A 461,373-nucleotide genomic window follows, 5' to 3' on the forward strand; every position below is an offset into this window, starting at 1 on the left:
TTTTCATATTGATTAACGCCGTCCTTTAATGTACGGCACACCATCGGCTTTTGGTGCGTTCGATTTTCCGACAAAGAGCATGAGGATCAGGATCGTCATGACGTACGGAAGCATAGCAATGATCTGTGTTGGCAAGCCGCCAGTACCGCCGCCAAAGACAACGGTTAAAGCCTGGGCAAAACCAAACAACAGGCAGGCCAGATAAGCCCCATGCGGCAGCCAGCGGCCAAAGATAACCGCTGCCAGCGCCATATAGCCCTGACCGGCAATAGAAGTCTGCGAGAACTGGGCAACAATGGACAGGGTAACTGCCGCTCCACCCATACCAGCTAAAAAGCCAGACAGGATGACGCAGATATACCGTACAACTTTTACATTGACACCTAAGGTATCTGCCGCAGCCGGGTTTTCACCGACGGCGCGAATGCGCAGACCCCATTTGGTGTGATAAATCACAAACCAGGCAATCGCAACCAGAATCAGAGCAATCACAACCATCATATCCACATTCAGATTGCCCAGTATACCGCTGGCATTGGATCCAAAGAGTTTAGGCAGTTTGTTCTGGACAGGCTGTGTAACCGCGGAACCGTCAAACGCAAGCCGGCAGAAGAATAAGGCTAAGGCTGGACCGATCAGGTTTAAGGCAACGCCCGAAACTGTCTGGTCAGCATGGAATTCGATCGATGCAATCGCATGGAATAACGCCAGGCAGGCACCGGAAATACCGGCGCAGATCACACCCAGCCATGGATTGCCGCTGAAATAGCCAACACTTGCACCAACGAAGGCACCAATGGTCATCATGCCTTCCATACCGATGTTTGTCACACCGGAAAGTTCAGAGATTACCCCGCCAAGTGCCGCAAAGGCCATCGGGGTTGCATACATCATCGTAATACCGATGATCAGAGTCAGAGTATTCAACATGAAGCAGCGCCTCCTTTCGCTGCCCGCGCTTGTTCTTTGCGCTTGAGCACTTCTCTTGCCTCCAGGCGATCAGCAATCACGATAACGATATCTTTCAGGGCAACCAGGAATACGATGGTACCAATCAGGATATTAATGATTTCACTTGGTGCGCCAATCATATACTGAATGGACTGACCTGCATACAGCAGTCCACCAAACAGGAAACCAGAGAAAATACAGCCAATCGGACTGCCATCGGCAATAAAGGCGACGGACAGACCATTCAGGCCATTGCCCTCAAATGCAGCCAGCTGCATCACGGCGTGCGGCGCATTGCCGGCGATATTTAAAGCGCCTGCAAGACCAGCCAGAGCACCGGAAATCAGCATGGCCTGAATCATATTTTTCTTGACATCAATGCCCGCAAATTCAGCGGCATCTTTGTTGTCACCCACCGCGCGCAGCTGGTAACCCTTGGTTGTGCGATAGAGCACGTAAGCCATCAGGATTGCCAGGGCGATGGCGAAGATGAATCCAGCGTTGAAATCAGTTCGCAGGATATCTCCAATATATGGATGATCTGTCATGAACTGGCCAGCTTCGGCAGTTGATTTCCAGTTTGGAAAGAACGTTGTCCAGCCAGCCTGATCAATTGGATAAGCACCGGATGTATTGGGCTTATGGAAAGCATCCAGGTTAATGATCCAGTTGGAGAAATACAGGGCGATCCAGTTCAGCATGATCCCCGAGATAACTTCATGAATTTTAAAGCGGGCTTTTAACCAGCCAGAAAAAGCACCATATAGAGCACCAGCTGCAATTCCAGCCAATAAAACCAGCGGCAGCTGGAGAATAGCTGGCAGGTGGATAGAAATCCCCACCAGGTTGGCAGCCAGGGCACCGACAATGTACTGACCTTCGGCACCAATATTAAACAGGCCCATCTTATAAGCGAAGGCAACCGAAACACCAGTCAGAATCAACGGCGTCGATTTGACGACAATATTCGCCAGATATTTCGGTCGGCCGATAATGCCGGTCAGTAATGCATGAAAGGCTGCAAATGGGTTATATCCGGCAAAAGACAGGATAAAACCCGCAACAATAAAGCCAAATAAAATGGCAATCAGAGTTCCCGTTACCGGTTTTTTGAGAATTTGAATGAAGCGTGTCATGAGAGACTACCCCCTGCCATCAACAGACCAATTGCCTGTTCATCAACTTCACCCTGTTTGAATTCACCCTGAATATGACCGTCATAAATGACACCGATTCGATCGGCTACAGACATGACTTCATCCAGTTCCAGAGACACAAGCAGGACAGCTTTTCCTTTGTCTCTTTCTTTAATCAGCATGTTATGCACCGTTTCAATCGCTCCAACATCCAGCCCACGAGTTGGCTGTACCGCAATCAGCAGGTCGGGATCATTGGCAATTTCACGGGCGATAATGACTTTCTGCTGGTTACCACCCGAAAGGCCGCGGATTAAATTCTTTTCACAATCATCTGGACGGATATCGTATTCCTTGATGAGCTCTTTGGTTTCCTGTTCAATTGGTTTCGATTTGAGGATGCCATTTTTCGAATACGGTTCTTTCATATAGGTATCGAGAATGACGTTTTCTTCTACCGTAAAATCAGGAATCAAGCCGCGTTTTTCACGGTCTTCGTGAATTGTAGAAATCTTGTGATTCATTGTGTTGCGCGTCGTGGTGTTCTGGATTTCTTCACCATTCATCGTGATCTTTCCAGAATCTGCTTTGCGCAGGTTGGTAATGACTTCGATCAGTTCCTTCTGACCATTGCCGTCAATACCGGCCAGGCCATAGATTTCGCCTTTGCGCAGCTTTAAGTTCATATCTTTCAAAGCTGGGATGCCGCGTGCATCCTTGGCATTGACGTTTTCCATGGTGAAAATTTCTTCTTTTGGAACGGCCGGCGTCTTTTCGACTTTCAGTTTGACCGCATGACCAACCATCATATCTGCCAGCTGGTTTTCATTGATGTTGATCAAAGCGACCGTATCAATCCACTTGCCGCGGCGGATAATGGTGCAGTAATCCGAAGAAGCCAGGATCTCTTTTAATTTGTGCGTAATAATGATGATGGTTTTACCATCTTTGACTAAGCGCTGCATGATGATCATCAGCTCATTGATTTCCTGCGGGGTTAAGACGGCGGTCGGTTCATCAAGAATCAGGATGTCCGCACCACGGTAAATAGCCTTCAGGATTTCAACACGCTGCTGCATGCCAACGGAAATATCAGAAATTAATGCATCCGGATCGACTTCCAGGCCATACTTGTCCACAAGGGCCTGAACATCTTTCTTGGCTTTCTTCATATCCAGAACGCCAAAGCCACTGCATGTTTCTTTTCCTAAAATAATGTTCTGGGCAACTGTAAAGTTTTCCACCAGCATAAAGTGCTGGTGCACCATGCCGATGCCATTGGCAATGGCAACGTTTGGGTTTTTCATATCCACTTTTTTACCATACAGGTAAATCTCGCCTTCATCCGGCTGATAAAGTCCATACAGGATATTCATCAAGGTCGTTTTTCCGGCCCCGTTTTCACCTAAGATAGCGTGGATACTGCCTTTTTGCACATTCAGGTCGACACAATCCAGAGCGGTGTGGGTTCCAAACCGCTTGGTAATGCCATGCATCTGAACCGCATACTTATTATCGGGTACCATAATGATATTGCTCCTTCACCTCCAGAAACGCTCGGCGCCTTACAGGTCGCGGCCAGATCCCTCTGTTTTTTTTCTGGAGACTTTCGCTCGTTTTGAATGGAGCGCCATGCCAGATCCAAATTCTCTTTTAACTTTTTGTCTCTATTAACTTTTTTGTCTCTTTATCATTTTTACGGATAAAATCTGAAGAGAATTTTTGTCGGCATTTTGATTTTTCTATACTTCTGTTTATGTGTGTATGTAGGTTTTTATTTCTCTGTTGTGTGATTTGATTGAGTCAGTTTGTTGATTGTGTCTGGCAAAGCTGCATCAGGCGGCCTTGGGATCCATCTTTTTGGGCATCCGGCAGTCTGAGAGACCTTCCTGTTTCTTTCTGTCTGTTCCTGTCTGATCATTCCTGTCTGATCATTCCTACATGATTATTCTTATATGAATATGGATAGTGATGAATCTGCCGAATCGAGCTGGATATTCAAAGCTCGAAGCAGATTCACCCCGGCCATCAACAGTTCAAAAGAGACAAACCATTGACCCGGCTTTTAAAACGATCAAGGCCAGGGCTGCCAGAGTCCAGGCCGTCAGCGAAAAACAATCAGGCGGACCTATTTGGTTCCATTGAGGTTTGCAATAAATTCGTTGTACGTCTCTTCAGTGGATGGAGCGACCAGTTCGCCATTGATAATCATTTCCTGAATTTTCATGGCTTTATCGTAAACAGCTGGATCCATGTTCTTGTTGACTTCCGGAATCCCGACACCGTTTTCCTTCAATCCATAGGAGAAGGTCTTGCCGCCGATTTCTTCGCCGTCCATGTCCATCTTGGAAATGGATTCAACCGCAACATCGACGTTTTTCAGGCCACTGGTCAGAACATTGTCAGGAGCCAGGTAGGACTGATCGGTATCGACACCGATCGCCATTTTATTGTTTTCCTTGGCGGATTCAATCACGCCAAATCCGGCACCACCAGCAGAATGGAAAACGATATCGCAGCCATTGGCAAACATCTTGTTGGCAATTCCTTTTGCCTTGGCGACATCGGAATAGGATTCAGTGAACTGTTCCTGGACTTCGATATCTTTGCCAAGTTCTGCTGCCGCATAGGCAACACCGGCTAAGAAGCCATATTCGAACTGGTCGTTAACGAAGGTTTTCATTGCACCCACATAGCCGACTTTATCAGTCTTCGTCGACAGTCCGGCGATATAGCCAACCAGGAAGGAAGACTCTTCCGCCTTAAAGACAACACCCGTTACGTTTTGCGGGGTTTCCTCAAAGGACTGGTCAATGATCGCAAAGTTGATATCCGGGTTCATTGCAGCTACCTGCAACAGGGAATCCGCCAGGGAGAAACCAATTCCCCAGACAATATCTGGATAGGTATCCGTTGCACGGTCCAGGTTGGTCGTGAAATCAGATGCCTGTTTACTTTCGAGATAACGGATCGTCGAACCGGTGCTGTCCCGGAAGTTTTTCAGTCCTTCCCAGCTCGACTGGTTAAAGGACTGGTCATTGATGCCGCCCGTATCGGTAACCATGATAGCCTGATAGGTGTCATCATCTTTTTCGTTCATGGCGCAGCCACTGCCGCCTATGGCTAAGCACAGACTCAGCAGGCCTGCGGCAATACATTTTGCGCGTTTCATAATTATTCTTCTTTATCTTGTGTATGTAGGGATATTTCAATCCAATCCTGAAGGAAAGCCGAACTATTCAGCCAGTTCCAGGGCAATTTTCATCATATCGGTAAAGCTGGTCTGGCGATCTTCTGAACTTAAGGATTCGCCGCGGAATGGGGCATCCGAGATGGTCAGCAGGCATAAAGCTTTTTTATGCGCCTTGGCGGCGTTCATATACAGGGCAGCGGCTTCCATTTCCGTTGCCAGCACACCCATTTCTGCCCATTTGGACAGTGCTGTTTCATCAGCTGAATAGAACACATCCGTTGATAAAATATTGCCAGCTGCCACCGGAATATTCAGTTCTTCAGCCGCCTTTACAGCTTTGGTAATCAGTCCGAAATCGGCAATCGGTGCAAATGTTCCTGGTAATTTGAACTGGGAAGCATAGTTGGAATCTGTGCAGGCTCCGACACCGATGACAACATCTCTCAGTTTTGCATCATCGCTTAAGGCACCGGCGCTGCCAATCCGGATAACCTGGTCTACATCATAGAAATTAAACAATTCATATGTGTAGATGCCTACGCTTGGCATGCCCATGCCGCCGCCAAAAACAGTGACTGGTTTTCCTTTATAGGTTCCGGTATAGCCCAGCATGCCGCGCACGCCATTGACCTGTCTTGGGTTTTCCAGGAAAGTCTCAGCGATAAACTTTGCACGCAGGGGGTCACCAGGCATCAGGACTGTTTTTGCGATGTCTTCTTTTTTGGCCTCAATGTGGGGGGTTGGGATATTGCTCATATTTTCTCCTTTTACACAGAATTAATTCAGTTCTGCCAGCGTGGCAGAATAACGCCTGACAGACGGGAATCTGGAAAGCCGGACCCTATAACGATCCGTCAACGATCCGTTCCAGCCCGTTTGCGATTTTCGAAAGAATGGATGGGGCAGCAGGAATTGATGGTGCCCATGCGCCCGACTCTCCTTCTGCTTGCAAGAGCAGTCCGAACCGGCAACGGCGCTTAGAAACAGAATTTTATAACGGAATTTTGTAACGGAATTTAATGATCAAAGACATGAAGAAGAACATTCCATTCTTTTCATCCGGCTTATTTTCTGAATTCTCAGTCTGTCTTTCTGTGCTTATCTATTAATACCATTATCAGACATTTTTTAATTTTATCGGTTTGTTTGCTTATGAAGAGACGAAAAGCGTTTTGAGACAATCTTTTCGATCCACAACAAAGGTTGAATGAACAAGTTGAATGGATAAAAGGAAATTCACATCCAAATTGTGTCCCTCAAAGTCATTTTGTTTTCTTAATTTCCAGTGGTTTTGAATCCGCCTGCCGTAAGCTGAAAAATGTCAGGATGAAGATCCATCCACTTCTCAATACTCCAGGCAATGCCCTGCGCATCCAGGCCGCATTCATGAAGCAAAGCCTTGCCTGGACCTGAATGACCGAAGACATCTCGAACGCCCAGCCGCTTGATCAACAACGGATGATGCTCACTTAACGTGTCACAGACGGCATCTCCAAGGCCGCCGATAATGTTATGTTCTTCGACGGTCACAAATCCCTTCACGTCTCGGGCCGTATCCACCAGCAGCTCCTCATCGAGAGGCTTGATGGTGCCCATGTGAATGAGCGTGGCCTCAATGCCATGCTCTGCAAGCAAGTCGCACGCGGCCAGCGCTTCCGCGCTCAGGATTCCAGTGGAAACAATCGCAATGTCTTTGCCTTTGCGAAGAATTTCACCATGGCCAGATTCAAACTGATAGTCATCCCCATGAACAATCGGGGTGGCCTGGCGGGAAAAGCGCATATACACTGGCCCATCCAGCGCATAGGCTGCTTTGACCATCGCTCTGGCTTCCGGATCATCGACTGGGCAGAAAATCGTCATCTGGGGAATTGTGCGCATCAGGGCAATGTCTTCCAGGCACTGATGGCTGGCCCCATCTTCACCGACGCTTAAGCCGCCATGCGTCGCGCCAATTTTGACATTCAGGTGCGGATAGCCGATGGTGTTGCGGATCTGTTCAAAGGCGCGGCCAGCCGCAAACATGGCAAACGTCGAAGCAAAAGGAACCAGTCCGGTCGTAGAAAGGCCAGCCGCAACGTCCATCATATTGGCTTCCGCAATCCCGCAGTCAATGTGGCGCTCTGGAAAGGCATCTCGAAACAGGCAGGTCTTAGTCGCATTGGCCAGATCCGCATCCAGAACGACCAGGTTGTCCACCTGGCTTCCCAGCTCTTTTAAAGCTTCTCCATAACTCTGGCGGGTGGCAATGCGAACCTGTTCTTTTTCATTTGTCATGCGTGCATCGCCTCCAGTCTTTCTCTGGCCAGGGCAAGTTCAGCCATGCCCTGGTTAAACTGTTCTTCATTTGGGGCTTTGCCATGCCATTCCACCCGATTTTCCATATAGGAAATGCCCTTGCCCTTAATGGTCCTGGCCAGCAGCACGGTCGGCTTTCTGGAGTGGCGGTGGGCTTCGAAATCATCAAAACCTTCTTCAATGGAGCTGAAGTCATGTCCGTCGATCACCTTGACATTCCAGCCAAAAGAGCGGAATTTATCCGCGATTGGATACGTATCCATGATGGTTTCCGTCGGTCCGTCCAGCTGCAGCCCATTGACATCGACGATGACACACAAATGGTCCAGCTGGAACTGGTGCGCAAATAAAACCGCTTCCCAGATCTGGCCTTCTTCAATTTCGCCATCTCCGACCATGACATAAACATTTTCATCCTTGCCCTGAAGTTTTAACCCTAACGCCATGCCAGCCCCCGTAGAAAGTCCCTGGCCAAGCGACCCAGTCGACATATCCACGCCGGGAACTGTATTCATATTCGGGTGGCCCTGCAGATAAGAATCAATGTGTCTTAACGTCGGCAGATCCCGCTGGGGGAAATACCCGCGCAGCGCCAGAACCGAATACAGGGCAGGAGCCGTATGTCCTTTAGATAAAACAAAGCGATCGCGATCCTTCCAGCGCGGATTGAGCGGATCAATTTTCATCTGGTCAAAATACAGATACGTCAGCACATCAGCAGCTGAAAGACTGCCGCCGGGATGACCAGCTTTGGCGCCATATACACTTCTTAAAATCCCTTCTCGAGTCATAATCGCCAGACGCTCTAAAGTCTGTTTGCGAATGACATCCATGATTACGCCTTCTTTCCAGGTTCGTATCTTGAAGCTCAAAGAGAAAACAACTGCCCAAAAGGCCGCAGGGACTCGCTCTCCATCTGCGCCTGAATCAAAAGCTGGAACGGGACTTGAATCCAGGAGGACCCTGCAGTTTTGTTTTTGTTGAATCAACACTTTTATTCATTTCGAACCTATTCAAACTGTTCAATTTCCGTCTTTCTTCACTTGCGATCTTACCCCGTATATTTTGGAAAGCGCATTCATATGCCTATATGCTTTTAGACAATTTGGGCAAAGGACTCATTTCTCTCCCACAATCATGACTTGAATCCCCATGTTTATGCGGCATATCCGATTGACAGTTCCATCCAGAATGGACATTTTTATTTTCATCCATTTTTTTGGTCCGACCATTTTTGCTTTTCCTTTAGCCTTGTTTTGAATTTGTCTGTTTAATGCAGACATTTTCCAAATCACTTTTTTACTGGTTTTCGATCATCCGAACCCCTTTGTGGAAACCAAGCTCCTATAATGATGCTGAAAGCGTTATCACACAATTGTATGGATCCAGATCCTGTTTTTCGGGCTTCTGGCTTCTTTTTCCCCGCCCACAAAATCGACGGGCGGTTTTCTTTCCATCCACTGAACCGAAAGATCAACAAAAAAAGCCAGACCTGGTCACAGGAGCGGACAACGTGCTCTACAAGTCCAGAAAGGGCTTGCAGACAAGACAGACAACAAGGAGATGGAATATCACAATGAAATATGCCGAACAAGGATATGAATACCATATCAACATGAAAAAAGGAGACGTTGGAAAGTATGTCCTGCTTCCCGGCGACCCCAAGCGCACCAAAAAAATTGCCGCCTACTTTGACAATCCGCATTTAGTTGCAGACAGCCGCGAATTTGAAACCTGGACCGGTACGCTCGATGGCGTTCCTGTTTCGGTCACTTCGACTGGAATCGGTGGTCCTTCGGCTGCCATTGCGCTGGAAGAACTGGCTAACCTGGGCGCGGATACCTTTATCCGCGTTGGAACCTGCGGCGGCATGCAGCCGGAAGTCGAATCTGGTTCCGTCATGATCGCCAATGGAGCCGTCAGAGCGGAAGGCACATCACGCGAGTACGCACCGATCGAATTTCCAGCTGTTGCCGATTTTGACGTCGTCAATGCGCTGGTTGCCGGAGCAAAAAAACTGAATGCCCCGTATTGCGTTGGAGTCACCCAGTGTAAAGATTCCTTCTATGGCCAGCACAATCCACAAACCATGCCCGTTTCTTATGATCTGGAACAGAAATGGGAAGCCTGGAAACGCCTTGGGGTCAAGGTTTCCGAAATGGAATCTGCCGCCCTGTTTACCGTCGGCGCCTATCGGGGCGTGCGGGTAGGCTCTATTTTCATGGTCATCGGAAACCAGGAACGTGAACGCCTTGGCCTGCCAAACCCCATTGTTCATGATACCGATCTGGCCATCCGGGTGGCCATTGAAGCGGTGAGAGAGCTGATTGCCAATGACAGACGAAACGAAACTGCCACTGAGTAAAGACCTGCTTCATCGGGCGATTGAAACCGCCTTTGAAGCCTCCAAAAAAGCGTATGTTCCTTATTCGCACTTTCCGGTGGGCGCGTGCGTCATCACCTGTGATGACACTTTGATCCCGGGTGCCAATATTGAAAACTCGTCTTATGGTCTTTCGAACTGCGCGGAACGGACAGCCATGTTTTCAGCCGTCATGCAAGGCTATCTGAAGGATCGCATCAAGGCCTTAGTGGTGGTTGCCCCAACAGAAGAAATCACCCCGCCCTGCGGCGCCTGCCGCCAGATCATGCTCGATCTGCTCACCCTGAACACCCCTGTGATCTGCACCAACCACAAAGCAATCAAAATCTTTACGGTCAGTGAGCTGATGCCCTTTGCCTTTTCGGATGAAAGCATGAAATAGCCACCATCCGGTTTATTATCAACAAGTTGGCCAAATAAACTCTCCCTGAGCCGTGGATATTCATCAGAAACTCAGGGAGATTTTTATTGCGATCTCATCCATTTCAGATTCAATTTCTCTGTCTTGTCGGCAAAAAAGAGAAAAATTCCATTGACCCTTATAATAAAAACAGACAACAACAAAAATGGCTGACCAAAAAGATCAAGAGCAAAATGGCTTTTCGCTTCTGTCAGAACAAAAAGACAGAAAGCCGCCCATCATTGCCGGATTGGTAAGTATTCTTGCTTCAGCAGCCTATTTTCAAGAAAGGAAGTCCTGCAATGGGAAAATCGAAAATGAAAGCAAAATCCGTGGCAAAGAAAACCGCCGCCACATCGACTCCAAAAAAAGCCCTACGATCTGGTCATGCCTGAGGCATATTCGAGAAGATATCTCAATGATCTCTACCGCCAGGCCGGCTTCAAAGATACAGATTCACGGGTGCTTCGTAAAGTCTTGAAGGGATTTTCGAATTATGCCGGATGCTATCCGGTCAAAGAAATCTGGGAATATATTGAAAGACGAGAACCAGGCCGATTTACCCGAAATCAGTTTATCGAATTTTTAAAAATTGCCCGCTGGGAAGATGAAGGATATGTTCTTCTCAGCTACAATGACTTTCACGGTCGATCCGATTTTTCAGATCCAATCCGAAGTGAAATTGTCAATGTGGCGATCCTGTCCAAACCCGGTGCTCAATCCTTTGACTGCGCCCGTTACGATCACATCAAAAGCACAATGTCATGGCTGTTTTCTGTTCCTGATCCAAAATATCTTCCTATTGAATTTTATGCAGATGAGCAGGCTGTTCCTGCTTCCGAACCCAGAGACCAGATGATTGGTCTTCTGGCCTTTGCGGTTTTCAAAAGCATTGATATCGCCACTCAGCAGTGTCTGGAAAACTTCTACGTTTCTGTTGAATGTTATGACCTTCGAGGCGCTTCGCTTAGTTATTATCAAGCTTGGCTCGATCGCGCAACGCCCTCAGACACGGAAAGTGGAGACGATCCACTGGAGTTGGCAGCCCACAGTCTTACTTTCGATTCCAACAAAACAATTCCTGAACTGAGAGATTTTTTGTGGGCGGAGCACCAGAAAGTCTCTCCCTACATTCCAGAGCGAATCATGGTTATGTATGGGCACTCCTTTCACTTCACTTTCAATTCAAAATAAGCCAGGACTCATTCCTGGTTTCTATAAATTCCGCCCGGCTGGCAACGTAAAAAAATCCCTGAAGAATATCGGATTTCTCCTTTATTCTTCAGGGATTTGCTTTTGTCTGGCGACTTCCTATTTTTGCTTTTACACTATCGTCGGCGTTCAATGGCTTAACGGCCGTGTTCGAGATGGGAACGGGTGTGACCCATTGGCTATCGTCACCATACCGGTTTGTCTTGCGACTTAACCATTCTATCTCATGGATCTTTCAAAAACAAACACCAGCTTTGACATAACTTTGGTTACAGTTATGATCTGATCATTTCTGATCGTTTACTTCTTATTACCGCCTGTCTGTGATTTTGAATGATTCTGGAATCATTGTCTTTAACTTGCGTCTTTGACTCTGTTTCCATCTTCTTCATTCTTCATCACTCCAACAGGCGCTCTCGTTATCTTAGATTAAGCTTTCGACCGATTAGTACTGGCCAACTTCATTACTCACGTAACTTCCATACCCAGCCTATTTCCTTGTAGTCTTCAAGGGGTCTTATCTACCGCAGATCTTATCTTGGGGCTGGCTTCGCACTTAGATGCTTTCAGCGCTTATCCATTCCCTGCTTGGCTGCCCGGCTGTGCCACTGGCGTGACAACCGATGCACCATTGGCAGGTCCATCCCGGTCCTCTCGTACTGAGGACAGCTCCCCTCAGATCTCCTGCGCCCACAACAGATAGGGACCGAACTGTCTCACGACGTTCTGAACCCAGCTCGCGTACCGCTTTAATGGGCGGACAGCCCAACCCTTGGAACCGAATCCAGCTCCAGGATGCGATGAGCCGACATCGAGGTGCCAAACCCCGCCGTCGATGTGAACTCTTGGGCGGGATCAGCCTGTTATCCCCAGGGTAGCTTTTATCCGTTGAGCGACGGCCCTTCCATTCGGCACCGCCGGATCACTAATCCCGACTTTCGTCCCTGCTCCACTTGTTGGTGTCGCAGTCAGGCGCGCTTTTGCATTTACACTCTCTGTCTGGTTTCCATCCAGACTGAACGCACCTTTGGGCGCCTCCGTTACTCTTTAGGAGGCGACCGCCCCAGTCAAACTGCCCGCCTGGCACTGTCTGTAAGATTCTCTCTTCACGTTAGGGCTTCAAATCATCAGGGGCGGTATCCCAACGGCGGCTCCAAAGAAACTGGCGTTCCTTCTTCATAGCCTCCCGCCTATCCTGTACATGATCATCCAAAACCCAATACCAGGCTGCAGTAAAGCTCCATGGGGTCTTTCCGTCTAGTTGCGGGTAACCTGCATTTTCACAGGTACTAAGATTTCACCGAGTCTGCTGCCGAGACAGCGCCCAAATCGTTTCACCTTTCGTGCGGGTCAGAACTTACCTGACAAGGAATTTCGCTACCTTAGGACCGTTATAGTTACGGCCGCCGTTCACTGGGGCTTCGGACCACTGCTTCTCCTTGCGGATAACAGATCCCCTTAACCTTCCAGCACCGGGCAGGTGTCACCCCATATACTTCGCCTTGCGGCTTTGCATAGAGCTGTGTTTTAGTTAAACAGTCGCTTGGGCCTTTTCACTGCGGCTCTCTCGAGCGCCCCTTCTTGCGAACGTACGGGGCAATTTTGCCGAGTTCCTTGGCAACAGTTCTCTCGCTCACCTTCGCTTGCTCAGCGCGCCCACCTGTGTCGGTTTTGGTACGGGCCGCAATAAAGTCTTGCTAGAAGCTTTTCTTGAAAGCCGCTCCATGTGCTTGGCTACTTTCTTTCGATTTCGCTTACCCTTCACGCTCTGTACGCATTGATCCGGATTTGCCTGGATCCGTACTGCCGCGCTTGGCCCTCAATCCATTAAGAGGGTCACACTTCCCGTCTTTGTCACTCCATCGCCTTTATCGCGGGTGCAGGAATCTTCGCCTGCTTTCCATCTGCTTCGCCTGTCGGCTTATCATTAGGTCCCGACTGACCCAGGGCGGACGAACCTTCCCCTGGAATCCTTGGGCTTTCGGTGTGCAGGATTCTCACCTGCATCTCGCTACTCACACCGGCATTCTCACTTCCATGTCCTCCACAGACTCTCACGATTCTGCTTCCATGAACATGCAACGCTCCCCTACCATAAAAATCTTTCAATCCTTATCCGCGGCTTCGGCAGATGACTTAGCCCCGGTACATTTTCGGCGCAGGGCCACTCGACTAGTGAGCTGTTACGCACTCTTTAAAGGGTGGCTGCTTCTGAGCCAACCTCCTAGTTGTCCGTGCGTCCCCACATCCTTTTCCACTGAGTCATCATTTTGGGGCCTTAGCCGGCGGTCTGGGCTGTTTCCCTCTTGAGCATGGACCTTATCACCCACACTCTGACTGCCAACTACTCTCCTTGCGGCATTCGAAGTTTGATTCCATTCAGTACCCCGGGATGGGGCCATCATGAATTCAGTGCTCTACCTCCGCAGGCTTGCGTTAACGCTAGCCCTAAAGCTATTTTGGGGAGAACCAGCTATCTCCGGGTTCGATTGGAATTTCTCCGCCAGCCACAGGTCATCCGCCAGCTTTTCAACGATGGTCGGTTCGGTCCTCCACAAAGTTTCACCTCTGCTTCAACCTGCCCATGGCTAGATCACCCGGTTTCGGGTCTGCTCCTGGCTACTTCATTCGCCCTGTTAAGACTCGCTTTCGCTTCGGCTTCGCATTTTCCTGCTTAACCTTGCATCCAAAAGCAGCTCGCCGGTTCATTCTACAAAAGGCACGCCATCACCCTTTGACGGGCTCTGACTTCTTGCAGGCATACGGTTTCAGGTTCTCTTTCACTCCGCTTGCGCGGTTCTTTTCACCTTTCCCTCACGGTACTTCTTCACTGTCGCTCACTCTTACTTATTCAGCCTTGGCGGATGGTCCCGCCTGCTTCCGACAGGATTTCACGTGTCCCGTCGTACTCAGGATCTCGCTGACTACTTGGCTTGCTTTCCAGTACAGGGATTTCACCTTCTGTGTCCGTGCTTTCCATCACGTTCCTGTTCACTCGCGTTTTGTCTGTTGCGCTCCTACAACCCCATATCGCTATGGTTTGGGCTAATTCCCTTTCGCTCGCCGCTACTCGGGAAATCACTGTTGTTTTCTTTTCCTCCGGCTACTTAGATGTTTCAGTTCACCGGGTTGCTCTCCATATCAAAGACATGGATGACTGGATATGACTCCAGCCGGGTTCCCCCATTCGGATACCTGCGGATCGTCGCTTTCCTGACAGCTCCCCGCAGCTTTTCGCAGTCTGATGCGTCCTTCATCATTCAAGAGTGGCAAGGCATCCTCCGTACGCCCTTCCTTGCTTGATCTAGTTTCAAATATGCTTGTTTTTAACTATGCTTTTTCGAGATTTTTCTAATAAGAACTGTTAACTGTTTTCTGACTTGGTAAATCTTGTGACTTCAAAGATTGAATTTCTTCTCTCTTTTCAGTCGGTTACTTTCGTAACGTTGTTACTTACAACTTACGTCAGACCTTCTGTTATGTCTTATACTGATGTTCGTTTTTCAAAGATCCATGGTTTAGACTGTTTCTTCTGTACTTCTCTTTTGAACTTTGTTCTTCGAGAAGAAGATGAATTCCAGCCTGGAAGATCGCTCTTCCAAAACTCTGTTACAGACTCCAAACTTAGTTACTTAATGCTTCCTTGTACTTTCTCCTTAGAAAGGAGGTGATCCATCCCCACGTTCCCGTAGGGATACCTTGTTACGACTTAACCCCAGTCATCGGCCCCGCCTTCGACGACTCACTCCTTTTCAGGTTATGCCATCGGCTTCGGGCGTTGCCGGCTTCCATGGTTTGACGGGCGGTGTGTACAAGGCCCGGGAACGTATTCACCGCGGCATGCTGATCCGCGATTACTAGCGATTCCAACTTCATGAAGTCGGGTTGCAGACTTCAATCCGAACTGGGACGCCTTTTCTCGGGTTCGCTCCACTTCACAGCTTCGCTTCCGTCTGTAGGCGCCATTGTAGTACGTGTGTAGCCCAGGCCATAAGGGGCATGATGATTTGACGTCATCCCCGCCTTCCTCCGGTTTGTCACCGGCAGTCTGATCTGAGTCCTCATCTTACTGGTAGTAACAGATCACGAGGGTTGCGCTCGTTGCCAGACTTAACTGAACATCTCACGACACGAGCTGACGACAACCATGCACCACCTGTGTGGATGGTAACCTCCAACTTATCTCTAAGTCTTCGCATCCCATGTCAAGGCCTGGTAAGGTTCTTCGCGTTGCTTCGAATTAAACCACATACTCCACCGCTTGTGCGGGCCCCCGTCAATTCCTTTGAGTTTCACACTTGCGTGCATACTCCCCAGGCGGAGGAGTCATTGCGTTAGCTTCGGCACCGGGGCATTACCCCCGACACCTGCTCCTCATCGTTTAGGGCGTGGACTACTAGGGTATCTAATCCTATTTGCTCCCCACGCTTTCGTGCCTGAGCGTCAGTAACAGTCCAGGCGGCCGCCTTCGCCACTGGTGTTCTTCCATATATCTACGCATTTTACCGCTACACATGGAGTTCCACCGCCCTCTCCTGTCCTCGAGCGCGGCAGTTTCCAAAGCCTGTACAGGTTGAGCCCGTACCTTTCACTTCAGACTTGCCACGCCGCCTGCGCACCCTTTACGCCCAATCATTCCGGATAACGCTTGCCACCTACGTATTACCGCGGCTGCTGGAACGTAGTTAGCCGTGACTTTCTGGCAGGTTACTATCAAAAGAAAAGCATTTCCTCTTTCCTTCTTTTCTGACCTGCAACAGAGCTTTACGATCCGAAGACCTTCCTCACTCACGCGGCATTGCTCGTTCAGGCTTGCGCCCATTGACGAAAATTCCCTACTGCTGCCTCCCGCAGGAGTCTGGGCCGTGTCTCAGTCCCAGTGTGGCCGATCGCCCTCTCAGGCCGGCTATGCATCATCGTCTTGGTAGGCTTTTACCCTGCCAACTAACTAATGCACCGCAGATCCATTCATCTCCCAGGCTTTAGGGCCTGTTTCAAAAACAGAAGATGCCTTCTGTTTTCCTATGGGGTTTTAGACTTCGTTTCCAAAGCGTATCCCCCGGATATGGGCAGGTTATCTACGTGTTACTCACCCGTTCGCCACTGAACACAAAAGTGTTCCGTTCGACTTGCATGTATTAGGCATGCCGCCAGCGTTCATCCTGAGCCAGGATCAAACTCTCCATTTGATATTGACTCAACGCTATTGCGTTTATATTTCGTGAATTGATTATTGAAGTATTAAGTGTTGTTTCAAGAATCGACGTGTTAATTTCGAATATTGAATTGTCTGTAATCAGAGTTTTCAAAGAGCCATCTGTTTGTGAGTGAATTAGCTTCCCTCACAAGGCTTGTTTATCTTATCATCAGCCAGATCATTCGTCAACATCTTTTGCGAAATATTTTTAAGATTTTCACAATCGATGATTTCTTCGATATCTAAAGATGATTTTCGTCAGATCAGCGGCTTTGTTGCCACGTTTTCTTAACGCTCAGTTACTATAACACCGGGTGGCATTCCGGGTCAAGTACTTTTGTGAAAATATTTTATAACTTCACGATTGTCGGGTGGTGCTCCACCCTGTATCAAAGCAAGACGAAATGTTAGGAGTTTATCCTTTTTTCGGGATTGAAGCTTATGACTTTCATCCGCAAATTTCCAGTATTCCTGAGCAGATTCAACACATTTGAAGGGGGGGGCAAAATATTAAATATCCCGATCGGGTATACTTCTTCAGGTTATCCCCGCAATATACCCGATCGGGATATTTAGTTATTCTTTCTCAATCGACTGCACCGCTCCATAATCAGATCTTTCCAGGCCGCTTGTTCTTGCTTTGGCAGTCGAGAACAATTCAGTTCAGCTAAAATCTTCTTTTCCTGCGCCAGCATCTGATCCAGAAGTCGCTCTGCCTGTTTCTTCTGGAGTCCAACGCGTAAAGCAAACTGCAGAAAATCTTTCCGATGCAGATTTTTCTTTTTGCCATTGAGCGTAAGAGCAGTTTCTTCCTGATCAGATGGCAGGACAATGTTGACCGGAAGAATATCGTAAATCTTTGAAAGCGAATATTCACGGCTTCCCGGTCTTTCTTCGATGAGCGACACATTTTTCAAATGCAGATCAGAATTTCCTGTGATGAACGAAAAAACGAGCAGTGAAAACAGAATCGTCAGATCCAGCCCAGGCTGCATCGAATATTCAGCAATTTTGCGCCCGATGGCTTCATACGATCCCCGGTATTTGTCTCGTGTTAAGCGACCAGTAAGCTGACAGAAATCTTCCATGGCCAGTTTGCCCTGCTTGCAGCGATCAATTCGGCGCGTGATGTAGGCATATTGGTCTTCCATTCGAATCAACGCAAAAGGAACAGTCCGGATTCCCGCAGCCACAGCCATACGCATAGCTGTCTCTTCAAATTCTGGAAGCCAGGGATACTCTTTATTTTGCGGTTTGAGGATATATCCAGATGGATAGTCAACCAAGGTTAAGCGTGGCTGGCCGTCCCTGGACAAATGAAGAGAAATCTTTTTTTGAACACCGGGAACAGTCAAACCTTGCATGATTGTTCGCTTGGCCAGTTCTTCAATCGTCTTCGAATCCAAATCCAGTTTAGGAACTTCCAAGAAGCCAAAGAACTCTTGCGCGCATTCTGTGTGCCATTCACTTTCTTTTTCTTCTAAAGAAGCAGAAGGCCGGATTGGACGATTACAGTAAAGACAGCGTTTCATCATCAGACCTCCTTGGGGTAAATTGTTACATCACCAATACAGTCACGGCAGGATACCAGCAGCAAGCCAAAGCGATCCATACCATCGAGTTTCCAATTCTTCACTGCAAGATCCAGAAGATAACCTTCAGGAATCAAGCCATCAAAGAAAGGAAACAAAACAGAAGATGAAAATGGCTCTTCCCGGATAGGAAGAGTTAAGGAAACAGCAGGAAGTTGATTGGCCGCATAGTCGGCGTTATAAGTAAATCGATATCCTTCCTCTGTTTCCTCCAGAAGACCGCAATATCGTTCCTGGACAAAAACCGCGGCCTTTCGCAAACTTAAAATTTGTTCAGTCATCGTTCAAGTCCTTTTGTCGAACCGGGGCAGCCACCGCTCCAAACATCCACAAGGCCTGATTGACTTTATCCATCCGCACTGTATTTTTGCCTTGTTCCAGATCACGAACGAAGCGAAGGCCTAATCCTGAGCGAAGAGCAAATTCTTTTTGCGTTAAGCCCGCCTTTTTTCGCTGTTCGCGCACCCACCGGCCGATTAGATTTTGTTGATTCTCCATACCATCCACCTCTGTTTGCTTCTCATTTATTGTTAACCATGCTCATTCTTTCCACACAATCGTTTTGTTCTTGTCTTATCCGATCATATTTTCTCAAGTATACCCGATCAGGAATCTAAAGTGTATGCCACATAGAAAAAAAAAAAAAAAAAAAAAACTGAAGAATATCGGATTTCTCCTTTATCCTTCAGGGATTTGCTTTTGTCTGGCGACTTCCTATTTTTGCTTTTACACTATCGTCGGCGTTCAATGGCTTAACTTCCGTGTGCGAGATGGGAACGGGTGTGACCCATTGGCTATCGTCACCATACTGGTTTGTCTTACGACTTAACCATTTTATCTCATGGATCTTTCAAAAACAAACATCAGCTTCGACATAACTTTGGTTACAGTTATGTTCTGATCATTTCTGATCGTTTACTTCTTATTACCGCCTGTCTGTGATTTTGAATGATTCTGGAATCATTGTCTTTAACTTGCGTCTTTGACTCTGTTTCCATATCCTTCATTCTTCATCACTCCAACAGGCGCTCTCGTTTATCTTAGATTAAGCTTTCGACCGATTAGTACTGGCCAACTTCATGGATCACTCCACTTCCATACCCAGCCTATTTCCTTGTAGTCTTCAAGGGGTCTTATCTACCGCAGATCTTATCTTGGGGCTGGCTTCGCACTTAGATGCTTTCAGCGCTTATCCATTCCCTGCTTGGCTGCCCGGCTGTGCCACTGGCGTGACAACCGATGCACCATTGGCAGGTCCATCCCGGTCCTCTCGTACTGAGGACAGCTCCCCTCAGATCTCCTGCGCCCACAACAGATAGGGACCGAACTGTCTCACGACGTTCTGAACCCAGCTCGCGTACCGCTTTAATGGGCGGACAGCCCAACCCTTGGAACCGAATCCAGCTCCAGGATGCGATGAGCCGACATCGAGGTGCCAAACCCCGCCGTCGATGTGAACTCTTGGGCGGGATCAGCCTGTTATCCCCAGGGTAGCTTTTATCCGTTGAGCGACGGCCCTTCCATTCGGTACCGCCGGATCACTAATCCCGACTTTCGTCCCTGCTCCACTTGTTGGTGTCGCAGTCAGGCGCGCTTTTGCATTTGCACTCTCTGTCTGGTTTCCATCCAGACTGAACGCACCTTTGGGCGCCTCCGTTACTCTTTAGGAGGCGACCGCCCCAGTCAAACTGCCCGCCTGGCACTGTCTGTAAGATTCTCTCTTCACGTTAGGGCTTCAAATCATCAGGGGCGGTATCCCAACGGCGGCTCCAAAGAAACTGGCGTTCCTTCTTCATAGCCTCCCGCCTATCCTGTACATGATCATCCAAAACCCAATACCAGGCTGCAGTAAAGCTCCATGGGGTCTTTCCGTCTAGTTGCGGGTAACCTGCATTTTCACAGGTACTAAGATTTCACCGAGTCTGCTGCCGAGACAGCGCCCAAATCGTTTCACCTTTCGTGCGGGTCAGAACTTACCTGACAAGGAATTTCGCTACCTTAGGACCGTTATAGTTACGGCCGCCGTTCACTGGGGCTTCGGACCACTGCTTCTCCTTGCGGATAACAGATCCCCTTAACCTTCCAGCACCGGGCAGGTGTCACCCCATATACTTCGCCTTGCGGCTTTGCATAGAGCTGTGTTTTAGTTAAACAGTCGCTTGGGCCTTTTCACTGCGGCTCTCTCGAGCGCCCCTTCTTGCGAACGTACGGGGCAATTTTGCCGAGTTCCTTGGCAACAGTTCTCTCGCTCACCTTCGCTTGCTCAGCGCGCCCACCTGTGTCGGTTTTGGTACGGGCCGCAATAAAGTTTAAGCTAGAAGCTTTTCTTGAAAGCCGCTCCATGTGCTTGGCTACTTTCTTTCAATTTCGCTTACCCTTCACGCTCTGTACGCATTGATCCGGATTTGCCTGGATCCGTACTGCCGCGCTTGGCCCTCAATCCATTAAGAGGGTCACACTTCCCGTCTTTGTCACTCCATCGCCTTTATTGCGGGTGCAGGAATCTTCGCCTGCTTTCCATCTGCTTCGCCTGTCGGCTTATCATTAGGTCCCGACTGACCCAGGGCGGACGAACCTTCCCCTGGAATCCTTGGGCTTTCGGTGTGCAGGATTCTCACCTGCATCTCGCTACTCACACCGGCATTCTCACTTCCATGTCCTCCACAGACTCTCACGATTCTGCTTCCATGAACATGCAACGCTCCCCTACCATAAAAATCTTTCAATCCTTATCCGCGGCTTCGGCAGATGACTTAGCCCCGGTACATTTTCGGCGCAGGGCCACTCGACTAGTGAGCTGTTACGCACTCTTTAAAGGGTGGCTGCTTCTGAGCCAACCTCCTAGTTGTCCGTGCGTCCCCACATCCTTTTCCACTGAGTCATCATTTTGGGGCCTTAGCCGGCGGTCTGGGCTGTTTCCCTCTTGAGCATGGACCTTATCACCCACACTCTGACTGCCAACTTTTCTCCTTGCGGCATTCGAAGTTTGATTCCATTCAGTACCCCGGGATGGGGCCATCATGAATTCAGTGCTCTACCTCCGCAGGCTTGCGTTAACGCTAGCCCTAAAGCTATTTTGGGGAGAACCAGCTATCTCCGGGTTCGATTGGAATTTCTCCGCCAGCCACAGGTCATCCGCCAGCTTTTCAACGATGGTCGGTTCGGTCCTCCACAAAGTTTCACCTCTGCTTCAACCTGCCCATGGCTAGATCACCCGGTTTCGGGTCTGCTCCTGGCTACTTCATTCGCCCTGTTAAGACTCGCTTTCGCTTCGGCTTCGCATTTTCCTGCTTAACCTTGCATCCAAAAGCAGCTCGCCGGTTCATTCTACAAAAGGCACGCCATCACCCTTTGACGGGCTCTGACTTCTTGCAGGCATACGGTTTCAGGTTCTCTTTCACTCCGCTTGCGCGGTTCTTTTCACCTTTCCCTCACGGTACTTCTTCACTGTCGCTCACTCTTACTTATTCAGCCTTGGCGGATGGTCCCGCCTGCTTCCGACAGGATTTCACGTGTCCCGTCGTACTCAGGATCTCGCTGACTACTTGGCTTGCTTTCCAGTACAGGGATTTCACCTTCTGTGTCCGTGCTTTCCATCACGTTCCTGTTCACTCGCGTTTTGTCTGGTGCGCTCCTACAACCCCATATCGCTATGGTTTGGGCTAATTCCCTTTCGCTCGCCGCTACTCGGGAAATCACTGTTGTTTTCTTTTCCTCCGGCTACTTAGATGTTTCAGTTCACCGGGTTGCTCTCCATATCATCAAAGATATGGATGACTGGATATGACTCCAGCCGGGTTCCCCCATTCGGATACCTGCGGATCGTCGCTTTCCTGACAGCTCCCCGCAGCTTTTCGCAGTCTGATGCGTCCTTCATCATTCAAGAGTGGCAAGGCATCCTCCGTACGCCCTTCCTTGCTTGATCTAGTTTCAAATATGCTTGTTTTTAACTATGCTTTTTCGAGATTTTTCTAATAAGAACTGTTAACTGTTTTCTGACTTGGTAAATCTTGTGACTTCAAAGATTGAATTTCTTCTCTCTTTTCAGTCAGTTACTTTCGTAACGTTGTTACTTACAACTTACGTCAGACCTTCTGTTATGTCTTATACTGATGTTCGTTTTTCAAAGATCCATGGTTTAGACTGTTTCTTCTGTACTTCTCTTTTGAACTTTGTTCTTCGAGAAGAAGATGATTTACAGTCTGGAAGATCGCTCTTCCAAAACTCTGTTACAGACTCCAACTTAGTTACTTAATGCTTCCTTGTACTTTCTCCTTAGAAAGGAGGTGATCCATCCCCACGTTCCCGTAGGGATACCTTGTTACGACTTAACCCCAGTCATCGGCCCCGCCTTCGACGACTCACTCCTTTTCAGGTTATGCCATCGGCTTCGGGCGTTGCCGGCTTCCATGGTTTGACGGGCGGTGTGTACAAGGCCCGGGAACGTATTCACCGCGGCATGCTGATCCGCGATTACTAGCGATTCCAACTTCATGAAGTCGGGTTGCAGACTTCAATCCGAACTGGGACGCCTTTTCTCGGGTTCGCTCCACTTCACAGCTTCGCTTCCGTCTGTAGGCGCCATTGTAGTACGTGTGTAGCCCAGGCCATAAGGGGCATGATGATTTGACGTCATCCCCGCCTTCCTCCGGTTTGTCACCGGCAGTCTGATCTGAGTCCTCATCTTACTGGTAGTAACAGATCACGAGGGTTGCGCTCGTTGCCAGACTTAACTGAACATCTCACGACACGAGCTGACGACAACCATGCACCACCTGTGTGGATGATAACCTCCAACTTATCTCTAAGTCTTCGCATCCCATGTCAAGGCCTGGTAAGGTTCTTCGCGTTGCTTCGAATTAAACCACATACTCCACCGCTTGTGCGGGCCCCCGTCAATTCCTTTGAGTTTCACACTTGCGTGCATACTCCCCAGGCGGAGGAGTCATTGCGTTAGCTTCGGCACCGGGGTTCTACCCCCGACACCTGCTCCTCATCGTTTAGGGCGTGGACTACTAGGGTATCTAATCCTATTTGCTCCCCACGCTTTCGTGCCTGAGCGTCAGTAACAGTCCAGGCGGCCGCCTTCGCCACTGGTGTTCTTCCATATATCTACGCATTTTACCGCTACACATGGAGTTCCACCGCCCTCTCCTGTCCTCGAGCGTGACAGTTTCCAAAGCCTGTACAGGTTGAGCCCGTACCTTTCACTTCAGACTTGCCACGCCGCCTGCGCACCCTTTACGCCCAATCATTCCGGATAACGCTTGCCACCTACGTATTACCGCGGCTGCTGGCACGTAGTTAGCCGTGACTTTCTGGCAGGTTACTATCAAAAGAAAAGCATTTCCTCTTTCCTTCTTTTCTGACCTGCAACAGAGCTTTACGATCCGAAGACCTTCCTCACTCACGCGGCATTGCTCGTTCAGGCTTGCGCCCATTGACGAAAATTCCCTACTGCTGCCTCCCGCAGGAGTCTGGGCCGTGTCTCAGTCCCAGTGTGGCCGATCGCCCTCTCAGGCCGGCTATGCATCATCGTCTTGGTAGGCTTTTACCCTGCCAACTAACTAATGCACCGCAGATCCATTCATCTCCCAGGCTTTAGGGCCTGTTTCAAAAACAGAAGATGCCTTCTGTTTTCCTATGGGGTTTTAGACTTCGTTTCCAAAGCGTATCCCCCGGATATGGGCAGGTTATCTACGTGTTACTCACCCGTTCGCCACTGAACACAAAAGTGTTCCGTTCGACTTGCATGTATTAGGCATGCCGCCAGCGTTCATCCTGAGCCAGGATCAAACTCTCCATTTGATATTGACTCAACGCTATTGCGTTTATATTTCGTGAATTGATTATTGAAGTATTAAGTGTTGTTTCAAGAATCGACGTGTTAATTTCGAATATTGAATTGTCTGTAATCAGAGTTTTCAAAGAGCCATCCGTTTGTGAGTTAATCAACTTCCCTCACAAGGCTTGTTTATCTTATCATCTGCCATATTGGAAGTCAACATCTTTTGTGAAATATTTTTAGGAATTTCACAATCAATGATTTCTTCGATATCTAAAGATGATTTGCGTCAGATCAGCGGCTTTGTTGCCGCGTTTTCTTAACGCTCAGTTACTATAACACCGGGTGGCATTCCGGGTCAAGTACTTTTGTGAAAATATTTTGTAAATTCACATTCTGATCAAACACCCTGTTTTGAATTCCCAGTTCTTTTTGACCAGTGAATTAGAGAATACACCTGTTTTTGGATCCGGTCAAGAAATATGTTCTGTTAGCGGGTGTACTCACCCAAAGACCGGGCTTTGTTTTTACTATAGTACAGTTTGCTTTCTTCACCGCCTATGCCATGGATCCTCAAAGGGCAGTCTGCCATATTTTTTGCCATCCCTGCCCAATATATCAAATATTAACTGTTTAATATCATAGCCATAGTCAGCTAACCATGGATTGAAGTAGGTCCCCCGCTTATGGCCCGCTCACTACAATGTTTCCATAGCCTGGATTTTATGAAAAAACATATGTGGAATTAGCTGCAAGGAGCTCATCCGTGTTGATCAGTTCATTGATTGCCTTCGTATCCGTCTCATTGACGATAGCAGCTGATGCTAATTTTAAAATTGATAGAGTCATCCTCCATTTTTCTATAGTATAGGAGCGCCGATTTTGCAAGATTGGCCAGAATGGATAAAGCGATGAGGTGCGGATTGGATCCAGAGACCTTCTCCTATCAAGAAATCTGCTCCGTACAACTGAGCTGCTCTTTTCAAAAGCGACTTGTTCAAGAGCTATTCCAAAAAAATTTCAAAAAATAGAAGCAGCCCCACAAATCCGCGTATATACAAGTACCAAGATTAAAGTGCTCTGCTGCTCAATTGAACCTTGTCAATTGAAAACCGAGTATTTGCTTGGCCATAAGAAATAGAGGTGAGATAACTTCCATGAATCCTTTAATCAAAAATTTGAATTTCGATTTTGAAGCAGCCAAACAACAGCTGACTCATATTGCGAAAAGCGTTCTTGAATCCAGAAAGCCGCTTGAAGAACGTGTTGAAGATCTGAAGAAAACCTATAACAAGACCATTCAGGAGACAATTGCCAAAATGGATGTCAGCGATTTCCAGGCCATTCCAGGCTTTAAAAATACTGTCAGATCCCGTATGCTTACAAACCATACAATCAATAGTCATTCAGTCGTGGAAGATAAAGTCGTATTGGCTTATTGGAAACAACTGGCCATTGAAGAACAACTATCTATTCTCAAGTGTTTAAAGAATAAACGAGCACAGAAGATTGTTCACGCTTGTGCATTGGCAGATACAGCCTGCCAGCGCAAGCTAAAAGAACTTCCTCATCAAGATTCTTGTGACATCATCACTGCGATGTTGGACAATAATCTGTTCGATCAACTTTTAACAAATTGTATTGATGATCTTGCCTGCAATCAAAGACTTGAGATGTATCGAAATGTTGTCCGAACAAAAAACATTCCTGAATATGTCAAATGGGTCGAAAATTATAACGCCTGGCTGACAAACTCACATTATCGTCACCATTCAAAAATTGATGAAGACTTGTTGGATATGTCACCTGCGAACGCTGCCAATATCCTCTACTCTATTCGCCATGCATTTCAATTAGACGAAGAATGTGGGGGAACGATGCCAATTTATCTTGATGCTTTAGAGTTCTGGGCCCAGCTGATGTCGGATGCCGCCGTTGAAGCAGGTCTCAAAGGCACAGAACAAGGGTTCTTTTTAAAACAGGCTGACGAAGAGCTGCGTTTGGCTGATCTCTATTCTGACCACGATTGCTTATATTCCTATCCTGAGTACAGCGATCAGGACATTTTAGCTGATCTGCAATGCAATCCCCACTATAAAGAGGTCTGGCAGCGCTGGAATACGCTTAAACAAACGCTGGTTTCTAAACTGACCAGCCTGCCCGCTTTGCCGAATCGCTATCCAAAAGCTAGATCTATGAATCGGCGAGTGACGATTCATGTAGGTCTAACAAATTCTGGCAAAACCTATCAAGCCATTCTGGCTTTAAAAAATGCAAAAACCGGTATTTATTGTGCGCCGTTGCGTCTGTTAGCTGCCCAGACTTATACCGATCTTCAAGAAAGCGGCCTTCATACTTCGCTCATCACTGGTGAAGAACAAAATATCGATAATCAGGCCACTCATGTTGCTTCGACCGTTGAAACATCCGATCTCAATCATGTTTACGACGTAGCAGTGATTGATGAATGCCAGATGATTTTTGACTTAGACCGCGGTGGTTTTTGGACAGAAGTCATTCTTGGTCTGCAGGCTCACGAGCTTCATTTATGCACGGCCCCCGAAGGATTACAAACACTGGTTTCCTTGATCGAAAGCTGCGGGGATAGTTATGAAATCATTAGCCACGAGCGAATGACACCTCTCATCCAACAGCCATCACCAGATCTCAGCCACCCACAACCAGGTGACGCTTACATCGTCTTTTCTAAAACAGCGGTATTTACGGTGGCCGCCGAGCTGGAAGAAAAAGGAATGGTCTGCGCTAAGCTGTTTGGATCTCTGCCATATGAGACCAAGCAGCTGGAAGCCAAACGCTTTGCCTCTGGTCAGGCACCGGTACTGGTCGCTACCGATTGTATTGGAATGGGTATGAATCTTCCTATTTCGCGAATCATCTTTTTAGAAGATGAAAAATATGATGGCCATAACCGCCGCACTCTTTACCCAGGTGAAATTGCGCAAGTTGCAGGCCGGGCCGGTCGGTATGGAATTTATGAGAATGGGATTTTTTGCCTGCCCCATCAAAGCAAAGGTCAGAAGAAGAAGCTGCGCGAATATTTAGAACGCAAATCGGACTATTCGCAACCACCCGTTGTTGGGCCTCCTCGTTTTTTATACACAATGCCAGGGCGTTTATCGGAAAAACTGGAGATTTGGAAAACAGAGAGTAAAGTAGATTCCGCATTCGTCCAGCAAAATGTATCCGCAGATATTCTGAAAGCCAGAGAAGCCGAAAAATATCTCGCTAATGAAAATCTCGCGGCTGTTTTTAGTACGATGACATTCAATTTTGAAAATCCTATCCTTCATGAATATTGGATTGCGTTGATGAAAGCCGGTATTGGCAAAGATATCCAAAAGATGCGCCCGGATCATTATCACTGCTACGAAAATACTCTGAATCAGCATGATATTGACAGTCTGACTACTCTGTTTGCGTTATGGGATCTTTATTATCAATATGCCCGTATGTCAGAATCCACTTTCGAACAAGAATACGCTCAACACAAGCGGCATGAAATCGCCCATACGATCGCAAACCTTCTTCTTCAACCGTCTAAGGGCAGAACTTGTAAATACTGCAACAAGAAGCTGTCCTGGAATTATCCCTATAGTATGTGTCAAAACTGCCATGACAAGATTTACGGGCCATCTCCTGATAGCGATGACTTTGATTTTGACGATGAGCCCAACTGGTGGTAGGTGTCGCAAGAAGACAGAGATCAATCAACATCGATCTCATAAACTTATCGTTCTGTTTATCTTAGGGATCTTGAGCGATGCTTGTCCTGATGATGCGGAATTGTCATTTAAAAATCCCGGCGTTTCTGTCTTGCCGGGATTTTGTACTGATTTAGGATTGTCAGAAAATTCTGAAAACTCTACTTCTGGTTTCTGACTTTGAGTTCTTCAAGGATTTTGAGGGATGAACTGGTTCCGATGCGGGTTGCTCCAGCATCAATCATCGCAAGGCAGGTATCCAGATCTCGGATGCCGCCGGCGGCTTTGACCTGAACGTTCGGGCCGCAGTTTTCTTTCATCAGGCGCACATCTTCCAGTACGGCCCCGGAAGGTCCAAAGCCGGTAGAAGTCTTGATAAAGTCCGGGCCAACTTTTGCGGCGATGCAGGCCAGCTGCTTGATTTCTTCTGATTCCAGATAGCAGTTTTCGAAAATGACTTTGCACAGGACATGGTTCTCGCGGCAGATCTTCACAATCCGGCGCATTTCTTCTTCCAGATAGTCCCAGTCATGCATTTTCGCTTTGCCGATATGGATGACATAGTCGATTTCATCTGCTCCATTTTCAATGGCTTTGGCCGTTTCAAAACATTTGGTGTCCAGATCACTTTGTCCTAACGGAAAAGAGATCGCAGCTCCAACATGGACTGGACTGTTGGCAAGCTGTTTTTTGCAGAAGGAAGTCCATTGGGAATTGATCGCCACCATGGCAGCGCCAATCTGATCTGCTTCCTTGCATAAACGAATCAGATCTTCATCCATTCCATAGGGCTTGAGGTAAGTGTGGTCAAAATATGCGGCCAGTGTTTTTGCATCAAGTGTGTTTGGCATACAGGCTCCTTTTTGTCATGCATCTTTTGGATGCCTGGCTTCGATGTATCGTTATCTTCTATTATGGCAGACGGGAATCAAAAAGATCAGTTCAATTTCCTGCATGATGTTGTGCAAAAAGCCGATCTGTTTTCAGGTGAATTGGTTTTCATCCAAAAAGACCTGGACATTCAATGGAACATCCAGGTCGATTCGATTTAGATTTGATTCACTCGTGCGGCTGCAAAGAGGATTCAGAGAAAATCATAGATGGATCGTCGTAGAGAAAGTCCACAACTTCAGCGGTTGTCATTTCACGCAGATGATCAGGATCCGGCAGGGCTTCTTCACTGAAGCGAAACTGGTCATAGTCAAGAAACGAAGAATCGGCCAGTGGATCCCAGCCATTATTCTGGTACAGCAGGGCTGTTTCATAGGCAATCCCTTCTGTTCCAGACATGCGTACCCCAGGAGGAGAACTATGCACCATTAAAACGCTGCCATCTTCAAACTGGCCTAACGCAATGTAGACATGGCCTTCTTCGCTCATGATATCGCCAGGCAGAATTTCACTGACCTCTTTGGCCTCCCGCCGCTGGCCAAGATTGAGTCCGCTTAAAAATTCGTCGGACTGATCAGATTTGACCACGTAATCCCGTTTGTCATCGAGCGTATTATAGAGCACCCAGCCTAAATAGCCGGAGCAGTCCAGGCCATTGTGGATTTCGTAGGCGTGATCTTCTGCAATATACCCATCGAGGTTTTCTTCATAGAACGTTTTCCAGCCTGGTGCCATTCCCAGCGTATTGGCCTCCATACCGCCGGCGGTGTCTTCTTCATTCCAGCCGCCGCCCCACACATAGAGCACCTGATCTTTTGGCCGCAAAGCCGTGCGTAAAAAATCTGTCAAGGTCGGTTTTTGCTCTTCTGGTTTCTGGCTTGTACATTCAAACTGACTGGAAGCCTGTGAAGAAGTTGAGAGTGAGGATTCCTTATTCGAGGAATCAGAGAGCGTTGAAATGGTCATGGAATTTACCTGGCAGCCTGCAAGGGAAACACTCAGGGGCATCAGAAGAGCCAGGTAAGTGAGTCGACGACAGGTCTGCAGGCGATGAGAAATTCTTGTTTGTATCTGATCCAAAATGTTGTGCATGTCTTCTCACTTCCTTTCTGATCGCAAAAACCTCCGCCCAAAAGAGCGAAGGCTTCAATAGGATGTAATCTTTGAATGTTTTTATAGATCGCTTTCGAAAACTCAGACCGCCAGGCTCTGAATTTGAGAACTGTCCTGGGCAGAGTCAGAAGTCTGCGACTGGCTCGAGGAGCTTTCCGGTTCGGCAACTGGAGCCTGCGTTTCAGGAACGACCTCTGGCTGAACCGTTTCAGAACTCTGGGCCGAACTTTCGTCGCCGCCAAGCTCTTTCTGAATGGCTTCGGACATTTTCTTCTTCTGCTCTTCAGTCATTTCCGGCAGTTTCTGGCCATCTGGACCATCACGGTCTTCAATGACATCAGGCGGTGTCGACATCTGGGCATTGAGTTCGAGATAAGGAGTCATGTCGTAAGCAGAATAGACTCCACTGTAGTAGCGGTTGGTGAAATAGGATAACACCATGGCGCCGACTTCTCCTAAAATATCCAGACCATCTTTTTTTGAGGCACAGGAGTAAATCGATAAGGTGAAAGGCGGAGTTCCATTATAAATGCCAACCGCATTGCGGACTTCATTGATATTTCCAATTTTCTGAATATACGTGCCTGGTACATCCCGGTTGAGGAACGTGTTATAGGCGGTGTACTGCAGCCAGTATTTCAGATCGTTAAACGTTCCTGGTGTTTCATAGATATACTTTAACAGCCGCATCATGTAGTCAGCGTTAATCAGGTTTTCGGATTCAATATAGAAATCTGAGGTCTGTGGAACACTGGCATATTTAGCGACAATTTCTTTGAAGGCTGTATAGCCGCCAATGTTGGAATATAACATATGGCCGGCGATGTTATCCGAATATAACAGGGCAGCTTCCAGAAGTTCATCAATCTGAATTTTGTCACCGACTTTGTATTTCCGGTGAATTGGCTGATTGAGGTTTTCATCATCCTCTTCTTCCCGCATTTCTTCGGTATAGACGAGGGTATCGCTCGGGTTAATACGACCAGCCGCAATCTCTTCATAGTAGTAAACACAAAGGGGGAGTTTATAGGTCGATGCTGCCGTAAAGTTCTGGCGGGCGTTGTTGGATTCAACCGTTTCACCGGTCACCAGATCTTGAATTGCCCAGGAGACTTTGGTCGGATCAATGCCTTTATTGGTCAGGTAGTCATTGATCTGAACTTTCAGATCCGCCAGAGAGTTATCTTCAAACATCGCTTCCATGGTCGTTTTTGCGGCAGCCAGTCTGACTAAAGCCGGACTTGGATCAGCCGCAACGCTTGCGGTAATCTGGGTGGTATTCGAAATCGAACCGGATGTACTGGAGGAGGTGGAGGAAGAATCAGCAATGGTTTCACTGACCTTCTCTTTATTTCCGGAGCGGAACATGTTCACAACTCCGTACACGGAAAAACAGGCCGTGCAGACAATTGCCAGCGCGACAACAATTACAATCCCCAGTCGGACAGGATCGTATCTAAGTCTTCTTTTTTTCTTCTTGCGCTTTTTGCGCATGTTCTTCGTATCAGCCATACCATGTATATTATAAGATGTAATATCAGAGTCAATCCCGCCAGCCAGATCCAAACCAAAAAACTGACCAAAATACGAGGGAATAAACAAACTGTACAGCCTTTTCAAAAAAGAAAAGCAATTTTCATCTTTTAAGGCATCAATTTGCATTCTTTGTTTACTCTTGTCTGCCTTTTGCTTTCGTCCCAGCTCCCTTTATCATCTTTTTATTCAAAAATTACAATCTGTATAAGACTGCTCAGGATTGGAACCTGCCCGTTTTCTTTTTTCAGCGCGTTCCAGTATTTTCCCCTTTCTGCCCTTCTGCTCATCTGGCCAGCTGACTTTGAAATGATCGTGATGGATTTAGAGTGGTTTTAAACTAAGGCTCATTTTGGATCTTACGCAAATGTAGTTTTTAACACTAATGATTCTGGCGAATGAATAAGCTTGCATCATTCATATTGTTGATTCAATAACAATACCTAATTCGAGATGAGTTTGCCTATCGCATTTTGGGTTATCGGACTTAGCGGCAATTGTTATCGTTGATAATAGTGATGATAGCTAAACACACTGTTTGCGTAAGAACCCTCATTTTTACCAGTCAAGATTAAAAGGGCCGTTTATCGAAAGCATCCAACGCGCGGTCTTCAAAATTCAGATTGTCGTCGGGATGGCATGAAAGAGACAATCAACCACCCATTCTTCTTCTGGCGCAAAAACAGGAGCCATCGAATCCTGTGCTTTTTGAGCAATCTCAACGACACCTTCAATGATTTTGCAGGCGAGCTTTACCGCATTATTGAGATCATCGATGGAACAGAAGGAGCAGCAGCTGTGGGCATATCTTGTCGGGATGCCGATGACAATCGTTGGAATATTATGGGTATGCAAAATGCCGCCGTTGGTTCCCCCGCCTTTGCGGACCGCAATCTGGAGCGGCAGATCGTTTTTACGGGCAATCAGGCGGGCAAAATCGAGCCATTTAGGATGCGTAATCATCGATTTATCAAACGCGCGGATCATCGGACCTTTTTTCAGCGCACTGGTCGGAAAAGGTTCGCCAAAGGTATCGTCCGCCGGACAGCCTTCAAAACAAATCGCCAGTTTTCCTTCCAAAGCTTCCACAGCAGCCATCATGCCGCGTTCGCCTACTTCTTCCTGGGCAGTAAAGAGGGCTTCAACATGGGACAGTTCTTGATCCTTCAGCCCTTCGAGCGTCATCATGGCAGCCGCGCAGCCGATCCGGTCATCAAAAGCCTTTCCACAAAATGTATTGAACCGCCAGTCAAACGTACATTCGGTGTGTGGCACGACAAAACAGCCTGGCTCTACTCCGGCTTCAAGCACCTGATCCCGGCTGCCTGCTCCAATATCGATATGCAGGCTGGAGAAGTTGGGCTGTTTTTTATTTTGGCCATTTTGAAAATGGGGTGGAATACTGGTGACAACACCCCGGATAAAATCGCCATTCACGGTGCGAATGGTCACGGCCTGTCCAGCCGCATTGACCGGATCCCAGCCCCCTAAAGGCAAAAAGGAGAGTGTTCCATCGGTCAGAACATTCTGGACCATGAAACCCACTTCATCCATATGGGCATCCAGAATGATCCACGGCCGGCTCTTTTCGGCCTTTTCGACATACAGATTTCCGATGCTGTCCCTGGAAAAGCTGTATCTTGGCTTGATGTGAGTCTGCAGGCGGGTACAGATCTCGTCTCGAACTTCATCTTCCAGCCCGGATGGGCCAAAAGCGCTGCTTAATGCCTGGACCAGTTCAATCGTTTTCTTCTTTTCGACCTGGGCTTCCGTCTGGTTGTTCAGGGGGTTGCTCAGGCCCTTTGGTTTCTGTTTTTTTCTCTCTGCCATAAATGAATTCCTTCCTATGCACTCTCTATCCAGTCACTCTCTTTTATAATGCAAAGTAGTCAGGCTGTTGATTGCCGGGATAAATTTTGGATCTTACGCAAATGTGGTTTTTAGCACTGGTAACCTTGATGAATCAAGGGAATATCGCCATTCACATTGTCGATCAGGTAACTTTATCTAATTCAAATTGGATATACCTATGACATTTTGGATTATTACGAGCGGTTGCAATCACTAATGTTAATAATAGTGATTGTCATTGAACACGCTATTTGCGTAAGAACCTAAATTTTCACGATTCTTTGATTCCATCTTCAATCCGGTTTTTCTGGGATCTCTGGATCCGGCACTTGTCCTAAACGGGATCATAAATCTGTTTATCGTTTTTCGATTCCTTTCAGAACCAGACGCAGCCTCTCAATTTTTGAACCAGACGTGAGAATTCATTCACGATTTCCACGTTTGATTCGTTATAGAATAAGAATCGATATTTTTACTGTACAACCTGCCTCTGATTTTTGTCTGCTCCCTCATGTTTTTTTTCCATTGATCCGTCTATCGGTGCGAAAGGAGTGTCTATGTCGAAATATATTGAGATCGCCCGTGAACTATCTGAACGAATTACCCATAAAACATATCCACCTAACTCCTATCTGCCCAGTGAAAACGAGTTGTGTAAAGAGTTTGATGCCAGCCGGGATACAGTGCGCAAGGCACTCAACCTGCTTGCCGATCGAAAAAGTATTCTCAAAGAAAAAGGGAAAGGCTCAAAAGTTCTCCCTGTTGATATTGTGACCTTTCCAGCTTCTGGTCTGATTTCCTTTAAGGAACTGGCGATGCGGTCCCCACAGACAATTGAGACGGATGTCATCCGCTTTGGACTGACTGACGATCCCTATATTCTTGAAAAGCTGACCATGCCGGAAGGATCTAAAGCCCTGGAAATCTATCGCATCCGCTCTTATGATGGCGAACGGATTATTGAAGACCGGGATTATCTCAATCCCGAAGTGATTCCCGGAATGACTCCGGAAATTGCGCAGGATTCCTTATATCAATATATCGAACAGGTTCTGGGCAAGCCGATTGGCTTTGCGCGCAAGGAAATTACCGTCGAACCTGCCTCTGAATTTGATCAGGAACATCTGGATCTCAAAGGTGGCAATTTGCTTGTGATCGTCCGCTCCCTGACTTACCTGGAAGATGCGACACTCTTTGAGTACACCGAATCGCGCCATCGCACCGATAAATTCAAATTCCTTGATTTCTCTCGCCGGGAACGTTTATAGCGTTTCCGTTTTTTCGTTTTCGGATCCAGGCTGTTTCAAGCCTGTACTGTAAGCAGCCCTGGATGGTGCCTGGCTGCTTTTCAGGCTGCCTTCTTTTGAACTCGCTTTTTCAGCTGTCCATACACCAACAAGATCTCGGCTCGTTTTTGGGATGCCGGCATGTTGTTTTTGCTGAACCTGGGTTTTGCCGCGGGTGTTTTCTAAAGAGGATCGCCTTTATCCATCCAGATTTATCATCCGATCGGGAGTTTATTTCATCTTTTTATAATTATCCAAAACGTTCACACAAAATCATTCGCAATTTTTCCATATTTTCGTTGACAGAACCTGTACGTACAAGTTATAGTAAGAGCGTCAAAAGACATGTACGTACAAGTTAAAGAAATTTATAGAAATTCGTTTAGTAGAGAGCGTTTCCATACGGAAACTGAGGAGAAAAACATGGCTGATTATCAAAAGGAAGCGAAAGAGCTTCTGAAACTGGTCGGCGGCAAAGAGAACATCGTCTCCGTCGCCCACTGTGTCACCCGCATGCGCTTTGTTCTGGCTGAACCGGACAAAGCAGACGTAGCGGCAATCGAAAAACTGCCCACCGCAAAAGGGACTTTTACTCAGGCTGGTCAGTTCCAGGTCATCATCGGTAATGATGTAACCAACTATTACGATGACTTCATCAAAGTCTCCGGTCTGGAAGGAGCATCCAAAGATGCAGTAAAACAGGCTGCCAAAACCAATCAGAACTGGCTGCAGCGCCTGATTGGCAACCTTGGTGAGATCTTCACGCCGATTATTCCGGCTCTGGTTCCGGTGGTCTGATTCTGGGCTTCCGTAACTGCATTGACTCCCTGTATCTGTTTGAAAATGGCACCAAAACGTTATGCGATATTTCTCAGTTCTGGAGCGGCGTCGACAGTTTCTTATGGCTGATCGGTGAGGCGATCTTCCACTACTTACCTGTAGCCATCACCTGGTCTATTACCCGCAAAATGGGCACCAGTCAGATTCTGGGTATTATTCTGGGAATCACCCTGGTTTCCCCACAGTTATTAAACGCTTATGCGGTGGCTTCTACAGCTCCTGCTGATATTCCAGTCTGGGATTTTGGATTTGCGACAGTGCGCATGATCGGCTATCAGGCGCAGGTCATTCCGGCAATCATGGCGGGATTTGTTCTGGTTTATCTTGAACGCTTCTTCCAGAAGATCACGCCGGCAATCGTATCCATCATCGTTGTTCCCTTCTGCTCTTTGGTTTTAGCGGTTTTAATCGCTCATACCATCGTTGGTCCAATCGGATGGGTACTTGGCGACTGGATTTCCAAAGTTGTTTATGCTGGACTGATGAATCCACTGGGCTGGCTGTTTGCGGGTGTATTTGGCCTGCTTTATGCTCCACTTGTCATCACTGGTCTGCACCACATGTCCAATGCGATTGACTCGCAGCTGATTTCGACTTATGGCGGCACGATCCTCTGGCCAATGATCGCCTTAAGCAACATTGCTCAGGGTTCTGCTGTTCTTGGCTTCTCCTTATTAACCCGTAAAAATGAACGTCTCCAGCAGGTTGCTTTGCCAGCAGCAATCTCCTGCTACTTAGGCGTAACTGAACCTGCATTATTTGGTATTAACTTAAAATATGGCTTCCCAATCGTGTGCGGCATGATTGGCAGCTCCATTGCTGCAATGTTCTCTGTTGCCTTTGGCATCAGCGCTATCTCGATTGGTGTCGGCGGTCTGCCGGGGATCCTGTCCATCTTCCCACAGTACTGGGGCTTATTTGCCATCGCTATGGTGATTGCGATTGTGATTCCATTTACACTGACTTACGTATGGGGTAAATCCCACCTGTCTGCTGAAGTTCTGTATGGCGAAGCTGAACCTGAAAAACAGCTCACTCCAGAACAGGCTGCAAAAGATGTAATCTTAAATGCTCCAATGACTGGAACACTGCTTCCATTATCTGAAGTTGAAGACCAGGCATTTGCTTCTGGTGCCATGGGTCAGGGGTTTGCGATTGATCCAACCGACGGCCTTGTTCTTGCCCCCTGCGATGCTGAAGTCATGATGATTTTCCCAACAAAACATGCAATTGGCTTAAAGACAATCAAAGGCGAAGAAGTCCTGATTCACTTAGGTATGGACACGGTTGAGCTCAATGGTCAGGGATTTAACCTGCGTGTTCAACAGGGTGACCTGGTCAGCGCCGGTGATCCACTGGTTGAAATGGATCTCGATGCCATCCGCAAAGCGGGCAAGCCTGTTATATCCCCAGTTGTTGTAACAAGCGGCCAGAATGTAAAACTGCTCACTCAGGGGGCCATCAAAGCGACTGATGAGGCTGCAGTTATCCTGCCAACAGCCAACGACTAATCGCTTTATTCCGATTTTCCTGCTTTACCCTTTGCTTCTTACCTGTCAATATCCTTTCGTCTGCCCCTTTTGCCGCCTCTCTTTCTGTCATGGCAAAAGGGGCAGACTTGAAAATGCAAACCCGAAAAGGAAGCCAAAGGCCATCAGGCAAAACTGAGAAATAGAAAAAGAGAAACAAAATCTGAAATAGACAAAACTCTGAAGTGAACAAAACTCTGAGGTAACAAAATTCTGAAATGAGGAAAGGATGAATACATATGGATTGCTCTAAAGAAGTGGTTTATCAGATTTATCCGAAGTCGTACCAGGATACCACGGGCAATGGTCTTGGCGATCTTCGCGGCATTATTTCCCATCTTGATCATTTGAAAGATCTTGGCGTCACCATGATCTGGCTTAACCCCATCTTCCCATCTCCCCAAAAGGACAATGGCTACGATGTGGCTGACTATACCGCCATCAATCCAGACTATGGAACGATGGAAGACTTTGAAGAACTGATCGCCCAGGCCCGCAACCGCAAGATTGGCATCATGCTCGATATGGTATTCAACCACACCTCAACGGAACATGAGTGGTTCAAAAAAGCCCTGGCTGGCGATGAAAAATATAAAAACTACTACATCTGGAAAAAAGGCAAAGACGGCAAGCTGCCAACCAACTGGCCATCCAAATTTGGCGGTCCGTGCTGGCAGTATGTGGATCAGTTTGATGAATACTATCTTCACCTTTTCGACCCCACCCAGGCCGATCTGAACTGGGAAAATCCAGAAGTGCGCCAAGAACTGGTCAACGTCCTGAAATTCTGGATTGAAAAAGGCGTCAAAGGCTTCCGCTTTGATGTCGTCAACCTGATCGATAAAAATTCCTATCAGGAGGCACCAAAAGGATCGGAAGGCAAAGAATTTTATACCGACGGCCCAAAAGTCGGCCAGTATCTCCACCAGCTGTATGACGAAGCGTTAGGCCAGGCCAATGCCATGACGGTTGGTGAAATGTCGGCCACCTCTATCGATCGTTGTGCCGGTTATTCCCGCCCTGAAAGCGAAGAACTGTCCATGTGCTTTAACTTCCATCATCTGAAAATCGACTACAAAGACAAGCAGAAATGGACGCTGATGCCCTTTGATTTCCAGGAACTCAAAGATCTGATGTTCACATGGGATACCGAAATGGAAAAAGAAGGCGGCTGGAATGCGATTTTCTGGAACTGTCATGACCAGCCCCGGGCTCTTTCCCGCTTTGGCGATCCCGTCAACTATCCAAAAGAATCGGCCAAGATGTTAGCTAGTGTGCTCTTCACCCGCCGCGGTACTCCCTATCTGTTGTATGGCGATGAAATCGGCATGACCAACATCAACACCAAAGCCATCGCGGACTATGTCGATGTCGAAAGCCTCAATGCTGCCCAGATGTTAAAGGAAAAGGGCCTTTCGGATGCCGAGATTTTAGAAACGCTCCAGTCCAAGAGTCGCGACAACGGCCGCAGTCCAATGCAATGGACAAGCCAGGCCAATGGCGGCTTTACAACCGGCAAGCCATGGCTGATGGTCAACGACAATATCGATACCGTTAATGTAGAAGCGGTGAAGAAAGATCCAGATTCCATCTACGCCTACTATCAGAAACTCATCGATCTCAAAAAGAACAATCCTGTCCTCCAGAAGGGCTCAACCGTTCCTTTACTGGACGACGATGAAAATCTGTATGCCTTCAAGCGTGTCCTGGATGACAAGGAACTGCTTTGCATCCATAACTTCTATGGCAAAGAAGCGCCGCTGGCTTTAGATCTGCATGGCTATGATCGCATCCTGTCCAACTATCCGAATTTCAGCGAAGAGACAAAGACACTTCGTCCTTACGAATCCCTGATTCTGGAAAAAAGATAAAACGGATTTGCACAAAGTCAACACTGGACCAAGCCACAACCGGCAAACCAAGTGTCTTCACTCTTATTCTTGCAATTCAGAAACACCATAGATCTGGATGGTGAACGGCGCCTGCTTCCGTTTCTCAAAATTCTTCTCATTCTTCCATCCTTCTGACAGAACAGATTGATCCCCTGTCTTTCAGATCCATGGAATCTGGGATGTTGTTTTGAGGCCTGGAAGTCCTGGTTCATCCCCAGATCTTTACCAACTTAACGTATTTTTCTCACTCTACAAAAATTCCCATCCGCCACAGCCAGGCAGATGGGAATTTTTCGTTGAAGATTCCAATTGTTTTTGTCCAAGTTTCCATTGGTGTCAACCAACGGTGTCGATAGAGACAAGGATGATAGAAATAAGGATAAAGTCATTCAGGCAGATTCAATTCAGTCTGAATACTTCTGTCTGAGATAAGCATTGATACCCGCGCTCAAAGCGCCAAACAAAATTCCAGCGACCGCCCAGATAATCCAGGTGCGGCTCCATTGATTGGAAAGAAACGACCAGGCCAGATAAATGGCAGTCACTAACGTCCAGTACACACCCGCGAATGGTTCAATGACTTTATTGACTTTCTTGGCAGACGTTGTGTAATCGTCTTCCTGAAGCAGAATATCTGTCGCTTCTTTTAAAGTGATAGCCCGCACGATAAAATTGACGCCCACCGCGACAAATCCCAGCAAAACGCATACGCCGATCAACAGGAAGGATCCATTGTTTTTCATAAACAGGCTCGCAAAGATCGCAATGGGCGAAAGAATGCAAAGCACAATACCGGTCGCCATCTGTCTTTGGATTTGCGGCTCCCATTCGTCTTTGACCTTTTCGGTAAACATATACGCCTGCCCATCCAGCCGGAAGCTTTCCTTTTCCAGATATTCATAGGGCTGAACTAAAGGTTCATCCCGAATGATTTTATAGACACCGAAAGCAACCAGTCCCAACAGGAAACAGAGTCCCAGACCAACAGCCATTTCTGAAGCCATGGCCATGCCAAGCCAGCCAAGCTCACGGATGGCGAACAAAAAGAGCAGAGGAATGACACTGGAAATCAGGACCGACACACTCAGAGCCATTCGAGGCGCCGTATATTCTTTGACTTCTAAAAATCGCTTTGCGCTCATCAGATCAACCACTTTGTTCGAGGGAATGTCCGGCATTTGAGGATTTTGGTCTGCCATCATGATCTCTTTTCCAAAACCGTCTTCCTGATCCCCTTCATTGGATTCCAGATCTTCAAATGTAACAGGAGCCAGCTGTCGATCGCTTTTGAGCAGCGTATCCGTACTGACTTCAAACAGATCGGACAGAATCAGAATTTTATCCAGGTCTGGCATACTCTGTCCACTCTCCCATTTGGACACTGCCTGACGGGAGACACCAATCTGGGCAGCCAGTTCTTCCTGACTCCAGCCTCGGCGGCGGCGCAATATAGTCAGTTTTTCAGCAAATTTCATAAAGATATCCTTTCCGGATCCGCAATCCTGCAGACCCTGTCTGATAGAAAGCGACGGACCAGGAAGCAAACAGCCAGCAGGCCTTTCATTTTCCAGCTTTTTTACCCCTGCTCGATCCATCACTTGATCTTAAATTTTGATACGCAGCGCACTCAAGTCCTTGTTTCTTTGAAACCGACTTGATGAGCCCATGATAAAGGACATTCCCAATGCCCGCAACCAACTGCCAGCTTGAAATGTGACAACTATCGGTTGCAACTCCACAAAAAAACTGGCAACAGTTGTCTTCATTCAAAATCAACTTCCCTGTTTTCCCCTGCTTAAATTTCTGACTTTCCCCTGATCGTTCAGATATTTGGCCGAAATATGGCTTTTAAGCATTGTTTTTGGCTGAATTTTGAATGAATTCTATCTGGATCTCCCATTTCAATCGACTTCTTTTTCTCATTTCCGGCTTCTTTCAAATAAAATCCAGCCAATCATTCAGATGAATCCGTTCCCGAGCGCAAGGTCCAGAGCATAAATGGATGGAAGCAGACATCTTTTTTCGCTTTTTGGCCCGCATTCTCCTTGGATTTAGACAGTTTCATACCCGGCAGAATCCTCTTTGCGATCACACAGGATTCTTTTTATCCAGAATTCGAACAGGATCCTTTTGATCCAAAACACGAATTGAGGGGATCTGGTAGAGGGCAGCGGCCAAAAGACTGCACAGAAGACCGCTGATCGCAATCAGAAAACCAGATCCCTGTCCCACTGAACAATGAAGCATTCTGGCAAGACAATCAGCCAGAAGGCCGCCCAATCCATACGCCAGAACATAACCAAGCTGAGAAATAAAGAGTACAACGCCCCAGATTCGCCCCTGCAGTCTGTCTTCAATGTGGGAGCGGATAAGAAAATCAAGCGCCGTATTGGCAAAAGGAAAACAGACAAAGAACAGAAAACTCATTACAGCCAAGAATCCGCCTGAACTGAGGCCAAACCCACACATGGCAAGGCCAGCCAGAAACACAGATCCACACAAAACAGCGATGTAATGAGAATGGAGGCCGCGAACCCCCAGATATAAACTTCCTGCCAGCATTCCCATTCCACTGACTGTTTCGACCCACGCCAGCGTGGAAGAAGAGGCCTGATCAAGAATAAACGGCTGGCAAAGCACCTGGACGATACCGATAAAGAAAGTCAGTCCCGCAAGCAGGCCAAGCAGATATGCGAGTCCCGGATTTTTTTGAAGCGGTTTTCTGATTTCTTTGAGATCCTTCAGAATACTCGTTCTCAAAGATGAATCTGAGGCAAAGTCTGCGCCAACACCCGAAGCAGCCTCCCGGACATGATTTGAACCAACACTGGAATCCGCATCACAGGCAAGGTCTGAATCAACACCACAGACATGTTCTGAGCCAACATCGCAAGCCACATCAAAAGCAGGCGCTGAACCAGCATCGAAATTCCGATCCATTCCTTTTTTCCCTTTTTTACGGATCATTCCTGCACAGAACACCGTCGGAAAAAAAGTCAGCGCATCAAATCCCAATATAGTCTCAATTCCACCATGAACCAGCAGCCATCCGGCAATCATTGGGGAAATCAGATAACGCGCAGCCCCGGCCAGAGAAAACAGGCCACTGGCTCTGGTATATTCTTCTGGAGTAAGCAAATCCGTAATGGTTGCCCGGAAGGCGGGTTCCAGCAGTGCCGAAAACAATGCACTGACAAACAGGCCAAGACAGATCTGGATCAGGCTGGCCCCACCCTGTCGCAGGCAAAACCAGATATACACAATTCCCAGTGCCGAAAGGCCATCTCCAAGCATCATCAAAAGCCGTCGGTCATGACGATCGGCCAGCCATCCGGCAATCAAGGAACAAAACAAAGATGGAGCAAAGGCGGCCAGGGCAACCATTGCGGTTGCATTGGCACTGCCTGTCTTCTGGAAAATATAAACCGACAGACCAAAACTGGTCATACCGCTGCCAATGGAGGAAATCATCTCTCCTGTCCACAGCAGCAAAAATAGCCGCTGGTTCTGGCTGGTGATTTTCCTTTTGTTTTCTACGGCTTGTGGTTCTTGTTTTTGATCCTGTGATCGTTGCCTTTTCAGTTTCTGGCCAAAGCGTTTGGCGGTTTTGTCTGGTGCAAATTTCATACTGATCTCCTTTCCCCTGTCCGGATCTACAAATCCGGTCCATTTTCAGTATTTCCAAGGTATGCACTGCCGACATGGCGTGCCCTGCTCCCTTGATGGGCCTAGGATAAAGAGTCACAGAATAGCGTGCCACCAACTGTCAGCTTGAAATCTGACAACTTTCAGGCGCTCCATCTTCGCAAAACCGTCTTTTCTTCGAGAGCAAATCGCAATTTTCAGTTGCAACGGCAGAAAACATCCCGTTTTGACCGCTCTTTTCAAGACACTCCTGGAATACAGACTTTCAGGATTCCCAAATGGTCCATAACAAAAGCGGCATCGATTTTTTCGAGAATCGATGCCGCTTGTATTGAGATGGATGTTTAAGTTTCAGTGGAATGAGAAAAAAGATTTCCAGACTCTTGTTTAGTCGTGAACTTTCAGGCCATGGAGCATTTCCGCAAACTCTGGCGAGTCATGGTCCACAATATTGCTTTTGCCCAGATCCAGAGAAGCGATTTCCTTCATTTCTTCTGGAGTCAGTTCAAAATCCCAGATATTAAAGTTTTCGATGATTCTTTCTTTATGAACAGATTTTGGAATAACCACAACCCCGCGCTGGATGTTCCAGCGTAAGATGACCTGGCCTACACTCTTGTTATGGGACTGGGCGATCTTAGTCAGAACGGGATTGGCGAAGATTCCAAATTTGCCTTCCGCAAATGGTCCCCATGCTTCTGGCTGAACATGATATTTCTTCATCGTTTCCAGAGCTTGCGGCTGCTGAAAGAATGGATGGAGTTCGACCTGGTCAACAACTGGCTGAACATCAACCGTTAAACAAAAATCAGCTAAACGCGCTGGATAGAAGTTCGAAACACCGATTGCTTTCAGAATTCCGGCATGATAAGCCTCCTCCATTGCCCGCCAGGCGCCATAAATATCACCCATTGGCTGGTGAATCAAAAGCAGATCAATATAGTCAGTATCGAGTTTTTTCAGACTGGTCTGGATGGCCTTTTTTGCGCCTTCATAGCTGGCATCCTGCACCCACAGTTTGGTCGTTAAGAAGATGTCTTTACGATCAACACCACTTTTCTTGATTGCGCGGCCAACAGCTTCTTCATTCATGTAGGCAGCAGCCGTATCGATCAGGCGATAGCCTGCCTCTAAAGCATCGATCACGGCCTGTTCGCATTGTGTAGGATCTGGAACCTGGAAAACCCCAAAGCCTTCCATTGGCATTTTTACACCATTGTTTAATGTGACATATTCCATCGACTTATCCTCCTTGACTTGAACTTTGTCTCTTGATGTCGTCTATCTTTGACTGACTTAAGGATAAAACTCGACAAGAAGAAAAGATAATACCTATTCTTTAAGCACCTATAAGAATAGCTTATACTGAATCTATGATTGACCTTCGATTATGGGAAGTTCTGGTGGCTTTTGATCAGGAAGGCACCCTGCAAAAAGCCGCTGATTTTCTCCATATTTCTCAGCCCGCCATCTCCCAGTCTTTACGCCGGCTGGAAAGCGAACTTGGCGTCCCCTTATGCATTCGTGCCCACCGAAATCGTGTTGTTCTCAACGAAACAGGTCTGCAAGCCGCCAAAGAAGCCAGAGCGCTTCTCGAAAAGGCCCAGCAGCTGGAAGACCAGATTCGAACCCTGCAGACCATTCAGATCGGAACCTGTGCCCCGCTTCCCGAATGGCAGCTCGAAAAGACCATCCGCCACCAGTTTGGATCCAGAGCGCATTTTGTTTTAAAAGATGATCCTGAAGAATTGCTTGAAGATCTGAAAAGCGGCCAGGATTTTCTGGTCATTCTCGGAAACCCTGTCGACAATCCAGATTTGTATGGCCACTACCTGACCACAGAAACCCTGGATCTGGCCGTTCCCCAAAATCATCCGCTGGCTGCCAAAGAGAAAATTTTGTTGAAAGACCTCGCTGGTCAGAATCTGCTTCTTTACAAAAAAATCGGCTGCTGGAACCGCCTGGTCCAGGAAAAACTGCCCAACACGCATTTTCTTTCCATCGACAACCGACCGACTTTTACAAGTGCTGCGATTCTGGGCGCTTTTCCTTACTTCATTTCCCAGTCCTTTGTGGATACCAACCCAACAGTGACGGCCCGTCCATTAGAAGGAATGCAGATGGATTTCTATCTGGTCTGCCTCAAAGACAACATTCAGGCCCGTCATCTGATTCAGAATATCTGCCAGAATAAGCAGGACAAAGAACTCTTTGACTTTTTCAGAGTTGACCAGCCATTTGAATCCTAGAGATTGAAAAATACATTCCTATCTCTAGTGATAGTCAAGATATGACGATTACAGATAGGAATGAATAATTCATGGATTCTATTCTGGAATCTATCCGGAAAGCGAATAAACTAATAAAATACCGAAAATAAAATATAGAAAATGTCAGCTTAGAAAGAAGGGATGGAAGTGGAAATAACATGGTTGGACAGAGCCGTCAAAAAAACAGATCTATTCATCAGGAATCGTCCTAAAGAAGTCAGAAAATCCTATGGACAGTTTTTCACTGGCCAACAGACCGCTCGCTTCATGGCCTCCCTGCTCGAAATTCCAAAGCAAGGTCCAATTACAATTCTTGATCCTGGTTCAGGAACCGGAATTTTATCTGCTGCTTTACTGGAACAAATCGAGAATTGTGGATTTAAAGGTGAAGTGGAGCTGACTTGCTACGAGACCGATGAGCTTGTATTGCCTGTTCTCGAGGAGAATCTCCAAATGATTCAAAGTGAGGCTTCCTTTTCGCTTCGATTCACTATTTTGAACAGAAATTACATTCTTGAGCAGGCAGATTCCTTTGAGGGCACGCTTTTGGATAGCCTTCAGCAAGAATCCAAAAAATACAATCTGGCTATTGTGAATCCGCCATACCGAAAAATTGCAAAAGACGATCCACAGGCTTTAGCAGTGCCTTCCATTTGTAAAGGCGCTCCAAACCTCTACTTTATCTTTACCGCAATTGCACTGTTCAATCTTGAACCCGATGGACAGATGAGCGTCATCATTCCTCGATCATGGACATCTGGATTATATTTCCGCTCTTTTAGAAACTATCTGGTTCATTCTGGATCTGTGGAACATTTACATCTGTTTGTTTCCCGAAGCAAGGTCTTTGACAAAGACTCCGTTTTACAAGAAACAATAATTGTAAAACTTCGCAAAGCAAAACAAGCCCCTAAGATTACCATGACAACCACTGAAAGTAACGCCGATTTTGATACTCTCACCACTTTTCAAGCTTCCTGCAATACAGTGATCTTTGGACCAGACAATTACTTTTATCTAGTGACCAATCCCAAAGAGGCAGAAATCTTGCACAAGCTGAGCCAGTTTAAGCAGACCCTTCCTGATATTGGTCTAAAGATGAAAACAGGACTGACAGTGGATTTTCGCGTCCGCGAAGATTTGCGAAATAACGCCAATGAAAATACTGTGCCGCTCTTTTACAGTCATCATCTTAAAGACGGCCGAGTAGAGCATCCAATTGGCAAAGAAGGGGAATGGCTGGAAACAGGAAAAAAGGGATTGCTTCAGCCAAATACAAATTACCTGTTTGTCAAGCGCTTTACCGCGAAAGAAGAAAAGCGAAGACTCCAGAGTTCCGTCTATCTGGCTGATTCCTTTCCTGATTATGAATTCATCAGCACCCAGAATAAAATCAATTTCATCACGGGAAACAAGCCATTAGATAAGAAGACTGTATTTGGGTTGTATGTTTTATTCAACTCGACTCTCTATGATCAGTATTACCGAATCCTGAATGGCAGTACGCAAGTTAACTCTACCGAGATAAACAATATGCCTGTGCCATCCCTGGAGACAATCAGGCATTTAGGTGCCAGATTGATCACCAAAAATGATTTATCAGAATCCAGCTGCAATCAAATTCTGGAGGAAATTTTATGAACCATCTTGAACAAGCCAAAGATATCCTTTGTCAACTGGAAGTCTCTGAAAAGCAACAGTCTAAGATTTGCCAGATCACCTTATTGGCCTTGGCCAATGTAGATAAAGAGACCTCCTGGCAAAGTGCAGAGAATCCATGGTTGAGAATTCACGACATCTTAGTCTTTACCAATGAGAAGTATGGAGAAAAATATGCGGAAAACAGCCGGGAAACATTCCGTAAGCAAGCACTTCATCACTTTCGCAACGCAGCATTTATAGAAGATAATGGAGTGGCCACAAACAGTGGTAAATATGCCTATAGACTAACAAATGAGATGAAGGACTTACTTTGTTTTTATGACACTCCGTCATGGTCAGACAAACTTGCAGAGTTTAAAAGTAAGCATAAATCCCTTATCCAACTCTATTCCTCTCAAAAGAAGAGAAAAAAGATTGCTTTTAGTGTTAATGGTCAAGATCTAGAATTCTCACCAGGCAAGCACAACGAACTACAGAAAGCAGTTATCGAAGAATTTCTTCCTCGGTTTGCTCCTGGTTCTCTTGTTCTCTATGTCGGAGATACAGAGAACAAGAATCTTGTCCGGGAAAACACCTGGATGGAAACTTTAGGATTAGAACTTGGTTATCACGAGAAATTACCAGACATCATTCTTTATCAACCAGATCATGAGTGGCTCTATTTTATCGAGTGTGTGACCTCCACTGGACCGATGAGTCCACAACGGATTCAAGAAGTAAATGGTTTAGCTTTCAAAAGTACCGCAGGAAAAATCTATGTTACTGCTTTTCCTGACTTTAAAACTTATAAGAAATTCATCGATTCTATTGCCTGGGAGACAGAGATTTGGCTGGCTGATAATCCAGACCATATGATTCATATGAATGGAGACAAATTTTTGGGGCCAAGACATTTCGAGTGAGCTTTTCCGAATTGCTTATGTTTACATTCCATTGAATTTGATTCTTTCAAAATTCAGTCATCAAAATGGATTGTAGAAAAACTTCATTCCTAGTCTCAACTCTTCGAAGTTGCCCATATACAAAGTTGGTAAACAGTTCAAAAATCAATTTACCACTTGCGCTTATGTCCTTTATCATTAAAGAAAAGTATTCCTGAAAGCCAGATCCGTCCCACTGATTTCATTGATCTGATCCCGGCTTCAGGTCACTTTCAGAAAGGAAATCTAACAATGAAAACTATGGAATTAGGAACAAGCAATCTCAATGTGCCACGCATTGCGGTTGGCTGCATGCGGCTTGACGAACTCAATGAAGACCAGCAGGTTGAATGGATCAACTGGTGCATCGACAATGGTCTCAACTTCTTCGATCATGCTGATATTTATGGGGGAGGATCCTGCGAGACCATGTTTGCGAAGGCATTTGCCAAAACTGGCCGCAATCGTGAAGATATTCTTCTTCAAAGCAAATGCGGAATTGTTCCGGGTGTCATGTATGACTTTGACAAAGACTACATTCTCAAAAGTGTGGACGGTATTCTCGAACGCCTCAATGCCACCTACCTTGACGTCCTGCTTTTACATCGCCCAGACGCTCTGATGGATCCAAAAGAAGTTGCTGAAGCGTTTGACGAACTCTATGAATCCAAAAAAGTTCGTCACTTCGGTGTTTCCAACTTTAACCCGATGCAGATTGAACTCCTTCAGAAATACGTTCACCAGCCCTTACTTGTTGACCAGCTGCAGTTTTCCATCGTCAACAGCTGGATGATCAGCGAAGGCTTTGAAGTAAATATGCCTACCGATGGCGCCGTCATGCGCGATGGCTCTGTTCTGGAATACCTGCGTCTGCATGACATGAGTATTCAGACCTGGTCGCCTTTCCAGTATGGCGACTGGGAAGGCGTCTTTATTGGCAACCGCGAAAAATTTCCAGAACTCAATGACGTCCTGGATGAACTGGCCGCCAAATACAATGTCACTCCAACCGCCATTGCCGCTGCCTGGATCTTCCGTTATCCGGCAAGCATTCAGCTGATTGCCGGTACGACCAAGATCAGCCGGATGAAAGAAATCATCGCCGGCATGAATCTCCATCTCGATCGCTCTGAATGGTATCGCCTGTATATGGCCGCCGGCCATCGCCTGCCCTAAGCACCGACCGCTTTTTTCTGTTCAGATAAAAAAATCCCTGAAGAATATCGGATTTCTCCTTTATCCTTCAGGGATTTTCGTTTGTCTGGCGACTTCCTATTTTTGCTTTTACACTATCGTCGGCGTTCAATGGCTTAACGGCCGTGTTCGAGATGGGAACGGGTGTGACCCATTGGCTATCGTCACCATACTTTGCATTGAATCAGCGCATCCTTGGATGATTATTCAATGACAGATTCGATTTCAGTATTCTTGCGAATACCGCGGGTTGGATTCACATGAATCTTTCAAAAACAAACACCAGCTTCAACATAACTTTGGTTACAGTTATGATCTGATCATTTCTGATCGTTTACTTCTTATTACCGCCTGTCTGTGATTTTGAATGATTCTGGAATCATTGTCTTTAACTTGCGTCTTTGACTCTGGTTCCATCTTCTTCATTCTTCATCACTTCCAACAGGCGCTCTCGTTATCTTAGATTAAGCTTTCGACCGATTAGTACTGGCCAACTTCATTACTCACGTAACTTCCATACCCAGCCTATTTCCTTGTAGTCTTCAAGGGGTCTTATCTACCGCAGATCTTATCTTGGGGCTGGCTTCGCACTTAGATGCTTTCAGCGCTTATCCATTCCCTGCTTGGCTGCCCGGCTGTGCCACTGGCGTGACAACCGATGCACCATTGGCAGGTCCATCCCGGTCCTCTCGTACTGAGGACAGCTCCCCTCAGATCTCCTGCGCCCACAACAGATAGGGACCGAACTGTCTCACGACGTTCTGAACCCAGCTCGCGTACCGCTTTAATGGGCGGACAGCCCAACCCTTGGAACCGAATCCAGCTCCAGGATGCGATGAGCCGACATCGAGGTGCCAAACCCCGCCGTCGATGTGAACTCTTGGGCGGGATCAGCCTGTTATCCCCAGGGTAGCTTTTATCCGTTGAGCGACGGCCCTTCCATTCGGCACCGCCGGATCACTAATCCCGACTTTCGTCCCTGCTCCACTTGTTGGTGTCGCAGTCAGGCGCGCTTTTGCATTTACACTCTCTGTCTGGTTTCCATCCAGACTGAACGCACCTTTGGGCGCCTCCGTTACTCTTTAGGAGGCGACCGCCCCAGTCAAACTGCCCGCCTGGCACTGTCTGTAAGATTCTCTCTTCACGTTAGGGCTTCAAATCATCAGGGGCGGTATCCCAACGGCGGCTCCAAAGAAACTGGCGTTCCTTCTTCATAGCCTCCCACCTATCCTGTACATGACCATCCAAAACCCAATACCAGGCTGCAGTAAAGCTCCATGGGGTCTTTCCGTCTAGTTGCGGGTAACCTGCATTTTCACAGGTACTAAGATTTCACCGAGTCTGCTGCCGAGACAGCGCCCAAATCGTTTCACCTTTCGTGCGGGTCAGAACTTACCTGACAAGGAATTTCGCTACCTTAGGACCGTTATAGTTACGGCCGCCGTTCACTGGGGCTTCGGACCACTGCTTCTCCTTGCGGATAACAGATCCCCTTAACCTTCCAGCACCGGGCAGGTGTCACCCCATATACTTCGCCTTGCGGCTTTGCATAGAGCTGTGTTTTAGTTAAACAGTCGCTTGGGCCTTTTCACTGCGGCTCTCTCGAGCGCCCCTTCTTGCGAACGTACGGGGCAATTTTGCCGAGTTCCTTGGCAACAGTTCTCTCGCTCACCTTCGCTTGCTCAGCGCGCCCACCTGTGTCGGTTTTGGTACGGGCCGCAATAAAGTTTAGCTAGAAGCTTTTCTTGAAAGCCGCTCCATGTGCTTGGCTACTTTCTTTCGATTTCGCTTACCCTTCACGCTCTGTACGCATTGATCCGGATTTGCCTGGATCCGTACTGCCGCGCTTGGCCCTCAATCCATTAAGAGGGTCACACTTCCCGTCTTTGTCACTCCATCGCCTTTATTGCGGGTGCAGGAATCTTCGCCTGCTTTCCATCTGCTTCGCCTGTCGGCTTATCATTAGGTCCCGACTGACCCAGGGCGGACGAACCTTCCCCTGGAATCCTTGGGCTTTCGGTGTGCAGGATTCTCACCTGCATCTCGCTACTCACACCGGCATTCTCACTTCCATGTCCTCCACAGACTCTCACGATTCTGCTTCCATGAACATGCAACGCTCCCCTACCATAAAAATCTTTCAATCCTTATCCGCGGCTTCGGCAGATGACTTAGCCCCGGTACATTTTCGGCGCAGGGCCACTCGACTAGTGAGCTGTTACGCACTCTTTAAAGGGTGGCTGCTTCTGAGCCAACCTCCTAGTTGTCCGTGCGTCCCCACATCCTTTTCCACTGAGTCATCATTTTGGGGCCTTAGCCGGCGGTCTGGGCTGTTTCCCTCTTGAGCATGGACCTTATCACCCACACTCTGACTGCCAACTTTTCTCCTTGCGGCATTCGAAGTTTGATTCCATTCAGTACCCCGGGATGGGGCCATCATGAATTCAGTGCTCTACCTCCGCAGGCTTGCGTTAACGCTAGCCCTAAAGCTATTTCGGGGAGAACCAGCTATCTCCGGGTTCGATTGGAATTTCTCCGCCAGCCACAGGTCATCCGCCAGCTTTTCAACGATGGTCGGTTCGGTCCTCCACAAAGTTTCACCTCTGCTTCAACCTGCCCATGGCTAGATCACCCGGTTTCGGGTCTGCTCCTGGCTACTTCATTCGCCCTGTTAAGACTCGCTTTCGCTTCGGCTTCGCATTTTCCTGCTTAACCTTGCATCCAAAAGCAGCTCGCCGGTTCATTCTACAAAAGGCACGCCATCACCCTTTGACGGGCTCTGACTTCTTGCAGGCATACGGTTTCAGGTTCTCTTTCACTCCGCTTGCGCGGTTCTTTTCACCTTTCCCTCACGGTACTTCTTCACTGTCGCTCACTCTTACTTATTCAGCCTTGGCGGATGGTCCCGCCTGCTTCCGACAGGATTTCACGTGTCCCGTCGTACTCAGGATCTCGCTGACTACTTGGCTTGCTTTCCAGTACAGGGATTTCACCTTCTGTGTCCGTGCTTTCCATCACGTTCCTGTTCACTCGCGTTTTGTCTGGTGCGCTCCTACAACCCCATATCGCTATGGTTTGGGCTAATTCCCTTTCGCTCGCCGCTACTCGGGAAATCACTGTTGTTTTCTTTTCCTCCGGCTACTTAGATGTTTCAGTTCACCGGGTTGCTCTCCATATCTAAGACATGGATGACTGGATATGACTCCAGCCGGGTTCCCCCATTCGGATACCTGCGGATCGTCGCTTTCCTGACAGCTCCCCGCAGCTTTTCGCAGTCTGATGCGTCCTTCATCATTCAAGAGTGGCAAGGCATCCTCCGTACGCCCTTCCTTGCTTGATCTAGTTTCAAATATGCTTGTTTTTAACTATGCTTTTTCGAGATTTTTCTAATAAGAACTGTTAACTGTTTTCTGACTTGGTAAATCTTGTGACTTCAAAGATTGAATTTCTTCTCTCTTTTCAGTCGGTTACTTTCGTAACGTTGTTACTTACAACTTACGTCAGACCTTCTGTTATGTCTTATACTGATGTTCGTTTTTCAAAGATCCATGGTTTAGACTGTTTCTTCTGTACTTCTCTTTTGAACTTTGTTCTTCGAGAAGAAGATGAATTCCAGCCTGGAAGATCGCTCTTCCAAAACTCTGTTACAGACTCCAAACTTAGTTACTTAATGCTTCCTTGTACTTTCTCCTTAGAAAGGAGGTGATCCATCCCCACGTTCCCGTAGGGATACCTTGTTACGACTTAACCCCAGTCATCGGCCCCGCCTTCGACGACTCACTCCTTTTCAGGTTATGCCATCGGCTTCGGGCGTTGCCGGCTTCCATGGTTTGACGGGCGGTGTGTACAAGGCCCGGGAACGTATTCACCGCGGCATGCTGATCCGCGATTACTAGCGATTCCAACTTCATGAAGTCGGGTTGCAGACTTCAATCCGAACTGGGACGCCTTTTCTCGGGTTCGCTCCACTTCACAGCTTCGCTTCCGTCTGTAGGCGCCATTGTAGTACGTGTGTAGCCCAGGCCATAAGGGGCATGATGATTTGACGTCATCCCCGCCTTCCTCCGGTTTGTCACCGGCAGTCTGATCTGAGTCCTCATCTTACTGGTAGTAACAGATCACGAGGGTTGCGCTCGTTGCCAGACTTAACTGAACATCTCACGACACGAGCTGACGACAACCATGCACCACCTGTGTGGATGGTAACCTCCAACTTATCTCTAAGTCTTCGCATCCCATGTCAAGGCCTGGTAAGGTTCTTCGCGTTGCTTCGAATTAAACCACATACTCCACCGCTTGTGCGGGCCCCCGTCAATTCCTTTGAGTTTCACACTTGCGTGCATACTCCCCAGGCGGAGGAGTCATTGCGTTAGCTTCGGCACCGGGGCATTACCCCCGACACCTGCTCCTCATCGTTTAGGGCGTGGACTACTAGGGTATCTAATCCTATTTGCTCCCCACGCTTTCGTGCCTGAGCGTCAGTAACAGTCCAGGCGGCCGCCTTCGCCACTGGTGTTCTTCCATATATCTACGCATTTTACCGCTACACATGGAGTTCCACCGCCCTCTCCTGTCCTCGAGCGCGGCAGTTTCCAAAGCCTGTACAGGTTGAGCCCGTACCTTTCACTTCAGACTTGCCACGCCGCCTGCGCACCCTTTACGCCCAATCATTCCGGATAACGCTTGCCACCTACGTATTACCGCGGCTGCTGGCACGTAGTTAGCCGTGACTTTCTGGCAGGTTACTATCAAAAGAAAAGCATTTCCTCTTTCCTTCTTTTCTGACCTGCAACAGAGCTTTACGATCCGAAGACCTTCCTCACTCACGCGGCATTGCTCGTTCAGGCTTGCGCCCATTGACGAAAATTCCCTACTGCTGCCTCCCGCAGGAGTCTGGGCCGTGTCTCAGTCCCAGTGTGGCCGATCGCCCTCTCAGGCCGGCTATGCATCATCGTCTTGGTAGGCTTTTACCCTGCCAACTAACTAATGCACCGCAGATCCATTCATCTCCCAGGCTTTAGGGCCTGTTTCAAAAACAGAAGATGCCTTCTGTTTTCCTATGGGGTTTTAGACTTCGTTTCCAAAGCGTATCCCCCGGATATGGGCAGGTTATCTACGTGTTACTCACCCGTTCGCCACTGAACACAAAAGTGTTCCGTTCGACTTGCATGTATTAGGCATGCCGCCAGCGTTCATCCTGAGCCAGGATCAAACTCTCCATTTGATATTGACTCAACGCTATTGCGTTTATATTTCGTGAATTGATTATTGAAGTATTAAGTGTTGTTTCAAGAATCGACGTGTTAATTTCGAATATTGAATTGTCTGTAATCAGAGTTTTCAAAGAGCCATCTGTTTGCGAGTGAATCAACTTCCCTCACAAGGCTTGTTTATCTTATCATCTGCCAGACAGGAAGTCAACATCTTTTGTGAAATATTTTTAAGAATTTCACAATCGATGATTTCTTCGATATCTAAAGATGATTTGCGTCAGGTCAGCGGCTTTGTTGCCGTGTTTCTTAACGCTCAATTACTATAACACCGGGCAGTATCCCGGGTCAAGCACTTTTGTGAAAATATTTTATAAATTCACATTCAAGAGTTTTACAGGAATTCTGCTTTTGGGCAGGTTCCAATTTTTGCTCTGGCATCCATACTGTCCTTCCAAGCGAAAAACAGCTTTTCTTTTATACCTCGCGAGTTCCTGAAAAGTCAAGTACTTTTCTCTTTGACCATTCATTAAATCAAGTGTGGTCCCGATCGGGTATAGATTTGTCCTCGCTGGAAAAACTATACCCGATCAGGGCACTTCTTATTTTATTTTTCCCGGACAGGTTTCAGAATGTAAAAAACCTTGAAGAGTTCTGGCCTTCTCCATTACTCTTCAAGGTCCTCCACCCGGTTCATTTTATAGCCAACGCCAAAGCTGGTTTCAATCAGCTGATGGTTCAGTTTTTTACGAAGCATCGTCATATAGACACGCAGCGATCCATTGTCTTCGTCCATACTATAGCCCCAGACTTCACGTCCGATATAGTTATGGGTCAGCACTTTTCCGACGTTTTTCGAAAGCAGAACGAGCAGTTTGTATTCGATGGGCGTCAGATGGACAGACCGGTCATTGAGCAGAACCCGCTGTTCATCATAAAGGATCTTAAGCGGCCCGTTGATAAAGGAAGTTTCTGTTGCCTGTCCGCCTGGTGTTTTCAGTCTTCGTTCAATCACCCGAATTCGGGCGAGCAGTTCATCCACTGAAAAAGGTTTGCTTAAATAGTCATCGGCTCCAGCATCCAGGGCTGCCACTTTCTGCCTGTCTTCTTCACGGGCAGAGACAACAAGAATTGGAGTGTTAGAAAACGAACGAATCTTTTCAATAATCTGCTGGCCATCCAGATCCGGCAGGCCAAGATCAAGAAGAACAATATCGATTTTTCCCGACAGAAAAGCCATCAGGGCTTCTTTGCCATTTCGAACCAGAGAATAGGGGTATTCCTGCGTTTCAAACAGGGTTCTGTACAACCCACCCATCTGACGGTCATCTTCAACAACCAGGATGAACGGCTTGGTGTGCATCGCTGCAGTTTTCGAGTCTGACTTTGCTTCCATCACGCACCTCATCTTTCTATATCTATAAGTAGCTCTATCTATAAGTAGCTCTATCTATAAGTAGCCCTGTTTACTTGACATTCCGTCTGTTTGCATGCAACAGTTCGGTTTCTTTCGATTTGACGCCATCCGCCGGCTTTTTATCCAGAAATTTTCCTATTTGCTCCAGCCTGGCGGGATATTCAGACAGATTCCTCTTCTTCAGAAGGCAGACTCGTCAATTCACTCAGATCGTCGGGTGAAAAGACCACTCTGGGCAGAGTGATTCGAAATCTGGCTCCAGGGTGGTTGTCCAGAACCTCGATGGTTCCGCCATGGACGTCCACGATGCTTTTGCATAAAGAAAGCCCCAGGCCTAAAGAGCGTTTACTATCGACAATCTTGTTGTGGGAGGTCATAAACGGTTCAAACAGGTGCTCTTTTTCTGCTTTTGGAATGCCCGGGCCATGATCGGCGACATCAAGCAGGACTTTGTCGCCAGCGCTTTTGATTTCGACTTCAATTGCACTTTCTGGCGGAGTATATTTCAGAGCATTATCCATTAAATTAACGAGAAGCTGGACCAGAAGCTTGCCATCTGCCTGAACAAATGCGTCTTCTTCAGGTTCGATCAGCGCAATCGCACGATCTGAATCTGGACCGCCATGACAGGATGGACGAACATGACGCAAAGCTTCGACAGCCACTTCTTCGACATCCACCAGTTCCTTATGCAGGTCAATCGTTCCATCTTCCAGTCTGGTCAGTGCCAGAAGATTTTCGACGGTGTCGCGAAGCCAGATGGAATCTTCGTAAATCGTCCGGGTCAGCTGTCTGCGGTTGTCCGGACTGCATTGGGGATCAAGAAGCATATCCGCACTGGCAGAAATTGTGGTCAGCGGTGTGCGCAGATCATGTGAAATTGATCGAAGCATGGCGATCTGCAGCTGTTCCTGCTGGCTTTTGAGCGCATTGGCTTCACTGATTCGCACATTTTCATTGTTTTCCAGGCACAACGCACTCTGCCCAAGAATCGAAAGAATCATGGACATTTCATCCGGAGTCAGTTTTCCTTTGTTCAGATCAATTCCAGCCACCCCATAGACACTGGTCTTATGGCGGACTGCAAGATAGAGACAGCGTGCTCCAAAAAGCGTATCGGTTGTCGCACCAGCCCTTTTGTTGTTTTTCAGAACCCATAAAGCAACGGCCTGTTCTTTACCGTTTTCAAATGTCTGCGGATGTTCACTGCAGATCGGCTTGCCCAGTTTTCCCTGCTCATTAGGATAGAACACGATGTCTTTTCCGGTCAGATCGTGAAGCTGCCTGACCGTCTGACCAATGATCTGCTCATCGGTATCGGACTGAAGCATGTTCTGGCCGGACTCATAGAGCAGTGCGCTTTTGGCCGCTGCTCTGGCCATGAAGGTCTGCTGCCGGTGATTTTTTCTGGCCAGATCGGCAATCGCAATCGACAGCGTAATGGTCAGAATAAAGGAAAGAATATATCCCTGGTCGACCATGTCCAGAGAATGGGACGGCCAGGCAAAAAAGTAACGGAAAACCAGAACCGAAAGAATCGAATTGAGTCCGGCCGTGATTGTATTTCTCGAAAACACTGCGGTCAGCAGAATCGAAAAAATATAGATCACAAACAAGTTGGCCTCAGAGATTCCAAGATTTTCCAGGGCAAAGCAAATTAGAGTCGCCGCAATCAGGGGAACAAATACATAGAACAGGCCCTGAGACACCTCTTCCATTTTGAGGCTGAATTTCTTTGCGGGGCGTCTTGTTGCGGTTGTTTCAGAATCCGGAATGATAAAGATTTCCGCATTGGGAGCTGATTCGCTAAGCTGATCGGTCAGGGAAGAGGGATGCAGGAACGCACTTTTGCGCCCCGAACGGCCGATGACAATCTTGGTGGCGTGGCTGACTCGGGCAAATTCGCCGATCTGCCTTGCGATGTTATCCCCAAAAACCGTTTCAATCCTCGCTCCCAGCCGATTGGCCAGGCGCATATTTTCTTCCAGTCTTGATGCATCGTCCAAATCGAGCGTATCGGACTGGGGCGACTGAATGTAGAGTGCAGTAAACCGTCCATGAAAAGCCTGGGCCATGCGAGCTGCAGCCCGGATAATTCCTGCATTGCTTGGGGAAGACGACAGACAGACCAGAATGTGGTCCGCCGCTTTGCTCTGCGGCTGGCTTTGGTTGAGCCGGTCGGCACAGCGTCGCAAAGCAATTTCACGCAAAGCGCTGAGATTATCCAGGGTGAAAAAGTTCTGCCTGGCCAGATCGGCCTGTTTCTGGCCATATACTTTGCCTTCCGCAAAGCGTTCCAGCAGTTCTTTGGGTTCGATATCTACCAGTTCGACCTGATCAGCCAGATCAAAGACGTCATCGGGAATCCGTTCTGCAACCTGAATGCCGGTGATCGCCGCAACGACTTCGCGCAGACTTTCAATATGCTGGACATTGACCGTCGTATAGACATCAATGCCATTTCGAAGCAGTTCTTTGATGTCCTGATAGCGTTTGGCGTGTCGCAGGCCTTTGGCATTGGTATGCGCAAGTTCATCGACCAGTGCCAGCTGCGGTTTTCTGGCCAGCACCCCATCCAGATCCATTTCTCGAAGCGGCAGACAATTGTATTCGACATTCAGGGCCGGGACCTGTTCAAGGCCATTGGCTTGTTCAGCCGTTTCTTTGCGGTCATGGGGCTCGAGATAGCCGATGACGACATCTACTCCTTTTTTCTTCAGCTCATGGCCAGCTTCCAGCATCGAATAGGTTTTGCCTACTCCTGCCGCATAGCCAAAGAAGATTTTCAGTTTTCCTCTGTGAGAGTCCGGATTTGGAGGGAGTCGCAAACTGGACTCGCTGCTCTCTGGAAGATTCGGATTGATCTCTTTTGAATAAGACTGTTCAGGTCTGGTTTCCATCATCTGCACTCGCCTTTCTTTCTTGCATTCATCTCCATTTGATTTTCATCTTTATCTTTTGTATCAGTCAGGCGACCCATTGGAGGTCAAAATGCCCGGTTTAACCATCCGTTTTTCAGCCTGATTTTCCTTGCCAGAGTCCACGGATTCGATTTCACGGACTTTCTCACGTTTTCCGGCTCGTTTTGGTTTCATTCAGCATCCTGATTTCCTTTGTCTGGATCTTTACATCTGGATTTTTCGCCCCCCTCAAAGTCTAAAAAGGCAGTCGAAAGCTTCCGGCTGCCTGAGACTATCTTCAAATTCTAGATTCCAATCCTTATCCCTGATCCGTAAGAGCACTCAGTTTCAATTTGATTTTCAGTCTGCAAATTGGATCAGATCATCAATGGCCAGGTTGACTTCGATGACGTTGACGGTCTTTTCCTGCGGACCATTGGCAAGAACGTTGCTTGAATGGTCCTTGAAAATTGTTTCCAGGGTCCTGGCATCGATTCTGGTTGTCTGTTCCAGTCGAGGGATCTGGTACATTGCGCAATCCAGACTGATCTCAGGATCGATCCCGCTGGCACTGCTGGTATACAGTTCTGCCGGAACGGTCTGAGAGTCGGCCAGGGAGTTTTCTTTTATCCAGGCTTTCAGACTCTCCTGTTTTTGGATCGTTTCTTCGGATCCATACGCGTCATTGGCCAAAGAGCCATAGACATAGATTTTTCCATCCTGTTCGATCGTCTGATAGTCCACCGGACGTCCCCACAGATGGTCCATCCGATAGTCCATCTGTCCGACAGCTGTACTCATCAAACCATATCCAGTCTCCTGAAAACGGCCGTTGACCTGATCTGGAAAACAGAGCTGGCTGATGCCAAGCACTCCAAAGACATAGACCATACCCGTCAGGACGGTAATGACCAGAAAGGCTTTGAGTGCCGAGAGAAAATCGCGTTTTGTTTTTACCATGTTCTTTACCTTTTTCCTTTTAGACCAGATGGCATCCAACCAGAATCAGATCGATCACCTTAATGGCCAGAAATGGGACGACCATACCCCCAACGCCATAGATCAGCAAGTTTCGAGAGAGCAGTCTGGATGCCGAACATTCCTGGTATTTGACCCCTTTTAAAGCCAGAGGAATCAAGGCCACAATGATCAGCGCATTGTAGATGACCGCCGAAAGAATAGCCGACTGAGCAGAATGCAGATGCATGATATTTAAAGCTTCCAGCCCTGGATACAAGGAAACAAACAGAGCTGGAATAATCGCAAAGTATTTGGCTGCATCATTGGCAATCGAGAAGGTCGTCAACGCTCCACGAGTCATCAGCAGCTGTTTGCCAATGCGGACAACTTCGGTCAGTTTGGTTGGCGAAGAATCCAGATCGACCATATTTCCGGCTTCTTTGGCTGCCTGTGTTCCCGTATTCATCGCCACCGCCACATCCGCCTGGGCCAGGGCTGGCGCATCATTCGTTCCATCCCCAGTCATGGCGACCAGATGCCCCTGCTTCTGATAGGTACGGATCATTTCCAGTTTGCTTTCCGGAGTGGCCTGGGCCAGAAAATCATCAACGCCGGCTTCGGCCGCGATGGCTGCTGCTGTCAGCGGATTGTCTCCAGTAATCATGACGGTTTTAATGCCCATCTTGCGCATTTCGCCAAATTTTTCCTGAACTCCGGGTTTGATGACATCTTTTAAATGAATGACCCCCAGAACCCGGCTGTCATTGGCGACAACAAGCGGTGTTCCGCCAGTTTTGGCAATTTCATCGGCCAGATTGGAACACTGCTCCGGCCAGCGGCCGCCGTTTTTTTCGATGTAATCTTTAACAGAGTCCGTTGCGCCTTTCTGGATCGAATGGCCGTTGAGCTTCACGCCGCTCATACGAGTCAGGGCAGAAAACGGAATGAATTCCATCTCCTCACTGGGCTGCTGATCCAGGCCATATTTTTCACGGGCTAAAACCAGAACACTCCGGCCTTCCGGCGTTTCATCCGCCAGCGAAGAAAGCACGGCGGCCTGAGCCAGTTCCATCTCCTCGATCCCATCAACAGGTAGAAAAGCTGATGCCTGGCGGTTTCCAAAAGTTATGGTTCCGGTTTTATCCAGAAGCAGAACATCGACATCTCCGGCTGCCTCAATGGCCCGGCCGCTCATCGCCATGACATTAGCCTGATTCAGACGGCTCATTCCGGCAATGCCAATTGCCGAAAGCAAAGCACCAATTGTGGTTGGTGCAAGGCACACAAGCAAAGCAATCAAAGTAGTCAGGCTGGCCGGGTTGGCTTTGTGGGCCGCATTGGCCGAAAACAGCGAGTAACAATACAAGGCAATAACGACCAGAACAAAGATAATCGTTAATGCAATCAGAAAAATCTCCAGCGCAATTTCATTTGGTGTTTTCTTGCGGGCTGCCCCTTCGACCATCGCAATCATCTTTTCCAGAAAGCCATGACCCGGCTCACTGGTTACCTGAATGACAATGGTATCCGACAGCACAGTTGTACCGCCGGTAACTGCACACCGGTCGCCGCCGGCTTCACGGATAACTGGTGCCGACTCTCCCGTAATTGCACTTTCGTCTACGGACGCTGCGCCAAAGACAACATCGCCATCCGCTGGAATCTGCTGCCCAGCCGAAACAATCACAAGATCGCCGGGATGCAGATCCGTTGAAGCCACTTCGATTGGATGATCGCGTTCTTCAATCGAAGGCACTTTCAACGCCGTAATTTCCTTCTTGGCTGCCCGCAGAGCATCGGCCTGCGCTTTTCCCCGTCCTTCGGCAATCGCCTGGGCAAAGTTGGCAAACAAGCAGGTAAACCAGAGCAGGATTGCAACAGCCAGGGTATAGCCGGCACTGGCATCATGCCAGCCAAAAAACGTGGCAATCCATAAAACGGTTGTTGCAATGGCCGAAAGATAAACGAGAAACATGACCGGATTTTCGATCTGTATTTTCGGATTCAGCTTTACAAACGAGTCCTTCACGGCTCTTTCAATCATTGAAGCATTCATACGCCTTAAACCTAAACCTTTCTATCCAAAGAACTGCGCAAGCGGCCCAAGGGCCAGTGCCGGAAAGAAACTGAGTGCTCCAATCAACAGCACAATGATCACCAGCAGAAGAGAAAACAGCGGTGTATCGGTAGCCAGCGTCCCTGCCGAAGCGGGAATCTGCTTTTTGGCACTCAGAGAACCGGCAATGGCCAGCGCGCCGGCAAGCGGGACAAATCGAGCAACGGCCATCAAAACGCCGCCCAGAATATTCATCAGCATTCCATCCGCCATAAAGCCGGACATGGCCGATCCATTGTTAGCTCCCATGGACGACCAGGCATACAGAATCTGGGAGAAACCATGAGCGCCTGCATCCAGGCCTGATGGCGGAAGCAGTGAACCAATCGCCGATCCCACGAGAATACAAACCGGAGCACAGATACACAGGATCACCGAGTTTTTCATTTCAGCTGGTTCAATTTTCTTGGACAGAAACTCTGGCGTCCGTCCAACCATCAGCCCAGCAATAAAGACAGTTAAAATCACAAAGCCAATCATGCCAATCAGCCCAGTTCCGACACCGCCAAAGACAACTTCGCCAACCTGCATCAAAATCATTGGAATCAAAGAACCCAACGGAGTCAGTCCATTCATCGAAAGATTGGATGAGCCGCTTGATGCCGCTGTTGTGCTGACGGCCCACAGGGAAGAGGAACCAATACCAAAGCGGCTTTCTTTTCCAAGCATGTTCATCGTCGAATACTCAGCCCCCAGACAGCACGCCAGTCCAATCGCAAACAGAACAGCCATAGACAAAAACAATGCAATTCCCTGCTTCCTGTTTCGAACCGCACAACCAAACGAGAAACACAGTGCCATCGGAATCAGCAGAACCAGTACATTTTCAATCAGGTTCGACCAGCCATTGGGATTTTCCAGCGGCGAGGCCGAGTTGGCAGCGGTTAAACCGCCGCCATTGGTTCCGGACTGCTTGGCCGCTTCAACGGCAGCCATCAGACCGCCGGGCACCAGCTGCTGATCAACAATCCTGGCATTCTCGATGATCTGGCCATCCTGATACACCTGGCCATTTTCAATCTGAGCGTCAGGCAAAATTTTTCCCTCCACACTCACCGCAACAGGATCCATCAGCGCACTGGGCGTCGTTTCATTCAGATTCATTGGCGTTCCATAAACACCAAGCAAGATAGCGGCAGCTGCATTGATCGGCAGCAGAACATAGAGAATTGAACCCGTCAGATCTTTCCAGAAGTTGCCGACCGTTCCATCCTGCGCATGGGTAAATCCACGGATCAATGCAAAGACAACACTCATGCCCACTGCAGCTGACAGAAACATCTGCACCACCAGACCAAACGCCCACACCCACCATGAAAGCGTAAAGGCAGGATCCACAGGCTGCCAGTTGGTGTTGGTCACAAAAGAAATAGCTGTATTGAACGCCAAGTCCCAGCGATATCCATCGATCAGAAGCAGAATATACAAAACCACAAAGCTGATGGCGCTGACCATCAGTACACAAGTCAGATACCGTTTCCAGGACATCGGCGCATCCCCAATATTCAGATGCTTCAAAATCCAGTCTTCCTGTTTCTGGATCCAGAAAACCTTTCCTTCTATCACTCTATAAATCCAGACTCCCAAAGGAACGGCCAGAACGAAGGCAAGAGTCAGGATGAGCACAATCGAAACCATACGAGAAAACTCCTTTCAAATTTGATAGAGAAGTTTTACTCTTTCACTCGCTAATATGGGGTTAAAGCCCAAAGCCAGATTGCTAAAGATTTGTTAAAAGCAAAAACTCCACCGACAAACGAACCAGACACCAAAATTCGGGTCCGGAATCTGAAAACCGGAATCTGAAAAAAGAGCGCAAAGCAAGACAATCCGAAGCAAAACCTCGTCAAAAATCTGTTCAAAAAGGCCCTGCTCTTTGGAAAGGAATACGAATTGTTCAAGCCAGAAAATTGAAAAGAAATACGAATCGTTCAAACCAGAAAACTGAAAAGAAATACGAATCGTTCAAACCAGAAAACTGGAAGGATTGCCAAACAGAAAAGGTCTGCAACCCTCAGCAGCCCGGCCATTACACTTCCAAAAAGAAAAAAGTCCCGGATTTCCGGAACCTCTTTTCAATTCTCATTGTTTTGTTTCCAATTACCGACCAAAGTCTTCGGCGATGTCTTTCCTGTACGATTGCTCTGCCTCACATCGAACGAGCAGCATCAATCACAATGGTCGCAGCCAACGCAACCGGACGCGTGCAGCCTGAGCTGGCCATAATGACAGGCGGCCTCTTCCTCGCACGTTCTGGCCAGATTGTAGTATTTGTTGATCAGACCGACATTGCGTTCTTTGGGAAATGATCATGAAACGTTGTATGCCCCTACAAAGCAAAAGGCTCTGCAACATCCAGTTTTACCTGGAAGAGTGCAGAGCCATCATCTTTTTCCCTTAAATTTCATATGGATCTTTCAAAAACAAACACCAGCTTCGACATAACCTTGATTACAGTTATGATCTGATCATTTCTGATCGTTTTACTTCTTATTACCGCCTGTCTGTGATTTTGAATGATTCTGGAATCATTGTCTTTAACTTGCGTCTTTGACTCTGGTTCCATCTTCTTCATTCTTCATCACTCCAACAGGCACTCTCGTTATCTTAGATTAAGCTTTCGACCGATTAGTACTGGCCAACTTCATGGATCACTCCACTTCCATACCCAGCCTATTTCCTTGTAGTCTTCAAGGGGTCTTATCTACCGCAGATCTTATCTTGGGGCTGGCTTCGCACTTAGATGCTTTCAGCGCTTATCCATTCCCTGCTTGGCTGCCCGGCTGTGCCACTGGCGTGACAACCGATGCACCATTGGCAGGTCCATCCCGGTCCTCTCGTACTGAGGACAGCTCCCCTCAGATCTCCTGCGCCCACAACAGATAGGGACCGAACTGTCTCACGACGTTCTGAACCCAGCTCGCGTACCGCTTTAATGGGCGGACAGCCCAACCCTTGGAACCGAATCCAGCTCCAGGATGCGATGAGCCGACATCGAGGTGCCAAACCCCGCCGTCGATGTGAACTCTTGGGCGGGATCAGCCTGTTATCCCCAGGGTAGCTTTTATCCGTTGAGCGACGGCCCTTCCATTCGGTACCGCCGGATCACTAATCCCGACTTTCGTCCCTGCTCCACTTGTTGGTGTCGCAGTCAGGCGCGCTTTTGCATTTGCACTCTCTGTCTGGTTTCCATCCAGACTGAACGCACCTTTGGGCGCCTCCGTTACTCTTTAGGAGGCGACCGCCCCAGTCAAACTGCCCGCCTGGCACTGTCTGTAAGATTCTCTCTTCACGTTAGGGCTTCAAATCATCAGGGGCGGTATCCCAACGGCGGCTCCAAAGAAACTGGCGTTCCTTCTTCATAGCCTCCCGCCTATCCTGTACATGATCATCCAAAACCCAATACCAGGCTGCAGTAAAGCTCCATGGGGTCTTTCCGTCTAGTTGCGGGTAACCTGCATTTTCACAGGTACTAAGATTTCACCGAGTCTGCTGCCGAGACAGCGCCCAAATCGTTTCACCTTTCGTGCGGGTCAGAACTTACCTGACAAGGAATTTCGCTACCTTAGGACCGTTATAGTTACGGCCGCCGTTCACTGGGGCTTCGGACCACTGCTTCTCCCTGCGGATAACAGATCCCCTTAACCTTCCAGCACCGGGCAGGTGTCACCCCATATACTTCGCCTTGCGGCTTTGCATAGAGCTGTGTTTTAGTTAAACAGTCGCTTGGGCCTTTTCACTGCGGCTCTCTCGAGCGCCCCTTCTTGCGAACGTACGGGGCAATTTTGCCGAGTTCCTTGGCAACAGTTCTCTCGCTCACCTTCGCTTGCTCAGCGCGCCCACCTGTGTCGGTTTTGGTACGGGCCGCAATAAAGTTTAAGCTAGAAGCTTTTCTTGAAAGCCGCTCCATGTGCTTGGCTACTTTCTTTCGATTTCGCTTACCCTTCACGCTCTGTACGCATTGATCCGGATTTGCCTGGATCCGTACTGCCGCGCTTGGCCCTCAATCCATTAAGAGGGTCACACTTCCCGTCTTTGTCACTCCATCGCCTTTATTGCGGGTGCAGGAATCTTCGCCTGCTTTCCATCTGCTTCGCCTGTCGGCTTATCATTAGGTCCCGACTGACCCAGGGCGGACGAACCTTCCCCTGGAATCCTTGGGCTTTCGGTGTGCAGGATTCTCACCTGCATCTCGCTACTCACACCGGCATTCTCACTTCCATGTCCTCCACAGACTCTCACGATTCTGCTTCCATGAACATGCAACGCTCCCCTACCATAAAAATCTTTCAATCCTTATCCGCGGCTTCGGCAGATGACTTAGCCCCGGTACATTTTCGGCGCAGGGCCACTCGACTAGTGAGCTGTTACGCACTCTTTAAAGGGTGGCTGCTTCTGAGCCAACCTCCTAGTTGTCCGTGCGTCCCCACATCCTTTTCCACTGAGTCATCATTTTGGGGCCTTAGCCGGCGGTCTGGGCTGTTTCCCTCTTGAGCATGGACCTTATCACCCACACTCTGACTGCCAACTACTATCCTTGCGGCATTCGAAGTTTGATTCCATTCAGTACCCCGGGATGGGGCCATCATGAATTCAGTGCTCTACCTCCGCTGGCTTGCATTAACGCTAGCCCTAAAGCTATTTCGGGGAGAACCAGCTATCTCCGGGTTCGATTGGAATTTCTCCGCCAGCCACAGGTCATCCGCCAGCTTTTCAACGATGGTCGGTTCGGTCCTCCACAAAGTTTCACCTCTGCTTCAACCTGCCCATGGCTAGATCACCCGGTTTCGGGTCTGCTCCTGGCTACTTCATTCGCCCTGTTAAGACTCGCTTTCGCTTCGGCTTCGCATTTTCCTGCTTAACCTTGCATCCAAAAGCAGCTCGCCGGTTCATTCTACAAAAGGCACGCCATCACCCTTTGACGGGCTCTGACTTCTTGCAGGCATACGGTTTCAGGTTCTCTTTCACTCCGCTTGCGCGGTTCTTTTCACCTTTCCCTCACGGTACTTCTTCACTGTCGCTCACTCTTACTTATTCAGCCTTGGCGGATGGTCCCGCCTGCTTCCGACAGGATTTCACGTGTCCCGTCGTACTCAGGATCTCGCTGACTACTTGGCTTGCTTTCCAGTACAGGGATTTCACCTTCTGTGTCCGTGCTTTCCATCACGTTCCTGTTCACTCGCGTTTTGTCTGGTGCGCTCCTACAACCCCATATCGCTATGGTTTGGGCTAATTCCCTTTCGCTCGCCGCTACTCGGGAAATCACTGTTGTTTTCTTTTCCTCCGGCTACTTAGATGTTTCAGTTCACCGGGTTGCTCTCCATATCTAAGACATGGATGACTGGATATGACTCCAGCCGGGTTCCCCCATTCGGATACCTGCGGATCGTCGCTTTCCTGACAGCTCCCCGCAGCTTTTCGCAGTCTGATGCGTCCTTCATCATTCAAGAGTGGCAAGGCATCCTCCGTACGCCCTTCCTTGCTTGATCTAGTTTCAAATATGCTTGTTTTTAACTATGCTTTTTCGAGATTTTTCTAATAAGAACTGTTAACTGTTTTCTGACTTGGTAAATCTTGTGACTTCAAAGATCGAATTTCTTCTCTCTTTTCAGTCGGTTACTTTCGTAACGTTGTTACTTACAACTTACGTCAGACCTTCTGTTATGTCTTATACTGATGTTCGTTTTTCAAAGATCCATGTTTTAGACTGTTTCTTCTGTACTTCTCTTTTGAACTTTGTTCTTCGAGAAGAAGATGATTTACAGTCTGGAAGATCGCTCTTCCAAAACTCTGTTACAGACTCCAACTTAGTTACTTAATGCTTCCTTGTACTTTCTCCTTAGAAAGGAGGTGATCCATCCCCACGTTCCCGTAGGGATACCTTGTTACGACTTAACCCCAGTCATCGGCCCCGCCTTCGACGACTCACTCCTTTTCAGGTTATGCCATCGGCTTCGGGCGTTGCCGGCTTCCATGGTTTGACGGGCGGTGTGTACAAGGCCCGGGAACGTATTCACCGCGGCATGCTGATCCGCGATTACTAGCGATTCCAACTTCATGAAGTCGGGTTGCAGACTTCAATCCGAACTGGGACGCCTTTTCTCGGGTTCGCTCCACTTCACAGCTTCGCTTCCGTCTGTAGGCGCCATTGTAGTACGTGTGTAGCCCAGGCCATAAGGGGCATGATGATTTGACGTCATCCCCGCCTTCCTCCGGTTTGTCACCGGCAGTCTGATCTGAGTCCTCATCTTACTGGTAGTAACAGATCACGAGGGTTGCGCTCGTTGCCAGACTTAACTGAACATCTCACGACACGAGCTGACGACAACCATGCACCACCTGTGTGGATGGTAACCTCCAACTTATCTCTAAGTCTTCGCATCCCATGTCAAGGCCTGGTAAGGTTCTTCGCGTTGCTTCGAATTAAACCACATACTCCACCGCTTGTGCGGGCCCCCGTCAATTCCTTTGAGTTTCACACTTGCGTGCATACTCCCCAGGCGGAGGAGTCATTGCGTTAGCTTCGGCACCGGGGCATTACCCCCGACACCTGCTCCTCATCGTTTAGGGCGTGGACTACTAGGGTATCTAATCCTATTTGCTCCCCACGCTTTCGTGCCTGAGCGTCAGTAACAGTCCAGGCGGCCGCCTTCGCCACTGGTGTTCTTCCATATATCTACGCATTTTACCGCTACACATGGAGTTCCACCGCCCTCTCCTGTCCTCGAGCGTGGCAGTTTCCAAAGCCTGTACAGGTTGAGCCCGTACCTTTCACTTCAGACTTGCCACGCCGCCTGCGCACCCTTTACGCCCAATCATTCCGGATAACGCTTGCCACCTACGTATTACCGCGGCTGCTGGCACGTAGTTAGCCGTGACTTTCTGGCAGGTTACTATCAAAAGAAAAGCATTTCCTCTTTCCTTCTTTTCTGACCTGCAACAGAGCTTTACGATCCGAAGACCTTCCTCACTCACGCGGCATTGCTCGTTCAGGCTTGCGCCCATTGACGAAAATTCCCTACTGCTGCCTCCCGCAGGAGTCTGGGCCGTGTCTCAGTCCCAGTGTGGCCGATCGCCCTCTCAGGCCGGCTATGCATCATCGTCTTGGGAGGCTTTTACCCTGCCAACTAACTAATGCACCGCAGATCCATTCATCTCCCAGGCTTTAAGGCCTGTTTCAAAAACAGAAGATGCCTTCTGTTTTCCTATGGGGTTTTAGACTTCGCTTCCAAAGCGTATCCCCCGGATATGGGCAGGTTATCTACGTGTTACTCACCCGTTCGCCACTGAACACAAAAGTGTTCCGTTCGACTTGCATGTATTAGGCATGCCGCCAGCGTTCATCCTGAGCCAGGATCAAACTCTCCATTTGATATTGACTCAACGCTATTGCGTTTATATTTCGTGAATTGATTATTGAAGTATTAAGTGTTGTTTCAAGAATCGACGTGTTAATTTCGAATATTGAATTGTCTGTAATCAGAGTTTTCAAAGAGCCATCCGTTTGTGAGTGAATCAATTTCACTAACAAGGCTTGTTTATCTTATCATCAGCCAGATCATTCGTCAACATCTGTTGTGAAATATTTTTAAGATTTTCACAATCGATGATTTCTTCGATATCTAAAGATGATTCGCGTCAGGTCAGCGGCTTTGTCGCCGCGTTTCTTAACGCTCAATTACTATAACACCGGGTGGTATCCCGGGTCAAGTACTTTTGTGAAAATATTTTATAAATTCACAATAAGGAATTTTACAGATTCTTGCCCTTCCGGCGCTTTTCTGTATCTCAGTGCCGTTTTTTCTGTTTTTCAAAGTGAAAACAGCTTCACATTTATATCGCAGAACATTCTTCTCGTCAATGTCTTTCACAATTTGTCCTGAATGCCCATTCATGCCCTATACAAACATCTATTCGCGCTTTCATTTTTCCCTTCGGGCATTCATCCGAATCGTCTGCTTTATTCTCAAATTCCGCAGAATAAGAAATTCTTCGAAAACAGACACCATTTTTGTCAGATCTTTCCCTTATCGCAGATCTTTCTGATCAGGCAAAACCATATCCTCTCTTCTGTTTTCTTTGTTTGCCACTTCTTGACGCTCTGTAAAGGATTACAAGGGACAAACTGGCCAAAACAAATTGGATTTAGCACAATATAATTACCATAAATAAGGAATGCGGGCTGATCAGACTAAAAAGGATGATCTGTCTGCAAGAAAATGGAAAGGAAACTCTTCATGAACCCAGTTGAAATCGTTTTCTTTGATATTGATGGGACTTTGCTTCGCCTTGGACACACTGCCCCTTCTGCAAAAATTCATTATGCACTCGAGCAGCTGCATCGTCAGGGGATTTTGTACTATGCCAGTTCCGGCAGGCCGCCTTATATTCTGCCTGATTTTCACTTTGACGGCTGGTGCTGTTTCAACGGCGGATTGTGTCAGAAAAGCGATGGAACCGTTCTGTTTCCCAAAGTTCTTGATCCCCAGCAAGCGCGAACTCTGGTCAGCAATGCCACAAAAATGGGCAAAAAGATTGTTCTGGCCGGTGCTGAAGATATGGGAAAGAATGGGATTGATCCTGCTCTTGAAGACTATATGGCAATTTCCAAATCCAATGTTCCAGTCGATCCAGAATTTGAAAAGCGGCTGGACGCCCCCGTTTACCAGGTCATGCTCGGCATCAGTCAAGACCAGCTGGATGAATTGTTGGCGGGAACGACCGACCTGGCCGGCATGGCCTGGTATCCGACCGCATTAGATATCGTCGATAAAAACACCAATAAGGGGGAAGCCATTTTGACTGTTCTTGAAAAACTGGGAATCGACCGCAAAAATAGTCTGGCTTTTGGAGATGGCCATAACGACATTGACATGCTTAAAGCTGCCGGTACTGGAATTGCCATGGATAATGCGCTCGATGAAGTCAAAGAGATTGCGGATGCGGTCTGCCCTTCCGTCGATGAAGATGGAGTATACGAATATCTTGTCGCCCATCAAATCATCGATCCAATGCCGCTGGAGAACTTTAGGTAAAGTCCACATTCCTGATAAAGATTACTCTGGGTCTATGGCTGATCATCAAAAAACAGAAGAATCCGAAAAAAAATAAGCCTTAACCTAAAAACAGCTAAAACAGCATTCACGACCAGAGTTTCCTTACAGCCAGGATTAGAAGCTGTATCCCTTTTCTTGCGGATCTGACAGAATCTTGAGTATATCCGATCTTATCTGCACAGACAGTGACTGCAATGCCGAAACGGTCAGGCCGTACATTCAGGATCAGGAAAACAATTCGCATGCAAAAGCTTCCAGAACTGATTGCGCAAGGCATTACCCCTGGCTGAACGGCAAGAAAACATCAAAATCCACTCAAAACGCATGGATGATCGAGCCATTCAGTCAGGGACTCCGCCTTTAAAAATAGAGGACCTTTTCTCCTGCCCAAAGATGAATTGCATTCTACTCTACAATTCCTAACTCCTCTTTAAGTGCTTTTTGCAGTACTTTTGAAAACTTTATTCCTTGAGCAACCGCCGCATCGTTAAGCCACTTTGGAATCGATAGTGTTTTTTTGACAGCTTTTTCAAAGTGTTCTTTCGCGTAAACATCCACATCTACAGAGATTACGACAGGACTTTCACCTTCCTCAATATCCAGTTGATCAATTCTAGAAGGATGAGGGATTGGTTCACTATGCTGCTGCAAGTCAAAAATATAGCCTGCAAGACATTCAACACCCATTCGCATCGCTTCCTCATACGTTTTTCCTTCGGTTGCAAGGAAATTCAAATCTGGAAACACGACAGAATAGCCATACTCATCAAGAGCAAAAACGGCTGGAAAACTAGTCAACATAATACTGTCCTTTCTGGAGTTTTTGGGATACATTTCATTCATAAGAACAGGAAGGGCTATTTCAGCTCCGCCTGCTTGAAAATGGAATTAATACTCTTGGGACTCAGATCACCTTTATGATAAGGAATGGTGACTGAGCTTTTTTTTGCGTGGGGATAAATGGAATATGAACCACAGGTTCTGCACCATCGCCATCCATCCGCGAGAACGATCTTTTCGATCTCTCGAAACCTCACCTAAGATCCCCTTTCATTAGATCAAACATACCATAATTACGTATTTTATCCATCCGTGTTTCCTTTGGGCTGAATATAGGCATTGACTGCTTTTCAATATCTGAATAACAGTCAAGAACCCCAAATCCCACCGGATTTTTCAGTGACCCGTTTTTTTGACAGCTTTTTCAAAGTGATCTTTCGCGTAAGCCTCCACATTTACAAAGATTACGGCAGGACTTTCGCCTTCCTCAATATCTAGTTGATCAATTCTAGAAGGTGGTCAAGCAACATGATTTCTTCTGGTTTTATTTTGGTATTTGAAGAATATCAAGACCAATCTGAGTCGTCCTTATTTTTGTCTATAAATTAGACTTTTGTCTACTTTTGTCTATTCGATAGATAAAAATAGACAAAGGTCTATATAACAGTTAAATACAAGTGGAAAATAAAGGGAGGAGAAGATATGAGAAATTTTGATCTGGGCCGAATAAACGTTTAACCGTTGACACCGAATATGACACCAACTATAATCGGAATAGAGGTTTCCAATGTCTAAATGGGATAAACTATTGAAGCGTATCCTTTCTCTATCAAAGGATATGCGCTTTGATGAATTGAAGAAAGTGCTGGAAAGTTATGGATATATCATGAATTCCCCGGGAAACGGGAGCAGTCATTATACCTTTCGCAAACCTGGGAAAAATCCTATTACGATCCCGAAGCATGAACCGATTAAGAAAGTATATGTAGAAATGGTTCGAGAAGTCATAGAGGAGGAGGCATTGCATGAAAACAATTGACGAGTATATGAGACTTCCATATAGACTGGAAATTGTTCCTGATCCTGATGAAGGTGGCTATATTGCTCATTATCCAGACCTTCCTGGCTGCATTACTGTTGGGGAGACGCTCGAGTCTGCTGTACTAAATGCTGCAGATGCCAAAAAAGCGTGGCTGGAAGCTGCATTAGAGGATAGCGTGAAGATAGCAGAACCGGCATCTCTAGATAATTATTCAGGGCAGTTCAAACTGAGGCTTCCTAAAAGTCTTCATCGATCTCTTGCAGAACACTCGAAAAGAGAGGGAGTCAGTATGAATCAGTACTGCGTCTATCTGCTCTCCAGGAATGATGCGCTACAGAAGATATAGCGGAAGTTTCTGATCAGGGAGTCGGTAACATTTGTGTCTTGAATGAAATCATGGACGAAAATTCGGATGGCTCAAATTCGTTTAACTAGTTAAAAACCAGCAGGATATCACTTGATGTGATATCCTGCTGATTTTCCTGTTCAGGAAGGATATTCAGCCCGGTCTCACTTCCACAGACAGGTATTTTCCAGCAGCGACGGCAGGCTTCTCCCGTTTTTTCTGGCATCTGCAACCTGTTTTTTTTAGCCGCAGATAATCCGGATAATTGAGTACAACTCTGTATTTTGACTCAAAGGGCAGGGGATGTTTCAAGAATGGATCCGGAATGTAGCAGATCAGCACCGGTTTTTCATTGCCTTGCACAGCTTTACAATTGAAAGGATCTTTTATGAATCTTATCCAGCAAATCGAGCAGACTGCTGCTTACCACACCGATGCCAGGCGATCTATTGCGTTAACCATTCTTGCCCACCGTAACGATCTCTATACCTTATCCTTACAGGATCTGGCTGATCTTTCTTTCACCTCCAAGCCAACCGTCGTTCGTTTTACCCAGAGCTTTGGCTATCAGGGCTGGAAAGATTTTCGCGTGGCCTATATTGCCTGTCTGCAAAAGGAAAAAGACAATCCTGAACGGATCGATGTCAATTATCCCTTCAACGAGAACTCTTCACTCGAAGAAGTTGCTGCTTCCATCGCCCAGGTGATGAAGCAGACAGTGGAGGATACCAGGGAGACTTTAGATCTGGATCTGGTCAATCGGACAGTCAATCTGATTGAAAGAGCCAGGCGCATCATCATTTTCTGTGTCTCGCCCAACATTTATGCGGCCAGCTTGTTTGCCCGCAAGATGATTACCATCCAGCTGCCTGTTCACATCTGCCAGCCCAAGGAGATGGGCATCACCGTTCGTTCGATGTCTTCAAGAGACCTGGCCATTATCATTTCCTATGCGGGGAACTATTCGCTCGATGAGCCAATGAAAATCACTGACTATCTGATCGAAAACAAGATTCCAACTGTCGTCCTGACCGGTGCCAGCGACAATTATCTGCGCCAGCACTTTGGCAATGTCCTGACTATCGCTTCCGATGAAAACTACTTCACCAAGATTGCTACATTCGCGACAGAAGAGTCGATCAACTATATTCTCAACGTCATCTTTGCGGGATGCTTTGCCCGTCACTTCAAAGAAAACGATGTCAATAAAATTCACACGTCCAGATTTCTGGAACTGCTGCGAATTTCTGGAATTGAGGATGCAAAATAGCCAAGCCCATTGTAGCTTTCAAAATCTGATCATCTCAGGTCCATTTCCCGCTTTTCCCTGCTTTCCAGTCTATTTGCACCGTGCTCTTGTTTGCGCCTTATTTTAAGGCGTGATTCTGGTTGAAACTGAATAAACTCTCTGCCGGAATGCCATTAGTCAGGCGTTCCGGTCTTTTTGTCAGTATATCTAGTTTTTATAACCAGATTATTTGATTTTATTCTCTATCTTATTTACTCTGAAGATATCCGGGATCTGCCTTTTTTCAGACGATTGAAATATCAGAGAACGTTAAGCCCGGTTTCTGCACGAATCATCAAATAAAGGAGAACCTATGCTTCATCTTGTCAGCGATACCTCGACCTTAATCTCGCCTGCTGCGGCCCTGGAACAGGGATTTCACATTGTGCCCCTTGAAGTGACCATCAATGATCAGAGCTTTGCAGATCTTGAAGAAATCACGACGTCCCAGCTGGCCGACAAAATCCGCAATGGGGCCATGCCTTCCTCCAGTCAGCCGCGCCCAGCACGCAAACTGGATCTCTATAATGAGCTGCTTCAGAATCCCGAAGATGAAATTCTTGATCTTTGTATTGCCAATGGCCTTTCGGGGACCTACACCTCAGCCTGCATGATGAAAGATCAGTGTGATGATCCCAATCGCGTCCATGTCTATAATACCCATACGCTTTGCGGCCCCCAAAAAGCCATGGTTGAAACTGCCCTTAGAATGCGGGATGAAGGAGCAGATGCACAGGCTATTATGAAGCAATTAGACCATATGCTTGAATCCCATTTTTCCGGCATCATGGTTCGGGACTTTGACTTTCTCAAACGCGGCGGCCGGGCCGGCTCGGCCAGTGCCCTGGTTGGTAAAGTCTTAAAACTGGTTCCGGTTGCCATCTTAAACGAAAGTGGAGAATCTCTGTCCGTCATTGGAACTTCTCGAACAACAGGCAAAGCATTTGCCAAAATCAAGGAAGAAATTGAAAAGAAACTGGCCCCTGGAACGGGAAGCGGCTATACGCTCTATCTCAGCCATGGCGACGATCCCGATCTGGCTCAAAAGGCCGCCGCCTGGTTTGCGAAAGTCTGGCCTGAGGCCGGAATTGAAATCAATGAACTCTGCCCCATGTTTCTGGTGCATGGCGGTCCGGGATGCCTGTCGGTTCAGATCATTAAAACGAAGTAACTCAAATTTATAGAAAATCAAAATGGATCAGCCTTCTTTCCAGGATGAAAAGGGCCGATCCATTTTTTTAATTTGAATTTGCACTCAACAGAAATCAGAAGGAATCTGTTCAATGATCAATGGGAGGGATTCAGATCTGATTCAAAAAAGTTGTTCCCCTCAGTTCTGGAAACCGGAGCTGAAGAAACAGGTGTGGACTGAACTTTCCGGGAAGTCAGAAAGTATCGGCTGCCCTGCCCTACAGAGCGAATCAGAAAGATCAGAAAGCAAAGTCCGAAAAATACCCAGCTGTAAAACAACAGACTGGAAAGCCAGGCCATTCCAAAGAAATCCCTTACCAGCAAAGCTTTAGTCAGCACGCAGGCAAGCAGCCCAAAGCCAATTGTCCGGCTGCTGTTTGTCATCAAATCAATCGTGAATCCCTTTGGAAGAGGCCGGTTCTGGGTATAGCTCCATCGGTCCAGCAGGATGGCCAGAAAGAAGAGTCCTGCAAAAATCAGTGCTCCAGCCAGTCCCTGCTCGATTGTTCGCACCCAGCCATCAAACCGGGAATCCAGCATTGGATTCCATCCAGCCATATACAGCAATACTGCCATCAGAAAAGAAAAAGTCATGTGTACCCCCTTGCGATGCAAGAAGTATTGCTCTGATTCTGACAACATCACTGCCACTTTTAAAATTTCTTCCAGAATGTGCAAAGTTTATGCATTTTTATTCGAAAATCCGCCATCTTTTATGCTTTTCTTCTTTTTCAGGATGGAGTGCTTCTTTTTTTTGGTTTTATTTCATCCGCTGTTTCTGATCTTGACCGATTATTCCGGTCCTATGTTCTTCTCAAAAGCGAAGATCTTTGAAGACCTTTATGGTTTGGATGAAAGATCACGACTGTACTCAAGAGATTAGTCCAGGCATTCCATCAGAATGTCATAAATTTCATCATGAGTCAGCTTCCGTGGACCTGTCTGAATCAGATTGGTGCTGTCTGCAACCTGACGTAACAGTTCCGGCGTGATCGTCATAGTCGAGCGCAGTTCGTTCAGTTTTGTCGGCAGATGACAGGCTTGAATCAGATCTTCTAAAGCATCCAGGCCTTCTTTTGCGGTTCCTTTGTCAAATACTTCTTTGGCAAACCGTTCGAATTTCTCGGGAGCATCTGGAAGAATATGTCGATAATAAACCGGCTGAATGACCGGCAGCCCCTGGCCATGGTTGCAGTCTGTATATGCACCTAACTGATGCTCAATCTGGTGGGCTTCAAAGTCAGTTTTACGGCCGACTTTCAGGATACCGTTTTCAGCCATAGCTGAATCCCACATCAGATTGCTTCTGGCTTGGATATCATCAACATTCTCGACTAAACGTCGCATGTTCTTTGCCGTGTTGCGCATGATGGCTAAAGCCACATCATCAGAAACATTGTCCCGATCTGACTGACCAAAATAAGTTTCCATGGCATGGCTTAACGTATCAAAAGCTCCAGAGAATACCTGACTGTGTGGAACAGTCATTGTAAATTCCGGATTTAAAACCGCAAACGAAGGCAGCGTTCCCAAAACTCCCGCTTTAATCTTCTTGTCTTCATGGGTAATGACTGCACCATTATTCATTTCTGAACCTGTACCTGATGCTGTGACGACAACGCCCATCGGAATGCCCTCGGTCGGAAACTTATGGCCAACCATTTCCATCGTCCAGATATCGTCATCCAGCCTTGCCTGGGCAGAGATAATCTTCGAAGCATCAGAAACACTTCCACCGCCAACCGCCAGGATGAAGTCTACATTTTCATCTTTGGCCAGTTTTGCCCCTTCCTGTACTTTTGCATACGTTGGATTGGACATGATACCATCGAATTCAACCACCCGTTTGCCATTCTTTTTTAAAAGTTCCATGACCGCATCATAAATTCCATTGCGCTTGATCGATCCTCCGCCATAGGTGAGCATGACCGTATCACCCATTTTTGCGCTTTCCTGATCCAGAGCCTGTTTCAGGCTTTCACTTCCAAAATAGACATTGACTGGATAGCTGTATCTGAAATTCTGCATTGTTTATGCCTCCTAAGATTTTCATCTTTTCTGGCCATAAACATAGAATCCGATAGTAACTATCGGTCAAGAGCAAACATCCATCTTGTCCAAAAAAATTCAGGCAGGTATTCTCAGATTGAACTGGATCCAGCCAGCATCAAAGGCAGCCTAATGTTGCCGAATGGTGCCGGATGCTGCCAAACCGGATGGATTGATGCTTTTCTTGACCAGTCAGACAGGAGGAAGTTTATGTTTACCATGAAACAAGTCTGCCAGGAAGCCAACATGTCTTATCAGACTTTGAAGTATTACTGCAATGAAGGCCTTGTCCCCAACGTCAAACGCGACCATAACAATCGCCGGATCTTCGATGAACGTGATGTCAAATGGATCAAGGATCTCACCTGCCTCAAACGCTGCGGAATGAGCATTCAGGAAATGAAAGACTACCTTGAAATGTGCCTTGAAGGACCATCCACCATTCCCAAGCGTCAGAAATTTCTCGACCAGAAACGCGATGCCCTGCTCGAACAGATGAAAGAAGTGCAGTCCAGCATTGACTACATCGACTGGAAACAGGACTTCTATCAGGATGTTCTTGATGGCAAGCGCCCCTACCTCAGCAATCTGATTGCGGCAGATCAACTTGAAAAACTCACCCAGTGAACATTTCGAGCATGGAGCGGCCGAAATTTTCGTTCCCTATCCTAGTCAGCTCTCTATTCCAAATTTGCTCCTGATCCTCGCTCTTTTTTACGGCCCTTGCTCAGGCAAAAAACTATCTTGACAAGTTTTTATAAATCACAAAAATTTAACTTGTAAGTCTGATTCATCCTGATGGAGCTTGGCGGTGAACACTCTTTTCACCGCATTCTCCCCTGCAATTTCTTTACAGCTTCTGCTTCTTTGCTGCTTCTCACCGCTTTTCCACTACTCCCCTTTTGCAGAAAGGATGCATCAGAACCCATCCTTCCAAGTCAGAGAAGAACGTTGGCGTAGATGCTGGAATTACTTCTTTGCTCAGCACTTCCAATAATATTTTGTCTGCTGAACTTAAAAAGAAGAAAACTGAAGATAAAAAACAGGCGTTGCGCAAAAACAAGAGCAAGGCGGCTGAAACTTTAGACCAAAGAACTTACAAAGAATGCTTTTATCCTGCTTCTGATTTTCTGAGTGCGCGAGGAGTTCAGAGAAACCGGATGCGGGATCGAAGAAAAAATCTTTTAAAGCAGGCTGACCAGGAGAAGTTTGCCTCTAAAAAGCCAGATCTTTCCCCTCAGGAAAAGAAAGCCTGCGAAGAACGAACATACTCGCTTTTGCGCAAGGCAGAAAGGATCAGAAAGAACAATACCCGTGGTAGAAAGTCCTTTGCCCGCCAGTCCAGAAAGATCCAGGCCCATCTGGAATGCCTGATCAACGAAGAAATCGCTTTGGTCCTGAAGACAGACCAGAATATCGGTCATATTGTAATGGAAGATCTGGATATCCGAGGGGCGGCCAGCAAGTATAAGCGAATGAACCGCCTGCTTTCGGAATGGATGTATGGCGTCCTGCAGGAGAGAATCGAATACAAAGCCGGCCTGAAGGAGATCGGAGTCTCGTATGTCAATCAGGCCTACAGTTCCCAGTACTGCCACATCTGCGGAGCAAAAGTTACCCGCGACAAATCAGCTCATGAAAAGGCGTTTTGTCCTGTACACAAAGAAATGAACGCCGATATCAATGCGGCGTCCAATCTTGTATGGATTTATGAGAATCATCCGGAAATCACCAAATGGACTCCCCGAGAGAGCATTAAGAAGCTTTATGAAGAGAGAATCGAGCAGTTAAAGAATCAGCAGGAAACAAAACAAGAAACAAAACAAGAAGTAAAACAAGTAACCAGTCAAGTAACACCATAACTCCCTAACTAACTAACCAAGTAAACAAATGAATAGACAGCCATAATGACTGTCCGAGCTTTCATCAAGCCCGGCCGGAGCTGTTTTGTGAAATCTTCGGGTTTCTTAAAACTCAGGCCTGTACCGCGCCGGACGGGCTTTGAGGGGGACCAATTCTGCGAGATTGGGGTATGCCCCTTAAAATTACAAGCTGTACTTTCCCCGGAAAGTGCGGTGCGTAAAGCGGGACTTAGATAAGATTGAAGATTCAGAGTGGAGTCCAAAAGACAAGGCTTTGGATCACCATTCAATTTAACCCTTCGACCGCCGGCTAATGCCGAACACTGTTCGCAGACAAGGATGAGTACATTTTATCCTTCCGAGGACAAATTCTACTCATTTATTGAAGGGTATCTATCGACGATCCCGTTTCTTTTTTCGTTCCCTCCAGTGGCCCACTCCAGCGAGCATCAAGGAACCTCTATTGGATAAAAAGACAACCATTGGCCTTCTATTCGATCTCCATCAGCAGAAAAACAGCACGAACAAATAGACCAATCGGATTTGATATCAAAGTTAGTTTTGACTAATATTATAGATGTGAGTTAGTTAGTACTAACAGATAGGAGAAAAAATTGATGAACTATGCTTATGCTTCCAGAACTGGCAATGTAGAATCCATTGTCAATTCCCTTGGCTTAGAGGCTGTTCGCATCAACGACGGCAGCGAAACGATGGATGGAGACTTTATCTTATTCACCTACACAGATGGCTATGGTGATGTTCCCGAAGAAGTCGTTAACTTCTTACTTGGAAACTCCCAGTTTCTCAAGGGCGTAATTATCTCCGGTGATACTGGTTATGGAGATGCTTATTGCCAGGCAGGTGACAAAATTGCGGAAGACTATGACGTAGAGGTACTCTACAAAGTTGAAAACTCCGGCACCCAAGATGATCTGGATGCCATGAAAGCAATCGTGGACAAACTGTAATCGATCAATTCTCTGTTTTCATTTCCCAATGTCCTCACGCATTCCTTCCTGACGATTGTTTCCGTTCTTCTGTTCATTACCGAAAAAAGTTTCGGTTTTCTGGCTGAACAGGAATCTGAAATTCTGCGTGCAGGACATTCAATTTTACAACAGCTGCAGACCATAAACGTCGTTAACTTTATACCTCTTCTTCCTTTGATCCTTTCAACCGCTTGTCTTGGCAGCTGCAAGCAGAGGGAAAGAAAACAAAGTCAATTGGATCTGGGGTTCTTACGCAATCTGTGTGGTCCACTAGGAATCACTGGTTAAGCCTTCTTTACTTAAAGGATTTTAAGAGGACATAATCAGAATTTTCCGGAAAAACCACAGACTTTGCGTAAGAACCGGATCTGGCACTACCCTGATAAAAATTGCGTCTTTCTGTCTGGAAAGGCGCAATTTTTATTGGTGAGCGCATAGATATAGGGCCAACAAATCCAGTAAACCGGAATGCCTGCAATTCTTGCTTCAATTACCGCATTAGCAATCACCAAGCATCCTCTGGTCTTGAATTTGGGATGGAAGTAAACCATTCTTCGAATTTTGAAGCAAATTTACGTTCATCGCCGCTTTTCGTATCGATTTTCAATTGTTTTTATGTTAGATATAAAAGAAATCCAGAGCCTGTAACTGCCTTTTCTTCCTTATCTATCCGCTATTTTCCATTCTTATGGCCAAGCAGCATCAGGCAGTTTTTACATCTTATTTTGAACCGAGGTAGTCTCTATGCGTTCTTCTCATTCTTCTCCAGCACCAGGCAGGACATCATCTGCCCAAAAATCCACTTCTTCTAAGACCACTTCTTCTGGAACTGCCACGTCTAAGAAGAAAAAAAGTTTCCGCAAAAAACGAATTTTTCTGCTTTCGGCTGCTGGGATCCTCGTTGGCCTGATTCTCTGTTTCTTTCTGTTTTCACGCCCTGATCCAGCTTTGAGCGGTGGACTGGCTTATCTCGAAAAACAAGACCAGAAAGACATCACCCGCCTCGATCAAAACCTCTCTGGCAAAAAGCAAGAACGGATCCTGAAAGCGGTCGAAACCGGACAAAGTTCAATTTTCACTCTATTTAACAACGCTCTGATCTTTGGAGATTCCCGCGCTTATGGATTCGCCAGTTATCAGTATCTTCCCTTTGAACAAGTCATAGCGGCCGCCGGCAACACCATTCTGAACATTTCGGATTCTGTTGACCTGGTTGCCAAAGTGAAACCAGAGAAAATCTATTTCGCCTATGGCATTAACGATATGGGACTGGGAATCGGAAAAGACCAGGAAGAAAATGGCTATGGCAAGATGTATGAAGAACAGATTGACCAGCTGCTTGCGGTTTCACCGAATTCTAAAATTTATCTCAATTCCATCATTCCTGCTGCACCACAAGTGGTCAAACAAACACCCCGCTGGGGACAGGTCGACGAATATAATGCCCAGATTGAAGCTCTATGCAAAAAGCGCGGCTGGACCTATGTAGACAACTCAAAGCTTGCAGACAACGGCAACGCCGAAATATATGCCGATGATGGAATTCACCTGGAGACGTTCTTCTATCCAGACTGGGCTTCCAATATGATCTTTGCGGGCAGCTGACCTTGCAGGACAACAAGTGAGAAAAAAGACCCAATGAAGCGGTTGTTGAATCAAAAGAAATGGTTATCCACCAAAAAAGATAAGAAACGGAGAAACGAAAGAGATAAGCAAATCCCGAGATAAAGGAATTCGAGAATATGGGAATCAGGAAATAAGGGAATTAGAGAATTAGAGAATTAGAGAATTAGAGAATTAGAGAATTAGAGAATTAGAGAATTAGAGAATTAGGAAATAAGGGATATGAATAAACAGTCGATAAAAAGGCGAAATCCGATTTATATAAATATTGGAATGGCCATAACACTCTGTTTGCTGGGAGCATTCCTTGGCAGACAGGTTTTCAGCAGCAAGATTCATTCCAAAGCCGCTTTTGATGAAGTCGCCCTGAAGCTTACACAATCACTTGATCCAGAGGCCTATCCCCAGGTCGAAACGTCAGCATTCAGACGATACATCGATCTGGATCCGGCCGAGTTCAATGAAATCCGCATGTATCGCAATGAAGATCTGATGTCCGCTGGTGAGATGGTGATTGCCCATTTTGATAATTCACAGGCTGCAAAAGCATTTGAAACAGCCATCCAAAACCGCATCACCTCCCAGCATGATATTTATTCCGGCTATGCCCCCGAACAGACAGCCATGATGGAAAACGCGCTGGTGGATATTCAGGACAATTATGGTTTCTACTATGTGGGCGACAATCCAGCTGGGGTCGATGGAGTCTTTCTGTCCGCACTGAAAGGAGGCCAGTAAGATGGTCTTTACCGATTTGACCTTCCTGTTTGGCTTTCTGCCCGTTGTCTGGCTGCTCTACCGCTTTGTTGCAAAATCAAGACTAGCCAATTTATATCTTCTGATCGCTTCCCTGATCTTCTACAGCTGGGGTGGCTTGAGCAATCTTGCCCTTCTGGTTTTGATTCTTGTCTGGAACTACCTGGCAGCCAGAAGAATTGGCATGGAACCGGATTCTGAAAAACGAAAGAAGATTCTAATCCTCTCTGTCGGTGTCGATCTGGCAGTTCTGTTTTTCTACCGCTATCTTGGGGTCTGGTTTGGCGCTTTCTCCAGTACGCTTGCCAATCTGCCTCACAAGATGCCCATTGGCCTTTCCTTCTATTTATTCTCCTGCCTGTCCTGTTTATTTGATGTGGCAGCCGGCCGATGCCAAGCCCCTTCTTCTCTGGTTGACTTTGGTATTTTTGCGGCTTTCTTTGGCCGGGTGAATATGGGTCCCATCGGACATTACGCAAGATTTGCAGAACAGTTCACTCATCATCCCGTTACCCGGACAAAATCTGCCCAGGGCATGAGCCTGTTTTTACAGGGCATGTTTCGAAAAGTCATTCTGGCGGATAACTTTGCCCTGCTTTATGGAGCATTGAATAGCAATACCACCTGGCTTGGCAACCTGCTTTTGGGTTTTGCCTATTTCTTCCAGCTCTATTTCGATTTTTCGGGATACTCTCGCATGGCACGAGGTGTGGCCTTATTATTTGGCTTTCAGATTGATCCGAACTTTAACCTGCCTTATATGGCCACATCCGTTCAGGACTTCTGGCGGCGCTGGCATATTTCATTAACGGACTGGTTTCGAGAATACGTCTACATCCCGCTGGGTGGAAATCGCGTATCGATCAATCGCTGGCGGATCAATATTCTCTGTGTCTGGCTGCTCACCGGCCTTTGGCATGGCGCCACCTGGCCCTTTATTGTCTGGGGACTGTTTCAGGGCGGCCTGATTTTACTGGAAAAAGCCTATCTGAAAGCCAGACTGAAAAAACTGCCTGTTGTGATCAGCCATATCTATCTGATCCTTACGCAGCTGATTGGCTGGACTTTCTTTTCCAGTCCCACTTTGGTACTTGCTGTAAGGCGCATCGGCCGCTATTTTGCGATTGGCGTTTCCGGCTTTGCGGACGCTGCCGCAACCTTTGAACTCCTTGGAAATCTTGGATTGTTCTTACTGGCCATTCTTCTTGCCACCGGCCTTTCTGTTCTTCTTGCCCAGGGAATCAAAAAACAGCTGAAAAGCAAATGGCAGTTTTGGAACACGCTTGGCTGGCTGGGGATATTTGTCGTCTGCATTGCCTTTCTTATCTTTGCTACCGCAAAAACATTTCTCTATGCAGCCTTTTAGAAAGGAGATACTCCTGGAATGAAGAAAAAACGAATCAAGGAAAATCGATCTCTGGCCCCCGCCATGTCCCTGGTTTTAACTTCCACCCTGTTGCTTTCTTTGCTTCTTCCGGACCGTTCTTTTTCCGCAACGGAAAACCGGTCTCTGGCCCGATCTGCTTCCGTCTCCTTCCCTGCCCTGGAAGATGGAACCACCGGCCAAGAATTGAATACATGGTTTACTGATCAGTTTCCCGGCAGGAATCTGTTTTTCCATCTGAATTATCTGGTCCGCAAATCCACCGGCCAGAAAGAAATCAAGGACGTCTTTCTAGGAAAGGGAGCCCTTCTTGCCAATCCGGAAGCGGAAAAGAACGATAACGTTTCGGCCACAATCATCGCCCTCAACCATTTTGCATCTCTTAGCGGCCTGCCCTGCTACGTCATGGTTTCCCCCTCTGCGGCAACCATCCAGCCGCACAAACTGCCCTTCGATGCTCCAGTGCGCGATGTCACGCCAACTCTCAACACTCTTGCCAGGCGCCTGAAGAACCCGGTGAATGTCGATGCCCAAATGCCACTGACCGAACACAACCAGGAATACATCTTCTACAGAACCGACCATCACTGGACCAGTAAAGGAGCCGGCCAGGCCGCAAAAGCTCTTCTGGCGGCCATGGACATCCAGATCGACCTGAATGAATTTGAAATGATGCCCGTCAGCCGCAATTTTCAGGGAACCCTGGCCTCCAAAACCGGATCGGTCGGCCTGAAAGATACGATCGAACTGTCCGTTTCAAAACACAACCCGAACTATCTGGTCACCTGGGCCGATGGAACGAAGACCTCCAGCATCTATAACAAAGCCGCGCTGGACACGAAAGACAAATACCAAGTCTTCCTTGGCGCCAACCAGGCAAAAATATGCATCGACACCGACGCTGACTCCTCGCGCTCATTGTTGCTTTTCAAAGACTCGTATGCCAACAGCATGGTCCAGTATCTGCTACCATACTTCTCTTCGATCACCATCGTCGATCCCCGCTACTACGATCAAGACCTGGATCTGGTCTTGGGTTCCGACTTGTTTACCGACATTGCCTTTGTCTACAGCTATGACACCTTTGCGACCATCTCCTCTTTGAAAGACCTGCTCAACGACTGGAACACCGCCCATTCTGCCGCGTCCAATCCGAAACCAGGCGGAGAATGAGCTGGTCATCCTGGCCCCTAAATTTCCATCGCTGTACGCACACTATACATAGCCTATGCATAGACTATGCATAAGGTTCGCTCAGCTCGAACAGCTCTATGATCTGGTCCTGAAGCTTTGTAGTCGTCAGGACCAGATTTTTGTTTTTCCTCTTCCCAAAATCAGTTACCTGCTTCAGCTCTCCGATCTCGTCCATGATCTGGCTGTAGGAATATCCCTCAGTCCACTTGGCTTCTGACAATTTCCGACGGATCCAGGCAGTCACAATGAGACTCAAAAACTGCAGGAAAATGCGGCCGTTCATGGCCTGTTTCGAGTGAACTCGCAGTTTTTTCATATCCAGCTGGTTCTTCAGATCGTCAAAAGATTTTTCTACACTGTCTTTTTCGCGGTAGACAGTCAATGCCTCCACACTGTCCTTGATAAAGTTGCTCACCAAAATAAACCAGCCGACATTCCTTTTCAGATGACGGTCAATTGCTTCTTCATTGTATTTGACCTTTATGCCCCTGACAGGCGTTTGAGTGACAATGAAGTATTCATCGCGAAACTGCTCATCTTCCACAGGTTCACCATGAACCAGCTGTTCATAAACTCTGCACAGTTTCTTATGGAATGTCATTCTTTCCCCAGCAGCCTTTTCACTATCAAAATACACATGGACGTAAAGACGATGGTTGTTCCATTTTTGCAGCTCGGTGGCGGCATAGACTTCGCAGTCCATAACAGTAATCATATTCTGGTGGTTTTCAATACTATCTCGATGCTTCTCTATTGCTTCTTTGGCAATTCCGCTTGAAAATGGCACCCCAATTGCGAAACGCATTTTCGACTCATAAAGAGCATCCAGATTTGCCTCAAAGAAAAATTCCTTGTCCATCATTACAGACAACTGCCGAGACTCGATCAGTTGTTGATCTTCTATGGTGCTTTTCAGGGCCTTTACGTCCTTGATCTTTCCAGCAAGCGGCAGAAAGCAGATCGGCAATTGGCTTTTTTCGTCGATAATCATAAGCAGGTTGATCTGAGGCAGAGGATCCTGATCATGGCTATAGCCGGATTTGACCGAGCCAATCAGCTCCGAGTAGGAAGAGACACTGGTGATGTCAAGAGCGAAGTACTCTTTGGCCTGGTTTTGCCGGATCCACAAACGGAAAAACTCTCTTTGCCTGTCAGGCCCCAGAGAAGAAAGCAGTTCGCTGATGTGCGCAGAGGGCAGAGACGATCCGAGATAGCACACATTATGAGCGAACCAGCCTTCAGCATGACAAAGTGGCTGATCGCATCCGCAAAGATACTGGCAGCAGGTCATAATGTATGGCCATTCGACCGGAAAACATTCTTTAAGGCATTCCAATAATCCAGTTTCCTTTGCAGCTTTGTCAATCAGAGCATAGTTTCCAATCCCTTCGACAGAGAAAACAGAAGAAGGCTTTTCAGATTTGGAAACAGAACCATTTTTAGCCTTAGGGCGATTAGGAACCAGATCACCAGTGGCTTCATCAATATGGCCAATGCACCGGCGATGAGAATCTGGTTTTTTCTTTTCCTTGTTCCAGAAAGAATCAACTTCGTAAACATAAATTCGACCCGATTTTGATTTGACACGAACCTGAGATGACATGACCAACGCTCCTTTAACACACCTATACATACATATATGATTGTCTTTATTATAAAATTATGGCTATGCCTCTATTAAGAAAAACCCTTCTGATCGGCTTATTTGGAAATATAAATTTGTAAGTGGATGAGACCCACCTATAAATTCATTTGTGGTTGAAAAAAAGCGAGTTAAAGACGGGCTATAAAATGAATCTGTGGTAACCCATTCGGATTGAACGGAGCTTCAACAGACTTGGAGAACAAGAAGCCCCGATCATGAAACCGATGAGACAGCCACGCTCGCAGTGACGAAAAAATTTCTGGAGCGGCCCTTTACAGTGGGCTGCCCCCTGATAGACTACCCGCGTCCCCTGTCGGGAGACATTTTTTCAACGACTGGGACGCTTTTCGGGGGTCAGGGGGCAGGGGTCCCACTGTCAAGGGTTTAAGCGGAGGAAAAATTTATGAGCGGATCTGGCTGAAAATACATCTTCGTTTTCAAAAACGATGAATACCAATATACATCATTCACCTTATTTAAAATCAATAATGTTTTCTTACATTAGATCGTCGCTCTACGATTAAAATGTGGTCCGACCACATCCACCCACATTCCCCACACAACCGTAAACCACCAGCAAATGTGGAGGACCAAAAAAAGACAAGCTTGTAAAATGATGAACAAACTTGTCTTCTCGTCGTGTCTTTTTAATAGGGTGTGAACGGTAACAACATCGGTTGTGTGGTGGAAAATCCATATAAAGGTTTAGGGTTGACCTTTTCAAAATCGCATAAAAATTTTGAGCGTCTTTAAAGGAGATCCTGCATGGCTACTTCGTCCATGTCATCAAAGTCCTGGTTTTCGCCAACCATACCCCAGATAAAAGTATAGTTTCTGGAACCGCTGCCGGAATGGATGGACCAGGATGGAGAAATGACAGCCTGTTCATTGCGGACAACAATGTGCCGGGTTTCATTGGGTTCTCCCATATAGTGCATCACGAAAGCATCTTCTGGAAGATCGAAATACAGATAGACTTCCATACGTCGGTCATGGGTATGGCAAGGCATCGTATTCCAGACGCTTCCTGGTTCCAGATGTGTCATACCCATCTCCAGCTGGCAGGATTCTACCTGCCCAGGGAGAATGTATTTGTTGATGGTGCGGTGGTTGGAGTCTTCCAGAGTACCAAGTTCTTTTTTGTTTTCGGGCTTGATTTCCACATCGTATTCAAACTCGGCTTTTTTGTCTTTCAGGATTCGTTTTGCTGGGTAAGCCATGTGAGCCGGTCCAGAACACATGTAGAATTTTGCTGGGGTGTTTTCGTCTTTGCTGGTAAAGAACACGTCTTTTGTTCCTTTTGGAAGGTACAAGCCGTCTCTGGCGTCGATGTCATAGACAACACCGTCTGCTTCAACCGTTCCATCTCCACCGATGTTAATAATGCCCAGTTCCCTTCTCTCCAGAAAGTAAGCTGCACGCAGTTCATCACCGGCTTCGAGTTTCAGTTTTTCGTTTACAGGCATTGCACCGCCGAAAATGATGCGGTCGATGTGGCTGTAAACCAGCGTAATTTCATTAGGAATAAAAAGATTCTCAACAAGAAATTCTTCTCTCAATCTTCTCGTATCGTAATGTTTGGCATCTTTTGGAGAACAGGCAGTTCTGAGTTCCATATTTATTCACTCCTTTTGCTTTCAGGTTTCTATTTTATTTCTGTGAGATTTTACTTTTGCAGGTTTTGGAGGTTTTCATTGATTATAGCGACTTTTATTTCCAACTCTTTTGTCTTTCCTGCAAGTACGGGGTTTTGTTTGGATATAAGCTTACTGTGGGGTTCTGCCAAGACTTGCAAGGATGCCGCCGTCGACAAAGAGGATCTGGCCGTTGACGAAATCGGAAGCAGGTGAAGCTAAGAACACAGCCGGTCCTTCCAGATCTTTCGGAAGGCCCCAGCGGTTTGCTGGTGTTTTGGCGCGAATGAATGCGTCAAACGGATTCGGGGAGCCATCGGGTTGCTTTTCTCTTAACGGAGCTGTCTGACTGGTCGCGATATACCCTGGACCGATGCCGTTGCATTGGATATTGTATTCGCCAAACTCTGCACAGATATTTCTTGTCAGCATCTTCAGTCCGCCCTTCGCGGCCGCATACCCGGCGACGGTCTCTCTTCCGAGTTCGGACATCAGAGAACAGATGTTGATGATTTTGCCAGCGTTCTTTTTAATCATTCCAGGCAGCACGGCCTTGGAAACGATGAACGGTCCGATTAAATCTGTATCGATGACTTTCCGGAAGTCTGCCGCCGCCATTTCTAGCATCGGGGTACGCTGGATGATGCCGGCATTGTTTACGAGGATATCTACGCAACCGTGATCCGCTTCGATATCGGCAACCATTTTCGCTACTTCTTCTTCGTTTGTGACATCGCAGACATAGCCGTACGCATTGATTCCTTCTGCCTGATAGGCTGCGATGGCTTTCGCATTTTTCTCTTCACTTCTGCCGTTGAAGCAGATTGTCGCGCCCGCTTTTGCCAGGGCGCAGGCGATGCCAAAACCGATGCCATGGCTCGCTCCTGTGATTAAAGCAACTCTATTTTCGAGAGAGAATAACTGGTTGAAATAAGACTGCATGACTGTTCTCCTTTTTTTGTTTTATTTCGTAAAATCATTCTTCATGTTTCCGGTTCTTGTTTCCGGGATTTTTTATACGTATCCGCTTTTTTCTTTCATTTTGTGGCCTTTCGATCCAGAATTTTTTGATTTTGTAAAAGCCTGAGTGATTCTTTTTCAGTCTGGGACTTTCATAGTTGTGTCTGCTTCTTGCAGGACGCAGGAAAAAATCTGGTTGGGGAGTTCTTCGTTGCGCCCTTCGATCTGATCAAGAAGGAGCTTCGCCGCGTGGACGCCTTCTTCAAAAACGGGCTGGACGATGGTGGTTACGGATGGGGCGACCATGTGGACCCATTCTTGGGAATCAAAACCGAGCAGCCCGATGTGTTCAGGTATGAGTTCATGGTAGTTTCGGAGGATTAGGTATACCTTGTCGAGCAGGGCAGGGGTCGTGACAAAAAAGCAGGTTTTTTGGTCGATCCGGATTTCCTGGAGCAACCGGAATTCGAGGTCCTCCGTATTCTTTATGTCATTGACATAAAGATCTTTACGTTCTAGGTGTCGGTAGCGCATGACGTGGTCAAATGCAAGCACTCGCTGGGGAATTCCGTTACATTTATCTGCCTCTTCGCTGACAAGCACAAACCGGCTGTAACCAGTGCTTGCTTCTTTTTCCAGGGTCGTATAGACCACCTCATAATCATTGGAACGTACCCATGTCGCGTAGCGTGAGACATGCGGCGGGTTGTAAGCGACCAGCGGTATATTCTTTTTCATCGTACTCCAGAGCAGGTCAAAGCTTTCACTGGGATTGATGATGATACCATCCACATTCAGGCGGCTCATCTGCTCTATGGTTTTTCGTTCTTCTTCAAGACCATAATTAGTAACCGCTGCAATCATCTGGTAGCCGTTTTTTTGCAAATGACTTCTGACACCATCCAAAAATTCCGTTTTGGCCGTGTTTTCATTGGCTTGTACAATCGTGCCGACCAGGTGAGACTGCTTGTCGTTGAGTGATCTTGCCATCGCATTGGGAACGAATTCTGTTTCCTCGATGACGTCCTGGATCTTTTGCCTGGTCTTGCTCGACATCTTTTCAAATTTTTCGTTGAGGTAGAAGGAGACGGTTGTCCTTGATACCCCGGCTTTTTTTGCAATTTCCGCAATGGTGATTGAGTTCTTTTTCCGCATAGCAGAAATCTCCTTCGTTTCGCTTTCAAAACAGCGGCAATCTGCCTGAGCTGTTGTTTTTAAGTAAGCTTACACCATTGTGTGGGTTTGTTTTTAAAAAAAGATTCTGATTATAAAGAAAGAGGATGGTGCTCCGGGAAACGCCATCCTCCTCTTTGAGAAAATTTCAGTGTCTCAACATGGAGAAAGAGGAAGTTAAACTGCCATTCCGTTCATGAAATAGTTCATGAACAGCAGGATAATTCCGATTACCCATCCTACAGGAATGGTGTATTTCATGAACCCTTTAGAGCTGACTTTTGTATAGCCAAGGCCCCATGCTACCCAGGACTGTGTGATGTCCAAGTGCTGCGGAACGATTGTGGTAATCGCGAATAATGGGTAGAGGAATGTAACAGGCAGGCTGGAAGCCGCGCCGAGGATTACGACGGCGACTGCGGTTCCGCATCCTACCAGGTTGGTTGGACCGCGGAAGAAGCCGGCAGGAATCAGGACTGCCATTAACAGGGTCAAGCCTAAAGCATTGCTCGGGAAAATACCGCCGATAACCGCTTCAAAGTATGGACCTGCAAATACTGCCACGTTGTTGAACATTGCCAGAGTCAGCAAGAAACCAATCATTGGGGCAACGTCAACAGAACCATCGGTAAAGAGCTTGGAAATCAATTGAGAAATCTTGTCATAGCCATTTTTCAGTTTTCCACAGGTCAGCAAAGCGAACAGGGCGGATACGAAGAAGGCTGGGATAACCTGCAGTTTCAAGCAGACAACCAGGAGGATCGGCATAATAACGGAGATCCAGGAGATAGCTGGTGCATCAGCCTGTGGCTGGTTATTTGGAGTTACAGCAGCCCATGCATGAGACTTTTCATGACGGGATAATGCGATGCAGCAAACGATCATAACGATGACGAATGCAATACCCGCGGAGATGGCGCCAAACGGGAAGTAGTTCTGGAAACTGTAAGCAGCGTCGGCAAATTCTCCAGGAGCCATGCCGTCCAGGATACCCTGATACTGCTTGAAGTTTGTTACATTGGCGAGGATGCCGGCCATGATGGAACCCATAAATCCAAATAAGGAGATGCTCGAAGGGATGCCAAGAGCCTGCATGATCGGAAGAGCGATGACCGCGATAGCGATAACTGGACCGATACCGGTCATGGATGTGAAGCACAGTACGACAACAAAGCACAGAAGAATCATTGTGATTTTCGGTTTGTCACCACCAAGTTCAACGACTTTGCGGATCAGTGTAGAAGCAATTCCGGTCTCAATCAGTACGCGGCCGAAGAATGCGCCAAAGAAGATGTTAACCAGGATTGATTTTGCATAGCCTTCGGGACCAGCCTGGTAAACGTTGCCAATAACATCGATGACGGACATATCAGCCATCAACGGATTGGGGATCAGTGCGTTTCCAGTTAATACAAGTACCAACCAGAGGGTAGTGATAATAAGAAATCCTACCATCAAGTTCTTTCCTTTAACCGCGTAGTAAATTAACCCGACAAGAGAAAGGATAAGCAGTATACCAATAATCGTGCTACTCATAATTCTTTGTTCCTCCTGAGTGAATGAGTAAAAGTTGCAGGAATGCAGGGAAATCTATAACATTACCAGAAAGACTACCCGGAATTTTGTCTTTCTGTTCTGCTAACATCAATGTCATTTAGCTTAGTTTTTGTCCACCATCCGTGTACAGATGGTGGATTTTATGTTTTCTGGTTTAACGAAAATTAACTTTGACAATAACTTCATAATTATCTAATTTAATCCTTATCACGTTGAAAACATAACTTTATAAGGAGGAAAATATGGCAACTAAAGTTACTTCGCCGTCCGCGATTTATCAAAAATTCATGAAATCCCTTGAGGAATTTGCCTACAAACAGGAGAAGATTCTTGCTTCTGAAACAGGAGCTTTCTCACGCAGTCATTATCGATCATCAAAAATAAACTTATTCCATTTCCTGAATACATCCATTATCGGGAATGGGGCAACACTCTCTGATTTGTCCATGAACTATTTCGGCATGGGCAGTGTAAGACCATCTGCTTCAGCACTTGTTCAGACAAAAACCAAAACTCCAGTCAGCGTATTTTCAGCACTGCACAAAACCACATTGGCACTTTATTCCATGGATAAAAAATATAAAGAACACAGGGTAATCGCTTTTGACGGAACCAATGAACCTGTTGCGCCAAATGAAGATGAACCTGACTACATCATTTATACCAAGAACAAGGAAAACATTATCCGGGCCGGTATTCACGTTAACGCAGCCTATGACGTACTTAATGACAAATTTTTAGCCATCGTCACTCAAGACCAGAGGTCCAAAGACGAACGGGGCGCTGCTATGAAAATGGTCAAGGAGATTCATGAAGCTTATCCTGGCGAGACATTTCTCTTTGTCATGGACAGAGGGTATTTCTCTTACCCATTATGTAAGCTTATTGAATCCTTAGGGCACAAATACCTCATACGTATGAAAGAACGAGAGTATAGCTGCCTGACTTATACAGAGCTTGACCATACAGAAGACCAGCAGATCAGCCGCATTCTTACCCACCACCAAAGAAAAAGAGAAAAAGAAAACCCCCAGATGAAATACCTGGTCAAAAAATCAATGAGACAGATTGATCCAGAATCTGAATTTATTGATTTTGACTGCAGGGTGGTAGCTATCGAGATTGGCGACAACGTCTGGGAAGGACTGATTACCAATCTGGATGAAGCAGAATTTCCTCCGGAGGCTCTTGGATTTATTTACCACCTAAGGTGGCGAATCGAGCAGAGTTTCTCCTGGCTTAAATATGGAATAGGAATGAAACGTATCCACTCGATAAAAGCAGAATACATCATTCAGGAGATTTATTCATCCCTTATCTTCTACAATCTGGTTTCCGAGATCAAAAAGTGTGTTCTTGAATCATCTCAATCAGATAATAAAGAAGAGAATCAGACAACTTATGAATACCAAATCAATACAACTAAGGCGATACGGGCTATCAGGAACACGTTCACCCCGAAGTGGACGAAGAATCGAACGATTCGTCAAATTACAAAAGCGGAGTTTCAGGCTCTGACTGAGGAGCTGCTCAGAGAAAAACTACCTGTTCGACCAGAGAGGAGCTTCAAACGAAATCTCCATCCCAATCGTTTGATATGGTTCACTTACCGATAAGTGCGTTATACGCGCATTTAATGAATGTTATGTGCTTGTTAATTTCTTAAAAGCAGCTCTTATCAAAGAGTTGTTTTTAGTGCACCTATTTGGACGAATACATCCAGATTAATCAATATATTTTGTGCTTATTTGGTGCATATGAATGGATGAGGACCGGATTCAGTCTCGATCATTCACTTTGTCTTCAATTTTGAGACAAAGTTTAAAGTCATATTTTTCTAGCTAAATGACATTGCTGCTAACATAGTGTTTCTAAGAGATGGTTTAAAACGTTTTCCATGGCCTGTTCCTGAAGAATTTCAGGTTTGTCAAGCACCCCGCCATGGATGGTCTGCATGACTTCTAAGTTTTCCATCATCTGCCTATATTCTGCAGCCGCTGATAAAAGCGGTCCGTAATAATTGCCGGCAGATTCGAGCTGTCTGACGTCGTCTTCAGGCATCATTGAGATGAGCATCGTCGGTGCACCAAGGTCGGCCAGAACTTTTTCATCGCTTTCCGGCAGGGATGAGAGGGGATGAAGATGGTATTTCTTCTTCATTCTTCTTTCCATCATTCTCCGGAACGGCGCTGAAAATTTACCTTTCCTGATTCTGATTGTTTCTGTATTTCCAACCCCGCAGGTATCGAGAACGATCACTGCTAAGGGCTGCAGTCCTGGAAACTGTTCTTTCCAGTTTTTCTCGAACAGCGCGGCACCAGTGTGGCCCGTTTCTTCTCCATCTGTGAAGAGAGCCTGTAAACCAGGCTGTCTTTGCAAAAGATGGATGAGTATGCTGACGGATGACAGGTTGTCATTAGCGCCGCTGCTGCCTGAAAGGACATCATAGTGGGCGCACAGGATCGGGGTGTTTCCATCCGGAATCAATTTTCCCGCTATGATGTTTGTTGCCTGTTCATTTTCCTGAAGCTTGAAGTCAATGGCTTTTTCTTTTAAGCAGTCGAGAATTGCGTTTCTTCTCGCTTCATGGTCTGCCTGCTCTGAAAGGAAAGAGGCTGTTTCTTTTAATCTGTACGACATGTTTCTGCCATATTTCATACAGAAACTGCCTGCAGGGACTCTTGTTCAAAGCTCTGAGATTCTTTGGCGGCGGCTATCATTTCGTCGTAAAGAGCGCTGGCTGCTTTGGCAGAGTATCCGTAAACCAGGAATGCATCAAGGAGGTAGGCGCTGAAATTCAGATGGTTCATTCTTTCTGCGAAGGCCATCGCTGCAATTTCGCTGAGCACTGCGATCGGGCTTTTGTTTTCAACAGGGCCGATTTTCCAGAGGCTGATCCGGTAAGATTCGCTCCAGATACTTTTATCTCTTTGCTCTAAGACATGATAAAGTTCGTGAGCGATCAGGATATCTTTGATTTCGGTTCCTTCTGGCAGCCATTTTGGCATTGTTTCGCTTTTGTTAATCAGCGCGCCTTTTTCAAGGCCGTCTTTGTAAACCCGGACTGTATTGGGTTCAGCAAATTCCGCAAACAGGATTCTGCTTTTTGCCTGCGGCATCTGCGGGTATTCCACTTTGAGGTTCAGTTTCTGGGCGAGTTCTTCAGGTTTAATGTCTCCGTATATTTCAAAGATTTTGTCCGCTTGTTGTTTTCCGCACTCCAGCGCTGAGAGATAGAAGTCCATACGTTGGGCATCGGAGAAACGGCCATTCATCGGTTCTCTGGAAAAGGCATATTTCCACCAGTTTTCCTTGGGGATCCTCGACAGGTCTCGGATAAGGACCTCAGGTTTTTTAATACTGATATTGGGAAGTTCGAACTCTGTTTTTCCCATCAGAGACTTTGAGAGCCGCTTGACGTAGTTTCTGCTTTTTTCTTTCCAATCAGAAGAGGTCATTGCAATCACCTACTACGATGATCTTTTCTTCCGGCTGGCGTCCCTGGACATCCAGGTTCATCAGGAGCTTGTTCTGATCAAGATCCACCGCGCTGTAGTCGCATACTCTCGGTCCGACACAGAGGTAGTAATCCGGACGAAGGATCGTTTCAGATTTATAGATTGCGAGATCTTCCCACATCTCGTCGACTGCTTTGTGGTATTCTTTGGCAGTCATGCAGACGGCTTTGGCATTGGAATTCTGTACGCGGATAAAGCCTTTCTTATCGACAATCCGGACAGGCGTCTTGTCGCCTTTCTTTCCAGTGAAGACATAGAAATTGTCAGTTTTGCAGGCCAAGTCAATGTCGGTTACATCCGGTCCGAAATCTGCAGCAGCAAGTTCTCTGGCTTCAGATTCACTGCATTCTTTAAGCAGATCGGTTGTCTTGACTTCTGTCGAGCCGGTTGCGATTGCCGTGACTTTACCGGACTGGTTGTCAATTTCAATATGGACTTCCACCGTATCAGGAGCTGCACCGGAATTAATGCAGGCATCTGCTGCTTCTTTTCTCAGGGCTGCAATATCGGATTCTACCGGGTTCGGGATTACACGTTCGATGACATCGCGGACCATGGCCAGGGAAACACCGATGGAAGAAATGACTTCTGCATTTTCCGGGATGGAATACTGCAGGCCCATTTTCTTTGCACAATACGGAACGAGGGAAGCAGCGCCACCGCCGCATCCGACAAGCTTCATTGCGTCATGGTCGAGGTGATATTTTTCCGCAAGGGAATTGATGCAGGCGCTGACTTTTTCATAGTCTTTTTCGAGAATTCTGGTGGCCAGGTCTTCGACGGTAATACCCAGCTTGTCAGCAACTGGCTGCATGGCTTTTCTTGCACTTTCGGCATTGCCGTGCGCGAAGTATTTTTCGTCGATCAGGCCTAAAACGTTAGCTGCATCGGTATTGGTGAAGGTAATGCGTTTTCCGTTCTCCAAGACGAGAACGACATAATCACAGGGATCGCCGGGTTTTGGGGAGACCAGTTCAATTTTTGGATTCACGATTTCTTCTGGATCGGTGAAGCAGGCATATTCGCAGCCAGCGATATGAGCGGAACGTGGTCCAACGTCGACAACGTCTTTATCGCTGATGCGGACCATGGAGCCGCCGGCGCATCCAAGGATGCGGACATCCAGGGAGTTAATATAAGTGTCGTGGCCGCCGATCTTGGCATAGTCAACACCTGGGCGTCCGTTTTTAATGACTCCGATGTTTGTGGTCGTACCACCAACTTCGAAATAAATCGCATTGGAAGCACGCAGGTACATCAGAGATCCCATAACGGAAGCAGCAGGACCGGAAAGAGCGGTTAAAATTGGGCGCTTGCGCATTTCGGAGATTTCCATAACGCCGCCGTCGCCGCGCATGATCATCAGCGGCACTTTTACACCGGCGTTTTTAACGGATTCTTCTGTTGCATTCGCAGTGGCGACCATTTTTGGAAGAATTGAAGCGTTGATGGCTGCCGTTCTGGTTCTTCTGGTTAATCCGTACAGTTTTGTGATGTCAGATCCCATGGTGACTGGCAGTCCTAAGGCGGTTGCCTCATCATAGATCATTTTTTCTTCATCTTGGCTGTCTACACCAAATGCCATGGAGGCAACCAGCACGTGCGCGTTTTTCGCTTTGAGGGATGTGATGGCATCCTGGATGGACTTCTTGGAGAGTTTTTTCTTTGGAATATACTCGTTGCAGATTGGAATTTTCTTTCCTGTTTTTTCATCAAGAATGATATCTTTGAGTGTCAGCTGTCTTTTGGCGAGGAATCCTTCAAGTCCGCCGCCGGCTACACCGATTACACCTACTTGGGCGACGTCGCCTTCGATAAAGGCGTTGGTGGCCTGGGTAGTAGAGTGCGCGACGAATACAACATCGTCAGGAGAGATCCCATTTTCTCTCAGGCAGTTTTCAAACGACTGCACAACACCGCGCGCTACGCCTTCTTTGGCGTCGTGGGTTGTCTTTACTTCATTCTTGCCGATAATTTCATGTGTTTCATTGTCCATGGCGACACACTTCGTATAAGTTCCACCTACATCAATTCCCATTCTTACCTTTCGGCCGGTCTGAGTCATCATCATTTCCTCCTGTATGTTTTCTATATATGTGTTTTATGGATTTTCCCTTTTTTAGAATTAGGTAAAGTAGTTTACTATACTTTTTTAATAAAAGAGGAATTATTATTCCTCAAATAATAGGTATTCGATACTCTGTGTTTCTTTTTTGTTTGCTTTTAGGATTGGCTGTTTTAGACCTTCATAATTGATCGCGTTAGGGTAGAACTCCGGTTCAAAGCAGAATCTTTCCTGACGTCCGTAATTTACACCGTTATGTCCGGTATAGTTTCCGTTTAAGAAGTTACCGGTATAGAAGTGAACACCAGGCAAATCCGAGCGGACCACCAGTTTCAGGCCGTTGGCTTGCGCACTTCCCATTTTCCTCATGCCTTCGCCGGGAATGTTGAAATGGTGATCAAATCCCTGGGTCATCACAACCTGCGCATCGTCTGTATCTAATGCTTTTTCCAGTACTTTCGGTTCTGTGAAGTCAAACGTAGTTCCAGCGCATTCGACATAAGTGCCGTCTGCTGTGCCATCTTCCAGATTTGGGGCGTATACATCGGCTGGGATTTCAATTACATGCCCAAGCACGCTCCCTTTACCGTTCAGGTTAAAATACGAGTGGTTCGTAATCCCGAACAGCGTGTCCGCATCAGCGGTCCCGGAAGTATCAATCCGGATGCCATCCTCTAATAAGGTATAGATAATTTCGACCTCCAGATTTCCAGGGTATCCTTCATCACCGTCTTCCGAAAGTGCTGTAAAAACAATCTGGTTGTCTGCTGTTTCTTCACCCATAAAGAGCCGTTTATCAAATCCGTTTTCACCGCCATGCAGGGAGTTCCCCCCTTTGTTGGCAGTAACATGGTATTCTTTGCAGTTCAGCGTGAATTTTGCGTCTTTGATCCGGTTGGCCACGCGCCCGATCATCGAACCAAAGTGAGCTGTGTGATTCACATAATTTTCGGCATTATCGAATCCAGCGACCAATTCAAGGCTTTTGGGCTTATAAATCCAGGAAACGATCGTGGCTCCATAATCGGAGAGTGAAAGCCGAAAGTTTTCATTTTCCAAGATAAAGAGTGAAGTCTCTTCGCCTTTTTTGTTTCTTCCAAAGTCATTTTTCATTTTCTTTGTACCTGAATGGATAAGTTAACTAGTTTACATTTGGCCTTTTTAGCCACATTTCTCCCATCTCCTTAAAAAATGCCGTTTCCCTGCAGAATGGAAAATCAGGGAAGAGAGTCAGAGATTTGAAGAATCCGGCATAAAAATAAGACCGGAAGATCATCTGTGTAAAACACTATGTAATAATTTACATAATGTTTACAGGGGAATCCGCCTGGTAAAAAGCATTTCTGAAAAACTGTAATGGATAAAGAAGAACCAATCGTTGAAGAATCCGGTCATACTTTTCTGGTTTTTAGAAATTACAGGCAGTTTTCTCAAATATAAACTAGTTTACTTTTGGAGAAAAAATTTTATATCCCGATTTGGTGTCTGCTAAGGAGCAGAGTGATAGAAAAGGGGATCTTACGCAAATGTAGTTTTTAACACTAGTGATCAGTAGAAGCCTCTCATTCTGACTATTTCTCATTCATGATCATTGTTTAAATGACCGTTTTGTCTTCCCAACGTGATTTTTCAATCCAGTCTGCTAACAAAGTTCTGGCATTTAATCCACCACACGTTATACTAGATTGGGCATAAAACTTATGGAACAGGTGTTCAATGTTGGCTCTGCCAAACATGGTACGTTTGACAAGCTTATAGCGGCAGTTGCCGCCTTCAACGAACCCGCTGCTATGCTCATAGGATATTGCGTTCTTGACCGGCGCAATATCTTTTTTTATGCCGTTTATAAAGCCTTGGATTCTACTCTCCTCATATTTGGTACAGAACCAGTCAAGTTTATCTGGATTGTCTCCCATCAATGTCTCATGGAAATCCTTCCAGAGCTGATCGCAGAATCTCACTGCAGGATACTTATCCAGAATCTGTTCGTACACTTTCGCAACTTCAGTCTCCTTCATCTTGTCCCGATCGCTGGTTACCATGTATTTCACGATGTCGTAGCGTTTGACCTGAACCGCTTCAGTGCCCCTGTCATAGTCAAAAGGCTTTATGAGTTCGTCTTTGAGATGAGTATTCTTCATCTGATGAATATAATGCAAGACCGTACCATAACAGGCCTTGCATCCTTTAGATTGCAGGTATGAATAGATGACAGCGGGTTTATGGCCATCAATAACCATTTTATAAATTATATTGGTATAGTTATCCATGTCTGTCTTATACTTTGGTCGCTTTCTAACCTCTTTTATTCCTTCAACTTCCTCTTCCGTCATCTTCAGGTATTTTTTTAAAGTCGGATAGGAGATGTCATATTTCTCCTGAAAATCCTTGAACTTAGGCTTCACGGTCTCAGCCCATTCTTTTCGCAAAGAACAGATCATTGCGTACTTATCAGAACAGACTTTTGCCTGTCTTTCATACTGTTCTGCGTAAAAATCGTCACTTTTGGCTTTGTCTTTGATGATCTGGCAGTTTGTTTCGGCAACGGGTGTATTGTCATATTCCACTTTTTCTGCAACAGCAGGCGCGGCTTTCTCTGTCTCAGGTTTTACTGAAGTAATCTCTCCATCCTTTACATAGAGTGTAGATGGAATTTCACACTTCAAAATATCCTTAATACGGCCTACAAGATTCTGGAATAAGTGGAAACGGTCTGCTATCTGAGTACAGTCTGGCAAGATCTCAGAAATCGCTGAAGCAAAAGCGGAAGCACGATCACGGGTTACAATCTTAACCTTCTGGTGTTTTTTCAGCCACTCCTTAAGTGCCTGGCCATCTCTTCCATCAAGCAGCGCAATAACCTGGTGCGTTTTCAGATCGTAAATAGCTGTGTGGTAGGTTCGCCCTTTTCTGGAACTGACGTCATCGACACCAATGGCCTTGATATCAGGGTTATCTACGATTGTAATGTTTTTGTAGATTCTGGTGATGGTATCATGGCAGACATCAATGCCCATGGACTGGCACACGTGTGCTGCCACATTTGCCGAGCAGAAGAGTGAAATAGACAGCAGAAAAACAGTAAGTTCGTCACTTTTCCGCTGATTAAAGCGGTATCCCTTGACAGGAAGCACAAAAGTAACTTTCTTACCATGCTTATTGAAGTAGACAAGGCGTTCCTGGCGAATATGAACATAAGCAGTCTGGCCTCCAACAGGCATGATCTGACAGATGCGTTCCTGATATCCATTTGTGGAAATACATTTTTCACCGTTTGGTCCACTGATTTTCCCGGTTTCTGGAGCATGAATACGAAAAAAGTGGAGGCAGCCATACTTGTCCCGATAATCCTGTCGGTCAGCGTCTTTAATCAAATCTTCACCAAAGAGAGAGGACTCAATATCGTGAACAGGCTTATTCTCTTCGTGAATACGGATAAAACTCAGTTTGTTCATTGTCACCACAGTCCTTTCAGAAACCCCTTAAAGAGCATGAAATTCTATGATAATGAAATAAGCAATAATGAGCAATAAGGTTATTGATTATAGATGCTTAACAAACCTAATAAAGATAATTAATTTATTTAAATGATCAAAAAAGGGACTGTCATTGCGGACAATCCCTACTGATCACCAGTGTTAAAAACTACATTTGCGTAAGAACCATATTTGGATCTTACGCAAATGTAGTTTTTAACACTAGTGATCAGTAGAAGCCTCTCATTCTGACTATTTCTCATTCATGATCATTGTTTAAATGACCGTTTTGTCTTCCCAACGTGATTTTTCAATCCAGTCTGCTAACAAAGTTCTGGCATTTAATCCACCACACGTTATACTAGATTGGGCATAAAACTTATGGAACAGGTGTTCAATGTTGGCTCTGCCAAACATGGTACGTTTGACAAGCTTATAGCGGCAGTTGCCGCCTTCAACGAACCCGCTGCTATGCTCATAGGATATTGCGTTCTTGACCGGCGCAATATCTTTTTTTATGCCGTTTATAAAGCCTTGGATTCTACTCTCCTCATATTTGGTACAGAACCAGTCAAGTTTATCTGGATTGTCTCCCATCAATGTCTCATGGAAATCCTTCCAGAGCTGATCGCAGAATCTCACTGCAGGATACTTATCCAGAATCTGTTCGTACACTTTCGCAACTTCAGTCTCCTTCATCTTGTCCCGATCGCTGGTTACCATGTATTTCACGATGTCGTAGCGTTTGACCTGAACCGCTTCAGTGCCCCTGTCATAGTCAAAAGGCTTTATGAGTTCGTCTTTGAGATGAGTATTCTTCATCTGATGAATATAATGCAAGACCGTACCATAACAGGCCTTGCATCCTTTAGATTGCAGGTATGAATAGATGACAGCGGGTTTATGGCCATCAATAACCATTTTATAAATTATATTGGTATAGTTATCCATGTCTGTCTTATACTTTGGTCGCTTTCTAACCTCTTTTATTCCTTCAACTTCCTCTTCCGTCATCTTCAGGTATTTTTTTAAAGTCGGATAGGAGATGTCATATTTCTCCTGAAAATCCTTGAACTTAGGCTTCACGGTCTCAGCCCATTCTTTTCGCAAAGAACAGATCATTGCGTACTTATCAGAACAGACTTTTGCCTGTCTTTCATACTGTTCTGCGTAAAAATCGTCACTTTTGGCTTTGTCTTTGATGATCTGGCAGTTTGTTTCGGCAACGGGTGTATTGTCATATTCCACTTTTTCTGGAACAGCAGGCGCGGCTTTCTCTGTCTCAGGTTTTACTGAAGTAATCTCTCCATCCTTTACATAGAGTGTAGATGGAATTTCACACTTCAAAATATCCTTAATACGGCCTACAAGATTCTGGAATAAGTGGAAACGGTCTGCTATCTGAGTACAGTCTGGCAAGATCTCAGAAATCGCTGAAGCAAAAGCGGAAGCACGATCACGGGTTACAATCTTAACCTTCTGGTGTTTTTTCAGCCACTCCTTAAGTGCCTGGCCATCTCTTCCATCAAGCAGCGCAATAACCTGGTGCGTTTTCAGATCGTAAATAGCTGTGTGGTAGGTTCGCCCTTTTCTGGAACTGACGTCATCGACACCAATGGCCTTGATATCAGGGTTATCTACGATTGTAATGTTTTTGTAGATTCTGGTGATGGTATCATGGCAGACATCAATGCCCATGGACTGGCACACGTGTGCTGCCACATTTGCCGAGCAGAAGAGTGAAATAGACAGCAGAAAAACAGTAAGTTCGTCACTTTTCCGCTGATTAAAGCGGTATCCCTTGACAGGAAGCACAAAAGTAACTTTCTTACCATGCTTATTGAAGTAGACAAGGCGTTCCTGGCGAATATGAACATAAGCAGTCTGGCCTCCAACAGGCATGATCTGACAGATGCGTTCCTGATATCCATTTGTGGAAATACATTTTTCACCGTTTGGTCCACTGATTTTCCCGGTTTCTGGAGCATGAATACGAAAAAAGTGGAGGCAGCCATACTTGTCCCGATAATCCTGTCGGTCAGCGTCTTTAATCAAATCTTCACCAAAGAGAGAGGACTCAATATCGTGAACAGGCTTATTCTCTTCGTGAATACGGATAAAACTCAGTTTGTTCATTGTCACCACAGTCCTTTCAGAAACCCCTTAAAGAGCATGAAATTCTATGATAATGAAATAAGCAATAATGAGCAATAAGGTTATTGATTATAGATGCTTAACAAACCTAATAAAGATAATTAATTTATTTAAATGATCAAAAAAGGGACTGTCATTGCGGACAATCCCTACTGATCACCAGTGTTAAAAACTACATTTGCGTAAGAACCAGAAAAGGCCCGGGATATTTTCTTCCTTTTCTTCTTTCATGTTTCACACTTGTAGTGTAAAACCTTACATAAAAAAAACGAGCATATAACGCTCAGAAAATTCACCAAAATTCGGGCTTCTTTTTCACATATTTATCCACGGAATTGCTGTCTCCCATAATTTCCAGCAATTTCTTTTACCTAAAAGGCGTGGTGAAAAGAGTGAGAAGGTCCAATGGCATTAGGCTGGAAAAATATGACTTCACACTTTGTCTAAAAAACCACAGGCAAAGTGGATGACGGAAACTGAATTTGCTGCAGTTCACGGAAGCCTTAAAGGAATTTCCCCAGAATGAGAGGGATGGCATGGCTCGTAAACCAGACACTCACGTGAAAGATCAACACAGGAATAAGTCGCTCCAAATAGGAAGATGACGAAGAAGGGATTTACGGTGGCTTTGAGATGCATTTTCTGAGGGCAATGTGGACAGACTCTTTTCTGGTCTTCGAGATTGAAAAGAATACCAGACGGACAAGAAAGAATCAAGGAGCGTATTTGATGACCTATACCTATCCAATCTTCCAGAAAATGTATGAAATGGGGATCATCCCCGCCGTGCTCTGGCAAAGGCTATGTGCAATGGCCAAATTCCCATTGCCGAAATCACTTATCGCACTCCCGCTGCCCAAAAAGCCATCAAGAAAATGAAAGACGCATGCCCTGAGATGATTGTTGGTGCTGGAACCATTCTGGCAATCGAACAGGCAGCTTCCGCCATTGAAGCCAGCACCCAGTTTTTAGTTGCACCCGGGCTGAATCCCGAAGTTGCCCGCTATGCTCAAAAACAAAATGTTCCGGTTATTCCGGGGATTTCCACCGCATCTGAAATCGAAACCGCTATGAACCTTGGACTAAGCGTCTGCAAATTCTTCCCAGCTGAACCCTGTGGCGGCCTGAAAACAATCAAAGTCTTTGGCGGTCCCTACAAAACCATGACCTACCTGCCAACAGGAGGTCTTAACAGCTCGAATATGAACGAATATCTGGCCTCTGACCTGATCTTTGCGATCGGCAGCACCTGGATGGTTCCTCAGGAACTGATCAGCGAACAGAAATTTGATGAGATCGAGAAACTGTGCCACGAAGCTGTTGTTAAGATGCTCGATCTGCACATCGTTCACTTTGCGGTGAACGTTCCCGATGACAAAGCACTTGAACAAGCCACCCAGCTGGCCGACCTTTTCCAGGTCGACGTCCGGCCCATCAGTGCCGGTTATTTTGCAGGTGATCTTGTCGAAGTCCTTGGCAAAACTAAAATTGGAACCCATGACCATATTGCGATTGGGACACCAAATGTAGAACGAGCCATCGCCTTCTACCTGCGTAAAAGCTATACGTTCGATGAATCCTCTATCAAACGAAACCAGGCAGGCAAGATTACCCTTGTCTACTTCAAAGACGGAATTGCTGGCTTTAAATTTCACCTGATTCAAAGCATCAGATAGCATGCCCCCAGCCATCGGCCAGATTAGCCATCCATTCTATCAGCTCTAAGAAAACCTCAAACAAAAAAATCCCTGAAGAATATTGGATTTCTCCTTTATTCTTCAGGGATTTACTTTCGTCTGGCGACTTCCTATTTTTGCTTTTACACTATCGTCGGCGTTCAATGGCTTAACGGCCGTGTTCGAGATGGGAACGGGTGTGACCCATTGGCTATCGTCACCATACTTGATTTGAGTTCCTGCTTTACCAGGACAGCTTTGCCTCCTGTTTTTTGCATTCGCTCATTGACATGAATCTTTCAAAAACAAACACCAGCTTCGACATAACCTTGGTTACAGTTATGATTAGATCATTTCTGATCGTTTACTTCTTATTACCGCCTGTCTGTGATTTTGAATGATTCTGGAATCATTGTCTTTAACTTGCGTCTTTGACTCTGGTTCCATATCCTTCATCAATTCTTCATCACTCCAACAGGCGCTCTCGTTATCTTAGATTAAGCTTTCGACCGATTAGTACTGGCCAACTTCATTACTCACGTAACTTCCATACCCAGCCTATTTCCTTGTAGTCTTCAAGGGGTCTTATCTACCGCAGATCTTATCTTGGGGCTGGCTTCGCACTTAGATGCTTTCAGCGCTTATCCATTCCCTGCTTGGCTGCCCGGCTGTGCCACTGGCGTGACAACCGATGCACCATTGGCAGGTCCATCCCGGTCCTCTCGTACTGAGGACAGCTCCCCTCAGATCTCCTGCGCCCACAACAGATAGGGACCGAACTGTCTCACGACGTTCTGAACCCAGCTCGCGTACCGCTTTAATGGGCGGACAGCCCAACCCTTGGAACCGAATCCAGCTCCAGGATGCGATGAGCCGACATCGAGGTGCCAAACCCCGCCGTCGATGTGAACTCTTGGGCGGGATCAGCCTGTTATCCCCAGGGTAGCTTTTATCCGTTGAGCGACGGCCCTTCCATTCGGCACCGCCGGATCACTAATCCCGACTTTCGTCCCTGCTCCACTTGTTGGTGTCGCAGTCAGGCGCGCTTATGCATTTACACTCTCTGTCTGGTTTCCATCCAGACTGAACGCACCTTTGGGCGCCTCCGTTACTCTTTAGGAGGCGACCGCCCCAGTCAAACTGCCCGCCTGGCACTGTCTGTAAGATTCTCTCTTCACGTTAGGGCTTCAAATCATCAGGGGCGGTATCCCAACGGCGGCTCCAAAGAAACTGGCGTTCCTTCTTCATAGCCTCCCGCCTATCCTGTACATGATCATCCAAAACCCAATACCAGGCTGCAGTAAAGCTCCATGGGGTCTTTCCGTCTAGTTGCGGGTAACCTGCATTTTCACAGGTACTAAGATTTCACCGAGTCTGCTGCCGAGACAGCGCCCAAATCGTTTCACCTTTCGTGCGGGTCAGAACTTACCTGACAAGGAATTTCGCTACCTTAGGACCGTTATAGTTACGGCCGCCGTTCACTGGGGCTTCGGACCACTGCTTCTCCCTGCGGATAACAGATCCCCTTAACCTTCCAGCACCGGGCAGGTGTCACCCCATATACTTCGCCTTGCGGCTTTGCATAGAGCTGTGTTTTAGTTAAACAGTCGCTTGGGCCTTTTCACTGCGGCTCTCTCGAGCGCCCCTTCTTGCGAACGTACGGGGCAATTTTGCCGAGTTCCTTGGCAACAGTTCTCTCGCTCACCTTCGCTTGCTCAGCGCGCCCACCTGTGTCGGTTTTGGTACGGGCCGCAATAAAGTTTAAGCTAGAAGCTTTTCTTGAAAGCCGCTCCATGTGCTTGGCTACTTTCTTTCGATTTCGCTTACCCTTCACGCTCTGTACGCATTGATCCGGATTTGCCTGGATCCGTACTGCCGCGCTTGGCCCTCAATCCATTAAGAGGGTCACACTTCCCGTCTTTGTCACTCCATCGCCTTTATTGCGGGTGCAGGAATCTTCGCCTGCTTTCCATCTGCTTCGCCTGTCGGCTTATCATTAGGTCCCGACTGACCCAGGGCGGACGAACCTTCCCCTGGAATCCTTGGGCTTTCGGTGTGCAGGATTCTCACCTGCATCTCGCTACTCACACCGGCATTCTCACTTCCATGTCCTCCACAGACTCTCACGATTCTGCTTCCATGAACATGCAACGCTCCCCTACCATAAAAATCTTTCAATCCTTATCCGCGGCTTCGGCAGATGACTTAGCCCCGGTACATTTTCGGCGCAGGGCCACTCGACTAGTGAGCTGTTACGCACTCTTTAAAGGGTGGCTGCTTCTGAGCCAACCTCCTAGTTGTCCGTGCGTCCCCACATCCTTTTCCACTGAGTCATCATTTTGGGGCCTTAGCCGGCGGTCTGGGCTGTTTCCCTCTTGAGCATGGACCTTATCACCCACACTCTGACTGCCAACTTTTCTCCTTGCGGCATTCGAAGTTTGATTCCATTCAGTACCCCGGGATGGGGCCATCATGAATTCAGTGCTCTACCTCCGCTGGCTTGCGTTAACGCTAGCCCTAAAGCTATTTCGGGGAGAACCAGCTATCTCCGGGTTCGATTGGAATTTCTCCGCCAGCCACAGGTCATCCGCCAGCTTTTCAACGATGGTCGGTTCGGTCCTCCACAAAGTTTCACCTCTGCTTCAACCTGCCCATGGCTAGATCACCCGGTTTCGGGTCTGCTCCTGGCTACTTCATTCGCCCTGTTAAGACTCGCTTTCGCTTCGGCTTCGCATTTTCCTGCTTAACCTTGCATCCAAAAGCAGCTCGCCGGTTCATTCTACAAAAGGCACGCCATCACCCTTTGACGGGCTCTGACTTCTTGCAGGCATACGGTTTCAGGTTCTCTTTCACTCCGCTTGCGCGGTTCTTTTCACCTTTCCCTCACGGTACTTCTTCACTGTCGCTCACTCTTACTTATTCAGCCTTGGCGGATGGTCCCGCCTGCTTCCGACAGGATTTCACGTGTCCCGTCGTACTCAGGATCTCGCTGACTACTTCGCTTGCTTTCCAGTACAGGGATTTCACCTTCTGTGTCCGTGCTTTCCATCGCGTTCCTGTTCGCTCGCGTTTTGTCTGGTGCGCTCCTACAACCCCATATCGCTATGGTTTGGGCTAATTCCCTTTCGCTCGCCGCTACTCGGGAAATCACTGTTGTTTTCTTTTCCTCCGGCTACTTAGATGTTTCAGTTCACCGGGTTGCTCTCCATATTCAGAAATATGGATGACTGGATATGACTCCAGCCGGGTTCCCCCATTCGGATACCTGCGGATCGTCGCTTTCCTGACAGCTCCCCGCAGCTTTTCGCAGTCTGATGCGTCCTTCATCATTCAAGAGTGGCAAGGCATCCTCCGTACGCCCTTCCTTGCTTGATCTAGTTTCAAATATGCTTGTTTTTAACTATGCTTTTTCGAGATTTTTCTAATAAGAACTGTTAACTGTTTTCTGACTTGGTAAATCTTGTGACTTCAAAGATTGAATTTCTTCTCTCTTTTCAGTCGGTTACTTTCGTAACGTTGCTACTTACAACTTACGTCAGACCTTCTGTTATGTCTTATACTGATGTTCGTTTTTCAAAGATCCATGTTTTAGACTGTTTCTTCTGTACTTCTCTTTTGAACTTTGTTCTTCGAGAAGAAGATGAATTTCAGCCTGGAAGATCGCTCTTCCAAAACTCTGTTACAGACTCCAACTTAGTTACTTAATGCTTCCTTGTACTTTCTCCTTAGAAAGGAGGTGATCCATCCCCACGTTCCCGTAGGGATACCTTGTTACGACTTAACCCCAGTCATCGGCCCCGCCTTCGACGACTCACTCCTTTTCAGGTTATGCCATCGGCTTCGGGCGTTGCCGGCTTCCATGGTTTGACGGGCGGTGTGTACAAGGCCCGGGAACGTATTCACCGCGGCATGCTGATCCGCGATTACTAGCGATTCCAACTTCATGAAGTCGGGTTGCAGACTTCAATCCGAACTGGGACGCCTTTTCTCGGGTTCGCTCCACTTCACAGCTTCGCTTCCGTCTGTAGGCGCCATTGTAGTACGTGTGTAGCCCAGGCCATAAGGGGCATGATGATTTGACGTCATCCCCGCCTTCCTCCGGTTTGTCACCGGCAGTCTGATCTGAGTCCTCATCTTACTGGTAGTAACAGATCACGAGGGTTGCGCTCGTTGCCAGACTTAACTGAACATCTCACGACACGAGCTGACGACAACCATGCACCACCTGTGTGGATGATATCCTCCAACTTATCTCTAAGTCTTCGCATCCCATGTCAAGGCCTGGTAAGGTTCTTCGCGTTGCTTCGAATTAAACCACATACTCCACCGCTTGTGCGGGCCCCCGTCAATTCCTTTGAGTTTCACACTTGCGTGCATACTCCCCAGGCGGAGGAGTCATTGCGTTAGCTTCGGCACCGGGGCATTACCCCCGACACCTGCTCCTCATCGTTTAGGGCGTGGACTACTAGGGTATCTAATCCTATTTGCTCCCCACGCTTTCGTGCCTGAGCGTCAGTAACAGTCCAGGCGGCCGCCTTCGCCACTGGTGTTCTTCCATATATCTACGCATTTTACCGCTACACATGGAGTTCCACCGCCCTCTCCTGTCCTCGAGCGTGGCAGTTTCCAAAGCCTGTACAGGTTGAGCCCGTACCTTTCACTTCAGACTTGCCACGCCGCCTGCGCACCCTTTACGCCCAATCATTCCGGATAACGCTTGCCACCTACGTATTACCGCGGCTGCTGGCACGTAGTTAGCCGTGACTTTCTGGCAGGTTACTATCAAAAGAAAAGCATTTCCTCTTTCCTTCTTTTCTGACCTGCAACAGAGCTTTACGATCCGAAGACCTTCCTCACTCACGCGGCATTGCTCGTTCAGGCTTGCGCCCATTGACGAAAATTCCCTACTGCTGCCTCCCGCAGGAGTCTGGGCCGTGTCTCAGTCCCAGTGTGGCCGATCGCCCTCTCAGGCCGGCTATGCATCATCGTCTTGGTAGGCTTTTACCCTGCCAACTAACTAATGCACCGCAGATCCATTCATCTCCCAGGCTTTAAGGCCTGTTTCAAAAACAGAAGATGCCTTCTGTTTTCCTATGGGGTTTTAGACTTCGTTTCCAAAGCGTATCCCCCGGATATGGGCAGGTTATCTACGTGTTACTCACCCGTTCGCCACTGAACACAAAAGTGTTCCGTTCGACTTGCATGTATTAGGCATGCCGCCAGCGTTCATCCTGAGCCAGGATCAAACTCTCCATTTGATATTGACTCAACGCTATTGCGTTTATATTTCGTGAATTGATTATTGAAGTATTAAGTGTTGTTTCAAGAATCGACGTGTTAATTTCGAATATTGAATTGTCTGTAATCAGAGTTTTCAAAGAGCCATCTGTTTGTGAGTGAATCATTTTCCCTCACAAGGCTTGTTTATCTTACCATCAGCAGATCCAGAAGTCAACATCTTTTGTGAAATATTTTTAAGAATTTCACAATTGATGATTTCTTCGATATCTAGTGATGATCCGCACTGTCGGGAAGCCATTTCCCTTGCGCTCAACCATAGTAACACAACGGATACTGTGGATCAAGCCTTTTGTGAATAATTTTTATTTATTCACAAGATGTCGTTTCTGCCCTTTGAGGCTATGCTGTCCAACCAGATCCTGATGGATCGGTCTCGGCTTAGCCCTTGAACAAAAGCTTGATGATCATAATCCCACTAATCGCCTGTTGTCAACCTCTTATCTCAAAAATTTTAAAGAAATTCTGTGTAAGCCTTTTCTCCAGATTTTCGGCTTAGGTTTCAGTCTTTTTCACCTTTTCTTTTCATTTTACCAAAGTCTTGCAGTATGGTTTCAGACTGTATTTCAGAAGAGTTGGTTTTCTTATTATTAAGATAAGCCGGTCTTCTCTTGAAATCTTTTGTGATTTTCTGCCAATGTCATTTAGCTTAGTTTTTGATAGTTAGTATTGTCCACCATCCGTGCACAGATGGTGGATTTTATGTTTTCTGGTTTAACGAAAATTAACTTTGACAATAGCTCCATAATTATCTAATTTAATCCTTATCACGTTGAAAACATAACTTTATAAGGAGGAAAATATGGCAACTAAAGTTACTTCGCCGTCCGTGATTTATCAAAAATTCATGAAATCCCTTGAGGAATTTGCCTACAAACAGGAGAAGATTCTTGCTTCTCAAACAGGAGCTTTCTCACGAAGTCATTATCGATCATCAAAAATAAACTTGTTCCATTTCCTGAATACATCCATTATCGGGAATGGATCAACACTCTCCGATTTATCCATGAACTATTTCGGCATGGGCAGTGTAAGACCATCTGCTTCGGCACTTGTTCAGACAAAAGCCAAGACTCCAGTCAGCGTATTTTCAACACTGCACAAAGCCACATTGGCACTTTATTCCATGGATAAAAAATATAAAGAACACAGGGTAATCGCTTTTGACGGAACCAATGAACCTGTTGCGCCAAATGAAGATGAACCTGACTACATCATTTATACCAAGAACAAGGAAAACATTATCCGGGCCGGTATTCACGTTAACGCAGCCTATGACGTACTTAATGACAAATTTTTAGCCATCGTCACTCAAGACCAGAGGTCCAAAGACGAACGAGGTGCTGCTATGAAAATGGTCAAGGAGATTCATGAAGCTTATCCTGGCGAGACATTTCTCTTTGTCATGGACAGAGGGTATTTCTCTTACCCATTGTGTAAGCTTATTGAATCCTTAGGGCACAAATACCTCATACGTATGAAAGAACGAGAGTATAGCTGCCTGACTTATACAGAGCTTGACCATACAGAAGACCAGCAGATCAGCCGCATTCTTACCCACCACCAAAGAAAAAGAGAAAAAGAAAACCCCCAGATGAAATACCTGGTCAAAAAATCAATGAGACAGATTGATCCAGAATCTGAATTTATTGATTTTGACTGCAGGGTGGTAGCTATCGAGATTGGCGACAACGTCTGGGAAGGACTGATTACCAATCTGGATGAAGCAGAATTTCCTCCGGAGGCTCTTGGATTTATTTACCACCTAAGGTGGCGAATCGAGCAGAGTTTCTCCTGGCTTAAATATGGAATAGGAATGAAACGTATCCACTCGATAAAAGCAGAATACATCATTCAGGAGATTTATTCATCCCTTATCTTCTACAATCTGGTTTCCGAGATCAAAAAGTGTGTTCTTGAATCATCTCAATCAGATAATAAAGAAGAGAATCAGACAACTTATGAATACCAAATCAATACAACTAAGGCGATACAGGCTATCAGGAACACGTTCACCCCGAAGTGGACGAAGAATCGAACGATTCGTCAAATTACAAAAGCGGAGTTTCAGGCTCTGACTGAGGAGCTGCTCAGAGAAAAACTACCTGTTCGGCCGGAAAGGAGCTTCAAGCGAAATCTCCATCCCAATCGTTTGATATGGTTCACCTATCGATAAGTGCATTATATGCGCATCTTATTGATACAAACCACCCATACAATTCTTAAAAACGGCTCTTATCGAAGGGTTGTTTTTAGTGCACCTATTTTGATGAATACAGCCAAATTCTATTCCTATCATCCACTTTGTCTTTGATTTTTATACAAAGTTTGAGGTCATATTTTTCTAGCTAAATGACATTGGATTTTCTGCCCAGAAGACCGGCTTATTATTTGCGGATTGCTTTACGGATCCCTGATTGTTCTAACGGATACCGGGTTGCTCTACCTAACTGTTTATTTTGAATTCCCGACGTCTTGGCGAATCGAACAGATCTTTAAAGGTCTCTTGTGTCTTTGTACCTCTATATTTCTGTTTCTGCCTCTGTAGTCGATACTCTATAGTTAACACTCCATCCTCAGTACTCCATGCTCAGAAGTTCTTCAAAGTCATTGATTCCTTTTGGTTCTACCTGTTCACCAAAGCCGTATTTCACCCAGATGAATGGGATGCCAGCATCCATTGCGGCTTGTTTATCCCCATTGGTATCGCCAATGTAGATTGCTTTTTCCAGGTTGTCTCTGGCCATGAGGGCCTGGATGGTTTTATCTTTGCTTTCAAGGGTTTCACCATAACAAAGATGACCATCAATCACGTCTTCAAGGTTTGCGTTGGCAATGAAGTCTTCAATGTATCCGATCTGGCAGTTGGAGACGATGCCGATATAGTGATCTTTAGCCAGTTCTTTCAGAGTCGAAATGACATGGTCATAAATGCAGGACTGGCATCCACTTTGCAAGTCGATGACTTCCTGGGTTTCCAGTTTGGCCATGATTGCTTCTGCTTCCTGAATGGGAAGCTCAGGCAGATAAAACTTGCGGAAGGCATCCATGGTTTTGCCAAGGAGCGGGGAAAGGTTTTCAAGGGTGACTCTGCGGGACAGTCCTTCTCGTTCAAAGGTATTGTTCCAGCTGTCAGCAATCTTCTGACGGGTATCCCATAAGGTTCCGTCAAGATCAAAGAGTAAAGGTGTTTTCGTTTTCATGACTTCAGTCTATCTGGGGCTGAATCACTCATCAAGTTCAATCCGGTCTTCAGGAATTAAAGACTGGCGTTTTGAATACAGAAAAAAAAGCAGAACGGGAAATCATCTGATTTTGGATCAGACTCCATCATTCTGCTTCAATGCACCATTTCCATTTAAACTAAGACTTTTATACTTTTATGAGTTTATTCGATCACCATGAGTACTCAAGTGTGTTTCTTTTGAGATTTACATACACAAGTCGAATTATCCCCATGATCAGTGTCATACCAGATAATATTAAACGTGCCATCTCCCTCTATCAGCCCATAAAGTCGTTCTTTTCCCTGGATCCGCAAAGAAAAAAGGCTTTCCGCTTCAATACGCAACTCTTCAAGCCGCTCTATCGCACATTTGTTTAGGGTAGAGACCTGAATAAAGTGATTTTGTTTTTTAGGTTTGATAATTTCTTTCCATGTCTGGCTTTCCCAGCCATACATTTTTGGCAGGACATTCTTTGCTACTCCATCCGCTTGCTTCAAAGGACTCCACATTTCCTTATCCATTTGAATAAAACGCCAAGAAGGAGTTCTATCAAAATAAGCGTCCGGATTTTCAGAGCGAACTGCGCCAGATTTTTGAGGACTTTGCTTCAGTTTTGGAACTTTCTTTTTAGAGGGACTCATAATATTCAGCCATTGAGGCTTTACTGATTACCTCTTCGCAATGGTCCCCATCGTTGTAACCAGCCCGGGCATTTTTCCACGGATCCTCCATATGGGTCAGACGACTGAGCCACTGCGCATCTTTATCACCATAGTAGTCTAAAACCGAATTCACTGTATCCTTCTGTTCCTGCGTTAAACGATCAGAATTTCCATTCTCATCTGTTTTCGAAACAAGAAATTTTCCTCGGGTCCGGATGTAAAGCGGTCGACAAACCGGGCCATTTTTCCAAGCTTCAAATTCCTCGGGAAAGAGTTCCTTGCCATCCCAAACTAAAGACCAGGCCTGTGCGTAATAGCAAAGCTTCTGCAATTTCATCGCACTGAGCGAGCCTTTCTTTTCAAGAATATAAGTTGCCACATCAAAAACTGTTGCCATGTCATTCTCCTCCTCCCTCAAGAAGATTATTGAATGGTTTGGAATCTGGCACAAGGCGTTTGAAGAAATTTTATATAGATTCACTGATCCATCTGATCTTTTTCCCGCTCGATCATGGCTTGTAAAACGCCTTCAATCAGTTTTACAAATCTAATTTAGAAAGTCTTAATAAATAGTCAATTAAAATATTTTTAAGATATGTATACCATCTAATTCAATTGATATCACTACAACCTTACCAATCTCCTGATCCATAAGACCAGAGAAAAAGCAGAACGGGAAATCATCTGATTTTGGATCAGACTCTATCGTTCTGCTTTGTGTTTTCTGTTGTCAAGGTCTGGCTTGATCGTGTTCAGGCTCAGATCTTTTCATTTAGGCTTATCTTCTTGTTTAACCAATCGTCTGGGCAACCTTCGATCTGAAATCTTATTCGGTAATAATTTCAATGCCGTCGTCGGTGACCAGAAGCGTCTTTTCCCATTGAGCGGAGAGTTTTCCGTCATCCGTATAGGAAGTCCAGTCGTTATCAGCATCAATGAATAAGGAGGCAACGCCTTCATTGATCATTGGCTCGATCGTGAAGACCATCCCTGGAGCCAGCACCATGCCCGTACCTTTGTGGCCAACGTGATGGATATAGGGATCTTCATGGAAATCATTGCCAACCCCATGGCCGCAGAAGTCGGTGACCACTGAAAAGCCATTGGCATGGGCGATCGGCTGAATGGCGGCACCAATATCGCCGACATTGCCCCATGGTCTTACAGCTGCAATCCCGGCTTCCAGGCATTGTTTGGTCACATCGACCAGTTTTTTTGCTTTGTCGGAGACTTCACCGATGCAGTACATCCGGCTGGCATCCGCATAGTGGCCATGATAGATGGTTGTGCAGTCGACATTGACGATGTCTCCTTCTTTTAAGACGGTATCATCCGGAATGCCATGGCAGATCTGGTCATTGATTGATGTGCAGCAGCTTTTTGGAAAGCCTTCATAGCCAAGAGGAGCTGGAGTTGCACCATGTTCAATGGTGTAGTTGTAGACGAGCTGGTCGATTTCATCGGTGGTCATGCCGGCATGGATTTTTTCTCCAACCAGGTCGAGAACAGCCGTATTGATTTTGCCGGCTTCCCGGATCCACTTGATATCTTCTTCGTTTTTGATCAGGCGCTGTGGGGGTACCTGTTTGCCGCGCAGTTTCATCGACATCAGTTTACGGTCAAAATTTTCATGGCATTTCTTATATTTCTTGCCGGATCCGCACCAGCAAGGATCGTTGCGTTGAATCATTGTCTGTTTTCTTCTTTCTAGAGTTTGTTTTGTCTAACTTCAATATACTTCAAAACGCAGAAAAGAGAGCTGCCTTTTGACAGATCTCTTCGTGAGGTTTGGATTTTGTTCAGGAGTGGCTCTAAATGGCCGGACTAAATCTTCTTTTTGGAAGGGTTTCGGCTTTTGCTTCGAGCGATTAATACACCGCCCGTTCTGACTGTCCTTGCTCAAAGAGTTCACGGTGGGTTTCCACCACCAAGATGCGGTCTTTGCCGCTCATATCTTTTAAGACTTCTACATTGGCATCAGGAAAGTATTCCCTGGCCAGTCTGGAGAGGCGTTCGCCCTGGTCGTAGCCCATTTCAAAGGCCATAATGGCGTTTGGCTTGAGGACTTTGGAGGCGTTTTTAAAGACGGAGCGGTAGAAATGCAGGCCATCACTTCCTCCAAATAAAGCAACGTTGGGTTCGTAGTCAACCACACCATGATCGAGCTGTTCTTCGGATGGGATATAGGGCGGGTTGCAGACGAGGAAATCACAGAACATTTTCCGATCTATAAATGGCTCTAACATATCGCCTTCCAGAAATACCACGCGGCCGCCAAGTTTTTCATTGTTGGCCCAGGCGACCTGTAAAGCGTCTTTGGAAATATCAGAGGCGTAGACATCCAGTCTTGGATCTTCAAGACTCAGCGTAATGCCAATCGCACCGCTGCCGGTTGCCACATCAAACACAACGGGATGTTCGACCTGTTCAAATTTCTGGTCGAGAAGCATTAAAACCTGGCCGGTGAGTTCTTCAGTTTCCGGTCTTGGGATCAGGACGTTTTCGTTAACCATGAAGTCATAGCCATAAAAATTTTCAAAGCCTAAGACATAACCTAATGGCTCGCCTTTTTCCAGACGGTGAATGCCTTCAAGATATTCGGTCGCAATCTCCGAATTTGCCGGTCCATCCAGGTCCATATACAGATTCACGTTGCGCAGTCTGCACAGTTCGTTGAGCAGCATCATCGCTGCCTGATCGGAATTTCCAGCCTGATAGAGACGTTCTTTTCCTTCATTAAGCAATTGATGCCAGGTAATCATGATAAGGATTCTCCGGCGAGTTTGGCTTTCTGATCAGCCATCTGTAAAGCTTTCATCAGATCATCCAGACGGCCATCAATCATTCGGTCGAGCTGGTTTACAGAATAACCGATGCGGTGATCGGTAATCCGGTTCTGTGGGTAGTTGTAGGTGCGGATCTTTTCTGCACGGTCGCCGGTTCCGATTTTGGTTTTCCGTTCTGCTTCGTTTTTCTGGTCAATTTCACGCTGGCGTTCTTCTTTGACACGCGCCGCAATGGTAGCCAGAGCGGTCGCACGGTTTTCGTGCTGGGAACGGCCATCCTGGCATTTGACGACAATGCCGGTTGGCTTGTGGATAATGCGGACCGCGGAGTCGGTTTTGTTTACGTGCTGACCACCGGCACCCGATGCACGCATGGTTTCAATTTCCAGGTCGTTCATATCGATATCAAAGTCTTCTTCATCGATTTCCGGGTAAACCAGGACGGTTGCGGTTGAGGTCTGGATACGACCCTGCGATTCGGTCTTTGGAACACGCTGCACGCGATGGCTTCCGGATTCATATTTCAGAGTTCCGTAAGCATGCTGGCCGGTGATCTTAAAGCAAATCAGAGAATAGCCGCCGGCTTCGGAGTCTTCAGCATCTGTGACTTCCAGCTTCCAGCCTTTGGAGTCTGCATATTTGGAATACATGCGAAATAAGTCGCCCGCAAAGATGTTGGCTTCATCGCCACCCGCAGCCCCGCGAATTTCCATAAAGGCGTTGTGGGAGTCGTTAGGATCCGTTGGAACTAAGAGCAGTTCGAGCTGTTTGATATAGTCGTCAATTTTTGGCTCGAGTTCTTCGATTTCCATTTTGGCCATTTCGCGGATATCTTTATCATCCTCGTTCATAAGTTCTCTGGCATCCGCCAGGCCGGCCTGGGCGGCTTTGTATTCGTTATAGACATCGACAATCGGGGTCAGTTCATTGGCTTCGCGTCCAAGTTTTGACATCTGTCGGCGGTCACTGACGACACTCGGGTCCATCATTTTTTCATTGATTTCGTCCAGACGAGCAGCAAGCTTGTCGAGGCGTTCTTCCATTTTTGCCATGATTTGTCCTTTCTGTATGGTAAGTATCTGTCTGCTGGATGAATCAGGCTGTCCGTTGATGGGTCAGTCTGTTTGTTCATCCAGCCAAAATCTGGGCATCCTTTCTTAATGGTTCAGTCTGCGCAGACTTTGAAAATAGAGGTGCAAATAAAATTTTGCGTTTTTGGTTTCGCGCTGCATGGATTGAATTCACATTGAGATTTACATAAGAAGTTTCTGCTTCTATCTTCCGATTTCCAAAGCGCCTTGGGCCAGATCACGCCTGCACGGTGCGGTCTTTGCCTGTTTGTTGGTGAAGTTTAAGAAGTCAGGGCGCAATTGGTCAAGCTTCATTATAACAAGAAAACCTTCAGGCTTCGAAAAAGACCATTTTTTGCTCTTGACAAGCTGTTGAAAAGCCTACACGATCTACCTTGTACTTTTTCGGGAAGGTCGTAAGAAAGTGCTGGTTGATCTGCGATTTGCATCGTTCTTTTGATTGAAGATCCATGTCCGTTTAGAATATAAAGTTAGAAGAAGACAGAAAAGCTGTTTGTCTGCCTTGAGAAAATCAGCTCTTCTGGATTTTTTATGGTGAAATTTCAAGATGAAGTTTTTGAAAAGAAAACATTCTGGACCGTTTTCTTTTCCTGTCTTTGATCGCTGGAGTGGATTTGTTCTCTGTTCGATGCGGCTTGTTCGTGCTTTTGGGATGAATTGGCTTTGATGAATTAGAGTTTCCCAATGCGCTTTTGTGCCTGCATCCATCTGAAAAAGGATCTGATTTCTTTCTGCTCACAAACCTGCTCATCCAAAAGCTTATCCATGCTCTATTCAAAACAAGAGCTGGCTTCAATTTCTTTGATCTTCCAGATCGATTCTGATCTTTGCGATCTTCTCCCACCACTTCAACAATTCAACAATCGAATTCGAGAATTCGGATTGAATTTATTTTGCCAAGCACTCTAAGACGAAAGGATAGTGAACGCATGAAGAAGAAAGTTCGTAAGGCCGTCATTCCGGCAGCGGGATTTGGAACCCGTTTTTTACCTGCAACCAAAGCCATTCCTAAGGAAATGCTCCCGATTGTAGATATTCCAACCATTCAGTACATCATTGAAGAAGCGGTGGCTTCTGGCATTGAAGAAATCTGCCTGGTCACCAACTCCTATAAACAATCCATTGAAAACCATTTCGACCGTTCTTTTGAACTCGAAGAAAAGCTGAAAGCCAGCAACGATCTTGAACATTTACAGATGATCGAAGACATTACCGACATGGTCAATGTCGTTTCAGTCCGTCAGAAAACGCCCAAAGGCCTGGGCCATGCCATTTTATGCGCCCGCAGCTTTGTGGGTGATGAACCCTTTGCGGTGCTGCTGGGCGATGATATTGTCGTCAATCGCGGTGGCAAAGGGGCGATCCGTCAGTTGATGGATGTCTATGAAGAAACGGGTGCAAGCGTCGTTGGCGTGCAGCCCGTTGCAGATGAAAACATTTCGAAATATGGCATCATCGCTCCAAGTCAAGCAATCAATGACCGGGTGATGGAAGTTTCACACTTCGTTGAAAAACCAGCCTTTGAAAACGCGCCAAGCAACATGGCCATTTTAGGCCGTTATGTCCTGAGCCCCGATATTTTCAATAAATTAGAAGACCAGAAAGCCGGCAAAGGCAACGAAATCCAGCTGACCGATGCGATTGACCGCCTGGCCAAAGAAGAAGCTGTCTATGCCTGCCAGTTTGACGGCAATCGTTATGACGTTGGCGATCGAAAGGGATTCTTACAGGCACAGGTTGAATTTGCGCTCAACCGCGATGATACAAAAGAAGCCATGGAAGACATCATCGAAGCATTAGGCTATATCAAATCTGACAAACCCGCTCCAGCCGAAGAAAAGCCAGCCTGCAAGATCTTCAAGACCAGCCCTGTCAATGAAACAGCCGATGCCTCCAAAAAAGCTTTCCAGACCAAAGCCGCCATGGAGGCTGTAGAGCCAATTGAAACAGCCCAGGCCATTGAAGGCATCCAGAACGGATCTCTTGAAGAAACGGCCATCGCATCGACTGTTTTAGACGCCGAAAAAGAAGGCTGCCAGAAATGATCACCGATACGCATTGCCATATCACCTGCGATGAACTGTATCCCCAGGTTGAGGAAATTTTAGAACGAGCCCAAGAAGCCGGTGTAGATCTGATGATGGTGATGTGCACCAACAAAACGGAATATCTGCGGGCTCTGGACCTGAAATTTAAGCATCCAGAACTGCTCAAGGTTGCCTTTGGCTTTTATCCAGGCGATGCCCAGGACATCACCCAAGAAGATCTGGACTTCTTACGCCAGGAGGCAATGTCCGGCCGTATGGATGTCTTAGGTGAAATTGGCCTGGATTACTATTGGGACACAAGCTTTAAGGATTTACAGAAAGATCTGTTCAAAAAGCAGATCGAACTGGCCAATGAAGCAAACCTTCCGATTTCCATCCACATGCGGGATGCAAGCCGGGACACGATGGATCTGCTGGAACAAAATGCGAAGACACCTGTCATTCTGCATTGCTTCTCCGGATCTTTGCCTATCATGGAAGAAGCTTTAAAGCACAAGATGCTGATCTCTTTTGCAGGACCGATTACCTATAAAAACAATAAGCAAGGCCCGGCCAATGTAGCAGCCTGCCCGGTTGAATGCCTGCTTTCGGAGACAGATTCTCCTTATCTTTCGCCGGTTCCTCATCGCGGGCATCGTAATGAACCTGCTTTTGTTCAGGCAACCGTTCAAAAGATCGCGGATATCAAAGAACTGGACTTTGAAGAGGTCAATCAACAAATCCGCCGGAACTTTGAAGCCCTGTTTGCAGCTGAAAAATCTGATAGAAACTCTGTAGATCCATCTGCTTCCTTGCCACCTGCTTCTTCTCAAAAAGAACAGGCTCTGGCTTCCATTCCTTCCTTTCTGGAACAGTTTGATCCTTCGTGGAAGGAAGTCATTGTTTCTGAAGAAGAAAACGCAGAAAACAAGTAGAACGAGCCAAGAAGTTAAGGAATCGAGAGGTTCCAGTCTTTGGTTCGTTTCCCCATAAACATTCGATTTCCCTGAATCAACCAGAACAAAAGGCCTTCCTTTCCTGTCGATCCTTCACGGATCATGCATGGTAAGGAAGGCCTTTATCTGTTTGAATATCGGCTTGAAAACAAATCTTCTCCAATCCTGATCTTCAGATTCAGGTCAAAACATTCGCGTAGAATTTTCCTTCTTAATTTTTCAGGCTCTCTGCCGCGGTTTCCATTTCAGTGATTCTTGTCTTATAGGCCTCATCGTATCGTCCATATTCTCGATATTCTGTTTCATCTGAAAAAGAACTTGAAGGATTCGATTGATAAATCTGGTCTGGAACCCGACTCAGCTCTTCAAAAAACAGCTGGGCAATTTTGTCGCCTTTTCTGATGGTTATTTTGTTATTGGAAGCATTCAATACTCTTAGATAGGCTTTTGTGTGATGGCCCGGAAAATAAGTTGGACCATTTACGATTAATCCGGTGCGCATGAGTGAATTTTTTTCACCAACAATTACCGCAAGATCTTTGGGAACCCAGAACTCTTCTTCAGACTGGACCATAACAAGCTCGCCCGGATTCAGAGTCAATTCTGTTTCATGTTCTTTTCTCAGAATTTTTCCGATTCGAATATCGTAAGAGATACATCCGAGGTTTTCTTCGTTGAAACCATTTTGAAAGATTTCATCTTTTCTGTTTCTGATATCCTTATCAACCGGCATTTCATCACCTTCTTGTATTTATTCAGTTTAATCCAATTTCTCAAAGGGATTCAATGGACACGCTGATATTCTCCACAAAAACAATCCATATATTTGAATCTTTTGCTTTTCAGTAACGAATACCAGAAAACATTTCTGACCAATATAAATCTTCTTTTTCCGGATTCATTGGAGAGCATCAAATCTATGGCGCTCTCTTTCCAAGTTTAGAAAACACTTCTCTCCTTTCTGCGTATATGGAAATAAGCAGGAGACATTGGATCTTTTCAGCTGCGGTTTTTATCAGTCCCCCTGACTGGAATTAACTGAATCCGCACTGATTTCTATAGGAATTGTTGACAGTTCAATCGTTCCGTAAAAGAACGGAAAGATGAAAAACAAACAGATGATCCAGTAGATCTTCTGCCTCGGATATGTTACAAGGAGAATAAAGCATGACATCCACGGAAATTGAAACATCAATTGCGCAGGGACTGCGAAGCACCGAATATAAAGCCAGATACGATGCGGCCTGTAAGCGGCTTTTATCAGAAAAGGTAATTCTGGCTCATATTTTGAAGGCTTTTGCAAAAGAATATAAAGATTCGTCCACAGACGATATTGCGAACAAATACATCGAGGGAAAAACTATGATCTCTCGGTTTTCGTCTGAACCTGACACAGTTCCTCCGCTGATCACTGGTATTGATACTGTTCAAAAGAACGAGAACAGATTGGGAATTGTTTACGACCTTCTGTTTCAGGCACTTGTTCCTGATTCTGAGGATCATGTCGAATTAATCATCAATATCGAAGCCCAAAACGAGCCGAATCCTGGCTATCCCTTACCTAAACGATCCATCTACTATACCAGTGAGAAAATCGCTGATCAGAAAGGTCGTGTCTTTACTAAAGACCACTACGAAAAAATCAGAAAAGTCTACTCAATCTGGATCTGTCAGAACCAGCCTGAATATCGGGCCAATAACGTTACCCACCTTCATATGGCCTGTGATTCGTTCGTTGGTGATTATCAGGAAAGAGAATGTGACTACGATTTGCTCAGCATTTTCATGGTCTATCTTGGTGGTTCTGAGGGCGACGGAAAATATAAAGGAATCCTGCGCTTATTGGATGTACTGCTCTCCAACAAAAAAAGTGCTGTAGAAAAAGGAAACATTCTCAAAAATGAATTTGGGATTCCGATGACTGAATCAATGGAAAAGGAGTTTAACAATATGTGTAATTTAGGTGAAGCGATTGAACAAAATGGAATTCAAAAAGGAATCAAAAAAGGGCGTCATACTACCCGTTTGGAGGACATCCAGGCCATTCGCAAAAATCTTGGCTATTCTTTGGAACAGGCGATGGACTTGCTTAATGTTCCAGACGACGAACGCTCAGAGTATCTGACTTTGCTTCAAGAACGACTTGAAGCTTGAATCTCTGAACGATTTGATTGAATTCGTTCAATCAGCCTGATCAATCTGGCAGATGAAAAGCCCTCTTTTCCTGGATCCATAGGATCGTATCTGGAAAAGAGGGCTTTTTTGCATCCATTCAAAGTTTTTCAGATTCGCTTTACAGATGAAACCACCTGTGTTTTCGGTTCAATCAGCCCAAAGAAGGCCTGGAATCTTCTACTCTATCACTTCTGTTTTACTGCTTCTGCTTGTTTATTGCTTCTGCTTGGTTGAGCCTGACAATCCGGTGCTGATTACGCCTGGTTTTCGTCTGACTGGCAAACTTTATGAACAAATTCACCGGTTACGGCGTCATTTAAAGCTGTGGACAGAGATTCGTTGAGTTCGACAGCTTCGATCGCAGCGGCTGCAAGCGGAGCGACGGACAGAACGGTCATTTCGTTATAAAGCTTGGAGTTTTCGGACTGGTCAATTGTGTTGGTTACGATGAACTCAGTCAGTTTGGAGTTTTTCAGACGCTCGATGGCCGGTCCGGACAGAACACCGTGGGCACAGGCAGCGATGACTTCTCGGGCGCCTTTTTCATAAAGCATATTGATGCCGGATGTTAAAGTACCTGCGGTATCGACCATGTCGTCGATCACAACGGCTACTTTGCCATCCACATCACCCAGCAAGTTCATGGCAACGGCTACGTTTGGTTTTGGACGGCGTTTGTCGATGATGGCAACTGGGGCGCCTAAGCGATCAGCAAGTCTTCTTGCGCGTACGGTTCCACCATGGTCGGGGGAAACAACGACAACGTCTTCGAGGTTGAGGCCTGGTTTGCTTTTGAGATACTCACTGATCAGGGTGAGGGTGTTGATATCATCGGCAGGGATATCGAAATAGCCCTGGATCTGGGCTGCGTGTAAGTCCATGGTGATGACGCGGTTTGCACCAGCTCTCTCTAACATGGTTGCAACCAGTTTAGATGAGATTGGCTGTCTTGGTTTGGCTTTGCGATCCTGACGGGCGTAGCCAAAGTATGGAATGACGCAGTTGATGGAGCGGGCCGACGCGCGTTTGCAGGCATCGATACCGATTAACAGTTCCATCAGATTGTCATTGACTGGACGGTTGGTTGACTGGACGAAGAAGACGTCCTTTCCGCGAACGGATTCACCAAGCTCGACAAGAATTTCGCCATCTGCGAAATGGTGGACAGTGCATTTTCCAAGAGGAATTTCTAAAATATCGCAGATTTCCTGCGCGAGATCGTGGCTTGCGGAGAGCGCAAAGACAACAGTAGAATCTTTCAGTTCTTCAGTTTTTTTCATGCTTGAATGTCCGTTCCTTCCTTTACGACTTGATGTGTGATTGAAGAATGTTCAGGGACGCTGGCATTTTCAATAATGCTGGCCTGAATTCGGGAGTGATCGCCAATGCTGGAATCTGAAATCCATGTCTGAGGATAAATTTCGACAAAATCGCCGATCACTGTGTTTCCAAGGATGTGCGTGTCAGGGTAGACGATGACATCATGTCCAAATCTGACATCTTTTCCGATCACGGTTCTAGAAGGGTCAACAATCTGAACCCCCTGTTCCAGCCAATAGCGATTAATGTTATCTTTCATCCAGGTATAGACTTGTGCAAGTTCGCTGACCGTGTTGATTCCGGCCATTTCATCTGGGTCGGCTGCAATGGCCTGAACGCTTTTTCCTTTGGCGGAAAGGATTTTTACCAGATCCGTGAGGTAATATTCGTGCTGGGCATTGTTGGTTGTCAGCTCTCCTAAAGAGTCGAACAGATCGCGATTGTTAAAGCAATACACCCCTGCGTTGATCTCCTTGATCTCTTTTTGCCAGGGGGTGCAGTCTTTGGCTTCCACAATGGCTTTTACCTGGCCGCTTTCAGAGCGAACGACACGTCCATAATGGGCGCCATCTTCCAGAATGGCTGAAAGTAAAACCAGGGAGTGGTTTTCTGCTTCCTGGTAAAGTCTTTCCAGCGTTTCGGCTTTCAGGCAGGGAACATCGCCATTCATGACTAAGGTATATCCAGGCTCGTCTTTTAAGACGGTGCACTGCATGACGGCATGGCCTGTTCCTAACTGTTCTTCCTGCATCGCAAATTCAGCGTCCGCAAAAGCCTGCTTTAAAGAATCGGCTTGATATCCGGCAACGATCACAATGCGGTCGGCTCCGGCTTTCTTTAAAGCATCCATCGGGTAGGCTAAAATCGGTCGATCAATCAACATATGCATCACTTTGTTCTTTTCCGATTTCATTCGGGTTCCTTTGCCTGCGGCAAGGATAATGGCATTTTTCTGCATAAGTGAACCACCTTCCGCGAGTATTTTAGCATACGGCCTTTCAATGGCGTCTTTTGGCTCTGAACATCAGGTTTCAGAAAACAAACGTCTGCTTTCATCTTGCGTCGAAGATGATTTTATCGAGTTCTGTTATATGTTCCGATTTCTTTTATGATCATTTTTTTGCCTGTTTTTATTTTCTGTTAATTTCTTACTTCCAACAACTTTTTATTGACTTCTGGCTATTTTATGGGACTTTTTCATAGTTTTTGGGAAATCCGGCCACTCTCGCCTTTTCTTTATTCCGCTTTCAAAATCCTGATTTCAGGCTCTGTCCAGGCCGAGCCGTCAGAGTAAAGTTCCTTTTCCTTCCAGAAAATGATCGGTCGGGCAAACAGAGAAAAAGACGACTTCTCATCCCTTCTTTGATCATCCCCTTTCCAGAAATGATTCTGGCCAGGAGATTTTCAAAAGGGGAAAAGTCGTCTGTTGATTTGATTTCTGTTTTTTGAGCAACTCTTTTTGGTGATTTTTTTTGAACAATTCTTTTTTAAGTCTGACTCTTTTAAATCAGGCGCTTTTGCAATCCAGCTTTTTTATCTGATGCTTTTGCATCTGTCCGATTCTGGACTGTTAAACCGCCTTACTGAATCGAATCGTATTCAGACTGCAAAGAATTCATCTCGTTGGTCTTGGATACAATCTCCGCCTGGATTGGATCGGCATCGTTTTTGATGGCCTGCCATGCACCATAAGCCGTATCGGCTGCCTGTTTTAAAGAAGACAGAGAGTTGTTGGCATCATTCAGGGTCTGCTGGGCAGAGGCGAGGTTATCTTCGAGGTCAGAGCGAGTTTGCGCATTGTTTGTTTTCTGGGTCTGGAGTTCGAAAATCTGAGCCCGCAGCTGATCGCGGTTGTCCACAATCGAAGAATCGGAAGTCTGACTGCTGTCATGATGGTCATTACTGCTGTTGATCAGCTCTTCAAGCTGGTTTTGCAAAGAAAGAATCTGATCCTGCAGTTCCTGATCATTATTGGGCAGATTGGCAAGCTGGCCGGTGTAGAGGTCAACATTGCTTTGGGCAGTCTGCGCTGCAGCTACCGCGTTGTCATAGTCGGCCTTTTTCTGGTTGTATTCATTTTCTGCCTGTGCAATTCGCTCAGTAGTCTGATTGAGTCGACCGGTCAGCGTATCAATTTCAGCCTGCAGCGAAGCCATCTCATCTTTCAGTTTGGCTTTTCGTTCGGCGTTGGCCACGTTTTCGTTGCTTGCATCCGGTTTGTCCTTATCGTCAGCGGCAACGAGCAGTTCATCAAAGGTCTTGCCGGTTAAAGCCATCAGGGTATCGTTGATTTTCTGCTTATTTTCATCTCCGAGTTTTTCATACACACTGCGGAAATCGAGGATTTTCTTGCGCTCGGAATCATCGTAGGAACCGTAATTGCTGATCCAGTCAAACAACTTCTGGAACTGTTCATTGTTCTGAACACTGCTCGCCTGGGAATCGATAAAGCGTTTGGTCATCACCCCGCCTGTTCCAACCAATACAATGGCCAGCACGACACCACAGATAATCGCATAGGTTTTCCAGGGACTGCGGCGTTTTTTGTGGGATCTTGAACGGGAATAAGAGGGTTCTTTGCGATAGGCTGGCTCCTTGCGAAGCAGGCTTTCATCAAAATCATCCTCATCTTCATCGCTTTTCAGATATTCACGGTGCAGCAGCGGTTCATCCTGTTCACTGAACTTGCGGATTTCGTCTTTATTCATCCGTACGGTGCCATCGCCTGCTCCAGCATTGGTACTGGCCTGGGCGGAGTTAAACACCCGCGTTGAGCCGGCATCCCCGGGATTTGGCATGCGGCGCGTCTGTTCGAGATCTTCCTGGCCATAACCGCCCACATTGATGCGACCAGTCAGATCGGGAACATCGTAGGGCTGATGAGTTGCCGTGTGCTGGGTATACGGTGGAACAGGATTGCCCACGGGCTGCCGTGGGTTGAAAGTCTGCGTCTGCGCCATGTTCGGATTCATGCCGCCAGCCTGATAGGTTCTGGTAGCTTCCAGATTCGGGTTCGGATTTGGACTCATGCTGGAAAAATCCTGAATTGGACGGGTTGTTCCCATATCCGAAGAAAGATCTTTCTGACCAAACGGCCCGGCTGTGCGGGTCTGGTCCAGATTCTGATCCCCTGCCGGAGCAGATCCATATGGGCTATTCATCACCCGGGTGTGATCGAAAGAATCCTCTGCCATACCCGAGGGCTGATGACGAGTCTGGTCAAAGTTCTGACCATTCATCACAGGCGTCTGCCCAAAGTCATCCGCCAATGGAGACTGTACTCTTGTCTGGCCGAATTCATCTGGCTGACGGTGAAGATCCAAACTGCCCGCTGTATTGGGGTTATTTGATGTATTTGGCGTACTTTGATGCGAATTTAAAAAGTCGGGAATGTCGGCCTCCTGACTTTGAGGTTTGGGGCTGACATTGGAGCCATTGGTATTGGCCTGACGGCTATTTTGTCCCTGACGGGAATAGGTCTGCTGGAACTGTTCGGATGTTTGCCTTGCACGCTCAATGCGCTGCATCCGCTCTTTGTTCCGGGCAAATTCACCAATCTTTTTTTCCATTTCCTGGTCATCTGATAAAGAATCCAGCAGTGAATCTAAAAGATCATTTTCACTTTTACTCATGAACAAGCCCCCTTTGTCGCTATTCTAACAAATATTTAAAGCCTAAGTATGGTCGATCCCCATAAGCATTACAAGGGTCAAGATACAATCAGGCGCATTGTATGATAGCGGATTAAATGGGAGTTTGAAACTGATCCTTGTGAATCTTTCGAAAGAATTCGCTAAAACTTCTTTATTTGTGGACGGTGGACATTTTTTCCAAAAAGTATTGTCCAGTCGAGTCTGTTCTTTTTCTGATGATTTTCAATCCACTCTGGATCCTGAACCAGCATCCAGAGTCCAATACAATATGGATCTGAAAGCAGCCAGGCAATCTGCTGGTCATTGAGGGGCAGCAGCGAGAGGGCCAGATAAGAAACCAGACTTCCTTTTGCCTGTTCGATCGCAAAGGCGGACTTTAATTGGATCCCAAAAAAGAAAGCCTGAAACGCCGGACTTCGAAACGACATCCCCACGACTTTGATCGGAACTTTCCCCAGAAGTTTTCTATGTTGAGGATAATTTTCCAGAAAGACTCTTGCCGGATCCAGATCGCCATACTGCAGAATTCTTCTGAGCAGCCTTTCCGTTTCAGCGTTGTTTTCATAGAGGACATAAATCTTCTTTTTCTTTGATTTCTTCTCTTGGTATGGATCGTGATATTGGCCTTGTTGATCTGGCCTGAATTGCTTTTGTGCTTCCAGCATTTCATTTGAGACCCAAACAACCAGATCCTTCGGTTTCAGCTTTTTCTCACATTCCGGGCAGAGGAGTCCCGGCCCCTGAAAAAGTCTGGCCAGGGTTTCGCACCCGGTCTGTTTTCCTGCACACCAGAGACACTGTTCATGTGATTGAGCTGACGCAGGCATTCGTTGAGAGCTTTGGAGGGACTTTGAATATAGGCCGTCCCTTCGCCGTAAGGATCCTTGAAGCTTCGTCCCGCTCTGCCGAAAATCTGAATCAGGCTGGCGGTTGTAAACACGAGATGATCTGCCCGGTACACGATCACCTGGACGGAGGGAACCGTAATTCCTCGTTCGAGTAGAGTTGTACATATTAACACCATGCTCTTTCTGGCATGAAAGCGGGCCATGATTTCATCTTTGTCTTTTGACTTGGAATGAATCACATCCACCGCAAAAAACGGCTTTAAAACCCACTTCATCCACTTGGTATCCGCAATCCGCGGCACAAATAACAGAACCTGCTTTCCATTTTGAATATGTTTTTTGCACTTGCGGATGATTTTCAACACCATCCGAAATTTCGAGCAGGTCACCACATCCGGGACACACAAAGGCTTTTGGTGCGGGCGTTTGAACAGATTCACCATCTCCATTTCATGATTTTCAATGGCCCGTAAAGACTTGGCATCCGGGGTCGCGCTCAAAAGCATCTTCTGGCCGATGCAGGATTGGCAGGCTATAGCTTCAAGCACCTCATTGCCTGCATAGGGGAAAGCATCCAGTTCATCAAGAATGAGCAGATCAAAACAGAAGGGATATCGATAGAGCTGATGGGTCGTGCACACAATCAGATCAGCATCCGTGACTTTGGTCATCCCTTCACAAACCGCAATCACCTTCAGTTCAGGAAAGTTTTTTGAAAGGCGTTTTGCAATTTCAATCACGACTTGTCTGCGGCTGATCGCAAAACAGACTTTCTTTCCCAAAGCCAGATACCAGCAGATGCTTTCCAGCGAGATCTCTGTTTTCCCCGCCCCTGCAGCCGCATAAATCAGCACATCTTTTTTGCTTTGAAGGATTTTCAGGGCTTTCGCAGAGACTTCTTTTTGAAAAGGCATCAGCTCAAATTCAAGAACAGGTTTTCCCACCCAGCGTGTATGGCACAGCTTTGGTTTTCGGGGTAGTTGTCCAGCAGGCAAGGGGCCAAAGTCCAGACACTTGCGACAGATCCATTTCCCCTGCACTTCAAAGAACAAGGCAGGATCTTCATTTTGACATCGTAAACATTTCATACTTGGATATACGCAAAGAGATGAGACATGTCTCTAGATCAGTAAACTGACTTCTTCTTCCATCCAGTTCAGCCTGCCCAGATTAAAAAACAGCCGCGTATAGATCGCAGCTGTCCATGATGGCTTACTTTGAAAATGACTGGAAAACCTGTCTATGTCACGGATTCCAATCCAACAAGACCAGTTCTTCAGCCCGGTCTTTTAAACTTTCTTAACCAGACCTGACTGGATATTTGGTTTGATCGACTTTATTCACTCAGTATCTTTATCCATTTTAGCAAGAATGTTTTGATATAATTCTGAAACGACAAATCTCTGATTTTTACTTCTGGGTTTTTCTGGAATTGTCATCTGCATCAACCCAGAGTCTAAAAGTGGGCGAATAATTGTCGTTGAAACGTAATTCCTTGTTTTTCCAAGATGTTCTGAAATTTCCGCTCTCGATTTAGCTGTCCTGCAAAAACGAATACACTCTTTTTCAATGCTGCTAAGACTATTAAAAATAGAAAAAGCTTTTACTTCTGTTAAGTTATTCACCACATTCTGCTCAACAGCATGACTTTCATGATTGTAAAAAATCACTTTAAATTCATTCCGGTTATCTTCAAACACCGGTTCTGGCAAACCAGCTTTCAGCATCTCACTTCTCATAGTGGGAATACCTGAAAAACGGTTTTCCGAATAATTCAATTCTTCCATTACTGTTGTCAGCGTGCTATTTCGTGTTTCTGGACTTTCTTTTCCAAGCCGGGTAACCGAAACATTTCCATAAATACCGCCCTTATTGATAATTTCCATTCGATCCTGATACATCTCAATCAAGATTGCTGAATCTTCTGTGTAACGGCTGTAATCTCTATGAATTAAAGCATTGATAATAGCTTCTCGTACTGCTCTGATTGGATACTCAGGCCTGTCAATTCGTTGCCCATTTTCATCGATTGCGATCTGCACTCTAGAGTTTCTGGCTACAAATTTCATTGCTTCTTCCAGCATTAAGGGAATAGAACCGACAATCTTCTTACTTTCAAGAAATCTCATGCCTTCTACAGTAGCTGCTCCCCGTTCTATTCCTGGACTGCGGGACGCTTTGATTGCCAAATTAGGAAAACAGGCTTGGGGATACTTAGAAAAAACCATCAATCCAGTCATTGTTGGCTTTCCATCTTTTACAATGCTGTGTAATTCAAGAAGTTCTTCATCAGTCATATTCTCAAACAGTGTGTTATTCCCTTGTCTGACCTTCTCGACATAACTTTTCAGCAAATTCTCATCTTTCATGACCCAGCCCGAATCCACAATTCGCCGATCTTCTTTTATCCCGCGCCGATAAGCATCATATTGATAAATTTCATATTCAGTCATTGGCAGATCGGCATCACCTACCCGAACATAGGATCCTTTTACAATTCCTTTTGGTTTATAATAAACAGGTCTCTTCTCATACTGAACGCCGGGAACCTCAGCTATCACGACACTTTTCCCTTCAATTGTTGAAGCGGAAAGAATTGCTCGAACAGGAGGCTCCATTTCCAAACATTTTTCCGCAACCTTTTTTTGAAGATCAGCTGCATTATAAACGCCAACCAATTCATATGTCGTTTCATCAATACCAAATGCAATTACTCCCCCTTCATCCTGATTTGAAAAGGAGGAAAAGGTATCATACAGTTTATTTGGGCAGCCACCTGAAGCCTTTTTGAGCTCAAGAAAATTAGATTCACATCGATCTTCTTGAATTTTCTTCACCCAAACAATTATCTCTTCGTGTACCATCTGATTTCCTTTCTGCTTAAACGAATAATCGTTAATTTAAAGCATTTTTAATCTACATCCTTATATTGCGCTCATAAATCATTTGTATTGCTATATTATCAATGGAAAAATTCGAATCTTCAACGATTTCTCAACAATAAATCTCGAATTTCAACGATTTCTCAACAGTGAATTTCAAACTTCAACGATTTCTCAACAGTAAATCTCGAATTTCAACGATTTCTCAACAATAAATCTCAAACTTCAACGATTTCTCAACAATAAATCTCGAACTTCAACGATTTCTCAACAGTGAATTTCAAACTTCAACGATTTTTTATGAGCAAAAATCGTTAAAGCATTCTATTCCTTTATTGCGCTCTTCTAAGATGAAGAAAAATCAGCGGAATTTTGCCCTGTTAAATATAAATCTGAGGTTCAAGATGGCAAAAAAAAGGCTCTTACGCAAATATCGTGTTTAGCTATCATCATTATTATCGACGATAGCAATTGCCGCTAAGCCCAATAACCCAAGATGCGATAGGCCAACTCATCTCGAATTAGGTATTGATTATTTAATCAACAATATGAATGATGCAAGCTTATTCATTCTCCAGGATTATTAGTGTTAAAAACCACATTTGCGTAAGATCCAAAAAAAAACCGCCGAATGGGCGGAATTTTTCAAATTTACTTGTTTTCGTTGCGTCCGTATTTTCTGTTGAACTTTTCAATACGTCCCTGTGCGGCTGCGAAGCGCTGACGTCCAGTGTAGAATGGATGGCAGTTGCTGCAAGTATCTACGCGAAGAGTGTCACCTTTCACAGTAGATCCGGATTCAAACTTATTGCCGCAGGAAGAGCAAACAACAGTAACGGTATGGTAATTAGGATGAATTCCCTTTTTCATGCCAGTTCCTCCTTCCGCCTTAAACCATCGGCTGGTTTAAAGTAAGTGCCTATGCATTATAGCAACCCACCCCAGTCAATGCAACTCAAACTCAAAAAAGCAAGAATTTTTTCTTCGCGCTTCCTGCATCATCTAAATTATGCTGATTTTCATCCGTTTTACTCAATATATTATGTATTTAATGCACCACATAGAATTATCAGCCAGGCAATTCATTCTCAAATCATTCTCCTTGCATTGCCTCTTCTTCCATCAGACGTTTCTGATTTTTGTTCTTTTACAGAGCAAAGATCTGGAATGGCCACTCATCCTTTGTCGGTTTTTGCTGGTTTCGAAAACTTTTTTGGCAGATGGATGCCTTTTAAACAGGACTTTTTTGCGAAAAGGTCGGTTCTTTTGATGGCTTTGAGTACAATGAAGGTAATGAGAAGTCCACATTGTCTTTGATCTGCCTTTGAATATTTAACTCTTTCCAGATGGCTTCTCCGTTTCTATTGAAGAAGATGCTAACATGCCTATAACTCAGACTCCACTCTCTTTAAATTCAAAAACTACTCCTAAAACCGATCAGACTGTCTCTGATTCCCCTTTGGCTGCTTCAACACCGGCAGCTTCTCTGGCCGAAAAAGCCCACCAGGCTGCGAAACTGAATTCTCTGCAGAAAATCCAGGGCCATTTTTCGACCATCAACCAGCACAAAACCAAAGTGATGGAACTTTGTTTTCGATGCGGCCTGTATAAACAGGGACTGCTTCACGATTTATCCAAATACAATCCGGTAGAACTGAAGACCGGCTTCAGATACTATCAGGGCTTTCGCTCTCCGATTGATGCGCAAAAAGAAGCTGAAGGCTACTCCTTTTCCTGGCTGCATCATAAAGGCCGCAATCCCCATCACTGGGAATACTGGCTCGATAACAGTCCGCATGGCATTCATCCGGTGGCGATGGAATTTAACTATGTCGTAGAGATGTGGTGTGACCGGGTAGCGGCCAGCATGATCTATCTGAAAGACAACTACAAAGATGATTCGGCGTATCGCTATTACAAGGATCATGAAAAAAATATGATGATTCATCCCAAAACTCAGCGTCAGATTGTCTATCTGCTTTCTTATCTTCGCCAGTACGGACTGGATGCAACCATTCGCAGAATCCGCAGACTTTTAAAGATCTACCGCAAAACAGGATCGGTTCCAATTTAGGGATCCGATCCTGTTTTCTTTTCTCTATAGTTTTTTCAAGATCCAGTCTCGCGATGGGATCGCCTGATTCCAGGCAGGGATCAAGCTTTGAATCTGCACGATCTCAGTATTCACTTTCCGTCAGTGACAACAGTTCAAGAATCCGGGTCAGATCCTGCTCATTTTCATAATGAATCGTAATCGCATTCGGTTTGATCTTGACCGGAGTCTGGAAAAACTCTTCAAGCTGATGATTGGCTTCGCGAATAAAAATATTTTCACCGAAGGCCTGTTCGGCAGCCTGCCGTTCGGCTTTTTCTTTGGCCGTTTTTTCAGCTTTCTTACGGCTTTCCTGGAGCTCTTTGACTTTCTGCTCCATCGTTCGCACCGACCAGCCCTGCTCATAGGCCTGAATGGCGAGCTTTTTCATGGAGGAATCATCTTTAAGGGCTAACAGAGCGCGGACATGCCCCATGGAAAGTTTTTTATCAATGACCATCTGGCTGACTTCATCCGGCAGGCGAAGCAGCCGCATCAGGTTGGCAATATGTTCACGGGATTTTCCAACTCTTGCAGCGAGCTGTTCCTGGGTATAGTGAAGGTTTTTGATCAGCTGATCATAGGCGCGGGCTTCTTCAATGACATTGAGATTTTCACGCTGAATGTTTTCCAGCAGTGAAATTTCCATCATCTGGGTATCATCAAAATCAACGACAATCGCCGGGATTTCCGTTTTATGCGCCAGCTTGCTTGCGCGCAGCCGTCTTTCCCCTGCAATCAGCTCATAGCCATGAATACTTTTCTTGACCAGAATTGGAGTAAAGACTCCATGTTCTTCAATGGAGGCAGCCAGTTCCTGCAGTGCCGCTTCATCAAAGATTTTACGCGGCTGATATGGATTGGGACGGATCTGATCGACTGGAATCTGCATCTGAGTGTAATGATCCGAACTGCTTTCGCCGTTTTGAATGTCATCCAGCATGCGGGTGATATCCCCGCCAAAAATCGAAGACAGACCTTTGCCTAAACGGCTGTTCTCTGAATGGCTCGCACTCATACCAGATCGTCTTCTTTCAGATGCAGCATTTCCCGCGAAAGTCTGGCGTAAGCCTGGGCTCCTTTACATTTCATATCGTATTCAAAGATTGAAACGCTGCGGCTGGGTGCTTCTGAAAGCTTAACGTTGCGGGGAATTGAATTCTGATAAACCAGACGGCCAAATGTCTGCCTGACTTCCTGAGATACGTCCACCGAAAGTCTTGTCCGGTAGTCAAACATTGTCATCAAGATGCCCTCAATAGAAAGATGCGGGTTGCTTGTCTTCTGGACCAGGCGAATGGTCAAAAGCAGCTGGGTCACACCTTCCAGCGCATAGTATTCACACTGCACAGGGATTAAGACACTGTCAGCAGCAGTCAAAGCATTGGTATTGAGCAGACCCAAAGAGGGTGGACAGTCGATCAGGATGAAATCGTACTGGTCACGCACCTGTTCCAGGGCATTTTTGAGCAGATTTTCCTTGCCTTCTCCTAAACGGTCCATGGCCAGATCTGCACCTGCTAAGGACATGTTGCTTGGCAGAACATCAACGGGTGTTTTATCCCCAGGGACAATTGCCCGCTCAATGGGAAAGTCTTCGAGAATAACGTTATAAACAGTTGGCTGTCCATTGCTTTTAAGAGCACCAAGTCCCTGAGAAGCGTTGCCCTGCGAGTCAAAGTCGACCAGCAAAACCTTATTGCCCAGTCTTGCCAGGGCGCTCGATAAGTTGATGGCGGTTGTGGTTTTGCCTACCCCGCCTTTCTGGTTTGAAATTGCGATGATTTTAGCCATCTAAATCCTCCAGTGGTTTTTTCTTAATCAAAGAGTAATTCCGCGGATATTTGGCCGGAGTTGGTGCCGTTTTGCGGAAGGTAATAATCGTACGCTCCCCCTCTTTGCCCAGTTCAAACTGATCAATCGATGCAGCTTCAACATGAAGGGCTTTTAAGGCAGGCGCAGCGTTTTTCAGTTCAGTCAGACCGGCTGCTCCTTTTAAGGCGATAAAAGCGCCATCTGGTTTTAATAATGGAATGCAAAGCTCAAGCAGAACCGAAAGTCTTGCCACTGCTCTTGCACTGACCACATCAAACTGACCGCGATGCGTTTTGACAAAATCTTCTGCGCGTTCGTTGACGATGGTCACATTGGCCAGTCCCAGCTGCTTTTTGACTTCCTCTAAGAATTTGCAGCGTTTAGCCAATGGTTCAATGAGCGTAAACTGCCGGTCTGGCCAGACGATAGCCAGAGGAATGCCAGGAAAACCGGCACCGCTGCCTACATCGGCCAGTGTTTTAAAATCTGCATGTAAAAAAGGAACGACAGAATCATAAAAATGCTTTTCCCATACTTCTTCTTCTTGCGTAATCGCGGTTAAATTCATCTTCTGGTTCCACTCCTGAAGAAGATGCAGGTATTGTTCAAACTGATTGAGCTGCCGCTCATCAAGTCTGAGCCCATCTTTGGCCAGACTTTCCTGGAATGTTTGTTTATTCATGACCCTAGTATATCGCATGACAGCTTTTCTCTTGCGCTCCCCGCCAGTCTGAACCATGGAACCTGCAAAGAAAAGAAAACTGGCCACTCTTTCAGGAATCCCTTTCATGAAGCCAATGATTCAAGGGGATTCTTTATCTGGAGGAGTTATCTTCCAGATAAAGAATCCCCTTACAAACCAGTCTATTTGCGAGTCCTTTTTCATTCACTATTTCCTCAGAATCGATCAGAAATTGGCTGTTTTTCGCTTCTTTTCCGGAATTTGGAAGTCTGGTCAACAAAAGAACGCAGACTTAACCGAATTTGTTTATGAATTTTGTTTTCTCACAAGTTTACATGGTTTTTGTTTGGGTTCTTTCAAATTCTGACAGGCGAGATGATACACTAGTTCCATGAGCAAAAATGTGAAAACAAGACTGAAACCAAAATTCCGCTATGGATTTTATGGCATGATCGCCGGAATCGTGATCTGCCTGATCGTCGGCGTGGGCGGCTGCTTTACCTTTGGTCACGCAACATCGAACACCGAAATCACCAGCACTACCCTGAAAGCCTCTCTGGAACAGGCTTCAGATCTGATCACCACCAAGTACTACTACTCTGATATCGGTAAGTTTGATAACTCTTATGAAATCAATGGCTGGAGCATCCCCTTCACGGGAAAGAACTTCATTCTTTCCTACCAGGGCGAAGCTTTACTGGGCTTTCAGACCGATCGAATGGAAGTGAAAGTCAATGGCAATACCATCAATGTAACCTGCCCTGACATTCAGGTTTTATCCAACTCCATTCCATCTGAAACTGTAGAAGTCTACGACCAGTCCTTTAATATCTTTAACCAGGTCACTATCAACGACTATCTTGCTTTTGAAACGGAACAGAAAGCCAAAGCTGAAGAAAAAATGGCTGCCAATGGTACCTTTGACCGGGCGCGTGAAGATGCAACCAAGGCGATTACCGAACTGCTCAACATGATTCCGGAAATCAAGTCTGGATATAAGATCAACGTAACCTTCGATGCAGCGCTCAATCCGCCTGCCCAGGAAGGAACAGACGCTGTTTCTGAATCATCCACAGAAAACCAGGATTCCACTTCCTCTGACTCTGAAAGTCAGACAGACTCTGAATCCGAAACTTCTGACTCAGAATCTGAAAATTCTGAAGATTCCCAGGAAAGCTCAGAACAGTAATCATCCCAGACCTTTCGGCCAATCACCCGCAGATTTGTGATTAATCATCAACAATCCTGCCTCAATCCTTAAAGCGGACTGACCCGAACCTTTGAAAAAGGATTCGGGTTTTCTTTTTGGCCCTCTCCAAACTGCCGGCCTACAGGAAAGGGAACAGGCAGAAAAAGGCCCAGAACGCTTTTTCTTAAGCCTTCTGGGCCTCTTATTTTTCAGATCTGCAAAACAGTTTTTGATGTTCTTTTTGGGAGGAAAATTTGAGGAGCGCTGGTGTCTGATCCTTCTTTTCTAGCGGATGAAGTTGGTGAAGATATGCTCATCTTCTTTGACAGGCAAGCCATCTTTTTCCTTCTGGGCTGCAATGGCTTTGATCAAAAAAGCCATATTTCTTCCGAGTGTGCGCATGATTTGTAAACCTTCGCCATCCTCCCTGGCTTCGCCGGCACTACGGCCGTGAATGGAGTTCCAGTATTGGGAAGAAACAACCGGCATCTGGGAAATGGTAAAGAATTTATTGAGCTGATCGAATGTTGCGGATGCTCCGCCTCGACGACAGGCAACAACCGAAGCTCCCACTTTCATCGTTTTATCAAATGGAGTGGAGTAGAACAAGCGAGTTAAGAAGGCAGTCAGGGTTGCGTTGGCCTGGGCAAAGTAAACCGGAGAACCCACTACAATTCCATCGGCTTCTTCGAATTTTGTTGCGGTCTCGTTGACAAGATCATTGAAGACACATTCGCCATGCGTGCGGCAATAGCCACAGCCAATACAGCCGCGAATATCCTTGTTGCCAATATGGATCCATTCGGTTTCAATTCCATTTTCCTGTAAAGTCCGCTCGACTTCTTTGAGGGCAATGGCGGTATTGCCATTGGGATGGGCGCTTCATTGATCACTAAAACTTTCATCGGTGTTTTCCTCTCCTGCCATAAGGCATTGTTGTTATTTTTCAATTCTAAACTTTCTTTTCTCTTGCCTGGTACTTGTTCTTTGCCTGATCCTCGACTTTTCATTGAATTTGCTGTTCGTTCATATTTACATCCTGAATGATTATTCTCATCTTTCAGGACTGAAAGAACTGCTTTTCTGAACCGATACTCTATTTTCGTTTCAGATAAGAGTAGGAAATCAGCTCCATGGAATGATCAGCCGGCCACTCTTTTCGCTTTTCAAAAATTTACTGAGGCTGTTTGAGCAGTTCCAGATACCTGGGCCCGATCACGTTCAGGAATTTCCAGCAGGTCCATTGCTTGTTCGCTAGAGAGATGAGCGTTTTTCATGATTTTTTGAATCGAACGTAAGGATTCTTTTTGAATTCCTTTCTGGATCCCTCTTTCTTCGATTGATTCGCTTAAATTACACATTTGGGCAGCCTCCTTTTTCATCGATTGGGTCATCTGAATTCCATAGTTATTTTGAAGCGTTTCTGCTTTTTCAGCCGCGCTTTTGATATCAGAAAGCAGAATGTCCAGCATTCTCTGCGTACCATTCTAGTTTTTTGTTCCAGACCCGCCAAGACATCTGAAAGAGAAGCAACAGGATTTTTGTAAAGTAAGGAGTGAACAGCCAAAGAAAGAAGACATTGCCAACCGGTCTGTCAATGGATCTATAGCTGGCTCATTTCCGTTTCAAATTCGACTTTGAAGCCAGAAATAATCGTCTTCAGTTTGCAGAGAATAAAATCAGAACAACAAAAAGACCGCTCCCTTGTTTTTCAAGAAGAGCGGTCCTGGTCGAAATCGACGTTCCAATTACATGAGCGGCTGCCAAAAGAGCGGACTGGTCAAATGTTCATGGATCCAAGTCTTTTGAAGTTGGCAGCCGCACGATTTCTTCACTTTCGTGTTTTGTTTCTTTTGCTGCCCTGATGAATCAGCGAAGTCAAGTCAGGGCGGTCAGATCCAATATGAACTGTTTAATATCTATCCCTGTCTATTAGGCAGCTTCTGGTTTGGCCTACAGGCTTTGCATATAGCGATCCATCTGCTGGGCAATCAGTTTCGATTCCGCTACCGCATGAACAACGGTTTTTGCTCCAGTTACAACGTCACCGGACGCGAAGACACCTGGCATTGTGGTCTGGCCATTTTCATGGACTTCAAGATTGCCGCGTTCATTGAGCTTCAGGCTTGGATCGCGGGTGACCAGGCGGTGCTGAGGAACCTGGGAAATCGCGACCATGACGGTATCACAGGGGACCAGATGCTCTGTGCCTTCGATCACCACAAGTTTTCCTTCTTCATTGAACTGAGTGTCAGCCAAGATGACGCCTTCGTCCGTAATGCGAACCGGGCTTTTCATGTATTCAAAGTTTACGCCTTCCAGAATCGCGTATTCCTGCTCTTCCCTGGAAGCCGCCACTTTATCCCGGCGAACATAAACCGTCACCTGATCGGAACCTTTCCGAACCGCCGTTCTCGCGGCATCCATGGCCGCGTTGCCAGCACCGATCACCGCCACACGCCGGCCTAAGTCATAAACATCCGGGTCGTTGAGGTAGTTAACCGCATATTGCACATTTCCATACGTTTCCCCTGGGATATTGAGGCGTTTGGGTCTCCAGGCACCCGTTCCGATGAAGACGGAGCTGTATCCATCATCGAGCAGATCCTGAACACTGATGGCGCCGCCAATGGCCATATTGGGACGGATCTGGATATCCAAGGCTTTTAACTTTTCGGCATACCGATCGAGAATGGTGCGCGGCAGACGATAATCGGGAATGCCATAGCGCATGATGCCGCCGATTTTTTCGCGAACTTCGAAGATTGTCACTTTATAGCCTTTCTCGCGTAATAATACGGCGATGGTAATGCCCGCTGGACCGGCACCGATCACGGCTGCACGCTTGCCGTTCCATTCTGGAAGGTCGTGATGGATTCTTTCGAAGCAGGCATCGGAAATAAAATGTTCGATGTCGCTGATCGCAACAGGATCGCCTTTGATCCCTTTGACGCAATGGCCTTCACATTGCGCCCCATGGTCACAGACCAGCGAGCAGATGATGGACAGGGGGTTGTTTTCAAACAGCATCTGCGCAGCGGTCATGGTTTCGTTTTCTTTGAGCAGCCGGATCATTTCCGGGATATTGGTATTGATTGGGCAACCTTTCCGACATCTCGGATTGCGGCACTGCAGGCACTTTTCGGCCTCTTTGAGTACGTTACTCATCCTTTTCCTCCTTGGATTGTTATTCAAACTGATCTTTAAAGCTCAAAGCGGCCGTCAGGCTGATTCATTTCTGTCCTTTGGCGGCTTCTGGCCGATCCGTTTTTTCTTATCAATTCTCTGTACTTTTCTTAATCCTTCTTATACAAGGCCTGTCCATCATATTGCATCGCTTACAGATAGTCACGATTGTGCAAAATCTATCAGGCTGAGGGTTAAAAACGAGTGATTTTTGCGGATTTCGGGGTTTTTTGATCCGGTTTCTTGATTTTTCGTGTTTCCTGGTCTGGCTTTTGCGTTCCAGGCTTTCTGGTCTGACTTCTGGATTTTGATGGCCACACAAAAAAGGTCCCGATCATCAGAATGCTCTGACAACCAGGACCTGCCTGACGTGATTTAGTTTTTGTTTTGTGTGCGATTGATCGTATTTTGGACGGATTGATCAGAAGAGCGGACTATTCGTCTTCGTCCTCATCGAGATCTCTGTCATCGTCTTCATCGTCTTCGATGGGGACTTCTTCGGAATCGTCCCCCTCATAGCGAGCGTTTTCGCTTTCATCTTCAACACTGATGGAATCAGTATCAACGATGGTATGAGCGGAAGACTGACGTTTGCGCAGATCCCAGGTGTTTCCTGGTAAAGAGGCGAAGCGGCCATCAATGGACAGGTCGCTGTAGAACTGAGCAATGTTGTCATCGGACTGAGAAGGAGTGAATCCCATCTCTTTGGAGACGATTGTCCAGAGGTCCAAGAATTTCATGGCTTTCTTTTCTTTGGTCAGAATATCAAAAGCCAGTTCAATCATTGATTTTTTCATAATTGCTAATTCTCCTCATTTATCCAAATAGATCCAGTTACATAGATTCTGGCGCGCTGACCCCAATCAGGCTCAACGCATCCGCCAGAACGATCCGCACTGCTTTAAGCAGGCCGATTCGTTTGGCACTAAGTTCTGGATTGGCAGGGTCATTGACCTTGCAGGCCGAATAGAAGCTGTGGAACTTCGAGGCCAGATTCTGAATGTAGTGAGAAATCTTGTGCACCTGACGGGTTTTGGCGGTCTGAGCGATAACCGATGGGTATTCGGCAAGCGTCTTGAGCAGGTCGATTTCTTTTTCATGGACCAGACCTTCATAGTTTTCAGGTTCTGGATAGTCTGCATTTTTGAGAATCGAGCAGATTCGGGCATGAGCATATTGAGCGTAGTAAACCGGGTTTTCATTGGTCTGGGCTACGGCTAAAGCCAGATCGAAATCCAGGTGGGTATCCAGCGCCCGGGCACTGAAGAAGTAACGGGCGGCATCGACACCAACCAGATCGATCAGGTCATTGATGGTTGTGGCATTGCCAAGACGTTTGGACATTTTGACTTCTTCGCCATTGGAAACCAGACGGACCATCTGAATGATATCGACACTCAGTTTATCCGGATCGTTGCCAAGAGCGGCCATAGATGCTTTTAAACGTGGGATGTAACCATGATGGTCAGCGCCGAAGAAATCGACGAGCATGTCAAATCCGCGCTGGTATTTATCGTTATGGTAGGCGATGTCAGGAACCAGGTAAGTTAAAGAACCATCCTGTTTGCGCAATACCCTATCTTTATCATCTTTAAAGTCAGTGGTTCTAAACCACAACGCCCCATCCTGCTGATAGGTGTAGCCGTTACGGTCCAGAATCTCTAAGGCTTCTTCCACACGCCCGCTGTCACGCAGGGCCTGTTCGGAAGACCAGACATCAAAATGAACCCGGAAGCGGTCAAGGTCTTCCTTGATCTTGTCCAGTTCAAAGGCAATTCCTTCCTTGCGGAAGAAGTTGAGGGTTTCATCCGTTGGTTCCAGATAGAGGTTCGGGAAGTCTTTGGCTAACTGTTCTGCTTTTTCTTTGACGTCAGCACCCAGATAGCCGTCCTGACCGATTTCAGCTTCCATGCCGTGTGCCTGGACATAACGAGCCCATAAGGATTTGGCCAGATTGGTGATCTGGTTGCCGGCATCGTTGACATAGTACTCACGAGTGACATCATAGCCGCCTTTTTTCATAATGCGGGAAATACTGTCACCCCAGGCTGCGCCGCGCGCATGACCGAGATGCAGACTTCCAGTCGGGTTGGCCGATACGTATTCGAGATCCACTTTGATGCCATTGGCTGGATGTGTGCCGTAGTTTTCTTTTTCTTCCAGGATCTTCGAGATGATTTTTGAATACTGGTCTTTCTTCATGACGAAGTTGATGAAACCAGGACCGGCAATCTGTGCGCTCTCGATTTCATCTCCGGATAGATTTTCAACCAGGCCTTCGGCAATCAGCGCTGGTTTTTGGTGCAGGGTTCTGGCGAGTTTCATGGCCAGGTTGGTGGAGTAGTCTCCCTGCTCTTTGCGTTTGGGGATTTCAATGATGATCTCACTTGGTTCCAAGTCAAGATCAAAGGCTTTTTTTGCTGCAGCCTGTAAAGACTGGCGTAAAGCGTCATCCATCGCTCCCATTCCGTTCACCCTTTCTTTTTTTATCTGTTTTTTGATTTCTCTTTTACAGTTTGGAGGGATTTTATCAAATTTCCGGCCGTTTTTTCTGTTTTCTGAAAATTCAACTTTAAATTCTGAAATTCCTGTGCATCTGTTGTTAATTTTCTAACTAAATGGCCGGATTTTTACAAATCTGGTCACGCAATCGATCGATTTTCAGTATAGATTCTTCAAAAAAACAGAGCTTTGGGCTGGTGATTCTGATTCATTCAAACAGAGAAAGTCACTCTTTTTCCATTAACAGAAACTCAAAAAACTGATCTCCATTCAGTTTGTAGGAGACTTTTGTACTTTGGGCGTTGCGTTCGATCTCGACATCTGTGATCGGTAATTTCAGCTCTCCGTAGGGGGTGAGAATGCGGGCAGTTCCAGTGCCTTTATCCTGTAAAGTGATCAAGCTTTGAAAGTCGCCGTTATTTTCGATCATGACGCCGCGCATCAGGATCTTCCAGACCATATGGGTATTCTCATTTTTGAGAGTGATGATCTTCGATCCTTCTTTCAGTTCTTTCATTTCGGCGGGTCCGTCAAACATGACTTCGTGATTGACAGTATCCTCTAAATAAACAGTATTTAACATAGCGAAGAAAGTGTAGCATAAACTTTTTTTGATTCCACAATTCAGCACTTGACAAATTGGAAGATTCGACTTTCCTGCGGAAGGCAGGTTTCTTTCTGTACCTATATTCTTTTCATATTCAATCTTTTATAGATACTTTACCTTCAGACTTCCACAGATCCATTCAATCGACCATCAAATCTGGTGCGCTCTTTGTTTCCTTCAAAATCTGCCGGAATCTTGTTGCTTTTCTTTTTGCCCTGCCCGAATAATTTTTTCCTGTTCTCCTTTTTCATTACGATCTGGACTGAATTTTTCTTGCGGTTTGTTTCGGCTTCTTTCTGGCCGATCATGAACTGCTTTTTCTCGGATTTCTTAGCTGTCTGGGTTTGCGTCCTGACCGATTCCCCTTCGGGCGGCCCATTTTCTTCTCTTTTCACTTTTTCCGACATGTTTTTCAACATTTTTCAGAAAATTTTCTGAAATTCCGCTACCTGCAGTTGAAAGATTTCTTTTCATTGTTTAGCCTTAAGCCCATAGACAAAACCAATGCGGCAGAAAAGTAGCCTGTTTAAAAGTCTGCAAGCGAGTTCTGGAAGGTGGAAGCAGAACGAGATGGGAATGGGTGAATGGCCTGCCAAGGGCGACCTGAACAAAGCAATCAGTAGGGAAGACGTGTGGTCTGCGTTAGAGGACCGGTCATGTGATGGCATGGTAAAGTGGGCAGAATTTCTGTCAAATTGGGTGGTACCGCAGGAGCATATCGACGCTTTTGTCCCAGTAAGAGCGATCTTCAGGGCAAAAGCTTTTTTCTTTCCTGAAGATGGCAAATCCATCAATCCAACATCAACGCAAAAGGAAAGGACACTAAATCTTATGAACGAACAGACAATCCCTTACAAGATTTATCTCGAAGAAGACGAGATGCCCAAGTACTGGTATAACCTGCGGGCCGATATGAAAAACAAGCCTGCTCCCCTGTTAAATCCGGCTACTCTCAAGCCCATGACCTTTGAAGACCTTCAGCCGGTCTTCTGCGACGAACTCATTGAGCAGGAACTGGATGATACAACGCCTTATATTGAAATTCCAAAAGAAATCCGTGATTTCTATAAAATGTACCGGCCTGCCCCACTTGTGCGGGCCTATAACTTAGAGCGCAAGCTGGGCACTCCAGCCAAAATCTACTACAAGTTTGAAGGCAACAATACTTCCGGCAGCCATAAGCTAAACTCCGCGATTGCACAGGCTTACTACGCCAAAAAGCAAGGCCTGAAAGGCGTAACTACAGAAACCGGTGCCGGCCAGTGGGGAACTGCGTTATCGATGGCCTGTGCCTATCTTGGACTCGATTGCCAGGTGTATATGGTCAAAGTCTCCTATGAACAGAAACCCTTCCGAAGAGAAGTCATGAGAACGTATGGGGCCAATGTGACACCAAGTCCATCCATGACAACCGAAATCGGCAAAGAAATCCTGCGCAAACATCCAGGAACGACTGGTTCGCTTGGCTGTGCCATTTCTGAAGCCGTTGAAGCCGCTACAAAACAAGAAGGCTATCGCTATGTTCTGGGCAGTGTGCTCAACCAGGTTTTGCTTCATCAGAGTGTCATTGGTTTAGAGACCAAAACAGCGCTGGATAAATATGGAATCGAACCCGATATCATCATCGGCTGTGCCGGGGGCGGATCGAATCTTGGCGGCTTGATTGCTCCCTTCATGAGAGAAAAACTACGTGGAAAGAAAGACTATCGAATTATCGCGGTTGAACCCGCCAGCTGTCCTTCGTTTACCCGCGGCAAATATGCTTATGACTTTTGCGATACAGGCATGGTTACGCCTTTACAGAAGATGTATACCCTTGGAAGCAGCTTCATTCCTTCCGCCAACCACGCCGGCGGCCTGCGCTACCATGGCATGAGTTCTACGCTTTCCCAGCTTTACCATGATGGATATCTGGAAGCTGTTTCTGTTGAACAGACCAGCGTCTTTGAAGCGGCTAAATTCTTTGCGCAGGTTGAAGGAACACTCCCTGCTCCCGAAAGCAGCCATGCGATCCGCGTGGCGATCGATGAAGCACTCAAATGCAAAGAAACCGGTGAAGAAAAAACGATCGTCTTTGGTCTGACCGGTACCGGCTACTTTGACATGGTGGCTTACGAAAAGTTCAACAACGGTGAAATGTCGGACTACATTCCAACTGACGAAGAACTCGAAGCCAGCTTTGCCCAGTTGCCCGTTGTGCCAGAAGCCTAAGACTTTGAATCCATTCTGATTTCAGATTTTTAATCGATGTCGTACAACCAGAATCCCGGTTTTTCATCTCCTTTTCAGGATTCTGGTTTTCCATAGGTAAAACAGAACATTCTGTTCAACTTTCAGGCTCAGTTGGACAGAGGTGCACTCTGTTTGCGGGATGCAAGGCTCTCCTTCCCGAAATTCGTCTTACTGGACGTTTCTTGATCTGTTTGTTTATTCTCTTTATCCTTGCATCCTTCGGCCCTTCCTGTGTGTGGACGGGCCTTTTTTGCGTCAAAAAAGAGCTCTGTCCAAAGACAAAGCCCTCAAATCTGGAATTCTGCTTGTCTGTTTTTTTAGACCCGTTCTGGTCGAATCCGGATGTCTTAACGCTTGCGATAAGCCAGGATAAAGCCAAATGACGCCCCGGCAATGCCGCCGATGACATGAGCCATCTGCGAAATGTTATCCGTGCTGATGACCCCCGCAATGATCTCCTGACCAAGATAGAGGACCACAACCAGAATCATCGTGACTGGAATCTCGCCGTGGCGAAAAGAAGTCATGCTGCAAAGAATAATGAATGCAAAGACTACACCACTGCAGCCAATCAGACCATTGGTCGTGACAGCCATATTGGCGATTGCGGTCAGAATCGCAGTAAACAGGATGATGATCAGGGTATTTTTCGAGCCATAGCGCTCCTCCACAACGGGTCCCGTCAGCAGTAAAAGCATCATGTTGCTCATAAAGTGATTGACAGAGGCATGGCCAAGGATATAGGTCACCATCGTCACATAAGTCTGAATCTGGTTGAGCGGGGCTCTTCTTGTAATCAACCAGTCCATATACCGATAACCAGTCAGTTCCGAAATAATCAAAACCCCAAGACAAAGAAGTGCAAAAGTCAGAATGACTGGTGAATTGTATTTCAATCGTAATCGCATGTATTTCCCTTTCTGATCAGAAACCACTGTCCCCAAAAGAGGCAGGTCTGTTTCTGTTGGCGGATCTAGACTCACAGCCGTATATTCCAAAATTTTAAACCGGATCGGTTCAGAAATTCTTACAGTTTCCTGTTTGTATGGATTTTGTCCAGGAAAACGGTTTGTCCTGGACGAAAAGCGCGATTCAGCAAGATCAAACGCAGCCGTTATTGTCTTCCAGCCCGAATAAAAGCATGCAAACAGTAACAAAGCCAAAAGCAGAACTGAAAGCAGAAACAAAATCAAAAACGGAAACAAAAACGACAGCATTCCCTTTCTGCCTCGTTGGTTTGAAACGAAAGGGCATGCTGTCCTTGAAAATATCGATTATGATTTTCCTTTATTTTTTAGAGAAATGTCTGTTTTGGAGAAATCACTGATTATTGAATCAGCAATTACAGCTGATTGGTCTGCTCGAGATAGTTATACAAAGCGCCAATCAGGTTAGCATCACTGGAGAAGTGGCAGGCTTCCACTGCGGGTTTGCTTGCCGGAAAATAGACGGGCAGACGATCATACTGGCGACTCATGACTTGATTGAGAGTTTCAATCAGAATGGGCTGGCGGGAAATCCCGCCGCCAATCGCAACTTTTTCGACGTCCAGCGCGCACTGCAGGCCATAAAGACCAGTGGCCAGGGTTTCGCAGAACCATTCAAGTTCTTCGATGGCCTGAGGATCGCCATTGTTTACGGCTTCAAAGAAGGTACGTCCGTTGGCTTGGGCTGGATCCTGACCGGTTGCCAGGGCATGCCGGCGAACCATGGCGCTGGTGCAGTTGATATCCGACCAGGCCTGGTGACTGGCCATAGTCCGTCCATTCCAGTTGGTTGGAATCGGGGAGAACTCACCCGCCGCAAAGGTATTGCCTTTCCAGAGCTTGCCATTGATGATGACAGCTCCGCCAATGCCCGTCCCGATGGTCAGCACCAGACCGGAGCCAACTCCCTGCATGGCCCCTTTCCAAAGTTCAGCCATGGCGGCTGCTTTGGCATCATTTTCAACATAGAACGGAATGGGAATCCGATCTTTAAGCAGGCCTTTTAAATCCACGCCGCCGTTGAGATACATCAAGGCGCCGCCCGTGTAGAAATAGCCATTGACACTGTCAATACGACCCGGAGCGGCCATGACCAGGGCTTCTGGATGTTCATCTTTGTATTGGTCATAAATGCTGGTGATCAGATCCAGGAATGCGTCCAGCCCTTCTTTTGGGGTTGGGTATTCCCCCTGGTCGAGCAGGGCTGCGGTGTCATCCATCAGGGCATATTTGATGCCAGTGCCGCCGACATCAATTGAAATGTACTTACTCATATCTCTCTCCTCATCTTGAGCATTTTGCTTGTATCTTCGTTGTAGCATAGTTAGCGGCCTGGTGGATAGCGCTTTCATGAAAAAATGGTGAAAGTGAAAATGCTGGAGCTGTAAATGAGAAATGAGTGGGAAAGATGAAAAAAACGAACCCCGCTGATTCGGGCTCTTTTCCGATCAGAGGGGCTCGCTGTATTTGTTCGTGTCTGTATTTGGATGGGTTTCAAAGCGCATGACAAAGGCTTGAATGGGCTCTTGTTTCTCGTTTAAAGCGGATCCGTTAAATCCGGTGCCCCAGCCGGTTTTTCTTCGACTTCCTTTTTTTCCTGGCGGATGACTTCAAACATCAAAGCGGCTTTTTCTTTATTCGCCTGCTTTGGCGTATCTTTGACGACAACTTCCAGAATCCGGTTACCGAATTCCAGAACAATACAATCATCGATTTCGACCTCGCTTGAAGGTTTAGCCACGCGGCCGTTGAGCAGAATCCGTTTTTCTAACGCAAGCTGTTTAGCCGCTTCTCTTCGTTTGAGAATCCGGGCCGTTTTCAGATATTTATCCAGACGCATCAGGAGGCCTCCTTTCTAAACAGAGGGTCATTGAGGACCGAGGTAACTTTTTCAAATAATGGAATGTAGTTTTTCTTTTTCTCGAAGCTGACCGTAATCCGGCCGTTTTTGAACGTCATATTGACCTGGCGGCTGGCAGCGGACATCGCTTCAAACAATTTCAGGCCGTCCGCTTTGCGGCTCCAGTCACTGCTCATGACAATCTGAATCTTGTTATCGGATTCATTGACAGAATCAACACCTTCTTGCGAAGCGAATAAGTCCATTTTCTTCGCCGCAAACAGTTCCTGGACTTCTTTTGGGATCCGGCCAAATAAATCTGCCGTCTTCGTTTCATACTCTTCCAATTCTTTCTTGGTATGAATCGAACGGATTTCTTGATAGAGAGCCAGCTTATCCCCATCGTTCGATGTAAATGGAGCGGGAATATAGCCGCCAGTTTCGATATTGGCCTGTTTGAGTGGAACTTCTGGTTCTTCGTTTTCCGGTTTGATGCCTTTTTTACGGGCGATCGCCTGCGAAAGCATATCCAGGTACATGTCCAGGCCGACACTGTCAATAAAGCCAGCCTGTTTTGGCCCCAGCATGTCCCCGGCGCCGCGGATCGTTAAATCGCGCATCGCAATTTTATATCCACTGCCAAGCTGCGTGAATTCTTTGATGGATTTCAGACGCTTGGATGAATTTTCAGACAGCTGCTTTTGAGCCGGAACGAGCAGATAGCAATACGCCAGCTTTTCACGCCGGCCAACACGACCGCGAATCTGGTAGAGCTGTGACAGACCAAAGCGATCGGCGTTTTCAATAATGATCGTGTTGGCATTGGCGATATCCAGACCGGTTTCGATGATGGTTGTGCACACCAGGATCTGATATTTTCCCTGTGAGAAATCCATCATGACATCTTCAATCTGATCGCGCGTCATCTTGCCATGAGCCACCCCCACGCGCACATCCGGAAATTTTTCCTGGATCTGCTGGGCAGTGCGGTAAATATCTTCAACGCGGTTATGCAAAAAGAAGACCTGACCATCACGGGCAAGTTCACGCTGGATGATTTCTTCAATCACTGGTCCTTTTTCTTCCATGATATAGGTCTGAATCGGATGGCGATGGGCTGGCGGGGTATTCAGCTGCGAAATCGTGCGGACACCGATTAAGGACATCTGCAAGGTTCGTGGAATTGGGGTTGCGGATAAAGCGAGAACATCAATCGAGTTTTTCATCTCTTTGATGACCTCTTTGTGCTTGACGCCAAAACGCTGCTCCTCGTCAATGATCAGCAAGCCAAGATCCTTATATTGAATCTTCTTGGAAAACAGACGGTGAGTCCCCACTACAATATCAATCTGACCATCCGCCAGACCCTTGATGATTTCATTCATCTTTTTGGTCGAAACAAAACGGTTGACCAGTTCAATGCGCACACCGGTATCTTCAAACCGTTTTTTCAGAGTCTGGAAATGTTGTAAGGAAAGAATGGTCGTTGGACAAAGGAACGCGACCTGCTTGCCAGCCATGACGGCCTTAAAGGCACACCGCATGGCCACTTCGGTTTTGCCATAGCCGACATCCCCGATCAACAGATGGTCCATTGGTTTTGGTTTTTCCATTTCCGCTTTGATTTCAGCCGTCGCCTGGATCTGGTCAGGCGTAGATTCATATTCAAAGGCTTCATCGAATTCCCGCTCCAATGCATCTTCTTTGGGGAATGCATAGCCGATATCTTCACTGCGGGCTGCATACAGTTCAACCAGTTTTCCAGCAATTTCTTCAACACGGGCGTTCACTTTACTTTTCGTCTTTTCCCATTCCCCGCTGCCCAGTTTGGAAAGTTTGGTCTGGGTGCCTTCTTTGGAGACATACTTACGGACTAACTGGAACTGGCTGATTGGAACATACAGATCATCTCCGCCGCGATAGGCAACATGAAGGAAGTCATGTTTGACACCTTTGACTTCTCGGGTTTCTACCCCCAGATACTGACCGATGCCATAGGAGGCATGAACGATATAGTCCCCAGGCTGAAGTTCGAGAATATCATTGAGCGCTGTCGATTGCGAGAAAGTTTTCTGATACGGAACTTTTCGGTTGAGATGACGGAAAATTTCCTTACGGGTATAGACAACGTAATCCGGAGTTTCAAAGCCCTGGTAGAAGATGGGGTCGGTGAATTTCAGTTTCGAAATATCCAGCTTTTCCTTTAACAGATCGATATCTTCTTTTTCCAGGGCAAAATACACATTGTCTTTTGTGGCTTCCTGTGGAATCCATTCAAGATAGTTGAGCGCTGGCGGCTCAATGGTGCGGATGCCAGATTCTACCGGATGATCAAAGTGAACGAACTCCTGAATCATCAGTGGCTTGTTTTTTGTCGTCATCTGATACAGATCATGGAACATGGTATAGCGGGGCAGTGCCTGGAAATCCTGGACTTCTTCTTGCATATACGTTGCATTATCCATGACGACTTTTTTTGCGGCCGCTTCAACGGCGTCTTCGGTAGAGAAAATGATCTGGGCATTAGGAACGTAATCAAGCAGGTTGTCCGTTTTCAGCCACGCATAGTAACGATAGAGGCGGGATTGGGGATCATACGTCTCAATCGCACGCAGGTCTTGCTCAATCATTTCTTCGAGAAATTCTCTGCCAGCCGGATCCGTTTTCTGAAGCTGCGCTTCGAGTTTTTGTGGAATGATGGTTTTCAACTCTTCAATCTGTTCATCAGTAAAGAGGATTTCACTGGAAGGAACCAGAATGACTTCATCAACAGAACGAATGGTTCGCTGAGAATTTGGATTGAAGAATCGGATCGAATCGATTTCAGTATCAAAAAATTCAATTCGAATTGGATCTGGATAGTTCAGGGAGTAAACATCCAGAATGCCGCCACGGGTGGCATACGTACAAGGAATTTCAGTGTAGTTGACTTTGACATAGCCGATGCGGTTGAGCTTTTCTACCAGCTGGTCACGGCTGATTTCCATGCCTTCATGAATGTTCAGACAGGAGTCATCAAAGAATTTGACATCTGGCATAAAACGGGTGAACGCAGCGGCATTTACGACGATGATTTTGTCAAAATCCTGGCGCATCTGCACCATTGCTGCTAGCTGGTTATTCTTTTCCTCCGGACTGGCCGCAATCGCCGAGATCCGCAAAGATTCGTCCATGACAAAAAGCAGCGCTTCCTGCTGGAGCATGGCCAGCCGGGTATATAGCTGCTGCGCTTCATATTTATTCTTTTTGACCACGATCCGAGTTTTATGATCCTGGGCAAAGGCGGCAGCAAGAAGCAAGGCTTCTTCCATTTCGCCAAGGTTGCCCAGTCTGCCATCTGGCTTCATGAACTCTTTGGTCAGGGGGTTATGTTCTAATGATTGCAGAATTGGATTTTCGCTCACAATTCCTCCTCCTTTCAGATTTCAGATCAATTCAAGATCCGTTTCTTTGTGACATCAAGTTCTTCGCTTTCCAATACAGACTCAACTCTTTCAGGATGGTCTTGTATTTTTTTAATCAATATTTATCTTGATCAGTATTCACCTGATTTATCTGGTTGACGGGTTTGGCTTCCCCATTCAAAGCTAATCGAACTTATTTCTGATTTTTTGACAGAATTCAGATTTTTGAATTGCAGGGTTCGAACTCGATCCAGATGGATTCAATGAATTAAAGTCAGGATTTTGAAGCACTTTTTCAAAGATGAATCTTCTTCCACTCAAAAATATCGGATTATGGTTGGCTAATCCGATATTTGAAATGGTCGTAATTGTCAGGAATCCAATAGATCTGGATCCTTTCTGTAAGTCTTGGTTCATGAAAAAAAAGATTCAAAGACAGAGAATCAATCCGTTTTTTCAAAAGACTTCCAGATAGTTTATTATAGCCAGTTTCGATTCACAACGTTGATTTATGGCCTGTTTTTCCGCCTTTTCAATTGATTCTTTCTTCAATTTTGAAAGACCAGCATCGTTCGTTGTCGGTTGACTTCCAGAACAATCCACCCAGAACGAGCTTCCTTTTTTGGATCCTGATCGAACAAGTCCTGCATTTCTTTTTTATTTTCCATTCCAGAAAGTATCTGCGTTGACAGTCATCAAAAAGCTAAAACCTGAGCAATCAGGGGAAAATCAGATTTAGCTTTTTTCAGCTGTCATCCCTGTTGATTATCCTTCTGACACAAACAGCCAAGCTAAATTGATGAACAGTCAGAATTTGACGCTGGCCAGGACTATCTGTTTTTGCATCCCTTCTCAATCTGATTTTCCAAAATAAGTCAGAAATTCAAATTAATAAATTAAATTTATTAAAATTTTTAATCGATATATTTCTTTGCTTATTCTGATGTTCTTAATAAATTCGTTAGTGATTAACGATGTTAGAAGTCAAATCTTAAAAGCGCTGATGAAAGCGGATTCCAACTGATTTCAGCCAAAGTCCACCATTTTTTAGGAATCCCATATGAATTTCTGATAAATCTGCAAATTTCGAAGAAAAAATTGTAAAAAAATAAATTTTGCCTGATCACACTGGTTTCAGGCAAAATTTACATTCAATTGACCAATTTGTGGTGAACTGATCGAAATCGGATTTTGATCTGATCAAAGCAGAAAACGATTGAAAGACTTATTTGGATTCAGGTTTCGATTCAACGAAGAATTCAGCCAGCTCAATTTCACTTCCAGACAGAGAATAGGTCGTTTCCACTTGTTCTTCGGCTAATAGGCATTCGTTTTCGCTTCTTGCAATCACTGAGTTCGCATTGGCAGCGGAGTCTTTATTACAATTGGCACTCTTAGAGTCTTTAGAACCTTTAGAATCTTTAGAGTCATGGGAATCAAGCGTATACGTCGCTGTTTCTTCGTTATTGGTAAAGATTTGGGCCTTTTCTGGTGTTGGCTTGGGTTTTGCTTTCTTTGGTTTGACATTGTAGCGGTTCATGGTCTGTTCAAAGGTGTGATTTAAAGAGAACAGGGCTGCTTTAGCCGCCTGGTCAATGGCTTTATTGAGGTCTTCGACTTCATCAGCCCTGAATTTGGTCAGAACATAATCGATAATCTTGATTTTCGGATCCCGGCCAATTCCAACACGGATCCGGTTGAAATCTTCACCTAAAACGGAGCCGATGACGCTTTTCATCCCATTGTGGCCACCGGCAGATCCTTTGGTTTTCAGACGGATGGAACCAACAGGAGTATCCAGATCGTCATAAATCACCAGGATATCCTTGCGGTCAATCTTGAAGAAGTCCATACAGGCCCGGACTGAGAAGCCGGACAGGTTCATATAGGTCTCTGGTTTTAATAAGATAACGTCTTCCCCTCTCAGCTTGGTTTTAACGTAGCTGCCTTCAAACTTTTTCTTTGAAATCGACTGGTCTGTCATCTGTGCAATGCGATCCAAGACCATAAATCCGGCATTGTGCCGGGTATTTTCATATTTCACGCCGGGATTTCCCAGCCCTACGATCAGTTTCATTGTGTGCCTCCTGTAATGCTCTTTCCTTACGTGGTATACGGATTGAATGAAGTGGATTGAATGGATGATCTGAATCAGATGTTCATGATCAGATCAATTGTAGCCAAGCCAGAGCAAAAATCGCGAATGGAAGGCCTGCTTCTGGCCGATACACGAAAAAAAGGGCTTGCGCCCTTCATTTGTTCTTTATTCAGAAAGTTTTCCTGGAGTGTAGAGAACGTGCAGCTGACGTGCCACCCCTTCACCTTCGGATTTCGTGGTAATATCTTTCATGTCTGCCAGTGCGTTGTGAATTGCTTTACGCTCATCGGCTGGCATTGGCTCTAGAACAGCATCCACTTTGGTCCGGCGAACATCCTGCGCTACACGGATAGCCATGCGGACGATCTTTTCGTAGCGTTCTTCTTTATAGCCGTTGATATCAATCATCATGCGGACATGCTTTTTAAATACACTGCTGGCTGCTGTACGGACCAGGCGGTTGAAATCCTGTAAGGATCGGCCCTGACGGCCGATCATCACTGCGTTGCAGTTGGTATCCACTTTAACACGATAGAAATCATCGTCTCCATCTTTTTCCATCAGAACTTCGCACATGCCATCCATATCGGCATTGTCAAAGTATTCCTGAATGTAGTCATGGATAAATACAGCAATATCTGCTGGTGCCCAGGCTTCGATGGTCACGGTGCGTCCGATTCCGAGAAAGCCTGCTTTTTCTTCAACGACCGTGTAGGTCAGCTGGTCAGTGGTCACTTTTTTCTTTTTGCAGGCAGCTGCGAGTGCTTCTTCCAGCGTTTTTCCGGTAAAACGATCAAATTCCATACTCATTCCCGCTTCTTTCTTCTTATCTTTGAGAAATTCTCGGCCGGTCATCTGCGACAGGAAGTTTGACCTGAACCGGCTTGTTTCTATAGATACCTTTTCTTAAAACTGATTTCCATCAATAGCCAGCGGACTGGATCTTGTGCGCAAATCCCTCCGTTTTCCTGACTGATGGTTTCAAGATTACTTCTTACGGTTTTTCAGTACGCCCTGGGCGCGTTTTTCAGCTAATTCTTTTTCGCGTTTTGCGCGTGCATCCTCAGAAATAAAGTGGCTGAGAACACTTGTTAAAGCACGAATGACAGAAGAAACCAGCCAGTAGAAAGACATGGCAATTGGCCATGACAGATACATGAAGGCGATTAATGCGGTGGTCATGTACATGGTCATATTCATCGTGTTGGCCATCATGCCAGCCTGTTTGTCCTGATTTTTGGCTTTGGTTTTCTTGTCGTCTTTTTTCGAAAGTTTATTCAGCCATTTTGGCAGCTGCAGCTGAATCAGGGACATCAGAATCATTAAGATATAAACCGTGATCAGTCCCCACTGCATGTGCTGGAAACCATATAATGGAGTTTCGGATAATGGCATACCCATGAAGCTTCCATAGACAGTTGTCGCTGCCCGCATGCAGGCATAGAACATACCCATCATGACAGGTAACTGAATAAACATGACGAGCATGCTTCCAAATGGATGCACATCGTTTTCGTCATAGAGTTTCTGCATTTCCTGGGCCATGAGCATTTTGGAACGTTCGTCGTTCTTGCCCTGGTATTTGGCCTGCAGTCTTTGCATTTCTGGCTGAATTTCCTGCATTCTCTGCTGGGAAATCTGTGACTTATATGTTAAAGCAAAGATTAACAGCTGAATGACTAAAGTAGCCAGGATGATTCCCCATCCGGCATCGGTAAAGCTGGCAAATAAGTTAATTAACTGGGCGATTGGCCAGACGATCAAACCGTCAAACCATCCCTGTTTCCAGCTTTCACCCCATGACGTCGGGGAAATGGTAATCGTTGATTCGGTCGAGGATTCGACTTCTTCTTTGAGCTGCTGATCAGAGACTTCGGAGATATTCACCTGATCTTTGTCGATGGTAACTTCGTGGAGTGCAATAACCTGATCCAGTTTCGTTTTGCCATCCTTTCCTCTCGGGTTCGAGCAGGCGGAAAGACCCATCACTACCAGCATACAGAGAAGAAGGATCCGACACTTTTCAAGCAGAGTCTTTTTCATCTTTTTTTCCCTCTCTGAATTTCCGGCTTGCCTTCTCGTGCAGCCGGTCCAGCATTTCTTTTCGCTCCTGATAATCCAGCTTTAAAAATGGGGGCCGGACAATCAGAATAGAGTCGAAACTCTCATCAAAAGTATACACGGAATCAATCAGAGCACGAACCTGTCTTTTGGTCCGATTGCGAATCACCGCATTTCCCAGCTTTTTTCCTACACTGATTCCCACGCGCGCTTTCTTCTCCTTAACCGGCTGTACATAAAGGATGTATGCCGGTGAGGAAAAAGACTTCCGTCTGGAAATCATTGAAGAGAATTCCGTGTTTTTTAAAATTCTCTGATTTTTCTTCATAAGGTATGAACAGAGAAAAAAATCACCTTTGCAGGTGATTTATTAAGCGGATAAAACCTTTCTGCCTTTAGCTCTTCTTCTAGCAAGTACTTTGCGTCCGCCTTTAGTTGCCATACGGGCGCGGAAGCCGTGAGTTCTCTGGTGTTTGATTTTACTTGGCTGATATGTACGTTTCATGTTTGTTTGCTCCTTTCATTTATAGAAATACTACTTGTTTTCCTAGTCGCGCATGTCACTATACCATGTTTAAAAGAACGGTGTCAATGCGAACTGAAAACCATAAATAGCCCGAAGATAAAGAATCTTCTTTAGCCTGCGGTGATTGAAAGGCTGGGATGGCTCTCAAGCACTATAAACTTTTTTATGGCCAGATTAAAGAAAGATCGCTCAAAACCGCGCTAAAATTTTTTTCACCGATTTTTTGCGACCAAATTTTGTCTTTTGATGCAAGTTCGTGCTTCTTTTTTGTCTTCTTAATTCAATATTTGTGCATCGTGGATCATTTCTTTATCTTCCCGTTGTCCTAAAACCGATCCTTCTCTATCTTTTACAGCCTTTCGAAACCTTCCAGATATCCTCTATGATTTTTCTTCATGCTCTTCACGAACGTCCTGAATTCTCTGCCTGCTGCCCACCATTTCATTCTCCATCTTTTATCGTTTCCGTAATCGCATTTCTTCCCAAAGAAAAACTGAAAGATCACTTTTTTCTCGAAGAATGTCATCTTGATCTCTCAGAAAGCATGTCGATTATAGGTCGCTATGGAATGGACGATCATCCCGATCGTTGTCTGGTAGTGGCTAAATACGTTCTTGACGATTCGTCAAACCGCCAGAGCATGCCTTTCTCGAAAGACATGTGTATACCTGTTGCCATGAATGGCAATTTCATTCTATCTGTTTTCACTGATGGTGATCTTCCTCAATCCCCTTTAAACTTCGGGGAAATAGAAAATACGTATTTTCAGCTGGTATGCCGTATCCAGCTTCTTCATGAGACAACAGGCAGCCTGGAATTATGCTTTGCTTTTGTCTGGGTCTGCCTGCATTGTCCGATATTGTCTGGGCGTCATAGTCGTGCGCTTTAAAAACTGCCGGTTGAAATGGGAAAGATTGGCAAACCCGCAATCCAGCGCGATCTGTGCAACTGGCGTTTTGGTTTTGCGAAGCAGTTTGCAGGCTTTTTCAATACGAAGCCGCAAAACGTATTCCATTGGAGAACAATGAAAGATTTCGAGGAAACAATGCTGGAAACGTGACTCGCTCAAATTCATTGTCTGCGCCAGATCGTTGATGCTGATCTTCTCATCCAGGTGGCTCTGGATCTGACCAAACCCCACCGTAAGCGGTGGATGTTCCAAGACGATAAACATCTTGAATTTATGAACAAAGCACCTGAGCAGACAGGACAGTGATCAGAACGACAAATGAGCCTTTCTGACATGAGGCAAATGAGACCTCCTGCGCTATCATGTCCCGGTGTGCCAGAACCCTTTCGGGGCCCGAACGAATCCAGGTTGTCCCAGTTCAGAAATCCGGAAAAGCCCTTCTTTCTTTGAACTGCACCATGGTCAGTGGTTTGGTAAAACGTCTAAAGCATCCGACAATTAAATACCAGAATTCAAAATATGCATATGATTCGTTTTTGCGTATTGGACAAAAGCGTCTGAAGCCTTCTTTAAATGTTCGTAATTGGCAATGCACAGACTACGGTCTGCACAGGAAAAATCGTTGCTGGCATTAGCCAGAAGAAAAGCGGAATATAAATCCCTTGGAATTGTCTTTCCATCGCTTAATACAGCTGTCCTTTGCGACAGCTTTTTCTTTTTATAGCTGCCATCCGTATGGTCGTACTGGCTGGCCCGGAATTTACCAGGGACGGTATGAAAATTGGAACCATAAGCTGCTTTGGCAAGCGCGAACAACGTTCCTGGTGCGCGGCGGTTGATACTTCTGCCAAAACGTTTTTTGCGCTTATATCTGCCAGTCTTCTCATTGATCTCAGCTGGTCTGGAGCTTCTTTTGGCAAGCTTGCGGGCGTTGGAGGGTTCTGTGACAAGAACATCTCCCATGGAAAGCAGAGTGTTGACTGTCTGTTTATGCACGTACTCTCTTGTCAGGGCAAGCTTGCGCTGTTCTTCTTTCAGATGGTTTTCTGTTTGGCGCATTCGCTTTGATTTTTTCCATTTTCTTTTTGGGACGCCGCGTTTGATCGTGCCATCTTCATTGTAATGTTCAGGAGTACCCGCTCTTCTTTGGCGGTCAAGTTTTCTTTGCAGACTGGCGATGTGTTTTTCTTTTTTTTGATAGTAGTTCTGGTTTCGTTCTCCAAGATTGATAAAAAGAACGTCTTTTCCCGCAGAATAAGCGGCCGCCGACTGGGTTCCTAAATCCATTCCGACTACACCTTTGCCTTTGGAGCGGCGTGCAGAACCGTCTTTTCGAATTTTATTGACTGGTTTTCCTTCGATGGTGATGATGGCAAACACACGCAGTTTTCCTCTGATCTGCTCACATTTAATGGATACATAGCAGGGGCGGTAAGTATCCTGGGCGATTTGGGTCTCCTCCCACTTTCTGGCATAGAAAATCTCATTTTCAGGATGCTGCATAAAAGAGCGGATTCGATACAGTTCCCGGCGCGCGAAAATGTCGTTTTTTCTGATCAGCAGTCCCGCATTTTCGCATACGCCTTTCATGCTTACGGTCAGCCGTGGCTTTCCGTCTTTTTCTGTCAATTTGAGCATGATGGCCCGATCTACCTGTTTTCCCCGCAGAATTGGAAGATCACCCCGTTTTTTAAAGTGCAGATGCTTCCCGTCAGAGTAAAGAACTTTTTCGACACCAGACCAGACGTCTTCAGCCACAGTAAGCGCAATCTGAGCGTTCAGTTTTAAATTCTGATAGCGGCTTTGCGTATAGCGGCGAAGATCATCAAACGTAACCCGCCACTTCTTTTGATCTTCTGCAAGAAGCTGACTGACTGCTTCACGGTCCTGATCCTGCTGCTCCTGTTCCTCTTCTGTTTCAATCTTTCGTTCCATGACTTCTTTATACATTGCAAGATGTGCACGGTAGGCTTTTGTGCGGAACAGGTCTTTCAGGCGTTTTGAGATCCACCCTGTCAGATCATTGGAAAGGATTCTGGCATTATTGGCCATATGAAAAGCATGGCGCGTCTCGTCTTCGGTCAGTTCCAGCTCCAGCTTCAGAGTATGTCTGGCTGTATGCTTGTGATGTTCCTTGATCAACTTTTTATCCGCATCGGATAATTCAGCTTTAGCCTGAGCAGCTCTGGATTTCTTCGTTCTGGACATACGCGTTCTCCTTTCCAAATGAGGGCTAATGGCTTTTTTGGTCTTTGATATATTTTTTTATGGTTTCGGCTGAAGCATCGCCTGTGGTGGCAATAAAATAGCCGTTGCTCCACAGCCTTCCACACCTTTGATAAAAATGTTTTAAATCAGGATAAGCTTTGAATAATTCTATGGCGGAAATACTTTTAATCGTCCTGGCGATATCAGCTGGCGCTGCTGTCTGTGGAGCGGATAAGAAAAGATGGATATGGTCGGGCATGACTTCCATTGCCTGCACTTCATATCTGTAGCTGTCACAAATCTTTTGCAGAATCTCTTTCAACGTCTCGTCAACGCCATCATTCAGGACGCTGAACCTGAATTTGGGGCAGAAGATCAGACGATATCTGTAAAGATATGTTGAATATGCCGAATGCCTGGATTGATTCATCTGGAAGCTCGGATTTTCCTTAACCGCTCTTCGAATCATATCGTGCCATGTTAAATTATGCTTTTCTTCAGCAGCCATAATTCGGGCCAGGTTTTCAAGCAATTCTTTCCAGACTCCGGGTAGACTGATATTAATCTGCATATTCTGCGATATTCTGCGGCTTTGCATCCTTTGACAAAGCGCTTTCTATTTCTATATCTATTGTATATCAGACGCAAAAAATGCGCAACAAAAAGTGGTAAACGCATTCATTTTATTTATGCATCATTAAGTCTCAAAAGCATCTTTCAGAGGGCTTTCATCCCCATGGCAAGCCATGGGGTATTCGCCCTAGCTTGATAACGAAGAACGGGTTCATACAATTCAAGCAGGGCTGGCGTCTGCCTGCCCTTTTTCAGTTTTGCCTGTTCTTCCAGACAGGCCGCCATCTCGACTAATCCACTGCGCAGATACAGATCTGATAAGGGAGTATTCTGGTTCATCGATGCGAAGATCTGATCCATCGCTTTTTCTAGCAGGCTTCCTGTGGCGGGATAAACAGGCTGATCGATTGAACAGTCGGAGTAAACCAGAAAGCTGAGAATCTGCTCAAATGAGCATTCCTGCATGGTAGAAATCAGCATCGAACTGGAAAAGACCAAGGCGTCATAATTCATATGGCCTTCAATACCATGGAGCTGATCCGGCAAAACCAGGCAGACAGCACCTTTGGATAAGGGCAGGATTTCCCCTTCCAGATACAGGCTTCCTTTCCCGGAATTGACCCGCATGAGCTCAAATTCGTCGTGCCAGTGAATAGGGATCCCCGGATAGTCTTCCGGAATCTGATTGCGATAGAAACAATATGGAATCTGACTGCTGCCATGAACACGATCTTCTTTGCGCATTCGTCTGGTTTTTCTCTGGATATTTGAGGATGAAATGTTGGTGTCGGCCTGTTTTCCATTTTCCGGATCTCTCCAGAAATGGCTCTGAACAGACGACTGAAATTCAAATCGGGATTCTGGCTCCATTTCTTCTATACTTTTGATTTCTTCCATTCCTTGCATTTCTTCCAGATCTTTTTTTAGATTGATTCTTTCCACACTTTTCGCTCCCTTCTGCTCTTTTTCAGTCTGTTTTTTCTATGGTGCTGGCTGGATTTACAATAGCAGGATCGTATCAGTATTTGTCACAATACGCGAAGAATCTTTTCTGACCATATGGTTTACTGAATGCGTAATCAAAAAAGAAAACAAATCAAAAAAGCGGCCGCCAAAACGGCCTGAATCCACAAAAAGATCAGTTCAAGGCAAAGAAAGCCCAAGGAAAGCCCAAGGAGAAAAAAATATGGCTGAATGGTTAAACAATGCGGTATTTTACGAAATCTATCCGCAGTCCTTTCAGGATTCCAATGGAGATGGCATTGGAGATTTCAAAGGAATCCAGTCCCGGCTGGACTACATCAAAGAATTAGGCTGCAACGCGATCTGGATGAATCCCTGCTTCGAGTCGCCATTTATGGATGCCGGATATGATGTAGCGGATTATTATCAGACTGCCCCCCGCTATGGCACCAACCAGGATCTCAAAGAACTGGTGGATGCGATCCATGATCGAGGGATGAAAATCCTGCTTGACCTGGTTCCTGGCCACACCTCTGTCAAACACCCCTGGTTTTTAGAATCGATGAAAGCAGAAAAGAACGAATTTACCGATCGCTACGTATGGACGGACAACGTCTGGCTGCCGCCAAAAGGTCTGAATTATCTGAGCGGTATTTCAGATCGTGACGGCAATGCGGTGGTGAACTTCTTCTCTGGCCAGCCCGCTTTAAACTATGGTTTCTACAAACCGGAAGAATCCTGGCAGCAATCCATGAATGATGAAGGACCACGCCAGACACTGGAAGCGATGATGGATGTGATGCGCTTCTGGCTGGATCTTGGTGTAGATGGATTCCGTGTCGATATGGCAGGCTCCCTGGTCAAAAACGACCCCGATCAAAAAGGAACCATTGCTCTGTGGCAGAAAGTTCGTACCTTCTTAGATGCCGAATATCCAGATGCCGTACTGGTTTCAGAATGGGGCGAACCCGATAAATCCTTAAAAGGCGGATTCCATATGGATTTCCTGCTCCACTTTGGTCCATCCCACTATAATGATCTTTTCCGTTGCGACCATCCGTATTTCGCCAGCGAGGGAAAAGGTGTAATCAAGGACTTCATCGATAAATACAACGAAAACTATAACAAGACTAATGGTAAAGGCCTGATCTGCATTCCATCTGGCAACCATGATATGGACCGTCTCGCCCGCCGACTGACTCCGGCCGAACAGAAAATTGCCTTTGATTTCCTGTTAACAATGCCAGGAGCTCCGTTTATCTACTATGGGGATGAAATCGGTCTTCGCTATGTTGAAGGTCTGACTTCAAAAGAAGGTGGCTTTAACCGCACTGGGTCTCGCAGCCCGATGCAGTGGAATCACGAGAAAAACGATGGTTTCTCCACTGCTGATGCGAAAGATCTGTACATCAAAATGGATGAGGCCCAAGATCGTCCAGTCGCCTGCGATCAGATTGAAGATGAACACTCGATTTATCACGAAGTGAAACGCCTGATTCAATTCAGAAAAGAACATCCCGCAATGCTTGCCAATGGAAGCATTGAATTCTTAACCGACGGATATCCACTGGCTTACCTGCGTAAAGCAGCCGATGGATCGGAAACCTTGCTGGTCCTGATTAACGCTGATGCCAAAGCCCACAAGTTCACGCTTCCACAAGGTTCCTGGAAGCAGATCTACCTCAATGGAAAAGCTCCAGAAGAAAACGACAAGGAAATCACTGCTGCAGGTCAGAGTTCGATTGTTTATCAGCTTGAACAGGCCTAAATCCAGACTTTCGAATCGATCTTCTTTTAAATGGGTCATTCGTCTTTCTCTTTAACAGACCAGGCCAGAATCAGACTGACAGGAATGCAAGCGAATTTCTCGCGTGTCCTCCCCGATCCAAACCTGTTCTTTGCTCCTGCTTCAGCTTGAAACTGGTTTGTGCTGAATAGACAAAAAAGCGCCCGCGGGCGCTTTTTTGTCTGACAGAATGGATGGAAATTTTTCAATGAGATGAAGAATTCAACGGGACAATGATGTCCCCATTCACTGGAATGGACGATATGTAAACTTTGTTTTATTAATCGGAATCCGTGAACAGGATATGCCGCGCTTTCGCAACGTCTTCGATCTAGTCATCGATACTTTTTCTAATGTGGAAAAGACTTTGCGCTTATTGAAAACCAATGACTGGCGGGAATTTATTCAGATCCTGACCGCTGAGTAATCCACTGCATCTTCTACCACTCCTCAACAGAAACCAGGACGCCGTCGGGCGTCTTTTCTTTTTCTTTCCATCCTGCCCAACCTTCGATCTGCAAGTTATCCCCCATTTGATGGGGATAACCGCAATTTTCCTGCGGCTTTGCCATCCCACTCTTTTCCTGACTCTGGCTGCTTAATGAAATCGTCCATTCGCTGGATTTGAACTGCCCAGTGGGTTTGTCTCTAATCTGCTCATGGACCTCTCTTTTTGTTTCCCACTTATCCCACATTTGATGTGGATATCCCCAAAGAAAGGAGGACAACGAAGTGTGGTCAAGGGAATAGGATGAAAAAAACAGGAGAAGGAAGTGAAGAAGTTCTGGGGACAGCTGGATTCTTGCACGAATCCCCAGTTATCCCCTATCCACTTCAAAAATCCACCCTTTATGGGGTTGAGAAGCGATCCCCAAATCTCTTCAAAATGGGGAGTTGAAAGTCCCTTTAGATGCTGTTAGACTTGTCAAAACCAATGAAAACCACTAGATTTTCAGCCTTTATCCTTTCGCTAACCACATTTAGCCAAATTATGTGAATAATTTTAATAATACGAAGTCATTTGTTTAGGGGAATTTGCTTTTTTACTTTATTTATCTATGAATATAAATTCATCTTTGTGTGAATCAAATGTTGTCTGATGTTTGATTTTAGGTGATTTTTTAAGTTATCAGACGTCTTATCTAGACTTCAGACAACCACCCAGTCCGATGAGGGAAAACCGCGGGTTATCCACCAGATTTCCCCAAAAAAGCAAACTGACTTCAAAACTTCTGCAAGTTATCCCCAAAAAATCTGCCGAAAATCGCCCGTTTTCCCCATGTTATCCCCCGCATCTGCAAGATCTGAAAATCAGAAAGTTTTCCCCAATGGGGATATTGGGGATAAGTGGTCTTTAAGCCGAAACCTATCGCGAAACCACCCTTGCAGATAATGTGGATAACTCAGTTTTTAAGGGGGATAAGTCACAAGTTCTTCATGAGTTATCCACATTGTGGAGAACTTTTCAAATTGGGTTATCCACATCTTCTTTCCCCCGCTCTCCCCCATCGACTGTAGAACTCTTCGAAAACAAGTTAAAATCTTGTAGAATTGAAATCTAAGAAAGGATGCAGATTTATGGATTCTTCTTACTCTCAATACTGGACTCAGACACTGGATCTGATCGAAAAAAGCGGCTTCTTTGATGCCGGGGCCATGACCTGGATCAAGAAATCCTCGCTGTTCAAAATTGAAGGCGGAAACGCCTATATCTCCTGCCGGACGGTGATCGCCACCAACCTGATCAAAGGAAATCTGCAGCTTTTCCAAGATACCCTTTCTGAAATCTGGGGGTCGTCGCTGAAGATCCTTCTCATCTCCCAGAAAGAAATGGAAGAGATGATGCCCGAAGAAGCACTGAAACAAAAAACAAACCGCCTGATTGGCCGGGGCTTCGATCCTGCCTACACCTTTGATTCCTTTGTCAAAGGTCCAAGCAACCAGGAAGCTTTAGCAGCCTGTCAGGCGGTCTGTACGCCTAAGACCTACGGCATGTTTAACCCGCTTCTTTTATATGGAAACTCCGGTCTTGGAAAAACGCACATTCTCAATGCCATCGGAAACGAGCTGGCCCGCACAAGACCACAGTCCAAGGTGATTTACCTGTATGCTGGTGATCTGGTCAGCCTGCTTCTTGAAGCGATGCGCACCAAAAACAATGACTCCTCCAATTCGGTGGATGCCATTAAAGACTGTCTGCTCGACTGTGATTATTTCTTGATCGATGATATTCAAAACTTGCGCTCGGCAAGCTGCCAGGAAGTTTTCTTTACTGTATTTAATGAGCTCATCCACCAGAAAAAACAGATCATCCTCACTTCGGATACTCATCCCTCGGAAATCCCCACGCTGACAAGGCGTTTAATCAGCCGGTTCTCCTCCGGTCTGATTGTTAATATTTCCAAGCCAGGGGCGGAAACGGCCAAACGGATTCTGCTCAAGAAAATTGAAGGCCATGAAGATGTCATTGATATTGAAGAAGATGTTCTCGATTTTCTGGCCCGCAGTTACAGTGATGACGTCCGCGCGCTCGAAGGTGTGCTCAACCGGCTGATTTTCAATGCCACCTTATTTAATCCACCATGCATCTCCATGAAGTTTGCGATGGGGGTTTTAAAGGATGAACCGATGCTGGCTGAGCCTGAAGAACTCGATGCAAAAAGCATTAAAAAAGCGGTGATTCGTTTCTATGGTCTTTCCTATCAGGATCTGGAAGGAAAAAGCCGCCAGAAAAAAATCACCCAGGCTAGACAGATCTGTATCTATCTGATGCGTGACATGTTGAAAATGTCCTATGCGGAAATTGGAGTCCAGATGGGTGGTCGAGATCACACCACGATTTCTTCCAACTGCTCTCGGTGCCGCAAAATGATTCAAAACGACAGTGCCTGGAAAGACGCTGTGGAAACCATCAAACGAAAAATCAATGGCTGATTGCAGATCGATTTGATGAGCTGCAACGTTGAATGTGGATAACTGCAAAATCATCGGTGGATATCCACCGAATTTGGGGGATTTGGCAAGCCAAAAAGGCTCTTGGCCTGATTGAAACCTGCTTTTCCTTTGTGGCTTTCCCCCATCTTTGGGGATACAGCTTGATTTTGGCTGGATTGAGTGCGATCTGGCTGACCAGACTTTCTGATCTGGGCCTTTGGGAAAGTTATCCCCCTGTTTTTGTTTATCCACAACTTATCCCCATCCCCTGCTGGATGGGGGATTGAATGGGGGATTGAATGAGGGATTGAATTGGGGATTGGATGTTCTGATCCTGCTTTTGTATTTCTTCTTTTGCTCCCACTTCGTTTTATCCACTTAGATCTGCAAAGTTTGACATCTATTAATAAAGTTTGGCATCTATTAATATGGAAGAGATAAACAGAAAAAGCGATCTTCCTATATTATTGATGATTATGGATGATCTGATGTCATTCTTTCGTGTCGGATTCATTTTCTGACTGGAGGATAGGAAGAGAGTCAAAGGATCACCCAAGAAACACACCTCATCTTTGAAAAAGAAATGGGAAAATCGGGCGAAAAGCTGGAGTATGGCATAGATAAAGGAAGGACGAGAAAGTGAAAAAACAGGGATCTGGAAAAATCCCTGACAAAACAGCTTTTGAGTTGACTTCTTTTTAAAAATTGTCCAAGAGGTTGACTGACAAATTGATCTTTTTACCAGCTATGACATTTTTCTGACATTTTGAGGTCATATGATGACTCAAACCACTCAAAAAGGCGGAAATTTTAAACATCCACAACGACCTTTGCGATTGTCCACAATGTCTCCCCGCCCCATCCCCATCCATTTTTTCTTCATTTTCCTAAACCTATGCGGGGTTTCTGGCCTTTATCCCCACTATCCCCGCCCTTATTATTATTAAGCTTTATTCTTATAAAGAAAGAAGGGACCCTTCCATGGAATTCACCATTCGTCGTTCTTATTTTCTGGATCGTCTTGCTCTGGTTGCTCGAGGAGTTGCTGTTCACTCCCCAATGGAAATGCTCAACGGTATCCTCATCCAGGTCAAAGACAATATGATGGTTCTGACTGGATCCGATACGAACTTTACGATTCAGACTGTGATTATGCCTGATGAAGAAAACCTGCTGGAAATCAGCCAGACAGGTTCACTAGTGATTGAAGCCCGCATGCTGCTCGAACTCATCCGCCGCATGACTGGAGAAATGATTTCTGTAAACTCGCCAGATGGCCAGGCCTTATTGCTGACGGGACCAGATGGCAACTTCGAGCTTGTTGGCAAACCGGGCAGTGAATATGTCATTCAGCCACTAACCCGTCCGGAAAACCATGTCGAGCTGCCAACTGAAGTTTTAAAAAGTATTTATGAACATTGCGCCTATGCAACCAGTGAGCGGAATTCCCGCCAGGTTCTTCAGGGAATCAACCTGGAAATAGCCGATGGCCGCATTGCGGCAACCGCAACGGACTCGATTCGTTTAGCGCGCCAGGTTGTGCCCGTGGAAACGGATGCCGTCTGTCGCATTACGGTTCCAACTGGGCCGCTTGGGGAAGTGACCAAATCTTTGGGCAATGTGGAAACGGTGGATATGTATTGCGATCGCCGGAAAGCCCAGTTCATTTTTGAGAATACCCTGATGCAGATCACTCTGTATGAAGGAAACTTCCCGGATGCGACCCGCATTATTCCTACCAAATATATCTCCACTCTGAAAATGCGTGCTGCAGATTTAGAAGGTATGCTCAACCGGACTTCCATTTACACCAGTGCAGCCAGTTCCCAGACTGGAACGGTTGTCCCCGTGCAGTTTAAATGCTCAGCGGAAGGTCTTGGCATGCGGGTACTGTCCAGTGAGGTCGGTTCCTGCAAGCAGGTTTTTACTGATCTGACCTACACGGGTGAAGATATCACCGTTTCGTTTAATGCCAAACTGATGATTGAAGCGTTAAGAGGACTTCGTTCCAGTGATCAGGTCGAACTCGACTTCACGGGTGAGCTGCGTCCGATTAAAATTACCAATCCCGATGATCCAACACTGACCATGGTCATCGTTCCAATCCGTTCCAACGTTTAAACGACCCAAAAATTTACGAATCTTCAAAAAAAGACGCCCTGCAAGTCGCTGGACGCCTTTTTTTATGGAGGAGTATTCCTGTGAATCCCCGACTGATTTTCCTGCCTGTGGAAATTACAGGCCTATTTTGTTATAATTTAATGAGGAAAAGAGCGCGCAAATGAAACACCCGCTCTTTGCTTCTCCACAAGAAGAGGATTCATCCTGGAGTCCAAAGAATGTCTTTGCGTGGAAGCACGAAAGATTCAGTTTGAAATGGGTGGAATTTGATTGATGCCGCTTATTCAGGACAGTCGACAATTTGTGGTTGTCTTTGGAAAGCGTATGAGAAATGCAGATTGGAAAGATCGCAGGAAAAACAGTTTTCTGACCGATCGATTCTGATTTTTCATGATTGAAAGGAGGAAAGCTGAATATTCCTGGATGGAAGTATTTAGCAAACGAATGAAGTTTACTCTTAAAGATGAATATATTACCCTTCAGCAGATTCTGAAGGCTTGCGATGTCATTCAGTCTGGCGGCCAGATTAAAAGCTGGCTGGCTGAAAACGAAGTCCTGGTCAATGGCGAACCCGAAAACCGGCGCGGTAAAAAGCTGCGCAGCGGCGATGTCGTTGAAGCAGGCGGCATCCGCATCGAAATTGAATGAACGTACAGAAGCTGAATGTTTCTGACTACAGAAACTTTGAAACGGCTTCTTTTTCTTTTGACCCGGACACTATCCATATCCTGATGGGCCGCAATGCCCAGGGAAAAACCAATCTGATTGAAGCCATCTATTTCCTGTCTCACCTGCGTTCCTGGCGAACGTCCAAGACTCCTTCTCTCATCCGTCATGGCCAGGAATTATTCCGCCTGGAGGCCACGATTGAAAATAAAGGAAGAGTCGAATCTTTAAAAATGATCTTCTCTCAGGGGAAAAAATATCTGTTTCGCAATGATAAACCGGTGCAGACCTTCTCGAATTTTGTCGGCATTTTAAACGCCGTCCTTTTTTCGCCAGATGATCTGCAGATTTTTTCTGAACCACCCAAAGAAAGACGAAAGTTCGTCGATATGGAGCTGGTGAAACTTTCCCGTTCCTATACGACCAGGTTAGGTCGTTTCAATAAGCTTTTAAAAGAGCGTTCAGCCATTTTAAAAAGCTTTCGCGTGGATGATGTTTTATTGTCCACCATTACCGATCAGATGATCGAAGAACAGGCGGTTCTGATCACCCAGCGCTATGCCTTTATCCAGCTGCTCGAAGAAAAAGCGAGAGCTGTTTTTCCCTATTTCGGAGAAGGCAGAGAAAAGCTGTCCATCCGCTACAAGACGTGTGTCGATCCAAGCCTTGGTATGGATGAGATTAAAAAGCAGCTGACCGAAGCGTATCAGAAAACCCGCCTGAAAGACAAGCAGATGAAAACAACGGCCGTTGGAATTCACAAAGATGATCTGGAATTTTATCTCAATGATAAGCTTGTGACCCAGACGGCAAGCCAGGGGCAGAAACGCTCCATTGTGCTCGCTTTGAAGATTGGCCTTTGCCAGGTGATTCAGGCCAAGACCGGCCAGAATCCAGTGTTATTGCTGGATGACGTCTTTTCCGAACTCGACGAAACACGTCGGGCCGGATTGATTGCTTCTCTGCCTGAAGAAATTCAGATTTTTATTACGACCGCCGAACCTGTTTCACCAAGCTGGTTCAAGCGGCCAGTCCGTTTTTATACAGTTGACCACGGAGTCATGAAGGAGGGTATTTACGATGTCTGAAACCGATTTAAAAAACCAGACGACTTCACCTGCAACCGACACTCCTGCCAATACTCAATCCCAAGCTGTCGCTAAAGTGATGACGCCTGAAGAGGCAGCATCCAAAGAGGCTGCGGACAGGGAATTGCATGCGTCGGTGCTTGAGTTTGACAAGCTCGAAAATGAAGCCATTCACGTCAGCCATTCATACACGGCCAACGATATTCAGGTCCTTGAAGGCCTGGAAGCGGTCCGCATGCGCCCAGGGATGTATATTGGCTCGACATCCGGACGCGGCCTGCATCATCTGGTCTGGGAAATTGTCGATAACGGTATCGATGAATCCCTTGCCGGCTATGCTGACCGGATTGATGTCACCATTGAAGAGGGGGATGTGATCTGCGTTCACGATAATGGGCGTGGTATGCCAGTAGGCATTCATAAAACCACAGGCATCAGTGCTGTCGAAACCATTATGACTGTCTTACACGCTGGTGGTAAATTCGGCGGCGGCGCCTATAAGGTTTCTGGTGGTCTGCATGGTGTTGGTGCCTCAGTTGTAAACGCACTGTCCAGCTGGCTGGAAGTTTTTGTTGAGCAGGATGGTAAGAAATATTATGTCCGCTTTGAAAACGGCGGTAAAACCGTTGCTCCACTCAAAGAGATCGGGACAACAGACCGTACTGGTACAACTGTGCGCTTCAAACCAGATCCAACGATCTTTAAAGAAACCACACACTTTGAATTTGAAACCCTGAACACCCGTCTGCGTCAGCTGGCATTCCTGAACAAGAACCTGACGTTAACGCTTTCCGATAACCGTGAAGAAAATCCGGTTTGCCGTGAATACAGATACGAAGGCGGAATCATTGAATATGTGAAATTTCTCAACCGCGGCAAAGAAGTCCTCAGTGACAAAGTGATCTATGCCGAAGGTGAAATGGATGGCATCTTAGTCGAAATTGCCCTTCAGTATAACAAAGATTTCCAGAATCAGATTTATTCCTTCGTCAATAACATCAATACCCACGAAGGCGGCTATCACGAAGAAGGCTTCCGCAGTGCACTTGCCCGTGTATTAAACAAGTATGGGAAAGAGAATAATCTGATTAAAAAAGATGAATCCCTTTCCCAAGAGGATGTCAAAGAAGGTCTGGCAGCCATTGTTTCCATCAAACACCCGGATCCACAGTTTGAAGGCCAGACAAAAACCAAACTGGGCAACAGTGAAGTCCGCAAGGTCGTTTCCCAGATTTTCTCCAAACAGTTAGAACGCTTCCTTTTAGAAAACCCAACAGAAGCGCGCGCTATTGTTGAAAAAGGATTAACGGCCGGCCGGGCCCGGATGGCTGCTGCCAAAGCCCGTGAAGCCGTTCAGCGCAAATCCGCTTTGGATGGCATCACTTCACTGCCTGGCAAGCTGACTGACTGCTCCAGCAAGGATCCAAGCGAATGCGAAATTTACATCGTCGAAGGGAACTCCGCCGGCGGCTCGGCCAAGATGGGCCGTGATGCCCGTACGCAAGCTATCCTGCCGCTGCGCGGTAAGATTTTGAACGTTGAAAAAGCCAGAGATGCCCGCATCTTCAAAAATGCTGAAATCAACTCCATGATTACTGCCTTTGGCTGCGGTTTTCGTGAAACGACCGATGTTTCCAAACTGCGTTACCACAAGATCATCATCATGACCGATGCCGATGTCGATGGAAGTCATATTGCGACGCTGATGCTTACGTTCTTATATCGGTTTATGCGCCCTGTTATTGAAGGCGGCTATGTCTATGTCGCACAACCGCCTCTTTACAAGATTCAGAAAGGCAAACGCGTTGAGTATGCCTACAAAGAGCAGGAAATGGACCGCCTGCGTGCTGAATTCAAAGAGGGGTATAAAGTCCAGCGCTATAAAGGTCTGGGTGAAATGGATGCTGAACAGCTTTGGGAGACAACCATGGATCCTGCCCGCCGTATTTTGAAACGCATCACCATTGACGATGCGATGGAAGCGGATGGTGTGTTCTCGATGTTAATGGGTGAAGACGTAGAACCGCGTAAAGAGTTCATCCAGGATAACGCGGAATACGCAACGCTTGACTTATAAAGAAGGAGGAGAAAATGGCTGACGATCAGAACAAAAACCTCAATCCCGACGAAGAGATTTTGCCTGAAGAAGGCGCAGACGAAATCAATGACGACGGAAAAGGCAGTTACGATGTCGTAGAAGACATTGAAATCTGCAAGGAGATGAGGGATTCCTTTCTGGATTACTCCATGTCCGTTATCGTACAGCGTGCCCTCCCGGATGTCCGCGATGGCATGAAACCGGTGCACCGCCGGATTCTGTATGCAATGTCCACATTGAATATGACGCCTGGATCCGCGCATAAAAAATCGGCGCGTATCGTTGGTGATGTTATCGGTAAGTATCATCCACATGGAGATACTGCCGTTTATGAAGCGATGGTCCGTATGGCCCAGGACTTCTCGTATCGCTACCCGCTTGTCGATGGCCATGGTAACTTTGGTTCTCTCGATGGCGATGGCGCAGCTGCCATGCGATACACTGAAGCCCGTATGTCCAAGATCTCAACCGAAATGGTTGCAGACCTGAACAAGGATACCGTCGATTTTATTGAAACCTATGATGGGGATGACCAGGAACCTGTTGTTTTGCCAAGCCGCATTCCTAACCTGCTTTTAAATGGAGCAGTGGGAATTGCGGTTGGTATGGCAACCAACATTCCTCCTCATAACCTCAATGAAGTTGTCGCGGCGATTAAAGCCGTGATGGATGATCCTCAGATCAGTGTTCCGGAACTGATGGAATACTTGCCCGGACCTGACTTCCCGACTGGCGGTATTATCTTAGGCCGTAAGGGCATTCGGGAAGCTTATGAAACGGGTCGTGGATCAATCACAATCCGCGCGAAATACCGGGTTGAGACGCTGGCCAATGGCAAAAAACGTATTATCTACTATGAAATCCCCTATGGCGTCAACAAGATGAAGATGTACGAAAAGATGGCGGAAGTCATCCGGGAAAAGAAGGTCCAGGGCGTCACTTACCTCAACGATGAATCCAACCGTGAAGGGGTGCGCATCGTTATGGATCTGAAAAAGGACGTCCAGGAAGATGTTGTCATTAACCAGATGTTCCGTGAAACCCAGCTTCAGTCTACTTTCGGCATCAACATGCTGGCTCTGGAAAATGGCCGTCCAAAACAGCTGACGATCCGGGAAATGATTATTGATTATGTGAATCACCAAACCAATGTCATCGTCCGCAAGACTCGCTTTGAACTGAAAAAAGCGCAGGAACGGCTGCATATTGTGGAAGGTCTGCGCATTGCATTAGACAATCTGGATGCAGTTATTCATATGATCCGTTCTTCCCGTAAAGAAGAAGCAGGTCTGATTGCTGATATGAACGAAGCTTTTGGATTGGATGATCTTCAGTCCAAAGCCATCCTGGCGATGCAGATCCGTCGTTTATCCGGACTGGAACGCGATAAGCTTGAAAATGAATACAATGCTCTGCTGGCTACGATTGCTGACTTAAAAGACATTCTGGCTAACCATGACCGTGTTTTAGGCATTATCCGCGATAACCTGGATGATATTCAGGCGAAATACGGGGATGAGCGCCGGACTGAAATTATTGAAGGCAACTTCGATGTCATTGATGAGGATCTGATTCCAGAAGAAGATATCATCATGACCCTAACGCATTCTGGTTATCTCAAATCTACGCCAACAAGCACTTACCACACCCAGAACCGTGGAGGTAAGGGAATTCGCAGTATTTCTCTGAATGATGAAGATACAATTGATTTCATGGTCAGCCTCAATAACCATGATTACCTGTTGTTCTTTACCAATACTGGCCGAGTTTACCGGATGCGCGGCTTCCAGTTTCCAATCAGTTCCCGTACTGCGAAAGGAACGCCGATTGTCAACTTCCTGCCTCTTCAGGATAGCGAAAAGGTTGAAGCTATTCTCCCCTACAATCAGGAAGACGATGCTGAAACCTTATTGTTCGTAACCACCAACGGTACCGTAAAACGAACTCCAATTTCGGAATTCAAGAATATCAATCGAACGGGCAAGATTGCCATTTCGCTTAACGAAGGCGATTCTCTGGCTTTTGTACGGGGAACAAGCGGCGATGAGGAAGTTCTGCTTGCCGGCGATAATGGCTATGCAGTCCGTTTCCACGAATCCAAAATCCGTCTGATGGGCCGTTCGGCAGCGGGTGTTAAGGGAATTGATCTTGGCAGTGAAGGTAAAGTTGTGGGTATGGCTTTATCAAGCCAGGGAGAAACTGTTCTGTCCTTATCTGAAAATGGATATGGCAAACGAAGTCCAATCTCTGAATACCGTTTAACAGACCGTGGTACGAAGGGCGTCAAGACTTTGCAGACTTCTGAAGTCACTGGACCACTGGTGGCCTTTAGAGCGGTAGGCGGCGATGAAGATGCCATGATCGTTACCAATTCTGGCCAGATGATTCGTGTTCACCTGAAAGATGTAAAAGTCCAGGGCCGGAATACGAAGGGTGTCCGCGTCATTCGCTTAGGCGAAAATGACAAGGTGAATCGTGTTGCCTTGACAGATCACGAAGAATCAGAATCTGAAAAATCGGATTCCAATCTGACTGCACTTCCTGCCCCAGATGGTATGCCTGATGATCTGACGACTCTGACAAAAGCCAGAGAAGAACAGATGGAAGATGTGACTGTTCCGGTCGATGAATTCAATGAAGGACAGTCTCAGATTGAACATCCAATGGATGGAATTGAAGAAACCGAAGAATAAACGCGTCAATTTCAGCCTGAAAATATGAATTTCAAAATTTCAGCACAGATCAGATCCAATCAGATCTCCGTTCATATGGAGTCAGATCGCGAGAGTATCCATCTGATTGTTTTGATCTGAAATTCATACATCAGACTTACTCTTAAAATACTGCAATTGAAGGAACCTCTTTATCTATAAGAGATTCCTTCTTTTTTTATTCTTAGACCAATAGGAATTGATCATTCGATATTCAGAATTTGAGAAGAATGGCAACAAGCCTGAACAGACTTGGATCCGTATTCAGGAATAGTTCATAAATTTGAAAATCTGACCAATCAGATGAGTTTCCAAAAGTGATTTTGAGAAGATGACAAGCCAATTGCTTCTACCAGATTCATAATTTCATTCCAATCATCATTCAAACATCGATCTTTCCGTTTCCATCCTTTCCGGTCCAGACGGAAAGGAATGGGCCAAGACAATAAGGGTGAACTTGGATTGATGGAGTGATTTTCTGGCTGAAAGGAAGATTGAAGATCAGAGTCTGGCTCGAGCGAGAGTATCTCATTCAATAGTCATTTCTATATGGATCTATGAATTATCCGCTCTTTTGAAGGGAGCGGCCGCAATCCTTTCGACTTCAATCTTTAGCCATTTGATCAAAGACAGGAACAAGATGAACAGATGGATCAACCGGATCGACAATAAAGAGATATACCGTCGCAAAGCAGAGATCTGCCTGGTCAATCTGACTTTTTCAAAACTGCAAAAAGTCCTGAAAAGCGACATTTTTAAGGTGATTTTTTAAGGTGATTTATAGAAGAGATTTTCTTGAAGGTCATGACAGATCAGGTTTTTGACTCAATTGAAGAAAGCTTAAAAATAAAAATCGGATCCTACTGGAGAAAAATCAGATCAAAAAGAGTTAAAATCGGAACAGTTTGAATTTTTCCTATTTTAGAATTGCGTGTTTTAGATGAGAATTCACCTATTTCAGACTTTGTTTTGAGACAAAATCTGATTGATCATATCCCTGGCTGATTTGATCAATCAGATTTTGTCAGGAATAACTCTGAAAATGGAATGAATTCACATCCATCTAGAAAAAATATCGGATTTCCGATGCCGGAAAGACAGCCTCTCACTCCTTGTCGTAGCTGCTGAATACGGTCATGGCTGTAAAAGATCCCATTTTATATCGGATTTTAAGAATTTATGAATGGAATTTGTATGAAAGGATCCTCGTTGTTTATAACCAATGATGACCTTAAATATCGATCTGAAAAGTCAGTTTGAGGCTGATTTTGATCAGCTTGGGCCGGTTTTGATCAAGGGGTGGCATCAAACGAAGCAAATTTCCCAAATAAAAGATGAATTCTGGTGATGGATGAGCAGAAATGAGAAGAAACGGCAGCCAGATCGAGAATAAAACAGGAAAGTGCTTAGGAATCGGGATGAAGAGGGAGAATTAGACGTTTCGATCAATGAAAACGGCCTGGATAACGGAAAATCAGGTTTAAATCCCTAATTATTCAAGTCGTTTTTGGCTTTTTATTCCTTCTTTTGAGGGTTTTGACGATGAATTGGTCAGAAAAAGAGAAGATTGGATCAATATTTTTGCTTTTCCTATGAATCATTCAGAAGTAAATCCTCTCAAACTGCCTGTTTTGCTCTTGATCCGATAGGAGATCAGATGGGGCGACTAGAGGATAAAACTAGAAATTGACTGGATCCGACAGAGGAAGAAATCACCAGCAAAGAAAAAAATCTGCCTGATTTTCGGGATATTCAGAAGCTTATTCCCGTCCCTGTCCTATGAAAGGGAGATTATCGATATGAAGTTGACTGACCATCGGGTGCTATTCAGATGATCAGGAGAAAGCTGGATCTGATGGCAATATGAAAAGTCAGACAACTCTGAAAATGGATGGGAAAAGTCCGATCAAGTCGTCTCCCAAGTTGCTCTGAAGTTGTCTGACATCTAAAAAACGATTCGAAAATCGGTCTGATCACTCCGAAATTTGGCAGACAACTTATTCTTTTGATCCTCTTTTTCCTGTGAATGGAAATAAAGTTGTCTGATTTTCGTATGCCAGAAGAAATAAGGATCGGATCAGGCGTCTGATTATCTGCAATCCACTATCCCCAATTTTGAGGATTTCTCCTATGAATACTTCTGACTCTTCTGATTTTATTCAGAATGGAGCTGCGAAAGTCGTACTCTCGATGAAAGAGCGATCATTCCGATGGGAATCCGATCGATCGGTTTCTGAATTCATACGAATCAGCTTTCCAATAGAAGATAAGATCAGATTGCATAAGAAATGATCGGCTTATTCAGCTGCCTGTTTTCTTCCATCTGCCTATTGATGGCCGATTCTGAATCAGATGGAAAGAATATGGCTTTCCTATTTCGTTCCTTACAGACTTTGAGCCGGATTTATAGAATCGGTTTTATATCGGATTTCAGAAATTCCAGAACCAGGGATCAGAATATCGATCCGATTCAAGGGTTCAGAAATCGACCCGAACAATATACTGGTCGTCCAACGGAACCAGTTTTGCGAATCTGAGACAATAAGACTATAACTTCAACGCAAATTTGGCTGCTGATTCAGCCAGACTGAACTGAATCGCTGTAGTCTGGCGGATCTGTTAAATTTTCGATATCTTCAACAATTCCTGAGGACTCAGCTGATGGTTGTTGATAGAACGATCAGGATTCATCGACTGTGAAAGCATTTTTTACGGTTGGTTGAACTTATGAACCTGCCCAGTTTGCTACCGATTTTGTTCAGTGATAAATTATTGAGTAAGTAAAAGGAGATTAGAATGCTCGATTTGAAATTTGTCCGCGAAAACCCGGATCTTGTCAAAGAGAATATGCGCAAGAAGTTTCAGGATCACAAGCTTCACCTTGTTGATGAAGTGATCTGTGATGATGCCGCTTTACGCCGCACACAGCAGCAGGCTGACGAACTTCGTTCCCAGCGCAAAAACGCATCCAAGAAGATTGGTATGCTGATGGGACAGGGTAAAAAAGAAGAAGCGGAAGCAGCGAAGAAAGAGACTGCAGATCTTGGAGATCAGATTGCAGAACTCGCAAAAAAAGAAGATGAGTTAAGAGAATCTGTAACCAAAGCAATGATGCAGATTCCAAATATGATTGATCCATCCGTTCCGATTGGAAAAGACGACAGCGAAAATGTCGAACTCCAGCGCTTCGGTGAACCAGTTGTTCCTGATTTTGAAATTCCTTATCACACTGAAATTATGGAATCTCTGAGCGGAATCGATTTAGATGCCGCCAGACGTGTTGCTGGAAATGGTTTCTACTACCTGCTGGGAGATGTTGCCAGATTACATTCGGCTATCCTCTCTTATGCACGTGACTTCATGATTGACCGTGGATTTACTTATGTCATTCCACCATACATGATCCGTTCTAACGTTGTTACAGGTGTTATGTCTTTTGCGGAAATGGACGGCATGATGTACAAGATCGAAGGTGAAGACTTGTATCTGATCGGAACCTCCGAACATTCCATGATTGGCCGCTTCATCGACCAGATCCTGGATGAAAAAGAATTACCCTATACCCTGACTTCTTATTCCCCTTGCTTCCGTAAAGAAAAAGGTGCTCATGGTATTGAAGAACGTGGTGTATACCGGATTCACCAGTTCGAAAAACAGGAAATGATTATTGTCTGCAAGCCAGAAGAATCTGCTGACTGGTTCGTGAAACTCTACATGAACACAGTTGATTTCTTCAGAAGTCTTGAGATTCCTGTTCGTACTCTTGAATGCTGCTCTGGTGACCTGGCTGACCTGAAATCAAAATCTGTCGATGTTGAAGCCTGGTCCCCAAGACAGAAGAAATACTTTGAAGTGGGTTCCTGCTCCAATCTGACCGATGCTCAGGCTCGTCGTCTGAAAATCCGTGTCAAAGACGAAAAAGGCAAAAAGTACTACGCTCATACTTTGAACAATACCTGCGTTGCTCCTCCTCGCATGCTGATTGCATTCCTGGAAAACCATCTGCAAGAAGACGGTTCTGTTACAATCCCAGAAGTACTCCAGCCATACATGGGTGGAAAAAAGGTTCTGGTTCCTACAAAGAAATAAGCAACCCATCAACGGATTTCTGATTCAGCTCAGGAATCCGTTTTTTTAGAGGAATCATGCATTTTATTCCGATAACGATTAAGGATGGATAGAGTCTGGTTGACTGGTTTTCTACTACCGGGCAATCCTTTTTGCAAATCTTTTTCACGTGGAATCAAACTGGTGATCAAAACCCCCTGAAGGCAGATTGTCTTCAGGGGGTTCTGATTCTTAGTGATGGGTTTCTGGTTGTCGGATTCCTGAGAGGAATCGCCAGGACTATTGATTGACAGAACCTTGAGAGTTCTGGTTTGGATCCTGTGTCTGTGGATTTGTATCTTGTGTCTGATCGTCTTTCTTATCCGAATCTGAGTCCTTGTCCTCTTCCGAAGAGGTGTCATGGCGAACCTGCGGTTCTTCATCAGTCCGGATAAAGGTCATTGTCATCACCAGCTGACCGGAAGCATCTCGAGAAAGAGTTCCAGTTGCCTGGGCTGTACAGCCGCCAAATGGGATTTCAAATCCTTGTAAAATAATGTATTCACTTGTCGTGCTGTTCCATAAAACAGGAACCATCTGGCCGTTCTTGTCGGCAACCAGGGCCTGTGGAAGGTTGCCAGTGACAACAACGGGAACTTGGTACTGGATCAGCTTATCGGCATTTTCATAGGCGGCATCCACGCTGATTGTCTGATCCTTAAATTCTTTTTCTACTGCTTCTTTGGAGTCCGTGACCTGCGAAGAGGAATCTGAGGAAGAGTCTGATGCACCCGAATTGTTGTCCGCAACGGGATTGGATCCTTTGGGGACAATACTGATCGTAACTGTATTGCTTGTGACACCATCCTGATCGACACGGACAGTGTAATCACCTGGATCTTCAGCTTCGAATTTGATTACTCCATCTTCTACCCAGGATTCGCCGCCATTAACCGTGATGGAGTTTGGATCAATCCGAGTGGGAAATGGAGATGTTTTTACATCCACGATGATGGTCTGATACGGGTTCATTACCTGATCAGGGGAAACACTCAGTTCAATTGACTTTGCTTTGCATCCGGTAACCATGAAGCAGCTGACCAGGGCAATGGCAGGAAGAATCTTTTTCATATTCATATGTACACCTCTAATGATCTGGATTTTTTCAACCGAAAGTAAATATTGTTCTTTTCCATAGTACTTGAACTTTGGAAAGGAAAGTATCGCTTTTTCAAAAAAAGTTTCGTTTTTTGAATCTAACAGAACCAAAAGTATTTCCCGTGAAATCTTAAACTGTTGTATCCGCTTTGACTGGTCATCTGACTGCTCAGATTTGAAGGAAAAAAGAACCAGTCAAAATCATAGGATAGCTGCATTCAAATCCGATTTGAAGCGGAAAAACGATCAGATCAACCTCCTCCTAATCCGATCAAAAGAGTATCAGTGGTGATGAATTCATACGAATAAGATGAATAAAATGGATGAGTTTACGAACCTGGATCGGTTTGACAAGCTGTTTGATCCACAATATGAAAGAATTCATTTGATTGCCAATTTTCGGCGACCTGTACCCATGGATTTGATGATCAGGTGATCTGTCAGATTTGGATTTCAAAAGATGTATTTAATCTGGTTTGGACGACGAGATTTGTAAAGTATCCTGACTGCTGTTCGATTGATCGGTTGTTGACTGGTCTGCTGATCAGACAGCCAGCTAACGCAGGATGGTTAAAGAGAACCATTCGTAAATGATCCCGGTTTCGCGAGATGAACTTGATCACCGGTAGAAGATTGAAAACGATTGGACTTGATTTAGTTCTGAAATCTGATATATTACCTGACTTTAGGGTCACGTTTTTAAATGTAGTACTCAAAATCCTGGAGAAAACATCAGAAATGTTTCTCCAGGATTTTATTTATTTGAGTTCTCTCTAAGTAATAGTGATCGAGTGGTAAATTATATGTTTTAGATAAGTAATCATTGATATCACATTTCGGACTTATATTTATGAATGTATAGGGGCCTGTTGGAAGTACTTTTAGTTCATGCATAAAGTTATATACTTTTTCACTTCCAAATTTATTTTTTAAAACCTTATATTGAAAAAGCCTCTCAAGCAGGACGCTGAGATAACACACTAAAAAATGCCCTTTGATTCTGTCATAATTCTGTAAGTATACTGGCCTCGCATCTAAAGATGATTTCATCGTCCTGAATGATTCTTCAATATGCCATAATTCATGATAGGTCTGGTAAATAGTCGAATCATCCATTTTGTATTCAGAAGTAATAAGCATATTGAAACCAGCACATTTACGATGCTTTTCAATCAAATTTGTATTTAATACAGCGATAACTTTTTCTTTATTTCCATTATCAGATTTATTCTCTGTCGTAAAAATCATATATTTAGCCGAATCGCCGTAATCAGATTTTTTTGCCGCACTGGCACACAGATTCTTGGCCTTTTCTTCTAATCTAGTAATCTCTCGACGTTTTTTTCTTGCCAAAGAAGGATTGAATGTGACTACTCTTTTTTCAGTGACGGTAAGACTATGCTTTCTTCCGTTTTCATCTCGGTAATCGTATTTATGTTGAAAAAGTTTACTCTTCATTTTGTAAGCCAGCCGGCCATCACGATCTATCACTTCCTGAAACCCCTCATCTTCGATAGCCCACTCCATCTCATCTTCAGGGAGCTGGAGGACTGACTTGGAGAAGATATAGCCATCATGAGCCAAGATCGCATCATGGATGTTTTCGGCACAATTGAGGCCTTTGTCGGCCACTCTGACCGTTTTTCCCGTCACTCCCTGTTTATTTTTAAGGTCATGGAGAACTTCACGCATAACCGGTTTCTCAGACTGATTGCCGGGGTAAAGTCTCATTCCGATTGGAAGACAATTTGCATCAAGTAATAATCCCATACCAATAATAGGATCAGTTCGATTTTCTTTAGACGGACCTTTACGTCGCCAGTCGTCCTGGGCATCTATTTCAAAATAGAAATTTGTACAGTCAAAATAGGTTTGATTTACATCTAGAATGTATGTTTCATGTGTATGATGCGTAAAGATTTCTACTACTTTCTCATATTCGCGTCCGAGCAACTCTAAGCAAGAAAGAGTCTGGTCATAGGAAAACTGTGTCTGGCCATACAGAGTGGGAAATATTTCGTTAACGGTTTTAAATTTAGACATGGGATTACATAGTCTTGAATAGATTAATAACTCAAGACAATCTGACAAGTTATATTCAAATTTGCGCCCGTATTGAAGGTAGTCAATATCATTTTTGACATCCAGACGGCGATAAATCGCTGCAGGCACAAAAAAGCCAATGCGTTTTTCTGGAATGTTTTTTTCTATCAATTTTTTCTTGGAGGTCTGAATTTTCCGTTTGTCATTCATCGTTCGCACAGCGGTTGTGTAGAAATTGATTGGATCTTTAACTCCTAGAGATTCTAAATAATCTGCATAACCTAGTGTTTTTATATGTTTTGATTTAGGTAGCTTGGTTTCTGGATCGCGATATGACTCGTAAATTTGAAGATAGATCCCTTTAGCGCGTTTGGATTTTCTGAGATGAAATGCCATACCATATTTCCCCCATAATTAGGTATTACAAGTACTACCATTATAGAGCGCATCTAAAATACTCGCAAGTTTTTTCAAAAAAAAAAGAGCCTTACTTAAGGGATCAATAAATAAATTTCTAAAATTTTTTTCGCATTTTCTAAAGAAAGTAGTACCCAAACCCTTAAGACGGGGCTAACGCAGGATGGTTAAAGAGAACCATTCGTAAATGATCCCGGTTTCGCGAGATGAACTTGATCACCGGTAGAAGATTGAAAACGATTGGACTTGATTTAGTTCTGAAATCTGATATATTAATGGAGCTACTACAATAGCATCCTGCTAAATGTGTCAGGTCGGGAACGAAGCAGCACCGTGCTGGCTCTGTTATGTGTAGTAGTTTTTTAATGCCTGATTCTTGCCTGTTGGTATCTGCCAGCAGGTCTTTTATTTTTCCACGTGAAACATTCTGGTGTGAACCCTGTCTTTTTCAGTTTTAGAGACAATCTGAGCTGTTTTGGACTTTGGTGATCTGGATTGGCGAGGTGCACCTGTATTCATCTTGTTCAAGTCTGAATCTTGCCTTGCTATTTGAAGATTCAGACCTTGCTTTGAAACATGAGTTCGCTCCCAATTGTCCTCTTTCCGCCCTGTTTTCTGATTTCCATTTCCTTTTTCGATACTCCCCCAAGCCTACTGTCCACTCCTTTTATCAATTTCTTTCTGGCTTTATTTGCATGATTTAACCAGTACGGTTTTTCTTGATGATCAGGATGCAGATTTGCCCTTTCTCACTGGTCGTCTTTTTTCTCTGTCTATTCCCGTTGATGATCACCATCTAAAATTCAGATTCTTACCTCGTCGAAAAAAAAAGAATCCAATTTCGAACTGAATAAAGAATCTTTGGGATGAAAGCTTAAAGACTGAAAATGAAGGCACGGGATCGAAGATCAGAGAGCCAGTTCAACGCATAACGAGGACCGTCAGAAGAATTCCTGAGAAAATAGAGCTGCTCAGACTCAATCTTTAAAGATGGAAAATGGAGATCTGGATTCGGATTCTTGCTGGATTTTGCAAATGCGGTCGGGATTGGATGGGTTTTTCGAAATGGAGCCTGATTAGAGACTGGGTTTGATATCATGGAAACTAATGATGGAAAACACAAAAGAGAAATATATGAACAGCGCTCTTCGTCTTGCCAAGAAGGCGGAGACATTAGATGAAGTTCCAGTGGGGGCAGTGATTGTTCAGGAAGGCAAAATCATTGGCCGAGGATACAATCGCCGTCAGACCAGACAGAACTCTCTGGAGCATGCCGAATTGATGGCGATCGCCCAGGCTTGTCGAAAACTGAGCAGCTGGCGATTGGAAGGCTGCGATCTGTATGTCACCCTGGAGCCCTGCCCGATGTGTGCTGGAGCGATTATCCAGTCGCGAATTGAGCACGTTTATTTTGGGGCTTTCGATGCCAAGGGTGGAGCAGTTGGATCGGTAACCAATCTGTTTGAACTTCCGCAATGGAATCATCATCCGGCTTTTGAAGGGGGCATTCTGGAAGAGGAATGTTCCACTCTTCTCAAGGAGTTCTTCAAAGAAAAGCGACGAAAAAAGAAACTGGAAAAACAGCTGCGAAAACAACAGGAGCAAAACGAATGTTCTTGCTTCCAGAATCAGACTGAAGGTCCAGCTCAACCATTCCAGCTACAGAATACTCATCCGACTCAAAAACACGCTGAATGTGCATGTGATCATTCCAACAATATGGATCCAAAGCAATCCAATCCGTCTCGGCGAGAATTCATTGCGGATCCAGATGAAGATAAAAACCAGAAAGGAGAACGGCTGTAATGGCTTATCAAGCTCTCTATCGAAAATATCGTCCTGCTTCCTTTGACGATGTTGTTGGGCAGAAACACATTGTCCAGACACTGAAAAATGCGATTTCCAAAAATCGAATTGCCCATGCCTATTTGTTCTGTGGTCCTCGTGGGACAGGAAAAACTTCGATCGCGAAAATTTTCGCCCGAACGCTCAATTGTACTGGTGAAAATCCACCCTGCATGGAGTGTGAGAACTGCAAACTTTCCTTGTCGGGAACCCATCCAGATATCATCGAAATCGATGCGGCTTCCAACAATGGTGTCGATGAAGTTCGAGCTTTGATTGACCGTGTCGGCTACGCCCCATTAGAGGGAAAGTACAAAGTCTATATTATTGACGAGGTGCATATGATGACCTCAGGGGCTTTCAATGCCCTGCTCAAGACAATTGAAGAACCACCTGCCCATGTCATCTTCATCTTTGCGACGACAGAGCCACACAAGGTTCTGCCAACTATTCTTTCGAGATGTCAGCGATATGATTTCTCCAAAGTCAGCCACAAAGATATCGAGGATCGTTTGACCTATGTCTGCCAACAGGAATCAGTTAACGCGGATGAAGAAGCCCTGTCATTGATTGCAGAACTGGCAGATGGTGGAATGCGAGATGCACTGTCTATCCTGGATCAGTGCATTGCGTATGAACAGAACCATTTAACGATTGATGATGTTCGCGAGATCTATGGTGTTGTACAGCCAGAAGAAATTGGAGATCTGGTTGAAGATCTGGTTCCTGAAAGAGCGAATGATGCGATGGAGAAATTGACATTGATCGAGCGTAAGGGAATGGATATGAAGCGGTTCACCGCCGACCTTATTTCCCTTTACAAGGACTCGCTGCTTCAGGAATTGCACTCAAAAACAGATCTGATTTCAGAGAAACGAAAGAAAGTGATCGAGAAGTCATTTCTCAGCCAGCCGGTAGACAAACGAATTCAGATTCTGAATGATCTGATGAACCTCTACAATAAGCTGGCCTACTCCTCGAATGTGATGGACTATATTGAGACGATCTTGCTGAAAAATGCGCTCTGGAAGCCTGCACCCATGTTCCAGCCGTCGGTTCAGCCAGTCAGCCAACCTCAATATGAAAGAAGAAATCTCGTTCAGAATCGATCTGAACAAAAATCTGACCGTCTGATTCAGCACCAGAATCCAACTGTAAGTACGGCATCTGCATCGCCCAAACCAGATCTGGCCAATAAGTTCTGGAATATGAATGTTTCACGTGAAACATCAGAAAAAACAACAAAACATCAATCGGAATTCAGATTTTCGGAAGATTTCCTTCTCAGCCTGCTTGTCGGGGCGACCAAGACAGAGAAAAGCAATGATTTGACTCATATGAAGGATGGATCAAAGTATGCCAACGATCTGGAGTATGCCAAGTTTGCTCTGTCGCTTCGAGGAAGCCGGATTGCAGCAAGTGGCAACAGTTACATCCTTCTTGGCGTTACGAATAATCTGATCAAGGACAATATCAATGGACTGGAACAGTCGATTGGCTATGAAGCCTTCACCAACAAACTGCTGGGGAAACCAAAGAAGGTTTTTGCGATTACCTTGGATGAAGTCACTTCATTGTTTACGGCTTATAAGAAAAGAGCGGCCCAAAAGAGTCTTCCGGATCCGGCAATGATTGAAGTTCTCCTTCCTGCATCTGAACAGGAGATCCCTGTAGAAGAGCAGCTGAAGAAACGCTTTGCAGATCTGAAAATTGAGGAAAATTGATGAAACGAAAATCGGACTGAAATCTGAATGGATTTCACTCCCCTTCCCTGCTTTATGAATCTGCAGCTGATTAAAATCGGACTAGAGAAAAAAATTCAGAATGTTCCACTTCAATTTTCCGATTTCAAGAATCAGAAACCGTTCAGAAATAAGAAATGGGATTAGGAAGATGAAATAGAGAAAGAAGGTAAAACGATGTACCCACCTACATTTGAAAATCTGATCCTGGAACTCCATAAACTCCCAGGTGTTGGAATGAAAAGTGCTGAACGAATGGCCTTCTCATTGCTTGGATGGTCAGATGACCAGCAAAAGCAGTTTGCCAAGGCTGTATCAGATATCCGTAATTTAAAGCAGTGCAAAGTCTGTGGCAACTTATCTGAAAACGAGATCTGCGACATTTGTGCCGATACAAATCGAGATCATAGTCAGATTTGCGTTGTTCAGTCTGAAAAAGACTTATATGCGATCGAAAATCTCCAGGAATATAAAGGGGTTTACCATGTTTTACATGGAGCCATCAATATTCAGAAAGGCGTTCTTCCCGATCAGTTGAATATCCCCTCTTTAGAAAAAAGGATTACACCTGAAACAAAAGAGGTGATTTTAGCCCTGGATCCGACAATGGAAGGTGAAACAACCGCGATGTATCTGACCAGATTGCTGGAAAATCAGGTATTAATCACAAAACTGGCCTATGGAATCCCATTCGGCGGCAAGCTGGACTACACGGATTCAAGAACTTTATCTAAAGCATTTGCAAGTCGTCAGAAAGAAAAATCTGAATAATCACACGAAAAGCAAAATACAATCAGTCCGATCCGATGATCTAAAGTCATCGGATTTTTTATATTTATGCTTCCTTTTCCATATTCCCTCCCTCATCGTATTCAAAGAGCCAAAAACTGATCAAGTAGATGAATAAAAAAAGAGTACTCTATCTATACTGCGCGGATTTAGGAAATTCATATTTCAAATCACTTCTGGCCGATTGAATCCAAAATATCGATAGTTTTTGAATCCTTATCAAGAAAAAAGCCATCATATAATCTAATAAGAATTCCTATCAAAATTTAATTAAAATTAAGTGGTAGAACCCTCCATTTTATACGCTGGATTTTCATATATCTGCTTATCATCCTAAAACTGCCCCTTTTTTCCACAACATCACCATTCTAATGAAATTCATAAGAAACATCCGATAGACGCTGATCAGAATCTGATCAGATGGGAACAGTCGGATATTGAGGATGATCGAATATGAAATGAATGGGAACAAATCTGATTATGATCCCTCTTAATCAGATATCCGGCAGATCGTAAGAGAAATGAAGTTTGATCAATTCGCACACGGATAATCCGGCGAAAAATGGCAAGAAAGAAAATCCAGTTCGGTGTTCTCTGCTCAAATTCTAGAAAAAATTCAAATCATCTTCCCAATTTCAGAAAATCAGAAGTAAAATCCGCTCTCTTGAATCTCTATTCATATTCGGTTTCACTCAAATCTGAGCAATCACGTGAGTGAGGTAAAAATTAGTGAAATTCTTCTTCACTGAATCTGATTCGAGAGCTAAAATAAAAATATGGTACGAAAACAATTGGGGGGAAGCAGAATGAAGTCTGGAACGTTGAATAGATAGAGAAAGGATTGAGATCGGATTAATCAGATCGATTTTCCCATCGATGTAATTCAAGTGAACGGATTTGGAATAAAGAAAGTTGGAGGAAAGCAGGCGATCAGATTGAAGAATGTGAAATTCCGAAATAGACTGATTTTATAGATCAAGCTATATCTGGAATGAAGGATTCTGTCCAGAGAAAGCCGGGCTTTCCTCAAAGTTTAATTCTTGTCGTGAAACTTTAATTGTGAGCAATCATGCGAAATTCATATTGATTTTTCACAAACGGTTCAAAGATTCAGGCTTTGAAAAATCTGCTTTTCCAAAAAATGATTGGAGAATTTGAAGAGTCGGATTTGATTTCTGGAAAGTTGCTCCTTAAAATGATATGGCATATGAAAATCATGAATCATTCATAATTTCTAATAGGCGGGATTATTGACCTGTGATATAATCTCGACTGAATCTGAATTTCCGAAGGAAGGGTGATAGATTTGGCTGAACAGAATTCTCCCATTGATGTCTATTATGATATGGACATCGCGCAGATCTGCCAACATTTCAACAAATCAAGAAATACAGTTGATAAAGCAGTCGCAAAGCTGGTCAAGAATTACCCGGATCGGGGCTGGAAATACAAGAACCCGGAAACCAAACGAATCACTATTCGTGCTGAGGGGGTTGAGAAGCTTTCTACATACTTCAGAAAGGAAAAGCAGGAAATTTCAACCGTTGAAACCGAACTGCGAATGGAAATCGAAAAACTGAATGCGATTCTTCAGGAAAAAGACAAGACAATCGCGAACCTGGAAGTCCTTTATAATGAACGTCTGAAGCTGGAACTGGATAAATCCGCTCAAACTTTCCTTCTTGAACAGAAATCAAAAGATGAAAAGATCACTGAACTGGATACGAAGGTAGCGGAACAGACAACCAGAATTGATGAACAGGACACCAAAATCACAGAACAATCCGATCAGATCCTCAAACAGACCGAAGAAATCAGTTCTCTGAAAACTGAAAATCAGATCCTGCAAGATGAAAAGAAGATTGCCGATGATAAGCAGTCCGATCTGGAATCCCAACTTTCTGAATATAGAAAAAAAGAAGAAGAATACAACTCAAAATCCTTCTTCTATCGATTAACTCACAAATTTTCTTTATCCTGATCCATGACTGCCCGGGCTAATTTGCTTGGGCAGTTTTTTGCGTAGGCTACATCGGCAGGGGCAAGCAGCTCATTGAACTTCTTGATTCCATCATGTTCATGATGATATTCATATTCTGCTTCATAATCACTGTGATGAGCAAATTCTGTATAATCCAGGCACAATTCAGCCTGTGGCATTTCATAGATCTTGCGAATCGTTCTTGTTTTCAGCATTGGATGAAAATCCGAAATAGGAGCGAGATGATCCAGTTTATCTTCCAGCCACTCTTTCACCTCTGGTTCAAGCTGCTCAAGAGTGGGCGCGTTGACAACGCGTTCATACTCGTATTTTGTAATCGCATCCAGCGGCTTTTTTAAAGTCAGGATATACTCGCTTGTTCCATCGATTTTTGGAATCTGTCGGATACGAAGCCCCATACGATGGGCCTGTAACGTTCTGGCGGCATTGTCGTAGTAGGTGTTGATCTGTTCCCGACAGATCGAAAAAGGATACAGGCTTTCCAGCTTGTCATACTGCTCTTTGGTAATCAGTGTTTTCAGTTCTCTTTCCTGATCGTTCATGTCTCATCCAATCCGATAAGCAGCCAGTTGTTCACAGTTTGTTGAACAATCTGGCAGACCTTTCTTATCTGACTTGGTTCAGCCTCCCTTCGCATTCAATCTTTAACCATTCCATTCGAAGTCTGATTGGTCTTTTTGTTTGTTTTCTTAACAAAAAATGTAATCGATATCTCATGTAGAATCGATTTTATTGCATAAGATGCTCTCTGAATCCGCCAGAGAGAATCACTTCATTCATCATGATACAATGACGCCGGACAAAAAGCGTACTGACGTCTTAACGATCAGAAATGGAAGGGGAGAATAAAAACATGCGTTATACAATTTACACTCGCGATGATGATTTCTCCAGAGATCTTGCCTCAAAGTTTAATGAAGTGATGAGAGATGAATTTCATGACATCCGTGATGATGACTCACCACAGATTGTTTTATGTATCGGTGGTGATGGAACAATCCTGCGTGCCATCCATCAATATGAATCTCAATTAGACAAACTGGTCTTTGTCGGGATTCATACCGGAACTCTGGGGTTCTTTACTGACTATACCAAAGAGGATTTTCGAAATTTCCTGCATGATCTTCACCACAATCAACCTGTCATCCAGTCCTACCCTTTAATTGAAGCAATTGTGGATGACCAGCAGACCTATCGCGCCTTGAATGAAATCCGTCTTGGATCCTTTACAACAACAGTTTATTACGATATTTCAGTTGATGGCGAATATTTTGAAACGGTCTGCAGTGCAGGGATTTGTGTCTCGACGCAGGCAGGAAGTACTGCCGCAAACCGCGCAATTGGCGGAGCTGTAGTGGATGATGGTCTGAATATTTTGGAACTTACTCAGATTATGCCAGTTTCCCATATTAACCAGCACTCAATGACTGCTCCATATATCCTGAAACAGGAACGTGTCATTGAAATCACCGGCAAGTCTCTGGACCATTCATTATTGTGTTACGACCATCTGGAAACGAAACGGCTTAGGCAAGCTATGAAAGTTGTAATTAAACTTTCTGACCAGAAAGTTCAATTTGCTCGTTTCCGCCCCTATTCATATTTAGAAAGACTGAAGAATCTTTTCTAATCCAAAGATCCTTCAGTCTTTTTCTCTGTTCCAATCAATTGAGAAATAGGGGAAATAAAAAACCGGAACAGAAATATCTGAATTCGTATGAATGCTCAGATTTCAGTCCGGATTTAGGGAAGGTTTAGTTTGAAAATAGCCGGCTGGCGATAATAATCAGTCCCCTGGTCTGATCATCAGCCATCTGAAAATCATATTTTTTTGGTCTGGAACCAGGATGAGACTTTGTGGATCATCTTTTTGGGACGAATATGAATGCGGACAATCCGGCTCGAAAGCGGAGACAGATTCATGATCAGTCCAAACAGAATGAAGTAAGACAATGTGGAAGATCCACCGTACGAAATCAACGGCAAGGTGATCCCAGTGATTGGAACCAGGCCGACAATCATGCCCAGATTCTGAATCTGCTGGTAGAGAAGCATCGCAATGGTTCCGATGATGATCAATCGGTTAGCGGTATTGCGGGAGTTATAGGCCATTTTGCACAGATATAAATCCAGCCACATACAGATGGCCAGAATAAACATCGTTCCAAGCAGTCCAAAACACTGACCGAATGCGGCGAAGATGAAGTCGGTATGGGCTTCAGGGATCGCAATGATATTGGCCTGCAGGCCATGACCCGTCAAACCTGCCGATCCCAGCGAGAGCAGAGCGGTATAGAGCTGGTTGGAGGAGCCAAGAATGTTGTGTTCCGGATAGAGCCAGGCATCAATTCGACGCAGCTGATAATCCGAAACGATCGACGACAGAAGATCATGCTGGTAGAAATACAGGTAGAAGAATCCACCAAACAATAAAACAAGGAATCCCAGGATCACCCAGATATACACTGGACGGACACCAGAACATAAAATCAGGACAAGCAAAGTGAAGCCGATAATAATAAACAGACCAGTATCTGGTTCAAGCAGAATCAGAACCATTGGCGGCACTGCCCACTTGGCAATTTCCCAGAACATCTGTAAATCATTTTTAAACGACGGATGCGGATGCTTTTTCTGGAATTCTGAAATAATCAGACTCGTTTTCAGAATCAATACAACCTTCATGAACTCACTGGCCTGGAAAGACCCGATACCGGGAATCTGCAGCCAAGAGTAAGCCCCATTGACGGGTGAAGCAAATGGCAGGCTATGGCCTGTAAAACGGTACAGGAGCTTGGAAGCCAGCAAATAGACCAGAACGTACATCAAATACTTGTACACATCCGGAATGTAGCGATAGAGGGCTTTGTTCTGAAAACGCGAGATAAGAATCAACGTTGCAAATCCGATGCCGTACCACATGATCTGTCTGCGAAGATACGAAGATCCAGATCCATTACGGATCAGGTTAAACGAGTTGTAGATCGCAAAACAACTGGTCAGAAACATGACGATGAGAATCAGAATAAATCCGAAGTCACATCGAGTTGTTTTTCGGCCGATTTGAAGTGTTTGTTTCATGGCTGCCAGGCCTCCTTTCAAATAGCAATTGTTTTTGGGGTTGATTATTTAAGTTAAGTATTCAATAGAGATGCCAGTCAGAGGACCAAAACGATCCATGGATCAGGCAGTGTATCGTGATGGCTTTTTCAAGCCGGACAGGATCAGAATTCAAAGTGTCTGTTGCCAGTTTCCAGATTGAATTGTAAAGTCCATTCTGAAAATGACCATAGACACAAACCAGAAAGATTTCAATTTCAATTGTGTTATTCACCAAAATCAGATCAGAAAGACGCTTTCAACCTAATCGAATAGTGTACAGGAAAATGATGGCCTGGATTTGGAATCCACATCTGTTTTCATGTGTTCCCTTTGATTTCTTTTTCAATCCGCTGATCCTGTAAAAGGGATCCTTTTGCAGGATCAGCATCCAGAACTTCTTGCAAGTATGGAAATTAAAGGGTGATCATTCTGGATTTACCAATAATTGATCTATCGTGGACGAATCTTCATCCATCTGAAAATCAGATTTCCAGGCTCATGTCGTAGACGATAAAGAAGCAGGATGACCCAAGGGAGGTTTCGTTGACCGAATCTGAAGATCAGGTTTGACGCTTTCGAATTGGGACTCTGCTCCTGGCAGGGCAAGGCAGGTCAGGGAACGATCTTATCGACTTTGATGGCCTGGATCAAGGCGGGAAAAAGAGCAGAATTCATCGAGTTATTCATTATCGTACTGAAAAACTCATGTTTTTGACTTTGATATAATGAAAGGGATGTCTATGGATAAAACACAATATACACCAATGATGCAGCATTATCTCACGCTCAAAGAAGAACATCCGGATGCCATTCTGATGTATCGCCTCGGAGACTTTTATGAAATGTTCTTTGAGGATGCCCAGACGGTCAGCCGGGAGCTGGAGCTGGTGCTGACAGCCCGTGCGGCAGGTGATGGAAAAAAAGTACCAATGTGCGGCGTCCCTTTTCGCGCTGCCAAAACCTATATCAATAAATTAGTTCGAAAAGGCTATAAAGTCGCAATCTGTGAACAGCTTGAAGATCCGAAAGAAGCCAAAGGATTAGTCGACCGCGGGATTATTCAGATTGTTACACCAGGGACAATTCTTGATGAAGAAGCTGGCAAGAAGGTCGTGAACTACCTTGGTCTGGTGGCTGCGGATTCAAGACGTGCCCTGATTATTCTCTGTGAACTCTCCACAGGGGAGTTGCGTTATCTTACAACCGATCGTTCGATCAGTACTGTGGAAGGAATGCTGAACGCCTATGGAGTCAAAGAAGTCATCGCTCCTCGTTCACTCGACAAGACCTGGCAGAAAGCGTTTGAAGCCCAGGACCACTTTCTGTTTTCGCTTCAACAGGCACAACCCCTTCAGCCAGAAGATGAAGCTCTGCTTCCGTTTGCGGACAGTCTGCTCAAGAATGGACTTGAAGTTTTACTGGGATATCTGCAGGCAACGCAGATGCAGCATGCCGATCACCTTTCGGTGATGACACCTCTCTTTCCACCTTCGAGCATGACTCTCGATCCGGAAACCCGTCTTCATCTGGAACTGACCAGGTCGCTTTCGGCGGATGCCAAAGCGCAATCTCTCTGGACATTTATGGATAAAACGCAATCCGCGTTGGGAAGCAGGTTGCTGCGGGAGTGGATTGAGGCGCCTTTATTATCGACAGAGAAAATTTTGCAGCGTCAGGAAGCCGTTCAGACGCTGTGTGACCAGTTTCTGGTCAGAACACAGCTTCAGGATCATCTTGCATTCATCTATGACCTGGAGCGCCTGGCCGCAAGAATCAGTTATCGCTCGGCTTCACCAAGAGATGTGTTGCAGCTGAGCACCTCGCTGGAACATGCCCGACCTATTCTGGATCTGGCAGACGTGTTAACCAGCTATCCGGAATTTGGCACGGTTCCTGATTGTCAGGATCTCTATCAGGAAATCTGTAATGCGATCGTTGCTGAACCGCCCCTGACCGTGCGCGATGGCGGATTCATTGCCAGCGGCTACAGCCAGGAGCTCGACGAGATCCGTCAGTTTGCCGACCAGAGCGATCAGGCTTTGATGGATCTGGAAAACAGAGAACGTGAACGAACCGGAATCAAGTCTTTGAAGATCGGCTACAACCGCGTCTTTGGCTACTATGTAGAAATTCGAAAGAGCCAGCTTTCCTTATTGAGTGATGACCTTGGTTACCAGCAAAAGCAGACTCTGGCGAATGCCAGCCGCTTCAGTTTTGATGAGCTCAAAGAGCTGGAAGAAAAAATCCTCACAGCCCAGGAAAAGAAGGTTGAACTGGAACAGAAGCTCTTTGATGAACTCATCGAAAAGATCAAAGTCCGACTGTCAGATCTTCATATGCTCTCGAAAGCGCTGGCCACGATAGATGTTCTTGTCTGCCTGGCCGATCTAGCCAGTGAGAAAGGCTATGTTCGTCCAGAATTCAGTACGGATGGAACGATCGATGTTCAGGAAGGCCGTCATCCAATTCTGGAATCTCGTCTTTCTGGCTTTGTGTCGAATAACTGGAAAATGGATCCAGGCACTGAGATCTGTCTGGTCACCGGACCGAACATGGGTGGTAAATCGACATGGCTTCGTCAGAATGCTTTGTTAGTGGTCATGGCGCAGATGGGCAGTTTTGTTCCAGCCCGTCAAGCCACTCTCCCTGTCTTCGACCGGATCTTTACCCGGATCGGAGCAAGTGACGATTTATTGCAGGGCAAGTCCACCTTCATGATGGAAATGATGGAAGCAAACAATGCGCTGCGGCATGCAACTGAACACTCGTTGATCCTCTTTGATGAGATCGGACGAGGAACAGCAACCTTTGATGGCATGGCTCTGGCGCAGTCCATGCTAGAGTTCATCACGCAGGTCATTCATGCCAAAACCTTGTTCTCCACGCACTACCATGAACTGACTTCACTCGAACAGGACTTTCCAAGTATTCACAACGTCCATGTTGATGTGAAGGAAAACAAGAAACAGATCGAGTTCCGCTATCGCATTGTCGATGGAAAAGCAGACAAATCATACGGGATTCATGTTGCCCGTCTGGCTGGGATTCCAAGTCTGGTGATCTCGCGGGCAAGCACATTGCTTGATCAGTTTGAGACGAGCAATCCAAACCAGAACTTCCAGTCCAGTCTGTTTGTCATGGACCCTTCCGATTTGCAACGTATGCAGCTGATTGAAAAGATTCAGGAACTCGACGTGGATTCTTTGAGTGCAAGAGATGCTCTTTCGATCCTGTATGATCTGAAAAATGCAGCCGAAAAAATCGAACAGTAATCCTTAAATCCCATCACAAGTCCAGAAGAAAAATCTCAGTCGGCATGCCTGAAAAGCGGCCGACTTTTTTGTCCCAACTTCGAAAGAGGACCAAAAAGCAGAAAAGGGAGCTGAATGATCGAAGTCTGATTCTCATGGTTTCTATCAAACAATTGAATGGATGATCACACTTTTCAAGACTTTCTCAAAGGAGGGGATCAGCTGGCTGACGGCCTCATTCCTCTGGCAGAGGACCAGACAACAAGGTGTGTCATCAGATCAGCAGGTGCACACCTCGAGGGGAAGAGGGAGATGAGAAGGGAAAGAAGGATTGAAGCAGTCGAATGCTGAGCAAATTTCAGGGCATTTTGACTCGGGCTACAAGGTGACCAATGCGCAAGAAGAAATGGATGAAGTCAGGTATGGGTCCTGCAAAAAAAGAAAAGATACGCCTGGAAATCTGCTTTGCAAACAATCCAATGACTTATCACCGTTGCAAAGAGGAAAAATACCCTGTGAAAGGAAGATTTCAAATCTTGCGGACGAGCGCAGAAATTGATCTGTGAATCTCTTTCAATATCAATACAGTTTTCTCCATTCTTTCTGCCTGAAATTCACTGGCTGCAGGACAAGAGAAGATTCAGCCCGGGAAGGCAGGAAAGATCAGGAAGAACGCCAGGTGGAATCGGTGGATTTTAATTTGGATGTCGTTTTATAAAAACAAATCTATTTTTGACTGAAAAACTCTTCCTCCACCCTTGAGAAACGCAGACCCTGTCTACTGACTGGCCTTCAACACTTCTGCCTGAATCTAATGACGAATCAGTACGATAGTCAAAAACAGCAGGAACAGCTGAAATAGAATTCTGCAATTTTTCGCTCGGTTTTGTTTTCAGAACAGCAGACTGAATAGGTGCCATCTGGAACCATTCAACAAGCAGATGGATGCGGATTTCTTGAGATCTGGAAAACTGAACGATTCATAGAGAACAAAGAACACAGTTCTTTTCCAATTCGTTCCCCCAATGATCGGATAGTAAAGGACACCACATTTGTTGACGAGGTCAAAATAGGAACGTCAGTCCAGATCAAATGACTGGACAAATTTAAATGACCGGATCTGAACTGAAAAGAAGCAGATCATTGGTATAGACCAGAATTGGGCTTTTCCAGATCTAAATCGGTCCACACTGGATGTCTTTTGCCAGGCGAGCGCTTCATCTGGATGGTTCATGGTCCCCTGGAAAATCTGCGGACTTCCTTCAAAAATCAGATTCAGATCGCAAAATCGGAATCTGAAAAACGATCATACGATAAGTAAAGGGGAGATCAGAAATAATTTGTGGAATGAAACGTTTCATCACTTGTCGGATTTCCAACCTGAATGTCATGGATCACATCGGAATAGAAATAGGATCACGCAATTTTTGCCGCTGATGGGTTCAATTGTCGGCGGATGAATGGCCAGGCAGCCAATTGTAAGAACGTTAAATTTTCAAAAGGTATGCCCCTGTACCAGTCATCCTCTTGAATGGCAATTCAAATACACTCAAATCAGAAAAAAAATGCTTTGAAATGAAACGTTTCATTATCAGATTCGGAAGAGCTGACCACTTTCAAATTCATATTTTGATCGTCTGGATGGAAGAAAAGCGGGAGGCAGCCTGAAACTGGAGTGGAGAAAAAATAGTTTCCATCAGAGGATAGAAGGCCAGTTTCTGAAAATAAGAACGGAGATTGACCAAGGGGGAGAGTTCTTGAATCTGGCAGATTTCACCTAGACCAAAATCCATGCAAAAGAGAATGAAGAGAAGAACCAGCCCGCCCATAAGAATCCCCCATTCGCAAATGGAGGCTGATCGAATCAAAAGATCCAGCGTCTTCTGTTCATCTGATTGATCAGATGAACAGAATTCCAGAGGAGAACAAAGACTGGACAAGACACTGGACAAATGAGAAAAAATCGAAAACTATGGATGAAATTCCAAATGTGAATTTAAAAAAATAAATAATCGGAGATCGATAGCTGAGAAGAGACGGAGATTGTTTTCATAACAATCCATCCAACAGGAAGACAGAAACGGCTCTGGTCGTGGATGGGGTAAGTGGAAGAAAAAAGAGATCAAGAGGAACTGTTTTTATAAAGATTGCGCAAATTGTCCTCGCTCCAGAACGATCAGTACGGGAACTTGGATAAGAAAATCAACAGCAAAAGGAAATCGCACAGATGGATGACCGGCAGACCTCAACAATCTCTTAAAAAGCAACAGAAGTTAAATACAATCACATAAGCTAAAAATAATTAAGTAGGTTCTAGCCAGGCTGAACGGGTGAATCCTGTCTTCGGATGGGAGGGCTGGCGGGATGGAAGTGAATCTAGAAGAGGTGAAAAGAAAAGCAGGGCCCGCTAAGCAGCGAAACAGACAGCGAAGTTTTCTCACGGATTCAGGCTCCCTTTCGAAGCAGGAAAATCACATTTGTCCGGATATCGATTGAATCATCGATTTTCAAGACTGGAAAGACGAAATGATCTTTTAAAGTTAGACCCGTTTAAATCCAGATCAGAGTCCGGTGAATCATCAGATTCACTCTGCTCATTTCAACATTCTTTAGTGGCAGCTGCCACGATTGTTTGTCGATCATGAGCTGGAAAAATCGGATGAAACAACCAGACGATATGAGGCGATGGAGCATATGATTGTCTGTTTGTTCATCACAGTTCAGGAGTTCAATTTCAAAAGGCTTGCCTGAAATTGTATAGTGTAAAGATACAGATCCTTGTCTTTGATCGACGAAGATTCTAACCTCAGAACAATCCATGAACGTGAATCGGAAAGGTCATTTCAATCCTTTTTGGTTCACTCCATATTCAAACGTTTCTGTCTTCTGATGAACGATCAGACTGGATCCAATCAAAAGACAGAAGCCGCTCAACTCAGGAAAGGAAGTGATGGAATGGGAATTATTCATGTTCTGGATCCACAGCTGACCAATATGATTGCGGCCGGTGAAGTCGTAGACCGGCCAGTGAACATCGTCAAAGAGTGTGTGGAAAACTCACTGGATGCAGGAGCAACCCGTATTGATATTGAAGTGTTTGAAGGGGGCATTGGCGGCGTTGTCGTGAGTGATGATGGTTGTGGAATGAGCTACGAAGACGCTCGAATGGCCTTCAAACGCCATGCAACTTCTAAGCTCCAAAATGAAGATGAACTGTTCGCTATTGCGACGATGGGCTTTCGCGGGGAGGCATTGCCTTCAATCGCTTCAGTGGCGAAAGTCTCGTGTCTGACTGCCAATACGGATGGGGGAACCCGGATTACTTATGAATATGGTGAACTGACAGAATACGAAAAAACGGATGCCCCGCTTGGCACCCGGATGGAAGTCAGAGGTCTGTTCCTTCATACCCCGGCCCGGTTCAAATATCTCAAGAAACCAAATTATGAATTTTCAATCATTGCCGATGCGGTAAACAAACTCGCTCTGGCTCACCCGGAAGTCCGTTTTACGCTTAAGCATGATAACCGCCTTGTTTTCCAGACCTCGGGGAAGAAAGACCGCCGCGAGATCCTGTATCAGATGTTTGGATCAGAACCGGCAAGAGAGGCTGTCGAATTTTATCGCCAGTCATCTGATTTCACGATCGAAGGCTATGCCATTCAGCCAACGATTACCCGGGCTTCTAAGAACTATATCTATATTTGTCTCAATGGCCGGACGATCCGTTCCTGGCCGATTACAAAGGCTGTCATTGAAGGCTATCGGGAGTATATGCCCAAGGAGCGCTATCCAATCTGCTTCATCAATATCACCACGGACTTCCAGCTGGTCGATGTCAACGTGCATCCAAACAAGCTCGAAGTCCGAATTTCCAAAGAAGAATATCTGACCCAGATGATCATCGATACGATCAGTGATCTGTTCGCCTCGGAAATTACCGCGCCCAAAGTCCAGTCCCGCAAGCCGCAGATCGAGCAGCTTCAGGCTGAACTTCATTATCCAAAACAAAGCCGGCAGGATGAGGATGCAGGTTCGTTTGGCAGCTTGGCAACAAGCCAGCCCAACGTCTTTCCATCTAGGCCAACACCCTCATCCGCTTTGGCAAAACCAGATCGATCAGCCGTTCAGTATCCAACGAAAAGCTCTGCTCACCCCGGCAATCAGATGCAGCCAAACCGCCCAGAAGAGATTTTCAGCGCTTCGACGCATGACTTCAACAAGCCAGTCTGCATACCGGCAACTTCAAAGCCAGCCCTGGATGAACCGGCTTTTCTTAAAGATCCGGCGGCTCCAGGCTATGCCACAAGAAATGTTCTGGCGCCTTCCAGACTAGAAACCGCTCCGACACAGGCCTTAAATTCTGACAGGAATAGGGTCGACCATGATGAAGAGAATCTGGTAACGGCTTCGATCAGCAACCTGTCGGAAGCATTTGGGAAGGGTTCTTCTTCCAATCCCTTGCCGGAAAAAGAAGGGCAAAAGCCTTCTTGCCAAACTGAGCCGATCCGTTATCCGGCTGGTCAGGCACCAGCCAGACAACGGAATAAAGGGAATGAATTTTTCCGCCACCTCAAGGTGATCGGTCAGCTGAAAGAATCCTATATTCTTTGTGAAGGCGATGAAGGGCTGGTGATTATTGACCAGCACGCAGCCCAGGAACGAGCCAACTTCGAAAAGATTCAGCGTGCGTTTGAAAAGCCAGTTGAAGTGGTGCAGCCGCTGATGATCCCGATTCGAATTCCGTTAACGACCGATCTGATGGCTGACTTAGAGACGATCAACGCCAGTACGAAGGATTACGGTCTGCACTTTGAACCCATCTCCAGCAATGCGGTCGTTCTTCGGGAAGAGCCGGGCTGGTTAAACCTGGTGAATCGCGAGCAGTTTTTAGAGGATTTATTTGCTTGGTATCGTGACCACAGACAAGTCGATATGAAGGAGCTGCGCCGCCATCTGATTGCTACCTGTGCCTGCCATTCTTCGGTTCGGTTCAACCATGCTCTCGGTCCGATGCAGATGCAGAAAGTGATCGATGATCTGGCAGAATGTGACCAGCCGTACAATTGCCCTCATGGCAGGCCGACGGTGATTACCATGTCGCTCAAAGAGCTCGCAAAGGAGTTTGAACGTGTCTGAAAAAAAAGTTATCGCAATTGTCGGGCCGACTGCTTCGGGCAAAAGTTCGCTGGCCATTGAAGCGGCCAAAGCCCTGAATGGAGAAATCATTTCCGCGGATTCCATGCAGGTTTATGAGGGGATGGATATTGGAACCGCAAAAATCGCGCCTGCAGAGATGGAGGGAATTCCTCATCATCTCATCGACATTCAGCCAATCGACCAACCCTGGAATGTCCGCACTTTCCAGCAGCTATGCCGGCAGGCGATTGATGAAATCACTGCGAAAGGAAAAGTCCCGATCCTTTGCGGGGGAACAGGACTGTATGTCAAAGCTGCCTTATATGATTATGAATTTGCCCAGGAGCAGGATGAACAGAACAGCGAAAAACAGGCGGAACTGGAAAAACTGACCAATGAGCAGCTCGTTGATCTGCTCAAAGACAAAGATCCCCAGGCCCTTGAAAAGATCCATCCCAACAACCGGAAACGTCTGCTTCGGGCAGCATTAATGGTTAAAAATGGAAAAACAAAAAGCGAGCGCGAAAACGCCCAGGAACATGCACCCATCTATACTCTTTATATTGTTGGACTCAAAGATGAAAGAGCCAAAGAGATTGAACGAATCAATCTGCGTGTTGATCAAATGTTTGATGCCGGGCTGCCTGAAGAAGTCAAACGCCTTTTCCAGACGGATGCAAGCAGAAAGTGGAATAGTTTCCAGGGAATCGGGTATAAAGAATTTGCGGGCTGGCTGGATGGACTTCAGAGTCTTGATGAAGTCCGTGAACTGATCAAAATTCACACCCGCCAGTATGCTCGCAGGCAGATGACATGGTTCAACCATCAGATGCCGGTACACTGGTATCAACCTGCCGACCGGAAACGGATTGTGCAGGATTTAGAGGAATGGTATGGAAGAAAGTAACCCCAGTACACAAAACAAATCAACCGAAACGAAAACAGAAAAACACATGGAAAATTCAAAAGAAACCGCAGAAGTACCCCTGACCAGTCAGGAAGAAGCAACAAAAGCCAACAGTGAAGCACCGGCAAACAGCCTCGAGCGGGCCACGCTCTTATTTGGAAAAGATGCCATCGATACGCTTGAATCCAAAACGGTCGTTGTGGCCGGATGCGGCGGAGTTGGTTCCTTTGCGATTGAAGCATTGGCCAGAAGCGGCGTGGGCAGACTGGTATTAATCGATAAAGATGTTGTCGAAGCCAGCAATCTGAACCGCCAGCTTTGCGCTCTGACCAGTACCGTCGGCCAGGCCAAAACTGAAATTCTCAAAGAGAGGATTGCCAGGATCCGCCCCCAGACAGAAGTGATTGCCTATACCGGCTGGTATGATAAACAGCTCAACGACTGGCTGCTCGAACAAAAGCCAGACTATGTTCTTGACTGCATTGACTCTATGCGCTCGAAGCAGGATCTGATTTTATTTGCGCTCGATAACCAGATCCCCGTGATCTCCAGCATGGGGATGGCCAGACGCAAAGATCCAACGAAAATCGAGATCATGGAACTGGAAAAAACCACCAATGATCCAATGGCGAAAGTCATGCGCAACTGGAAACGGAAAAACCGAATCCGCAAAAAAATCATGACCGTCTGCTCAACCGAACTGCCCATTCCAATGGAACCGGGCAAGTCACTGCCCTCCGCAATTTTCGTCCCGGCCAGTGCCGGACTGGCTATGGCTTCTTATTGCGTCCAGGACCTGATGAATCCAAAGCCAGAAAAGAAAAATGATTTCTCGATCCAGCCTGAACCGATGGATCCGAATGAAATGGTAAATATGATCCCCGAAAAGATGAATGCGATGACTGAAATGGTGAATACGAAAGGAGAAACCAAGTGAATTCTTCAACGATAACCGAAGTTCTTCTTCTGGTTGGCCTGCTTTTTCTATCCAGTTTTTTCTCTTCTGCCGAAACCTCTCTGGTTGCCGTCAGCAAGATCAGAATCCGTACGCTGGCCGATCAGGGCAATAAACGGGCCAAAACTGTTTTAAAGATATTTAAGAATGAACCCAAAATGTTATCAGCGATTCTGATTGGCAACAACCTCGTCAATACCTTCATGGCTTCTTTGTCGAGTATGATTGCCTACCGCTTTGGCGGCTATGCCGTATCGATCGCAACATTTTTAATTACCTTCCTGATTCTGGTTTTTGGAGAAATCACCCCAAAAACTTTGGCCACCAGAAGTCCGGAAAAATTTGCTCTGCTTTATGCACCGATCATTCTGTTTTTAATGAACCTTTTGACGCCGATCATCTGGTTTATTAACCTGTTCTCGAATATGATTTTGCGCTTGTTTGGCGTCGGGAAAGAAAGCAAGAATGCTGCCATTACAGAAAGTGAACTCCATACAATTCTGGATGTCTCTCATGAAGAAGGTGTCATTGAAACGGAAGAGCGCGACATGATCCGCAACGTATTCGATTTTACGGATGCCAAAGCCAGCCAGATTATGGTGCCGCGTGTGCATGTGACCTCGATCGATGTCAATACGAGTCGTGAGGAACTGGAAAAGATCTACAAACGTGACCATTACACCCGTCTGCCGGTTTATGAAGGCAACCCGGATAATATCATCGGGATCATTAACATGAAAGACCTTGTCTTCTCCAATCCGGAAGAGCCGTGGGATTTACGCCAGTTATTGCGAAAGCCGTATTTCACGATTGAAAACAAAGGCATTAATGAACTGCTTTCCGAAATGCAGAAAGACCAGTACAACTTGACGGTTGTCCTGGATGAATATGGCGAACTGGCGGGTATTCTGACCATCGAAGATATCATTGAAGAAATCATCGGTGAAGTGCAGGATGAATTTGATGCCAGTGAAAACGAAAATATCCAGCAAGTCGGCCCCAGCCAGTACAAAGTCAAAGGTTACCTGTCTTTGCATGACCTCAATGATGAACTTGACCTCGATCTGGAAAGTGAAGACTATGATTCCATTGGCGGCCTTGTGATTGAAAAACTCAATCGGTTTCCAACACTGGGCGAATCTGTCAAACTTGATAACGGTGTCATTGTGCGCGTGATTTCGCTTCACAAAAACCGGATTGAGCAGGTGATCCTCGATATTCCACCCAAAGAAGAAAAGAAAGAAGATGATGACAAAGACGATGATCCCCGTGAACATCGCCTGCGGCTCGATCTGAAAAAGGATAAATCCAAAGAAGAGCCTTTGGAAGCAAACTCGGGCAGTGATCAGAAAAAATCGGATTCCCAAGATCAGTCATCCATTTGAATCGGATGCAGGAAAGCTCCAATCAAGCATTGCAGCTTTTGACCAGGCATGTCGCAAAAGGATCTTTTGAAGCGTATCCAAGAGATAAAATTTATCCAATAAAAAATCGGAAATTCATATCTGAATTCCGATTTTTCTTTTGCGTGAAAGTGAGGCGTCGACAATGGATCATTCGAGTTCCAATCTTTTTTTGATTGGCAGACTGAAGAACTGTGAGTGGAAAACAGGTGCAGAATGGCCAAGTCCTGCCAAGAAGATCCTCGCAACTGCCACAAAGTCAGGCATAGTCATGTAAAAGGCAGAATCATACAAAGTGGAGGATTCTGGTTTCACCTGATCCACTATTCATCCATAAAGGTCTTCGCTTGCACGATTTCATTCTGATTATGCAGTCCGTAATTCCTTGATGGTTGTCCTTTCTCATTCACTGGTCTTGTTCATCGTCCAAGTCCAGTTAAAAATCAGATTCAGGCAGATGCAGATAACAATTTCGTTTTTTACAAAACCATGGCTGAAACAATTCAAAAAAGATCACGAAAAGTCCTGTAAAAATAAACAGCCGCCAATTGGAATAGGGCATTGGCTGGCTGGGTCTGGTGATGTTCGGTGCGCAGTTTTTAAATTGAGTACTGAAGTTCATTGGCTTTGTCTCCAACTTCTGGCTCTTATTTTTGGCTGGATCTTTCTTGTTGTCGAGCGAGTGATTGCTGCAGAGGGCCAAGTTTTCGCAAGCGTTACTTGCCTTTTCAAAATCTGCCAAAAAAGCCTTTTCCTGTCCAAAACGATTGACGATTGGCTTTTGTCTGATTCAGGCAGATGCCTGAAAATCCAATCGAAGACGCTGTCGATTAGATTATTCAGACCGAAGAAAAAAAGCCAAAGGAGCTTTTGAACAAAGCTTTCCTTTGGCTTGACGACATTATGCGTTCTGGATTCAAACTGAAAATCGGAACGAATTTTACTGGGCTGGCACAGCGTTTGGATCTGCGGCATTTGGATCTGCGGCATTTGGATCTGCGGCATTTGGATCTGCAGAGCTTGGATCCGTATTTGGATCTGCCTGGGCATTCTGTGATTTAGCCTGGGCTTCGGCTGCTGCCCTGTCAATCGAAGCATGAGGGACGTTGGAAACTTCTTCGGAGTTTTCCTGAGAAGGTTTGACATAGGCTGGGGCATCCGGGTTTTCCATGATGAAATCAGAAATGGCAGCCGCAATGGCTTTGGCCGCTTTATCCTGTTCAGTTGGATCCGTCAGGTTTTTGAGATCAAATTCATTGGTCATATAACCAAGCTCAACGATCGTTGAGTGAATATCCGACATCGTTACCAGCTGATACAGCTGATCGTCAATGATGTTGAAATTCTTTGTCCAATCAATCGCTTCCAGATTATCTCCAATCTTGGCAACCAGATCTTTCATGACGGTGTCCGTTGGATTGACAAAGAATACAGCGCCTTCAATACTTGAATCATCAGGATAGGCGTTACAGTGAAGCGAAATGAAGTAATCAGCCTGCTGAACTTTCTGCTGTTCCTGGCGATAGTTCAGATCAGACGTTTCATCTTCAAACCATGGGGTTTCATCTGTTGTACGTGTCAGTTTGACTTCAATATTCGGATTCAGTTCTTTTAAGTATTCAGCTACTTTGTTGGTAATGGTCAGGTTCAGATCTTTTTCCAGGATATCATTCGTGACGTTTCCTCCATCCATCCCGCCATGTCCGGCATCGAGTAAGACGGTGGCGACGGTTTCATGCTGGTCTTTATAGGTTTTGTAGGTAATGGAATTGTCATTTGCGGTAGACTTGCTGGTCGAAGACGAATCAGCCGGATTATTGTCTGCAACTGGGTCTTCATGGTTCTGGGGGGTATAGGTCTTCGCAAACAGCGTTCCATAAAGAATCAGCGAAATGACACATAAGGTAACTGTATAAATCGCCGCTGTCCATTTAAGATTTTTGAAGTTCGGTCTGTCGTTTTTGGCCATCGCGGAATACCTCCTGGCAGAATTGCATAGTCGATAAAAAACGGCTGATCAGGCCGTTCCATTCAGAAAAAATCATAACAAATAATCAAGAAAATTCAGATGATCATTCACTTTTGCGGGCGTAAAACCTTTCTCATAGCGGTTACAGAGAAGAATTGACTTTTTGGGCGAGCTGTTTCTGGACCGATGAGTAAGCCGGTGCATCTGGATTGCCTAGAATTGTCGTGGAAATCGCATTGGCTAAAGCGGCTGCTGTTTTTTCCATGGCTTCGCAATCTTTGAGAAGATCCAGGCTGGCGCTGCTTTTTAAAGAACCCAGTTCAAGCATCGCAGCATGGCTGTTGGCCATCGAGATCAGCTGGAGCGGATACGTATCCGTGGTGATCGTATTGGATGGCGTCGTCCAGCCGGCACTGGCGAGGTTTTGAGCCATTAAAGTCGTCAGAATCTCAGTCTGCACATCATCAGGGTTGATATAGAACGTTGCCCCATCACTGTCATCCGCATGGGTATGCAAAGACAGATAGTAGTCCGGATTGACTTCTTCCTGCTTATTGCGCCGCCAGGTCAGATCTTCCCAGCTGCTGGTGCCATGCGTTGTGGCATCATCTTCGCGAGTCAGAATGACATTGAGATTTGGATTCTGCGTCTCGAGATGGCTTTTGAGTTTTAAGGCCAGATCCAGGGTGACATTCTTTTCAATGACACCGTCTTTGGAGACATCGCCCAGATCTGTTCCGCCATGTCCAACATCAATCAGAATCGTTTTCGTAACGGCATCATCGGATTTTGCGACAATCGGATAGCCGTAATCTGTACTTTGCGTTGCGTTTTCTTCATTGGCGCCCAGATCGCTTGTAGAAGCTGAATCGGATTCACTCTGTTCTTCAGGCAAAGCAGGTTCATCCACTTGAAAGGATGCATTTTCATCCGGATTTTCTTCTGGAGTCGAAGTGGAATCCAGAATCTCGTCCTGTGTCGATGATTGTTGGGCTGGGCTTTGAGCATCGGGGATATCCCCAATGGATTGCTCATTGTCTGAAGAAGAAACAAAGGCAAGCGGATCGGTGGGTTCCAGACTGGTTTCATTGGAAGCATCAGAATTGTTTTCATGGGTACTGGTTGAAGAGAAAACCGGGACAGGTTCTCCATTCATCGCATATACAACCGCTGTCGTCGCAGCACTCGCGGATTTGAAGGCAGTGGTTTTCGCAAAGAGAGTGGTATACAACAACGCAAAGACTGTCGCCAGGGCACAGGTATATAACCCGACGCGAATGGGCAGTCGTAAACGAGTTTTGGGATTGGCCATAGACGCTCTCCTTTCGCAGCCCGCAGAACCAGACTAGAAATCTGGCGGCCTTTCGGGCGGTTTCGTTTAAGTTGCATGTTATTGTACCACACTGAACCTCTTCAACAATGATGTTTCGAAAACTGTAAGAAATCCCACAGTTAAAGGATTTTGCGGGATCATTCTAGAGGGCGCAGGCGAAAAGGTGAATCCTGGTTTCCATTTTGGGCTTTTCCAGACCAGGGACAGCCCTTTTCCGGTTGCTTATTGCGTGCGTTTTTGGGGGACAGAAAACCAGTTTGAATCTTCAGCTTCAACCTTCAATTTTCCATACAAAATGGTGAATCTGATTTTTTTATGCAAATAAAGCGGTGCCAATTCGAACCTGGCTGCTTCCGTGTTCAATGGCCAGCTGATAGTCATGGCTCATGCCCATCGACAGAATGGTCATGGTTGGATATTTGGCTTTTTCTTTGTCGAACATTTCTTTCATCGTATCGAATTCATGCGCAATCAGCGCCTGATTGTTGGTGTTGCTTGCGATGGTCATCAGACCGCACAGACGCAGATGCGGCATTTTGGAAATCTCTTCTAACAGAGCATCAAGTTGATCTGGGTCAAGACCCGTTTTGTTTTCATCCTGTCTGGAAATGCGGACTTCAACGAGGATGTCCTGAACAATGCCCAGTTTGGCGGCCTGTTTTTCAATTTCTTTGGCTAGCTTTAAAGAATCGACGGATTCAATCAGCGAGACTTTACCGACCACATATTTAACTTTGTTGGTTTGCAGATGACCGATAAGATGCCAGTCATAGTTCGGATTATATTTTTCCAGAAACTCCTGAACCCGGTTTTCACCAAATGTTCGGACACCTAAGCGATACAGTTCATCTACTTCTTCTCTGGTATGCTTTTTCGTCACGGCAACCAGTTTTGCGCGTGGATCTGCCAGACGTTCTTCAATCAGTTTGGTATTCATAGAAAATTCCCTCTTTCCATATTTATAAAGGCTTCCTTTACAGAAGCGTTGCTGCCTCTTTCATCGTCACGATACGTTTTGATTTATTTTTTGATGGGGTCCAGTCTGGATGCTCTGCAAACTCCAGCCATTCATTCCAGCCAGGAATCTGTCCCTTAAAACAGGTGCCCCTGAGCAAGAGAGACAATGGGAGAGTGATCCAGTAAAGGAGAAACCGTGTCCATCAGGTCTTTGGCCAGATCGACCCGTTCAACCCAGATTTTTGCCTGGGCTGCATCGAAAAGAACCGGCATCCGGTGATGAACATCCCGAACCGACGCATTGGCCTCCTTGGTCAGAATGACGAAGCCATCGTCTTTGGCAATGGCTCCAATATATAAAGTCTGGTCGGGTTCATAGTACGTTACTTTCTGCTTATCGGCTGTCCATTCATAAAACGCACTGGCGACAACGACCACCCGCTCATGCAAAAACGCCCAACGAAACATCCACTTGGAATCAACGGTTTCACTGCGGGCATTGATGATCAGCTGTTTTCGATCTGAACCGGCTCGGGTGTACGAATAGCCAAATTTCATCACGGCTCCTTCAAGTCCATCACCATTTTGGTTCTTCTTGAGAACCAGAGCGGACTGGCTGGGATAGATTTCTCCAAAATGAAGTTCTTCCTGAATCCATTGCGGCATATGGGCAATGGCTGCTGCATTCAGATAGGCTTCTTCGCCAAACAGAAAACGACCGCACATTATAGTATCCCCCTTTTTGGGTTCAGTTTACCATTCGCAGCCGGTCATGGAGGTTTTAGCCGCTTTGGAGTTGAAAAGCTGGCATCTACAAACGATCAGCTCACTTTTCTGGTCCGATTGGCCAGGATTCGGGAATTCAATGGCCATACGTTAAAATAGAACCAGATTGTTCCAGAGAAGGCATTCCAATAGATTCAAAAAAATGACTCACGGATTGACACCTGAATGATCAGGAATGAACCTGAAATCTGGATGAAAAGCAAAGAGAATACCAATCGAAAATATCAACCGAGAAAATAAACGAAAAATAAGCGAGAGAATCAACAGAGATCTATTGAAGGAAAGCGTTGAAATTTTTCGGAAAGGAGAGTCAACCATGTCAGATAAAAAATACGGGAATAGAAATGGCAATAAGAATGGCAATAAGAATATAGATCAGAAATTTTCAGGGGTTCTGATCACATTCGAAGGCAATGATGGGGCTGGTAAAACCACGGCCATTCAGACCATTTATGAAACCTTGAAAAACGCGGGACTGCCCGTGAGGCTAAGCCGCGAACCGGGTGGTTCATCTGTGGCCGAAAAAATCAGGGATCTGCTTTTAGATGTCAATAACGCAATGGATCCACTGACCGAAGCTTTATTGTATGCGGCCAGCCGCCGCGAACATTATGTGGCCACCATCCTTCCTGCTTTAGAAAAAGGAGAGATCATTTTGTGTGATCGTTTTCTGGATTCTTCTCTGGCCTATCAGGGGGCGGGACGCGATCTTGGCATGGAACGCATTGAGGTGATCAATGATTTTGGTCTGCAGGGCTTCCGGCCAGATCTGACCCTGTTTTTCTCTCTGGATCCCAAAACGGAAGCTGAACGGATGAATCTGCGCGGGGATTTGAACCGTCTCGATCAGGAGGGTCTGGAGTTTCACCAGAAAGTCCGGGATGGTTTTGAACAACTCATTCAGGAAAATCCAGAGCGAATTGTCCGGATTGACGCATCGAAAACTAGAGAAGAAGTATTTGAAGAGGCATTGAATGTGGTTATGGACTGGCTGAAAAATCATGGCTTTGAAAACACCGATTCAAAACAAAAAGATCCATCTCAGACCACAGATCCATTCCCAAAAGAGGATCAGTAGGCATGCTTGAGAAACAGATGTTTAAAGAGCAGCAGCCAGTCGCTTATCGAACGTTAAGCAATGCCCTCAAATCGAACCGGCTTTCGCATGCGTATCTGTTTTATGGCAAAGGCTCAACGATGAAATCGCGGGTGGCCCTGCTCGTGACGCAGTCCATCAGCTGCCCCCATTGCGATGAGGATGGATTTGCCTGCCAGAGTTGTGAGACGTGTAAGCAGATTGAACGCGATGAAAATCCAGATGTGTACTGGCTTCGGCCAGGAGGGCTGCGTCAGACCAAACCCTTAACGCGCAAGGAACTGACGGCCTGGTGGAAAAACGAACTGGTTGTCCGGGAGCAGAAAAAATGGAGCATCCTCAAAGAAGACATTTTGGCGATTCAAAACGCTTTTGCGGCGGGCGCTTTAACGCAGGTTGATCACCAGACGTATATTCTTGAACAATATGACAAAGCTACCCCTTCGGCTTCCAACTCGCTGCTGAAGTTTCTGGAAGAGCCAAAAGACAATCTGACCGGAATTCTGACGGTCGATGAACTGGCCAATGTCTTGCCAACGATCGTCTCGCGCTGCCAGCTGATTCCGTTTCGTTCGCGTAGCCGGGCTGCCCTGGTCAATGAATTGGAAGAGATTATCGATGATCCGGAACTGGTTGAAATTCTGGCCTGGTCTGAATATGATCTCAACCGGGCTGGAAACCTTCTGGAAGATGAAGCAGCCTTTGAAATCCGGGATGCCGCGAAGGCATTCTGGACCAATCGGACAAGTCATCGGGCCTTGATTGATCTGGAACTGGGGGTATTTGCCAAAGATGCCCACCTTTCCAGACCGGCGGTTGAGTTTTTTTTGCATTGTCTGCTCTACTATCTTGAAAAAGACCAGAAGCTGGATCTTGCTCATCTCGATTTGCGCCTGATTTTGTTAGAGGGGATTGATGCGCTGCGCAATCCTTTAGACCCGGCTTTGTTATTGGAAAGAGTCGCCAGTCAGATTCAGAAAAGCAGCCGGGCCCATCGTTAAAGGCAGAGAACAAAGAAAAACTTGTCTCAAGTCAGAAAAACGATAGATAGATCAGAAAAATGACAGGGAAAAGGTGAGCGCCAGAAAAGCAGGAGAGAGGAAGACATTTTCCTTCTTTGCCTGTCGATCCAGACAGTCAAAAGCTTGAGCGCTATCTTTCAAAAAACGAATCATTATATAATAGGCTTTGATGAAACCGTCTGAACTCGATAAGTTCTGATTGTTTCATCGAAAGCCGAACCTCAGGCAGGCTTGTGTCTGCCTGTTTTTTCTCACGTTTTCTTTAAAATAAAGATCAAAAGGGATTCTTCCTGTCTTTTTACTGATTTATCCAGCGTGTCACCTTCTCGGCCATTGAATGACCGAGGACCCTTGCCCAGCACTCCTGAATGATTTTGAAAAGAAAATTGATCCGTTCAGGTTCTATATACAACCAACATACAACCAATCAATAGAAAGGAAAAATTGGATGAGTAAACCACAACAGCAGCCGGCAAAAAAGCCGACTTTAAAATCAAAACCATTTCCGTATATGGTTTATATCCAGTTTGATGGATCGAAAAAAGCCTATTCGTTCGGGGCTTTTGATGAATATAAAACGAATGAATCCGTTGTCGTTGAAACCGTCCGCGGCCAGGAAATCGGAACGGTTTATGTTCCCTCCCTGCCGTATGATGAATCAAAAATTAAAGGCGATATCAAGCCGATTCTGCGGCGGGCCACTGAAAAGGATCTGAAGCGCAAAGCCGAAAATGAAGAAAAAGCCCGCGAAGCCATGGACATCTGCCAGGCGGCCATTACCAAGCTCGCTTTGGATATGCACCTGATTTCTTGTGAATACACATTAGATCGCTCGAAGATCATGTTTACCTATGTCAGTGATGACCGGGTGGATTTTCGCGGGCTTTTAAAAGAACTGGCCGGTCAGCTGCAGGGCAGAATTGAACTGCGCCAGGTGGGCCCGCGCAATAAGGCTAAACTGGTAGGTGGCATTGGCATCTGCGGCATGGAATGCTGCTGCAGCCGTTTCATGTCCGATTTTGATACGGTGTCGATCAATATGGCCAAAAACCAGCTGCTTGCGCTCAATATTTCGAAACTGTCCGGTCAGTGCGGCAAGCTGAAATGCTGCTTACGCTTTGAAAATGATGAGTATACGAAACTGCGTAAAAATCTGCCCAAGCTCAATTCGCAGATTGAATACAACGGAAGCAATTACCGGATTACCGGCATGAATGTCCTCCAGAAACAAGCCAAGCTTGAAAACCGCGAGGAAACTTTGTTTGTCAGCTTTGAGGAACTGTTCCCTGGCAGAAAGGACGAGGATAATGAACCGACAGAAAAGCTTTGAAAGTGATGGTCCTTCGCTTTATTTAGTTCCAACCCCGATTGGAAACCGTTCAGAAGTGTCCACCCGTACCCTGGAAACCCTCAATCTGGTGGATGTCATCGCCTGTGAAGATACCCGCAATTCCGGTCAGCTGCTCAAATCTTTGGGGATTTCCAAACCATTGATCAGCCATCATGAATTCAATACGACCCAGAGTATTCCAGGCATTCTGAAATTGCTGGAAGAAGGCAAGAAAGTTGCTGTGATCTCCGATGCTGGCTACCCGTTGATCTCAGATCCAGGAGCTGGTCTTGTCGAAGCAGTCATTGAAGAAGAGATTCCAGTCATTTCGATTTCCGGCCCAAATGCGGCATTGGATGCCTTGGTGGCTTCCGGTCTTTCCACAAAGCACTACTTGTATTATGGCTTTCTGGATGCCAAAAGTACCAAGCGAAAAAAGGAACTCGAACAGCTCAAGGCGTTCCCCTATACCCTGATTTTCTATGAAGCCCCGCATCGTATTGAGGATACCCTCAAGGATGTACTGGAAGTTTTAGGAGATCGCAAAATCTGTCTGGCCAGAGAACTGACGAAAGTGCATGAAGAATATCTGCGCGGCACGGTTTCGGAAGTCCTGGAGATCTGTGAGGGGCTGAAAGGTGAAATGGTGCTGGTCGTTGAAGGCAATACCCAACAGAACACCACGCCAATCGAAGAAGTGGTCGTAAAAGCACTGGCGCTTGCTGCGGATGGGATGAAACCAAAACAGGCTGCCGCTGCAGCCTGCGCGGGTACGCGCTTTTCTAAAAATGAAGTCTATGGCGAAATGATGAAACGCAAGTAAGCCGACTTGGTCTGTTTGGACAAATCTGCTCTCCTGAAAAATGGAGAGCTTTTTTGCTTTGAATCGATGTGCCTTGGATATACCTTTTAAATAAAATGAAAATGAATGGTTTTACCATATCGGCACAATTTTAAGGCAAAAAAAGAACGAACAGAAACAGACAGGAAACTGTTTCTATCCCGTATGCAACCGTTTACAATAAAGAAGATAAGAGAAGGAGAGAAATCATTATGCCATTCCCTGAAAATTTCTTCTGGGGCGGTGCCATTGCCGCAAACCAGGCTGAAGGGGCCTGGAATGTGGGCGGACGCGGCCCTGCTAAAACGGATGTCACCACAGGTGGCAGCTACAAAGAAGCCCGCAAGGTGACCTGGATTGATAAAGATGGCAACCCGCATGCCGAGCCAGAATCCAGACGCCCATTACCAAAAGGCGCTCACTACGCCGTCCTGGATGACTTCTTCTATCCAAATCACGATGCCATTGATTTTTATCATCACTACAAAGAAGACATCGCTCTGTTTGCCGAGATGGGCTTTAAAATGTTTCGGATGTCCATTTCCTGGAGCCGCATTTATCCTCATGGCGATGAAAACGAACCAAACAAAGAAGGAATTGAATTCTATCGCAATGTCTTCCAGGAACTGCGTAAATACGATATCGAACCTCTGGTCACCATCTGGCATTTCGATACGCCGCTATATCTGGAGGAGCATTATGGCGGCTGGGAAAACCGGAAGCTGATCGATTTCTATGCCAAGTTTGCGACCACCTGCTTCCAGGAATTCAAAGGTCTCGTAAAATACTGGCTGACTTTCAATGAAATCAACAATACCGTCATGTTTTTAAGCCTTGAACAAGATGTGACGAATGCTGACTACCAGCGCGCGTATCAGCAGCTGCATAACCAGTTTGTGGCCAGCGCCAAAGCCGTTCAGATTGGTCACGCGATTGACCAGGAAAATAACATTGGCTGCATGATCTGCGGCATTACCTACTATCCATTAACCAGTGATCCCAAAGACATTCTGCTCAATCGCCATAACTGGGAACAGAATATCTTCTACTGCGGAGATGTGCAGTGCCGTGGAAACTATCCAACTTATGCAAAACGTCTGTGGGAGGCTCATGATGTCCATCTGGAGATCACGCCGGAAGACATGGTGGATCTGGACTTAGGAACAGTAGACTTCTATACCTTCTCCTACTACATGTCCACAGCCGTAACGACGCATGAAAATAACGAAAAAGTTGGCGGCAATTTCTCCATGGGCAGCCGCAACCCATACCTGGAATATTCTGACTGGGGCTGGGCTGTAGATCCGGATGGTCTGCAGTATTATCTGGAAATGATGAATGACCGCTATCAGCTGCCGATGATGGTCGTTGAAAATGGTCTGGGAGCTTATGACACGGTTGAAGAAGATGGATCGATCCATGATCCCTATCGTATCGATTACTTCAAAAAACATGTGGCGGCGATGGAAAGAGCGCTCGATCATGGCGTTGACTTGATTGGATACACGCCGTGGGGATGCATCGACCTGGTTTCTGCGGGAACTGGGGAAATGCGCAAACGCTATGGCTTCATCTACGTTGACCGTGATGATGCCGGCAATGGAACGTTTGATCGTCTGCGCAAGGATTCCTTCTACTGGTACAAGAAACTGATTGGATCCAACGGTGAAGAACTCGATTAGGATCTGAATGCATCTGACTTCGTTTGCTTAGAACAAAATAAAATTCTGATTCAAAAAAGCCTTCTGCAAAGATCTTCAGAAGGCTTTTGTCTGTTCAGAAAAGAAAACAGAATTTACTTTTCAGGGGCTGCACCCACGTCATCAAGCTGCTGGCGATAAGCCGTATAGCCTTCCTGGTCAAGCTGGTCGTAAGGGATGAAGCGCAGAGCAGCCGAGTTAATGCAGTAACGCAGGCCGCCGCGATCTGCCGGACCATCGTTGAATACATGACCAAGATGGGAATCGGCTCTGGAGGAGCGGACTTCAACCCGGTTCATTCCGTGGGTATGATCGTGATAATAGTTGACGGAGCGGTCAACCGGCTTCGAAAATGCAGGCCAGCCGCAGGACGAGGCAAATTTATCGGTGGACAGAAAAAGCGGTGTTCCGTCAACAACATCAACGTACAGTCCAGGCTGATCAAAATTCCAGTACTTCCCGGTAAATGGCGGTTCGGTAGCGCCTTTCTGAGTGATCTGATATTCCAGTTCACTCAGATTTTTATTTTTTGTCATATTGATCACTTTCTTTCTGATTCACGATTATTATGCCATCAAAACAGGATCGATCCTGTATGGAATGTTCAGAAAGAGGACAGATTGAATGAACTGTAAGAAATCATCGCTGAATTAGAAATAAATAACTATTTTGTTGATTGAAAGAGAACAGATCTGATTCGATCGATCCGGCAAAGACTTAAAGTACGAAAGCCGGTTACACCTCTTTAGAATAAAGAAGCCGGACAAAAGGTTTGGTTTCTTGATCCTTAACGGTTCTGCTTGGATCAAATATTGACTGTTGAATATCATTCTGGACAAAGCAATTTTTATGCCTTTTTTCGGGATGAAAATGCTTTTTATTTACGCAACATAAGGTATGATAAAAAGCAAGGATGCCAGGCTTCTTATAAAGCATCTTTTGCTTCAGATAAAACGACCCGCAAAAAAATAGGAGAAAAAGCGTTTTCAGAATTTGTGAATCTCTTTACAAAGCGGGCTGGTGAAGTTTAAAATCTGAAGTTCGAATACCTGTGGTGACTGAAAAAATATCCACAATGGTCATTGAAAAAGCAGAAATTCGAAGCTGGCCAATCCAGCACGAAAAACGAAAATCAATCCTCAGAATACGATAGACAAAAATATAACGAAGATAGAAATGAATGGAGGGAAACATGGAAACTTCAATTAAAATTCAGGGGGCCAGAGAGAATAATCTGAAAAACATCTCGCTTGAGATCCCCAAAAATAAACTCATCATCATGACGGGTGTTTCGGGCAGCGGAAAAACATCGCTGGCGTTTGATACGATCTACGCCGAAGGCCAGCGCCGTTACATGGAATCGCTGTCTTCTTATGCAAGACAGTTTTTAGGCAACTCCGAAAAGCCGGATGTTGACCAGATCGACGGGCTTTCTCCAGCCATCGCCATTGATCAGAAAACCACTTCTCATAACCCGCGCTCCACAGTGGGCACCGTAACCGAAATCTATGATTACCTGCGTCTGCTTTATGCCCGCATCGGGATTCCGTACTGCCCGGAGCATGGCGAACCCATTACCGGTCAGACGGTTACGGAAATGGTTGACCAGGTCATGGAACTGCCAGAAGGAAGCCGGACGACGATCCTGGCTCCAATTGCCTTAGGAAAAAAAGGAACGTTTAAAGACACCTTTGCCAAATTAATGAAGGAAGGCTATCTGCGCGTACGCGTGGATGGCGAAATCCGCATGCTCGAAGAAATGGAGCCGCTGGAAAAGAATAAGAAACATGACGTTGAAGTCGTTGTTGACCGGATTGTCCGCCGCGACAACCGTTCCCGTTACTACGATTCCATCCATACTGCACTGGAAATCGGGGACGGCATGGTCGAAGTTCAGACTCCGGATGAAGTCCTGCGCTTTTCTTCCAACTATGCCTGCAAGATCTGCGGATTCTCAGTGCCAAAACTTGAACCCCGTCTGTTCTCTTTTAACGCGCCCATGGGTGCCTGCCCGGAATGTAAAGGAATTGGTTCGATCCAGAAAGTTGACCTTGATCTTCTGATTCCTGACCGCTCGTTATCCATCAACCAGGGGGGAATTGCCTACTATAAAAATATTGTCGGCACCCTCAACCAGGAATGGCAGCGCATGGAAGCTTTATGCAAAGCCAGCGGCATTGACCTCGATACTCCGATCAAAGATCTGACCCAAAAACAGCTCGATATCATCCTGCATGGAACCAAGACCCCCGTCGAATTCTCGATCTTTAATACCAAAGGTCTGGAACGTCAGTACCATGAACCCATTGAAGGGGTTGCCGACATGATCGAACGCCGGTATCTGGAAACTGGCTCTTCCTGGAGCCGCGACTGGTATGAATCTTTCTTATCGGAAGCAACCTGCCCCTCCTGCAAGGGAGCCCGCCTCAATCCTCAGGTTTTATCCGTCCGGATTGGCCGCAAGAACATTTATGAATGGACGCAGATGAGTGTCAATCAGTCCATCGACTTTATTGATCATCTGAAACTCACCCCCACCCAGGCGAAAATTGCGGATCTGGTTCTCAAAGAGATCCGTTCCCGTCTGCAGTTTTTAAAGAATGTCGGCCTGACTTACCTGACGCTGGATCGTCTGGCTTCCACATTGTCGGGTGGTGAAAGTCAGCGAATCCGTCTGGCAACCCAGATCGGTTCCCGTTTAACGGGAGTCATGTATGTTCTGGATGAACCATCGATTGGTCTGCATCAGCGAGACAATGATCGTCTGATTGAGACTCTCAAACAGATGCGGGATCTTGGCAATACGCTGATTGTTGTCGAACATGATGAAGATACCATGCGCGCCTCCGACTACATCGTTGATATCGGTCCTGGTGCCGGCATTCATGGCGGGCAGGTCGTCGCCAAAGGAACGCCAGCTGAAGTCATGGCCAACGATGCCTCCATCACCGGCCGCTTCCTGTCCGGTAAAGAAACCATCCCAACTCCAGCCACACGCCGCCAGGGCAATGGCAAGGAATTGAAAGTCATCGATGCGACGCAGAACAATCTGAAACACGTCAATGCGACCTTTCCATTGGGAACGCTGACTGTGGTGACCGGTGTTTCCGGATCCGGGAAATCTTCCTTAGTGACTGAAGTTCTGACTCGTACCATTCAGCATCATTTAGGCAAGGTTCGCACCAAACCAGGCCAGGCGAAAAAGATTGAAGGTCTGGAAGAAATCGATAAGCTCATCGAAATCTCCCAGGAACCAATCGGGCGCACCCCGCGTTCCAATCCGGCCACGTATGTTGGTGTCTTTGATGACATCCGGGATCTGTTTGCGCAGACCAAAGAAGCCAAAATGCTGGGCTTTACCAAGTCGCAGTTCTCCTTCAACGTCAAAGGCGGGCGCTGCGAAGCCTGTCAGGGGGATGGCATCCGGAAAATCTCGATGCACTTCTTACCCGATATTTATGTTGATTGTGATGTCTGCCATGGCAAACGCTACAATGAAGAAACTTTGCAGGTAAAATTCAAAGACAAGACCATATCAGATGTTCTGGATATGACAGTTGAAGAAGGTATTGAATTTTTCAGCCAGATCTCCAAGATCCGTCACAAGCTCCAGACGTTAAGTGATGTCGGACTGTCCTACATCAAGCTCGGCCAGTCCGCGACAACCCTTTCGGGTGGGGAAGCGCAGCGTGTTAAGCTGGCCAGCGAACTGCAAAAAAAGCCAACCGGAAAAACGGTCTTTGTTCTGGATGAGCCGACGACCGGGCTGCATTCTGCAGATGTACGCAAGCTGATTGAAGTTCTGCAGCGTCTGGTCGATACCGGTAATACGGTCATTGTCATTGAACATAACTTGGATGTGATTAAAAATGCGGATTACATCATCGATATCGGACCGGAAGGCGGTGACGAAGGGGGAACCATCGTAGCCACGGGTACGCCAGAAGAAATCGCAGCCTGCCCGAACAGTTATACCGGTAAATACCTGCGTCCATTGCTTGAACACAAAACGCCAGCTTTACCCCCTCTTTCAGCCGATGAAGAAAAATCTGTTTCCAATACCGAAACTTTGCCAGAAGCAAAAGCCGCCTAAGAATCCGGCTGTTTAAAAACGCCCAATCTGGTTTTAAAGCCCATGAATCATCTTTGAATAAAGAGATTCATGGGCTTTTTGGCTGCGTTTTCGGATGGAAATCGCCCACTCATTGAGATGGAAAAGATGAAAAAATAGCCCAAAGTGGTTGTCTGCGGCGAAAAGAGATTTTTCGAAGAAGTCTGCTCGAAAAAAGTCTTCACCTGTTCTTTGAAAAAAGCCTTGAAAGCCAGAAATGGCTGGAAGTGAGCGCCAGAAGTCCAGCCCTCTCTTTTTGATCTTCCACAGAGAAGCCACTTGCAAGTCCGAAACGAAAACCTTGCTGGCTAACCTACAGAAGCGAAGGAAATTCAGGCCATATGTTAAAATAAGCAAGGAATTGTGGTTAGATAAGAAAGATGAGGGCACGAACAAAAACGTTTGTGTCAGATCAGGGACAAATGTCAAATGTCGGAAAATAGACATTCAGGCTTTGTCCGCTTATTTTCGACAATTTGTTTCATCCGGTTAGAAAGTCCTTCGCTAAAGTGACTTTGAGGGAGAAACTTTGAAGGAGAAGGGGGATTCGGTATGCCAAAAACAACGGTCGGCGATCTGGAGCGAAAATTCAATTACCAGCAAGTGACCGGCACGCCGGCAGCTTTAAATCGTGTCATTACATTACCGGATATTAATCGTCCTGGTCTCGAACTGGCCGGTTACTTCTCCAACTCACAGACTAAGCGCATTGTGGTCATTGGCGGTAAGGAATACCGCTATATCCAGGACGAAATGGATGAAATCAACCAGCGCCGGGTTTTTGAATTTCTGACGGGTGAAGATACCCCTTGTATTCTCATTACCGGCATGAATCATCCCTGCCCTCCGGTGTTAAAAGAAATTGCCGACCGCAAGGATTTTCCAGTTTTCGAAACCCATCGCAAAACAAGTCAGCTGGTTGTCAATGTCACCAACTATCTCGATGAGCTGCTCGCGCCAAGTCAGCTGGTGCATGCTGAACTTGTCCGTATTTATGGGGTTGGTGTTCTGATTACCGGAGCAAGCGGTATGGGAAAAAGTGAAATCGTACTGGATCTGGTCAAACGCGGCCATCAGCTGGTTGCGGACGATCGCGTGGATGTCTTCAGAATTCACAACTCGCTGATCGGAAAAACGGCTCAGATCATTGCCGGGTATATGGAACTGCGCGGAGTTGGTATTATCGATGTCAAACGTCTGTTTGGAATTACTTCGGTGGCTAACAGTGCCAACATCAGTTTTGAAGTGTCCCTGGTTCCGTATGATCCGGATGCCGAATATGACCGTATCGGTCTGGAAGAAAAAGAATTCAGCGAATACCTGGGCATTAAGATCGTCAAGATGCGCATCCCTGTTACCTATGGCCGTCCCATGGGCACGGTCATTGAAACGGCCGTAACCAACTATCTGCTGCAGCAGGATGGCTTTGATTCCGCCAAGGAATTCGAACAGCTTGTCTTAAAAGAAATTGAAAAAAACCGTCAGGATTAGAGAGCTTTCCTCTAGTCCTTTTTCATTGAGCGAAAGACCCAAGAAAAGACGCAGAGAAAAAGGAAAGATCGGGCACAAAGCCAAAGATTTCAATTTGCGTCAGGGATGATAGTAAACAGTTGATATTGGATAAAACAAATAACAACTCTGGAAGAAACAGAATAAAATGGATCATTCCAAAAATCTGAGCTGAAAAATATGCATCATTAAAAATACGATCCATAAAAATCGGATCATGAACATCGAATACAATAGACTCATCGCGACACATTAGACTTATCACAGCACAATAGATTCACTACAGAGAAGAAGATTCAGGAGGGAAGCGAAGCTCACTGACCCCATGGCAAGCCATGGGGGTTGAAATACACCCCTGTTGCTTGACAGGACAGCTTCGGCTGTTGTCTGTGAGTAGCCTTGGTGAATATTGTCTTCGGACGATACGAACTCCGTTGTTTATGTCATCACACCTTTAAGATATCGTTCTAGTCTTAAGCTCTGTGGCTCTGCTTTAAAAGCCTGTTCGGGGTAACAGGCGGTGAGTTTGAGCGTAAAAAGCATTTACAACATTGGCGAAGGACACCTTACAGCCCTCGGGCTGGTTTATTTACAGAAAGGAGGCATCTGTAATGCCGGAAGCTTTGACCTATGTTCTGGACATTGATGGCAATCCATTGATGCCGACCAGACGATGTGGAAAGGTCCGCAGACTCTTAAAAGCAAAGAAAGCTAAAGTCGTAAAGAGAACTCCTTTTACCATCCAGCTTTTATATGAACCTGATACGCATGTGGTTCAACAGATCACATTAGGCGTCGACGCAGGATCTAAACATATTGGATTGTCCGCATGTACAGACGCGAAAGAACTCTATGCAGAAGATGCAAAGTTGAGAACCGATGTGTCTAAAAAACTGACCGCAAGAAGAGAGGCGAGAAGAACAAGAAGAAACCGCAAGACAAGATACCGAAAGCCAAGGTTTGACCACCGGGTGCATTCAAAACACAAAGGATGGCTGGCGCCTTCTGTGGAACAAAAGATTACATGCCATTTAAATGTCATCCGGAAAGTTACAAAGATCCTGCCGGTTTCAAAGATCGTAATTGAGACAGCCTCTTTTGATACACAGAAACTGAAAGCACAGCTTGCAGGGCAAAAACTTCCTGAAGGCAAAGACTACCAGAATGGCGAAATGAAAGACTGGTTCAATGTCAAAGACTATGTACTGTTCCGGGATCGATACACGTGCCAGTGCTGCAAAGGAGAATCCAAAGACAAGGAACTTCAGGTCCATCATATCCACCAAAGAAAAGATGGCGGCAGCGACCGTCCGGAAAATCTGGTTACGCTCTGTAAACACTGCCATCAGGAATACCATAAAGGGAATATCAAACTTCCAGATAAGATTCTTGAGCCGCCTTCATTTGCGGATGCGGCTTTTATGGGGATCATGCGAAAGACTCTGCTGGAAAGAGCACAGACAGAATTTCACCCCATTCCTGTAGAAGAAACATTCGGGTATCTGACCAGAGCAGAACGTCTTGGGCACGGTCTTCCCAAAGAACACTATGTTGATGCGAGATGCATTGCAGGCTATCCAGAAGCAAGACCTGCTCAAACCGTCTTTTTTAGCAGGAAAGTGAGATGTCATAACCGGCAGATCCATAAATTCAATCCTTCTAAAGGCGGCATCAGAAAACTGAATCAGTCCGCAAAGGTCATTATGGGCTTTCAGCTGTTCGATAAGATCAGATACCAGAAAACGGAATGCTTTATCTTTGGAAAAAGAATGTCAGGAAGATTCGATATCAGGATGCTTGACGGAACTACGGTATCTGCTTCTGTATCCTGGAAGAAATTAAAAAGACTTGAGTCATCGAATGGATGGCTTATTGATAAGCGACAAAACAATATTGTAAACATTGAATAGGAGGTGTAGGCGGCAATTCCTCCCCACAGCAAGCTATGGGGTTTCCTTGCCGCATTAGATGACCTTTTTACTGGGTTCAAGCGGGCTGGTTCGATTCTTGATCTGGCTGGCCGCTTTGCTGATTTATGATCTGGGCATTTCCAGCACATTCAGCCGCTGGGGGATGAATAAAGCTGAGCAAACGATTGTGCTGCTTGTTGGCAGCATTCTGATTTTGCTTTGCACCCTGCTTTTATCCGATCCTTGTCTGGCTTTCCTTCTGGGGGTGAGCCTGACGGGATTTGTTTTGCCCTCGCCCTATCATCGCGGACGGTTTCTGGATGGATTGGGCTTCTGGCTGCCGGTCGGCACTGCGGTTTTGCTGTCCTTCCAGACGAATAACCCGCTTTCAATTCTTGCGCAGCTGCTTTTGCTTGGCGGCTTTATCTTCATGCGCCAGGTTTTCGCCCTGCGTTTCTATCATCGCTTTGGACAGATGTATACCTTCGCAATGGCTCTTTGTCTGGCGGGTCTCTGGATCGAGGATCCGCAAAAATGGGCCTGGCTGTTTGTTGCGGCCGTTTTCATGGGCCTGTCTTTTCTGGGATGGCCGTTTCCCCGTAAAGAAAAACCGCTGCTGCTGTTTGATCTGGATGGAACGCTCATCGACTCCCAGCCGCTGGTCTTCGAAACCTTCCGGCGGGTTTTTCGCAAGCTCAAACCAGGTTATCCCCTCAGCCAGCAGGAATTGTATTCCTTCTTTGGTCCAACGCTTGAAGAATCCTTTCTGCGCTATTTTCCAGAAGAGGAAGTCCCGGCCGTTATTGACCTGTATCAGGATATCAATCTGGCTTTGCATGATGAAATGGTCCAGGAAATGCCCCATGCCCAAGAGCTGCTGCGGGAGCTGAAAAACAAAGGCTATACGATCGGCATCGTTTCCAACAAAAGACGTAAGCCTGTGCTGATGGGCATTGAAGCCTGCCATCTTGGCCCCTATATCGAAGCGGTATTTGCCAAAGAAGACCAGCCGGCCTGCAAGCCAAAACCTGATGGCCTGATCTATGCAGCCAGGGCCATGGGCTATCCGCTCGATGCGGTGGTTTATGTGGGCGATAATGGAACGGATATTCAGGCGGCGCGAAACGCGGCTTTCTTTTCGACGGGGTATACTCTAGATGAAACGCAGTTTCGTGCTTTACAACAGCAACAAAGCTGTCGAATCATTCGTGATCTCAGACAGCTGGAAAACATACTCAAGGAGGAAAATTTATGGATCGACAAGTCGATTTGGTAATTATCGGCGCTGGCCCAGCAGGCATGGCAGCCGCTCTGTATGCCTCTCGGGCAGGACTGAAAACATTAATGATTGATGCTTCTGCCCCTGGCGGCAAACTGCTTAAAACCTATATGGTAGACAACTATCCAGGAGTCCCATCTGTACCCGGACCGGATCTTGCCCTGGCCATGTACCAGCAGTCCGTTTCATTTGGTGCTGAATATATGTATGGAGAAGTAGAATCCATCAGTAAAAATAAACAGGTGAAATTAAAAGATGGCAGTCTGATTGATGCCAAAGCTGTTCTGATCGCCACTGGAGCAAAAGAAAAACAGCTGAATATTCCAGGGGAAGCCGATGCGATTGGCCATGGTGAGAGCTTCTGTGCGGTTTGCGATGGGGCATTCTTCCGTGGCAAGGAAGTTGTTGTGATCGGCGGCGGTGATTCTGCTCTGGAGGAAGCACAGTTCTTAACCCGCTTTGCTTCCCATGTCACTATTGTGATCCGTCGAAATGAATTCCGTGCCTCTGAAAAAGCCCAGCAGGAAGTCGCAGCCAATGATAAGATCCGTGTGATTAAGCATCATATTCCTAAGGAAATTTTGCTGACGGATGGTAAAGTTTCCGGTATTGTTCTGGAAGATGTTGAAGAACATATGGACCTCACCATTCCATGTCAGGGTGTCTTCCCATTTGTTGGCCACGTTCCAGAAACCGGATTTGCTAAAGACTTAGGAATCCTTGATGAAAGAGGCTATGTGGTAACCAATGATAAGATGGCAACGGCTGTTCCAGGCATTTATGCGGCTGGAGACTGCAAAGCCAAAGATCTTCGCCAGATTGTTACGGCAGCTGCCGATGGCGTTGTTGCGGCGACCGATGCTTTCCATCAGATTACTGGAATTTAACAAATATAAAAATTAAAAAAGACAATAAAAGCGATAATAAAAAACAATAATAGAAGAAGATATCTTGACCAGAACGTTCTGGAAGATATCTTCTTTTTTGTGGGTAAAAAAAAAAGAAGATGCCAACAGGCATCTTGTTAAATTTGAGTTTATTTTAAATCGAATATAATTCTATTTTCTGCTTTTAATCCTGACTGTTAGCGTCGGATTGAAAAATGAGTAGAAGATTTGAATTGGGAAAGAAGCAGGATGGACTTCTAAGGAGCCCTCCTGCTTCTTTCCCAAGCGTTCTCTCAAAAATTGGGGGATGAGAGAATGGCAAGATTCAGTACGGGAATTTGATTAGTTGTTGACCGAATGATGAACCGGTGTGCTGCGGGTCGTCAGAGGTCTGAAGGTATAGCCGGCATCTTTATAGGCCTGAATAATCTGTGGCAGGGCCTGTACGGTTGTTTCTTTGGCATCGGTATCATGCATCAGAATGACCGCATTATCTACGCCAATACCAGAAGTTGCATTGGCCACAATCTGGTCCACGCTGACGCCGTTGCCAGACGCATCCGTGGAATCCACATTCCAGTCAAAGTAGGCATAGCCTTTTTCTTCAACTTCATCGACAAGCCTGGACATGATGCCTTCGTTGTAGTCAGCTGAAATCATATTGGATGATCCACCTGGAAAGCGGATCACCTTAGAGACTTCGCCGGTCTGCTGTTCAACCAGGTCACTGATCTGCTGCAGATCCGCAAAGTAAGCTTCATCACTGGCGTACAGTTTTGAGTAGTCATGCGAATAGGTGTGCAGAGCAATGGTAGAGCCCTGGTCAACAACCTTCTTCATCATGTCGAAATGTTCAGGTTTTTCGGCGGTGACAAAGAATGTACCGGTTACGCCATATTGGGTAAGGATATCGAGAACCTGCTGTGTAACGCCGGAAGGGCCATCGTCAAAGGTCAGATAACAGATTTTTTTGCCAAGATCCGGGTTTTCTTCAATCGTGACTTTCTGGGCATAGGTTTTCTGGTTTCCTGAACGGTCAGACGTTGTGTAATTGACCGTATAGACGCCTGGAACCATGGTATTGAGAGCCGAAGAATCAACATACAGACCAGGACTCTGGTCGAGATCATCCTGAACCTTGTAATTGTCCGGCTTGTAGTAGTCGCCCGCTAAAAGAGTGACTTCCTTTTCAAAGTTATCAATGGTTGGTGGTGTGGTATCTGCTTTGCGCTCCAGCTTGGCGGTCTTTGTGGTTGTATTGCCAAATTCATCACGGGCCGAGATGCTGATGGTATACGTGCCAGACTGACCTGGATCGGTATTGCCATCCATCCGTAAAGAATATTGAGAAGCATCTGAGATGGACTCGATGAAATCATTCTGGGTCACTGTTGCGGTGGTATCTGTTTTGACATCTTTGAGTGTGAGTTCAGGCCCTTTGGTGTCCTTGACCTCAACGGTAAATGGATATTTCTTTCCTTTGTATTCATAGGAAACCTGGGTAGACCCTAATGTATCGGGATCAACCGTTCCGTTGAACGCAACGTTTTCTTTTGAATCAAAGAGCACAGATTTCACATTGTCGAGTGGGTTAAACGATTCTTTATATTGAACGATGTAGTGATCGCTTTTTAAAGAAAGCGGGTTAAACAGGTAACGAAAACCCAGGTACAGAGAGGTTGGGATGGCCAGAACAATCAGAATCAGAACAGCCAGTCTGCCCCAGCGGACTCTATACTTGCGTCTTCTTTTCTTTTTCTTCGAAACAGACTTTTGAGCAGCCATGTGAATTTCTCCTTTCCGGTGTATGGTTCTATGGTAAGTCGGACATTTTTATATAGATAGCCAGAATGATCAAAACAAAAAAATGAGAGGATCAGGACAGGCTGTTCAGATACAGAAAAGTCCGGTTCCCTATCACTGTAACAAAGATTGTCAGTTTTACCGGAATATTCCCTTAAATTTCATCAAAAGTTTCCAAAGCAGACACATAGACCAATGTGGTAGTTTAGTATAGAAAAAACGCAGGATTAAGAAAACAATGTGGGAAAAAGCAAACGAGAAAATTCACAAAAAAAGGGCACAGATCCCCAAATTCTGAGCTAATCTTTATTCCATCACTTCCCACAATAAAAATTCTGTAAATTCACATGGTATTATGATCAAACAAGAGAGGCAAAAAGTATGAAAGTTATCATGATTGGTGTGAACGCCAAAGAGCAGGCCCTTGCCTCTGCTCTTGAGCGGACCGGAAACCATCAGATTCTTGTCTGCCCCGGAAATCCAATGACTGCGCAGTTCGAACAGTCGATGGAGGAAATGCCAGAACCGTACAATCCAGACAATGTTCTGGAAACGGTGATGCGGGTCGATCCAGATGCGATTCTGATCTGCGACGAATACCTGATCCGGGATGGCTGGAAAGAAAAATTGTCCAGCCGAGGCTGGAACGTGATTGCACCCGATTCTCGAAGTGCAGCTCTAATCGACGATAAAGCCTTCTGGGCAAATCTGATGAAAGAAAACGACATTCCTGTCGCTGATTTTGTTTTAAAGGACAATTTGAAAGATGCAACGGACTTCCTGCATGAGGTTGGTTGTCCTCTGGTTTTCAAAGAAACAAACGGCAAGAAACGATTTGGCATTCCTTATAACGAAGATGAGGGCGAAGACATTCTCAAAGAATGGTTTGACGACGGCTGCGAAAGTGTCATGATCTCTGAGTTTGTCAATGGATATCGCTTTAATCTGCCTGTCATGGTCTGGAAAGACCGTGTTCTGCCCCTGGCTCCTTTTACAGTCGTGCGCGGTGTTTATGAACATGAAGATGATCCGCAGGCCAAGGGAATGGGCACCATCTGCTATCCAAAGAGTGGACTGGCAGAGAACATTGCTCCCGCTGCAGTGGAGACAGTTCTGGTTCCTTTCTTAAAAGAAATGCGCAAACGTGGATTTAATTACTCGGGGATTCTGTCCGGGGAATTTGTAATGAACAATGACCACCCTGTATGCGTCAATATGAAGGCCGGCCTTTCCGAAACGGGAGCTTGTGCAGTGTTCCCATTACTGGAGTCGGATCTGTTAGAGGCATGGCAGGCGTTAAAAGATTTCCAGACTCCAGAACTGAAATGGTCGGAGAATGCATGGGTTGCGGTTGTTATGGCCGGCAATGACTATCCACAGAGTCCTTCTAAAGGCCATCTAATAGAAATCGACGAAGACTTTGAAGGGGATCTTTACCTCAATCATACCAAGCAGGGTGAAGAGGGCCTGGAAACGAATGGCGGCCGGGTTCTGATTGTGACCGGAACCGGAAAAACAATTGAAGAAGCCGCTGCAAATGCAGCAGCGTCCGCCCAACATATTCATTGCGGCGATCTGTTCTACCGCACGGATATCGGATCTTTTCTGCCCGGAAAGTAATTGAAATTTTCAAAACCTTTCGCAAATCCTTTTTTGTTAATCGGATTCAACCCGGAAACGAACAATCAAGAATAAGCGTTCAATAGACAGGTGAGCAGGCCAGCCCGCCTGTCTTTTTGATTTTCAGGATGGATGGCGACTGCGCAGGAAGAAAACTGGAATCTAGATGAGGGAGAATGGCTTTTTGCACTGGCCGGATCGATACAATGGTCCGTTGGATCCATTCAGAAAAGCACGGATTTCTTTTACAATCCCCAGCCTGAGTACGACGAACACTACGGACAGGAAGACTCAACTATCGTATACTATGAAATGTCTACGAAAAATATCCTTTATTTAAAATGAATTTTTTTCTTTTGAAGCAAGCGGGCTGGTTGCTCCTAAAAAAAGTAGTGTTCAAATTGCATCTTTACAGGGATTGAACTTTTTGATTGGTTCAGAACGTTGAGGGCGAATTGAATAAGTTGACCGGATCAAGCAGAAATGGATCGATCGAGTGAAATTTGTGGCGTGCTTTCTGAAGACAAGAGACCATAAACAGGAACAAAAGCAAAAGTGGCAGTCAGTAAAAAAGTTGAATAACCAAAATTTTGTCCTTACATCCACGAATGCAAAAATTAAAAAAGTGCTTGATGCTTTTTTGATAAAAACGTTGACTAATTTCTATATACCCTAACATAGGCGTATGCGGATTTGGCTTTCTTTAATCAAGTGAATAGAATCAAAATGGTCAAAAGTTTATTCATTTAAGTAAAAAAAGATCATAAAAAATAAAGTTTGTTTATTCAAATGAAAAAACTTTATAATTGAATACTGGATTGCTTAAATGAAGAAAAGAAGATAAATGATCTGTTCCTTTAAAAACAATGACCGCTGTAACTGCTTTAACGGATAGGCGGCAGAAGGGAGGAATATGGACCACAAGAGAAAATTAAAAAGCAGAGACTTATATCTCGCTAAACTGAAAGGTTTTCAGGACACCGAACCGGTTAAAGTTGTAACAGGGATTAGAAGATGCGGAAAATCAAGCCTCCTCAAATTAATGGTTCAGCATTTGAAAGACTCTGGAATAAAAGATGATCAGATCATAGAAATGAACTTTGAATCCTTTGATTTCCATAATATGGATGCTGCTGGTTTCTACAACTATGTCAAAGCCAGATCAATTCCAAACAAGAGAATGTATCTGTTTTTTGATGAAGTTCAGCATGTTACCAGATGGGAAGATGTGGTGAATGCTTTTCGCGTAGATCTTGATTGTGACATTTATGTGACTGGATCAAACGCCTATATGCTTTCATCTGAGTACTCAACCTATCTTTCGGGTCGTTGCGTTGAAATTAAAATGCTGCCTCTTTCTTTCAGGGAATTCATTGATTTTTATGGCTTTCATTTACGAGAGAGTACCGGTGCGTTCGGGGAAAAGCGCAAGCTGGTTTCTGACCAGGATGGAAATCCCTATGAGATTAGAGAACTGTTTAATATCTATCTTAGATATGGTGGTATGCCAGGACTCGCTGAAACTGGACTGAATCAGGAACGCGCTATGATTTTATTAGACGGAATTTATTCAACTGTAGTCGTGCGGGATATTCTGGAACGAGAAACATTGAAAAACCAAACGAGAGTAACTGATCCTGCGCTGTTACGCAAGATTATTCTGTTTTTAGCGGATAATCTGGGAAGCCGCATTTCGCTGTCTTCCATTGGAAATACTCTGGCAGATGAAGGTTTAGTCGAAAAAAAAGGAAAGCGATCTAAACCAAGCGTTATTACTGTTCAGAACTATGTTAATGCACTGATCGAAGCTTACTTTTTTTACGAAATTAAACGATTTGATATTCGGGGAAAAGAATATCTGAGGACTTTAGGGAAGTACTACATCGTTGATCCGGGACTCAGGAATTATCTCCTTGGTTTTCGTGATCGTGATAGAGGACATATTCTGGAAAATATCGTTTATTTTGAGCTGTTAAGACGAGGCTATGATGTTTCTGTAGGGAAAATAGGGACTGCAGAAGTTGATTTTGTTGCGGTAAAAGCAGATGAAAAAATATACTTCCAGGTTACTGAGTCGATGCTTGATGAAAAAGTTCGAGAGCGGGAAATTGCGGCGCTGCAAAAAATTAAAGATAATTATCCAAAAGTTATTCTTTCTCTTGAACCTGGTTTTGATGATTCCTATGAAGGAATCTCTTCTGTTCATGTCCTTGATTGGATGCTTGAACCGTACCATTAGGTTTGTTGCAGAAGTGAGCTTATTACCATTTGATCTACTCTGCATTAAGCACAAAAAATTGTCGACCACCTCTCTTTTCTGAATTCGGATGCGGGTGCCTTGAAGGGGATCCACTGCCTGACTGAGGAAGCGCTATAAATAATATCTTTTTATTTAAAGTAATTTATGGCAGCTCAATATGCTTTACGTCTGACACCTAAACATTGTCGTACTCAATTGCATTGGTGAAAATAAAATGTTAAATATTTCACAAATAAAGAAGAAAATTTGAACTTGCGTCAACCCATGTGAAATGTTAGAATGATCAAGCAGTAAAAAACATGCGGTTGTGGTGAAATGGCAGACACGCTGTCTTCAGGCGGCAGTGGGGCGACCCGTGTGCGTTCGAATCGCATCAACCGCACCATTTGAAAATAACCCGAGATCATTGGTCTCGGGCTTTTTGTATTTCAAAATCATATTTACTTAGGAACAGATATGAAGATAGAAATTCCCGCAATACTCAAGATCGATGATCTTAAAAAGTCACTTTCTTTCAAGTGGTAGATGTAGAGTTACTTTTGGCCTCATCTTAGGATAAATATAAAAATCAATGAAACGGAACACCAGGATTGTCCGGTGTTCCTTCTCTTTCTCGGATTTACATGGTCTGAGACATTGCCTGTTCGTATAAATGTGAGAGTTCTATTGGAGGGATAACGAAAGAACAGGAATGGTGATTGAAACAGGCATCCTTGCTCATAAATATCCGGCTCCCTGATACGATACAAAAAATAACTGGAATTGAAGAAAAACTCAATTCTGTTGGAAGGGAGGATGCAATGGTTTATCTTTTGGCAGCAATCGTGATTCTGCTGGCGGTGTTTGCGGAAAAAATTTCAGCCCGACTTGGTCTGCCGGCTTTATTGCTTTTCATGTTGATTGGAATGATCTTCGGATCAGACGGTTTTTTGAAAATTCCTTTTGAAAACTATGCGCTCTGCGAGCAGATCTGCTCAGGGGCACTTGTCTTTATCATGTTTTACGGTGGCTTTAACCTGAACTGGAAAATGGCTAAATCTTCAGCGGTTCAGGCTGTTTTACTTTCTACATTTGGAGTTTTGATTACAACAGCTATCAGTACGTTTCTGATTCATCTCTACTTTGAAAATTCAGCCCCTCAGGCCCCCTTGCCAGTACCCTAAAGTCGAAATCACATATGTGCAGGGGGGCCTGAGGGGCTGGTCTTGCTACACATTGATTTATGATTAATTCTTTAAATTTTTAAAAAGGTGTAGTACCCCCTTTCCCCCGTTAGTTTCAATTAACTAGCGGGTATTATGTCGTATTTGATTAGTTCACTGCTCCCTGATTTGACATTCTTTTCGGAAATGTGAAGACTCTTTGTAGTTTTAGCTTTCTTGATGGTAGGGGGATCCGTTACTAAGACTTCTCCAGTAAAATGGTCAAATACTGCTTCTTCTTTAAGATTCTTTTCGTAGAGATCAGCACTGGTATTGACCGTTTCAAGAAGTTCTTCGCGATCCATTCCCATTGCCAGCAGGGATTGAACGTTGGTTCTAAGCTTTCGAGCTTCTTTGGATTGCGATACATTATTTGGAATGAATTCCTTGTTGCAGTCTGTGGGATGCCAGATAGCTTTCTTTTTAAACATGTGATAAATCGATACTAAAATCTTTCGGGCTATGGCGACTATTGCTTGTTTTGGTGTCATCCGCTGCTTCAGGCTTTCAAACTTAATCTTGTAATAAGGAACCTTCTTCGATTTGACCGCTGCCCAGGCCACTTGAATAAGTGTTGGTTTTAGATTAGCTCCACCTTTGGTTACGTGTTTTGAAAACACTTTGCCAGCAGATTCATTGCTTCCTGGAGCCAAACCAGCCCATTTAGCGAACTGAGATGCAGTCTGGAAATGGCTCATGTCTACTCCAATCTCAGCCAGAATCGTTCGAGCGCTTACCCGACTAATTCCAGGCACAGTTAAAAGCAGATCAAAATATGATCTGAACTCACTGTTGATTAAGTTCTGCATCGTCTGATCTAAATCTAGAATCATTTGATCCAGTCGCTTGATATTATCCAGAAGCGTTACAATCTTCTTCTTTGCCCAATCATCTAGTTTTATCCCCCGGCAAGCCTTGAGAATATCTTCCCTTGAAGACTTACATTTTCTGTGTACGCAAGCCATAATCTGATCATCTGTGCAGTCTTCATTTGATATAATCAGATTGGTAATCTTTGTCGCAGAACTGCCTCTGATATCAGAGAAAACTGTATCGAGTTTTAAACCGTGTGAGGCGAAGCAGGCTAGAAGTACGTTGTGTTCAGCGGTCCGATTCTGGACATAATTCTTCCTCATTCGGCTCATTTCTCGCAGATTCCTGATATTTTGTTCTGGAATATAACTGTTTCGGGTCATTCCATTTCTATAGAGGTCACAGATTCGTTCTGCATCTTTTCTATCATCCTTCTCATTCTTTACCAGGGACAGCCATTTAGGATTGCACACACTTACTTCTTGCATGGCTCGTTCAAGAGCGTTAAAGACCGGGTGCCAGTATACACTTGTCGATTCCATGCATACATTGGTACAATCCAGGTCAATTAACCAATCTTTGAACTGTTCAAGATCCTCGTTAAAGATTGGGAAGGATTTTTCGTATTTCGTTATTGTCCCATCCGCATTGACTATTTTTGCGCAAGCGACAAGAAACTTGCTGTGAACATCGATGCCACAAGCATGGGTAAGGACAGGTTTCTGAGAAACAGTTACTGGCCTATGTGTTTTTGTCGAAGATTTGGCTCTTCTCATAGTTAATCTCCTCCAATTTAATATAAGAAGGAGCTATCAGAAGCGTTGCGAACGCAACAACTATCAAACATTAATTAGTAAGACGATGAAATCTACTTTACAGCCTCTAAGGACTTCTGGCATGTTCTCTGGCGCTTCTGATTGTGCAGTCTTTTTGACTGCCTTGATCATGAATATGAAATCCACAAAAGATAAAACGCACTTATTAACTCCTCTTACAGATTAATTGTAATGGATATATCTTATGAACTGAGTCCTTTATTGAGTTCGATTCACCCATTTTCATTGCGGCATGTGGCCGAAGGCCATGGCGTCTTTTTGAAAATGGATTTCGTCTCCAGTTTTCTGATCAGTGCTGTTTTAGGATCAACCGATGCGGCCAGTGTCTTTTCGATTCTGAGAAGCCGTCATTTGAATTTAAAGGACCATACGGCACCATTACTGGAAATGGAGAGCGGATCCAATGATCCTGTGTCCTATATGTTAACGCTGATCGGGATTCGACTGATGCAAAGTGGAAATGCCGGCCATCTGGTCCTTGAAGTTTTCCAGCAGCTTTCTTTTGGCATTGGCTGTGGTGTTGTTTTCTTTTATCTGTGTCGTTTGTTGATGAAAGCAGCCAAGCTGGTGAATTCAGACCTTGCGGCTATTTACATTTTATCTATGGTCCTGGCCTGCTATGGGCTTTGTTCGCTTCTGGGCGGGAATGCTTACTTAGCGGTCTATCTGTTTGGCATCCTGCTTGGAAATTCGGATATCCCCTTTAAACGAAAATCGATAGGCTTTTTTGACTCATTATCCACGCTGGCTCAGATTGTCATTTTCTTTTTATTGGGGCTGCTCTCTTTTCCGTCGCAGATTTCAAATACGATTGGATCTTCGCTGGCCATCATGCTGATCCTGCTTCTGGCAGCAAGACCTATTGCGGTTTTTTTGATCTTGCTCCCTTTTAAAGCCAGCCTTCAAAAATGTCTGCTGGTCAGCTTTGCGGGACTGCGTGGGGCAGCTTCATGTGTATTTGCGATTATGGCTGTGGCGGCGGGTGTCCACCTCGATCAGAATCTGTTCCAGATCGTTTTTGTCGTAACGCTTTTATCGACGAGTGTTCAAGGTGGGGTATTGCCATGGATGGCTGAAAAGCTGAATATGCTGGATGAAAATGAAGATGTCTCTCGAACCTTTAATGACTACGTAAAAAAGAGCCGTTTATCGATGATGCGCATGTTTATCTCTGAAAAGTCAGACTGGGCCTGCAAGACGATCAAGGATCTTCATCTGCCGGAAGATACACTGGCTTTAATGCTGGAAAGAGATGGACAGAAGATTATCTGCAAAGGCGATACACAAATTCTGCCTGGGGATTCCCTGATTCTTTCTGGCAGTCCATTCTGGACGGATGGCAGCGAAGATCTTGAAGAAGTTGAAATTGAAGCCAGCCATGACTGGACTGGCAAAAGCCTCCAGGAGCTGAATCTTCCAGAAACCCAGCTCATCTCTATGATCATCCGTGATAATGAAAGCCTGATTCCAGATGGCAATACCCGAATTCACCAAAACGACTTACTTGTGATTTACAACGCCCAAAAGGCTCCAAAGCAAGAGAAGGTTGACTGAGATGATGAAAGCAGAACAGAAATCTGATATCGTTCTGACAGGATTGAAAATATTTCGTCAACAGGAAGGGGAAGTATGGCAAAGAAGAAAAAAGTAAAAATGAAAAAGGCCAAAAAGAGCGGGTCTGGCTAGGCAAAGAAGAAACCGATGGCCGCCCCTGTAGGGGATGGCTATCCAAAGAAGACCTGAAATAAGACTGATAGAAGCAGACAGAGTCGAAACCGTAATGATCTTCCAAAACTTTCGAATGGATCATCGTCAGCAGAGTATGAAAACATGATTGAACTGCTGCGGCAGCTATTAGGCATCGATAATGAGAAAGATGGAAATCTAAAGTCCGCCAAGCCGGAACGTGAGACCAATAGTTTCAGTCAAGAAGAACTCATCACGCCTGAGCGAATTCCTCTGCCCTCTGTTCATTCAGGCACAGACAATCAAGCGGAGTGGGAAAACTGGGCGAAAAAAAGAAGAGCTCAGCAGAAGACAATCGTTGGCAGGAAAAACGGCTATCTTACGCTCGATGGCCTCGATCCAGACGAGTTTCGCACCTGCTTTCTAGCCATGGTTGTGGAGATGAATACCGATTCGTCTGAACTGCTGCAGTATCTGATTGATTATAGTTTTGGTTTCGGAATAGATTCTCGATTCAGTTCCCTGCTGCCCAAAGTGATGGCCAGGGCAGCAGATGAGAACTTTCTGGAAGAAGTAGAAAAAGTGATCAGCAGTTGCGTCGAAATCGAAGAAGATCTTCTGGATCTGCTTTTACTACAGGGTGCTGTTTTTAGAAATGATCTTCAAAGGGCAGGGATTTATCTGGAACGGCTGGAAAAGAATTCAACTTTCGAAGGAATTTATTCCTCTTTCCTGGATATGAAGATGCTTTATGAAGCTGGAAGAGGCCAGTACAGTTCCGCAATCAAAATCGGTGAGGAAATTATTGATATCCACAAAAGCAAGACGCCTGGTTCCAGATCACGTCAGTGGGGAAACCCCATGCTGGAACAGTCTTCTGGATATATCGATGCGAGCGTTCTGGTCAAGATCATTGAATATATCCAAAATCCGCAAGAAGAGCTCAAAGATCAAATTAATTACCTTCTTCGATTGCCGGGCGCCGGCGATTTGACTTTTCTCTCCTATGGGCTGATGGTCATGGGCCGGCTGGACTTGATTGAATCTGACCTGTTCGAGCCTGTCAGTCAGAAGCGTTTTATACAGTCTGTTCAGACTGAAAAAACCGCTGCTCTTCTCCAGCATCTTGTTGACCAGGCCAGTGCGTCTGAGCAGCCCCTTGATCTGAAGAAGTTGAACGATCATCTGAAAAAGATTGAACAATATGAAAACATGCGCGGAAGCTATTATCGAGCTGCCTTTTTCTTTAAAGCCCACAACATGGAGAAAGAAGCCAGAAAATATTTTAAAAAGACCGCCCAACTGCCTTGTAATTCGCAGATGAGTCCTCGAGAGGTCCGCAGCGATGTCAATCAACGCTTTAACGCTCTGGATGAACTTGGTTATAAGGAAGCTACAGTGAAAAAGGATCTGCGTGAGACTGAAAAAGAGCTTGCCGGAAATCAGGAGGGATTGATTGAACTGGAGATCATCCGAAAATTTTGGCAGGAGGAACAGGATTCCTGATCCACTTCCTACAGAAAAAAGCAGAACGAAAAGAAAATTCTTTGGGTTGATGTTCGTAAAAACTCCCGGAATTCAGGCCGTTTTCTAAAAAAATGTCGTTGAGACAAATGTAAACAAAGAAAATCCCAGGCAGAACATCCCTGCGATTTTGCACCCTGGCAATTTGACAAGGCACAACCCCCATTATATCCATAACTTGTTGAAAATAAAACGGGCATTCATACGATATAATGGATAAATCCGCATAAACAGGAAGGATAACTATGGCAAAAAAGAAACGAATTAAACAACACTCAAAAAAGACCAAAAAGACAAGAGAACCCAGAGAATTGAGATCCACCTCTTCTGCCAATCAGGGACGAACACCGGCTTTCGATCATAATTTCTTTTCCAGTGGTTATGAAAGCAGCACCTATGGAAGAAATAGGCTGCCGGGTGAAGTTTTTGACGAAGATGAGCGATTAGAGACTATAGATGAGATGCCGCTGAAAGAATTTTTAGAGATATTGGCCATGTTTGATGAAGATGATTTCTTCGATAATGGCTTTGACGAGGATGAGTACCCGGATTTTGAAGATTCTCCACAACGGCGAACCGTACAGTTTTCTACAGACGATATCTGTCTGCCCGATCCTGTTCCAAGACCTTCAATACAATCAGGTGCCCTCTCGGATGCTGATTGGGATGAATGGGCTAAAAAGCGACTGGGCCAGAAAAAGAAAATCATCGGCCGGCGAAATGGAGAGACCACAGTAGATGGCATGAATCAGGAAGAGTTTCGCACTTATTTTATGTCACTGGCTCTGGAGATGGACACCGATTCTTATACACTGCTTGAACGTCTGATTGATTACAGTTTTGGCTTTGGAGCAGACAATCTTTTTAAACCATCTTTAACGAAAGTGATTGCCAGAGCAGGGGATGATCAGTTTGTTGAGAACGCCCAGCAGATGCTCAGTCGTATTCTCAATATGAGCAAGAATGAGTTAGAACGGTGCTTGTTGACAGGCACGCTCTTTCAAAAGGATCTGGAAAAAGCAGCCAGATACCTGCTGGCGATTCAAGATCTTTCCCCACAGAGTAATGAGTATGAATTTTATTTAATGCTGAAGATGGTTTATGAAGCAGCCAGGGGACGGTTTACGCCCGCAAGAAAGATTGGCCAGAAAGTGCTGAGCAACATGAAGAAAAGGCTCGCTCGTTTTATCCCGCCGCAGATGGTCAGCTCATGGATTGAAGAATCATCAGTTTATTTCAATACGGATTTTTTGATGAAGGTAATGAACTATATCGAGAACCCAAATCCCCATCTGAAAAAGCAGATCAATAAGCTCTTCGGGCTTCCGCCTGCCAGTGACCTGTCTACTTCTGTTTATATTCTGATGGTGATCGGGAAAGGAGATCTTCTTGAATCCGATATGCTCGAGCCTGACAATCAAAAGCGCTTCTTGCGATTCTACAAATCTGAGCAGACTGCTATTCTTTTACAGAACCTGGTCGACAAATCCAGCACTTCTGATGAACCGCTGGATTTAAAAGAACTCAAGGCATATCTAAAAGAACTTGAGAAGTATGCGAACATGCGGGAAAGCTATTCGCGGGCGGCTTATTTCTTTGAAGCACAAGGTATGGAGAAAGAAGCCAAAACATATTGGCGAAAAACCGCTCAGCTGCCTTGTGATCGAACGATGAACGATCTTGAGGTACGTAGTGATATCAATCAGCGGTTCAATGCTTTGCAAAAACTTGGTTATAAGGAATCTACGATCAAAAAGTATCTGCGCGAATCTGAAAAAGAGCTGAAAGGAAACATGGAAGGACAGATGCAGCTCGATCTGCTCCGCCAGACCATGAAAGAGTAAGATATCTTTTTATTCTTCAGTTTTTGTACCAATGTCATTTAGCTTAGTTTTTGATAGTTAGTATTGTCCACCATCCGTGCACAGATGGTGGATTTTATATTTTCTGGTTTAACGAAAATTAGCTTTGACAACAACTCTATAATTGTCTAATTTAATCCTTATCACGTTGAAAACATAACTTTATAAGGAGGAAAATATGGCAACTAAAGTTACTTCGCCGTCCGTGATTTATCAAAGATTCATGAAATTCCTTGAGGAATTTGCCCACAAACAGGAGAAGATTCTTGCTTCTCAAACAGGAGCTTTCTCACGAAGTCATTATCGATCATCAAAAATAAACTTGTTCCATTTCCTGAATACATCCATTATCGGGAATGGATCAACACTCTCCGATTTATCCATGAACTATTTCGGCATGGGCAGTGTAAGACCATCTGCTTCGGCACTTGTTCAGACAAAAGCCAAGACTCCAGTCAGCGTATTTTCAACACTGCACAAAGCCACATTGGCACTTTATTCCATGGATAAAAAATATAAAGAACACAGGGTAATCGCTTTTGACGGAACCAATGAACCTGTTGCGCCAAATGAAGATGAACCTGACTACATCATTTATACCAAGAACAAGGAAAACATTATCCGGGCCGGTATTCATGTTAACGCAGCCTATGACGTACTTAATGACAAATTTTTAGCCATCGTCACTCAAGACCAGAGGTCCAAAGACGAACGGGGCGCTGCTATGAAAATGGTCAAGGAGATTCATGAAGCTTATCCTGGCGAGACATTTCTCTTTGTCATGGACAGAGGGTATTTTTCTTATCCATTGTGTAAGCTTATTGAATCCTTAGGGCACAAATACCTCATACGTATGAAAGAACGAGAGTATAGCTGCCTGACTTATACACAGCTTGACCATACAGAAGACCAGCAGATCAGCCGCATTCTTACCCACCACCAAAGAAAAGAGGAAAAAGAAAACCCCCAGATGAAATACCTGGTCAAAAAATCAATGAGACAGATTGATCAAGAATCTGAATTTATTGATTTTGACTGCAGGGTGGTAGCTATCGAGATTGGCGACAACGTCTGGGAAGGACTGATTACCAATCTGGATGAAGCAGAATTTCCTCCGGAGGCTCTTGGATTTATTTACCACCTAAGGTGGCGAATCGAGCAGAGTTTCTCCTGGCTTAAATATGGAATAGGAATGAAACGTATCCACTCGATAAAAGCAGAATACATCATTCAGGAGATTTATTCATCCCTTATCTTCTACAATCTGGTTTCCGAGATCAAAAAGTGTGTTCTTGAATCATCTCAATCGGATAATAAAGAAGAGAAGCAGACAACTTATGAATACCAAATCAATACAACTAAGGCGATACGGGCTATCAGGAATACGTTTACTCCGAAATGGACGAAAAAACGAACAATCTGTCAAATTACAAAAGCGGAGTTTCAAGCTCTGACTGAGGAGCTGCTAAGAGAAAAACTGCCCGTTCGGCCGGAAAGGAGCTTCAAGCGAAATCTCCATCCCAATCGTTTGATATGGTTCACTTACCGATAAGTGCATTATATGCGCATCTTATTGATACAAACCACCCATACAATTCTTAAAAACGGCTCTTATCGAAGGGTTGTTTTTAGTGTACCTATTTTGATGAATACAGCCAAATCAATCAGTATATTTTGTGCTTGGTTGGTGCATATGGATATAATCAGCAGCAAATTCTATTCCTATCATCCACTTTGTCTTTGATTTTTATACAAAGTTTGAGGTCATATTTTTCTAGCTAAATGACATTGGTTTTTGTACTTCAAAACTTTCCTTACAAAGACCAGAAGCCAGAGTAAGAAGAGAAAAAATCTGAAACAAGCAAAAATCCCAGGGAAAAATCCCTGGGATTTTTGCTTCGTTGGGCTTGGATCATCGATCGCTGCCAACGATTACAGTCGTTTTGGGGTATGTTTTTTCTTGAGCCGGCGTTTTGGATGAGGACTATTGACAGGCTGGTTGGCATGCATCAAAATCTTTCGATCATCATGATTGCTGGTGAGAGAAAACAGATCGTGATTGGATACTGACAAGCCGCTTTCAGGAATGGACAAAGCCAGTCCTGTCGGCTGAAGTTTTGCTTTTAAAGCGTCCAGAGTCTGATCAAAGGTGCATTCTGACAGGTTGAAGAGATCTTTGCCGATCTGGGCGATTTTGGCTTTGTCTTCTTTTTTGAGCGAGTCCACCCAGGCTAAAAACAGAGCACAGCCAGCCGAGCCTTCAGTTAAGGAAAACTGGAAAGCCAGATCATCGGCCAAAGATTCAACCGGGCATTTGGCAATATGAAGCGCACTGTGGCTTTCATAGCCAATCTGGAAAAGGGCTGTACGGGCCTCGAGATTGTGAATGTCTTGTTCAAGCGTATCCGCGGCATCAAACAGCTGGTGAAGCAGGTCGATGCATTTCGAATAGTCTTCGTTTTCCAGTGTCAGCGCTCCATAAAACAGGTGAATAAAGAGATTGAAGACCTGCGTCATGGTCGGGTAGAACGGATACATGGCCAGATTTGGATCCAGGATCGTAAAGGTGCATTTCAGCATTGCATCATTGATTGTTTCGCGTTTGCCTTTTCGAACCAGCGTGCAGCCCGTGCTCAATTCCGCCCCGGAAGAAGGATTGGTCAGAATTGAGGCAATCGGATAGACATGATGAGGTTTCTTTTTACCTGTCCAGAAATCCCACACATCCCCGGAATAGCCAAGTCCTAAAGCAATCCCTTTGGCACACTGCAAAGTGGAACCACCGCCAAGCGAAAGAATAATATCGCATTTTTCCTGGCGGGCTTTTTTGATGCCGCGTTTGACTGAGCCATATTTCGGGTTGGGCAGGATCTGCCCCATATCCGCGTGGGGGAAATTTTCCTTGACCAAAAGCAGACGCACTTTGGTTAATAAGCCATCTTCTACAGGTCGATGGCCATGAATCAGTAAGACTTTGCTTCCACAGGAACGTAACAGATCCGGAAGCTTTTCAAGCGAGTCAGGGCCGATTTCAACCTGAACCGCTGCAGGGGGGTTGGAAGTGATTGAGTTGTTATTCATACTTCAAGTATAGCCATTCGATCATCGGGACTGAAAAAGCCTGCCTTACTGATTTTGGCCGCTGCCTGGCTGCCATAAGACGATGAGCCAAAATAAGCAGAGAAAACTCATCCTGAAATCCGTACAATGAAAAAGAGCCTGAAAAAAAACAGAATTGAATTTGATCGGGCAATTTTCTATTCTAGAAGTTCACAGGATGAATTGATGTTGCAAAATCATCTTTGTGAGATTTTTTATGATCTGAATCCTATTTTTTGTTCTGGTCGATTGTGGCGGATGTTGAATGAGTCGGTCAGGAACAGAAAATGAAGACAGAAAAAGAATTCAGCCTGAAATCAGAGAAGAGAGCAGGGAGGAAAAGAAATATGGCGTATAACGTACTGCTGGTGGATGATGAACTGATTATCCGACAGGGAATGGAGTATCTGATCGACTGGGAAAAAGAAGGGTTTCACCTGGTCGGAAAAGTGAAGAATGGCCAGGAAGCGCTGGAAGCCATTGAAAAACAGACGCCGGATATTGTGATCACAGATATTGAAATGCCAGTGATGAGTGGTCTGGACCTGGCTGAGATCCTGGCCAGATCGCATCCTGAAATCCGGATGATCATGCTCAGTGCGCATTCTGATTTTGACTATGTCCGCCCTGCGTTTTCTTTAGGGGCGGTGGACTACATTCTCAAGCCCTCCCTGTCTCCTGAAGAATTATTAAAGGTTCTTCATAAGTCTGTTCAGGGACTTCAAAAGGTCCACACTTCGCTCCATGAGCGTCATTCTGATTGGATCAATCGGTATCTGGCTGGCTATGAAGAACCAGTCGAAGACCAGACTTTGCTGGAAATGTTTCCAGCGTGTGTCGTCCTCTACACCGATCCCTCCAGCAAGAAAACGGCTGACCAGCGGCTGGAAGAACTCAACCAGTATCTGGAAGGTCTTGGAAAGCCAGAACTTTCCTGTGGTTTTTTGATCGACCAGAGCTATCCTGCCTTTCTGGTCTGCCAAAAGCAAAAAGAAAAAGTGAAGCAGGATTTGATGCAAAGTTCCAAAACCTTTCCAGTCTGCTTCTTTATCAGCCGGCCTTATACCTCATTAGAAGATATCCGAAATCATCAGTCTACCTTGTCTAGTCAGCTGATGTCCTCCTTATTTTATGCCTCTGGAAAGGCAGTCATTGACGAAACACAGCTGGAAAGCGGCCCCCATCAAAGTGAACTTTCTCTGGAAGAGTATGAGGCCAGCCTGAAGGCGTCCAGTTTCGATCTGGCTTTCGAGCAGCTGCATGACTATGCCTGCCGGGAAATTGAAGCCCGGGCTGACGAAAGCCAGCTGAAATCAGCGGTCGTCAATGCGATCTATTCTTTTGTCAATCTGCTGGAGGTTTTCCGGCTGGAGAAAAACCATATCCGCTATTTCAAGCTGAACTGCTATTCCCTGATTCATAAGGCAAAAAATGCGGATGAATTTTTAAGACAGCTGGAGGCGCTCATTGAAGATGGCAAGGCGCTGGTGGCCGGTTACCAGGTCACAGAAAGCCGCAGTGAGATTTCAATGATGATGGACTATATTCAGGAACACTATAATGAGCCGCTGCAATTGCAAACACTGGTGGATCGTTTTGGCTTCAGCTATGCCTATCTGTCGAGTCTGTTTTCGGAAAAGTCCTCGGAAACCTTCTCAGAATATCTCAACCGGATCCGGATTGAAAAAGCCTGTGAGCCGTTGATCCATTCGGACCAGAGCATTGCTGATATTGCTCAGGAGACAGGCTATTCGGATTCCGGCTATTTTTCAAAAGTGTTTAAAAAGCAGACCGGAATGACACCAAGAACCTATCGGAGGCGCAATTCATGAAACGATTTCAATTTCTCAGGCGGCGTTCTTTGTTCAATAAGCTGATTGCAATTGTCGGCTGCTCATTGATTGTGATGTTTACCGTAGTCATGTTTATGACGATGAAGTTTATGCAAAACAGTTACATCAGCCTGTATGCCACGGAAACCCGCCTTTTGCTCGACCAGATTGCACAGAACTATGACAAGTTGCATCACCAGTCGGTCGATGTTTTGACCACATGTCGAAACAATTCGTACGTAAAAGCCTTTCTGGCCGATAAAAATCAGGATGGAAAGGCACAGTCCACCATTATTTTCAATATGAAGAAATCATTGGAACACATCAATCTGCTCAATGAGCGAACGTTGTCGACACTGATTCTGATCGGCCGCAATGGCAATGTGTATGTCTCCAATGATGACAAACGAATGATGACCAGACAGGAAATATGGGACAGCGAACCTGTCCAGCATGCCTTAGAACATCCCGACCAGATCACCTATTCGTTTGTGCAAGAGAGAATGGTCAATTCTGGAACGTATGACCAGTCGATTGCGGCGGTCGAAATATTACGGGACTCAGAGGATTCGGTATATGGTGCCGCCCTGCTTTTGATCAATCTGCACAGTTTTGAGGAGTATTATGCTTCCATTCTTGATCCCAGCCTCAACTCGGTCTTTATCGTGGACGCCAATGATTTTGTTTTTTCCAGCAATGATATCCAGATGATTGGCCAGAGCGAGCCTGAACTGATGGAAAGGGTGAATGGCCGCAAAGGAAGCTTCTCTCTTAAGGAAAATGGCCACACCATTATGGGAGAATATCTGCCTTACTATGACAGCTATATCTTCTGTGTGATTGACGATTCCCAATTCTTTTTGCAGGCCTCAAACTGGTCTTTGATCGTGGCAGTCGGCATTGTGATTCTGATTGTAACCTGCGCCATTATTTATGCGCTGCTCAATTCAGCTTTCCGGCCGCTGGAAAAACTGCGCGCGAAAATGCATGAAATCCAGGAAGGCAACTTTGAAGACCGGCTGGAAGTGGAAGGAGAAGGGGAAATTGCTGAGCTGGCCATTTCCTATAACTATATGCAGGAAGGTCTTCGACGGTATGTGGATGAGCTGATGAGTATGGAAAAAGAAAAACGTCTGCTGGAAATTCATTCATTGCAGATGCAGATCAATCCGCACTTTATGTATAACACGCTCACTTCCTTTAAATTTCTTGCCTGGCAGAAACGGGATAAAGAGTTAGTGGAATCCCTGGATGCGTTTATTGCCCTGCTGCAGGAAACACTTGGCAACAAAGAAGAAAAGATCACGGTCGCCCAGGAAGTCACCAACCTGAAAAACTATGTCCATATTCTCAAAATCCGCTTTGGCGACCACATCCAGGTCAACTACAATATTGAGCCAGCTGCTTTAAAGTGTATCTGTCCAAAACTGATCCTGCAGCCCTTTGTCGAAAACGCCTTTTTCCATGCGTTTAACGATCAGGAAAATGGATCTATCGACATTTTCGGCCGGATTGTAGAAGACCATCTGTTGTTTGAAATCATCGATAATGGCAAGGGAATGGATTTACATTCCGATCTGAAAAAAGGAACAAAATTCAGCGGAGTGGGCATTTCCAATGTCAATGAGCGGATTGTGCTGTTGTATGGAAAGCAATATGGCGTTCATATTGAAAGTGTTCCGGGTGCTGGTACATTTGTAACGATTGAATTGCCAGCTATACAGGAAACTTTGGATCCCGACAGCGAAGCATCGGCTGCAGGTGGTTCCAGTTCTTCTGCCAAACCGCGCCGGGCACCCAGAGGATTGCTTAATGATGAAGACGATCTGCTTGGATAAAATCTGACTGGATAAGCAAAAGCCCGGAAATTGCCGGTAGGTTTTCAGATCAGGAATCCAGAGCCTGTAAGTGATGGTATAGGCCAGTCTTGCGGCTAGAAATAAATCCTTTGAAGAAGATTTTTGTCGAAGATTCACGTCACTTGAAAGCTGGATCGAGCCGTAGAGCCATTTTCAAATTATTTGGAATTTCAGGAAATGTAACGACTTTGGCAGAAAATACAAAATCATGTGAGCTAAGCTTATATAATCAGAGTTAAAAGAAGTCCAGTGAATATTGTGATACTGTGCTTTGAAATTTTAAGCATCTCTTCAAAAATGGATTTCTAGCTTGATCTGCAGCTTCTATTCTAAATTGAAGAAAGGAAGGGTCGAAGTGACTAATTTTGAATACCTGCTTCAAGAATCATCCTTCAGCTCATTTGCCAACCCTGCCATTAAGGCCGAAAAATTCTTCAGCTTTGATAAAAGTTCGGCTATGTTTAACATTCGAAAATCTCTGGAAAATGCCTTGCTTTTCATTGCTGAAATGGAAAAGATCAAACTCTATAAGCCAACTCTCTATAATTTGACCGAAAATGATCAAATCCGTGAAGCCCTTGACAATGATACGCTCCTTAAAGAAATCGATATGGTCCGTAAGGTCGGCAATATAGCTGTCCATACCAATCAAACCCCAGACGATAAACTTGTTATTGCTTCTTTTCAAACTCTTTTTAATCTGCTGGATTGGATGGCCTATACTTACGCTCCTCTTGAATCTGGTATTTATCAGGAGGGCCGAAGATTTTCCAAAGAGATACTCGTGCAAGCTGGTAAAGAACAGATTCATCCAGATATCAAGAAAACCCTCGATGAACAACAAAAGGAGATTGATCGGTTACGATCCGCACTGGCAAATGAAAAGGATCGTTCAGCCCGCCAAAAATACGTAGCTCCTCCGCTCGAAAAAGAAACGCGGCTTCTCTATATCGATAAAATGCTTCAAAATGCTGGATGGAAAAAGAACCGCAACTGGCTAGAAGAAATTGAAGTGGATGGCATGCCTACCCCAACAGGTAAAGGATACGTTGACTATGTTCTATATGGAGATGATCAAGTCCCGCTGGCTATTGTAGAGGCTAAGAAAACAACTGAGGATTTAGCCAAAGGTCGTCAGCAAGCCAACCTATATGCGGATTTGCTCGAAAGAAAATACCATAGACGACCTGTAATCTTTTTGTCTAATGGATTAGAAACGACCATTATGGACGGAGAATACCCAGAGCGAAAAGTTTCAGATATTTACTCCAAGCGCGATCTGGAAAAATTATTCAATCTGCGTAAACTCAAGCTCCCGCTGGAGCCTGTCCATTCCAGTGATCAAATTGCTGGCCGCTACTACCAGAAAGCCGCCATCAAAGCAATCTGTTCCGTTCTTGGGCAGAAAAAACGAAAAGCATTACTCGTCATGGCCACTGGATCTGGCAAAACCAGAACAGCTGCTGCGCTGATTGATTGTCTGGTTCGAAAAAACTGGGTGAAAAACGTTCTCTTTTTGGCGGATCGGACCATGCTGGTTTCTCAAGCTAAAGCCGCTATTGTCAATAATCTTCCTTCTCTACCGGTAACCAATCTTTCAAAGGAAAAAGATAATCCAGAGGCAAGAGTGGTTGTATCCACTTATCAGACTATGATTGGATGTATCGATAACATAAAGGGTGAAGATAACGAAAGACTTTTCACACCTGGACATTTCGATCTGATCATCTGTGATGAGGTTCATCGTTCCATATATAATAAATATGGAGATATTTTTGATTATTTTGACGCCCCGATTCTCGGTCTTACCGCAACGCCCAAAGATGACGTGGATCGAGATACCTATCGAAGATTTGGCCTCGAAAAAGGAAATCCAACTTATGCTTACACCTTGGAACAAGGTGTAAAAGATGGTCACTTAGTTCCCTATCGAGTCATTGAGACTGGAACCAAGTTTATGGAAGAAGGCCTTAAATATGATGATTTAACCGAAGAAGAAAAAGAAGACTATGAACAAAACGTAGTTGATTCTGAAGGAAGAATCATTTATGGATTTGAATCCGCCGAGGTCAACAAGATTATCTTCAACAAAGATACAATCCGTAAAATTCTCGGAATTGTCATGAAACTCGGATTGAAAGTAGATTTTGGAAGTAAGATTGGCAAGACCATTATCTTTGCCCGCAATCATCGCCATGCCGAAGAGATTTTGAAAGTTTTCAATGAAGAATATCCTGAATACGGACCTAATTTTGCGGAAGTGATCGATAACAAATCTTATGATCCAGAGCAGCAAAAAGAAAACTTTGCCAAAAAAGACGCCATGGCCTTCGGCCACATGCCGCAATGAAAATGGGTGAATCGAACTCAATAAAGGACTCAGTTCATAAGATATATCCATTACAATTAATCTGTAAGAGGAGTTAATAAGTGCGTTTTATCTTTTGTGGATTTCATATTCATGATCAAGGCAGTCAAAAAGACTGCACAATCAGAAGCGCCAGAGAACATGCCAGAAGTCCTTAGAGGCTGTAAAGTAGATTTCATCGTCTTACTAATTAATGTTTGATAGTTGTTGCGTTCGCAACGCTTCTGATAGCTCCTTCTTATATTAAATTGGAGGAGATTAACTATGAGAAGAGCCAAATCTTCGACAAAAACACATAGGCCAGTAACTGTTTCTCAGAAACCTGTCCTTACCCATGCTTGTGGCATCGATGTTCACAGCAAGTTTCTTGTCGCTTGCGCAAAAATAGTCAATGCGGATGGGACAATAACGAAATACGAAAAATCCTTCCCAATCTTTAACGAGGATCTTGAACAGTTCAAAGATTGGTTAATTGACCTGGATTGTACCAATGTATGCATGGAATCGACAAGTGTATACTGGCACCCGGTCTTTAACGCTCTTGAACGAGCCATGCAAGAAGTAAGTGTGTGCAATCCTAAATGGCTGTCCCTGGTAAAGAATGAGAAGGATGATAGAAAAGATGCAGAACGAATCTGTGACCTCTATAGAAATGGAATGACCCGAAACAGTTATATTCCAGAACAAAATATCAGGAATCTGCGAGAAATGAGCCGAATGAGGAAGAATTATGTCCAGAATCGGACCGCTGAACACAACGTACTTCTAGCCTGCTTCGCCTCACACGGTTTAAAACTCGATACAGTTTTCTCTGATATCAGAGGCAGTTCTGCGACAAAGATTACCAATCTGATTATATCAAATGAAGACTGCACAGATGATCAGATTATGGCTTGCGTACACAGAAAATGTAAGTCTTCAAGGGAAGATATTCTCAAGGCTTGCCGGGGGATAAAACTAGATGATTGGGCAAAGAAGAAGATTGTAACGCTTCTGGATAATATCAAGCGACTGGATCAAATGATTCTAGATTTAGATCAGACGATGCAGAACTTAATCAACAGTGAGTTCAGATCATATTTTGATCTGCTTTTAACTGTGCCTGGAATTAGTCGGGTAAGCGCTCGAACGATTCTGGCTGAGATTGGAGTAGACATGAGCCATTTCCAGACTGCATCTCAGTTCGCTAAATGGGCTGGTTTGGCTCCAGGAAGCAATGAATCTGCTGGCAAAGTGTTTTCAAAACACGTAACCAAAGGTGGAGCTAATCTAAAACCAACACTTATTCAAGTGGCCTGGGCAGCGGTCAAATCGAAGAAGGTTCCTTATTACAAGATTAAGTTTGAAAGCCTGAAGCAGCGGATGACACCAAAACAAGCAATAGTCGCCATAGCCCGAAAGATTTTAGTATCGATTTATCACATGTTTAAAAAGAAAGCTATCTGGCATCCCACAGACTGCAACAAGGAATTCATTCCAAATAATGTATCGCAATCCAAAGAAGCTCGAAAGCTTAGAACCAACGTTCAATCCCTGCTGGCAATGGGAATGGATCGCGAAGAACTTCTTGAAACGGTCAATACCAGTGCTGATCTCTACGAAAAGAATCTTAAAGAAGAAGCAGTATTTGACCATTTTACTGGAGAAGTCTTAGTAACGGATCCCCCTACCATCAAGAAAGCTAAAACTACAAAGAGTCTTCACATTTCCGAAAAGAATGTCAAATCAGGGAGCAGTGAACTAATCAAATACGACATAATACCCGCTAGTTAATTGAAACTAACGGGGGAAAGGGGGTACTACACCTTTTTAAAAATTTAAAGAATTAATCATAAATCAATGTGTAGCAAGACCAGCCCCTCAGGCCCCCCTGCACATATGTGATTTCGACTTTAGGGTACTGGCAAGGGGGCCTGAGGGGCTGAATTTTCAAAGTAGATGGAATGCCACAAATCGCAATTTCTGTCGATATGCTGGAAACAGGCGTGGATATTCCTTCTGTTCTCAACTTGGTTTTCTTTAAAGAAGTGTTTACCAAAAGTAAATTCTGGCAGATGGTTGGCCGGGGGACCAGACTTTGTGAAAAGTTGATTGACGGTGAAGATAAGAAGGAATTTTTGATTTTTGATTTCTTTGGCAATTTTGAACGTTTTTCCAACGAAACCAAACCTGAGCAAGGGCGAGCTGCTCTGCCTATTCAGGGGGCAATCTTTAAAAATAAAGCTGGTATTGTCAAGGCCCTGCAAAATGAGAAATACCAAAACGAAGACCTGCAAAACTATCGACAAGAGCTTATTAACCAGATGACCAAGCAAGTCGGCCAGCTCAACCCTTTGGCTTTCAATGTTCACCAACATTTAAGTGCTGTAGACCATTACAAGCAAGAATCCAGCTATAGTCATCTGACCGATAAAGACATTTTAGAAATCACAAAAGAGCTTTCGTACTTGATTCAGCCTGCCATCAAAGAAGAGATTCATGCCACCTGGTTTGATTCTTTGATCTATGGCATCGAATTGGCATTGCTGGAAGAAAAGTCTATCTTTGCAGGATGGAAAAGAGTCCAGGAGAAGGCGAAAATTCTTCTCAACAGCTATATTGGAATCCCACAGGTAGCCGCTCAAGAGGCCCTTCTGGAATCGTGCTTAAAAAAAGAAGATGCAGATGAATTGGATATTCCATATCTGGAAGCTGTTCGAAAGAATTTTCGATCTTTGATGAAATATATCATCAATTCCGGGCAACAGTTTTACTACACAGATTACGAAGATACCCTCAAGGAAATCAACGAACGAGATGCAGTTTATGCCAATGGAGATTTGGAAAACTATCGAATTCGAACAGAAAAATATATTCGAGAACACGAAGATCTGCCGGCAATCAAGAAGTTGAAAAACAATGAGCCTTTGACCAATAAAGACATTATGGACCTGGAAAAAGTCCTTTGGACAGATCTTGGAACCAAAGCTGATTATGAAGCTGAATATAACGATCGCCCGTTAGGTGAATTTGTCAGAAGCATCACTGGCTTGGATCAAAAAGCAGCCAAAGAGGCTTTTGCAACTTTCCTTGACGAAGCACAGCTCGATGATGATCAGATCAATTTTGTAAACTCCATCATCGAATATCTCGTTCAAAACGGAACCATGAAATTGAGCGTTTTGCAAGAATCTCCATTTAAAGACCTTGGTGGAGTTTTACTGTTCCAAGACAACTTGAGTGAGTTCCAAAGGCTTCGCAACAGCATCAACCAAGTGAATGAACGCGCCATCACTATTTTGCACTAATAAAGCAATTCGCAAGCAACAACTCAATTCAAACTCATCAATGAATAAAACGAATCAAAAAACAAACCAACAGGAAGGAATGAATCACCATGATAACTGGAGAACTGAAAAATAAAATTGACAGTCTCTGGCAAATCTTCTGGACCGGAGGACTGACCAACCCTCTTGATGTTATCGAGCAGATGACTTATCTCATGTTCATTCATGATTTAGACCAGACAGATACGACACATAAACAAGAAGCCATGATGCTCGGCCTTGAGTATAAAAGCCGCTTTGAGGGCAAAGAAGAAATCAATGGCCGAGTCGTTGATAAGGAAAACCTCAAATGGAGCACTTTCCGTGATATGGGACCGGATCAGATGTATGAAACCGTTTCTCAATCCGTTTTCCCATTCATTAAAGGCCTTGACGGAGACCAGGACAGTGCTTATTCCACTTATATGCAGGATGCAATTTTCAAAGTACCAACTCCTTTGATGCTTCAGAAAATCGTCACTGCTATGGATGGGATTTATGACAAGATGGAAGAATCAAAGAAAGATGATACCCGTGGCGATGTCTATGAATATCTTCTGTCCAAACTCTCCACAGCTGGCGTTAACGGTCAGTTTCGCACCCCTCGCCATATTATTCGGATGATGGTTGAACTGATGGACCCTAAGCCAGATGATCTGATCTGTGACCCTGCAGCAGGTACTTCTGGATTTCTCGTTGAATCTGCCGATTATCTCAAAGAAAACAAGAAAAAGGATGTTCTGTTTAATCCAGCCAATAAAAAACACTTTATGAATGCCATGTTTACTGGTTTTGATATGGATAGAACGATGCTTCGTATTGGAGCCATGAACATGATGGCCCATGGCATTGAGCATCCAAATATCGAATATCGTGATTCTCTGACTGACCAAAACCCTGATCGAGACCGCTATTCTCTCATCCTGGCCAATCCACCTTTCAAAGGCAGCCTGGATTACGAAAGTGTCTCCAATGATCTTCTTGAAACTGCCAAGACAAAGAAAACCGAACTGCTCTTTCTTGAACTCTTTCTCAAAATGCTTAAAAGTGGAGGCAGAGCTGCGTGCATTGTTCCTGACGGTGTTCTCTTCGGATCATCGAAAGCCCATAAAGCCATTCGTAAAGATCTGATCGAAAACAATAAACTACGCGCGGTTATCTCCATGCCATCCGGTGTCTTTAAACCTTATGCTGGCGTTTCCACTGCGGTACTTGTCTTTGATAAAACAGGGTATGGCGGTACCGACAATGTTTGGTTCTATGACATGAAGGCAGATGGCTTCAGTCTGGATGACAAGCGCAGCCAAGTATCAGATAATGACATCCCAGATATTATTGAACGCTTTAAGCATCTCGATAATGAACAAGAACGAAAAAGAACGGACCAGAGTTTTCTCGTACCTAAAGAAGAAATCGTAAAGAACGATTATGATCTATCCATCAACAAATATAAGGAAGTCGTTTACGAAAAAGTAGAATATGAACCTACAAGTGTAATTCTAGCTAAGATCAATGACCTTCAAAAAGAAATCGAAGCTGGATTAAAAGAACTGGAGAAAATGCTTAATGAGGAATAAGGTGATGTTTCAATTTAGAAATGCTACAACTCCTGATCTTATCTCATCCACCGACACTTTAATAATCGACCTAGCAAACCAATGTGTTGAGGTTTAAATATGAAAATAATGAATTTAGGACAAGTGGCCACTTTTATAAATGGTTATCCGTTCAAGCCTACACAATGGGCATTTGAAGGAATTCCGATCATAAGAATCCAAGATTTAACTGGATCCCAAAATAATATTCATTATTTTAAAGGGGCTATCGATAAAAAATATTATGTTAATCAAGATGATATTCTTATTTCTTGGTCTGGTACTTTAGGAGTTCATAAATGGTTAGGTAACCAAGCAGTACTGAATCAACATATATTCAAAGTCGTATTTGATAAAAATATAGAGATAGATAGAGACTATTTTGAACGACAAATTGCATTCATTCTTAAAAATGCTGAAGACCAGGCTCATGGAGCTACCATGAAACATTTAACAAAAAAAGTCTTTGATTCCTTAACTTTTAAATGGGTTAGCATAACTGAACAGATATATATAAGTAATATTCTCAATTGCCTTGAAAAAATAATAATCAGAAAAAACAAACAAATAGACTACCTTGAAGAGGCGGTCAAATCCCGAAAGGTAGGGGAGTATTGCTATGAATGAGAGTAGAATAGTCAAACTGTCAGAGGTCTGCGACATTGTTTCTGGCTCTACTCCAAAAACGAATATTCTTGAGTATTGGGAAGGAAATCTAAAGTGGATAACTCCAGCCGAAATCACGGATAAAGAAAAGCTGATTTCTGATACCGAAAGACACATTTCAGCAGCGGCGGTCTGCCAAGCTCATTTGAGATTGCTTCCAAAGGGGACTGTCTTATTTTCTTCTCGTGCGCCTATTGGGAAAGTAGCCATAGCAGGGGAAGAGATGTATTGCAATCAGGGATTTAAAAACTTGGTTTGTTCATCAGAAATATTAAACGAGTATCTTTACTATTATCTAAAATATAATGCTGACTATATTAAATCTATTGGACGTGGAGCAACATTCAAAGAGGTTTCAAAAGAACAGGTAGGTAATCTGACAATTGTGCTGCCTGAAATTTCTGAACAATTGAGAAGATCTAAGGTATTGAGCTTGATAGACAGACTGATTGAAAATTACGACAAGCAATTAGGCGGTCTTAGCGAAATTCAGAAGTCCCGATTTATTGAGATGTTCGGTGACCCTAAACTCAATGATAAAGGTTGGAAGTCAGGTTTGATCTCAGATTACTTTTATGTCAAAGGTGGAAAAAGAATCCCTAAAGGAATGGGATATGCCAATGAGATTACAAAACATCCATATCTTAGAGCTACAGATATGAAGAACGAAACTATTGTTGATGACGATGTTCATTATATTGACGATGAGGTCTATGCTTACATTAAGAAATATACGGTTAAAGAGGGCGATATTTATCTTACTAATGTAGGCGTAAACTTGGGGATGGCAGGTATCATCCCCAGAAGGTATGACGGTGCAAATTTAACAGAGAACGCTGTTAAGTTAGTTCCTCGAACGGAAAAAGAGATTGAGGGATTATTCTTGGCCTATTATATTAATTCGCCAGGTATTCAAGATTATATAAATGAAAGAAAGATGTCGGTTGGCGTCCCTAAATTAGCAATCTTTAGAATTGAAACAATGCCAGTATTGGTTCCACCTTTAGAGATGCAGAACAAATTTATTTCATTTTACGAGCATATCAACAAATCAAAATTGGCGATCCAAAAGAGCATCGATGAACTGGAGACTTTAAAGAAATCATTAATGCAGGAGTATTTTGGATAACTCCAAAGTTTATTGAAAGCGATTATGGGTAGAATTGCTTCTTCATTGAATAAAGTCTCTTTGTTTCATGGATCGAAATCTGGCTTAAAAGGTGAGATTAAGCCAATTAGTCGGGAACGTTGTGATTTTGGTGCTGGCTTTTATATGGGAACGGATGTCTGGCAGCCGTTGACATTAGTCTACAACTTTGAAAACCCTGTTTTATATACGCTTACTTTTGATATGTCAGGTCTGAATGTTCTTCATCTGAAGCCGGATCTGACTTGGGCATTGACGATTGCTTATTACCGGGGAAAATTAGAGCCTTTTAAGAGTCATCCAATCTACAGGGCTATCCAGGAATATGTATCTGGATATGATGTGATTGTTGGCCCTATTGCGGATGACCGTATGTTTGTCGTATTGGATCGCTTTTTCAAGGGCGACATTACAGATCAGGCGTTAATCCATTGTCTTTCAGGTCTTGATCTTGGTTATCAATATGTAGCGGTTAGCGAAAAAGCATGCGGTCAAATTAAAATCCAGTCTGAAAGAAAACTGGGGATAGAAGAAAAAGAAAATTTAAAAACTCTGAGCATTTCAAATCGAAAAGCTGGACTTCAGCTTGTAGAGTCTGTTTCAAAACAATATAGAAGAAGCGGAAGATATTTTGATGAGATTGTGGAGGATTGGAATGAATTTGAGTTTGGATCAAAGACAGCTTTGTGATATTCAGGGAAGACTGTTTGTGAATGCTCTAAAGGAAGGTTACGCTCCATCTTCTTTTATCCCGGTATTTATGAATAGCAGTTCAGCAGCCCATTTAGATGATGATTACGATCGCCTTCAATGGGCCGGCGAAGAATATATTCTTGAGGAACTAACGGACGAAAATGTGATTCGAAAAGGTCCAGCTGGCCATTTCACAGAAGAGGCCATGTTCTGGATTGGATATTTATATCGTTATTGGCATTATTATGCCAAAGAATTGAGTAAGGATATTTATAAGCAAGCTGATGAAAAAGTGATGGAAACATCCTATGATGGCTTTCATACTTTAGATCCTGAAATGGCTGTTGATCGACTGAAAGAGATAAATGAACTCAACCGATCTTTGTAATTTTGCAATCTCAAGAAGCGCCTTTAACCAATAAAGAAGGCGCTTCTTTCCATTTTATAAGGTGGTGCAGGTGGACGGTAAAGGAGTTAATCATGAAAGACTTACTGATTTCTGACATCACCAGAGAAATGCTGCCTTATTTGAACAATGCGCAAATGCTGAAACTACAAGAAGTCCTGAACCACTGCTTATGGAATGTAAACGTAGAAATGAACCAGGAACAATCAGAAGATACTCCAGAGAAAACCAATGATGAATTCTTAGAACTTTTTATCACTGCGAAGCGTGTAGAGGGATGCAGTGAAAAGACATTGAAGTATTACCAGGCAACAATTCGAAAAATGTTTTCAATTACTTCAATTCATGTAACTCATATTACGACAGAAGACCTACGTTCTTATTTAGCTGACTATCAGAAGATCAATAATTGCAGTAAAGCGAATATTGATAATATTCGAAGAATTTTATCGACATTTTTTGCATGGCTGGAAGACGAAAACTACATTATCAAAAGCCCTGTTCGAAGAATCCATAAAATTCGAACCGCTAAAACAGTGAAAGAAACCTATACCGACGAATCATTAGAATTACTGCGAGATAATGCAGAAAACCTTAGAGATCTTGCGATGATTGACTTGCTTGCATCAACGGGAATGCGTGTTGGTGAAATGGTCCAGCTCAATATCGAAGATATCGATTTTGAAAACCGTGAATGCATTGTATTTGGTAAAGGAAGCAAAGAACGTCCAGTTTATTTTGATGCCAGAACCAAAATTCATCTCAAGAACTATATTCAAAGCCGAACTGACGATAATGCCGCCTTATTCGTCTCTTTGTTAAAGCCATATAATCGTCTAGAAATTAGTGGAGTTGAAATCCGTCTGCGTGAACTCGGAAAGAAACTTGGAATTCATAAAGTCCACCCTCATAAATTCAGAAGAACTCTGGCAACAAGAGCTATCGATAAGGGAATGCCTATTGAACAAGTTCAGCACTTGCTTGGTCATGCCAAGATTGATACGACTATGCAATATGCAATGGTTAACCAAAATAACGTGAAGATAAGCCACCAGAAATTCATCGCATGAATCGTTTAAAATAACCGGAATATCGGCTAACACTCTCGTTTTAATATATAAATGAATCGAATTTTCCAAACGCGCTGAAAATATTCAAATCCCGATTTATTGAGATGTTTGGTTCTTCAAAAAAAGAAATGGTAGATAAGTGGGAGACAAGACAACTTATATCTTGTGTTGAATCTATCGAGTCAGGAAAAAGTTTAGTTTGTAATACTTTCCCACAACAAAATAATGAACCTGCAATATTAAAATTAAGTTCAATTTCTTCTGGTCACTTTCTTCCTGGTGAAAACAAATCGATGGTTGACTCATCTAATCTAGATAGGTCAAAGTTAGTATCTAAAGGAGATATACTACTGACAAGAAAGAATACTCCCGAACTTGTTGGTTTGAATGTTTTAGTTAACCAAGATACACAAAATCTGATGTTTCCTGACATTATTTTTAGAATGCATCCTAAATCTTCAATCAAAGGAGAGTATCTATCGATGTTGTTGATGACAAAAGACTTTCTCTCAGAAATTCAAGCCATTTCTCATGGCTCATCAAAATCAATGTCCAATATTCCTAAATCAAAACTAGCAGAAGTAATTATCCCTATCCCACCGATCCTTCTGCAACACCATTTTATTGAGCAGAAACTTCTAATTGACAAATCAAAATATTGCTACTTGGAATAATTCGATAATAGTATTTACACATCAATTAAAAGTGGAATCTTGATTAGTCTTGGATTCTAAATTCCGCTACGATGCAAATACGAATCTGATTGGGCTTCTAAGACGACAGAAAAACTTAATCATAACCATGAATCGGATTTTTCAATCTTCGATGGTTTTGAATGCTATTTGAGGGGAATGCAGAAGAAGGACAAAAAACACTTCTGAAATTTGTCGGTTTCGATAACTATTTACGACTTTTGTCTGATGCAATCTTCAGAAAAGCAGCGTTTAATACTTTCCTGTACCTGATTGTTCAGGTGCCGGTGATGATCATTCTGGCCATGGTCATTTCCGTGATGCTTAACGATAACAAGCTTAAATTCCGCGGTCTGTACCGCACGGCTATTTTCCTACCCTGCATTACCTCCCTGGTCGCCTATTCCATTGTCATGAAAGGAATGTTTGCGGATGACGGAATTATCAACACGATTCTGATGAATCTGCATCTGATTTCGGAGCCGATTAACTGGGTTACCAACCCATTCTGGGCAAAAATCCTGATTATCATCTCAATTACCTGGCGCTGGACCGGCTATAACATGATTTTCTTCCTGTCTGGCCTGCAGAATATTGATCCAAGTGTCTATGAAGCTGCTGATATCGATGGAACATCAGCTATCAATAAGTTTTTCAAGATTACCGTGCCAATGCTCAAACCGATCATCCTGTTTACAACGATTACTTCAGCCATTGGAACTCTCCAGTTGTTCGATGAAGTGGTCAACATCACAGACGGCGGCCCGGCCAATGCAACTCTGAGCCTGTCGCAGTACATTTACAACCTGTCCTTTAAGTACACGCCAAACTTTGGATATGCGGCAGCGATATCGTTTGTGATCGTAATTGCAATTGTCATTCTGAGCGTGATTCAGCTGAAAGTAGGTGGAAATGATGACGACTAAAGACAAACTGTTAACAGTGTTGAAATATGTCCTCTTAACTTTTCTCGCAGTGATCTCCATTTTTCCATTCCTGTTCATGATCATGGGAATGACTTCCACCTCTGAAAACATCATCGCCGGAAAAATGGAATTTGGCGGACAGCTGTTCACCAACCTGTCCAACTTGTTCAATAACAACCTTGGATTTGGCGAAGCAATTAAAAACTCGGCGATTATCGCCGGAATCACGACCGTCGTAGCGCTGCTGATTTCCTCGGCAGCCGGCTATGGCTTTGAAGTCTATAAATCCAAAGCCCGCAATCGTCTGTTCAACATCCTGCTTTTGAGCATGATGGTTCCCTTTGCGGCGTTAATGATTCCTTTATTCAAGATGTTCTCGGCCCTTTCGGGAACGGCGTTTGGCTGGATGGGAGTTGACACTTTCTTCTCGGTGATTATCATCAGTGTTTCGACCGCGTTTCTGATTTTCTTCTTCAGACAGAATGTAAAATCATTCCCGAAAGATATGGTCGAGGCAGCCCGCGTGGATGGTGTCAGCGAAATCGGCATCTTCTTCAAGGTCTTCATGCCATCGATTTCGACCACCTATGCAGCTGCGGCGATCATTACCTTCATGAACTCCTGGAATGCCTACATGTGGCCATTGATTACCTTACAGACTCCAGACAAGCGCACCATCCCGCTGGTTCTGTCCGCCATGGGCGCAAGTTACACGCCAGACTATGGCATGATTATGTGTGCGATCGTTCTGGCCACCATTCCAACTGCCCTGATCTTCTTCTTGATGCAGAAGCAGTTCGTAGCCGGTATGATTGGTTCGGTGAAGTAAACAGTCACACTTACGATTTGATTCAGGACAATCGATCCTTTGTGTTTCCGAATCGGATCCTTTCAATCTAAATTCAATGAAAACAGGCTGAAGAAAGCCTGAATTGGGAAGAGATAGCCATCTCTTCCCTTTCTGTGTGTTTCAAAACACAAGTATAAAAAACAATTAAGGAGCAAAACGATGATTCAAGTGAGCGATAATCTTTTTCTTTTAGAAACCGAACATTCCGCCTATCAGATGAAAGTCAATGAGCGGGGAATGTTAGAACATTTGTGGTATGGGGCCAGAGTGGATCAGAATATGGACTATCTCAATCTCCATAACGATCTGGGATTTTCCGGCCAGATTTATGAAGATCAGGCCGATCGGACGCTTTCGCCCGATACCCTGATGCTCGAATATCCAACCGAAGGCATCGGGGACTATCGCATTACCGCCGCCAAAGTCGAAGGGGCACTCGGCCTGGATTTACGCTATGCTGGCTATGAAATCAGCACTGGTGAATTCAATCTGGATGGCCTGCCGCATGTTCGTGGAGAACTCGAACAGTTGACGATTCACTTGAAAGATGAAGTGTTAAATCTGCAGGTGGATCTCCATTATCTGGTGGATGAAAAACACGATGCGATTATCCGTTGGGCCACCTTTAGAAACAAGGCCAACCGATCTTACAGACTGGATCGCTCGTTTGGCATGGCTCTTGACTTTCCAGTATCGGAGGATGTGGAACTGATTTCCTTTCCGGGCCGCCATAACAAAGAACGCATCATGACCCGCCAGCCGCTTGCACAAAACGTTGTCTGCTTTGGATCCAAACGTGGAACTTCTTCGCACCAGCATAACCCTTCGCTGATTGTGTGTGATTCTTTGACTACGGAAAATTATGGCGATGCTTATGGCTTTTTGATGGTCTATTCCGGGTCTTTCAAAATCGAAGTCGAAAAAGATCAGACTGGCCAGACGCGAGTACTCTGCGGCATTTCTCCGGACATGACCCGCTGGACTCTGGATGCCCATGCGTCTTTTGAAACACCACAGACGATCCTGTTCTATTCCAGTCAGGGTCTGGGAAAACTTTCCCGGAATTCGCATGACCTGCTGCGCGAACGGATCCTGCCTAAAAATGACTACCACCCCATTCTGATCAACACCTGGGAAGCCGTGATGTTTGATTTTAACCGCGAAAAACTGCTTGAAATGGCAGACCATGCAGCCAAGCTCGATGTCGATCTGTACGTCATGGACGATGGATGGTTTGGTGATCGCAACAGCGATCTGGCCGGCCTTGGAGACTGGATCCCCAATAAAACCAAACTGGGCGGCAGCCTGAACAGCCTGATCGAAGAGATCAATGCCAGGGGCATGGACTTTGGCCTGTGGATTGAGCCGGAAATGATCAACGAAAACAGTGACCTGTACCGTGCTCATCCCGAGTGGGTTCTCCAGGCACCTAACCGCAAGCCCTTGATTTCCCGCGGGCAGATGGTGCTGGATCTTTGTAATCCAGAGGTCGTGGACTATCTGGAAGACGTATTTACCCATCTGCTTTCTTCCGGCAACATCCGTTATGTCAAATGGGACATGAACCGCAGCCTTGGCGATGTGTACTCACCAAGTCTTCCTGTCGAAAAGCAAGAAGAAGTCTGCCACCGCTACATTCTGGGCGTCTATGATCTGCTTGGCCGTCTGACTGGCAAGTTTTCGAACATTCTTTTTGAAGGGTGCTCGGGTGGAGGCGGCCGTTTTGATGCCGGTATGCTTTTTTATACACCGCAGATCTGGTGCAGTGATGATACCGATGTCCATGAGCGAAGCAAGATCCAGTATGGAACCAGCTTCTTCTATCCGGCCGTTTCCATGGGTGCGCATGTTTCCGAAGTGCCCAATCAGCAGACCGGAAGATGGGCCTCTTTGGAAGCGCGCGCGGCGATGGCCATGGCGGGAACGTATGGCTATGAGCTGGATCCAGGGGAAATGTCTGAGGAAGAAAAAGCCGAAATCCGTGCGTTAAACAAACAGTTTCGCTCGATTCAGGATTTGATTGTGGAGGGCGATGTCTATCGTCTTAGCTCACCGAAAAATGAACAGGTGATTTTCCAGTTCATGGATAAAGCAAAAGACCGCCTTGTCTTATTGGGCATCGTTTATGAAACCCGTCCAAGCACCATGCGCCGCAAAATCCGCTTGCAAAGTCTGCCTGAACAGGCCGTATATGAGACGCAGGATGGGGTGATCTATTCTGCCAGAGCCTTGATGCATGGCGGGCTGCTGCTCAGCCAGACTTGTGGAACGGATGCCCCTGTTCATATCGAACTGAAACGAATCCGCTAGTCCTTTTGGTTTTTCCAGCTTAAAACGATCCATCCAAATGTCTGATTTGCGCCATCCTCAAAGCTTTGGGGATGGCTTTTTTGTTTCGATCGCTTGTCGATTATCTATTCTACAAGTAGAATAAGACTAACATATTCTATTTGTGGAATATAGATGGAAAATAGAGAAGCATAGAATAGAGAAGCATAGAAGGGAAAAGAAAATGTTGAAGTACGGAATTTTAGGTTTGCTGAGTTATGGCCAGATGAGCGGCTATGAAATCATGGAAACCTTTAAAAGCTCCCTGGTCTTTTTCTGGAAGGCAACAACCAGCCAGATTTACCGGGAACTGAAAGTGCTGGAAGAAAAGGGCTGGGCTGAAAAGACGGTTGTCTGCCAGCACAAGAAGCCCGATAAAAATGTCTTTCATATTACTGAAGCTGGAAAGGCGGAACTGGCCAGATGGCTGTCCAGCCCGCCTGAAGACGTGGCGCGCAATCCTTTGTTAATGAAAGTCTTTTTCTTTGCGGCCAATCCAGTTGAAGAAAACAGGGCGTTTTTCAGACAGCTGGAAGCTGAATCAGCGCAGGCGGCCAGGATCCTGCAGACGGTTCCAAAGTTTATTGACCAGTATGCCAATGAGGTTTCCCCTGCTGATGCCATTTACTGGAAGATGACTCTTGATTTCGGATTCAGATACCAGGAAATGATACGCCAATGGGCAGCAGCCTGTCTGGAGACCCTGCAAAGTGAACTTTCGAGCAGCCAAAACAATCCATTATCAGATAATCCGCCCGAATCGGTCCAGGCGGAGCAGGAGGAAATCCAATGAAAAAAGTTCTCGTGATCAATGGCAGCCCTAAGTTAAAGGCAAGCAATACTTTCAAGCTGACCAGCGCATTTCTGGAAGGCTTAAAACAGGTCGAAAACCTGGATCTCGGCATTGAAATTCTCGATGTGAATGAACTGGGCCTGAATCCATGCAAAGGCTGTTTTGCCTGCTGGAACAAAACGCCAGGCAAATGCATTCACCACGACGCGATGGAAGCCGTTTTGCCAAAACTGGTTGAAGCAGATCTTTTGGTTTACAGTTTTCCGCTCTACTACTTTTCCATCCCGGGTCCTCTGAAAACTTTTTTCGACCGCCAATTGCCTTTAGTCAAGCCATTTATGGTTGAACGAAAAGACGGAATGGACAGCGGCGCCCATCCCAGCCGATATGATCGCAGCCATCAGAAAGTCGTTGCCATTTCGACCTGCGGGTTTTATACCACACGCAGCAATTACACGGGGGTTGAGGCGATGCTCGACCATTGTTTCGGTCAGGGCGGATACTATCCGCTGTTTTGCGCGCAGGGAGAATTATTCCGGGTTCCGGAGCTGAAATCCCAGTGTGATGCCTATCTTGAACACGTCAGACAAGCTGGCCTTGAATATGGAAATGGACTGCTCAAAGAGTTCACCCATCCTGAGCAAGCGATCAATGATTCTACAAAAGCGGCTTTATCCAAAGAACTTCTGCCCAGAAAGACATTTGAGATGCTGGCGGATGCCAGCTGGGGAATTGAAGACTCCGGCCAGGCAGATGAAAATTTTGCTGAGTCTGGAAAGACTGCTCCAAAACAAGTCAGCGGCGCTTTGATTTTTACGCGCCAGATGGCCGCTTTATACAATCCAAAAGCCTATTCTGGCCATGATCTGGTGATGGAGATGGATTACACCGATCTTGGCGAACGCTACCAGATTGTTTTAGGAAAAGAAGAGTCCAGAGTCATCACCAGATCGGATGAATTCTTAAAGACGGATATGGTTGTTTCGACGCCCTATACGGTCTGGAAGCGGATCGCACAGGGGGAAATTCGCGGCGATGAGGCATTGATGAAGGGGATGTATACCGTCAGCGGCGATCCCTCCATCCTGATCAGCTGGGATACTTACTTCTCGCCAGATCTGGATGAAGAATCAAAAGGACAGAAAGCAGAAATACAAAAAGCAGAAGAAGAAACTGGTTCTTCGTTTGCAAAGACCAGTTCTTCAGTATCAGAGACTTCGGGATCAGGCCTTCAAAAGCCGGCCGAAAGAAAAGGGAAGAAATTGAAGTGGACCAACATGCTGATCTTCTTATTGCCCTGGACGTTCTGGTGGACACTTGTGAACAACCCGCCAGAACTCTGCGTGGGCGGATGCCTGATTGGGCTGGCATTGACCTGGCTGCTTTTTTCTTCCTATACCAAAACGATGTACGATACCCTGGCCCTGGTTGTGGTTCTTGGACTTTGTGCAGCGTATTTATTTGGAGTAAGCTATGAGATTGTTTTTACCTTGTCTTTGCTGGCGTTTGGCCTGTTGTGGCTGTACTCCTGTCTGCCCGGCCGAATTCCGCTTTGCGCCTGGTATTCGAGTGGCGGCTTTGGACAAGAAGATGCATTCAAAAACCCGATTTTCATGAAAACCAACTGGATCATTGCTTTAGGCTGGGGGATCAGCTACCTGGTTATCAGCCTGGCAGCCTGGGTTTTCCTTCAGAATGGCCAGATCGAGCCAGCAAGAATTTGCAGCTATGTCATTCCGGTTTTGATGGGTATTTTCACCGCCTGGTTTCAGCGGTGGTATCCACGTCATCTCATGACTTCAAAACACAATGCTATTTAAAAGAATCAGGTTTGCAAGTCATCAAAAAGAGAGTCTGTCAGAATTGCAGCCGAGATGGAGGTTGGATAGAGCAAAAGAACGAACAGACGTTAAAAACCGCCATAGAAAAAGGTTGAAAGAATCCAGGCTGAGCATCGATCAAGGTATTCTTTTGATGAGCAGATGCGATAATAGAGCTATGAAGCGCATACTGATTATTGGCTGTGCGGGAAGCGGTAAAAGTACGATGGCCCGCAAGCTGCAAAAAATCCTGGACATTCCCTTGATTTATCTGGATTTACTTTGGCATCTGCCTGATGGCAGTCATGTTTCGCAGGAAGAATTTGATAAAAAGCTGGCATCCGTTCTGAGCAAAGACGCCTGGATTCTGGATGGAAACTATCGCCGGACGCTCAAAGAACGGCTGGAACGATGCGATACGGTTTTTCTGCTGGATCTGCCGGTTGAAATCTGCTTTGAACAGGCAAAGAACCGCATCGGGAAACCAAGACCCGATCTGCCCTGGCAGGAAACAGAGTTTGATCCGGATTTTCAGAAGTGGATTCTGGAGTTTCCTAAGAAGAATCTGCCCGAGATTGAAAAGATTCTGAAAGACTATGGCTCTGGCAAAACTGTTTTTGTTCTTCACTCTCATCAAGAGATCGAAGACTGTTTGCAGGCGATCCGAGTCTTGCATCAATTTGAAGCAGCAGATAAAAAAGGGGAATGAAAGGGGGTTTATATTCTCTCTGTGCTGCCAGGAAAACCGGTGAAGTCTGGTAAACGAGATAAGGCAGTACAGGGAAAAGTTAAATTCAACTGGCGGCCAGCTCCTGGTGAAAGCAGATCAGCTCATCTGGACGAACTGGATAAAGAGCTTTTAAGACATAAGAACAATTCATTTGACAAGAAGCCGTTGACAGGAAAAATTCTCAGAAGAGGAAAGGCTTGGTATCTGCAGGTTTCATTTGAAAAAGATTCTGTGCCCTGGTCTACGGAAAGCAGCCACGGAAATATTGGTCTTGACTTTAACAAAGGGTTTATTCAGGCCTGTGAAACGGATGAGTCAGGAAATATCCTGGGCTTCAAAAGATTTGAACTCCCCAACCATGGAAAGAATGCCCAGGGAAAAGACGAACTTCTTAAAACAATCAAGAAAATTGTTTCCTGGGCCAGAAGTATCGGTAAAGATATCGCTTATGAAGATTTAGATTTTATCAAGACCAAGTCTTCCGTTTTGAAAGCAAGTTCCAGAAAAGGGAAAGACTATAATCGAATGGTCCACAGCCTGGCCTATTCTCAATATAAACAAGGACTTCAAAGAAGATGTTTTAAAGAAGGGGTTACCGCCACAGCAGTAAACCCAGCTTATACATCTAAACATGCAAGACCTTATTGTAAAGCACGTAAAATGAATATTCACTCCGGAGCCGCATGGCTGATTGCTCAAAGGACCAGAGGCTTCCACTCCTGATATTGCCATTTGTATGAAACGGCCGATAAGCCAACTCTGCCTTCTATGTTTATTTGACACCAATAGTCCGTAACACTCATAGTTTATATTTTTGAACGGATGATGACTTCGTCCGATATGTTTTTACTTTTGTTAATAAGCCTGAGATGAGACAAAAAGTGGTACTACATTATTGATTGGTCAACAAACTGCGTTGGAGGTTTTTAACATCCAATGTCCCTGGGATTTCTATGTCCAGAAGTTTGGCGAACTCTTTGACCTTCTTGGTGGGCGTCTCAATATGAGCTATTTCATTGTGGTCGACCAGACACATTAATGAAGAAACTTTCCCAAAAACAGATGGCATAGATTCTCCAGACGGTGATATTTTTTCACGAATTCCACAATAAACTATTAAGCTGATCACATCGTTCAGAATCTTACCTCTAACAGTTTTATCTGTCCATTTGCTTAACGGTAAAAGCTGCAGATACTCTTTGGCTGTTCTGAAAGCCAATTCAATGTCCACTCTGTTAAAATAGTTGTCCAGAATCTCCTCGGGCGTTGCATCATAATTGGAAATCAAAATGAAATATCCATATCTGACAGATTCCCAATCCTTATCTTTGTCAGACATTTTTTTGAAACGCTCTGGATCTTTCATTACTGCTTCTCGATGGTGTTGCAGGGCATTATTTTTATCTACATAAATGTAGTAGTAAACAGGCTGCCCGAACAGCTTGCCTTTCTTACGGAAGCCAAAATACAGATGTCTGTCACGGACAAATTCATATTTACCTCTAGGTATCATGGATTTGATTTCTCTGTATATCGTCTGAGTATGATAGCCCCGCCTGGCCGGACATCGAACAATGAACTTTTTCTCTGTTCCGATGTGATAGGCAGTAAACAGTTCTTTGGAAGCATATCCGGCATCAAGAACAAAATCATCTATTTCTATGTCCAGAGTAATCTTGACATCTTCCATGACGTAAAGAATTGTATTCAGATCAATAACGTTTCCTGGAATAATGTCATACCAGACAGGAAGATCTGTCTGCTCATCAAGAATCATAACCAGGCGAGTCATCACGGTCGATCCACTTACTCCATGACAGCACAGCGCATTGAACGGATTATCAACAATGTCATTTGGAAGAGGTGTCGAATCTACATAACATCCTTTGCCAAAGCCGGGATAAAACCGGCGCATTTCTTTCACATAACATTCAAAAAAAGTAGTTCTGGTTGCATCGTCACCCATCATCTCAAAGTAGTACGTATCACTTTTGAGAGAACATTGAGGTATGTCCAGAAAAAGACTTCCCATAAATGAGCGCGCAGTAAAATCTTGGCAATTGATATGGCTTCCGTCCTTGGCAACAGTATGGACGAGATGAATAAGTACCCGTTGTAGATCCAATTTGTTGAAAAACGTCTGCTTTAAAGCCTTTAGAAGAGGAGAATTATTCAAAAAGCTGACAATAAGAAAAACATCTCCAAAAATGGAATGGACAGGTGGATCTGGAAAAGTTCGATCTTTTGGCAATCGTAAATCGCCCCTGTCTACCTCAGAAAATTTGTCTTGGTCAGCAGAATACTCAATCAGGCCTCTTGAAGGAGACAAAAATATTCCTGATCGGTGATTTTGGGCCATCCAAATCACCTTGCCAAGATTTTCCCGCAGGATTTGTCGTGAGTGAGATGCTTTTCCTTTGACATATACCGTATCAATGAGTCCAGCCGAACCGGAAAGCACTGTTCCGTCAGAAGACATTTTAACTTTTCGAAGTTTGATAAATGGCATGCTTAGCACCCTCCTTTGTGTAGTCTCAGGTGGTACTACACAAATTATAGGAGTCCTAAAGTGAAAATCAAAACAGATGCTTTATCTATGGTTTAAATTTTATTCCATAAAAATCGGAACAGGCAAAATGGTCATGTAGTACCTCTTTTGCACTTATCTCAGGATAAGTGTTCTGTACTGTCGTTTCTCCTCCAAGAGATAAGGGAATCATTGCTTTATGGGACAATTTTGAATTTTCCGGGTCTATGGGATGCACTCCCCGTATGGGAAGCCAGGCCCTTTAGTCAGGTTCGCCTGACTAAAGGACCTGGTGGAACTATGCGGAGAATTTTGTAGTACTCAGGAAGATTGCTTTACCGTCAGGCGTATGTACGGAAAAGGGGATTTGAGGGACGAAGGCAATAGCGACCAGTCTAAACCGCTGGCTGTCATTACCTGAATACTGAAAATACCCGATTGAAGATACGCCAGACGAAAACTGGATAGAAGAAGATGGGTTTTACTGACGATGGCTTCTGGTATTTCGACAGGTTCAGACCAAACCAAAAAGACGCTCAACTCTTTAGAGAAGGAGCGTTTTTTTTTTTGTTTTCGCCTGGGTAATTTTATAGGCTTCTTCGTCAGTCCAAATTCCAATTATTCGATTTCAATTTCATCAAATTCAGCAAGATCTGCTTCCGTAAGATTGAAACGACGATACATTTCTTTTTCCGAGATCAAAGAGGAAGGATCAAAGTGGGCCATCCGATCCGTGGCAACGGTCAGGAGTGAAAGATCGTTCAGTTCTTCTACAATCCGCATATATTCCATTGGAGAAATTAAGACGCATTCTGGCAGATGATTCTTCGTGACCACCATGGTTCCCTGTTTAGTGACGTTTTCAAAGATTTTTTCAGATTCACAATGACCGAACAAGCTGATGGGAATGGTATTGGCACTCAAAACAGAAGGCATAAAATCTGCTTCTTTCTTTTCTTCAATTCCAGTATCGCCGAAAACAATAAAAAGTGGAAAGAGATTGATGAATGGATCAGCAGATTGGCCTGTAAACTGTACTCTTCACCGTTCCATTTTTAAATGATTTCTAAAACAAATATGGATGTATTTCTTCACATTAAAACAACTGCTCCATCATTTCAAAGGGGAGAAATCCTTCGTCGTCCAACCATACAGAATAGTGACCACGATGCTCAAATCCATTGCGGGTATACAGATTGCGGGCAGGATCATTGCCTTCAATCAGATTGAGACGAATGGAATCTGCCCTCTTTTCCTTGAGAATGGCCAGAAGTCCCTGTAAAAAGCGATCGGAAAGCCCTTTACCGCCAAGCACTGGATCGATACCAAAAAGATGAATACACCAGGCATCATTACCTTGCCAGGAAACCTGCTCTTCTCCTTCTAAAACCCGGTTGACAAGGGCACTCCCACAAAGCTGACCATTCTGTTCGAACAGCCAGATTTCCCGATTGTCCAATGCCTCTTTTAATGATTGCTGGGAAGGATGAACGCCCCAGGTCCATAAGGGAAAATTAGTCCGGCTTTCCAGACTGGCAATAATTTTCTGGTAGAGCGTACAAACACTGTTAAAATCTTCAGGCTGAGCCTGGCGTAAAGTGAACATGGAAGCTGAATTCATAATGAAAAATCCTTTCTGAAAAAACCTGGCCAATCAATTCCTGCTGCTGGCTTTAGCCAGGCAAAACGTATTGTCTTTACGATAGCCGCCAATGGCTTTTTACAGCAGACTATTGATCACGTCCATCCAGTAAAAAATAGAAATCTGTCCAGTTTTGGGTGGATTTCCATGGATTGGATCAGAAAAAGCAGACTGAATAGTGAGGATCAGAAATCAAGGGGCAGAAGCATAAACAGGGAAACCGTGCAGATGGCCAGAACCAGGGGGATCTTCTTTTGAGATGCTAGAACTAGATCGGTTTTGCGAAAGGAAAAGCATCGATTCAGCGCCTGAATACATCAGCCAGCTGTACGCGTGCCTGCCCAAGGTCTCGCTGCATCCAGATCAAGAGTAAAGGACAGCCGACAGTCTCCATTAGCATCCTGGCATGAAAAAATAAATGCTTTTACCTTGTTTAAGCAAAAATCAATGATTTGCTTTCTCAGGAGGATAATTCGTTTTAAAAATGTAAAAGGCTTTATTTTTCACTCTTATATTTTGCTTTCTCACATTGTGTGGTTCAATAAAATCACGAGGTGAAAACAAAATGAAGACCAGCTTGAAAAAAATGAACTTGTTTCTGTGCCTGACCGGCCTTTTGTTTGGCGGCTGCCATACTGCGCAAAGTACAGATACCCCTTCTAGATCTGCCGAAAAGGCAACCGAATCTTCCACGTCACAGACTGCCCAATCTTCTCAACATTCTCAACCACAGTCTGAAAAAACTATTGCCCAAAGTTCAGTCGAAAAGAATGCAGCATCAGCCCAAGAGCCAGAATTCAATGAAAATAATGATCCTGTTCTTGCCAGCATGCAGTCGCAAAGCCAGAAAACCCCTCAACAAGATTCATCTTCACCAGACAAGTCTTCTGTCAGCCAAGCTGCACAGCCAGCGCCGACACGGATCGTTTACCCCGTGACGCGTTCAGTTCAGGAAAATGGCTGGTATTGCGGACCAGCGGTGATGCAGATGTTGTTAAGCCACTATGGCCTGGAAGCCAGTCAAAGCAATTTGGCTCAGGAGCTGAACACCTCTTCCGTAACAGGGACGGAATATGCCGATCTGGCTCGAGTGGCGAGTGTTCATGTATTTGGCGCCGAGGTGCAGTCGGATGAGCAGCCTGGCTTTCGGCCGTGGATTGGCAAGACTGGCAGCTTTTCAGCCGACGAACAAAGCACCTTTTTGCGACGTCTGAAAAGAGATATGGATAGTCAGGATGTCCTTTCAGCAGCCGTTGATGTTAGCGTTTTGTATCCCTCTTTAAATATTTCAGCGGCCCATGTGGTTCTGATCAATGGTATTGAAGTTTCGCCGGAGGGAGAAATCCAGAAAATCCGCATTGAGGATCCTTCTTACCTGATTGAATACGAGAACGAGGAAGAGCACTGGTTTGACATCAATCTTTTTTTGCGGGCGATGGACCAATGCGCCGAACCAGGATATATCTGGTAAAATTGCAGATCGTCAAAAAGAAACAAGCCGCTGTCGATCTGACCAGACAATTCTATCGATTAAAAAGTGCCAATAAAAAAGGAAAAGGCATATTCTGGAAATAGGGAGAATCTGATCATGAAAAAAATCTGGATGAAAAAGGAAAAACAGCTATTGGATGAAATCGAGCAGACCCAGCTCAGCAAAGATGAAACGGGATTTAACAGTTGGATAAATAAGGCAATTTTAAAATAATAAGGGCTAAATGATTGAAATTCCGTTATCGGCTCATCCTCCATTTTTCACCTGTCCACTATTCTTTGCATGTCCATCGTCACCAACATGTCCTTTGTTATCAAGCTAGGCGAATACGCCACGGCTTGCCATGGGGATGAAAGCCCTCTGAAAGATGCTTTTGAGATTCAATAATGGATAAGATGCGACCGACAAAAGCGCTAAAAGCAATTTTTGTCTGTTATATATGAACGTTTACGCCTGAAATCAACATTTTAGAGTTTGTTATGATCATTAATTGCGAACGTTTTTAGTCAACCTGACCATGAAAGGGACATTTGTCAGGCCCATCTGGATAAATAAAATAAATGCGTTTCCGATCTTTTTATTGCGCATTTTTTGCGTCTGATGTACAATAAATATAGAAATAGAAAGCGCGCAGGTCTGCCAGTATTTTGGAGTTAGCAGACATACTTTGTACAGAATGATCAAAACTGATAACCTGCCTTATCATCTTTCTATTGGCGGCCATTATATGTTTGATTCTGAAGAGCTGGATGTCTATCTTGGGAAGACTCCAGAAAAGTCGCAAAGAACCGCCATTGGTTATTGCCGTGTTTCTACAAAGAAAAGAATGGCGGACCTGGAAAGGCAGGCAGATGTTGTTGAGATCTATATGCAGAAGCAGGGCTGGCAATACCAGATTATTGAGGATATTGGATCTGGAATGAATTACAAAAAGCCAGGTCTGCTTAAACTGATAGATCTGCTTATAAACAGAAAAGTCAGTCACATTGTCATTACCCACAAAGACCGCCTGCTGCGTTTCGGCTTTGAACTGGTTGAATATCTTGCCAAAAAGATGGAGACAGAAATTGTAATCATCAATCAGGGAGAAGAACGAAACAGTGCGCAGGAACTCACAGATGACCTGATTGCCATCATTACTGTTTTTTCTGGCCGCTTATATGGTTCATGCAGCAACAAGAATAAGGGATCTTGAGCAATGTTTGTTCCGAATAGTTTGTTTCACAATTTTGAAAAATTTCATAAGTAATCTGCCCAATAGACATAGGAGTGATTTCTATATCAACGAGTCATTAATGGAAGATTGAAAATTTTCATAATCACTTGAAAGCAAAGTCTTAGAACAAACATCGCACAAGATCCGAATAAGAAAATAATTGAAGAAACCAGGAAACTGCTCAAGGAGGACAACGAAGATGAGTCGATCGAAAAAAACAATTCAGATGGTGTCCGTCAGACTGGACAAAAACCAGAGCAGACAGGCAGATAACTTATTTCTCGCCTGGAGAGAAACCTATAACCTTCTTGCTCCTTTTGGCTGTTCCATTGAGTTGATGGGAAAGTCCTGGAAAAAGTGCCGGGACCAAATCCGCGCTGAAAAACGACAGCTTCTTAAAGATACGACCAATCACGTAGCTAAATTGACGGGTATTTCTTTTCCAAAGGGAATGCTTCCTTCATGGCTCTGGACATGTGCTATGCAGTCTATCATCACAAACCGTAAATCCATGGAGGAAGAGATCATCCGCCGTATCAAGGATGAACTCTATACGAAGTACAAGATGAATGCCCAGGAAGCCTCAGTTGTATTTTATGTGGTCAAGACGCCTTCGCTGTTTAAACCAATCATTCGAAATCATCGGTTTGAGCCTCTGGAGATTTCCAATAAAGATATCGCTGGCCGCCTGAAAAAATGCGATCCTGTCAGAATCCACCGGCTTCTCACTCATGCGGCAAGAAGGTATCGACAGTACCATAAACCAGTTCATACCAACAAAGGCAGCTGGATGAGAATTGACAAAAACGGTTATACAATCCGTCATGAAGAGAATACAACAATCATTCAGCTGATGGGGTTAGGAAAACAGGAGCCATTTGAAGTCAAACTCCGGGGGATTTTCTATACATCCAAAAAAGAAAAGACCAGAGGCAACCTTACTGTGCTCTATGACCGTGAAAAAAACCGTCTGGTTTTTCAGAGACTTGTCGAAGTAAGAAACCATCCTTCCAAGTCAGAGAAGAACGTTGGCGTAGATGCTGGAATTACTTCTTTGCTCAGCACTTCCAATAATATTTTGTCTGCTGAACTTAAAAAGAAGAAAACTGAAGATAAAAAACAGGCGTTGCGCAAAAACAAGAGCAAGGCGGCTGAAACCTTAGACCAAAGAACTTACAAAGAATGCTTTTATCCTGCTTCTGATTTTCTGAGTGCCCGAGGAGTTCAGAGAAACCGAATGCGGGATCGAAGAAAAAATCTTTTAAAGCGGGCTGACCTGGAGAAGTTTGCATCTAAAAAACCGGATCTTTCCCCTCAGGAAAAGAAAGCCTGCGAAGAACGGACATACTCGCTTTTGCGCAAGGCAGAAAGGATCAGAAAGAACAATATCCGCGGTAGAAAGTCCTTTGCCCGCCAGTCCAGAAAGATCCAGGCCCACCTGGAATGCCTGATCAACGAAGAAATTGCTTTGGTCCTGAAGACAGACCAGAATATCGGCCATATTGTAATGGAAGATCTGGATATCCGAGGGGCAACCAGCAAGTATAAGCGAATGAACCGCCTGCTTTCGGAATGGATGTATGGTGTCCTGCAGGAGAGAATCGAATATAAAGCCGGCCTGAAGGAGATCGGAGTCTCGTATGTCAACCAGGCCTACAGTTCCCAGTACTGCCACATCTGCGGAGCAAAGGTTATCCGCGACAAATCAGCTCATGAAAAGGCGTTTTGTCCTGTGCACAAAGAAATGAACGCCGATATCAATGCGGCGTCCAATCTTGTATGGATTTATGAGAATCATCCAGAAATCACCAAATGGACTCCCCGAGAGAGCATTAAGAAGCTTTATGAAGAGAGAATCGAGCAGTTAAAGAATCAGCAGGCAACAAAACAAGAAACAAAACAAGAAGTAAAACAAGTAACCAGTCAAGTAACACCATAACTCCCTAACTAACTAACCAAGTAAACAAATGAATAGACAGCCATAATGACTGTCCGAGCTTTCATCAAGCCCGGCCGGAGCTGTTTTGTGAAATCTTCGGGTTTCTTAAAACTCAGGCCTGTACCGCGCCGGACGGGCTTTGAGGGGGACCAATTCTGCGAGATTGGGGTATGCCCCTTAAAATTACAAGCTGTACTTTCCCCGGAAAGTGCGGTGCGTAAAGCGGGACTTAGATAAGATTGAAGATTCAGAGTGGAGTCCAAAAGACAAGGCTTTGGATCACCATTCAATTTAACCCTTCGACCGCCGGCTAATGCCGAACACTGTTCGCAGGCAGGAGTGAGTACATTTTATCCCTCCAAGGACAAATTCTACTCATTTATTGAAGGGCCCTCTGGTATATCGGGCAGTCTGGTTTTGTCTTTAAGCATGGTGATCAGAAAATCGCAATTGACCTGGTTTTAAGTGATCTGAAAGATCAGGATGGGAAGACAAGAAGGTATTATGAAGTCCCATTTCCACCCGAGCGTTTAGTGGTTGATGTCGTTTTATGCACCCATGGCCATCGAGACCACTATGACAAAAAGACGATTTTGGGACTCTATCAGGCCAACCCCAAAATCAGAATTATTGTTCCAGAAGGAATCGTCCAGACTTTGATTGAAGATGGAATTCCCAATGAAAATATTGTAGGTCTGAACGATGGAGAGCATGCAGCTTTCGAGGATATTCGGATTTCTGCTTTTTCAGCCGCCCATCCTGAAATTCTCAAAGATGAGCAGGGAAAGGATCTGAATCTTGGCTATGAGATGGAAATTGGTCCCGCAAAGATCGTTCATCTGGGTGATACTTTACTTTGCGAACAATTGATTGATCACTTGCAGACCATGGAAGCCCCAGACTGCATGATTGTTCCGATTAATGGCCAGGATTATTTCCGCACAGCTCGCAACTGTATTGGTAATCTCTCAGCCTATGAAGCGGTTATGGCTGGAAAAATGACCCGGGCCAGACAACTGATCCCCTGCCATTACGATATGATCATGGGCAATACCTGCTCGGTTCTCGATTTTGTCTCGAATATGGAAGAACACTATCCTGAAGGAGGCATTGCCCTGCCACGACTCGGTGAGCGGTTGATTTATAAAAAATAAGGATAGAAACCAAAACCATATTTTGAATCGTGTGGGCGCTGTTGGCAGAACGAATGCGATTTCGAGAAGAATTTGACTATGGATAATGATTTGGGTGTATTGACATTTGACTGTTATGAAACGCTGCTGGATCTGTCGTGTGTCGGGCAGATTGCCTAGGAATATGGAGTTGATTCAAAGAAAGCCTGGACGTTTTTCAGTTCTTACGAGGATCGGCTGATGTATGGAGAATCCTTTCGCTCATTTGAGCAATTGATCCGAGAGATTCTTCGATTTGTTGATTTTGAGATGAGAACTGACGGATTTAAAAAAACACAAATCGTGTTTTGAAGGCGTATGAAGAGGCAAGGCCATTTGCGGACGTATTGCCAGTTCTTCATCAGCTTCATGACAGAGGATGGCAGCTTGTTCTGTTGTCAAATACTGATCACTTGAGGAGGGAGAAGCATCTGGAGGTTCTGGACCATTGTTTTGATGGCGCGGTCATTGCAGATGAGGTCCATTGTTACAAGCCGGATCTATCGTTTTTCAGGATAGCTGAAAAGCAGTATCTGAGAGATGGAAAGAACCATATCCATATTGCTGCAGGATACTGGTGGGATATCGTGCCGGCAACGAAGCTTGGGTGGAAGAAAATCTGGGTTGACCGGCGCTGCCATGTACGAACTGGGATCAGGAAAAACCAGTGGTGACTGTAAACTCCTTTGTGGATCTAAAGAAAGCCATTGAGAAAACTTTAAGACAATAGTTGCAAGAAGGAAGATCAACTTGGTGAAGTCGTGTTTTGGCGAAGGAACTGCACGAAAGGCGAAAAAAAAACCGGCAGGACTGAATCCTGCCGGAATAATTTTTAAAATGGTGCGGTTGATGCGATTCGAACGCACACGGGTCGCCCCACTGCCGCCTGAAGACAGCGTGTCTGCCATTTCACCACAACCGCATTTGTCGCTCAGCAACTGAACGCCTATTCAAGTTAACATTTTTTAGGGGAATAGGCAAATCGTTTTTCATAATTTTTTAGAGAATTTTTTTGATTGCTTAAAATGAACGAAAAATGAATGATTTTTCTTATGGTGTTTCTTTTCTCATCATCAGCTGACCAGAATCACAGAATATTTAGAGTACGATTACCAGATAAAATCACAATTATGAAAGATTGTGCCAAAAACTGAAAATTCAGGTTGACCGATTGTTACTATCGCAAGGTATGGTTGGAATAATTCAAAAAAGACACTCATGTCTGAAAGGAGACCCCCTATGAAAAAAATCTGGAAGACAATGTTTTCCCTGGTCATGATGACCGTTCTGGCCGCCTGTTCCAGCAGCACTGGCAGCTCTTTGGCTGAATCGAGCGCTGCTTCTGCTTCTTCAGCCAGTACTGGAAGTTTGACAGGCAATGAACCAACTTCGATGGTTGTTGTATTCTCCGCCACTGGAAATACAATGGAAGCCGCCAATCTGATTTCTGAACAGACCGGGGCGCCAATTTTTGAAGTAACGCCAGTTCAGCCTTATACAGACGAAGATCTGAACTACAACGACCCAGACAGCCGGGTTGCGAAAGAACATGATGATGAATCCCTGCGAACAATCGCTCTTGAATCCACAACACCAGACAATTGGAATAGTGTAGAGACTGTTTATCTTGGATATCCAATCTGGTGGGGGATTGCGGGATGGCCAATGAGCAGCTTTGTCCAGGCTGTCGATTTTGAAGGAAAAACCGTATATCCATTCTGTACTTCTGTCTCTTCAGGTGTCGGGGAAAGTGCCGTCCAGCTTTCTGAAATTGCCAATGGCGGGGACTGGAAAGAAGGCGTTCGTTTTTCCTCGAGCCCAAGTTCAGATGAAATCCAGGAATGGCTTTCAGCCCAGTAAAGAAAAGGCCATCCATCTTAAAAATCGGAAATAACCAGAAGTAATCATCCCTCAGAAAGATCGTCTTGCAGGTGGAGGCAGGGCAGTGAATTGGCGGCGTCCAGGCCAAAGAATTCCTTGCCCAATGGTACACTCAGACTGTACAGACTGCCTGAACGGCAGAAAATTACAGTTAATTGTGGAGGATGTGTTTATGCTTCATTTTGAATGCGAGCCGCAGAACCAGAGTTCGGCTGTTTATGACGATGGAAGTCTGATTGGTGTCTGTGAATACCAGATTCGGGGAAATCAGTGGCTGATTACCCATACTGAAGTTCTGCCCCAGTATGGAGGCCAGGGGATTGCCCGCAAACTGGTGCTGATGGTTGCCAAAGCTGGTGAAGAAGCCGGCGCTGAAATTGTTCCGATTTGCTCGTACGCCGTGAAAGTATTGGGCTGAAATCCAGTACAGATTGAAGGTACATCGGCCATAGTCTGCCTGTCTAAAAATAAATCTGGAACAATCCAACTTAAATGTTTCATCCAAAGAGATCGATTCGTCGGTCTCTTTTTTTGGGGCTGATTTTTTGTGTTCAGAATGACTGGACTCCATGTTGATATGGGTATGAATCTTTGAAATCTCATTCGTTTTTGAAAGCCCTTTAAAAGGGAACGGGAGAGTAAGAATCTGGCGAAAAACAGGGACTTGTGAGCCATCAGATACTTTTTGGGCTAGTCTGTAAGACTATGATACTAAGCAGTTAATATTTGATGCATCTAATATTGATGCATCTAATATAAGGAAGAAGAGAAGAGAAAAGGAGAAACCATGTTCAAGCAACAATCACTGACAAGTGGATCCTACAAGCGGGCATTGATTCTGTTTGCGATTCCACTGTTTTTTTCGCAGCTGTTCCAGACGCTGTATAACACCTGCGACACGATCATTATCGGCTATAACCTGGGAGATCTGGCCCTGGCTTCTGTCGGGGCGGTGACCAGTCTGTTTGATCTGGTCGTTGGATTTTCCAATGGATTTGGCCAGGGGATGGGTGTCATCGCTGCCCAGAAGTATGGCGCAAAAGATTACAAAGGATTCCGCCGGGTCGTTGGTCTATCGATCCTTCTTTCCCTGATTGTCTCTGTTGTTTTGTCTGTAGTCATGAGCGTTTGTCTGCGGCCGATCCTGACGTTTATGAAAACCGATGCAGCAATTTTCGAGATGTCCTATTCTTATATTTCGATTATCTGTATGGGACTATCGATAACGGTTTTCTATAATCTGGCAGCCGGGATGCTGCGGGCAGCGGGAGATTCTGTGACGCCGCTGGTGATTTTGATGATTTCCTCAATGCTGAATATCGGTCTGGATTTATTGTTTATTACCGCCTTCAACATGGGAGTGGCGGGTACGGCCTGGGCGACACTGATTGCGCAATGCGTTTCCCTGGTTGTGTGCGTGGCCTGGGTCTTTTTCAAGCGCAAAGATTTGGTTCCGGCCGCTTCGGATTTTAAATGGGATGGCGGCATGGTCAGCAATCTGACCACAATGGGTCTTTCCATGGCGTTGATGTCCAGCATCGTTTCCATCGGAACGCTGATTTTACAGATTGGTATCAATGTGCAGGGATATCTGATTGTTTCGGGCCATACAGCCGCCAGAAAACTGTTTTCCATTTTGAATCTTCCGATTTTCTCGATCATGATGGCGGTTTCCCCCTTTGTCGCCCAGAATGTTGGAGCAAAAGAATATAACCGGGTTCAGCAGGGAATTGCCTTTTCCAATCGGCTGGGTCTTTACTATGGTGTGATTCTGACGGTGATTATCTATATTTTTGCAAGACAGATTGTGGCTTTGATTTCGGGTTCCAGCACGCCAGAGGTTCTGGATACGGGGGAATTGTACATGAAAACCAACGTCCCCTTCTTTCCGGTGCTGGCTGTCCTGCTGAATCTGCGAATTTCTTTACAGAGCATGGGCCAGAAGACGGTGCCGGTGATTTCATCGGTCATTGAACTGGTTGGCAAGATCCTGTTTACACTGATTATTGTGCCAAAAGTCGGGTATATCGGGATTTGCTTTACAGAACCGGCCGTCTGGATTGCCATGTGCCTGTTTCTGATCTATTTTTACCTGAAAAATCCGCTGTTTAAAGAACACTCTATTGCACCGCGGATTTTCTGACCATCACTTACTTCTGCTTGAGTCTGATTGAGAGTGCTTCTGAATTTTCCAGAGGTTTTTTATACATTCTCAACAGGGATAGTCCAGCAGCCCAAGAGATCGCCCGACTGGATTTAACGGAAGCCCCGCCCTCTAAGCTGCCCAAAATAAAGAACACCGCTGAGTGAAAATGAAATAGCCGCAAACACGCTCGACAGGAGCGCGTTTGCGGCTATTTGTTCGTTTTGGCGAATTATGTGGATGAACAACAGACTGAATTGAAGGTGGACAGCCATCAGTTATTCGTTTGCCGACTTTCTTTCAGGCAGCTGCAAAGCGGTGGCGTTATGGTGTTTTAACAGGAGTAAAATTCTTTTGGTCCAGTTCCAAAGTATCTATTGTTGCTTTTCAACGAAGTCAACTACGTCTTGTACGGTTTTTAGATGGGCAAACTCATCATCCGGGAATTCAATGGAAAATTCATCTTCCAGCGCTATAGCTAGTTCCATAGTGTCGATGGGATCCATTTCAAGGTCTTCGACCAGGCGCGCCTCGGGTGTGATACTTTTTGGATCGAATCCGATGCCTGTACAGAGCAACTCTTTAATTTTTCCTAACATATTCATTCTCTCTCTCCTAAAATGGTGATGATCAAAGTTAGTTGGAGCATAGCATGGAAAGTATCTTCGGTAAACAGAGTGGTGACTGAAATATAAAATAGCTGTCTTTTTTGCGTCCTATCTGTTCTGATAGATCCTATGGGGTCCCGGTCGTCGGATATCGGTGATCAAATATGAACTGTTTAATATCATCGTGCCAAAAGCCGGCTCTATCGGAATCTGTTTTACAGCGCCTGTTGTCTGGATTGCTATGTGCCTGTTTCTTCTATATTTTTTCTTACGTATATTTCTACTCGTGCAACCCGTAATTTAAAAAATATATGTTATATCCAGGATTTTATGAAATTATATCTAAACGATAACTCCCACATTTTCAGAACTAAAAAAGCGAATATATACCCCGAGAAGATACATACTAGCAGAATATAGATAACTTTAAGTGCAGTATATTGAAGTCGTTGTGAGTAAGCTAAATTAATTAATATGCGGGATTTTACCTTAGTCATAATATGACTAAGGTAAAATAGCTAACAATTAAATAACTTATTTGTAGATTAGTTGAAAATATATTCTTTAGTTAAAGCATATTTTATGTTTTATCTATAGTCCCGAAACTCACTATCCCATTTTTATTAGTACTGCATTTCAGGGCGTTATCGTCTAAATTGCACGTGTATAATTACTTATTTCTTACATTTTGACTTCAAACAGCGCCTTCTGAAATTTTTTCAGGGGCTTTTTTATTCGTATAAAAATAATAGAGCTAAAAGTAAATTGAATATTGCAGAAAATGAATGATCCGCCTGAAAACACTTCGGGAATGATGACAATTTGAATAATAGAAAAAAGCAAGAAAAATGAGAAAACTAAACCTTTTTTAAATAATCATATTTCAGCTGCAGCGCGTGGCATCTGCATCTGATTTAACTTCTGGCACTGGCATCAAAGCCATGAAAAACAGAAAAAATGGCACTGTTGTCAAGCGCCAAAGCTCATTTGGAATCGATTGTTAGCCTTTTCATGGCCAGGTAGAATGAAATCACCAAGAGAAAGGAAGAAACACATGAAACAGAAAGTTCAGAAATTTGGGCGTTTCCTCTCTGCAATGGTTATGCCCTGTATCTCCGCGTTTATCGCCTGGGGATTAATCACCGCATTCTTTATTCCAGACGGCTGGCTGCCAAACGCAACGCTGGCTCAGATCGTCGATCCAATGCAGCGCTACCTGCTGCCCGTATTGATCGCCTTCATGGGTGGTCACATGGTCGATGGCAATCGCGGTGGAATGGTTGGCGCGATTGCCGCTATCGGCGTTATCGCCGGGGCTGAACAGCCAATGTTCATCGGTGCCATGATTGCCGGTCCACTCGGTGGATGGTGCATCAAGAAAATCGATGAGATGCTCGATGGAAAAATTCCAAACGGATTTGAAATGCTCGTGAACAACTTCTCCGCTGGAATTCTCGGTTTCCTTTTGGCCATCCTGGGCTGCCTGGTTATCGAACCGGTCTGCGTCGTTGCGACAAACGCAATGGCATCTGGCGTTACATGGCTGGTTAACCACGGTCTGTTATGGCTGACCAGTGTCCTGGTAGAACCTGCAAAAGTACTTTTCTTAAACAATGCAATCAACCACGGTATCTTTACTCCGCTTGGACTTGATCAGGTTGCTGAAACTGGAAAATCGATTTTCTTCTTAATTGAATCCAACCCTGGTCCTGGTCTTGGTCTGTTAGCTGCCTATTGGTTATTCGGTAAAGGTTCTGCTAAAGATTCTGCACCAAGTGCCATGATCATTGAATTCTTCGGTGGAATTCATGAACTGTACTTCCCATTCGTCTTAATGAACCCAATCACGATCTTAGGTCTGATTGCTGGTGGATGCACAGGCGTTATCATCAACAGCCTGCTTGGCGGTGGTCTGGTATCCGCTGCTTCTCCTGGATCGATCATTGCAATCCTGAGTATGTGTGCACCTGGAAGCTACTTCGCAGTCATCCTCTCCATTCTGGGAGCTGCTGCTGTTTCCTTCGGCGTCAACTGTGTTCTGTTAAAAGCCTTTGGTAAAGAAGGCGATATGGAAAAAGCTTCTCAGGACGTGAAAGCTTCGAAATCCCAGTCTAAAGGTCAGGCTGTTCCTGCTCCTGTTGCGGCCCAGACAACAATTAAACCAGCCTTTACTGTTGCCTTTGCCTGCGACGCTGGCATGGGATCCTCTGCAATGGGCGCTGCTGCTGTAACAAAAAAATTGAAAGCTGCTGGTCTGGACATCAATGTTCCACACTATGCCATTAACGATTTACCAGAAGTTGATTACATCATTACTCACGAAAGCTTAGTTGACCGCGCCAAAGAAAAAGTACCAGGCGCCAAAATCTTCCCAGTTACCAACTTTATGGGTGGCACTGAATACGATGGAATCGTTGCAACGCTGTGTGGGGCTGCCCATGCTGGATCTTCCAGCGCACCAAGAGCTGTAGAAACAACCGCTGCTCCTCAGAAGAAAAACTTTACTGCTGCGTTTGCCTGCGATGCCGGTATGGGATCTTCCGCAATGGGCGCTGCTGTCATGACAAAGAAATTCAAAGCGGCTGGCGTAGAGATCAACGTTCCACACTATGCCATTAACGATTTACCGGATGTCGATTACGTCATTACCCACGAAAGCTTAGTCGATCGGGCCAGAGAAAAAGTACCAAATGCCAAAATCTTCCCGATCACCAACTTCATGGGTGGTCCTGAATATGACGAAATCGTCAAGGAAGTGATTGGGTGATTGAATTCTCTGATCGCGTCCGCCGAATTCTGAGAGTTTTACTGGAACAACCGGATCAATATCTGAGCATGGAAACGCTGGCTGAAAAAATCCAGGTTTCCCGCCGGACAATCTTCCGGGAACTGGATGGTCTCGATGAGCTGCTTGCCCCGCTTGGGGTACAGCTTGTCTCAAGGCCTGGAAAAGGCATCCGCCTGGAAGGCGATGATGAAAGCCGTGCCCGGTTGTTTGAGAGCCTGTCAGGCACCAGTCATCAGGCTTCCAATAAAGAGGATCGCCGCCGACTGCTGCTTTACGACCTGCTGTCAAGGCCGGAAGCCACAAAACTGAGCGTCCGAGCCTACAAGTTTCAGGTTTCGGAAGCCACCATCTCCAATGACCTTGAAGCTTTACGCCCCTGGCTGGCCCGCTTTAATCTGCAGGCCGGCCGGAGCGGCAAGCTTTCTGGAAGCGAAAAAGATATTCGAAGGGCGATGAGTGAGTTGATTCATGAATCCATTGAACCGGCTCCAATCGAGTATCTCAACGCAAAAAGCCTGTTTGACGATCTTTTTCAGACCGCTCAGGAAACAGGCATTATGAAACTTCTCAACCAGCGCATCCTCCATGAAGTGCTGGAAACCTTCGAAGAACATCAGGAAGAGTTGCAGCTGAACCGTTATGAACAGACATCCTATATTTCTCTGATCGTACACCTGGTTATTGCCATTGAACGAATCGAAAAGGGCGAAGCGATTCTTGGGGAAGTCGATCAGAATCTGGATCTGACGGAAGCAAAAAAACTGGCCAGTGTTCTTGAAGAAAGCTTTGATCTGAAATTCCCGTCTGCTGAAATTGGCTTTATTGCCCTGCATCTTGAAGGAGCAAGGCGAAGTTCCCTTGCTGTTCCCACCAAAAATGAAAAAACGGTTGGTAAAGAAGATGACTTTCTCCTTCAGACGGCCCGTAAGCTGTGCGCCGCTTATGGTGAACCACTGGGTTCGCTGCTCAGTTCTGATGGCCAGTACATGCAAGGTCTGGTTGCCCATCTGGAACCCACGCTGGTCCGCCTGAAAGCCGGCATTCCCATTCACAATCCGCTTTTGGGACGGCTCAAACAAGACTATCAGGATTTGTTTGAGCGAACCCGTATCGCGGCTAAAGCACTGGAACCCTACGCTCTGACTGCGATTTCTGAAGATGAAATCGGCTTTCTGACCATCCACGCAGGGGCAGCCGTTGAAAGACTGGCCCAGCGCAACAAGCAGCGAAAAGTCCCAACTGGTGTGCTTTGTGCATCAGGGATTGGCACCAGCGCCATGATGAAAGCCAGACTGGAGCGGACTTTCCCCAATCGGATGGTGTTACAGACGCTAAGTTTCAGTCAGCTGGACGATCTGCCCGATCTTTCCTTATTGATCAGCAGTTATCCTCTGGTCGATATGAACATTCCGGTTGTTCAGGTATCACCGCTGCTAACCAGTCAGGATCTGGAAGCTGTTGAGCAGATGCTGGATCTGATCAGTCAGAAACCAGCTGAGCCAGGAAAAGAAGGACGCGAAAATTTCCGCTCCCGTATGAAAGAAACCGCCAGATGGTCTCAGGATTGTCTGGAAGTAGAAGAAAGCTTTGCGCTGATTCCGACTTGCGCTCAGTCAACCATTGCGGACCTGATCGAACAGGCAGCCTGCCATTCCCGATCCCGAAGTGATCTGGTAAAAGAAGCTCTGGAACGACGCGAAAGTCTTGGTTCAGTGATCAGCCATGATGAAGGCTTTGGCCTGCTGCATGCCAGTGCCCCGAATCTGGAAGGTCTGGAATACTTTATCCTCATTCCAGAAGGCAAAACCTTTACCAGTCCAGAACTTGAAGGCATCACCTTCATGGCCGTCTCCTTAATGCCTGATACAGCAACCAAGCTGGACCGGGAAGTCCTGTCCGCATTAAACAGCGGACTGGTTACCAGCGAAAGCTGGCTGGAAGCTTTAAAAACTCACAATTCAAGCCGGGCGGTCAGCCTGCTTGAAGAACTGCTTGAAACAGTCAGTCCGGTCCATCGCTAAAGCCAAAGTCCGGCGATGGTTCAGGATGAAGCCCCCGCTTGAAGCATAAAAAATAGGTCCAGGAAATCTGGGCACGCATAAAAAATAGAACGCATAGAAAATAGAAACCCATAAAAAATAGAAAAGACAAAAGGTTTACCGCTCACCCGGCTTGATTGATTTCTCATTGATCAAAACGTTAAGCCAGGCATAAAGAATAGAACCCACCAAAATCGATTTGCAAAAAACGCATAAAAATAGAGACAGGCCTTGTCATCGGAAGGTCCGTCCAAAAGGAAGTCAACAGAAAGAGAGAACACATCATGGCATTCTTCAACCGCAAAAAGAAAAACGAAACTCCAAAAGTCCTCGACGCTAAAAATATCCGCACGGGATGCAAAGCTGCAAACTCTGATGAAGCCATCCGTTCGGTAGGAAAAATGCTGCTGGATGGCGGCTACATTACGGAAGGCTACATCGAAGGCATGCTCAACCGTGACCACGATCTGACCACATATATCGGTAACGATATCGCCATTCCTCATGGTGAATACGAAGTAAAAGACTGCGTACTCAATACCGGTCTTGCAGTTCAGATCTACCCAGAGGGTATTGAATGGGGCGGTGGAAGAGTCCGTATCGTCATCGGTATCGCGGCTTCCACTGAAGATCACGTCACGATCCTCCAGAACATCGCTGAAAAACTTGGGGATATGGAAATGGTTGAAACGGTTGTCCGTTCCGATCCGAAAAAAATCTGCGAAATCCTGACTGTTGCTTAATCCAGACTGGAAAACTTGACAGTGCTGACCACTCCTGTTGGATCAGATGGGACCATTCCATCTGATCCGTGGGAGTAAAAGAATCACATCCAACAAAGCTAAACCAATTCTGATTTAAAGATAAAGATAGAGATAGAGATAGAAGGAGAAACTATGAAAACTAGAGCAGTCCGTCTGTATGGTGTGGATGATATCCGCCTCGACGAAATCGAATTACCAGAAATCCAGGATGACGAAATTCTCGTCAAAGTTGTATCTGACTCCATTTGCATGTCCACATGGAAAACAGTGAAACAGGGAGCCAAACACAAACGTGTTCCAAACGATGTCTATGATCACCCAATCATCATCGGCCATGAATTTGCAGGGGACATCGTGAAAGTCGGCAAAAAATGGCAGGATAAGTTTAAACCTGGTCAGAAATTTGCTCAGCAGCCAGCAATCCCAGGCCAGATGGAATCTCCAGGATATTCCTATCAGTACTGTGGCGGCGACACCGAATACTGCATCTTCCCAAACCACATTATTGAATCGGGATGCCTCTGGACCTTTGATGGCGATGCCTATTTCGCATCCAGCGTAGCCGAACCAGTTTCCTGCTGCATCGGCGGCTACCACACCAACTACCACACTGTTCCTGGTACTTACCAGCATGTCATGGGAACCAAAGAAGGCGGCAACATCATTATTCTTGGCGGCTGCGGCCCAATGGGACTGGGAGCCATCTCCTATGGCCTGACGTTTGAAAATAAACCAAAACGCATTGTGGTTACTGAAATTTCAGATGAACGCATTGCCAGAGCCCGCGAAGTGATTTCTGAAGAAGAAGCAAAAGAACATGGCGTTGAACTGATCTATGTCAACACCGCAAACATGGAAAACCAGAGAGAAGAACTGATGGCCTTAACCGATGGTCATGGTTATGATGATGTCTTCGTTTACATTCCAAATGAAGCAGTCTGCGAACTGGGCAACTCCATCATGGCCTATGATGGCTGCATGAACTTATTTGCCGGACCATCCAATCCACAGTTTGCAGCGAAGATCAACCTGTATGATTCCCACTACTCCAGAAGTAAAGTCATTGGCTCGACTGGTGGAACAATCGATGATATGAAAGAAGCCATCGATAAAAACGCAGCTGGCCTGATTAATTCGGCCGTTATGGTGACTCATGTTGGCGGTCTGGATTCCGTTGTTGAAACAACAAAGAATCTGCCAAACGTTCCAGGTGGTAAAAAACTGGTTTACACCCACATCAACATGCCAATGACCGCAATTGATGATTTCGGCAAACTTGGCGAAACCGATCCGTTCTTCAAAGAACTGGATGAAGTCTGCAAGAAAAATAAAGGCCTCTGGTCCGCTGAAGCCGAAAAAATGCTTCTCGAACATTTCAACGCGGCATAAGATAAAATAAGCTTGAATGAAATTGAATGATCCTGAAGTTTAGAAATCCCGATCTTCAAAATCGTTCATCCGCAAAGCATTTCCTTTCACAAAGAACACCGGATCTGATTTCCCCAGTCATTTCCGGTTAACCGATAGATTCGTACCGAGTCAGTTTTGTCAAAAACCCGTCTTCCCCAGACTGGTTTTTGATTTTTGATTGGATGAGCGATTAAATGATGAATGAAAAAGGGAATATTAAAAATAGTGGTAAAAATTTTACACTAAGGCGTGAAAAGTGAAAAAATCGAACCGGTTTTCTGACAATAATTGTAAAAATCGCTATCATTAAAGCAATATTGTAAATATCGAACAGGAGGTGTAGGCGGCAATTCCTCCTTGCAGCAAGCTATCAAGCGATGGAGTTTTGTTGCCGCATTAGATGACGGATGGCAGCCGCGGCAATCGGTATGTCGCATTGAAAATCTTTCTCGATCTGAACTCGGGAAAAATGGATACAGGGGATACCTTCTACTTTCCAGACTGGAAAGAGGCATCTGTTTTCTTCAAATCCAATCAGGATGCAATTTTAACCAATCAGATCATGCAGGATAAATTAGAGGGAGCACTCGAATTTGAATCCAGTAAGTATGTCCTCAAAGATCCAGATTCAATCCAGTGCGTCAGACGGGAAGATCTCAATCCGGATTCCCTCAACAGCTATGGGGTGGCCATGCGCTTTAATGAAACGATTTTGATGAATCTGCTTGTTCCCTTTGATGCACGTTTTGAAAAACCATTTTATCTGACGATCTATCAGCGCCTGGGCCATACCATCAAACATGAGCAGGCTTATGTCTTGATGGAGCAGCCAATTCTCTCCGTTTTCCATACCTACAGGGATGCTTACCAGCAGGTGGAGGCGCAGTATCGAAGCTATGTCCACGACTGGTTTGAGAATCTGGAAGAAGCGGATCAAAAAGTCGTTTTTAGTGCCCAGGGTCTTTACTATAAGCCTGATGGACCGTATGACATGTTCATTCTGGCCAGTATCCACCGCATTGATCCTTCTGTGCCTGATTATGGACTGGACAAAAGACCGCTTAACTTTTTTGTGGCCATGGAAGGAACGCGGGCCGCAAAGTTCATGAACTGGAATCCAATGCCTGATCTGGATGATGATTCAGAAGATACATTGGAACTGGCGGCTGATTTTCTCAATGAGATTCCCAGTGATGGCTATCTGCACTGAAAATGCGGGAGCGCGCCTGGAATTTCAGCTGGAGTTCAATCATCCAAAAAAGACAACAGAGAGCATCTGGCCACATCGAAAAAGATCGTCTCAAAACGAGAAGAATTATTTCTGAAGACGAAAAGAATGCTCAAAGACACCAGGTCTGCCAGACAGCCGGGGCATTGAAAATTCTGTCTGAAATCAGAATCGAAATGCGAAATCAAGGACGTCCATTCCCTTTACAACGGAAGTGGACGTCTTTTTTGGTGACCAAAAAGGAAAACAGGACAGCCATCAGGAAAACTTGAACCAAAGAGAAATCGAACTTTCTGGCATAGAATTCCATTCTATCCTTACAAGGCGCGCCAGTGAAAATCTGACAGGAATCCAGAGAAGAAAACAGAATGGAAGAAAGCTGAATCTGCTCGCAGTCCAGACCCCAAGTCGTCCAGCAGAAAGAAAAGATAGGATAGATAAGAATTAACTTAATTTTTGATTATTCAGTAAATTAATAACTAAATTAAGTTGAAAACGCTTAATTATATTGTTGACGCGGATTTCTGAAACCGCTATCCTGAAAATGAAGAGGCGCTCTGATCATAGTCTTCTACCAAATCTGTTGGACAGGGCCAGAGAAGCCGGAGCCAGGTGATGGCTGGAAAGGAAAATCATGCTTTGTAAAAACATTCCACTCAACAAGACTGCCTATGTGGAAACGTACATTCTCAACAATACGAAAGAATATAACGTCGGCAAGAAAAAGCCGCTTGTGCTGGTAATTCCTGGCGGCGGATTTACCTTTACCTCGGATCGTGAAGCAGAACCAATTGCTTTACGCTTCAATGCGATTGGCTGCCACGCGGCAATCTTGTGGTATACCGTCATGGATCAGGTGATGAACGTCCCAAGAAATGGTCTGATCGAATGCATGCAGGCTGTGGCTTACTTCCGCGCGCATGCGGATGAGTATCTGATTGATCCGAAAAATATCATCGTCTGTGGTTTTTCCGCTGGCGGCAATATTGCCTTAAATGCGGCCACCCAGTGGCAGGAAGCCTGGCTGGATGCACCAACCAACACCACCCCAGAACAGCGTAGAGTCGATCTTTGTATCGACTGCTATGGCGGCGTCCAGTTCAATGCTGCAAAACCTGGTGAGCGTCAGGGATTTGCAACAGAACTGCTCATGACTCCAATGACCGTCAATGAACGTTGGTTTGGCGTGGACGACCCAACTTTGGAACAAGTCAAGGCCATGAATCCGATCTACCATATCGATCCCAACTATTGCCCACCAATGTTTATCTGGCATACCGGGGAAGACCAGCTTGTCCCGGTTGAACAGGCTCTGGATCTGGCTACCGCTTTATGCAAAGCCAAAGTGCCCTTTGAACTGGTCGTTTACGAAAAAGGAGAACATGGTCTGGCCAATGCGGACCGCACGACGGCGCGTAAAGACAGCCATTTTAACCGCCATGTCGGCAAATGGTTTGACCAGTGCGCCGAATGGTTAGCGCCCTATATCGACTATCCGGAAAACCTGTATGGCCTGCAGGCCAAAGGCGTTCCCACTTCCGGTGTGCGCGACTAAAAGCAGTTTTCTGGAAGCGGATTCCTGAAAAGAACGAGCAGGGAACATTTTCTTCAATTCATAACCATAATGGATCAACAACGGATTTTGTCTGGCTTTTGGCCGACAGAATTCGTTTTTTACAGTTTGGATGAAGGCCTGAAATGGACTGGTTTGGATAACGTTTCATCGATTCGACACTTGTTTTGTCGAACGCTTCGATGAATTTTTGTCGAACACTTCGACAACTCGTTTATCGATATCGATGAACATCTGAATACTGGAATTTAGGGAAGATGCAGCTCTTATGGAAAAGTACGGATCCAAGGGACAAAAGGACAGTCCTGGAAATTGGCAGTGTCTGTTTTGTTTAACTCGATGGTAAGGAGCAGATTCTTGCATTTGCCGCAAAAAATTCCTGTAAGCGTTGACATCTGAAGAAAAGCTTCTATAAAATAAGGGCGTAAACGAAAAACGGCTTGTAACTTCTCCGGAAGGCTTTCCCGATTCGTTCGAAAAACAACTCAGAATTGAAGTGTGTTTTTTGATGCGGATTTTTGAAAGCAGATGGAGAAGTTTTTTTGTTGCTCAAGCCAGGATCCGATGGGATCGAAGGAGAAAAGAGTCATGTTTAATTTTTTCAAGAAAGAAGAATTCAAAATTGTCAGCCCGACGGATGGAACTCTGATTCCATTGGGTGAAGTGCCTGATCAGATGTTTTCCCAGAAACTGATGGGGGATGGCTTTGCGGTTGTTCCAAAAGCCAATACCATTGTCGCCCCATTATCGGGAACCGCTGAAAGTGTCTTTCCAACCGGTCATGCGGTGGGCATCAAAACCAAAGACGGCATCGAATGCATTGTCCACATCGGTCTGGATACAGTCGATCTCAATGGCGAAGGGTTCCGCCCACTCATCCGTCAGGGCGACAAAGTTAAAGCCGGCCAGCCAATCGTGGAAATTGAGCGCCAGAAAATTGAAGACAAAGGCTATAAGACAGTAACGATGGTTGTTTTCCCGGCAGGTTATGATCATGCCTTCAATTTAGGCAAAAAAGCCACCTCAGCCGGAGAAGTGCTGGTGAAATAATGGCAGCTGCAGCCAAAAAGCCGGTTTTTAATCCTTATCTGCCGTTGTGGGAATTCGTCCCGGATGGCGAACCCCATGTCTTTGGAAACCGGCTGTATATCTACGGCTCTCACGATGTATACGAGGGATCGATCTATTGCGAAGCGCCATACACAGTATGGTCTGCCCCGTTAGACGATTTATCGAACTGGACAAACCATGGCATAACTTATACCGGAAAGGAAGATCCGTTCAACGATAACGGAAAACACCGGATGTTTGCGCCTGACGTGTGCGAAAAGAATGGAAAGTACTATCTGTATTATGGCCTGGATACAGCGGATACGATTTCTGTTGCAATGTCGGATAAGCCGGAAGGACCTTTCCATTTCTATGGTCATGTCCATTATTCCGATGGCATCGTCTGGGGCAAAAAGCCGGGTGAACATCAGTGTTTTGATCCTGGGATCTTTGTGGATGACGATGGCCAGGTGTATCTGTATTCGGGTTTTTCTACTTCTTATGAAGTGATGGAACGAATTCGGAAGAAACTGCCGCCAGAACTTGCAGAAAATTTCTCGATGACTCTGGATGGCAGTGATGTGGTCCGACTGGATGACGATATGCTGACAATCAAGGAAGGCCCATATCCGTGTCTGCCGGGCGTGGCAAATTCAGCTGGAACAGGCTTTGAAGGCCATGAATTCTTTGAAGCGTCTTCCCTGCGCAAGTTCAATGGCCGTTACTATGCGATTTATTCGAGCGTGAATGGTCATGAACTGTGCTATGCCATGTCCGACAATCCGATGTCAGGCTTTGAATATAAGGGTGTTCTGCATTCCAATGGGAATTTCGGCCTGAGCGAGGATGGCAAACCGGAATTCAACTATGCCAATAACCACGGTTCAGCGATCGAACTGAATGGAAACTACTACATTTTTGGCCATCGGCATACCGGAAGAAGCCAATACCAGCGGCAGGGAGTGGCTGAAAAGCTGACAATGAATCCCGATGGGACATTTAATCAGGCCTTGATGACTTCCTGTGGGCTTCATGATGGCCCTCTTCCCGCCCAGGGAAAATTTCCAGCCTCCATTGCCTGTGTTTTAAAGGGACCGAAGGGAGCTGTCAAAGCGGATGAAAAGACAGACTATTCGCAATCTCCCGTGATCCTGCTTGAAGATGGCGTTTCATATGTGGCCAATTTGCGGGCTGGATCCATTGTGGGATATCGGTATTTCCAGGTGGATCCAGACCACCAGCATGTGGAACTGGCACTGAGTGTCCAGAATCTGAGTGGCGAGCCAGCAATTGTTGAAGTAAGCTTTACCCCAGATGGAGAAGTTGTTGCGTCTCTTGAAGTTGCACCAACAATATGTGAAAATTTACCTGAAAAGAGAGATTCTCTGAACCTTGGAAAATCTGATTCGGATTGTATTCAAAAAAGATTCCAAACGGTCCATGCTGGATTAGATTTACCTGACGAAGCATTCGCACTGTATTGCCGCGTAAAAAATGGCGGCCCAATCGACCTTTTTGGATTCAAAATGAGCTAAATGTTCGACTTAATTTTTATTGATTAAGTGAACAGGCATAAAAAGTTAAGTTAAATTTACTTAAATTATGTGTTGACAGCGGTACCAAATCCAGATATTCTAAAGATGTCCTCAGGGAAACATAAAGAGGAGTGAGACAAACAGAATGAAAGTCGTTCGAAATATCAATAACAACGTTGCTGTATGTCTCGATGATCAAGGTCACGAACTGATTGCGATCGGCAAGGGAATCGGGTTTAAAAAAGCCCCTTACGAAATCTCCCTGGACCAGATTGATGAGACATATTACAATCTGGACTCTCATTACAAGTCTCTGTTGACGGAAATCTCCCCAGAGATTCTGGAACTGGCGATGAAAATCACCAATAAGGGCCAGCGGTATCTGGGAATTCAGATCAAGCCAGCCTTTGTCTTCGCACTGGCGGACCATATTCATAGCTGCATCAAAAATGCCCAGGCGGGGCTCTTCGTGAGTAACCCAATGAGCAATGAGATCCGGCACTTATATGAACGTGAATACCGCCTTGGCCAGTGGGCCGTGAAGATGATGGAAAAAGCTGGAAAAGTAAAACTTCCCAGCAGTGAAGCTGGCAACATTGCCCTGCACTTTCTCAACGCGGCGCAATCCATCAATGAAGCAAGAAAAGATGACACGGAACGGTTTGTTGATGATATCACCGATATCATCGAAAGTGAGATGAATCTCATCATTGACCGCAACAGTCTCAACTATTCCCGCTTTGTTACGCATCTGAAGTATGTCCTTAAGCGTTCCAATGCAATGGATAAGGAAAACTCAGAAAATGCGCGGATGTTTGATGAAATGTATGAGCAGTATCCCAATCTTCAAAACAGTATCCAAAAAATAAAAACTTACATGACGGGTGAGCTTGGTGTAGAGCCTTCCAAAGAGGAAATGCTCTATCTGATGATCCACCTCAACCGTCTATGTTCAGGAGAAGGATTGTAACGAAAGGCTTAACCTGGCTCCTGTTCAAAGTCCATAGATGTTTTCAGCATGTCTGTGCGCTTTGAACAGGAACCAGGTTTTTTTCTCAGATGACAAAAGCGCGCATTGGCTGACGAGAAAGACATAAACCAAAACCAGATTCCATCTGGCAAGGGCCTGATGATCGAGAAATCGATCCTTTCAAAACCTGCCAATCTGCCTGATTGGCAGCAAGCATTGTTTTGCATGAATCACTGTTTTATCAACTTTATCCGCTTTATCCACACTGTTTGAAGTCATGAAAATCATGACCAGCCAAAGAGAAAAGAAATCAGGAGGAACTTATGGCTAAGTATACCGAAATGTGTACCTCGATTCTCGAAACCGTTGGTGGCAAGGAAAACCTCACCGGCGCAGTACACTGCATGACTCGTCTTCGTCTCAACTACAAAGACAAATCCAAAATCCAGGTCGACGATGTGAAAAAGATTCCTGGTGTTCTGGGCGCCCAGTTCTCGGGCGAACAGTTCCAGATCATCATTGGTCAGAACGTATCGGATGTTTATCCTGAATTCTGCGCCATGACTGGCCTTGGGGCAGCGGCTGCCATTGATGAAAACCTCGATGGGCCAAAAGAACCTTTCAGCTGGAAAGCCATTCCCAATAAAATGCTGGATTACATCTCCGGATCGATTGCTCCAATCCTGCCGATCATGATGGGTGCCGGATTCTTCAAACTGTTCTATGCCCTGTTTGGACCATCCATGTTCAATCTGTTCCCGGAAGACAGCCAGCTGATGCAGCTGTTATACATCGTAGGAAACGCTGGATTCTACTTCATGCCGGTCTTTGTTGCCTATGGTGCAGCTAAAAAACTGAATACCAGTATTCCACTTGCCTTATTGCTTTCGACTTTACTGATTGACCCGAACATCCTGGAAATTGTATCGGCCGGTGAACCATTCAATGTTTACGGCATTTTCCCGATGCAGCTGAACAACTACACACAGTCCGTTCTGCCTTCCTTATTAACGGTATGGATTTTGATGTATGTGAATAAGTTTTTCCAGAAATATATTCCAACCGCTATCAAGGTCATCGGTGTTCCATTCTGCACGCTGATTGTCATGGTTCCTTTGATGTATTGCCTGCTGGCTCCAGTTGGAAATACGATTGGTCTTGGTCTTGCAAAAGCATTTGAAGTTTTATATCAGGTGGCTGGTCCTGTTGCAATTGCGATTATCGGTGCATTCTGGCCGTTCATGGTTGCCACAGGTATGCATGTGGCCGTTGTTCAGATTGCCTTACTCAACATTACAACACTGGGTTACGACCCAATCGTTCTGTCCGGTGCCAACATTGCCAACTACGCTTTAATGGGTATGGCTCTGGCTTTCTTCTTAAGAACAAAAGGCCAGACCAGGCAGATGGCTGGTGCCAACGTCATTACACTGATTGTTGGTGGTATTTCTGAACCGACTCTGTTTGGCGAACTGCTTGTCAATAAAAAGGCGATGATTTCGCAGATCATCGGTGGATTTATTGGCGGTCTGATCGGCGGCCTGTTTGGGGTTGCGGTCTATACCATGGGTGCTTCCAACTTCTTAACCGTTTTGCAGTATGCCGGCGGTCCTGCTTCTAACTTCATCAATGCCTGCATTGCCTGTGCAGCTGCATTCCTTTGCTCCCTGGCAACCGGACTTGTCTTAGGATTTGGCGAAGGGAAAGTGGAAGCGGACTGGAAAGCGAAAAAAGCCAGCGTACGCAACCGCAAGAAAAACAACGCTGCAATTGATGACGATGAAGAAGCAAAACCTGCAAAAATCTAATTCAAACTGAACGTTCTACTCAGTTCTAACCATTCCTGAACTGTGCAATTCCTTTTTCGGGTCTGTCGGGTCTGACCGGCCAGACAAAGGAAGAATAAAAAAAGGTTCAAGGAAACTTGCGATTCCTTGGACCTTTTCTTTCTATTTTAAATAAATCAATTTTATTTAAAATATTTAAATAAAAAGCTATAAGAGAAATGAGTCTCTTTGAGATTCGAGTTCGAAGAGAAGATCAGGCCGAGTCCCGGATGATCAGTTTGCCATTGATCTGTACGTTCACCGTTTCTTTATATTTATTTTGGATCACATTGAGCAACAGAGAAGCCGCACTCAGCCCCATGAAGCCCTTGGGAATGTGATAGGTCGAAAGCGGAGGCTGGGCAATGGAAGAGTAAGACAGATTGTCAAAACCAATGATGGCAACATCTTCCGGAATGCGATAGCCCACTTCTTTAAACGCCCGCATGGCGCCTAAAGCAATTTCATCATTGTCCGCAAAATAGCAGCGGGCAATGGGTTCACCGTTTTTTAGAATTGCCAGCATATCCGCGCATGCTCCCTCCAAAGAAGGCGAAAGCTTGTGGATGATCGATTTAGAAACCGACATCGAATGCGCCCGGACGGCTCCAAAGAATCCCTCTTCCCGTTGGGCAAAGTTAGCAACGGCCTGGCTGGCGTGCAGATAGCCGGGTTGGGCCTGCCAGCGGGAGATCAGATAGTCCGTGGCCGCAAATGCCCCATCCTGGTTGGCAATTGAGACGGAATTGACATTGACGCCTGGAAAGCGGGTGTCCAGTAAAACCAGCGGCGCACTCAGCTTCATGAAGGGCATAAATTCCTCACGTGACATGGTGGTTCCAAGCAGGATAATCCCTGCGTAGTGACAGTTTTCCAGGAGACGGACCTGTTCATCAATATTGTCCAGATCATGAATATGGCAGACCGAAAGCTGATAGCCGCTCTGTTTGAGATAGAGTTCGGTGCTGGTTGCCAGTTCCGTAAAGAAGGGCGTATCGAAGACAAAGTTTTTATGGAAGAAGACAAATCCGACAGTTTTAGAGGCCGAACGTTTGGCGTCGATCCGGGTAAAGTCATAGCCCATCGAGCGGGCGGTGGAAATCACTTCCCGGCGGAGTTTCTCACTGACACCAGATTTATTGTTCAGGGCCATGGATACGGCAGCGGTAGAAATGCCCATCGTTTCGGCGATCTGTTTGGCAGTAACTTTCATCTCTCTATCTTCCTCTCTGTTTCGATGTCGCAATGCATGCTGAATCTGCTTTAGGTGAACGTTTTTCTGACCAAAAGCCAGAAAAATGGAATCAAACCTATTATAACCGGATTATCGGTTTAAAAAAATAACCCGCAAAATCTGTCAGGGAAAGTTTTCCAGCTTAAGTCATACCGTTTCTTTTTCTTCCAGAATTTCGATTGCCTGCAAAAAATCAGGATCCAGAAAGATGAAGTCTTGGAAAAACGGAAGAGAAGAAAACCAAATCTGTCAGGAAAGAACAGAAGAAAACCCAACCGCTCAAGAAAGAACAGAAGTCAAATTGACGAGAAGAGAAAGGATTTCTATGCATACGATCAAAATCGGGCTTGCCCCAACCCGCCGCACTATTTTCTCTGCTCCAGCTGCTGTTGAGTATGCTGGCTACACCCGCGCAAAGCTGCGTGACATGGGTGTGGAATTTGTGGATATCGATGACATCGCTGATGACGGTCTTTTACATGACGATGTCGATCGTTTAAAAATCCAGGAAAAATTTCTGGCCGAACAGATTGATGGTCTGTTTGTGCCGCATGGCAACTTTGGAACAGAGTACGAAGTGGCCAGACTCGCAAAAGCTTTAAATGTCCCAGTTCTTTTATGGGCTCCAAGAGATGAACGGCCGGATGAAAACGGCATCCGTCAGCGCGACTCCCAATGCGGTGTGTTTGCAACCGGTAAAGTCCTCCGCCGTTTTCGCGTTCCGTTTACTTATCTTTGTAACTGCAATCTTTCGGATCCTGAATTCGAGCGCGGCATCCGCAATTTTCTGGCCGTGTGCAATGTGGTCAAAACATTCCGAAACACCCGTATTTTACAGATCGGCCCGCGTCCATTCGACTTCTGGTCTACGATGTGCAACGAAGGGGAGCTGCTTGAAAAGTTCAACATTCAGCTTTCGCCAATTCCAATTCCGGAACTGACTTCTACCATGAGAAATCTGGATGCCCAATCGGTAGTCGAAGTGATGGAATACTGCCGCGAGCACTTTGAAATTCGTGTTCCGGATAAGGCCCTGGAACAGATTGCCCGCTTAAAGATCGCGATGCGTACTTTAGCTGATCAATACGGCTGCAATGCCATTGCCATTCAGTGCTGGAACGCTCTTCAGTCGGAAATTGGCATTATGCCTTGTGCGGCCAACAGTCTGCTGAATGAAGAAGGTCTGCCAGTTGTGTGTGAAACCGATATTCATGGGGCTATTACCGCGGTGATGGCGGAAGCAGCCGGCATGGGAGAAAATCGGACCTTCTTTGCGGACTGGACGGTTCGTCATCCAGATAACGACAACGCGGAACTTCTCCAGCATTGCGGTCCTTGGCCTAAATCCTGTCTGGAAACAAAACCGGTGATTGGTTTTCCCCTGGCCTTTGATCATCCGGGAGCTGTTGAAGCCAAGGCCCGTTCTGGCAATGTGACGTTATGCCGGTTTGATGGGGACAATGGTGAATATTCCATGTTAATGGGCAATGCGAAAGTGGTCGATGGTCCATTTACAAAAGGAACGTATTGCTGGGTCGAAGTTGAAAACTGGAAACGCCTGGAAGCCAAGATCGTGGAAGGCCCTTATATCCACCATTGTGTAGGCATCCACCAGGATATCGTCCCCATTCTGTATGAGGCCTGCAAATATTTGAACATTACTCCAGATCTTTATGACAACAATGAAGAAGAAGTGAAAGCAATTTTACGAGGTGAATAGACATGGATGATCTGACAAGGAAAAGCTGGCAGTTACGCCGGGATATTCTCGAAATGATGGATCGCTCCAAAGCCGGTCATGTCGGCGGTGATTTAAGTGTCGTGGATATTCTCAACGTTCTATATAACGAAGTGATGAATGTTTCGCCCAAAAACTTTGGCGATGAAAATAGAGACCGCTTTTTATTGAGCAAAGGGCATTGTGCGGATGCATTGTTTGCGGTGCTTGGCGATTGCGGATTTTTCGACAAACGCGAAGCCATCGAAACCTTTTCCCAATATGGATCCCGCTTTATCGGGCATCCCAATACCGAAGTCAATGGCATTGAAATCAACTCTGGTTCGCTCGGTCATGGGCTGGCCATTGGTGTCGGTATGGCTTTAGCGGCTAAACGAAAAGGTCGCTCCTATCGCACGTATGTGGTGTTAGGGGATGGTGAAATGGCGGAAGGCTCGAACTACGAAGCCATGATGGCCGCCGCTCAATACAACCTCGACAATCTTTGCGCGACGGTTGATCTCAACGGCCTGCAAATTTCCGGCACGACCGATGAAGTCATGTCTACTGCTCCTTTAAACAAGAAATTTGAAGCCTTTGGCTGGAATGTCATTGAAGTGGCTGATGGCAACGATATTGCCCAGCTGCGCGCCGCGTATACCAAAGCTGCTGAATATAAAGGTAAACCCACCGTAGTCATTGCGCACACGATCAAAGGAAAAGGGGTTTCGTTTATGGAAAACCAGATTTCCTGGCACCATGGCATCATGAATCCTGCACAGTATCAACAGGCAATTGCCGAAATTGAGGAGGTCCTTGCATGAGTATTACGAACCGTCAGGCGATCTGCAATGTCTTATTAGAAGCCGCTAAAACCAATCCGGATCTGACCGTTGTCTGCTCCGATTCGCGAGGAAGCGGCAGTTTAACGCCTTTTGCCAAAGCTTATCCAGACCAGTTTGTTGAAGTCGGCATTGCGGAGCAGGATCTGGTGGGGATCGCGGCGGGGCTTGCCGCTGGGGGCATGCAGGTCTTTGCGGCCAGCCCTGCCAGCTTTCTGACGACCCGCAGCTATGAACAGGTTAAAGTCGATGTGGCTTACTCCAGCACCAATGTCAAACTGATCGGGATTTCCGGCGGGGTCAGCTATGGAGCCCTGGGCATGACGCATCATTCCACCCAGGACTTTGCGGCGATGACGGCGTTAACGGGTATGCGGGTGTATTGTCCTTCAGATCATTTCCAGACGGAAAAACTCGTTCAGGAACTGCTCAAAGATAACCTGCCTGCCTATATTCGCGTCAGTCGTTCGGCCACTGCTGATATTTATGATGAAAACATGCTCTTCGTGCTCAACCAGGCCAATGTCATTCAAAGCGGAACCGATGCTTTGATTGTTGCAGCTGGCGAAATGGTTCCATTTGCCAAAGAGGCCGCTGAAGAACTGGAAAGTCTTGGCTTTTCAGTTGGCGTGCTGGATATGTATTGCCTCAAACCGTTTGACACCAAGACGTTGCTGGAAATGGCCTCGAAAGTTCCAGTCGTGATCAGCGTCGAAGAACATTCTCAATACGGCGGCCTTGGCTCCCAGATCGCTCAGGCTTTATGCGCCAATGATCCTAAACCTTTAGTTGAAATGCATCTGCCCGATACCCATCTGGTTGCGGGAACCAATACGGAAATCTTTAAAGAATATGGCCTGGATGCCAGAGGCATTGCCAGAACCACCCTGCAGGCGATTGAAAAATCCCGAGGGCAAAGCACAATTCCCTCGGCAGCCTCGGTGCAGTAAAATGGCTGGACCATACATTCTGGGCATTGATCAGTCTACCCAGGGCACCAAAGCCATTCTCTTTGATGAAAAGGGAAACCTGATTGCCCGTGCGGACCGCCGCCATGAGCAGCTGATCAATGAAAAAGGTTATATTTCCCATAACCCGATGGATTTATACTGGAATACTTTGGCCAGCAGCGGTGATGTCATCCGCAAAGCCGGCATTGATCCCGGCCAGATTGCGGCCATTGGCATTTCCAACCAGCGCGAAACGACCCTGATGTGGGATGAAAACGGCAACCCACTCGATAATGCGGTTGTCTGGCAATGCTCAAGAGCCAGTGAAGTCATTGAGCAGTTCCGGATACTGGAAGACGAAATTCGTCAGATCAGCGGTCTTGTGCTTTCCCCTTACTATCCAGCAGGCAAAATGCGCTGGCTGTTAGACCACGCACTGTCTGATCTGGAAAAGATGCCCAAGATTCATCTGGGCACTGTCGACAGCTGGCTGGTGTACAAACTGACTGGTGGCAAGGAATTCAAAACCGATGCCTCCAACGCCAGCCGCACCCAGCTTTTTGATTTGCAGACGGGGAACTGGTCACCAAGACTCTGCGAGATTTTTGGCATCAATCCTGACTGGCTGCCCAGAATCGTGGATTCCAATGCCTTGTTTGGCTATACCGATCTGGATGGCTTGCTGCCGGGTCCGGTTGCCATTCATGCCGTGATGGGGGATTCTCATGCCGCTTTATATGGCCAGGGCTGTCATGAAAAAGGACAGGTTAAAACTACAATGGGTACGGGATCCTCGATCATGATGAATATTGGGGATACCTGCACGATGTCCAAGCGCGGCCTGTCGACTTCACTGGCCTGGCGCATTGATGGAGTAACTGAATACGCCTTTGAGGGCAATATCAACTACGCGGGGGCCGTGATCTCCTGGCTGCAGGATGATCTTGGACTGGTCCGGGATGCGAAAGAAACCGAAGAGCTGGCCAGAAGCGCCAATCCATTGGATGAAACCATCTTTGTTCCTGCTTTTTCAGGATTATCGGCTCCCTATTGGGATGAGAAAGCCCGTGGCATGATTTGCAACATGTCCCGGACAACGGGACGTAAAGAAATCGTCAAAGCAGCGCTGGAAAGTATTGCCTATCAGATTACCGATATTCTCAACGCGATGGCCAGTGATTCCGCACTGGCTTTGCGGGAAGTCAAAGTCGATGGCGGGCCAACCAAAAACCGCTATCTGATGGAGTTTTTAAGCAATATCGCCCATACCAATGTCCTGGTCTCCTGTCAGGAAGAACTTTCTGCGATTGGGGCGGCCTATCTGGCTGGCATTTCGTGTGGCGTGTATCACAAAGAAGATTTGTTTGCGATGCGTGACTATCAGGTGTATACCCCTGTCATGGACATGACAGAATGGAAAAAACGGATGGATCGCTGGTATGACGCGATTGAGAGAATCCAGAAAGAAAAGAAAGAAAGGCAGACGCTAACATGTTAAAAATTACTGAAAATAAAAAGAATCTGACGCGTGATGGCAAACCGTTCTTCTATTTGGCGGATACGTGCTGGTCAGCATTCACCAATATTTCCGACCAGGAGTGGGACTACTATCTTACCAAGCGAAAAGCCCAGGGCTTTAACGTCATTCAGATCAATATTCTTCCGCAATGGGATGCGTCCGGAACGGATCTGGACTGGAAACCTTTTGTGGATAAGGATCCGATGAAGCTCAATGACGCCTACTTCGAACATGCCCGCGCAATGGCTCAAAAGGCCAAAGACCAAGGCTTTGAACTGGCGCTGGTTGTCTTATGGTGCAACTACATTCCAGGCACATGGGCATCGAAAATGTTCCCGACGGATATTCTGCCTAAAGAATTCATCGTTCCTTATGTGAAGAAAGTCGATGAGACCTTCTCGGATCTCGATCCAGTCTATGTCATCAGCGGCGATACTGACTTCCCAGAACGTCTGACGGAAGAATACTATATCGAAGCCTGCAATGAACTCAAAAAGCTACATCCAGACGGCCTCTATACGACCCATATCAAAGGCAGATATTCCTATATTCCTAAAGAATTAGAAGACAATCTCGATCTGCACTTCTACCAGAGCGGCCACAATGCCAAAGATCTGACCATGCCCTATTCCTTATCCGAAAAGATGCAGGAACTGTATGAATCGAAACCTTTGCTCAATTCTGAACCGTGCTATGAAGAAATGGGCTATTCAGGTGGTCAGTATGGACGCTGGACCAGACGAGATGTTCGCAGGGCTGCCTGGGTTTCCTTATTATCGGGAGCCAGTGCAGGAATCACCTATGGGGCGGCTGGCATTTACAGCTGGCACCAGGCTGGCAAAGACTTCATGGCCAAACTTGGCGAAGGCTTTGATATGCCCAAATCCTGGCCGGAAGCCATGAATTTTCCCGGTGCATGGGACTATGGCTTTATCCGTCACATCCTGGAAGGAAAAGAAATCACGCCAAGACAGGATCTTCTGGCCAACAAGACCACAGACATCCGGGTGGCTGAAGACCAGAATGGTCAGTTGTACATCTACGTGCCATCCAATACAAAAGTTCGTCTGCATGGTGATTTAAGCAATTATCAGTTTGAATGCATCGACCTGGCCGACCGGTTTGTGAGCACTCTGCCGGCTGTATATAAAGAGGATCTGACCATCATTGATATGCATCCATTCCACGAGGATGCTCTGATTCTTGCTCATCCTGCAAAAGACTGAACCACGCAAAAAGATGCAAACCTCAGGGATTTCCTCATCCTTTCAATCTGTAAAAAGTCACAGATTCTCTCGGTCTGTGGCTTTTTGATTTTTCAGGACCTGAAGAAGGCCAGACCAGAAAAAGGGAAATGTAGGAAAAAATACCAGCAGAACCTGAAAACTATAGACCATAAATACCACTAGAATCAGAATCCAAGTGCCATTTGAATATGAAAAAACGCCAGAAACAATGTCCTGGCGCAGGGAGAATTGGATTTTCTGTTTGTCTGTTTATTGATCTCTTTGATTATTGGTTGGGCCGCGTTCTGTCGATGCGCCGAGTTTTATGGGGAGTCTGGGCAAACTGACCGGTTCATCTGAGACGACCAGATCGGCATGCGATTGGCTGGAAGAGTGCTGGCTGATTCTATTCTTCAGAAAAATCGTGGTCTTCGTTGAGCAGTTCCAGATAAATTTCGTGCAGAATGTCTGGAACTTCTAACAGATCGATGGCCTGTTCAAATGAAATGTTCATGTTTTTGTGAAGGGCACGAAGAGCGTTTAATTCGAGTCTTCTTGTTACTGCCACATATCCTTGTCTGTAACCTTTTCTATATCCTTTTGCAAAGGAATGGCTGAGTGGGTGGTTTGTAAGGCCCGATTCATCCAATTCCTTCTTCAGTTCCTTTTCCATTTCGACTTCAAAATCACCAGGCAAAATTTGATCGTTTTCCATTTGTCGTATTTCCTCCTTGTCAGGGTTCATTTTCTTTACAGATCCAATTCTCTGAAATGAGCGGGATTATCTGTGGGCTGCTCACTCTCATATACGCAGGATCTTCAATTTTGTTTCCCAATGGAAAAGAATTTTTTGAGTATTTTTGAATGTCGATCGGAATGAAGGATACTTGGGCCAGAGGCGTTTTTCGCGTCCATCTCTAAACAATAGTATAAGGGGAGTTTGATTTTCCAGACTCAAACGAATACCAGTAGAATCTGAAACTTCAGACCATGAACATTCGCAGATTGTTAAATTCCAGCAGAACAGGAAAAACGCCAGAAAGATCACTTTCTGGCGTCTAACGACAATCAGATTTTCGGTATATCTGACCTTAGTGTCTGGGATCTTGAGAAGATCTGTTGCATCCTTAAATTTGATACCCGGACTTTCACTCAGAACTTTGGTGCCCTGCAAGTGGATTTGTTAAACAAGTCCCTGTGCAAACTGCATGTTACTTCTTTTCTTCGGATTCTGATTGCTTATGAAGCAGCTCAAGGTATTCGGGGCGCTCATTTTCTGGAATACCTGCCAACTCCATTGCCTGTTCTACAGAATAGTTAGATTTTGTGCAGATACTATTGAGAACATTTAAATAAACGCTTCTAGCATTTTCTTGTGCGATTTCTTGTGCGAGTGCTTCACCTAAATTACACATAGTATTCATCTCCTTTTCCATGGATTGAGTCATGCGAATGTTGAATTTCTTTTCTAGAATTTCGCCTTTTTTTGCTGCGCTCATTTTGTTTGAAAGCAGCACATAGAGCAAGCGAATAATCTCTGGGGCGTCTTCTGGGGGTTCTTCGTCACCAAGGTAGATCAGGACGATATCAAACAAATCATAATCGCTTTTCTTTTCCGGACAGTTACCATACTGCGGGTAACAAGCCGGCTGAATATGGTTGATGGTATTGGCCCGGTACTTAGCCTGGTTTTTACAGATCCAGATCGAATAGACTTTCTGAATGTTTTCGTAATGAATTCCAGTAAATACTCGCCCTTTTTGTACCACAATATTTTCACTGACGTAATATACCGTGCGTGCCATTAATCGACGGTGAGATTCAGGATTTTTTTGTCCTTCTACATTAATGATCAGATCGATCTGATTTTTCGAATCAGGAACATGGGATTTAAGCAGAATATCATAAAGAACGCCTTCATGATCTTCATATTTATGCACCGTATCAATACCGGTAATGAGTGGAGGGGTCTTATCAGAATTTGTTGGAACTTTAGAGACCGCAGGTTTTCCTTCGATGTACCTATTTTCGATATTCTCCACAGAACACTCCTTGTATTCTTCTGCGATTCCTTTAAGAAGATTGGCCAGAATTACTTTTTCCGATAAAAGACGTTTACAGCAGGCATCATAATCCGCCTGCAACTCGGTGGTTCGAAGTCCCTGTGCAATTGATGTTTCAACTTTTTGGAATGCCATTTCTTTATTCTCCTTTCCTTGTACCATATTTGGCTCAGAGGATCTACCGTCAATCTGATCATTTTTCAATCCATTTGATTCCATCACCGCAATAAAGCTGGTTGAACGAAAACAAGAATCGGATCAGTTCGTTGCAACCGATCTGGTGGATTAAATTCAGAACTGAAGGCCAATATCCTCTGCTCACATATCTATACGCAGGAGGATGAGGGGCGTTTCAGAACTGAATAGATTTACAGGAAATTTGTATTGGATCCAAATTTCAAAACCTTGCCTTGATTTACCGTGCTGAATGGATTCAAAGCACGACTTTATAGCATCTAAGATCCACGGCTCACTCTCATATACGCAAGATCAGGGGCATGTATCGAAAAAGCTGGAACATTTTTGGAAAAATTCTCAGGATTCAAGTTTAAGAATGTGCTCCCTCCTTTCACTGCCATCCGATTGTCCGTAACGAGCAGCATCAAAACCCATGACTCACTTCTATGTACGCAAGATGCTTGAGGATGTTTCAAAACCAGGAAGTTTTTCCGAAAAAAATGAATACTTAGATTTTTGGAGTGAAAAAAGCTGTTCTGCTGATTTGGATGGAGTGATCTATATAGATAGGCATCGATTGGCGGTGGAGCAGTCCGATAAGTTGTGGAAGCCAGGAAAATCAAAAACGATATCTGTTCGAAATGTGGAAAATGAGCCAAAATAGAAGAAGAAAATCGGTGATAAATCGAGAAAATAAACAGATAAAGGAGATATGTATGGCAATTCTGAATGCGAATCTTTATTCAAACGCTCTGATGCGCACAGTTCCAGTGACGGTTGTTTTACCCAGTGATAAAGTCGATGCCAATGGAAAACGGATGGCGAAAGGACCATTCAAGACGCTCTATTTGCTGCATGGAATCTTTGGAGACAATACCGACTGGGTGATGGGAACCCGGGTCGTGCGTTGGGCGATGGATCACAATCTTGCGGTGGTGATGCCGGCAGGTGAAAACCATTTTTACGTCAATCATGGCCGTGGGCAGGACTATGGGGAATTTATCGGTAAAGAGCTTGTGGAACTGACAAGAGAAATGTTCCCGTTATCCACTTGCAAGGAGGATACTTTTATCGGCGGTCTGTCCATGGGCGGCTGGGGAGCCATGATCAATGGTTTGCGCAATCCGGATACCTTTGGCGGTGTCATTTCCCTTTCGGGAGCGATTCTGGTCGATGAAATGATTCCAGAAGTGGATAGTCCGAATGTTTTGGAAGATCGCGAGTTCAATGTAGGCTGCTCAGGTCATTTACGAGGCAGTATAAAAGGTTCGGAAGATGATTTGTTCAAGCAGATTGCAGACAATGTCAAAAACCACAAAGAGCAGCGTTTTTATGTTGCCTGTGGAACGGAAGATCCGCTGCTTCCGGCAACTCAGGGCCTTTATGGCGCATTAACGAATGCTGGCTTTCCTGTGACGCTGGATTTGCAGCCAGGGGGTCACGAATGGGATTTCTGGGATTCGCAGATTGAAAAAGTCATTGACTGGATTGAACCGGCAAAAGAAGCTGCCATCAGCAGCGGGAATATTTCCTGATCTTTCATTTTTGATGGATACCGGATAAATGATCGATTCAGGTATAATAGTTGCCTGAATCAGGGATAAACCAACTTTAAGTCCAAGTGCATTTCTATCAATTTATAAGGATTTATAAGGATTTATACGACAGCCTGCCTGAGGAATCTTCCTTGGATCTGCGGGCTTTTTTTAATGGAAGGCCCCTGAAGCAGATGAAGCGTTTGAAAGGTCTGATCGGCTTATTGTAAAGGAAAAAATCAATCGAATTCAGCGCTGGGAAGTTGTCAGAAATCTTCTTTTCAGGCCATTTCTATCAATCCGGATACAAAGTGATATTTCCCGGTTCATAAAACTACATCCTTAACCAAACTTTAGGTCTACTATCAACACTGGATAAAGTTGATAGGACATCGTGGCTGAAATGGATCAATTATGCCTTCTGGATATTACGACCATTTGAATTCAGCCCGAAAGCTGAACGAAGTGGATTTCCCCCCGACCATTGCGTATTGGTTTTCTGGCGCCTGCCGCCACCCTGTTCTTGCAGCCGCAGGCTGCTCATTTGAATTGAGAAGAGGAAACAGATCAGGAGGAAAAAGGATGTACACGATTGGCCAGGTATCGAAGATGACAGGACTGCCAGTTTCCACGCTTCGTTATTATGACAGAGAAGGGTTGTTCCCCGATTTAGAAAGAGATGCCGGAATCCGTCAGTTCAGTGAAGCCGAGATTGAAATTATTAAAACAATCGACTGCCTGAAGAAAAGTGGACTGGAGATCAAGGCAATCCGTCAGTTTCTGGAATGGGCCAAACAAGGAGAAAGCACCTTTCCCGAACGTCTCCAGCTTCTGGAGGCGCAGCGTGAGGTGATGAAAGAAGAAATGGATAAACTGGCCGAGACGCTTGCCATGATTGATTACAAATGCTGGTATTTTGCACAGGCAATTGAAATGGGAGAAGAGGCCGCCGACCAGATTCCACCCGAACAGATGCCCCCCGCAATCCGGGAGGTCTGGAGTCGTCTGAAACAGGAGACTCCAGAGCATTGAAGCGGTCTTTTTTGGAGCGATGAAGTCAGAACTGGGGGACAGAATTGCACCTGCTTGCCAGTCCTGTTTCTGCAATTGGACTGAAAAGTGATGGTGTATTTTTTTTGAAAATCCGGCGCCTGCCGCCTTGGCTGTCTTTTAATGGGCAGCCTTTTTTTCATGATTGCTTTTGTCTGTTCAGGAAGGAAACAGAAGGCATGCGCCTTAAATTATGGCCTCTTGCTGGATTTCCAACGCTGAATCAGACAAATAAAATGAGGTCTTGCGCTTACCGGCTTTTGAAAGCAGGCAAAGTTCAAAACCTCATAGATTCAAATTTTTATAAATGAGTAAACTGTTTTAGGCTTTTGGTTCAGACCAAGAGTTCTTCAGGTTCGACGGCTTTGATTAGGAACAGTCGGGAATCAAAGTCACCATAATATTTATCCATAACACCTACCTGGCCGCACAATCCATCCGAGGTGATCAGGCCAATATTCATCAGCTCATCGCCATATGGTCTATGGTTTTGGTAAGGATGGCAGCCCTGGGTGGTGATAGTATAGCGGCAGTTGGGGTCAAGCCCTTGCAGGCGGATCTTTGAAGCAGGCTGGTTAGCGTGGCTAAGTGTCCGATACCAGCCGACGATGGCTTCTTTCTGGTCTTTGCTGACGACCATCCAGCTGGTTACATTGCCATCAAAAGGGGACTGCAGGCGGTAAAATTTTCCAAATTGCAGCAGTTCACGATTTTTTTTCATGAATGAAATCTGCTCTTTGACTTGTTCCAACTCGTCTTCTGCCAGAGAGTTAAGGTCGAGTTCGTAGCCGGAGGTGCCAAAGCAGGCTACATTGGCCCGGGTATGAAGGGGCACATTGCGATAGACCTGCTGGTTGGGAATTTCTGAAATATGGGCGCCGATACTTGAAATCGGATAGGCATAGGAGGTCCCATACTGAATCTTCAAACGCTCAATGGCATCGGAATCATCGCTGCACCAGGCTTGTGGGGCGTAATAGAGCATGCCGGGATCAAAGCGGCCGCCGCCACTGGCACAGGACTCAAAGAGAATCTTGGGATAGCGCTGAATCAGGCGCTCATACAACTGATAAACACCCAGAATGTAGCGGTGTGCGGTTTCAGGCTGCCGATCTGCAGGTAAAGCAGAAGAATAGCAGTCCGTGATGGATCGGTTCATATCCCATTTTATATAAGAAAGATCTGCTTCATCCAAAATGGCGCACATCATGGTATAGATGGCTTCTACAACTTCCTGACGCGAAAAATCAAGGACAAACTGGTTACGCCCCTGGCAAGGCGTGCGCCCTGGCACTTCTAAAATCCAATCCGGATGCTGGCGATAGAGATTGGAATCTTTGTTGACCATCTCCGGCTCAAACCAGAGTCCCATCTCCATGCCCAATTCGTGGATCCGTTTGGAAAGGCCGGCAATGCCATGGGGCAGAAGAGTTGGGTTGGCAACCCAGTCTCCTAATCCGGCTTTATCATTGCGGCGATCACCAAACCACCCATCATCGAGAACAAATAACTCGACACCGCACTCTTTAGCTTTGGAGGCAATTTTGACCAAGGTTTCTTCGTCAAAATCAAACATTGTGGCTTCCCAGTTATTGTTGAGAATTGGACGAGGACGATCCCGCCAGTATCCTCTGGCCAGCCGCTTTTGGAAAAGTGCATGGAAAGTTTGCGAAAGATCATTTAATCCTTGGTCTGTCCAGACTAGAAGAGCTTCTGGAGACTGGAATTCTTCTTCGAATTCGAGTTTCCAGGAAAATCCATCCGGATGAATCCCTGCAAGAATGCGAGTCTGATCATAGGTGTCACATTCAGCCTGAATTTGAAAATTCCCTGAATAGACCAAGGCAATGCCAAAGGCTTCGCCTTGGGTTTCGTCGGTATAGGGCCGTTTGAGAAGAACAACAGGATTGTGGTTATGGCTGGAATGACCGCGGCGGCTGCCGATTGCGGTGATTCCCTGTTCGAGTTTTCTGTTTTTGAGATGTCGTTCCCGGCCCCATGCACCCGAAAACTGCATCCATTCATAGTCATTATCAGGAAGATCCAGACACAAAGATTGGACATCTGTCGCATAAACAGGCTGCTGGCCATGGTTGATCAGTCTGCTGTTTCGAGCGATAACATTGCCACGGCTGAAGATGGTATAGGACAAAACGAGTTCCAGATTATTCTTTTCATCCCATAAAGTACATTCTAACGTTTTGGCTTCGGTGCTGTCTTCGCAATAGGTGGCAGGAAGCCTCTTTAAGGCAGGTTTGCCCTCCTGAATTGTCCACGATTTCAATCGGAAATCAGAAAGCGTGCTCCCATCCGGATGTCTGATTTCAAGAGCTGGAGAGCGAAAATCAGAACTGCCAAAGGTGCCATACTCCTGGGCGGTATGTTCTTGTGAATACCAGCTGTTCTCATTGGGGCAGCTGGTCATCGGCCGCGGATAAATTTCATGAAAATGGGTGTATTGAGCGTCTGGCCGGACTGCTTTTCCAGACCAGAGATGAGATAAATGACCATCAGGCAGACATTGGAAGATGTAGCTGAAGGAGCCATTGGTAAGATGAAATACTTTGCTGTCGTCGGAAACAAAAATTTGGGCTTCCATTGTAAAAAATCCTTTCTATATTTTTATGCATTGCTGGCTTTTATACATTGTCAGGTTTTCTCTATTTCTTCTTCCTTGCTTTATTCTGTTTGAAATCAATCCAATGCTTCATTAAACAGAACGGGCTCTGCAAGCAAACTCTAATTGGCTGTTTTTGCAGAGCCATCTGAACCAACGGTGGATACACTTCATGCCAATTTGTTATGGGCAAGGGATATGGACAAGAAATATAGAATGGAAGGATCCCTCCAGATCAGGTTTTGTAAAAACTGATTGGGATAGATCAGGACATTTCAGGCAATAAATCTTCTGCATCTTGATCGCAGTCTGGATTTACAGAAGGTTCTGCCTGAACAGACGTTGCTTTTCTTTCGTTGAGTTTGCGGGTGATTTCCCTCATTTGATCATCTTTAAGCGTATAGAAACGTTTGTAGATATAAAGACTCAACACAGCAAGTAAAGCAGGAATCACGATCATCAAAACCCGAATCCCCAGAATCGTTACCGCACTCTGGACCGGCAGTTCGGCTTTATAGCCAACCAGGCTCAAGCCAATACCAGTTAAACCACCGGCTGCAGCCATTGCTGCCTTCATCAGGAATGTCTGCGCCGAGCAGAGAACGCTTTCGTTGCGGACGCCGAAGCGAACTTCACCATAGTCGATGACATCGGCCATGCAGCAGGTTGTTACTCCTAAAGAAAGACCGGATCCGAAAAACAGGACTGCGCAGGAAAGAACAACCCCGAGAACAGACTGTGGAAGAACAAAGCCGAAGATTCCAAGCAGAACCAGGCCAGAAGCAGCTAATCCGCAGGCTAAGAAATATACTTTCTGCCGAGACAGTTTCTTTGCGATGGAAGGAAACAGCACCAGACCGACCATTTCAGCCAGGATGGCCATTCCAAAAACAGAATAGAGATACTCATTTCCACAAACAGCTTTGAAGTAATAAACCGCAAATCCTTTGGCGATCTGGGTGGCCAGATTGAAAGTCAGAAGCAATCCGATAAATGCTCGCAGCTGATCATTTTCAACAATGATTTTTAAAGCCTGTTTTAAGCTCGTTTTTTCGGCTTTGGCATCCAGAGTGGATTCTTCTTTGACATTCAAAACGGTAATGCCGATGGTCACGATAAAGAGGATGGCGATCATGATGGCAAACATTGTAAATCCATGTTCAGCATAGAGATTATCGAGACCTGCTTTTTGGTTGAACCAGTTGATGACAAACAAGCCGAATGTTGCCACGCTAAATCCGGCCAGAGAGGCGAAGAATCGGGGGATGACTGAAACAGATTCACGTTCATGAGGATCGTTGGTCAGATTTGGCAGCCAGGACCAGTAAGGAACATCCATAATCGTATAGGTCATGCCATAGAGGATATACATCACAGTGACATAGATGTAGAGGGAAGTTCCCTGCAGGTTAAAGGTGTGAAATAACAGGATAAAAACAACCGCATTGACCAGTGTTCCGATTACCAGCCAGATTCTGAACTTGCCAAAGCGGGAACGGGTGTTGTCGACGATCATTCCCATCATCGGATCGTTGATGGCATCCCAGATCCGGGCGACGAAAAACAGGATACCGACGAATGCGGGGGCGAGAAACAAGGTATCTGTGAAGTACAGCATCAAAAAGGAGCCGACCATATTGCAGATCGCATCCTTTCCGATGGCACCGATGCCGAAGGCATACTTTTCACGAGCTGATACTTTTTTGTAGGACGGTGATTTCGAAGGTTGACTCATAGTTTTCTCCTTTTCTTGAGGCGTGCGCCTGACTTGTGAGCCAAGTATATCCTGTAATCGCTTCCAATTCAGAGAGCCATTTGTTAAATTAAACAGTCATTTTGTTGAATATAGAGGGACAAAAAAGACCTGCAGCACATAGATGATTTGAAAATCAGCCATGCGCTGCAGGTCTTTTTTCACAGACTATAGATTATAGACTACAGACTATAGATTATAGACTGTAGACTATAGATTATGATTGTTTTTCTTCTTTCGCTTTCTTTGTGATTTCTTGACTGCGCGTTTTTCGCCAGTTGGAGGGCGTGATCTGATAGACTTGGCGAAAAGCCTTGGAAAACACAAGCGGATCACTGTAGCCGCAGCTTTCGGCAATCGAGGAAATGGGCAGATTGGTCACTTTTAAAAGTTCCCGGGCACGCGTCAACCGATACAACTTTAAATACTCCTTGGGCGTAGTATCCAGATGATCGACAAAAAGCATATACAAGTAGGTGCGGTCAATTCCGATGTGGGCAGCAATATCCGAAACTCGAATGGGCCGGTCATAGTTGCCCTGGATATAGATAATCGCCTGCTTGACATATTCACTGCGGCTGAGTTCGTTCTTTGAGGAATCTACATGAAGTTCAGAGGCCAGAATGCTGAAAAATTCGGTCAGTATTGCTGTTCTGTGCAGTCTGGCAGAGAGATGGCTGCCCTGAATGCCCATCATGGCTAAAATCAGATCTTTGAGCTTTTCGGTATTCTTACAGGAAAAGACAGGGTGTTCGCTGCCAAGATCCAGGGCCTGCAAAAGGCTTGATGCCCGGTTTCCGCGAAATCCTACCCAGCCATATTCCCATGGATCCTCTTGATCCGCCTGGTAAAAAGTGACCTGGTCAGGTTCAATCAAAAAACCTTGTCCGGCTTCGAGAGTATAAGATGAAGCATTTTGACGGAAAATTCCCTTTCCGCTTAAAACAATATGAATTAGATAGTTTGGTCTTACGGCCGGCCCATAGCTGTGCAAAGGCGCGCATTGGCTGATTCCGGCAAAGCAGAGTTCCAGATCGATCTGGTTTTCGTCGCTGAATTCAATGACGCGGGCTTCTTCCATGGTCTTCGTTCTCCTTCCTGATCTCATTATCTGAACGGAGTAGATGCTTGAGGATCAGCTGGATATTAATTTTCCCAATAAACATCATGGCTTGGCAGCCACAATGAAAGCAGTGAATGGCTAGGCGTTGTTTTCAAAGTAAATAGGCTATTGGTTCTCTTTATATAACGCAAAAATGATGGCTGTCTATAAGGGAGTTATTTCTTTTCTGTTCCTAATTGCTCATTTCACTCATGCTTTTGTCATGAATTGGATTGAAAAAGAGTCTGTTGGAATGGGGGTGTTGTCATTCGATCTTTAAAAAACTGAATGATCGGCCCCATCATCAAAACATTGCCGATGGTTCCAATTCCAACCAAAGATAAAAGTTTGCCGTCGGCAGCCAGCCAAGCTATAACACCCAGGGCTATACAGAGACCATCACATCCGATGCGAGCCGCTCGATACGAAATTTTTCCTTTAGAATGCTGCTCAATCATCAACTGGAGAGCATCATAGGGGGCAACACCGAGTTCTGGAACAATATAGCAGGCTACCCCAAATGAGGCGATCACCATAGCCACAACCATAATCATGAGGCGAATGGCCAGAGTTGATTCGTTGAACAGGCCATTCATGATGAAAAGGATCGCATCTGAAAGATATCCGACAAAAATCATGTTGGCAGCAGTACCCAATCCAATTGTTTTTCTCCCCCATAAAAGGACCGGAATAAACAAGGCTGCATTCATAATCAGCTGCCAGGTTCCAAATGAGAGATTGAGTAAAGAACTGATTCCCAGATTCATCGTTGTAAATGGATCCGCACCAAAGCCTGCGTATCGAAAGAACCCACTGCCAATTCCGATACAAACCACTCCCAAGACCATTTTACGGATCCGGTCTGCTTTCTTTTCTATCCTTCTTTTTTCTGCCATTTTCTTCATCCCTCTTCTGTTTTCTTCCCAGCTTTTCTGCTTGTCCTGTTTTGCTTTTGATCTGTACGAATCTTGACAACACGATACAGCCTTTGCAATCAGGCAGTTTCAGTATAGTTAAGCCGCGAAAAACAAGAAGAAGCATCTGTTGAAAAAAACAGTTAAAATGTTGAACGGATAAAGGTGCTCTTTCCAGGATTTAAACCAGTATTCAGGCAAAGCAGGCCTCTCTTTTCTTTGTTCCAAAAAGAAAAGCCAGCAGCTTTCGGGTGCTGGAAAAAATCAGATCGTAATTTCGATAGGGAAACCTTCAACGGAAGCAATAACGCTTTCGTAATACCCATCGCCAGTTGTTCTTGGCCCGTTGGTGACCGGATAGCCGCATTCATCGAGCAATCTGCTCAGACGATCGACTTCTTCTTTGCTTCCTACCGAGAAAGCCAGATGGGCATAGCCAGTAAGAGGTTCGTTTGGATCAGCTGTTTTCAGGCCGGGCTTGGTCACAATTTCCAGGCGGGCACCATCCTCAAAGGTGATGAAGTAAGACTGGAAACCAGTTTTCTTGTTGTGATAGATTTCGTTGGAAATTCCTCCCAGAAACTTGGTAAAGAATTCTCTGGCTTTTTCAAGATCCTGAACGTAGAGGGCAACATGTTCAATTTTCATGGAAAATCCTTTCTGAAGGCCGGAAAAATCAGATTCCTTTTCGGCCATTTGATTCTTATCCTTTAAAGTGTAAATCGGTAGGCAGGCGTGAACAAGATGCCATATTGACCGATCCAAAAAGCAAAAGTTCAAGGCTGTTCCATCGATCTGGAAAATGAGTCTGAGATGGATTGTCCTTCAGGGGCAAGAGAGAGGACAGTTTCGTCCTGTTTCATGCCGGACTTTTTTGGATCCATTGCTTTTGCCGCAATGTCCACTTCCACTGTTTCCTTATCCCTTCTCTCTTTTTTCTCTTCGCCTGCTTCGTCTCTGTTTTCATTTATTTCTTCGTCTCTGTTTTCGCTTATCTCCTCATTGTTTCGAAACGGTTCGTTTGCTTCATTGAGATCGCTGACCGATCCGCCTTTGCGGAAGGTAAATCCAAGAACCTGCAAGGTTGGGACGGTTTTTTCATGAATCATGGAGATCAGGGTGTTCGCACACACTTCACCGGCCGCTTCACAGTCAAACCGAATGGTTGTTAAGGAAGGAGAAAGAAGTTCGGATAAGTCGTAGCCGCCAAAGCCGATTAAAGAGACATCTTCCGGAACCCGAAGACCGGCTTCGCGCACCTCTTTATAGCAGGCTAAAGCAATCTGGTCCGTTGCACAGATGAACAAATCCGGAACGTGTTCTTTTAAAATCTCACGGGTGGTTTCGCGGGCCTGATCATAGGAGAAGGCGATTTCTTTCATCTGGACATTGTGGACTTCGGTATGATGAGCCAATCCATCCATAACCCCGCGTCGTCTTTCGTGCCCTACTGCATAGTCGGACTGATTGACGCTGATGTAGACAATATCTTTGTGCCCCATTTCGCTGGCATATTCACCAACCTGCAGTCCTGCCTGATAGTCATCGTAAATAATGGAAGTTCCCTGTGGAAAACGCTGACCCATGACCAGGAAAGGAACACGGCTGGATTTTTGGAGCTTCTGGTGCTGAGAATTGAGGTTGGTCGCAATCAGGACAATGCCATCAACGCGTAATGAGCGCAGATATTCAACGGCGGCAATTTCCCGTTCGAGATGGTGGTCTGTCGTTAAAATCAGGCAGGCATAGCCTTGATCGCGCAGGGCATTATCCATCGCATTGAGCAATCGTCCACTCGAAGGGGAGGTCATTGTTGGCGCAACGACTCCAATCATCCGGGTTTCTTTTGCTTTTAAATTGGAAGCAGCGGCACTGGGTTCAAAACCGGTGCGTTCAACGACGGCGCGGATTTTTTCACGGGTCTCCTCTTTGATGTATCCCTGATTGAAGTAGCGGGAGACGGTGCTTTTGGCGACCCCGGCCTCGCGGGCGATATCCGCCATTGTGTATTTCTTCATCCAAATACCGCCTTTCTGAAAAAAGCCGAATCGCGGATTCGGCTCAAGGATCTGGATCTTAAAATTCAAGACTTTTGGTGAAAACAGGAAAATGGCCATTCAGACAGATCCAACAGATCAGGGCTGCTGTCCTTTCTGGTTCCTGTTCATCGTCGATTCAATTTGGATTGTACAGGAAAATCCGGAGTTCAGAGATTCCAAATCTGTTTTCACTCAATTTTATCGATTCAATCCGGTTTCTGGGGGGTTATGCATCGACTTCTGCCAGAAAAACATCAACCTCTTCTTTGGTTGGCATGGCCGGAATCGCCCCATGTTTGCGAACAGTCAAAGCAGCCGTCGCATTGGCAAAGCGCAAGAAGGATTCCAGGGTATCCAGATCGATTTCTTCGAGTGGTTTGTCTGCATGAGCAGCCTGGGTGAGCATGGCTGCCCAGAAGGAGTCGCCGGCTCCGTTGGTATCGGCAACTTCGGATTTAAAGCCATCGACAACGCGGGTGCCTTCTTGACTGGCTACTAAAGCCCCATGGCTTCCTAAGGTAACCGCAACAACTTTAGGTCCCTGGCTCAGCAGAATTTCAGCAGCTTCTTTTGGATCTTCATGACCGGAAAGCAGGGTAGTTTCTTCATCGGAAATCTTCATAATATCCGCATAAGGAACTAAGGAGCGCATCTGTTTGATCGCCTCTTCTTCGCTGTTCCATAACGAAGCACGGTAATTTGGGTCATAGGAAATGATGACACCATTGTCTTTAGCCAGTTCGATTGCTTTAAGGGTCGCGCTGCGGGCAGGTTCGTCGGTTAAAGATAAGGAGCCAACATGAAAGATCTTGGAGTTGGCGATCAGGTCTGTATCCATTTCTTCAAATGTCATCTGGGTATCCGCGCCCGGCTTGCGGGAGAAAGAGAATTCTCTTTCTCCATCTGGTCCGACGCTGACAAAGGCCAGGGTTGTAAAGAAGTCACCATCCTGAACGAGGTTGGAGACATCAATCCCTTCAGCATCCAGGACACCCTTTAACATCGTACCGTGCATGTCTTCACCGGTTTTACCGATAAAAGCGCTCGTTCCGCCTAAGCGCTTCACCCCAACGCACACGTTTGCGGGCGCGCCGCCCGGGTGCTGGGCAAACAGGGCGGCGCCACCTTCATTGACGCCATCAAAGGTAAAATCGATCAGGATTTCTCCAAAAGCAGTAACATCAGTTCTCATATTTTCTTTCTCCTACACTGCCTGAGCAGTTTTTTAGATTGTACAGATTGGTGGTGAAGTCAGACGATCGTTGGATCGCTTTTTTCCAGATTTTCTTTGACTTCAAAGGCATTCATGGTCCAGAGTGTTCCGTTTAATGGAGCGCTGGTGCAAAGGCTCAGATCTTCTGGCGCATCGTAAATCCGGGTGGTCAGAGCGTGCTGGCCATGGTTGATAAAGATTTCCAGGCTGGAGGTGTCTGAGAAGATATCCAGGCTTTCAACCTTATCGATCGCAAGATGACGGCTGCCGCGGCCAGATCCGCTGGATTTCAGATCCATGGTAAACAGGCCATTGGCATACGATAACGTGCAATCCTTTCGTAAAGTGATCGTCCAGCAATCGGCCTTGGGATGCAAGTTCAGATGAACTGTACGTTCTGGCATGGTCAGGCAGGTATCGGCAGCTAAATCGATATCCATCTTTTCGCCATGCAGATTGAAGATTTCTTCAATCGGGAACTGGTAAATTCGATCGTTTTTAAAATGCAGCTGACGGGGCAGAGTTAAAGCGTGCTGCCAGTTGGCTTCAACTGTCGGGTTGGTGTAATCGGCATCGGGAATTCCCATCCAGCCAATCAGAATCCGACGGCCTTTTTCATCCTGGAAACTCTGCGGGGCATAGAAATCAAAGCCGTTATCAAATTCTTTGAAATTTGAAACGCGCTGGTCATGGTCAAGCGATCCATTCACTTCAAACCATCCATTCTGATAAATATTTTCGTACAGAATTCCGTCCTGCGCTACACCTTGTGGGCAGGTCATGAGAATTGTTTTGCCATCAAGTTCAAAGAGATCCGGGCATTCCCACATATAGCCAAATTCTTTTTCGGGACGGATGGTGGAGATGTGTTTCCAGTCTTTCAGATCTTTAGAGACGAAGACTTCCACCTGGCCATGGCTGTCTTTGGTGCGGGCACCTAAAACCATGTAGTATTGGCCATCGCGTTTCATGATTTTCGGATCGCGGACATGGCACGAAAGGGAGTCTGGATAGTCTTTGTTTTTGAGCAGGACTTCTTTAGGACTAAAGGTAAAGCCATCTGGGCTTTCGCTGTGGACAACCCAATGAATCCGGCCATTGTTGATGTAGTCATAGTCGCCAACAAGCTTGTTGTTGCCGGTGTAGAAGAAATGCAGCTTGCCATCATCGTCAATGAGGGCACTGCCGGAGTAAGATCCTTTTCCATCCGCTTCAGTGTCCGGAACAAAAGGATCGTTTTCTTCCTGATAGTGGATGAAATCTTTGGTGGTGTAATGACCCCAGCCGCGATGATCGGCCCCGGTCGGATTTCCTGGAGTGTATTGATAGAAAATATGGTACAGACCATTGTACTGGCAAAGACCATTTGGGTCATTGAGCCAGCCAACAGGCGGCATCAGATGATAGGTCAGGCGGTTGGCATCTTGTTTGACAGCCTTTCTGGCTTCCTGACTTTGGGGGCGGTTAAATTCTTCGCGTATTTTGTTCATATGATAGGCAAGGATACCCCATCCAAATTGCTATGCAATTTGGGTGGCGAGGAATTGCCGCACCTCCGTTTCTTTGATGTATCCATCTGCTCTTTCCAGAAGAGTCAGTTTCCTCATTGAGGCAGATTTATGGATTGTTTCTCCAAAAATGGTTTTCAGGACAAAGTATCCAGTCGCTCTGCGTCCAGTAATAAAACATTTCTGTCCTTTGTACAGGACTTTATCAAAAAGACAGAAGCCGCCAACCAGATGTGGAGCCTGGTTGCTCTTGCGTACATGTCCTTTGCTGAAATTGAATTTATGAATCTGCCGGTTATGTCTTCGGATCTTTTTAAGATACAGGCATTGTTCTAATGGTTTAGCGTTCAAGTTGCCTGCGATGCAATAAGCATCGTTATAGTGTTCTTTAGCCAGTCCAAGCTCGATCCTTTTGTTCTTTGTCAGATAGCCATAGGTATTGACCACTTCGATCTTGGGATTGGCTTTTTTTAACCGCTCTAGCAGGGTGTTGCGCATAATGCCCATGAAGGCGGCATCCCGATAAGACTCAGCCCGTTCAGGAAGCTTGAAATCCTTTGGTCCTTTAATTTCTCCGGCCTTGATTTTGGCGTGGTATTCCTTATGACAGGTTTCACATAACGTAATCAGGTTGGAAGGTGAGTTTCCGCCAGTCTTCCGGCTTTCAATGTGATGCACATTTAAGATCGGATCTTTCTTTTTGCCATGACAGTGCTGGCATTCGTGGTTGTCACGAGACAGGACGTATTCACGAACATTCCAGAAACCGGTCTGTTCCCCCTGCTGGTATTCAATACCGCTGATCTCAGGATTCTTTAGTTTCTGCGTATCAAAGGAGGCTGTTTCCACCACAATCTTTGTTACGGGCAGAATTTTCTGAACTGCCGCAATTCGGTTAAGATGCGTATCGATTTTATGCTCAACAGACGGGGCGAGCCATCCTTTTTGTTTAGACTGAGTATCTTTTTGTTCAGGCTGAACCTGGTTTTGCTGAGATCTGTCCCGGTTTTTAAATCTGGGCGCTCTGTATCTTGTCTTCCGGTGTCTTCTTGCTTGGCGGGCTTCTCTTCTTGTGGAGAGCAGCTCAGGAATATCTGTTCTGCACTCGACATCCCAGGCAAGAAGTTCTTTTGTCTTACTCGAAGCACTAAGACCAATGGGTGTGGAACCAGCATCCACTCCAAGAGTGACAGGCTGGGTATATCTTGTTGAGTTGTATAAAAGCTGGATGGTAAAGGGAGTTTTCTTTACCACTTTAGCTTTTCTTTCTTTTAAAAGGCGGCGCACCTTGCCATGCCTTTCGGTTGGCATCAAGGGTTTACCGTCGATATCTAATACATAAACCATAGTTTTACCTCCAGGGTAATAAATCTTCTTGGGACAAAAAGCATCCTTTGAAGTGTGTAAAGCATCAGCCTTCGCCAATGTTATAAGAGGTTTGTTGATCTACACACTGCACCTGACCTCAGCGCTGGTTAATGCAGATCCGCAGAGTCCGGAATTAGGCTGAACGTTCCGGAGGGCCTGTTTAGACCTGTGAAAGGTCGATTCTCAAATAACGTAGTCAGTTAAGACTCAGGCTAGTCAATCAGGCTTGAAACAGATGCATGAAAGCTTCTTATTTCAAGCCCCATCCAAATTGCAAGGCAGTTTGGGTGGGGTCATTGACACGGTTTCCTCGTTTCTATTGGATAAGAAAAGTGCTGGTATTGATTTTGCTTTTTGAAAAAAAAGACAGCAGAAGATACGGTCCTTGAAAATCAACAGGGGAAGAAAGGGACCGACCATCAACTGCTGTCAGGCGGGGGAATCTTTGAATGAATAAGGAATCCGGCCGGTGAGAGACAAAGAGAGGGTCGTTTTCCTTATTGTATCGAGTAATGCATGGGGAGTTTGCAAGAGAAGATAAAATTATCGTTTATCTTCATGTTTTTGTGGATTTTTAAAATCCTGAGTCTTCTGAATTTCCGAGCCTTCTGAATTTCGGACTCTTTTTATTCAGAAATCGTTACGACGGTTTCGCCAGCTTTGACAGGTCCTTCTTTGACCATCGTAAATGGTTTAGCGTTGGTGATGACAACTGGTGTTTCAATGGACAGGCCGGCATCCTGAATGGCTTTCAGGTCGACTTTTAACAAGAGCTGACCAGCTTTGATTTTGTCCCCCTGGTTGACCATTGTGGTGAATGGTTTGCCTTCCAGGTTTACAGTGTCCATGCCAACGTGGATTAACAGTTCGGTTCCATCGTCGGATTTCAGACCAATCGCATGTTTCGTTGGGAAGATCAGCATGATTTCACCATCCACTGGAGAGTAAAGATTGCCATCTTCTGGAGTCATCACAATGCCATCACCCATGGCTTTGGAAGCGAAGACACCATCTTTGCATTCGGATATAGGTTTTACAGTACCGTTGAATGGGGCGTGAATCGCATGTTTGTCCTCAGAATCTACAGTTGCGTTTGTTGGAGCAGCGGATGTTTCTTCTTTTGTTTCTTTCTTATTGTTTTTCTTGAAGGAGAAGCCTTTTTTGTCAGATGACTTTTCGTCAGCGCCTTCTGGATGTTTTTTCATGAAATACCAGGTTAAGCCAAAGGATACAGCCATGGATAAGGCAATACCGATAAAGAAGTTGCCCCAGGACTGTGGAGCGATCGAGATAAAGCCAGGAAGCCCCGCAGCACCCATTGCCAGTGCAAGCGTGTGCGTTGCAGCAATCCATGCCGAACCAACAGCGGAACCGATGATTGCAGCATAGAACGGATATTTCAGTTTCAGGGTGATACCAAACATGGCTGGTTCCGTAATTCCTAGCAGCGCGGAAATACCGGAAGCTGAGCAGATGGATTTCAGTTTGTCATTTTTCGTTGTCATTAAAACCGCAAGGACGGCAGCACCCTGAGCTACGTTGTTCATCGAAGCAGTAGGGAAGATGAAGGATCCGCCAGTGGTTTCAGCAGCAGCGATTAACTGCGTTTCAATTGCGGTAAAGGAGTGGTGCATACCTGTGATGGTAATTGGAGCATACAACAGACCGAAGATAGCACCGCCAACAAAGCCAAGTGTGGAATAGATCCAGGACAGACCATAAGCCAGCCAGTCACCTGCTGTACGCATGATTGGACCGACAAACAGGAAGGTCAGAACTGCCGTCACCAGGATCGAGAGCAATGGAGTGGTCAGGTTGTCTAACCAGCTTGGCGTGATCTTATGCAGTTTCTTTTCGATGGTCGCCAGGATCCAGGAAACAACTAGAACGGGAAGAACAGTTCCCTGATAGCCGATGGACTGCACTTCAAGACCAAACCAGTTCCAGCTTGGAACGGTTTCGGCAGTTGCAAGGGAGTAAGCATTGAGCAGATCCGGATGAACCATGATCATACCCATGGCAGCACCAAGATAAGGGTTGCCGCCAAATTTCTTTGTTGCGGAGATACCGATCAGAACCGGCAGGAAGGTAAATGGAGCATTGGCACATAAGTTGATGAAGGAAGCCAGCCCAGCAAATTCTGGCATGATTTCGATTAGCGATTTTCCGGGGACGAACAGACCGGATGCGGTCAGTACGTTGTTGAGACCCATTAAAAGACCACCCGCTACGATCGCTGGGATGATGGGAACGAAGATATCCGACAGCACTTTGACAAACCGCATTACGGGGTTGCCTTTTTGAGCATTGGATTCTTCGGCTGGAGCAGCAGCTCCGGCACCTAGGCCGGTTTCTTTGAGAACTTCATCCGTAACAAGATTTACGGTTCCAGATCCAAGAATGATCTGGTACTGATCGTTAGCCAGGAACACGCCCTTGACCTGGTCAACGTCGGTCAGTTTTGGTTCATCGACTTTGTTATAGTCGCGCAGTCTCAGACGAAGTCTTGTTGCACAATGAACCGCTGAGATGATGTTTTCTTTGCCGCCCACATCCTGAATGATGTCTTTGGCGATCTGGTTGTAATCCATACAGTCTCCTTTTTTCTGCTTTCGCATTTCTCTTATCTGGTTTGTGGAACCGGTTTTTACGCTCTCATCATATTCTGGTATCGGTTTCATGTCAACATGTTTTTGAAAATTCTTTAAACTTTTTGAAAGCGTTTAATCTATGGATTATTCGCATATAAAATACCTATAAATAACTCGTTGTCAGGGGGATTCAAAACTGGATTATTAGAAAACCGATTCCGTATAATTTTGGAAACCCAATGTTTTGACGGCAAAAATACAAAAAATCTCGAAAATACGGAGGATTATGGATTGCAAAAGCAATCCAGGCTTTGAGAACCTGGCAGACAACAGAGATAAAACTCTGCCCAAAAAGGATTCAATCCATCCAGAAAGAATCGATCCGATTTTCTGAAAGGAACTTTAAGAGATTTAAAGGTTTCAAAAGTATGTGCAAAAACATAAAAAATAAAATCATCAGCACAAAAAAAGACCCGCTGATCTAAAAACGCCATGGGCAAAGACTGTCCCTTTCGCAAATGCAGAGGGGACACAACTGTCTCGAAAATCTAAGAGAAGAGAGAACTGGATAGAGATAAAAATGCAGAGCCGCCATGGTTTGAAACCGAATACATGCCGTTCAGGCTTTGAAATGTTGATTGATCATCAAAAATAATTGATCGCTCAACAAAACAGGCGTACGCTTTGGTCATGGAACAGACAGAAAAGATGATCAAGTTTCTCAACACGCTTGGGGCGCTGGGAAAACAGATCAATAAATTCAAAGCAATTTATATGGAAGAACAGGGTCTGAAAGGATCGGATCTCTCCTTATTGCTTGCACTCGATACGCATCCGCAGGGACTACGGCCCGAGGAACTCTGTTCCTTGATCCATGCCGATAAAGCCCTGATTTCGCGTTCTTTAAAAAACCTCAAGCACAATGGACTGGTGATCAAAGACGAAAGCACTGTCTACAAGGCCCGTTACTATCTGACCCAGAAGGGCAAAGCACTGACCGAATATCTGGAAGTGGAAGCGGCTAAAATCTTTGAAGCCAGCCATATGGCTATCGACCAGAATCAATGGGAAGCTTTCTATGATTTCAGCACAACGCTGATCAGTCAACTGGAGCAGCAGATTGAAACCAGAAAGAGACTCCAGCAAAAAAACGCCCAGAAGGAAAATTCTGATTCTGAAGAAGGCCAGATGTAAAAAAGGAGCAGAAATGGATCTTTGAAGATCAATCTGATCCGGCAGTAAAGAGGAAAGATCCTGTACCGCCTAAATCTTGGCAAAGTTCTGACCAGGAATGATCGAAAAAAAAGACATAGATCGAAACAGACTGGACAGGGAATTGATAAGAAGAAATTGATAAGAAGAAATTGATAAGAAGAAATTGATAAGAAGAAAAGATAAAGCCGCCGTGCGGCAGAAAGGATTTCTATGATTTGGATTGTTACCGACAGTGCCCAGGAGATGAAAAACGATAAAGGCAAAGGCCTCGTTGTGGTAAAACTTCCGGTGCTGGTCAATGGCGAAGTGCCACAGGAAGAAATCACAGATGAGCAGTTCTACTTGCTGCTTGATTCAGAAGGTGTCAACCTGACCACTTCTCAGTTTTCGCCAGCCGGCTTTGCAGAGCTGTTTGAAGAACTTTTGAAAGACCCAGAAGACGAGGTGGTCGCAGTATGCCTTTCCTCGACTCTTTCGGGTACCTACAACTCCGCAAGACTTGCTGCGATGGAGTTTGGCGGCCGCATTCATCTGGTAGACTCCAACAATGCCTGCCTGTCCCAGACGGCTTTAGTGAAAGAAGCTCTGCATTTGCGTGACCAGGGAATGGATGCTTCTGAAATTGCGGATGCACTTGAACAGGCTAAAAAAGAAGTGAAACTGTTCGCGTTAGTTCCAACGCTCAAATATCTCAAAAAAGGCGGTCGTATTTCCGCTGCCAAAGCCACGATTGGAGAATTGGCTGGAATTAAGCCAATTGTAACTATCGATGAAAACGGTGAAGTTGGCGTGGCAGCGCAGACACGCGGCATCAAAAAAGCCATCCGTCAGATTGCAAGTCTTGTTGAAGAAGCCGGACTGGATCCAAACCGCCCAATTGCGCTTGGCTATTCAGGTCTGGAGGATGCCAATATCCATGCGCTGACGACTGAACTGGAAAGCGTTCTTGGCATCAGCTTAGCCCATGTTGAACCATGCTCTCTTTCCCAGGTCCTTGGTGTTCATGTCGGTCCCGGTGCCGCGGGCATTGGTTTCTTTACCAAGAAGTAATTTTATTAGCTAAATTCAGCATAAATAGGCTAAAGTATCGTATTTTAACGATTCAATCAATCTAGAAGTGCTTAATAAAGCAGAGCTATTACCAGTTCTGGGAACTCTTTTCATGGATAAAAATATATTGCAAAAACCATTCTTTAGCCTTTATTTTCTTCAAAATATAATCAGAATATGATAAATGCCATTTAAGTTGAATATATCAATCCTAAACTATCTAAGTAGTGCTGATAATTCGACTAGGATAGTCCCAAACAACCTTTTAAGCCTTGAAATAAGCTATAGTGTAGGACCACAACTATTTCTGGTCCTAAGTAGGACCAGGTTTATTGTTATCTATATTGAGAATTTGAGCGCTTAATTCCTTTATCTATGGACTAATTTAAGATTCTTAAAACAATGTCATTTAGCTAGAAAAATATGACCTCAAACTTTGTATAAAAATCAAAGACAAAGTGGATGATAGGAATAGAATTTGCTGCTGATTATATCCATATGCACCAACCAAGCACAAAATATACTGATTGATTTGGCTGTATTCATCAAAATAGGCGCACTAAAAACAACCCTTCGATAAGAGCCGTTTTTAAGAATTGTATGGGTGGTTTGTATCAATAAGATGCGCATATAATGCACTTATCGATAGGTGAACCATATCAAACGATTGGGATGGAGATTTCGCTTGAAGCTCCTTTCCGGCCGAACGGGCAGTTTTTCTCTTAGCAGCTCCTCGGTCAGAGCTTGAAACTCCGCTTTTGTAATTTGACAGATTGTTCGTTTTTTCGTCCATTTCGGAGTAAACGTGTTCCTGATAGCCCGTATCGCCTTAGTTGTATTGATTTGGTATTCATAAGTTGTCTGCTTCTCTTCTTTATTATCCGATTGAGATGATTCAAGAACACACTTTTTGATCTCGGAAACCAGATTGTAGAAGATAAGGGATGAATAAATCTCCTGAATGATGTATTCTGCTTTTATCGAGTGGATACGTTTCATTCCTATTCCATATTTAAGCCAGGAGAAACTCTGCTCGATTCGCCACCTTAGGTGGTAAATAAATCCAAGAGCCTCCGGAGGAAATTCTGCTTCATCCAGATTGGTAATCAGTCCTTCCCAGACGTTGTCGCCAATCTCGATAGCTACCACCCTGCAGTCAAAATCAATAAATTCAGATTCTTGATCAATCTGTCTCATTGATTTTTTGACCAGGTATTTCATCTGGGGGTTTTCTTTTTCCTCTTTTCTTTGGTGGTGGGTAAGAATGCGGCTGATCTGCTGGTCTTCTGTATGGTCAAGCGGTGTATAAGTCAGGCAGCTATACTCTCGTTCTTTCATACGTATGAGGTATTTGTGCCCTAAGGATTCAATAAGCTTACACAATGGATAAGAAAAATACCCTCTGTCCATGACAAAGAGAAATGTCTCGCCAGGATAAGCTTCGTGAATCTCCTTGACCATTTTCATAGCAGCGGCCCGTTCGTCTTTGGACCTCTGGTCTTGAGTGACGATGGCTAGATATTTGTCATTAAGTACGTCATAGGCAGCGTTAATGTGAATACCGGCCCGGATGATGGTTTCCTTGTTCTTGGTATAAATGATGTAGTCAGGTTCATCTTCATTTGGCGCAACAGGTTCATTGGTTCCATCAAAGGCTATTACCCTGTGTTCTTTATATTTTTTATCCATGGAATAAAGTGCCAATGTGGCTTTGTGCAGTGCTGAAAATACGCTGACTGGAATCTTGGCTTTTGTCTGAACAAGTGCCGAAGCAGATGGTCTTACACTGCCCATGCCGAAATAGTTCATGGATAAATCGGAGAGTGTTGATCCATTCCCGATAATGGATGTATTCAGGAAATGGAACAAGTTTATTTTTGATGATCGATAATGACTTCGTGAGAAAGCTCCTGTTTCAGAAGCAAGAATCTTCTCCTGTTTGTAGGCAAATTCCTCAAGGGATTTCATGAATTTTTGATAAATCACGGACGGCGAAGTAACTTTAGTTGCCATATTTTCCTCCTTATAAAGTTATGTTTTCAACGTGATGAGGATTAAATTAGACAATTATAGAGTTGTTGTCAAAGCTAATTTTCGTTAAACCAGAAAATATAAAATCCACCATCTGTGCACGGATGGTGGACAATACTAACTATCAAAAACTAAGCTAAATGACATTGATTCTTAAAAGACTATTTAGATTTGGTCCTACTTTTTGTAGATTCTTGGGCTTAATGTCTGTTTTCATACTCACAAACTGAGTCAGTGTGAATAGACCGATTCGCTTGACCGTTGGTATCATTGCTTCTTTTGTCAGATCTTCCCATTGCTTTGGGAAGATCTTTTTGTACTTGACATGAGGTACTCTTCAATTCCGTAAATAATAAATTTTGTTCATGAAAAAGAGCACTCTCATAAATTATAGGAGGAATCTGAATAAATTATTAACTAATTATTAAGAAAATATTAGCTAAGCGGCTTTTATTAGTTCTGCCTTTCTCAAAGAAAGTTTTGAGAAGCCAGTTTCAGTCGATCTGAAAAAAAGGCCGCACTAAAAAAAGTAGGAATACTAGTTTGTTTTTTTACACTAATTATTAGCTGCCTTTTCCTCTTTTAACCAGGCATCTGTATGAATGTTTACACATCCAAGAAAGGTTACAAATGATATCCGGCGCTGAGTACGTGTTTTCGTTTTATGGAGACCGTAATCATTCAGACAACGATTGTTGACTCGCTCACAGCTTGTCCGATTGTTATAAACTGTCTTCCACTCTTTGGTTCCATGCTTCTGCATAGCCCTTTCTCTGGCACTGTTACACTTCAGGTAGACGGAGAGGCCATAGGTACCTTTTGAACATTCGTCACGATGGGAGCACTCCGGAATTCGCTTCATAACATACGGACAGCGATATTTATAGGCATTATGTGTTTTGTCAAAACCAGTACAGTACATCTCTTCGCCTGATTTGCATATTGGCTTGCCGGTAGAGGAAATGGTTACGCTGCCTTTTTCGGTTCCTTTTCCTCTTCTTTTATTGAGGTCGATAACGGGATTGATAGACCAGTTTTCGCACAGCTGAAAAGTCGCTTCATTATCACTGGCGCTGTCCAGACAGAGATGAGTAATGTTTATGTTCGGATATAAGTGCCTGACCTGGTTTATTGCTTTAATCGAAATGGTTGAATCGTGTTCTCTGGCAGATTCGATCATAAAGTGGATTGGCAGATCAATATTTTTATCGGAGTTATGAACAACGTTAAAATAGCCTGTAAAGCCAAAATAGTAATCTCCCTTATCACTGTCAAAACCAATACTGGCATCAGGATCAGAATAACGACGAAGGGTATCAAATTTTTCGGTTCCAGTGTATTCTAATAGATGATGACCTCTGTTGTTTGCGTGAACATAGACAGCGGTTCCATCACCCGAAAGAATGAGATTACCCGGATCGATCAGGCCCATTGCGATAGATGGTTCCACCGCAATTTCTTTAAATAGAGCTTGAAGAATCCTGATAGACCTTTCTGGGTCAATCTCACCCATTTGAGCCTGAATCGCCAGGGAGGTTGTCGCCCCGGGAGGATTCAGGTTCATTTTTTCTCCCTTTCTGGTTGGATTTGGTGTCCCGGACTGATCAATATCAGAATCTGGAGGACTGACAGAGTTTTTTGGCTTTCGTCCCGGCCTGCCTTTTGGCTTTTTAGCTTTCTTAGGCTTATTATTCTTTCCTGCGGGAAGGATGTTCACAGAAATATCCCACAGATAAAGTCGATCCATTAAGGAATAATAGGTCCCGACTGCTGGGTTGCGTCCACTGATGCCGCAAAGTACCCGGAGTAAAAAGTCGTACTCAAGGCGGTCATGCCATAACTGAATACTGGTTTCCTGGAAGTGATACATAAGAACCAGAGAACGAATAAGCATCCGTGGATCGGCAGCAGGTCGCCCTCTGGAGGAATACAGGTGAGAAATCACATCTATAACTGGATCCAGATTAAGCAGAGCGACCTTACCTAAAGCCATGGCGTATGACAGATCGTTAAGCCTGTCAATTTGCGAAGAGTGCATGATGGCTATCCGGCCATTCAGATCCTGTAAAAAATCCTGGTGAGTACTAGAAACGGTTAACATCTCGACTGCTCCTTTCTAAAAGTCATTTTTCTGATCGGCATGAGGCCGCAGAAAGGTGTTAAGTTTTCAACGCTCAATCCAATGCTTAATAAAAAGTTAATATTTATTCAAATAAAAAATACCATTTTTCGCTTCTGAATGTAGGAAAAACGAAAAATGGTGAATATAAAATCCATGAAACCTAAAGGTGTTTCGAATTTATGAGAGTCGTCAAAATATGAAAAAGGAAACACTTGAAGACGTACTGGCAATTGCTCAGTTTGGACTGGCCGTGATGGGCTTGGTTCTTGCCATCGTCAGACTGGTCAAGGTGATCAGAAACTAACCGATACGGCATCAAAAAAAAACCAGCCTGCAGGAAACAAAATTCCTGCAGGCTGGTTTTGCATCGAACTGAGTCAACAAATTTTTTGTTGGATGGGGGATGCAAGACTGTTTTCTTTACGAAGCGATCAGTCGTCTTTCTTCGGGTCGAGGATAAAACTTTTCAGGCGCAGCTTGGTGCGCGCAATTTTCTGAAGCCATGAGGAGCAATACAGAACGCCGGTTAATAATACGCCGCAAGTAAAGCCAAGCATCATGGAGGAAATCGATTCCCATGGTTCTGTATAGGTCAGCTGTAAACTTTCAAGAATCGCATAGCCAATTAAGGTGATAAATGCGGCGACAAACAGCCACATCATGCGGCGGGAACGTTTCTGTTCCATCAAGGTACTGTAGTCTGCGACTTTGCGAATGGTCTGATTCTCTGTCATATTTTCGTCCTTCTTTCTGCCATCCAGAATTTCATCAATGCTGATTGCGTAGAGTTCACTTAAAACAAGAAGCAGGGAAAGATCAGGCAGGGTTGTGCCATTTTCCCAGCGCGAAACACTGCGGTTGGAAACGCCAAGCTGGTCAGCCAGTTCCATCTGTGTCCAGCCCTTTTCCTTGCGCAGTTTTCTGAGAAACTCGCCAATTTTTCTTTGGTCCAAAATTAAATCTCCTTTGATCGCTGCAGCGATCTGTCTTATGGCGCCTGACAACTGTAGTCTGAACGATTTCCGGCGCAAAAAGAAGGTCACCTGTTGAGAACTGGCTTTTATGGGCGGATAGAACATCCCAAAAGATGAAAAGACAGTTTCTGACTGCTCTGATTTGGATGATAAGTTATCCGAAACCGAAACTTGCTCTGAAGATCATTCTGCCCCAAGAAAGGCAGAATCTGAAACTCCTATGAACGCCAGGAGGTAAAGAAGAAGAAAGCAGACAGGCGATCTGAAAAGGGCAGCCAAAGAAAAAGCCCCAGACAAGAGTCTGAGGCTGAAATTTTAAAGGGCAGTTGTTTGTGATTAGTTGTCGTACTCTTCGAATGGCAGATCGAAATCTGGAGTATCAACTGGAAAGGAGGGCAGTTCAGGTTCCTGTGGGGCAACCGGCGCCATATCTTCACCTGGAATATAGCCAGGATCCGTATACCCAGGATCGGTGTAGGAAGGATTCTGGTAGCCTGGATCGGTATAACCGGGATCGATATATCCCGGATCGGTATATCCAGGGTCTGTATATCCGGGATATGGATAGTCAGAACTGTTGTCGATCTGATCCTGAGAAGAATCGGTGTCTGTCGTCTGGTTTGAACTGTTGTTGCGATGGACGTTTGGTTCACTCGATGGATTATTCACATCAATTTCCTTGCCTTCGATCACATCCTGAATCAGACTGCTCGCCTGTTCTACCTGGGCCTGGTTATCAATGACAACTGAGGCTACTGCGTTGAGTGATGGGCAATACAACATGTCAGAATCGCCGCTGACGGTAAAGCTCTGGATGTTCCAGCTTGGAAAGCCAGCCAGTTCCAGACCAATCAGCTCTTTAATCTGCTTGGTTGGCATGTTGGTAGAGAAGGCTGTAGAAAGAGCGCGGATAAAGCCTGGATAGTTTACAACCATTGCGGGGGACATCATCTTGTTGAGCAGGGCTTTTAAAACAAGCTGCTGGTTGATGATGCGCTGGTTATCTCCGGTCAGATACGCATGCCGTTCGCGGGCAAAGGCAAGGGCCCGTTCGCCTTCCAGGTGGTTAGTTCCGGCATGAACACCTTCGGTACCATTCGCATAGAAAGTTTCGACTTCCAGACCAGGTTCGACTTCCACATCGATCCCGCCGATCGCATCGACGATATTGATTAAGGAAGAGAAGTTGACCTGAACGGTGTAGTTGATTTCGACCCCCAGAAAATCTTCAAGGGTGGATTCGGTGGTTCCAACGCCATAAAATCCCGTATGGGTCAGTTTATCCTGCTGACCGCTGATGTTGTAGCAGGCATTGATATTCTTTTTACAGGAGAAGGGGATATAAGAGTCACGCGGCAGGGAGACCATCAGAACCTGATGGGTCACTGGGTTGACGGTGACAAGCATGTTCACATCAGAACGGTTGGCGGAGTTGATGTTTCCATAGCTGTCGGCACCTGAAATCAGAATCGTAAAGGGGTCTTTGGTGATATCGGCGACTTCGTCGGCCGGATTGCGCATTTCTTCAGGAATTGGTTCGTAATAGATATATTGATCAACGTTATTGGTGAAGGTGGTCAATGCGTTGTATTTGTTAAAGTCGTTCGCATTTTCGAGCAGCTCATCGTGGAACTGTTCGGGCAGGATGATCGCATCGACTTCGTTGGCATATAAGGCGTCAACTAAAGAGAAAGAGCTTGGATATTCACGGGTTTCAAACGCTGCGCCGGCATTGTTGAGCTGGTTGATGGCGCCAGTCGTTCCCTTTTCATCGGCGGACATCATCACGCCGACAACTTTGCCATTCAGATCGCCTGGATTGGTGATGTTGGATCCATGCATCGCATAGGTCGTTACGGTCATCGCCATCTGACCAAGGACATCAGCAGAGTTGAGAACCTGGGTATCTCCAGAATTGGAATCTGAATTTGGATTGGTGACAACCAGGCTGAACAGATCGTTGGTTTTGTCGATGTAGTAGCCGCCATACATGCAGATCAGGCTGAAAGCGCCCGAAAGGATGAAAACCAGAATTTTTGTCCAGACATGATAGAACCGCTTAATCAGCAGGCAGGCAAACAGAACGCCAATCAAAGCAAGGACACCGCCCGCGATCATCAATTGGGTGGATGTGAAAATGCCAATCTGCAAGGCTTCATACAGGATATAGCCAATGGATCCGATCAGCAGGATCAGAAATACCCAACAAAAGAACGTGAGGGTTTTGGGCTGACGTGATTTCTTCGCTTTTCGCATAGGCACCTCCAGAATTGCGTTTTTTCGCTTTTACTATAGTAACATAGCGAAAAAGGAATTTCTTACACCCTCGTCGTGCATCAATAGTGAACAAAGTTTGGTCCAATAAGGGCTGTAACTTTTTCATTTTACCGCTGGATCCCCAATAAGAGCATAAATGAATCCCTTTAGATATCATGAAAATGGGATGACGATACTCAAAAGGAACGGAAATGGCGCGGCTTATGGGCTTGTCTTCCACTTTCCAGTTTTGAAAATTTCTTTTCGCTTTGAACTTATAAATCTGTTCAAAAAACGAAAAATGAACAGTCATCCAACAAAACTGAAAGGCAAAAACACATCACATCACAAAGAATTTCATCAAAAAGAGCCGGATTTCTCCGGCGTTCTTTTATATTTTTGTACAGTTTTGAAGCGATTTCGCAAAAAATAAAATCTTGTGCACCATTTTTGCAAGGAAATGCAGGTTTCGGATTCGACAGGATAAACAGGAAGAGAATCATAATTCTGGCTGGAGCCGGATATTTGGCCTGTGCCTGGATCCAATCGAATCTCTTCGTGTTTTTATAGAGTCTCTTTCGAAACCTTCTATCGGTGGTGTTGTTCAAATTCTTCCGTTTCAAAACTCTGGCAGGCTTTTACAGCTTTTTTCCAGTCGTGATAGCGCTGCTGCATTTCTTTTTCCGGCCTTTGAGGAGTAAAGACGTGTTCGACCTCATTACGCAGATCCGCAAGGCTCCAGAAGCCGATCGCAAGCCCGGCAAGGTAAGCAGCGCCCATTGCAGTCAGTTCAGTCATCTTAAAGCGCGTGACATCGATGTGACAAAGATCAGCCTGGAACTGAAGCAGGAAATCATTGGCAGCTGCTCCGCCATCCACTTTCAGAATGCTCAATGGAATTTCTGAGTCGATCATCATCGCCTGTAAAACATCATTGGCCTGGAACGCCATGCTCTCTAAAGCAGCCCGGACAATCTGCTCTTTACCGGAACCAAATGTCAGACCAACAATCGAGGCCTTGGCCTGGGGATCCCAATAGGGGGCGCCCAGGCCGACAAAGGCGGGCACGATAAACACGCCGCCTGTTGTTCCGGCTTTGATGGCCATATCGGAAGTTTCGCTGACACTGTCAATTAAGCGCATCGTATCGCGCAGCCATTTCATGATCGAACCCGAAACAAAGATCGATCCTTCCAGGGCATACGTCACTTGATCGCCAATCTGCCAGGCAATGGTTGATAACAGTCCCTGACTGGAGCGGATGATTTCAGATCCGGTATTCATCAGTAAGAATCCACCAGTGCCATAGGTGTTTTTGGCCATGCCCGGCTCCAGGCAAAGCTGTCCAAACAAAGCAGCCTGCTGGTCACCAACGACTGAAGCGATTGGCACCTCGGCGCCAAAGAACGCATACGGTGCCGTCGTTCCATACACGGCCGAAGTTGGAACAATTTCAGGCAGAATGGACGCTGGAATGTGAAGCAGATCGAGCAGCTTCGCATCCCAGCTGACTGTTTCGATGTTGCAAAGCATGGTTCTAGAAGCGTTGGAAGCATCTGTAATATGGCATTTGCCGCCGGTCAGCTTCCACACCAGCCAGGAGTCCATGTTGCCAAACAACAGATCGCCGCGTTGCGCTTTCTGTCTTGCCAGGGGAACATTGTCGAGAATCCAGGCGATTTTGGAAGCAGAGAAATAGGGGTCAATGCGAAGCCCCGTCTTGCGGCGGATGATTTCTTCAAATCCTTCCTTTTTCCAGCGCTCGCAGATTCCGACGGTCTGGCGCGATTGCCAGACGATGGCTTTATAGATTGGCAGTCCGGTCCGTTTATCCCATAAGACAGTCGTTTCACGCTGGTTGGAAATCCCGATGGCTTTGACCTGTTCGGGATCAATGCCAGACTGGTTGAGCACATCCGCAATGACGGCTTCAGTGTCCAGCCAGATTTCCGTAGCATCCTGTTCAACCCAGCCAGGCGCCGGATACTCTACATGGCCTTCGCGCTGGGAGAGAGCGACAATTTTCTGATCATGATCAAATAAGATGGCGCGCGTGGAAGTTGTTCCGTGGTCGATCGCCAGAATGTATGAAGGTGTTGTCATAAAGTTTCCTTTTTCGCTGCCCGGCAAGACGAGGCATCCAGTCTTTCGATCGGCTTTTCCAGTCTTTAAAAGTCCAGATTCAATCTGATTTCTGTTCCATATATTTACGGAATATTTATGGATATTTATAGACTTATGAAAGGCTGTACCAGAGAGTCTTTTCTTTTGGTGATGAAATTCTGGGAAGGACTTCTTTTCCAGTCCATCCAAAACGCTTTTGTCCAGCCGGCAGCTGCTTTTCTTCTTATTGAATTATCCCATGATCTGATGGAATGAAGAGAGAAGATTTCAAGTTTCCAAAAAGAAAAGACAGATCCTGTTTCAGATCGACTTTTCTGAAAAAGACAGCGGACATTGAAATGAGGGCATGACTTGCTGGATGAAAAATAACTGGATGAAAAGTAAAGGGATCAAAACAAGAATTTGGCATCGATAAAGATCTGACCAGAAGAATGTGGGGACGAAAGCTGAAAAAATCAGGTACGATGAATAAAGGATGATCTTTTTGGGCGCTCGAAAAGATCCTGCCAAGCCCATTTGTATACTGAAGGCAGTTATCCAAGTCTGTAAGGAGATATGCATGTCCGATTATCCATCTTCTCAACCTGATGCCACTCCCAAAAAAGCCGCCTCGTCTGCTTCTTTGGCCTCATCCGCAACCTCCTCATCGGTCATTGAAGGGGTCAATACAGAGCAGAAAAAACAGGGGGCGAGAGTTCGCCGGCGCAATCAGATCGTCTCGATTCTTTTTGCGATTCTGTTTATTGCGGTGTTCTATTATCTGTTAAAAAACGGCAAGCTGGCCGATACCAGCCGGATTCAAGCCATGATCCAGAAAGCCGGACCGTTTGGGCCGATTCTGTTTATTGCGATCAGTGTCTTTTCGTCCTATATCCCAATTGTCCCGATGGGTTCCATGGGATCGATTGGAATTGTGGTTTTTGGCACGCTCCCGGCGTTTTTTTACAACACCATTACCTCAATCTGTAACTGTCTGATCGCATACTGGCTGGCCAAACGCTATGGCAAACGGATTATTCTCTGGTTTGCGAGTCCTGAAACTGTTGATAAGTATGAAAAAAGGCTTCAGAACTCTGGCCATTTTGCGATGTTCTTTACCATCTTCATGTTTCTGCCCGTTTCGCCGGATATTGTCTTGTGCATGATTGCAGCGCTGAGCGGCATGTCTTTTCAGAAGTTTTTGCTGATTATTTTGTGCAGCCGGCCGGTCTCTTCGTTTTGTTATTCGATGGGACTGCTCAAAATCGTGGAATGGCTGCTTCATCTGTTCCATTTGCGTTAAGGATAGATCCTCTGATCGTCCAGAATCTCCCATCCAACCAAAATGGCCCGCCTGAATGGCGGGCCATTTTGGTTGGATTTGAGATGGAAAAGCTTTGATGGAAAAAGCTGAATCCAAATTAAGTCAGCACAGTCAGCCACTCAGGCAGATGGGGAAAGACTGACTTCACTGTCCGGAATATCCGGATTTAAAACATTATGAATGAGCTGAACGTAAAACATATTGCCATAGTCATAGCGCCAGCCGCCATTGGATTCAATGGCCACGGGATTGGGATAGGTCACGATCCGGCCGTCGGAATGAATGCGGGAAAACTCTTCGGCCAGCGCCGGAGTATGCTTACCACCGTTTTGCGCGACAAAATCCAGATAGCCGCTGCCATAATTGTAAGCCTGGAAAACAGCATCCTGATCAACATTCAGCTGGTCTGCTTTTTCGAGCAGGTCTTTATAGTAGGAAACACCCTGATCAATCGATTCGTCGACGGACAGGGAATTGGGCGGCAAGCCTAAGGATTCGCTGGACTGAAACACATCTTCACTCTGGCCATTGGATTCGACTTTGACAATGGCCTGCAGTTCGGGAAGATGCTGGGCAATGCCTTCCTTGCGGGCGGCCTGTTCAATGCGATACGCAAGTTCTTCTGAGGAAAGACCGTGGCTGGTCCCATTGAGGATTCCTCTGTTTTCGATATAAATCGTCAGCCATGCCCCTGCAATGATCAGGCACAGAAACAAAAGCCAGAAGGATCGGGAGGATTTATGAAGCGGCTCATGAAGAGTGTCAGATCTGCCAGACTCTGCTTCTGGCAGATTTTTTAATTTGTTTTTGAATCGTTTGGGCATTTCAATCCTCCTTTCTGATGGAAAACGGGCGGCTGAAAAAGCAGTTTATGAAGGTGAAAAAGAAGCTGGAAGAACCGGTTTGAAAAAGACAGGATTCCAATCGGATACTATTGTAGGAGAAAAACCTTGAAAAAAGATGAAAAATCCAAGAATAACAGTTTTGACAGGTACAGGTTCATCTTCGCAGGATAAAATCCTCAGGTCCGAATAAGGTTTTTATTCTACGCCGATCCACATGGAAACTGAAGGAAAGATTGAATCCATCTGACTGGATCTGAAGGAAACGGCTCTGATCGAAAACGCTTTCTAAAAGGTCACTTTGGCTGTGGCTCTTTCTTTTTGAAAAGAATAGATTTTTCGCCCTTTATCTTTCGCCTGTTTGGGGAGGATTGATATTCGGGGGCCGAAATGTGTGAAAAACCTGGTGGATGTTACAATGAAGACAAACTGAAGGGAATATTTATATGGGATCTATGAATCGAAAAACAGCCGGCTGGCTGACTGTTCTGTTTTTAGGCGGCGCTGCAGCCTTTTCGTTTGCGGCCATGTTTCGGGGAGATTTAAAGGCACTGGCCGGCTCAGTGGTCTGTCTGATTCTTGGCTTTCTGACCTTGAAACAGTATCTTTCTTCGCAATCCTTGTCCTGATCAGAATGGAGAAATGCAATGCAGATTTTTAAACGATATAAAACACTGTGGATGATGGGCATCATTATTGTTCTGGCCATTCTGTTCATCACCAACTTCAACTATGTTGTTGACGGGGTCCGGTTTTTACTGAACTCCTTCAGCTCTCTTGCGGCCGGGGCCGCTTTGGCTTTTACCCTCAATCTGATCATGGATCCGGTTGAAAAAAGACTTCGTGAAAGTACGAAGCCGTTTTTAAGAAAAAATGCCCGCACTCTGGCCATTACCACTTCTTTTCTGGTGGCTTTAGGCTTGATTGTGCTCATTCTTTCGATTGTTATTCCAAATATGATCAATGCTTTGCGGATGTTGACCAATGAAGCGCCAACGTACTTCAAGGAACTTGGTGACCTGTTCCAAAAGCTTTTTGAAAAGTACCCGCAGGCGGCTCAATACTTTGCCAATGTGAAATTTGACTGGGCTGCCACCCTCGATTCGATCGTGCACTTTATTACCAAAGGTTCTACAACCGGAAATATGATGGACAGCACCTTCAATCTGGTCACCACTGCGGTGGGCAGCTTTGTCAACCTGTTTGTCATGATCGTCTTTGCGGCGTATGTGCTCTCGGAAAAAGAACGCTTTGTCAGAGCGTATTACCAGCTGACCGATTTATTCATGGCTCCAGAACGCCGTGTCCATCTGACAAGAAATATGCGCATCATCAACCAGTCCTTCAAATCCTTTATTTTAGGGGAGATCATTGAAGCCTGTATTCTTTCGACGATGTGTATTGTCGGCATGCTGATCCTGCAGCTGCCCTATGCGACCATGATCGGCATTCTGGTCGGTGTCATCAACATGATTCCCATGATCGGGGCCTTTATTGGCGGCGGCATTGGCGCGTTTATTATCTTTACCATTTCTCCAACCAAGTGCCTGATCTTCCTGGTGTTCTTATGTGTCATCCAGCAGATCGAGTCCAATATTTTCTTTCCGCGTGTGATTGGAAACAAGGTCGGGCTGCCGGGGATCTATGTCATGATCACCATCGTTGTCGGGGGTACCATGTTCGGCGTTCTGGGCATGATTCTGGGTGTTCCCCTCATGGCTTCCCTTTACAAGATTCTCAAAGACTACCTTGCGGAGGTGAAAGCCATGCATGCCAAACGGGCTGAAGAAGCAGCCGCCGCAGCGCAGGCTCATCCAGATGGAACGGTGTTGGTAAAACCAGCTCAGCCGGGAACAGCCGAAATTTTGCGCCAGGCAAAACAAGTGACAGATGAAACTGAAAGACTGCTTCACTTTGGAATGGAGGATTCGGCTTCTTCAGCGCCAGATCAGAAGTAGGAAAACGACAGGGCTGTCTGGCTTGTCAAATTGGCGAATCGAATCTGTCCAGTCTGGGAAAGGAATCCAGCTGACCAAAAAACAACTCAGCTTCGTATTGAGGGGCTGGGTTTTTTATGGCAGCCAAACAGCCCCAGTCTGCGCGCAGAGATGAATTCATCTTGATCCTCCATCCAGGAAGCTTGTCTGTTCTTTTCATGATTTTCCTGAACTGTTTATTCGTTTGAGGAAAATCAGGCCAGAACTGAAGGTTGGCTTTCATCGACTCGCCTTATCGCTCTGGACAAAAGGGATTAAAGGATAATCCGAATCGATTACAGACGGGCAATCTGAATGCGAGTTTGAGGGGGAATCGATAGACTCATAGTAGAATGATTATCAAGAAAGAGGTGTTCGCTATGTCTATTCGTCATGTTGAATCCGTTGATATGTTTAAAGAGATCGTTAACTCTCACCCAGAAGTCCTGATCGATTTCTTCGCTACTTGGTGCGGTCCTTGCAAGATGTTACATCCAGTTCTGGAAACTGTATCTGAAAAACTCGAAGGCAAAGTTGTTGTTGCCCAGGTTGATATCGACCAGCATCAGGATCTTGCCGGTGCCTTTAATGTACAGTCTGTTCCAACTCTGATCTTCTTCAAAGATGGAAAACCAGTCCTGGCAACTGCCGGTTACATGGATGAAGCCGGTCTGACCCGTTTCATTAACGCCGCCGAAGCGAAATAAGTCCAGACAGTCTGATTCTCATTCAGCGAATCTGCCATTATCCTTTTTGGATGATGGCTTTTTTCTTGTCCTGTAAAGGAAAATACATCACGATGAAATAAAGAAATTCTAAAGAAAGCGCTTCAAAAAGTGCGAACTCAAGTATAATGAGAATTAATAAGATCCACGGATGCTTTTGCAATCCCGATCAGGAGGAAATATGAGCTTTAAAACTGATCAGCGTCATGAAGACTTCCGTCAGAAAGTCCGTGACCTCGCCGAAACCAACATTCCAGCCATTGCGATGGACCTTGACGAAAATAATAAGTTCCCACATGACTTCGTCGCAAAAATGAAAGAAGCCGGGCTGATGGGCCTGCCTTATGAAACCAAATATAACGGCGCAGGAGACGATGTGCTCTCCTACGCCATCGCTGTTGAAGAACTCTCCCGCGTCGATGGCGGGATTGGGGTTATCCTGTCCGCCCATACTTCTTTAGGAACCTATCCAATCGCCGCTTTCGGTACCGAAGAACAGAAAGAAAAATACCTCAAACCACTGGCTTCTGGTGAAAAACTGGGTGCCTTTGGTCTGACTGAAGAAAATGCCGGATCCGATGCTGGCGAAACAGAAACAACTGCTGTACTCGAGGGAGATCATTACATCCTCAATGGAAAGAAAATCTTCATTACCAACGCCCCAGTGGCGGATACCTACGTTGTCTTTGCGGTGACAACTCCAGGCAAAGGGACCCGTGGAATTTCTGCTTTCATCGTTGAAAAAGGATGGGAAGGCTTCACCTTCTCCGATCATTACAACAAGATGGGCATCCGCTCCTCCTCGACTGCCGAACTGCACTTCAAAAATGTAAAAGTACCAAAAGAAAATCTGCTGGGCCTGGAGGGCCAGGGCTTCAAGATTGCGATGGCCACCCTCGATGGCGGTCGAATCGGGATTGCCGCGCAGACTTTAGGCATTGCGCAGGGCGCGTATGAAGACGCTCTTGCCTATGCCAAAGAACGCATCCAGTTTGGTGCGCCAATCGCCGTCAACCAGGGGGTTTCCTTCAAGTTGGCCATGATGGCAACCAAACTCGAAGCGGCTCGTCTGCTCGTTTATAAGGCAGCTGAAATGAAAGAAAACCACGAACCTTATTCCATGAACGCCGCCATGGCCAAACTGTATGCGTCCGATATTGCTCTGGAAGTGTGCAATGATGCGCTGCAGATTTTTGGCGGCAGCGGCTACCTTAAGGGAATGGGCGTTGAAAGACGCTATCGCGATGCCAAGATCACAACGATCTATGAAGGCACCAATGAAATTCAGCAGGTTGTTATCGCCTCTAACATCCTTGGCAAACTCAAAAAGCAGGCCAAGAAAGAAGCAGAAGCAGCGGCAGCCAAAGACGCTGGCGGCCGTAAGCAGCAAATGATTGACGAACTGAACCTGAAAGACTCTGTTCGGAAACTTGCGGCAATCCTTAAAAACGACTTTGATTTCTCTGCTTCTGAAGATCCAGAGACTCCAATCCGTTCGGCCAAGAAAATTCTTGGAATCGGCCAGGGGGTAGAAACCAAAGAAAATGCGGATAAGGCCATCCAGGCGGGTAAAGACATGGGTCTTGTCATCGGCGGCAGCCGGCCAGCAGCGGAAGTTCACCACTTCATCGGCATGGATCGCTTCATTGGAATGTCCGGCCAGAAAGCTGACAATGCGGATCTCTATATTGCAGCGGGAATTTCCGGTTCCAAACCGCATCTCAAAGGAATGGAAAAGGTTAAAACAGTTGTGGCTATCAACAACGATCCAAATGCCCCAATCTTCAAGAATGCAGATTATGGCATCGTTGGAGATCTGAACGAAGTTCTGCCCTTACTGGTTGAAGAACTTGGCTCACCAAAAGAAGAAGTCAAAGATCTTGGCGGCCTTTATCAGTGCACACTGTGTGGGTATATCTATGATCCAGCTGTAGGTGATCCAGAAAGTGGCGTTGCCCCAGGCACTCCATTTGCAGATCTTCCAGAAGACTGGAGCTGCCCATATTGCGGTGCGGCAAAAGAGGATTTCGAACCTTATAACGGTTGATCCAGCAGCCACTCAAGCTGAACAGTTTCCTTTCGATTCTGTTCAGCTTTTTTCGATTGGATCGACTGGCGGCTGCTTGTTGTTGCAGGAAGACTTTCAAAGTGGATGCTGGTTTTCTTTTGATGGTTTTGCCGCAGTATGACTATACTAAAAGTATCTCTTTGCATAGAAATTCCAGAAAACTCCATCAGGATCCTGGATCCTTAGAAAGGCTTGTATGGAAAAACAATTTGACAAGATTCTGGAGGCCCAGAAGCAGTTTTTCGCCACTGGGCTGACTTATGATGTAAATTTCCGCAAAAATTCGCTCAAACTGCTCAAAGGAGCAATGCTTCTACACGAAAAAGAAATTCTTGATGCTCTGCATACTGATCTTGGCAAAGGTCCTACAGAAGGGTATATGTCTGAATTTGGCCTGACCCTTTCAGCCATTGACTGGCAGATCCGCCATCTTGACCACAATGCAGCGCCTCATTATCATTACACCCCGCTGCATGAATTTCCGGCGATCTCCAAAACCATCCATATCCCCTATGGAAACGTGCTGATCATGGCGCCCTGGAACTATCCGTTTTTACTGGCCATGGTCCCCTTAGTGGAAGCACTGGCAGCTGGGAATACCGCAATCGTGAAAACCGGCCATGCGGCCGCGGCAACTTCCAAAGCCATTGAAAACCTGCTCACTTCGACCTTTGATTGTGAATATGTTGCTGTTTCGACAGGCGGACGCGATGAAATCAGCGCCCTGCTGGATCTGAAATTTGACTATATCTTCTTTACTGGCGGCAAGAAACTGGGCTCTCTGGTTTATGAGTCAGCAAGCAGGCAGATGACGCCAGTGACGCTTGAACTGGGTGGCAAATCGCCAGCCATTGTCGATGAAACCGCTAACCTGGCTCTGGCGGCCAGACGGATTGTCTTTGGCAAATTCCTCAATGCTGGCCAGACTTGCGTCGCACCGGATTATGTTGTTGTGCATGAATCCGTCAAAGAGCCTTTTTTGGCAGCATTAACCAATGAAATCCGCAAGCAGTATCCAAACCCGGAAGATATCGGCAAAATCATCAATGAATCTCACTATGAACATCTGATTTCGCTGGTCGACCCATCCAAAGTCGTCGTTGGCGGCAGCGCCTCTGGACCGACGTTACAGATTGAAGCTACCGTCATGGACAACGTGGACTGGGATGATCCGATCATGCAGGAAGAAATTTTCGGACCCATTCTGCCGATTCTGACCTACAAAAATTTCAAACCGCTCATGCGAAAGATTGCCTCACTGCCAACGCCACTGGCTTTCTATTTATTCAGCCGGGATAAACTCCACCAGCAATATGTCGAACGCATTCAGCCCTATGGCGGCGGCTGCATCAATGACACCATCATCCACCTGACTTCTGACAACCTGCCGTTTGGCGGCATGGGGGCCAGCGGAATCGGCCATTACCATGGCAAATATGGCTTTGATACGTTCTCGCATGACAAAGCCGTGATCCAGAAAGGCGCTCTGGATCTTCCGATGCGCTACAACGACCGCAAGCCATGGATGGCAAGCCTCATCCGGCTGGTTCTCCATTAGCGACCGGAAGCAGCAACCAGACAAAGTCATTCAGGCGCCTATTGTAAAACCCGCCTGAAAATGGGAAGCGAAGACGCAAACCACCCGCCCGGAAGAGGAAATTCCCCACCGGGCGGGTGGTTTTTCACTCTGATGAAGTTGGTCCTTCCATTCTGATGGTCACCAAAGCCAGAAAAGGATCCATGACTCTTTATACTCAAGGAAGTAGAGGAGTGATTACTCATGATTAAACAGGTTACAAGCAATGAAGATTTCGAAACCATCATCAATTCCAATCCAGCGGTCCTGATGGAGTTCTATGCCAGCTGGTGCCCCCACTGCAAAGCTTTCTACCCCGTTCTTGAAAAAGCCAGCGAAAAACTGAACCAGGAAGGAATCATCGTTGCCCAGACTGAAATTGATACGTTTGAAGATCTCGCCAACGAATATGATATCCAGTCCATTCCAACGTTAACATTCTTTAAAAACGGCTCCCTGGTTGCAGAAAGCGCCGGCGGCCGGGATGAACAGGCCGTTTTTGACTTTGTCGCAACAGCACGCAACGAACAATAGGATCCAGACAGCAGACGGAACCAGGCCTGCTTTTTAGAAAAACTGCGTTTTAATTCAGATTTTCGGATTCCGATGGATCTAAAAACAATAAACCTCTTTTAGACATCCTGCCGGAGGGATTTTCCAGTCCGAAGGCAAAGAGCCTAAAAGAGGTTTTTATTTCTTTGGTTTTACGAGAATTCAGATTCACTGCGTTCTTTCCAGTATCCAGTGCCAAGGATGGATGGAAAGCCAACTATTCTTTTCAATGAAAGCTGGTTTTGAATTCTGGATTCCTTAGACTTGAAGCGGTGTGTTTACCATTTCGTTGCGAACGTTTTGAACGTACTCAAGACTTGTGTGCATCACTTTGGCGATAAAGGCATTGTCGTCGCCGCCCTCAATAAAATAGGAGCGAATGGTCTGCTTCCTATTTTCTTCTCTTGCTTTTTCCATCTCTGCCTGCGCTTGAGCGCGTATTTCTTCTTTTGCTTTTTCCATCTCTGCCTGCGCTTGAGCGCGTATTTCTTCTTTTGCTTTTTCTACCGCTTTTTCGACTTCTTCTTGAATCAGTTCTTTAAAAGCGTTTATCATAATTTTTTCCCTTCCTTTGTGTGCTTGAGCCAAGTTTCCACTTTCCGCAAAGCTGGAATCTTGATCTTACTCGGATCAGTACTGTTGAGGTCGCGCATCAGATCCCCCAGCACATCATCGCCGTTGTATAAAGCATTAACAAGGCAGATGTGGCTATGGGATTGTGACATGACTTTCTTTGGAGTGCTGCCGTAGACTTGAGCATATTCAATGCGGCAGACAGGATGACTATCGAAGCGCAGTTTCCACTCTGGCAAAGAAAAGAAGGCCGGATATCTGAAGTTCAATGTTGGAAAGATTGCCTTTGTCGTCTACCGCAAAAATATCCATCGCAGCTGAATGGCTGAACAATTCTTTCATATACTTGTGCGTTTCTACATAGCCAACAGTGAGGATACTTTCAAGTCCCGCTTTTTCAAAAAATGGACTAATAGTGATTGCTTGGATAATCTCAATTTTTGTTGGAAGATGGCTTGGATTCTGGATCACTTAGACTTGAAGAAGTGTGTTTGCCATTTCGTTGCGAATGTTTTGAACATATTCAATGCTTGTGTGCATTACTTTGGCGATAAAGGCATTGTCGCGTCCGCCCTCAATAAAATAGGAACGAATGGTCTGTTTCTTACTTTCTTCCTTTTCCTTCTGTATTTCCGCCTGCGCTTGAGCACGTGTGTCTTCCATTTCTTTTTCCATTTCTGCTCGCGTTTCTTCTCTTACTTTTTCAACTTTTTTTTCTAATTCTTTTTTTACTTCTTCTTGAAGCAGTTCATTAAAAACACTTGTCATAATGTTTTCCCCTTCCTTTGTTTCCTTCAGCCAAGTTTCCACTTTCCGCAAAGCTGGAATCTTGATCTTACTCGGATTAGTACTGTTGAGATCGCGCATCAGATCCCCCAGCACATCATCGCCGTTGTATAAAGCATTAACGAGGCAGATGTGGCTATGGGATTGTGACATGACTTTCTTTGGAGTGTTGCCGTAGACTTGAGCATATTCAATGCGGCAGACAGGACCATCGTCGAAGATTGGTTCACCTGTCTCTTTCCAGTACTGCTGGTTTGTAATAAAGATCGTCCAGGTATCTTTAGAGTTTTCGTAATCTTCGCCAGGTTTCAGGCTATATTTGTTCAACGTTGAAGAGTAGTTTTCAACTCTGGCAAAGGAGAGAGAGCCGGATATCTGAAGCTCAATGTTGTAAAAATTACCTTCGATGTCTACCGCAAAAATATCCATCTCGGCCGAATGGCTGAATAATTCTTTCATGTCTTTTTGAGTCTCGACATAGACAATGGTGTGGACGATCTTAAGGCCCATTTTTCGGAAGACCGGATCAATGATTGCCTGGATAATCTCAATTCTTTGTTCTATTGTACAATGACTGAGGATCACTCTGCTGAAAACATCGTCCAGAAAGCAAAGTCTTGTGAGTACCTGGAAGATTTTTGTCTTCTGGTCAAGCCGATTGCCTTGATCAGACTGTTTTTCTTTTGTGGATTTCATTTTTTTCACCACTGAGAAGATGCATTGTACCAAAGCTTCTTTAGAAATCTAACGCACTCTGTGTTTAAGTTAGGACGTAATTTTGCTTGCGTCTGTCCAGAAAAACTGAATGCGTATTTCTTACAGATGAGCCTGAATTTTTAGGAGAGTTTTGGTAGTGGTATCTTCAGTGTCCTTTCTAATTGCATATACGCAAAAAAGCCGGTCTGTTTTCGTTTTCTCAAAAAAATCAAATTTTCGTTGCATGGTCTGGTCTGGCAGGTTCAGGATTGGCTGAATCTTTTCAAAAACAGGCAGGATGGTAAGGGAAAGAGACTCTTTCTTCACCAAAAAAGCCGCCTGAACGAAGATCAGGCAGCTGCTTAAGGAAATAGATTCAGGATGAAAAAACAATGTGTAATAAATGGAAAGTCGTTTAGAGCAGATGAAAAAAGCCCTCCTTTTTATGGAGAGCAAAATTGAAAAGGTGGATCAGAAGTTGTCCGGCGCTTTTGCCAGAACTTGGCTGGTCAGGTCATAAAAATCACCGTACATCGTAAACGAAAGGGGAAGGGACAGGTCAAATTTCTTTTCTTTGAGGAATTCACGCTGGACATCAATTCTTGAAAGGTCTGAGTGGGCAGTTTCAGCTTTCATGACTGGAATTCTGGCATCAAGAAAAGCATTCAGATAGGTCGTTTCATTTCCACCTTGGGCAGGAGTTTTGGCCTTCTTTTTCGCTTCGTTTCGAATGGCGCCAAAGCTTTGGGGATCGTCCCCGTCACTGTGAACGATCAGCGCATCATAGTAAATATACTGACCAAGGGGAGAAAGGCCATCTTGGGTGGCAGCCTCGATGGCTGGATCCATGTATTCTTCATTGATGATTTCATTTTGGGCCTGCATCATCGCTGCAGTTTTGGCAGCTTCTTTCCAGGCCTGGCAGAAGCCCTCGCCAAGGTTTTGGTGAGAATCACTGCCATTGACTTTTTCCAGGGCCGGAATATAGGCGGCCAGTCCATTGTCTGGGCAAGTCTGGTATAAAGCTTCACCACTTCCAACAAATCGCCAGTACCGGATGTAAAGCCAACAAGGCCAGCGGTGTAGCCCCGGCCATCGCCGATATCCTCGATATAGCCATACTCATTCCAGTACTCTAATGTTGAATTTTCGGCAGCACTGACCAGTGCATAGACCGTTTTGCGCAGAAGACCTTTCGAAATGTTTTCTTCTGTAAATAAAGCAGTATTTTCTCGGCTTTCGTCATCCACTGAGGGCTCTGTTTCGTATGTTTCTTCGGTTGTGTCTTCGGATTGAATATTATTTTCTGAAGCGCATCCCCATCCTTCGGTTGCCATCAGAAAGGCCAGAAACAGGACAGGAATTCTTTTGGATCGCATGGAATCATCCTTTCTGTAAAGGTCTATCCAGATAGAAATTATCTTCAGGTAGTTTTTGTTGCTTTACAAACGGAAAGCCTGAATCAGAATCCTGCAGCTTTTTGCCAGAAAAGAGAAGGGAAAAGACGAGTGATGATTTGCGAAAAATAAAGAGGAAATGATCATCGGATAATCATTTCCCCAACATCCCTGCGCCTTGAACACACTGTTCCATAAGCGCTCCAATTCGTTCTATCGGATCTTCGCATTCGTTGTTGAGCCACTCCTGGAGAATGGCCATCAGCCCACGGACGTAGAAAGCCAAAAGATACGGACGATCTTTTTCTGGAACATGAAATCGTTCGAGAAGAGGAGTAAAGATCGGTTCGAAAATTTGACCGTAGGTTTCTTCAAGTTGCAAAATCCCTGTATTTTCCAAAGCGGTTTTAAACAGTTTCTGGTTTTTCTTGATGTAGCTCAGAAAAGGAAGGAGATATTCTGGCGTAATCAGATACAGGTCGTCCAGTGGTCCGGTATGCAGGCGGTTTGCGGTGAATGACTCAAGCTCGACAGTATGTTCTTTCATGTAAGTTACAAACTGAGTATGCATATACTGAACGCTTTCATTGAGCAGATCGCTTAGCGTTTCATAGTGAAGATAGAAAGTAGAGCGGTTGACGCCAGCCTTTTCACAAATTTCTTTAACGGTGATATTTGAGAAATCTTTTCTGGCCAGGATAGAAAGAAAAGCTTCGTCCATCCGGATGGCGGTATTGAAATATTTGCTTTGTGAACGATTCAAGAAATCTCCTTTTTGGTGTGGCTTTTTGCCAGAGGAAAAGAGCTGACCATGCCGGCACAGTTGCTGGCAGGTTTCAGGTTTCAGATTTCGAAATTTTACTCCAGGATCAGTGTTGTCACAATATCAAAAACGGATAAAATCGTATCAGATTGCTCCAATATGACTTTATCCGTAAAAAGAGTATCCGTATTGATTCACGCAGAGTTTTGACTTGATTTAGGATGGATCGTATGACCAAACTGGTTTCTTTACTGCCAGCTGCTGGCTGGCCTTTTTCAGCGGCTTTTAAATCATCTCTTTTTTATACAGGTAACTGTTGAAACTGATACTGACCAATCCGATGAGGCCAGCCATAATCCCCAGAATCAAGGTGAATGTGGATCCATTTTCAAAGGCGTTCATAGACAGAAGAACACCAATAATAATCGTCGTGATTCCGGCCATTCCCAGCAGACAGGCACGGATAACTGCGGGAAGATCTTTTTTACCATGAGCCGTTGGATGGAATGTGTTCTTTGGAGCGTATTGATGGATGGCCCGATGGGTATAAGTTTTATTTGTATTCATTGTTTTTTCCTCCTTCAATGAAATGGAATGATGGAAGTATATCCGCGATCGAACTCTAACAGAACAACACGAAAGACGATTTGTGTTGGATTCAGAAATTTGTTGCGGCCAGGCGAAAGAAAAGCCCCTGATCCAAGATCAGAGGCAAGTCTGGTATCGGTTTGAAATCGAATGGTCATCAGGCGAAGAGTAGAAAACTGCAAGAGAAGAAAAGAAATTCAGTTTTCCACAGGGAAATGTCAAAAGTAAGGGAATAAAGATCAAGCAGATTGGCTCCATGATGATGAAATACGAATGATGGACAGCTTGGAGCAATCGTAAGATTTGTCAGGTTTGACTTGGTGCTTGAATGATGAATTTCGCAGTTTTTATTTGTTTTCGGCAGGCTGTTCTGGTGTTTCAACAGAAGCTTTTAAAACTTTCTGGCTGGAAACGGCAACGATTTTGTTTTCGTTTGTATAAGCATGAGCCTGAACGACTGGAGCGGAAGGTTTTAATACGGTGTATCCAACAACGGCGGCGATGGAAAGGCTGGTTGCTAAAGCGATCAGTTTGCTCAGGTTTGTGTTCTGTTTAGAAGTAGTTGTGCGTGTCATAATTATTCCCTCGATGCATCTGCATCTTTAACTTTCTGTATGGATGGAAAGGAAGAAGTGAAGATTCTCTTTGTTTTTGAAGAGGTGTTCTTTATATCTCCTTAACTCTGTCTTTATTCTATCCTTATACTCGACATTTGTCCAACTTTTATTCTGTATTTTTGCTCATTTTTTAAAAATCTAAAATTAGAAAGTCTATCAATCTGAATTAGTAGATGATGTATTATGAATACGGTTTATTACAAATCTTTGAAACGATTAAATCTACTTTAAAATTCAATAAATAGGCTATTTTGGTTTGCTAATGAATCTTATATTGTGCTTCATCCAGAATCGTTTCTTTAAAAGTGTAAAGAAAACCAGGGTTTTTCTTTAGACTGAAATTAATGGTGCCTTAATTCATGGTGCGGGATGAACCTTAATTTCATATTTATGAGGATAAAGGTCTGAGTCTCTCTTTAATGGGTTTTAAGAATTTTCTTAAGTGGACATTTTTAGATGCTCCAGGACTATTCTTTTTCATCAGAGTCTAAAAGGATGAACCCAGGCGGCATCGTTACTCCCTTTTTAGAAATTTGGCCTTTGCGATCAGACCTTTTTTGCGTATATCCAAGTATGAAGTCAATTCAGAAAGCAGCCGGCCCGCTGCTGTTTCTTTTTCTGGGCCTGGTCTGCATGGCAGGACGCGTGACTCCAATGTCATTAGAGAGGATTGCACCCGATACCATTCAGGCTGAAATCAAAGGGGCAGTTGCCAGCCCGGGCGTGTATACGCTCAAAAATGGAGCAACGATTCAGGACCTGATCAAACAGGCAGGCGGTGAAAGTGATATGGCCGATTTAAGTGCCCTGAGCTTATTGGAGGAGGTACAGGCAGGGCAGGTGATTGTCGTCGGCAAGAAAAACATGGATGGAAGCAGTCCACGAATATCGATCAACACCGCAAGCAAAGAAGAACTCATGAATCTGCCAGGAATTGGCCCGGCAATGGCCGAGAAGATTATTGCCTATCGCACGGAGCATCCATTTGAAAAGCTGGAAGACCTGATGGAAGTAGCCGGAATAGGAGAAAAGAAGTTTGCAGCGCTTCAAGACTTTATTGCCCTGTAAAGCCAGTCTGATCCTGATGGCTTTATGTCTCTGGGTGTTGGCTTTATTGCCTGCAAAAGAAACATCTGGATCGATCTTTGGGTTATTTCTGGCTGGTGCCTGTCTTGGATCTGCTTTATTGGTCTGGCGGTTTCAAAATCTGAAAGTTCTTTTCTGGTGGCTGTTCTGTCTTGTTGTTTTCCAGGGTTCAGTCTGGCTTCAACAACCGCAGAAACCTGCCTCGGGAATCTATACGATCGTCAATATTCGCAATGGATATGCGATTGCCCAAAATGGCAGGCAGAGAGCGATTGTTTATGAAACTGAAGATCTGCTTCTGGATCAGAAAGTCGAACTCTCTGGATTTGAAGCGATTCATACGCAGCGCAATGAAGGATTGTTCTGTTTTCAGGATTACCTCCAGGCAAATGGCAGCCAGTATAGTGCCACTCAGATGAACCCTCTAAAAACCAGCCAAGAAAAGGCAGGACTCAATGGATTTTTGCTGCGTCAGAAGATATGGATTTTTGTCAATTCACGATCGGCTGCTCCTTTGTATCGCCTTTTGTTTTATGGGTTGAGTGAAGATGAAAACCTCGACTGGATCAGTACAACAGGACTGCCCTTGATTGCCCTGGTCTATGGAATCCGTAAACGGCTTTCGTATCGGGTTGAAAAGAAGAAACTCAACTGGCTCATGGTGGGCTTGCAGCTTAGTCTGACCCTTTTCTTTCCGGTTCGCCAGGCAAGTTTGCGTCTGCTTGTGTTTCAGATTTGCACGGCTTTGTTTTCAGACTGGAATGTTCGCTGGCCGGTTTCAATGCTTGCGTTCTTATGGATCTCTCCTTTTGGAGCGGATTCCCTCAGTCTGGTGCTGCCTGCTGGAATCTCCTTTTTCAGCCATTTTGTCCAGGCTTCATGGCAGAAGAAAGTCGTTGGAATGTTGTGGATTGCCTTTTGTCAGATGATCTGGCTGAAAGAGTTGAATCTATTGATGCTCGGGATGTTTCTGTGGTTTCGAAGTCTTATCGGCTGGGTGTTTCTGCTTTCGATCCCTGGCCTTTGGAGCGCTCCATATGGAGAGCTGTTTTTGAAATTGCTGGAAGGAATCCAGGTATCGCTGGACTGGTGCACGGTGTATGGAAGTCCGCCGCTGTGGTATTTAATGCTGTTTGGCGGTTTATTGATCCTGACAGTCTGGAAATGGAAAACGAAGCGGTTTGTTCTGCTCTTGATGGCAGTCTGTATCTATCCCTGGAGCTGGAATCTGGATCCGTTCTTTCATGTCTTTCAGATTGATGTCGGCCAGGGCGATGCGGCTTTAATCGTCGAGCCTTTTCAAAGAAGCGTGACCATGATTGATGCTGCCGGCAAGATGAATACGGACAACGCAACGAAACTTTTTATCCCTTTTCTGCAAAGACATCAGATCCGAAAAATCGACAGGCTGGTTGTCAGCCATGGGGACTTTGACCATGATGGGGCCGTGGATTCGCTGACCCAGAACTTTCCGGTGCTTCAGACGATCCGTTCCACAAAAGACCTGGATCCCAGTCAGATTGATCAGACGCTTCCCGGCAAACCCGCAAAACTATCAATAGCCTATGAATTCTGGCTGTTGTTAAACGAAAGAGAGAGTGATCCTGCCCAAGAAAATGATCAAAGCTTAGTCTGCCTGTTTCAATACGATGGATTTCGTTATTTGTATACCGGTGATGCTTCCATTGCGATTGAAAAGCAACTGCAAAAAACCAACAACCTGCAAGCCGATGTGCTCAAACTGGGCCACCATGGATCAAATACCAGCTCTGATCCTGCGTTTCTCAAAGCTGTTCATCCGACGCTGGCTTTGATTTCAGCGGGCTATCAGAATCGCTATGGCCATCCAAGTGTTTCTGTACTGGAGACCCTCAATGCACAGGGAATTGACCGGCTGAACACAGCTGACCATGGAAGCCTTCATCTTTTCAGCATGCCCCATCTTCTGTTTGTGACAAGTGCCGATGGACTGGTTGGCTGGATCTGGAAGTCATGAAAAGGTTTTGAAGCAGCCACACCAGAGCAGGCCTTGAAAAGTGCAAAGTTAAGCTATAGAACCTGTAAAAATGGCGATCCGATATTCAGACGGATCGCCATTCTCTGTATTTGAAACGTTCAACAAATTGGGTAACCAATCTGGACTGAATCGAAAGACAGAAGGAAAGGATACAGGAGACCAATGTCATTTAGCTAGAAAAATATGACTTTAAACTTTGTCTCAAAATTGAAGACAAAGTGAATGATCGAGACTGAATCCGGTCCTCATCCATTCATATGCACCAAATAAGCACAAAATATATTGATTAATCTGGATGTATTCGTCCAAATAGGTGCACTAAAAACAACTCTTTGATAAGAGCTGCTTTTAAGAAATTAACAAGCACATAGCGTTCATTAAATGCGCGTATAACGCACTTATCGGTAAGTGAACCATATCAAACGATTGGGATGGAGATTTCGTTTGAAGCTCCTCTCTGGTCGAACAGGTAGTTTTTCTCTGAGCAGCTCCTCAGTCAGAGCCTGAAACTCCGCTTTTGTAATTTGACGAATCGTTCGATTCTTCGTCCACTTCGGGGTGAACGTGTTCCTGATAGCCCGTATCGCCTTAGTTGTATTGATTTGGTATTCATAAGTTGTCTGATTCTCTTCTTTATTATCCGATTGAGATGATTCAAGAACACACTTTTTGATCTCGGAAACCAGATTGTAGAAGATAAGGGATGAATAAATCTCCTGAATGATGTATTCTGCTTTTATCGAGTGGATACGTTTCATTCCTATTCCATATTTAAGCCAGGAGAAACTCTGCTCGATTCGCCACCTTAGGTGGTAAATAAATCCAAGAGCCTCCGGAGGAAATTCTGCTTCATCCAGGTTGGTAATCAGTCCTTCCCAGACGTTGTCGCCAATCTCGATAGCTACCACCCTGCAGTCAAAATCAATAAATTCAGATTCTGGATCAATCTGTCTCATTGATTTTTTGACCAGGTATTTCATCTGGGGGTTTTCTTTTTCCTCTTTTCTTTGGTGGTGGGTAAGAATGCGGCTGATCTGCTGGTCTTCTGTATGGTCAAGCTCTGTATAAGTCAGGCAGCTATACTCTCGTTCTTTCATACGTATGAGGTATTTGTGCCCTAAGGATTCAATAAGCTTACACAATGGATAAGAAAAATACCCTCTGTCCATGACAAAGAGAAATGTCTCGCCAGGATAAGCTTCGTGAATCTCCTTGACCATTTTCATAGCAGCGCCCCGTTCGTCTTTGGACCTCTGGTCTTGAGTGACGATGGCTAAAAATTTGTCATTAAGTACGTCATAGGCTGCGTTAACGTGAATACCGGCCCGGATAATGTTTTCCTTGTTCTTGGTATAAATGATGTAGTCAGGTTCATCTTCATTTGGCGCAACAGGTTCATTGGTTCCGTCAAAAGCGATTACCCTGTGTTCTTTATATTTTTTATCCATGGAATAAAGTGTCAATGTGGATTTGTGCAGTGCTGAAAATACGCTGACTGGAGTCTTGGCTTTTGTCTGAACAAGTGCTGAAGCAGATGGTCTTACACTGCCCATGCCGAAATAGTTCATGGACAAATCGGAGAGTGTTGCCCCATTCCCGATAATGGATGTATTCAGGAAATGGAACAAGTTTATTTTTGATGATCGATAATGACTTCGTGAGAAAGCTCCTGTTTGAGAAGCAAGAATCTTCTCCTGTTTGTGGGCAAATTCCTCAAGGAATTTCATGAATTTTTGATAAATCCTGTGCGGCGAAGTAACTTTAGTTGCCATATTTTCCTCCTTATAAAGTTATGTTTTCAACGTGATAAGGATTAAATTAGATAATTATGGAGTTATTGTCAAAGTTAATTTTCGTTAAACCAGAAAACATAAAATCCACCATCTGTATACGGATGGTGGACAAAAACTAAGCTAAATGACATTGTACAGGAGACAGAAAAACATATCTGCTATTCGTCCAGATACAGTCGGGTGCTGCGGGGAAATTCCCGGTTAAAAGCGTCTTTCAAAATCTTTTTGGCCTCCTTTGGATCCAGCACAATATCCTGGTTGAGATAGCCAGATTCAATCAGATGCAGTCCGTCTTCTTGAAGTTCAACCTGGACAAAGCGATCTTTTTTGAAAGTAAGCAGTTTAAGGCCGGTAAAATTTTTGGCTTTCAGGCAATTCATATATTTCATCTGCGCCTGCCGTAAAGGGACCAGTTTCATTTCGATCCATCCTTTAAAAAGCTGTCCAGCTCTTGCGAGAAGTCTTTCTTCAAAATTGTCGTTGTCGCATAGACGACATAGATCGTCTGATCCTTACAGCCAAATGCAACGCGCAAAGCACCCACCGAAGGATCATTGACCCGGCATTCCAACAAAGAGATTCCCTGCCATTTGCGCCGGGAAGCCAGTTTGCATTTGAAAAAATCATTTTCAGCCTGCCTGGTGATCGTTTCAATCATCCGGGATCTGAGCTGTGGGTTTTTGGCCAGCAGTTTTCGGGTTCCGCGGTTATCAAAAATAAAAGTAAGATTCGATTCATTCATGCCTACAGTGTAGGAGGAAAAGATCAAAGAAACTGTTTTTGCGCTCACCAGATTGCAAGTTTTCAACAGGGGACTGGTAAGGTTCTCAGGCTGTTATTGGACGGCCACCATAAACTGGCAAGTTCCCTGCCGCATCAAGCAGGGCTGGAAAAGAAGAAGGGAAGCTAGAAAAACGCGATAAAGAGAATTCGAAAGAAAATCAGCAATCGTCCAAGCCTGCCTGCCCAACTTCCAGCAAGAAAACAAGCAGGATGACAAGAAATGTAAACTCAAAGAAGAGCAGGACGGTGCGCAAAGCCAGCGGATAAAAAGACTGACCAGGAGCAGCGCGCAGCCAAATAACTATATAGAGCAGATCGAATCAAGCAGATCAATCAAAGCTGCTGAATAGACTGCTAATATTAGGATGCAATATGGCAAAATCAGGATAATAATACCAAGATAGTAGTATCAGGATAATAATACAAGGAAAGGATTTCCGCTTTTTAGCCGGGAAACGAATGATTCAAATCTTCTCCCCTGGCTTTCTGTTTTCTTCAGAACATTCTTTGGCTAAGATAGGATGAAGATAAAAAGGAGTTCGTTATGGAAAAATCAAAATACCGAATTGTTCTTGCATTCAGCTTGTTGACGAACCTTTCAGGCGGAGCAATGATGGCCGGCTGTTCTGGTTCCAGTGCAAATCTTGCTTCTTTATCCTCAGAGACTCTGCTGGACAATTCCTCTGTCATCATAACGGATGATCCTTATGACGAAAGTGGAAAAAGTGAAAAACGGACAATGGATCTGCGGCAGGTTGATGAATCCGGGCAGCGCCGGGAAAGTGATTCAGAGATTGAAGAACTTCCTTCTGTTGTTCATGAATCCCTGGATTCGGAAACGTTGCCAGTCAATGAAACAACTTCTTCTTCATCAGCAAGCGAGACTACGTCTTCCCCGGTCAGTGAAAACAAAGAAGGAAGAACGTATGTCAACGGCGTTCTGATCGTAAACAAAAAGCATCCAGTCCCTGCGGATTATGCGCCGGGTGTGGATCCAGAAGCCCAGGCTGCTTTGAACAATCTGCTCGATGCCATGCAAAGCCAGTCTCTCAACGTCAGCCGCGATACAAGCAACTACCGCAGCTACCAAACCCAGACTGCTTTATATAACGGCTATGTCAATGCGCCGGGTCAGCAGCAGGCCGATACGTTTTCCGCCCGTCCTGGTTTTTCTGAACACCAGACGGGCCTGGCTTTTGATCTCAAAGACACAGCGGGTCAGCTTTTGACTTCTCCAACAGAAGCCCAGTGGCTTTTAGACCATGCGGCAGAATATGGCTTTATTGTCCGCTATCAGGCAGGTAAAGAATCCATCACCGGCTATCAGGCCGAACCCTGGCATCTTCGCTACCTTGGAGAACTTGCCAAAGATGTTGCCGCTTCGGGATTAACGCTGGAGGAATATCTTGGCGTTGAAGGCGGGGATTATCAATAGCTGCAATGGATACAAACATAATCGCAAAGCACCATTTATGGTCAAGAAAGAATGCTTTGCTTTCATTTTTCATGAGAATGAGGTACACTCTAAACGTAATGACAACTACTTTATATTTTGCCTAGCAGGCAAAAGGAAAAGGAGCGTGCTGCGAACACGCTCCTTTTTTTTAACGAGCGAGGATAATGACAACTACTTAGGTTTTCATCCTTAAACCATGACGAAAACCGATGCCTCGACCTTAGTCAGAAACTTTCTTGGTTTCTTCCAGGAGAATCACATGAGGACCATCTGCTTTATACTGAGAGAGGTTACTTAGGAGAATTTATGAATCATACTCTTTATATTGAACAAAAGTGGCTTTCCATGTGGGGCCGCTTTGAAGTGGAAAACGAAGCGGGACAGGCCGTGTATACCGTTGAAGGGGAACCTTCGTTTACTCGCAGACTGGTAATCTACAACAACGCAAACATCCAAGTTGGACAGATTCGTTCTTTATTTTCCTTCGGTCCCAAATTTGAAGTGGAAATGAATGGTCAGTCGATGGGAACGATCGACTATCGTTTCGCATTCCATCCGGCTCTCGATTTCGACAAACTTGGCTGGCGTGTTGAAGGAAATTTTACCGGCTGGGATTTTCAGGTTTATGACCAGAATAATCTCGAAATCGGAAGCGTTTGCCGGGAACTCTGGCATCTGACGGATTTTTACGCCATTCATTACCAGAACCCGAAAAATGAATTGCCCATGTTACTGATCGCTCTGGCAGTTGACCTTTTGACAACGAAAAACTGATCATTTTTCAATGATGCAGATTTCTGTTGCAGCGTAGAAAGCAAAGAGTATCAATCGTTTTTAATCCCTGTAAGAATGCGATAAAAGAATTATTTTGACTGATTCCTATAGATTTTTACCAAGGGAAATGGCAACAATTAAACCAATCATTGGCCAAACGGCATAGAGGGATCAGGTAATTTTATGGCAAATGCGCAAACCAGGGCATCAGCGGAGTACCGAAAGCGTCAGGGGATTATCTCAAAAAATTTCAAGCTGAAAAAAGAACTTTGCGATGAATTCGCGAAAGCTTGTGGTGCAGCAGGTATTTCTCAGACTGAAGCGATCAAAGGATTCATGATTGGATTCATCAAAGAACATCAGCCGCAAGAAAAAGCCGGAGAGTGATTTCCGGCTTTTTCATCTTCTATGGATGGGCGATAAGAAAAGCCGGCAGAAAGAGGATTGGCACCTCTTTCTGCCGACTTGGTATGTTTTCTGGTTTGTGAAAAGAAAGCAATCTGCTTACGCCGATTCCAATCAGACTGAAATCGAACTGGATTGAATTTGTTTAGGCAGCAGCATCCGGATCCTGATCATGAAGAATGTTCATGAACTCTTCACCGGTGATGGTTTCTTTTTCGTAAAGGTATTTAGCCAGTTCGTGCAGTTTCATCATGTGATCATTCAGAATCTGGCAGGCTTCTTTATACGCCTTATCAATCATGGCTACAACCTCTTTATCGATCTGAGTGGAAGTCTCAGGCGAGCAGGCCAGAGATGTATCGCCGCCCAGATACTGGTTGTTGACGGTTTCAAGAGCCGTCATCCCGAAGGTATCGGACATACCCAGACGGGTAACCATCATGCGGGCTGTCTTGGTTGCCATTTCGATATCGTTGCTTGCACCAGACGTGATGGAGTGGAAGACAAGGTCTTCCGCCGCACGACCACCGCAGTAGGTAACGATACGGGTATACAGTTCGTCTTTGGTTAACAGGTTGTTTTCCTGTTCATCGACCTGCATGGTATAACCCAGCGCGCCTTTGGTTCTTGGGATAATGGTGATCTTATGAACCGGAGCAGCATTGGAGCTGTAGGCGGACACTAAGGCGTGGCCGATTTCGTGATAAGCCACGATCATTCGCTCTTTTGGAGAAATGACTTTGTTTTTCTTCTGTTCACCGGCAATAACGATTTCGATGGCTTCTTCCAAATCGCGCTGGGCAACCTGCTTACGGCCATCACGGACCGCTAACAGGGCGCCTTCATTGACGATGTTGGCCAGATCGGCACCGGAAGTACCAGCAGAAGCACGGGCAATCATGTTGTAGTCAATGTTTGGAGCCATTTTGACGTTCTTGGCATGGAGAGTCAGAATTTCTTCACGGCCTTCCAGATCCGGCAGTTCAACCGGGATCCGGCGGTCAAAACGACCTGGACGAGTTAAGGCAGGGTCAAGGGTTTCTGGACGGTTGGTTGCGGCTAAAAGCACGATTCCTTTGGAACCATCGAAACCATCCATTTCAGCTAAGAGCTGGTTGAGGGTCTGTTCACGTTCATCGTTGCCGGAGAATCCGGAACCATCACGTTTTTTACCGATCGTATCGATCTCATCGATAAAGATGATGCATGGTGCATGTTTACGGGCTTCTTTGAATAAGTCACGAACGCGGGCTGCACCACGGCCGACGAACATTTCAACAAATTCAGAACCGGCAATAAAGTAGAACGGCACACCGGCTTCACCGGCCACCGCACGGGCTAACAAAGTTTTACCTGTTCCAGGAGGGCCGACAAGCAGTGCACCTTTTGGCATCTTGGCACCAATTTCGGTGTATTTGCCCGGGTTATTTAAGAAGCTGACAATTTCTTTCAGGTTCTGTTTGGCTTCATCCTGACCAGCTACATCCTTGAAGGTTGTGTGGGTCATTTCGCCTTTGTAGACTTTAGCGTTGGATTTGGTCTGATTGCCAAACCCGCCGAAGCCGCCAAATGGGAAGCCGCCCATACCGCCGCCATTGTCGTCATCTCCGTCATCACCGGAGTTATCGTTGCCAGGATTTGGGCCGCCGCCAAAGGTGAATCCACCGCCTGAGCTGTTCATGCGTTTTCGCATATTGCGCATCATCAGCCAGAAGGCCAGCCAGATCAGAAGCCAGGGCAGCAGGGTAATGAGAAAAGAAGTGAAGAGACTGTTGTTCTGGCGGACTGGGATTTCGGAGAAGCTCACATCCCCTTCAATCAGACGGTCCACCAGGCCGGGGTCTTCAACCATTGTGGTCGTATAGACTTTGCCAGCATCATCTTTGAGCTGGTAGTTGATGGTATCGCCCTGAATCTGGACTTCTTCTACCTGTTTGTTTTCTACTTGCTGGAGAAACTGGGAGTACGAAATGCTGGAGACATTGCGATTGGACAGCATGCCTGGAATAAATAACAGACAGAAACCGATGATAATCGCAAACGTTAAGAGTAAATATTTCAGATTTTTCTGGTTCGGATTTTTGAAACCAGAGCTGTTTTTTCTGTTCATAAAGCAGTTCCTCTTTCTAAGATGTATGTCCATTATACCGGAAGTTAGCAGTATACTCCTTTGTCTGCTAACAATCCGATCAATTCACAAATTGAATGGATTTATCCCATACAATTGCGATAGTTATAAGCTACCTACACCCATAATCAAACAAAATCGCAGCAATCATTCAGATTGCTGCGAATCGAAGACAGTCATAGTGTAACAAAATGCAAGCGTAAGCAACAGAGTCAGTTACAAAACTGTTTGACAGGAACTTGAAAGTCATCTAAAACAACTAATCAAATAGATAGATTCGGATAAATATTCAAACTGAAGAGATTGCTCTGAAGCTTGGATCGGAGAAATGCGCCGAAAACAGACCGACCTTCTTTCTTCAGTCAGTCAAAAAATCTCCATCGTTCTTTATATCCTGTTAAAGCGCAGAGAACCAATCTCGATAGGATTATTTAGCTGTGAAAATGTTATCTTTTGGAAATAGCCAGTCCACAAAATAATCTGTGATAAGCTGATCCAATCGCGCTTACATCCTTTAGGTAAAAAGAGCGCACTTAAGAAGAAAGATAAGGTTAGTCCATGAAACATATTTTGAAATATTCCATGCTGCTGACGGCAATCTCTGCTTTGCTGCTTTGCTGATTGGCTGCGCTGGCCCGGCAGTAGAAATCCAAAAAGAAAGGACTATGTCAGAGACTGACTTACAGATGTCTGCCAGTGCTGCCAAGATGACTGGCAATGAAACAGCCGCTAACTCTTTTCCCCTGAATCCTTCTTTACTCTCCCTTTTCCCCCAAAAGGCAGATCCGAACGACTATTCACGAGGAATCACGCAAAGCAGCACCTTGTGGCAAGCCAGCCAGGAAGTTTCTGTTTTTACGATGGGTGAGGATGGAACTTCTCAGGTGACGAACCAAGTGGTTAAGACCCTCCCTCAGGGAAAAAAATTCAGAATCTGTGCCCTGGTGGCAGCTCCATTTAACGATCCGCAAAGTTCAAAGATCTATGGCCAGATGGCTGACGGCTCTGGTCTAGCTCTTCTTTATGATCATTTTGCTGCAACTCCACAAATGGCTGATTTCAAAGAAGATTCTGCCTGGCCAATGAAAACAATGATTCGACTCAAACCGGGAACCGTTTTATATGAAGACCAGACTGGAATCACTCCGCTTCAGTCAAATTCATCTCAGATTCTGATCCATCTGGCGACTGCCAAAGATGGAACGATCTGGGGGCACACTCAGCAAGGCTGGTTTCAATGGATAGATGAGAATGGCCCTAGGTTCTATTCAGCACCAGAGGGAGTGGTTGTTGGGCCATTGATTGGCAGTGATTCTCTTGAAGAGGTCTATCGACAGATTCTCGTAGGAAAAACGTTTGAGAATGCCAAGGGTTCCCTGAACTGGGGCTATGCGCTTGCAGACCTGAATCAGAATCAGATTCCTGAGTTGTTAATTGCCAGCGGCGGCAAGAACCAGGATCAGGTTATTTCGGTTTATGGCCTGACTTCCAATGTGATAGACCGTAAAGAAGATGCTTCTTTTTCAGCCGCCAATACTTTGTTGTATACGACTTCGAATGCTTCAAGTGGAGCAAATGAACTCCTTGTTTTCCAGACGTTGGAAGATGGATATAAAATCTCTCGAATAGATTCCGCTGATGGAAATATACAGATGACAGAATTGTCTGCCGACGAAAATAAAGAACTGAAGGCAGAAACACTTCAGGAAATTCAGTTTGTCAGTATCAACGATCTGACACACCTGGATCCATTACAACCGATTTTGCTTTCTGAGCTTTATCCAGACTATCGATCTTCTGGCTTTTCATCAGAATCGGCTGCGATCACTCAGGCTCCCTCTGCCTTGACATGGAAACTGAACTACGACATGACTGTTCGTAAAAATCCGGAGCGAACCAGCGCTCAGAGCCACGTCCTCCCTAAAGACAGTCTGATCAATATAATCCAGGAGAGTAAAAATGGTGTCGAAACATGGGGAAAACTGGAAATTGGCGGCTGGGTATGCTTGCAGGATGCAGAATATGTCTATGCCTCACCTGAGATTGGTAATGTCGAAAAGAATTCCTCGATTAACTGGTACGAGATCTACGGACAGATTTTACGTAATGAGATGAATAATTCCCCATACGGGATTTAACAGTTGGATAAATAAGGCAATTTTAAAATAATAAGGGCTAAATGATTGAAATTCCGTTATCGGCTCATCCTCCATTTTTCACCTGTCCACTATTCTTTGCACGTCCATCGTCACCAACATGTCCTTTGTTATCAAGCTAGGCGAATACGCCATGGCTTGCCATGGGGATGAAAGCCCTCTGAAAGATGCTTTTGAGATTCAATAATGGATAAGATGCGACCGACAAAAGCGCTAAAAGAAATTTTTGTCTGTTATATATGAACGTTTACGCCTGAAATCAACCTTTTAGAGTTTGTTATGATCATTAATTGCGAACGTTTTTAGTCAACCTGACCATGAAAGGGACATTTGTCAGACCCATCTGGATAAATAAAATAAATGCGTTTTCGGTCTTTTTATTGCGCATTTTTTGCGTCTGATGTACAATAAATATAGAAATAGAAAGCGCGTAGGTCTGCCAGTATTTTGGAGTTACCAGACATACTTTGTACAGAATGATCAAAACTGATAACCTGCCTTATCATCTTTCTATTGGCGGCCATTATATGTTTGATTCTGAAGAGCTGGATGTCTATCTTGGGAAGACTCCAGAAAAGTCGCAAAGAACCGCCATTGGTTATTGCCGTGTTTCTACAAAGAAAAGAATGGCGGACCTGGAAAGGCAGGCAGATGTTGTTGAGATCTATATGCAGAAGCAGGGCTGGCAATACCAGATTATTGAGGATATTGGATCTGGAATGAATTACAAAAAGCCAGGTCTGCTTAAACTGATAGATCTGCTTATAAACAGAAAAGTCAGCTACATTGTCATTACCCACAAAGACCGCCTGCTGCGTTTCGGCTTTGAACTGGTTGAATATCTTGCCAAAAAGATGGAGACAGAAATTGTAATCATCAATCAGGGAGAAGAACGAAACAGCGCCCAGGAACTCACAGACGACCTGATTGCCATCATTACTGTTTTTTCTGGCCGCTTATATGGTTCACGTAGCAACAAGAATAAGGAAATAATTGAAGAAACCAGGAAACTGCTGAAGGAGGACAACGAAGATGAGTCGATCGAAAAAAACAATTCAGATGGTGTCCGTCAGACTGGACAAAAACCAGAGCAGACAGGCAGATAACTTATTTCTCGCCTGGAGAGAAACCTATAACCTTCTTGCTCCTTTTGGCTGTTCCATTGAGTTGATGGGAAAGTCCTGGAAAAAGTGCCGGGACCAAATCCGCGCTGAAAAACGACAGCTTCTTAAAGATACGACCAATCACGTAGCTAAATTGACGGGTATTTCTTTTCCAAAGGGAATGCTTCCTTCATGGCTCTGGACATGTGCTATGCAGTCTATCATCACAAACCGTAAATCCATGGAGGAAGAGATCATCCGCCGTATCAAGGATGAACTCTATACGAAGTACAAGATGAATGCCCAGGAAGCCTCAGTTGTATTTTATGTGGTCAAGACGCCTTCGCTGTTTAAACCAATCATTCGAAATCATCGGTTTGAGCCTCTGGAGATTTCCAATAAAGATATCGCTGGCCGCCTGAAAAAATGCGATCCTGTCAGAATCCACCGGCTTCTCACTCATGCGGCAAGAAGGTATCGACAGTACCATAAACCAGTTCATACCAACAAAGGCAGCTGGATGAGAATTGACAAAAACGGTTATACAATCCGTCATGAAGAGAATACAACAATCATTCAGCTGATGGGGTTAGGAAACCAGGAGCCATTTGAAGTCAAACTCCGGGGGATTTTCTATACATCCAAAAAAGAAAAGACCAGAGGCAACCTTACTGTGCTCTATGACCGTGAAAAAAACCGTCTGGTTTTTCAGAGACTTGTCGAAGTAAGAAACCATCCTTCCAAGTCAGAGAAGAACGTTGGCGTAGATGCTGGAATTACTTCTTTGCTCAGCACTTCCAATAATATTTTGTCTGCTGAACTTAAAAAGAAGAAAACTGAAGATAAAAAACAGGCGTTGCGCAAAAACAAGAGCAAGGCGGCTGAAACTTTAGACCAAAGAACTTACAAAGAATGCTTTTATCCTGCTTCTGATTTTCTGAGTGCGCGAGGAGTTCAGAGAAGCCGGATGCGGGATCGAAGAAAAAATCTTTTAAAGCAGGCTGACCAGGAGAAGTTTGCCTCTAAAAAGCCAGATCTTTCCCCTCAGGAAAAGAAAGCCTGCGAAGAACGAACATACTCGCTTTTGCGCAAGGCAGAAAGGATCAGAAAGAACAATACCCGTGGTAGAAAGTCCTTTGCCCGCCAGTCCAGAAAGATCCAGGCCCATCTGGAATGCCTGATCAACGAAGAAATTGCTTTGGTCCTGAAGACAGACCAGAATATCGGCCATATTGTAATGGAAGATCTGGATATCCGAGGGGCGGCCAGCAAGTATAAGCGAATGAACCGCCTGCTTTCGGAGTGGATGTATGGTGTCCTGCAGGAGAGAATCGAATACAAAGCCGGCCTGAAGGAGATCGGAGTCTCGTATGTCAACCAGGCCTACAGTTCCCAGTACTGCCACATCTGTGGAGCAAAAGTTACCCGCGACAAATCAGCTCATGAAAAGGCGTTTTGTCCTGTGCACAAAGAAATGAACGCCGATATCAATGCGGCGTCCAATCTTGTATGGATTTATGAGAATCATCCGGAAATCACCAAATGGACTCCCCGAGAGAGCATTAAGAAGCTTTATGAAGAGAGAATCGAGCAGTTAAAGAATCAGCAGGAAACAAAACAAGAAGTAAAACAAGTAACCAGTCAAGTAACACCATAACTCCCTAACTAACTAACCAAGTAAACAAATGAATAGACAGCCATAATGACTGTCCGAGCTTTCATCAAGCCCGGCCGGAGCTGTTTTGTGAAATCTTCGGGTTTCTTAAAACTCAGGCCTGTACCGCGCCGGACGGGCTTTGAGGGGGACCAATTCTGCGAGATTGGGGTATGCCCCTTAAAATTACAAGCTGTACTTTCCCCGGAAAGTGCGGTGCGTAAAGCGGGACTTAGATAAGATTGAAGATTCAGAGTGGAGTCCAAAAGACAAGGCTTTGGATCACCATTCAATTTAACCCTTCGACCGCCGGCTAATGCCGAACACTGTTCGCAGACAGGGATGAGTACATTTTATCCCTCCAAGGACAAATTCTACTCATTTATTGAAGGGTTCTTCCCGAAACTATGAGCCCAGGTGGTATCTTTGGGATCATCCCGAATATGAAAATCCTCTTCTGGTGATGAAAATTGGAAGTTGTGAAGCGGACTATCAGTTAAAGTTCTATGCCGTCGCCAATGGAACGGCTCGGGAGATTGCGTCCTGCAAAGCTGGCCATATTGGCTTCTATTCTGGCCCTGAGCCCGGAACCTTTTACACCTGGTGGGGACATATGGGATCAGAATGCATTTCGCTTATCGCTCTAAGTCAGGGGAGTCTGACATCAAACGAAATATATTCCAGAACTGAGGTCATGGAATATCAGACACCAGATGGAGAACCATGGAATTTTCAGCCGGTTTCGGCCTGGTCAAGGGACGAATGCAGCAGTCCGTCCCCGCAATGCCTGCCGACAGACTACCTGAACGAAAGTGATAATTCGTCAAAACGGTCAATGGCCGGAAATCCCTTTTTTAAGGGATTTCCGGCCATTATGCTTTTTATTGGTTTGTTCGTCTTAATCGAATTTCTTTCGACGTTTGGTCGAAAGCATCATCATGGACTTCATTTTCTGCTCGTCTTCATTTTCAAGAGCTTCGGTAAAGTCATCAAGCGTTTCTCTGAACTGTCGGATCTCATCGAGCAGATAGTCCTTGTTCAATAAGAACAGTTCACTCCACATATCTTCATTGATTGAAGCAATGCGGGTTAAATCCCGGAATGAGTCACCGGTGTATTCAACCAGATGCTCATTTTCATGGGTATCCATCAGGGTAACCGCAATGACATGTGTCAGCTGGGATAAGAAGGCGATCATTGTATCGTGTTCTTCTGGCGAAAGAACGGAGATGTTCTTGCAGCCAAGATCTTTAGCCAGAGAGCTGACTTTAACGATCGAAGAGGCGGTATTGGAATCATCGGGAATCAGGATGAAGTTGGCCTGGTTGAAGATTTCAGGATCCGCATGATCAATTCCCTTGGACTCACGGCCGCACATGGGGTGAATCGACATCAGTTCGCAATCCTTGCGAAGCATTTTATGGACTGGCTCCATGATGGCGCGCTTGACCCCGGAAATCTCTAACAACAGAGTGCCAGGCGCAAACTGGTTCTGCCAGGTTTCAATCCACTTCGGAAGCAGGGAAGGATAGATGCAGAACAGAATCAGTTCACAGTCTGAAATTCCCTGTGAAAAGTCCGCAAACCCTTCATCAATCCAGCCGCGCTTGCGCGCTGTTTTTAAGGACTGACCATTGAGATCAAATCCATAGACTTTATAACCAAGTTCTTTTAAACGGGCCGCAAAGGAGCCGCCCATGACCCCCAGGCCGACAACACCGGCTGTTTTCATTCGTTAACCTCCATGCACTGGCCATGAATCAAAGCCAGGTCTTTAAAGAAATCGGGATAGCTTTTGGCTACCGCCTGTGCCCCATGAATGATGGAAGGTGTTTTGGCGCAAAGTCCAAAAACAGCCATGGCCATCACAATACGATGATCATTGTGACCATCAATCTGAACAATTGAATCCATCTGATACTTGTCGGCCGATTTGCCGACGATCGTCATGGAGTCTTCATCACTGGAAATTTCAACGCCCCACTTGCGCAGCTCGTCTTCCATTGCCGCAATGCGATCGCACTCTTTAATGCGTAGGCGGCCGGCATGAATCAATCTGCTTGTGCCTGGAATCATGGCAGCCAGCACACAGAGAATCGGGCCTAAATCCGGGCAGTTGGCCAGATCAAAGGTAAAAGGACGAAGTGTATCCGGACTGACGTAAAGATCAGCCACTCCAGAGCCGGAAACTGAATCAGGATCAGGACCAGGCGCACAAGAAGCAGAGTTCGGATCGGCACTGACATTGGTATCGACATCGGCACCTGCGTCTTCTGATTCATTCTCTGACTTTGGTGCTTCTTTCCACTCCAGTTTTCCACCAGCCTGTTCGATCATGCTGGAGATGATGGCATCCCCCTGCAAAGAATCCTTTTTCAGACCCTTCAGGGTTAAGGGCGCATTGAGCATCCCCAGCGTTAAGAAAAATGCTGCCTGGCTCCAGTCGGATTCGACCTGTACGCTTTTGGCCCGCAAACGCTGCCCCGGATCAATGCGATAGGCATGATCCGTTGGCTGTTCGATTTTGCATCCAAACGTTTCAAGCATGGAAACGGTTAAGTCAACATAAGATCTGGACTGATAGGGCGGCAGCACCGCAATCTCCATTCCTTCCATCAATGGACCCGCTAAAAGCAGGCCCGAAATAAACTGACTGGAAACATCGCCATTGAGGGTATACAGCCCAGGCTGCAGTGGTCCATGAAAGTGCAGGCCTTCTGGCCCCTGCTCAAAGGGAAGCCCCTGTTCGAGGAAAATATTGGCATAAATCCCCAATGGACGGGTAAGCAGGCTCGGTTTGCCTAAAAAGGAAACCTCTTCTTTGCCGGCTGCCGCAATCGGAATGAAAAAACGCAGCGTACTGCCTGATTCATTGGCATTGAGCGTAACGGACTCAACCAGATCCTGTGGTGTGCATCCCGAAACATGAACACACCCCTTTTGGGGATCGTCTTTAAATTTTGCTCCTAAAGCCTGCAGACAGTTTCGCGTCGCTTCAATATCCTGTGAGTGGCCAAGGTTGTAAACCGAAGAGGTACCTTCTGCCAGTCCCGCACAGATCAGAGCTCTGTGCGACAATGACTTGGAGGCGGGAATGAGTAACTGGCCAGATACTTTGCCTGGCGTAATCAATACATTCATCGGTATTCTCCTTATCTGTTTTCTCTGTATTGTGGTTTCGATTGAATTGGAGCTTGGGCGGCGGTTTCAACTTGAACGGTCGCCTCAACTTCAGCCTGGGTTCAATTCTATGTGGGATCCACTTTATTAGGGCTTAACCCTAGGTGGATTCGCCCAATTTATTATATTTTCTGACTTGCTTTTACCTATCGATTTTTTGCGTTGTCCATTCATTTTGAACTGTCCCCGTTCTGGCTTTTTTACATATTTTGCTTCTTATTTTTCTTCAAAAGCCTGAATCGCCGCATGTTCCATCCATAGATCCAGCAGGCCAAAGGCACATAAGGAATCGACAACCGCTCTGGCCCGATGGATAATCGCCGGATCGTGGCGGCCTTTAATCGCGAGTTCGACTTCTTCTTTGGTCTGGTAGTTCACGCTGGCCTGAGGTTTATAAATAGATGGCGTTGGCTTGATGACAGTCTGGAAGACAATCGGCATTCCATTGGTAATCCCGCCGTTGATCCCGCCGTTATGGTTGGTTGAAGTCATGATCTGGCCGTTTTCATCGAGCACAAATGGATCATTGGCCTGCGAGCCATAGAGATTTGCAAACTCAAAGCCGGCGCCAAAGCTGACTCCTTTGACGGCCGGGATGGAAAACATCAGGTGAGCCAGATTGCTTTCGATTGAATCGAAGAAGGGCTCGCCAATACCGGCCGGCATCCCCGTAACCACTGTCTGCAAAACCCCGCCCACACTGTCAAGATCTTTGGCGGTCCGTTCAATGAGCGTCTGCATCTTCTGACAGCTTTCTTCATCAAGAACCGGAAACTGCGCTGCATTGAGAGTATTCATCTGCACTTCTAAATGGGAAGCGTCCGCAAAATCAAAAGCGATATCTTCAATGCCATGCAGGGATTGAATGTGGGTAGCAAGGTTGACGCCATGGGCTTCCAGAATCTGTCGACAGATAGCTCCAGCCGCCACAATGGGAGCAGTCAGCCGGCCCGAGAAGTGGCCGCCGCCGCGATAATCCTGCGCCCCATGATATTTTTCAAACGCCGCAAAATCCGCATGGCCTGGGCGCAGACGGTATTTCAGCTGGGCATAGTCCTGCGAGCGCGTATTGGTATTGTCGATCAGAATACAAAGCGGAGTTCCGGTGGTTTTGCCTTCGAAAAAGCCGGAAACAATCTGCACCGCATCCGCTTCATGACGTTTCGTAGAAAGCTGTCCTTTGGCTTTGCGCTTTTCCATCTCCCATTCCAGTTTGTCCAGATCGATTTCAAAGCCGGCAGGAAGACCATCCACAACAACCCCGATTTTTTCGCCATGGCTTTCGCCAAACAGAGTCAGCGAAATGTTCTGGCCAATCGTATTTTTCATACGAAAATCTCCTTTTCTACCAGTCGGTCTATTTCTTCAGGCTGAAGCGTCCGGAATTCAAACTGGCCTGGTTTGGTCACAAACACACAATCAATGCCCTGGTCGTTTCCTTTTTTATCATGACGCAATAATTCTCTGACTCTTGCCAGGTCGAACTCTTCAATTCGAGGCAGATTCAGCCGGTCCTCAATGGCAATCACTCGATTTTTGAGCGTTTCATCTTCAATGAAGTAAAGCATACCGGTCCCAACGCATTCGCCATGCAGATAGTCATGATCCTCAAAGCTGCCTTCAATGGCATGGCCGATCGTATGGCCAAAGTTCAATGCCTTGCGCAGACCAGCTTCTTTTTCATCCTGTTCGACAACCATCCGCTTGAGATCAATACTTCGGGCAATAATGTACGTCAGGTCAAGATCTTCTTTTTCAAAGGCTTCAACTAAGTCTTCTTCAAAGAGCAGTCCCATCTTAAGCGCTTCTGCAAGACCGGCCGCAATCTGACGGGGATCAAGCGTTTGCAGCACATTCGGATCAATGAGCACCGCTTTGGGCTGCCAGAAAGCGCCAACGATGTTTTTAACGGATCCAAGATCAACAGCCGTCTTGCCGCCTACCGAAGAGTCCACCTGCGACAGCACAGTGGTTGGCAGATTGTAAAAATCAATGCCGCGCATGTAGCAGGCAGCCGCAAACCCGGCAAGATCGCCAACAACCCCACCGCCAAGAGCAATTACCTGGCTTTTGCGGTTGAGTCCAGCATCGGACATCGCAATCAGGCACTGCTCTAATGTCTGCATTGTTTTTGAGCCTTCGCCCTGCTCAAAACAGAACACAAAACAATTGGACAGCTGACTTTCCACCAGCTCAACCCATTTTGCAGGAATACCGGTGTCATACACCAGCATGGTCTTTCTTTTCGGATCAATCCAGTCGGTTAAATGACTTAGACATCCTTTTTCAATCACAATCGGATACGACGATCCGGGAATCTGGACATTCAGTTTCATGAATATTCTGGCAGCCTGATTGTTTTGACTTCGTTTTTTCCACTTCATTTTCCCTGTTTTTCCATGGAACTGCCGAGTGGCTGTATGCAGCGAGACAGAGCTCGGTACAACCAAGACGGCGTAAGACGGATATAGAGAGTCCGGAAAATCGGAAACAGGCTGTTTTCCTTTCTAATCTAAGCAATTTCTGTTCGGTTTCAGTTTCTGGCTTATGGATCAGAAACTGATTTTCGTTTGGTCAATCCAAGCATCCTTTCTGTCTGGCAGAGCAAGCAGATCAGGCAGATAATCAAGCAGATCGGTCTATCGTCCGCGGACGATAGACCTGAATCGATTAATGGATGAGCGCAGGATGCAAGTTGAGTGTATATCGGATCGAAGGTCCATTGCCGACTTTTTCAATCAGGTTCAAATCTGTCAGCTCTTTAAGCAATTTTGCGGTTTTAGAGCGCCCAAATCCTGTCTGCTTTTCAATCTCTTTACGGGAAATCGGCTGATTCTCCTTAATTGCAGCAAGCAGAGTGTTCTGATCTTTAGAAAGATTTGCCTGATAGCTGAGGGATGGAAGCCTGACCGTAATGACATTTTTCGAAAACGCGAATTCTGGCCTTCCAGTCTGGTCCTGATAAGAAGATAAAATCCTTCTGATTCCAGAACCGAGTCTTTCGGTATACCCAAGCCGCAGGAAAACATAAGCCAGATCGGGATTTCTTGGAACAGAAAGATCGTCCTGAAGATATTCTTCAGGCGTGATTCCTTCAGGAAGACCGCCGGGAGAACTGATTTTGATGGAATCGTTATACATTCGAATCAGAATCCTGGAATTTCTTCTTTTCCAGTCCCGATGGATCAACGCATTCAGGACAGCCTCTCTGAATGCGTTTTTTGGAATTCGATAATACTCTTCACGAGCTGAGCCATTGATCAGTTCGGAGCGAAAATACAGATTGAAAAATTTTTCTGCTTCTTTATACATGGTCAGTACGGAGCAGTTTTCAACTGTCAGCCGATTTTGAATCTCGTTTTCGTTCATCCCGTATCGAACAAGTTCAACGCCCGGAAATTCATTACGGTCTGAAAGAAGCTGGGCAGCAACCGTATATCCACAACCAGGCTTTAAAAGTCCCAGTGACTTAAAGGTGTCTGTTCCTGGTTTTTCCAGCTGCAATTTTGAGATGAGCTCATTCTCTAAAGTCTGGAAGGTGAGCTGTTGATCAGAAGCGGGAAGAGCATCGAAATCCATGTTTTTCTTTTGGAGCACCAAAGTTTCTAGCTGCATCGCTCGAAAAACATGTACTTTCTTAGTATACGATGGTACAAATTGTAACTTATTGTACTTTAAAAAGCCTTTCGGCAATAAATTGGAGCCATCGTATCCTTCCAAAAAACATGCTTTCCGTTGAACCGTAAGTGCGGATAAATCCTGGAAGGCTTTACCCTCTGGCTTACGGCAGAATGCTGCGATTTGATGCATTCTCTTTTTGTTTTTGAAATCATACTGTTTTTTCTTCCGGTTCCGGCTGGATTCCCGTCTCTTCTCCTTTCTGACCAGTCTTGTGCTTGAAACGGGTTTCAGTTCGGCTTTCTGAATTTTTGTTTTGATCTTTTCTCCTTCCTTTTTCTCTTTTTTTGTCAGAGCAATGTTCAAAGCTGCCAGCTGATCCCGGTCAACACGAGTCCCGTCTTTGAATACAATGCTCCGGCCGGATTCTTTTCCCAGTTCATGCGTAAGAGGATGGCGGCAGCTGGTATTGCATGGATTGATGAAAACAACCTCAATTCCATGAAGCTCTGCGACCTGCATCACCCGGTCTCGAATCAAGCTGAAGTCCCATTTTCCTCCTCTGTTATTTACCCAGGTCAGATTCTCCATATGGATTTCTTTACACTGGTTTCTTCTGGCGATTTCGACGATTTCTTCTGCCATCAGCCACTCTGCTTCTTCTTTGAGTCGTGTTCTCTTTTCCCGGGCGCTTTGATAGTTGAACCACCTGGCCTGCTGACGCCTGGTATCCTCTTCGTCTTTTTTCTGATAGGCTTTAGCCCGTTTGTATTTCTGGTAATTCCGGTCAATATTCTCGTTGATTCGGGCAAGCTTTTCATAGAGATTCATCAGCTCTTTCGAGGGAGTCATTTCATTTGAATACGTTTTATCCCTGTAAAGAACCACAGCCGAGTACGGCTTCACCTTTCCAAGATCAACACCCAGAACATTTTTGAATTCCGGATGCTTTTCCGGTTTGACCTCGTAGGGAATCTGACAAATCAGCTTTCCGGCTTTATCTGTATAGAAAAGCGGCTTCGTAATTTTACCGGCAGCCTGCTCCCGGATGAAGGAAGGAAGAATCAGATTGAATGTTTTCCATTCCGGAAGGCCGGTCTTCTGCGCTTCCTTACTGGTCCGAATCTGGACGCTGAACTCGAGTTTCTCGCAATCAAATACACACATCTGCTTATCGGAATAAGCGTAATCCAGACGGAACACTGCACTTTCCGGCAGATGGGGCATTTCTTTCGCCTGACAGAGGTTTTTCAGGTTGGTGTTGCTGGGATACAATTCGTTTTCTGCCAGTTCTTTTCGAAGGGACGGACAGATTTTGAACTGATATTTTTGAAGAAGCTCATAGATTTTGACCTGGTCCGCCCGTGAGCGCAGCAGGCTGACCAAATTGAAAATGATAATTCTCATGTACCAGGCGCTGTTGCAGACCTTTCCAGACAGTGGATTTCCAAGAATACAGCCAAAATCATGAAACAGATCCCCCATCAGGCGTTTCTTCTTTTTGCCATCTTCGCCCACCTCTTCCAAAGGGACTTTTCCCATTTTTTTTCGGAGAGTTTCGTCTTTAAGAATCGCCTGGAAAACCATACTGCACTGATCGTAAATGGGTCTGAGTTCTTCAAAGCCTTTGGACTGAACGCTTCTGAAAATCATAGACTTCGGCATGGCGGATCACCTCTTTTCTCAACAGAAGTGAAAGCATCAGATTGAGGACTGAACTTTCATTGAGCTGAGTTTAACAGGCGTTCTGACAATATTTATGTCTTTATAAAAATTTAACGGATTTTTTTTCGCCTTAATGAGGACCACCTTTTGTTCCGGCAAGCTAAATGCTGAATCCTGGTTTCAGGATCAGCTCTTTGAACAGGGCTGTATCTGCTGCAGCACCTAGCTTCAACCGATGCAAAGCCAGGACATTTTTTCTGCCAGCTGTTGATACAACATAAGACAATTATCATCAATAAGTTACATCAAATATTAACTGTTTAATATCATATCCATCTCTACGCTGGAAGAGTTATGGCGAATATAGGCTTTGTTTCTCCAGTAATAAGGCTTAAAAGGACCATCGCTGATCTGAAGAGAAACGGTTTTATTTTCAGTATCAATGTGAATTCGATATTGAGGAAGCGGCTGAATGGAATCATTGATCGTATTTTCGATTTGCAGGGTAGCCCTTTCGGGATTGGAAAGACCAACTGCTTTTTGGTCATCAGTAATCCCAAAGGTGATCATTCCACCTTCGCCATTCGAAAAAGCGGAGATAGTTTTTAGGAAGGCATCAGTTACCTGTTCGATATATTCGGTATCCAAGGTTTCTATTTGCATGGCCTCACCTCTTTTTCTTCGCTTTTCTTTTCTTCTTTTTGTTCCCCATTTTCAGGCAGATCAGGCAGATAATCAGGCAGATCGGTCTATCGTCCGCGGACGATAGAGATCAAAATTCGGGAAGGATATCACCGGGTTTTGTGAATATGGGCCTGCTTTTCAGAAAAGAGCATCCTGAACACCTATGTTGAAACTCCGTACTGCAAACCTATGTTGCGAACCTATATTGAAATCCATCGATAGACATGGAGTTATTTTATCCTTTTTGGAAAGCGGCATGAAATTGAAATCCTGCAAACCAGGCAACCTGAAGGGAAAAAGGACGATCAGCTTTGAAAACGGATGAAAATCAATGAAAAATGGAACAGGTTTTCCAACCTGAAGGGAAGTAAAGCAGGCAGACTTTGGGCCAAACTTTTTGCGATGGTAAAATACCCACAATGAAAAGGTGATGATTGTGAAAGAACTCAACGAGATTCGAAAGGAAATTGACGCCATCGATGATCAGTTAGCCGCGCTGTTTGAAGCCAGGCTGAATCTGGTTCTGGATGTCGCCCGCTATAAAGATGCACATGGTCTGCCGGTCTTCGATGAAAGCCGCGAAAAGATCGTGCTGGAAAAAGGAAAAGACCGGATTCAAAATCCGGAGTTCAAAGAAGATTTTGCTACCTGGCTGCAGCAGCTGATGGATCTGGCCAAAAAGCAGGAACGAGAACTGCTATCGCTCAACACCGTTGCCTATTGTGGGGTGGAAGGCGCGTTTGCCCATTCAGCCGCAGGCAGACTTTTTCCATATGCAAACCTGAAGTCCTGCTCCAGTTTTGGCAAAGTCTTTAAAGCTGTAACCCGCCATGAAGCCCAATATGGTGTCCTGCCTTTGGAAAATTCCAATTCCGGACTGGTTGGTGAAGTTCTGGATGGTCTGATGAATTATCCGGTGTTTATTGACCAGGTCGCGGATGTTCGCATCAAGCAATGTCTGCTTGGTCTGGAAGAAGCCGAACTGTCTGATATTCAATGGGTCTACTCCAAAGATCAGGCTTTGTGGCAATCCAAAGATTTTCTGGATGCTTTGCATGTGCAGACCGTCCCGTATCCCAATACAGCCATGGCAGCGCAATATGTTGCTCAGACCGGAGATAAAACCAAAGCTGCCATTGGCGCCAAAGAAAACGCTCAGCTCTATGGCCTGAAAGTTCTGGCGGAAAATATCGAGTCCGATTCCTCCAATACCACCCGTTTTCTGGTGATCAGCGCTCATGAAAACACCGAACCTGGTGATCATTGCGGTCTGTTGATCTCCGTCAACAGCACCGTTGGATCCCTGGCCAAGGCGATCAACGTGATTTCCGCTTTTGGCCTGAATATGGACTCCCTCCAGTCCCGCCCAAGAAAAGGTCACCCGTTTGAATATTTCTTCTATGTCCAGGCGGAAGGAGATCTGAAGGGACAAAATCTTGAAGCCTGCATGCAGGCCTTAGGCCCTGTGTGCACTATCCGCCGATGGCTTGGCAGTTTTTCAATCAGAAAGGATGAAGAATTATGAGTTTTGTCAAAGACAGCGCAAACCGCACCCCAATTGTCGATACCGTTTTTGCGGTAGTCGAACTCGCTAAAGAGGCGAAAGCAAAATACGGCGACGATCAAGTCGTCGACGCGGTCATTGGATCGCTTTATACCGAAGAAGGAAAACTTGCAACTCTGAATACCGTCTTCTCTACCTTAAAAAACATCGACGACGCCCACCTGGCCAAATATGCCGTCAGCTTTACCGGAAACCCCGACTTCCAGAAAGATGCCATCGACTGGGTATTGGATGGCAATTCCGATTTGTATAAAGAAGTCATCGCTACTCCAGGTGGAACGGGCGCAGTTGGCATGTCCATCGAAAACTGTCTGGAACCAGGCCAGACTTTGATCATCCCAGAAATTGCCTGGGGTTCCTATGCTCTGATGGCCCAGATGAATAACTTTGAAGTGGCCCGTTACTCCTTATTTGATGGCGATCATTTCAATATGAGTTCCTTTAAAGCCACATGCAAAGAAGTCATGGCCAAACAGGAACGTCTGGTTTTAATCATCAATGATCCCTGCCATAATCCAACTGGCTATTCGATGAGTGAAGATGAATGGAAAGAAGTTATTGCTTTCTTAAATGAATGCTCCAAAACCCATGATGTCGTTCTGATTAACGATATTGCCTACATCGACTTCTCCTATCGCGGTGCCTACGCGAAAAAATACTTCACCTGCTTTGACGAAATCTCCGATAAAGTTGCGGTGATCGTGGCTTTCTCTATTTCCAAATCCATGACCAGCTATGGCCTGCGCTGTGGAGCGGCCATCCTGCTTGCCAAAACCCTGGAAGGCGTCGAAGAACTCAAAGTGGTCTTCGAAAAATCTGCCCGGGCGACCTGGTCGAACATCAATAACGGCGCCATGGAAATGTTTGCGACTGTCATGGAAGAAAAGAAACCGGAATACCTGGCTGAAAAACAGAAATACGTCGACCTGTTAAAAGCAAGATCCGACCTGTTCCTCAAAGAAGCCAATGAAGCCGGCCTGAAGACCTACCCATATAAAGAAGGCTTCTTTGTGACACTGGCGATGGACAATGATACCCGTGACAAATACCACGAAGCCCTGATGAATGAGCAGATCTATACCGTCAAAGTCAACAAAGGCATCCGCGTTGCCATCTGCTCCATGCCTCTGGATAAAGTCAAAGGCCTGGCAGCCCGCATGAAAGCCATTCTGGATACAGTGGCCTAAGCAAAGATAAGCAAGGAAGGAAAACAGATTTTAACAGAAAAGCCGACCTGCAAAGTCCAGACTTTCCGACCGCAGAGAAGATCAAAGAGAAGAATAGAATATCGGGCGAAAGCAATTGAGTTTGCTTCCGCCCGCTTTTTGTATTCTTGATGATAGGTTGCGATGACGTGTGGCTTATTTTTCGAAAGAACACTTTTTCTACAGAGCATTCTTTCTACAGAACGCACTTTCTACTTTTGTTCTGGAGTCAGTGGCGTATATCCAAGTTTTCGCAAAGCAGCATTTGTTGAGCTTTTTGTGCGGCTGATGATTCTGTTCTGCTCGTGGACAGAGAGATCTTTATGAACAACCCGGATATAACTTCTTAATAAAACCTGGCTATAACGGATCCGGATAGATTCCATCATCGCCTTTTTTCGAATCTCTGACATAAAGGGCGTTTCTTGAATGATACGATAAATATCCACCAGATTGATTTTTGGAAAAACATCTGCCAAAGCTGCTTCTAAATCAGCAGGCATTGACTCAAAGATATCTCTGAACGATAATCGCCGACCTGTCGTTTCATCTGAAAAAGGAGTCAGAACAGTCAGGCTGTCTTCATTGAACGAATCGGGCATTGTCATGTCTTCAGCCAATGCTTCATCACTGGAAAACGGAAGCAAACAAGATCCGCAATCATAAACTGGAGCGGGGATTCTTGTTCCATCAACAGTTTTCGCCATCCCCCAGTCTTCGAGATGCCTGTCCTGGTTGGCAATCAGGTAATCAATCGCAAAGACTGTCCAGAAGCGTCTGATCGTTTCAATCTCCAACTCTGGATCGTTCAATCCATGAATCAAATCATAGACTTTACGAATCGTGTTGTTTCGATTGCCCCTTCTGGAACTGAAAATGTCTCTGGAATGGCTATATGTCATATGGATATATTTCATTGGGTATAAACGGATGCCATCATTTTGAAAGTCCCGACAGGCCACAACGATGACTTCTTTTCCATTGCGATTGTGTTTTCCTAAGTAAGTCTTCTGAACCGGGATACCGACGCTCTCAAAAATATGACAGCCTACATATTCTGAAAACTGATTATTCATATACGACAAACTATTGTTGAACTCACGCACCTGATCTGGCATTTTAACCATATAAACCACGCCATCAAGGACAACGCTGTAATTTCGCTCGGATCCTGCGTAGTTACACCAATCCAATGCTGAATTCGATAAATCCAAAGTCGTCTGGCGGTTCACAACGTAATCCTCAAAAAATAATCCAGCATTTCATCGCACTGCTCAGTCGAAATATCGCCATCCATAGCCAGAATCTTCAGCGAAGTCCGCAGAGCCATCATATCGTTTCGGACTTTTGCCCGGTCAGCAACCGATCCACTCTTTTTCCATCGATCGACGCCATCGTAAACTTTCTCCATAAATCCTCCCGCATACCAGTCGCAGTCGCTTGGATTATATTTTCTTTCCATCCTTTTCAATTTCTCGCTTTTCTTTTGACAGAATTACGACTTCATGAATTCAGTTTATCATCTTCAATAAAGGCTTTTGAGAAGGCCATTTTCTTTTTACCTTTTCGAGGTTTTCCCCTTTTGAAACGTTGATCTATCTCAATAAGATCACAACCGAATGAAAGAGACAGAAGGGAAGAGACAGGACGGAGAAGAGAGAAGAGAGAAGAGATAGGATAGAGAAAGGACAGAGAAAGGAAAAATTGTACCACACGCAAACTTCCCAAAACAGCAGAAGCAATGATTGGAAATAACACCGTTCAGGTTTGGATTGATATCTGATAAAAGCAATATACTGATTGAAAACTGATTGAAACTTGTGTTTTCGCAAAAAGAAATGCCGGAAAATGAATTCCTGAACCAGCTTCAGGGTGTATCAGATTCAATAGTAACACAGTTTGAAGAATTCTTTTTGCGGATCGAGGGATTAAAATATCAAATTATAGGTTACGGGATGAATTGAAAATGTTACAATAAAACCGAAATCGATACAGCTGAAGCATATTCACTGATCCTGTTTTTGAATAACCTGTCTTCTTTGAATGAGACCTTCACGATTTCTTTACCTTTATAAAATGGCGAAAGCAAAGATGTAAAGGAAAGGCAAAAAAATCATATCTATATCAGTCTATTTTTAGGGAAAAGATTAAATTATGCTTGAAGTAAGGCAAAAACACCCCGCAAATACACCCAGGGCAGAATGCTGCAGATTTAAAAAGTGCCCAAATTGCGCCGGCTGGGGGAGTCCCATATGATTTTTTTGTCAAACTCCATGCGCTAAAGTTTTAAAAAGGCTTTGGAATTGTACGAAAAACATGCTAAAATGACCCGAAAACATGGTAAAATGTCGGTAATTCGAAAAAAACAGGAAAAAAATAAGAAGAAATAGAATAGGTGATTGGAAATGGAAAGACAAGCCGGGATCTTACTGCCTTTATTCTCTGTACCAGGTAACCAGGGCATCGGAGATTTAGGACAGAAAACTTTAATGATGATCGACGAACTGACCAAAGCCGGAATCAAAATCTGGTCCATGCTGCCAATTCAGGCTGTACAGGAAGACAATTCTCCTTACAGCATGGCATCTGCCTATGCGGGCGATCCGATTTATATCAACATCGACCGCTTAGCTGAAATGGAGCTTCTGACCCAGAGTTCGGTTGTCAACTGTAATAAATTCAAAAACGTCGTCGACTACGACACGGTCCGCAAATTTAAGGAACCCTATTTTCAGAGGGCCTTTAAAGCATTCCGTAAAAACTATAAAAAATGGAAACCAGAATTCGAACAGTTTAAACGCGAAGCCTGGTGGTTAAACAACTGGACAGCTTATGAACTGTTCAGACAGCTCAATGAAGGAAAAGGCTGGACCCAATGGCCAGAAGAATTTAAAACCTGGCCAGAATTACAGGGAGTCAATCTGCGCGACTATGTTGAACAGATTTTCTACATTCAGTTCCTTCAGTTTATTTTCTACAGACAGCTCGACGAAGTAAGCGCCTATGCACGCAAAAAAGGCCTCATCCTGATGCAGGACGTACCTTTCTTCGTAAACCTCGACAGCGCAGACGTATGGAGCCGTAAACGCGAATATATGGTTCAGCGTGACGGCCGAGCGGTGCAGTTAGCGGGCTGCCCACCTGATCCATACCACGAAAAAGGACAGGTCTGGGAAAAACCAATGTACAACTTTGACGTGATCCGCGATGATGACTACAAATCCTTCAGAGACCGTTTCCGCTGGACAGCAAGAAACTTTGATGGCATCCGCATTATTCACTTCAAAGGCTTTGACTTCTTGTGGAAAGTGCCAGAAAACCGCAACCCGCAATATGGCCAGTGGGCCCCAGGCCCAGGCAGACCCTTGCTTGAAAAAGTAAAAAATGACCTGCCAGGAGTACTTCTTACAGCCGAAGACCAGGGAGAATTACGCCCTTCCTTAAAAGCGCTCGAAGAAGAATTTGATATTCCAATCATGGACGTTTTACAGTACCGGATGGAAACCAAACTGCTCAAACGTCCAGCCGTGGAAAACTCCGTGGTGTACACCACCTTCTACGACACGCCAACGCTCGAACAGGACTATGCAGGTTTCAGCAATAACCGCAAAATCGCGCTGCGTCGTTTCTTCAAGAAAAGAAACTATCTGCACCGCCCCTTCCACGATCTTGTCTGCCACTACGCCATCGACTCCAACGCAAAGATCGCCATGATCCCAATGCAGGATGTCATCGGCTTAAAAGAAGCAGGCCAGATCAACGATCCAACCAACCCTCAGGGGGACAACTGGACCTGGAAGCTCAAAGACTTCAAAGTCTTCCCGAGCGAACTGGAAAAAATCCGCGGCTGGCTCGAAACAGCCGGACGTATTCCTGGATTTGAAGCCCAGCCGGTAACGGTTGTAGAGGAAGATTCGGAAGACGACGAAGACTAACCATTCGTCCCATCCGCATCAACAAATCCAGATCCAGCCAGTTTCAATGCGATATTTGCATAACAGACTTTCGTCTCATACAAAGACGGGAATCTGGTCAAAACCGAAACTGAAATAAAATAAATCCCATGATCCAGGTATTCTGCCAGACCATGGGATTTTTCTTTGAGTAAGAGAGAGCGGATGAAGAATAGTTAGAGAGCAGTCGAAGGATAGTCAGTGAGCAGTCAAAGAACCATCGAAGGACAGTCAGCAAGCAGGCGAAAAGCAGATAAAGCAGTCAGCGAGAAGTGAAAAGTAGGAAGAGAAGTCACAGAACAGGGAAAGTGAGCGCCCGCTTGGACAGAAAAATGTTTTTTTGTGACAATTTTCAACACATTGCGTTATTGTTGAGCTACTATGGAAGAGGAAAACCGAAAATCTCTCAGGAGTCTGGCCGCCAACCTTGCAGCTGCTCAATCGGGCGGTAGCTGCAAGGTTGGCGGCCCTGTTTTGTTGAAAAAACGATCTTGAATAGAAAAGATCAATTCATCCAGCAAATTTGCAAAATCCCAAGTTTCAGATTGACTCTGTTTCATTGCATTCAATGTGAAATCGAATATCTAAAGACGATATTCAAGTAGACCGAGATTTTCAGAAAAATCTTTCTCAACATTCAAAAGCGGCAGACAGCCCCTTGACGGGACTGGTCGCCGCTTTTTCAGTATATGTTTCGAGCATATTTGATAAGATTTGATGGCACTCGATAATACTCAAAAAAAATTAGATCTGATGTTCAGATTATCCTTATGGGCCTTACTTATCAAAATTTGTCAGGAAATTAGAATTCCTAATTCATTCATGCAAATTTTGTCTTAGAATCTGAGATTCTCTGTATTGAGCTGCTTCTGGATTTTCAGTAAACTCTACAGCCTGGGCATGATATTCTTTTACAGCTTTCATAATTTCAGCCAGTGGAACTTTGAAAAATTCTTTTCGTCCATTCACCATATTCACCTTTTGATGATCAAAACGTTGATGAAGTTTGGCTTCCAGAGCCGGAGCGTCATCAGAGAAAATCATGGCATGAACATCAAATTGGAATGGTACTGACGCACTTCCAAGTTCATCAATGCGATCAAGAGGTTCCAGACGTCTGGTCATGCCAATTTTATATATATCCTCTCCAAAAGACCCAATATTACTGATGACGTAGACATACCCAGCCTTTTGATTTGCTTCTCGATAATCTACGTCTTTAAGATTAGCATCGATATCTTCAAGTGTACGATCAATTTTTTCAATCTCATTTCTGATCTCTACTTTTTCCTCTTCGGTTGCATTCAAAAGAAGAGCCGCAAATTTTTCTTTGGCCTGTTGATAGTGTGTCTGTTCTTTTTGAAGAGTTTTCCTTTTGGCTTCAACCTCTTTTTGCTGCTTGGCCAGTTCACGTTCGGCTGCCCGTTGCTCCTTCAAGATTTCTTTTTCCCGCTGTTTCTCTTGCAGATAGTGGTATTGAAGACTGAGCTCATCCAATTTTAAGCCAATATAGGGTTCTGAAATCTGTATAGAATGCGTCTTATTAAGTTTCTCAATCTGATCTGCATTTTTAAGAATCTAATTTTTCGCATTTGCATAATTGCCATACTTCACTTTGTTTACAATTACGGTGCATTCATTATTAAAAGCGCGCAACACCATTTTAATGGCATCATTCACCATCTTCTGTCCCGCTTTTTTATCCCCATTGACAGTCCAATCCATATTTCCAGTGACCGCAGTTCCATTTTTGATCATTGTCTTTTGCAATTGGCGATTTTTATCCAGCTGCGCTTTATATTTGTCACTGGTCATGGCAGAGTAAGGCGGCTTATACAGGCCGATTTCTGCATAATCAACCTCTAAATTTAAGCTATCTAAGCTTTTCTGGATCAAATTTTTCTTGCTTTCAAGAGCATCTACTTCATCAATGAGGTTTGCCAGTACACTCATTTCCCTTTGCTTTTGCTTTTGAAGAGTCTCCAGATACTTCTCCTCTTGCGCAATGGAAAGACCATGTGTTTTGGCAAGTGTTTCCTGTAAAGCAGCATTTTCTTTTTCGAGCTCCGCAATTCTAGCGAGTTCCTTCTTGTTGAATAATCCCATTCCTATTTTCCTTTACCTAGTTGGAGTCTGTTATGTTTTGTTCTTTGATCACCCAGTATAATCACACCATATAATATGGTAAGAAAATCGGGATGAAGATGTGTTATCATACCAAAGCGAGATATAAAACACTGACAAGATAGATATAGAATCTACAGCTGATGATTAGATCAGCCGCCTGTCAATCAATCATGGACTCTTAGTCGATCAGATAGACTTCGCCATTACTTTCAATACACATCTGTACAGGTTCCGTAGCATGTTTTAGAATCTGCTTTAAAGTCTGTTTCAGCTCACTGTCCTGGTTATCACTTAAAGCTTGGATCTTGTAATTCAATGGATTCAGGTATTTGTTTTTATTGACCGATCCAATGAGCGGCAGGGAAATAGGGCCCGTGTTAAACGCCTTGATCTGACCAACAAGAGTACTCAGACTGCTGATCATCCGTCGATCACAGCGATTGACCATTCCAAGCAGATCCTTTTCAACATAGCTCAGGTAGTTCTTGTTGAAGTTCTGCGCATAGAAAATCTCAAGCAGCACACTCATCAGATAAACCTGCTTAGCCAGTTCAATACAGTCACTGATCTTTTCAACTTTCTTGTAGTTTTTATCCAGATCGCCTTCACTGCCAAAACGGGCAAGCGTAGCTTTATCGAGATCCTCCAGATAGAACTCAATATCTTTCAAGGCTACCTTTCTGGCTTCCTGAAGATTGGTTAATGTAGCCTGAATCTGGACAGGATAGGAACTGATCGAAGAATAGTTCTGATATGCATATTGGACAAAATCCATTTCTGCCAAAAGCTCTGCACGTTTATCCCCATACAGGAATTCAAGAACAGAATCCAGTTTCTGGTTGACCATCTTTAATTCCTTGCTGATTTCAGCAAGATAATATTGCGAGGTTACAATGGAGGCAATCTCATAAATCTGACTGATCGTTGCCAGACTACCGAGAGGATAGAAACTGGCTGTTCCTACAAATCGACCATCTTCCCCTTTAATGTGAGACCCAAAGCCGCCCTGCTTTAGACTCATAAGGGTATGCGGCAACCCTTCGGGAAAGCTCACTCGATACGCATCCGCATAAACACGATTAGCGTACATTGGCAGCGCATGGCTGAACAGGTTACTTAATTGCATCTTTGTTTCAGGATCCAGGTTCAGCTTTGTGGTCGTCTTTCCCCGCATGGAATGTTCATCTATCGTGGAAACATCAAATCCCATTACTGCCTTCAAAGTATCCATATCAGAGTGGTCATTATTGTTGCTTTCGTGATTTTCGTTAGAACTCATTCTTTTTCCTCCCGGCTTACTGAATCCAACCAAGTTTTTCACAAAAGGATTTCAAGTTTGTTCTTGGCAAAAGGATGGATTCATTTTGCCTTTGATTACAGTCTGCTTTGACCGATTGTAAATGTCTATTGTCCATTTGAAATCAGAGTTATCCTTCGTTAAAAATGGTACAAATGACAATTGATATCCGATTTACACCAGTCGCTTCCAGTTCGGATTATAGAATGAAAATGAAACTGCGGACAGAATCCGATCATACCGGATTCTGTCCGCTCTTTATTGATAGATTCTGTTGAGGCGAATTTCCTGATCAGGAATATTCGCTATGGCTTGCAGACTTGGCAAGGACAGAAGCCCGCATTCTGGATGGCAGCCGAGGTGGAGTTGGTATAGAAACGATTTCGCGACTGCATCTTATGAGCATGCCCGCAATTGGGATGGTGAAATTTTCCGGTATGCGTATTGACCACATAGTTAGCCTGATCTGCGGATACTTCACGCAGACCATAGGCATTCATGTTTCCTGGTGTATTTGGAGTTGATGGAGTGCCTGGATTGTCTGGTGTAGATGGATTTGAAGAATTAGATCCAGAATTTCCGTTGTTCCAGGAAACGGGTTCACCATATCCCTTAACCATCCAGCCAATCTGTTCATCTTTCCATCCAGCTGAAACTAAAGACCGCGCTTCAGTCTGTGAAGTGGTGTAGTGATGGGAACCAGCTCCACTTGCATTCGGGTTGAAAACACGATATGCAGGAATATCTCCACCAGATTTCCAGCTGACGCCCTCATACTTCCATCCCGCACTGGTCAGAGCATCCCGCTCTCCGGCATTGGTGGTGTAATGATGATCTCCAGTCGCAGGACTGTATAAACGATAGACGTCATCGCCTTCAGTCGGAGAAATCCATCCAGTCCCTTCGTTTTTCCATCCCTTGCTAACTAGGGAATCCCGTTCAGCACTGTTGCCTGTATAGAAATGTTCGCCGCTGTTTGGATTGTAGACACGATACATTTCGACCGAACCAGTATCTTCTAATGTAATGGAAGTTGCTTCCTGCCCGAGAATAGCAGCAGGAGCCGCAAAAGCCATCAATGTAGAAGCAGATGCGATCAGTGAAGTTGTAAATCGCTTGAATCTATTCATTTCAATCCCCTCTCTGTTATGAAAAATATGTGTAAATCGAGTGTATCACTATAATGCTTTCACAAACAATGCCTATATGAACTTCAGCTGTAGATGGCTGAAAACCACCATGAAATTGATGGAGACCACACATAGAACAGGGAAGTCAGCGTTATGAATCCATGACTCTGCCAGCTCGAAAACAAGCATGCCTCATCGAACCAGGAATATGAATACAAGAAGGGAAAAATTATAGTCAACTATAATAAAATTATGAAATTCAAATATCATATAGTGAACTATAATAAAGTAAACTTAATCCAACAAATCATAGTTAACTATAATTTGTTGGAAGATGCGTCGCACTCTTAATGTCTATATAGAGATCGTTTCAAAACGAAAAGGATGAATGGAGGTGCAGAAAAATTATGGAAAAGCTCATTGAACGCACTGAATATCTGGATAAAATTTCAGGATTCAAGGACAAAGACTTAATCAAAACCCTGACCGGAGTCAGACGAAGCGGGAAATCAACATTACTCCGACTCTACCAGAAAAGGCTGATGGAACAGGGCGTTAAAGAAGAACAGATTATTTCTGTGAACATGGAAGATCTGCGTTTTGAAGATCTCCATGATTATCATAAGCTTTACGACTATATTTGTTCCCATCTGGTTGCAGACCAGATGAACTACATCTTTATTGACGAGATTCAGGAAATCGAGTCCTTTGAAAAAGCGCTAAACTCCTTACAGCTCAAAGAAAATACCGACATCTACATCACGGGATCGAATTCCAGAATGTTTTCAGGAGAACTGTCAACCCGCCTTTCCGGAAGATATGTGGAAATCCCGGTTTATCCATTTACCTTTGCGGAATTTCTCCAGATGAATCCAGGGAATAAGGAAGAACGCTTTATGCAATTTATGAAGACCGGAGGTCTTCCGGCTGCAATCGATCTTGATGAGGAAAGGCGTACAGAATACCTGCGCGGGATTTTTAATACCGTTCTTCTAAAAGACATCGTGGAAAGAAGACGCTTTTCTGATGTGGTTCTTCTGGAAACGGTGAGCCGATATCTGGCAGACAATATATCGAATCCAAGCTCTGCCAAGCGCATTGCCGATTACCTGACCAGCGCCGGAAGAAAGACGACTCCAATGACTATTGATAATTATCTTGGAGCCCTTGAAGATGGTTTTCTGGTTTTTGCAGTTTCAAGATATGACCTGAAAGGGAAACGAATCCTCGAACGACAGGAAAAATATTATTTTGGTGATCTTGGTCTGCGCTATTTCCTGAGTGGAAATCAATTTCGTGATCTGGGAAGAGTTCTTGAAAATGTCGTTTTTCTGGAACTGAAGAAACGCGGATATACCATCCATACTGGAAGAACTGGCCAAGAGGAAGTTGATTTTATGGCTACAAAAGGAGACAGAGTTTACTACTATCAAGTCTGCGCTTCTGTTCTTGATGAAAATACCCGCGAAAGAGAACTGCGACCTTTCATGAAAATCCAGGACAACTATCCCAAAATTCTTCTTACCTTGGATAAAATTCCAATGACCGATCGCGGCATCATCCATCAAAACATTATTGACTTCCTTTTAGAAGAGCGTGCATAAATATCAGATTGCGTAATCTGTCTGTCCAAGATAAACTTGTTATTCAGCTGTGTAATTCTGGTCCAGAAAACAGCCGCAATCACTTGAAGACAAGTGATTGCGGCTGTTTTTGAATTTCTTTCTGGTTTATATTTCTGACACATACCACAGAAAGCCACACGATATTCGTAGTGCCAAACAGACGATCACGTTCATTCCTGAATCTGTGAAGGCAAAACGGAACTGACGATCAGGCTGCCAATTCTACTGCAAACTTTTCAGGCAGTTTTTACATGGACGGAAACCATTCCCCATGATTTCCATTGCATCAGAATCTGTGTAGAATTTATTCTCCTCTTTCATCTTATCAACATGCTCGCAACCTTTACGATGGAAAACACCTGAACTTTTACTAGTGTTAGCTATATATGTTGCCTGATTTTCTGGGACTTCATGTAATCCCTCTGTAGAGAATTTGGTGGAATTAGAGGAAGAGGAGCCAGAGGGTCTTGTTGGAGTAGTTGGCGTTGCTGGATTTGTCGGAGTGGTTGGCTGCGAAGGCAGCTGGGTCTGTGAGGAGTTCTGACCTGGATTGGTAGTCGTTGATGAGGAACCAGAGTTTCCATCGTTCCACGGGAAAGGTTCACCATAATCAAGAACCATCCATCCAACCTGTTCATTACGCCATCCCTGACGAATTAAACTATCTGCTTCCCCTTTGGAAGTCGTGTAGTGATGCGATCCGGCATAACGAGAATTTGGATTGTATACCCGATAAGCCGGAATATTTCCTCCGGATTTCCATCCGACGCCTTCATATCGCCATCCGGCTGTCGTTAAACTGTCTCTTTCTACAGTATTGGTCGTGTAATGATGATCCCCTGTCCAGGGATTGTACAGCCGATAAACATCTGCGCCTTGACTTGGAGCAATCCATCCGATTCCTTCGGATCGCCATCCCAGGTTAATCAGGTCATTTCGCTCAAAGATGTTGGCGGTATAGAAATGCTCGCCACTATTTGGGTTATAAACTCGATACATTTCCCTGGCATGATCCGGCCGATTCAGTTCAACAAAAGCATCTTCAGGAACTGCATCTGGAGTGCTTTCCTGAGCTAGAACGGAACCAGGCGCTAAAAGGGCCAAGACTGTAGAAGCTGCTGCAAACAGTGACAGCAGAAAATGTTTATGTTTTTTCATTTCAAAATCTCCTTTCAGTTTTCGCTGTAAGGGAAGTCTACCACTTCTTCACATTTAAAAATCATGATTATGTGAATTTCGTCAATAAACAGGCAATGTTTTGGTGGGATTCGTTACATTGTTGTCTTCAGTAGTTTAAGTCGATTGAAACTTGCGCAAAGATAGTAATCGGGATTTCAAATGAATCATCTGCGCAGGATGGAGAAAGTGGAAAGTCAGAAAGAAAAAGCCTGTCCTGAAGCCCGGCAGGGCTTCAGGACAGGCTGAATATGAGTATTAGGGATAACAGTCAGGAAAACCGTAAGGATCATCCTAAGCTAGCCGTGAAACTAACGAGCGACTTCCTGCACTTCCGTTGCATTGATCAATAAACGCTGATCAGAACCAGGCTGGCCTGAAGGTGCCATACAAGTGGAAAGAGTGAGAATTCCGGTATCCTGGGTGACTTCTAAATCCCGATTCACATTGGCACCGGGAGTATTGCGCAGCTCATCCAGATAGTTCTGGAAATCCACTGGATCCAAGAACTGGTAATTGCCTGGGATGTAGCGGTTATCAAAGACAACTGCGCTGAAGATCTGGTATTTCATCGTTTTTTCAGGCGTGTAAATGTAGATATACGGATTGGCTTCGAAATAAGCCGGATCTTCAAAATTATGGAGTTCAGAGAACATTGTCTCTAATTCATATTCACCGGTGCTGTCAAAGGTCGTATGACCATAAACCAAAGTGACTGGATCACTGAAATCAGCCGCATTGAAATTTTCAATATAAATCGATCCAGTGACTTCTGGCTCTCCATTCAGATTGGTATTCAGATACTTTTCGTTATCTTCGCTTTGCAGGATCGGATAGTTGATCTCTGTATTGGGAACATAGATCCAGCCGATCACTTCAGGATTGATTTCTTTTAACTTTGCAAAATCAATCTCCCGATCAATCGGATCCGTGGACGCTTCAGGTTTTTTAACAACACTTTCCTGAACCTCATGATAAGCCTCCTGAACTTTGCTGACCTCTTGCTCCTTTGTCGGTTCGCTTGAACAGCCACTCAACAGGACAACAGCAGCCATCAGGGCGATCATCAGACCCTTGAAAGGATGAAATAGGGATTTAGTTTTCATGATTCGAATTCTCCTTGTTTCGATTTGATTCTATTTTTCGAGTTATGTTCATTTATTTCAGCTATTTTGATTGGCTTCAGTTTATTTCTTCCTTGAAACTCATTTCTGATTTTTGCTTCTTTTCTACGCTTTAACCTGCCTGAAAATGTGCTCTTGAAGAAAAGAAAAGCTTTCCAAAATTATGAATATCTACCATATTATATAGGCAGTATATGAGCCATATATTGCCTCCTTATGGCAACAGCCACGAAACGAAGGATGGGCAGCAGAACCCATGGATAGCTGAATAGAGACAAATTTACTTGAAAGCAGTTCCTATCCATCCATTGTTTTCATTCCGACATGTGGCTGCAAAGCCATGAAATTTACCTGGATAAGAGACAGCAAAGAGAATTATGCAGCTACTTCATTCACGGCAATCAGAACTTCTCGAATTTCTATTGCTTCCTTCTCAGGCAGAAACTACCGATTTTCAATGATTCGCTTCGGAACTTGCCTGCTCAGAACTGTCCGCTGGAACTTCTGTATAGAACGTCTGAACGATCCAGTCCTGAAGACCATTGTAATCGACATTAAAGACCGTACGACCATCCTTATACGTTTCATCAAAGACAGCTTCACCAGGAATCTCCGTCAAGTTTTCTGGATTGAAATTGATATTTACAAGTTCTGTAGCCAAGTAGGTGATCTCATCCAATGAAAGATTGGTGGATACATACGGAGAAACCGCATTGTACAGACTGATTGGCAAAGTCAGATCGCTTTTGATTTGACTGATGGCTTGATTGTAAAGAGCTAATAAATACTGCTTCTGACGATCCAGTCTGTTCATTGCGCTGCCCTGCTCATACGTATCTCGTTTTTGAACATATTTCAAAGCATCCTGGCCCATCAAATGATACGGCTGCCCGCCATAAAACCAGACAATTCCATTTGCGATCACATCCTCAGTAGGGACCACATCTACTCCACCCAACGTATCGTTGATGATGGGCACAGCATCCATGGACAAAGAACAGTATCGACTGATCGGTAGACTGCCCAGAATATTTGAAACTGCCTTAACCATCAACTCATTACTTTCCTTGGCATCAGCCCCGTATCCATACTGCAAAGACAGCTTATCCTGCGTTGTCTGGACAAAATCGCCATTCGTATCCGTCTGCCGGATTTCCGTCATGGTATCGCGCGGAATCGCCGTCAGATACAACTGATTGTTTTCGGTATCAATGCTGACAAGGACAATCGAATCTGCAAGCCCCTGAATGCCCTGGACCGTTTCATCAATGGATCCATTCTTATCGATACCTGAAACCAGAATGTTGATCATTGTATCCTTATATTTATATTCTTTGCCCTTGTAGCGAATATATTGCCCTTCACGTTTAACATCGCCAGCCGTTTCGGTTACCTGAGTCAGCTTTTTCTTTCCCTGGTCCTGAAGATACCAGGCGGTTGTCGCCACCCCGGCCAGGAGGACAAAGACCACTGTCAGAAATGACAGAAGAAAAACCAGAAACCGATTCTTTTTCTTTCGCTTCTTTCTCATACCATTCATCCTTTCCCACAAATTCTACCTGAACCGTACCGAATCCAACAAACACTGAAAATCATTTCCTGAAACTGGATGCAAAATAGATACAGCTTTCCGTAACCCAGTGGATCAAACCACGATCCAGATCGAATCACAACTCAGGTCAAACTGCGATCCAGATCGAATCAAGACTCAGACCAAATCAAGACTCAGATCAAATCAAGACTCAGATCAAATCAAGACTCAGATCAAATCAAGACTCAGATCAAATCAAGACTCAGATCAAATCAAGACTCAGATCAAATCAAGACTCAGATCAGATCGCGACGCAGACCACGATCCAGATCAAACAGTCACATATTACTTTTACCTTCATATCACCTGAATAGGGCAAAGCAACAGGATACGAAAATCTGAACTAAAAAACCGAAGAGCACAGGTCTCTGCAGCCCTCCGGTCTTTTATGTCTAGACATTCACACAAGTACAGTTATTAAGAGATTGTATTACGAAGTGATTTTCAATAAATTGTTTCTACTTACCTTTTCAAACAGAACTAGCAAGCTGTAGAAGGAGAAGTTTTTTCTGCAGTTTTAGTGGAAGTAGTTTTGTTTGTGCTGGTGTTAGTAGCAGTGTTTGTTGGTTTTTTGTTATCAGTAGAAGGTGTATCTGGAGTTGTAGAAGGTTCAGTTGGTTTTACAGTTCCATCTGTCATAACCTTAGCAATAACAACTGGGGACAGACCATTCAGAGTTGCAACAACATCACCGTTGCTGTTGACAACAGTCTGGATAACTTCCCACTCACCATTCTTCATCTGGTGTAAAACGAATACAGACTGACCGATTGCAAATTCGGTACCAGCCATGTTGATGACCATTTCGATATGACCATTTACATCAACTTTGCTGTCATCGATTTCAGCGGAGTATTCACCACCAGTTACAACAACTGTGGAACCGCTTGGTACAGTAAAGCCAGCGTTCTGGATCAGATCGATAACCTTTTCAGGTGTATCAACATCTTTAGCAGCATCTTCACTCAATTCTGATTTAACGATTTCAACTTTCACACCGTCAACAGTGTAGTCAGAAGACGCACCTGGAACTTCTGCCTCTGTTGGATAAGTGATTGTAACGTCACCAGGAACAGGGCTGTTATCGGCTGCAAAAACTGGAGCCGATGTAAACATCATGGCCGCAGCAGCAAGAGCGCATGCGAGTTTCTTCATCTTCATTTTTACCATCGTCCTTTCTAAATACATTTGTACCGTGTGATTTTTGAAGGAATTATATTCCTTCTGACGCCGAAAAGTAAAAAATCTTTTTCGACATCGTAAATATACAAGAAGAATATGTGCCATTCAAGAAAATGAATGTTATTTTATCAAACGACGTCAAATTGAGATCAATTAAACCCATAAATTCGATTGAAGTTCTCTGGCCATTTTCATTCCTGTACTATTCATCCCAGTAAAGCATCAGATACCTGCTTTTGTCTATTTTCTTGAATCGCACAGAGAGAAGATCAATTGAAAACAGTATAATTACCTTTTAGCTAGAGTAGATGAGCGACCTAACACACTCTTTTATCAACTACAAATAGGTGATCACCTGATCATGCTATAGAAGAAGCAGAGACTGTCCTCTTCCATTAGATTGTTACCCTGTCGACCAATTATCACCCTGTCGACAGCCTGTTATGCCGCCAATAGATTAGCATTCTGACTAAAAAGCATCGATATCTGTCAAAAACAGAGTTCGTTGCAAGTAAAAGTAGCATCGCCTAAGGAAATGTATTATTATTCTGCGTAGCATATGAATTGTGTGAGTCTAGTGTGAAAAGGGTGACAGAACTGTTTGCCGATTGTCATACTGCCAACAGATAAAGAAATCTTTATAGAAATTCTGAAAATCCCGACAGTTTTTGATCGACATTCTGCTTTTACTGCATTTCACTTCTTGAGGCACTTTTCATATGTTTATGTAAAATGGTTCACTATGGGTGACATTATGGTAAGACATGGAACTGGAAAGGATTAGAAGGCTTCAAAGAGTCAGAACAGGTTCCAGATGAGAAGATCACCAACAAAGCCTGATTGGATTCCAGTACCTAAAGCTTCAAGATTACTGCTTATATCTTCAATTCGTAGAGTGAACAGTAGAATTTGCGGCAGAAACCGATAGGAAATGAATAAGAGGTGTAGCTTTTTGATCCGCTATGCAGATCGAAGGCATTTATTCAGATTGAAGAACTGATCTCTTATTGATTTCTTCCTGGATAGGATTCGATCTATGGATTTTGCAGAGGCGATTTATTTCATTCATAGAGATTTGGATCATAGAAAATGAAAAACAGGAGGCAGCATGAAGAATTTTGGCATCTATAAATTTATCTTCGAATTTATTATGACAGTCATTCTGGTCAATCTTTTTCCTTTCCCTCTTTTACTAGAGGTGAAACTGGTAGTCCTGTATTTCATTATCCAGACCCTGATGGGAAGATACGGCAAAAACAAAGAGCAGCCAGTGGTCATTTGGAACGAATTCAAACCGCTGATGATCAGCTATATCGGCTACTTTCTTTGTACCTTGCTGCTGATCTGGACAGAACTGGAATTCGGCCATTTCCAGTGGGACCAGGTTGTTCTTTTACTGGGCTTTGGACTGATCCACTTTGTATTGAATTTACTGCTGACCCGTTTTCTCTATGTGTGTTTATCCAAGCAGATCCGGCACACCACACTGGTCATTGGATCTGGCGAACCGGCATTCAAATTGAATGAGATCTACAGAAATAACAACTGTTCCTTATTGAATGTCGTTGGATATGTCATGAACCTGGATCTGCAAAAACAGATGGAGTCAAAGGAAATCCAGGAACAGATCCAAGAACAGATCAACAATCTGGATTGCCCGGTCTATTCAATGGATGACCTGGAGGATATTATCCACGCCCAACATGTAGACACCGTTATTATTGCCATGCCAGAGATGAACCAGAAAGAGTTAAAGCAGATTAAAAACCGTGTGATTGATCTTGTGGATACGATCAAGTATGTTCCCCATATCGAAGGTCTGGTGACAGTTGATACTCGCGTTGATGATTTTGATGGAATGCTTCTCATTTCTACCTCAAAAAAATCAATGAGCTTGTTCGAAAGAGTATTGAAAAGAACGATAGACCTTTGTGGAGCTGTGGTCGGTTTATTAACCCTCTGCCCATTGACAGCTTACGTTAAATACCTGAATCGTAAGGAAAATGACAACGGCCCTGTTTTTTATTCTCAGGAACGCATTGGAAAAGGTGGAAAGACATTTACGATCTATAAATATCGCTCCATGGTTGAAAATGCTGAACAAAAACTCAATGAACTGATGGAAAAAGATGAAGCAATCCGCCAAGAGTATCAGGCTAACAAAAAACTGGCCAATGATCCACGCGTAACAAAAGCCGGTCATTTTCTCAGAGAGACCTCTCTCGACGAATTTCCACAGTTTATCAATGTCTTCAGAGGAGAAATGTCCCTGATCGGACCAAGGCCCTATCTCCCTCAGGAAAGAGAAGACATGGGTGAATATTATAAGGATATTATCCAGTCTAAACCGGGTTTAACCGGCATGTGGCAGACCCACGGAAGAAGCAGCGTGTCTTTTGAGAAACGTTTAGAACTGGACGAATACTACGCCTATAACCAATCCTTATGGCTGGACCTTATTTTATTGGCAAGAACTGTAAAAAATGTACTTTTAAAAAAAGACGCTAGATAAGCAAAATCAGTACATACTTTTCTTTTAGTATTGAGTACCAAAGCCGTTCTCTAGTAGGTGACAGTCTGTTCTTATGCTATGTAGAGTTCTGGTAAAATTTCAATTATTTACTGATACTTCTAATAACCTATACGAGAAATAACAGGTCAATAAGAGATAAAAATAAAGATTTGTATTATTCGTGGTCTTATTTCTTTGATTTTCAGGAGTACGAGGGAGTTAAACACTCTGCGGATTTTATTTCTGATCCAAACGGATAGTTTGAGAGCAAATCCATCAAAAGAATTCGAGGTGGAAAGTTTCTGACTCTAACTACTCTGAACAAATTGGCTAAACTAGCATCTTCCATCCGTAAAAAAGCAGGAGGAACTCACCAGAATCGTCGACTCTATAGATTTCTAGTACAGACTTTCTTTTTAGTAGTGAATACCAAAGTTGTTCTTTAAGCAGACAATAGTCTGTTTTTAGGCTATACGGAGTTCTAGCCAAATTCAAATTATTCACTGAGACTTCCAATATCCTGTACTAGTTAAATATTCTCAGTGATTCCGAGTTTGCCAAAGAAGAAATCTGAAAAATGACGGGAGCAGGGCGATACTTTAGATATGCTCGTTTAATCGGGCTTATGCCATCATTGATAATATCAATGATGGCGTCATCACGGAGTGCACTGATTAGTACCTACATGACTGGCTGGAAACTTCGTCATCAGTGAACACGAAAGCACTGTTATGCCCAAATGGAAAAGAAGCGGATCGGACATTCTACTCTGAAAAGTTTGGTTCCTGGCATTCGCCGTCCAAGAATGAACAGGATGAAAGATGTCCTTTTGTGATTGTTGGTCAATATCCGCTGAAGAAGCGGATATTTTGTTTGTTTGGGAAAAAATTCCAAAAAGATGAGGCGAAGAGGGCAGTCTTCCAACGCAGCTTGCAGAGGATAGAATTTTTGAACAACTATAGATTCAGAAATTGAGTTCAATCCAGTAAAGAAGGAATCAAAAAATTGGCTATCCTCCCTCCAGGGATTTTTACGTCAAAAATTCGGTTATGTGCTGGCGATTACAGTTTATAAACGTTAAGAAGAGTACTGAAATACGCCAAAGGGGATGCCAAGAAGACAATTGAACTTAATGTACAGCAACTTCTGGTGTTTCATTGACTTTTATTTATATTAATTGATCCTTTCATCATTAGATATTCACACTTTATATAAAGTGCTAATTGTAATCCGATGCTTTGGGAATAATTACAAATGCCATTGAAACAGAACCTTAATTATGTTCAGTCTAACATAGCCAGGAGTAAAATATATCCGCATTTTTAATAGTAACTATATTGAGATATGAATTGAATCTTGTTTATATCATATTAAATCTAGATCGATTAATATAAAAGTTCACCACTGAAATGTAGAGGCTTTTGTCTATTGCATTTTATATAAAGTAGACAAGGCGTTTTGAAGGTAGAGAGAATGAGGAGAATATGATTTATGGGAAAAGAAAAGGATAAGGCAGTTGTATTTGTGATGCCAAGATTACCTTTTCCAATGGTGTCAGGAAGGAAAACGTCTCTTTATCATTATTGTAGAATTATATCTGAAGAATTGGGTTATAGATTGGTTGTAGCGGCTTTTACGGAAAATGGTGATAATCCGAATGAAAAGCCTGAATTTATAGATAGGCTAGTGATTTTAGAGAAGCCTTCCAAAGTAGAAAAGCTCTGTAATATTTTAGAAAAATCTATATTGAGTTCGAAATTCCCTATACAAGTATCGCTATATTTAAGCAAAAATGCAAAAAAACAGATTGATTTAATTATTCAGGAAGAACATCCAATTGCTATGATTGCTGATATGGTTAGATGCACAGAATATATCCGTGACTCTGAAATGTATAAAATTGCAGATTTAGATGACAGAATATCACTTAGATATAGAAGGCAATTAGAAATGGATGAAGATAGCATTAACCCGTATGGAGCCTTTCTCAGTACACTGCCCAGTTTTTTACAAAAAGTCGCTTTATTCAAACCATTAAAATTAGCGGTATTAAAAAGAGAAATTAAACTGCTGACGTCTTATGAATTAGAGATTGGAAAGGTTTGCGATAATACAATATTTGTTGCTAAGAATGAAGCGGATGCTTTTAATTATGAATTAAAAGAAGATAAAGCCGTTTCTATACCTATTGGAGTTGATATTGACTATTTTTATCCGCAAGAAAATATTAATAAAAATAATATAATTTGCTTTTTAGGAGCAATGAGTGTGGCTCATAATGAAAGTGCTGTAAGACATTTTATTACAGATATTTTTCCAATCATTACTGAGCGGATCCCTTCTGCGATATTTCTTGTTATAGGAGGGGGAGCTAATGGTTTAAAATCTTACGCTTCTGAAAATATAGTCTTTACAGGAAAAGTAGATGATGTTAGAAAATATCTAAAAATGAGTAAGGTATTTGTCTGTCCAATGCTTTTTGGTAGCGGAATAAAAACCAAAAATCTTGAAGCTATGGCTATGGGACTTCCACTGGTTACTACATCGGTTGGTTCGGAAAACATAGACGCAATGAATGGTAAAGAGTGGTTTATTGCTGATTCGGATAATGAGTTTGCGAACAAAGTAGTTGATATTTTACATAATCATAATTTAGAAAGAAAAATGTCGATAAATGCACGTGAGTTTATTGTATCGCATTTTACTTGGGACATCGCAAAAAAACAGTTTTCTAAATTGTTAATGAAAGTGGAGGAAAAGCCAATATGATAATTACTAAGACCCCATTTCGCATGTCTTTTTTTGGTGGTGGAACAGATATGGAAGACTATTTCAAAGAGTATGGAGGTGCAGTTCTTTCTACTACTTTTGATAAATATTGTTATGTAAACGTTAGACACCTTCCAAGATTTTTCGATTACTCTATCGAACTTTCCTATTCAAAAATTGAGAGAGTAACGAATGTAGAGGATATACAGCATCCTGCAATAAGAGAAGCAATGAAGATGCTTGATATGCATGAGATTAGACTTACATATGAAGCGGATCTTCCTGCCCGCTCGGGCCTAGGTACTTCTTCTTCTTTTGCAGTAGGCATGCTCAATGCGTTTTACGCGTTGAAAGGAAAGTATGCTTCCAAGAAAAAGTTGGCAGATGAGGCCATCTATCTCGAACGAATTTTGTGCAATGAAGCCGGTGGATGGCAGGATCAGATCGCTGCGTCTTTCGGTGGATTTAACCGCATCAATTTTAATACAGACGGTTACGAAGTGCTTCCTATTATTATTTCACCAGACAGAAAGAGACAGCTCAATGATAACTTAATGATGTTTTTTACTGGTTTTACACGGTTCTCTTCCGATGTTCAGAAGATAAATACAGTCTCTTCTACAGAGGAAAAAAGAGTAAAACTTAAGAAAATGAAGGAGCTGGTGGATGAGGCAGAAGAAGTGCTCACAAATAAGGACAGAGATCTTGATGATTTTGGCTATTTGCTAGATATCACCTGGAAATTGAAGAAGGGAACAGGCACTTCCATCAGCACAGGAAGTATTGACGAATTGTATGAAAAAGGGATGGCTGCTGGGGCACTCGGAGGAAAATTACTAGGAGCTGGTGGTGGTGGATTTCTAATATTTTATGTTCGACCAGAGAAGCAAGAAAAAGTTAAAGAAGCCATGCAAGATTTGATGTATATACCGTTCAAATTTGAAGATAGTGGTACAAGTGTTATTCATTATAGTCCGGAAGATTTTGAAGTGCAGTATGAGGCTGTCCGATAAAAACACAAAATAGTCCTGGTGCTCATCAAATGTGTTCTATTAACACTAAAAAACCATTACTGATGCTATAAAGCCCCTTTAATGGTAACTCCCCAAATCGTAATGGAAAATTAATTTGAATGACGAAAGTTGGTTAAGCAATAGTAGGTCCGAAATAAGTTAATTTGTTTACAAGAAATTATTAGCACCAAAAATAATATTTATGTAAGAACCCTATTTTCTCCAGCAGGAATTTTACAAAAGAATAAAGGTTTAAAGTGGGATAGGGTTGTAGAAAAAAGTTAAGAGGTCAGTAACAGAATGAAAGTAGTCTTAATGGCAGGAGGAAAGGGCTCACGAATTGCCAAATTATTTCCAGATATTCCAAAACCGCTGATACCAATTCAGGGAACTCCAGTTTTAGAAAGAGAAATAATTTCTTTGCGTGACCAAGGTTTCACAGACATCATCCTTACTGTTGGATACATGCGACAGAAAATACAGGAATATTTTGGAAATGGAGAGAAGTGGGGAGTAAATATCGAATATTTTGTCGAGGAAAAGCCTTTGGGTAATGCTGGCGCACTATTCTTTCTCGATTTGAAAGAAGATTTTTTACTTCTAAATGCAGATGCAGTATTTGATGTAGATTTTAACAGAATGGTCGCCTTTCATAGACAACACGGTGGTTTAGTGACTCTTTTCACTCATCCAAATTCTCATCCATATGATAGTGGAATAATTATTGCTCAAAATGCTGGAAAAGTTGAAAAGTGGCTAACAAAAGAGGATAGAAGACCGGTGTTCTATAAAAACAGAGTAAATGCAGGCCTTCACGTAATTTCGCCTAAAGCTCTTAAGCTGAGTGGCATTAGATTAGAGGAGATAAAAAATGGGAAGATGGTCGATCTTGATCGTCAAATTTTAAAGCCACTCTGTAGTAGTGGAACAATGTATTGCTATGACTCTCCAGAATATGTAAAGGATATGGGTACTCGTGAACGATTTCATCAAGTTGAAGAAGATTTTGAAAAAGGAATAGTTCAGGCGAAGAATCTCAATAATAAGCAAAAGGCTGTTTTCTTAGATCGGGATGGAACGATAAATAAATATGTTGGATTCTTGAGAAAAGTTGAAGAGTTTGAATTGATCGAGGGTGTTGCGGAAGCAGTGAAAGAGATAAATAGGAGTGGCTATCTCGCTGTTATTGTCACTAACCAGCCTGTTATTGCCAGGGGGGAGATTACATTTTCTGAATTGGAAAATATACACAATAAAATGGAAACACTTCTTGGAATGCAAGGGGCATATGTAGATGCAATCTACTTTTGTCCTCATCATCCACATTTTGGATATGATGGAGAAGTGAAGGAACTAAAAATTGAATGCGAGTGTCGTAAACCAAAACCTGGAATGCTTTTGAAAGCGGCTAAGGATTTAAATATTGACTTAAGCAGCTCTTATATGGTTGGAGATAGTGAGAATGATATTAAGGCTGGTAAGGCAGCAGGATCTAAGAGTGTGCTACTAAACACTAAACGTGAATTTTATGGACAGGATATCTGTGTGGCGAATTTGAAAGAATTCGTTGACCAGTATTTGAGGTAAAAGTTTATGAATCCATTAAGACGCCTAGATGAATTAATAAAAAGATATCCTGAGCTAGGAAGCCAAAGAGATAATATATTAAAATCTTATAAGATTCTTGAAAATTCCTATGAAAATGGTGGAAAACTTCTTATTGCTGGGAATGGCGGATCAGCAGCAGATGCCGAACATATTGTTGGTGAACTTATGAAGGGATTTGAAAATCCTAGAAAACTCGGAAAAACAGAAGTGGAAAAAATGAGGAGTGTAAATAAAGAGTTTGGGAATATTCTTGGAGAATACCTCCAGGGAAGTTTACCAGCTATTGCTCTAGATGGACATTTTGCGCTTACAACTGCCTATATGAATGACTGTGAGCCATTACTCTGTTTTGCGCAGCAAGTAAATGGATATGGTAGAGAAGGAGATGTATTCTTTGGTATCTCAACTTCTGGTAATTCAAAAAACGTTCTTTATGCAGCAATAGTTGCTAAGGCAAAAGGGATGAAAGTTATCGGATTAACTGGAGCAAAATACAGTAAACTAAGTGAAATTGCGGATTCTACTATTCATTCACCTCAGACCAGAACTTATATGATTCAAGAACATCATTTACCGATATACCATTGCTTATGTTTGATGCTTGAAGATAGATTTTTTGGCGAGTAAGCGGGTTTTAGAGGAGGGGGTAGTATTTCAGTATGAAGATTTATATAGATAGTTGTATGCAGGCAGATCAAGGTACAGGTATTGGACAGTATACAATGCACTTGTATAAAAACCTTAAAGAAAATAGCGTAGCTGTTGAACTGGATAAGTATGTCACCAAGAGCAGAGGCTTTAAAAAGTATTTTAATTACTTGAAATATATCAATTCAAACAACTATATAAATCATTTAAAGGATTTTGATGTAATACATTATACAAGTTTCCATATGCCTTTTAGAAAAATACGGAACAGTAAAACGATTGTAACAGTACATGATTTGGCATTCAATATTCATCCCGAAACTATGCCTAAATCAGCTGTATTATTTTCAAAGTTAATGATGTTAAATACCTTTTCAAAAGCAGATACAATATTAACGGTTTCCTATAGCGTTTATAATGAAATAAAAAAATACTATCCGAAATATATTTATAAAGTAAAGGTGATATATCCTGGTATATATCAAAATATTAATACTAATTTAAAGCTAAATTCGTTTATAAATAAATCGTTAAACGATTTAAATGACTTCTTTTTATATGTAGGGACCATAGAATATAGAAAGAATATAGGTATTATAATTGATGCTTTTATTAAATTAAAAGAAAACAATCTTTTAGCGTCAGATTATAAACTTGTTTTGGCTGGAAAGATGGGGTATGGGTCAGATAGTTTTTTAAGGATTGCAAATGAATCTCAATTTAAAAACGATATAATTTTTTCTGGCTTTATAAATAATAATGACTGCAATCTATTGTATCGCAAAGCGAAGGCTTATATATTTCCTACATGTTATGAAGGATTTGGCTCTACACAATTAGAATGTATGGAAAATCATTTACCACTTATTTTGAGTAATATTAAAACAAATATTGAAGTTAGTAGTGGCTATGGTCTATTTTTTGATTTATCAGATCTAGATTCATTAGTTGATCAAATGAGTAAAATAGTGTCTGGAGATTATGATTACGCAGAAAATAATCGGATGGCTGACACTATTATAAATAAATTTCAGTGGCCAGTCCTAATTAGGAGCTATATTGCTTGTTATAAAAATTTATGCCACGAGGAATAAAAATGGAAAAAAGAATACTAAGTATTTGTATATCCACATTTAATAGACCAAAGGATGTTTATGAAAAAGTACTAAGTATAACAAAATGTCAATCTGAAGATTTTGATATAATTATTCAAGACTGTAGTACAAATGATGAAACATATGAATTGTTAAAAAACATAAGAGATGGCAGATTGCTTTATTTTCGTAAACAAGTAAAGAAGCACGATACAAATTCAGTAATGGATTGTTGGAAAACGGTACTCGTATTTGCGGATGGATTATTTGCCCTAAATATTAATGATAGAGACAATATTAACATTGGGGAATTACCTCGTTTTATTAGTTTCCTCAAGAATCATACGGATATGGCTGGTGGAGTTTGCAAAAATGTGGTAGGAATTTCGAAGTATAGAACTATAAAAAAAGCATTTTTACATATTCCGTACAACTCATATCATCCATCTGGGGTGGTGATAAATACATCCTTACTTCAAAATATTAAGAATATTGATGCATTATTCAAAGAAGAAAATTGTTATATTCATCCACACGATCTGTTGCTGGCTGAATTATCTTGCTTAGGCCCAATGTTCAGTTATAAACGAAAACTTTGGTCATTAGCTGATGAAATTTCATTTAAAAATAGTGCCTCATATCTTTATGATGATAATAAAGATGTCGAAGAATTTTGGTTTTCTCCTAAAAATAGATTGATTGAATATGAATTATTTATAGAGCATATGATTTCCTTAAACTTACAAAATGAACTTATTGAAAAGAAAATAGCCAATATTTCAAAAAGATATTTATATTTATCAACTATCAATTATGCATACTTTTTAGGAGATAAAGGTCAAACTGCGCATTATGGTATAAAACCAAGAAAAGTAGATATAAAGGAGCTGATTGATTTAAAAAATGCATATATAACTAATAGTGTCGAAGTGTTGGAGAAGCATGGAATTGCCCTCCAACAAAAGAAATACATCACTTTAATAAACATGTATTTTATTTACTTGCTGATCATCTCCCCTATTTGGAATATTGTAAAGAAAAGTGTCTAAACTGTAGCCGTGAATTTGCACACCGCTTTTAGATCAACCCCTGAATCCGACAGGTAATTGAGATGGTTCCACTCTCCAGAACACGTCTAAATTTGTCTGTGGACCATATAGGATATACAAATTTAGTCTTTGGCTGCCTCACCACTCACTAGGTGAAATACCGAGTCTGGAATTACAATCTTAATAAGTCCGAGGAGGCCTATGAATGAAGAAAATATCATTTTACCGAAGCTCAGATTCAGGATTTGTGGCAGAATCCATATACAAGATCTGTTTCCCCATTCACATTGAAATTCACAGATGACTTCAAAGTCTGAGTTTTGCAACATTTAAAAGTGCGAGAACGTATTTACCTTAGGAACAGAAAAGAACTAACCCCCTTACAGATAGCTATCATTTCTACGATATATTGCGATATATAAAGAGATCCAATAGCCTATTTATTGGGGAATTAATATCTACCTGATCCTTATCTAAAGTGCAAGGGTTATTTTTATCGTTGGAAAACTTATTTAATCTATTATAGTCATAATAGATTAAATAAGCCTGTTTGTTAGGCACAAGTATTAATTTTTTGTATAAAGCAATGTTTATATATTTTTACGATATGTATTATAAATTGCTACAAAGCTCAGATTCAAAGAGGGATTTTGAAAACAGTATCAGGAGGGAGCAAAATACAGGGAGATTTTCGTCAACTTTGGCAGTGCTCCTTAGAGGATAGGGGACAAACGGATTGCTAACACCGCTTATCTTATCATGAACAAGTTTCTTGACACTCTGTCAGGCAGGTGCAGACTGATGAACTTCAGGTTATCAAGAAATGACTTGCCGTCTGGAAAAGAGCTTTTAACATTTAAAAAGGCTATATCTGGACAATTCACAAGAACAGCGAGATGTCTGAGGGAGAGTCTACAGGAAAAATTTGCACTCATCCAGTAAGCCTCTGCCGACAATGAGCTTTTCTTCAACATAACTGAACTCTGCAATATTTATTAGTGTAAGCCGTTTAAGCTACTACTATGGATCTCGGCTGAAGTGCCCAGAGCGCCCAGAGAAGTCAAAGATCGAACTGATTCTTTCTTCCTGTCTTGAAGGTGAGCGAAAGAAATAACCTCCTACAGGCAGCCACCATTTCTACGTTATATAAAGAGAACCAATGGCCAATTTATTGTGGATTAATATCCACCTGATCCTTATCTGTCAACAATACTTGATGCTTATACCAAGCAGATTTTTTTCCGTCAGCGACAGCGACAACCTCCAGATCTATTTCATGCGGGGCAGGCACTGTCCACAAGCTGATAAAGAATTCTGGCGATGATATCAGCAGGGATACTGTTGTCCATTCTGACCAGACCTGCCATTACACGGCTACTGCTTTCAAGGGTTCCTGAAAAGCAGTAAGCTGCGCAGTCGATGTCCCGCCAGGGAAACTGCTGGGAGAACCCCTCATGAAAGCTTTTTTTGGGTCCATGAAGAATTTGATTAAGCTTTACTTTTAGTAATGAAGACTCGGCATGGAAGTCTGGCAGCTGCTCGGCAGTCAGATCGACTACTATAACAACTGGCGATATCAGGGCGAACTTACGAAGCTTTAGCCAAATGAATTCTATGATGCGGCCGACAAAAGTATAATAGGTAAATTTCTGCTCACAAATGAGACTAGTTACACCTAAATCTGATATTTAAGGTTATCTTTTGTTTATAAATTAAGGATAATTTTAGTCAAACTACCCATGAAAAGGGCTTTTGTCAGGCCCATCATTCTATGAGTACATCTAGTGATCTGTCCCAATGACTTTTATATTTATTCTCGAAAGACAGAATTGCCATTAGATCTTTATATAAAGTGCAAGGCTCTAATGGTGCAAAGTCTCATTAATATAAAAGTCAATAAAACGCAACACTAGTGTTTCGCCTTAATGACATTTTTTAATAATTCTCAAAAGAGCAAACTACTATTAGATCTTTATATAAAGCCCAAAGTTCCAATGACGAGAGACTCCATTGATATAAAAAGTCAATGAAACGAAACACTAGACGGGTGTTTATCCTTTCTCCACTATCCAAAAGACGAGGAGAGCCGGAGATATATGAACGCAATAACTGCTAAACCTTTGGGGGCCAACTTATGCAGTTGGATCGCGACTCACTCTTTTCAGAAGATAGTGCGGGATCTATCATACTCTCATAACTCCGTGTCGTCTAGTCCACCCAAGTAAGGGGGCACTTCGCTTAAAACCTTGCCTGTTCTGTCAGCCGATGCGCCTTGTCGTTCGGGAACAATCGATGGAAAAATAAATCATCCTGTAAGGAGTTGAGAATCCAGGTATTAATAGGTTCATATCCGATAAACAACCCAACAAATGTAGGTAGGCTTATTCGCTTGCACGAAAGAATGGTCCTATCTAAACTTCATACCTTAGCAGCCACATGCCGGAATGAAAACAGTGAATGGATAGGCGCTGTTTTCAAAGTAAAAAATTGTAGTTGGCATTGGATAGCCTTTAGGATCTTACGCAAATGTGGTTTTTAACATTGATATTCCTAGAGGATGAACAATCTTGCATCATTCGTGTTGTTGATTAAATAACAGCGCCTAATTCGAGATGAGTTTTCCTATCCCATTTTGGGTTGCTGAGCTTAGCTGTAATTGTCATCGTCGATAATAGTGATAGTAGCCAAACACACTATTTGCGTAAGAGCTAGCCTTTAAGGCAAGTCTGAAAGGATAAGTGGATGAAAAAAATATCAAGTATTCTGTATTCTCTATATCTTATTATAGTGTTTTTCTACGGTATTTTTATAAAGTTATTATACAATACTAGTTTTTTTATGGTGTTAAAGTACATGCCCGAAATTATTCTATTATTGTTTGTTTCATCTCTCTGTGTAAGATATAAGATCAAAATAAAAAAAGTAGATTTTATTATGCTTTGTTTCGTCACTTCTATCTATATAGTGGGAATGATAAGCTCTTTTGAATTATATAGCTTTATGATAGCGTGTAGAGACTTTCTAATTCCGATATTATCGCTTGTTATTATGCGAAACATGAATATTCATGAAGAAGAAATAAATGAATATTATTCTATTATCTTATTTATATGTAGCATATTTTTGGTGTTATCAACCGTAATAGGCTTTATTGAATATATAGAAGGATGGCAGTTTACATCAAAATTCTATACTGGGCATGTATTTTATGGGGCGGATGAGCGTTCATCTTTAGTTATTAAAACTGCGGCCCATCATGTTAGAGCTTTTGGAGTCGTAGGTGATTCGGCGAAATATGGGTTTTACGTTTTAATTTCTTTTTGTATTTTGAATTGTAAAAATACTTCTTTGAGAAAGATAATAGCAGTATTCATCATTTGTTTTATTAATACTATATTTACTACAAATAAAACATCCATGGTCATATTGTTGATATTATTAGTATATTTTCTCATTGTTAAAATGAGAATAAAAAATATATTTGCATTGGTTGGAATTATTGCTTTTGCTGGAGCCTTAATTATTTTCAATAGTCCAGAAAAATTTCAGTCAATAGCAGAGAGATTGTATATGTGGAAAAGTGGCAAATTATTCTCTATTAGAAATATGGCTATAGGATTTGATTTATACCATTATTTTGGACATCCTGAATTATGGTTCAACATATTGGATAATACATACCTGTTTGGAATGGCTGCATTTGGAATGGTTAGTTATATTTTAATACTGATTTATCTAATTAGAATATCATTTAATAAAACTATGCTATCAAATTCTCTTTTGCTTATTTTCTTAATTGGAGGAATAACGACGAATCTATTTTCAGCCAGATCGTTTTTCCCTGTATTTTGTTTCATTTGCGGTCTTTTTCTTCGTAGCAAGAAAAATAATATTTTAAATAGAGGATAAAAATAATATGAAGATTTTAATTGTTAATATATATTACTTCCCAAATGTTGTTGGCGGTGCAGAGAATAGCATCAAGTTATTAGCTGAGAATTTGGCAAAAGACAACGAAGTAAGTGTTTTCTGTGCAGCTACTGGCATTTCGAATAAAGAAACGATAAACGGTGTTGATGTATATAGATGTAGGAGCGACCAATATAAATTACCACATTTCAATGATGTTAATTTATTTGAAAAGGTAAGAAATAAGTTGTTGGAATTAAAGAATCATTCGATGATAGTAGAATATCTTAAAATTGTAGATTCTTTTAAACCTGATATCGTCCATACCAATAACCTTTATGGATTAAGTTCTGAGCTTTGGAAAGTGACAAAAGAAAAAGGTATACCAATAGTCCATACGTTGAGGGATTATGAAATATTTAATCCATTGCCGAATCAGATTCACATTTCTAGGATAATGTCAGAATATATTAAAGAAAAGTCTAAATACGTTGATATACTCACTGCACCGTCTAAGTATATGGTGAACTATGCGAAAGAAGCTTCTTTTTTCTCAAATGCAAAATTTGAAGTTATTCCAAATGCTGTTGAAGTAGATATAGATGAAATCAGGAACATTATTGATACAAGAATGTTGAACGATGAACCCAACGTACATTATCTATATGCTGGGATGTTATCAAAACATAAAGGATTAGATATTTTACTAAGAGCATTTTCTCAAATCCATAATGATTCCATCGACTTAACAATTTGTGGGGCGGGGAAGTTAGAGCCTCTAGTCAAGGAATATTTAAAACGGGATTCAAGGATAAAATTTAGGGGGCAGTTAGGTAACGAACAATTAGTAGGTGAATATAAATCTGCTGATGTTTTAATTGTACCATCTCAATGGAATGAGCCGTTTGGAAGAGTAGTTATTGAAGGAAATAAGTTTGGATTACCTGTTATTGGATCCAATAAGGGGGGCATTAAGGAGATTGTTGATTCAATTCAAGGAGGGATTTTATTTCAAAGTGAATCTGTTGAAGATTTAGTGAATAGTATAGTTTATTTATCGAATAGAAATAATATTAAACTATATTACAATAATATACTTGAAAAAATTCAAAAATACTCTATTGAAAAACAAGTTAACTCTTTTGTTTTTTTATATCGGGAGTTATTAATGAAAGCTGAGAAGATATGATGAAAATAGCGGTAGCGGGAACAGGATATGTTGGGCTTTCAATTGCATTGCTTTTGGCTCAAGATAACGATGTCACAGCAGTAGATATTGTTCCAGAAAGGGTTGATAGAATTAATAGAAAAGACTCTCCCATTGAAGATAGCGAAATTAAAGAATATCTACAAAAGGTAAATCTGAAAGCTACTCTAGATTGGGAATCGGCCTACTCTTCTGCTGAATTTGTTATTGTGACTACACCAACGAACTATGATGATACAACAAATCGCTTTGACACTTCTGCTGTTGAGGATGTTATAAAAAAAGTTTTAAAGATAAGCAAAGCAACAATAGTAATTAAATCGACTGTTCCAGTTGGATACACTAAGGAAATATCCTCTCGTTACAGTACAGATAGGATAATCTTTTCTCCAGAATTTCTTAGAGAAGGTAAAGCGCTTTACGATAATCTTTACCCTTCTCGCATAGTAGTAGGTGAAAAGAGTGATAGAGCCAGGATATTTGCAGACCTATTAAAAAAGGGGGCAATTAAGAAAGATGTAGATATCCTTTTTACAAACAGCACAGAAGCAGAAGCAATCAAGTTATTTGCGAATACCTATTTAGCATTGAGGATAAGTTATTTCAATGAACTTGATACTTATTGTGAGGTAAAAGGATTAAGCACTGAAGAAATTATCAAGGGCATTGGTCTTGATCCTCGTATTGGTAATTATTATAATAATCCATCTTTTGGATATGGCGGTTATTGCTTACCAAAAGATACAAAACAGCTTAAGGCAAATTATCAAAATATACCTGAGGATATTATTACTGCAATAGTTAATAGTAATAAAACAAGAAAAGAGCATGTTGCAAAGATGATTTTGGCCAGGAAACCACAGAAAGTCGGTATTTATCGACTGACAATGAAAGCTAATTCTGATAATTTTCGTGCAAGTGCGATTCAGGATGTTATGAAAATTCTACGTGGTGAAGGAGTGGAGGTTGTAGTGTATGAACCAACACTAAGTACAGATGAATTTTGCAAATATAAGGTAGAACGAGATCTGGATAGATTTAAAGAGGACTGCGATGTTATCGTAGTTAATCGGTATGATAGATGTTTAGAAGATGTTGTTGACAAAATTTATACGAGAGATATTTTTAAGAGAGACTAGAATATGGAAATAGTGAATGCTGTAGTGGTTACTTATAATCGTAAAAAACTACTTGAAGAGTGCATAAACGCTTTATTAAATCAAACTTATAGAGTAAATAAAATAATCATAATTGACAATTCATCAAATGATGGGACTAAGGAATTATTAGCATCTAAATTTAGAAAACCACAAATAAAAGTTATTTCTTTGAAAAAGAATACTGGTGGGGCGGGCGGATTTTATTACGGAACAAAAGTCGCTTTAGAAGGATGCGATTGGATTTGGGAAATGGATGATGATACTATCCCTTCTTCTAACGCATTAGAAGAATTATTAAAAGCGAAAGATAAGATTAAGACTGAAGTGAGCTTTTTAGCCAGCACAGTATATGGGATGAATAAAGAGCCGATGAATGTTCCAAAGATTGATACGAGGCCTTCTCTTAATGGGTATTCAGAATGGTATAAATATCTTAAGAATGGTTTAATAGAAATCGAAAGTGCTACTCTCGTTTCGTTACTTTTTAATGCTCATGCCGTAAAAAAAGTTGGTGCTCCTCATCCATTTTTCTTTATTTGGGGTGATGATACAGAATATACATTAAGAATGACTCATTACTACGGAAAAGCTTATTTTGTTGGAAAAAGTGAAGTTGTTCATAAAAGGGTCGGAGGAAACTCGCTTTCGGTAACTACTGCGGAAAATGTAAATAGAATTAAACTCTATAAGATGATGTACCGAAATAACCTTGTATGTAGTAAATATTATATGTCCAATAAACAGCACTATAAAGCTATTGTTATGGCAATAATTGACTCTTTTGCAGCGTTGGTTAATGCAAGGAACCATAGGATGTTAAGATTTATAACTGTCTTAAGTGGCGTATGGGAATATTTACTTGGAAAATACAATAAACAAGCATTTGACAATAGGTTTAATAATATAAATGAGAATTATTTAGATAAATATTTAGACCTTACATAGAGATCCTTTAATATGTGCATTTATAGCAAAATGATCACTCTATTTCATTCCGAAATATGGATTTTTATTGAAGGGTACTCAATGCCAAGTCCAGAATGTTTAGATAGGACCTTTTTCTGGTACAAACGAATATGCCTATCTATATTTGTTAGGTTGTTTATAACACTTGAACATATTGGTACTTGAGTCTTCGCTCTCCTTCTAACTAGTGTTGCGTTTCATTGACTTTTATATTAATGATACTTTGCAGCATTAGGGCTTTGCACTTTATATAAAGATCTAATGTTGATGCGCTTTTTCGATAATAAATATAAAAGTCATTGGGACAGATCACTAGTACTTTTTCTCAATCACATTTTGAACAATTATTAACTTTAGAAATCAGTTAAACCATCTTTATCTAAAGCAACATTAAGATAATCGTGATCTGAAGATTGTTAAAAAAAGTCAACAAGATGAAACACTAGTGATCTGTTTCAATGCCTTTTGTAATTATTCTCGAAAGAGTAAATTGTCATTTAGGAATCACAAAAAATTAAAATCCCAGGATCTTACGCAAATGTAGTTTTTAGCGCTAATAATCCTGGCGAATGAATAAGCTTGCATCATTCATATTGTTGATTCAATAACAATACCTCATTCAAGATGAGTTTACTTATCGCATTTTGGGTTATCAGGCTTAGCGGCAATCGCTATCGTTGATAATAGTGATGATAGCTAAACACACTGTTTGCGTAAGAGCCAAATCCCAAACCTGCAATTTTCCAAAATGTGAATTGGTCTTTTCTGCCAAACAGTACAATTAGTTACCCTATGTAAATGTTCTATGACTATTCCCAGAATTCATGATACTGAAGGGGACCTGTATGAATACATTCGACCCCAAAAAAACATCTGTTGGATTTGGAGAAATTTCTGGATGTATATGAGGTGTTCAAGCCTCGTCTGGATGAGCCGCCTAGAAGAATGCTTCTAGGATTCGTGGCAGCACAAAGTGGATATGGAAGCCAGAAGTTTGTTCAAAATCGCACCGGTGTAGATCCTCGAACCCTTGAAAAGGTGGTTCGTGACTATAACGGGCAATCAGGCCAGCCTCGGCTGCCGGCTGATCGTCAGACACAGCTAGGTGTTGAACGAAAGTCTGTTGAAGAACGTCATCCGGAAATTTTAAGTATTCTCTATCAGATTCTTGACGATGATACCTACAGCGATCCACAGTGGGAACTGCACTAGACAACAATGTCCTGTGAAAAAATCGAGGTGAAGCTACGTGAAGAGTTCCACATAGATATTTCTGCTGTTACTGTTGCAGCTCTTCTTGACAATACTGGCTACAGCCGTCAGGCGAATCAGAAGATGCTTCAGGTTGGCAGCCTGAGTCCAGATCGTGACAGATAGTTTGCACAGATCAACAAGACGGTGAAAGAGTTTCTCTCCAAAGGGGAACCCGTTATTTCCGTCGATACGAAGAAAAAAGAGTGCCTTGGAGGCTTCAAAAATGCTGGAACGGAATATCGTCCCAAAAAAGGCCTAAGAAAAGTTCTGGATCATGATTTTCTGATTCCAAAGCTTGGGAAAGTAAAACCATACGGGGTGGATCTCCTGAACGATAATACTGGTTTCGTAAATCTTGGTATCGATCATGATACCAGTGATTTTTCGGTTGGAAGTATCCGCAGATGGTGGTGGGCAGTTGGGCATGCAACCTTTCCTGACGTAAAACTGCTTTATACGATAACGCCCTGAAATGCAGTACTAATAAAAATGGGATAGTGAGTTTCGGGACTATAGATAAAACATAAAATATGCTTTAACTAAAGAATATATTTTCAACTAATCTACAAATAAGTTATTTAATTGTTAGCTATTTTACCTTAGTCATATTATGACTAAGGTAAAATCCCGCATATTAATTAATTTAGCTTACTCACAACGACTTCAATATACTGCACTTAAAGTTATCTATATTCTGCTAGTATGTATCTTCTCGGGGTATATATTCGCTTTTTTAGTTCTGAAAATGTGGGAGTTATCGTTTATATTACGCGCGATGGAGGAGGAAGCAATGGGAGCTGGTGCCATCTTTGGAAATACGATCTTGCTAGACTGGCGGAAGAAGCGGGACTTGAAATTGTAGTGAGTTATTTTCCTCCAGGAACAAGTAAGTGGAATAGGTTGAGCATAAGCTGTTCTGCTATATTATCAAGTTCTGGCAGGGGAAGCGGCTGATTGACATTGAGACTGTCGTTAAGGAACAGTCCGTTAATTAACTGATCATTTTTCATCGGTCTACTATTGGACTACAAAGCAAGCATTAATCTCAAACGGAAAATATAACTCTAATTAAATTTTATTTAATTTATTAAAAGTTAGATTTTCAATTTAGAGAACAAAGCGCCAATAAGCGGAGAAAGCAATTCTATCGATTGAATGATCAATTCGTTTAGGGACTGTTCTTTAGCTACCGTAACTGTTATTGACAATGGAAATCGTAGCTAAGAAAAATACTCCAAAATACAATAGATAAAATTCGTCTCTAATTGAGCAATGCTACTTAATCAACGACATGAATGATGTGGATTATTAGTGTTAATAACCACATTTGCGTAAGAGCTGTTTATATCCCTTGGGGATCTTAGGAATCTTAAATTGAAATGATCCAAGAGGTTGTGGTGAAATAAAACCTATGAAACCGAAATCTTTAAAAATAAATGTAGTCATGAATATGATATTGACAATGTCGTCATTTATCTTTCCTCTCATTACATTTCCCTACGTATCTCGCATCCTTCTTCCAGAAGGTACTGGAATAGTGTCATTTGCAACTTCATTTGTTTCGTATTTTTCATTATTTGCTCAACTTGGAATACCGACTTATGGTATTAGGGCATGTGCAAAAGTTCGTGATGATAGAAAAGAGTTGACAAAAACCGCTCAAGAATTGTTGGCTATTAATCTTGTGATGAGTGCAATTTCGTACGCTTTACTCTTTCTTGCGATAGCTTTCATTCCTCGTTTACAGCAGGAAAAGACTCTTTATATTATTCTGAGTTCTACTATTATCCTTAGCTCTATTGGAATGGAATGGTTATACAAAGCTCTTGAACAGTATACCTATATTACAGTTCGGTCTGTCATTTTTAAGTTCATTGCTCTAATCGCGATGTTTTTGCTGATCCATAAAAAATCTGACTATGTCATCTACGGCGCAATTTCTATTTTTGCAAGTTCTGCATCTAATATATTCAATTTTATCAATGTATATAAGTATATTGATCTTAGACGATTAGAAAAATATGATTTTAGGCATCATTTAAAACCTATTGCGGTTTTTTTTGCGATGAGTTGTGCAGCTACTATCTATACTAACCTAGATACTGTTATGCTCGGATTCATGAAGACTGATGCTGATGTTGGATATTATAATGCAGCCATAAAAATAAAAAGTATTTTAGTATCAGTAGTGACTTCGTTAGGGGTAGTTCTCTTACCGAGAGCATCCTATTATGTTGAAAATGGGAATTTTAATGAGTTTAAAAGAATAACCAAGAAAGCTCTTTCTTTTGTATTTCTTCTTGCTTCGCCCTTAATGATTTTCTTTATTTTCTTTGCAAAGGAAGGAATTTTCTTTCTTTCTGGAAGTGCTTATAAGGAATCCATTGTGCCAATGCAGACCATTATGCCAACACTATTGTTCATAGGAATTACTAATATTTTAGGAATTCAAATGTTGGTTCCGCTTGGGAGAGAAAGGGTTGTATTGTGGTCAGAAATAGCTGGAGCTATTACTGACGTAATAATCAATCTATTGTTAATTCCACAATTTGCTTCGACAGGGGCAGCTATTGGAACATTAGTGGCCGAATTTATTGTTTTAATGGTTCAATTTGTCACACTTAAGGAAGATGTTGGAAAGACTTTTTCGCAGATTCACTATGGAAGAATTGCTATAGCTCTTTTTTTGGGAATGTTAGCTTCTCTATGGGTTAAGTTACTAGGGCTTGGTCCTTTTTTGACTTTAGTAATCTCTGCGCTCCTCTTTTTTACGACTTATGGTTTATATCTGTTAATACGCGAGGAAGAACTGGTAATGGAAATTTGGAATGGAGTAATCGGAAGAGCATTTTCTAAGAAAAAACTGCGATAAAGCATACTTACCGTTTAAATTTGACTGCTTACTCTAAAATCACAATCAATTTTGTTTTTGATTGATGTAAACTTAGATAGAGAATTTTTGTGAAAGACTGTCATCGTTAGAATTTTTATTGGCTATTCCATACAGCCCTGGATCCAGGCAATACGAATGGGCTAGGAAGATTCTAGATACTTTCCAAGTCGGTGAAAGGATATATAAAAGAATGTACGACTATTTGGTTGCTGGTTCGGGACTATTTGGTGCCGTTTTTGCTCATGAGGCTAAGGCTCATGGAAAGTCTGTTCTTGTAGTTGAGAAGAGACCAAATGTTGGAGGCAATATTTATACAGAAGAAATTGAAGGGATTAATGTGCATAAATATGGAGCTCATATTTTTCATACCAATAGTAGGAAGATTTGGAATTTTGTAAATCAATTTGCAGAGTTTAATAGATTTACTAATTCACCTATTGCAAATTATAAAGGCGAATTATATTCCTTACCTTTTAATATGTATACCTTCAATAAAATGTGGGGAGTTATTACTCCAGAAGAAGCTCTAACAACGATTGAAGAGCAGCGAAAGGAAATTTCTCATGAGCCACAAAACCTGGAGGAACAAGCTATTTCTCTTGTGGGTCGTGATGTATATGAAAGACTCATAAAAGGTTACACAGAAAAGCAATGGGGGCGTGACTGTAAAGATCTGCCCGCATTTATTATTAAAAGACTTCCAGTTAGATTGACTTTTGATAACAATTACTTCAATGCGTTATACCAAGGAATCCCTATTGGTGGATACACCCATTTAATAGAAAATATGCTCGAAGGTATAGAAGTGAAGACGAATGTAGATTATCTAGAGAACAAGGAAGAATTCGATAAATTAGCCAATAAGATTGTATATACAGGTTCTATCGACGCTTATTTTAACTATGAATTAGGGTATCTAGAATATAGATCCGTGAGGTTTGAAACTGAAGTATTAGATACACCAAATTTCCAAGGAAATGCGGCAGTGAACTATACGGATAGAGAAACTCCCTGGACTAGAATTATCGAGCATAAGTGGTTTGAGTTTGGAAAAGATAAGGATGGAAATGACCTTCCTAAAACCGTTATTAGCCGTGAGTATAGTTCTGAATGGAAACCTGATGATGAACCATATTATCCAATTAATGATCAAAAAAACAGCCTTTTATTCTCTAAATATCAAAAGCTAGCAGAAAAAGAAACGAATACTATCTTTGGTGGTCGTTTAGGGAATTATAAATATTATGATATGGATCAAGTGATTGCTGAAGCTTTATCAATATCTGAAAAAGAGTTTTCCAGCGCTTTGTGAAATACTTCGAATCAGTATATTGAAGATTCAAGGTTGTACAGGTACACCTGCGTATGAAAAGTAGTGCATAGTACTTGACATCGAAAAGGAGATTTGATGACAATTGACAGACAGACAGACAGACAGACAGACAGACAGACAGACAGACAGACAGACAGACAGACAGACAGACAGACAGACAGACAGACATTATAATCTTGATTTAATAAAGATTGTTGCTTGCATTGCAGTTGTGGGCTTACATACTTTGCAGATGGAGTTGTCTATTATCAATTCGTCGCTTTACTACTTATGTGGTTTTGCTGTTCCAGCCTTTTTTATGGCCAATGGATATATAACTTTAAACCGTCCTACTGCAAATTTAAAATACTCTGTACATAAAATTATAAGTATACTAAAAATCACTTTATATTGGTCTGCTTTAGTGTCTATTCCTTATGTAATATATAAAAGTTTACAAGGTGAAATAACCTTAACAGGTGCTTTGCTACAGTTGCCAAAAACGTTCCTAAATGGATTTATTCAAAGAGGTCTGCTTTGGCAATTCTGGTTTTTGGGGGCGCTCATCATTGTTTATGCATTACTTCCATTGTTCAGGAAATATACAAACCAGCTACCTTTCATTTGGTCATGCCTAGCAGGGATTGGATTCGTGTTTCAAATTGCTTCTTACTATTTGGGAACACCTGTTCAGAGTCACATTATTCAAACTTTTCGAATATGGACATGGTGTCAATATTTTATCTTGGGTGGTGTTTTGGGAGCTAACCAGGGAAAAATTAAAGATATAAGTTTAAAGAAAGCTAAGATTTATTTTATCTTTATAACAACATGGATTGTAGTATTTCAGAATATTGCCGCACGATTGTTGATACACAACTTACACGCTGAATACTTTTATGACAGTGTTTTTACTATTATTTGGTTAATATCGATTTTTTCTTTGGGGAAAAGTGTCCATATATCAGTGAGAACAACAGGCTGGATTAGGAAAATTGTTTCCTTAACAATGGGCGTCTACATAGTGCATCCATTTATTATTCGAATTGTTAGAGTTCTTGTGCAGCCTAACACATTGGCAATGTCGTTGGTATTTTTTGTTGCTGTTCTTTTCGCTTCTCTCTGTGTTACTTACTTCATGCAGAAAATACCCTATGTGAATAAATTGGTAAAGTTATGAGATCTGTTTAAGGATCAAGTAGAAAATAGTTTCTCTCTTATACCTTCTTGGTATAATTCACAAAATTGAATCCTCACCAATTCGCTTCAGACTCCATCTTAAGTGAAGCATCAAGGGTAATGATCGACTATGACTATGTTCCCTAATTCTGCATAATAAGGGCTATGAGTAATTCTGCTGCTTTTGATGTCTTAAAAAGCAATATGGGTCCTGAGCAGCAAGCCTTTTTGCTGTGGGTGCCGTATTTGACCCGAATTTCTTTGAGTAAGGAGTGCAAAAACTATGAAGAAATCTACTGACTCTCGATAGCCAGATTGACTACTATAACAACCAGCGATATCAGTGAAAGCTCGCCAAGCATTCGCCTAACGAATTCTATGAGTACATCTAGACTGGAGTTTATTCGCGTCCAATACCGAGAAAACGGGTATCGGTGAAAGTGAAAACTGCGTATCCCTTCGATGGTCAATTTATGCAGTGGGATCGCGATTCACTCTCTCCGGAAGATTATAGGTGGTTCCTCTATCACTCACTTGCAGTCCAGCATTGTACTGCCTTCTAGTCTAGGCAAGGCCAGCTTCGTAAGCTCCGCTTAAACCATTGCCTGTTTCTGTTGGCCGATGCGCTTTGTCCTTTGCGGCGACCGATGGAAGAAAGCTAAACCAGTATGTGAGGGAGTGAGAATCTAAGTAAAAAAATTTACGCTTGACATTAGATACTCTTCACCAGCGAAAGTCTGGAAAGATTGCGTTACTTCAATTAGATTAGCTTAAATTGTACTTTTATCAGACGCATGCAATTTGTTACATGCCATTGGGAGGTATATATGAATTATGATTTTGCTCCATATGATGTATCTACAGCTGTAAATGCAACGGTTATCGAAAATATAGGTAGGTTTATAGAATGCTTTTCTACATCTGATGCTCAAACAACTTTTAATCCTAAGAGTATTTTTGGTATATTAATAGGTAATATTATAGATGCTGCTCTGAGTTATAAGAAAATAAAAAATGAGAGGGCTCAGTTTGAAATAAAAGGAAAAATTCTAAAGCAGTATATCCAATGTGTCGACGAAGATTCTAAGAGGAGATGTTTAGTCGAGTTAAAAAAAATAGAAAATTCTACTTCAATTGAATTAGCTAAGATAGTAAGTGAAACAAGTGTCCAGATCGAGCAAATCAAATCTGTTGAAAGAATTATACTCACAAAACTCAACCGGAATTATGAATTGGCTAAGGAAGTATTAGATACTGAATTTAAAATGTTTGAGTCTAGGTTATATTCTCAAGAACGTAAATTTTTTGCTAATTTGAATCTTATTGAGAAGACACAAGAAGAACTTAATGGATATATTTCTGCTCTGTTCCATAATATAGAGCAAGGGAAAACGGATCTGTACCAAATGGAACTACTAAAACAGTTGATAGAGTTAAAATGGGCTATGGCAACGAATAATAATTTCAATATTAGCGAAGGAATACTTCACCTGTTTATGGATGGTAAGTGATCATGTCTTTAGTTATCTTCATGGCTGTCATTGCAGCAATCATGATTACTATAATTTTGATTGCTTGTTCTTTTGCCAATAACGGCTCTTCTCAACACATTCCCAACTCTACTACCCTATCTAGCCAAGTAAACCGAATTGAGGAATGCCAATCTGTAGAAGATAATAAATATTCCCTTTCAAGGGAAGAATATAATTTAATCAAGATAATAGAACAAAATAGAGAAAAGATTAAGACTACTTTAAAAGCTGCAAACCTCGAGATAGATACTGCCTGGATGGACTCATCTAGGAAAATCATGGAAATCACATCCAATCTTGATAAAAATATTCAATGGTATATTGATAAGAATCTGAATCGAGCTAAATTTAATTATTATATAAGCCTTCATTATCGTTCCTTTTCTGCGGCAGATATTTTTTACACTAAACAATTCGTACCAGTCTGCGAAAGCTACCAGAAGATCACTGAGCTAATTGATTTCTCCTATAAGTACGGCAATCAGACAGGTGTATCCATAGAAAATCTTAAAGAAACTCAAAATATACTAGAGTCAGTTCGTAAACGTTCTTTAGCTCATTTGCATCAGCTAAACAACCAAACAAGAAAATTAAAGTTTAAAATTCGTGATGAATGTGGGCAAAGGGGTAGAAACTGGTATGAAAGCATAGTTAAAAAGAATAGAAGACTTCAAAATAAAACCTGAACTCATGCTTGAATTATCCCTATCTCAAAAGTCAGGAGTCTTTTCATCAGAGACTTCTGACTTCAATGTCATTTAGCTAGAAAAATATGACTTTAAACTTTGTCTCAAAATTGAAGACAAAGTGAATGATCGAGACTGAATCCGGTCCTCATCCATTCATATGCACCACACAAGCACAAAATATATTGATTAATCTGGATGTATTCGTCCAAATAGGTGCACTAAAAACAACTCTTTGATAAGAGCTGCTTTTAAGAAATTAGCGAGCACATAACATTCATTAAATGCGCGTATAACGCACTTATCGGTAAGTGAACCATATCAAACGATTGGGATGGAGATTTCGTTTGAAGCTCCTCTCTGGTCGAACAGGTAGTTTTTCTCTGAGCAGCTCCTCAGTCAGAACCTGAAACTCCGCTTTTGTAATTTGACGAATCGTTCGATTCTTCGTCCACTTCGGGGTGAACGTGTTCCTGATTGTTACGCGTCGAATTGATTTGACATAATACGTTAATTTTTATTGCAGTTATTTGCTCCAGAAATCTTTCTAAACATCTTGATTTCAATAAATCGATATGAATTATCGCGTCACTTTCTTTTTCAAAAATATGACCCTTGGCTTTTTGATAAAATTAGTTATTGATAATTAAAAATGAGATCCGATGCATTTCTTGCATCAGATCTCGTTTAACTATTCAGAAAGGCAATTCTGTATTTGCCCATTCTTTCGCTTTTTCGAAACTATAGTATTCGTACTGGGCTACAGGGTCTACCGTGTCCCAGATCCGATAAGGCCCAAAGATAAACTCTTCAATTTCAAGACTTTTCATCTCCTGATTTTTACTGCTTCCGTACGCACCAGTTCGGGCCTGTACAAAAACTGTACGGTGATCAGGATCATAGCCTGTAATTGTATAGCGCGGCTCTTCAATGCCATCTGACCTTACAACGACTGCGTGGCAATGCTCCGATGAAAGGTACTTTCGGATGAGATATTCATAGGCCGGAATTTCTTCGTTGCGTGTCTGTACTGCCTGCGCAGCTTCTTCATAGCTTGATCCTTCTTTCTTCAGGTAGTGAAAGAGATCATAAGGATTAAATGTTGAATACATCATCTTCATCTCCAGTTCATTTTAAATGTCAAGTTCACAGTCTTCACGGGCAATGGTTACAATATCAGCTGTGATCTGCCGCTTTTTCTGTGCAGCTGCTTCAATCATGCTTTTGGAAAGAAGCGAATCCATAACCCTTACTGAACCCTGCGAAAAGCGCCAGGCTGCTTCAATGGCATCTTCAGAAAATACCGGTTCTTCGCAGCCCGATTCCTTCAGACACCACTCAACATACTGTCCTGCTTCTTTTCGACTCAGGCCATTTGCGTGATAATTCACGATGATTCGCTGTCTGAGAGATTCGTTGATGCTCTGTTTTAAAATTCGATTCAGTCCGGGAAGACCCGAGAGAATCAGAATGCAGCAGTCACGAGAATCCATTTCAAAGTTCAGAAGCATAACCAGATCCCGCAGAATGGCATTGGATAAATATTGTGCTTCATCAATGATAATCACCGGCGTACATTTCTTTTCCTCGCACTGATAGCGGATTTCATCTTGGATTTGCCGAAACAGGTCAACCTTTTTATATTGCGGCTCAAGACCAAGCTCACTTGAAAGCATCCGAAAGAACTCCGCAACAGTGACAGTTGTCATCTGCAGGTAAATCACTTTAAACGAAGCTGGATTAAGGTTGTTGGTAAATTCACGGATCGCAGCAGTCTTGCCAGTTCCGGGTTTGCCAGTAATCAGACCAATTCCGCGAACCTTTTTTAAATGTTCCAGTCGACCTTCAAGCTGCTGAATATCTTCTGTTTTGTAAAGATGCCGGTAGCGTGAAGATTTCTGAAAGGGCAGCTGCCGCAGGCCAAAGAATAATGTCGGTTCCATTACTGTGTCTCCTTATGCGGGTAAACAATATGGCGTTTGCGATGGGTATAAGCATTTTCATGCTTATCTACCTTTTTTACAGAAATCTGCTTGTTTGAGATCGGATCCAGGATCCATGCCCGATCATCATTAAGAGGGTCGATAAAAATTTCGATTTTCTGCTTCATGAATTCTGAAGGAACTTCGTAAAGGACATTCTGAACCGAAACAGTCGAGTTTGTTTTGACTTTTCGCTCATACCTGCAGACAAAGATAGAATCCAGTTTTTCCAGAGGAATTTTATGGATGTATTCCTGATCCATAAGGAATCTTTCTCTTGGTGTCAGACAGGTACCATCCTCTTTGGCTAGAGAAGAGTGAGGTTTATTGATATACTCAGGGTAGAGATAGTGACTGAACGAGCTTTTTACTTCTGCCAGGTCGTTGAAACTTGTCCAGTCAATCTGATTGAGCCATCCTTCCTTCAGGGTTCGGTTCAATCTTTCTACCTTCCCCTTCTGGGCCCCATCCCGCACAGCACAATAACGCAAAACGATTCCTGCTTGTGCGCAGGCTAAGGCCAGATGGTGGTTTTCATAGGTTCCGCCGTGATCAAGAAGCAGCTTTTCCGGTCTTCCATTCCGAGCGATTGCGTCCTTAAGCACTTCAAGAAAATTCGCGGCATTATCGTGGGTATAGATACCGTACCCAACAACCATCCGGCTGGCATCGTCCACAATGAGCATCAGACAGACTTTTTCACCATTTAAATTCTGCAAGAAAGTGGTGTCTGCCTGCCAGCACTCGTTGGCATGCCGGAACTCAAAAGCCTTCCTGTCCTTATTCTGATGAATGGCAGGGAGCTTTTTTTCTGGTCTGGCCGTTCTGACAAAGCGATCAATTGTTGACTGAGAAAGCGAATCATCAATAATACCCTCGTCTTTCAGCCTTTCTCTCAGCTTCACGTTGGAAATTCTTGGAAACTGATCAAGGATCTGACAGATTCGGCTTTGAACCTGGGGAGTAAGGGCGCGAAACACCCCCTGGTCTTTTCTGCTGCGCGAAATAAGACCATCCAGTCCCGAAGATTCAAAGCAGTGGCACCACCAGAGAAGGGTGCGTGGACTGTAAAACTTTGATACCCCAGTGACAGGGTTCATCAATGGCGATGAAGCGATTTTTTTGGCTAAGGCATGTCTGGATTCATCCTCTTTTTTCCGATGAAGGATAGGGGAAATGACGCCAACTTTCCAGATTGCGATCTTTTCTTTGTTTTCCTGATTCAAGATTTCACCTCCAATAAGATCAATCCCAACATACCATCAAATCGGCCGCTTCTACTATGTCCAAATGATTTGAGTGTGGTCATATGCATAAATTCCATACCCCATAACAGATGAACGACCAGTGGCTTGATATTGGAAAGTGACGCGTAAAAAAAGATTCACTGTGGATGTGAAGAAAATCAACAAGAAAGTCTATGAGCCTCTTAGAAGACTGGGCAAGCTTGCAGGCTGTCCGGCCTCTGGACAACTGATTTTGATGGGCAAGTCTGGTCTGCATAATTCTCCAGTCCTCGGCCGAGTAACGATTAATCAGGCTGCGAATGGTGGATCGGGGTAAATGGAAGTGCGTGGCAGTCGTCTGAAACTGCTCTTTCCCCGGGCCATAAAAATAGCCAAGAACACATACCAGAAAACTATATGTAAAGACACAGAAAGGACATATCCAGAGCGGTAAAAATGCATGATATGGATGTTCACATGTTTTACATTCGCAACGAAAGACGGTCACAGTCAGATGAAATGGTTTTGAATTTTTACTGGTATATAGATAGCGTTGGTAATGGGAATGAACCTTCATTTTGCCAACAGTTCCGCAACAGGGACACTTAGAACGTATCCTTAGAGCATTTTTTAGATCCCGGTCATAACGGTTTTGAAAGTTGGATGAGTATGAACTTGGATCAATGCTTGGGAGTTTTCCGACAATACACATGATAATCACCTTAGAATAATTTTAATCCAACTGTTAACGTTCTAAAATGTAAATTTAATATGATGCAAAAAAGCACAATCCATTTCATACCTGCCTAGGCAGGTATGAAATGGATTGTGCTTGAAATCCCGAAATCTATGTAATACAAGATGCCTCGTAACACCTGATAGCCCGTATCGCCTTAGTTGTATTGATTTGGTATTCATAAGTTGTCTGATTCTCTTCTTTGTTATCTGATTGAGATGATTCAAGAACACACTTTTTGATCTCGGAAACCAGATTGTAGAAGATAAGGGATGAATAAATCTCCTGAATGATGTATTCTGCTTTTATCGAGTGGATACGTTTCATTCCTATTCCATATTTAAGCCAGGAGAAACTCTGCTCGATTCGCCACCTTAGGTGGTAAATAAATCCAAGAGCCTCCGGAGGAAATTCTGCTTCATCCAGATTGGTAATCAGTCCTTCCCAGACGTTGTCGCCAATCTCGATAGCTACCACCCTGCAGTCAAAATCAATAAATTCAGATTCTGGATCAATCTGTCTCATTGATTTTTTGACCAGGTATTTCATCTGGGGGTTTTCTTTTTCTCTTTTTCTTTGGTGGTGGGTAAGAATGCGGCTGATCTGCTGGTCTTCTGTATGGTCAAGCTCTGTATAAGTCAGGCAGCTATACTCTCGTTCTTTCATACGTATGAGGTATTTGTGCCCTAAGGATTCAATAAGCTTACATAATGGGTAAGAGAAATACCCTCTGTCCATGACAAAGAGAAATGTCTCGCCAGGATAAGCTTCATGAATCTCCTTGACCATTTTCATAGCAGCGCCCCGTTCGTCTTTGGACCTCTGGTCTTGAGTGACGATGGCTAAAAATTTGTCATTAAGTACGTCATAGGCTGCGTTAACGTGAATACCGGCCCGGATAATGTTTTCCTTGTTCTTGGTATAAATGATGTAGTCAGGTTCATCTTCATTTGGCGCAACAGGTTCATTGGTTCCGTCAAAAGCGATTACCCTGTGTTCTTTATATTTTTTATCCATGGAAACTTCATGGCTTGGCAGCCACATGCCGGGATGAAAACAGTGAATAGATATTGAGTGTTAAAAATCTTTCTCCTTAAAATAAATAGTGTAAGGAAAGAACCTGGTAATTGCGTGACTTTTTATTGTGGATTTCCCTGCCGGGTTCAAGGCAGTCATAGAAACTGCTAAGCAGGAATGCCAGAGTACATGCCAGAAGTCTATCGAGGCTGCAAAGTAATTTTCTCCGTCAGAATATCTCTGATAAGCTGATCAGTACGCACCATTCCTGCTTCAGGTTCTTTTTCTTACACTTTGTGGAAAGGAGAACCTATGAATGAACAAAGATAAGATTTCTGACGAAAGCTGTGCTCTTGCTCAGGCGGTAAAAGCGTGTGAACCAGCCAGCCATCAACCTCATGAAGAGAAGCTCATTCTTCAGACTGCATGCGGAATGGATGTACATAAGTCATTTATCGTTGCCGTGATCAAGACCACTGATTCTCAAGGAAAGGTGATTACACATAAAAAAAGATTCTCGACTTTTAAAGAAGACTTGATCGAATGCAAGGACTGGCTGCTTGAACATGACTGCCATCATGTCTGCATGGAGTCAACAGGTAAGTACTGGATCCCTGTTTTCAATATCCTTCAACCGGCCATGAAGGAAGTTCGCGTATGCAACCCTAAATGGCTGTCTCTTATAAAAGACGAGAAAGATGATAATAAGGACGCTGACCGTATCTGTGATCTTTATCGACATGGAATGACACGCTCAAGTTATATCCCATCAGCCGATTTTCGAGAACTTAGAGACACTTCCAGACAAAGAAGAAAGTATGTTCAGATGCGAACATCCGAGCACAACCGGCTGATCAATTGTCTTACAACGAACAATTACAAGCTGGATATGGTGTTCTCAGATATCAGAGGCAAGTCTGCAACCAGAATTATCAACTTGATTATATCAGGCAAGCCTTACACAGATAAAGATATTCTGAGCTGTGTTCATCCTCGCTGTAAAGCCAAGCGTGAAGATATTCTCAAGGCTTGTGATGGAATCCCATTTACACCATATCAGACAGACCGGCTGCAGATCATCAGAAACCATATTCAGTATCTGGATTCGGAGATCAAACGTCTGGAGGGTCTGATGGACAAGATGCTTTGTAACTATAAGGAATATCGCCGTCTTCTGGAAACCATTCCGGGAATCGATTCAGTCAGCAGTATGTCTATTCTTGCAGAGCTTGGCATTGAAATGTGCCAGTTTAAAAATGCGGCCCAGCTGTGTAAATGGGATGGACTGGCCCCTGGAAGTGATGAGTCAGCAGGTAAGGTTCACAATCGACATATCACCAAAGGCGGTAAGTATATTAAGCCGCTTCTCGTACAGTGTGCCTGGGCAGCGGTTAAAGACAAGAAGAAACCTTACTACGCCTGTAAATTTCAGGAACTGGCTGGGCGCGGCGTCAACAAGAAAGTAGCCATTATCGCCATCGCCAGAAAGATACTCGTCGCCATTTTCCATATGTTTGTGAAGAAAGAAGAATGGCATCCTTCAGACTGTGACAGCAGTTATGCCCCAAGTGGAGTAACTATCAAAAAAGAAACAAAGAAGCTCAAAAAGTGTGTTGAAATATTGAAGTATCTGGGGCTGGACATGAAGACTGTCGTAAAAGTGGTTACCGACCTTTTTGGATGTACTGTCGATGAAGAAGGAAATGTCTATTCAGAAATGACTGGTGAGATAGTCTTAGGCATCCCATAATTCATTAGTACAGACTAACGGGGGAAAGGGGGTACTACGTCCTCAAGTAGCATTTTATGTTGGTATTTCAACAAAATATCAATATCCAATCTACAACCAGGGCTGGCAGACAAAGAATTGCCTTGTTAGCCGAGGGGTTGTTTTCAAAGTAATAAAGTGCCAATGTGGCTTTGTGCAGTGTTGAAAATACGCTGACTGGAGTTTTGGTTTTTGTCTGAACAAGTGCTGAAGCAGATGGTCTTACACTGCCCATGCCGAAATAGTTCATGGACAAATCGGAGAGTGTTGCCCCATTCCCGATAATGGATGTATTCAGGAAATGGAACAAGTTTATTTTTGATGATCGATAATGACTGCGTGAGAAAGCTCCTGTTTCAGAAGCAAGAATCTTCTCCTGTTTGTAGGCAAATTCCTCAAGGGATTTCATGAATTTTTGATAAATCACGGACGGCGAAGTAACTTTAGTTGCCATATTTTCCTCCTTATAAAGTTATGTTTTCAACTTGATAAGGATTAAATTAGATAATTATGGAGTTGTTGTCAAAGTTAATTTTCGTTAAACCAGAAAACATAAAATCCACCATCTGTACACGGATGGCGGACAAAAACTAAGCTAAATGACATTGAGTCCAGATAACCGATTTGAGTCCATTATTATAATTGTCAATCCGATTTTTACCGTTAGCTCTTTGTTCTTTATCACTCATCATACTTTTCTTCCTGAATAATTTATTGAAAACCACGAATAGCGAGTGTTACATCTCATCGCCTTTTATGTTTATGATCTTGCTATTAATTAGATATAATACTTTATATAAGCGTTATAGTGATTTACTCTTTCGAGTGTAACTATTATTGAGGCGCAGCACTACTGATGATTCACGCAAAAAAACTACATTTGGGTGATACCAAAACTCAAGCCGGATTTAGGTCAAGTTAAGACTTTTCGCTGTAGTCGTAATAATAATGTCTGGTCTGGTAGCTTGGTACTTTTGTCATGATCACACCGATTAGATTGGCACCATTGCGGCGAAGGATCTGGGTTGCGTCTCTGGCCTCGTATTTGTTGGTTTCCTTGGCGGAATAGACGAATAAAGTTCCGTCTGCCAGGTTTGAAATCGGGATGGCATCTGAGGTGGCCATGATCGGTGGGCAGTCGATGATGACGATGTTGTATTGTTTTCTTGCTTCTTCGATCAGATGGGCATAGCGTTTCGAGTTAATGGCCTCTGTTGGATTAGGAATTTTGGTTCCTGCGGAAAGAAAATCCAGTTGGTTGTCATCAGGAAGATCAATTGTTTGAATTTCTTCATAGCTGTTGATGATCACTGATGTGTCGTAATGGGTAAGCAGGTTGGTAAGACCCTGGGCATTGGAGACGTTTAACATTTTATGTAAAGAACGTTTATGAAGGTCGCAGTCAATCAGAAGAACTTTTTGGTATTTCGCTGCATAGATTTTTGCAAGTTCTTTGGAGACTGAAGATTTTCCTTCGTCTGGCTGGGTGGATGTAATGTTGAGAACTTTCAGATCGGAGTCAATCTGAGAGAATTCAATATTGGCTCGCAACTGGCGGTATTGGTCTTCTAGGTTGAACTGGTAGTTTTTATTCTTTTTCTTTGTTTTAGCCATAAATCATATACTCTTCTCTGTGTCTTTTCTATTCTTCTTAGCTCTTCGTGTGGTTTAGGGTTGCTGCTGTTTTTTTTATTTCTATTCCTATTTCCGGTCCCGTTTTAACTTCTGATTTTGTTTCTATTCACGTTTTTCGGTTTTCTATTTTCTCTTCTTCACCTGGGTTTCAGGCAGTTCAATGTAGACCGGAAGGCCTAAGAACGCTTCAACTTCGCGGCTAGTTTTCAGGTGTTTGTCGGTGAGCAAGCGAATGACCAGATAAACCATGACGCCCATAAAGCCGACTAAAGCGCCGATTAAGGAGTATTTTGGAATAGAGGGACTGACTGGATCAGTTTCCAGTTTTGGTTCATCCGTAATCTTGATGTTCTGTACGTTCAGGGAAGCCGACATTTCATTGACAAAGATATTAATGGTGTCTGTTGCAATTTCCTGCGAAAGCCTTGGATCCTTGGTAGTTGCAGTGACGGTGACGATTTCGGTGTTTGGAATATTGGTAATGGAAAGATTTTCGCGAACATCTTCAGCAGTTTCCAAACCGGTGTCTTGTGCAACTCTGTTCATGATGTTGTCCTGGGTTAAGAGGTTGACAACGTTATTGACGAGTTTCTGGTTGGAGTTGATTGAGTTGTAATCAACTAAGCCTTCAGTTACTTTTGGAGTTAAAAAAAGCGTGCCACTTGAAGCAAATTTTTCCGGGATGACCAGCCAGGTAAATACGCCCGTGCAGATTCCACAGATTAAAGTAACACTGATTAACAGCCAGATATTTTTCTTAACAAGCTCCCATAATTTGGTCAAGTCAATTTCAAAATCTTTATCGTCTTCTTCGGCAGGTATGGGGGTAAAAGGTTGATAAGAGGTGGCAGTTGTGGAAACACCAGCATTACGGTGTCTGTTTTGACGTTTCAGGGATGATTTCGGCATTTAGAGGCTCCTTTCATAAAATTTACTCCAAGGGTGTTATAGAGCGATTTTGCCTTAGTCATGATAGCAAACACCCTGATAAAGTGGAAGTAAACGCAGAATTTTGGGAATTGAGTGATTGGGTTTTTGACAAAAGTGATAGCAGTTTTTGCATTTTGCTAGAATCTATAGCCTGTAATATATATGTATATCACATAAAAAAGAATGTGGATATGGGTGCTTGATGGATAACGCTTGTGATTAAAAATAGTTGATATTTCTAAAAATAATAAGAGATACATAATAACATGGATTGAAAACAGATTTTGGTAGGGTGGATAAGTATAGATTTGGATTTTATGTTTGTGCATTTGAAAAACAGGTGTGGAAGTAGAGCCAGCATGTAGGCAGGCCGACAGGCATGCAAGTAGGGAAGGTCGAGCAGGTAGGTAGGCGTGAGAAGAAGCGGTCAGCCAGTATAGGGAAAGCGGAGTTGAGTGTGTTATTTTCTGGAGATTGATATGAGTGGAAGAGTATCCAAAATCTGATGGAGAATCGGTTGAATCTATGAACTGGTTTGATTTTTGACATTGTTTATCGCTACTGTATAGCTATGAAGAAATTTGTAGACGTTCACTCCCATATTGCCTGGGATATTGATGATGGAATTCCTTCGATTGCGGAGTGTGAAAAAGCATTGGAGATAGCGGCAGAAGATGGAGTCAGGATGATTGCCAGTACACCGCATTTAATTCCGGGTCGAACGGATTTGGCTGTAATTGAAAAACGGCAGATGCAGCTGCAAGAAGTGGCCAGAGAATTTGGGATTGAGATTCGAATGGGTGCCGAGCTGTTTATGAATCGAGTAAGCATGGATGCGATTGCTAAAGGGATGATTCGACCTTATGAAGGGACAAATCGGCAGCTTTGCGAATATGATGTCCGTCGGGATTTGTCTGAGATTGAATATGCAGATGAGCCGTTATATGAGATGAAGGTTCGGGGGATTACGCCTGTGATTGCCCATGTGGAGCGCTATTTCCATAAGAACATTGATCTGGATGTGATCCGGAATTGGAGAAAGCAGGGCTGTATTATTCAGGTGAATCGAACAAGTCTTTTAGCTCGTGGCAATAAGACGGTTCGAAATAATGCCTGGAAGGTTGTGGATGCAGGGTTGGCAGATCTTGTCGCAACGGACACTCATCGAACCAGCGGTCCTAGAATTCCAGTTTTATCGGATGTATATGAAGAGATTGCAATACGAAACGGGGAAAAGGCAGCCAGGATTCTCTGTATTGATAATCCTGCAGCATTGCTTGCAGGGGAGCCCATGAAAAAGGTCCCTGAAAAGGTTAAGAAGGGATTGCTTAGTTGGCTTCGAAAGTAAGAATCCTACGAGATTTGGATCTTAAGAGATACTGATCGTTCCATATTTTATAGCTATGATCTTATGGTCACGGTTTTCTGGTCATGACTCAGTCGCTTAAGATCGTGATTCATTCTTGGATGAATCAGAATTCCTTTTATCACGCATTGTACGGGCTATGAACAATGTTCAATGCTACATTGAAAGTAAGCAGGCTGGATAGATGATGTACAGTCTGCTTTTTTAGACGGATTTGAATGGATCTGGAGGAAGAATTGATCCACTTCCGTTTCTGTTCGTTCATTTCAATGCTAAGGAGTACATCCATATGATTACACCGGGTAATGTCTTCTCTATTGTTAAGGAGAATCAGCCAATTGAGGGGTGCACGGTTTCCAGAGAGCTGCTTTCGAATGTGAAAGATGCTGTGATTGTTTTTGCGATGGCAGCCGGAACGGATATCAGTGCGGAAACATACAGACAACCAAAGCTTCTCTGGGTTTTAGAGGGAGAATTGACGATTTATTCTTCTGCAATCGGAGAAGTTAACGTCCAGGCCGGAAAGGCTTGCTGGACGCCAAAAGATGTTCCAGTGGGAACAAGAACTGAAAAAGGAGCAGTCTATTTAGAGATTGCACCAGAAAGGACAGAAGTTATGAGCACAAACATTAAACCAGGAGAAATCTTTACACTTGCCAGTCTGGTTCCATACCAGACGGATGCGATTATTAACCGGGATATCTTCCAGACTCCAACCATGAAGTTTGTGGTGATGTCGTTTGACGCTGGAACAGGTCTTTCAGAACATGCGGCTCCCGGCAATGCGATGGTTTTCGCGTTAGAGGGTGAAGCTACAATTACGTATGAAGGTGTTGATCATGTCATTCATGCGGGCGAAGAAATGTTGTTTGCCAAAAACGGAAAGCATGCGGTTAAGGCAAATACACAGTTTAAGATGGCTTTATTGATCACCCTGGAATAAGGGGAAAATGAATAGATTTTGAGCTTTGGTTCTTAATTGCCCGGATCGTTCAGACATACAGTTGAGGTCGTTGACTTTGCTTTGGCTGTCTGGATCCGGGCTTTTGTACCAAACCGCCCAAAGGGCGGTTTGGTACAAAAGCTGATGGAGGTTTTGAAAAGGTAGAAGAGGTATTGGAGGCATTTGAAGTATCCAGTACTGGAACATTAGAGGGGCAGATCTCCTGAAAATATGCAAATATCCCTGAAAATCAGACCTTTAAGCTGCCAATTCTTCGTAGGAAAAAACAGACTATTCTAAAAAATACGGTAAGTGAGATACTGATGATATATTTCACAGATCGTGTTTTTATTTTGTCTAAAGGAGAAGTGAAGAAATTATGAAGAATGAAAAACAATCCTTATCGTTGATCCGGACGTTAAAAAAGAAAGGGAATGATCATCCGTTAGAAAATTCGGTGGAAAGCAGGTTTGAAAATCAGGAAGAGGACGGTTTGCACAATCAGTCAGGAAGTGAGGCAGATCGTCTGGGTGAACACCAGCTGATTACCTTGGATCTGAGTCAGCAGGCATGGCGTTCGCTTTTCTGGGGGTGCACGGATGGAGTTTTGGATAGCAGTCCGTCTGGGCGGGGAGTGTCTGACTTTCAGGTTGCCAGGGGAGTTGGTGTGGAAGATCTCGATTCGGTTTCTTTGAACAGGTTCAGAGCGCTGATGAAAAACCAGTTTCCTGTTCAGACGTTTACGACGTATCCGGATGAGGAGTTTCTGTCGTATGTGGGGGCCGGGAAAAGAAATCGGCAGACGGGTGAATTTGAACTGTTTTTAGGAACGGTGCTTTTTCTTGGGCGGACCAATGTGATCCGTGAGCTGTTTCCATATTTCCATCTGGATTATTGCGAATATGAAGATGCTTCTTATCCGCAGTGTAAGTTTCGGATTTCTGATAACGACTATCTGCAAGAGGAGATCAATCTGCTTTCGTTCTTTGAAAAAGTTATCCAGAGAATCGAGAGTGTAGTTGCTGAAACTGCCCTTTCAAAAGAAGGTGAGCCAGAAGTCAAAAAAGCCGGAGTGTTTCCCACAAAAAAACTGCATACCCCAGAAGAAGGGCAGTCAGATGGTTTTTACCCGGATTCAATTCTTCTTGCTTTGCGGGAAGCTTTGGTGAACACGCTGGTGCATGCGGATTACCAAAGTCCGGTTGGTTCGGTGCAGATTGATGTTCGAGATGATAATTTGTCGTTCAAAAATCCGGGATCCATGCGGATTTTGCCAGAAACATTTTTTGCGGGCGGACATTCCTATCCTTGTAATGAGGTGTTAATGAAGTTATTTACGGCTGCTGGTCTGGCCAGAAGACAAGGATATGGAGGGGCCAGAATCTTTTCCGGATCTCTTTTGAGAAAATATGAGCGACCATCCATCCGGATTTCACCGATCGCAACGGAACTTGTTTTTTCCTTTGATCAATCTTTATCTTCGGATAAATCAACAATTGTAATATGAATAAAAAGCAGATTCCAATGTCATTTAGCTAGAAAAATATGACTTTAAACTTTGTCTCAAAATTGAAGACAAAGTGAATGATCGAGACTGAATCCGGTCCTCATCCATTCATATGCACCAAATAAGCACAAAATATATTGATTAATCTGGATGTATTCGTCCAAATAGGTGCACTAAAAACAACTCTTTGATAAGAGCTGCTTTTAAGAAATTAACAAGCACATAACATTCATTAAATGCGCGTATAACGCACTTATCGGTAAGTGAACCATATCAAACGATTGGGATGGAGATTTCGTTTGAAGCTCCTCTCTGGTCGAACAGGTAGTTTTTCTCTGAGCAGCTCCTCAGTCAGAGCCTGAAACTCCGCTTTTGTAATTTGACGAATCGTTCGATTCTTCGTCCACTTCGGGGTGAACGTGTTCCTGATAGCCCGTATCGCCTTAGTTGTATTGATTTGGTATTCATAAGTTGTCTGATTCTCTTCTTTATTATCTGATTGAGATGATTCAAGAACACACTTTTTGATCTCGGAAACCAGATTGTAGAAGATAAGGGATGAATAAATCTCCTGAATGATGTATTCTGCTTTTATCGAGTGGATACGTTTCATTCCTATTCCATATTTAAGCCAGGAGAAACTCTGCTCGATTCGCCACCTTAGGTGGTAAATAAATCCAAGAGCCTCCGGAGGAAATTCTGCTTCATCCAGATTGGTAATCAGTCCTTCCCAGACGTTGTCGCCAATCTCGATAGCTACCACCCTGCAGTCAAAATCAATAAATTCAGATTCTGGATCAATCTGTCTCATTGATTTTTTGACCAGGTATTTCATCTGGGGGTTTTCTTTTTCTCTTTTTCTTTGGTGGTGGGTAAGAATGCGGCTGATCTGCTGGTCTTCTGTATGGTCAAGCTCTGTATAAGTCAGGCAGCTATACTCTCGTTCTTTCATACGTATGAGGTATTTGTGCCCTAAGGATTCAATAAGCTTACATAATGGGTAAGAGAAATACCCTCTGTCCATGACAAAGAGAAATGTCTCGCCAGGATAAGCTTCATGAATCTCCTTGACCATTTTCATAGCAGCGCCCCGTTCGTCTTTGGACCTCTGGTCTTGAGTGACGATGGCTAAAAATTTGTCATTAAGTACGTCATAGGCTGCGTTAACGTGAATACCGGCCCGGATAATGTTTTCCTTGTTCTTGGTATAAATGATGTAGTCAGGTTCATCTTCATTTGGCGCAACAGGTTCATTGGTTCCGTCAAAAGCGATTACCCTGTGTTCTTTATATTTTTTATCCATGGAATAAAGTGCCAATGTGGTTTTGTGCAGTGCTGAAAATACGCTGACTGGAGTTTTGGTTTTTGTCTGAACAAGTGCTGAAGCAGATGGTCTTACACTGCCCATGCCGAAATAGTTCATGGACAAATCAGAGAGTGTTGCCCCATTCCCGATAATGGATGTATTCAGGAAATGGAATAAGTTTATTTTTGATGATCGATAATGACTGCGTGAGAAAGCTCCTGTTTCAGAAGCAAGAATCTTCTCCTGTTTGTAGGCAAATTCCTCAAGGGATTTCATGAATTTTTGATAAATCGCGGACGGCGAAGTAACTTTAGTTGCCATATTTTCCTCCTTATAAAGTTATGTTTTCAACGTGATAAGGATTAAATTAGATAATTATGAAGTTATTGTCAAAGTTAATTTTCGTTAAACCAGAAAACATAAAATCCACCATCTGTACACGGATGGTGGACAAAAACTAAGCTAAATGACATTGAAGCAGATTCTCTGAAAAAAGTGGTGGGATTGGGGTCGAGGACTGATTAGAGAAGATTCCTGAACTTTTCAATGATTTGTAACCGAGAATCTTAAAATTATAGATTGGTTTGTTTAGATCACTCTTATACATTTAATATAAAATCTATATAGAACATTTATATCTATAAATTTTGAAGATGGAAGAACACTATTAGCTAAATGTTGCGGTTACAATTATAACCGAACTTTGAATGCGGTTCTTGCAGATAAAAGTGGATACTTGGCTTTAATATCACTTTATATAAAGCTGATAGAGAGTTCTTTCATTTTACTGCAAATGAAGTGTCAGGGTTCGGTTACAATTTTCTGAAAAGCTCAGGTAGTACAGGAATGATGAATAATTTACACTCACCTTTTTGGTGAAAAGTAAAATGACCGCAAACACGTTCTTTAAAGGTGTTTCCAGCCATTTGTCGATTGTGATGAATTGTTCAGGTCACTTTCTATAAAAAACAGTATGGATATTTAGCAATCGAAATAATATATAGAAAACTTATACGAAAATGGTATGCTTGGTAAGCGGATACTACAATGATGCATTACGTAGATTTCTAACAATTGGATTACCGATTATTGAAATGTTCATCTGAACCTTTTGGAATTATGTTGATTCCTAGAATAGGAGAAAAAGTGAAAGAATTAGTAATTATCCATCTGTCTGATCTCCACATTACTGAAGGTCAAGGTTATTCTAGAATTCTTGGAGATTTGTTAGCTGATGTAAAAAAGCAGATTAATAGAATGATGCCACCAAAAAGTGCAGCGATGAATCAGAGTACATTAGTCATTGCCGTCACAGGTGATATTTTCCATAAAGGACCTAAAAAGGATAGCAAGAGTCCTACATCGACTAAGACTGCTTATGAGGTAGCTAAAGAATTCTTTGAACAATTACACACCAATCTGAAAGACTATAATCCATATATATTTTTTGTTCCCGGCAACCATGATAAATGTCGATCAAGTTACTTAACAGATCTGATGGAAGCTCAAAGGGTATATGCCCATACATTAACGGTGAATGCTAAAACCAAAACACGTTCTAAGAATTTTTCTTTGGGTTTTAAGAATAATTTTTGGTTAAAAATTCTTGAAGATTATAAGTCAAAGGGAGGCACAGGCTATCTTGAACTAGTGGATGAAGTGAGTAGAAAGTTCAATCAAGGCAGAATTACTTATGACCCAGCTAACACATACGGGGTTTATGAAATTAGCAGCCCGTATTTCTTTTCTCAAACAGGTAATCTCTCAAGCTCAAAACAATTGAAGTTTTGCTTCATTTTGATGGATACCAGTTGGAGTTGCTTTAATGATAATGATAAAAGAAATCTTCTTATTGGTGATTTTCAGGTTGATGAGCTGATCAATAAATACCATAAAATATATACAGACGAAGAGCATGATCCCGATTTAACGTTTGTGTTGGCTCATCACCCTACGAATTCATTAATGGGGCCGGATGAAGACTATTTATTCAATGCTCTGTTTTCTAGCACTGGATATGGGGCTAACTTCTACCTATGTGGACACATTCATAATAAATTGATCAATAATATGGCAACGGACCAACGTTCAATCACCACTCTAATGTGTGGAATTGGTTGGCCGGAAGATTTAATGAACTCCCCAACAGCCTCATCGGGAATGAGTGGCGGCCCATTAATTGATATTAAGCATTCATACGCCCTTTATACGTTTAATCTGTTTGAGAATAGTGTGGATATTTTAACAAGACGGACGGATACTGGCGGTCATTTTATTACAGATAAAATGGTTCCTTCTGGCTCCAAAGGATCTCAGAGATATGATGAAATGGACCATCGATCTATTAATATTTATGATCAAGACTTTTTGTCTTTCTCGAATGCCAAAAACAATTTTGTGACAGGGGTTTATTTAAATTCAGAATTGTTTGGGATAATGAGAAATTATATCGCTATATTATCCAATTTGCAGCAACAAGTAGATATACTTGTAAATGAAGTGGCCTATAGTATGTTGCTTACTTTAATCAAGAAGCTAGAGACAAAGAGCAGACATTTTTCAAGGCAACAGGTGCGAGCAATCCGAAATGGTCTATTTGATTTACTTACCCCTATTAATCTTGGAGCTGAAACCACAGAAAAAGATTGGATTATGGTGAGAACATTTATTGATGAAAATAACGATATAGTAAGAGATGATTTTTGTGAGTATTTAACGGGGTTAGCTCGACTTTATAATCAGGCTTTCGAAAGAGTTTTAGATGCAAACAATGTTGATGATCCTGAAATTCGGATTCATTTCCGAATTGCTGAACAGAGGCTCGGCAATGATGGGAAGGTAGATATTGTTTATCCTTCTGTTACTTATTGCCCCACTGAAGCTACCAACTCTAAAATGCATTCTCCTACAGACAGAAAATTCCAGGACTTACTTAAGGAGTCTTTTGAATCAGAGTCGTCTTTACTCTATAGTGCTAATAAGGCAACTGTAGTCGAACGGCCAAATTCGATGTGGAGTGATTTTATAACTTTTGGTTTGAATAAGGGATGGAATGTTGTGATAGACAAGAATGGAGAAGGTTCTGAGCGCCCGATACTAACCTGTGGGATTTCTGTAGTAAAAGAGGAAGAAGCTCATCTGTTGCAAGTTCTTGATCTGCTCAAGTTTTCAGATGTAATCTCATTCCATATTGAGCAATTCACTCATTTAGTTGGAATAAGTCTTAGTGATTTGTTTGGTTTCTAAAACTATAACGAATAATCTGCAGTTCCCGCGTTTTTTCTAACCAGGGCATAATTTTTAATAAGTGATCTACCTATATATTACTTTAATTAAAGGATATTCATGGCGTTTAATTATCCGATCGGTCTTAAGTAGAGTTACTTTCTGGTTAGAATTAATTCTATCCAGAAAGTAACTCTATTTGAACCTTTTTAGGGTAGCAGATACTTTTGAATCTCCGTAAGTAAAGCGAAATTTAGGGTTTCTATTCTTTGTCCGGATTTCCTGGGTAGAAAGATTCCGGGAACTATAGATAATTGAATTGTTATTGACTTAATCTAAGCTATTTTGCAAAGCCAAGCGTTATCAGCAGGGTAAACGATGGCAAGTCATTTCAGTCTTTACAAATCAAGATGAGGGATAGATCCACTAAGCAAAGATACAATGAAAAGAGCATTGATTCAAATTGGTTCTTATGCAATCTGTTTGATTCGCTAAGAGTTTTTTTTGTTATTCTTTCTTTACTTAAAGAATGTTAAGATGGGTGATCAGAAAAAACTATAGTATTTTCGTTTTTGATCGACACCTTTCCTCAATTACCTTTTTTTCGATAATCATATAAAGCGGATTGCTTCGATAACTTTCAATAAAGTAAAACGAGGAAGTATTGCTATATTAGAGAGGGTTTAGTAACGAGGCAAAACCAATTGGTGCTTTGGGATAAAAAAGACTATAGGGTATAAAACCACTATAGTCTTTTTTAGTCGATTAGAAATAAGAAGGATGCGAATTGCAGATAACTGCCCAGTTTTCTGTTTTAGAATTGAGTTTTCTATTTAATCACTAGTTTAGCTTTACGCGGTCTTAGTGAGAATGTAGTGGCAGACAATGTAGAAGGCAATCCGGGTTCACCGTTAGACGCATTTAAAATATAGTCTAAAATGATTGAGGCGTCTGAACGTTTTCTCGGAATATGCCTCTTTTGCTTCTTTTTTAAGCTCGGTTGTTCGCTGGGTACTGCTTGAGCTTCTTTACTTGCTTTAATCTTTCTCATGATTTACTCCTATAAACTCCCGATTCAGTATGTGCTTAGCCGTCCATAAGTGGCTGACGATATCTATACTAATAAATGCAGACTCAGTAGTTATGTGTCGAATCAAGATTGAATTTAATCATAATAAGCAACTATCGTCAATAACGCTAAGGAACAGAAAAGAAATAACCCCTTTTACAGGTAGTCATCATTTCTGCTTTATACAAAGAGAACCAATAACGTTTCGTCTCAATGACATTTTTAGTTTTTCTCAAAAGAGCAAACTACCATTAGATCTTTATATAAAGCGCAAATCTCCAATGACGAGAGGTTTAATTAATATAAAAAGCCAATAACCCAACAGTAGCCTAATTATTGGGTAATTGTTATACAATTAATCCTAAGTATACGCATTGATTTTGACTTTTGGAAGCCGAATACCTTGACTTTTTGAACGATTTTAAAAAGTCGCTAATTTCACCTTAAAAACGTCAGTTAAATTTGTGCTTGGTAATAAAAATGAAGAAGCCGTTTTCGGCTCCTTCTGGCTTAAGTGTCTGAGAGGTGGGGTAATGCTAAGGACGATCCGAGTGAATCTGGTTTGATCAAAGAGGGCCTGATGGATTCACGGATCAGAGATGCAGCTTGAAAAATTGACTTTGACTGGCAGTTTGTCATAGACCAGCCTACAAGTCATTTTTTCAGTCAGTCGATTGATGAGTTAATGGGCGAATGAGTCTCGGTCAATGAATCAATCGGCTAATGAATCGATTGGTCAAATGGTCAATGAGCTCATCGGGCAATGGCCAGTAAATTAATCGGTCAATCCATTAGTCGGAAAGATCGGCGCCGTTGGTTTCGATGACTTTCTTATACCAGTAGCCGGAGTCTTTCAGGTAGCGTTTCATGGTTTTGAGATCAAATTCGTCGCGGTCTACGAAGATGAAGCCGTAACGTTTTCTCATGCCTTCGTGAGTGGAGATTAAATCAATTGCACTCCATGGGTTGTAGCCAAGCATCTGGGCACCATCGGTGATGGCTTCCTGGATCTGGGCGATATGCTGACGCAGGTATTCGATGCGGTATGGGTCGTGGACTTTGTCACCTTCGAGGGTGTCGTATGCACCAAGGCCATTTTCGGTAACAAGTAATGGCAGGTGGTAGCGGGAATCCATTTCACGGATCGTAGCACGGAAGCCGACAGGGTCGATTTCCCAGCCAAATTCGGTTTTGCCAAGGTTGGGGTTTGGAACGGATTTGAACATGCCGGAAGTTCCGCCGCCGCTTTGCTGGTCACCACCGAAGGCTTCTTCAGGAACGGAGCCATCATCTGCTGCAACAGTTGCGGTGTTGTAGTAGTTAAAGCCGATGAAGTCTGGGTGTGCATTTTTCAGAGCGTCTTCGTCGCCAGGTGCGAAGGTTGGAGTGGCGTCATTTTGTTCGAGCCAGTTCCAGACGATGGAGTTATAGACACCATAAACGACTGCATCCAGGTAGAGCCAGTTGCGGATGGCGTTGAAGTTCTGGGCTGCAATGACGTCTTCTGGTTTGCATGTCGCTGGGTAGACCAGGGAGATGTTTGGAGCGGGTCCGATTTTGGCTTCTGGCAGCATTTCATGGCAGATGACCATGGCTTTGGCCTGGGCAACGAGCATGTTGTGGTTTTGCTGGTAAATCTCTTTGAGCAGGTTGGTTGTGCCTTCTGGGATTAACAAGGTTCCGATGACTGGGCCAACGAGGGTAAGCATGTTCTGTTCGTTGATGGTGAGCCAGTATTTTACACGGTCACCAAAGTTTTCAAACAGGACAGTCGCGAATTCGACAAACCATTTCACAGAGTCTGGGTTAGACCAGGATCCTCTTTGGTCAAGAGCGGCGGGCATGTCGAAGTGGAACATGGTGACGATTGGTTCAATGCCGTATTTGAGGCATTCATTGATGACGTCGTTATAGAAATCGATGCCTTTCTGGTTGATTTCGCCAGTGCCGTTTGGAAGAATACGGGTCCAGGCAATGGAGAAACGATAGGATTTAAATCCCATTTGGGCCATCAGGGCAATGTCTTCTTTGTAGTGATGATAAAAGTCGGCGCAGACGGTGAGATCAGAGGTTCCTTCTGGAACTTGTTTGACATCCTGGCAGGATGGGCCTTTGCCATCTTCGAGGTTAGCGCCTTCAACCTGGTAGGCAGAAGTGGAAGCGCCCCAGAAAAAGTCTTTTGGGAAAGGTTTCAGTTTTCTTTCTTTCATAGTGTGTCTCTCTCTCAGTCTAATGGCCAGATTGACAAGGTTTGGCTTCAGGCACAATTCCAACTTGGAGTGAAGGGGGAAATGTGGCTGGATTTGCCTTGAGGTCTGGCTGATGGTTTCGATTTCGGCTTGTCTTTTCGCAAGAATTTGTGCTCTGCATGAAAGAACGCAGATTCGAAAAGGTGTTGGAAGGCAGTTTGGGAACTGCTGGATTTGAATCTGGGTGGGTCTGAAAGCAGATCTATGTTTTTTAGAACAGCCTTTGGGTGAGGGAATCAAAATCAGAAAGGCTGAAGATAAAAGACCAGATTTTGGTTCGTCGAACTCAGGTCATTGAACATCGGTCATTGAACTCAGGTCATTGAACTCAGGTAATTGGATTCGGGTTCGAATTAAATTAGCAGGATTTCAATTGGCGTTTCTTCCATTTGGATTGCGTGATTTCAAATCAATCAGTTTCCTTATTTAATCAATTCGATTTTATTCTATTTTGCTTTCCTGAAGGAAAGCGGGCCTTTGCGGGTAAATCCAGATGATCAAACCATTTCGGTCGTGGTTTCTGGAAGTTCTGGGTTGAGCAGTTTTTTGATATATTCAACCAGTTCATTCATTCCTTTGCCCACTGGAACATACAGCGGAGCCGGGATTTCGGCAATCTGAAGGTGGAGTTTTTGGGCACAGTTGAAAAGATGATCCCTGGCCATTTTGATCTGCGGGCTGATTAGATAGAGGTCGTAGTCTTTTCCTTCCATAAATCGTTCGCTGTTGGCTAAGTCGCAGGCTTCAACCTGAATATTGAGGCCAAGTTTGGCAAAGCAGCGCGTGACTTTACGGGCGATCATGGAGCTGGACATGGCGCCGCAGCAGATGACGAGGACTTTTTGCATCACAATTTCTCCTTTGAATGGAATGGATAGAATATCTATCGATAAAATCCACTAAGCGCTTGAACAAAGGATCAGATCTGAAATTTCAAAAAAGATGGAGAGATCAGATCTGTCTTGGTCAGATTGGCCGAGTAGAAGAGGACGCTTTTGCGATAGGACGGTTTGCGGAAATCTTACTTCCATTAAAAAACGAATTTGTGGATTCGGCTAGTCCATTTTTTGCCGGAATTCCGATAAATTGTAAAACGTTTCTGGATTTCAATGGTCAGTCTGCCCGGATGGACTTTCTCTGACTCTTGCCCCTTTTGCCACCTGTTTATTTTTTTTGTTTTTTTATATTCGTTTTTGCACTTGTCTGTTTGTTGTACTTTGCCTTATTGCTGGTTGTTATTGCTGTTGTACTTTGCCTTTTATCTCCTGTCTGTTTTTTCTCTTACTTTTTGCTTGTGGTGGTACGTGCTGTTCGTTGCTGTTCTCTACTGCTTTTGTTCTTTTTGTTTCGTTTGCTTTGGACATTCAGGCTTTGTTTGGTACCTGTTGCTTGTTGTCGTCCTCTGTTTTTTGTTTTCTGTGTGCATTCAGGCTTTGTTTTGTACCTGCTGTTTGCTGTCGTTCCTGGTTGTTTGTTTTTTGTTCTTTGACTTTTGCCATCGCTTCGTTTGATTTAGAGGGGAATGGTTTGTGTCGCAATGATTTGGGCCGCAATGGAAAGGCTGCGACAGAAGAAAGGAGATTTGCCGGATTCCTTTGTCGCATGGACAGAAATGGTAAAAATGAATAAGTAAGAATGAGGGCGGTGAGGATCAGGGGCAGAAAATTGCCGCAGCAAAATTAAAAGATGGCTCAGACACAGGACATAATTATGTTCTGAAGAGTCAGATAGGAAAGCTCAGGAAGCAAAGCGGTAAATTTTCAAAAAGAAAGAGGCTTTTAAAATGCGCAGAAAAGAAATCGAAAAAGAAGCGAGAAAAAAGATAGAGACATGCAAAAAAGACGGAATACTCCGTGTATTTTTGTGAGATACAATCTGGTTTGGCTAATGTATGAATTTGGTAATGTAAAGTTGCTTGCCTGAAAATAAAACGGGAAAATTGTGGGAAAAATTTAGAAATATGAATTTGCCGTATTGAATCCTTGGTTTCAGGCGTTTATGATATTTTTGTAAACCTCAACGAGGAGTAACAACACGCATGAAGTCATAAGAATTGCCGTAAAGAAATCTTGATCCGGCATAAAAAGGGTAATTAAAACTGCCTGATGTATGCGAAGATTTCCAATTTTAACCCTTAGTTTTCACATCATTGCCGCAGCGTTACGGCAAATTTACAACTGGAGAAGAACGTAAACGGTTTCTATGATGGATATGGCTTGAGGAGGACTGGCCTGGACCGTACCAGTCGTCTGTTAATCTCATACTCGTCAGAGTTGAGGATTTCACGAAGTGAAAGAGAGGAATCACATACATGTCAAAACAAGCATTAATTATTTGCGTAGGTGGAATGTCCAGTTCCATGATCGCTAAGAAAACGACTGAAGAACTTCAGAAAAGAGGCCAGGATATCTTAGTTGAAGCTCTTGGCGTTCTCGAAGGCGAAAAGAAAATCCAGAACAAAGAATACGATCTGTTCCTGGTCAGCCCACAGACAAAAATGTATCTGAACAACTTCACCAAACTCGGTAACGAAGTAGGTAGCCACGTTATCCCTATTCCACCACAGGCATACATTCCTGTACCAATGGGAATCAACAAACTGGCCGATCTCGTAACGAAAGAAATCTAGTCCCTGCCAATTGAAGCCACTAGAGAAGGAATTGCTGCTGATTCTTTATCGGAGCCCAAAAAAGTATCAGACAAGCAAAGAATTAGCTGAGCGGCTGAATCTATCAGAACGGACGGTTCGAACTTATATCGGCCGTCTGAAGAGTCTGGTCAATGAATTAGGCGGCAGAATTGAGGCCAGACAGGGAAACGGATACCGACTAATTCTCGAGCAGCCTAAACAGTTTGAATCGTATTTATTCAAATCGAGACTTGAGGAGCTGCAGAGGGAACCGGACGTCATCGATTCTTCATCAGGACGCCGGGATGTCATTATTTCCCGTCTGCTGCTGAACAACGAAACGATTGAAGCACTTGAGCTTGCGGAAAGCCTCTATATTTCCGAAAGTACTCTGAAAAAAGAGTTGAATTCCTTACGTGACCTGCTTGATGTTTACGGTCTGAAGCTGGTGACAGTAAAGAAGAAACTGACCATTTCAGGGGAAGAAGCCAACAAGCGCAAAATGATTCTTGATTATTTCTTCCGAAATAAGAAATTCGTTTCTTTACGTGAATATATGGATCATTCGGGATTTTTTGATGATATTCCATCGGAAACGATCCTGATGATTCTGTTAGAAGAATTGCAAAGCCATCACATCCGGCTTTCAGACATGATGATTCAAAACCTGCTGCTGCATATCGCTTTGTCGATCAAACGACTGCAAAGCGGCCAGCAGATCCAGCATTTTGAATCCTTAGATACTGATTTTGATCCGGATCTGATGGATGTTTCCACCCATGTCATTTCGCGGGTTTCCGATCTGGTCCATCTGGAATTTCCCCAGACGGAAATCCGCTATCTGACTTTGCATCTGACCGTGAAATCCAACCCCCAGGGAAGCGAGCACGATCAAAGCAAAGAAAGAATCAAACCTCAGGTTAAAAAAGCTTTAGCCCAGCTGGCCAAAGTATCCAATCAGCCGGTGGACCAGGATGAGATCCTGGAAAACAGTGTTCTTGAACATCTGATCCCCATGCTGATGCGGCTTTCTTCCGGCATTCAGCAGCAAAATCCATTGACTGTTGAAATCCAGGAAAAGTATCCAGAGGTTCTTGAAGTTGTCAAAACGACATTGGGTAAGCTGCCCTGCCTGCGGCCGTTTACAGTCAGTGATGATGAATGGGCCTATCTTGTCATTCATTTTCTGGCTGCAATTGACCGTCAGCAGGAAAGCCGAAAACTACAGGTTTTGGTGATCTGTGCAACGGGATTTGGCAGCTCACAGCTGCTCAAAAACCGGCTGCTTAAGAAATTTCCGGATTCCATCCATATTGCCAGTGAAGCTGGCTACTATGACATGAATGATCAGGTTCTTGAGGGAATCGATCTGATCATTTCAAGTGTCAATATGGGTCCGGTGATCTTTGGTGTGCCTTTTCTTCATGTTTCTGTCTTCTTATCTGACGATGATGTGGCCAGAATTCAGACCTTCATCGATAAGAAAGAAGCCAGGCAGAGTCCACGCTTACGGGTAAGAGCGGTTCGAAATGAAGAAGTGACGAATCCCCTGCTTGAAAGCCAGCTTCCCCAGAGCAATTTCTTCGTTCTTATGCAAAGACCTTCGCGCGAAGATGTCATTGATTTATTAGTCAGTGCCATCGGCCGCAAGGAGAATGAATATTTCGCGAAGAAGTTTAAAGACCAGCTGACATTACGCGAAAAGATGGGCAGCGTTGCCTTTTCGGATCGTATTGTGGTTGGCCACCCCGCCGTTCCTTTGGCGGAACGTTCCTCCTTTGCGCTGGCCCTCGTTCCTGAAGGCCTGTATTGGGATGAACAGAACCAGGACATTCGATTTGTTTTTCTGATGTCTCCTTCCTATGAGGGAGGCGATGAAACGCGCACCATGGTGGATGCGATCATTGATCTGATTGAGCAGCCTGATCTTCAGCAGCTTCTGCTGGAGCGCAAAGACTATCGAACGCTCAGTAAGGTGTTCAACTCTTTACTGGAGCAATCGTGATCTTCCAAACGGAGGACTGAATCAGAACTCAGAAACCAATTGAATTTCCAGACTTGCCCCTTGATGGGAGAAAGAAAGACTGAGAGAGAAATTATGGCGAAAATGGATGTAACCGAATCTCAAATGGTCGCATTTACCATCATCAGCTTTGCTGGTATGTCCAGAGCTGCTGTTCATGAAGCACTTGATGCAATGCGCGCTGGCGATTTCGAATTGGCCAGCCAGAAATTAGCAGAAGCTGACGAACAGATGGTTGAAGCACACAAAGCACAGACAGACCTGCTGCACGCTTTTGCAAATGGCACCGAAATCGAGATTCAGATCATCATGGTTCATGCTCAGGACCATCTGATGACCACAATGACTTTAAAAGAAACAGCCGAAGAACTGCTCGAGAATTACAAGAAGATCTACGCGCTCGAAGGCGACGTTGCTGCATTAAAAGATGCAGTGGCTGCCTTACAGGCTTAATCTGACGGTTCGTGCAGTTTTGCAGGACTGAGATTGAAAGTCAGCTTGAATTTGAACGAAGACACTGAAGTTCAGTGTCAGAATATTGAGTCTTTGGTCCAAACAAACCGTGGCCAAAGACATGATTTGAAGGCGATGGAAATTTCCTTTGAACTTCAGCTTTCTGAAAAGCCGGCTCTATAAATCGATTTGAAAAAATCATTGGAAAAATCGTTGTAAAGAACCAGCTTGAAGAAAAGTTGAGGAAGCATTGGGAAAAGACAGAGCGGGAGAACCAGAGAGGAAGATTATATGGCAAAACAGGGAAGAAAAATGGATGACCAATTGATGAAAACGCGGCGCGAGACGAGCTTGAAGACATTGTATTTCAACCGTTTCATGTTGATCCGCTACTCACTGGCCGTCTTCTTTTTTGCAAATTTCTTTGTGGCCTACCTTTGCTGGCCAAACCTTACCGGAATCGCTGGGGCTGCCTTATTGATTCTTTCTATTTTTCCATGTTGGGAGATGGGCAAGATGTATGGGCAGAAAGTCGTGAAATATGGCGCTACGAAGTTGTTCTTCTGCGTGCAGTGGGTATTTAACCTGGTCTGCATCTTCATGATGGCCATGCAGCCAACCAGCCAGATCTTTCCATTCTTAAACGATGGAAGTCAGGCAAAAATTGTTGCTTTAAGCGCACTGGTTATTGGATTTGCCCTGGCAAGCTTCTGTCTGTACCGGTTCTATCTGATTGACCGCAATCTGGATAAAACCTATCGCCGCATTGAATTCTTTGAATCGAAGTATCGTCTTCGCTTCTAGTCTGATTTCCTGAACAAGAGAGCAGGAAATGAGATCGAGGAAGCCAGAAGACGGCTTCTTCTTCGCTTCAGAAATAAAAATGTCAAAAAATCACCATATTATCATACCATACCAACAGCTTTTGTTTGTTTAGGTATCTGATGTTAGCTGAAAAATCATGTTTTATCGCGTATTCTTCATGACTGAATTTCACGATTAAATATGGAAAGCAATTTGATTTAACCTTTAAGCAATCTTTTGGATTTACAGAAATCCCAGGATTTGCTCCCGTCAGCATATTTCTGACTGCTGTTTTACCTTTCATAGTTTCTGATCAGATTCTAAGGAGAGAGAGGATCTGATTTCAGACGAAAAGAAAATGTCTCATCATTGGATGAGGCGGGGAGATTATATGCAAAAAGTATTTGATTTCATGGAAAAGTATCTCATGGGGCCCATGGGAAAACTTTCCCAGAAACAGTTCGTCCGTGCCATCATGGCTGCTGGTATGGCGACGATCCCATTTACAATTGTCGGATCTGCACTGTTAATTCTGAACATTCTGCCTCAGGCCTTCCCATTTTTAGAAGGAATCTGGGCTGCTACATTTGATCGCTTCACAAACCTGTATATGCTTGGTAACACATTTACGATGAGTTCCTTAGCTCTGTACTTCAACATCGTAATGGGTTATGAACTGACTGATATCAAAGCCAAAGAATATGATTTAAACCTCAACCCAATGAACGGTGCGTTATTATCCATGATGGCATTCCTGATGACTTTAGTACAGTTATCCTTTACTGAAGGTGTATTCGTTTATCAGGAAGGCGAAAACATGATCAATGGTATCGCTTATGGCGGATTCGCTAACCGTTTAGGATCCTCTGGTATCTTTACTGGTATCCTGATGGCGACTCTGGCTGTTGTCATTTACAAATGGCTCGTTCAGAAGAATATCGTTATTAAGCTGCCAGACGTAGTTCCAGCTGGTGTATCCCGCTCCTTTACTGCTCTGGTTCCTTGCTTTGTGATTTGCTTTGCAGTTATCGTTCTGAATGGTCTGCTGATCTTGACTGGTTATGACCTGTTCTCCATCATTTCCGTACCATTCGGATTTATCGCTAACATCGCTGACACCTGGTATGGTGTACTGCTGATCAACCTGTTCATCCACGCTCTGTGGTCTGTAGGTATCCATGGTGCCAACATCATGTCCGCTTTCTATCAGACATTCACACTGGCTAACCTGGAAACAAACATGAATATCATGCAGGGTAACGCTACTGGTTCCTATGCTACATTCGCTGGTGAATTCCAGAATATGTACGTTGTAATGGGTGGTTCCGGTGCTACATTAGGTATGTGTATCTGGATGTGCTTTGCTGCTAAATCTGAACAGCTGTCTGTTTTAGGTAAAGCTGCAATTGGTCCAGCTCTGTTCAACATCAACGAACCACTGGTATTTGGTGTACCAATTATCTATAACCCTAACCTGATTATTCCATTTATCTTAGCTCCATCGATTTGCTCCGTAATTGCTTACTTTGCAATTCACTCCGGCATGTTCCCACCAATCGTTGCCAACGTACCTTGGCCAACACCAGCTCTGCTCGGTGGTTTCTTAGGTACTGCTAACATTATGGGTGCTGTCCTGGCTGCAATTAACGTTGTTGTCGCCTTCCTGATTTACCTGCCATTCTTAACGAACTACGATAAGACTCTGGTTAAACAGGAAAAAGAAATGGCAGAAGCGGGAGCTTAAGCTTCAGAGATTCGAATATCATCCTGTCAGTCTGGAAGTCCCATTTCCACACTTCATTCCATCTTCCTGGCTGACTGAAGCTGCGTCATTGAATATGGCGCAGCTTATTTTTTTGGGAAAAATGCAACAGTCAGCTGCCGTATAACAAGAAGAAACAGGCGAGAACCTCTGAACGGGAAAGATGCACGATCTGTACGAAGCAGACCTGTCAGAATTTAATTTTTACAACGCAGTTGTTTCCAGCAGCAACTGCCAACTTTTTAACCGAAATTTGTGCAACTATTCAGTTGACATATACACCGGATGGTTCCATTGTCATAGCTTTCAGGATCGATGTGATTGCCGCATATCCGAATTGTTACTACAGTCTTCCTGTAGTACAATGTACATACAGAGGTGATTGATATGAGTTTTTCAATAAGAATGACACCGCAGGAAAAAAAGTTGGCCCAGAGTTATGCAAATCTCCATTCGATTTCTTTGTCTGAGGCATTCAAACAGGCTTTGTTTGAAAAAATTGAAGATGAGTACGATTTGAAAATAGCACAAGATGCCTACAACGAATTTGTTGGATCCGGCAAAAAATCCCGCCCAATCGAAGAAGTATGGGCTGATTTGGATTTATGAGTCATTATCGAGTTGAAGCAACAGAGCGTTTTGAGAAAGATCTGAAAAAGCTTGATCGCTATACACAAAAATTGATTAAAGGATGGATTGTGAAAAATCTCTCTCATATCGAAGATCCAAGAAGTAAGGGGAAAGCTTTAAAAGCAAACTTAAGCGGATTATGGAGATACTGTGTAGGAGATTATCGACTTATTTGCAAAATCGAAGACTCAGAATTGGTGATTCTGGCGCTGTCAATTGGCCATAGACGAGAAATCTATGAGTAATTTCCCAATATCATTGAGCTAAATAACATTGAACCTTTTGGTCTAAATCCAAAGTGATTTTTATTATCGAAAAAATGGTAAGACCAATAGATGCGTTCCGAAAATCGAATGGGTAGAAGTTTCTTGGATGAAGCAGCTTCATAGCAGAGTGTCAAAACAGGCTCTCTGCTTTTTTTTTGAGGCAGGTCAATATGCATAGCGTTTATGTAGAATACGGGAGCTTTTATCATAATTTGCAGGGTTTGGATCAAACCACAGAAGAGAAAAAAGAAAGAAACAAAAGAGAGAATAATCAGAAATCTGTTATGAATGAAAATGACCTCATAACAAAGAGGTATAGTAGAGCGCTTTATATACAGGATATTTTGATGAAAATTGATTGTGGTCATCTGATAGCAGGGCTTGGAAACGAGTATTGTACACTAAAACAGGGTAGAGAGATCAGCCCTGGAAAGAAATCTCTGTTCAAGCTCCAAAACAACAGTTTGAATCACAGAAAAATGATAGAAACGATAGGAGGAATATATATGAATCCTGTAAATCTTGATAGTGAAAATGCTCTGCGCCTGAAAGAATATCTCGAGCGCTTAGGCAAAGGGGAGCCGCTTGAAAGTGTCCAGAAAGATTTCCGTGAAGCGTTTGGTCAGGCTGCTGCTGAAGACATCGTCAAAGCAGAACAGATTCTGATTCATTCCGGAACCTCGACCAGCGAAATTGAAAAGCTTTGTGACTTACATTCAGCTTTGTTCCATGATCAGCCAAAACCAGTCTCAATTAAAGAAATGGTCGCAAACAAAGGCCCAATCCGGATGAAAACCGTCCAGAGTGGTGGGTGTGGGAGCCATGGTCATGATTATGATTCGATGCCCTCGGCTCTGGCAGCCCAGGTGGTTGGACATCCCCTCAACATTATGACTTTAGAAAACAGAGAATTGGAGATGCGCGTGAATCATATCCAGACTCTGCTTGATCAGCAGGCACCCGCTTCTGATCTGGAAGCCAGTCTGGCCGATCTGATGAAACTGAGTGCCCATTATGCGAAAAAGGATGAACTGATTTTACCATTGCTGAAATATTATGGCGTTGGCGGACCGGCGGTTGTGATGTGGAATCTGGACGATGAATTGCGCGATGCCAATAAGAAGCTGCTCTTACGGCTGAAAACCGATGGTATGGAGTCAGCCAAAATGGTTCAGATTCGGGCAGAGATTCAGAGGATGGTTGATCGGATGCGGGAGATGATCTTCAAAGAAGAAAAGATTCTGTATCCAATGGCAGAACGTTATTTTACCGAAGAGGAATGGCGTACAGCCTACTATGATATGCCTCGTTTTGGATTTGCATGGTTAGAAGAAATTCCAGTCTGGAATGAAGCAGGTCCAAAACCATCTGTAAAACCATCGATTGCCGATTTGAAGGATGCTAACGAAGAAACAAAGATTGAACTGGGCGGTGGTCAGTTAACCTTGGCTCAGCTGAATGCGATGCTCAACACTTTACCTTTGGAGCTGACCTTCATCGACGATCAGAATATCAGCCGCTATTTTTCCGAAGATTCGTTCCTGTTTCCAAGACCAACTTCCTCTTTAGGCCACGAAGTTTTTGACTGCCATCCGCCAAAAGTTCTGCCGGTTGTCCGTCATGTCATTGAACAGCTTCGAAGCGGGGAAAAGAATATCATCAGCATCATGGCCAATAAGCAGGGCCGCAAAGCACTCGTCCGCTATATGGCGGTCCGAGATGAAAATGGCAAGTATCTGGGGGTTCTTGAAGCAGTGGAGGATGTTACGGATCTGATTGTTCCATCAACAGACAAGAATGCTTAGAAAACTGTTCTGGTTAAAAAAGAAGTACAAAACATGAATCAATACACAGCACAGCTCTGGCGGATAACCGCTGGCAGGGCTGATACAGGGAGAAAACCATGGCAAAACATGTAAAAGGAAATGTCGATTGGGTCGGCTATATCGATTGGGAACTTCAGAAGTTTCATGGCGATGACTACTCGATCATGAACGGCAGCAGCCAGAATGCCTATCTGATCAAGGAAGGAAAAAATGTCCTGATTGATACGGTCTGGTCGCCACATAAAGAAGAATTCATTGAAAACCTGAAAAAGGAAATTGATCTTAAGGATATTGACTATATCGTCCTCAACCATAGTGAACCTGACCATTCAAGTTCACTGCCGGCATTAATGAAAGAAATCCCGGATACCCCGATCTACTGCACTGAAACCGCAAAGAAGTTTGTGGAAGGCCAGTATGGCAAACAGGGATGGAACTTCCATACAGTTAAGACCGGGGATGAGCTCGACATCGGCAATGGCAAGAAATTACAGTTTGTGGAAATGAAAATGCTGCACTGGCCAGATTCCATGGCGACCTTCTTAACCGGGGACAATATCCTGTTTTCCAATGACGCGTTTGGCCAGCATTTTGCGGTAGAAGAGCTGTTCAATGATAAGGCTAATCGCTGCCTGCTCAATAAGGAAGCGATGAAGTATTTTGCGAATATCCTCAATCCATTCGCACCTATCCTTAAACGCAAACTGGTTGAAATTGGCAAGATGAACCTGCCCATTGAAATGATTGCCCCATCGCATGGAGCTGTCTGGAGAGAAAACCCGCTTCAGATTGTTGAAAAATATGCGCGTTGGGCTGATGCCTATCAGGAAGATCAGATTACCATCGCATACGACACGATGTGGAACGGTACCGAAAAACTGGCGCATGCCATTGCGGATGCGATCCATGAGTTGAGTCCAGATACTGTTGTGAAAGTTTTCAATATCGCCAAAGCGGATAAAAACGAAATCATGACTGAGGTATTCAAGTCTAAAGCCATTGCGGTCGGCTCGCCAACCGTAAGTAATTCCGTTTTATCCAGCGTGGCCGGCTGGCTTGAATTCTTGCGCCAGCTGAAGTTCAAAAATAAAAAAGGCGCTGCCTTTGGCTGCTATGGCTGGACGGGTGAATCCGTAAAAGTCATTCAGGAAAAACTCAAAGAAGCAGGCTTTGCTGTGGTTGATGCAAGCATCCGTTCTTATTTCAATCCAGAAGCTGACGATCTGGCTAAGGCAAAGAGTGTTGCTGCCGCTTTACTGGGCCTGGATCTCAATGAAATCGAAAAAGAAGCCAACCAGCCAGAAACTAACAAGGATTCAGTCGTACCAGCACCAGATTCAAAACCAGCTGACATGAGCCAATATGAATGTGGACCATGCGGCTATATTTATGACCCAGCTGTTGGCGATCCAGATCATGGCATCAAACTAGGAACCTCTTTTGCCGATCTGCCGGATGACTGGACATGCCCAATCTGCGGCGCATCCAAAGACCAGTTTTCAAAAGTTGAGTAGAAATATCGATGGTTTTGGTCTGTTCCTGAAAAGTAAAATCAGGGATTGAATCATGGATTGAAGTAAACGTCGGATTTCGATCTGGTCGTGAATTTAAATTGGTTCTGGAAGCGAATCGGAATCCAGCCTGGAGACCAGACCGGTCGGATTTTAGTTTCCCTACTTATGACCTTGGATCTTGGACATTCGGTATTCGGCATTTGATAGTTAGCTTTTAATATTTGGACGTTCTAGAACCTCCCGCCGGAACCGGATATGATCTGGTTGTATCGACGGGAGGTTTTTAGATGCACAATTCAAAACTTGCTTCTTCAGCGAAGTCGGATGCCATCGACTGGAGATCTCATTTCGAAGCCTATAAGAGCCAGAACATTTCCAGAAAGGAATACTGTTTACAGAACAGACTCGCCTATTCCGCTTTTGGATACTGGTGCAGAAAGCTTGAGAGTGAAACAGATCGGGAAGCAGATGATGCCGCTGGAGAACAGAAAGGAATTGAGTTTCTCGAAATCCCTGCCAATATCTTCTCTTCGGACCAGCCAGCCCTGGAGCTGGACCTTGAGAATATCAGAATCCGGATTTATAACGGGGCAGATCCGGAACTGGTGAATTCAGTAATTGGGAGGTTTATGAATGAGCAGTCTTATCCGAAAGCCTGAGCGGGTTTTTCTCGCCGCCGGCTATACAGATCTTCGCCTGGGAATCGATGGTCTGACTTCTATGATTGAGTATTACTATCAGCTGGATCCCAAACAAAGCTGCCTGTTTCTGTTCTGCGGCCGCAGAGCAGACAGGATCAAAGGGGTTCTTTGGCAGGGCGATGGCTACCTGCTTCTGTACAAGAGGCTGGATAATGGAAGATTCAAATGGCCGCGCAATACATCTGAACTTCAGGAAATCAGTCCCCAGCAGCTGAAGTGGCTGACCGAAGGATTGTCGATCTACCAGAAAACGAGTATCAAGTCCGCTGCAAGTCCTGCCGCCACAGCTGCCTGATGCCTCTTTTCAATGGTCGGCATACTTGAAAAGAGGCAGTATGAGTGGGTTCTGCCGTCCGCAAAAAGTGTACGTTTCTGGTGTATAACCGCCTGGAAAAAATAAAATCTTTACTTTATCTAAACTATTTTAATGTGATTTCTGATATAATGCTTATAGATAATTATGGCGGAAATCAGGACAAGTAATATTAGCCAGAATCCCTTCTTCAAGGAACTGGTTATGGTGAAAAAAGACAATAATAAGAAGGATGTCATCATTCGGAATCTCTCCGATGACAAGACTGAGCTCAGCGGCAGACTGGATACAGTAACCATTCAGTTGAACTGCGCCCTGTCGACTGTGGACATTCAGAAAAAACGGATCGAGGAGCTTGAGTCTCTGGTGTCTGATCTTTCAAGTCAGGTTGAGGTACTGACTGCCCAGTCAGCAGCACTGGCCAGAGAGCTTGAAGAGGAAAGAGAAGCCCATCAGAAAGACAGTGAAGCCAAAGAAATGGCGGAAGAGCTGGCTGCAGCAGCTGATCAGAATTACAGTGCTACTGCTGAGCAGTTAAAACTCCTGGTCAATGCCATATATGGAAAAAGTTCCGAGAAGCGGACCCGCAAAAATAAAAACAAGGATACCAGTAAAAGCAAAGACGACGATAAAGACAATAATTCAGACAGTCGAAACTATTCTCGGAAAAACACCTGCAGAACTTCTGAGGCAGCCAACACTCAAAAGCCAAAATTAACAATGGAAGAGCTTATTGAAAAATTTGGTCTTGAGGTAACCAGGGTTGAACATCTCGTGGATGGAAGTGTCAGATACTGTGTAACGAATGATTCTGACAACGCAAACCGGATTGGATTCGTTCACCAGTGCTGGGAGTTCGTAATCGAACCACCAAAGTTCAAAGTTCTGGAGCATCTGTTGGAAGCAGTGGCTTTTTCGGCTGAAGATGAGACTCCAGAACAGATTCTGGCTGAAGTCCTGACAGCTGAAGATGAAATATCTTCAGCTAAAGAGGCGGAAGAGAAAATCGGTTGTCCCCTCACGGCATCTGAAGCAGATGCAGAACTCAGTGAAGAAACAGGCAGTACAGATACAGAGGTTACTGAAGATCCCGAAGGCGGTTCTAGTTCAGAGTCTGCTTCCGAGCCACTGGAGAAGCTCAAACCAAAAATTGTAAAGGCCGAACCTTACAGACAGCTTCTTGATGGCAGCTGGGTTTCAGTTACTCTGGCTGCCATGGTGATTATGCTTAAGGCAGAGCATATGGTCCCGTGCAACCGGATCGGCACCATCTTTAAAGAACTTGGGTCCTATTTTCCATGTACTTCATCAATCTGCAACTGGATTATTAAAATCTGCCAGATTTATTTCAGGCCGATCTTTAAGAGGCTCAAAGAAGAACTCCTGAAAGCCAAAGTGATCCAGGCTGATGAGACTACCCTGCAGGTCATTAATGAATCAGCAGCCCGCAGGAAGTCCAAATCGTTTCTGTGGCAGTATGGAACCGGGCCGGAGGAAGCCTTCCAGATCGTCCTTTTCCAATATTGTCCCGGTCGCGGTGGTAAGTACTGCGCGGAATTTCTGAGAGGGTTCCTCGGTACTCTGGTTGTAGATGGTTATGCAGGCTATAACAAGGTAGAGCAAGCCATTCTGTCATTTTGTTGGGCTCATGGCAGAAGATACCTAATCAAGGCTGCTATTGCGAGCTCCCACAATGACATTGCCAATGAACTGGCTGAGAAAGGACTGTGTTTCATCGACCGGATATTCGACGCAGAGGATGAAATCCAGGAAAAGAAGCTTTCTACTCAGGCGCGCAGAGCAGCGCGTCAGGAGAAGGTGGCACCGATTGTCCAGGAACTCTACGACTGGATCGATACTCTCGATATTGAGTCCCTAAGCAGCGAAAAGCTCAGAAAAGCCTTGAAATACCTTCTGAAATATAAGGATGGACTGACAATTTTCCTGGACAATCCAACCGTACCGATCACAAACAACAGAGCCGAAGCCAACTTCGTAACCGTAGCCCGCGGCCGCCACAACTGGGAATTTGCCTATTCCCCCGACGGAGCCGAAGCTCTGGCCCTGATGTTTACGATCACCAAGACCGCCAGAAGGAACGGACTGAATATTTACAAATATCTGGTCTACGTTCTGGAGAAACTTCAGGCAGCCCGGACCTACCAGAACACCATTCCTGATGAAGCGATTGAAAGTGTTCTGCCCTGGAACCCAGAAGTCCAGAAAGCCTGCAAGCTGATAACGGTCTAAGAAATGAAAAAGCGGCGAAGAGCAGCCTGGTTTTAGGCTTTCCCGAAAGGAAAGTCCGAAATCTGGTGCTTATCTTCGCCTTTTCATGGTGCCTGAATATCAATCCGACTTCAAGGCCGTCAGAATATTAAAAGCTTACATTTGATACTCGATATTTTTGGATCTTACGCAAATGTAGTTTTTAACACTAGTGATCAGTAGAAGCCTCTCATTCTGACTATTTCTCATTCATGATCATTGTTTAAATGACCGTTTTGTCTTCCCAACGTGATTTTTCAATCCAGTCTGCTAACAAAGTTCTGGCATTTAATCCACCACACGTTATACTAGATTGGGCATAAAACTTATGGAACAGGTGTTCAATGTTGGCTCTGCCAAACATGGTACGTTTGACAAGCTTATAGCGGCAGTTGCCGCCTTCAACGAACCCGCTGCTATGCTCATAGGATATTGCGTTCTTGACCGGCGCAATATCTTTTTTTATGCCGTTTATAAAGCCTTGGATTCTACTCTCCTCATATTTGGTACAGAACCAGTCAAGTTTATCTGGATTGTCTCCCATCAATGTCTCATGGAAATCCTTCCAGAGCTGATCGCAGAATCTCACTGCAGGATACTTATCCAGAATCTGTTCGTACACTTTCGCAACTTCAGTCTCCTTCATCTTGTCCCGATCGCTGGTTACCATGTATTTCACGATGTCGTAGCGTTTGACCTGAACCGCTTCAGTGCCCCTGTCATAGTCAAAAGGCTTTATGAGTTCGTCTTTGAGATGAGTATTCTTCATCTGATGAATATAATGCAAGACCGTACCATAACAGGCCTTGCATCCTTTAGATTGCAGGTATGAATAGATGACAGCGGGTTTATGGCCATCAATAACCATTTTATAAATTATATTGGTATAGTTATCCATGTCTGTCTTATACTTTGGTCGCTTTCTAACCTCTTTTATTCCTTCAACTTCCTCTTCCGTCATCTTCAGGTATTTTTTTAAAGTCGGATAGGAGATGTCATATTTCTCCTGAAAATCCTTGAACTTAGGCTTCACGGTCTCAGCCCATTCTTTTCGCAAAGAACAGATCATTGCGTACTTATCAGAACAGACTTTTGCCTGTCTTTCATACTGTTCTGCGTAAAAATCGTCACTTTTGGCTTTGTCTTTGATGATCTGGCAGTTTGTTTCGGCAACGGGTGTATTGTCATATTCCACTTTTTCTGCAACAGCAGGCGCGGCTTTCTCTGTCTCAGGTTTTACTGAAGTAATCTCTCCATCCTTTACATAGAGTGTAGATGGAATTTCACACTTCAAAATATCCTTAATACGGCCTACAAGATTCTGGAATAAGTGGAAACGGTCTGCTATCTGAGTACAGTCTGGCAAGATCTCAGAAATCGCTGAAGCAAAAGCGGAAGCACGATCACGGGTTACAATCTTAACCTTCTGGTGTTTTTTCAGCCACTCCTTAAGTGCCTGGCCATCTCTTCCATCAAGCAGCGCAATAACCTGGTGCGTTTTCAGATCGTAAATAGCTGTGTGGTAGGTTCGCCCTTTTCTGGAACTGACGTCATCGACACCAATGGCCTTGATATCAGGGTTATCTACGATTGTAATGTTTTTGTAGATTCTGGTGATGGTATCATGGCAGACATCAATGCCCATGGACTGGCACACGTGTGCTGCCACATTTGCCGAGCAGAAGAGTGAAATAGACAGCAGAAAAACAGTAAGTTCGTCACTTTTCCGCTGATTAAAGCGGTATCCCTTGACAGGAAGCACAAAAGTAACTTTCTTACCATGCTTATTGAAGTAGACAAGGCGTTCCTGGCGAATATGAACATAAGCAGTCTGGCCTCCAACAGGCATGATCTGACAGATGCGTTCCTGATATCCATTTGTGGAAATACATTTTTCACCGTTTGGTCCACTGATTTTCCCGGTTTCTGGAGCATGAATACGAAAAAAGTGGAGGCAGCCATACTTGTCCCGATAATCCTGTCGGTCAGCGTCTTTAATCAAATCTTCACCAAAGAGAGAGGACTCAATATCGTGAACAGGCTTATTCTCTTCGTGAATACGGATAAAACTCAGTTTGTTCATTGTCACCACAGTCCTTTCAGAAACCCCTTAAAGAGCATGAAATTCTATGATAATGAAATAAGCAATAATGAGCAATAAGGTTATTGATTATAGATGCTTAACAAACCTAATAAAGATAATTAATTTATTTAAATGATCAAAAAAGGGACTGTCATTGCGGACAATCCCTACTGATCACCAGTGTTAAAAACTACATTTGCGTAAGAACCATATTTTTCATCTTTCCAATATGGTGTGCTATGACGTGCAATTTTGCTCCCTTGTTTCTGCCCTTGCAGAGATCAGGGAGCTTTTTTCTGGTGAATCAGCCACGAGGGATGAAATTATGGTCTGAAAACAATTAATTTCATTTTCTGTAAGTAAAAACGATGATTTTCATAACTCGTTTTGAAACAATTGAAAAACCAGTATGAATTTCGTGAATATGGCAAAGTATGTGATAGTCTTATGACCATTGAAAGGACTGAAGAACTTTTTCGAACGTAGATTCGAAAGTTTAAAGGGAAATTTGAATGAATGGAATTTTGATGATGATCATCGCCATTGTCGTACTGGGCGGCGGCTATCTGGTTTATGGCCGTTGGCTGGCAAAGACATGGGGAATAGATCCAAAAGCTCCAACTCCGGCTTATACCCAGGAAGATGGAGTGGATTATGTACCTGCTGATACCAATGTTGTATTCGGCCACCAGTTTGCATCGATTGCCGGGGCGGGACCAATTAACGGCCCGATTCAGGCAGCGATGTTTGGCTGGGTTCCAGTGTTGTTATGGATTCTGATTGGCGGGGTCTTCTTTGGTGCTGTTCAGGATTTTGCCTCGATGTATGCCTCGGTCAAATCGAAAGGTAAAGGCATTGGGACAATTATTGAGACGTATATCGGCAAGACCGGGAAGAAATTGTTTCTGTTGTTTTGCTGGCTGTTCTGTATTTTAGTTGTTGCAGCATTTGCGGATGTCGTAGCTGGAACATTTAATGGCTACGGGGCCGATGGAGCAACGATTGAAGCCAATGGTGCGGTCGCAACAACTTCAATGTTGTTCATTCTTGAAGCGGTCGCGTTAGGCATGATTCTTCGCTATTGCAAGCTGAACAAATGGGTCAACACGGCGATTGCGATTGCTATGTTAGTGGCAGCCGTAGCGATTGGCATGAAGTTTCCAATGTATTTAACGCAGACCACATGGCATCTGATTGTGTTTGCCTATGTCTTTATTGCCTGTGTTGTTCCTGTCTGGGCTCTGCTTCAGCCCCGTGACTATCTGAACTCATATCTGCTGATCTTCATGATCGTGGCTGCGATTGTCGGTGTTTTTGTTTCCAACCCGGCAGTTAACTTATCGGCGTTTGCGGGATTCAGTGTCAATGGACAGATGCTCTTCCCGATTCTGTTTGTAACGATCGCGTGTGGTGCGGTTTCCGGTTTCCATAGCCTGGTGTCTTCCGGAACAGCTTCTAAACAGATCAAAAATGAAAAAGATATGCTTCCTGTCAGCTATGGTGCCATGATTATGGAATCCATGCTTGCGGTCATTGCTTTAATCTGTGTTGCTTCCTTTGCGGATGGCGAAGCCGCCAGTGCTGGATTGGTGACTCAGCCGCAGATTTTTGCAGGGGCTATCGCGAACTTCTTAGTGTCGATTGGTCTGCCATGGAATCTGACTTTTACGCTGATCAACCTGGCTGTATCGGCATTCGCGCTGACTTCTCTGGACTCCGTAGCCCGGATTGGCCGTCTGTCTTTCCAGGAACTGTTTGAAACAGAAGAGGAAAAAGAAAAGTCACCCGTTGTAAAGCTTCTGACCAATACCTACTTCTCCACGGCGTTAACTTTATTTCTGGCTTTCCTGCTGGCCCGCATTGGATATGCCGAAATCTGGCCATTGTTTGGAAGTGCCAACCAGTTATTATCGGTATTGGCTCTGGTTGCGTGTGCAGTGTTCCTGAAAAAGACCAAGAGAAAATCGAAAATGCTTTATATTCCGATGTTTTTCATGATGGCTGTTACCTTTACCGCCTTATCGATGACGATTTATTCGCTGAGTTCACAGTTATTCACAACAGGTTTAAGCACCGGTATGTCGCTGCAGCTGCTCTTTGCGGTATTGCTTCTGGCTTTGGGCCTGGTTGTAGCCGTTCAGGGCGTTCAGGCATTGCGTGGAAAAGATATGGATTCCGGCGATTCTTTGATTGTTGAAGATGCCAAACTCAATCCGGAAGAAGCATAGCCAGAAGAATCTGGACGCAATGGATCTGAGGTGAATCAAGCGGCTTGAATCTTTTTGGGGGCCTAGCCGCCTAAAAGTGATTTCAGGTCAAAATCCAGATTTTGGCATTATCTGAAACTTTTCAGGTTAAGCTTCGTAAAAACTATAAATAAAGCCGATTTTATCAGAGCAGGCAAAATTACTCCGATAAAATCGGATTTTTATTGATTCCTATTCAGAAGCAGCCATGCTTCTAATCACATCATCCAAAAAGTTGTGAACAAGCATTCCGGGATCTTGGGCGATGTTTGTTCTGAGGATTTTGTTTCACAATTTTGAAAAGCTTTCATAGGCAATCTCCGTCGATACAAAGAAGAAAGAGAACGTTGGAAACTTCAAAAATCCAGGTGTGGAATACCGTAAATCTAAGGATCCTCGTAATTGTCTGGATCACGATTTTCCTTTACCAGAACTCGGTAAAGTTGTCACATACGGAGTGTATGTTCAAAACAATAACACAGGATATATTAATTTAGGTACAGACCATGATACTTCTGACTTTGCCGCAGAGAGTATCTGCCGCTAGTGGTTTACATTTGGAAAGCCAACTTTTCCTAATGCAAAAAGAATCTTTATCACTGCGGACGGTGGAAGAAGCAATAGAGTCAGAGGGAAACTCTGGAAATACGCCCTTTAACAAGCAGCAGATATCACCGGTCTTGAAATTCATATGTCCCATTTCCCACCAGGAACATCGAAGTGGAACAAGATTGAACACCGTCTTTTCTGTTTCATTTCGAAGAATTGGCAGGGCAAGCCTCTGATTGATATCGAGACAATTATCGATTTGATTGGCTCGACAAAGACCAAAAAGGGATTAACTGTCCATTGCGATTTTGATTCAGCGAAATATCCTGTTCAAGTCAAATTGACTGACGAGCAGATCGAGTCAATTAACATGTCTGAATGTGATGAATTAGGGCAATGAAATTACGTCATCTACCCTAATAAATAATCAAGTTATTAAGTGACTGTTCCTTAGGTTTAAAATGCTCTCCAAAGACTATGTAGAGTACAACTGCAAAAAAGCCTGAGTACTTAGACGCCATTCCTGTCAGAACATGATCAAGGACTGATATTATACTGGCTCGCGGTATCTTCAGCAAAGAATCAAGTGGTTTGAATTCAGTCATCAACTTGAGTTTTTGCTATTTTGAGTGGTTTAATAATCGTTTTTTAAGCATGATTTTATAGCTTAATTAGTCATCAAATTCTAAACTATCTTTAACGAGCGCATTTATGTGTTATAAGTTTCAATAATTGGTTTAATATTATGAAATCAAATTTTCATCCAAGTAGATTTTGTTTCTTTGACTATTTATCAGGATATTGGAGAGAAGAGATTCATCAAGTAAGTTCAATACATCATCAGGAAGGTTGAAAATATTCGCCTGAGCATCTCTAAACAAAATATCTGTATACTTTTTCTGATCGTTGGCACGAGAAATAATGTACTGTACAACGTAAGAGCTTTTACACTTTGAAAGACAATTTTCATCTCTCAATGAGTGAACGGTAAAGCAATCTCCATTTGAGTTTCCTAGGTTGTCCGTTTTCTTATTTAAACATAGAGTAAAGTTCAAGTTCGTTGCTCCAAAACGGAAGCTTTGAGTATCTGTTACAATTTCTTCTAATATCAGCTTGGCAGAGCCAGCTAAAGTTGAAATATCTCCAATATGTTTTATTTTGCGTTTACATAATTGGTAAGGATGATTGGCGCTGAACCAAAACTGCGATTCGCTCAATTTTCCTTGCACTGCTTTCCTGTAGAAATCCTTTGCAGATAAGTTTGTTTCGACACCTGTTAAATGACGGAAATTTTCAGCTTTATAGATCACTTCAATATATCGATTGTTAAATACATATAAAAAACGCTTCCCAACCAAATTGTGTTTATATAACAGTGCAGCGTTATGGATGCTTTGGGTAATTCTTTTCTTATCCTGCTTTTTAGACATGCTCTTTCCTTTATCCTCAAAATATCTACTAAAAACAAGCACCGGATAACTTTCGTTATCCGGTGCTTGTTTTTAAAAGCGGTTTTATGCTGGCCGTCAGCCGCGATACCCTTCCGAGTATCTAAGAAGTCGCCGAAATATTAAGTCCCCGGCGCGGACTCACCATATCTCCCTGGCGGGGGCGCGATATCCTTCCGGAATATCTAGAGGTGCTGGTAATTAACCTCCCCAGCCGGAGCCCGGCTTAATTCGTGCCGCTACACGTTCTTTGTTGCATTAATATTATGCCACATTCGATTTAAATAAGCAAAAGTCAGATAAAATTCGTTAGGGTTCATCGAATCTTAAAAAGAATAGGAAAGTGGCCAGAAAGCCTCCAGTTTTGGCGATCTCTTGCGACAGCTGGTATCGATGAGAATAGTTCTTTTTGGAGGTTTGGAATCTTGAACGATGTTTGTTCCAAGGTACTGCTTTCAAACGACCATGAAAAATTTTCAATCTTATGATAATGGTGATTGATATAGAAATCAATCAATCGTTCATCAAGTTGATTGTTATGAAAATTTTCAAAGTAATGAAACAAAATACCCGGAACAAACATCGCTCAAGAACCGCATTCCGGCCATATGACCTGAATTACAATGTACTTGCCGATTGTGTATGATGGTTTTAGGAAGATACGAAAGAGGTTGCGAGCATGTGTAGAATTCTTGATGAAGTGAAAGAAGAAAACGCCAGGGATATTACCTGTCGCATGTTAGCCAAAAACTATCCTGTACAGGAGATTGCTGAAGTCACAGCCATTCCTCTTGAAGAAGTAGAGGAATTGAGAGCTCAAATGAGCAAATAACCGTGCAAGTTATGAGAATCTGAGATTCCATTTATAGTCGGAAAACGTACCTGGTGGATGGCAGACAATAGGCAAAGAAGATTGGCTGTTGTTAACCATTCGATCTTTGACCTAAAGGGAATCTGTCGGATCTAACAATTCAATTTTTCAATCTCAAGTCAGCTTTCGGGCTGGCTTTTTTTGCGCAGGAGAATCAGGAATGGTTTGAGTGCACGAAAAAAGCCGCCCCGAAGGACGGCTGAAAACAAGGGCATGTCGAGACTGTAGATATCAAAAGTCAGGATTTCAGAAGTTCGAAATCTTCAAAATACCGAGTACAGAGTGCAGATTTGATTTGCTTCCGGTTGCAGAAGGGTTCAAATCTTCACGTTCTTGAACTTTAACCTTCTCAGATTTTCGTACTCGCAGATTTTATCTTCAGACCTTGCAAAAGCCTGGTTTAGAGAATGACAGCTGCCCCATCGGCTGCCAGACGTGGAATTTCAAAGGTAGACAGATGAACGCCGAGCGTTTCTTTTAACACGTCTTCCACGGTTTTTACTGGAACGATTTGTAAAGCCTCTTTGACTTCTTCAGAGACTTCGTCCAGGTCGCGCTGGTTGTCCCATGGGATGAGCACTTTGGTAATGCCTGCGCGCATAGCGCCAAAGAGTTTTTCTTTCAGACCACCAATTGGCAGAACGTCGCCACAAAGGGAAAGTTCACCGGTCATGGCAATGTGAGAGTCAACGGGTTTGCGTAAGGCCAGTGAGGCCAGCGCAGTCAGGATGGTAATTCCAGCACTTGGACCATCTTTTGGTGTTGCGCCCGCTGGAAAGTGGATGTGGATATCCTGCTTGCCAAATTCCATTGTGTCTAATGGCAGACGGGATTTGAGGACAGAGTAGGAGATACGCGCAGATTCTTTCATGACATCCCCAAGCTGACCAGTCAGAATCATCTGACCAGATCCAGGCATGGATGCTGCTTCAATGAAGAGCACTTCGCCGCCTACGGCAGTCCAGGCAAGACCGGTTACCACACCACATGGGTTCGAGTCTTTGACTTTTTCATGGTGGACGGTGATCGGACCAAGAATTGCGGCCAGATCTTCACATTTCACCACAACTGGATTTCCAGTTTCGATCAGATCTACAGCTTTGGCACGGGCGACTTTGGCGAGCTGCTTTTTCAGTCCGCGGCAGCCGGCTTCCATGGTGTAGGAGTTGATCAGGGTTTCGATTGCTTCATCTTCGATCGTCAGATCATGCGGATTCATTCCGTGTTCACTTAAGACTTCTGGTAAGAGGTGATCTTTGGCAATTTCGA

329 protein-coding genes, 2 tRNA genes, 14 rRNA genes, 1 other RNA gene and 6 pseudogenes (2 of these 352 running past the window's edge) are annotated in these 461,373 nt (G+C 44.4%); 182 read left to right on the forward strand and 170 right to left on the reverse strand.

Annotated elements, in window-relative coordinates; genetic code table 11:
- The 8 genes from U4956_RS06600 to U4956_RS06635 form a co-directional block, all read right to left on the reverse strand.
- Positions 1–7, reverse strand: partial view of a phosphopentomutase gene (locus tag U4956_RS06600; protein WP_323089756.1) — the start only. It extends 1,187 nt beyond the left edge of the window; only the first 7 of its 1,194 coding nucleotides appear in the window; it begins with the start codon at positions 5–7; its stop codon lies beyond the left edge, outside the window.
- Positions 8–12: 5 nt separating this feature from the next.
- Positions 13–930: an ABC transporter permease gene (locus tag U4956_RS06605; RefSeq protein ID WP_323089758.1), complete on the reverse strand. Its 918-nt coding sequence runs from the start codon at positions 928–930 to the stop codon at positions 13–15.
- Positions 924–2,087, reverse strand: coding sequence for an ABC transporter permease (locus U4956_RS06610; RefSeq protein ID WP_323089759.1), 1,164 nt, complete (start codon positions 2,085–2,087; stop codon positions 924–926). The genes U4956_RS06605 and U4956_RS06610 overlap by 7 nt, the downstream gene beginning before the upstream one ends.
- Positions 2,084–3,613 carry an ABC transporter ATP-binding protein gene (locus U4956_RS06615; protein ID WP_323089760.1) on the reverse strand — a complete coding sequence of 510 codons (1,530 nt, stop codon included), beginning with the start codon at positions 3,611–3,613 and terminating at the stop codon, positions 2,084–2,086. Before U4956_RS06615 ends, U4956_RS06610 begins: the two co-directional genes overlap by 4 nt.
- Before the next feature lie 602 nt (positions 3,614–4,215).
- The gene (locus tag U4956_RS06620; protein ID WP_323089761.1) at positions 4,216–5,259 is read right to left on the reverse strand and encodes a BMP family lipoprotein; all 1,044 of its coding nucleotides are present in this window, start codon (positions 5,257–5,259) and stop codon (positions 4,216–4,218) included.
- Between the two features lie 63 nt (positions 5,260–5,322).
- Positions 5,323–6,036 carry a purine-nucleoside phosphorylase gene (gene deoD, locus U4956_RS06625; RefSeq protein ID WP_416347410.1) on the reverse strand — a complete coding sequence of 238 codons (714 nt, stop codon included), beginning with the start codon at positions 6,034–6,036 and terminating at the stop codon, positions 5,323–5,325.
- Between the two features lie 519 nt (positions 6,037–6,555).
- A complete protein-coding gene (locus U4956_RS06630; protein ID WP_323089762.1) occupies positions 6,556–7,557 on the reverse strand; it encodes a transketolase family protein in 1,002 nt (333 codons plus the stop codon).
- Entirely contained in the window at positions 7,554–8,411 is an 858-nt protein-coding gene (locus U4956_RS06635; RefSeq protein WP_323089763.1) for a transketolase, read from the reverse strand. Before U4956_RS06635 ends, U4956_RS06630 begins: the two co-directional genes overlap by 4 nt.
- Positions 8,412–9,154: 743 nt before the next feature.
- On the opposite strand from U4956_RS06635, the gene udp reads away from it, so the two are divergent.
- The 3 genes from udp (at position 9,155) to U4956_RS06650 (ending at position 11,555) form a co-directional block, all read left to right on the forward strand.
- The gene (udp, locus tag U4956_RS06640; protein ID WP_323089764.1) at positions 9,155–9,943 is read left to right on the forward strand and encodes a uridine phosphorylase; all 789 of its coding nucleotides are present in this window, start codon (positions 9,155–9,157) and stop codon (positions 9,941–9,943) included.
- The gene (cdd, locus tag U4956_RS06645; protein ID WP_323089765.1) at positions 9,912–10,343 is read left to right on the forward strand and encodes a cytidine deaminase; all 432 of its coding nucleotides are present in this window, start codon (positions 9,912–9,914) and stop codon (positions 10,341–10,343) included. The genes udp and cdd overlap by 32 nt, the downstream gene beginning before the upstream one ends.
- A 405-nt stretch (positions 10,344–10,748) precedes the next feature.
- A complete protein-coding gene (locus U4956_RS06650; protein ID WP_323089766.1) occupies positions 10,749–11,555 on the forward strand; it encodes a hypothetical protein in 807 nt (268 codons plus the stop codon).
- 104 nt (positions 11,556–11,659) lie between these two features.
- On the opposite strand, the gene rrf (U4956_RS06655) is transcribed toward U4956_RS06650, so the two are convergent.
- From rrf (U4956_RS06655) to U4956_RS06695, 9 genes are all read right to left on the reverse strand, one after another.
- Positions 11,660–11,766, reverse strand: a 5S ribosomal RNA gene (gene rrf / locus U4956_RS06655).
- 232 nt (positions 11,767–11,998) lie between these two features.
- Positions 11,999–14,878 (reverse strand): 23S ribosomal RNA (locus tag U4956_RS06660).
- A gap of 355 nt (positions 14,879–15,233) precedes the next feature.
- Positions 15,234–16,762: ribosomal RNA gene (locus U4956_RS06665) — 16S ribosomal RNA — on the reverse strand.
- Together the 16S, 23S and 5S rRNA genes form the textbook arrangement of a ribosomal RNA operon.
- Before the next feature lie 580 nt (positions 16,763–17,342).
- Positions 17,343–18,302: a HipA domain-containing protein gene (locus tag U4956_RS06670; RefSeq protein WP_323089767.1), complete on the reverse strand. Its 960-nt coding sequence runs from the start codon at positions 18,300–18,302 to the stop codon at positions 17,343–17,345.
- A 2-nt stretch (positions 18,303–18,304) separates the two neighbouring features.
- A complete protein-coding gene (locus tag U4956_RS06675) occupies positions 18,305–18,643 on the reverse strand; it encodes a HipA N-terminal domain-containing protein (RefSeq protein ID WP_323089768.1) in 339 nt (112 codons plus the stop codon).
- Positions 18,636–18,860 (reverse strand): type II toxin-antitoxin system Y4mF family antitoxin, encoded by a 225-nt coding sequence (locus tag U4956_RS06680; RefSeq protein WP_323089769.1) that lies wholly within the window; start codon positions 18,858–18,860, stop codon positions 18,636–18,638. Before U4956_RS06680 ends, U4956_RS06675 begins: the two co-directional genes overlap by 8 nt.
- A 203-nt stretch (positions 18,861–19,063) precedes the next feature.
- Positions 19,064–19,170 (reverse strand): 5S ribosomal RNA (gene rrf / locus U4956_RS06685).
- Between the two features lie 233 nt (positions 19,171–19,403).
- Positions 19,404–22,287: ribosomal RNA gene (locus U4956_RS06690) — 23S ribosomal RNA — on the reverse strand.
- 354 nt (positions 22,288–22,641) lie between these two features.
- Positions 22,642–24,170: ribosomal RNA gene (locus U4956_RS06695) — 16S ribosomal RNA — on the reverse strand.
- A 1,101-nt stretch (positions 24,171–25,271) separates the two neighbouring features.
- Here U4956_RS06695 and U4956_RS06700 point away from each other — a divergent pair.
- Positions 25,272–27,851, forward strand: a complete 2,580-nt coding sequence (locus U4956_RS06700) for a helicase-related protein (protein WP_323089770.1) — start codon at positions 25,272–25,274, stop codon at positions 27,849–27,851.
- Positions 27,852–28,030: 179 nt separating this feature from the next.
- On the opposite strand, the gene deoC is transcribed toward U4956_RS06700, so the two are convergent.
- From deoC to U4956_RS06720, 4 genes are all read right to left on the reverse strand, one after another.
- On the reverse strand, positions 28,031–28,720 hold the full coding sequence (gene deoC / locus U4956_RS06705) for a deoxyribose-phosphate aldolase (RefSeq protein ID WP_323089771.1): 690 nt from the start codon (positions 28,718–28,720) through the stop codon (positions 28,031–28,033).
- A gap of 208 nt (positions 28,721–28,928) precedes the next feature.
- Positions 28,929–29,726 (reverse strand): hypothetical protein, encoded by a 798-nt coding sequence (locus tag U4956_RS06710; protein WP_323089772.1) that lies wholly within the window; start codon positions 29,724–29,726, stop codon positions 28,929–28,931.
- Between the two features lie 228 nt (positions 29,727–29,954).
- Positions 29,955–31,385, reverse strand: coding sequence for a serine hydrolase (locus U4956_RS06715; protein ID WP_323089773.1), 1,431 nt, complete (start codon positions 31,383–31,385; stop codon positions 29,955–29,957).
- A gap of 639 nt (positions 31,386–32,024) precedes the next feature.
- Positions 32,025–33,236: a M42 family metallopeptidase gene (locus U4956_RS06720; RefSeq protein ID WP_323089774.1), complete on the reverse strand. Its 1,212-nt coding sequence runs from the start codon at positions 33,234–33,236 to the stop codon at positions 32,025–32,027.
- A gap of 578 nt (positions 33,237–33,814) precedes the next feature.
- Between U4956_RS06720 and treR the strand changes: the two genes are divergently transcribed.
- The 4 genes from treR to treC all read left to right on the forward strand — a co-directional run bounded on the left by treR (position 33,815) and on the right by treC (position 38,783).
- Positions 33,815–34,525: a trehalose operon repressor gene (gene treR / locus U4956_RS06725; protein WP_323089775.1), complete on the forward strand. Its 711-nt coding sequence runs from the start codon at positions 33,815–33,817 to the stop codon at positions 34,523–34,525.
- A gap of 441 nt (positions 34,526–34,966) precedes the next feature.
- Positions 34,967–35,341, forward strand: coding sequence for a glucose PTS transporter subunit EIIB (locus tag U4956_RS06730; protein ID WP_323089776.1), 375 nt, complete (start codon positions 34,967–34,969; stop codon positions 35,339–35,341).
- Positions 35,342–35,376: 35 nt separating this feature from the next.
- The gene (gene treB, locus U4956_RS06735; protein WP_323091471.1) at positions 35,377–36,894 is read left to right on the forward strand and encodes a PTS trehalose transporter subunit IIBC; all 1,518 of its coding nucleotides are present in this window, start codon (positions 35,377–35,379) and stop codon (positions 36,892–36,894) included.
- Between the two features lie 257 nt (positions 36,895–37,151).
- Positions 37,152–38,783: an alpha,alpha-phosphotrehalase gene (treC, locus tag U4956_RS06740; protein WP_323089777.1), complete on the forward strand. Its 1,632-nt coding sequence runs from the start codon at positions 37,152–37,154 to the stop codon at positions 38,781–38,783.
- A 425-nt stretch (positions 38,784–39,208) separates the two neighbouring features.
- On the opposite strand, the gene U4956_RS06745 is transcribed toward treC, so the two are convergent.
- From U4956_RS06745 to U4956_RS06755, 3 genes are all read right to left on the reverse strand, one after another.
- Positions 39,209–40,279, reverse strand: a complete 1,071-nt coding sequence (locus U4956_RS06745) for a helix-turn-helix transcriptional regulator (protein ID WP_323089778.1) — start codon at positions 40,277–40,279, stop codon at positions 39,209–39,211.
- A gap of 613 nt (positions 40,280–40,892) precedes the next feature.
- Positions 40,893–42,431, reverse strand: coding sequence for an MFS transporter (locus tag U4956_RS06750; RefSeq protein ID WP_323089779.1), 1,539 nt, complete (start codon positions 42,429–42,431; stop codon positions 40,893–40,895).
- A gap of 405 nt (positions 42,432–42,836) precedes the next feature.
- Complete coding sequence (locus tag U4956_RS06755) at positions 42,837–43,688, reverse strand: aldo/keto reductase (protein WP_323089780.1); 852 nt, start codon at positions 43,686–43,688, stop codon at positions 42,837–42,839.
- Positions 43,689–43,822: 134 nt separating this feature from the next.
- Here U4956_RS06755 and U4956_RS06760 point away from each other — a divergent pair, with 134 nt between their 5' ends.
- From U4956_RS06760 to U4956_RS06775, 4 genes are all read left to right on the forward strand, one after another.
- On the forward strand, positions 43,823–44,698 hold the full coding sequence (locus U4956_RS06760; protein ID WP_323089781.1) for a LysR family transcriptional regulator: 876 nt from the start codon (positions 43,823–43,825) through the stop codon (positions 44,696–44,698).
- Positions 44,699–44,866: 168 nt separating this feature from the next.
- Positions 44,867–46,360 carry an Eco57I restriction-modification methylase domain-containing protein gene (locus tag U4956_RS06765; RefSeq protein WP_323089782.1) on the forward strand — a complete coding sequence of 498 codons (1,494 nt, stop codon included), beginning with the start codon at positions 44,867–44,869 and terminating at the stop codon, positions 46,358–46,360.
- Positions 46,357–47,283, forward strand: coding sequence for a BsuBI/PstI family type II restriction endonuclease (locus U4956_RS06770; RefSeq protein ID WP_323089783.1), 927 nt, complete (start codon positions 46,357–46,359; stop codon positions 47,281–47,283). Before U4956_RS06765 ends, U4956_RS06770 begins: the two co-directional genes overlap by 4 nt.
- 270 nt (positions 47,284–47,553) lie before the next feature.
- Entirely contained in the window at positions 47,554–48,477 is a 924-nt protein-coding gene (locus tag U4956_RS06775; RefSeq protein WP_323089784.1) for an aldo/keto reductase, read from the forward strand.
- 83 nt (positions 48,478–48,560) lie between these two features.
- Here the strand turns inward: U4956_RS06775 and rrf (U4956_RS06780) are convergent.
- The 11 genes from rrf (U4956_RS06780) to U4956_RS06830 all read right to left on the reverse strand — a co-directional run bounded on the left by rrf (U4956_RS06780) (position 48,561) and on the right by U4956_RS06830 (position 68,470).
- Positions 48,561–48,667 (reverse strand): 5S ribosomal RNA (gene rrf / locus U4956_RS06780).
- Between the two features lie 288 nt (positions 48,668–48,955).
- A 23S ribosomal RNA gene (locus U4956_RS06785) occupies positions 48,956–51,835 on the reverse strand.
- A gap of 355 nt (positions 51,836–52,190) precedes the next feature.
- Positions 52,191–53,719: ribosomal RNA gene (locus U4956_RS06790) — 16S ribosomal RNA — on the reverse strand.
- A 653-nt stretch (positions 53,720–54,372) separates the two neighbouring features.
- Positions 54,373–55,101 carry a response regulator transcription factor gene (locus U4956_RS06795; protein WP_323089785.1) on the reverse strand — a complete coding sequence of 243 codons (729 nt, stop codon included), beginning with the start codon at positions 55,099–55,101 and terminating at the stop codon, positions 54,373–54,375.
- A gap of 182 nt (positions 55,102–55,283) precedes the next feature.
- Positions 55,284–58,025: a sensor histidine kinase KdpD gene (locus U4956_RS06800; RefSeq protein WP_323089786.1), complete on the reverse strand. Its 2,742-nt coding sequence runs from the start codon at positions 58,023–58,025 to the stop codon at positions 55,284–55,286.
- Positions 58,026–58,085: 60 nt separating this feature from the next.
- Positions 58,086–58,217: a hypothetical protein gene (locus U4956_RS06805; protein ID WP_323089787.1), complete on the reverse strand. Its 132-nt coding sequence runs from the start codon at positions 58,215–58,217 to the stop codon at positions 58,086–58,088.
- Between the two features lie 165 nt (positions 58,218–58,382).
- Complete coding sequence (locus U4956_RS06810; RefSeq protein WP_323089788.1) at positions 58,383–58,982, reverse strand: potassium-transporting ATPase subunit C; 600 nt, start codon at positions 58,980–58,982, stop codon at positions 58,383–58,385.
- 19 nt (positions 58,983–59,001) lie between these two features.
- On the reverse strand, positions 59,002–61,038 hold the full coding sequence (gene kdpB, locus U4956_RS06815; protein ID WP_323089789.1) for a potassium-transporting ATPase subunit KdpB: 2,037 nt from the start codon (positions 61,036–61,038) through the stop codon (positions 59,002–59,004).
- Between the two features lie 21 nt (positions 61,039–61,059).
- Positions 61,060–62,736, reverse strand: a complete 1,677-nt coding sequence (locus U4956_RS06820; RefSeq protein WP_323089790.1) for a potassium-transporting ATPase subunit KdpA — start codon at positions 62,734–62,736, stop codon at positions 61,060–61,062.
- A 970-nt stretch (positions 62,737–63,706) separates the two neighbouring features.
- Positions 63,707–66,587: ribosomal RNA gene (locus tag U4956_RS06825) — 23S ribosomal RNA — on the reverse strand.
- Between the two features lie 354 nt (positions 66,588–66,941).
- A 16S ribosomal RNA gene (locus U4956_RS06830) occupies positions 66,942–68,470 on the reverse strand.
- Positions 68,471–69,335: 865 nt separating this feature from the next.
- Between U4956_RS06830 and U4956_RS06835 the strand changes: the two genes are divergently transcribed.
- Positions 69,336–70,133, forward strand: a complete 798-nt coding sequence (locus U4956_RS06835) for an HAD family hydrolase (protein ID WP_323089791.1) — start codon at positions 69,336–69,338, stop codon at positions 70,131–70,133.
- Positions 70,134–70,559: 426 nt separating this feature from the next.
- Here U4956_RS06835 and U4956_RS06840 read toward each other — a convergent pair whose 3' ends face one another.
- On the reverse strand, positions 70,560–70,955 hold the full coding sequence (locus U4956_RS06840; protein WP_323089792.1) for a type II toxin-antitoxin system HicB family antitoxin: 396 nt from the start codon (positions 70,953–70,955) through the stop codon (positions 70,560–70,562).
- A gap of 56 nt (positions 70,956–71,011) precedes the next feature.
- Positions 71,012–71,191: a type II toxin-antitoxin system HicA family toxin gene (locus U4956_RS06845; protein ID WP_323089793.1), complete on the reverse strand. Its 180-nt coding sequence runs from the start codon at positions 71,189–71,191 to the stop codon at positions 71,012–71,014.
- 530 nt (positions 71,192–71,721) lie between these two features.
- On the opposite strand from U4956_RS06845, the gene U4956_RS06850 reads away from it, so the two are divergent.
- The 4 genes from U4956_RS06850 (at position 71,722) to U4956_RS06865 (ending at position 74,781) form a co-directional block, all read left to right on the forward strand.
- Positions 71,722–71,973, forward strand: a complete 252-nt coding sequence (locus tag U4956_RS06850; RefSeq protein ID WP_323089794.1) for a type II toxin-antitoxin system HicA family toxin — start codon at positions 71,722–71,724, stop codon at positions 71,971–71,973.
- Positions 71,960–72,322, forward strand: a complete 363-nt coding sequence (locus tag U4956_RS06855) for a type II toxin-antitoxin system HicB family antitoxin (RefSeq protein ID WP_323089795.1) — start codon at positions 71,960–71,962, stop codon at positions 72,320–72,322. Before U4956_RS06850 ends, U4956_RS06855 begins: the two co-directional genes overlap by 14 nt.
- 388 nt (positions 72,323–72,710) lie before the next feature.
- The gene (locus U4956_RS06860) at positions 72,711–73,592 is read left to right on the forward strand and encodes a MurR/RpiR family transcriptional regulator (protein WP_323089796.1); all 882 of its coding nucleotides are present in this window, start codon (positions 72,711–72,713) and stop codon (positions 73,590–73,592) included.
- Between the two features lie 331 nt (positions 73,593–73,923).
- The gene (locus U4956_RS06865; protein ID WP_323089797.1) at positions 73,924–74,781 is read left to right on the forward strand and encodes a DegV family protein; all 858 of its coding nucleotides are present in this window, start codon (positions 73,924–73,926) and stop codon (positions 74,779–74,781) included.
- A gap of 116 nt (positions 74,782–74,897) precedes the next feature.
- Here U4956_RS06865 and U4956_RS06870 read toward each other — a convergent pair whose 3' ends face one another.
- Both U4956_RS06870 and U4956_RS06875 read right to left on the reverse strand, forming a co-directional pair.
- On the reverse strand, positions 74,898–75,395 hold the full coding sequence (locus U4956_RS06870; RefSeq protein WP_323089798.1) for a hypothetical protein: 498 nt from the start codon (positions 75,393–75,395) through the stop codon (positions 74,898–74,900).
- A 285-nt stretch (positions 75,396–75,680) separates the two neighbouring features.
- On the reverse strand, positions 75,681–76,829 hold the full coding sequence (locus tag U4956_RS06875; RefSeq protein ID WP_323089799.1) for an iron-containing alcohol dehydrogenase: 1,149 nt from the start codon (positions 76,827–76,829) through the stop codon (positions 75,681–75,683).
- A gap of 231 nt (positions 76,830–77,060) precedes the next feature.
- On the opposite strand from U4956_RS06875, the gene U4956_RS06880 reads away from it, so the two are divergent.
- From U4956_RS06880 to U4956_RS06910, 7 genes are all read left to right on the forward strand, one after another.
- Positions 77,061–77,477, forward strand: a complete 417-nt coding sequence (locus U4956_RS06880) for a MerR family transcriptional regulator (RefSeq protein WP_323089800.1) — start codon at positions 77,061–77,063, stop codon at positions 77,475–77,477.
- Positions 77,478–77,827: 350 nt separating this feature from the next.
- Positions 77,828–78,712: a zinc ribbon domain-containing protein gene (locus U4956_RS06885; protein ID WP_323089801.1), complete on the forward strand. Its 885-nt coding sequence runs from the start codon at positions 77,828–77,830 to the stop codon at positions 78,710–78,712.
- A 617-nt stretch (positions 78,713–79,329) separates the two neighbouring features.
- Positions 79,330–79,683, forward strand: coding sequence for a class Ib ribonucleoside-diphosphate reductase assembly flavoprotein NrdI (gene nrdI, locus U4956_RS06890; RefSeq protein WP_323089802.1), 354 nt, complete (start codon positions 79,330–79,332; stop codon positions 79,681–79,683).
- Between the two features lie 765 nt (positions 79,684–80,448).
- Complete coding sequence (locus U4956_RS06895) at positions 80,449–81,309, forward strand: GDSL-type esterase/lipase family protein (RefSeq protein WP_323089803.1); 861 nt, start codon at positions 80,449–80,451, stop codon at positions 81,307–81,309.
- Between the two features lie 240 nt (positions 81,310–81,549).
- The gene (locus tag U4956_RS06900) at positions 81,550–82,065 is read left to right on the forward strand and encodes a DUF4358 domain-containing protein (RefSeq protein WP_323089804.1); all 516 of its coding nucleotides are present in this window, start codon (positions 81,550–81,552) and stop codon (positions 82,063–82,065) included.
- Between the two features lies 1 nt (position 82,066).
- The gene (locus tag U4956_RS06905; protein ID WP_323089805.1) at positions 82,067–83,449 is read left to right on the forward strand and encodes an MBOAT family O-acyltransferase; all 1,383 of its coding nucleotides are present in this window, start codon (positions 82,067–82,069) and stop codon (positions 83,447–83,449) included.
- An 18-nt stretch (positions 83,450–83,467) separates the two neighbouring features.
- Complete coding sequence (locus U4956_RS06910; protein ID WP_323089806.1) at positions 83,468–84,640, forward strand: DHHW family protein; 1,173 nt, start codon at positions 83,468–83,470, stop codon at positions 84,638–84,640.
- A 64-nt stretch (positions 84,641–84,704) separates the two neighbouring features.
- Here the strand turns inward: U4956_RS06910 and U4956_RS06915 are convergent, their stop codons facing one another.
- From U4956_RS06915 to U4956_RS06935, 5 genes are all read right to left on the reverse strand, one after another.
- Positions 84,705–86,264 carry a transposase gene (locus U4956_RS06915; RefSeq protein ID WP_323089807.1) on the reverse strand — a complete coding sequence of 520 codons (1,560 nt, stop codon included), beginning with the start codon at positions 86,262–86,264 and terminating at the stop codon, positions 84,705–84,707.
- Positions 86,265–87,055: 791 nt separating this feature from the next.
- Positions 87,056–87,922: a 5-dehydro-4-deoxy-D-glucuronate isomerase gene (kduI, locus tag U4956_RS06920; protein WP_323089808.1), complete on the reverse strand. Its 867-nt coding sequence runs from the start codon at positions 87,920–87,922 to the stop codon at positions 87,056–87,058.
- A gap of 150 nt (positions 87,923–88,072) precedes the next feature.
- Positions 88,073–88,882, reverse strand: coding sequence for a gluconate 5-dehydrogenase (locus U4956_RS06925; RefSeq protein WP_323089810.1), 810 nt, complete (start codon positions 88,880–88,882; stop codon positions 88,073–88,075).
- Between the two features lie 156 nt (positions 88,883–89,038).
- Positions 89,039–90,055, reverse strand: coding sequence for a LacI family DNA-binding transcriptional regulator (locus U4956_RS06930; protein ID WP_323089811.1), 1,017 nt, complete (start codon positions 90,053–90,055; stop codon positions 89,039–89,041).
- 195 nt (positions 90,056–90,250) lie between these two features.
- On the reverse strand, positions 90,251–91,528 hold the full coding sequence (locus U4956_RS06935; protein ID WP_323089812.1) for a hypothetical protein: 1,278 nt from the start codon (positions 91,526–91,528) through the stop codon (positions 90,251–90,253).
- Positions 91,529–91,872: 344 nt separating this feature from the next.
- Between U4956_RS06935 and U4956_RS06940 the strand changes: the two genes are divergently transcribed.
- Positions 91,873–93,246, forward strand: coding sequence for an IS4 family transposase (locus tag U4956_RS06940; RefSeq protein WP_323089682.1), 1,374 nt, complete (start codon positions 91,873–91,875; stop codon positions 93,244–93,246).
- Positions 93,247–93,487: 241 nt separating this feature from the next.
- Here the strand turns inward: U4956_RS06940 and U4956_RS06945 are convergent, their stop codons facing one another.
- From U4956_RS06945 to U4956_RS06970, 6 genes are all read right to left on the reverse strand, one after another.
- Complete coding sequence (locus U4956_RS06945) at positions 93,488–94,270, reverse strand: M28 family peptidase (protein ID WP_323089813.1); 783 nt, start codon at positions 94,268–94,270, stop codon at positions 93,488–93,490.
- 14 nt (positions 94,271–94,284) lie between these two features.
- A complete protein-coding gene (locus tag U4956_RS06950) occupies positions 94,285–95,088 on the reverse strand; it encodes a hypothetical protein (protein ID WP_323089814.1) in 804 nt (267 codons plus the stop codon).
- The gene (locus U4956_RS06955) at positions 95,075–97,216 is read right to left on the reverse strand and encodes a hydantoinase/oxoprolinase family protein (RefSeq protein WP_323089815.1); all 2,142 of its coding nucleotides are present in this window, start codon (positions 97,214–97,216) and stop codon (positions 95,075–95,077) included. The genes U4956_RS06950 and U4956_RS06955 overlap by 14 nt, the downstream gene beginning before the upstream one ends.
- Positions 97,217–97,318: 102 nt before the next feature.
- Positions 97,319–98,326, reverse strand: coding sequence for an aldose epimerase family protein (locus tag U4956_RS06960; protein WP_323089816.1), 1,008 nt, complete (start codon positions 98,324–98,326; stop codon positions 97,319–97,321).
- Positions 98,327–98,808: 482 nt separating this feature from the next.
- Positions 98,809–100,668 carry an ISL3 family transposase gene (locus U4956_RS06965; RefSeq protein WP_323088453.1) on the reverse strand — a complete coding sequence of 620 codons (1,860 nt, stop codon included), beginning with the start codon at positions 100,666–100,668 and terminating at the stop codon, positions 98,809–98,811.
- A gap of 297 nt (positions 100,669–100,965) precedes the next feature.
- The gene (locus U4956_RS06970) at positions 100,966–102,825 is read right to left on the reverse strand and encodes an ISL3 family transposase (protein ID WP_323089818.1); all 1,860 of its coding nucleotides are present in this window, start codon (positions 102,823–102,825) and stop codon (positions 100,966–100,968) included.
- A gap of 809 nt (positions 102,826–103,634) precedes the next feature.
- On the opposite strand from U4956_RS06970, the gene eda reads away from it, so the two are divergent.
- Positions 103,635–104,519, forward strand: a complete 885-nt coding sequence (gene eda / locus U4956_RS06975; protein WP_323091472.1) for a bifunctional 4-hydroxy-2-oxoglutarate aldolase/2-dehydro-3-deoxy-phosphogluconate aldolase — start codon at positions 103,635–103,637, stop codon at positions 104,517–104,519.
- 118 nt (positions 104,520–104,637) lie between these two features.
- Here the strand turns inward: eda and rrf (U4956_RS06980) are convergent.
- The 3 genes from rrf (U4956_RS06980) to U4956_RS06990 all read right to left on the reverse strand — a co-directional run bounded on the left by rrf (U4956_RS06980) (position 104,638) and on the right by U4956_RS06990 (position 109,777).
- Positions 104,638–104,744, reverse strand: a 5S ribosomal RNA gene (gene rrf / locus U4956_RS06980).
- 268 nt (positions 104,745–105,012) lie between these two features.
- A 23S ribosomal RNA gene (locus tag U4956_RS06985) occupies positions 105,013–107,894 on the reverse strand.
- A 354-nt stretch (positions 107,895–108,248) separates the two neighbouring features.
- Positions 108,249–109,777 (reverse strand): 16S ribosomal RNA (locus tag U4956_RS06990).
- An 842-nt stretch (positions 109,778–110,619) separates the two neighbouring features.
- Here U4956_RS06990 and U4956_RS06995 point away from each other — a divergent pair.
- A complete protein-coding gene (locus U4956_RS06995; RefSeq protein WP_323089819.1) occupies positions 110,620–111,993 on the forward strand; it encodes an IS4 family transposase in 1,374 nt (457 codons plus the stop codon).
- A gap of 400 nt (positions 111,994–112,393) precedes the next feature.
- Here U4956_RS06995 and U4956_RS07000 read toward each other — a convergent pair whose 3' ends face one another.
- The 6 genes from U4956_RS07000 to prfA all read right to left on the reverse strand — a co-directional run bounded on the left by U4956_RS07000 (position 112,394) and on the right by prfA (position 117,544).
- Entirely contained in the window at positions 112,394–113,020 is a 627-nt protein-coding gene (locus tag U4956_RS07000; protein ID WP_323089820.1) for an HAD family hydrolase, read from the reverse strand.
- Between the two features lie 206 nt (positions 113,021–113,226).
- Positions 113,227–113,685, reverse strand: coding sequence for a hypothetical protein (locus U4956_RS07005; protein WP_323089821.1), 459 nt, complete (start codon positions 113,683–113,685; stop codon positions 113,227–113,229).
- Positions 113,672–114,103, reverse strand: a complete 432-nt coding sequence (locus U4956_RS07010; protein ID WP_323089823.1) for a Panacea domain-containing protein — start codon at positions 114,101–114,103, stop codon at positions 113,672–113,674. The genes U4956_RS07005 and U4956_RS07010 overlap by 14 nt, the downstream gene beginning before the upstream one ends.
- 429 nt (positions 114,104–114,532) lie before the next feature.
- Positions 114,533–115,396, reverse strand: a complete 864-nt coding sequence (locus tag U4956_RS07015; protein ID WP_323089824.1) for a methionyl aminopeptidase — start codon at positions 115,394–115,396, stop codon at positions 114,533–114,535.
- Between the two features lie 178 nt (positions 115,397–115,574).
- Positions 115,575–116,468, reverse strand: a complete 894-nt coding sequence (gene prmC, locus U4956_RS07020; protein ID WP_323089825.1) for a peptide chain release factor N(5)-glutamine methyltransferase — start codon at positions 116,466–116,468, stop codon at positions 115,575–115,577.
- Positions 116,465–117,544 carry a peptide chain release factor 1 gene (gene prfA, locus U4956_RS07025; RefSeq protein WP_323089826.1) on the reverse strand — a complete coding sequence of 360 codons (1,080 nt, stop codon included), beginning with the start codon at positions 117,542–117,544 and terminating at the stop codon, positions 116,465–116,467. Before prfA ends, prmC begins: the two co-directional genes overlap by 4 nt.
- Before the next feature lie 968 nt (positions 117,545–118,512).
- Between prfA and galU the strand changes: the two are divergent.
- Positions 118,513–119,382: pseudogene (gene galU, locus U4956_RS07030) on the forward strand (UTP--glucose-1-phosphate uridylyltransferase GalU); the annotation flags it as partial.
- Between the two features lie 242 nt (positions 119,383–119,624).
- Positions 119,625–120,545 (forward strand): TatD family hydrolase, encoded by a 921-nt coding sequence (locus tag U4956_RS07035; protein ID WP_323089827.1) that lies wholly within the window; start codon positions 119,625–119,627, stop codon positions 120,543–120,545.
- Positions 120,546–120,777: 232 nt separating this feature from the next.
- Here U4956_RS07035 and U4956_RS07040 read toward each other — a convergent pair whose 3' ends face one another.
- Positions 120,778–121,299, reverse strand: coding sequence for a dCTP deaminase domain-containing protein (locus U4956_RS07040; protein ID WP_323089828.1), 522 nt, complete (start codon positions 121,297–121,299; stop codon positions 120,778–120,780).
- 434 nt (positions 121,300–121,733) lie between these two features.
- Between U4956_RS07040 and U4956_RS07045 the strand changes: the two genes are divergently transcribed.
- Positions 121,734–122,720, forward strand: coding sequence for a hypothetical protein (locus U4956_RS07045; RefSeq protein ID WP_323089829.1), 987 nt, complete (start codon positions 121,734–121,736; stop codon positions 122,718–122,720).
- A gap of 275 nt (positions 122,721–122,995) precedes the next feature.
- On the opposite strand, the gene U4956_RS07050 is transcribed toward U4956_RS07045, so the two are convergent.
- The 7 genes from U4956_RS07050 to rpmE all read right to left on the reverse strand — a co-directional run bounded on the left by U4956_RS07050 (position 122,996) and on the right by rpmE (position 132,314).
- Positions 122,996–124,003, reverse strand: coding sequence for a ribose-phosphate diphosphokinase (locus tag U4956_RS07050; RefSeq protein ID WP_323091473.1), 1,008 nt, complete (start codon positions 124,001–124,003; stop codon positions 122,996–122,998).
- 14 nt (positions 124,004–124,017) lie between these two features.
- Entirely contained in the window at positions 124,018–125,019 is a 1,002-nt protein-coding gene (locus U4956_RS07055; RefSeq protein ID WP_323089830.1) for a bifunctional N-acetylglucosamine-1-phosphate uridyltransferase/glucosamine-1-phosphate acetyltransferase, read from the reverse strand.
- 622 nt (positions 125,020–125,641) lie between these two features.
- The gene (locus U4956_RS07060) at positions 125,642–127,693 is read right to left on the reverse strand and encodes a hypothetical protein (protein WP_323089831.1); all 2,052 of its coding nucleotides are present in this window, start codon (positions 127,691–127,693) and stop codon (positions 125,642–125,644) included.
- Between the two features lie 161 nt (positions 127,694–127,854).
- Positions 127,855–128,379, reverse strand: a complete 525-nt coding sequence (locus U4956_RS07065) for a hypothetical protein (protein WP_323089832.1) — start codon at positions 128,377–128,379, stop codon at positions 127,855–127,857.
- A 35-nt stretch (positions 128,380–128,414) separates the two neighbouring features.
- Positions 128,415–129,614, reverse strand: a complete 1,200-nt coding sequence (locus U4956_RS07070; RefSeq protein WP_323089833.1) for a helicase-related protein — start codon at positions 129,612–129,614, stop codon at positions 128,415–128,417.
- Positions 129,615–129,902: 288 nt separating this feature from the next.
- Entirely contained in the window at positions 129,903–131,426 is a 1,524-nt protein-coding gene (locus U4956_RS07075) for an ATP-binding protein (protein WP_323089834.1), read from the reverse strand.
- A 669-nt stretch (positions 131,427–132,095) separates the two neighbouring features.
- The gene (gene rpmE / locus U4956_RS07080; RefSeq protein ID WP_323089835.1) at positions 132,096–132,314 is read right to left on the reverse strand and encodes a 50S ribosomal protein L31; all 219 of its coding nucleotides are present in this window, start codon (positions 132,312–132,314) and stop codon (positions 132,096–132,098) included.
- A 78-nt stretch (positions 132,315–132,392) separates the two neighbouring features.
- Here rpmE and U4956_RS07085 point away from each other — a divergent pair, with 78 nt between their 5' ends.
- Positions 132,393–132,761 (forward strand): hypothetical protein, encoded by a 369-nt coding sequence (locus tag U4956_RS07085; RefSeq protein ID WP_323089836.1) that lies wholly within the window; start codon positions 132,393–132,395, stop codon positions 132,759–132,761.
- Positions 132,762–132,969: 208 nt separating this feature from the next.
- Positions 132,970–133,518 (forward strand): DUF5662 family protein, encoded by a 549-nt coding sequence (locus tag U4956_RS07090; RefSeq protein WP_323091474.1) that lies wholly within the window; start codon positions 132,970–132,972, stop codon positions 133,516–133,518.
- Between the two features lie 103 nt (positions 133,519–133,621).
- On the opposite strand, the gene U4956_RS07095 is transcribed toward U4956_RS07090, so the two are convergent.
- From U4956_RS07095 to rsmG, 3 genes are read right to left on the reverse strand one after another with little or no spacing between them, the layout of a single operon-like run.
- Entirely contained in the window at positions 133,622–134,554 is a 933-nt protein-coding gene (locus U4956_RS07095; protein WP_323089837.1) for a ParB/RepB/Spo0J family partition protein, read from the reverse strand.
- A complete protein-coding gene (locus U4956_RS07100) occupies positions 134,551–135,330 on the reverse strand; it encodes a ParA family protein (protein WP_323089838.1) in 780 nt (259 codons plus the stop codon). The genes U4956_RS07095 and U4956_RS07100 overlap by 4 nt, the downstream gene beginning before the upstream one ends.
- Positions 135,323–136,033 carry a 16S rRNA (guanine(527)-N(7))-methyltransferase RsmG gene (rsmG, locus tag U4956_RS07105; protein ID WP_323089839.1) on the reverse strand — a complete coding sequence of 237 codons (711 nt, stop codon included), beginning with the start codon at positions 136,031–136,033 and terminating at the stop codon, positions 135,323–135,325. Before rsmG ends, U4956_RS07100 begins: the two co-directional genes overlap by 8 nt.
- Before the next feature lie 391 nt (positions 136,034–136,424).
- Between rsmG and U4956_RS07110 the strand changes: the two genes are divergently transcribed.
- Positions 136,425–137,222, forward strand: a complete 798-nt coding sequence (locus U4956_RS07110) for a DUF4230 domain-containing protein (RefSeq protein WP_323089840.1) — start codon at positions 136,425–136,427, stop codon at positions 137,220–137,222.
- A gap of 285 nt (positions 137,223–137,507) precedes the next feature.
- On the opposite strand, the gene U4956_RS07115 is transcribed toward U4956_RS07110, so the two are convergent.
- The 7 genes from U4956_RS07115 to U4956_RS07145 all read right to left on the reverse strand — a co-directional run bounded on the left by U4956_RS07115 (position 137,508) and on the right by U4956_RS07145 (position 143,924).
- Positions 137,508–138,077, reverse strand: coding sequence for a flavodoxin family protein (locus tag U4956_RS07115; RefSeq protein WP_323091476.1), 570 nt, complete (start codon positions 138,075–138,077; stop codon positions 137,508–137,510).
- 311 nt (positions 138,078–138,388) lie between these two features.
- Positions 138,389–138,604: a hypothetical protein gene (locus U4956_RS07120; protein WP_323089841.1), complete on the reverse strand. Its 216-nt coding sequence runs from the start codon at positions 138,602–138,604 to the stop codon at positions 138,389–138,391.
- A gap of 571 nt (positions 138,605–139,175) precedes the next feature.
- Entirely contained in the window at positions 139,176–140,390 is a 1,215-nt protein-coding gene (locus tag U4956_RS07125) for an NAD(P)-dependent oxidoreductase (protein WP_323089842.1), read from the reverse strand.
- 452 nt (positions 140,391–140,842) lie between these two features.
- Positions 140,843–141,205, reverse strand: a complete 363-nt coding sequence (gene rpoE, locus U4956_RS07130; protein ID WP_323089843.1) for a DNA-directed RNA polymerase subunit delta — start codon at positions 141,203–141,205, stop codon at positions 140,843–140,845.
- 37 nt (positions 141,206–141,242) lie between these two features.
- Positions 141,243–142,874, reverse strand: a complete 1,632-nt coding sequence (argS, locus tag U4956_RS07135; protein WP_323091478.1) for an arginine--tRNA ligase — start codon at positions 142,872–142,874, stop codon at positions 141,243–141,245.
- A gap of 262 nt (positions 142,875–143,136) precedes the next feature.
- The gene (locus tag U4956_RS07140; protein WP_323089844.1) at positions 143,137–143,493 is read right to left on the reverse strand and encodes a hypothetical protein; all 357 of its coding nucleotides are present in this window, start codon (positions 143,491–143,493) and stop codon (positions 143,137–143,139) included.
- A 143-nt stretch (positions 143,494–143,636) separates the two neighbouring features.
- Positions 143,637–143,924, reverse strand: coding sequence for a hypothetical protein (locus tag U4956_RS07145; protein WP_323089845.1), 288 nt, complete (start codon positions 143,922–143,924; stop codon positions 143,637–143,639).
- A gap of 424 nt (positions 143,925–144,348) precedes the next feature.
- On the opposite strand from U4956_RS07145, the gene U4956_RS07150 reads away from it, so the two are divergent.
- Entirely contained in the window at positions 144,349–145,728 is a 1,380-nt protein-coding gene (locus U4956_RS07150) for a TrpB-like pyridoxal phosphate-dependent enzyme (protein ID WP_323089846.1), read from the forward strand.
- Between the two features lie 368 nt (positions 145,729–146,096).
- Here the strand turns inward: U4956_RS07150 and U4956_RS07155 are convergent, their stop codons facing one another.
- Positions 146,097–146,657, reverse strand: coding sequence for a rhomboid family intramembrane serine protease (locus U4956_RS07155; RefSeq protein WP_323089847.1), 561 nt, complete (start codon positions 146,655–146,657; stop codon positions 146,097–146,099).
- 161 nt (positions 146,658–146,818) lie between these two features.
- Here U4956_RS07155 and U4956_RS07160 point away from each other — a divergent pair, with 161 nt between their 5' ends.
- Positions 146,819–147,076 (forward strand): hypothetical protein, encoded by a 258-nt coding sequence (locus U4956_RS07160; protein ID WP_323089848.1) that lies wholly within the window; start codon positions 146,819–146,821, stop codon positions 147,074–147,076.
- 15 nt (positions 147,077–147,091) lie between these two features.
- Here the strand turns inward: U4956_RS07160 and U4956_RS07165 are convergent, their stop codons facing one another.
- The 12 genes and pseudogenes from U4956_RS07165 to U4956_RS07220 all read right to left on the reverse strand — a co-directional run bounded on the left by U4956_RS07165 (position 147,092) and on the right by U4956_RS07220 (position 161,297).
- On the reverse strand, positions 147,092–148,009 hold the full coding sequence (locus U4956_RS07165) for an ROK family protein (RefSeq protein WP_323089849.1): 918 nt from the start codon (positions 148,007–148,009) through the stop codon (positions 147,092–147,094).
- 263 nt (positions 148,010–148,272) lie between these two features.
- A complete protein-coding gene (locus U4956_RS07170; RefSeq protein WP_323089850.1) occupies positions 148,273–148,575 on the reverse strand; it encodes an RNA-binding S4 domain-containing protein in 303 nt (100 codons plus the stop codon).
- On the reverse strand, positions 148,575–151,979 hold the full coding sequence (gene mfd / locus U4956_RS07175; RefSeq protein WP_323089851.1) for a transcription-repair coupling factor: 3,405 nt from the start codon (positions 151,977–151,979) through the stop codon (positions 148,575–148,577). Before mfd ends, U4956_RS07170 begins: the two co-directional genes overlap by 1 nt.
- 1,519 nt (positions 151,980–153,498) lie before the next feature.
- Positions 153,499–154,056 (reverse strand): annotated as a pseudogene (gene pth, locus U4956_RS07180) (aminoacyl-tRNA hydrolase); the annotation flags it as partial.
- A gap of 186 nt (positions 154,057–154,242) precedes the next feature.
- The gene (locus U4956_RS07185; RefSeq protein WP_323089852.1) at positions 154,243–154,887 is read right to left on the reverse strand and encodes a protein jag; all 645 of its coding nucleotides are present in this window, start codon (positions 154,885–154,887) and stop codon (positions 154,243–154,245) included.
- Between the two features lie 177 nt (positions 154,888–155,064).
- Complete coding sequence (locus tag U4956_RS07190) at positions 155,065–156,120, reverse strand: YidC/Oxa1 family membrane protein insertase (protein WP_323089853.1); 1,056 nt, start codon at positions 156,118–156,120, stop codon at positions 155,065–155,067.
- Positions 156,101–156,466, reverse strand: coding sequence for a ribonuclease P protein component (gene rnpA / locus U4956_RS07195; protein WP_323089854.1), 366 nt, complete (start codon positions 156,464–156,466; stop codon positions 156,101–156,103). Before rnpA ends, U4956_RS07190 begins: the two co-directional genes overlap by 20 nt.
- A 42-nt stretch (positions 156,467–156,508) precedes the next feature.
- Positions 156,509–156,643, reverse strand: a complete 135-nt coding sequence (rpmH, locus tag U4956_RS07200) for a 50S ribosomal protein L34 (RefSeq protein WP_230225730.1) — start codon at positions 156,641–156,643, stop codon at positions 156,509–156,511.
- Positions 156,644–157,481: 838 nt separating this feature from the next.
- Positions 157,482–157,838, reverse strand: a complete 357-nt coding sequence (locus U4956_RS07205) for an AraC family transcriptional regulator (protein WP_323089855.1) — start codon at positions 157,836–157,838, stop codon at positions 157,482–157,484.
- Positions 157,839–158,072: 234 nt separating this feature from the next.
- On the reverse strand, positions 158,073–159,782 hold the full coding sequence (locus tag U4956_RS07210; RefSeq protein WP_323089856.1) for a hypothetical protein: 1,710 nt from the start codon (positions 159,780–159,782) through the stop codon (positions 158,073–158,075).
- Between the two features lie 25 nt (positions 159,783–159,807).
- Complete coding sequence (gene tnpA, locus U4956_RS07215; RefSeq protein WP_323089857.1) at positions 159,808–160,353, reverse strand: IS200/IS605 family transposase; 546 nt, start codon at positions 160,351–160,353, stop codon at positions 159,808–159,810.
- Between the two features lie 146 nt (positions 160,354–160,499).
- The gene (locus U4956_RS07220; protein WP_323089859.1) at positions 160,500–161,297 is read right to left on the reverse strand and encodes an AraC family ligand binding domain-containing protein; all 798 of its coding nucleotides are present in this window, start codon (positions 161,295–161,297) and stop codon (positions 160,500–160,502) included.
- A gap of 244 nt (positions 161,298–161,541) precedes the next feature.
- Between U4956_RS07220 and U4956_RS07225 the strand changes: the two genes are divergently transcribed.
- On the forward strand, positions 161,542–163,086 hold the full coding sequence (locus U4956_RS07225; RefSeq protein ID WP_323089860.1) for an alpha-amylase family glycosyl hydrolase: 1,545 nt from the start codon (positions 161,542–161,544) through the stop codon (positions 163,084–163,086).
- Between the two features lie 458 nt (positions 163,087–163,544).
- On the opposite strand, the gene U4956_RS07230 is transcribed toward U4956_RS07225, so the two are convergent.
- Positions 163,545–163,676, reverse strand: coding sequence for a hypothetical protein (locus tag U4956_RS07230; protein ID WP_323089861.1), 132 nt, complete (start codon positions 163,674–163,676; stop codon positions 163,545–163,547).
- Between the two features lie 1,006 nt (positions 163,677–164,682).
- Here U4956_RS07230 and dnaA point away from each other — a divergent pair.
- The 7 genes from dnaA to serS all read left to right on the forward strand — a co-directional run bounded on the left by dnaA (position 164,683) and on the right by serS (position 178,811).
- Positions 164,683–166,038: a chromosomal replication initiator protein DnaA gene (dnaA, locus tag U4956_RS07235; protein ID WP_323089862.1), complete on the forward strand. Its 1,356-nt coding sequence runs from the start codon at positions 164,683–164,685 to the stop codon at positions 166,036–166,038.
- A 981-nt stretch (positions 166,039–167,019) separates the two neighbouring features.
- Positions 167,020–168,159: a DNA polymerase III subunit beta gene (gene dnaN, locus U4956_RS07240; RefSeq protein ID WP_323089863.1), complete on the forward strand. Its 1,140-nt coding sequence runs from the start codon at positions 167,020–167,022 to the stop codon at positions 168,157–168,159.
- A 423-nt stretch (positions 168,160–168,582) separates the two neighbouring features.
- Positions 168,583–168,807 (forward strand): S4 domain-containing protein YaaA, encoded by a 225-nt coding sequence (yaaA, locus tag U4956_RS07245; protein ID WP_395529437.1) that lies wholly within the window; start codon positions 168,583–168,585, stop codon positions 168,805–168,807.
- Positions 168,804–169,913, forward strand: coding sequence for a DNA replication/repair protein RecF (recF, locus tag U4956_RS07250; protein WP_323089864.1), 1,110 nt, complete (start codon positions 168,804–168,806; stop codon positions 169,911–169,913). Before yaaA ends, recF begins: the two co-directional genes overlap by 4 nt.
- Complete coding sequence (gyrB, locus tag U4956_RS07255; protein ID WP_395529439.1) at positions 169,906–171,990, forward strand: DNA topoisomerase (ATP-hydrolyzing) subunit B; 2,085 nt, start codon at positions 169,906–169,908, stop codon at positions 171,988–171,990. Before recF ends, gyrB begins: the two co-directional genes overlap by 8 nt.
- Before the next feature lie 14 nt (positions 171,991–172,004).
- Complete coding sequence (gene gyrA / locus U4956_RS07260) at positions 172,005–174,704, forward strand: DNA gyrase subunit A (protein ID WP_323089865.1); 2,700 nt, start codon at positions 172,005–172,007, stop codon at positions 174,702–174,704.
- A gap of 2,814 nt (positions 174,705–177,518) precedes the next feature.
- Positions 177,519–178,811, forward strand: a complete 1,293-nt coding sequence (gene serS, locus U4956_RS07265; protein WP_323089866.1) for a serine--tRNA ligase — start codon at positions 177,519–177,521, stop codon at positions 178,809–178,811.
- Positions 178,812–179,069: 258 nt separating this feature from the next.
- Here the strand turns inward: serS and U4956_RS07270 are convergent, their stop codons facing one another.
- Together U4956_RS07270 and U4956_RS07275 are read right to left on the reverse strand one after the other, a co-directional pair.
- A complete protein-coding gene (locus tag U4956_RS07270; RefSeq protein ID WP_323089867.1) occupies positions 179,070–179,906 on the reverse strand; it encodes a hypothetical protein in 837 nt (278 codons plus the stop codon).
- Positions 179,907–180,659: 753 nt separating this feature from the next.
- Positions 180,660–182,366 (reverse strand): IS1634 family transposase, encoded by a 1,707-nt coding sequence (locus U4956_RS07275; protein WP_323089868.1) that lies wholly within the window; start codon positions 182,364–182,366, stop codon positions 180,660–180,662.
- Between the two features lie 294 nt (positions 182,367–182,660).
- Between U4956_RS07275 and ffs the strand changes: the two genes are divergently transcribed.
- From ffs to U4956_RS07300, 5 genes are all read left to right on the forward strand, one after another.
- Positions 182,661–182,758: signal recognition particle sRNA small type (gene ffs / locus U4956_RS07280), an RNA gene on the forward strand.
- A 739-nt stretch (positions 182,759–183,497) separates the two neighbouring features.
- Positions 183,498–184,193, forward strand: coding sequence for a tRNA adenosine(34) deaminase TadA (gene tadA, locus U4956_RS07285; RefSeq protein WP_323089869.1), 696 nt, complete (start codon positions 183,498–183,500; stop codon positions 184,191–184,193).
- On the forward strand, positions 184,193–185,956 hold the full coding sequence (gene dnaX / locus U4956_RS07290) for a DNA polymerase III subunit gamma/tau (RefSeq protein ID WP_323089870.1): 1,764 nt from the start codon (positions 184,193–184,195) through the stop codon (positions 185,954–185,956). The genes tadA and dnaX overlap by 1 nt, the downstream gene beginning before the upstream one ends.
- Before the next feature lie 195 nt (positions 185,957–186,151).
- The gene (gene recR, locus U4956_RS07295; RefSeq protein WP_323089871.1) at positions 186,152–186,745 is read left to right on the forward strand and encodes a recombination mediator RecR; all 594 of its coding nucleotides are present in this window, start codon (positions 186,152–186,154) and stop codon (positions 186,743–186,745) included.
- Between the two features lie 1,315 nt (positions 186,746–188,060).
- Positions 188,061–188,744, forward strand: a complete 684-nt coding sequence (locus U4956_RS07300) for a hypothetical protein (RefSeq protein WP_323089872.1) — start codon at positions 188,061–188,063, stop codon at positions 188,742–188,744.
- On the opposite strand, the gene U4956_RS07305 is transcribed toward U4956_RS07300, so the two are convergent.
- Positions 188,723–189,307, reverse strand: coding sequence for a CYTH domain-containing protein (locus U4956_RS07305; protein WP_323089874.1), 585 nt, complete (start codon positions 189,305–189,307; stop codon positions 188,723–188,725). The two genes, U4956_RS07300 and U4956_RS07305, sit on opposite strands and share 22 nt — an antisense overlap.
- Before the next feature lie 311 nt (positions 189,308–189,618).
- On the opposite strand from U4956_RS07305, the gene U4956_RS07310 reads away from it, so the two are divergent.
- The gene (locus U4956_RS07310; protein ID WP_323089875.1) at positions 189,619–190,395 is read left to right on the forward strand and encodes an NAD(+)/NADH kinase; all 777 of its coding nucleotides are present in this window, start codon (positions 189,619–189,621) and stop codon (positions 190,393–190,395) included.
- A gap of 191 nt (positions 190,396–190,586) precedes the next feature.
- Here the strand turns inward: U4956_RS07310 and U4956_RS07315 are convergent, their stop codons facing one another.
- Entirely contained in the window at positions 190,587–191,846 is a 1,260-nt protein-coding gene (locus U4956_RS07315; RefSeq protein ID WP_323089876.1) for an FtsW/RodA/SpoVE family cell cycle protein, read from the reverse strand.
- 761 nt (positions 191,847–192,607) lie between these two features.
- On the opposite strand from U4956_RS07315, the gene mutS reads away from it, so the two are divergent.
- The 6 genes from mutS (at position 192,608) to U4956_RS07345 (ending at position 203,504) form a co-directional block, all read left to right on the forward strand.
- Positions 192,608–195,139 (forward strand): DNA mismatch repair protein MutS, encoded by a 2,532-nt coding sequence (gene mutS, locus U4956_RS07320; protein ID WP_323089877.1) that lies wholly within the window; start codon positions 192,608–192,610, stop codon positions 195,137–195,139.
- A gap of 310 nt (positions 195,140–195,449) precedes the next feature.
- The gene (locus tag U4956_RS07325; protein WP_323089878.1) at positions 195,450–195,677 is read left to right on the forward strand and encodes a hypothetical protein; all 228 of its coding nucleotides are present in this window, start codon (positions 195,450–195,452) and stop codon (positions 195,675–195,677) included.
- A gap of 2,396 nt (positions 195,678–198,073) precedes the next feature.
- The gene (mutL, locus tag U4956_RS07330; protein ID WP_323089879.1) at positions 198,074–200,257 is read left to right on the forward strand and encodes a DNA mismatch repair endonuclease MutL; all 2,184 of its coding nucleotides are present in this window, start codon (positions 198,074–198,076) and stop codon (positions 200,255–200,257) included.
- Positions 200,250–201,164 carry a tRNA (adenosine(37)-N6)-dimethylallyltransferase MiaA gene (gene miaA, locus U4956_RS07335; RefSeq protein ID WP_323089880.1) on the forward strand — a complete coding sequence of 305 codons (915 nt, stop codon included), beginning with the start codon at positions 200,250–200,252 and terminating at the stop codon, positions 201,162–201,164. The genes mutL and miaA overlap by 8 nt, the downstream gene beginning before the upstream one ends.
- A gap of 46 nt (positions 201,165–201,210) precedes the next feature.
- Entirely contained in the window at positions 201,211–202,101 is an 891-nt protein-coding gene (locus tag U4956_RS07340; protein ID WP_323089881.1) for a tRNA threonylcarbamoyladenosine dehydratase, read from the forward strand.
- Positions 202,098–203,504, forward strand: coding sequence for a hemolysin family protein (locus tag U4956_RS07345; RefSeq protein WP_323089882.1), 1,407 nt, complete (start codon positions 202,098–202,100; stop codon positions 203,502–203,504). Before U4956_RS07340 ends, U4956_RS07345 begins: the two co-directional genes overlap by 4 nt.
- A 958-nt stretch (positions 203,505–204,462) precedes the next feature.
- On the opposite strand, the gene U4956_RS07350 is transcribed toward U4956_RS07345, so the two are convergent.
- The 4 genes from U4956_RS07350 to U4956_RS07365 all read right to left on the reverse strand — a co-directional run bounded on the left by U4956_RS07350 (position 204,463) and on the right by U4956_RS07365 (position 208,507).
- Positions 204,463–205,491, reverse strand: coding sequence for an N-acetylmuramoyl-L-alanine amidase (locus U4956_RS07350; protein WP_323089883.1), 1,029 nt, complete (start codon positions 205,489–205,491; stop codon positions 204,463–204,465).
- Between the two features lie 142 nt (positions 205,492–205,633).
- Positions 205,634–206,803, reverse strand: a complete 1,170-nt coding sequence (locus tag U4956_RS07355) for an N-acetylmuramoyl-L-alanine amidase (protein WP_323089884.1) — start codon at positions 206,801–206,803, stop codon at positions 205,634–205,636.
- A 334-nt stretch (positions 206,804–207,137) separates the two neighbouring features.
- The gene (locus U4956_RS07360; RefSeq protein WP_323089885.1) at positions 207,138–207,761 is read right to left on the reverse strand and encodes a YggS family pyridoxal phosphate-dependent enzyme; all 624 of its coding nucleotides are present in this window, start codon (positions 207,759–207,761) and stop codon (positions 207,138–207,140) included.
- A gap of 155 nt (positions 207,762–207,916) precedes the next feature.
- Complete coding sequence (locus tag U4956_RS07365) at positions 207,917–208,507, reverse strand: SOS response-associated peptidase family protein (RefSeq protein WP_323089886.1); 591 nt, start codon at positions 208,505–208,507, stop codon at positions 207,917–207,919.
- A 376-nt stretch (positions 208,508–208,883) separates the two neighbouring features.
- Between U4956_RS07365 and tmk the strand changes: the two genes are divergently transcribed.
- The 5 genes from tmk to U4956_RS07390 all read left to right on the forward strand — a co-directional run bounded on the left by tmk (position 208,884) and on the right by U4956_RS07390 (position 214,538).
- Entirely contained in the window at positions 208,884–209,645 is a 762-nt protein-coding gene (gene tmk, locus U4956_RS07370) for a dTMP kinase (RefSeq protein WP_323089887.1), read from the forward strand.
- A 2-nt stretch (positions 209,646–209,647) separates the two neighbouring features.
- Positions 209,648–210,664 carry a hypothetical protein gene (locus tag U4956_RS07375; RefSeq protein WP_323089888.1) on the forward strand — a complete coding sequence of 339 codons (1,017 nt, stop codon included), beginning with the start codon at positions 209,648–209,650 and terminating at the stop codon, positions 210,662–210,664.
- A 469-nt stretch (positions 210,665–211,133) separates the two neighbouring features.
- Complete coding sequence (ricT, locus tag U4956_RS07380) at positions 211,134–212,015, forward strand: regulatory iron-sulfur-containing complex subunit RicT (RefSeq protein WP_323089889.1); 882 nt, start codon at positions 211,134–211,136, stop codon at positions 212,013–212,015.
- A complete protein-coding gene (gene rsmI, locus U4956_RS07385; RefSeq protein ID WP_323089890.1) occupies positions 211,993–212,838 on the forward strand; it encodes a 16S rRNA (cytidine(1402)-2'-O)-methyltransferase in 846 nt (281 codons plus the stop codon). The genes ricT and rsmI overlap by 23 nt, the downstream gene beginning before the upstream one ends.
- Positions 212,839–213,068: 230 nt before the next feature.
- Positions 213,069–214,538 carry a family 1 glycosylhydrolase gene (locus U4956_RS07390; protein WP_323089891.1) on the forward strand — a complete coding sequence of 490 codons (1,470 nt, stop codon included), beginning with the start codon at positions 213,069–213,071 and terminating at the stop codon, positions 214,536–214,538.
- 113 nt (positions 214,539–214,651) lie between these two features.
- Here U4956_RS07390 and msrB read toward each other — a convergent pair whose 3' ends face one another.
- Positions 214,652–215,092: a peptide-methionine (R)-S-oxide reductase MsrB gene (gene msrB, locus U4956_RS07395; protein WP_323089892.1), complete on the reverse strand. Its 441-nt coding sequence runs from the start codon at positions 215,090–215,092 to the stop codon at positions 214,652–214,654.
- Between the two features lie 276 nt (positions 215,093–215,368).
- Between msrB and U4956_RS07400 the strand changes: the two genes are divergently transcribed.
- Positions 215,369–215,587, forward strand: coding sequence for a hypothetical protein (locus U4956_RS07400; protein WP_323089893.1), 219 nt, complete (start codon positions 215,369–215,371; stop codon positions 215,585–215,587).
- Between the two features lie 161 nt (positions 215,588–215,748).
- Complete coding sequence (gene uvrA / locus U4956_RS07405; RefSeq protein WP_323089894.1) at positions 215,749–218,649, forward strand: excinuclease ABC subunit UvrA; 2,901 nt, start codon at positions 215,749–215,751, stop codon at positions 218,647–218,649.
- A 33-nt stretch (positions 218,650–218,682) separates the two neighbouring features.
- Here uvrA and U4956_RS07410 read toward each other — a convergent pair whose 3' ends face one another.
- Positions 218,683–219,114, reverse strand: coding sequence for a hypothetical protein (locus U4956_RS07410; protein WP_323089895.1), 432 nt, complete (start codon positions 219,112–219,114; stop codon positions 218,683–218,685).
- A 105-nt stretch (positions 219,115–219,219) separates the two neighbouring features.
- Between U4956_RS07410 and hprK the strand changes: the two genes are divergently transcribed.
- The 4 genes from hprK (at position 219,220) to U4956_RS07430 (ending at position 224,252) form a co-directional block, all read left to right on the forward strand.
- A complete protein-coding gene (gene hprK / locus U4956_RS07415; protein ID WP_323089896.1) occupies positions 219,220–220,158 on the forward strand; it encodes an HPr(Ser) kinase/phosphatase in 939 nt (312 codons plus the stop codon).
- Positions 220,159–220,787: 629 nt separating this feature from the next.
- Positions 220,788–222,086, forward strand: a complete 1,299-nt coding sequence (iscB, locus tag U4956_RS07420; RefSeq protein ID WP_323089898.1) for an RNA-guided endonuclease IscB — start codon at positions 220,788–220,790, stop codon at positions 222,084–222,086.
- Between the two features lie 58 nt (positions 222,087–222,144).
- Complete coding sequence (locus tag U4956_RS07425; protein WP_323089899.1) at positions 222,145–223,362, forward strand: HAD family hydrolase; 1,218 nt, start codon at positions 222,145–222,147, stop codon at positions 223,360–223,362.
- Positions 223,338–224,252 carry an NAD(P)/FAD-dependent oxidoreductase gene (locus U4956_RS07430; RefSeq protein ID WP_323089900.1) on the forward strand — a complete coding sequence of 305 codons (915 nt, stop codon included), beginning with the start codon at positions 223,338–223,340 and terminating at the stop codon, positions 224,250–224,252. The genes U4956_RS07425 and U4956_RS07430 overlap by 25 nt, the downstream gene beginning before the upstream one ends.
- A 342-nt stretch (positions 224,253–224,594) precedes the next feature.
- On the opposite strand, the gene U4956_RS07435 is transcribed toward U4956_RS07430, so the two are convergent.
- Positions 224,595–226,037, reverse strand: a complete 1,443-nt coding sequence (locus U4956_RS07435; protein WP_323089901.1) for a polysaccharide deacetylase family protein — start codon at positions 226,035–226,037, stop codon at positions 224,595–224,597.
- A 399-nt stretch (positions 226,038–226,436) separates the two neighbouring features.
- Between U4956_RS07435 and U4956_RS07440 the strand changes: the two genes are divergently transcribed.
- From U4956_RS07440 to U4956_RS07455, 4 genes are all read left to right on the forward strand, one after another.
- A complete protein-coding gene (locus U4956_RS07440; RefSeq protein ID WP_323089902.1) occupies positions 226,437–227,675 on the forward strand; it encodes a phosphoribosylglycinamide synthetase C domain-containing protein in 1,239 nt (412 codons plus the stop codon).
- A 913-nt stretch (positions 227,676–228,588) separates the two neighbouring features.
- Positions 228,589–229,914 (forward strand): ATP-binding protein, encoded by a 1,326-nt coding sequence (locus U4956_RS07445; protein WP_323089903.1) that lies wholly within the window; start codon positions 228,589–228,591, stop codon positions 229,912–229,914.
- Positions 229,915–230,236: 322 nt separating this feature from the next.
- Positions 230,237–230,320, forward strand: a tRNA-Leu gene (locus U4956_RS07450).
- A 415-nt stretch (positions 230,321–230,735) separates the two neighbouring features.
- Positions 230,736–231,098 (forward strand): cation:proton antiporter, encoded by a 363-nt coding sequence (locus U4956_RS07455; RefSeq protein ID WP_323089905.1) that lies wholly within the window; start codon positions 230,736–230,738, stop codon positions 231,096–231,098.
- Positions 231,099–231,217: 119 nt separating this feature from the next.
- On the opposite strand, the gene U4956_RS07460 is transcribed toward U4956_RS07455, so the two are convergent.
- Positions 231,218–232,726, reverse strand: coding sequence for an IS110 family transposase (locus U4956_RS07460; protein WP_323089906.1), 1,509 nt, complete (start codon positions 232,724–232,726; stop codon positions 231,218–231,220).
- Positions 232,727–232,957: 231 nt separating this feature from the next.
- On the opposite strand from U4956_RS07460, the gene U4956_RS07465 reads away from it, so the two are divergent.
- The 4 genes from U4956_RS07465 (at position 232,958) to U4956_RS07480 (ending at position 239,410) form a co-directional block, all read left to right on the forward strand.
- On the forward strand, positions 232,958–234,340 hold the full coding sequence (locus U4956_RS07465; protein WP_323089908.1) for a potassium/proton antiporter: 1,383 nt from the start codon (positions 232,958–232,960) through the stop codon (positions 234,338–234,340).
- Positions 234,341–234,616: 276 nt separating this feature from the next.
- Positions 234,617–235,978, forward strand: coding sequence for a hypothetical protein (locus tag U4956_RS07470; RefSeq protein WP_323089910.1), 1,362 nt, complete (start codon positions 234,617–234,619; stop codon positions 235,976–235,978).
- 263 nt (positions 235,979–236,241) lie between these two features.
- Entirely contained in the window at positions 236,242–237,840 is a 1,599-nt protein-coding gene (locus U4956_RS07475; protein WP_323089912.1) for a hypothetical protein, read from the forward strand.
- Positions 237,841–238,036: 196 nt separating this feature from the next.
- Positions 238,037–239,410, forward strand: coding sequence for an IS4 family transposase (locus U4956_RS07480; protein ID WP_323088877.1), 1,374 nt, complete (start codon positions 238,037–238,039; stop codon positions 239,408–239,410).
- A 380-nt stretch (positions 239,411–239,790) separates the two neighbouring features.
- Here the strand turns inward: U4956_RS07480 and U4956_RS07485 are convergent, their stop codons facing one another.
- Positions 239,791–240,939, reverse strand: coding sequence for an iron-containing alcohol dehydrogenase (locus tag U4956_RS07485; protein WP_323089913.1), 1,149 nt, complete (start codon positions 240,937–240,939; stop codon positions 239,791–239,793).
- 365 nt (positions 240,940–241,304) lie between these two features.
- On the opposite strand from U4956_RS07485, the gene U4956_RS07490 reads away from it, so the two are divergent.
- The 19 genes from U4956_RS07490 (at position 241,305) to U4956_RS07580 (ending at position 264,760) form a co-directional block, all read left to right on the forward strand.
- Positions 241,305–242,789: a response regulator transcription factor gene (locus U4956_RS07490; RefSeq protein WP_323089914.1), complete on the forward strand. Its 1,485-nt coding sequence runs from the start codon at positions 241,305–241,307 to the stop codon at positions 242,787–242,789.
- Positions 242,786–244,627 carry a sensor histidine kinase gene (locus U4956_RS07495; RefSeq protein WP_323089915.1) on the forward strand — a complete coding sequence of 614 codons (1,842 nt, stop codon included), beginning with the start codon at positions 242,786–242,788 and terminating at the stop codon, positions 244,625–244,627. The genes U4956_RS07490 and U4956_RS07495 overlap by 4 nt, the downstream gene beginning before the upstream one ends.
- A gap of 376 nt (positions 244,628–245,003) precedes the next feature.
- The gene (locus U4956_RS07500) at positions 245,004–246,998 is read left to right on the forward strand and encodes a DEAD/DEAH box helicase family protein (protein ID WP_323089917.1); all 1,995 of its coding nucleotides are present in this window, start codon (positions 245,004–245,006) and stop codon (positions 246,996–246,998) included.
- A 282-nt stretch (positions 246,999–247,280) separates the two neighbouring features.
- Positions 247,281–248,789: an IS110 family transposase gene (locus U4956_RS07505; RefSeq protein WP_323089906.1), complete on the forward strand. Its 1,509-nt coding sequence runs from the start codon at positions 247,281–247,283 to the stop codon at positions 248,787–248,789.
- A gap of 170 nt (positions 248,790–248,959) precedes the next feature.
- Complete coding sequence (locus U4956_RS07510) at positions 248,960–250,303, forward strand: type I restriction-modification enzyme R subunit C-terminal domain-containing protein (RefSeq protein ID WP_323089918.1); 1,344 nt, start codon at positions 248,960–248,962, stop codon at positions 250,301–250,303.
- Between the two features lie 89 nt (positions 250,304–250,392).
- Positions 250,393–251,898 (forward strand): class I SAM-dependent DNA methyltransferase, encoded by a 1,506-nt coding sequence (locus U4956_RS07515; RefSeq protein ID WP_323089919.1) that lies wholly within the window; start codon positions 250,393–250,395, stop codon positions 251,896–251,898.
- 99 nt (positions 251,899–251,997) lie between these two features.
- Complete coding sequence (locus U4956_RS07520; RefSeq protein WP_323089920.1) at positions 251,998–252,543, forward strand: restriction endonuclease subunit S; 546 nt, start codon at positions 251,998–252,000, stop codon at positions 252,541–252,543.
- Positions 252,536–253,711, forward strand: coding sequence for a restriction endonuclease subunit S (locus U4956_RS07525; RefSeq protein ID WP_323089921.1), 1,176 nt, complete (start codon positions 252,536–252,538; stop codon positions 253,709–253,711). The genes U4956_RS07520 and U4956_RS07525 overlap by 8 nt, the downstream gene beginning before the upstream one ends.
- 24 nt (positions 253,712–253,735) lie before the next feature.
- Positions 253,736–254,419: a DUF3990 domain-containing protein gene (locus U4956_RS07530; RefSeq protein ID WP_323089923.1), complete on the forward strand. Its 684-nt coding sequence runs from the start codon at positions 253,736–253,738 to the stop codon at positions 254,417–254,419.
- Complete coding sequence (locus U4956_RS07535) at positions 254,391–254,810, forward strand: hypothetical protein (RefSeq protein WP_323089925.1); 420 nt, start codon at positions 254,391–254,393, stop codon at positions 254,808–254,810. Before U4956_RS07530 ends, U4956_RS07535 begins: the two co-directional genes overlap by 29 nt.
- Before the next feature lie 92 nt (positions 254,811–254,902).
- Entirely contained in the window at positions 254,903–255,898 is a 996-nt protein-coding gene (gene xerA, locus U4956_RS07540) for a site-specific tyrosine recombinase/integron integrase (protein ID WP_323089927.1), read from the forward strand.
- A gap of 104 nt (positions 255,899–256,002) precedes the next feature.
- Positions 256,003–256,572 carry a hypothetical protein gene (locus U4956_RS07545; protein ID WP_323089929.1) on the forward strand — a complete coding sequence of 190 codons (570 nt, stop codon included), beginning with the start codon at positions 256,003–256,005 and terminating at the stop codon, positions 256,570–256,572.
- 161 nt (positions 256,573–256,733) lie between these two features.
- On the forward strand, positions 256,734–257,516 hold the full coding sequence (locus tag U4956_RS07550) for a sugar ABC transporter permease (protein ID WP_323089930.1): 783 nt from the start codon (positions 256,734–256,736) through the stop codon (positions 257,514–257,516).
- Positions 257,506–258,345 carry a carbohydrate ABC transporter permease gene (locus tag U4956_RS07555; protein ID WP_323089931.1) on the forward strand — a complete coding sequence of 280 codons (840 nt, stop codon included), beginning with the start codon at positions 257,506–257,508 and terminating at the stop codon, positions 258,343–258,345. Before U4956_RS07550 ends, U4956_RS07555 begins: the two co-directional genes overlap by 11 nt.
- 180 nt (positions 258,346–258,525) lie before the next feature.
- Positions 258,526–260,676 carry an alpha-galactosidase gene (locus U4956_RS07560; protein WP_323089933.1) on the forward strand — a complete coding sequence of 717 codons (2,151 nt, stop codon included), beginning with the start codon at positions 258,526–258,528 and terminating at the stop codon, positions 260,674–260,676.
- Positions 260,677–260,878: 202 nt separating this feature from the next.
- Entirely contained in the window at positions 260,879–261,487 is a 609-nt protein-coding gene (locus U4956_RS07565) for a PadR family transcriptional regulator (RefSeq protein ID WP_323089935.1), read from the forward strand.
- On the forward strand, positions 261,484–263,307 hold the full coding sequence (locus U4956_RS07570) for an NAD(P)H-dependent oxidoreductase (RefSeq protein WP_323089937.1): 1,824 nt from the start codon (positions 261,484–261,486) through the stop codon (positions 263,305–263,307). Before U4956_RS07565 ends, U4956_RS07570 begins: the two co-directional genes overlap by 4 nt.
- 178 nt (positions 263,308–263,485) lie before the next feature.
- Positions 263,486–264,016, forward strand: a complete 531-nt coding sequence (locus U4956_RS07575) for an adenylate kinase (protein ID WP_323089938.1) — start codon at positions 263,486–263,488, stop codon at positions 264,014–264,016.
- A gap of 39 nt (positions 264,017–264,055) precedes the next feature.
- On the forward strand, positions 264,056–264,760 hold the full coding sequence (locus tag U4956_RS07580; protein WP_323089940.1) for an IS200/IS605 family accessory protein TnpB-related protein: 705 nt from the start codon (positions 264,056–264,058) through the stop codon (positions 264,758–264,760).
- A gap of 169 nt (positions 264,761–264,929) precedes the next feature.
- Here the strand turns inward: U4956_RS07580 and U4956_RS07585 are convergent, their stop codons facing one another.
- The 3 genes from U4956_RS07585 to U4956_RS07595 form a co-directional block, all read right to left on the reverse strand.
- Complete coding sequence (locus U4956_RS07585) at positions 264,930–266,546, reverse strand: transposase (protein WP_323089942.1); 1,617 nt, start codon at positions 266,544–266,546, stop codon at positions 264,930–264,932.
- Positions 266,547–267,182: 636 nt separating this feature from the next.
- Complete coding sequence (locus U4956_RS07590) at positions 267,183–267,500, reverse strand: type II toxin-antitoxin system Phd/YefM family antitoxin (RefSeq protein WP_323089944.1); 318 nt, start codon at positions 267,498–267,500, stop codon at positions 267,183–267,185.
- 160 nt (positions 267,501–267,660) lie between these two features.
- Positions 267,661–268,185 (reverse strand): GNAT family N-acetyltransferase, encoded by a 525-nt coding sequence (locus tag U4956_RS07595; RefSeq protein ID WP_323089945.1) that lies wholly within the window; start codon positions 268,183–268,185, stop codon positions 267,661–267,663.
- Positions 268,186–268,771: 586 nt separating this feature from the next.
- On the opposite strand from U4956_RS07595, the gene U4956_RS07600 reads away from it, so the two are divergent.
- The 5 genes from U4956_RS07600 (at position 268,772) to U4956_RS14410 (ending at position 274,699) form a co-directional block, all read left to right on the forward strand.
- Positions 268,772–269,677, forward strand: a complete 906-nt coding sequence (locus tag U4956_RS07600) for a C39 family peptidase (protein ID WP_323089947.1) — start codon at positions 268,772–268,774, stop codon at positions 269,675–269,677.
- Between the two features lie 634 nt (positions 269,678–270,311).
- Positions 270,312–270,893, forward strand: a complete 582-nt coding sequence (locus U4956_RS07605; RefSeq protein ID WP_323091483.1) for an IS607 family transposase — start codon at positions 270,312–270,314, stop codon at positions 270,891–270,893.
- A gap of 220 nt (positions 270,894–271,113) precedes the next feature.
- A complete protein-coding gene (locus U4956_RS07610) occupies positions 271,114–272,853 on the forward strand; it encodes a zinc ribbon domain-containing protein (RefSeq protein WP_323089949.1) in 1,740 nt (579 codons plus the stop codon).
- Between the two features lie 401 nt (positions 272,854–273,254).
- Positions 273,255–274,007, forward strand: coding sequence for an MBL fold metallo-hydrolase (locus tag U4956_RS07615; RefSeq protein ID WP_323091485.1), 753 nt, complete (start codon positions 273,255–273,257; stop codon positions 274,005–274,007).
- Between the two features lie 365 nt (positions 274,008–274,372).
- On the forward strand, positions 274,373–274,699 hold the full coding sequence (locus U4956_RS14410) for an HAD family hydrolase (RefSeq protein WP_416347420.1): 327 nt from the start codon (positions 274,373–274,375) through the stop codon (positions 274,697–274,699).
- Between the two features lie 164 nt (positions 274,700–274,863).
- Here U4956_RS14410 and U4956_RS07625 read toward each other — a convergent pair.
- Positions 274,864–274,947, reverse strand: a tRNA-Leu gene (locus U4956_RS07625).
- A gap of 317 nt (positions 274,948–275,264) precedes the next feature.
- Between U4956_RS07625 and U4956_RS07630 the strand changes: the two genes are divergently transcribed.
- From U4956_RS07630 to U4956_RS07640, 3 genes are all read left to right on the forward strand, one after another.
- Complete coding sequence (locus U4956_RS07630; protein WP_323089952.1) at positions 275,265–275,885, forward strand: flavodoxin; 621 nt, start codon at positions 275,265–275,267, stop codon at positions 275,883–275,885.
- 193 nt (positions 275,886–276,078) lie between these two features.
- Positions 276,079–276,324, forward strand: coding sequence for a GNAT family N-acetyltransferase (locus tag U4956_RS07635; protein ID WP_323089954.1), 246 nt, complete (start codon positions 276,079–276,081; stop codon positions 276,322–276,324).
- A gap of 369 nt (positions 276,325–276,693) precedes the next feature.
- On the forward strand, positions 276,694–278,049 hold the full coding sequence (locus U4956_RS07640) for an MATE family efflux transporter (RefSeq protein ID WP_323089955.1): 1,356 nt from the start codon (positions 276,694–276,696) through the stop codon (positions 278,047–278,049).
- Between the two features lie 374 nt (positions 278,050–278,423).
- On the opposite strand, the gene acpP is transcribed toward U4956_RS07640, so the two are convergent.
- Positions 278,424–278,654: an acyl carrier protein gene (gene acpP / locus U4956_RS07645; protein ID WP_323089957.1), complete on the reverse strand. Its 231-nt coding sequence runs from the start codon at positions 278,652–278,654 to the stop codon at positions 278,424–278,426.
- A 1,057-nt stretch (positions 278,655–279,711) separates the two neighbouring features.
- Between acpP and U4956_RS07650 the strand changes: the two genes are divergently transcribed.
- From U4956_RS07650 to U4956_RS07695, 10 genes are all read left to right on the forward strand, one after another.
- On the forward strand, positions 279,712–281,424 hold the full coding sequence (locus tag U4956_RS07650; protein WP_323089958.1) for a PTS mannitol transporter subunit IICBA: 1,713 nt from the start codon (positions 279,712–279,714) through the stop codon (positions 281,422–281,424).
- Positions 281,421–283,466, forward strand: a complete 2,046-nt coding sequence (locus U4956_RS07655; RefSeq protein WP_323089959.1) for a transcription antiterminator — start codon at positions 281,421–281,423, stop codon at positions 283,464–283,466. Before U4956_RS07650 ends, U4956_RS07655 begins: the two co-directional genes overlap by 4 nt.
- A gap of 302 nt (positions 283,467–283,768) precedes the next feature.
- The gene (locus U4956_RS07660; protein WP_323089960.1) at positions 283,769–284,227 is read left to right on the forward strand and encodes a PTS sugar transporter subunit IIA; all 459 of its coding nucleotides are present in this window, start codon (positions 283,769–283,771) and stop codon (positions 284,225–284,227) included.
- Positions 284,228–284,380: 153 nt separating this feature from the next.
- Positions 284,381–285,637: a zinc-binding dehydrogenase gene (locus U4956_RS07665; RefSeq protein ID WP_323089961.1), complete on the forward strand. Its 1,257-nt coding sequence runs from the start codon at positions 284,381–284,383 to the stop codon at positions 285,635–285,637.
- A 421-nt stretch (positions 285,638–286,058) separates the two neighbouring features.
- Entirely contained in the window at positions 286,059–286,868 is an 810-nt protein-coding gene (locus U4956_RS07670; RefSeq protein WP_323089963.1) for a hypothetical protein, read from the forward strand.
- A 652-nt stretch (positions 286,869–287,520) separates the two neighbouring features.
- Entirely contained in the window at positions 287,521–288,441 is a 921-nt protein-coding gene (locus U4956_RS07675) for an alpha/beta hydrolase (protein ID WP_323089964.1), read from the forward strand.
- A gap of 606 nt (positions 288,442–289,047) precedes the next feature.
- Positions 289,048–289,509, forward strand: coding sequence for a PTS glucose transporter subunit IIA (locus U4956_RS07680; RefSeq protein ID WP_323089965.1), 462 nt, complete (start codon positions 289,048–289,050; stop codon positions 289,507–289,509).
- Entirely contained in the window at positions 289,509–291,044 is a 1,536-nt protein-coding gene (locus U4956_RS07685; RefSeq protein ID WP_323089967.1) for a family 43 glycosylhydrolase, read from the forward strand. Before U4956_RS07680 ends, U4956_RS07685 begins: the two co-directional genes overlap by 1 nt.
- Positions 291,045–291,189: 145 nt before the next feature.
- The gene (locus tag U4956_RS07690; RefSeq protein WP_323089968.1) at positions 291,190–292,014 is read left to right on the forward strand and encodes a PRD domain-containing protein; all 825 of its coding nucleotides are present in this window, start codon (positions 291,190–291,192) and stop codon (positions 292,012–292,014) included.
- Positions 292,015–292,337: 323 nt separating this feature from the next.
- A complete protein-coding gene (locus U4956_RS07695; RefSeq protein ID WP_323089970.1) occupies positions 292,338–293,822 on the forward strand; it encodes a PTS transporter subunit EIIC in 1,485 nt (494 codons plus the stop codon).
- A gap of 232 nt (positions 293,823–294,054) precedes the next feature.
- Here the strand turns inward: U4956_RS07695 and U4956_RS07700 are convergent, their stop codons facing one another.
- Positions 294,055–295,053 carry a LacI family DNA-binding transcriptional regulator gene (locus U4956_RS07700; protein WP_323089972.1) on the reverse strand — a complete coding sequence of 333 codons (999 nt, stop codon included), beginning with the start codon at positions 295,051–295,053 and terminating at the stop codon, positions 294,055–294,057.
- A 346-nt stretch (positions 295,054–295,399) separates the two neighbouring features.
- Here U4956_RS07700 and U4956_RS07705 point away from each other — a divergent pair, with 346 nt between their 5' ends.
- The 5 genes from U4956_RS07705 to U4956_RS07725 are packed head-to-tail and all read left to right on the forward strand — an operon-like array spanning position 295,400 to position 301,328.
- The gene (locus U4956_RS07705) at positions 295,400–296,794 is read left to right on the forward strand and encodes an L-fucose/L-arabinose isomerase family protein (protein ID WP_323089974.1); all 1,395 of its coding nucleotides are present in this window, start codon (positions 295,400–295,402) and stop codon (positions 296,792–296,794) included.
- Positions 296,795–296,796: 2 nt separating this feature from the next.
- Complete coding sequence (locus tag U4956_RS07710; protein ID WP_323089975.1) at positions 296,797–297,615, forward strand: transketolase; 819 nt, start codon at positions 296,797–296,799, stop codon at positions 297,613–297,615.
- A complete protein-coding gene (locus tag U4956_RS07715; protein ID WP_323089976.1) occupies positions 297,612–298,583 on the forward strand; it encodes a transketolase family protein in 972 nt (323 codons plus the stop codon). Before U4956_RS07710 ends, U4956_RS07715 begins: the two co-directional genes overlap by 4 nt.
- Before the next feature lies 1 nt (position 298,584).
- On the forward strand, positions 298,585–300,081 hold the full coding sequence (locus U4956_RS07720; protein WP_323089977.1) for a glycerol kinase GlpK: 1,497 nt from the start codon (positions 298,585–298,587) through the stop codon (positions 300,079–300,081).
- On the forward strand, positions 300,075–301,328 hold the full coding sequence (locus U4956_RS07725; protein WP_323089978.1) for a DUF4038 domain-containing protein: 1,254 nt from the start codon (positions 300,075–300,077) through the stop codon (positions 301,326–301,328). The genes U4956_RS07720 and U4956_RS07725 overlap by 7 nt, the downstream gene beginning before the upstream one ends.
- A gap of 406 nt (positions 301,329–301,734) precedes the next feature.
- On the opposite strand, the gene U4956_RS07730 is transcribed toward U4956_RS07725, so the two are convergent.
- Entirely contained in the window at positions 301,735–302,043 is a 309-nt protein-coding gene (locus U4956_RS07730) for a hypothetical protein (RefSeq protein WP_323089979.1), read from the reverse strand.
- Between the two features lie 496 nt (positions 302,044–302,539).
- On the reverse strand, positions 302,540–303,526 hold the full coding sequence (locus U4956_RS07735; protein ID WP_323089980.1) for a hypothetical protein: 987 nt from the start codon (positions 303,524–303,526) through the stop codon (positions 302,540–302,542).
- 475 nt (positions 303,527–304,001) lie between these two features.
- Here U4956_RS07735 and U4956_RS07740 point away from each other — a divergent pair, with 475 nt between their 5' ends.
- The 3 genes from U4956_RS07740 (at position 304,002) to U4956_RS07750 (ending at position 306,135) form a co-directional block, all read left to right on the forward strand.
- Positions 304,002–304,232 carry a hypothetical protein gene (locus tag U4956_RS07740; protein WP_323089982.1) on the forward strand — a complete coding sequence of 77 codons (231 nt, stop codon included), beginning with the start codon at positions 304,002–304,004 and terminating at the stop codon, positions 304,230–304,232.
- A gap of 52 nt (positions 304,233–304,284) precedes the next feature.
- Entirely contained in the window at positions 304,285–305,103 is an 819-nt protein-coding gene (locus U4956_RS07745) for an alpha/beta hydrolase family protein (RefSeq protein WP_323089984.1), read from the forward strand.
- 582 nt (positions 305,104–305,685) lie between these two features.
- Positions 305,686–306,135 (forward strand): MerR family transcriptional regulator, encoded by a 450-nt coding sequence (locus tag U4956_RS07750; protein WP_323089986.1) that lies wholly within the window; start codon positions 305,686–305,688, stop codon positions 306,133–306,135.
- Positions 306,136–306,487: 352 nt separating this feature from the next.
- On the opposite strand, the gene U4956_RS07755 is transcribed toward U4956_RS07750, so the two are convergent.
- The 10 genes from U4956_RS07755 to U4956_RS07800 all read right to left on the reverse strand — a co-directional run bounded on the left by U4956_RS07755 (position 306,488) and on the right by U4956_RS07800 (position 321,258).
- Positions 306,488–308,752: an alpha-galactosidase gene (locus U4956_RS07755; protein WP_323089988.1), complete on the reverse strand. Its 2,265-nt coding sequence runs from the start codon at positions 308,750–308,752 to the stop codon at positions 306,488–306,490.
- Positions 308,753–309,035: 283 nt separating this feature from the next.
- On the reverse strand, positions 309,036–310,505 hold the full coding sequence (gene melB / locus U4956_RS07760) for a melibiose:sodium transporter MelB (protein ID WP_323089990.1): 1,470 nt from the start codon (positions 310,503–310,505) through the stop codon (positions 309,036–309,038).
- Positions 310,506–310,740: 235 nt separating this feature from the next.
- Positions 310,741–311,604, reverse strand: coding sequence for an AraC family transcriptional regulator (locus tag U4956_RS07765; protein WP_323089992.1), 864 nt, complete (start codon positions 311,602–311,604; stop codon positions 310,741–310,743).
- A 242-nt stretch (positions 311,605–311,846) separates the two neighbouring features.
- Entirely contained in the window at positions 311,847–312,335 is a 489-nt protein-coding gene (locus tag U4956_RS07770; RefSeq protein WP_323089993.1) for a hypothetical protein, read from the reverse strand.
- 468 nt (positions 312,336–312,803) lie between these two features.
- Positions 312,804–313,187 carry a VOC family protein gene (locus tag U4956_RS07775; protein WP_323089994.1) on the reverse strand — a complete coding sequence of 128 codons (384 nt, stop codon included), beginning with the start codon at positions 313,185–313,187 and terminating at the stop codon, positions 312,804–312,806.
- Positions 313,188–313,315: 128 nt separating this feature from the next.
- A complete protein-coding gene (locus tag U4956_RS07780) occupies positions 313,316–314,557 on the reverse strand; it encodes a LacI family DNA-binding transcriptional regulator (protein WP_323089996.1) in 1,242 nt (413 codons plus the stop codon).
- 247 nt (positions 314,558–314,804) lie between these two features.
- A complete protein-coding gene (locus U4956_RS07785) occupies positions 314,805–315,770 on the reverse strand; it encodes a carbohydrate kinase (RefSeq protein WP_323089998.1) in 966 nt (321 codons plus the stop codon).
- A gap of 59 nt (positions 315,771–315,829) precedes the next feature.
- Positions 315,830–317,281: a glycoside hydrolase family 32 protein gene (locus U4956_RS07790; RefSeq protein WP_323089999.1), complete on the reverse strand. Its 1,452-nt coding sequence runs from the start codon at positions 317,279–317,281 to the stop codon at positions 315,830–315,832.
- A gap of 30 nt (positions 317,282–317,311) precedes the next feature.
- Positions 317,312–318,646, reverse strand: coding sequence for an RNA-guided endonuclease IscB (iscB, locus tag U4956_RS07795; protein WP_323090000.1), 1,335 nt, complete (start codon positions 318,644–318,646; stop codon positions 317,312–317,314).
- Positions 318,647–319,293: 647 nt separating this feature from the next.
- Complete coding sequence (locus U4956_RS07800; RefSeq protein ID WP_323090001.1) at positions 319,294–321,258, reverse strand: sucrose-specific PTS transporter subunit IIBC; 1,965 nt, start codon at positions 321,256–321,258, stop codon at positions 319,294–319,296.
- Between the two features lie 690 nt (positions 321,259–321,948).
- On the opposite strand from U4956_RS07800, the gene U4956_RS07805 reads away from it, so the two are divergent.
- Both U4956_RS07805 and U4956_RS07810 read left to right on the forward strand, forming a co-directional pair.
- Entirely contained in the window at positions 321,949–322,452 is a 504-nt protein-coding gene (locus tag U4956_RS07805) for a MarR family transcriptional regulator (RefSeq protein WP_323090002.1), read from the forward strand.
- 231 nt (positions 322,453–322,683) lie between these two features.
- Positions 322,684–323,523 (forward strand): DegV family protein, encoded by an 840-nt coding sequence (locus U4956_RS07810; RefSeq protein ID WP_323090004.1) that lies wholly within the window; start codon positions 322,684–322,686, stop codon positions 323,521–323,523.
- 639 nt (positions 323,524–324,162) lie between these two features.
- Here U4956_RS07810 and U4956_RS07815 read toward each other — a convergent pair.
- The 5 genes from U4956_RS07815 to glpK form a co-directional block, all read right to left on the reverse strand.
- On the reverse strand, positions 324,163–325,536 hold the full coding sequence (locus tag U4956_RS07815) for an IS4 family transposase (protein ID WP_323090006.1): 1,374 nt from the start codon (positions 325,534–325,536) through the stop codon (positions 324,163–324,165).
- Positions 325,537–326,110: 574 nt separating this feature from the next.
- Positions 326,111–327,655, reverse strand: coding sequence for a transposase (locus tag U4956_RS07820; protein ID WP_323090008.1), 1,545 nt, complete (start codon positions 327,653–327,655; stop codon positions 326,111–326,113).
- 452 nt (positions 327,656–328,107) lie between these two features.
- Complete coding sequence (locus U4956_RS07825; protein ID WP_323090010.1) at positions 328,108–328,629, reverse strand: helix-turn-helix transcriptional regulator; 522 nt, start codon at positions 328,627–328,629, stop codon at positions 328,108–328,110.
- 357 nt (positions 328,630–328,986) lie between these two features.
- Complete coding sequence (locus U4956_RS07830; RefSeq protein WP_323090011.1) at positions 328,987–330,906, reverse strand: LCP family protein; 1,920 nt, start codon at positions 330,904–330,906, stop codon at positions 328,987–328,989.
- A 588-nt stretch (positions 330,907–331,494) separates the two neighbouring features.
- Entirely contained in the window at positions 331,495–333,009 is a 1,515-nt protein-coding gene (gene glpK, locus U4956_RS07835) for a glycerol kinase GlpK (protein ID WP_323090013.1), read from the reverse strand.
- Positions 333,010–333,589: 580 nt separating this feature from the next.
- Between glpK and U4956_RS07840 the strand changes: the two genes are divergently transcribed.
- Positions 333,590–334,312, forward strand: coding sequence for a TVP38/TMEM64 family protein (locus U4956_RS07840; RefSeq protein WP_323090014.1), 723 nt, complete (start codon positions 333,590–333,592; stop codon positions 334,310–334,312).
- 140 nt (positions 334,313–334,452) lie between these two features.
- On the opposite strand, the gene U4956_RS07845 is transcribed toward U4956_RS07840, so the two are convergent.
- Complete coding sequence (locus tag U4956_RS07845; protein ID WP_323090016.1) at positions 334,453–335,157, reverse strand: lysozyme family protein; 705 nt, start codon at positions 335,155–335,157, stop codon at positions 334,453–334,455.
- 473 nt (positions 335,158–335,630) lie between these two features.
- On the opposite strand from U4956_RS07845, the gene U4956_RS07850 reads away from it, so the two are divergent.
- From U4956_RS07850 to U4956_RS07875, 7 genes and pseudogenes are all read left to right on the forward strand, one after another.
- Positions 335,631–335,804 (forward strand): hypothetical protein, encoded by a 174-nt coding sequence (locus tag U4956_RS07850; protein WP_323090017.1) that lies wholly within the window; start codon positions 335,631–335,633, stop codon positions 335,802–335,804.
- A gap of 18 nt (positions 335,805–335,822) precedes the next feature.
- The gene (locus U4956_RS07855; protein ID WP_323090019.1) at positions 335,823–337,133 is read left to right on the forward strand and encodes an AI-2E family transporter; all 1,311 of its coding nucleotides are present in this window, start codon (positions 335,823–335,825) and stop codon (positions 337,131–337,133) included.
- Positions 337,134–337,531: 398 nt separating this feature from the next.
- Positions 337,532–337,858, forward strand: coding sequence for a thioredoxin (gene trxA, locus U4956_RS07860; RefSeq protein ID WP_395528219.1), 327 nt, complete (start codon positions 337,532–337,534; stop codon positions 337,856–337,858).
- Between the two features lie 199 nt (positions 337,859–338,057).
- Positions 338,058–339,179: pseudogene (locus U4956_RS14415) on the forward strand (acyl-CoA dehydrogenase); the annotation flags it as partial.
- A gap of 87 nt (positions 339,180–339,266) precedes the next feature.
- Positions 339,267–339,923: a rubredoxin gene (gene rd, locus U4956_RS14420; RefSeq protein ID WP_416347421.1), complete on the forward strand. Its 657-nt coding sequence runs from the start codon at positions 339,267–339,269 to the stop codon at positions 339,921–339,923.
- Positions 339,924–340,140: 217 nt separating this feature from the next.
- Complete coding sequence (locus U4956_RS07870) at positions 340,141–341,502, forward strand: aldehyde dehydrogenase family protein (protein WP_323090022.1); 1,362 nt, start codon at positions 340,141–340,143, stop codon at positions 341,500–341,502.
- Positions 341,503–341,724: 222 nt separating this feature from the next.
- The gene (locus tag U4956_RS07875) at positions 341,725–342,054 is read left to right on the forward strand and encodes a thioredoxin family protein (RefSeq protein ID WP_323090023.1); all 330 of its coding nucleotides are present in this window, start codon (positions 341,725–341,727) and stop codon (positions 342,052–342,054) included.
- A 276-nt stretch (positions 342,055–342,330) separates the two neighbouring features.
- On the opposite strand, the gene U4956_RS07880 is transcribed toward U4956_RS07875, so the two are convergent.
- From U4956_RS07880 to U4956_RS07915, 7 genes and pseudogenes are all read right to left on the reverse strand, one after another.
- A complete protein-coding gene (locus tag U4956_RS07880) occupies positions 342,331–342,627 on the reverse strand; it encodes a hypothetical protein (protein ID WP_323090025.1) in 297 nt (98 codons plus the stop codon).
- Positions 342,628–342,855: 228 nt separating this feature from the next.
- The gene (locus tag U4956_RS07885) at positions 342,856–343,116 is read right to left on the reverse strand and encodes a hypothetical protein (protein ID WP_323090026.1); all 261 of its coding nucleotides are present in this window, start codon (positions 343,114–343,116) and stop codon (positions 342,856–342,858) included.
- Complete coding sequence (locus U4956_RS07890) at positions 343,117–343,890, reverse strand: hypothetical protein (protein ID WP_323090028.1); 774 nt, start codon at positions 343,888–343,890, stop codon at positions 343,117–343,119.
- A gap of 708 nt (positions 343,891–344,598) precedes the next feature.
- Positions 344,599–345,506 (reverse strand): annotated as a pseudogene (locus U4956_RS14425) (chitosanase).
- A 172-nt stretch (positions 345,507–345,678) separates the two neighbouring features.
- The gene (locus tag U4956_RS07905; protein ID WP_323090030.1) at positions 345,679–346,287 is read right to left on the reverse strand and encodes a TetR/AcrR family transcriptional regulator; all 609 of its coding nucleotides are present in this window, start codon (positions 346,285–346,287) and stop codon (positions 345,679–345,681) included.
- A 285-nt stretch (positions 346,288–346,572) separates the two neighbouring features.
- Entirely contained in the window at positions 346,573–346,854 is a 282-nt protein-coding gene (locus tag U4956_RS07910) for a hypothetical protein (RefSeq protein WP_323090031.1), read from the reverse strand.
- Positions 346,855–347,222: 368 nt separating this feature from the next.
- Positions 347,223–347,450, reverse strand: a complete 228-nt coding sequence (locus U4956_RS07915; protein ID WP_323090032.1) for a hypothetical protein — start codon at positions 347,448–347,450, stop codon at positions 347,223–347,225.
- A gap of 615 nt (positions 347,451–348,065) precedes the next feature.
- Here U4956_RS07915 and U4956_RS07920 point away from each other — a divergent pair.
- Together U4956_RS07920 and U4956_RS07925 are read left to right on the forward strand one after the other, a co-directional pair.
- Positions 348,066–348,560 (forward strand): ComEA family DNA-binding protein, encoded by a 495-nt coding sequence (locus U4956_RS07920; protein ID WP_323090034.1) that lies wholly within the window; start codon positions 348,066–348,068, stop codon positions 348,558–348,560.
- Complete coding sequence (locus U4956_RS07925) at positions 348,529–350,574, forward strand: ComEC/Rec2 family competence protein (RefSeq protein ID WP_323090035.1); 2,046 nt, start codon at positions 348,529–348,531, stop codon at positions 350,572–350,574. Before U4956_RS07920 ends, U4956_RS07925 begins: the two co-directional genes overlap by 32 nt.
- Before the next feature lie 419 nt (positions 350,575–350,993).
- Here U4956_RS07925 and U4956_RS07930 read toward each other — a convergent pair whose 3' ends face one another.
- From U4956_RS07930 to U4956_RS07940, 3 genes are all read right to left on the reverse strand, one after another.
- Positions 350,994–352,367 (reverse strand): IS4 family transposase, encoded by a 1,374-nt coding sequence (locus U4956_RS07930; protein WP_323088523.1) that lies wholly within the window; start codon positions 352,365–352,367, stop codon positions 350,994–350,996.
- A gap of 179 nt (positions 352,368–352,546) precedes the next feature.
- Positions 352,547–352,807, reverse strand: coding sequence for a hypothetical protein (locus U4956_RS07935; RefSeq protein ID WP_323090036.1), 261 nt, complete (start codon positions 352,805–352,807; stop codon positions 352,547–352,549).
- Positions 352,804–353,178, reverse strand: a complete 375-nt coding sequence (locus U4956_RS07940) for a hypothetical protein (protein ID WP_323090037.1) — start codon at positions 353,176–353,178, stop codon at positions 352,804–352,806. Before U4956_RS07940 ends, U4956_RS07935 begins: the two co-directional genes overlap by 4 nt.
- A gap of 537 nt (positions 353,179–353,715) precedes the next feature.
- On the opposite strand from U4956_RS07940, the gene U4956_RS07945 reads away from it, so the two are divergent.
- The 3 genes from U4956_RS07945 (at position 353,716) to U4956_RS07955 (ending at position 355,788) form a co-directional block, all read left to right on the forward strand.
- The gene (locus U4956_RS07945; RefSeq protein ID WP_323090039.1) at positions 353,716–354,606 is read left to right on the forward strand and encodes a M15 family metallopeptidase; all 891 of its coding nucleotides are present in this window, start codon (positions 353,716–353,718) and stop codon (positions 354,604–354,606) included.
- A 327-nt stretch (positions 354,607–354,933) separates the two neighbouring features.
- Positions 354,934–355,401, forward strand: coding sequence for a hypothetical protein (locus tag U4956_RS07950; protein ID WP_323090040.1), 468 nt, complete (start codon positions 354,934–354,936; stop codon positions 355,399–355,401).
- A 183-nt stretch (positions 355,402–355,584) separates the two neighbouring features.
- Entirely contained in the window at positions 355,585–355,788 is a 204-nt protein-coding gene (locus tag U4956_RS07955) for a hypothetical protein (RefSeq protein ID WP_323090042.1), read from the forward strand.
- Positions 355,789–355,951: 163 nt separating this feature from the next.
- Here U4956_RS07955 and ftsH read toward each other — a convergent pair whose 3' ends face one another.
- Positions 355,952–357,916 carry an ATP-dependent zinc metalloprotease FtsH gene (gene ftsH / locus U4956_RS07960; RefSeq protein WP_323090044.1) on the reverse strand — a complete coding sequence of 655 codons (1,965 nt, stop codon included), beginning with the start codon at positions 357,914–357,916 and terminating at the stop codon, positions 355,952–355,954.
- A 683-nt stretch (positions 357,917–358,599) separates the two neighbouring features.
- On the opposite strand from ftsH, the gene U4956_RS07965 reads away from it, so the two are divergent.
- From U4956_RS07965 to U4956_RS07975, 3 genes and pseudogenes are all read left to right on the forward strand, one after another.
- Complete coding sequence (locus tag U4956_RS07965; protein WP_323090045.1) at positions 358,600–360,072, forward strand: hypothetical protein; 1,473 nt, start codon at positions 358,600–358,602, stop codon at positions 360,070–360,072.
- Positions 360,073–360,536: 464 nt separating this feature from the next.
- Positions 360,537–361,100 (forward strand): annotated as a pseudogene (locus U4956_RS07970) (IS607 family transposase); the annotation flags it as partial.
- A gap of 22 nt (positions 361,101–361,122) precedes the next feature.
- Complete coding sequence (locus U4956_RS07975; RefSeq protein WP_323090046.1) at positions 361,123–362,850, forward strand: zinc ribbon domain-containing protein; 1,728 nt, start codon at positions 361,123–361,125, stop codon at positions 362,848–362,850.
- A gap of 895 nt (positions 362,851–363,745) precedes the next feature.
- Here the strand turns inward: U4956_RS07975 and U4956_RS07980 are convergent.
- The 6 genes from U4956_RS07980 to U4956_RS08005 form a co-directional block, all read right to left on the reverse strand.
- Positions 363,746–364,579 (reverse strand): prephenate dehydrogenase, encoded by an 834-nt coding sequence (locus U4956_RS07980; RefSeq protein ID WP_323090047.1) that lies wholly within the window; start codon positions 364,577–364,579, stop codon positions 363,746–363,748.
- A complete protein-coding gene (aroA, locus tag U4956_RS07985; RefSeq protein WP_323090048.1) occupies positions 364,576–365,988 on the reverse strand; it encodes a 3-phosphoshikimate 1-carboxyvinyltransferase in 1,413 nt (470 codons plus the stop codon). Before aroA ends, U4956_RS07980 begins: the two co-directional genes overlap by 4 nt.
- A gap of 255 nt (positions 365,989–366,243) precedes the next feature.
- Positions 366,244–367,356 carry a chorismate synthase gene (aroC, locus tag U4956_RS07990; RefSeq protein ID WP_323090049.1) on the reverse strand — a complete coding sequence of 371 codons (1,113 nt, stop codon included), beginning with the start codon at positions 367,354–367,356 and terminating at the stop codon, positions 366,244–366,246.
- Entirely contained in the window at positions 367,353–368,411 is a 1,059-nt protein-coding gene (locus tag U4956_RS07995) for a 3-dehydroquinate synthase family protein (protein WP_323090050.1), read from the reverse strand. Before U4956_RS07995 ends, aroC begins: the two co-directional genes overlap by 4 nt.
- Positions 368,412–368,697: 286 nt before the next feature.
- A complete protein-coding gene (locus U4956_RS08000) occupies positions 368,698–371,310 on the reverse strand; it encodes an ATP-binding protein (protein WP_323090051.1) in 2,613 nt (870 codons plus the stop codon).
- A gap of 312 nt (positions 371,311–371,622) precedes the next feature.
- Positions 371,623–371,973: an ATP-binding protein gene (locus U4956_RS08005; protein WP_323090052.1), complete on the reverse strand. Its 351-nt coding sequence runs from the start codon at positions 371,971–371,973 to the stop codon at positions 371,623–371,625.
- A 451-nt stretch (positions 371,974–372,424) separates the two neighbouring features.
- Here U4956_RS08005 and U4956_RS08010 point away from each other — a divergent pair, with 451 nt between their 5' ends.
- Entirely contained in the window at positions 372,425–373,519 is a 1,095-nt protein-coding gene (locus U4956_RS08010) for a chorismate mutase (protein WP_323090054.1), read from the forward strand.
- Positions 373,516–374,745: a pyridoxal phosphate-dependent aminotransferase gene (locus U4956_RS08015; RefSeq protein WP_323090055.1), complete on the forward strand. Its 1,230-nt coding sequence runs from the start codon at positions 373,516–373,518 to the stop codon at positions 374,743–374,745. The genes U4956_RS08010 and U4956_RS08015 overlap by 4 nt, the downstream gene beginning before the upstream one ends.
- Positions 374,746–374,975: 230 nt before the next feature.
- Here the strand turns inward: U4956_RS08015 and U4956_RS08020 are convergent, their stop codons facing one another.
- Both U4956_RS08020 and U4956_RS08025 read right to left on the reverse strand, forming a co-directional pair.
- A complete protein-coding gene (locus tag U4956_RS08020) occupies positions 374,976–375,995 on the reverse strand; it encodes a HipA domain-containing protein (RefSeq protein ID WP_323090056.1) in 1,020 nt (339 codons plus the stop codon).
- Positions 375,992–376,174, reverse strand: coding sequence for a hypothetical protein (locus tag U4956_RS08025; protein ID WP_323090057.1), 183 nt, complete (start codon positions 376,172–376,174; stop codon positions 375,992–375,994). The genes U4956_RS08020 and U4956_RS08025 overlap by 4 nt, the downstream gene beginning before the upstream one ends.
- 994 nt (positions 376,175–377,168) lie before the next feature.
- Between U4956_RS08025 and malQ the strand changes: the two genes are divergently transcribed.
- Positions 377,169–378,698, forward strand: coding sequence for a 4-alpha-glucanotransferase (gene malQ / locus U4956_RS08030; protein ID WP_323090058.1), 1,530 nt, complete (start codon positions 377,169–377,171; stop codon positions 378,696–378,698).
- Positions 378,699–379,532: 834 nt separating this feature from the next.
- Here malQ and U4956_RS08035 read toward each other — a convergent pair.
- From U4956_RS08035 to U4956_RS08050, 4 genes are all read right to left on the reverse strand, one after another.
- The gene (locus U4956_RS08035) at positions 379,533–380,213 is read right to left on the reverse strand and encodes a GIY-YIG nuclease family protein (protein ID WP_323090059.1); all 681 of its coding nucleotides are present in this window, start codon (positions 380,211–380,213) and stop codon (positions 379,533–379,535) included.
- Positions 380,214–380,294: 81 nt separating this feature from the next.
- Positions 380,295–380,822, reverse strand: a complete 528-nt coding sequence (locus U4956_RS08040) for a DUF4041 domain-containing protein (RefSeq protein ID WP_323090060.1) — start codon at positions 380,820–380,822, stop codon at positions 380,295–380,297.
- A 199-nt stretch (positions 380,823–381,021) separates the two neighbouring features.
- Positions 381,022–382,122, reverse strand: a complete 1,101-nt coding sequence (locus U4956_RS08045; RefSeq protein WP_323090061.1) for a hypothetical protein — start codon at positions 382,120–382,122, stop codon at positions 381,022–381,024.
- Positions 382,123–382,445: 323 nt separating this feature from the next.
- A complete protein-coding gene (locus tag U4956_RS08050; protein WP_323090062.1) occupies positions 382,446–383,270 on the reverse strand; it encodes an Ada metal-binding domain-containing protein in 825 nt (274 codons plus the stop codon).
- Positions 383,271–383,677: 407 nt separating this feature from the next.
- Here U4956_RS08050 and U4956_RS08055 point away from each other — a divergent pair, with 407 nt between their 5' ends.
- Positions 383,678–384,874: an ATP-binding protein gene (locus U4956_RS08055; RefSeq protein ID WP_323090063.1), complete on the forward strand. Its 1,197-nt coding sequence runs from the start codon at positions 383,678–383,680 to the stop codon at positions 384,872–384,874.
- 243 nt (positions 384,875–385,117) lie between these two features.
- On the opposite strand, the gene U4956_RS08060 is transcribed toward U4956_RS08055, so the two are convergent.
- The 4 genes from U4956_RS08060 to U4956_RS08075 all read right to left on the reverse strand — a co-directional run bounded on the left by U4956_RS08060 (position 385,118) and on the right by U4956_RS08075 (position 389,956).
- Positions 385,118–386,053 carry a hypothetical protein gene (locus tag U4956_RS08060; RefSeq protein ID WP_323090064.1) on the reverse strand — a complete coding sequence of 312 codons (936 nt, stop codon included), beginning with the start codon at positions 386,051–386,053 and terminating at the stop codon, positions 385,118–385,120.
- 329 nt (positions 386,054–386,382) lie between these two features.
- On the reverse strand, positions 386,383–387,177 hold the full coding sequence (srtB, locus tag U4956_RS08065; protein WP_323090066.1) for a class B sortase: 795 nt from the start codon (positions 387,175–387,177) through the stop codon (positions 386,383–386,385).
- 472 nt (positions 387,178–387,649) lie between these two features.
- Positions 387,650–388,726, reverse strand: coding sequence for an LCP family protein (locus U4956_RS08070; RefSeq protein WP_323090067.1), 1,077 nt, complete (start codon positions 388,724–388,726; stop codon positions 387,650–387,652).
- Between the two features lie 540 nt (positions 388,727–389,266).
- On the reverse strand, positions 389,267–389,956 hold the full coding sequence (locus U4956_RS08075; protein WP_323090069.1) for a hypothetical protein: 690 nt from the start codon (positions 389,954–389,956) through the stop codon (positions 389,267–389,269).
- A 1,120-nt stretch (positions 389,957–391,076) separates the two neighbouring features.
- Between U4956_RS08075 and U4956_RS08080 the strand changes: the two genes are divergently transcribed.
- From U4956_RS08080 to U4956_RS08165, 19 genes are all read left to right on the forward strand, one after another.
- Positions 391,077–392,480, forward strand: coding sequence for an exopolysaccharide biosynthesis polyprenyl glycosylphosphotransferase (locus U4956_RS08080; protein WP_323090071.1), 1,404 nt, complete (start codon positions 391,077–391,079; stop codon positions 392,478–392,480).
- A gap of 1,491 nt (positions 392,481–393,971) precedes the next feature.
- Positions 393,972–395,249: a glycosyltransferase family 4 protein gene (locus U4956_RS08085; RefSeq protein ID WP_323090073.1), complete on the forward strand. Its 1,278-nt coding sequence runs from the start codon at positions 393,972–393,974 to the stop codon at positions 395,247–395,249.
- Complete coding sequence (locus U4956_RS08090; RefSeq protein ID WP_323090075.1) at positions 395,246–396,262, forward strand: kinase; 1,017 nt, start codon at positions 395,246–395,248, stop codon at positions 396,260–396,262. The genes U4956_RS08085 and U4956_RS08090 overlap by 4 nt, the downstream gene beginning before the upstream one ends.
- A gap of 300 nt (positions 396,263–396,562) precedes the next feature.
- Positions 396,563–397,849, forward strand: coding sequence for a D-glycero-beta-D-manno-heptose 1,7-bisphosphate 7-phosphatase (gene gmhB, locus U4956_RS08095; protein WP_323090076.1), 1,287 nt, complete (start codon positions 396,563–396,565; stop codon positions 397,847–397,849).
- A 6-nt stretch (positions 397,850–397,855) separates the two neighbouring features.
- Positions 397,856–398,497, forward strand: coding sequence for an SIS domain-containing protein (locus U4956_RS08100; RefSeq protein ID WP_323090077.1), 642 nt, complete (start codon positions 397,856–397,858; stop codon positions 398,495–398,497).
- A 32-nt stretch (positions 398,498–398,529) separates the two neighbouring features.
- Positions 398,530–399,612, forward strand: a complete 1,083-nt coding sequence (locus U4956_RS08105) for a glycosyltransferase family 1 protein (protein WP_323090078.1) — start codon at positions 398,530–398,532, stop codon at positions 399,610–399,612.
- Positions 399,613–399,614: 2 nt separating this feature from the next.
- A complete protein-coding gene (locus U4956_RS08110; protein WP_323090079.1) occupies positions 399,615–400,661 on the forward strand; it encodes a glycosyltransferase in 1,047 nt (348 codons plus the stop codon).
- 3,057 nt (positions 400,662–403,718) lie between these two features.
- Positions 403,719–404,570: a hypothetical protein gene (locus U4956_RS08115; protein WP_323090080.1), complete on the forward strand. Its 852-nt coding sequence runs from the start codon at positions 403,719–403,721 to the stop codon at positions 404,568–404,570.
- Between the two features lie 7 nt (positions 404,571–404,577).
- Positions 404,578–405,759, forward strand: coding sequence for a glycosyltransferase family 4 protein (locus U4956_RS08120; protein ID WP_323090081.1), 1,182 nt, complete (start codon positions 404,578–404,580; stop codon positions 405,757–405,759).
- The gene (locus tag U4956_RS08125) at positions 405,759–406,916 is read left to right on the forward strand and encodes a nucleotide sugar dehydrogenase (RefSeq protein ID WP_323090082.1); all 1,158 of its coding nucleotides are present in this window, start codon (positions 405,759–405,761) and stop codon (positions 406,914–406,916) included. The genes U4956_RS08120 and U4956_RS08125 overlap by 1 nt, the downstream gene beginning before the upstream one ends.
- 3 nt (positions 406,917–406,919) lie before the next feature.
- Entirely contained in the window at positions 406,920–407,882 is a 963-nt protein-coding gene (locus U4956_RS08130) for a glycosyltransferase family 2 protein (RefSeq protein WP_323090083.1), read from the forward strand.
- Between the two features lie 930 nt (positions 407,883–408,812).
- The gene (locus tag U4956_RS08135) at positions 408,813–409,115 is read left to right on the forward strand and encodes a hypothetical protein (protein WP_323090084.1); all 303 of its coding nucleotides are present in this window, start codon (positions 408,813–408,815) and stop codon (positions 409,113–409,115) included.
- Positions 409,116–409,301: 186 nt separating this feature from the next.
- Entirely contained in the window at positions 409,302–409,628 is a 327-nt protein-coding gene (locus U4956_RS14430; RefSeq protein ID WP_416347411.1) for an ISAzo13-like element transposase-related protein, read from the forward strand.
- A 231-nt stretch (positions 409,629–409,859) separates the two neighbouring features.
- A complete protein-coding gene (locus tag U4956_RS14435; RefSeq protein WP_416347412.1) occupies positions 409,860–410,111 on the forward strand; it encodes an ISAzo13-like element transposase-related protein in 252 nt (83 codons plus the stop codon).
- Positions 410,112–410,601: 490 nt separating this feature from the next.
- Positions 410,602–412,029 (forward strand): flippase, encoded by a 1,428-nt coding sequence (locus U4956_RS08145; RefSeq protein WP_323091489.1) that lies wholly within the window; start codon positions 410,602–410,604, stop codon positions 412,027–412,029.
- A gap of 211 nt (positions 412,030–412,240) precedes the next feature.
- Positions 412,241–413,362, forward strand: coding sequence for a UDP-galactopyranose mutase (gene glf / locus U4956_RS08150; protein ID WP_323090087.1), 1,122 nt, complete (start codon positions 412,241–412,243; stop codon positions 413,360–413,362).
- A gap of 103 nt (positions 413,363–413,465) precedes the next feature.
- Positions 413,466–414,542: an acyltransferase gene (locus U4956_RS08155; protein WP_323090089.1), complete on the forward strand. Its 1,077-nt coding sequence runs from the start codon at positions 413,466–413,468 to the stop codon at positions 414,540–414,542.
- Positions 414,543–415,368: 826 nt separating this feature from the next.
- A complete protein-coding gene (locus U4956_RS08160) occupies positions 415,369–416,052 on the forward strand; it encodes a hypothetical protein (protein ID WP_323090091.1) in 684 nt (227 codons plus the stop codon).
- 2 nt (positions 416,053–416,054) lie between these two features.
- A complete protein-coding gene (locus U4956_RS08165) occupies positions 416,055–416,759 on the forward strand; it encodes a hypothetical protein (RefSeq protein ID WP_323090092.1) in 705 nt (234 codons plus the stop codon).
- 695 nt (positions 416,760–417,454) lie between these two features.
- On the opposite strand, the gene U4956_RS08170 is transcribed toward U4956_RS08165, so the two are convergent.
- The 3 genes from U4956_RS08170 to U4956_RS08180 are packed head-to-tail and all read right to left on the reverse strand — an operon-like array spanning position 417,455 to position 419,967.
- Positions 417,455–417,874: a hypothetical protein gene (locus U4956_RS08170; protein WP_323089020.1), complete on the reverse strand. Its 420-nt coding sequence runs from the start codon at positions 417,872–417,874 to the stop codon at positions 417,455–417,457.
- An 18-nt stretch (positions 417,875–417,892) separates the two neighbouring features.
- A complete protein-coding gene (locus U4956_RS08175) occupies positions 417,893–418,702 on the reverse strand; it encodes an ExeA family protein (RefSeq protein ID WP_323089019.1) in 810 nt (269 codons plus the stop codon).
- Positions 418,702–419,967 carry a DDE-type integrase/transposase/recombinase gene (locus tag U4956_RS08180; protein ID WP_323089018.1) on the reverse strand — a complete coding sequence of 422 codons (1,266 nt, stop codon included), beginning with the start codon at positions 419,965–419,967 and terminating at the stop codon, positions 418,702–418,704. The genes U4956_RS08175 and U4956_RS08180 overlap by 1 nt, the downstream gene beginning before the upstream one ends.
- A gap of 163 nt (positions 419,968–420,130) precedes the next feature.
- On the opposite strand from U4956_RS08180, the gene U4956_RS08185 reads away from it, so the two are divergent.
- The gene (locus U4956_RS08185) at positions 420,131–420,304 is read left to right on the forward strand and encodes a hypothetical protein (protein WP_323089017.1); all 174 of its coding nucleotides are present in this window, start codon (positions 420,131–420,133) and stop codon (positions 420,302–420,304) included.
- 510 nt (positions 420,305–420,814) lie between these two features.
- Here the strand turns inward: U4956_RS08185 and U4956_RS08190 are convergent.
- On the reverse strand, positions 420,815–421,720 hold the full coding sequence (locus U4956_RS08190; protein WP_323090094.1) for an IS4 family transposase: 906 nt from the start codon (positions 421,718–421,720) through the stop codon (positions 420,815–420,817).
- Positions 421,721–422,036: 316 nt separating this feature from the next.
- Here U4956_RS08190 and U4956_RS08195 point away from each other — a divergent pair, with 316 nt between their 5' ends.
- Complete coding sequence (locus tag U4956_RS08195) at positions 422,037–423,470, forward strand: IS110 family transposase (protein ID WP_323090095.1); 1,434 nt, start codon at positions 422,037–422,039, stop codon at positions 423,468–423,470.
- A gap of 67 nt (positions 423,471–423,537) precedes the next feature.
- On the opposite strand, the gene U4956_RS08200 is transcribed toward U4956_RS08195, so the two are convergent.
- The 3 genes from U4956_RS08200 to U4956_RS08210 form a co-directional block, all read right to left on the reverse strand.
- Positions 423,538–423,942: a hypothetical protein gene (locus U4956_RS08200; RefSeq protein WP_323090097.1), complete on the reverse strand. Its 405-nt coding sequence runs from the start codon at positions 423,940–423,942 to the stop codon at positions 423,538–423,540.
- A gap of 464 nt (positions 423,943–424,406) precedes the next feature.
- Positions 424,407–425,102, reverse strand: a complete 696-nt coding sequence (locus U4956_RS08205) for a CpsD/CapB family tyrosine-protein kinase (protein WP_323090099.1) — start codon at positions 425,100–425,102, stop codon at positions 424,407–424,409.
- A gap of 144 nt (positions 425,103–425,246) precedes the next feature.
- Entirely contained in the window at positions 425,247–426,032 is a 786-nt protein-coding gene (locus U4956_RS08210; protein WP_323090100.1) for a YveK family protein, read from the reverse strand.
- A gap of 592 nt (positions 426,033–426,624) precedes the next feature.
- Between U4956_RS08210 and U4956_RS08215 the strand changes: the two genes are divergently transcribed.
- From U4956_RS08215 to U4956_RS08225, 3 genes are all read left to right on the forward strand, one after another.
- Entirely contained in the window at positions 426,625–427,401 is a 777-nt protein-coding gene (locus U4956_RS08215; RefSeq protein ID WP_323090101.1) for a tyrosine-protein phosphatase, read from the forward strand.
- Positions 427,402–427,708: 307 nt separating this feature from the next.
- Entirely contained in the window at positions 427,709–428,362 is a 654-nt protein-coding gene (locus U4956_RS08220; RefSeq protein WP_323090102.1) for a cupin domain-containing protein, read from the forward strand.
- A 379-nt stretch (positions 428,363–428,741) separates the two neighbouring features.
- Positions 428,742–429,869, forward strand: a complete 1,128-nt coding sequence (locus U4956_RS08225) for an ATP-binding protein (RefSeq protein ID WP_323090104.1) — start codon at positions 428,742–428,744, stop codon at positions 429,867–429,869.
- Between the two features lie 253 nt (positions 429,870–430,122).
- Here the strand turns inward: U4956_RS08225 and U4956_RS08230 are convergent, their stop codons facing one another.
- On the reverse strand, positions 430,123–431,496 hold the full coding sequence (locus tag U4956_RS08230; RefSeq protein WP_323089682.1) for an IS4 family transposase: 1,374 nt from the start codon (positions 431,494–431,496) through the stop codon (positions 430,123–430,125).
- Positions 431,497–432,321: 825 nt separating this feature from the next.
- Between U4956_RS08230 and U4956_RS08235 the strand changes: the two genes are divergently transcribed.
- Positions 432,322–434,421 carry a metallophosphoesterase family protein gene (locus U4956_RS08235; protein WP_323090105.1) on the forward strand — a complete coding sequence of 700 codons (2,100 nt, stop codon included), beginning with the start codon at positions 432,322–432,324 and terminating at the stop codon, positions 434,419–434,421.
- An 808-nt stretch (positions 434,422–435,229) separates the two neighbouring features.
- On the opposite strand, the gene U4956_RS08240 is transcribed toward U4956_RS08235, so the two are convergent.
- The 4 genes from U4956_RS08240 to U4956_RS08255 form a co-directional block, all read right to left on the reverse strand.
- Positions 435,230–435,451 carry a hypothetical protein gene (locus tag U4956_RS08240; RefSeq protein WP_323090107.1) on the reverse strand — a complete coding sequence of 74 codons (222 nt, stop codon included), beginning with the start codon at positions 435,449–435,451 and terminating at the stop codon, positions 435,230–435,232.
- A gap of 809 nt (positions 435,452–436,260) precedes the next feature.
- Positions 436,261–437,679, reverse strand: a complete 1,419-nt coding sequence (locus tag U4956_RS08245; RefSeq protein WP_323090108.1) for a glycoside hydrolase family 1 protein — start codon at positions 437,677–437,679, stop codon at positions 436,261–436,263.
- 536 nt (positions 437,680–438,215) lie between these two features.
- On the reverse strand, positions 438,216–438,566 hold the full coding sequence (locus U4956_RS08250; RefSeq protein ID WP_323090109.1) for a hypothetical protein: 351 nt from the start codon (positions 438,564–438,566) through the stop codon (positions 438,216–438,218).
- Positions 438,567–439,082: 516 nt separating this feature from the next.
- Positions 439,083–439,217: a hypothetical protein gene (locus U4956_RS08255; RefSeq protein WP_323090111.1), complete on the reverse strand. Its 135-nt coding sequence runs from the start codon at positions 439,215–439,217 to the stop codon at positions 439,083–439,085.
- Positions 439,218–440,029: 812 nt separating this feature from the next.
- Between U4956_RS08255 and U4956_RS08260 the strand changes: the two genes are divergently transcribed.
- From U4956_RS08260 to tnpC, 12 genes are all read left to right on the forward strand, one after another.
- Positions 440,030–440,347 carry a PTS cellobiose transporter subunit IIB gene (locus U4956_RS08260; RefSeq protein ID WP_323090112.1) on the forward strand — a complete coding sequence of 106 codons (318 nt, stop codon included), beginning with the start codon at positions 440,030–440,032 and terminating at the stop codon, positions 440,345–440,347.
- Between the two features lie 31 nt (positions 440,348–440,378).
- A complete protein-coding gene (locus U4956_RS08265; protein WP_323090113.1) occupies positions 440,379–442,352 on the forward strand; it encodes a BglG family transcription antiterminator in 1,974 nt (657 codons plus the stop codon).
- A 93-nt stretch (positions 442,353–442,445) separates the two neighbouring features.
- Entirely contained in the window at positions 442,446–442,823 is a 378-nt protein-coding gene (locus tag U4956_RS08270; protein WP_323090114.1) for a PTS lactose/cellobiose transporter subunit IIA, read from the forward strand.
- A 291-nt stretch (positions 442,824–443,114) separates the two neighbouring features.
- Positions 443,115–443,627 (forward strand): hypothetical protein, encoded by a 513-nt coding sequence (locus U4956_RS08275; RefSeq protein ID WP_323090115.1) that lies wholly within the window; start codon positions 443,115–443,117, stop codon positions 443,625–443,627.
- A 391-nt stretch (positions 443,628–444,018) separates the two neighbouring features.
- A complete protein-coding gene (gene celB, locus U4956_RS08280; protein ID WP_323090116.1) occupies positions 444,019–445,371 on the forward strand; it encodes a PTS cellobiose transporter subunit IIC in 1,353 nt (450 codons plus the stop codon).
- A gap of 405 nt (positions 445,372–445,776) precedes the next feature.
- Complete coding sequence (gene relB, locus U4956_RS08285) at positions 445,777–445,998, forward strand: type II toxin-antitoxin system RelB family antitoxin (RefSeq protein ID WP_323090117.1); 222 nt, start codon at positions 445,777–445,779, stop codon at positions 445,996–445,998.
- Entirely contained in the window at positions 445,995–446,264 is a 270-nt protein-coding gene (locus U4956_RS08290) for a type II toxin-antitoxin system RelE/ParE family toxin (RefSeq protein WP_323090118.1), read from the forward strand. Before relB ends, U4956_RS08290 begins: the two co-directional genes overlap by 4 nt.
- 527 nt (positions 446,265–446,791) lie before the next feature.
- A complete protein-coding gene (locus U4956_RS08295; protein WP_323090119.1) occupies positions 446,792–448,090 on the forward strand; it encodes a DUF438 domain-containing protein in 1,299 nt (432 codons plus the stop codon).
- 98 nt (positions 448,091–448,188) lie between these two features.
- Positions 448,189–449,625: a rubredoxin gene (locus U4956_RS08300; protein ID WP_323090120.1), complete on the forward strand. Its 1,437-nt coding sequence runs from the start codon at positions 448,189–448,191 to the stop codon at positions 449,623–449,625.
- Between the two features lie 287 nt (positions 449,626–449,912).
- On the forward strand, positions 449,913–450,284 hold the full coding sequence (gene tnpA, locus U4956_RS08305) for an IS66 family insertion sequence element accessory protein TnpA (protein ID WP_323090121.1): 372 nt from the start codon (positions 449,913–449,915) through the stop codon (positions 450,282–450,284).
- Positions 450,259–450,621 carry an IS66 family insertion sequence element accessory protein TnpB gene (tnpB, locus tag U4956_RS08310; RefSeq protein ID WP_323090123.1) on the forward strand — a complete coding sequence of 121 codons (363 nt, stop codon included), beginning with the start codon at positions 450,259–450,261 and terminating at the stop codon, positions 450,619–450,621. Before tnpA (U4956_RS08305) ends, tnpB begins: the two co-directional genes overlap by 26 nt.
- 222 nt (positions 450,622–450,843) lie before the next feature.
- Entirely contained in the window at positions 450,844–452,889 is a 2,046-nt protein-coding gene (gene tnpC, locus U4956_RS08315; protein ID WP_323090124.1) for an IS66 family transposase, read from the forward strand.
- Between the two features lie 241 nt (positions 452,890–453,130).
- On the opposite strand, the gene U4956_RS08320 is transcribed toward tnpC, so the two are convergent.
- The gene (locus U4956_RS08320; protein WP_323088453.1) at positions 453,131–454,990 is read right to left on the reverse strand and encodes an ISL3 family transposase; all 1,860 of its coding nucleotides are present in this window, start codon (positions 454,988–454,990) and stop codon (positions 453,131–453,133) included.
- 512 nt (positions 454,991–455,502) lie between these two features.
- On the opposite strand from U4956_RS08320, the gene U4956_RS08325 reads away from it, so the two are divergent.
- From U4956_RS08325 to U4956_RS14445, 3 genes and pseudogenes are all read left to right on the forward strand, one after another.
- The gene (locus U4956_RS08325) at positions 455,503–457,218 is read left to right on the forward strand and encodes a carbon starvation protein A (protein ID WP_323090125.1); all 1,716 of its coding nucleotides are present in this window, start codon (positions 455,503–455,505) and stop codon (positions 457,216–457,218) included.
- A gap of 334 nt (positions 457,219–457,552) precedes the next feature.
- Positions 457,553–457,894: pseudogene (locus U4956_RS14440) on the forward strand (ISAzo13-like element transposase-related protein).
- A 12-nt stretch (positions 457,895–457,906) separates the two neighbouring features.
- The gene (locus U4956_RS14445; protein ID WP_416347422.1) at positions 457,907–458,185 is read left to right on the forward strand and encodes an ISAzo13-like element transposase-related protein; all 279 of its coding nucleotides are present in this window, start codon (positions 457,907–457,909) and stop codon (positions 458,183–458,185) included.
- A 343-nt stretch (positions 458,186–458,528) separates the two neighbouring features.
- Here U4956_RS14445 and U4956_RS08330 read toward each other — a convergent pair whose 3' ends face one another.
- Positions 458,529–459,215: a PBECR4 domain-containing protein gene (locus U4956_RS08330; RefSeq protein ID WP_323090126.1), complete on the reverse strand. Its 687-nt coding sequence runs from the start codon at positions 459,213–459,215 to the stop codon at positions 458,529–458,531.
- 697 nt (positions 459,216–459,912) lie between these two features.
- On the opposite strand from U4956_RS08330, the gene U4956_RS08335 reads away from it, so the two are divergent.
- Positions 459,913–460,065 carry a hypothetical protein gene (locus U4956_RS08335; protein WP_323090127.1) on the forward strand — a complete coding sequence of 51 codons (153 nt, stop codon included), beginning with the start codon at positions 459,913–459,915 and terminating at the stop codon, positions 460,063–460,065.
- Positions 460,066–460,504: 439 nt separating this feature from the next.
- Here the strand turns inward: U4956_RS08335 and lon are convergent, their stop codons facing one another.
- Positions 460,505–461,373, reverse strand: the end of a protein-coding gene (gene lon / locus U4956_RS08340; RefSeq protein WP_323090128.1) for an endopeptidase La. Its footprint extends 1,471 nt past the window's final position; 869 of the gene's 2,340 nt are visible here — the last part of the coding sequence; its start codon lies beyond the right edge, outside the window — the gene reads right to left on this strand; the stop codon is at positions 460,505–460,507.

The sequence above is a fragment of the Allobaculum sp. JKK-2023 genome, assembly GCF_034745455.1.
In the GTDB taxonomy this organism is placed as follows: Bacteria; Bacillota_I; Bacilli_A; order Erysipelotrichales; family Erysipelotrichaceae; genus Allobaculum.

What these genes read in the sequence shown, in the direction of transcription:
- U4956_RS06605 (WP_323089758.1), bottom strand. Translation starts at nt 930, where the DNA reads ATGTTGAATACTCTGACTCTGATCATCGGTATTACGATGATGTATGCA.
- U4956_RS06610 (WP_323089759.1), bottom strand. Translation starts at nt 2,087, where the DNA reads ATGACACGCTTCATTCAAATTCTCAAAAAACCGGTAACGGGAACTCTG.
- U4956_RS06615 (WP_323089760.1), bottom strand. Translation starts at nt 3,613, where the DNA reads ATGGTACCCGATAATAAGTATGCGGTTCAGATGCATGGCATTACCAAG.
- U4956_RS06620 (WP_323089761.1), bottom strand. Translation starts at nt 5,259, where the DNA reads ATGAAACGCGCAAAATGTATTGCCGCAGGCCTGCTGAGTCTGTGCTTA.
- deoD (WP_416347410.1), bottom strand. Translation starts at nt 6,036, where the DNA reads ATGAGCAATATCCCAACCCCCCACATTGAGGCCAAAAAAGAAGACATC.
- U4956_RS06630 (WP_323089762.1), bottom strand. Translation starts at nt 7,557, where the DNA reads ATGACAAATGAAAAAGAACAGGTTCGCATTGCCACCCGCCAGAGTTAT.
- U4956_RS06635 (WP_323089763.1), bottom strand. Translation starts at nt 8,411, where the DNA reads ATGGATGTCATTCGCAAACAGACTTTAGAGCGTCTGGCGATTATGACT.
- udp (WP_323089764.1), top strand. Translation starts at nt 9,155, where the DNA reads ATGAAATATGCCGAACAAGGATATGAATACCATATCAACATGAAAAAA.
- cdd (WP_323089765.1), top strand. Translation starts at nt 9,912, where the DNA reads ATGACAGACGAAACGAAACTGCCACTGAGTAAAGACCTGCTTCATCGG.
- U4956_RS06650 (WP_323089766.1), top strand. Translation starts at nt 10,749, where the DNA reads ATGCCTGAGGCATATTCGAGAAGATATCTCAATGATCTCTACCGCCAG.
- U4956_RS06670 (WP_323089767.1), bottom strand. Translation starts at nt 18,302, where the DNA reads ATGAAACGCTGTCTTTACTGTAATCGTCCAATCCGGCCTTCTGCTTCT.
- U4956_RS06675 (WP_323089768.1), bottom strand. Translation starts at nt 18,643, where the DNA reads ATGACTGAACAAATTTTAAGTTTGCGAAAGGCCGCGGTTTTTGTCCAG.
- U4956_RS06680 (WP_323089769.1), bottom strand. Translation starts at nt 18,860, where the DNA reads ATGGAGAATCAACAAAATCTAATCGGCCGGTGGGTGCGCGAACAGCGA.
- deoC (WP_323089771.1), bottom strand. Translation starts at nt 28,720, where the DNA reads ATGCCAAACACACTTGATGCAAAAACACTGGCCGCATATTTTGACCAC.
- U4956_RS06710 (WP_323089772.1), bottom strand. Translation starts at nt 29,726, where the DNA reads ATGACCATTTCAACGCTCTCTGATTCCTCGAATAAGGAATCCTCACTC.
- U4956_RS06715 (WP_323089773.1), bottom strand. Translation starts at nt 31,385, where the DNA reads ATGGCTGATACGAAGAACATGCGCAAAAAGCGCAAGAAGAAAAAAAGA.
- U4956_RS06720 (WP_323089774.1), bottom strand. Translation starts at nt 33,236, where the DNA reads ATGGCAGAGAGAAAAAAACAGAAACCAAAGGGCCTGAGCAACCCCCTG.
- treR (WP_323089775.1), top strand. Translation starts at nt 33,815, where the DNA reads ATGTCGAAATATATTGAGATCGCCCGTGAACTATCTGAACGAATTACC.
- U4956_RS06730 (WP_323089776.1), top strand. Translation starts at nt 34,967, where the DNA reads ATGGCTGATTATCAAAAGGAAGCGAAAGAGCTTCTGAAACTGGTCGGC.
- treC (WP_323089777.1), top strand. Translation starts at nt 37,152, where the DNA reads ATGGATTGCTCTAAAGAAGTGGTTTATCAGATTTATCCGAAGTCGTAC.
- U4956_RS06745 (WP_323089778.1), bottom strand. Translation starts at nt 40,279, where the DNA reads ATGAAATTTGCTGAAAAACTGACTATATTGCGCCGCCGCCGAGGCTGG.
- U4956_RS06750 (WP_323089779.1), bottom strand. Translation starts at nt 42,431, where the DNA reads ATGAAATTTGCACCAGACAAAACCGCCAAACGCTTTGGCCAGAAACTG.
- U4956_RS06755 (WP_323089780.1), bottom strand. Translation starts at nt 43,688, where the DNA reads ATGGAATATGTCACATTAAACAATGGTGTAAAAATGCCAATGGAAGGC.
- U4956_RS06760 (WP_323089781.1), top strand. Translation starts at nt 43,823, where the DNA reads ATGATTGACCTTCGATTATGGGAAGTTCTGGTGGCTTTTGATCAGGAA.
- U4956_RS06770 (WP_323089783.1), top strand. Translation starts at nt 46,357, where the DNA reads ATGAACCATCTTGAACAAGCCAAAGATATCCTTTGTCAACTGGAAGTC.
- U4956_RS06775 (WP_323089784.1), top strand. Translation starts at nt 47,554, where the DNA reads ATGAAAACTATGGAATTAGGAACAAGCAATCTCAATGTGCCACGCATT.
- U4956_RS06795 (WP_323089785.1), bottom strand. Translation starts at nt 55,101, where the DNA reads ATGGAAGCAAAGTCAGACTCGAAAACTGCAGCGATGCACACCAAGCCG.
- U4956_RS06800 (WP_323089786.1), bottom strand. Translation starts at nt 58,025, where the DNA reads ATGATGGAAACCAGACCTGAACAGTCTTATTCAAAAGAGATCAATCCG.
- U4956_RS06805 (WP_323089787.1), bottom strand. Translation starts at nt 58,217, where the DNA reads ATGAAACCAAAACGAGCCGGAAAACGTGAGAAAGTCCGTGAAATCGAA.
- U4956_RS06810 (WP_323089788.1), bottom strand. Translation starts at nt 58,982, where the DNA reads ATGGTAAAAACAAAACGCGATTTTCTCTCGGCACTCAAAGCCTTTCTG.
- kdpB (WP_323089789.1), bottom strand. Translation starts at nt 61,038, where the DNA reads ATGAATGCTTCAATGATTGAAAGAGCCGTGAAGGACTCGTTTGTAAAG.
- U4956_RS06820 (WP_323089790.1), bottom strand. Translation starts at nt 62,736, where the DNA reads ATGGTTTCGATTGTGCTCATCCTGACTCTTGCCTTCGTTCTGGCCGTT.
- U4956_RS06835 (WP_323089791.1), top strand. Translation starts at nt 69,336, where the DNA reads ATGAACCCAGTTGAAATCGTTTTCTTTGATATTGATGGGACTTTGCTT.
- U4956_RS06840 (WP_323089792.1), bottom strand. Translation starts at nt 70,955, where the DNA reads ATGTTGACTAGTTTTCCAGCCGTTTTTGCTCTTGATGAGTATGGCTAT.
- U4956_RS06850 (WP_323089794.1), top strand. Translation starts at nt 71,722, where the DNA reads ATGTCTAAATGGGATAAACTATTGAAGCGTATCCTTTCTCTATCAAAG.
- U4956_RS06855 (WP_323089795.1), top strand. Translation starts at nt 71,960, where the DNA reads ATGAAAACAATTGACGAGTATATGAGACTTCCATATAGACTGGAAATT.
- U4956_RS06860 (WP_323089796.1), top strand. Translation starts at nt 72,711, where the DNA reads ATGAATCTTATCCAGCAAATCGAGCAGACTGCTGCTTACCACACCGAT.
- U4956_RS06865 (WP_323089797.1), top strand. Translation starts at nt 73,924, where the DNA reads ATGCTTCATCTTGTCAGCGATACCTCGACCTTAATCTCGCCTGCTGCG.
- U4956_RS06870 (WP_323089798.1), bottom strand. Translation starts at nt 75,395, where the DNA reads ATGACTTTTTCTTTTCTGATGGCAGTATTGCTGTATATGGCTGGATGG.
- U4956_RS06875 (WP_323089799.1), bottom strand. Translation starts at nt 76,829, where the DNA reads ATGCAGAATTTCAGATACAGCTATCCAGTCAATGTCTATTTTGGAAGT.
- U4956_RS06880 (WP_323089800.1), top strand. Translation starts at nt 77,061, where the DNA reads ATGTTTACCATGAAACAAGTCTGCCAGGAAGCCAACATGTCTTATCAG.
- nrdI (WP_323089802.1), top strand. Translation starts at nt 79,330, where the DNA reads ATGAACTATGCTTATGCTTCCAGAACTGGCAATGTAGAATCCATTGTC.
- U4956_RS06895 (WP_323089803.1), top strand. Translation starts at nt 80,449, where the DNA reads ATGCGTTCTTCTCATTCTTCTCCAGCACCAGGCAGGACATCATCTGCC.
- U4956_RS06900 (WP_323089804.1), top strand. Translation starts at nt 81,550, where the DNA reads ATGAATAAACAGTCGATAAAAAGGCGAAATCCGATTTATATAAATATT.
- U4956_RS06905 (WP_323089805.1), top strand. Translation starts at nt 82,067, where the DNA reads ATGGTCTTTACCGATTTGACCTTCCTGTTTGGCTTTCTGCCCGTTGTC.
- U4956_RS06910 (WP_323089806.1), top strand. Translation starts at nt 83,468, where the DNA reads ATGAAGAAAAAACGAATCAAGGAAAATCGATCTCTGGCCCCCGCCATG.
- U4956_RS06915 (WP_323089807.1), bottom strand. Translation starts at nt 86,264, where the DNA reads ATGTCATCTCAGGTTCGTGTCAAATCAAAATCGGGTCGAATTTATGTT.
- kduI (WP_323089808.1), bottom strand. Translation starts at nt 87,922, where the DNA reads ATGGAACTCAGAACTGCCTGTTCTCCAAAAGATGCCAAACATTACGAT.
- U4956_RS06925 (WP_323089810.1), bottom strand. Translation starts at nt 88,882, where the DNA reads ATGCAGTCTTATTTCAACCAGTTATTCTCTCTCGAAAATAGAGTTGCT.
- U4956_RS06930 (WP_323089811.1), bottom strand. Translation starts at nt 90,055, where the DNA reads ATGCGGAAAAAGAACTCAATCACCATTGCGGAAATTGCAAAAAAAGCC.
- U4956_RS06935 (WP_323089812.1), bottom strand. Translation starts at nt 91,528, where the DNA reads ATGGTAGGATTTCTTATTATCACTACCCTCTGGTTGGTACTTGTATTA.
- U4956_RS06940 (WP_323089682.1), top strand. Translation starts at nt 91,873, where the DNA reads ATGGCAACTAAAGTTACTTCGCCGTCCGCGATTTATCAAAAATTCATG.
- U4956_RS06945 (WP_323089813.1), bottom strand. Translation starts at nt 94,270, where the DNA reads ATGTCGTACAGATTAAAAGAAACAGCCTCTTTCCTTTCAGAGCAGGCA.
- U4956_RS06950 (WP_323089814.1), bottom strand. Translation starts at nt 95,088, where the DNA reads ATGACCTCTTCTGATTGGAAAGAAAAAAGCAGAAACTACGTCAAGCGG.
- U4956_RS06955 (WP_323089815.1), bottom strand. Translation starts at nt 97,216, where the DNA reads ATGATGACTCAGACCGGCCGAAAGGTAAGAATGGGAATTGATGTAGGT.
- U4956_RS06960 (WP_323089816.1), bottom strand. Translation starts at nt 98,326, where the DNA reads ATGAAAAATGACTTTGGAAGAAACAAAAAAGGCGAAGAGACTTCACTC.
- U4956_RS06965 (WP_323088453.1), bottom strand. Translation starts at nt 100,668, where the DNA reads ATGAACAAACTGAGTTTTATCCGTATTCACGAAGAGAATAAGCCTGTT.
- U4956_RS06970 (WP_323089818.1), bottom strand. Translation starts at nt 102,825, where the DNA reads ATGAACAAACTGAGTTTTATCCGTATTCACGAAGAGAATAAGCCTGTT.
- U4956_RS06995 (WP_323089819.1), top strand. Translation starts at nt 110,620, where the DNA reads ATGGCAACTAAAGTTACTTCGCCGTCCGTGATTTATCAAAAATTCATG.
- U4956_RS07000 (WP_323089820.1), bottom strand. Translation starts at nt 113,020, where the DNA reads ATGAAAACGAAAACACCTTTACTCTTTGATCTTGACGGAACCTTATGG.
- U4956_RS07005 (WP_323089821.1), bottom strand. Translation starts at nt 113,685, where the DNA reads ATGAGTCCCTCTAAAAAGAAAGTTCCAAAACTGAAGCAAAGTCCTCAA.
- U4956_RS07010 (WP_323089823.1), bottom strand. Translation starts at nt 114,103, where the DNA reads ATGGCAACAGTTTTTGATGTGGCAACTTATATTCTTGAAAAGAAAGGC.
- U4956_RS07015 (WP_323089824.1), bottom strand. Translation starts at nt 115,396, where the DNA reads ATGATTCAACGCAACGATCCTTGCTGGTGCGGATCCGGCAAGAAATAT.
- prmC (WP_323089825.1), bottom strand. Translation starts at nt 116,468, where the DNA reads ATGATTACCTGGCATCAATTGCTTAATGAAGGAAAAGAACGTCTCTAT.
- prfA (WP_323089826.1), bottom strand. Translation starts at nt 117,544, where the DNA reads ATGGCAAAAATGGAAGAACGCCTCGACAAGCTTGCTGCTCGTCTGGAC.
- U4956_RS07035 (WP_323089827.1), top strand. Translation starts at nt 119,625, where the DNA reads ATGATCACCGATACGCATTGCCATATCACCTGCGATGAACTGTATCCC.
- U4956_RS07040 (WP_323089828.1), bottom strand. Translation starts at nt 121,299, where the DNA reads ATGCCGGTTGATAAGGATATCAGAAACAGAAAAGATGAAATCTTTCAA.
- U4956_RS07045 (WP_323089829.1), top strand. Translation starts at nt 121,734, where the DNA reads ATGACATCCACGGAAATTGAAACATCAATTGCGCAGGGACTGCGAAGC.
- U4956_RS07055 (WP_323089830.1), bottom strand. Translation starts at nt 125,019, where the DNA reads ATGCAGAAAAATGCCATTATCCTTGCCGCAGGCAAAGGAACCCGAATG.
- U4956_RS07060 (WP_323089831.1), bottom strand. Translation starts at nt 127,693, where the DNA reads ATGAGTAAAAGTGAAAATGATCTTTTAGATTCACTGCTGGATTCTTTA.
- U4956_RS07065 (WP_323089832.1), bottom strand. Translation starts at nt 128,379, where the DNA reads ATGCTGGAAGCACAAAAGCAATTCAGGCCAGATCAACAAGGCCAATAT.
- U4956_RS07075 (WP_323089834.1), bottom strand. Translation starts at nt 131,426, where the DNA reads ATGGTACACGAAGAGATAATTGTTTGGGTGAAGAAAATTCAAGAAGAT.
- rpmE (WP_323089835.1), bottom strand. Translation starts at nt 132,314, where the DNA reads ATGAAAAAGGGAATTCATCCTAATTACCATACCGTTACTGTTGTTTGC.
- U4956_RS07085 (WP_323089836.1), top strand. Translation starts at nt 132,393, where the DNA reads ATGCAACTCAAACTCAAAAAAGCAAGAATTTTTTCTTCGCGCTTCCTG.
- U4956_RS07095 (WP_323089837.1), bottom strand. Translation starts at nt 134,554, where the DNA reads ATGAGTGCGAGCCATTCAGAGAACAGCCGTTTAGGCAAAGGTCTGTCT.
- U4956_RS07100 (WP_323089838.1), bottom strand. Translation starts at nt 135,330, where the DNA reads ATGGCTAAAATCATCGCAATTTCAAACCAGAAAGGCGGGGTAGGCAAA.
- rsmG (WP_323089839.1), bottom strand. Translation starts at nt 136,033, where the DNA reads ATGAATAAACAAACATTCCAGGAAAGTCTGGCCAAAGATGGGCTCAGA.
- U4956_RS07110 (WP_323089840.1), top strand. Translation starts at nt 136,425, where the DNA reads ATGAGCAAAAATGTGAAAACAAGACTGAAACCAAAATTCCGCTATGGA.
- U4956_RS07120 (WP_323089841.1), bottom strand. Translation starts at nt 138,604, where the DNA reads ATGAAAAAGGAGGCTGCCCAAATGTGTAATTTAAGCGAATCAATCGAA.
- U4956_RS07125 (WP_323089842.1), bottom strand. Translation starts at nt 140,390, where the DNA reads ATGAGTAACGTACTCAAAGAGGCCGAAAAGTGCCTGCAGTGCCGCAAT.
- rpoE (WP_323089843.1), bottom strand. Translation starts at nt 141,205, where the DNA reads ATGAAAAAATCAATGATTGAACTGGCTTTTGATATTCTGACCAAAGAA.
- argS (WP_323091478.1), bottom strand. Translation starts at nt 142,874, where the DNA reads ATGGGAGCGATGGATGACGCTTTACGCCAGTCTTTACAGGCTGCAGCA.
- U4956_RS07140 (WP_323089844.1), bottom strand. Translation starts at nt 143,493, where the DNA reads ATGTTAAATACTGTTTATTTAGAGGATACTGTCAATCACGAAGTCATG.
- U4956_RS07145 (WP_323089845.1), bottom strand. Translation starts at nt 143,924, where the DNA reads ATGTCGGAAAAAGTGAAAAGAGAAGAAAATGGGCCGCCCGAAGGGGAA.
- U4956_RS07150 (WP_323089846.1), top strand. Translation starts at nt 144,349, where the DNA reads ATGAACGAACAGACAATCCCTTACAAGATTTATCTCGAAGAAGACGAG.
- U4956_RS07155 (WP_323089847.1), bottom strand. Translation starts at nt 146,657, where the DNA reads ATGCGATTACGATTGAAATACAATTCACCAGTCATTCTGACTTTTGCA.
- U4956_RS07165 (WP_323089849.1), bottom strand. Translation starts at nt 148,009, where the DNA reads ATGAGTAAGTACATTTCAATTGATGTCGGCGGCACTGGCATCAAATAT.
- U4956_RS07170 (WP_323089850.1), bottom strand. Translation starts at nt 148,575, where the DNA reads ATGCGTCTGGATAAATATCTGAAAACGGCCCGGATTCTCAAACGAAGA.
- U4956_RS07185 (WP_323089852.1), bottom strand. Translation starts at nt 154,887, where the DNA reads ATGAGTATGGAATTTGATCGTTTTACCGGAAAAACGCTGGAAGAAGCA.
- U4956_RS07190 (WP_323089853.1), bottom strand. Translation starts at nt 156,120, where the DNA reads ATGAAAAAGACTCTGCTTGAAAAGTGTCGGATCCTTCTTCTCTGTATG.
- rnpA (WP_323089854.1), bottom strand. Translation starts at nt 156,466, where the DNA reads ATGAAGAAAAATCAGAGAATTTTAAAAAACACGGAATTCTCTTCAATG.
- rpmH (WP_230225730.1), bottom strand. Translation starts at nt 156,643, where the DNA reads ATGAAACGTACATATCAGCCAAGTAAAATCAAACACCAGAGAACTCAC.
- U4956_RS07205 (WP_323089855.1), bottom strand. Translation starts at nt 157,838, where the DNA reads ATGTTTATCGTCTTGGAACATCCACCGCTTACGGTGGGGTTTGGTCAG.
- U4956_RS07210 (WP_323089856.1), bottom strand. Translation starts at nt 159,782, where the DNA reads ATGTCCAGAACGAAGAAATCCAGAGCTGCTCAGGCTAAAGCTGAATTA.
- tnpA (WP_323089857.1), bottom strand. Translation starts at nt 160,353, where the DNA reads ATGCAGATTAATATCAGTCTACCCGGAGTCTGGAAAGAATTGCTTGAA.
- U4956_RS07225 (WP_323089860.1), top strand. Translation starts at nt 161,542, where the DNA reads ATGGCTGAATGGTTAAACAATGCGGTATTTTACGAAATCTATCCGCAG.
- U4956_RS07230 (WP_323089861.1), bottom strand. Translation starts at nt 163,676, where the DNA reads ATGGCAAAGCCGCAGGAAAATTGCGGTTATCCCCATCAAATGGGGGAT.
- dnaA (WP_323089862.1), top strand. Translation starts at nt 164,683, where the DNA reads ATGGATTCTTCTTACTCTCAATACTGGACTCAGACACTGGATCTGATC.
- dnaN (WP_323089863.1), top strand. Translation starts at nt 167,020, where the DNA reads ATGGAATTCACCATTCGTCGTTCTTATTTTCTGGATCGTCTTGCTCTG.
- yaaA (WP_395529437.1), top strand. Translation starts at nt 168,583, where the DNA reads ATGGAAGTATTTAGCAAACGAATGAAGTTTACTCTTAAAGATGAATAT.
- recF (WP_323089864.1), top strand. Translation starts at nt 168,804, where the DNA reads ATGAACGTACAGAAGCTGAATGTTTCTGACTACAGAAACTTTGAAACG.
- gyrB (WP_395529439.1), top strand. Translation starts at nt 169,906, where the DNA reads ATGTCTGAAACCGATTTAAAAAACCAGACGACTTCACCTGCAACCGAC.
- gyrA (WP_323089865.1), top strand. Translation starts at nt 172,005, where the DNA reads ATGGCTGACGATCAGAACAAAAACCTCAATCCCGACGAAGAGATTTTG.
- serS (WP_323089866.1), top strand. Translation starts at nt 177,519, where the DNA reads ATGCTCGATTTGAAATTTGTCCGCGAAAACCCGGATCTTGTCAAAGAG.
- U4956_RS07270 (WP_323089867.1), bottom strand. Translation starts at nt 179,906, where the DNA reads ATGAATATGAAAAAGATTCTTCCTGCCATTGCCCTGGTCAGCTGCTTC.
- U4956_RS07275 (WP_323089868.1), bottom strand. Translation starts at nt 182,366, where the DNA reads ATGGCATTTCATCTCAGAAAATCCAAACGCGCTAAAGGGATCTATCTT.
- tadA (WP_323089869.1), top strand. Translation starts at nt 183,498, where the DNA reads ATGGAAAACACAAAAGAGAAATATATGAACAGCGCTCTTCGTCTTGCC.
- dnaX (WP_323089870.1), top strand. Translation starts at nt 184,193, where the DNA reads ATGGCTTATCAAGCTCTCTATCGAAAATATCGTCCTGCTTCCTTTGAC.
- recR (WP_323089871.1), top strand. Translation starts at nt 186,152, where the DNA reads ATGTACCCACCTACATTTGAAAATCTGATCCTGGAACTCCATAAACTC.
- U4956_RS07305 (WP_323089874.1), bottom strand. Translation starts at nt 189,307, where the DNA reads ATGAACGATCAGGAAAGAGAACTGAAAACACTGATTACCAAAGAGCAG.
- U4956_RS07310 (WP_323089875.1), top strand. Translation starts at nt 189,619, where the DNA reads ATGCGTTATACAATTTACACTCGCGATGATGATTTCTCCAGAGATCTT.
- U4956_RS07315 (WP_323089876.1), bottom strand. Translation starts at nt 191,846, where the DNA reads ATGAAACAAACACTTCAAATCGGCCGAAAAACAACTCGATGTGACTTC.
- mutS (WP_323089877.1), top strand. Translation starts at nt 192,608, where the DNA reads ATGGATAAAACACAATATACACCAATGATGCAGCATTATCTCACGCTC.
- mutL (WP_323089879.1), top strand. Translation starts at nt 198,074, where the DNA reads ATGGGAATTATTCATGTTCTGGATCCACAGCTGACCAATATGATTGCG.
- U4956_RS07340 (WP_323089881.1), top strand. Translation starts at nt 201,211, where the DNA reads ATGGAAAATTCAAAAGAAACCGCAGAAGTACCCCTGACCAGTCAGGAA.
- U4956_RS07350 (WP_323089883.1), bottom strand. Translation starts at nt 205,491, where the DNA reads ATGGCCAAAAACGACAGACCGAACTTCAAAAATCTTAAATGGACAGCG.
- U4956_RS07355 (WP_323089884.1), bottom strand. Translation starts at nt 206,803, where the DNA reads ATGGCCAATCCCAAAACTCGTTTACGACTGCCCATTCGCGTCGGGTTA.
- U4956_RS07360 (WP_323089885.1), bottom strand. Translation starts at nt 207,761, where the DNA reads ATGAATACCAAACTGATTGAAGAACGTCTGGCAGATCCACGCGCAAAA.
- U4956_RS07365 (WP_323089886.1), bottom strand. Translation starts at nt 208,507, where the DNA reads ATGTGCGGTCGTTTTCTGTTTGGCGAAGAAGCCTATCTGAATGCAGCA.
- tmk (WP_323089887.1), top strand. Translation starts at nt 208,884, where the DNA reads ATGTCAGATAAAAAATACGGGAATAGAAATGGCAATAAGAATGGCAAT.
- U4956_RS07375 (WP_323089888.1), top strand. Translation starts at nt 209,648, where the DNA reads ATGCTTGAGAAACAGATGTTTAAAGAGCAGCAGCCAGTCGCTTATCGA.
- ricT (WP_323089889.1), top strand. Translation starts at nt 211,134, where the DNA reads ATGAGTAAACCACAACAGCAGCCGGCAAAAAAGCCGACTTTAAAATCA.
- rsmI (WP_323089890.1), top strand. Translation starts at nt 211,993, where the DNA reads ATGAACCGACAGAAAAGCTTTGAAAGTGATGGTCCTTCGCTTTATTTA.
- U4956_RS07390 (WP_323089891.1), top strand. Translation starts at nt 213,069, where the DNA reads ATGCCATTCCCTGAAAATTTCTTCTGGGGCGGTGCCATTGCCGCAAAC.
- msrB (WP_323089892.1), bottom strand. Translation starts at nt 215,092, where the DNA reads ATGACAAAAAATAAAAATCTGAGTGAACTGGAATATCAGATCACTCAG.
- uvrA (WP_323089894.1), top strand. Translation starts at nt 215,749, where the DNA reads ATGGAAACTTCAATTAAAATTCAGGGGGCCAGAGAGAATAATCTGAAA.
- U4956_RS07410 (WP_323089895.1), bottom strand. Translation starts at nt 219,114, where the DNA reads ATGTCTATTTTCCGACATTTGACATTTGTCCCTGATCTGACACAAACG.
- hprK (WP_323089896.1), top strand. Translation starts at nt 219,220, where the DNA reads ATGCCAAAAACAACGGTCGGCGATCTGGAGCGAAAATTCAATTACCAG.
- iscB (WP_323089898.1), top strand. Translation starts at nt 220,788, where the DNA reads ATGCCGGAAGCTTTGACCTATGTTCTGGACATTGATGGCAATCCATTG.
- U4956_RS07425 (WP_323089899.1), top strand. Translation starts at nt 222,145, where the DNA reads ATGACCTTTTTACTGGGTTCAAGCGGGCTGGTTCGATTCTTGATCTGG.
- U4956_RS07430 (WP_323089900.1), top strand. Translation starts at nt 223,338, where the DNA reads ATGGATCGACAAGTCGATTTGGTAATTATCGGCGCTGGCCCAGCAGGC.
- U4956_RS07435 (WP_323089901.1), bottom strand. Translation starts at nt 226,037, where the DNA reads ATGGCTGCTCAAAAGTCTGTTTCGAAGAAAAAGAAAAGAAGACGCAAG.
- U4956_RS07440 (WP_323089902.1), top strand. Translation starts at nt 226,437, where the DNA reads ATGAAAGTTATCATGATTGGTGTGAACGCCAAAGAGCAGGCCCTTGCC.
- U4956_RS07445 (WP_323089903.1), top strand. Translation starts at nt 228,589, where the DNA reads ATGGACCACAAGAGAAAATTAAAAAGCAGAGACTTATATCTCGCTAAA.
- U4956_RS07455 (WP_323089905.1), top strand. Translation starts at nt 230,736, where the DNA reads ATGGTTTATCTTTTGGCAGCAATCGTGATTCTGCTGGCGGTGTTTGCG.
- U4956_RS07460 (WP_323089906.1), bottom strand. Translation starts at nt 232,726, where the DNA reads ATGAGAAGAGCCAAATCTTCGACAAAAACACATAGGCCAGTAACTGTT.
- U4956_RS07465 (WP_323089908.1), top strand. Translation starts at nt 232,958, where the DNA reads ATGGATATATCTTATGAACTGAGTCCTTTATTGAGTTCGATTCACCCA.
- U4956_RS07470 (WP_323089910.1), top strand. Translation starts at nt 234,617, where the DNA reads ATGATTGAACTGCTGCGGCAGCTATTAGGCATCGATAATGAGAAAGAT.
- U4956_RS07475 (WP_323089912.1), top strand. Translation starts at nt 236,242, where the DNA reads ATGGCAAAAAAGAAACGAATTAAACAACACTCAAAAAAGACCAAAAAG.
- U4956_RS07480 (WP_323088877.1), top strand. Translation starts at nt 238,037, where the DNA reads ATGGCAACTAAAGTTACTTCGCCGTCCGTGATTTATCAAAGATTCATG.
- U4956_RS07485 (WP_323089913.1), bottom strand. Translation starts at nt 240,939, where the DNA reads ATGAATAACAACTCAATCACTTCCAACCCCCCTGCAGCGGTTCAGGTT.
- U4956_RS07490 (WP_323089914.1), top strand. Translation starts at nt 241,305, where the DNA reads ATGGCGTATAACGTACTGCTGGTGGATGATGAACTGATTATCCGACAG.
- U4956_RS07495 (WP_323089915.1), top strand. Translation starts at nt 242,786, where the DNA reads ATGAAACGATTTCAATTTCTCAGGCGGCGTTCTTTGTTCAATAAGCTG.
- U4956_RS07505 (WP_323089906.1), top strand. Translation starts at nt 247,281, where the DNA reads ATGAGAAGAGCCAAATCTTCGACAAAAACACATAGGCCAGTAACTGTT.
- U4956_RS07510 (WP_323089918.1), top strand. Translation starts at nt 248,960, where the DNA reads ATGCCACAAATCGCAATTTCTGTCGATATGCTGGAAACAGGCGTGGAT.
- U4956_RS07515 (WP_323089919.1), top strand. Translation starts at nt 250,393, where the DNA reads ATGATAACTGGAGAACTGAAAAATAAAATTGACAGTCTCTGGCAAATC.
- U4956_RS07520 (WP_323089920.1), top strand. Translation starts at nt 251,998, where the DNA reads ATGAAAATAATGAATTTAGGACAAGTGGCCACTTTTATAAATGGTTAT.
- U4956_RS07525 (WP_323089921.1), top strand. Translation starts at nt 252,536, where the DNA reads ATGAATGAGAGTAGAATAGTCAAACTGTCAGAGGTCTGCGACATTGTT.
- U4956_RS07530 (WP_323089923.1), top strand. Translation starts at nt 253,736, where the DNA reads ATGGGTAGAATTGCTTCTTCATTGAATAAAGTCTCTTTGTTTCATGGA.
- xerA (WP_323089927.1), top strand. Translation starts at nt 254,903, where the DNA reads ATGAAAGACTTACTGATTTCTGACATCACCAGAGAAATGCTGCCTTAT.
- U4956_RS07545 (WP_323089929.1), top strand. Translation starts at nt 256,003, where the DNA reads ATGTTTGGTTCTTCAAAAAAAGAAATGGTAGATAAGTGGGAGACAAGA.
- U4956_RS07550 (WP_323089930.1), top strand. Translation starts at nt 256,734, where the DNA reads ATGCTATTTGAGGGGAATGCAGAAGAAGGACAAAAAACACTTCTGAAA.
- U4956_RS07555 (WP_323089931.1), top strand. Translation starts at nt 257,506, where the DNA reads ATGACGACTAAAGACAAACTGTTAACAGTGTTGAAATATGTCCTCTTA.
- U4956_RS07560 (WP_323089933.1), top strand. Translation starts at nt 258,526, where the DNA reads ATGATTCAAGTGAGCGATAATCTTTTTCTTTTAGAAACCGAACATTCC.
- U4956_RS07565 (WP_323089935.1), top strand. Translation starts at nt 260,879, where the DNA reads ATGTTGAAGTACGGAATTTTAGGTTTGCTGAGTTATGGCCAGATGAGC.
- U4956_RS07570 (WP_323089937.1), top strand. Translation starts at nt 261,484, where the DNA reads ATGAAAAAAGTTCTCGTGATCAATGGCAGCCCTAAGTTAAAGGCAAGC.
- U4956_RS07575 (WP_323089938.1), top strand. Translation starts at nt 263,486, where the DNA reads ATGAAGCGCATACTGATTATTGGCTGTGCGGGAAGCGGTAAAAGTACG.
- U4956_RS07585 (WP_323089942.1), bottom strand. Translation starts at nt 266,546, where the DNA reads ATGCCATTTATCAAACTTCGAAAAGTTAAAATGTCTTCTGACGGAACA.
- U4956_RS07590 (WP_323089944.1), bottom strand. Translation starts at nt 267,500, where the DNA reads ATGCCTTCTGTTTTGAGTGCCAATACCATTCCCATCAGCTTGTTCGGT.
- U4956_RS07595 (WP_323089945.1), bottom strand. Translation starts at nt 268,185, where the DNA reads ATGAATTCAGCTTCCATGTTCACTTTACGCCAGGCTCAGCCTGAAGAT.
- U4956_RS07600 (WP_323089947.1), top strand. Translation starts at nt 268,772, where the DNA reads ATGAAGACCAGCTTGAAAAAAATGAACTTGTTTCTGTGCCTGACCGGC.
- U4956_RS07610 (WP_323089949.1), top strand. Translation starts at nt 271,114, where the DNA reads ATGAGTCGATCGAAAAAAACAATTCAGATGGTGTCCGTCAGACTGGAC.
- U4956_RS07630 (WP_323089952.1), top strand. Translation starts at nt 275,265, where the DNA reads ATGAAAAAAATCTGGAAGACAATGTTTTCCCTGGTCATGATGACCGTT.
- U4956_RS07635 (WP_323089954.1), top strand. Translation starts at nt 276,079, where the DNA reads ATGCTTCATTTTGAATGCGAGCCGCAGAACCAGAGTTCGGCTGTTTAT.
- U4956_RS07640 (WP_323089955.1), top strand. Translation starts at nt 276,694, where the DNA reads ATGTTCAAGCAACAATCACTGACAAGTGGATCCTACAAGCGGGCATTG.
- acpP (WP_323089957.1), bottom strand. Translation starts at nt 278,654, where the DNA reads ATGAATATGTTAGGAAAAATTAAAGAGTTGCTCTGTACAGGCATCGGA.
- U4956_RS07650 (WP_323089958.1), top strand. Translation starts at nt 279,712, where the DNA reads ATGAAACAGAAAGTTCAGAAATTTGGGCGTTTCCTCTCTGCAATGGTT.
- U4956_RS07660 (WP_323089960.1), top strand. Translation starts at nt 283,769, where the DNA reads ATGGCATTCTTCAACCGCAAAAAGAAAAACGAAACTCCAAAAGTCCTC.
- U4956_RS07665 (WP_323089961.1), top strand. Translation starts at nt 284,381, where the DNA reads ATGAAAACTAGAGCAGTCCGTCTGTATGGTGTGGATGATATCCGCCTC.
- U4956_RS07670 (WP_323089963.1), top strand. Translation starts at nt 286,059, where the DNA reads ATGACGGATGGCAGCCGCGGCAATCGGTATGTCGCATTGAAAATCTTT.
- U4956_RS07675 (WP_323089964.1), top strand. Translation starts at nt 287,521, where the DNA reads ATGCTTTGTAAAAACATTCCACTCAACAAGACTGCCTATGTGGAAACG.
- U4956_RS07680 (WP_323089965.1), top strand. Translation starts at nt 289,048, where the DNA reads ATGTTTAATTTTTTCAAGAAAGAAGAATTCAAAATTGTCAGCCCGACG.
- U4956_RS07685 (WP_323089967.1), top strand. Translation starts at nt 289,509, where the DNA reads ATGGCAGCTGCAGCCAAAAAGCCGGTTTTTAATCCTTATCTGCCGTTG.
- U4956_RS07690 (WP_323089968.1), top strand. Translation starts at nt 291,190, where the DNA reads ATGAAAGTCGTTCGAAATATCAATAACAACGTTGCTGTATGTCTCGAT.
- U4956_RS07695 (WP_323089970.1), top strand. Translation starts at nt 292,338, where the DNA reads ATGGCTAAGTATACCGAAATGTGTACCTCGATTCTCGAAACCGTTGGT.
- U4956_RS07700 (WP_323089972.1), bottom strand. Translation starts at nt 295,053, where the DNA reads ATGAAAGTTACTGCCAAACAGATCGCCGAAACGATGGGCATTTCTACC.
- U4956_RS07705 (WP_323089974.1), top strand. Translation starts at nt 295,400, where the DNA reads ATGCATACGATCAAAATCGGGCTTGCCCCAACCCGCCGCACTATTTTC.
- U4956_RS07710 (WP_323089975.1), top strand. Translation starts at nt 296,797, where the DNA reads ATGGATGATCTGACAAGGAAAAGCTGGCAGTTACGCCGGGATATTCTC.
- U4956_RS07715 (WP_323089976.1), top strand. Translation starts at nt 297,612, where the DNA reads ATGAGTATTACGAACCGTCAGGCGATCTGCAATGTCTTATTAGAAGCC.
- U4956_RS07720 (WP_323089977.1), top strand. Translation starts at nt 298,585, where the DNA reads ATGGCTGGACCATACATTCTGGGCATTGATCAGTCTACCCAGGGCACC.
- U4956_RS07725 (WP_323089978.1), top strand. Translation starts at nt 300,075, where the DNA reads ATGTTAAAAATTACTGAAAATAAAAAGAATCTGACGCGTGATGGCAAA.
- U4956_RS07730 (WP_323089979.1), bottom strand. Translation starts at nt 302,043, where the DNA reads ATGGAAAACGATCAAATTTTGCCTGGTGATTTTGAAGTCGAAATGGAA.
- U4956_RS07735 (WP_323089980.1), bottom strand. Translation starts at nt 303,526, where the DNA reads ATGGCATTCCAAAAAGTTGAAACATCAATTGCACAGGGACTTCGAACC.
- U4956_RS07740 (WP_323089982.1), top strand. Translation starts at nt 304,002, where the DNA reads ATGACTCACTTCTATGTACGCAAGATGCTTGAGGATGTTTCAAAACCA.
- U4956_RS07745 (WP_323089984.1), top strand. Translation starts at nt 304,285, where the DNA reads ATGGCAATTCTGAATGCGAATCTTTATTCAAACGCTCTGATGCGCACA.
- U4956_RS07750 (WP_323089986.1), top strand. Translation starts at nt 305,686, where the DNA reads ATGTACACGATTGGCCAGGTATCGAAGATGACAGGACTGCCAGTTTCC.
- U4956_RS07755 (WP_323089988.1), bottom strand. Translation starts at nt 308,752, where the DNA reads ATGGAAGCCCAAATTTTTGTTTCCGACGACAGCAAAGTATTTCATCTT.
- melB (WP_323089990.1), bottom strand. Translation starts at nt 310,505, where the DNA reads ATGAGTCAACCTTCGAAATCACCGTCCTACAAAAAAGTATCAGCTCGT.
- U4956_RS07765 (WP_323089992.1), bottom strand. Translation starts at nt 311,604, where the DNA reads ATGGAAGAAGCCCGCGTCATTGAATTCAGCGACGAAAACCAGATCGAT.
- U4956_RS07770 (WP_323089993.1), bottom strand. Translation starts at nt 312,335, where the DNA reads ATGAATGCAGCCTTGTTTATTCCGGTCCTTTTATGGGGGAGAAAAACA.
- U4956_RS07775 (WP_323089994.1), bottom strand. Translation starts at nt 313,187, where the DNA reads ATGAAAATTGAACATGTTGCCCTCTACGTTCAGGATCTTGAAAAAGCC.
- U4956_RS07780 (WP_323089996.1), bottom strand. Translation starts at nt 314,557, where the DNA reads ATGAAGAAATACACAATGGCGGATATCGCCCGCGAGGCCGGGGTCGCC.
- U4956_RS07785 (WP_323089998.1), bottom strand. Translation starts at nt 315,770, where the DNA reads ATGAGAACTGATGTTACTGCTTTTGGAGAAATCCTGATCGATTTTACC.
- U4956_RS07790 (WP_323089999.1), bottom strand. Translation starts at nt 317,281, where the DNA reads ATGAACAAAATACGCGAAGAATTTAACCGCCCCCAAAGTCAGGAAGCC.
- iscB (WP_323090000.1), bottom strand. Translation starts at nt 318,646, where the DNA reads ATGGTTTATGTATTAGATATCGACGGTAAACCCTTGATGCCAACCGAA.
- U4956_RS07800 (WP_323090001.1), bottom strand. Translation starts at nt 321,258, where the DNA reads ATGGATTACAACCAGATCGCCAAAGACATCATTCAGGATGTGGGCGGC.
- U4956_RS07805 (WP_323090002.1), top strand. Translation starts at nt 321,949, where the DNA reads ATGGAACAGACAGAAAAGATGATCAAGTTTCTCAACACGCTTGGGGCG.
- U4956_RS07810 (WP_323090004.1), top strand. Translation starts at nt 322,684, where the DNA reads ATGATTTGGATTGTTACCGACAGTGCCCAGGAGATGAAAAACGATAAA.
- U4956_RS07815 (WP_323090006.1), bottom strand. Translation starts at nt 325,536, where the DNA reads ATGGCAACTAAAGTTACTTCGCCGTCCGTGATTTATCAAAAATTCATG.
- U4956_RS07820 (WP_323090008.1), bottom strand. Translation starts at nt 327,655, where the DNA reads ATGTTAACCGTTTCTAGTACTCACCAGGATTTTTTACAGGATCTGAAT.
- U4956_RS07830 (WP_323090011.1), bottom strand. Translation starts at nt 330,906, where the DNA reads ATGCGAAAAGCGAAGAAATCACGTCAGCCCAAAACCCTCACGTTCTTT.
- glpK (WP_323090013.1), bottom strand. Translation starts at nt 333,009, where the DNA reads ATGACAACACCTTCATACATTCTGGCGATCGACCACGGAACAACTTCC.
- U4956_RS07840 (WP_323090014.1), top strand. Translation starts at nt 333,590, where the DNA reads ATGTCCGATTATCCATCTTCTCAACCTGATGCCACTCCCAAAAAAGCC.
- U4956_RS07845 (WP_323090016.1), bottom strand. Translation starts at nt 335,157, where the DNA reads ATGCCCAAACGATTCAAAAACAAATTAAAAAATCTGCCAGAAGCAGAG.
- U4956_RS07850 (WP_323090017.1), top strand. Translation starts at nt 335,631, where the DNA reads ATGAATCGAAAAACAGCCGGCTGGCTGACTGTTCTGTTTTTAGGCGGC.
- U4956_RS07855 (WP_323090019.1), top strand. Translation starts at nt 335,823, where the DNA reads ATGCAGATTTTTAAACGATATAAAACACTGTGGATGATGGGCATCATT.
- trxA (WP_395528219.1), top strand. Translation starts at nt 337,532, where the DNA reads ATGTCTATTCGTCATGTTGAATCCGTTGATATGTTTAAAGAGATCGTT.
- rd (WP_416347421.1), top strand. Translation starts at nt 339,267, where the DNA reads ATGATTGACGAACTGAACCTGAAAGACTCTGTTCGGAAACTTGCGGCA.
- U4956_RS07870 (WP_323090022.1), top strand. Translation starts at nt 340,141, where the DNA reads ATGGAAAAACAATTTGACAAGATTCTGGAGGCCCAGAAGCAGTTTTTC.
- U4956_RS07875 (WP_323090023.1), top strand. Translation starts at nt 341,725, where the DNA reads ATGATTAAACAGGTTACAAGCAATGAAGATTTCGAAACCATCATCAAT.
- U4956_RS07880 (WP_323090025.1), bottom strand. Translation starts at nt 342,627, where the DNA reads ATGATAAACGCTTTTAAAGAACTGATTCAAGAAGAAGTCGAAAAAGCG.
- U4956_RS07890 (WP_323090028.1), bottom strand. Translation starts at nt 343,890, where the DNA reads ATGAAAGAATTATTCAGCCATTCGGCCGAGATGGATATTTTTGCGGTA.
- U4956_RS07910 (WP_323090031.1), bottom strand. Translation starts at nt 346,854, where the DNA reads ATGAATACAAATAAAACTTATACCCATCGGGCCATCCATCAATACGCT.
- U4956_RS07915 (WP_323090032.1), bottom strand. Translation starts at nt 347,450, where the DNA reads ATGACACGCACAACTACTTCTAAACAGAACACAAACCTGAGCAAACTG.
- U4956_RS07920 (WP_323090034.1), top strand. Translation starts at nt 348,066, where the DNA reads ATGAAGTCAATTCAGAAAGCAGCCGGCCCGCTGCTGTTTCTTTTTCTG.
- U4956_RS07930 (WP_323088523.1), bottom strand. Translation starts at nt 352,367, where the DNA reads ATGGCAACTAAAGTTACTTCGCCGCACAGGATTTATCAAAAATTCATG.
- U4956_RS07935 (WP_323090036.1), bottom strand. Translation starts at nt 352,807, where the DNA reads ATGAAACTGGTCCCTTTACGGCAGGCGCAGATGAAATATATGAATTGC.
- U4956_RS07945 (WP_323090039.1), top strand. Translation starts at nt 353,716, where the DNA reads ATGGAAAAATCAAAATACCGAATTGTTCTTGCATTCAGCTTGTTGACG.
- U4956_RS07950 (WP_323090040.1), top strand. Translation starts at nt 354,934, where the DNA reads ATGAATCATACTCTTTATATTGAACAAAAGTGGCTTTCCATGTGGGGC.
- U4956_RS07955 (WP_323090042.1), top strand. Translation starts at nt 355,585, where the DNA reads ATGGCAAATGCGCAAACCAGGGCATCAGCGGAGTACCGAAAGCGTCAG.
- ftsH (WP_323090044.1), bottom strand. Translation starts at nt 357,916, where the DNA reads ATGAACAGAAAAAACAGCTCTGGTTTCAAAAATCCGAACCAGAAAAAT.
- U4956_RS07965 (WP_323090045.1), top strand. Translation starts at nt 358,600, where the DNA reads ATGTCAGAGACTGACTTACAGATGTCTGCCAGTGCTGCCAAGATGACT.
- U4956_RS07975 (WP_323090046.1), top strand. Translation starts at nt 361,123, where the DNA reads ATGAGTCGATCGAAAAAAACAATTCAGATGGTGTCCGTCAGACTGGAC.
- U4956_RS07980 (WP_323090047.1), bottom strand. Translation starts at nt 364,579, where the DNA reads ATGAAAACAGCCGGTGTTGTCGGCCTGGGGGTCATGGGCGGCTCCTTT.
- aroA (WP_323090048.1), bottom strand. Translation starts at nt 365,988, where the DNA reads ATGAATGTATTGATTACGCCAGGCAAAGTATCTGGCCAGTTACTCATT.
- aroC (WP_323090049.1), bottom strand. Translation starts at nt 367,356, where the DNA reads ATGAAAAATACGATTGGCCAGAACATTTCGCTGACTCTGTTTGGCGAA.
- U4956_RS07995 (WP_323090050.1), bottom strand. Translation starts at nt 368,411, where the DNA reads ATGAAGTGGAAAAAACGAAGTCAAAACAATCAGGCTGCCAGAATATTC.
- U4956_RS08000 (WP_323090051.1), bottom strand. Translation starts at nt 371,310, where the DNA reads ATGCCGAAGTCTATGATTTTCAGAAGCGTTCAGTCCAAAGGCTTTGAA.
- U4956_RS08005 (WP_323090052.1), bottom strand. Translation starts at nt 371,973, where the DNA reads ATGCAAATAGAAACCTTGGATACCGAATATATCGAACAGGTAACTGAT.
- U4956_RS08010 (WP_323090054.1), top strand. Translation starts at nt 372,425, where the DNA reads ATGATTGTGAAAGAACTCAACGAGATTCGAAAGGAAATTGACGCCATC.
- U4956_RS08015 (WP_323090055.1), top strand. Translation starts at nt 373,516, where the DNA reads ATGAGTTTTGTCAAAGACAGCGCAAACCGCACCCCAATTGTCGATACC.
- U4956_RS08025 (WP_323090057.1), bottom strand. Translation starts at nt 376,174, where the DNA reads ATGGAGAAAGTTTACGATGGCGTCGATCGATGGAAAAAGAGTGGATCG.
- malQ (WP_323090058.1), top strand. Translation starts at nt 377,169, where the DNA reads ATGGAAAGACAAGCCGGGATCTTACTGCCTTTATTCTCTGTACCAGGT.
- U4956_RS08040 (WP_323090060.1), bottom strand. Translation starts at nt 380,822, where the DNA reads ATGGGATTATTCAACAAGAAGGAACTCGCTAGAATTGCGGAGCTCGAA.
- U4956_RS08045 (WP_323090061.1), bottom strand. Translation starts at nt 382,122, where the DNA reads ATGAGTTCTAACGAAAATCACGAAAGCAACAATAATGACCACTCTGAT.
- U4956_RS08050 (WP_323090062.1), bottom strand. Translation starts at nt 383,270, where the DNA reads ATGAATAGATTCAAGCGATTTACAACTTCACTGATCGCATCTGCTTCT.
- U4956_RS08055 (WP_323090063.1), top strand. Translation starts at nt 383,678, where the DNA reads ATGGAAAAGCTCATTGAACGCACTGAATATCTGGATAAAATTTCAGGA.
- U4956_RS08060 (WP_323090064.1), bottom strand. Translation starts at nt 386,053, where the DNA reads ATGAAAAAACATAAACATTTTCTGCTGTCACTGTTTGCAGCAGCTTCT.
- srtB (WP_323090066.1), bottom strand. Translation starts at nt 387,177, where the DNA reads ATGAAAACTAAATCCCTATTTCATCCTTTCAAGGGTCTGATGATCGCC.
- U4956_RS08070 (WP_323090067.1), bottom strand. Translation starts at nt 388,726, where the DNA reads ATGAGAAAGAAGCGAAAGAAAAAGAATCGGTTTCTGGTTTTTCTTCTG.
- U4956_RS08075 (WP_323090069.1), bottom strand. Translation starts at nt 389,956, where the DNA reads ATGGTAAAAATGAAGATGAAGAAACTCGCATGCGCTCTTGCTGCTGCG.
- U4956_RS08080 (WP_323090071.1), top strand. Translation starts at nt 391,077, where the DNA reads ATGAAGAATTTTGGCATCTATAAATTTATCTTCGAATTTATTATGACA.
- U4956_RS08085 (WP_323090073.1), top strand. Translation starts at nt 393,972, where the DNA reads ATGGGAAAAGAAAAGGATAAGGCAGTTGTATTTGTGATGCCAAGATTA.
- U4956_RS08090 (WP_323090075.1), top strand. Translation starts at nt 395,246, where the DNA reads ATGATAATTACTAAGACCCCATTTCGCATGTCTTTTTTTGGTGGTGGA.
- gmhB (WP_323090076.1), top strand. Translation starts at nt 396,563, where the DNA reads ATGAAAGTAGTCTTAATGGCAGGAGGAAAGGGCTCACGAATTGCCAAA.
- U4956_RS08100 (WP_323090077.1), top strand. Translation starts at nt 397,856, where the DNA reads ATGAATCCATTAAGACGCCTAGATGAATTAATAAAAAGATATCCTGAG.
- U4956_RS08105 (WP_323090078.1), top strand. Translation starts at nt 398,530, where the DNA reads ATGAAGATTTATATAGATAGTTGTATGCAGGCAGATCAAGGTACAGGT.
- U4956_RS08110 (WP_323090079.1), top strand. Translation starts at nt 399,615, where the DNA reads ATGGAAAAAAGAATACTAAGTATTTGTATATCCACATTTAATAGACCA.
- U4956_RS08115 (WP_323090080.1), top strand. Translation starts at nt 403,719, where the DNA reads ATGAATATTCATGAAGAAGAAATAAATGAATATTATTCTATTATCTTA.
- U4956_RS08120 (WP_323090081.1), top strand. Translation starts at nt 404,578, where the DNA reads ATGAAGATTTTAATTGTTAATATATATTACTTCCCAAATGTTGTTGGC.
- U4956_RS08125 (WP_323090082.1), top strand. Translation starts at nt 405,759, where the DNA reads ATGAAAATAGCGGTAGCGGGAACAGGATATGTTGGGCTTTCAATTGCA.
- U4956_RS08130 (WP_323090083.1), top strand. Translation starts at nt 406,920, where the DNA reads ATGGAAATAGTGAATGCTGTAGTGGTTACTTATAATCGTAAAAAACTA.
- U4956_RS14435 (WP_416347412.1), top strand. Translation starts at nt 409,860, where the DNA reads ATGTATCTTCTCGGGGTATATATTCGCTTTTTTAGTTCTGAAAATGTG.
- U4956_RS08145 (WP_323091489.1), top strand. Translation starts at nt 410,602, where the DNA reads ATGAATATGATATTGACAATGTCGTCATTTATCTTTCCTCTCATTACA.
- glf (WP_323090087.1), top strand. Translation starts at nt 412,241, where the DNA reads ATGTACGACTATTTGGTTGCTGGTTCGGGACTATTTGGTGCCGTTTTT.
- U4956_RS08160 (WP_323090091.1), top strand. Translation starts at nt 415,369, where the DNA reads ATGAATTATGATTTTGCTCCATATGATGTATCTACAGCTGTAAATGCA.
- U4956_RS08165 (WP_323090092.1), top strand. Translation starts at nt 416,055, where the DNA reads ATGTCTTTAGTTATCTTCATGGCTGTCATTGCAGCAATCATGATTACT.
- U4956_RS08170 (WP_323089020.1), bottom strand. Translation starts at nt 417,874, where the DNA reads ATGATGTATTCAACATTTAATCCTTATGATCTCTTTCACTACCTGAAG.
- U4956_RS08175 (WP_323089019.1), bottom strand. Translation starts at nt 418,702, where the DNA reads ATGGAACCGACATTATTCTTTGGCCTGCGGCAGCTGCCCTTTCAGAAA.
- U4956_RS08190 (WP_323090094.1), bottom strand. Translation starts at nt 421,720, where the DNA reads ATGGATAAAAAATATAAAGAACACAGGGTAATCGCTTTTGACGGAACC.
- U4956_RS08195 (WP_323090095.1), top strand. Translation starts at nt 422,037, where the DNA reads ATGAACAAAGATAAGATTTCTGACGAAAGCTGTGCTCTTGCTCAGGCG.
- U4956_RS08200 (WP_323090097.1), bottom strand. Translation starts at nt 423,942, where the DNA reads ATGGCAACTAAAGTTACTTCGCCGTCCGTGATTTATCAAAAATTCATG.
- U4956_RS08205 (WP_323090099.1), bottom strand. Translation starts at nt 425,102, where the DNA reads ATGGCTAAAACAAAGAAAAAGAATAAAAACTACCAGTTCAACCTAGAA.
- U4956_RS08210 (WP_323090100.1), bottom strand. Translation starts at nt 426,032, where the DNA reads ATGCCGAAATCATCCCTGAAACGTCAAAACAGACACCGTAATGCTGGT.
- U4956_RS08215 (WP_323090101.1), top strand. Translation starts at nt 426,625, where the DNA reads ATGAAGAAATTTGTAGACGTTCACTCCCATATTGCCTGGGATATTGAT.
- U4956_RS08220 (WP_323090102.1), top strand. Translation starts at nt 427,709, where the DNA reads ATGATTACACCGGGTAATGTCTTCTCTATTGTTAAGGAGAATCAGCCA.
- U4956_RS08225 (WP_323090104.1), top strand. Translation starts at nt 428,742, where the DNA reads ATGAAGAATGAAAAACAATCCTTATCGTTGATCCGGACGTTAAAAAAG.
- U4956_RS08230 (WP_323089682.1), bottom strand. Translation starts at nt 431,496, where the DNA reads ATGGCAACTAAAGTTACTTCGCCGTCCGCGATTTATCAAAAATTCATG.
- U4956_RS08240 (WP_323090107.1), bottom strand. Translation starts at nt 435,451, where the DNA reads ATGAGAAAGATTAAAGCAAGTAAAGAAGCTCAAGCAGTACCCAGCGAA.
- U4956_RS08245 (WP_323090108.1), bottom strand. Translation starts at nt 437,679, where the DNA reads ATGAAAGAAAGAAAACTGAAACCTTTCCCAAAAGACTTTTTCTGGGGC.
- U4956_RS08250 (WP_323090109.1), bottom strand. Translation starts at nt 438,566, where the DNA reads ATGCAAAAAGTCCTCGTCATCTGCTGCGGCGCCATGTCCAGCTCCATG.
- U4956_RS08255 (WP_323090111.1), bottom strand. Translation starts at nt 439,217, where the DNA reads ATGGCAAAAGTCAAAGAACAAAAAACAAACAACCAGGAACGACAGCAA.
- U4956_RS08260 (WP_323090112.1), top strand. Translation starts at nt 440,030, where the DNA reads ATGTCAAAACAAGCATTAATTATTTGCGTAGGTGGAATGTCCAGTTCC.
- U4956_RS08270 (WP_323090114.1), top strand. Translation starts at nt 442,446, where the DNA reads ATGGCGAAAATGGATGTAACCGAATCTCAAATGGTCGCATTTACCATC.
- U4956_RS08275 (WP_323090115.1), top strand. Translation starts at nt 443,115, where the DNA reads ATGGCAAAACAGGGAAGAAAAATGGATGACCAATTGATGAAAACGCGG.
- celB (WP_323090116.1), top strand. Translation starts at nt 444,019, where the DNA reads ATGCAAAAAGTATTTGATTTCATGGAAAAGTATCTCATGGGGCCCATG.
- relB (WP_323090117.1), top strand. Translation starts at nt 445,777, where the DNA reads ATGAGTTTTTCAATAAGAATGACACCGCAGGAAAAAAAGTTGGCCCAG.
- U4956_RS08290 (WP_323090118.1), top strand. Translation starts at nt 445,995, where the DNA reads ATGAGTCATTATCGAGTTGAAGCAACAGAGCGTTTTGAGAAAGATCTG.
- U4956_RS08295 (WP_323090119.1), top strand. Translation starts at nt 446,792, where the DNA reads ATGAATCCTGTAAATCTTGATAGTGAAAATGCTCTGCGCCTGAAAGAA.
- U4956_RS08300 (WP_323090120.1), top strand. Translation starts at nt 448,189, where the DNA reads ATGGCAAAACATGTAAAAGGAAATGTCGATTGGGTCGGCTATATCGAT.
- tnpA (WP_323090121.1), top strand. Translation starts at nt 449,913, where the DNA reads ATGCACAATTCAAAACTTGCTTCTTCAGCGAAGTCGGATGCCATCGAC.
- tnpB (WP_323090123.1), top strand. Translation starts at nt 450,259, where the DNA reads ATGAGCAGTCTTATCCGAAAGCCTGAGCGGGTTTTTCTCGCCGCCGGC.
- tnpC (WP_323090124.1), top strand. Translation starts at nt 450,844, where the DNA reads ATGGTGAAAAAAGACAATAATAAGAAGGATGTCATCATTCGGAATCTC.
- U4956_RS08320 (WP_323088453.1), bottom strand. Translation starts at nt 454,990, where the DNA reads ATGAACAAACTGAGTTTTATCCGTATTCACGAAGAGAATAAGCCTGTT.
- U4956_RS08325 (WP_323090125.1), top strand. Translation starts at nt 455,503, where the DNA reads ATGAATGGAATTTTGATGATGATCATCGCCATTGTCGTACTGGGCGGC.
- U4956_RS08330 (WP_323090126.1), bottom strand. Translation starts at nt 459,215, where the DNA reads ATGTCTAAAAAGCAGGATAAGAAAAGAATTACCCAAAGCATCCATAAC.
- U4956_RS08335 (WP_323090127.1), top strand. Translation starts at nt 459,913, where the DNA reads ATGTGTAGAATTCTTGATGAAGTGAAAGAAGAAAACGCCAGGGATATT.